We start from the raw sequence: 355195 nt of genomic DNA on the forward strand, positions 1-355195 counted from the left end.
CGGGCGCCTGGCCCGGCGCAGCGGCTTCGCCCACGAAGGCGGAGGGGTTCTGGAAGTACTCGGAGATCCCGGCGCGCTGGTCGTCGTCCAGCGCAACGAGCAGCCACATCACCAGGAAGAAGCCCATCATCGCGAGCGTGAAGTCGGCGAAAGCGATCTTCCACGCGCCGCCGTGGTGGCCGCCCTGGACCACCTTCTTCTTGACGATGATCGGCTGGGTCTTGTCCTCGACTCCCATGGTAGTGATCCGGAGGCCGTCAGGCCCCCTTCACGTACTCTTCCAGTTCGGAGAAGCTCGGGCGCATCGCGCTTTCCATGGTCTTGCGGCCGAACTCCACCGCGACCTGAGGGCTGTAGCCCTGGACATTGGCGAGGATGCAGGCCTTGATGCACTGCAGGAACTTGGCTTCCTCCTGGGCACGGGACTCGAGGGCGGTCGAGGTCGGCCCGGCAAAGCCGTAGGCCAGCAGAATCCCGAGGAACGAGCCGACCAGGGCAGCCGCCACGCTTGAGCCGATTTCCGCGATGGACCCGTCGAGTTTGCCCATTGTCATTACGATGCCCAGGACCGCCGCCACGATACCGAAGCCGGGGAGGGCCTCCGCCACACGGTGAACCGCGTGGGCCGGTTGGTGCGATTCCTCGTGGTGGGTCTCGAGGTCCAGGTCCATCAGGGCATCGAGCTCATGCGGGTTCATGCTGCCGGAGATGATCAGGCGCATGTAGTCGGTGATGAACTCCATCGCGTGGTGATCCTGCAGGATCCGGGGATGGGCCTTGAAGACCTCGCTTTCTTCCGGCTCCTCGATGTCGGCTTCCACCGCCATCAGGCCCTCTTTGCGGGCCTTGGTGAACAGCTTGTACATCATGGCCAGCAGGTCGAGATAGTCGTCCGACTTGTACTTGCTGCCCTTCATCAGGCTGGGGATGGACTTGAAGACGGTGAAGACGACGCGGGGCGGGTTGGCGATCAGAAATGCCCCGAGCGCCGCGCCCCCGATGATCCAGTACTCGTAGGGTTGCCACATGACCCGGAGGTCGCCGCCATGAAAGTAGTATCCACCGAAGACCGAAGAAAAAACGATGACGATACCCAGAAAATACTTCACGGACCGCGACCCCACATTTCTGAAGCGCCATGTCGGACAGGGTATCCGCCCGCATGCGTTGCTATAGTTGACGGGCTTTACGATAACGACTCCCCTGCGCGAGGTACAGCATGTCCCTGGACAAGGACGCGCCCTACATGGAAGAGGCCGCGCGCCTGGCGGCGCTGGAATGGCCGATTCTCGAAGCCAGCGATGCGGTGTTTGCGGACCCGGATGCCCTGGTGAATCGTTCCCTGCGCGAACTGGCGCGCTACGCCGAGCGCGATCCCGGCCTGAGCCTGCGCCTGGTGCGGCGGGCCAACGCCTCGCGTCGCGGTCTGCGCCAGGAGGTGCACTCGGTGGGCGACGCGATTTCCATGCTGGGCCTGGAGAACGTGCACCGGGAGGCGGCCGAGGCCCCGCGCGTCGCGGATGTGGTCACAAGACCCCAGGCCTATCGCGAACTGGCGGCGCAGTCGCGGCTGGCGGCAATGATCGCAGGCGAGATTGCGCACAAGCGCCACGACACCGAGCCGGGCGAGGTGGCCCTGGCGGCCCTGCTGAATCAGCTGGGCCTTCTGGCGTTGCTGGCCGAGGGCGAGCCGCGCCTGGATCGGCTGCTCGAGATGCTGGAGCTCAGCGCCCTGCCGGACGAGGCCAGCTACGCCGCCCTGGGGTATGCGACAGACGACCTGTCGCGCGCCATGGCGGAGCAGATGGCCCTGCCGGAACTGGTACAGGGCACGCTGCGCGCGGTCAACGCGGCCCATCACCGGGCCTATGAGGTCATGGTCGCGAGCGCCGTGGCCTGGCAGGTCTTCCGCGGCATGGACACCGCGCGCGGCGATCGCGACCTTGGACTGCTGGCCGGTCTGATGGGGCTGACGGACAAGGAGGCCGCGGACCGCGTGGGCGCGGTCATCGAGCGTTTCAACGAGGATGTCGCCGTGTATCAGCGGCCGCCGCTGGACCCGCAGACCCCCGGTCGCGTCTGGCTGGGCGAGCGCTATCGTCCGCGCCTGGCCCTGATGCCGCGGGCCGACCTGCTGGAGACCGGGCTCCACGCCCTCGAACAGGAAACGAATCGCGAGGCCCGGATACGCCGGATGCTGCGAGTGATGCAGTTCGGCGTGGGGTTGAACCGGGTGGTATTCGCCCGTCTGTCCCGCGATGGGGAGAGCCTGCGCGCCGAGCACCTGGTCGGGACCCTGCACGAACCGGAGTTCAGCCACTTCGTGATCAACCGGTCCGCGCTCGGACCGCTGGGTCGGGTCCTGGAGGAGGACGCCGCCCAGTGGTGGGATCGCCGACGCATCCATGACGAGATGCCGGCGGCTGTCCGCCGCCTGACCGGCGGGGTGGACTGTCTGGTCGCCCGGTTGTGCGATGGCGACCGCGTACTGGGCATGGTCTATGCCGACCGGCGTGCGCACGATCTGGACCTCACCCCGGTGGCCTTCGAGGGGTTTCGCCGCGTGCTGGCGGCGGCCGAGCGTCCTTTCGGCTCCTCAGGGGAACACTGAGCGCTTCCCCGGGCCGGGTCGGTGGCTCAAGTCTTTCGCGGGGTGGTCGATACATGTACAGGGTCGTATATAGGCGATCATAATCCGCAGCATTCGCGAGGGGTTGGCCACGGCGTATGGCTGATCCCACGGGCCCCGAGTTCGTGGAACAATCAAAAGGACGTACGACATGCGCAAGAACCTGCCCGTCACCCAGACGGAGTACTCGATTGATCAGCACGGCGACCTGATCTCGGCCACCGACGAGAAGGGGCGTATTCGCTACGCCAACAGTGATTTCGTCGAGGTCAGCGGGTTCGTCTGCGAGGAACTGGAGGGTGCCGCCCATAACATCGTCCGCCACCCGGATATGCCCGAGGCCGCCTACGCGAACATGTGGGAGACCCTGAAGGCCGACCGGGCCTGGATGGGCATCGTCAAGAACCGCCGCAAGAACGGGGACCACTACTGGGTGGACGCCTTTGTGACCCCCGCCTACGAGCACGGCCGCAAGACCGGCTACGAGTCGGTGCGGGCGATCCCCGAGCGCGAGCATGTCGCCCGTGCGGAGAAGGTGTATGCCGCGATCAACCGGGGCCGGAGCTTCGCGCGGCGCTGGTACCACGGCCTCACCTGCCGCCTCGCCGGGACCTGGATCGTCGGCTTCCTGTTGGCGCTGGCGGTCGTGTTTCTGGCGTCCTCGCCAGCGGTGCAGGCGGGCCTGCTGGTATTGATCTTTGCCGCCGGCGGCATCGCGTCGCTGGCGTTCACGTCCGGTATCCGCCAGGCGGTCAATCGGGCCCGGGAGCAGTTCGACAACCCGGTAATGGAGGCGATCTACACTGGGCGCCGCGACGACAGCGCTTCGCTGGAGCTGGTGCAGCAGTTCGGGGAGGCGAAGCTGCGCACCGTGCTGGGCCGGATCGAGGACAAGGCCGACGCGGTGAACGACGATGCCCATGCCATGGCCAGCAGCGTGGAGCAGACCGCCTCCGGCGTGGAGCGCCAGCAAAACGAGATCGACCAGGTCGCCACCGCGATGAACGAGATGACCTCGACCATCCAGGAGATGGCGAGCAATTCCGCGCGCGCGGCCGAGGCCGCCAACAACGCCGAGAAGGAGACCGGCGCCGGGCAGGATGTCGTGAACGGTACAGTGTCCGTGATCAATCGCATGGCGGCGGAGGTGGAATCCACCGCCGAGAAGCTGGGCAAGCTCGAGGCCAGCACCGAGGAGATCGACAAGATCCTGAGCGTGATCCGCGAGATCGCCGAGCAGACCAACCTGCTGGCGCTGAATGCCGCGATCGAGGCCGCGCGCGCCGGCGAGCACGGCCGCGGTTTCGCGGTGGTGGCCGACGAGGTGCGCTCGCTGTCGCAGCGCACCGACGAGTCCACCGTGACCATCCGCAACATGATCGAGACCCTGCAAAGTGGCGCGCGCGAGGCGATGTCTGCGATGCGGGCCAGTCAGGAGCAGGCCGCCGACGGGGTGGAAAAGGCGCAGGCGGCGGGCGACTCGCTGACCACGATCCGCGAGGCCGTGGCCCAGATCACCGAGATGAACACCCAGATCGCCACGGCCGTCGAGGAACAAAGCGCGGTCTCCGAGGAGATCAACCGCAACGTCACCTCCATCCGCGATGTGGCCAGCGAAACGGGATCGGTTTCGGCACATGCGCGCGACGCCAGCGCCCGCATGCAGGCCGAGGCCGCCGAGCTGAAAGCGCTGATCCAGCGGTTTGAACAAAAGGCTGGCTAGAATTTTACTTTTCCGGGTTGCGCCATTGAATATGCGCAATTACAATCGCGCCCATCTTGAGTAGCAGAGGTCTGTCAATGGACTGTTGTCGATGGATGCATGAACGTCGGGCCGGTGGCCAGTACGAGCGTGCATATCGTTGCCAGCGGGGTCCCGCCACCCGGTAATGCGGTGGTGTCTCCCCGGTGTCAGCGATATGCGTGACTCCGGGGGGGTGACAGAACGCCTTTCCCCTATCGCCCCTCGCGGGCGCCTCCCCAACCCCGAAGCCTTTCCCTGCGCCCGCCCGTGTGCGCGGCGCGTGGGCTCCCATGCCATTCGATTTGTCCTGCCTCTGCCCGGATGCCGGGCCGGTGCGTGCATTGCTGTGCGCGTAACGGATATGGATCACACCCATGAACACCCAGCAGGAGGCCGCCATGCCAGCGCCTGTAGACGACGACCCCGGGTCTAGCCCGGAAATTCACTGCGGGGCAGTGAGCAAAGTAAAAGTGTGTTCGGCTCGCTGATGGGGGTTTTGTAAAAGACCGCCACCAGCGGTCACGGGATTCTTTTGCCTTTTGTGATGCTCCGCGTGCGTTTTTGTTTTTTAAGCAAAAGGAGCATTGCAATGAACGACAAGATCCTGGAAATGATTCATGCCGGCGACGTGGGCGCTGCCCGCGACGAGATGATCCATCCGGTGCCGGCCATCACCGCCAATCGCCTGTCCGAGCTGGACCCGCGTTCGCGCTGGGTGATTCTGGAGGGCGTGGATACCAACGAGCGCCGCGCCATCTTCCTGGCGATGGACGACGAAGAGCAGGCGATCCTGTTCGAGCACACGCCCGAGCCGGAGGCGCGTGAGCTGGTTCAGGGCCTGCCGGCCTACACCCTGGCGCGCGCTCTGACCCTGGTGGGCAAGCCGCTCGCGGCCGATCTGCTGAGTGCTCTGCCGGGCGCCAAGCGCGACAAGGTGCGTGCGCTGTGGCGGCAGGACGAGGACACCGTGGCCCGCGTGATGCGGCGCCCGGTGTTCTGGGTGACCCCGGAGGAGACCGTTGCCGAGGTCACTGCCCGCCTGCGCGGGGATCGCAATATGCCGGACGATGTCGGGGCGGCGCTGCTGATTACCGATCGTGACCACCACTATCAGGGGCTGGTGCGCCTGGGCCGCATGTTCCGCGCGGAGCCTGGCCAGGCGGTCGGCGAGCTGATCGAGCTGGAGGACTTCTGCACCACGCCCGACGGTGACAAGGTGGAGGCCGCTCGCCTGCTGCAGCGCACGGATCTGCCGTACCTGCCGGTGGTGGATGCCGATGGCGTGCTGGTGGGTGTGCTGCGCATTGACGATGCAATGGATGTTCTCGAGGAGGACACCTCGGAGGACTTCTACAAGAAGGCGGGGATTGGTGATCTGCTGCATCACAAGGATGTCGTGCGCTCGGAGAAGCTGACCTCCGGCGGGATTGGCTATGCGGTCAAGGTGCGCATGGCCTTCCTGATGGTGACGCTGGCCGGCGGCTTGGCCGTGGGCGGGGTGATCGACTTCTTCGAGGACACCCTGGCGGCGGTGGTCGCGCTGGCCATCTTCATCCCGCTGGTGATGGACATGGGCGGCAACGTCGGCACGCAGTCGACCACGATCTTCGCCCGCGGGCTTGCCCTGGGGCATATCAACCTGGGTCGCTTCTTCCGCAACCATCTGGTGCGCGAGGGGGGCGTGGGCCTGGCCATGGGGGTAATCATGGCGGTGCTCGCCGGGACGCTCGCCTACTTCTGGCAGGGTGCGCCGAATGACATCCCGCAGCTGGGTTTCGTGGTTGGCACGGCGCTGTTCTTCTCGGTGTTCACCGCCTCGATCCTGGGCTTCCTGCTGCCGTGGGTGCTGCTGAAGATCGGGGTGGACCATGCGCCGGGGGCGGACCCGTTCATCACCACCATCAAGGATTTTACCGGCCTGGCTGTGTACTTCGGCATGGCCGCCTGGCTGCTGAGCGCGCACATGCCGGCCTGAATGCCGGGGAACCCGAACCGTGTTGCCGGAGACAGAATCCGGCAACACGCCTGCAAAGAACGTTTGATAGAAGAGGAATCGACATGAACCATCGCAACTTCCATCGCGGCGTGCTGGCCGCCACCGTGGCAGGGGTCTTCGCCTTCGGCATCCCGGCCATCCAGGCCGCCGAGGCCGAATTCAACATCGGCGTGTTCACCGACTACATCGATGACGGTGCGTCCAAGTCCGACAACGACCCGGTGGTGCAGGGCGGCTTCGAGCTGGGCTTCCCCACCGGCGTGTTTACCGGCGTGCAGGCCTCCACTCTTGGCAGTGGTCGCGGCAGCGAGATCGTGCCGTTCGTTGGCTACGGCTTCGACGTCGGTTCGGTGGGTATCGAGTTCGGCTACGAGCACTTTCACTACACCGAGCTCGACGAGCGCTACGAGGGCGAGACCTTTGTGGTGGTGGACTGGGGGCCGGTGTACACGGGGGTGAACTACCTGGCCCATGCCCATGATCGCGACGCCCGGGGCAGCCGGGAATTCTTCGCGGGTACGGCATTCGAGGTGGCCCCGCGTACCGAGCTTTTCGCCGAGGTGGGCCAGGATCGTCCCGCCGATGACGACAATGCCGTGTTCTGGGAACTGGGCGCGGCCCACGCGACCGACTTTGGCACCTTCTCGCTGACCTACGGCTCGCGCGACGAGAGCGGCGCTCAGGACCTGCTGGTCGGCGGCTACACCTACAACTTCTGACCCACCGCCCGCGTCGGTCCGGCGCGGGTTGGTTTTTCACCACGAAGCACACGAAGGCACGAAGGAGATCAAGGTCAAGGGCTTTTGCACCACAGAGTGCACGGAGAAAGGTCGATAGGGGGGTTGAACCGTTTCGCTGTGCTCGGCGGGTTTGAGCCCCATCCAAACCTTCTTTGGATTTCTCTGTGTTCTCCGTGCCCTCTGTGGTGCGATCGCTTTTCTTCGTGCCTTCGTGTGCTTCGTGGTGATTATGGATTTTTCTAGCCGTAGCGGCGTTCGATGTAGGCCTCGACGCGGGCCTGGAATTCTTCGGCAATATGCTCGCCCTTGAGCGTCACGGTCTTCTCGCCGTCCTCGTACACCGGGGCCACCGGCTGTTCGCCGGTGCCGGGCAGGGAGATGCCGATATTGGCGTGCTTGCTCTCGCCGGGGCCGTTGACGACACAGCCCATCACCGCGACGGTCATCTTCTCCACACCCGGGTACTGCTGCTTCCAGCTGGGCATCTGCTGGCGGATGTAGGACTGGATGTCCTGCGCCAGGTGCTGGAAGTACTCGCTGGAGGTGCGACCGCAGCCGGGGCAGGCGACCACCGACGGCAGGAAGCTGCGCAGCCCCATGCTCTGCAGGATCTCCTGGGCGACCAGGACCTCCTGGGTACGGTCGCCGCCGGGCTCCGGGGTCAGCGAGATGCGGATGGTGTCGCCGATGCCCTGCTGCAGCAACACGGCCAGCGCGGCGGTGGAGGCGACGATGCCCTTGGCGCCCATGCCGGCCTCGGTCAGGCCGAGGTGCAGCGGGTAGTCGCAGCGCGCGGCCAGGTCCTGGTAGACGCTGATCAGCGGCTGCACACCACTGACCTTGGCCGAGAGGATGATTCGGTCATGCGGCAGGCCGATGCGTTCGGCCTCGGCGGCGCTCTCCAGCGCCGAGGCGATCAGCGCCTCCTGCATCACCGCCTCGGGCGCGGCCGGCTCGGCGCGCTGGCTGTTCTCGTCCATCATGCGCGCGAGCAGGGCCTGATCCAGGCTGCCCCAGTTCACGCCAATGCGCACCGGCTTCTCAAAGCGGATCGCGGTCTCGATCATCGCGGCGTACTGGGCGTCGCGTTTCGAACCACGGCCGACATTCCCGGGATTGATGCGCAGCTTGGCCAGCGCCTCGGCGCACTCCGGATACTTGGTCAGCAGCTTGTGCCCGTTGAAGTGGAAGTCCCCGACGAGCGGCACGTCCAGGCCCATGGCATCCAGGCGTTCGCGGATCTCCGGCACGGCCCTGGCCGCGTCCTCCGAATTGACGGTGATGCGCACGACCTCGGAGCCGGCGCGCGCCAGCTCCGCCACCTGCACGGCGGTGCGCAGGGCATCGGCGGTGTCGGTGTTGGTCATCGATTGCACCATCACCGGGGAATCGCCACCGACGGTGACGTTGCCGACGCGGACGGGAACGGTCTTGTGGCGGGTGGGGATCGTGTTCATGTTGACCTACGCGGGCGCGTGGAAACGGTGCGTGGAGTGTAACGCAGGCGTGCGCGACTGCCGAGAAGCTGCAGGCCCCGTAATGTCCCCGCTGGACGGCGTCGGGGTGTCCACGGAGGTCGCCACGCGCCTGCGGCGCTCGCGATGACGGTGCTCACTTTCCTGTCATGGCGAGGCCCCGGAGGGGGCGTGGCCATTTCCGGACGCAACCCCCGACGTTGGTCCTGGTCCGCGCCAGGGCTGGAAGGTGTTCTCCACCGCGCTGCGACTGGCCGCGTGGCGGGCCTCCACGCGCTCGGCGATTGCCTGCTGCAGCGCCTGGCGGGTCTCGGTCTCCAGTGCGTCCAGGGCCTCGTGCAGGGCCTGTTCCAGATCCTCGCGATGGCGGGCCTCGTCGAGTCGCAGCAGCAGCCAGTCGACACCGATGATGGTGGCCCCGGCCGCCGTGATGCCGCAGCCCAGCGAGAACGGTCCGCTCCAGGCGCAGACCCCGGCGCCCAGGGCCCCGGCGCGTCCGGCGCGCCCCAGGCTGCGGGCCAGCCCCGCCTGGGTGGTGCGGGCGGCCAGACGGGCCTGCACGGCGCGGGCGATCAGGGGCGTGGCCAGGCCGCTGCCGGCGGCGGCCGTCGCGGCCAGGCCGGTGCGTTGATCGAAGCGCTCCAGGTCGATGTCCAGGGCCGTATGCAGGGCGTGGCCGCGTTCGATCTCGGCGGCCGAGGTGGCCGTGGCGCGGGGTGGCGGGTTGGGGATACGGGCATCCGCCAGGCGGTCGATCAGTTCCAGGCGCCAGGCATCGCGGACCTGGCGCTGCTGTTCGTCCAGTCCCCACTCGACGCGGGTCGCGAGTTCCCGCAGGGGTTCGTCCCAGAGGGCGTCCGGTAGCAGCTGTTCGCGCAGCATGCGGGCCCCGGCATCCGGGTCAGCGTCGCCCAGCCACTGTACGCCGCGCCGCCACAGCCGGGTGTATTCCGCGCCGAGGGAGTAGTACCCGTCCACGACCTCGGGGACACGGTCATGGAGGGCGGCGAAGCGGGCCTCGAGTTCCGCGTCCACGCGGGTCTGCCAGTGCTCGCGGGCGGCGGTGTCGCCGGCCTCCAGCCACTCCAGCGTGTAGCGCTCGAGCGCGGTGAGGCGCTGGTGGTCGAGCTGGTAGCGCTGCTCGCCGAGTTGCAGGGTCAGCGCGCCGTCCGCGTCCCAGTCGCGCGGCTCGTGCTGACTGGCGAGCCAGAGCAGGGCGAGACTCGCCAGCAGGGTCATGCAGAGCCACAGGCCGGCGCGGGCTGAGCTGGAGGTGGTGTGCGCTGCCGGCGTGGTCATGGGTCGGTGGCTCCGGACCCGACTACTCGATCACGGGCGCGTTGCGCGGATCGCCCAGGGTGTCGGTGGCCGGTCGCAGCGGCAGCAGGCCGTTGGCCAGCAGCAGGAACCCGGCCGCGAGGAAGGCCTGTTCCGCAAGCACCAGCAGCCAGCCGAGCAGGGCCGGCAGGGACTCCACTCCCTGCGGGAACCACTGCTGTCCCAGCCACAGGCGCAGGCCGTCCTGCGCCGCGGCGAGCTGCAGCCCGGCCTCCAGCAGGTGACTGCGCGCGGCCTCGTGATGCACCAGGAACCACACCGCCTGTTCCAGTGTGGCGCCGGTCAGGTCGGGATAGCGCGCCTGCAGGGCCAGGATCAGCAGGGCGGCGATCAGCAGGAGCCCGGTCAGGCGCAGGGCCCCGCGGCGGGCCAGCTCCGGGGCGAACCGGGGGTGGGCGTGCCCGCGCAGCAGTCGGGCGAACAGGGCCTCGCCGCTCACCAGCACGAAACCGGCGACGAGGAGCACGGCCCAGACCTCCTGTGTCGGGATGCGCGCGAGGGTGATCAGCAGCAGGCCGCCCAGCAGGGCACCGATGACCAGGTGGCGCAGGGCCATCAGCGGGCCGCCGCGCAATCGTCGGGGCCACTGGCTGGTGGGCTCCAGGTAGCCGCGCAGGAACGCCGCGCGCTGTACCCGATGACGGCGGAAGCCGCCATGGGCGATCAGCAGGGTCACGGCGATCCACAGCACCACCACGCCGGCCTCCGGCAGGACCCGCAGGTTCATGTGCATCAGCCACAGCCCGATCACCAGTACGGTTACGGTAAAGGCATGCCGCAGCGCGACATGGGTGGTCGGGCCGGGGCGGGCGGAATCGTCAGACGGTTGGCGGGACACGGCAGCTCCACGCGAAGGGGAATGCCCCGATGGTAGCAGGCGCGCGGGCCCGGGCCGTGGTGTGTCCGTGGTGCCATTGCGGACGTTCGGGCTTCGTTCAGCCGAACCCGGTATAACCGGCCCATGGATCGTACAGCGCATGCAATGGTTTCGGCCTGGGCTTTGACGGGGCGCCGGTTCTGGCTCGTCGGGCTCCTGGCCCTCTGGCTGCCTCTGGGGGTTGCCGCGGAGGAGCTTCGGCTGCACGCGGTGTTCGGCGAACGTGCCGTGGTGTCCGTGGGCGACGAGCGAGCGGTGGTGTCGACCGGGGATACGGGGCCCGGTGGCATGCGGGTCCTGCGCACCGGCCCCGGGATGGCCCTGGTGGAGTATCGCGGCGAGCAGCGCGAGCTGCGGGTGCAGCCGCGGCCCGCGCCGGCACGCCCGGATCCCTCGGCGGGGGAGGCTGGAGCGGTTCGGGTGCACCGCGATTCGCGGGGGGATCACGCCGTTACTGCTGGCCTGAACGGCACGGCGGTGACCCTGGTGGTCGACCCGCAGGCCGACTCCGTGCTGCTGCGCGCTTCGGATGCCGGGCGCGTCGGGATTGATCCCGACCAGGGGCGCTCGGTGCGCTTTCGTGACGAGCTCGGCACACGGCATGGCCAGCGGGTGCGCATCGACCAGCTCCAGGTGGGGGGGCTGCGGCGTGCGGGGGTCAGCGCGATCGTGCTGCCGGACGGCGACCTGCCGCGCTCGCGTCTGGGGCGCAGCTTCCTCGAACACTTCGCGGTCGAGCGCGATGGCGACGCGCTGGTGATCCGGGATCGCTGAGGGCAGCATGGATCAGTGTTTCCCCGAGCTGCGTTAGCATGGCGGCCGTCACGCCCACCAGGATGCCGGCATGCCGCTGATTCGGCGCCACCCCGAGGACGCCCCCGCCCCGCGCCGCGAGATCTTCGGCTGGGCGATGTTCGACTTCGCCAACCAGGCCTACACGCTGCTGATCATCACGGTGATCTTCGGCGATCTGTTTACCCGCATCATCGTCGGGGATGCCCCGGACTACCGCCTGGGCAACCTGCTGTGGAGCCTGGCGCTGGCGATCAGCTACGCCATGGTGGTGATCGCGGCCCCGTTCGCCGGGGCGGTGATGGATGCAACGGCCTCGCGCAAGCGCTTCCTGATGGCCTCGTGGATCCTGACGGTGGTGACGACGGGGCTTTTGTATTTCGTCGAGCCGGGGCTGGTGCTGTTCGGCATGGCGCTGATCATTGCCTCCAACTTCGGCTATGCGATCGGCGAATCCTTCATCGCCAGCTTCCTGCCGAGCCTCGGGCCGCCGGAGAAGCTCGGCTGGATCTCGGGGCTGGGCTGGGGCATGGGCTATATCGGCGGGCTGATCGCCACCGCCTTTGCCCTGGGCCTGCTGGGCGAGGTCAGCGCCGAGAACTTCGAGCGTATCCGCTGGGTGGGGCCGTTCGCCGCGGTGTTTTTCCTGATCTCGGCGATTCCGACCTTCCTGTTCCTGAAGGAGCGCGGCACGCGCCGACGCATGCACCGGCGCATGCAGCTGGGGCTCGGCTGGCGGCGGGTGCGCGAGGCGCTGGTCACGCTGGGGCAGCGCCGTGAGCTGCGCGCGCTGTATGTCTCCATCTTCTTCATGATGGCCGGGATCTACATCATCATCTCCTTCACCTTCATCTACGGCTCGCAGGTGATCCAGTGGGACGAGCCGGTGCGCATCGCGATGTTCGTGATCACCCAGGTCACCGCGATCATCGGGGCGATCGGTTTCGGCTTCCTGCAGGACCGTGCCGGGCCGGTGCGGATCTATCGGCTGACCCTGGCGCTATGGGCGCTGGCGGTGCTGGCGATCTTCGGCACCACGACCATCGCGCAGTGGCTGAGCGCACTGCTGGGCCGGCCGGTGGAGGCGCAGATCGTGTTCCTCGGCGTGGGGATTGTCGCCGGGCTGTGCCTGGGGTCGGCGCAGTCGGCCGGGCGCGCGCTGGTCGGGATGATGGTGCCGGTGCGCGAGGCCGGGCGCTGGTTCGGGTTCTGGGCCCTGTCGGCGCGCGCGGCCGCGATCTTCGGACTGGCCGGGATCGGGCTGTTGCAGGCCTGGCTGGGGCTGGCCAACGCCATCCTGTTCTGCCTGTTCCTGTTCCTCGCCGCGCTGCTCGCCTCCATCCCCGTCCACCTCGCCGACCGCCGCCGCGCCAGGCCCGTTTGATTCACCACGAAGCACACGAAGGCACGAAGAAGGGCGATTGGACCACGGAGGACACTGAGAGCACAGAGAAAATCAAAGAAGGCTTCGGCCCGGCAGGAAACCGTTGGCAAGAGAAACGCACGAATGCCCTGCCACTGGCCAGACTGGATCACTCACCGTCCTTCTCGCACCAGCGTTTGGCAACCTCTCTTGATCGCCCTCGCATTTCTCCGTGTCCTCCGTGTCCTCTGTGGTGCAACCCGCCTTTGACCTTGACCTGGCCCTTCTTCGTGCCTTCGTGTGCTTCGTGGTGAAAATATTGGGCCGGAAGCGTGTTAGTCGGTGGCGTGGTGGGTGAGGGTGGCGCCGCGGTCGAAGCGGCCTTCGTAGAGGCGCAGCAGGGCGGGGATCACGAAAAGTACCAGCACGGTGGCGATGGCCAGGCCGAACACGATGGAGATGGCCATCGGGATCAGGAACTGGGCCTGGACCGAGCGCTCGAACAGCAGCGGGGTCAGGCCGGCGATGGTGGTGACCGAGGTCAGGATCACCGCGCGCAGGCGCTGGCAGGCGGCCTCGACGATCGCCTCCTGCAGGGCCAGGCCGGCCTCGCGCAGGCCCTGGTAGAAGCTCACCAGGATGATCGAGTTGTTGACCACGATCCCGGTCAGGCCGAACAGGCCGAACAGCGACAGGATGGTCAGCTCCACGTTAAGGATCCAGTGGCCCAGCAGGGCGCCGAGGATGCCGAACGGGATGATCGCCATCACGATCAACGGCCAGCCCCAGGACCCGAACACCCAGGCCAGGGTGATGTACATTAGCCCCAGCGCCAGGACCAGGCCCGTGCGCATGTCGGCGAAGGTCTCGGCCTGGTCGGCCGCGCGCCCCTCGAACGAGTATTCGATGCCGTAGCGCGCCGCGAGGTCGTCCAGCGGGCCGTCTTCCAGCGCCGCACGGATGCGCGCGGCGTTGTTCACGCTGCGGTCGACCTCGGTGGAGACCTGGATCGCCAGACGGGTGTCGGCATGGCGCAGGGTCTCGAAGCCCTGACGCGAGCGCAGGTCCACCACGCTGCCCAGCGGCACGAACTCGCCGCTGGGCAGGCGCAGATTCAGGCGCTCCAGGCTCTCGCTGGAATGGCGCTCGGCATCCGGCAGGCGCACGCGCACCTCCACCTCTTCCAGCCCGTCCTGGTAGAGCTGGGCGAGGTGGCCATCATAGGCATCGCGCAGCTGGGCGCCGACCGATTCGGTGGTCAGGCCCAGGGCGCGACCCTCCGGCTTGACCTGGAACACCAGTTGTTCGCGACCGAATGGCGTGTCGTCGTTGGTGGCGAAGGTACCCGCAAAGTCATCGAAAATCTCCGCCAGATCCAGGGCGGCGTTCTTCAGGACGTGCGGGTCATCACCGGTCAGGCGCACCTCGAGGTCGCGTCCGGGCGGCCCGGTCTGGCGTTCGTCGATGCTGAAGTTCTCGATGCCCGGGGCCTGGCGCACGCGGTCCTCCCAGGCCTGGATGAACTCGCGGTTACGCACTTCGCGCTGTTCGGGAGAGACCAGCTCGACCTGGATGTTGCCGAACTGGTCGCCGCGCGGGGCGTTGCCGTCGCCGGGATCGATGCCGCGGCCGAGCCGGGTGACGGAGGCGCGCACCAGGTCGCCGCCCAGGGCCTCCTCGGTCTCGGCCAGGGCCTCCTCGACGTGGATCAGGAAGGCCTCGACCCGCTCCGGCGGTGTGCCGGCGACAAAGTTGACCCCGGCGTTGACGATGGTGCCCTCGGGCGACGGGAAGAAGGTGAAGCCGATGCGTCCGCTGGCGGCCAGACCGATGGCGAGGATCAGCGCGCCGACCGCCAGCGCCAGGGTGGTGCCCGAGTGGTTAACCGACACGGTGACCGCGCGGCGGAAGGCGCCATTGCGGAAGGTCTCGAAGCCGTTGTCGAAGCGTTCGCGCAGGCTGCCGGCGCGCGGCGGCTTGAGCCGGTGCATCACGCCTTTCAGGTGCGCGGGCAGGATCAGGAAGGCGATCAGGAGCGTGGCGACGATCACGCAGATCACCACCAGCGGGATGTCGAACAGGATGTTGCCGATGATCCCGCCGATCAGCATCAGCGGCAGGAAGGCCGCCACCGTGGTCAGCGAGGCGGCGATCACCGGCCCGACCATGCGCCGGGCGCCGTCGCGCGCGGCACGGCTGGCCGAGAGCCCGCGCTGGTGCAGGCTGTAGGCGTGCTCGGAGACCACGATCGCGTTGTCGACGATGATCCCCAGCGACATGATGAAGCCGAACAGCGAGATCATGTTGATGGAGCCGCCGACCACCCACAGCACCACGAACGCGGCGGTAAAGGCGATCGGGATGCCCAGCGCCACGCGCAGGGCGATATGCCGGTTGAGGAAGAGGAACAGGATCCCGAGCACCAGCAGCAGGCCGCCCAGGCCGTTCTTCAGCAGCAGGGTGATGCGCTCGGAGAGCAGCTCCCAGAAGGCGTCGGTCACCTGCAGATCGACGCCCGGAGGCAGGGCGGGGCGTGTTTCTTCCAGCCAGTCCTCCAGCACTCGCGCGGCCTCCAGCGAGTCGCCGGTCTCCGAGCGCAGCAGCTGCATCTCGATCGCGCGCTGGCCGTTGGCGCGGGCGCGCACCTGGCCGTCGCGGTGGCGCAGGTCGAGGGTGGCAATGTCGCCCAGGGTCAGGCGTCCCAGTTCGCCGTCGCCGCGCAGGACCAGCCGCTCGAAGCTGACGATGTCGCGGGCCTGTTCCAGGCTGCGGATCTGGCGCGCGGTGTCGTCGCGGCCCACCGAGCCGGCCGGCAGGTCCTGAGCCATCGCGCGGATCTGCTCGGCGATGTCCGCCAGCGTCATGTCCAGGCGATAGAGCGTCGCCGAGGGCACCTGGATGGCCATCTCGTCTTCGGTCAGGCCGGTGAACTCGATGCGCGCGATGCCGGCATCCAGCAGCTCGCGCTCGAACTGACGCGCGAGGATGCGCAGCTGCTGGGGGTCTTCGGGGCCGGTCAGCAGCAGCCGTGCCACCGGCTCGTAGCGGATCACACGGGTGACCACCGGGGTCTCGGCCGCTTCCGGCAGGTTGCGCTGCTGGTTCACGCGGTCGTTGACCTGCTCCAGCGCCAGGGTCATGTCGGTCCCGGCCTCGAACTCCATGGTCACCACGCCGATGCCCAATGCCGAGGTGGAGGTCATGTTGCGCAGGCCGTCCACCGTGCGCAGGTCCTGCTCCAGCGGGTCGACGATGGCGCGCTCGACATCCTCCGCGCTGGCCCCGGTCCAGGGCACCTCCACGGTGATGAAGTCGAGCTCGAAGTTGGGGAAGAACTGGGTGTTGAGCTTGGTCAGGGCAAAGGCCCCGGCCAGCAGCATCAGCGCGATCAGCAGATTGGCCGCGAGGCGGTGTTCCAGGAACAGCTGGATCGGCCCGCGCGGGGGCCGGTCAGGGTCCTGCGCGCCGCCCCCGGGCATCGGCTGCCCGGATGCCGGCGAGTTGCCGGGTTCCGCTTCGCTCATCGACCGGAATCCTGCTGTTCCACCTCGACCCGCAGGCCATCCACGGCATTCGGCAGGCGCGTGGCGATCAGGGTGTCGCCGGCGGCGATGGCGTCACTGCGGATCAGCGCGAGGGTATTGCCGTCCGCATCGATGAAATCGCCCAGGCGCTCGACCTGCAGCGACTCCAGGCGCCCGTCCACCACTCGGAACACGCGGTCACGCCCGAACAGGGACTCGAATGGCACCGCGAGGCTGTCGGGTTCCTCCGGCAGTTGCAGGCGCAGTTCGACAAAACGGTTCAGCGGGAGTTGTTCGCCCCCGGAGCGCACCTCGAACACCCCGCGCATCCCGGCATCGCCAGTGCGGGTCTCGCCCTCCAGGCGCACCAGTTCGGTCTCGACCGTGTGGCCGGCGACCTGGGCAAGGGCGGGCAGGGGTGTGTCCCCCTGCAGCAGGCGTTCGACCCGGGCGATCAGGTGTTCCGGGAGGCTGGCGCGGATCTCCAGGTCATCCACCGCGAACAGGCGCAGCAACGGGTCTCCTGGTCGGGCGCGCTCGCCCGCGGCGACGTCGACCTCCACGATACGTGCGTCGAAGGGCGCGCGAATGGTCGTGCGTTCCAGGTCGATCTCGGCCTGGGACTCGGCGGCGCGGGCACGTGCCAGGCGGGCCTCGGCCTGGGCCCTGCGCATCGGGGCGTCGGCCACGGCCTGCTCGCGGTTGTCCACGGTGATGCTGGCCTGCTGCAGCCGCTCGCGGGCGGCATCGAGATCCGATTCCGAGCCAAGGTTGCGCTCGCGCAGGTCGCGGGCGCGCTCCAGGCCGCGTTCGGCGATCGCCAGGAGTTCGCGCTCGCGCTGCAGGGCCTCGCGGTCGAAGCGGGCACGCAGTTCCTCGCTTTCGACCGCGCCCTCCAGCTCGCGGCGCTCGGCCTCGCGCTGGTCCAGCAGCAGCCGGGCCTCGCGCGGGTCGATCTGCACCAGCGTGTCGCCGGCGGCCACGCGCTGGCCGGCGCGCGCCGGCACGGCTTCGATCTCGCCCTCCACCGCGGCGCGCAGCTGGGCATCGCGGGCGGAGCGGCTGCGCCCGTTGAGGATCACCCCCGGCCGGTGCGTCCCGGGCTCGGCGGTCACGCCCTGTACCGGCCAGGTGCGCTCGCTGGCCTCCGGCGGCGGCGCCTCGGGCCCGGTCGCGCGCAGGACCATGAAGCCCACCACGGCGACGGCGAGGATCAGGACGGGAAGAAGGGCTCGGCGGAGGGCGCGCGGCATGGACGTCTCGTTTGTGGCTTGGCAGTTCGGTGGGGCGGGTGCGGCCCGTCGCTTGGAGGCACCTGCGGGCCGGAGGTTCCCTTCGCGGGCGTTATCGTACCACCGCGGTTTGTGGGGGAACCCCCGCGGTTGCGGTCGGTCCCCAGGGAAACACTGATGAATGTACACGCTCGCGCTCGAGTCGCTTTTGCGTGCGAACAAGGCGCGGTGACTGCCGTGCAGTCATTCTGCACAAGGGAGCCGCAACGCCGTTCCCACGCAAAAGAGGCCGAGCCCCTCCGGGGTTGGCGCCCCAGGTTCCCCGATCCTGCGTTGCGCCGCTAGCAGGTAGAACCACTACCCGCTGCACGACGCGCCTGGTCTCGGAAAACCTGGGGTGCCAACGCGAGCGTGCACATTCATCAGTGTTTCCCTTGTGTGTCAATATTACGTTTTGCTTAAATGAGGTGAAAGGTTATGAAAGGATCCAGGCTGTTTCCGGCAGTGTTGCTGACGACCACCCTTCTGGCGGGCGGCGCGGTCGCACCGGCGCTGGCCGACGCGCCCGAGGTCTGCGAGTGCCGGGCGGGCCTCGAGATGGAGGGGACGCCCTGGATTCGGCTGATGCCGGGTGACATGACCGGCGGCTACTTCGTCCTGCGCAACCATGGCGAACAGGACCTCCGGATCGTCGCCGCGCAGGCGCCGATCTCCGAGGTGGTGGAACTGCACGAGCATGCCCACGTGGACGGGGTGATGCGCATGCGCCAGGTCGAGGGGCTGGACCTCCCGGCGGGCGAGACCCTGGTGCTGGAGCCCGGTGGCCTGCACCTGATGTTCATCGGGCTGCACGAGCCGCTGACGGCCGGCGACTGGATCCCGGTGACCCTGGAGTTCGCGGATGGCGAGACCATGGAGATCCATGCCCGCGTACAGCGTGGCGAGGGTGCCAGTGGCGGCCATTCGGGTGGCCACATGATGGAGGGTGACGCCCCTGGCATGGGTGCCGAAGGCGGACACCACGGGCACTGAGGCCCGGGGCTTGCCCGACTACTGATTGGCGGGCCGGTTCGGGATCTGGATGTCGGCATCCGCGCGCAGCGTCTCCAGGAATTCCTGGATGGCGCGGCTTTCGAGGATCTCGACCAGTTCGGCGCGCACGGCATTCAGTTCCGGCACCTCGATTTCGCGGGTCTCCTCCAGACGGATGAGGTGCCAGCCAAAGCGGCTTTCGACCGGCTCCGCGGTGGTTTCACCCGGCTCCAGGGCCACGGTGGCGTCGCTGAACGCGGGGACCATCTGCTCCGGAGAGAACCAGCCCAGCTCGCCGCCGCGGGCGGCCGAGCCGGGGTCGATGGAATGGGCCTCGGCCAGTTCGCCGAAGTCCGCGCCGTCGTCCAGCTCCGCGAGGAGTTCGCGGGCCTGCTGTTCCTCTTCGACCAGGATATGGCGGGCGCGGTACTCGGTGCCGCGCATCTGCTCAACCTGGCGTTCGTACTCCGCCTCGAGGTCGTCGCGGGTGATCTCCAGCTCTGCGGTGATGCGTTCCATCAAAAGCGAGGCCAGCAGGTTGGTCTCCACCATGCGCAGGATACGCCGGGTCTCGGCATCGGTATCCAGGCCGCGGTTGACCGCCTCCTGGCGCAACAGCTCCAGGCTGATCAGCTCTTCCAGCGTGCCATCACCCTCGGCCAGGCCCGGGTCCTCGTCCATGCCGGAGTAGGTAAACAGGTCGGCCCGGGTGATGGGCTCGCCGTTGACGAGGGCGACGGTGTCGACGTCGTCGGTATCGGTGGTGATCGCGTCCGTTTCGGCATCCGGTGCGGGCGCCTCCTGTGCGTCGCAGGCGACCAGCACACCGGCGAAGGCCAGGGTGGCGAGCGTGGTGGCAAGGGGACGAAGTCGCATCAGAACACCTGCTTGAAGGGGCGTACGTCGACCGCGGTGTACACGCCGGCCGCGACGTAGGGATCGGCGTCGGCCCACGTGCGGGCGGCTTCCAGGGACGGGAATTCCGCGACGATCAGGCTGCCGGTGAAGCCGGCCGGGCCGGGGTCGTTGCTGTCGATGGCGGGAAACGGGCCGGCCAGGACCAGCCGGCCGTCGTCGCGCAGGGCCTGCAGCCGGGCGACGTGTTCGGGCCGCGCGGCGAGGCGGGCATCCAGCGAGTCGGGGGCGTCCTGGCCCTGGATCATGTACAGCATGGGGTGTTCTCCTTGATTTTGGGTGCATCGTAACCGATCACTGGCCGCGCCTCGCGCTCCGGGTTCGCAGTTTTCCCGCTAAGGAAACACTGATTCATGTACACACCCGCGTTGGCACCCCAGGTTTTCCGAGACAAGGCGCGTCGTGCAGCGGGTAGTGGTTCTACCCGCAAGCGGCGCAACGCAGGATCGGGGAACCTGGGGTGCCAACCCCGAAGGGGCTCGGCCGCTTTTGCGTGCGCACTGCGTTGCGGTTCCCTTGTGCAGAGTGACTGCACGGCAGTCACCGCGCCTTGTTCGCACGCAAAAGCGACTCGAGCGCGGGCGTGTACATGAATCAGTGTTTTGTCAGGGCCGGCCCGTGCGCGTTCTTATGGGCGTGGCGGCGGATGCGCTACACTGCGCAGCCGATCCCCGCGTCGAATCGATCCATGATCTCGATCCACCCCGAAAACCCCCAGCCCCGGCTGATCCGGCAGGTCCTGGACCGGCTCCAGGACGGGGCCGTGATCGCCCTGCCGACGGATGCCTGCTATGCCCTGGCCTGCCTGCCGGGGGACAAGACCGGGGCGGACCGGATCCGCCGTATCCGCCAGGTGGACGAGACCCATCATCTGACCCTGCTGTGTCGCGATCTCTCCGAGCTGGGCGTGTACGCGAAGGTGGACAACACCGCGTTTCGCCTGATGAAGGCGCTCACGCCGGGGCCCTACACCTTTATCCTGCCTGCCACCCGCGAGGTGCCGCGACGTCTGCAGCATCCCAAGCGCCGCACCATCGGACTGCGCGTGCCGGCTAGTCCGATCCTGTCGGCGTTGCTGGCGGAGCTCGGATCACCGCTGATGTCGGCGACCCTGCAGCTCCCCGGGGACGAGAACCCGCTGAGCGAACCCTGGGAGATCGAGGATCGCCTGGGCAAGGTGGTGGATCTGGTGGTCGATGGCGGGGCCGGGACCCTGGAGGCGACCAGTGTGCTGGACCTGACCGGTGATGCCCCCGAGGTGATCCGTCACGGGATGGGCGATGTGGGATTTCTGGATGAATAGCCCCGGCCGCATACCGAGGCTACGGCGCGGCACGGCCGCAGGGAGGCGCAATGCGTAAGTGGGTGGTTCTGGCTGTGGTCGTGCTGGCGGTGGCCGCTGTGTGGCCGGTCGTGGTCGGCAAGCAGGTGGAGGGTACCGTTGCCGGAACGCACGAGGCCCAGCTGGGCGAGGTGCAGCTGCGCCACGAGATGCTTGAATACGAACGCGGCTACCTGGGCGCCAGCGGCCGCAGCCGGCTGATCCTGGAAGACCCCGACGGGCGCTTCGAGATCCCGCTGGTGCACGATATCCGTCATGGTCTGCTCGGGGCGCGCGGCGATTCGTTCGTGGATCTCGACACCCTGGCAGCGCCGGACGATTCCCTGCTCGGCCATCTGCTGCGCTCGCTGGATCTGCAGGTGCATTCGCGCTCGGGGATCGGCGGTGGGGTGACGACGCGCGTTGCGTTCGACGACCTGCGCATGGACCTGATGAGCGTGCCCGAGGTGGCCGAGCATGCCGCCACGGTGGGTGGCCCGCTGTGGCTGGATCTGGCGGCCGGCCAGGGTCGGTTCGCCTGGTCGGCCGAGCAGATCCTGGTGAGTCTGGATCTGCCGGAGCTGAGGCTGTCGGACGACACCTTCACCTGGGAGGCGCAGGACGCCCGCTACGCCACGGTGTTCGAGGCCGACGCCGACGGGGTCTTCGGGCGCCTGCCGGACTACGAGGGCGGCCTGGCGGCGTCCGTGGTGGAGCTGCGCGAGGGCGAGGCGAGTCGGCTGCGGATCGAGCGCCCGCGTCTGGATGCCTTCCAGCAGACCAACAACGACCGCATGGACTCGCGCCTGCGCCTGCAGGTCGAGCAGGCGCGCATGGACGATGGCGCCGGGGATGCGCTGACGCTGAGCGCCCTGGACCTGCAGGCGGGCATCCTGCGCTGGGATCGTCCCAGCCTGCTGCAGTTGCTCGGCGAACTGGAATCGATCGAGGCGCGTGGCATCAAGGGCGAGCAGCGCACTGCCCTGATCGGCGCGGCGATGATCGACGCCGTCGGCGGGATGATCGAGCACCGCCCGGTGGTCGAGCTCAAGGCATCGCTGAACGAGGAGCCGGCGCGTCAGGTCGCGCTGGACACCGAACTGGGGCTGTACGGCACGCAACAGACCTTCGCTACCCGTCCGCTGGAGACGCTGCGGCTGGACAGCGAACTGCGTCTCGGGCTGGAATGGGTGGCCGAATTCGACGCCGCCTATCCCGATATCGACCTGGATGCACAGCTGCACGCCCTGGCGGCCGATGGCTGGCTCCGCCGCGATGCCGAGGCCGGGTACTGGCACAGCACGCTGGCCATGGCGGACGGCCGGGTGCATATCAACGACGTGGATCGCACGGCCATGCTGCTGGCGATGCTGTTCGCCTTTTCCGGCGGCATGTTCTGAGACGACTGACCGGGCGTGGATGCGCCCGTTTCCTGACAGGAAGGGATTGATTCCGTGAGCAGCAATCAGGGTAGCAACCAGCGTGTGCTCTCCGGCATGCGCCCCACCGGGCGCCTGCATCTGGGCCATTATCACGGTGTGCTGAAGAACTGGATCGAGTTGCAGCACAACTACGAGTGCTTCTTCTTCGTCGCCGACTGGCATGCGCTGACCACCCACTACGAGGACCCCGGTGACCTGCAGCAGCATGTGACCGAGATGGTCATCGACTGGCTGGCGGCAGGGGTCAGCCCCGGGTCCGCGACACTGTTCGTGCAGTCGCGCGTGCCCGAGCATGCCGAGCTGCATCTGCTGCTGTCGATGATCACGCCGCTGGGCTGGCTGGAACGGGTGCCGACCTGGAAAGACCAGCAGGAGCAGCTGCGCGAGAAGGATCTGGCGACCTACGGCTTCCTCGGCTACCCGGTGCTGCAAAGCGCGGACGTGCTGGCCTACCGCGCCGGCATGGTCCCGGTGGGCGAGGACCAGGTGTCGCACCTGGAGGTCACGCGCGAGATCGCGCGCCGCTTCAACCACCTCTACGGCCGCGAGCCGGGCTTCGCCGAGAAGGCGGAGGCCGCTGCCGACAAGATGGGCAAGAAGGCCGCCAAGCGTTACCGCGACCTGCGCAAGCGCTACCAGGAGCAGGGCGAGGACGAGGCCCTGGAGGTGGCGCGGGCGATGCTCGAGTCGCAGCAGAACATCTCGCTGGGCGACCGCGAGCGCCTGTTCGGCTACCTCGAGGGGGGCGGCAAGATCATCCTGCCGGAACCGCAGGCGCGCCTGACCCCGGCCTCGAAGATGCCGGGGCTGGACGGGCGCAAGATGTCCAAGAGCTACGGCAATACCATCAGCCTGCGCACCGAGCCGGCCGAGGTGGAGAGCCTGATTCGCACCATGCCCACCGACCCTGCGCGGGTGCGGCGCACGGACCCCGGCGATCCGGCCAAGTGCCCGGTGTGGGATCTGCACAAGGTCTACACCAGCGAGAGTCAGCGTGAGGAACTCTACACCGGCTGCACCACGGCCGGTATCGGTTGTCTGGACTGCAAGCGGCCCCTGATCGAGGCGGTGCAGGCGGAGCTGGAGCCGATCCAGCAGCGCGCGAAGGAATACGCCGAGGACCCCGCGCTGGTCCGGTCCATCATCGTCGAGGGCTCCGAGGCGGCCCGCGAGGAGGCGCGCGAGACCCTGGAAGAGGTGCGCCGGGCCATGGGGCTGGACTACCTGCGATGAGCCCGGGGCATGGATCCGCACGCTGACGCGAACGACGACCTCGAGCGCCCCGCGACGGTCGAGACCGGCGCGGACGGCGAGGTGCTTTATCGCGTGCATGGCGAGCCGGTGGCCGAGCTGCCGGCCGATCTCTACATCCCGCCCGATGCCCTGGAGGTCTTTCTTGACTCCTTCGAGGGGCCGCTGGATCTGCTGCTTTACCTGATCCGGCGGCAGAACCTCGACATCCTGGCGATCCCCATCGCCGAGATCACCCGCCAGTACATGGCCTACATCGAGGTGATGCGGGCGCTGCGCCTGGAGCTGGCCGGCGAATACCTGGTGATGGCCGCGCTGCTGGCCGAGATCAAGTCGCGCATGCTGCTGCCGCGGCCGAAGGAGGCCGAGGCGGACGAGGATGCCGACCCGCGCATGGCCCTGATCCGTCAGTTGCAGGAGTACGAACAGTTCAAGACCGCGGCCGAGCGCCTGGATGCCCTGCCGCGCATGGACCGTGACGTGTTCGCCGCGGGCGCCAGCGTCGAGGCACTGGAGGGCCCGCCGCCCCCGGCCCCGAGCATGGACGAGCTGATGGAGGCCCTGGCCGCGGTGATGCACCGCGCCAGTCTGATGGCGCACCACCATGTCTCCACCGAGCAGTTGTCGGTGCGCGAGCGTATGTCCAGCATCCTCGACAGCCTGCACCCCGAGCGCTTCACCGATTTCGTGGCCCTGCTGCTGGCTGCCGAGGGGCGCCAGGGCGTGGTGGTATCGTTTCTGGCGGTGCTGGAGCTGACCAAGGCGGGCCTGGTCGAATGGGGCCAGAGCGAGCCCTACAGCCCCATCCGGCTGCGCCGGCGCGGGGCGGCCGTAGACGATGAGGGGGGAGTGCCGGCGTGAGCGACACGATGGATTCAACGATCCACGCACCAGTGGCGGCCGCAGATGACGATCAGCTGCGGGCCGTCGAGCTGGCGGTGGAGGCGGTGCTGTTCGCGGCCGCCGAGCCCGTCGCCCCCCGCGACCTGAAGGCGGCCTGCGAGGACCTCGGCGAGATCGATCAGGCGTTACTCGAACAGGCGCTGGGCCGTCTTGAGGAGCGCTACCGGGACCGCGCCATTGAACTGGTTCGGTCCGCCGGGGGCTATCGCTTCCGCGTGCGCTCGCGTTTCTCCGCCACCGTACAGGCGGCTCAGCCCGAACGCCCGGCGCGCCTGTCGCGGGCGCTGCTGGAGACGCTGGCGATCATCGCCTACCGCCAGCCGGTCACGCGCGCGGAGATCGAGGCCGTGCGCGGCGTGGCGGTCAGCTCGGGCATCATGCGCACGCTGCAGGAGCGCGAATGGGTGCGCGTGGTGGGGCACAAGGAGGTCCCCGGACGGCCCGCGCTGTATGCGACCACGCGCGGCTTTCTGGACGACCTGGGGCTCAAGCGCCTGGAGGAGCTGCCGCCGCTGGACCAGATCCGCGATCTGGCCGACGTGGCGTCGGACGCGGGGCTGAGCCTGGCACCGCCGGAAGCGGAAGAAGACACTGGCCCGGGCACGAACCAGCGGCTGGATTTCGACGTCGCAGACGCCGAGCCGGAACCGGACTCCCGGTCCGGCTCAGCCCATAGTTAGCACTGGGCCGTTTCGGCCGCCTCGGGGCAGTCGTGCTGCACCAGACGGTTCTCGGCCAACCACTCCATGATGCCGTCGGTCACGTTGTAGAGGTTGTCGTAGCCGAGACCGTCCGCCAGCGCGCGGGCGAGGGCGCTGGTCCGGTTGCCCACGCGGCAGATCAGCACGACCTCTTCGTCCGGGTCCACCAGGTCGGTGAAGCGTTGCCCGAACTCCGGATGCAGGTCGCCGTTCTCGTCGAAAGCGGTAATGCGATGGCTGCCCTCGATCACGCCGGTCTCCGCCCACTCGTCCGGCCGGCGGATGTCGACGATTTTCGCGCCTTCCTCGATCTTCTCCGCCAGTCCCTCGTTGTCCAGGCCACTGAAGGGCGCCCGCTCGACCTCCAGCACCTCGACCTCGAAGCGCAGCGTGGCGTTGGACGGGATGATGTTGCCCGCGCCGCGTTCGCCGTAGCCCAGCTCCGGCGGGATCACGATCTCGCGCTTGCCGCCCTCGCGCATGCCCATCACCCCCTGTTCGAAGCCCGGGATGACCTGACCCCGGCCTAGGGTCAGCGCGAACGGGGTACCGGACTCGCGACTGGAGTCGAACACGCGGCCGTCGTCTTCCAGGGTCCCGGTGTAATGCAGGGTCGCCGTGTCGTGGCGAACAATCTCCGGACCCTCCCCGCGTTCCACCTCGTGGATCTCGATGGAGGGCTCGGATTCCGCACTGGCGGTTGCCGTGACCATCAGGGCCGCAACCAGCGCGGCCGAAAACATAACAATAGGTGTATATGCGAACTGATGAATTGTGTTGTTCATTATGTAGATCTCGCTAATATTAAAACTTTGTGATCGGACTTTATTGTCAGTGACTTGCAGTGGCGTTGTGGTCGGCATTCTACATCGTATTCCCGGCCCCGAATACAGGTGTTAGAAGCGGTATTCTGGAATCGGTAAAAAATCCCGATCTTTTGTTGCAGGTTTTTAGAGGATGTACTAAAACTGCACTCGGCTGTCCCAGGGAGAGAGGGTCAGCACATGCGATTTCGATCCGAGTACAAGCCGGAGGCTGGCAAATGACAGACCACAAGAATGACCACACCGAACTGCAAAACAAGTCCGACGAAGAGATCAACGAAGCCGGGGAGCTGACCGAGACGGGCGCGGCCCGCCGTAGCTTCCTGGGCAAACTGGGCAAGGGCGGCGCCGCCCTGGCCGTGTTCGGCATGGGGGCGGAAACCGCCATGCAGACCATGTTCAACCGCAGCACCCTGTCGAGCGCCGTCGCCGCCGGCATCGAGGGCTTCCACGTGGACGGCAAGGTGGACGGGTTCATCTGGCTGAATGATCGCCCGATCAACGGCGAGCTGCCGCCGCACCTCCTGCACGACGAGGTCACCCCGTTCCCCAACATGTTCATCCGCAACAACGGTGTCCCGCCGGAAAAGGCCGGCATCGATGCCGCGGCCTGGACCCTCACCGTGCACGGTGAGGCGGCAAATCAGGAGAAGTCCTACACGATCGCCGATCTCAAGGAGAAGTTCGAGCACCATACCCTGCAGATCTGGATCGAGTGTGGCGGCAACGGCCGTGCCGCATTCGAGCCGTCCCCGCGTGGCAACCAGTGGGATCTGGGTGCGGTCGGCTGCCCGACCTGGACCGGTGTGCGCCTGCGCGACGTGCTGGAAGACGTCGGCTACGACGCGGACAAGGCCGTGTACATCGGTTACAAGGCGGGCGATGCCCACCTCAGCGGTCGCGACGACCTGGACGCCCTGTCCCGTGGCTGCCCGATGCGCAAGGCCCTGGAGGACGAGACCCTGATCGTCTGGGCGATGAATGGCGAGGACATCCCGGAACAGCACGGCTACCCGCTGCGCCTGATTACGCCTGGCTTCCCGGGTTCCGCCAGCGGCAAGTGGCTGACCGAGATCCTGGTGCGCGACCGCGAGCATGATGGTCAGGGCATGACCGGCCACAGCTACCGCGTGCCGCGTCATCCGGTGGAGCCGGGTGCTGACGTGCCGAACGAGGACATGGTCGTCCTCGAGGAAATGCCGGTGAAGTCGCTGATCACGTATCCGCAGACCGGCGTCGAGACCTCCGCTGGTAGCACGCTGAAGGTCGAGGGCAAGGCGTGGGATGGCTACGGCGATGTCGAGGAGCTCCACGTGTCGACCGACTACGGGGTGACCTGGCAGAAGGCCGACCTGAAGCGGCCGGTCAACAAGTTTGCCTGGCAAACCTGGGAGGCGGACATCGAGTTCCCCGAGCAGGGCTTCTATCAGGTGTGGGCCGTGGCCACCAACAGCAAGGGTGACCGTCAGCCGATGGTGCTGCCGGGCTGGAACCCGCGCGGTTACGGCAACAACAAGGCCCACCACATCGATGTCCGAGTCAAAGCGTAAGGAGCACTAATGAAGTCGAAGATGGTCCTGTTGTTGCCGGCCATCCTCGGCCTCCTCTGGGTGGCGCCCGCGATCGCGGGCGACCACGTCGAGGCCGCCGAGGAGTACGAGACCGATCCGGAAACCGGCCTGCTCAAGGCCCCGGGGTTCGATACCGTCAAGAATAATTGCACGGTCTGCCACTCGGCCCGGTTGTTCACGAGCCGCGGGTACACCCGCAAGATCTGGCTGGAACAGATCCGCTGGATGCAGGACACCCAGGGGCTCTGGGAGTTTTCTCCCGAAGTGGAGGAAGAGATCCTGGACTACCTGGAAACCTACTACCCACCGAGTTGATCCTGACACGGTGATGACGAAACGCCCCGGCTGGTCCGGGGCGTTTTTTTGTGGCCTCACTGCATGTTGGCAGGGCGTCGCGCGGGTCGGCGGAAGCGCCTCGGGGATCCGGCTATCCGGCGTTGGCGGGTGTGATTGCCCAGCAGCGATGGGGAGGCGGCGGACGGCGGAAATCCTCGTCCAGGGTCTCGCGGGTGATGTCGCGGGCAACGAGCCCGGTCAGCGCCGCGTGGTCCAGCTCGAAGCGGCGACGGTTGGTAGAGAAGTACAGCACGCCATCCGGGGTGAGCAGGCGCGCCGCCGCAAGGATCAGCGGCACATGATCACGCTGGACCTCGAAGTCATCCTCGGTGCGCTTGGAGTTGGAGAAGGTGGGCGGGTCCAGAAAGATCCGCTCGAAGACCATGCCGGGCATGTCGGTGGCGCCCTCCAGCCAGCGCACCACGTCCTCGCGCAGTAGCGTGTGGGTGCCCGGAAGGCGACGGCTGCGGCCATCGCGGATCTCGGCCTCCAGGCCATTGGCGCGGAAGTTCGCCTCGGCCCATTCCAGGTAGGTATTGGACAGGTCCACGGACACGGTCTGGCGTGCGCCCCCCACCGCGGCATGCACGCTGACCGCGGCGGTGTAGCAGAACAGGTTCAGCAGGCGCAGGTCGCGGCATTCCTGCTGCAGTCGCAGGCGCATCGGGCGGTGGTCCAGGAACAGTCCGGAATCCAGGTAGGCATCCAGGTCCACCCGCAGGCGGCAGCCGTGTTCGACCACCGTGAAGGGCGCGGCCTCGGCGGCCTCGGCGGCCTCGGCGCGCTGGTACTGCGAGCGTCCCTTCTGGGCCCGGCGTTGCTTGTAGTGCAGGTGCGCGGGTTCGACGCCGGTGACCTCCAGGGTGGCGGCCAGTGCGCCACGCAGGCGGGCCTCGGCTCGGGCGGGCTCGACGCTGGCGGGGGCGGCGAACTCCTGCACATGCAGATGCAGCGTCCCGTCTTCCGCCTCGTAGCGGTCAATCTGCAGGGGATATTCGGCCAGGTCGGAATCGTAGATGCGGTAGCAGGTGATGCCCTGGCGCCGCGCCCAGCGGGTCAGGTGACGCAGGTTCTTCTGCAGCCGGTTGGCGAAGTCCGGCGCCGGGATAGCGGGCGGTTCCTCGCGCCGATGGATCTCGAACTGGAGCAGGTGGCAGGCGAGGGTGCCGTTGTAGAAGCGGTGCTTGTGGCTGGCGCGCAGGCCCAGGCGCTGCGAGTCGGTGGTGTCCGCGACCAGCAGGGCGATATGCCAGCCGCCAAACGCGCTGCGCAGGCGCTCGCCCAGCAGGCTGTAGAGCTTGATCAGCTCCGGTGTGTTGCCGATGCGTTCGCCGTAGGGCGGGTTGCTGACCAGCATGCCGTGATCGGCCGGGGGCTGCAGGGTCAGGGCATCGGCCTGATCGAAGCGCGTGCAGTCGCCCACCCCCGCGGCCCGGGCCGCCTTGCGGGCGGCGGCCACCGCGCCCCGGTCGCGGTCGCTGCCCAGCAGGGGCGGGCCGTCCCAGGGGCGCACGGCGTCGCGGGCCTCGGCCAGGCAGCGGTCCCAGAGCTCCGCATCATGGCCGGACCAGCCCCGGGCCCGGAATCCCGCGCGCAGCAGCCCCGGTGCGGTACGGGTTGCCATCAGCGCCGCCTCGATCACCAGCGTCCCGCTGCCGCAGAACGGGTCGAGGAACGGCGCGTCCGGATGGGCCTCCAGGTGCTCCGGCCAGCCCGCACGCATCAGCAGCGCGGCGGCCAGGTTCTCGCGCAGCGGGGCCTGGCCGCCTGCGCCGCGATAGCCGCGCCGGTGCAGGCCCCCGTTACCGATGTCCAGGCTCAGCTGCGCCTGCCGGCCCTGCAGTTGCAGCAGTACGCGTACGTCCGGGTCGGCCGCGTCCACGTCGGGGCGTTCGCCGGTGGCGGCGCGGAAGGCGTCGGCGATGCCGTCCTTCACCCGCACCCCGGCAAAATGGGTATGCCGGATGTGCGAACTCTTGCCCGTCACGTCCACCGCGAAGGTGGCGCCGAGACCGAACAGGGCGGGCCAGTCCAGGGCTCGGCTGGCGGCGTGGCAGGCATCGCCGTCGGGTTCGTCGAAGCGGGCCAGGGGCAGCAGGATGCGGCTGGCCACCCGGCTGCCGAGCAGGCAGCGGTACAGCGTGGCAAGGTCCGCCCGGAAGTGGATGCCGGCGCGGTCCTCGCGCAGATTCGTCGCGCCGAAGCCCTCCAGCTCCCGTGCGACCAGCGGGGCCAGCCCGCCGGCGGCGGTCGCCAGATACACGCGGGTGGTGGCCGCCGGGTCGTAGGGCAGGATCGTGTCGTCGGCAGGGGTGTCGGTCATTGCGGGCTCGGACAGGCAGGGCGGGAAGGCCGCTTATTCTGGCACACCCGGCGGCGAGTTCGGCCCTCAGCGCAGCAGGCGGCGACGGATCAGGAAGGTCGCGAGGATGATGGCGCCGACGCCGTAGGCGGTGATCACGGCCAGATGCGGGAGCCACGCGTCCGGCCAGGCGCCGGTCATCAGCGGGCGCACGATCTCCAGCACATGCGCCAGTGGCAGGGCCAGCGCCAGGCCCTGCACCCAGCCGGGCAGCTCGGTCAGCGGGAAGAACACCCCGGAGAGCAGGAGCATGGGGGTGACGGCCAGGGTGAAGTAGTAGAGAAAGAAGTCGTAGCTGCGCGCCAGCGCGGTGATCACCAGGGCCAGCGCGCCGAAGGTGAATGCGGCCAGGAAGATCACCGGCAGCGCGAGCAGTGCGCGGGCATCGCTGACCAGCCCCAGCAGGCTGGCGACGACCAGGATGGTGATGGCGCTGATCAGGCCCTTGGTCGCCGCCCAGACGGCCTCGGCGAAGACGATGTCGTCGAGCGTGAGCGGCGTGGCGAGCATGCCCAGCCAGGTGTTCTGCTCCGCCATGCGGGTGTAGGCGGAATACATGCCCTCGAAGCTGGCGGTGAACATCGCGGAGGAACAGATGATGCCCGAGGCGATGAACACCATGTAGCGCATGCCGTCGAGATCGCCGACCAGGCTGCCGAAGCCGTAGCCAAACGCCAGCAGGTACAGGATCGGCTCGCCGAAGTTGCCGAGCATCGACGGCACGATCAGCTTGCGCCAGACGAGCGCATTGCGTCGCCAGACCGCGACAAAGCGCAGGCTGGGGCGGGGCAGCAGGGGCATCGCGGGATGGGCCATCAGTCGCGCAGTTCGTGTCCGGTGAGTTTCAGGAAGACGTCTTCCAGGTCGGCCTCGCGCAGGGTGGGCTCGTGGCCGAGCGCGCGCAGGCGTTCGCGCAGGCGGTCCGGCTCGGTCGTGTAGACCAGCCAGGTATCGGCCACCTGGTGGGCGCGGTCCTTCGCCCCCAGTTCGCGCTGCAGCACATCGCCGGCCCCGGCCCCGCCGACGGTCAGCACCCAGGGTTCGATGTGCTCGGCGATCAGACGGCTGGGGGCGTCACAGGCGATGATGCGGCCGTGGTCGATGATCGCGATGCGATCGCACAGCTCCTGGGCTTCCTCCATGTAATGCGTGGTCAGCACCAGAGTGACCCCGGAGGCGCGCAGCGCCCGTAGCTGGCGCCACAGGTGATGGCGGGCCTGTGGGTCCAGCCCGGTGGTGGGCTCGTCCAGGACCACGACCTCGGGCTCGTTGATCAGGGCGCGCGCGAGGGTCAGGCGTCGCTTCATGCCGCCGGACAGGGCATCGATGCGGGCGCCGCGCTTGTCGTTCAGGTTGACCTGTTCCAGCAGGTGGTCGATGCGTGCCTCGACGCTCGGCCCGGACAGCCCGAAGTAGGCCGCATAGGTGCGCATGTTCTCGATCACCGTGAAGTCGGGGTCGAGAGTGTCGAACTGCGGGACGATGCCCAGCCGTTCGCGCACGGCGCGTTCGCCCTCGGGCATTGGCAGGCCCAGGACCTCGACCCGGCCACCGTCGATCGGGGTCATGCCGAGCAGCATGCGCAGGGTGGTGGTCTTGCCGGCCCCGTTGGGACCCAGCAGCCCGAAGAATTCGCCCGGAGCGATCTCGAGGTCCACGCCGTCGACCACGTGGACGCCGTCGTAGGTCTTGCGGAGCTGGTCGATACGGATCGCGGACACGGCGGGACTCGCGGCGAAGGGGTGCGCATACCATACCGGTTCGGGGGCCTGCTCCCAATGGCCCGGGGCCGCGCCATGAAAAAGGCCCGGATCGTTCGATCCGGGCCGGTCGTTCTGATACCGCTGTCGGCGTTACGGACGGCTGTAGGTATAACCCTGGTGCTGCAACCAGGAAATATGGGCCACGCCGCTGGGGATCACGTCGTCCTCGGAGGCATCGAACAGCTCGTCCAGTGCGATGTTGCGCCCGCGCAGGGTGTTCGCGCAGACCTGGAACTCCACGTCCTGCATCTTCAGGTTCTCGATGCGCCCGCGCAGGTTCTCGTTGGTCATCGCGGTCTGGAGCAGGCCGAGGCCATCGCCATGCATGACGACCTTGATGTCCATGTTCTCGGCGCCGACCGCGTTGATGTGGTTCTGGATGTTGCCCATCGCCGCCATGTAGCGCCGTTCGTCATCGTAGTTCACGTGGTAGACGACCTTGTGATAGCCATAGTCGAAGTCGCCCGCGGCGGCCAGGCCGGGGAGGCTCAGCACCATCGCGAGCAGGGCGGGAAGGATCAGTTTCATTGCGTTCATTGCACAGGTTCCTCCTGAAACAATCACGAACCCGGGCGGGTCTTGGGTACGCCACGGGGCCTTGCGCCGGGGTTGGCGCGCCGCGACCGGGGGCTTCACTGGGAAGGCGGTCGGCGGCTGTTTATAAGACGCACGGGGCATGCGCCTATTCCCGTTCGGGCGGAACAACAAAAAGAAAAAGGCCCGGGAAAACCCGGGCCCAAAAAGACCACCAAAGGAGGAAGGGGTGGTTTACGGCTTGCTGTAGGTGTAGCCCTGCTGCTGCAGGTAAGAGATGTGTGCCACGCCGCTCGGGATGATGTCGGCCTCGGTGGCATCGTAGAGGTCGTTCTCGATGTCATAGCCGCGGCCACGAACCGTGTTGGCACAGACCTGGAAGTCGACGTTCTGCATCTTCAGGTTGTCGATCGACCCCTTCAGGTTCTCGTTCTCCAGCGCGTGGGCCAGCAGCGACAGACCATTGCCGTGCATGACGACTTTGACGTCCATGTTGTCTGCACCGACCGCGTTGATATGGTTCTGGATGTTGCGCAGCATGCCGCTCTGGCGGTTCTCGTTGTCGTAGTTCACGTGATAAACGACCTTGTGGGTGCCATAGTCGAAATCACTCGCGGATGCCGCGCCCGGGAGGGCAAAGGCGGCGGCCATTGCCAGCGGAAGAATAATGCTCTTTTTCATGTTCAGGCTCCTGCTTGTGTTCCCGTGTGTTCGTTGTCGATACGCCCGGGGCGTATGTCGCGCTGCAAGCAGCTGACCGGATCCGGTGGCGAAGGTCCGTGCCTTTCGTTTCCGGTTACAGGTAGGACGGGAACTATCCGGGATTATTCCGATCCGAATTTAGATAACTGCCTGATCATATGTAGAAAATTAGAACATTAGAGAGTGGTTCGTCGCATACCCCAGGCGGCGTGCAGGGCCAGGGTCAGGAGTACCAGGCCGCCGGCCAGCAGCGTGAAGCTGCTCGGGGCCTCGGCCAGGAACAGCCAGACCCAGAGGGTGCCGAACACTGCCTCCAGGACCAGGAACAGCGCGACCTCGCCGGCCGGCAGGAAACGGGTCGACAGGGCGATCAGCGCGAGTGCCAGCGGGAGCTGCACCAGGCCCATCACGGCGAGCACCGCGAAGCTGTCGAGGCCGATCGCGAGGGGTGCCGCCAGCGGCCACGCGATGACGGCCGCCAGCAACCCGCCCGCCGCGATCACGGCTAGGGAAACACTGATCAATGTTCACGCTCGCGTTGGCACCCCAGGTTTTCCGAGACAAGGCGCGGTGCGCAGCGGGTAGTGGTTCTACCCGCAAGTGGCGCAACGCAGGATCGGGGAACCTGGGGTGCCAACCCCACAAATCATTCAATGCAGGGGCTCGGCCGCTTTTGTGCGCGCACAGCGTTGCGGCTCCCTTGTGCAGAATGACTGCACGGCAGTCACCGCGCCTTGTTCGCACGCAAAAGCGACTCGAGCGCGAGCGTGCACATTGATCAGTGTTTCCCTAGGCGATCCACCCGCGGCGAACGCCGCAGCAACGTCAGGTTGATGCCGACCACGAGCGCGGCCATCAGCGCAAGCCCGTCCCCCAGCCAGCCCCCGGCCTCCAGCGACCCGGCAAACACGCCGATGATCCCGCCGAGGCAGACCAGCATCGCGACCCACGTCCGCGGGGGCACCCACTCGCGCAGCAGTACCCCGGAAAACACGGCGGCGAACAGCGGCGAGGCGGCCAGGATCACGACCACGTTGGCGACCGTGGTGTGCAGGATGGCCAGCACGAAAAGGATGGTGGTGGCGGCAAAGCCTGCCGAGACCCAGCCGGCATCCGCGCCGCCCAGGCGCAGGTGGGTCCAGGCCCAGCGCCCGTCGAGGACACGCAGCAACAGGGTCAGGGCAAGCGCCATCAGCAGCCCGCGCCAGAAGACGATGTTCATGCCCTGAGTGTCGGCCAGGCGCACCAGCAGCCCGTCGAAGCTGAGCGCCATCACACCGGTGAAGGCGAGCAGCGAGCCGTGCAGGTGTTCGCGTTGCATGATTCGGGTCACCCTCCATGTGCCGCTTTTCCAGCGGGGTTGTTACAGTGCGTGGGTACCGTTTTCGGAGTGCCCTATGTCCGCATCCCCCATCCCGCCCGAACTGCAGCCGATCGGGGCCATTGGCCTCGGCATCATGGGCGCGCCCATGAACCGCAACCTCCTGGCCGCCGGGGCCGAAGTTCGTGTCTGGGCACGCCGGCCGGAGACGGCGGAGGCACTCGCGCAGGAGGGGGCGCAGTCGTGCGCGAGCCTCCCGGAGCTGGTTCGCGGCGTGCGGGTTCTGGTGCTGAATGTGTCCGATACGCCGGATGTCGAGGCGCTGATGCTGGGCCCGGACGGCATCCTGGAGCACGCCCGTCCCGGCCTGATCGTGATCGACCACAGCACCATCGACCCGATGCGGACGCGCGCCATCGCGCGCGCGGCCGCCGAACGCGAAGTGACCTTCGTGGATGCCCCGGTCTCGGGGGGCGAGCCGGGTGCCCGCGCCGGTTCACTGAGCCTGATGGTAGGCGGCCCCGCCGCGGTGGTCGAGTCGCTGCGCCCGATCTTCGAGGTCGTGGGATCCACCCTGACGCACGTGGGTGACAGCGGGGCGGGGCAGATCGCCAAGGCCTGCAACCAGCTGGTGGTGGGCGAGACGCTGGTCGCGGTGGGCGAGGCCTTCGCGCTGGCGGAGCAGTCGGGTGTGGATCCGGCCCGGGTCCGCGAGGCGCTGATGGGCGGCTTTGCCAGCTCGCGCATCCTGGAGGTGCATGGCCAGCGCCTGCTGGACGGGGACTTCGAGCCGGGGTTCCAGGTCGGGCTGTATCACAAGGACCTGGGCATCATCGCCGATCTGAGCCGGGACCTTGGGCTCGCGACCGATGGGCTCAAGCCGGTGCGCGAGGCCGTGGATGCAGCGCTTGAGGCCGGGCAGGCCCGGCATGATGTGTCGATCCTCGCCCGCTTCTGCGTGCGCGCCAGCGAACCGGCTTCCTGAGCGGTCAGAGCACGAAGCGCCAGACCAGCCAGGCCAGCGAAAACCCGGCCAGGAAGATGATGCCGGCCCAGGCCAGGGCACGCAGGCCGGGCCCGGGTCGGGCATCCGCCGGCATATCTGGTGACATCACCGCTCGGAAAGTGATCCAGGCGAGGATCGGGGCCGAGAGGAATGACAGGGTGGTCGCGATATCGACGAAGCGTGTGAACTGCTCGCCGGCGAGCCAGATCAGGGCCAACGCCCCGGTGGCGACGATCAGCAGGGCGATGCGATAGCCCCACCATTCCAGCCGGCCCTCGGCGCCCGTGTCCGGGTCGCTGCCCCGGGGCTGGTGGCTGTTCTCGCGCAGCGCGCGCAGGGTGGCCATGATCACTCGCGGGTAGGCGTCGGTCACGGCCAGGGTGGTGGAGAACATCGTGGTCAGCGCCGCGATCGCGATCAGGGAGCGACTCCACTCGCCCAGGCTCTGGGCGTAGAGATCCACCAGCTGCGCCGAGAAGGCGGCCGCCCCCGGGGCGAAGCCGACACCGCTGCCGTACATCAGCAGGGCCCCCAGGAGCATGAACACGAGTGCCAGCGCGGTGGCACCGAAGAAGCCCAGCCGGAAGTCGAACACGGCCTCGCGCACACTGGGGTGATGCCCGGTCATGCGTGCGCGCTCCTGGGTCCAGACCGAATGCCAGGCGGCCACGTCCAGCGGGATCGGCATCCATCCCAGCAACGCCAGCACGAAGGCGAGCCCGGCCAGGGTCCACAGGTTCGACCATTCCCGGGCGCCGGAGAGCGCATGCCAGTCGGGGGCCTCCTGGAACGCCAGGGCGACCGCGACCACGGTGGAGACACTCAGCGCGGCCATGATGATCTTCATGCCCAGGTCGAGCCCCTTGTAGGCCTCGACCATCAGGAAGGCGATGCAGGCGGCCAGGATCAGTGCGGAGAGTACGACCATCGACAGGTCCAGCCCGAAGACCAGGGCGAACAGCCCCGCGGTGGTCAGTGTCACCACGGCCTGGATGATGAACAGCGTGCCCAGCGTCACCGCGATGTACAGGCCCAGGGCCCAGTTGCCGAGCCGGTGATAGCCGGTCAGCAGGTTGTGCCCGGTGGCGGCCGCGTAGCGTGGCCCGAATTCCAGAAAGGGGTACTTGAACAGGCAGGCCAGGAGCACGATCGGGATCAGCAGCAGCCCGTATTCGGCGCCGCCGCGGGTGGCCTGGACCAGATGCGAGACGCCCACCGCCGCGCCGGCCATCAGCAGGCCGGGTCCGATGGCGGCGCGCAGCGTGGCGCGGGTGGATGCGGTCATGAATCGATGTTTCCTTGATCGGTTGCTGCCGTGTCCGACTGGGGCAGGGCGTCGGTGCTGGCGATGATAATGCGGTCGCGTCCGCTGTTCTTGGCGGCGTACAGGGCCTGGTCGGCGCGGCCCAGCAGCGAATCGGCCGTATCCCCGGGGCGGAAGCTGGCAATGCCGCCGGAGCAGGTCTGGCCGCTGGGCATCGCCGCGCGCAGGCGCTCCAGGATATGGCGCGTCTGCCGGGCATCCGTATGCGGAAACACGATCACGAACTCCTCGCCGCCGAAGCGCGCCAGCAGGTCTGTGGGGCGCAGGCTCGGGCGCCAGGCGCGGACCATGTCGCGAAGCAGGGCGTCGCCGGCGGCATGGCCGTGGGTGTCGTTGTAGCGCTTGAAGTGATCGATATCCAGGAAGGCCAGGGTCAGTGGTCCGGCATTACGCTCGGCCCGCGCGATTTCGCGGTCCAGTTGCTCCTCCAGGTGGCGACGGTTGCCGACCCCGGTCAGTGCGTCGCTGCGGGAGAGGTGTTCCAGTCGCTGCGCCAGTACGTGGGTTTCGCGGAGCAGGCCTGCCATGCGGTACATCACCAGCAGGAACAGCAGGATGGACGCGATCGCGGCCACGCGGATGGTCTCCGTCTCGCCTGCGGCGGTGGCCAGGATCACCATGGGGACCAGCACCGAGGCCGCCCCCAGGATCAGCAGGCGCCGACCGGACAGTTCGGCGGGCGAGGTGTGGGTTTGCGGTTCCACTCTCGCGGACGGGTGCCATGCGGCCGCCGCGATCAGCGCATAGGCCACGAGCCAGAGGGCGTCGGTCAGGCCGCCCGCAAGGTACCAGCCCGCGGAGTTGCCATGGGCATACAGCAGGTCGGCGGCCAGATAGGCCAGCATCCCCAGCAGCAGGAAGCTGTGGGCGGTGATGCCCGTACGCTGCAGGAACACCAGGCGCAGCACCAGCACCAGCAGGATGAGATCGGCAACGGGGTAGCCCGTGGAGACCAGCAGTTGCAGCCAGCCGAGTCCGGGGTCGTAGGTGTAGGGGGCGATCAGCAGGGCCCAGCCGAGGACCGCGGCCGAGATCCCCACGATCAGCGCATCCACGAAGGCGCCATCGTTCCGCGCGGCCTGGGCCCCCAAGCGCCACAACGCCACGGCGAACAGCGGGTACACGGCGAGGTAGAAGACATCCGCGGCCGAAGGGAAGGGCTCCAGGCCCTGCAGGTCCAGCCAGTACCAGATGCCGTGCCCCGTGGCGGCCAGTGCCAGCGCGGCGGCGATCAGGGCCCAGGACGAGGCGGCGAACGGGCGTTGAGGGCGCAGGGTGGCGAGGGCAACTGCCACCGCGGCGCCGGCGGTCGTGATGACGTAGAGGGCGCTGGCCAGCGGGCCATGGGGCAGGGCGACATAGGCCATGGCCAGCACCAGGCCGATGCCCAGCAGTACGCCCCAGCCCTCCGGGCGCGGCCGTCGCGCGGTGCGGCGGGCGTCCCTGTTAGCGGCATGCGTGCTGCCACGCTGGATGTCGGCCGATTCCCCCATCGGCCGTATGGTGACAGACCGATGCAGGATTGTCCCGCCTCCGCGGCGGCGCGCGGCTCCCTCCGCAGGGGGGGGCCTTAAGGAGACGCTGATTGAATCGCACGTCCGCGCTCGAGTCGCTTTTGCGCGCGAACAAGGCGCGGTGACTGCCGTGCAGTCATTCTGCACAAGGGAACCGCAACGCTGTGCGCGCGCAAAAGCGGCCGAGCCCCTGCTTTCACTGGCTTGTGGGGTTGGTGCCCCCTGTTCCCCGATCCTGCGTTGCGCCGCTTGCGGGTAGAACCACTACCCGCTGCACGACGCGCCTTGTCTCGGAAAACAGGGGGCGCCAACGCGGACGTGCGATTCAATCAGCGTCTCCTTAAAGGCCGATCAGTTCGGCATGCACACCGGAGGCTGTGACCGTGTCCAGCAGCTTGCGGCTGTTGATGCGTTGCGGGTCGTACTCCACCACCATCAGGTGCGGGCGTTCATCGTGGCTGGACGCGGCCATCACGCCCGGGAGTTCGCGCAGGGCGTCCTGGATGCGTTCGCGGGCCGCGTGGTCGGTGTCCTCGTCGATGTGGATGGTGACATCCGCCATATGGGTGCTCATTGCGGGCTCCTTCGGCCGCGGGGCCGTGTGCCTACAACATGAATATAGACGCTGCCGGAGGCGGCTCAAGCACCGCGCCTGGCTGCCGCCGCCGCGGAGGGCTATGGTGAAGGGATGGATACGAACCGGAGAATCACCATGCGAGCGATCTGGCTGGGGCTGGCCCTTGCCGCGGTGGGCAGCAGTGCCGCGCAGGCCGATGTGCTGACGGGCGACACGCTGCTGGAGGCGGCGAACGCGGAGATCACCAACATCGACCAGGAGGGCCTGCAGGACCTGATCGCCAGCGAGCCCGACCACGTGGTGATTGATGTGCGCACGCGTACCGAGATTGATCACACCGGCGGGCAGATCCGCTCCAGCGAGACGCTGAATATCCCGCGTGGCTGGATCGAGTTCGAGGTGCCGGGCGAGATCCCGGACAAGGACACGCCGATCGTCGTCTACTGCGGCCAGAACCTGCGCAGTGTGGCCGCCGCGCAGACCCTGCAGCAGATGGGCTACACCAATGTGTACAACTACCCCGGGGGTTTCTTCGAGTGGAAAGACGCCGGGCTGCCGCTGTATGTGCTGGACAAGGCCCGCGACTCGTTCCTCTACGACCGCCCGCAGGAGGTGACCGACGGCGTCTGGTCCGCGATCGGCGCGACCCAGCCCTCCACCTACGAGAACTCCGGCCACAACAACAACCTGTCGTTCATCATCACCGATGATGGCGTGGTGGTGATGAACGCCGGCGACAACTACCTGCTGGCCAAGTCGCTGCATCAGGAGATCAAGAAGCTTACCGATCAACCGGTGAAATACGTGGTGCTGGAGAATGCCCAGGGCCACGCGATGCTCGGCATGACCTACTGGCAGGAGCAGGGCGCCACGGTCATCGCGCACAACGATGCCTGGCGCGAGATCGAGGCCAATGGTCAGGCGAGCCTGGAAGCGGCCGCCACCCGCACCCGCGACAAGGCGTTCATGACCGAGCTGGGCACGCCGGACGTCACCTTCGCCACCCGCCTGGACCTGGAGATGGGCGGTGAAACCATTCAGATCCGCTACCTCGGGCCGGGCCACGCGCCGGGCGATATCGCCCTCTGGGCGCCGGAGCGCAAGGCGCTTATTACCGGGGACCTGGCGTTCCATCAGCGCATGCTGCCGATCTTCGAATACACCGATACCGCCGGCTGGATCGAGACCTGGCACGAACTGGAGGCCCTGGAGGCCGAGTACATCATCCCCGGCCACGGCGACCCGGTGAACGATTTCGAGGTGCTCCGCCGCTACACCCACGATTATCTCGTGTACCTGCGCGAGGAGGTCCAGCGCATCCTCGACGAGGGCGGCACGCTGAACGATGCCTACAACATCGACCAGACCGCCTACCGCCACCTGGACACCTACGGCGAGCTGCATCGCCAGAACGCCGGCCGCGTGTTCCGCGCCATGGAGTTCGAGGACTTCTGAATCCCAATGCGGAGCGTCCGGGTCCCTCGCCTGTGGGAAGCCAGCCCCTGCCGGCAGGGCGTGGGCAAGGCCTCAATCGCCGAGAGGGCTCGGCTCCTACTGGTCTGGAGCCAGCGTTTGCAGGAGGCCAGCCCCCTGGCCGATGGGGCGCTTGCAAAACCGCAATCGGCCGGAAACCCGGGCTCTTTTAAGGGCGAGGGTGCACGTGGATCAGCATTTCCCTGGGAAGTACAGCACGGGAAGTACACCGCGTACGTGAAGGTCGGTTGTGCGGAGAATGGGTCCTGGCGAGAAGGCAGTGCCGGGTCGCATGTGGCATTTCCCATATCTTCGCGCTAAATTAGAACGAACGTTCGGTTCGGTATGGGCGATGACAGAGAACCCGAGGCAATCCGTGCGCGGCGCCGCGCTGCGCAAACTGGTGCTGGATACCGCGCTCGAGCGGTTCAGTCAGGATGGCTATTTCAATACCTCCATCCATGACATCCGGCGTCAGGCCGGTGTCTCCATCGGCTCGATCTATCACCACTTCGGCAACAAGGAGGCGCTGGCCAAGGCGCTGTACGACGAGCTGCTGCAACGCATGGATGCGGGCCTGGCCGAGGTGATGGAGCGCGAGAGCGGTTGCCGCGCGCGCTGCGACGGGATCATCGCGTTTATGTTCCGGGCCGCCACCGAGGCCCCGCAGACGATGCGTTTCGTGCTCGAGGCGCGGCACCGCGAGTTTCTCCCGGACGAGCCGCCGGTGTGCTCCTCGCAGCCGTTCCAGCGCATGCGCGAGTGCATCGAACAGGGCATCGCCGCCGGCGAGGTCCGGCCCATGGAGATCCCGGTGGCGGCCACCGCCGCGTTCGGTGGCGCCATCCGCCTGCTGCACCTGTACCTCGACGGCGTGCTCGAGAAACCCCTGGCGCACTACCTGCCCGAGACCCAGGAGGCCGCCTGGCGCGCCATCGCGATGCCCTCGGCTAACTGCCCGTAACCCGTTTTTCTACCGAAGGAGAATCCCCGATGAAGATCATTGCATCCCTGTTCCTGCTGCTGACCCTGTCGCTGACCACCCTGAGCGTCCAGGCCGAAACCCCCACCGACGCCCGCGCCCTGGACGGCGTCGAGCAGGGCCGCGTCGTGTTCGACCTGAACAACAACGACCCGGAGCTGCTCGCGCTGTATCTGATGGTGATCCGCGAGACCTTTGAAGATCTGACCGATCAGGGCGTGGACCCGGACATGATCCTCGCCTTTCGCGGGCGGGCCGTGACCATGGTCTCCGAGGATCGCGAGCGCTTCGAGCTGACGGAGTTCGACCACCTGGATGCGATCGAGGAACACGTGGCGGCACTGAAGGACAAGGGCGTGCGCATGGAATCCTGCGCCGTGGCCACCCGCCTGTTCGGCGTCGAGCACGGCGAGCTGCTGCCCGGCATCGAGCCGGTGCGCAATACCTTCGTGTCCCTGACCGGTTACCAGGCCCAGGGCTACGCGGTCATCCCGATCTATTGAGTCTTTAGGGTTCGGGTTTCGAGCCCGGGGACGAAACACCCGGGCCTTCACCATAAAAGGATGAGAACCACCATGCGAAATCGAATGCTGATCCTGTTGCTGGCCCTGCTGTTGCCGTTTGGCCTTGCCTCCACGGCGAGCGCCGAGGGTCTGGACAATCGCGAGGCGACCCAGGGCATCGAGACGATGCGCGCGGTCTATGACATGCGCAAGTCCGATCCCAACGTGATGCTGGCCTACCTGCGCGGCATCGCCACCAACCACGAGAACCTGCTCAAGGAGGGCGTGGAGCCCGATCTGCGCATGGTCTTCATCGCCGAGGCGGTCAAGTTCATCAACACCGACCCCGAGCCGGAGGTGGCGATTGATCACGCCGACACCCTGGAGGAGATCGCGAAGGCGGTGGACCGCCTGGACGAGCTGGGCGTGAAGATGGAGGTCTGCGCCGCCGCGACGCGGGCCTATGGTGTGGACAACGACACCATCCTGGATCCGATCCAGCCGGTACGCAGCGGCTTCATCGCGGTCATGGGATATCAGAACCAGGGCTACGCGCTGGTGCCGGTTTACTGAGCACTTGCTGTCCCTGTTGGAGAAAGCTTGTTGTCGCGGAGATGCGCCGGCGGTCTTTTCCCGGATCACGCAATGTCTCTGGTCGAAAAGCCGGTTCGGTCCCGAGTCGGTTATTGCCGTTCTTCGTCCGTCCGTGTTCGGCCCGGAGTCGTACCTTCTTCCTGCCCCGAGGGTGTCCAGGTTGCGTTTCCCGTAACATGAGAGGCAAATTCGCGAGTTTTTCTCTGTTCTAGAACCTTGCAGGCGTGTTGCGGTCATCTCAAGGCGAGACGCGCAGGCCATCATGCGCAGAGATAAATTGGAACCGCAGCACCCGGACGAGAGTCCTGGCGCTCGGCGCCTCCCTCCCAAGCCTCGGGACTGATGCAATGACCAGCGGTCGAGATTTGCTTGACGGGCTGGCCCACCTCACGGGCATTCGCAATGCTCAGCGTCTGGAATACAGTCTTCTCAAGACACTGGACAGCATTTACCAGTCGGCGCAGATCTGGGCGATCCAGCTCACTGCCGAGGGCCACCCCGAAAGCCTCCATTCCTTCGACCGCAAGCATGACACCGTGACCACGGTGCCGTTCGATCAGGAGCAACAGCCCATACCTGTCTGGCTGCTGGATCAGGCACTTGCGACCGGGGAGCCGTCCGAGGGAACGGACGAATCGGGGCGCCGGGTGTCGGTCTTTCCAATGTCCGGCCTCAAGGAATTCAGTATCTGCCTCGCATTCTCGTTCGATAATGCCAGCGACAACGAGTCGCTGGACGCGCTCTTGGTGCGTAGCTTCCTGTCGGTGTATCGCAACTTCGTCAAGCTGATTGATGACGCGCAGACGGACGAGCTGACAGGGCTGCTCAACCGCAAGACATTCGAAGACAACTTTCGTGAACTCGCGACAATCGGGCGCAGTACCCATTCACCGGAGCCTGCGAGGGGCCGCCGCGAGGAGCCCGACCCTGAAGAAACTGACGTCTGGCTGGCCGTGATCGATGTCGATGACTTCAAGAGGATCAATGACAGCTTCGGCCATGTGTATGGCGACGAGGTGTTGATCCTACTGGCACGGCTGCTGCAGCAGAGCTTTCGCCAGAATGACTTGGTCTACCGTTTCGGTGGCGAGGAGTTCGTGGTCCTCGCCGAAATCGCCAGTCCCGAGATGGCGGCGGCAACCTTCGGGCGCTTGCAGCGGGCGGTGGCGGACTATGCGCTGCCACGGGTCGGACGTGTTACCACCAGCATCGGGGTCACCCGCTTGCGTCCGTACATGACCGCAAGCGCCGTGCTGGACGAGGCCGATCAGGCGCTGTACTACGCCAAGGCGAATGGGAAAAACCAAGTTTGTCTGTACGACCAGTTGGTTGATTCGGGTGTGATTAAGCCCAACGTGATCGAGGCGGGTGAGATTGAATTGTTCTGACTCCTGCTGGTGGTTGTCGGCTGGGCTCCCTGCGCGTCGCTACCCGCGGGCCAGCCGGCGGTTGAGCGCATAGACCGACAGCGGCGCGAACACCCCGGCAATGCCCAGGGCCCAGGCCAGCGACCACAGGGCCGGTTGCAGGGCCGGGCCGTCGGCGTTCATCAGGGCGCGGGCGGCCTCCGCCAGCAGCGAGACGGGGTTGGCCTGCACGAAGCCCTGCAGCCAGGTCGGCATCGTGTCCACGGGTACGAACGCGGAGCTGACGAAGGTGACCGGGAACAGCGCGGTAAAGCCAAACAGCTGCACATGCTCCGGGTCGCGCGCGATCACGCCCACCAGCACCATCACCCAGGAAAAGGCCACCGCGAAGCTCAGCACCAGCGCGACCATCGCCAGCAGGTGCGCCCACGAGGTCTCCAGGCGGAAGCCGAGCAGGAACCCGACGATCAGCAACAGGGCGATACACAGCAGTTGCTTGACCACGTCCGCCAGGATGCGTCCGGCCAGCGGCGCCCAGCGCGGGATGGGCAGGGCACGAAAGCGATCGAATACGCCGCGGGTCAGGTCGGTGTTCAGGCCGTGGCCGACGTACACGGTCACAAACAGCATGTTCATCACGATCACGCCGGGCAGCACGAACGCCAGATAGTTCTCGGGCGAACCGGCAATGGCCCCGCCGAACACGAACAGGAACAGCACCAGGAACAGGATCGGCTGGATCGAGTAGTCGCCCAGTTCCCAGGGATTGCGGCGTACCTGCACCAGGCTGCGCCAGGCCAGCGCCAGGGTCTGGTCAATGGCGTTCATGCCGCGTCCTCCCCGGCGTCCGGTTCCGCGTGGCCGGCGCCACTGCGCCCGGTCAGGGACAGGAACACATCATCCAGGCTGGCGCCGCGCAGCCCCAGATCGACCACCTCGATCCCGGCGTCGTCCAGGCGCCGCAACACGGCGGGAAGCAGCCCGGCATCCTGCACCGGCGCGCTGATTTGCGCCCCCTCGACCTGGGCCGGGCGTCCCGCGAGCCCGGTGACGATCCCGGCTGCGCGGTCGCTGGTCGCCGGGTCCGCCACTGTCACGTAGAGGCTGCGCGCCCCGACCCGGGCCTTCAGTTCGGCGGCCGTGCCCTCGGCGATCACGCGGCCCTGGTCCAGCACCACGATGGAGTCGGCCAGGGCGTCGGCCTCTTCCAGGTACTGGGTGGTCAGCAGGACGGTGGTACCCGCCGCCTGCAACTGGCGCACCCGTTCCCACAGGTCGCGGCGGGCGCGCGGGTCGAGGCCGGTGGACGGCTCGTCCAGGAACAGGATACGCGGGCGTCCAACCAGACTGGCGGCCAGGTCCAGGCGTCGGCGCATACCCCCGGAGTAGGTCTGCGCGGGGCGTCGCCCGGCCTCCTGCAGCGAGAAGTCCGCGAGCAGCGCGTCCGCACGGGCCCGGGCATCGGCCCGCTTGAGCCCCAGCAGGCGGGCGATCAGGATCAGGTTCTCGCGTCCGGTGAGCTTTTCGTCGACCGAGGCGTACTGGCCGGTCAGGCCGATAATCTCGCGAACCCGCGCGGCCTCGCGGGCCACATCGAACCCGCCCACGCGGGCCGTGCCGGCGGTGGGCGCGAGCAGGGTGGCCAGCATGCGGACCACGGTGGTCTTGCCGGCGCCGTTCGGCCCCAGCAGGCCCAGGACTTGCCCGGTCGGTACCCGCAGATCGACGCCGTCCACGGCCCGCGTGGCGGCGAAGTCCCGTACCAGTCCCTGTACCTCGATGGCGTTATCCAAACCTGTCTCCTGATCGGCTCTCCACGCTCGGACGCGGGCGGGGCGCCCGGGTTCCGCCGCTTCAGTCTCCCTAGGTCTCCTTCGTTGAGGGTTTGTTGAGGGTGTGCGGCTCCTGCCGGGTGTGGGTGCCAGCGTTGCACGGCCTCTGGCCGTGATCTCTGTCGGGACACCCGGCAGGAACCTGCTAATCCCCTTCTGGTCATAGGGAGTTAAAAATATCTTCAAAGCCATATATAGGGAGAGCCACATGAAGAAAACGCTGATGGCCCTTGCGGTCGCCGCCGCCTGCCCGGCTCTGGCGCTGGCCGAACCCCGTGTCGTGGACACCGATCGTAATGTCTTTATTCCCGCCGAAGAGGATGCCCGCGCGGTTCTGCGGGTCGCCGCGGTCTATAACGACGAAGACTTCCGCATCCATTACGAGTACGAGACCGATACGCCCAGCTGGTATCACCAGGTCTGGCGCTACGAGGATGGCGAGTGGGTGCGCTACGGATCCGGCGGCCCGGGGCCGGACGAGCACGGCCTGTACGAGGACCGAATCTCCATGATGCTGGACGACGGCAAGGTGGAGGGTTTCGACCGCATGGGCGGATGGATGACCGCGCACGACGGTATGCGCAGCCTGACCTCCGAGGTGGACGCGGATGCCGTTCGCGAGCATCCGAAGCTGGGCGGCGACCTCGGGCGCAGCGACGTGCGCAAGTACCTCCCGCAGACCCGCGTCACGGAGGATCCGGAAGAGGTCTCCTGGGATCAGGTCATCGATGACGAGGCCCTGGAACAGTTGCAGTCCGACGGTGTGTTCCTCGACCTGTGGCAGTGGCGCTCCCACCGCAGCCACCCGATGGGCTACGCGGACAACAACTACGTGCTGCACTACCGCCTGTCGTCCGAGGGCACCAGCATGTTCACGACCAACTGGGATGACGACGCCGATCAGCCTGCCTGGATGTTCGATCCGGAGCAGGTCGGAGCCCCCGCCCTGGAGTGGGAGGCCCTGATCGCCCGCGAGTACGGCCAGGACGATGCTTATTACATCCACGAGGGCAACGCAATCGCCTTCGATCCGGACCACGACTGGCAGGAAGGCGATGTGATCCCGCAGCGGTTCCTGCGGGAGCCGAGCGGCAGCCGCGGCGCGATCCGTGCCGATGGTGGCTACGAAGACGGCGCCTGGCGGATTGCACTCACCCGCACGCTGGAGGCCCCCAACGCCCGGGACAGCAAGACCCTGGAACATGGCGCGTCCTACAACGTCGCCTTCGCGGTTCACAGTGCCGCGGGCGCGCGCTGGCACCTGGTCTCGCTGCCGATGACCCTGGGGCTGGAAGACGGGGAGGCCGACATCGTCGCTCGCCGTGTCGATGGGGACCTGGACGAAGCCGACCTGGAATGGACCGAGGTGGAGGTGTTCTACCCGGGTCAGATCACCTATCAGTTCCTGCACAGCGACGACCACCCGGGCGGCACGCTGGTGCGCGAGGGCGAGAAGGGCGTGCGTGATCAGCACGATCTAGACACCCTGCCGGGCTTCATCGTCGACATGGAGCAGCAGCTCCTGCGCGACGCAGACTGAGCCGGCGCGGGTCGGCACCACGCGCGCTCAGACCCGGACTCGTCTGGTGTCGACACTCTCGGCCGTGGAAGGGGTGCGCCCGACGCCCTTGCGCCACCAGACGTGCAGGGCAAGGCACAAAGCCTGACGTCGGGTCTCCTGCGCTCCGTCGTCCCGGACGCCGCGCAGCGGTGATCCGGGGTCTCCGCCGGTGGGGCGGGCGCGGTCGGTGGCAAGGCCGGCGTGGGCGCTCCCGGCTCTGCGCTTCGCTGAGGCCGGGATGACGCCGTGTGGTGCTGTGCCGCGCGTCAGGCCGTTTCGGCGTTGCCGGTGGGGGCGGTTTCGCGGCGGATCAGGTAGTCCACGTAGAGGAAGCCGAAGGGCACCACGCCGAGGAACAGCACCAGCAGCCATTTCCAAACCGGCCAGTCGCTCAGATGGCTGGCCATCACCGACGCCGCGCCGTAGACCATGAACAGAATGCCGTGGACCCAGCCGACATAGGTGACGGCCAGGGGCATGTCCGCATAGGTGCGCAGCGGCATCGCGATAAACAGCAGGGTAATGAGCGACAAACCCTCGAGGACGCTGATCAGGCGGAAGAATTTCATGGGCGGGACCGGTGGATCGGGAAACGCGGCGGAGGGTAGCACGAAGCGCGACGGGCGCCACGAAATGGACCTGGCAGTGTGGTCGGGTTAATTCTTGCGCTGGTTGCGCGCGGATTGTGCGTAGTCCCTGGCCCGGGCGCGGATCTCCTCGAAGAACAGCGCCTCCCAGCGGGTGTTGCGCTCGTCCCGTGACAGAGGTCCTGTGTCCTGTTGCTCGCGAGCCAGGCGCGTGTCGGCCTCGGCCTCGGCGTCATCCAGGATCTGCTTGAAGCTATCCCGTGCCGCGGCTGCCTTCGGGTCGATTCCCTGGCGCTGCAGGACGTTGGCCAGCAGCGCCCCGCCTTTTTTCCACTTCGACCAGAGTCTCACAGCGACGCTCCTCCCAGTAGTCGTCGGCGTGCATCCGGGGTATACCCGAGGACCGAAGAGGTCCGGACAATCGACATCTTACCGGGCCAAGCGGCCTGTTGGGATTCTGGTCTACCAACAAAAAAGGCCCTCCGAAGAGGGCCTCGTCATCACTACCAGCGAGTGATCAGTTCGAGAAGAAACGCACGTTCGGATCAGCCATGTAGGCACCGACTTCTTCCGGATCGGCCGGCGTAATGCCGTCAAGCAGGTCGGCCTCGGTGTAGTCCGTGTTCGGCAGGAAGATGGCGCAGGTCTCGACGGTCGCGCCGTTGTTGAGCAGGTTCATCATCAGTTGCTGCGCATTCCGGTCTGCCGGCTGCATGGTGGCGCCGTCGAAGTCTTCGGTCGCCATCTTCGCGGCAGGACCGCACAGCAGCACACGGATTTCCTGACCCTGACGCATGCTTTGGTTGGCCAGAACCATGGACATGAACTGGGTGTGATCATCGGCCGAGGTGACACTGACGAACAGCTTGGAGGGCTCGTCCGCCTGTGCGGTCGCGCCTGCACCGGCAAGGGCGATAAGGGCGGAAGCGGCTAGTGTCTTGATGGCTCGCATGGAGTCTCCTGATCGTTTCGAAAGTGGAAGAGTAGAAAATAAGCAGATTCTAAAACATATTGCAACAAGAATGCGTCTAGAATGCGATTACAGTGAGAGCGGTCATGAAAACGTCATCGAATGACGACGTGACCCGGGCGGCTGGAGAATGCGATCCTCGAGGAACGTGGGAGTTCCCCGTGCGCCGAACACAAATTCTGTTGTCGGCGAAGGCCTGGTCTCGTCGCGGGACCAGATAGTCCGGACGATATCTGAACGCCTGCAGGGGCAGGCCCGCGGGCCCTGGAGCGGGCCTCGCGGGTGACCAGAATGCGAGGGTTACGCGATGCGGTAGGCGGAGGCCAGGTCGCGCACGCGCGAGGCGATGTCCGCGACTTCCTGGCTGGCGGTCGCGGTCTGGCGCGAGCCATTGGCGGTGTCACCGGTGATGTCGTTGATCGCGTAGATGTTGCGGTTGATCTCCTCGGCCACGGCGTTCTGTTCTTCCGCGGCGCTCGCGATCTGCGTGGTCATGTCGCTGATCCGGCCGATGGCCTGGACGATGGATTCCAGTGCCTGGCCGGCGCGCTCGGCATCGTTGCTGGTGGCCTCCGCCATCTCGCGTCCGCGACCCATGGCGGTGACCGCATTGCGGGTGCCCGCCTGCAGGGCCTCGATCATCGCCTGGATGTCGGCGGTGGAGTCCTGGGTGCGCGAGGCGAGGGTGCGGACCTCGTCGGCGACCACCGCAAAGCCGCGGCCCTGTTCGCCCGCGCGGGCGGCCTCGATCGCCGCGTTCAGGGCCAGCAGGTTGGTCTGCTCCGCGATCCCGCGGATCACGTCCAGCACCGAGCCGATCTGCTGACCTTTCTCGTCCAGGTTGCGCACGGTTTCTTCGATGGTGGCGACCTCGCCGGACAGGCGGCCGATGTCGCTGACGACGGTACGCACGACCTCGCCGCCCGCGCGCGACTCCTGGTCGGCTTCCTGGCTGGAGGAGGCGGCATCGGAGGCGTTGCGCGCGACCTCCTGAACCGTCGCCGCCATCTCGTTCATCGCGGTCGAGACCTGCTCGGTCTGCGAACGCTGCTGGTCAATGTTGCCGTCGGTCTGCGCGCTGACCGCGGACAACTGCTCGGCGGCCGAGGCCATCTGGTCGGTCAGGGTGCGCAGCTCGCGGATGGAGTCCTGGAACTGGTCGAGCATGCTGTTCAGGGCGGTCGCGGTCGCGCCGATCTCGTCGTCCGCACCGACATTCACCCGGCGCGACAGGTCATGGTCGCCAGCAATCCCCTCCAGCGTCTGGCGCATGTGCGCGATCGGGAGCGCTACCGACCGATAGGTCCACACCCCGGTAATTACGACCCCGATCAGGACCAGCAGCATCAGGGCGCCGCTGCGCACCAGCACCTGGGTGTAGAACTCCGATACCCGTTCGGCTTCCGCACCGGCCACGTCGATCTGCAGGTCGACCAGCTCGGTGATCTGGTCGCTGATCGGGTCGATGCTGTCGTACAGCGGGCCGTTGAAGGCATCGAGCTCGCCCTGCACATTGCCCGACATCCCGCCCAGCGCCGCCTCCAGGCGATCCAGGTCCGCGTTCGCCGCGCGGAACAGGGAGCGGGCGCCATCGGCGAGTTCCTGTTCCCGGGGCGTCAGCGTCGTGGCCAGGTAGGCCTCCCAGATCGTGGCGATCTCCGTGCGCGCTTCGCGCACGTCGGCCAGGGCCTCTTCCGCGGTCATGCGCCCGGCATCGGCCTTGTTCACGGCATCGATGACCAGCACCGCGTAGTTGTCCGCGATGGTCTTCAACTGCTGCAGGGGCACGACCCGGTCGTGGTAGATGTTCTGCACGCCTTCTTCGATATTGGCCGTGCCGCGGGCGGCCAGGGCCGCCAGCAGCAGGAGCGCGGCCACGGGCACCACGATGGTGATGACCAGCTTGGATCGAACGGACAGCGAGCGGAGGTTCATGGGCGGGTCCTTGTATGGCCTGGAAGGGGTAAGCCCGAGGTACCGGGCCGGGAAATGCCGATCCATGCAGGCGTCCGTGCCCCGGTATTCCGGGTGCTGGCGTCGTGCGCGGACGGCTGCGGTGTTACCGGCAGGTGCCGCGCCTTGTTCGCGCGCATGGCAGCGGACGCCACCGGCGGCGGCATTACCCTGATGACAGATTAAACGGCCCCGCGCGCCAAACCTTGAGCCACATCAACCGTGCCGAGGGTCGCCCAAGGTGGTGGGTCGCCGGTCGGGCCGGTACCCGCGGTCCTGGCCCGGCCGCCATCTCATTCCGGGTCGCGCCCGCTGGTCGATGCCAGTGTCTCGCGGATCCGCCGTAGGTCGCGTACGTACTCCAGCATGGCCATCATGGCGTCGGCGAACAGGTAGGCCCCGAACAGGATCATCCCGGCCGCAAACAGCCCGGCCAGCGGCCACAGGAGGGCTGCAAGCACGGCCAGTGCCCAGCCGATTGCTTCCACCTGTTCCGCTTCAAGCCCGAACGCGGCAACGGCTGCGCCCGCGAAGGGCTCTGCGGCCGTCAGGGAGATCACCGACAGGGCCAGCGCGAACAGGGCCACGCCGGTTGCCAGCAACTCGCCCGCCAGCCGCATGCAGACGACAACGCAGGTGATGGCGGGATAGTCCCGGGTATCCAGTGCTCCCAGTGCCCGGGCGCGTCGCCACAACAACGCGACCCAAGCGACTACGGCTATCCCGAACAGGATCTGCAGCAGGATCAGGGAGACGTGCGGCCATGGGAGCTCCGGTGTCTCCTGCGCCAGCATCCAGAAGGCCAGCGAGGCCAGCAGTCCGCCGAGGCCCGTCAGGGCGGCGATGCCGCGAAGCGCCCAGCCGGCCAGGCGTTGCAGGGGAAGCGTGCCTTCGGTTCCACCGGTAGTCTCGTCGGTCAAGGGGGCCTCCATGGGGGACGATTGCCCTTGCGATAGTGCCCGAAAATCGCCTCAAGCAGGCGAGAGGCCGGTGATTCGGCCGGCGCGTACAACCACGGGGCCCAATGCACGCGGCATGGACTGGTGTGTGGGGGGCGCTGCAGGGCCAGCGCGCGTGCGCGTCGGGCTTCGGGCCTTTTGCAATCATGCGGTGTTTGGCGAAATCTATCGGGGCCAGGGGCGCCTGCTTAAGCGAACCCCGTGCGCCCTTACAACCCCGACGCAAAAGGAGCCTGCATGGCGAACGAGACGGACGATCCAAAGCTGGAGATCAGCGTCAACGCGGCCCGCGAGCTGGTGGATATTGGTCTGGCGGTGCTGCTGGATATCCGTCAGCCCTTCGAGCTGGAACTGGAGGGCGAGGTGGAAGGGGCGGTCCCGGTGCCCCTGTTCCGCCTGAAGCAGCTACTGGGTCGGGGCCTGTCGGAGGAAGAGCAGGAGCTGCTGGACGCGGACGAGCCGGACGATCGCGATTTCCAGCACTTCATCTCCCTGATTAACCGGCATCACGTCACCCAGGACCAGATCCTGCTGTGCCTGTGCAACAGCGGCCGGCGCAGCCTGCGCGCCGCCGAGCTGCTGCGGGACCTGGGGTATACCCGCTGCCTTTCGGTTCGCGAAGGCTTTCGCGAGTGGCCCCGCGACGCCGCTACCGAATAAGGCGCGTATTCGCCTGCCTACCTCGTTGACGGCAATGCGCCGAGACCCGGCGCATTGCGCAAAGGCTTGTCGTTCTGCCCGCCCGTTGGAACGAGCCCGGGGCGTCAAGCCCGAATGGCAGGGATCGGCTGCCCTCAGTGACCGTGCGTCTCGTGCGCGTCCACCGGCTCTTCGAACGCGATGAACAGGATGCAGTCCTCGTCCGAGATGCAGTGGGTGGTGTGTGCCAGGCGCGGCGGGCCATAGGCGTAGGTCCCGGGTCGAAGCACCACCGGTTCCTGGTCGTCGTAGTCCACCTGCATCTCGCCCTGGACCAGCACCATGCGCTCGGCGCTGGTGTGCCAGTGGTGGGGCGCGGTGCTGTTGCCGGGCAGCAGGAAGAACACATCGGCGTTGGGCTCGGCCGGGTCGCCCTGGAGGACAGCCAGGCGGCAGTCGTCGGGCATGAAGGCCGGGCAGGGGTTCCATTCGAGATCGGGGGCGTCCGGCGCCCAGATAAAGGCCTGGCCGTCGTCGGCCGCCAGGCTCGCCAAGGGGGCGGCCAGGGCGAGCGCGGCGGCCCATGCAGCCAGGCGGCGAAGCGTTCCCGTGGGCCGGATCGAGTGGTCGTACATGAGGCACCTCCTGGGGTCCATGGCTTGGCCGGCCGCGGGCCGGGCGTAGCCTTTTCTCCGTCATGGGCCCCGCCACAGGGATGCGTGCGCGCGGCCTTTATCCAGGATTCTGGCTTGGCCCGGTCGGGGTGGCTTCCACAATCTTGCGGCGGGGGAGCGGATGTTGCGGTTACCACGTCGCACCTTCGCTACTGCGGCAGTGGTTCCGTACGCGCGCACCGAGGGGGCCGTACCGAAGGGGTCAGACCATGCCTTTTGCCCGTCCCGTGTTGCGGGCACAAGAGCCAAGGTCTGCCCCCCGGTTGCCCGTGGGAGCCTGCTTGCAGGCGAAGCTCCTGCCCGTGCTGGATGTAGCAGGGGCCAGAGCCTCAATGGGTTGGCATGAAGCGAAAGGCAAGGTCGGACCCGTTGATTCTGCGGATCGCGCCAGCCTCGAATAACGGTGGGGAGCGAAGATGGGTCTCACGTTCGCGCCTTCGCTATAGCGCTGGACCGTCGCTGGTCCAGCCTTGGCCTTCGCAGCAGACGGCGGCGCGTACTGCTGGCGCCGCCGTCACCCTGTAAACCGGGTCGCTTGCAAGGGGCGCGTTCACCCAGGCGCTGACGTCAGGCCGCCGACCGCCCGGCATGAGAGACCCGTTCGATCCTGACGGGGACCGGTCGGCAGACCGTGTTGCAGACCGGCGAGTGGTCCTGCGCAAACCCGAGCAGGTCGTCCAGTTCTTGCTCGCTGCAGTCCGCGTCGATCTGCATCTGGATGGCGATGTCCTGGTAGCCCGCAGGGACCTCGTCATTAAGCGCCAGAAGACCTTCCAGATTGATCGTTCCTTTCAGCTCGGTCGAAAGCGAATGGATACGAATACCCCGGGCGGTGGCGTGCAGCACGGTCGTCGTGGTCACGCATCCCGCCAGTGCATGGAGCAGGTATTCAACCGGGTTGGCGCCCTCGTTTTTGCCGAGTAGTACCGGCGGTTCCCCGTTGGTGAATTCCCACCCGGTATCCCGCGAGGCGTCTTCGGCACCCGCACCATAGAAGTCCTTGATGGTCGATCGATTCTCGCCTCCGCTGATCCAGGTGTTGCGGGCGCGGAACTCGAACTGCGCGAGTTCGCGGTTGTCCTGCAGGGCCTGCACGGTCGTGGTCATCTGATCCACGTTCAGGCCGTTCATCGTGTTCTGCGTGTTCATGGCTGTTCTCCGTTTGAGAAGGGACCATTGCGCGCCATCGGATGGTGACGCAGCTTTAGGCTATAACCGGGGAATCGACCGCATAAGCGGCAGACGAGCCAGAAGCGTGGCGTTCGTGCCACCGGAGGACGCAGATGAGCCGCTCGGACATGCCTGTCGAGGTGCTGATCGTTGCCGTCCCCGAAACCGCAGGTTCCGCGCTGTACGGCATGGTGGACGTGCTGTCGGCCGCCGGGAATCTCTGGCAACGCCTTCGCCATGAGCCCGTCAGCCAGGCCGGGTTTCGGGTGCGCATCGTCGCCCGCGAACGCAAGCCTTTTCTGTGCGGAAACGACATTCCGGTGCAGCCGCATTGCGCGATTCGCGACCAGCCGGAGGCGTCCATCGTGATCCTGCCCGAGCTGTGGCTGGGCCCGGATGAATCCTTCCATGGCCGGTACCCGGAACTGATGCGCTGGGTTCGCGACTGTTACGAGGGCGGGAAATCGATCTACTCGGCCTGTTCCGGCACCATCATGCTGGCCGAAACGGGTCTGTTGGCCGGGTGTGCCGCCACCTCGCACTGGGGGTATCAGGACCTGTTCCGGCGCGACTATCCGGAAGTACGATTCCTGCCCGAACCCAATCTGGTCCTGGCGGACCCATCGGGGCGGATGGTCAGTGCCGGGGGTACCACGTCCTGGCACGATCTGGCCTTGCATATCATCGCGCGCCATCTGGGCCCGGTGGAGGCCATCCGCATCGCCAAGGTGTATCTACTCAAGTGGCACGATGAAGGCCAGGGGCCTTATACCCCGCTGGTGCTGAAATCCGACCATACCGACGCCCGAATGCGGCAGTGCGAGGACTGGCTGGGCCAGCATTTTGCCGAACACTCCGCGATCCGCTTGCTCACCGAGGAATCCGGCCTGGCCGAACGCACCCTGAAGCGGCGTTTCAAGCAGGCCACCGGCGTATCCCTGGTGCATTACCTGCAGAACCTGCGTATCGAAAGGGCCAAACACCTGCTCGAGACTACGACGATGTCCATCGAGGAGATCAGCTTTGCTGTCGGATACGAGGACGTATCTTTTTGTCGGGAGCTGTTCCGGCGGCTGACGGGCACCACCCCGGGGCGTTATCGCAGGCTCTTCTTTGCCGGCACGGACCTGGATGCCCGGCAGGCCCATCCGGACAAGGCCGCGAGCTGAAGACTGGATAGGGTCAAGATGGGTGTCCCCTTCGCAGGCCGACACCGTCATCGCGAGGCGCGCAGCGCCGTGGCGATCGCTGACGGGATGCCCGGGCGCTGGCCGAGGCGGACGTCGGGGGCTGCGTTTGGAGATGGCCACGGCCCCTGCGGGGCCTCGCCATGACGGGGCGGGGGGGCGAGCTGGTCGGCCTCTGCTTGCTGCGCTTCGGCTGCCCGCGCTGGTGGTCTAGCGGGAGATCTCGGCCTTGCGCGCCTCGGCGTCGCGGCGTTGCTCCGGGGTGAGCTGCTGGTGAACGTAGTCGCGGGCCTCCGCGGCCGGTTTGTGGCCCTGATCGGCGGCGCGCGCGAACCAGACCCAGGCGCCGGGCAGGTCGGCCTCCACGCCACGGCCCTCGGCGAGCACGATGCCCATATTGTACTGGGCCGGGGCCAGCCCCTGCCGCGCCGAGGCCAGGTACCAGGCGGCCGCGGCCGACTCGTCCTGAGTCACCCCAAGCCCTCGTTCCAGGAGGACACCCAGGTTCGCCTGGGCCTGGGGATGGCCGGCTTCGGCCGCGGCGCGATACCAGTGGGCCGCCGCCGTCAGGTCTTCCTGCGTGCCGTTGCCGTCGCGGCAGAGGTTGCCCAGGCGGGCGGCGGCGTCCGGGTCACCGGCCTCGGCGGCTTGCCGATACCAGTGGGCGGCCCCGGCCATGTCCGTTGCCACACCGTCGCCCTGTTCCAGGGCCAGGGCGAGGTTGAAGGCCGCGTCACGGTGTCCCGCCTCGGCGGCCCGGGCGTAGTACTCGGCTGCCGCAGCCCGGTCGCGCGCGCATCCGCTGCCTTGCTGATGCGCGACGCCGAGACTGTTCAGGGCGTCGGGGTCGCCGTGCTCCGCGGCGCGTTTCCACCAATGGACGGCCTCGGTGGCGGCGGCCTCGTCGCCCGCGTTCTGCAGCAGCACGGCCAGGTTGTTCTGCGCCACGACGTGACCCGCCTCGGCCGCGTGGCCATACCAGTGTCGGGCGGCCTCGGTATCGGCCGGGTCCGCCTTCTCCGCCATCACACCCAAGTTAAAGCTGGCATCGCTCAGCCCCTGCGCCGCGGCCTGTTCCCAGTACCCGCGCGCACGCTCGGTATCGGCCTCAAGGCCCAGACCGTCGGCATACAGAATCCCCATGCCCAACTGGGCCCAGGCGGAGCCCGCCTCGGCACTGGCCGCCCAGAGCTCCCCGGCGGTTCGATAGTCGCCGCGTTCGAACGCGGCAAAGCCGTCCTGATCGGCTTGGCTCGGCCCTTCGGGCTGTTCCGGATGCGGCGGGTTGGCAGGCGTACCCATGGCGGTGGTTCTCGCTGGCAATGTTTGCGGAGCGCCCGAGCATACAGTCTGGCCACCCGTCCGCAAGCAACCCCGGGCGCTGACCGCACGTTGCGGAACGGAAACGATGGGTCTCCTCGTCTTCGTCGCCCCTCTGAGGTTTCATCACGACGGAGAAGCAAACACCGTCATCGCGAGGCGCGTAGCGCCGTGGCGATCTCTGTGGATGTCCTTGGCGCTGATCGAGGCGGACGTCTGGGGTCGCGTTCGGAGATGGCCACGGCCCCGGCGGGGCCTCGCCATAACGCGGCAGGGAACGTGGGTGTCCTAGTCTTCCGCTCTTGTTCCTAAGCCGTTAGCGCGCGTTTTCTGCAGCTACGCGGCTGGCTGCCCGTTTTCTCTGTGCCCATCGAACCGCATCTTTTGTACGGCGTCCAGCTTCACGCTCTTACGTGCACACCAGAGGTCGTGCTGATCCTGCATGGCCAGCCAGCTTTCCGGCGAACGGCCGAGCGTTTTGGACAGACGCAGTGCCATCTCGGGACTCACCCCGCTGCGACCCTGCAGGACGCGCCCCAGGGTGGAAGGCGAGACATCGAGCTTGCTGGCTAGCTGGCGGGCACTAAGTCCAAACGGTTCCAGATAGACCTCACGAATGAACTCGCCCGGGTGCGGAGGGTTGTGCATGGTCATCAGTGATAATCCTCGAAGCCTAAGGCAGTCGTCATAACCGGAAACGCACCGAAGGGGTCAAATCTTGCCTTTTGCCCCTGTCGTGGTCCGGAGGCAAAAGGCAAGGCCTGACCCCCATGGCTCATGACCCCCATGGCTCATACACTCGCTCGGTGATGAAGGACGCCTTAATCGTTCGCACCAAGCAAGTGGGCCTGAAGGTGGGAGGCCTCTTCGTCCCGCCCTGAGAACCATTGCCCGCGACCGCAAGGCCGACCTCGACTGATCACTACGCGGCTGGCTGCCCGTTTTCTCTGTGTCCGTCGAACCGCATCGGCTGAACGGCGTCCAGCTTCACGCTCTTACGTGCACACCAGAGGTCGTGCTGGCCCTGCATGGCCAGCCAGCTTTCCGGCGAACGGCCGAGCGCCTTGGAAAGCCGCAGCGCCATCTCGGCGCTGACCCCACGGCGCCCCTGCAGGACGCGCCCCAGGGTGGAAGGCGAGACATCGAGCTTGCTGGCCAGCTGGCGGGCACTCAGTCCAAACGGTTCCAGATAGACCTCGCGAATGAACTCGCCTGGGTGCGGAGGGTTTTGCATGGCCATCGGTGATCATCCTCGAAGCCTACGGCAATCGTCGTAACCGGAAAGGAAGATGGTGGCCCCCTTCTTCAGCCGTCGCACGGTAGGGGCAAAAGGCAAGGTCTGAACCCCATGCGTCTAATGTGACCGCAACACCCATGCCCTACGCTGCCCAAGAATGGATCAAAGCACCAACTAGGGCGCCGAGGATTCCAAAGAACCCGACAATCCACCATCGTGAATCCGTCTTCTGCTCGAGCGCTCTAGCATGCAGATTGATCGCCGTCTGCACCAGCGTCCCGATTTCAGATGACGTAAGCGGTATCCTGCTTACTCTGGCCTTCTCTTCATCAGACAGCTCATGGAAGTCGTCTTTCGATAGTGTTTTTTCAGCATCAACATGGAACCGTTTTTGATGCTGTCGCCTCCACACCAAGGATGCCTTTTCTCTATCAGCATCTAGCCTGAAGAATTCAGGATGTTCTGATAGGACTCCCTTCCAGTACTCTGCGAGCCTACTATCTCCGCTTATGCGATCTGCCCAACCAGCAAAATCCAGCTTGTAGAACTTGTATGTCCCCATAACCTGAATCGCGGCGATGACGTCCGCAAGTCGGTTATTTGTACCGAGATATGGAGAGTCACATAGCCTCATTATTTTTCACTCCAGATTCCAAGCCACGTATCAGCCATGCCCCTTTTTGGCACGGTCTGATCTCATTATTTCCGTAATACAGTGAGCTTCCAACCACTCCGATCGGTGCCTGCAGGTCCCGAGTGTGTTTCTGGGTGGGGATCGGTGCACCAAAGGGGTCAGGTCTCGCCTTTGCCGGAGGGGTCTGATCCACATAACCCACATTTGCCCGTTACCAACCGGTCTCGCGCCATGCGCTCGGATCAGGTGCAACGGGCGTCCCTCGTTTGTCCTGTGCGGACAAAGCGGCCAAACCGGGCGCTTTGGCCGACAAAGTGCTGATTTGTCGGGTTGCTACGGCGACGGTTCTGGCCTCTATTTAGCGAAAGCGGCTGTAGCAAAGGCCGGCGGGGCTCTTGGCGCGCTTTCTGCAGTGGGGTTGAGTGGGCCGGCTGAATGCCGGGGAACCATACACCCCAACCGTCAGGAGTTCGCTCGCATGAAGCACTCACGCTTGTTCGCAGCGGGGCTTGTCGCCTCGCTGGCGATGGCCGGCACCGCATCCCAGGCTATCGCCGACAATGACGAAATTACCCGTGGCCAGTTGATGGCCGCTTCCTGCAAAGCCTGTCATAACGCGGCCGCGGCCGAAAAAGGTGTTCCGGATCTCAGCCGTGTCTCGGCGGGAGTCATCCAGAGCCAGATGCGCGCATTCCGCGATGGCGAGCGTGAGGCGACCATCATGGATCGTCACGCCAGGGGCTACACCGACGAGGAGATCGAAGCCATGTCGGTCTACTTCGCGCGCTTCTGATCACGGGGGATAACAACAATGCATAACTTTACGCGACGTCACTTCCTCAAGGCCTTCGGGATCACCAGCGCGGCCGCCCTGACCGGTATCGGTTTAACCCCTCTTGCTGCGCACAGCGCTGGCAAGGCCCATGTAGTCGTGGTCGGGGGCGGCACCGGCGGTGCCACCGCGGCGCGTTACCTGAAGCAACTCTCGCCGGACATGGCCGTCACGCTGATCGAGCCCAACGCCACCTACGTCACCTGTTATGGCAGTAACTGGGTACTTGGCGGCTTCGAGAGCATCGAGGCGATCACGCACGGCTACGACAACCTGCGCGACCGCGACGGTGTCGATGTCATACAGGACAAGGTCATTGGCGTGGACGCCGACAGCCGCACCGTTCGCCTGGAAAGCGGCGACAGCCTGCAATACGACAAACTGGTCATGTCTCCGGGTATCGACTTCAAGTACGACGACATGCCCGGCATCGAAGAGGCCGATGCGGAGACGATCCCGCACGCCTGGAAGGCCGGCTCGCAGACCGAGCTGCTGCGTGCGCAGTTACAGGCCATGCCCAACGGCGGCGTCTACGTCATGGTCGCCCCGCCGAACCCGTACCGCTGCCCGCCGGGGCCGTACGAGCGCGTCTCGATGGTGGCGTACTACCTAAAGACCCACAAACCACGCTCCAAGGTCATCGTCCTCGATCCCAAGGAGGGCTTTGCCAAACAGGGCCTGTTCGAGGAGGGATGGGCCGAACACTACGGCGACATGATCGAATGGCGTGGCGGCTCCAACGGTGGGCGCGTCGAGGAGATCGACGTCAGCGGGAAGACCGCCCACGCGGACGGTGGCCAGGAGCGTGTCCGCGCGGACGTGATGAACTTTGTCCCTGCACAGCGCGCCGGCCAGATTGCCCACGATGCAGGCCTCACCAACGAACAAGGCTGGGCCTCGGTCGATCAGCGGACCTTCAAGTCCGTCATGGACGACAACATCTACGTGATCGGGGATGCCAGCGTGGCGGGTGCCATGCCCAAGTCCGGTCACGCGGCCAACAACCAGGGCAAGATCGTCGCAGCCGCCATCCTGCGCGAGCTATCGGGCCAGGAGCCCCTTGACCCGTCGTCGGCCAGCACCTGCTACGGCCTGATCACCCTTGACTACGGCGTCAGTATCGCCGCCGTATACCAGTACCAGAACGGCGCCCAGGCGGCAGTCGAAGGCTCCGGTGGCGTCAGTCCGCTCGGCCAGTCTTCAACCTTCCGCCGCCAGGAGGCCGAACACACCCGCGCCTGGTACGCCGGCATCACTCAGGACATCTGGGGCTAGCGCCCAGCGTTGTCCCATCCACTTCGATCGGCGCCTTCGGGCGCCGAGTTCCTTTCCCGCAACGCCCGCCAATGATGGGTGTCCTCGTCTTCGCTTTTTCTCGGGGTTGCTCTACCCACATGGGGCCATTTACTGCCCAGCAGTTCAGCGTTCACCAACATAGTAGGGCCAGATCGAGCTCGCAGTTTGGAAAAGGTGCTGCCCTCGGGTGTCGATGGCTGTCTCGTCCCATTCATTCAGAGAATCAGGCGCTCCCTCTTTGGCGGGATGAAAATACCGATTGAGATTCAGCTTGCTGTACTTGCAGAGTTCAGGTCGCTTTTGGTCCCAGGAGGCATTCGAAAGCGAGGGATTGAGGCTGCCGGTGATGAGCGTCAGATTGCCCAGCGCGTGTATCTTTTGGTTTCGTTCCTGGTTGAAAACCAGCCGCTTCTCCGCATCCGCCGCCACGTCCTGTGGCATCGGCCAGTTTGCCTGCCAGTTGACGGGCATGATGTGCTCAATGGTGAGGTTACCCGGAAGCGGCAGCGATTCGCTCTTGCGGTCTTCCTGGGCTAGATCGATCGCTTCCAGGACGGCTCGGATCTTGTACTGCGCCAGGCGCTGATAGGCCGGTGTGTTCAGAATGCACTGCTGGAGCTCTTCGTCACTGGGGAAGCGAACACTATCGCCCTCGTTAGCCTGCAGGGCATCCTCAAGCACTTCAGCATTGATCTTGCCTCGCCGGTCCAATGCCTTGATGACATCGATGAACAGCCGGTTGTAGTTCTTCGTCGTCAAGCAACAGATCATGCGCCGCATCAGAAACGACTCCAGCACCACAAGAACGCGCTCGAACTCTGTTCGATCGGCAGGCAGCAGCTGATCGCTGGCCAGCAGCAACAGCGGATAGACGGTCGCCGTATCCACTGCCTGCAGGCGCCCCAGGAAAGTCGACAGCCGTGAGCCGGCCTCTGGCTCCGCGAACGTGCGGAAGGCGCGTGCATAGCGGGACAGCGACTGCAGGTGGGATTCGATGCTACTGGGCTGTGCCGTGAGCTGAGAGTCGTTCTCGCCGTCCTCCAGAGCAACGACGTACTCCTTGAAGGCCTCGAACAGGTGGGCACTGCGCACATCCTCCCTCAGCATCAGTGCCAGATAGTGCTGCAGGAAAAGATCGATGCGCGGGCGCTTGGTACGTCCCTGCTTGACCTCCTTACGCCAGAACTTGGCATCGAAGGCCTTCCAGTGCTGTTCGTAGAGCGACTCGATATCCAGCCCTGCCGCCTGTGCCCGGCGAAACAGGTAGTTCTTGATCAGGTCCGCGGGCAGCAACTGAGTGCCTCTGGCATTCAAGGTCTCGAAGATCACCTGAGATTCATCGTCATCGCTCAGGTTGATCACCACCACCTGCAGTGCGTTGCTCACCACTTGCCACAGTGCATCGAGGCGCTCATCGAGGTCCGGCACCTGTGCCTCGGGCTCCTCATCCAGCGTACCGCTCAGCCAGCGCTCCAGCTGCCCGTAGAAATAGCGGTAACCATCGATGACTTGAGGATTCTGCTCATGAAGCCCGGGCTGCTCCTGCAGGCGCTGTTCCAGAGCGTCCAGGCCGCCCACTCCATGTACTAGCTTGAACGCCTCGCGGTCGCTGTTGGTCGGCCACACCTTGTAGCGCTCATGCTCGTAATCGACCTTGTTGGCCTTGTTGCCCACCAGGTCGGCAAACCGCTCGTAGTACTTGTTGCTAGCAAGCTGCTGGCAGATATCGCGGGCGGCGATCATGAAAATCTGCAGAGTGGTAAAACGCTGCTGGCCATCGATCACCTGATGGGTTTCGATGGAGCCGGCCACATTGCGCATCTGCTCCAGGACGACCGCTCCCAGGAAGTGGGTGCGCGACTTCTGGGTTCGCCGCCGTTGATCCATCAGGCCCTGGATATCCTCCCAAAGCGGCGCCCAGTTAGGCTCTTCCTTCCAGACATAAGGACGCTGAAACAGCGGAATCTGGAAGGAGATGGTCGAATCGAAGATCTGGTTCAGATCACGTGCTTTGGCATCCATTTCAGGCGAGCCCCCCTTGCATGATTTCGACACCTGGCCACTGTGTAAAAACGCGGCAAGCGGTGATGATGGTCGTCGATCCGGTCGATATGGTTGAACGGCCGACAGAAGATGTGCGTGACGGTCCGGGTGCCACTGCGAGCACCGAAGGTTGCCCCCTGGCTTTCACACTTCTTCGGCGGCGTTATTCGTCGTATTGGATCAGTACAAATACTGCTGAAAGTCCACGAACACTTCTCGGATGTTGCTCACCGGGCCCAGCTCGTGCACCGCATCCCCGAGGCTGTGGTACTTCAATTCGATTAGCTGGGGGAGCTTCGCCGTATCCAGTTCGCTTACGCCCTGGGCGACATAGTGATCGAGCACGAATCGCAGAAAATCCTGCTGTCTGTAGTCGTGTCCCTGGAAGATGCGCTCCTTGTGGGCGTCCACTCGTTCGGCCCGGGTGACCGGCGCCATGTTGAAGGCGATGTAGGCCAGCACATCGTATAGATCGCTGTTTTCGGCCTCGATCAGCTTGCCGACCTCGGCCAGCTGTTGCGTGCCGTAGCCCTTCTCCTCCAACCCTTCCAGAAGACTCTTCCGGGTATCCGGGCGGCTCCACAGGCGGCGAAGCTCATCTTCGTCCTGGAAGAGCTCTGGTAGATCGCCGAACAGCCGCTGGATGAATTCAGCGGCAGAGATGGGCTTGCCGTCCGGACCCCAGAAGCTGGTCGCCGTCATGTGCTGGATGGCGCGTTCCTTGCCGTCGCCCAGGCGGATCTTCACCTTGCGGCGTTTCTCGCAGATGCAGGGCCATTCGCCGCAGGCCTCGCAGGGGTCCGGCGGCTCCTTCTCGCAAACACAAGGCCGCTCGCCGCAAACAGGGCAGGGCTGCGGAGGCTCCGTAGCGCAACTACAAGGGCTGTTGCCGCATTGCTTGCAGGGTTCGGGCGGCAAGGGCTCGCCATCCCACTCCTGATCACTGAAGTGCTCGTAGGCCTTCACGAAGTCGTAGATGGTGAAGTAGTCCTTGCCCTCAAACAGGCGCGTGCCACGGCCGATGATCTGCTTGAACTCGATCATGCTGTTCACCGGCCGCATCAGCACGATGTTGCGCACGTTGCGGGCATCCACGCCGGTGGAGAGCTTCTGCGAGGTGGTCAGGATGGTCGGGATGGTCTTCTCGTTGTCCTGGAACAGCTTCAGGAAGCGCTCGCCCTCCTTGCCGTCGTTGGCGGTGACGCGCTCGCAGTAGTGCGGGTCCTTGCTGGTCTTGAGCTGGTTGATCAGGTCGCGCACCGCCAGCGCGTGTTCCTGAGTGGCGCAGAACACCAGCGTCTTCTCGCGCGGGTCGATCTGCTCCATGAACAGCTTCACGCGGTAGCGCTCGCGCTCCTGGATCTCGATGACCCGGTTGAAGTCGTCCTCGGTGTAGCGCCGCCCTTGCTCCACCTCGCCCTCGATGATCTCGTCATCCGCCGTGTAGACGTAGTCATCCAGCGTGGTGGCGATCTGCCGCACCTTGAACGGGGTCAGGAAGCCATCGTTGATGCCATCCTTCAGCGAGTAGATGTAGACCGGCTCGCCGAAGTAGGCGTAAGTGTCGGCGTTCACCGTGCGCTTCGGCGTGGCGGTCAGGCCAAGCTGCACGGCGGGCTGGAAATACTCGAGGATGCCGCGCCAGTTGCTCTCGTCGTTGGCGCCGCCCCGGTGGCACTCGTCGATGATGATGAAATCGAAGAAATCCGGCGGGTAGTCGCCGAAGTTCGGTGCCGGGTTGCCCGCGGCATCGCGCCCGGTCATGAAGGTTTGGAAGATGGTGAAGAACACGTTGCCGTTCTTCGGCACCCGACCTTTCTTGCGGATCACCTCCGGATCAATGCGCACCAGCGCATCCTCGGGAAAGGCGGAAAAGTCGTTGAAGGCCTGATTGGCCAGGATGTTGCGGTCCGCCAGAAACAGGATGCGCGGCTGCCGCCCCGGCGTGCCGGCAGCGCGCGCCGCCAGACTCCAGCGCGCATGGAACAGCTTCCAGGCAATCTGGAAGGCGATGGCCGTCTTGCCGGTGCCGGTAGCCAGGGTCAACAGGATGCGATCCCGCCCCGCGGCAACCGCCTCCAGCGCCTGATTGATGGCGTTGTGCTGGTAGTAGCGCGCCTGCCAGAAGCCGCCCTTGTCCTCGAACGGCACCGCCCCGAAGCGCTCCCGCCAGGTGTCCTGCGCGCCGCCGCCCGCGCCGAAGTTCTCCAGCCACAGATCATCCGGCGAGGGCCAGACCTCCACCGGCCCCTCCGCACCGGTTTCCATGTCCACCCGGTAGATGGCGTCACCGTTGGTGGCGTAGGCGAAGCGCGCCTGCAGCCGCTCGGCATAGCGCTTGGCCTGCGCCAGCCCCTCGGTCACCGGCAGGCTGCGTTTCTTGGCCTCGATCACCGCCAGCTTCTGACCACGATAGGTCAGTACGTAGTCGGCGATGTCCTGCCGGGCGCGCTTGCCGCCACCCTGCAGCCGACCGAGCGTGATCACCTCGCGCCGCACCCGGCTAGCCTCCACCACGCCCCAGCCCGCCTCCTTCAAGGCAGGGTCGATCAGTTCGGCGCGGGTGTCTGCCTCATTGAGGCCGGCCTCGTTCATCCCTGGTCTCCAGCCAGCATGTTCATGATCAGACGGATCATGGTCTCCTTGTTGGCAGGGTCGGACTCGGCCACCAGCAGCGTCAAGGCCGCGAGGCCGACATCGTTGATCACCGGCTCGCCGGACCCATCCAGCAGGCGACCGTTGCGGTGGAGGAAGTCCACGAACAAGAAAGCGGCGCTGCGCTTGTTGCCATCGGAAAACGGGTGGTTCTTGATCACGAAATAGAGCAGGTGCGCCGCCTTGGATTCGACGCTGGGGTAGGCGGGCTCACCAAATACACTCTGATCGAGATTGCCCAGCAGCGAGGTCAGGCCATCGCCCCGGTCCCGAGCGAACATATCAGTGGCTTCGCCGCGCGCCATCAGGTCGGATTTCAGCCCGTCAAGCGCGGCCCGTGCCTGTTCCCAGGAGGGCAGCGTGCCACCAGTCTGGGCGCGGGGTTCGGTCAGCAGACCTTCGTCATAGCGTTGCAGCAAAAGAAAGGTCTGGGCGTAGCGGCTGACGATGTCCACCAGGCCACGACCGCTGCCCGCATCCAGCGCCGGGCTCTGCGCGGCTTTGCGCACCAGTGCCAGGGCCGCCTCCAGCTCTCGCGCGTTTTCCTCAAAGCGCTGGCGGTTCAGGGTCCAGCCCTGGGTCAGGTGTTCGCGCAGGATGCGGGTGGCCCACTGGCGGAAGCGGGTAGCACGGCTGGAGTTGACCCGGTAGCCCACCGATATGATGACATCGAGATTGTAATACTCCACCTGGTAGGTTTTGCCGTCCGCAGCAGTTGTTGCATTTTTTGCAACAACTGAATCTCGCTCTAACTCCGCGTCACCAAAGACGTTCTTCAGGTGCCGCGAAATTACCGACTTGTCCCGGTCGAACAACTCCGCCAGCTGTTGCAGGCTCAGCCAAACCGTCTGCTGGTTGGCATCCAGCCGCACCTCGACGGCCTTGTCGGCCTCCTCGAAGATGATGATGGGGGCCTGGGTTTCGGCGGTCATGCGATTTCCTCCACCTGGCGCATGGCATCGGAGGCTGCCTTGCCTGCGGTGAGTTCGCCGGAGAAGGCTTTTTGCAGGAGGGATTGCTTGAGTTCGTTTAAGGAGGACAGCTTGCTCTCGAAGAGTTTCTCCAACCTTACGACCTGCCCATGCAAATCATCGAACGACTCTACCGCGCGCTCCTGTTCCCGAATTGGCGGTAATGGCACAGCAAACCGAGCGATATCCTCTTTGCTAAATCCGGCCTGCGCTGATCGGCTCGCAACCGAGGCGAGTGGCTGCTGAAAGAGGTTTGACAACAAGTAATAATAGAAATAGCGCTTGTTCAGTCGTTCTTTATTTGGCGTGGCCTTGATTAAGGCGACGTTGTACGCGCCACCCTTCCCAGTATGTATTTGGCCTACAGAGGCACCATATCTACCTATCATTATGTCGGATGGTTCACAGAGCCTGTTCTTCCGGGACACAGGGATAAACACGGCCTTCTCGTCGCTCTTGAAATCACGGATTTGAAGAAGGCGAACGTATCCATCTCTGGGCTCTCGCAGGAAAACTGACTTTGGCGGCTGAGATCCGCCTTGGAAATCTGCAACCCGATGTAGTTCGGTTAATTCATACTTGTTCGCATACCCCCCGATTACCGAATTCAGGTAGCTCTCAAACAACTCGCGGGCATTGGCGAGGTTCTTTTCGGTGTTGGCGACCGCGGTGGCGATTCCCGCGAAGGCTTCATCGAGGATGGCGACGATGCGCTTTTGTTCAGAGAGAGGTGGGAGCGGAACCTCCACTTTCTTGAGCTTTCCTGCGGAGAGTTCTTTGAATGTCGTCCCGGAGCCTAAGTCGTTGAGCAGGTTTACGCTGCCATACAGGAAATAGTAGAGGTACTTGTAGTGAGCCTCTCCTCGCGGGATCAAGCCCCGGCATCCTTGGTTGAATGCCATTCGCTCTGCGTTGATGACCAAGTGTCCAATGGGCGCCCGAGTAGATAGAATCACCGAGTTTCTCGGCAAAAGTGAAGCAGAGCTATTCTTTAGCCCCGCATCAGTTAGACACCGGCGACTGGATTCAATGTAGGGACTCTCAAGTCCTCCCATCTCAGCCGGCGTTATCCAAAAATGTTCGCCACCCCAGTATTCAGGCACCTTGGTCTTGGGTGTGCCGCCATTTACCACCTGAGCAACGTCTTCAAGTTTGGCAACCTTCCACCCCTCCCTCATAACATCCCCCGAATCCCTTCCAGGATCTCCTCGCTCTCCCGGTCCAGCGTCTCGATCTCATTGATGATGACTTCGGGGTCGCGCAGTGGCTCGGCTTCGGCCTTGTTCGGGTTCTTCACCGACAGATCGACGGTGTCCGGGTCGATCTCGTTGATGTCCACCGTCCAGGAATTGTCGGAATCCTCGAATCCGGCCTGGCGGGCGACGAAGTCCTTCAGGTCATCGTCATTGAGCGGGTTGGTCTTGCCCAGGCTGCGGCCGGGGTCGAGCTGGTAGTACCAGATCTTGCGGGTCGGGGCGCCCTTCTCGAAGAAGAGCACCACGGTCTTCACACCGGCGCCCAGAAAGGTGCCGCCGGGGCAGTCGAGGATGGTGTGCAGGTTGCAGCTCTCCAGCAGCTCCTTGCGCAGCGCGCGCGAGGCGTTGTCGCTGTTGGACAGGAAGGTGTTCTTGATGACGACGGCGGCGCGGCCACCGGCCTTCAGGTACTTGATGAAGTGCTGCAGGAACAGGAAGGCGGTCTCGCCGGTCTTGATGGGGAAGTTCTGCTGGACCTCCTTGCGCTCCTTGCCGCCGAAGGGCGGGTTGGCCAGGATCACGTCGAAGCGGTCCTTCTCCTGGATGTCGCTCAGGTTCTCGGTCAGGCTGTTGCTGTGGACGACGTTGGGCGCCTCGATGCCGTGCAGGATCATGTTCATGATCCCGATGACATAGGGCAGGCTCTTCTTCTCCTTGGCGTAGAAGGTGCGGGTCTGGAGGGTATCCAGGTCGCTGGTGGAGAGATGGCTGCCGTCGCCCTGGCCGTCCGGCCCATATCGAAGGTAGTCGTGCGCCTCGCACAGGAAGCCCGCTGATCCGGCGGCGGCGTCGTAGATGCGCTCGCCGATGCGCGGCTTCACCACCTGGATCATCGCGCGGATCAACGGGCGCGGGGTGTAGTACTCCCCGCCGTTGCGCCCCGCGTTGCCCATGTTGCGGATCTTCGCCTCGTACAGATGGGAGAGCTCGTGCTTCTCCTTCTGCGAGCGGAAGCTCAGGCCGTCGATCAGCTCCAGCGCATCGCGCAGGCTGTAGCCGCTGGAGAACTTGTTCCGGATCTCGCTGAAGATCTCCCCGATCTTGTACTCGAGGGTGTCCGGCCCCGTCGCGCGCGTGCGGAAGCCCTGGAGATACGGAAACAGATCGTCGTTGACGAAGGCGATCAGATCCGCGCCCGTCAGCGCCTCGTCATGGTCGAACGCGCCATCGGCCGTCTTCGGCGCAGCCCACGCCGACCAGCGATACGGCTCATCGATGATGTTCCGGTAGGACTTGCCCACCAGCTCCGCCTCCTGCGCGCGCTCGTACTCCAGATCATCCAGATACTTGAGGAACAGCATCCACGACGTCTGCTCCGTGTAGTCCAGCTCCGTGGCGCAGCCGGCCTCTTTCCAGAGCACATCATCGATATTGCGGAAGGTTTGCTCGAACATTCAGTCACCCGTTCTCCTTGGACGCCGCATTATCCCTTCGCGCGCAGGTCAGGAGAAAGGTGGGCGCCACTTCCCTGGCATACTTCCTGCGGTGCTAAGCAGCAGGTTGCCCCCTGTCGCCAGGCCCATCGAACCGCACCGGGCGCACGGTGTCCAGCACCACACGCTTGCGTGCACACCAGAGGTCGTGCTGGCCCTGCATGGCCAGCCAGCTTTCCGGCGCACGGCCATGGGTGTCCATTTCGCTTGGGCTTTTCGACCCGAAAATTAGCCGTTTAAGCGCTCATGGTGCGCCAAGAGAGGAAACTACCCCTTTAGATTCAGTGGAGTATCGAGGTCCGACCCCAAAATGCCGGGGCTACCTCACTGTTCACGAGCGCCTATTTTCCGTACACTCGGTACGTGTAAACGGCGCCGCCAATTGACCTGTACCTGCGACAAGACCTCCAAACAGGACGACCAAGATTTGGAACGAATAGAGACACCACTTCAACCTTTTCTCCGCTGGGCCGGGGGTAAACGGTGGTTCGTGCCAAAATGGCAGAAGTTGACTACTCGGGCCTCGTATCAGCGATACGTCGAACCGTTCTTGGGGGGTGGCTCTATTTTTTTTGCAACGAGACCGCGGATCTCTCTCATCGCTGACAGCAACGAAAGGCTTATTGAGACATACATCGTTCTCAGAGACCACCCTAGCGAACTTCTTGAGTTACTGAAACGCCACGAAGCCTCTCACGGATCAGATTACTTCTATAAGGTAAGAAACTCCAGTTATCTGCACCCATTAGAGCGAGCAGCCCAGTTCATATATTTGAACAGAACATGCTGGAATGGTCTTTATCGGGTAAACAAGAAAGGAAAATTCAATGTTCCGATCGGAACAGATTGCAAGAGAGTCATTCATCCATATGATGACTTTCATGCTCTAGCTAAGATCTTGTATGGCGCTGACATCCAATGCCAGGACTTTGAGAAAACGATAGATGCTACGGGGCCAGGTGACCTTCTTTTTGTTGATCCCCCTTATACTGTCAAACACAATTTTAATGGTTTCGTTAAGTATAACGAAGAGATCTTTTGCTGGGAGGATCAAGAGAGGCTGTGTGAAGCTCTAAAGAGAGCGAAACAACGAGAGGCTCGCATTACTCTAATGAACGCGAACCACGACTCAATACGGGAGCTTTACCGCGGGTCTTTCCTCATGACGCCAGTAACTAGAGCCAGCCGTATCGCTGGTGATCCCAAAGCGCGCGGCAAATATAATGAGCTTTTGATCCAGGGTTAGCGGGAAATGGCTACCAGAATAGTTGTCACTGTGTTACGGAAGATCCCCTTTTTATCGGGGCTGCCTGACTGCACAATCGATGATCATAGAGATGCGTCCAAACAGATTGGGTGGATCCTTTTGGGCTCTACACTCCCCATATGGTTGGGCACCTTGGTCGTCCTTTTTATGAAGGATAATCAAACATCGAATATCGCTTCTGCTTTCTTTTCCAACATCCAGGGTGGCGAACTGTTTCTCTACTGCACTTCGGCGTTAGCTCCAGTTTTCTATATGGCCCTTTACGAGCGCCCTGGCGTCGGCGGTTTTCCAAATAGGTCAGGGCACATAGCAGTCGTTGTAATCCTAATGATAGTTTGCGGTGCCGTTTTTTCTTTAATTAAAGGGGATGTTGATCTCCACCAAGAAGGAATTATTTATCTTTCGTTATGGCTCTACCCTATTAGCGTCCTACTGCTTTACTTGGCGACCGTTTACCACTCAGCCCGTCACCCAAAAAATCCGGCAGAAAAAATGCGCTCTCAAGAAGAAGATTTCTTAAAACACTTTAATGATCGTCATTCTGGAAAGGGTTGAACGATATGAAGGAGACTCCGAAATCAATCACCTTTCCATGTCTCCCTGTGGCCCAGCCGATAGGCGAGTTTTACATAGGCACCATTCCTGCGAAAGATCTTAGAGATATTACGTATTTTGATGTGCGTAGGATTCTCAAGGAAAAACGGGAAATCGAAACGTATCTCGGAATACAGCGAGAACTCAACAAAAAGAGAGTCGCGGAGATTGGGCAGTATGTTAATACGGTGGACGCCTGTTTCCCGACGGCTGTGATTCTTGCCGTTCCCGGAGTGTGCGCTCAATTTAACGCCGATAACAATACAATGACGTTATCGAATTACCTCGATCCGGAGAGCGACCAAGAGAAAGTGTTGTTCCGGCAAATAGCAAAAGTCTTGGACGGGCAACACCGAATTGAGGGGCTGAAAGATTTCTCGGGAGATCGGTTTGAGGTTAATATAAGTATATTTGTGGATCCCGATCTTTCAGAGCAAGCGTACATTTTCTCAACTGTAAACCTTGCTCAGACGAAGGTAAATAAGAGCCTTGTTTACGATCTGTACGACTTAGCAAAGTCTAGAAGCCCGCAGAAAGTGTGCCACAATATAGCAGTAGCTCTGGATCAAGCTGAACGTTCTCCGTTTTATAAGAGAATTAAGAGGTTAGGGACGGCGACTGAGGGGCGGGAAAGAGAGACGATCACTCAAGCTACCTTTGTCCAGGCGCTAATGCCCTACATATCCGCGAATCCGATCGAGGACCGCGACCTGTATATGAGAAATGAGTTACCGGCTCGCGCAAGGGGGGATGAAGAAAGTAAGTTAGTTTTTCGAAATATGATGATTGACAAAAGGGATTTGGATATCGCTGATGTGATATTCAATTATTTTTCGGCAATTCGTGAGAGATGGCCGGCCGCGTGGAATAGTGCACCACAAGGAAATATATTGGCGAAAACGAATGGATTTCGCGCTTTTATGCGGCTGCTTAGGCCTGCATATCTGTTATTGACTTCGCCAGGAGGTATTCCAGAGAAGGGAGAATTTGCGCGAGTAATAGAGAAAATCGATATGCATGATGAGGATTTTAATGTGGATAACTTTAAGCCGGGAAGTAGTGGAGAGTCTCAGCTCTTTAGGCAAATCCAAGAGCTGAGCGGGTTAAGTGAACAAATTCGCCTTCCGTTATAAGGGAGGGAAATTCGGGAGACTTCGGCAATCACAGCTACGGAGGCCCTTGGGGGCCTAGTTACTAGAAAGTCGACGTAATGGCTAATTGCGTCGGGGGAGCGCTGGGAGGGCCTCGTATGAACTGTAGGAAGTGGGCGTCCTCTGCTTCATGGGCACCGAGTCACTTCGCGGCCAGGTTTCCAGAAAGTGGGCGCCCCCCACTTCGCTTACTCCGACTTTAATGGGGAAGGGCTGACTGCTATGGGTAGTTGGGGGCGGGCCGTTACGAAAGCAGGTAATGCGATGGTCTCTTGCCTGAGTCGGGTTGAAGGGATAGCTAGACGCGACTTTCCGGTGCGATTGGGTGACGCTCAATGGCGTGCAGAAGCGCTTCCAGGTGTTTTATTGCGTGTCTTTCGAGGTAGTCCTCTAAGGCATCTGACCTGCCGATCGGCGAACCACCTAATATTCCCGCAAGAAACATGTCCTCCGGTGAGGCTGCAGAAGCCAATAGGGACTTGGCCTTAAAATGAGGATCTGTCAGTTTTCCAGTCAATCCGTGCGCGAGAGGGTTGCGGAGTGAAGAATACAGGCTTGCGAGGTCGCCCTTTTCCGATTCGAAGATTACGCCAGAGCGCTCCAGCTCTTTAAGAATGTCATTAAACAGCAGGCCTCGCTTACTAGTGCCCTCAATCTCCCGATCGATACGAGTTAGATGGTAGCGCCATTCCGCTTTCGTTCTGGGGCACAGCTGCGACGCACGAGTATGGGCGAGGATGTCCCGAAGCCAGATCTCAAGCAGGGTTGAGCCCAGTGAGAGTGCCGCAAGCAGTAGGCCTGCCTCAATTGCCCGAGTGAGCTCACTCGCAAAATATGAAGACGCGCGTTTGTCCACGCGAAGCGCACTGAATCCATCGGATACCGCGCGGAGGCGCGCGACAACGCTTGGCGGGAATTGATGCTCGATTGGCCTGGTCAAGTTTCCCTCGCGTATAACAGGCATCCGGTGGCGCGCATGGATATTAATTGAACATGCGCGCTATATGGCCCGGACGAGACGGAGCTCTAAAGGTTTGGAGTCGCAGGTGGTTACGGGGTACAGGAGAGCATGGATCCTGGGTAGGTTGGGGTGGGGACCGGCTGCCGTCAAGGGTTGTTAGGGTGGGCCGTCTCGGCTTGTCCAAAGGCAGAGTCTGGCACGTACGGTGTGGGGCTGCGAGTCGACTGATAGGAAGGGTCGAGGCAGGGCGCGGAGGCGCTCAGTCGAGAAAGGCTACAGCCTTGACGAGCGCATGGGCGCGGATGTGGGGCCGGAGGCCGAGGCGCTCCGTGGACAGCTGCGTCAACTCCGCCATTAACGTCTGCCCATCGTCCTGCCGGCAAACGGCGAGCACACGAGCGGGTCCGTGATGCCCAGGCGCCTTATCCAGCGACTCAATGGTGACGGGGATGATATTGAGGATGGAGACGTCCTGGGGCGGGGACAGGGCGATGGAGACGTCGCGGGCGTCGATGCGCAGGCGGGCCGGGCGGCCGGCGCCGTTGGCGGCGCCGGGGGTGGACGGTACGCGGTAGCGGGCCTCGGGCGGGCCGAACGGGTGCAGGCCGTGGGCGTCGGCCGGGCCCAGTTCGCCTTGCAGGACGGAGACGGCGCCTTCGTCGCGGAACAGGGGGGAGTCGGCGCGGGCGAGGGCGTCGCGCAGGGGTTCCAGGCGTTCGAGCTGGCCGTCGTGCATGAAGGCGACGCGGTGGGCCAGGCGTTCGACTTCTTCCGGGGCGTGGGTCACCAGCAGCGTGGGGATGCCGGTTTTGTCCGACAGGCGGGCGAGGAAGGGCATGATCTCGCGCTTGGTCTGGGTGTCCAGGGCGTTCAGGGGTTCGTCGAGCAGCAGCAGGTCGGGGCTGGTGAGCAGGGCGCGGCCGAGGGCGACGCGCTGGCGCTGGCCGCCGGAGAGCTGGTCGGCGCGGCGCTCAAGCAGGTCGTCGATGCCGAGCAGGCGGGCGACCTCGTCCAGGTGCAGGCGGCGCAGGGGCTCCGGCGTGCGCTTGTAGCCGTAGAGCAGGTTGCCGCGCACGGACAGGTGCGGGAGCAGGGTGGATTCCTGGAACACGAGGCCGACGCGGCGCCGGTGCAGCGGGACGAAGGTCTTGCCGGATTGCCACGCGGTATCGCGAAAGTGCACCTCGCCGCCGGGCGGGTGTTCCAGCCCGGCGATGATGCGCAGCAGCGTCGTCTTGCCGCAGCCGGAGCGGCCGAACAGGGCGGTTACGCCGTCCAACGGGAAGGCGGTGTCCACGTTCAGCGCGAAGCCGGGGCGTTCCAGCCGGGCCTTTATGCGCAGCGTGTCGGGCTCGGGCCGGGTCACAGGCGCACCGTGTCGAAGCGGCGGTTGATCGCGTAGACGATGAACAGCACGGCGAAGGCGAAGACCAGCAGCCCGAAGGACAGACGGTGGGCGGAGTCGAAGTCCATCGCCTCGGCGTGGTCGTAGATCAGGATGGACAGCACCTGGGTCTCGCCGGGGATCGCGCCGCCCAGCATCAGTATCACGCCGAACTCGCCGAGGGTGTGGGCGAAGGCGAGCGTGGCGGCGACGATGAAGCCGCCGCGGGTCATCGGCAGGATCACGGTCAGGAAGCGGTCGATGCGCCCGGCGCCCAGCGAGCCGGCGATCTCCACCGGGCGGCGGCCGAGGTTGGCGAAGGCCTGCTGCAGGGGCTGCACCGCGAACGGCAGGGAGTAGATCACCGAGCCGATCAGGATGCCCTGAAAGGTAAAGGCCAGGTGGTTCAGGCCCCAGCTCTCCAGCGTGCTGCCGACCGGCCCGGCCGGGCCAAGCAGGACCAGCAGGTAGAAGCCCAGCACGGTGGGCGGCAGCACCAGCGGCAGGGCGACGAGGGCCTGCACCGCGGTGCGCACGCCGGGGGAGCCGCGCCCGTTGGCCAGCCACCAGGCGATCGGCGTGGCGATCACCAGCAGGATCAGCGTGGTGTAGAGCGCGAGCTTGAGGGTGACCTCGATCGCCATCCAGTCCGTGGGGCTCAGGTCGAACATGGGTGCTTACGGGGTGGCCGTGGTGGCTTCGGCGGAGCGGTTTTCGGCGAGGTCGTCGCCGGGCATCACGAAGCCGTACCGACGCATGATCTCGCGGGCGGTGTCGGCGTTCATGTAGTCCGCGAAGCGGTGCGCGGTCTCGTTGTGTTCTCCGCGCCGAGTGATCACGAAGCCCTGGGTCAGGGGTTCGTGCAGCGCGTCGTCGATCAGGTAGTGCGGGTGCTCGGCGAGATCGGGAAATTCGGCCAGCGACAGCGCGATGATGCCGATGTCCGCGCCCCCGGCCTGCACCATGCGCGCGGTCTGGGCGATGTTGTCGCCGTTGACGATCTTGGGTTGCAGCTCCTCCCAGACGCCGGCGGCCTGCAGCGCCTCCATCGCGCGCACGCCGTAGGGGGCGTGGGTGGGCGAGGCGATGGCGACGCGGCGGATATCGTCGCGCGTCAGGTCTTCCAGCGTCATCGTGGAGGCATCCATGCGGTTGCTCCACAGCACGATGCGGCCGATGGCGTAGACCTCCGGTTCGGTGGCCGCGTGACCCTCGGCGCGCAGCTTCTGCGGGTAGGCGATGTCGGCGGAGAAGAACACGTCGTACGGCGCACCGTTCATGATCTGCGTGGTCATGCGCCCGGAGGAGCCGTAGGTGACGCGTACCGCGTCGTCCGGGTGCGCCTCGCGGTAGGCGTCCAGGATCTCGTCCAGGGCAAAGCGCAGGTCCGAGGCGGCGGCGATGGTCAGCGGGCCGTTGGCGGCGGCCAGGCCGGGCAGCAGGAGGAGCAGGGTCAGGAGGAGGGCGCGCAGGTGCATGGTGGGGAGAGTTCCCTGTGGGTGCGGGTTGCGGTTGGCTCGGGTGGTTTGTCCGGCGACTGCTTCGTCGCGGTGCTCCTCGCAGTGACGGTGAGGCTGAGGATATGCGGTTCGTTATATTTCAGCTTGCATATCGACTGGCGCAATGATGCGGGGCCGGGGGAGGGCCGTCAAGGCTTGGGTGGTGGTTACGGCTTGTGGTCTTCGGCGAGGAAGTCGGCGAAGGCGTGCAGTTCGTCGCGCAGGGCCTCGCAGGCCTTGCGTTCCATGTCGCGGTAGCGCGCCAGTACGGTCTCGCCGAATTCGGTGATCTGCGCCCCGCCCCCGCCGGAGCCGCCCTTGGCGGTGGTGATCACGGGTTCGCGGAAGCTCTGGTTCATGGTCTCGACCAGGTCCCAGGCGCGGCGGTAGGACATGCCGACACTGCGCGCGGCCGCGGAGATCGAGCCCTTGTCGCGAATGGCGTCCAGCAGCATGGCCTTGCCCGGGCCCATCGCGGTGACCTCGCCCAGCAGTACGCGCAGGCGCGGGGCCTGTGCTGGGTCCTTGTGGTCGTCGGAATGCTGGGTGCTCATGCGGGGTCTGGCCTGGGGTTTACCGATGCGGAAACGGGAAGGGCGTGTGATGACGAATGATACCCGGAATGGTAGGAGGCCAGCCCTCTGGCCGATGGGGGCCGATCCGGCGCCGCATCGGCCAGAGGGCTGGCCTCCTACGGGGGAGCGTTGAGGGCCGGGGTGCGATACCCCGGCCTCCGGTTCAGGCCTTGCCCTGGAGCTGCGGGATGACGGCCTCGTTCTCCAGTGTGGAGGTGTCGGAGGTGATCTCCTCGCCCTTGGCGATGGAGCGCAGCAGGCGCCGCATGATCTTGCCGGAGCGGGTCTTGGGCAGGCCGTCGGCGAAGCGGATGTCGTCCGGCTTGGCGATCGGGCCGATCTGGTCGGCGACCCAGTTGCGCAGCTCCTTGATCATCGCGTCGGCCTCGTCGCCGGTCAGGCGGTCGCCCTGCAGGATCACGAAGGCGACGATGGCCTCGCCCTTCACGTCGTGCGGGCGGCCGACCACGGCGGCCTCGGCCACCGCCTTGTGCGCGACCAGGGCGGATTCGACTTCCATGGTGCCCATGCGGTGGCCGGAGACGTTCAGCACGTCGTCGATGCGGCCCATGATCCAGAAGTTGCCTTCGGCGTCGCGCCGGGCGGAGTCGCCCGCCAGGTAATACTTGCCACCGAACTTGGGCCAGTAGGTGTCCTTGTAGCGCTGGTCATCACCCCAGACGGTGCGCAGCATGTGCGGCCACGGCTTCTTGATGACCAGATAGCCGCCCTGGTCGGCGCCCAGGCTGTTGCCGTCCTCGTCCACCACGTCGGCGGCCACGCCGGGGAGGGGGCGCGTGCAGGAGCCGGGGACCAGCGTGGTCGCGCCGGGGATCGGGGCGATCATGTTGGCGCCGGTTTCGGTCTGCCACCAGGTGTCGACGATGGGGCAGCGCTTCTGGCCGACGGTGGTGTAATACCACATCCAGGCCTCGGGGTTGATCGGCTCGCCGACCGTGCCCAGCAGGCGCAGCTTGGACAGGTCGTACTGTTTGGGGAGGTCCGGGCCGGCCTTCATCAGCGCGCGGATCGCGGTGGGGGCGGTGTAGAACACGGTCACGCCGTGGTCCTGGCACATTTTCCACCAGCGCCCGGCGTCGGGGACGGTCGGCGTGCCTTCGTAGACGACCTGGGTGGCGCCCGCGGCCAGCGGGCCGTAGGCGACATAGGTGTGGCCGGTGATCCAGCCGACATCCGCGGTGCACCAGTAGACGTCGTCGCCCTGCAGGTCGAACACCCACTGGTTGGTGACGATGGCGCCCAGCAGGTAGCCGGCGCTGGAGTGCTGGATGCCTTTGGGCTTGCCGGTGGAGCCGGAGGTGTAGAGCAGGAACAGCGGATGCTCGGATTCCACCCACTCGGGCTCGCAGTCGACGGATTCGCCGTCCACCGCGTCCTCCCACCAGATGTCGCGGCCTTCGTGCATGGTCACGTCGTTGCCGGCGCGCTTGCACACCACCACCTTCTCGACGTCGCCGCCGTTGGAATCCAGCGCCTTGTCGACATTGGCCTTGAGCCCGACGACCTTACCGCCGCGCTCGCCGCCATCGGCGGTGATGACCACCTTGGCGCCGGAATCCACGACGCGGTCACGCAGCGCGTCCGCGGAGAAGCCGCCGAACACCACCGAGTGGATCGCGCCGATGCGGGCGCAGGCCTGCATGGCGATCACGGCCTCGGCGTTCATCGGCATGTAGATGATGACGCGGTCACCCTTCTCCACGCCCATGCCCTTGAGGGCATTGGCCAGCTTGCCGACCTCGTTGTAGAGATCGCGGTAGGTCAGGTGGCGGGTGTCGCCGTTCTCCGCCTCGAAGATCAGGGCGGTCTTGTTGCCGCGCACCTCGAGATGGCGGTCGATGCAGTTGTAGGACACGTTCATGCGCCCGTCGGCGAACCACTGGTAGTGCGGCGCGTTGGAGTCATCCAGGCCCTGGGTGAACTCGGTCTGCCAGTCGATCTGCTCGCGCGCGAGGTCGCACCAGAAGCCCTCGTAGTCGGCCTCGGCCTTCTGGTGCAGGGCCTCCAGGTCGGCCGGCTTCAGGCGGGCGTTTGCGGTGAACTCCGCCGGCGGCGCGAAGTGGCGCGTCTCGGTGAGGGTGGACTCGATGTTGTCACTCATCAGGGCCTCCAGATCGATTTCTTGTTTGGGGGCGGGAGCGGCCTGGGGCCAGTCCCGTCAGGGTTTCCATAGTGGGTGCGAGGATAGCATGCGAACCGCCCGCTGGCCGCGCCTACCAGAGCCATGCGGGGCGGAACAGCACGCGTCCGAGCGGCAGCTTGCCGTCCGGCGATTGCCGGCTCAGCAGGGCGGCGAACAGCTCGCCCGCGGCGATGGCGTCGAACAGCGCGTCGTGCGCGCGATACGCCGGCAGGTTGTAGCGCGCGCGCAGGGTATGCAGGCGCAGCCCGTGGGCGGGGATTGGCTGGCCCGCGCGGCGCAGGGCCGTCTCCGCCAGGCGCAGGGTGTCCACGATCGCCAGCGGCGGGCGCACGCCGTACAGCCGCTGGCAGGCCTGTTCCAGGAAGCCGATCTCCAGCGCCGCGTGGTGCGCCACCATGACGCGTCCGGCGAGGGCCTCGAACAGGGCGTCCAGCGCCTCCTCCAGCGGGACGCCGCCGGCAGCCCGCTGATCCGTGATGCGGTGGATCACCGCGCTGGCCTCCGGCACCGGTCCCTCGGCGCGCACCAGGCGCTGGTCCGCGGTCGCCAGGTCGATGCGGGCGCCGTCCATCGCCACCCAGCCGATGCTGAGGATGCGGTCGCGCTCCGGATCCAGCCCGGTGGTCTCCAGGTCGACCGCGAGGAAGCGGCTGGCCGCGACGGCCTGGCCGGCGCGCGGCAGGGGGGTCTCCAGGGACGTACGCAGCGGGCCCGGCGGGGCCCGGCGCGCGGCGCGCCGGCGGGCCCGGCAGAAACGCCAGTGCCCGGGTGGTCGGCGCCAGTCGGGATGGTTGAGCGGGCAGACCATCAGCTGACGGGGGCCGGGCCGGGCATAGTCGAGCGGTTCATCCGTGGACGCGCTCGGCGTTCGCGAGCGCCGTCTTGCGGGCGTCGCTGACCAGGCGGAAGGCCGTCTTCAGGTGGCTGCGCTCCAGCGTGGACAGCTCGGCCGGGTCCAGCGCGTTGTCCGGGGGCTGGCCGTTGCGGATCTGGTTCGCCTGGTGGCGGGCGCGCAGCTCGGCGATGTAGCGCCAGGCATCGATCAGGTTGTCGGCCGTAGTGTCGCTGATCACACCGGCGCGGGCGGCGGCGCGCAGGCGTTCCACGGTGCTGCGCGCCTCGCTGCCGGCATGCAGGGCGAAGACCCGTGCCATGGCCACGATCGGGAGCAGGCCGCGATTCTTCAGGTCCAGGGTGTCCGCGTGCTCGCCGCTGTCCTCCAGCACGAACTGCCGGAAGAAGCCCAGCGGTGGGGGCAGGTCGCGGGCCTGGTCGGCCAGGGCGCTCAGCAGGGCCTCGTGGCGCGCCCCGGTTTCCAGGGCCCGCTGGCGCAGGGGCTCGAACAGCGTGGCGTCCCCGTGGATCACGCGCATGTCGAGATAGTGGGTGGCCAGCATCGCATCGCGCGCGGCGGGGTGATGCAGCACGCGTTCCATCTCGCGGGACCAGTCGGCGGCGGGGCGGCGCCAGTCCGGGTGGGTGGGGTCGACATCGCCGGGGCAGGCGCGGATGCCGCAGGCATCAAGGCCGGCGGTGACCTGGCGGGCCAGTGCCTCGAACCAGGCGCCGGCCCCCTCCGGTGCGTCGTCGGCCAGGATGAGCGCGGTGTCCTGGTCGGTGAATACGGTCTGTTCGTGGCGGCCCTGGCTGCCGCTGGCCAGCCAGGCATACGCGCAGGGGGCCGATCCCTGGTCACGCTCGCAGAGCTCGATCAGGCGCTGGGTCAGGGTGTCGATCACGGTGGTGATGGTCTGCGTGAGCTGCACGGCATCCGCGCCGGAGTCCACCAGCTGGGCCTGCAGCCGGGGCAGGGCCTGCATCACGGCCTTCAGGCCGTCGAGATCGTCGGCGCGGCGCAGGTCGCGTACCAGGTAGACGGCGCTGGTGCCCTGATGGCGGATCAGGTCGGTGCTGGAGAGCATGCCGGCCAGGGTCCCGTCCGCCTCGTGGACGACGGGGAGGTGGTGGATGTCGTGGCGGGCCATGCGCAGCAGGGCCTCGAAGGCGGGCGTGTCGCGCTGGACGGTGGTCAGCGGGCCGACCATCGACTCGGCCACGGGTTGCCCGGGGTCGATGCCCTTGGCGATGGCGCGACGCAGGTCGGTGTCGGTCAGGATGCCTTCGGGGGCGCCCGGCCGGTCCGGGGCGTGCAGCAGCAGGGCGGAGACGTCGGCGTGGTCCATCAGGCGCGCGGCCTCGCGCAGGCTCAGGGTGCTCGGTGCCAGCACCGGGTTCGGCGTCATCAGCGCGCGGACTGGCGTGGTCAGCAGCCCGTTGTCGTCCCCGTGGCCGTGGGGCGCCCCCCCGGCGGCCAGGGGGCGCGGCGCGTCGTCGGCGAGGAACTGGGCGATGGTGCCGTCGCGGGCGGCCAGTTGCCGGGCGCGTTCCAGGGGCAGGTGGTAGACCAGGGCATCCTCGGTCACGGGGCCGAGCGGGGTCTGCGGTGACGCGGCGATATGCACCAGATCGCCTTCGCCCAGGCGGTCCAGCAGGGTGTCGCGGGCGTCGCGGATCTCCAGGGTGCCGGTGCGCACGATCCACAGGCCGGGCTCGGCGTCCGGCGGGAAGCGGCTGCCCTCGCGCAGGTAGCGCAGGGTGAGCTGACGCACGATCGCATCCCGGCTGGCCGCCGGCAGGGGGGCCAGGTCCGGGCAGCGATCGAGAAACTCGCGGATCTCTTCGAGTTCGCCGTTCATGCGCGGGTCCGTGTGGCGATATACCCGGGGAGACACCGGGTCGTGGATACGTTGGGGTTCAGGGCGCGGGGCAACCGGCAATCGACCGGGTTCGGGTCGATTGCCGCTTGTCCCGCGGGACATGTGCCAGATAAAAGGGGCCGACCCGGTGCACCCGAGCCGACCCCGTCGTTACTTCTGAAACTCCATCCAGTCATGGTGACGGGAGCCCCGCCATGCCGATGCTGCCAGGCATGACGGGGCCGATCATCAGCTTTCGGTGCGCGGTACGCGCACGCTTTCGACCAGGTCCTGGATGTCCTTCGGCGGTTCCTTGGTCATCTTCATCACAATGTAGGCGGTGATGAAGTTGAAGGCCGCGCCGATGGCGCCGAAGCCGGTCGGGTTCACACCCAGCAGCCAGCCGTCCGGATTGTCCGGGAGCATGGCGGTGCCGGAGAAGAAGAACCAGCCCTTGTACGTGAAGATGTACAGCAGGGTGGTCCCGAGACCGACCAGCATGCCGGCGATCGCGCCTTCCTTGTTCATCTTCTTCATGAAGATGCCCATCATCAGGGTCGGGAACAGCGAGGCCGCGGCCAGACCGAAGGCCAGTGCCACCACCTCGGCCGCGAAGCCGGGTGGATTAAGCCCCAGATACCCCGCGAACAGGATGGCAACCGCCATGGCGATACGTCCTGCCATCAGCTCGTTCTTCTCGCTGATCCTGGGCATGAATACGCCCTTCAGCAAGTCGTGCGAGATGGCCGACGATATGGCGAGCAGGAGCCCCGCCGCGGTCGACAGTGCGGCAGCGATACCGCCCGCTGCGACCAGTGCGATCACCCAGCCCGGAAGCCCGGCGATCTCGGGGTTGGCCAGCACCATGATGTCGCGGTCGAGGGTCACGATCTCGGAGCCTTCCCAGCCGTATTCCTCTTCCGCCATCGCGGCGAACTCTTCGTTGGCGTCGTTGTAGTACTGGATCACGCCGTCGTCGTTCTTGTCCTCGAACGCCAGCAGACCGGTCTGCTCCCAGCGCTCCATCCAGGCAGGCCGGTCCGCGTGGGCCAGGTGGCCTTCCTCGGTGCCGATCTCGCCCGGATGCACGGTGTTGACCAGGTTCCAGATGGCCATCGCACCGACCGCCGGGGCGGTGGTGTAGAGGATGCCGATGAACACCAGCGCCCAGCCGGCGGACTTGCGGGCATCCCGCACGCGCGGAACGGTGAAGAAGCGGATGATCACGTGCGGCAGACCCGCGGTACCGATCATCAGCGCCAGGGTCAGCAGGAACATGTTCATCAGGCTCATGCCGCCCACTTCGGTGTAGGCGTGGAAGCCCAGATCCACCATCGTCTGGTCCAGCGCATCCAGCAGGTAGGTATCGGAACCCTGCAGGGTGGAACCGAGACCCAGCTGCGGCAGCGGGTTGCCGGTCAGGGTGATGGCGATGAAGATCGCCGGCACCGTGTAGGCAAAGATCATGATCACGTACTGCGCGATCTGGGTGTAGGTGATGCCCTTCATCCCGCCGAGCACGGCGTAGATGAACACCACCGCCATCCCGGCGAACAGCCCGGTGGCCAGCGGCACCTCCAGGATGTTGGAGAAGGCGATCCCGACCCCGCGCATCTGCCCGATCACGTAGGTGACGGACATCACGATCAGGGAGATCACCGCGATGATGCGCGCGGCCTTCGAGTAGAAGCGGTCACCGATGAATTCCGGCACCGTGAACTTCCCGAACTTGCGCAGGTACGGGGCCAGCAGCAGGGCCATCAGCACGTAGCCGCCGGTCCAGCCCATCAGGTAGGCGCCCCCGGTGAAGCCGAGGAAGGCGATCAGGCCGGCCATGGAGATGAACGATGCGGCGGACATCCAGTCCGCGGCCGTGGCCATGCCGTTGGCGATCGGGTTGATGCCGCGCCCGGCGACGTAGAACTCGCTGGTCGAACCGGCACGCGCCCAGATGGCGATGCCGATGTACAGGGCGAAGGTCGCCCCGACCACGAGCAGGCTTAGAGTCTGTTGATCCATGACAGGCTTACTCCTCGTGGACGTTGAACTTGCGATCCAGGACGTTCATGCGCCAGGCATAAACGAAGATCAGGATGATGAAGGTGTAGATCGACCCCTGTTGTGCGAACCAGAAGCCCAGCGGATAGCCCCCCAGCTGGAACGCGTTCAGGGGCTGGGCCACCAGGATGCCCAGCACGAACGACACCAGGAACCAGATGGCCAGGCAGATGCCCAGCAGGCGCAGGTGCGCCCGCCAGTACGCCTGCCGGCTCAGGTCTTCTTGTGACATGACGATGCTCCTCTCGTAAGGTTTTGTTGTTTGCCGTGATCCTTCACAGCTGGTACTGCACCTCAAGCTGTCCCTGCAGCTTGCGGGCCTGCCGGAAACTCTCCTTGAGCACCCGTCCCTCCAGGGCGCCCAGTTCTTCCGGCCGGATTCGGTTGTCGTCGTCGCGCCCCTCGCGCAGGGCCTTCTGCTGTGCGCGCAGGCGCAGCATCTGCAGGTAGCGCAGCGCCGCGTGGTAGTCGCGGGCATCGGTTTCGCGCATCACGTCCGCGGTGACCGCCTGGTCCAGACGGTCGTGGGTGCGCGTCGCCGGCAGCTCGGCGGCCAGCGCGATGACGCGCGCGGCGTCGACGAAGGGTGTGAGCCCCTGCTTCTTGATGTCGATGCCCTCGGCGCCGCTCTTGATCTCGCCGAACAGGCCCAGCGGCGGCCGGAACATCTGCTGGTTGGCCGCCATCTGACGGCGGAACCGGCTGTTGAACGCGGTCTTCTGCAGCAGCCGGGTGCGCAGGGCCTCGACCGGGCCGGCATCGCCGTCCACCGCGCGCAGGTCGAAGAAGATCGTGCTCTTGAGCAGGTGCTCCGGGGTGCCCTGCTCGATCCAGCGGGTAAAGCGTTGATCCCACTCCGGGCCGCTCAGGCAGCACTCCGGATTGCCGGCCATGATGTTGCCGGGGCACAGGGTGAAGCCGCATTCCGCCAGGGCCTGGTTCACGGCCTTCGCGTAGGGCAGCAGGCGCTCGCGGATGGCGTCCGCATCACCGGCCTCGGCATCGAACAGGATGCCGTTGTCCTGGTCGGTGACCAGGGCCTGTTCCTCGCGGGCCTGGGAGCCAAACGCCAGCCAGGTGAAGTCGATGCCCTCGATGCTCGGGTGTTCGCCGCGCAGCAACGCCAGCACGCGGCGGGTGGCGTGCTCGTTGAGGCGGGTGATCAGACGCAGGACCTGATCCGCCTCCGCGCCCTGGCCGACTACCGCCTCGATCAGGCGCGGAACCTGACGCAGGCGCTCGGCAATGGTCGCCACCGAGTTCGCGCGGCGGATCTCGCGGACCAGGCCATCCAGGGTCAGCGGCTGGCTGGTCAGCAGGTCGCGCTCGCCCAGCACCCCGACCAGGCGTCCGTCACGCACCACGCACAGGTGGGTCATGCCGTGCTCCGTCATTGCCTCGATGCCCTCGAACCCGGGGGCGTCTTCGGCCAGGGCAACCGGGTCCGGCGTCATCACGGCGGCGATCGGCGTATCCAGGTCCACATCCGCGAGCGCCACGCGCGCCAGCAGGTCGTGCAGGGTGAAGATCCCCACTGGTCGCTGTTCCGCGTCGACCGCGACGATGGAGCCCACGCGTTCGTCGCGCATCGAGGCGAGGACTTCGCGCAGGCGCGATTCCGGGCGGCAGGTGACGGGCTCGCGCGCAATGCGCAGCGCCAGGGGCGTGTTGAGCTGACCGGCGGACCCGCCGTCGCGGGCGGACAGGGTGTCCAGGCCCTGCTGCAGGCGGTCCAGGAGATTGGCCAGGCGGCGGGTGCAGAAGTCGTTGAAGACCTTCGAGCGTGCCCGCAGGCGGTCGAAGTCCTCCAGGTTCAGTTCCAGGCAGACGGTGTCCTCGGCCGCGCGGTGCACGGTGTGCACGGCGCGTCGCCCCAGCAGGGCACCAATCGGGAAGCATTCGCCGGGGATCAGCTCCCAGGCCTTGCCGGAGAGCTGTTCGTCTTCGCTGGGGGTCTCGCCCCGGATGCGGCCCTGGCGAATGATGTGGAAACGCTGTGCGGGGCCGGCCTCGGGGTCGGTGATGCGGGCTCCCCGGGCATAGAAGCGGCTCTCCAGCCGTGGAAGCAGGAATTCCAGCGCGTCCGCCTCGAGCTGGTCGAACGGGGCGTGGGCGCCGAGGAACTCCCGGGTGCTGTCGAGCGCGTCAGACATGGCGTGGGCGGCATCCCCAAGGTGATCGTGTTCACGTTTCGGGGATTCACTGCAAATAGCGCGCCAATCTTGCTGCCGGGGCGGAACAGTGACTTGCGCCCGGCTGGTTCTTCAGTGTGTTACGTCGCGTAACACCGGTGTTTCTTACCGTTACACCCGCCTCCGGGGTGATGGAGACGGGCGTTTCGCTAAAGCGGGGGCCGGCGCCCGGTGATGAAGAAGACCACGGCCAGGATCAGCCCCACGACAAACAGGATCCAGGCGATCTGCGTGGCGGCTCCGGCGATGCCGCTGAGGCCGAGCGCGCCCGCCACGATCGCGACAATCAGAAACAACAGGGCCCATCCCAGCATCGGTTTTCTCCTTTTCGGTCATCTGAAAATATCAGTGTAGGGCAGAAATTTTGATTCAGTGTGGGGTTTGTATCCGGCTTGGCGCACCCGTTCTCATTTCGGTTTTTCGAATCGCGACGCGGCGCGCATGTTGAGGACGCATTTTGCAAACTGGTACGCGGTGCAATAAGAGCGAGTCCTCGAATGTGAATCCGTTCCCGCGGCGCGCGCTGCGTTTCCATGAGAATGGTTCGGTGAACGACAGGACCCGGGTTGGCCGGACAACACCTTGAGTATTTAATTCACGGGCAGGTGCGAGATGAACAATGACGTGCGAGTAAAAGACGCGGGCGTGGACCCCGGTGCGTATTGGACCCGGCATCCGGTATATGCAGTGGGCCTGGTCCTGGGCCTTGCCGGCCTGCTGGCGGGGTGTTCCGACTCCGGCCCGGCACAGGAGGCCGGCGAGACCGTGGACGAAACGGTCGAGGAGGTAGAGGAGGACCTGCGTGGCTGGGTCGAGGATCTGCGCGAGGAAGAACGCCAGCAGGACGAAGCCGGTGGCGAGCAGGCGCCTTCCGCGAACGAGGACCCGCTGCGCGAACTGGACTGACACCGGGTGTCCTTAACCCGGCACGGGTCCTGCGGGATCCGGGGGCGCGTGTCGGTGGATCAGCGTCGTCCCCGCGCATTTTTGCGGTGCTGATTGTGGTCGGGTTCGCGTTGTGAGTGGGGCGCTTTTGGGGTTTTTGCGGTTATCCGGAGGACATCACAGGTTCGGCCTTTTTGGTTATATGACGGTTCGGGAGAATCGGCGCGCCTTTGGTGATCAACAATGTTTCAAGGAGACGCGCAAATGAAAAAATTCCTGCTTGCAACCGTTGCAGTGGCAGCCTCGGGTCTTCTGGTACCGCAGGGAGTGATGGCGGATCCATCCGACCGGAGCGAGGGGCTGTACATGGGCCTGGGAACGGGTTTCAGCTCGCTGAAGAATGATCGGGACGAGGTCGCTGATTTTATTGGTTCTGGTGCCTCCGACTACCGCCTGGATGATGACGACAACGTCTGGCGCGGGTTCGTTGGATACAATTTCAATCCTTACGTGGGGGTCGAGGGGGTCTACTCCGACCTCGGGAAGGTGAAGCTGCGCGGTGACGAGCAGGGTGCGCACACCGACATCAAGTCGAGTGCCTACGGGGCGAGCGTGCTCGGCAAGCTGCCGATCGGGCAGCATTTCGAGTTCTTTGCCGAGGGAAACACTGGATAATGTACACGCTCGCGTTGACACCCCAGGTTCTCCGAGGCAAGGCGCGCCGTGCAGCGGGTAGTGGTTCTACCCGCAAGCGGTGCAACGCAGGATCGGGGAACCTGGGGTGCCAACCCTTGGGGCTCGGCCGCTTTTGCGCGCGCACGGCGTTGCGGTTCCCTTGTGCAGAATGACTGCACGGCAGTCACCGCGCCTTGTTCGCACGCGAAAGCGACTCGAGCGCGAACGCGTACATTATCCAGTGTTTCCCTTGGCGGGTCTCGCCAAGTGGGATGCGGATGTGCGCGGGAACCTGGGGGATGAGAGCCTTACCCTGCGTAACAACGATGGCGTGGACCCGGTCTACGGAGTGGGTGCGCAGGTGAAGCTGGATCGCTTCCTGATTCGCGCCGAGTTTGAGCGCTACGACTTCGACAGCGACTACAAGATCGACGCCTTCACCGCGTCGTTGGGCTGGCGATTCTGACAACCGACCGCGCGGGCTTCGGCAGACCGCACGCGCAAGAAAAGACGCCGCCCCGGGATGTGTTCCGGGGCGGCGTTTTGCGTGGGGGAGGGCGGGTCGGGGGTCAGGCGGCCTGGGCCAGGCCTTCCTGGCGCCCGGGGCGGCCCTCCTTCAGGGTGACCAGTTCCTCGGCGCTGGTGGGGTGCAGCGGGATGGTCAGGTCCAGGTCGCGCTTGGTCGCGCCCATGCGCACCGCCACGGCAAAGCCCTGCAGCATCTCGTCGACATTCGCGCCGATCATGTGGATGCCGACGACCTTTTCATCCTCCCCGGCGCAGACCAGCTTCATGGCCACCGGCGGCACCTCGCCCTCGGCGAACGCGCGGTTCAGGCCGCCGAACTGGGTCTCGTAGACGCGTACCGAGTCGCCGTGCTTCTCCACCGCCTGCGGCTCGGTCAGACCCACCATGCCCGCGGTCGGGTGGGTGAAGGTGACCGTGGGGATCTGGTCGTAGTCCACCGGTACCGGCTTTGTCTCGGGGGCGTACCAGTGGGCGGCCAGGCGCCGGCCGGCGGCGATCGCCACCGGGGTCAGCGGCCCTTTGCCGATGATGTCGCCCAGGGCGTAGATTCCGTCGACATTGGTGGCCTGCCATTCGTCCACCGGGATGATGCCGCCGCGGGCGATCTCGACTCCGGCCTCTTCCAGGCCCATGTCGCTGGTGGCCGGCTTGCGGCCGACAGCCCACAGGACCTTCTCATAGGGGCCCAGCTCCTGGCCGCCCTCGAGCTGGACGGTCACGGCGCCGGGCTTGCCGCCCAGGCCGGCGACCTTCACGCCCAGGTGGCGGTCGATGCCCTGGTACTCCATGTGCTGGTCCAGCGCCTGCGAGACCATCGGGTCGAACATCTCCAGCACGCGGTCCTCCATGGCGACCACGTCGGTCTTCACGCCCATGGAACGCAGCATGCCAGCCATCTCCAGGCCGATGTAGCCGGCGCCAATCACGGCGATGGATTCCGGCAGCTCGGTCCATTCGAAGAAGTCGTCGGAGGTCGCGCCCAGCTCGGCACCCTCCAGCGGCGGCACGATCGGGGCGCCGCCCATCGCCAGCACGATGCGCTCGGCGGTGTATTCGGTGCCGTTGTCGCTGACGACCTGGTTCTTGCCGGTCAGGCGGGCGCGTTCCGGAATGTGGGTCACACCCAGCTTTTCCAGGTGTCCGGACCAGAACTGGTTCAGGTCCTTCAGCATGGCCTGGCGCTTGTTGGCCAGGTCGGCGTAGCGGATGCCCTTGATCTCGACGTCCACGCCGAACTCGCCGGCTTCGCGGGCGTGCGACATATGCTCCGCGGCGTACCAGGTGAGCTTCTTGGGCACACAGCCCTCGTTCACGCAGGTGCCGCCCAGCGGCTTGGGATCGAACACGGCGACGCGCGCGCCGTGCGGGGCGGCGCGTTCCGCCACGGCCAGACCGCCGCTGCCGCCGCCAATCACGATGATGTCGTAGTGTTCCATGTCGATTCCTCGAAGGGTTCGGTGAAAGTGTTACATAACGACCGCGCTACGCGCGGGCGCCAGGATCTGCCATCCGTGTCCGGACGTCCGCCCGTGCGGGCATCCGGACACGGATGGCCACCCATGTTCCGGGTGACCACCCGGGGCGGGACAGCACCCGCCCCGAGGGGCAGAGACGACTTACGCCGCCTTCTTCTCGCGGGAGATCCATTCCTGCAGATCTTCCGAGCCGCCGATGCGGTGGCCGCCCACGAACACCTGCGGGACGGTCATCGCGCCGGTGGCGGCGCGCAGGCTGCGCAGGCTGGCGTCGCGGCCCAGGATGATCTCTTCGTACTCGAGACCGGCGTTCTCCAGCATCTCCTTGGCGCTGGCGCAGTACGGGCAGCCCGGCTTGGTGAAGACGACCACGTCTTCGGGGCAGGCCGCATCCGGGGCGACGTGGGCGAGCATGGTGTCGGCGTCGGAGACCACGAAGGGGTCGCCCGGCTCGTCCGGCTCGATGAACTGCTTCTCGATCACGCCATCGCGCACCAGCATGGAGTAGCGCCAGGAGCGGTGGCCGAAGCCGAGGTCGCTCTTGTCGACCAGCATGCCCATCTGCTCGGTGAACTCACCGTTGCCGTCGGCGATGAAGGTCACGCGGTCGGCCTGCTGGTCGGCCTGCCAGGCCTCCATCACGAAGCCGTCGTTGACCGAGATGCAGACGATCTCGTCGATGCCGTGCTCCTTGAGCACCGGCGCCAGTTCGTTGTAGCGCGGCACGTGGGCCGAGGAGCAGGTCGGGGTGAAGGCCCCCGGCAGGGCGAACACGACCACGTTGCGGCCATTGAACAGGTCGGCCGAGCGCACGTCGTGCCAGTCGTTGTCCTTGCGGCAGCGGAAGGTGACTTCCGGTACGCGCTGACCTTCGCGATTTTCGAGTTCCATGAGTTGTACTCCTTACAGTTGAGTGTTGATTGCCAGAGAGAAGATTTTGTTTTCGGCCGGGTCGATGCCCGACTACGGGACTCAAGATAAGGCCTGGCTAATGATTGATCCAGTGTTTCTTTTCTATTTGATCGTTAGCTTCTGACTATCGTTCTGCCGGTCGCGGTGGTTGCAGCGATTCCATTGCCTGGTCCTAAGGTTGACGCGTTCGCCGGAAATGCGGAAGCTTGCCGCCCCGATTCGGAAACGCCGAATCGCGGACCGCGTTATGGTGGTCCGTATCAGTCCCCTCGCGACGACAGGCTGTGAACCCCGCCAGGCCCGGAAGGGAGCAACGGTAGCAGCTGCGTCGGGCGCCGGGGTGTGGCGGGTGCGGGCCACCACCCTATTTCCCTGCGGCCCGGATCCCTGCGGTGATGCCCGCACCCGGGCGTGCACATGACTCGATCGACGGGGGAGGCATGAGTCACCAGGTTCTGGCCCGCAAGTGGCGTCCCTCGCGCTTCGAGGACCTGGTCGGGCAGCCGCATGTGGTGCGCGCCCTGGCCAATGCCCTCAGCGGCGATCGGCTGCATCATGCCTACCTGTTTGCCGGGACCCGCGGGGTGGGCAAGACCACCATCGCCCGCATCCTCGCGCGCTGCCTGAATTGCGAGACCGGCGTGACCGCCACGCCCTGCGGCGAGTGCCGCTCCTGCGTCGAGATTGCCGAGGGTCGCCATCTGGACCTGATCGAGGTGGATGCCGCCTCGCGCACCCGGGTGGACGACACCCGCGAGCTGCTGGACAACGTCTCCTATGCGCCGACCACCGGGCGTTTCAAGGTGTACCTGATCGACGAGGTCCACATGCTCTCCGAGAAGAGCTTCAACGCCCTGTTGAAGACGCTGGAAGAGCCGCCGGACCACGTGAAGTTCCTGCTGGCGACGACTGACCCGCAAAAACTGCCGGTCACCGTGCTGTCGCGCTGCCTGCAGTTCAACCTGAAGCCGATGCCGCCGGCGATGATCGCCGAGCACCTGACGCGCATCCTCGCCGCCGAGGGCGTGGAGGCGGAGCCGGGCGCGCTGCTGCGCCTGGGCGAGGCGGCCGAGGGCTCGATGCGCGATGCGCTGAGCCTGACCGACCAGGCGATTGCCTATGGCGGTGAACGCCTGAGCGAATCCGATGCCTGCGACATGCTCGGGCTACTCCCGCGCACGCGCCTGGCCGGCTTGCTGGATGCCGTGTTTGCCGGGGACGGCCCCGGCCTGCTGGCGGGGCTGGCGGAACTGGACGCCCTGGGCCCCGACTGGTCGCGGCTGCTGGATGAACTGGCCGCGCTGGTGCATCAGGTGGCCGTCCAGCAGGTGGCCGGCACGGCTCCCGGGGCGGGCAAAGAGGCGCTCGCCTGGGCCCGGGAGGCCGCCGACCGGGTCGACCCGGAGACGATCCAGCTGGCCTATCAGATCCTGGTGCACGGGGTACGCGATCTGCCCTATGCCCCGGACGCGCGCATGGGCGTGGAGATGACCCTGTTGCGGTTGCTGGCCTTCCGGCCGGAGCCGGTTCCCGGGCCTGCGGGCGAATCCGGTGACCCCCCGCCGCGGCGGCCGGCCGCTCGCGAGGGGACCGCGTCGGCGCCGTCCACGCGCACCGCATCCCGGGCATCGGCGCCCGCCGCCAGCGCCCCGGCCACCGCCGCCCGGTCCACCGATGAGGCCGGCGCCGCCGCGCCGCCGTCACGCCCCCGGGAACAGGTGAACGAGCCGGCGCCGCCGGTGCCGGAGGCCGAAGCACCGGCCGGTGACACCGCGCCGCGTCAGGCGCGCGAGGCGTCGCCTTCCACGGCCGGCCCTTCCGCGCCGGAGGCGGCTGCGCGGCCCGTCGCGGCGGATGGCGCTTTCGACTGGTACCGCTTCGCCGAGGGGCTGCCCATGGGCACGGTGCGCGAACTCGCCCGGCACGCCGAGCTGCGCGAGCATGACGCGGAACGCGTGGTGATCGCGGTGGCCCCGGGCACACTGTGTACCGATCGTGCCAAGGGCCGGCTGAAGGATGCGCTGGAGAACGCCCTGGGCCACAGCCTGCGCCTGGAGATCGTCAACCAGTCCGAGCCTTCCGGGGAGACCCCCGCGGCCCGGCTTGCGGCGGCCTCGGCGGAGCGTCAGGCTAGCGCCGAGACGGCCATGCGCGAGGACCCGGTGGTCCAGGCGCTGGGCGAGGAATTTGGCGCCGAACTGGGGGCCGTGCGGATTCGCGAACCCGGCGAGACCCCCTCGACCGGCGGTGCCACGCCAGACAAGTAACTGAACTAGAAACCGCCGCGTTGCGGGGCAGGAGATCGAACCGATGATGAAAGGTGGCATGGGCGGCCTGATGAAGCAGGCCCAGAAGATGCAGGAAGACATGCAGAAGGTGCAGGCCGAGCTGGCCGAGATGGAGATCGAGGGCCAGGCCGGTGGCGGGCTGGTCAGCGTGGTCCTGACCGGCAAGTACGCGGCGCGCCGGGTCAAGATCGACCCCAGCCTGTTCGAGGATGACCGCGACATGATCGAGGATCTGGTGGCCGCGGCCATCAACGACGCGGTGCAGAAGGTCGAGTCGACCACGCAGGAGCGCATGGGCAGCCTGACCGAGGGCATGGGCCTGCCGGCGGGCATGAAGCTGCCGTTCTGACCGGCCCGGTCGGACGCGTCTGATGGATGCGGAACTGGACGAGCTGGTCCAGGCGCTGCGCTGCCTGCCCGGGGTCGGGGCGAAATCGGCACGGCGCATGGCCCTGCACCTGCTGGAGCGCGACCGCGAGGGCGCGCGGCGCCTGTCGCGGGCGGTCGACGAGGCGGTCCAGCGTATCGGGCACTGTTCCGTCTGCCGCACGCTCACCGCGGCCGAAACCTGCAGCCGGTGTGCCGATCCGGAACGCGATTCGCGGGTGATCTGCGTGGTGGAAAGCCCCGGGGACGTGCTGGCGATCGAGTCGGCGACCGATTTCGGCGGGCGCTTTCATGTGCTCCTCGGGCGACTGTCCCCGCTGGACGGCATCGGCCCGGAAGAGCTGGGGCTGAACCGGCTGGAGGCGCGCCTGCAGGCCGAGGGCGTGGAAGAACTGATCCTGGCGACAAACACGTCGGTGGAGGGCGAGGTGACCGCCCATTACCTCGCGGAGATGGCGGCGCGCCACGGGGTGCGCACCACCCGGATTGCCCAGGGTATTCCCAGTGGTGGCGAACTGGAGTACATCGATGCCGGGACCCTGGCGCATGCGCTGTCGGGTCGGCGTGAATATTGATACGTGGTAATATTTTGACCGATACGGGAGTGGCGGCATGACCGATTGTGTGTTCTGCAGGATCGTGGCGGGGGAGATCCCGGCGAAGGTGGTCTTCGAGGACGACGCGGTGCTGGCCTTCGAAGACCTGAATCCGCAGGCCCCCGAACATGTGCTGGTGATCCCGAAAAAGCACATCGCCACGCTCAATGATCTGGACGCGGCCGACGCCCCGATCATCGGGCAGATGACCCGGGTGGCCGCGCAGATTGCACGCGATCGCGGATTTGCGGAAAACGGTTATCGAACCGTGATGAATTGCAACGAACACGGGGGCCAGACGGTCTACCATATACACATGCATGTCCTGGCCGGGCGTGCGCTGAGCTGGCCCCCGGGCTAGGCAAGAAGAACAACAATACGGATCACTGGTGTGACGCGACACGGACTGAACGGTGCAGCCCCGACGAACCCGCCTCAGGTGCAAGGCCTGGGGCGGGTTCGTCTGCGTGGGCCCCGTTCTTCGCTGGTCGCTGGAGTGCTGCTGGTCGGCGGGTTCGCGGTCGCAGCGGCGCCGGCCAGCGCGGACGACCGCTATTCGCTGCTCGCGTCGCCTCAGACGCAGGGGTTCGCGGGTCCGGATGCGGCGATCACCACGCTGCGCGGCGAACCGGAGACCGGTCGCGACAGCGATTCGCGCTACCGGCTGTCGGTCCGCAGTACCGGGGATGCCTCGATCCTCGACGATACCGACAATGCCTTCGCCAGCACGCGCCAGTTCGAGGCGGTGGGCGGTTACCACCAGGAGCTGGGCGGTGGTTTTGGCTACGGCCTGAATCTGGGGCTGGGCATGGAGACCCGGCCGGACTGGAACGACCTCGGCCCCGCCAGCGAGTCCACCGCGTATTTCACCGACTTCAGCTTCGGTCCGACCTTTGCCTCCGGTCGCTTCGACAGCCAGTTCCGGGTGGGGGTGCGCCAGCCCCTGTCCAGCGAGGCCCGTGACCTGGGCTTTGGCTATGGCACGCGCTATCGCGAGACGGGCCGTACTGCCGGCTACCTGAGCCTGGACGGCCGCCTGCGCCTGCAGAACCAGTCCGAGCTCTCCCTGAGCCTGTACTACGACGACTATTCGCTGAACTCGGCGGACAACTGGCTGGCCGATCGCCTCGAGTTCGAGGGTGCAAGCCGCGAGCCGACCTCCTCCGTCATCGGCGTCGAGATGGGCCTGACCTTCTGATCCCGGCCCCCGCCGCGACACCTCCTGCCTCACGTTTCACCGCGCCTCTCACTGCACGCTATCCACGGTGCGGCCTCCCTGCGTTCCTCTGATTTTCACCACGAAGCTCACGAAGGCACGAAGAAGGGCAAAACCGTGTAACCACAGAGATCACAGAGGACACGGAGTATGGCAAGACGATTGCCGGAATCCTCGAAGGCCGGGTGAAATGCCCCAGAAACCTGGACATTAGGTTTTCGCTGTTACCGTCCCCAAGGTCCACTCCGTGCCCTCTGTGTTCTCCGTGGTAAAACGCCCTTGCCCTTGATCTTCTTCGTGCCTTCGTGCGCTTCGTGGTGAAAACAAACGGCCTTTAGCCGCGGGCGCGGGTCTGGGCGGGGATTTCGGCGGCGAGTTCGTGCCAGGCCTGCAGGCGCTCCGCGGGGAGTTCGCCGGCGTCGATGGCGGCGCGAACCGCACAGCCCGGTTCGGTCTGGTGGCGACAGTCGCGAAAGCGGCAGGCCACCGCCCGTTCCGCGATGTCCGGGAAGCCGCGCTCCAGGGTATCCAGTGACGGGATCTCGGGCGTGAAGTCGCGCACGCCGGGCGAGTCGATCCAGGCACCCCCGTTGGCGAGCGGGTACCACTGCGCGGTGACCGTGGTATGGCGGCCCTCGCCGGAGGCGGCGAGATCGCCGGTGGCCGGCGCCATGGCGTCGGCGATCCCGTATTGATCGAGCAGGGCGGCCACCAGCGAGGACTTTCCGACGCCGGACTGACCAATCAGGATATTGGTGTGCCCGGCCGCGGCCGCCGCCAGTTCGTCCAGCCCATACCCGGTCCTGGCGGAGACGTACAGCGGATCGAGATCCAGTTCGCGATAGGCGGCCAGCCACTCGGGGGGCTCGGCGGGGCCGGTGTCCTGCTTGTTCACCAGCAGGCGCGGGCGCGCGGGGAGGTTCAGGATCGCGACCAGAAAGCGGTCAATCAGGTTACGCGACGGGGCGGGTTCCGGCGCGATCACGATCCATACGCAGTCGATGTTGGCGGCAATCACCTTGCGTCGCCCGAACCCGTCCCGCCGGACCAGGACGTTGTCGCGATCGAGCTGGCGCGCAACCTGTTCTCCCACGGCGTCCAGCTCCACGCGGTCGCCACAGGCGAGGTCGCGGAAGCGCCGGTGCAGCCGCAGGCGTCGCGGTGGCTCGTGGTCCACCGCGATGTCGGCCATCTGGTTGTGGCGGGCGAAGACCCGGGCGACCCGGCTCAAGCCGGGACTCCCGGGCGGGGGTTACTCGAACAGGGCATCGATACGCGCGGCACAGATGAAGTCGTTCTCGCTCAGGCCGCCGATGGCATGGGTCGAGAATTCCACCGCGCAGCGGTTGAAGCCGACGGCCATGTCGGGATGGTGATCCTCGACATGGGCAATCCAGGCCACGGCGTTCACGAAGGCCATGGTCTCGTGGAAGTTCTTGAACTTGAAACTGCGCTGGATGCTCTTGCCCGGCTCGTCGATGCCCCAGCCGTCATGCAGTTGCTTAAGGGCGCGCTCCGCGTCCTCCCGCGGCATCGGGTCGGTGAAGCCCTCGCAGGACTGGCAGTGCTTGCTCTTGAGATCACTCATCGAACTGGTAGTACTCCGCGTTGAGATAGGCGACCACGGCGTTGACTTCGTCGTCGAACCAGTTGGTGCCAAGGTTGACGTTGCAGTTGTTGACCTGGGCGACCAGTTCGTCGTGCGAGCCGACCATGCGGTTGTCGCGGGTGTACAGCCCGGAGCCGTCGCCTCCGACCATGTCGGCATGGCAACTGATGCAGTTGTCGCTGTGCAGGTCCTGTCCTACGCGGATGTCGTCGGCCAGGGCCGTGCTCGCGCCGCCCAGGCTCAGCGCGAGCACGGTCGCGGCGGTGGCAATGCTGGTATGGGTATGTCGCATGCTTCCCTCCTTGTGGCGGGGGTTTGGGCCCGTGGTCACGAGCCTTGCAACCATGATGATAGACTCCTGCGACAGATGAAAGGGCAGCCAGCATGCAGGCGTGGGCTGTCCGCCAAGGAGGCACAAGATGGCCGTGAATGCCGAGAACCTGGTCTGGATCGACCTCGAAATGACGGGGCTGGAGCCGCAGACCGACCGCATCCTGGAGGTGGCCACCATTGTCACCGACAAGGAACTGAACATCCTCGCCGAGGGGCCGGTCATCGCGATCTACCAGCCGGCGGAGGTCCTGGAGGCGATGGACGAGTGGAACCAGCGCACCCACGGGACCTCGGGGCTGATCGAGCGTGTGCGCAACAGTTCGTCGGAGACCCGGGATGCGGAACAGGAGACCCTGGAGTTTCTGGCGCAGTACGTGCCGAAGGGGGCCTCGCCGATGTGTGGCAATTCGATTTGCCAGGATCGGCGCTTCATGGCGCGGTTGATGCCGGAGCTGGAGCAGTACTTCCACTACCGCAACCTGGATGTCTCGACGCTGAAGGAGCTCGCGCGGCGCTGGGCGCCGGATGTGATCGCGCAGTTGCGCAAGAATGCTTCGCATCAGGCGCTGCAGGATATCCGCGACTCGATCGACGAACTCCGCCTGTATCGCGAGCGCTTTATCCAGCTGCCGCCGGCCTCGCAGCACTGATCTGCGAAGTTTGCGGGGGCTTCGTTCGGCCGCCTGCCTTGTAGTGGCTGGGCCTGGTTCGGCATCGGGTGTTTACGGTGGCTTCGGTCCGCCGCCTGCCGTGCGCTGACTCGCCAGCGCGCCGCGAGGTACTTCTTTGCTCGTGCAAAGAAGTACCCAAGAAACACGCCCGACTGCCGCGACCCCGGCCCGCTGTGCGGGCCGGGGCTGCCCTCGCTCCGAGGGTTTTCGCGGGCGGCGCTGAACTCGCTACGCTGCGCTTCGCTCAGACATCCAGCGCCCCCGTTTCTATTTAGAATCGTCCCGCGAAAACCCTCTCCACTCGGCGCGACGACAACGGGGGGGATCAAGGTCAAGACAACGGCCGTCCCGACGGTCGCGCTATTGGTCGAAGGCTGGGTCTTCCGACACCTGGGCACGCTCGGCCGTTGGCCGTTGCGTGCCGCGCCCGCGAGCGGGCGCCTGGGGCTTTCGGACGGCGATGCGCAAGGTTAGGCAGGGATGTTGGGATGTCTCCTGTTTTGACCTTACTCCCCCGTATGGAGCCCCTCGCGGAGGGCGTGATGGGCCGGGAGAAGGCGCTGGATGTCTGAGCGGAGCCGAAGGCGCAGCGAGTTCAGCGCCGCCGGCCCAGCACGCCCGGAGCGAGGTTCCCGGGCGAAATCCGGGTGCCCTTCTTTGGGTCCTTTCTTGGGCAAGCAAGAAAGGACCTCGCGGCGCGCTGGCGAGTCAGCGCCGGGCAGTATGCGGACCGGAGCCACCGTAAACACCGAGCGACGAACCAGGGCCAGCCACAACAAGGCAGGCGGCCGAACGAAGCCACCGTTACCAGCGAACGACGAACCAGGCCCGGATCGTCGTAGGCCCCCGCGCTTGGCGGATTAGCCGCGCGGCTTGAAGCCGGGCGGATGGCGCGCGATCCAGGCGACAAAGTCGCGGATCACCGGCTCGGTCAGCAGTGCGTCGCGTGTGTTCAGGCGCTCGGCCAGGACCTGCTCGTCGAAGTGCTTGTGAATGTGATCGTGGCAGGGACGACAGACCCAGAGAATGCGACCCTCGCGCTCCGCGCGGCTGAAGCGCCGCCGGATGCGCTTGCGCCGGTGCTGCTTGCGCGGAATCAGATGGTGGCGTGTCAGCGTATCCATCCGGCGCCCGCACAGCTCGCATCCGTGCGGTGGGCTGCCGTCGGGAGGGCCGGATCCGTTCACGGCGTCTGCTGGCGGAGGCGACAGCGCGGCGGCGGCCGGGCGATAGCATAGTCGGGCTCGGCCAGGTCCATCAGACAGGGCGCCCCCTGCGGGTCGACAATGCGCGTGGCGATGGCGCGGATCGCATCGCCACGCAAGCCGGCCTCGCGGACCTGGCGGCTGGCGACGGGCTGCCATTCGCCGTCGCGTTCCTCCGCGATCTCGAAGCCGAAGGGGAAGTAGCCGGGGGCGCCCAGACGCAGGTCGGTGACGACCAGCCGGTCGGGTTCGTCGTCTCGCTCCGCACGATGGAAACGCAGGAAGTCGCCGGCGAACCACTGCAGACGTTGCCCGTCCTCCAGGGCCAGCGCGGCATCCTCCAAATGGGCGCCGCGCTCGAAGACCTCGAAGTCCGGCCGGATGGGCTGATCGAGGATGCCGACCCAGGCCTCCAGGAAGTGGCCGTCGTCGATGACGGTGACGCGCCAAAGGAGCAGGTTGAACGGGGTGGGCTGGATCATGCGCGGCTGGTCCTGCAGGTCCATTGCGATCAGCGTGGGCTGGATGCGATGGTCGAGCCAGGCCTTCAGCGCGAGACCGGAACCGGCGTAGGCGGTGGACAGCACGAGTCCGGCGACCAGCAGGCGTGGCGCGAAACGGTAGAACAGGGCACCGATGGCCGCGACCAGCAGCGGCAGGGTGTATAGCGGGTCGATCACGAAGATCGAGCCCGTGGACAGGGGGCCGACCGGCAGCGGCCAGAACACCTGGGTGCCGTAGGTGGTCAGCAGGTCATTCATCGAGTGTGTGGCCCAGATCAGGAAGAAGAACAGCCACCAGCGGCCAAAGCCGATCTCCCGCGTCGCCGGGACCTTCGCCAGCAGCCCCGCGACACCGGTGGCCACCAGCAGCTGTACCAGCCAGGAGTGGGTAAAGCCCCGGTGGTGGATGAACTCGGATACCGCGTCCCCGTAAGCTATGAACGCATCCAGGTCGGGCAGCAGCGCAACGCCGGCCCCCAGCACTACGGCCTTGCGCCCCAGGCGGGAGCCGAGGACGAGGCCGCCGATCACGGCACCGAGACTGGCGTGGGTAACGGGATCCATGCGTGATCATTCCTTCATTCAGAGGCTCGACGATTACCGAGCCTGCGACCGGGCCGCGGGGCGCGAGTTCGGGCGATCAAACCAGAGCGGTGGACATGACTCAAGCCACAGGGGCGAAAGACTGGCGTTTCTGGGTGGACCGGGGCGGGACGTTCACCGACCTGGTCGCGCGTGATCCGACGGGGCGGCTGCATACCCGCAAGTTGCTGTCCGATAACCCGCAGGCGTATGCCGATGCGGCGGTACAGGGGATGCGCGACCTGCTCGGCGTCGATCCTGGCGCGCCGATCCCCGAGGGGGTGATCCACGAGGTGCGCATGGGGACCACAGTGGCCACCAACGCTTTGCTCGAGCGCAAGGGGGAGCGCACTCTGCTGGTGATCACCGAGGGGCTGGAGGACGCCCTGGCGATCGGGCACCAGGCGCGGCCGGAGCTCTTCGCGCGGGCCATTCGGCTGCCGTCGCCGGTGTATGCCCGCGTGGAACCGGTGCGCGAGCGGGTGAACGCGGCCGGCGAGGTCCTCCAGGCGGTGGATCTCGAGGCCCTGCGGCCGCGCCTGCAGGCGGCCCTGAATGACGGGATTCGCGCCGTGGCCGTGGTCTGTGTGCATGGCTATCGCTATCCGGCGCACGAGCAGGCCGTCGCGGCGCTCGCCCGCGAGATGGGCTTTGCCGAGGTGGCGACCAGCCACGCGACCAGCCCGCTGATCAAGCTGGTGCCGCGCGGCGAGACCACGGTGGTGGATGCCTATCTGTCACCGGTGCTGGGCCGTTACGTGGAGCAGGTCAGCTCGGAACTGGGCGATGTGCCGCTGCGCTTCATGCAGTCGCATGGCGGGCTGGTGGATGCGGCGCGGTTTCGCGGGCGTGACGCGATCCTTTCGGGGCCGGCCGGCGGGATCGTCGGAGCGCTGAAGACCGCCGCGCCGCTCGGCTTCGAGCGCCTGATTACTTTCGATATGGGCGGGACTTCCACGGACGTCGCGCATCTGGCCGGCGAGCTCGAACGCCGCCAGGAGAGCGAGGTGGCCGGTGCCCGCCTGCGCGTGCCGATGCTGGACATCCACACCGTCGCGGCGGGCGGCGGCTCGGTTTGTCGCTTCGACGGCATCCGCCTGCGGGTCGGGCCGGAGTCGGCCGGGGCGCAGCCGGGGCCGGCCTGCTATGGCCAGGACGGGCCGCTGACGGTGACCGACTGCAACGTTCTGCTGGGGCGCCTGCGTCCCGAGTATTTTCCGGCGGTGTTCGGCCCCGGGCGCGACCGGCCGCTGGATCCGGAACCGGTCCGCCGACAGTTCGATGCGCTGGTGGAGGCCGTCCGTTCCGCGACCGGGGAGGCGGCGACGCCGGAAGGGCTGGCCGAGGGGCTGTTGCAGATTGCGGTGGAGCACATGGCCCAGGCCATCAAGACCATCTCGGTGCAGCGCGGCCACGATGTGTCGCGCTACGCCCTGGTGTGTTTCGGCGGCGCGGGCGGGCAGCATGCCTGCCGGGTGGCGGAGCAGCTGGGCATGGAACACATCCTGTTCCATCCGCTGGGCGGGGTGCTGTCGGCCTACGGCATGGGGCTGGGCGAGCTGCGCGCCCTGCGCGAGCGCAGCCTGGAATGGCCGCTGGACGAGGCGCATGCCGAGGCGATCGGTGCGGCGCTGGAGGATCAGGCCGGCGCGGCGATCGCGGCTCTGACGGAGCAGGGCGTGGCCGCGGACGCCATGCGCATCGAGCGGCGTCTGCATCTGCGGCTGGCGGGGTCGGATACCGCGCTGGAGGTGCCGGCCGGTTCGCCCGCGGCACTGATGGAGGCCTTCGCCACGGCCTGGCGCGGGCGGTACGGGTTCGCGCCGCCGGATCGTCCGCTGGTCGTGGCGGTTGCGGCGGCCGAGGCGATCGCGACCGGGGGTGAGGCGGCGGATACGTCGATCCCGCTACAGGGGGCGCGCGAGGCGCCCGCTCCGGAGACGGATACGATCACGATGGTGGTGGCGGGCGAGCGGCGCGACGTACCGCTGTACCGGCGCGAGGACTTGAGCCCGGGGATGACCCTGGCGGGTCCCGCGCTGGTGATCGAGACCACCGCGACTCTGGTGCTGGAGCCGGGCTGGCACGGCCGGGTCGAGCACGAAGGGACGCTGCGGCTCGTGCGCGAGGGCGGTGCCGAGCGGCGCGGGCAACCGGCCGTCGAGGACCCGGATACGATCCCGCGCGATCCCGTCCTGCTGGAGGTCTTCAACCACCGCTTCATGGCGATCGCCGATCAGATGGGCTTTACGCTGCGCAACACCGCGCACTCGGTGAACATCAAGGAGCGCCTGGATTTCTCCTGCGCGCTGTTCGACGCCCACGGCCAGCTGGTGGCCAATGCCCCGCACATGCCGGTGCATCTGGGGTCGATGGGGGCCAGCGTGCGCGCGGTGGTCGCGGCCGCGGGCGACGACCTCCGCCCCGGGGATGCCTGGGTGCTGAACGACCCCTACAACGGCGGGACCCATCTTCCGGACATCACGGTGGTCACGCCGGTGTTTGTCGGGCCGGGCGGCGCGGTGACCGAGGATTCGAAGGCCGAGGTGGCGGCCCCGGCATTTTTCGTGGCCTCGCGCGGGCACCATGCGGATGTCGGCGGCATCACCCCGGGGTCGATGCCGGCGTTCTCGCACCGGCTGGAGGAGGAGGGCGTGCTGATTGCCCCGACCCGCCTGGTCCGTGACGGGCGTTTTGCCACATCGCGTATCCGGACACTGCTGGGGTCGGGTGACTGGCCGGCCCGCAACCCGGATCAGAACCTGGCGGATCTGGAGGCCCAGGTGGCGGCCAATCGCAAGGGGCTGGAGGAGCTGGGCCGGCTGCTGGACGAGTATGGCGTGCCGACCGTCACGGCCTACATGCAGCACGTACAGGACAATGCCACCGAGGCGGTCGAGCGGCTGATCCCGAGTCTGGAGGGCGGTACGTTCCAATATGTGCTGGACAACGGCGCCGAGATTCAGGTGGCCGTCACGCGTGATCCGGGGGCGCGCCGCCTGCGGATCGACTTCGCGGGGACCTCGCCGGCCCGCGAGGACAATTTCAATGCCCCGGGCTCCATCGTGCGGGCGGCGGTGCTGTACGTGCTGCGCACGTTGCTGGAAGACGAGATCCCGCTGAATGATGGCTGCCTGGCGCCGGTGGACCTGGCGATCCCGGAGGGCTGCCTGCTGAATCCGTTGCCGCCCGCCGCCGTGGTCGCCGGGAACGTCGAGACCTCGCAGGTGGTGACCGATGCGCTGTTCGGGGCCCTGGGCGTGCAGGCCGCGGCTCAGGGCACGATGAACAACCTGACCTTTGGCGATGCCGGGCGGCAGTACTACGAGACGATCGCCGGCGGTGCCGGGGCCGGTCCCGGGTACGAAGGGGCCAGCGCCGTACAGACGCACATGACCAACTCCCGCCTGACCGACCCCGAGGTGCTGGAGAGTCGTTTCCCGGTGCGGGTGGAGCGATTCGGCTATCGCCGGGGCTCCGGTGGCGCCGGGCAGTACCGCGGTGGCGATGGCGTGATCCGCCGACTGGGCTTCGATGCGCCGATGGAGGTGGTGCTGCTGGCCAACCGGCGCCGCGTGCCACCGTTCGGGCTGGCCGGGGGCGAGCCCGGGGCGCCGGGCGAGGACGTGATCCTGCGCGCCGATGGCGGCCGCGAGCCGCTGGCGGGCTGTGACCGCCGCGCCGTGGGCCCGGGCGATGCAGTGGAGATCCATACGCCTGGCGGGGGCGGCTACGGTCCCAGCTAGCCCTGATGTTTCATAAATACGTGCGATCATCGCTTCGGCGCGGCGCGCCGCGATGACGGGAAACCGCCCGCTGGGTCATTGCGAGGCGCCGCAGGCGCCGTGGCAATCTCCCGTTTCTCGCCCGGCGTCAGCGCACGTTCAATCCCAGCGCTGAGGTACGCGCTGGATCTCGTCGGTGTCGTAGCCCAGTTCGTCGAGGCGGGCGAGGATGGCCTGGTAGTCCTCCTCGGCCATCTCCGGTTCGCGTGCCATGATCCAGACGTAGTCGCGCTTGCTGCGGCCGATCACGGTCTGGCTGTAATCCTCGTCGAGGTAGACGATCAGGAACTCGGCCTTGAATGGCCACAGAAAGCGCATGCCCCATTCGGCGTTGTCCTCGCTCTTCACGAAGCCGGTGGGGTTGTATTCGCGGCGCGGGCCGTCGAAGCCGCCCTTGTTGAACGAGAAGGTGGTGGCAATGGTGCCGTCCTCGTTGAGGGCGTACTGCTCCAGGGCGTTATAGGCGTCGCGCTCGAGGAAGGTCGGGATGTTGGCGATCACGTACCAGTCGCCCATGTAGCGGTCGAGATCCACTTGATCCACGGTGGGCATCTTCTGCGGGGTGCTGCATCCGGTCATCAGGATCCCCAGTACCAGGCCCGCGCAAAGGGCCGCCAGTGAGCGTGTCATCGTCGTCTTCCCGGGTGGCGTCGGGAAATGGACCACGGGGGCGTGAAAAAGGTCCGGCCCGGCGACGGATTCCCCGGAGGGGCGGGCCTCAGGCGGTCTGACCGAGGCGCTGGTCCATCAGGTGGTCGAACAGGGATTCCTCGGGGATGATCTGGGCGCGTCCGCTGCGGAATTCATGGGCCAGTCCCTGAATGCTGTGCTGGCGCTTGGCGCGGCCGGCGGCATCGGTGAACAGCAGCCGTCCGGCGTGACTGCCGCGCCAGACCAGCTTCATCCGGGTGACCTTGGTGCCCGCAGGCGAGGTGAACTGGATCCAGGTGCCGGAAACCAGGTTGTCGGCGTATTCGACGTGCTCGTCGTCGTGATCGCGCATCAGGGACGGGTCGTCGTCGGCATGACGCGGCGAGGTGCCGAACACCGAGCTCGACCGGCTGCCGGCCCGTTTCCGGGCCTGTTCCATGCGCTCGTCTGCGGCCGCCGTTTCGTCGGACGACCCGGTCGCTGGACTGGTGTCGGGCTTGGTCGGCTCGGCGGGCGTGGAGCGGCGTTTTCCGGCGGCCACCAGGTGGGCACTGACCAGGTCCTGCTTGATGCGGGCCCGTTCCTCCTTGGACAGGGGGGCCTTGTCGAGAAAGGCGCGGATGCGGGCCAGGAGGGGGGCCGAGGCCTGAAAATCCGGCTCGGCCTGCATCAGGGCCAGGAGTTCGTGCAGCAGGGCCATGCCGTCGTTGTCGGCCTCCGTGTCGCCTGCGGCTTCGGCTCCGGTGCTTTCGCTCCCATCCCCGGCATCTGTCTCCGCCGTCTTTTGCGCGGTCATCAGCGGGACCCAGGCATCCATCAGCTGCTCGCGGGCCTCGTCCGGGATGTCCTGCCCCATGGAGATCACGGTGCGCTCGACCGTGGATTCCACGTTGTAGGTGATCTCCAGCGTGCGTTCTTCCTGTTGCGCCTCGGCCTGTTCACTGGCTGCCTGATGGGCGATCTGTTCCTCGACTTCGGCGAGGTCGTCCCGCAGTCGCGCGAGCGCCTGGTCGTAGGCGTCGCTGTCGCCAAGGCCCTCGTTGCGCACGCGTTCCACGTTCTCGAAGACCAGACGGCTAAGCGGCAGCTGGCGAGCCTCGTCCAGCGGCAGGTCGGGGTCGATGCGCAGGGCGATGTTCAGCAGCAGCCCGGTCATTTGCCGCGCGGGGTGGCCGCGGTCACGGAAAAAGTGCGTCTCGCGCATGGCGATCCGTACCAGCGGGAGCTGGAGATCCGACAGCGGTTCGCGCAACGCGGGATTGAGGTCGTCGCGCTTCAGGATCATGTCGAACAGGCCCTGAAGCAGGTCCATCACGAAGGGTTCCAGGGTGCTGGGCGAGGCACTGTTCAGCACGGTGGTGACCGCATCCGCCGGCGAGCCGTAACCAGCCCCGGCCGCTGGCGCCCCTCCGGCGGCCGCGACGACCTGGCCGGCGACCGGGACCTGGTAGCCGAACTGCGCCCAGTTGCCCGCGGCGCCGGCGGCGGGCGCAGTCGCACCCGCACCCGCACCCGCACCCGCAGGTGGCGGTCCGCCACCGCCGGGAGCACCCTGCGGCACGGGACCCGTCGCCGTGGCCGCGCCCGGATGGGGGCGGGTGCCGGCCCGTGCCTCGGGCACCGTGAAACCCGCATCGCGGAAGGCCTGCAGCAGCGCCTGCATTTCCGGCTGCAGTTCCCGGACCACGTCGCGGTCGAACCAGTGCAGCAGGAGCAGGCAGTCTTCCGGCGGCAGGGGCACGGCCTCGAGCGCTTCCAGGAAGGCCTCGCCCAGGGCATGCGGGTGCCACGGGGCGTCCTCGGGCGCGGGCGCCAGGTGGTAATCCCGAGTGACGGTCTCCAGGGCATCGATCTCCGCCGCCATCACCGAGCGCGCGCCGGTGACCAGCTTGCGCAGGGCCACCTCGCGCTCGGTATCGGCGGCGTCCATCAGGCTCAGTTCGTGCTCGCCCGCCGCCTCGGTGTTGTCGGCATCCTCGGGTGTGACTGCATTGTGAAGTCGGTCACGAAAATGCTGGAGGATGGCGGCGCTGGCCATGCGGATCTGGCGCGACAGGGCGAGGTTCTGGGCCGCGCGCTGGGAGTCGATCGCGCGCTCGGAGGCCTCCATCAGGCGGTCGTCGAGTTCGCCCAGAAAGGTCTCGAGGCGCGTCTGGACGCCCTTGGAGAAGGGGCCCCAGACGCGATGCAGGGTTCGGGCCGGAATCCGGTGACGTTGCGCCATGATCGCTGTGTATCTGGTCCAGGCCCCAATCTAGCACCCCTGCGGCTTCGGGTGTGACCGTCCTTGGTGTCTCGATGTGTGTCGGTCGTGGAACCGCCCGCGGATACCCGGGTCAACCTTGCATCGACGCGGGGGACCTTCATTCATGCAGCAGATGATCGAGTGGGCGGAGCAGGGACGACTGCCGGATACGTTTGTGCGCGCGGGCATTCGTCGCCTGCTGGCCGAACGCTTGCGCGAAAGCGGTGCGCCGGCCGAGGAGGCGATGGAACGGCGCTATGCGCTGATCGAGGCGATGCGCAAGGCGCCCGTGGCGTTGTCGACCGAGGTGGCGAACGAGCAGCACTACGAGGTGCCCACCGAGTATTTCGAGCGCTGTCTGGGGCCGTGGCTGAAATACTCCTGTGCCTGGTGGCCCGACGGTGTGAATGACCTGCGTGCGGCCGAGGCGGGCATGCTGCAACTGACCTGCGAGCGGGCCGGTCTGGAGAACGGTCAGCAGGTGCTGGAGCTTGGTTGTGGCTGGGGGTCGCTGTCCCTGTGGATGGCGGAGCAGTATCCGCAGTCCCGCATTGTGTCGGTGTCCAATTCCGCGACCCAGCGGGCCTCCATCGAGGCGCGCCGGGATGCACGCGGACTGGACAACCTGACGATCGTGACCGCCGACATGAATGACTTTGCCCCGGAGCAGACGGGGTTCGACCGGGTGGTCTCGGTGGAGATGTTCGAGCACATGCGCAACTGGCCGGAGCTGCTGCGGCGCATTTCGACCTGGCTGCGACCGGGCGGACAGTTCTTCATGCATGTATTCGCCCATCGCGAGTTTGCCTACCTCTTCGAGAGCGAGGGCGCCCACGACTGGATGGGTCAGTACTTCTTCCGCGACGGGCTGATGCCGGCGGACGACCTGGCGCGGCACTTCCAGGACGACCTGCGGGTGGTCCGCCAGTGGCGGGTGAACGGCCAGCACTACGCGCGCACCCTGAACGCCTGGCTGAGCCGCCAGGACGCCGCGCGGGACGAGCTGATGCCGCTGTTCGAGCAGACCTACGGGAAGCAGGACGCGGCGCTGTGGTTCCAGCGCTGGCGCATGTTCTACATGGCCTGCGCCGAATTGTTCGATTATCGCGGTGGCAACGAGTGGTTCGTGTCGCACGTCCTCTTCCGGCGGCCCGAGGCCTGACGCGTGGGGGGCTGGATGCTGTTCCTCGCCGGGCTGGCCGCGGCGCTGCTCCTGATGACGGGGGTCTGGGCGGCAAGTGTCGCCCGCCGCGATGCCAGCCTGGTGGATCGCTACTGGGGGCTGGGCTTCGTGCTGGTCACGCTGGTGTGGTGGGGGCTGTCCGGCTGGCCGCCGCAGGGGCTGTGGATCGTGATCCCGGTGCTGCTGTGGGGTGTGCGTCTGTCCGCCTTCATCACCTGGCGCAACTGGGGTCATGGCGAGGACGGGCGCTACACCGACATGCGCGCCGGTCGCAGCGACACGGCCTTCGCCGCCCGCAGCCTGGTGACGATCTTCTGGCTGCAGGGGGCCCTGGTGGCCGTGATCGGCCTGCCGATGCTGGCGGTGATACAGGCCGATGGCCTGTGGTGGCCGCTGGCTGTCGCCGGGCTTCTGGCCTGGGCCGTCGGGTTGTGGTTCGAGGCGGTGGCCGATGCCCAGATGGCGCGCTTTCGCCGCGATCCGGGTAACCGTGGGCAGGTGATGGATCGCGGGCTTTGGCGCTACAGCCGCCATCCCAACTACTTCGGCGAGATCGTCGTCTGGGTCGGGTTCGGCCTCTTGGCCCTGGCCGCCGGGGGCTGGTGGGCCGTCCCGTCGGCGGTGGTGATGATCCTGCTGATCCTGCGTGTGTCCGGCGTCACGTTGCTGGAACGACGCCTGCACAAATCGCGTCCCGGGTACGCGGACTACGTGCGGCGCACCAACACGCTGATCCCGGGTCCGCCACGCCCCTGAACTGCGGGTGGCAACGGGCCCGGATCCCTTGCCGTGCTTTCCCCCTCCGCGCTATAAAGCGCACGTCCCGCCGGGCGGTTTCGCCGCCGGGCGCAGCCTTCATTGATGCAGCCAACCGCGAGCGAGTCGATCGATCCAATGAGTGCGACCCCGAGTTCCGTCCAGGCCATTGAGCTGAAAGGGCGCATGATGCTGGTCTCCGTGCTGCGCGTGTACCAGACCGATCCGCAGGTCCTGGGCGAGGTGCTGGCGGCGCGGCGCGAGCAGGCCCCGGAGTTGATGCGCGACATGCCGATCGTGCTCGATCTGGAGGCGGTGGCCGAGAGCCCGGAGTCGGATCTGCAGGCGACCATCGAGCGCGTGCGCGCCGAGGGCTTCAAGCTGATCGGGCTGCAGGCCGGCGAGGTCGCCGAGCGGCTGCAGAGCTATGCGGAACTGTTCGATGTCCTGCCGGTGCTGCAACTGGGCGGGCGCGGCGGTGCGCCCACCGGCGAGGTGTCGCTGGAGGACGAGACCCCGGCGCCCGAGCGGGCCGCCGAGGCGCAGGAGAAGAGCGCACCGGCCGAGGTCGCGGCCGTCCACAGTGCGACCCGTATCGTCGATCAGCCGGTGCGCTCCGGGCAGCAGATCTATGCCCGTGGCGGCGACCTGATCGTGACCGGCGCGGTCTCGCCGGGGGCCGAGTTGCTGGCCGACGGGCACATCCATGTACTGGGGCCGTTAAGAGGGCGTGCGCTGGCCGGGGTGCGTGGCCTGGTGACGGCGCGTATCTTCTGCCGGCGTCTGGATGCCGAGCTGCTGTCCATCGCCGGGCACTACCGGATCGCCGAGGACATCACGGAAGCCGAGCGTGGCGAGAATCGGCTGGTGACACTGGACGGCGAAAGCCTCAAGATCGCGGAGATCTGAACGGCGGCCCGAAGGGTGGCCGGCCACGACATGACAGGAACCCGTCCGCCTGTCCCCGGCACCGCCGGGTACCGGCAAGACGACAAGGAGCTGCAGCCAACATGGCACGTATCGTAGTGATTACCTCGGGCAAGGGCGGGGTGGGCAAGACCACCACCTCGGCCGCGATTGCCACCGGCCTGGCCCTGCGCGGCCACAAGACCGCCGTGATCGACTTTGACGTGGGTCTGCGCAACCTCGACCTGATCATGGGGTGCGAGCGGCGCGTGGTGTACGACTTCGTCAACGTGATCAACGGCGACGCCAACCTGAAGCAGGCCCTCATTCGCGACAAGCGGGTGGACAACCTGTACATCCTCCCGGCCTCCCAGACCCGCGACAAGGACGCCCTGACCCAGGACGGCGTGGAGCGGGTGCTGAACGAATTGTCCGAGGATTTCGAGTACATCGTCTGTGACAGCCCGGCCGGCATCGAGCGTGGCGCCCTGATGGCTGCGTACTTCGCCGACGAGGCGATCGTGGTGACCAACCCCGAGGTCTCCTCGGTGCGCGACTCCGACCGCATCCTGGGGATCCTGGCGAGCAAGACACGCCGGGTGGAGCAGGGCGGCGAACCGATCGAGGGCAAGCTGCTGCTGACGCGCTATTCGGCCGAGCGCGCCGAACGTGGCGAGATGCTGAGCATCGAGGACGTCGGCGAGATCCTCGCGATCGAACTGCTCGGCGTGATCCCGGAATCCCAGGCGGTGCTGAATGCCTCCAACGCCGGGCAGCCGGTGGTGCTGGACGAGGAATCCGATGCCGGGCAGGCCTACCAGGACGCCGTGGATCGGTTCCTGGGCGAGGAACGTCCGCTGCGCTTTGTCGACGTACCGAAGAAGGGCTTCTTCGGGCGCCTGTTCAAGGGGTGATCATGGGGATCTTCGATTACTTCCGCCAGCCGCGGCAGAAGAGCGCGAGTGTCGCCAAGGAACGCCTGCAGATCATCGTGGCGCGCGAGCGCGCGGCGCGTTCCGGGCCCGATTACCTCCCGGCGATGCAGCAGGAACTGCTCCAGGTGATCCGCAAGTATGTGCAGGTCGACGACGACGCGGTGCAGATGAACGTGGATCGCGAGGGGGACTGCGAGGTCCTCGAGCTGAACATCACCCTGCCGGACGACAAGGAATAGCACGATGAAAGTGCTCATCACCGGCTCGGCCGGATTCATCGGCAGCGCGCTGAGCCTGCGCCTGCTGGAGCGCGGCGACGAGGTGATCGGCGTCGACAACCTGAACGACTACTACGACGTCTCGCTCAAGGAGGCGCGCCTGGCGCGCACCCAGGACCACCCGAACTATACCGAGGTGCGCGAGGACATCGCCGACCGTGCCGCGATGGAGCGGGTATTCCGCGAGCACCGCCCGCAGCGGGTGGTGAACCTGGCGGCCCAGGCCGGGGTGCGCTACTCGCTGGAGAACCCGGCGGCCTATGTCGACACCAACCTGGTCGGTTTCGGCAACATCCTGGAGGGCTGCCGCCACAACGGCGTGGAGCACCTGGTCTACGCCAGCTCCAGCTCGGTCTACGGCGCCAACACCACCATGCCGTTCTCGGTGCACGACAACGTCGACCATCCGCTGTCGCTCTACGCCGCGAGCAAGAAGGCCAACGAGCTGATGGCGCACACCTACAGCCATCTCTACGACCTGCCGGTCACGGGCCTGCGCTTCTTCACCGTCTACGGCCCCTGGGGCCGCCCGGATATGGCGCTGTTCCTGTTCACGAAGAAGATCCTGGCGGGCGAGCCGATCGACGTCTTCAACTACGGGCACCACCGGCGCGACTTCACCTATATCGACGACATCGTCGAGGGCGTGATCCGCACCCTGGATCACGTGGCGCCGCGCAACCCCGAATGGAGCGGGGCCGAGCCGGATTCCGCCACCAGTGCCGCGCCCTATCGGCTCTACAACATCGGCAACCACGAGCCGGTGGAGCTGATGCGCTACATCGAGGTGCTGGAGGACTGCCTGGGCCGGAAGGCCGAGAAGAACCTCCTGCCGCTGCAGCCGGGGGATGTGCCGGACACCTATGCCGATGTCGAGGCCCTGCGCGAGGATGTGGGCTATGCCCCGGCCACCCGCGTGGAAGACGGCATCGCCCGGTTCGTGGACTGGTATCGCGAGTACTACCGGGTCTGATTCCCGGGCGGGGCCTGCCGGATGGCGAGCCCCGCCAGGGCCTTCCTGCGCCGGACCTTTCCTAAGCCTTCGCGCACCCATGCAGCGGGTGGGTGCCAGGAACCTGTGACCTTCCGGTGAGTCCACCACAGACATGGACGCAAAGGAGGTATCGGGATGAGCCAGACAATACTGATGGTCGTCACCAGCCACGGCGAGATCGGCCCGGGCCAGGCGACCGGCGTGTGGTTCGACGAGTTCGCCGAGCCCTATGATCGCTTTCGCAAGGCCGGTTTCGAGGTCAAGGTGGCGAGCCCGAAGGGCGGGCCGGTGCCGCTGGATCCGAAGAGCCTGGAGGCCAGCCATCCGGGGGCGGCCGCCGTGGCCGCCCAAGAGGCCCTGGACGATACGATCGCGCTTGATGAGGATATGCATCACGGGGCCTATGCCGCGATCTTCTTCCCCGGCGGGCACGGGACCATGTTCGATCTGCCGGACAACCCGCATGTGCAGCGCCTGGTCGCGGAGTTCCTGGAGAAAGACAAGGTCGTGGGTGCGGTCTGCCACGGCCCGGCCTGCCTGGTCGGCGCGATGCTGGCCGACGGGAGCTCGGCGGTGAAGGGGCGCAAGGTGGCTGCCTTTACCAATAGCGAGGAGAAGGCGGTGCAGCTGGACAGCGCGATGCCGTTCCTGCTGCAGGACAAGCTCCAGGAGCTGGGTGGCGAGGTCGAGACCGCCGATGACTGGGCGGATCACGTGGTGGTCGACGGTAAGCTGGTGACGGGCCAGAACCCGCAGTCCAGCAAGAGTGTGGCCGACGCGATCGTACGCCTGCTGCGCGAGGCGGGCTGAGCGCCCGCCAATGGGGCCGGGGCCAGGTCCCCGGCCTTTATTGGGCCGATTTGTGAATCCGGTTCAAAAATCGGCTTGGGTTCGATATGCTGCCCGCCATGAGCACCGAGGATCGCAGAAGGCGCGAGCGCGAGGCGCGCGAGGCGCTGTTTATCGAACGGGCCCACGAACGGATCCGCGAGGACGGGCTGCTGGGCCTGCAGATGTCGAAGCTGGCGGCGGATTGCGAGTACGCCACCGGGACCCTGTACCAGCACTTCGAGTCCCGCGAGGACCTGCTGGCGGCGGTGGCGGCGCGCACGACCCGCGAGCGGGCGGGGCGATTCCGGGCCATCCCGGAGCTGGCTCTGGGCACGCGGTCGCGGATGCTGGCGATCGTGCTGACCGACATCGACTTCGCCGCGCAGAATCCGGACTACTACCGGCTCACCCAGTACCTGGTGACCGAGGTGGTGTGGGCGAATGTCTCGGTGCCCCGGCGCGAGGCGTTGCTGGAGGCGGGGCGTCCGATCAGCGAGGCGGTCCACGCGGTGGTGGCCGAGGCCCGCGAGCGCGGCGACCTGCCGCCGGCGCGGGAGATCTCCGAGGAGGAGATGGGGCTGGGGCCCTGGGCGCTGAACGTGGGGATGCAGAGCCTGGCGAATGCGCAAGGGCTGCTGGATGCCTATGACATCCATCGGCCCTATGACCACCTGATCCGCCATTTCCACGCCCTGATGACCGGCTGGCGCTGGGAGCCGCGACTGGATCCGGACGAGCCCGCGGTGGTGCGTGCCGAGACCGACCGTGTGCGGGCGGCGCTTCGCGCGGCCGGGATCGGCGAGCAGTAGGTCGATGACGGTTTGAACGCGGCGGACTGACCCGACCGCGCATATTCATGATGCCGGCGGGGATTGACCCGCCGGCCCGGGAGACTTCGATGAAGCGTTTCATCCTGATGCTGGCGGCGGTCGCCGTCGTGCTGGGCGGTATCTTCGGCTTCAAGGCCTTCGTGGATCAGCAGATCGCGGACTACTTCGAGGATATGCCGGAGCCGGTGGTCACGATCAACGCCGCCGAGGTCGTGACCGATACCTGGACCCCTCGGGTGCGCGCGATCGGCAGCCTGGAGGCGGTCCAGGGCGCGACCCTGAGCTTCGAGGCGCAGGGTATCGTGCAGGCCATCCATTTCGAGAATGGTGCCCGCGTCGAGGCTGGCGATTCCCTGGTGGACCTGGACACCACCCTGGACGAGGCCGAGCTGGAGAACCTGCGCGCGGCCGAGCGCCTGGCGCAGCGTGAGCTGCAACGGGCGCGCGGGCTGATCGAGCGCAACGATATCTCCGACTCGGAGTTCCAGCGGCGGGTGGCGGAGGCCGAGCAGGCCGCGGCCTCGGTGAAGGCCCAGGAGGCCCGCATTCGCCAGAAGAGCCTGCGCGCGCCCTTTGCCGGGGAGCTGGGCATACGCGAGGTGAACGTCGGCCAGTTCGTGGGTCCCGGCGAACCGATCGTGGTCCTGGAGGCCCTGCAGCCGCTGTACGTGAATTTCACCCTGCCCGAGCGGCGTCTGGGCGAGGTCGCCCTGGGGCAGCAGGTCGAGGTGGAGGTGGATGCCTTCGGTGATGCCTTCACCGGCGAGGTGACGGCCATCGAGCCGCGGGTTCGCGCGGCCTCGCGCATGTTCCGCGTGCAGGCCGTACTCGCGAACGAGGAGGGGCGTCTGCGTTCCGGCCAGTTCGCCCGCGTCACGCTGGATCGCGGCGAGGCGGAGGAGGCCGTGGTGGCGCCGCAGACCGCGATCCGCTTCGCCCCCTGGGGACAGTCGGTGTTCGTGATCGAGGAGGATGACGAGGGCCAGCTGCGGGTGGAGCAGCGTCTGATCGAGACCGGCGAGCGCCGGGGTGACCTGGTGCGCGTGCTGGACGGACTGGAGCCGGGCGAGCGCATTGCCGCCAGCGGGCTGCTGAAGCTGCAGAACGACACGCCGGTGGAGATCACCGAGGACGCCCAGCCCGACGCCGAGCGCGATCCGCGCCCGGCGAATCGCTGAGCGGGGCCCGGCCATGCGCTTTACCGACATCTTTATCCAGAAGCCGGTGCTGGCCACGGTGGTCAGCCTGTTCATCCTGCTGTTCGGGGTGCGCGCGGTATTCGATCTGAACGTGCGCCAGTTCCCCGAGGTGCAGAACGCGGTGGTGACCATCAGCACCGCGTACATCGGCGCCGATGCCGATCTGGTGCAGGGGTTTATCACCACGCCGATGGAGCGCGAGGTGGCCGAGGCCGAGGGGATCGACTATCTGGTCTCCACCAGCCGCGCCGGCATCAGTATCGTCGAGGCCCACCTGGAGCTGGACTACGACCCCAACGAGGCGCTCACCCAGATCTCGGCGCAGGTCGACAAGATCCGCAGCGATTTGCCGGCCGAGGCCGAGGACCCTGTCGTGGATCTCTCGGTCGGGCAGGACGTGGCGGCGATGTACATGTCGTTCTACTCCGAACGGCTATCGAACAACCAGACCACGGACTACCTGATCCGCGAGGTGCAGCCGGAGCTGGCCACGGTCAACGGGGTGCAGCGCGCCGAGATCCTGGGCGCCCAGAGCTTCGCCATGCGTGCCTGGCTGGATGCCGACCGTATGGCCTCGTTCGGCGTAACCGGGCGCGACGTGCGCGAGGCCCTGGAGCGCAACAACGTACTCTCCGCCGTGGGGCAGACCCGCGGCTCGATGGTCGGGCTGGACCTGACCGCGGACACCGACCTGCAGCGCCCGGAGGAGTTCGAGCAGCTGATCCTGTTCGAGACCGACGGCGACCTGGTCCGTCTGGGCGATGTCGCCGAGGTCGAGCTGGGCTCGGAGAGCTACGACACCTCGGTGCGTTTCAATGGCCAGGCGGCGACCTTCGTGGGCATCGAGCTGGCGCCGGACGCGAACGCGCTGGACGTGATCGCCGAGGTGCGTGACGTCTTCGACGAGCGCATCCTGCCGCGGCTGCCGTCGGGGCTGGAAGGCGAGATCGTCTACGACTCGACCGACTACATCCAGAGCGCGATCGACGAGGTGCTGCTCACTATCGGGCTCGCCCTGGCCATCGTCCTGGTGGTGATCTACCTGTTCCTCGGCTCGCTGCGCAGTGTGCTGATTCCCGCGGTGGCGGTGCCGCTGTCCCTGGTGGGCACCTTCATGCTGATGCTGCTGATGGGGTTCTCGCTGAACCTGCTGACGCTGCTGGCGATGGTGCTGGCGATCGGCATCGTGGTGGATGACGCGATCATCATGCTGGAGAACATCTCGCGGCATATCGAGGAGGGGATGTCGCGCATGGATGCGGCGATCCAGGGCGCCCGCGAGCTGGCCTGGCCGATTGTCGCGATGTCGACCACGCTGGTGGCCGTGTTCCTGCCCCTGGGCTTCATTGGCGGGCTGACCGGGACCCTGTTCATCGAGTTCGCCTTCACCCTGGCGGCGACCGTGGTCATCTCCGGGATCGTCGCGATCACGCTGTCGCCCATGATGTGCTCCAAGATCCTGCGCGATGGGGCCGTGGAGAGGCGCGGGCGCATCGAGAGCTGGCTGGATGCGCGCTTCGAGTCCCTGCAGGGCCGCTATCGCCGGCGCCTGCACGGGGCGCTGAACGACCGCTTCACCATTGCGGTGTTCGGGGCCATCGTGCTGGTGTCCTGCTACTTCCTGTTCGTGACCTCGCAGAGCGAGCTGGAGCCGCCGGAGGACCAGGGCTTCGCGTTCTCCATCATGGAGGGCGATGCCTACATGGGCCTGGACTGGCTGGAGCGCAACACCGCGCTGACCGATCGCTTCTTTGACGAGATCCCCGAACTCGAGAACATCTTCATCGTGAACGGGTTCGGTGGGGGTCCGGGCATCGCCGGTGCCAGCAACCAGGCCCTGGGCGGCTTCGTGCTCGCGCCCTGGGATCAGCGCGAGCGGGATACCGAGACCATCCTCGAGGAAGAGCTGCAGCCGCGTCTGGACCGGATCCCGGCGCTGGAGGTGTTCGCCATCCAGCCGCCGCAGTTGCCCACCCCGGGCGATGGCGCGCCGGTGAGCGTCGTGCTCGGGTCGACTGGTTCGTTCGAGGAGCTGGAGCAGTTTGCCGACGAGATCGTGGGTCGGGCGATGGAGACCGGGCGCTTCATCTTCATGGATACCGATCTCGACTTCGACCAGCCCCAGGTGGACCTGAAGATCGACCGCGAGCGCGCCGCGCAGCTGGGCATCGACATGGCCACGCTGAATGCCGATCTCGCGACCATGCTGTCCGGAGGCTTTGCCGGGCGCTTCGCGATGGAGAACCGCAGTTACCGCGTGATCCCGCAGGTGCAGCGCAGCGAGCGCCTGAACCCGGAGCAGCTGGAGGAGTTGTTCACCCGCACCCGCGATGGCGAGCCGATCCCGCTGTCCAGCATCGTGACGCTGGAGGAGACGGTGACCCCGCGCTCGCTGAAGCGCTTCCAGCAGCTCAACGCCGTGACGCTGTCCGGCGTCCCGCGCCCGGGGGTGACCCTGGGTGAGGCGCTGGACATCATCGACGAGATCGCCGCGGAGGTCCTGCCGCCGGACGTCAGTGTCGACTACGCCGGCCAGTCGCGGCAGCTGAAGGCCGAGGGCGGGGACCTCGTGGTCACCTTCTTCTTTGCCCTGCTGGTCATCTTCCTGGTCCTGGCGGCGCAGTTCGAGTCGTTCCGCGACCCGCTGATCATCCTGACCACGGTGCCGATGTCGATCGCGGGGGCGTTGATCTTCATCAGCCTCGGGGTGACCTCGCTGAACATCTATACCCAGGTCGGCCTGCTGACGCTGATCGGACTGATCGCCAAGCACGGCATCCTGATCGTGGAGTTCGCCAACCAGCTGCAGCGTCAGGGGCGCAGCCTGCGCCAGGCCATCGAGGAGGCCGCGTCCCTGCGTCTGCGCCCAATCCTGATGACCACCACGGCGACGGTGGTAGCTATGGTGCCGCTGCTGATGGCCGCCGGGGCTGGCGCCGGCTCGCGTTTCGCCATGGGGCTGGTGATCGCCAGCGGCATGGCGATTGGCACGCTGTTCACCCTGTTTGTGGTGCCGGCCATCTACCTCTACCTGGCCCGTGATCACCAGGCGGCCAGCGGCGCCGAGCCCGCTGCGGACGCCGCTTCCTGAAGCCGTCCGCCCCGACCCGGGCGTCGGGGTCCGGGCGGTCGGTGAAGCCGTCTGTGCAATCCGTCGCGACAAAGGCATGCACGGACTACGGTCTTGGACTACAATCGCAAACCGCATTGCGGCGCGAGCGACGGATTGAGGTCTGGCCGCGCCGCTGCGAACCGAACCCCCGCCGGTCAGCGGCCCTCCCGCTGCCCGGCTTTTATATAAACGATAGTCTATTGGTCGTATCTAGATTATTTATTTGTTATTAGTGATTGCCCTCCCTAATCTAGTCGACCGTCACGATTAACCAACGCGTAGGAGAAAGCCACATGGCCGCCAAGAAGTACTCCGCGGGTGTCAAGGATTACCGCGAAACATACTGGATGCCGGAATACATGCCGCTGGATACCGATCTGCTGGCATGTTTCAAGATCACCCCGCAGCCGGGCATCGACCGCGAAGAAGCGGCAGCCGCTGTGGCGGCCGAGTCGTCCACCGGTACCTGGACCACGGTGTGGACCGACCTCCTGACCGACATGGATTACTACAAGGGTCGGGCGTACATGATCGAGGACGTCCCGGGTGACGACGAGTCCTTCTACGCGTTCATCGCCTACCCGATCGACCTCTTCGAAGAAGGCTCGATGGTGAACGTGTTCACCTCGCTGGTCGGCAACGTGTTCGGCTTCAAGGCCATTCGTGCCCTGCGCCTGGAAGACGTGCGCTTCCCGATGGCCTACGTGAAGACCTGTGGTGGTCCGCCTTCCGGTATCCAGGTCGAGCGCGACAAGATGAACAAGTACGGTCGTCCGCTGCTGGGCTGCACCATCAAGCCGAAGCTGGGTCTGTCCGCGAAGAACTACGGCCGTGCCGTGTACGAGTGCCTGCGTGGCGGCCTCGACTTCACCAAGGACGACGAGAACATCAACTCGCAGCCGTTCATGCGCTGGCGTGATCGTTTCGAGTTCGTGCAGGAAGCGACCGAAAAGGCCGAAGCCGAAACCGGCGAGCGCAAGGGTCACTACCTGAACGTCACCGCGCCGACCCCGGAAGAGATGTACAAGCGTGCCGAGTTCGCCAAGGAGATTGGCGCGCCGATCATCATGCACGACTACATCACCGGCGGCTTCTGCGCCAACACCGGCCTGGCCAACTGGTGCCGCGACAACGGCATGCTGCTGCACATCCACCGTGCCATGCACGCGGTGCTCGACCGCCATCCCAAGCACGGTATCCACTTCCGTGTGCTGGCCAAGATCCTGCGTCTGTCCGGTGGTGACCACCTGCACACCGGTACCGTGGTCGGCAAGCTGGAAGGTGACCGCGCCGCGACTCTGGGCTGGATCGACCTGCTGCGCGAATCCTTCGTGCCGGAAGACCGCTCGCGCGGCATCTTCTTCGATCAGGACTGGGGCTCCATGCCGGGCGTGTTCGCCGTGGCCTCCGGTGGTATCCACGTCTGGCACATGCCGGCCCTGGTCTCCATCTTCGGCGACGACTCCGTGCTGCAGTTCGGTGGCGGTACGCTGGGTCACCCGTGGGGCAACGCCCCGGGTGCGACGGCCAACCGCGTTGCGCTGGAAGCCTGTGTGCAGGCGCGTAACGAAGGTCGCGAGATCGAAAAGGAAGGCAAGGAGATCCTCACCCAGGCCGCCCAGCACAGCCCCGAGCTGAAGGTGGCGATGGAAACCTGGAAGGAGATCAAGTTCGAGTTCGATACCGTCGACAAGCTGGATACCCAGCACAAGTGATCGCCCGAGTGCGGGCGGCCTGACGGGTCGCCCGCACCCTGACAGAACAAGAGCATAGGATTACCGACATGTCCGATATTCAGAACTTCAAGCCGGTACAGAAGTACGAGACCTTCTCCTACCTGCCCGAGATGAACGCCGATCAGGTGCGCAAGCAGATTGAATACTGCCTCGCCCAGGGCTGGAACCCGGCGGTGGAATATTCCGAGAAGGAAAACGCCATGTCCCATTACTGGTACATGTGGAAACTGCCGTTTTTCGGCGAACAGTCCGTGGAAGCGGTCCTTCAGGAAATCGAAGAATGCCGCCGCTCCAACCCGGGCATGATGGTTCGCTTCATCGCCTACGATAACTACGCCCAGAGTCAGGGCATGGCCTTCGTGGTCGACCGCGGTCGTTAAGAGAGGCCCCGGTGCCTGCCGGGCCCGGTTGCGGGCCCGGCAGTTCAGTTCAGCGTTATTTACCGTTGCTGCCGCCAACTGTAAGGAAGTGCCATGAGTAATCCGACATCTGCGTCTGAAGGTCTCTCGGGGCGCGAACGTGCCCTGGAACGGCGCAAGGCCATGTCTCGTAATGGCAAGGCTGCCGTGAAGTCGACCGGCCAAAACAAGGGGAACAGCCGTTCCGCCGCGGCTGCGCAACAGGCGCGCCAGGCGAAAGCGGAACCCGCCCCGGCACCCCAGGCGCGGGAGCCGGAGACGCACTCCAGCGAATCGTCGTCGCCGGTCTCCTTCGAGACCCGCGACACCACCCCCGAGCGCCGCCCCGAGCCGGGCGCGCACGCGGGTGCCTCCAACGGCCGCCAGGCCGCCCTCGAGCGCCGCCAGAAGATGGCGCGCCAGGGCAAGAAGGCCGTAGGCCGCACCAACACGCGAGCGCAGGTATCCGGCGGCATGGCCCGCGCCGGCGCCGAGCGTTCGCGCCAGCTCGACGCACTGGCCCAGTCGCAGAACGTCGAGGTCGACTGCTCGAACATGAGCGGTCGCGAGATTTGCCGCCTGCGCCGCCAGGCCCTGTCGACCGACGGCAAGAAGGCCGTGGCGCCGGAGCCCCGGCGGGAAGACCGCATCAAGGGCACCGAGCCGACCGCGTCCGAGCGCAGCGATGCGAAGAAAGACTGCGGCTGCGGTTGCAAGGGCGAGAAGTCCGGGCGTGAAGAGGCCCGCGACACGGCCCCGTCCCAGGAGAACGCCGTGGTCGAGAGCGGTCTCGATCAGCTGTGCGACAAGGTCGAGTCCGGAGGCGAGGCCGCCGGTCCGCACCCGATGATCTCCGAGGTCCGTGCGATCTGCATGGCCCGCCGCGATGCCATGGCGCAGAACGGCAAACAGGCCCTGCGCCGCCGCTTCAAGAGTGGCCAGGCCCGTGGCGCGCTGCCGCAGGAAGGTGCCTGGAAGGCCGCCAAGCGCAAGGGTATGTCCACGCGCGAAGTGGCGCGCCAGCGGCGCGAGGAACTCTGCAAGCTGGGGCGTGGCTCCTCCGAGCCGGGCCGCCCCTGCGGACGTCCGCGTCCGGCGGAGGGCGACGCGCCCCCGAAGGTCGAGGAAGGCACCACGCTGGCCGGCAGCCACGTGAGCGGCACCCAGGTGGAGCGTACCTCCCATGTGACCGGCACCGAGGCGGGCAGCTGCTCGTCGATCACCGGCACCGAGTACCTGGGCCTGGAGCACTACGAGCGCTACTGCGGCGTGCGCCCGGCGGGCAATCCGCCCAAGGTCGGCACCTCGCATACCTCCCATGGCCAATCCGTGAGTGGGACCGAGGTCGGGCGTTCGACCCGCGTAACGGGTGACGAGCGGGGTTCCTGCGAGACGATCACCGGTACCGAATACCTCAGTACCGAGCAGTACGAAGGCTTCTGCGGCACCCGGCCGCAGGCGGGTCCGGCGCGCACCAGCGTGATGCTGACGCGGCATGGTGAAGGCGTGTCGGGGACGTCGGTCGGACGCAGCCCCAAGGTGACCGGCGACGAATCCGGGTCCTGCCGTGACGTGACCGGTACCGAGTACCTGAACACCGCCGCCAGCGAGGTGCCCTGCAATACGGGAAAGCCGAACGGAGCGCCGATGAAGGTCGGCGTCATGCATACCCTTCGCGGTCGTGAACTGACCGGTACCGAAGTCGGGCGCTCCGTCCACGTCACGGGTGACGAGTACGGCAGCTGCAAGCCGGTCACCGGAACCGAATATCTTGGCACCGAGCAGTTCCAGGGCTTTTGTGGCACCCGCCCGGAGCCGACACCGGCGAAGGTGCAGGAGTCGCATACCATGGAAGATCAGAGCGTGACTGGCGTGGCCGTGGGCCGCAGCCCCAAGGTCACCGGCGACGAGAGCGGCTCCTGCGCTGCGCTGACCGGTACGCCGTACTACAACAAGTCCGATTTCGGGGATCTTTGTGATCGTCCCGGGGCCGGTGGTGTGCCCAAGGTCGGCGTGATGCATACCCTGCGCGGTCGCGAGGTGTCCGGTACCCAGGTGGATCATTCCATCCACGTCACCGGTGACGAGTACGGCGGCTGCAAGCCGATCACCGGCACCGAGTACGCCGGCTCCGAACATTATGACGCCTTCTGCGGCGGCCAGCGTCCGGATGCGGCGCCGGAAAAGGTGACGGTCGGCCGTACCTGGAACCAGCAGTCGGTGTCCGGGACGGCGGTGGGTCGTTCCGCCCGGGTGACGGGTGACGAATACGGTGCTTGCAAGCCGGTGAGCGGCACGGCCTACATCGGTCCCGACCAGTACGACCAGTTCTGCGCGCCGCAGGACGGGCAGGTCGCCGAGACCCGCGTGGCGGAGCGTCATTCGACGCCGGCCCATCCGGTCTCCGGCAGCCAGCCGGGTTACGACGAACGCGTGACCGGTACCGAGCGCGGTGCCTGTCAGGATGTCTCGGGGGCCCCGTATGTGGGTGCCAACGAGTTTGCCCAGACCTGCGCCAGCGCGGCCGGCAGTCTGCATCCACGTCTGCGCCCGGAAGGGATGCAGGCTGCGGCTCCGGCTCAGCCGGCACCGCAGGCGGCGGAGCGTCCGATGCCGAACGCCGGGTTCAGCGTGGCGACGCCCGCCCGGTCGGCAGCGGAACGCCGCGAGCGCGTTACCGGCACTGCCTATGGCACGAGCGGGCGCCTGACCGGTTCGATCAACAAGGCCATGGGGCTGGTGTCCGGTACCGAGGAGTTCCGCTACAACGGCGGCCAGCAGGCCGTCGCGGCGGCCCCGGTCGAGGAAGGCCAGAAGGTCGGTGCCGACCGAGTGACCGTGAACGGCAGCAGCAATGGAGTCTCCATTACCGGCGATGACTGGCAGCGCGGCGACCGGGTGACCGGCACCGAGGGCTTTTCCACGCGCCGTAACGCGACCCAGAAGGGCAATCCGCGCGGCGAAGGCCGCAGTGCCTACGTGAATCGCGAACTCGAACGCAAGGACGTGCCGCCGAGCAAGATCACGGGTTCCTCCGGGAACAGCGACGCCGGTTCCCTGGTGACGCTGTCCGGCGGGGCGCGCGGCTAAGGCCGGGCGAGGGCACAGGACGCCATGGTGCGAGGTCGTCGCAAGAACAGCAGCCCGGGCTCGCGGTTCGCGAAGTCCCGGGCGGTGGCTGCGCGCGCGGCGGCCCCGGCCCCGGCGGCACCGGTTTCCGCGGTGCCACCGGCGGCCCCTACCGGCTCGTCCGGTATGGAGGCGACCCGGGAGCTGCGGCCGGGCCATCCGCTGGCGGATGTGGCGATGAACGAGCGCCTGCATGCCTTCGAGCGGGGGTTCCGCGAGCGCTTTGCGCAGCTGGTGCCGGTCCTGAAGGAAGTGCACGCGCTGCAACACGAGCGCGACTTCGAGGAACGGGCCCAGGCGATTGTGCAGGAGCAGCTGGGTTACCGCCTGCCGGAGAAGGCGCTGGAAGATGCCTGGATCAACGACCTGGACACGCGGGAGCTGTACCTGCACGGGACGTTCGAACTGTTTGACCAGGTGGTGAACGAGTACTGGGCGGGTCGGGATGACCTGGTCGCGGAGGCGGAAAGCGCGATCGCGTATTTCCTCGACTGCGACTTTCACGAGGTGGACATCTCGCCCTGTTCCGATGGCCGTCTGCTGGGCCTGCGGCGCTTCATCCTGCGCCTTCCGGATCTGGCGGTACGGGTGAAGAGCTATGCCGGCGCGCAGTTCGACATCGAAGAGGATGTGCGCCACTGGACCAAGCGCGAGTTGCTGCGCTTCCGCGAGGGGCGGCCGACGACGGCCGATGTCCCCAGCCGCTATCTGAAGATCGCGGCCTACCACTACAGTGGCGCGGATCCGCTGCATCAGGGTTGCGCGGCGCACGGAAACAGCGAACGCGACGCGGCCGATGGCGCGCTGCACCAGCTGCGCGCGTTTCGCCAGGCGATCGAGAACACCTACTGCTGTGGGGCCTCGGTGGACACGCTGCTGATTGGCGTGGATACGGATACGGATGCAGTGAAGATCCATATCCCAGATGCCGATACGCGCATGAGCCTCTACCGCTTCGTGGACAGCGCCGAGCTGTACCGCGCGACGCAGGGGCTGGACGAACAGACGGCGTCGCTGCGGGTGTACCAGGCGATCCAGGATGCGATCCACCAGCAGGGCTGGGGACGCGGGAACGGGGCCCCGCACGAGGGCATGCTGCGACTGATCTCGCGACTGCTGCTGAACAATATTTCGCAGCTCGACTATGTGGCGCGTTACCACGGGGGGCACTACGCCGACGTGGGCCACCGGGAACGGGTGATCATCGTCGGCCAGGAGATCGAGGAGATGCAGGTGCGGAACTTCGCATACTTCGCGCACCTGGAGACGATGGAAGAGGGCTCCGAAGGTACGGACGTCGGGGTGAACAAGATTTTTCGGAAGTTGAATGTCGAGCGCGGCCTGCCGGTGCCGGTGGTGATTCATTACCGCTATGACCGCAAGGTGCCGGGATCGCGGGAGCGGGTGGAGGCACGCTGCCGTCGCATCCGCGACCAGATCATGGATCGCTATCGCGACCTCGCCGAGAAGGGCCTGATTGGCTGCCACATGGTGATCCGCGACAAGCGTAGCGGAAGCCGTCTGGAACCGCTGGCCGCCTGACGCACACGGGAACGGGAATGAAGATCTGCAAGGTTGAGAAGACGCTGGTTTCGACCAACCGCATCCGCGATCTGGGGCACCGGCCGTTGCTGGTGGTCCAGGAGAAGGCCGGTGGTCCGCGCACCGTCGCGGTGGACGCGGTCGGCTGCGTACCGGGTGACTGGGTGATCGTAGTCGGTAGCTCGGCGGCACGTGAGGCGGCCGGTGACAAGTCCTATCCCAGTGACGCGACGATCGTCGGGATCATCGATTACTGGGAGGAGCAGTAGCTCCATGGAAATCATGCAGGTGCAGGACGAACTGGTGGTGACCCGTCGCGTGGACGGGCTCAAGACCATGTCGCTGCGCGTGCTGGTGGACCAGAAAGGGGCCCTGAACGTGGCGGTGGACACCGTCGGGGCGCATCCGGGCAACTGGGTGTTCACCATCAGTGGCTCGGCCGCGCGCTACGCGCTGGACGACAACAGTATTCAGACCGATCTGACGATCGGCGGCATCATCGACCACTGGGACGATGGTGGAAAGAAGACGGAAGGGTCGAAGGACGAGGCAGGACGAGACCAGACCGATGCACAGCGCTCTGCTGGTTCCCGCAAGGCGGCGTGAGCGTCATTTTTTGAAAAACTGTAACTCCAGGAGAGAAGACAATGGCAACTGAACGTTTTGGTGTGGCGCTGGGCATGATCGAGACCCGTGGTCTGGTGCCGGCGATTGAAGCCGCGGATGCGATGACCAAGGCCTCCGAAGTGCGCCTGATCGGTCGTCAGTTCGTGGGCGGTGGCTACGTGACCGTGCTGGTCCGTGGCGAAACCGGTGCCGTGAACGCCGCCGTGCGCGCCGGTGCGGATTCCTGCGAGCGTGTGGGTGACGGCCTGGTGGCCGCGCACATCATCGCCCGCGTGCATTCCGAAGTGGAAAGCATCCTGCCCGAGCAGGTTGAAAAGTAATTCATCTGTAACGCTTGATAGGAGTTGAGTAATGGCTAGCGAAAACTTTGGTGTGGCCCTCGGCATGATCGAGACCCGTGGTCTGGTGCCGGCGATCGAAGCCGCCGACGCGATGACCAAGGCCTCCGAGGTGCGCCTGATTGGTCGTCAGTTCGTGGGCGGTGGTTACGTGACCGTGCTGGTCCGTGGCGAAACCGGCGCCGTGAACGCCGCGGTGCGTGCCGGCGCGGATTCCTGCGAGCGCGTGGGTGACGGCCTGGTGGCCGCGCACATCATTGCTCGCGTCCATTCCGAGGTGGAAAACATCCTCCCGGAAAAGCCGTAACTCGCGGTAGTCGAACGCCGTCGGGTCCCGGTTGGGGGTCCCGGCGGCTTTTTTCAAGAAGAGGTAGATGATGGCTAGCGAAATTTCTGGTGTGGCCCTTGGCATGATCGAGACCCGCGGTCTGGTTCCGGCGATCGAGGCCGCGGATGCGATGACCAAGGCCTCCGAAGTGCGCCTGATCGGTCGTCAGTTTGTCGGCGGTGGCTACGTGACCGTGCTGGTCCGTGGCGAAACCGGTGCCGTGAACGCCGCCGTGCGTGCCGGTGCGGATTCCTGCGAACGCGTGGGTGACGGCCTGGTGGCCGCGCACATCATTGCGCGTGTGCATTCCGAAGTGGAAGGCATCCTGCCGACGGCCCCGACCGCCAGCGGTTCGGCCAGCTGAGGCGACATCCATGTCCGATCCACGGATCGTGGGATACCTGAACCGCGCGGTCGCGCATGAGCTGTCGGCGGTTCAGCAGTACCTGGCCCAGGCGCGGCTGACCGCGATGTGGGGCATGAATGACGTGAGCGACTGCCTGCGTCGAGATGCCCAGGAAGAGCTGGATCATGCGGATCGCTTCATGACCCGCATGTTTCACTACGGGGTTGCCCCGAACGGCAGCCAGCTGGCGCCGGTCCGGCTTGGCCGCTCCATGGCCGAGCTGATGGCCCGCAACCGCGAGCTGGAGATGGAGGCGGTACGGCTGTACGACGAGGCCGCTGTCTACTGCCGGCGCGTAGGCGCGGTGGACGATGCCGCGTTGTTCGAGAGCATCCTTGAGGATGAGCTGGAACACGTGCGCGAGATCGACGCCCAGGGCAGTCCCGCGTGATGCACGCGGACGCGGCAAGACGAGCGGAGTAGGCAATGGCGGATACCGATCTGGTGGTTCCGGCCGGGTGGGAGCCCGGCAAGGGGACCTCGGCGTCCATGAGCAAGCAGTTCACGTTCGAGCGCTACGGCATCACCCGGGAGTTTCTCGACCGCGTGGCCGAGCTGTCCGAACAGGACGGGTATCATCCGAACATAAGCTTCGGAACCACGTACGTGAACATCACGATTGACGCCCGAGACGGCGAGCAACTGGGAGAGGGCGACAAGGCCTTTGCCCTGGAGGTGGATCGCCTGGCCGCTGCCACCACCGGCTGAGCCGGGGGCATACTTGACGGGCCGGGCCGTCCCGGCCCCTTCCGCAGGAGGCTGTTGCGTGGGTTCGAGGGTAATCGCGGTAGTCAATCAGAAGGGCGGTACCGGCAAGACCACCCTGACCATGAATCTGGCGGCCGGGCTGGCGCGCCGGGGTCGCACCCTGGTAGTCGATGCCGACCCGCAGGGCTCGGCCGCACAGTGGGCTCGCATGGCCTCGGATGAACGGCCGTTCCCCGCATCGGTCTTCGCGGTAGCCGGGCCCCTGGATCGGGAGCTGAAAGCGCTGCGCAAGGACTACGAGCACATCGTGGTGGACTGCCCGCCGACCCTGGAGGGCGGTGCGGTCAATGGCGCGCTTGCAGCCTCCGACGAGGTGCTGATCCCCGTGCTGCCGTCTCCGGTCGATTTGTGGGGCAGTGTGCGGATGGGCCGGGGGCTGGAAGAGGCGCGCCTCAAGAACCCCAGCCTGCGCCCGTTTATCGTGGTCAATCAGCTCGAGGTCCGCAGTGCGCTGTCGCGCGCGATGAAGCATGCACTGATGGAGATCGATATCCCCGCCCTGGAGCAGACGCTGCGCCGGCGGGCCATCTATCGGCGCTCGGCGCTCGAGGGCTGTTCCGTCTTTGATCTGGGCAAGCCCGGCGAGGCCGCGGCGGCGGAGATCGAAGCCATCATCGAGGAGGTGTCGCAATGAGCAATCTGCAAGACAAGCTGGCAGCCGGCGTGCGCAGTGCACGCGAGGATCAGGACAAGGACACGAGCCAGGACGCGGCCGGCAAGCCCGACGCTTCGGCCCAGAAGGACACCAGCCAGGAGCCGGCGAGCAGCCAGCCGCGGGCCGCGGCCAGCACCAAGACCGCTGCCACCAAGAAGGCGGCCACCACAACCCGCAAGGCACCGGCGCGCAAGCGCACGACCACGCGGAAGAAGCCGGCCGCCACGCCCAAGTCCGGCGCATCGGCGCAGTCCACGTCCACCAGCCGGAAGTCGGCCGCAGCGAAAAAGCCGGCGGCAAAGAAGACGCCCAAGGCGGACAACACCGGAACCGACCTGCATCCCGAGCGGATCTGGCCCGACTGAGGGGCAGGGTTCCGGCGGCCGGGGCTTGCCCCGGCCTTTCTGATTGAGGAGTCGAAAAGATGCAGGACGAACTACGCGATCACCTGATCACCGAAGAGCCGTACTACCAGCCGACCGCGGACGAGGTGGAGCTGTACGAGGCGGCCTATTCGGTGCGCATGCCCATGATGCTCAAGGGACCGACTGGCTGCGGCAAGACGCGCTTTGTCGAGCACATGGCATGGAAGCTGGGCAAGCCCCTGATCACCGTGGCCTGCAACGAGGACATGACCGCGTCGGATCTGGTGGGGCGCTACCTGCTGGACGCCGACGGAACGCGCTGGCAGGACGGGCCGCTGACCCAGGCGGCACGGCATGGTGCGATCTGCTATCTCGACGAGATTGTCGAGGCGCGTCAGGACACGACCGTGGTCATCCACCCCCTGACGGACAACCGCCGCGTCCTGCCCCTGGAGAAGAAGGGCGAGATGGTGGAGGCGCACCCGGACTTCCAGGTGGTGATCTCCTACAACCCCGGGTACCAGAGCCTGATGAAGGATCTGAAGGAGTCCACCAAGCAGCGCTTCGGCGCGCTGGACTTCAACTACCCCGATCACGAGACCGAGGCGCGCATCGTGGCGCACGAGGGCGGGATCAACGAGGACATGGCCGGGAAACTGGTCAGCGTGGCCGAGCGTGCCCGCAACCTGAAGGGGCACGGTCTGGACGAGGGCATCTCGACCCGCATGCTGGTGTACGCGGCATCGCTGATTGCCAACGGGGTGGCCCCGCTGGCCGCCTGCCGTATGGCGCTGGTGCGCCCGATCACGGATGACCCGGACATGCGCGACGCCCTCGACTCCGCCGTCACGACGTTCTTCTAGACGCCCGCGCGGGATACGATGAGCATCCATCTGGAGGACTACCAGGACCTCCTCGAAGACCTCGGGGGTCAGGCGGCCGAGGTGCTCGAGGCCTCGTGGCAGGAGGCCTCGCGTGCGTTCAGTGCCGCGGGCCTCAAGCGCTACTACCTGGAAGGGGCTCGCAGCCTGCATTCTCTCGGGCGTGGCTCGGAGATGGTGATCGCCTTCGTCCAGGAGACGCCGGATGTGGCGCAGGAACTGGGCGAGGACGCGGTCGGCGAGCTGGTCAGCTCGGCGATCAAGATGTACTCCAAGACCAGTGCCGCGGTTATCACCCTGCTGATCTCCACCAGCCCCATCGCCGCGCGCCGGCTGGGGGACCAGGGTCTGTTCTCGGGCTATCTGCGCCTGGTGGACAACCTGCTGGGGCAGGCGCCGCGCGGCGTTCGCCCGATGCTGGAGCACCTGGACGAGCTCCTCTCCCATCTGACGCTGGGGGGGCTGCGACGCTGGGCGAGCTGGGGGGCACAGGCCCACCGAACGGACCTGGAGGCTCAGATCGCCTATTTCGGCCTGGAGTCGCCGGAGTCCCGTTCGGTGTTCCAGAAGGAGCGTCGCGGGACACTGTTCGTGGATGTCCAGCGCCGCATCAACCTCTATCTGCGCTCTCTGTGGGCGCGCGACTTCTTCATGCGCCCCACCAGTGGCGACTTCGAGTCGCGCGAGGGCTACAAGCCTTACATCGAGGGCTTCACGATGTTCCTGCCGGACGCCTTCGACGACTGGGAAGGCCTGACCGGTCTGGATCTCTACCGTGCTGCGGCGGCCCATGCGGCGGCGCACGTGGTCTTTACCCGCGAGATGCAGCCGGAGGAGGCCCCGCGCGGCGTCATCGGGGTGCTGACCGAGCTGTTCGAGGATGCGCGCGTCGAGGCCCTGGCGACGCGCGGCTTCCCCGGCCTGCGCAACTTGTGGATCCCCCTGCACACCGCGACGCCCGACGATGGTGACGCCCCGCAGGCGCTGCTGGCCCGCACCGCGCGGGCCCTGCTGGACCCCGACTACCGCGACGACCACCCGTTTGTGGGCAAGGCGCGCGCGGCGCTGGCCGAACGGGCGGAGGACCTCGAGGCCGCGGGTCTGGCGCACGAACTGGCCGAGGCCCTGGCGCCGGAGTTCCCGGAAAAGGGTTACATGAACCCGCGGCAGGTGGCCCCGGATGTCCTCTACCGCGATGACAACCGCTATATCTGGGCCTTCGGCCGCGAGGAAGACGACTTCGAGACGCTGATGGCCAGCGGCTCGAATCAGGAGCGCGTCTACGTCACACCCATGGAGATGATCAATACGCTGGATGTCCCCGGGGCCGGGGATGACGCCCAGATGATCATGGTGCTGGCGACCGAGTGGTTCCGGGACGGCGAAGACGAAAGCATCAACCAGCAGGAGGGCAAGGAGCCGATCTCGCTGCCCTACCACTACCACGAGTGGGACTACCAGATGCAGCTGGAACGGCCGCACTGGGTCACCCTGCTGGAGCGGCGTCCGAAGAAGGGCGACGTGGAAGAGATCGACGCAATTAACGAGAAGCACAAGCCGCTGATCTCGCGTCTCAAGTTCCTGATCGAGGCGATGCAGCCGCAGGGCGTGCAGCGCATGCGCAAGCAGGCCGAGGGCGACGAACTGGACGTGAACGCCCTCGTCGAGGCGCAGATCGATCTGCGCATGCGCCGCCAGCCGGACGAGCGGATCTACGTCCGCAATATCCGTCAGGTGCGCGACCTGTCCGTGCTGGTGCTACTGGATCTGTCCGAGTCCACCAACGAGCCCCTCGCCGATGGCGAGACGACCGTCGTCCAGCTGGCGCGGGAGGCGACTGCGCTACTGGGCGGAGCCATCTCGAAGATCGGTGACCCCTTCGCGATCCACGGCTTCGCCTCCGATGGCCGCCACGATGTCGAGTATTACCGCTTCAAGGATTTCGATGCCCCCTACGACGATCATGCCCGGGCGCGGCTGGCCGGGATGAAGGGGCAGTTGTCCACGCGCATGGGGGCGGCGATCCGGCATGCCGGCCACCTGCTGCACCAGCAGGGCACGCAGAAAAAGCTGCTGCTGATCGTGACCGACGGCGAGCCGGCGGATACCGATGTGCGCGATCCGCAGTACCTGCGCCAGGATGCCAAGCGCGCGGTGGAAGAGGTGGGCAAGAACGGCGTCTACAGCTTCTGCATCAGCCTGGATCCGCAGGCCGACGAGTACGTGGAACGCATCTTCGGTGCGCAGCACTTCATGGTGCTGGACCACATCGAGCGGCTCCCGGAAAAGCTGCCGATGCTGTACGCCGGCCTGACCCGTTAGGGCGCACGGTACTCGCATGGCAAAGACGGGGGCGAGCTCGACACCACCGAAGGAGTCCAGCCTTCCGCAGGTGATGTTGAAGTCCGAGCTGCCCGCGCATCTGATCCGGCATGCGACCCTGCGCCAGTTGCAGGTGTTCGAGGCGATCGTGCGCCTGGGCAGTTTCACCCGGGCGGCGGAAGAGCTCTATCTGACCCAGCCGACCGTCTCCATCCAGATCAAGAAGCTCTCCGGTGCGCTCGGCCTGCCGCTGTTCGAATACGTCGGACGCAAGGCCTTCCCGACCGAGGTCGGGCTGTTGCTGTACGACACCTGCCGCGAGATGCTCGGGGCGCTGACCAATCTCGAGATGAAGCTCGCGGAGATGCACGGGCTGAAGCGCGGGCGCCTGCGCCTGGCGGTCATCACCACGGCGCAGTACTTCGCGCCCACGATCCTCGGGCAGTTCGCCAAGCGCTATCCGGATATCGAGCTGTCGCTGGAGGTCAGCAACTTCGACCGGGTGCTGGATCGCCTGGCCAGCAACGACGATGACCTGTACATCATCGGGCACGTGCCCGAGCGGCTGACCGATATCGCGGTGTATCCGTTCGCGCCGAACCCCCTGGTGGTGATGGCCAGCCGCGACCACCCGCTGGCGGGGCAGCGCAACATCCCGATCGAACGCCTGGAGCAGGAGACCTTCCTGATGCGCGAGCCGGGTTCCGGCATCCGCGAGGCAACCCTCAAGCTGTTCCAGGAACACGGCATCAACCCGACCGTGCGCATGGAGCTCGGCTCCAACGAGGCGATCAAGCAGGCGGTCATCGGGGGCCTGGGGATCGCGGTGCTGTCACTGCATACCCTCAGCGCGGAAGGGGCCGGGGGGCCGGTCGCGCTGCTGGATGTGGAGCACTTCCCGATCCACCGCCAGTGGCACATCGTCCACCCCAGACAGAAGGTCCTGTCGGTCGTGGCCCAGACCTTCCTGGATTTTGCCATCCAGGACGAGGCGCGGGTGCGCGGTCAGGTCGAGGACCTGCTGGCCGCGTTCAAGGCGCAGGCGAGCTGATCAGGCGGCCCGCGACCGGCGCCCTGACAGCCCCTCCAGGGTCCCTTATAATTCACGTTTTATCCGGCCGGCAATGGCCGTATGCGGAGATCAGTCAGTGACCACGAGCAGCCGGCCGCGCATCAGCGGCACCCAGTTCATCAATGCCGACGAGTCGCCGCGCGCGCGCCTGAGCCTCAGTGCCTCGCATCGCGACCAGCACCACCCGGTGACCGGGACGGGTGGCGATCCGGCGTTCGGCGCCATCGACACCCCGCCGAACGAGAGCTGCGTGGTCTGCGCCCCCGCGACCCGCCGCCTGGCCGAGGAACTGTTCGAGGGCTGGAACGACGCCCTGCAGACCGGGGATGCGCGCAAGGTCACCGAGCGCTATGCCGAGGACGCGGTCCTGCTGCCGACGGTCTCCAACGTCCCGCGTACCACGCACGCCGAGATCCAGGACTACTTCGAACACTTCCTCGAGAAGAAGCCCTTCGGCACCATCAACACCCGCAACGTGAAGCTCGGCTGCAACAAGCTGACCGACGCCGGCACCTATACCTTCCGCGTCACTGACGGCGGCGAGACCAAGGATGTCCCCGCGCGCTACACCTTTGTCTACGAGAACCGCGACGGCGAGTGGAAGATCGTCCACCACCACTCCTCGATGATGCCGACTGACTAGTCTTCACGGGGCGACCGTGCCCGGCCTTTTGGGGCTCGCAAGAGTAGGCGGTCTCCCTCTCGATTAGTGGCTTTCTGTGAGGGTTGGCTGTATTCCGGCATGACCAGTGTGTGATACTCGTCACGTTTCTGCGCAAACACCGCGCGGTCGGGTGCCCCCGTTTCCGGCGTGGCGCTTGAACGTACGGCAGAGGACGGCGCCCAATCGGGCCATGACTGGCAGGACGGATGACAAACGGGTCGGCACAACGGGAAAGCACTTCACCCCATTTGGTGGTTTTTACTCGGCAGTCGGGGCTGGCGGAGCGACTGGCAACGGGGCTTGCATGTACCGCCTTCGAAACCGTAGCCGATTACGAGGCCAGCCGGATCGATGGAGCCGGCATGATGGCCTTCGTGATCGATGCGGATGCGCTGCCCGACACCGCAGCTGTGGCGCGGGCCTTACGGTGTCATCCACAGGACCGAATGCGGTTGCTCTGGCTGCATGGCGACGCCGATGCCGAGACGCGGGCCCTGTCCGACGGTCCCTTTCACTCCGTCGATGAGCCCTCCCAGCGTATCGTGGATTGTGCAGCACGCCTGGAAACCGCCAATGGCGGGCGGCCCCCCCGTAGTCAGGATGAAGTGCTTCTGGCTTTGCTGTGGAGTCACCCGGGCCTGCATCTGGTGCCGGTGCGGGACTGGCATGCCCAGCAGTTGTATCGCTATCCGCTCCTAGATGCTTTGCTCGAAGAAGATACGCCCGAGTTCTGGTTGCGGGGGGTGCGCCAACGCCGTCTTCTCGAAGGTGTGGAGCTGGTCGACCGCGTACGCCTTTGCCCGGGATGCCGGCAAGGGCATCTGAGTTTTGTTGATGTGTGCCCGGAATGCGACTCGCTCGACATACGCACCGAGCCCGGACTGCATTGCTTCGCCTGTGGGCATGTGGGGCCGCAGCGTCTATTCCAGGATGGCGGCATGCTGCGGTGCCCGAACTGTTCGGCGGTCCTGCGTCATATTGGCGAGGACTATGACCGACCACTGGAGAATCACGTCTGCGGCAGTTGCCAGCATATGTTCATGGAGGGCCGCGTACTGGCGCGCTGCATGGGGTGTGGCCAGGCCCATGACCCCGATGAACTTGAGCCCATGGGGATTTACCGCTACCGGTTATCGGAGGCTGGGCGGTTACTGGCCCGGACAGGGGAGCTGCGGGATCTCTACGGAGCCTTCGACGAGATCAACCATGTGGCGCCGGAACACTTCGAGTTCTTCGTGGACTGGTCGCTGAAGCTGCGGCAGCGTCATGACGAGATCGGATTTGGCCTGATCCTGCTGCATTTGAACGGCATGGCCCGGGTCATCGATGCGCTGGGTCATGGGCGCGGTGTGGCACTGGTGGACACCTTCGCCGAACGCGTCAAGGCCCTGGTTCGGTCCACGGATTTGATGACCCGTACCGGTGACGACCGCATCTGGCTGTTTCTGCCACAAACGACCGCGAGCGGCGTCGACGTGCTGGCCAAAAGGCTCGGAGAGCTGCTGGAAGATGTCGTGTCCCAGGTGGATGTGGGGCGTCTCGGAAACGTGTATCACGAATCTTCTATGGGCATGGCGGAAGCCGAGGATGCGGCTGCGGTCATGGCGCGACTGGTCTCGCGGTCGCAATGAACGAAATGCTTTCGCTTCCGACCGAGGCCGGGGCCTTGCTGGCTACGTTGTTCCTGGAGTCGGACGCCCTCACGCTGGCGTACATGTTCATCCCGTTCGTGGTGTTTCTGGAATTGCCGCTGAACCTGATGATCTGGCTGGGTGTGCTGCGCCACTACACTCGACGTATCTATGCGATTCCTACCCAGTACCCGTACACACCGCGGATCACCTGCATTGTGACGTGCTATGCCGAAGGCCGGTCGGTACAGGGGACGATTCGCACGCTGCTGGAGCAGGTGTACCCGGGGCAGATCGAGATCATCGCGGTGGTGGATGGCGCTGATCAGAATCTGGCCACCATGCAGGCGCTTCGCGATATCCAGCCCGAGGCAGAGCATTACGCCAGCCGCCGGCTGATCATCCTGCCAAAGGTACCCCGGGGTGGTCGGGTCTCGTCGCTGAACGCCGGGCTTCAGTTGGCGCGCGGGGAAATCGTGATGGCAGTGGATGGCGATACCTCGTTCGACAACAGCATGGCCCTGCATGCAGCGGGCCATTTCCGCGATCCTAATGTGATCGCCATGGCCGGCTCGTTGCGCGTTCGCAACTGGAATCAAAACCTGATGACCCGCCTTCAGGCGCTGGAGTATATGATCACCATTCACCTGGCCAAGGTTGGCCTGGGTGAGTTCCGCGGCATCAACAATATTTCGGGTGCCTTCGGGGTCTTCCGGACCGAGTTTGTCCGTAAAGTGGGCGGGTGGACAACGGGGTCGGCGGAGGATCTCGACCTGACCTTGCGGCTGAAGCAGTATTTTGGCCGTCACCCGGGGTTCTACATCCCCTTCGAACCCCAGGCGATGGGGCACACAGATGTCCCGGATACCCTGGTGGGATTCCTGAAACAGCGTCTGCGCTGGGACGGGGACCTGTTCTTCATGTATGTGCGAAAGCATCGCAACGCCTTTTCGCCGCGCCAGATGGGCTGGTGGAATGTAATCATAGGCGTCTGGTACGGGATGCTGTTCCAGATGGTGATGCCGGTGCTGATCGTGCTGTACACCCTGTGGCTGGTGGTGATGGCCGATCCGGGTGTCGTGCTGGCCACGTTCATACTGATCATGGGGCTCTACGCGATCCTGACGGCCCTGATGTACATCACCGCGCTGGTGTTCATTTCGGAACGCCGCGGGCGTGATCTCCGCCTGGCCTGGCTGATTCCCGTGTTTCCCTTTTTCGCATTGGGCATGCGGGTGTGGTCGTTGGTCGCCATCATTAACGAGTGGTGGCGTCATTCGAGCCAGGAGTCGTCCATGGCCCCCTGGTGGGTACTACGCAAGAGCAAGCGGTAATGGCGATGCGAGGCGGGATACTGCTCGGGTGCATGCTGATGGCGGGGCTGCCGGTCATGGCCAGCGCGGAGAGCCTGCCCCGGCTGCTGGATGCGGTCGAAGAGGCACCCTCGTTGCTGGCCGAGCAAGCCGCGTTCGAGCAGGCGGACGCCTTGCGGGAGCGCCGGCATCAGGAGGGTGGCTGGGAGCTCTTCGGAAGCGCTGGCGCTGGGGTTTACCGCGAACCGGTGGTCGAAGGGCTCAATCGGCGATATCGCGGCACCAGCGGTTCGATCGGGATACAGCGTCCGCTGCTGGGCACCGACGAACAGCAGCGAAGGGCGGAATGGCAGGCCCGTGGGGAGGCCGGTGCCGCCTGGTACCGGTATCAGGAAGCATTGCAGACCCTGAGCCGTGACGTGGCCGAGTCCTACGCGCGGGTCTGGCATGCTCGCCAGCTCCAGTCCCTGGGCCAGGCGCTGCTGAGCGTCGAGCCGGATCTCGAACGGACCCTTGCGGAACGCGGGGACGAACGGCTGACTCGCGCGGATGAGGCGGCGAGTTTGCGGCGCAGCCTGGATGCCGCGCGCCTGGACGTGGACGAGGCTCGGGTGGACGAGCACGAGGCCCGGGTGGAGCTGGAAAATCTCCTGGGCCGGCCGGTTACTCTGGAATCAACCTCAGCATGGTTTGATCCACACCAGGCGACTTGCGGTACTCCCGGGATGGACCCCGCACCGGAAGTCCTGGCGGTGGAGGAAGAGTTGCGCGCAGTCGAGGAGCGTGAGTCCCTGACCCGGTTCCACGCGGTGCGGTCGAACCTCCAACTGCGTTACAGCTCGAGTTACGAAGACGATGTTAGTCGCCTGGGGAGTGGGTTGGAGGTTGTCTGGTCCGTCTCCGTGCCCTTGCGCGCGCTGGGTGGAGACAACGCCCTGCAGAGAGAACTGAGGGCTGAACAGCGGCAGCTCCGGCACCAGCGTACATCGGCCACCCAGGCCGTAGAACAGCGCAGGGATCTGGCGCGGCAGCGCCTGGAGGTCCATTCGCGCCGACTGGATTCCCGTTTGCAGGAGATGGAAGCGGCGGCTCATGCGCTGGCGGTGGTGGAGGAACGGGCGGAGAGCCGTGTGAGCGTCCCCTGGGAAGAGGTGATGCCCGCTCGGCAGGCATATTATCAGGCCGCGCGAGGCTGGCTCGACAGCGCGCTGGAGGTCTGGCGCGCGCAGATCGGTTGCGACCTCCTGGCCAGCGATCGTCCCCGGCCAATGGAACCCATCCGGCAGGCGCGAGCCACGCTGGGCGGCGATCCGGTAACGGACGCCCGCTTGCCCTACGCGGGGCGAATCTATCTGTGGGATAGCGAACCCGTCATTCGGGGCGAGGATCCCGAGTTCTGGGGCTTGCTGCGCCGCGCCGGCGTGGAGCATGTATGGCTGTCGCTGGATGGCGAACAGATCGATCGATACAGCGAGCATCCCGGTGTGCTGGCGGATTTCCTGCATCAGGCGCGGCAGCGGCAGGTGGATGTGGGGTTGTTGCTCGGCGAGCCCACTTGGGTGTTGCCCGAAGCGCGGGATGACCTGGTCCGTATCATCCAGCGTCTGAAGGGGGTCGACTTCGCCGATCTGCACCTGGACATCGAGATCGACCAGCTGGACAGCCATGGCTACGAGCGTGACGAACTCATTGAGGAGTGGCTGGAGACGGTCGCTGCCGCAGTCGAAGCCTCCCCGTGGCCGGTGGGGCTGAGTGCCCATCCGCGCGACTTTGGTGGCCCGGATCGTTGCCTTGCTTGCGACTTCGCCGAGGTGGGGGCAACGGAGCTTGCCCTGATGACCTACGTGACGCATGCCGATGGGATGGTCCACCGCCTGGAACCCGTGCTCGCGCGGAAGCCCGGGCTCACGATCACCCTGGCTCAGAGTGTGGAGTCGATCCTCTCGCCGCAAAACAGCTGGTTCCATCACGGCTGGGACGCGATGCTGAGCACTCTCGACACTGCGACCGAACGGCTGGACCACCTCCGTCTTCCGGTGGCGATCCAGAGCTACTCGTACCTGAGGGAAATGTGGGCCCATGAAGATTCGCTTTGATGCCACCGGCCGCCGGCGGTCAGATCAGGATGGCGGCATGAAGGTGCGCTACGGGCCCGCCCGTCGGGTCGCGTTCCGGCTGCGCTGGTATCTGATCCTTTTGCTGGTGGCCAGCCCGGTGCTGTACTTCCTTTACACGCTGGTCAACGACGCCATATCGACCGAGGTCCCGGCTCTGGTCTGGTACCCCCAGCATCAATTGCTGGCCGAGGTTCCGGGTTTTGTGGAATCGATCGCCGTCGAGCCCTGGGACCGTGTGACCCGGGGGGAAGAGGTCGTGCGACAGCACAGTCCGCAGTTGGAACGGCGCGGTCGGCAGATCGAACAGGACCTCGAGCGCCTGCGCGAGCGGGTGGCGCTTTCCGGGCAGGAACAGGGCGCGGACCTCGAGCGCCGGATCGAACTGCTCCAGCAAAGCCTGGACGAATTCCGTGCGCAGGAACGCCGTCTGGAGCGCCTGATCGACAGGGGGGCGGCGGGTCGTGGTGAACTCCTTCCGGTCCGCGCGGAGCGGGCACGCGTGGAGGAGCGTCTCGCCGAGCTGGAAGGCAATTTGGCGCGTGTCCCGCGGGGTGATGCGGTGGAATCCTGGCCGGACAGTCTCCAGTTACGACATGACGACCTCCTCGGAGAGCGAGCGGAGGTGCGGCAGGAAAGCCGCCAACTGGTCAAGACGGCCGATCTGGATGGCGTGGTGACGGAGATCCTGGTAGAGCCAGGGCAATTCGTGGCCGTCGGCACGCCCCTGCTGCGGTATAGCGGGACGCGGCTTCGTGTGGTGGCGTATGTGGAGCCCCGCCACCTGGAGCGGCGGCTGGAACCGGGGCGCGAGGTCAGCCTGATCCTTCCGGATGGTGAGCGGCGAAGGGCTGCTGTGACAGCTACCGTTGGGGCGGCCGATCGGCTTCCGGCGGCCTTCCGGTCGGGGCTGGGTGGAGGCGAGAGCGCGGTCCCGGTGATTGTTGAGCCGGTCTCCGAATTGCCGGAGATATGGCGCGTGGATCGCCTGCCTCTGCGGGTCAAATTCTAGGGAAACATCGATTTTTTCGGGCATTCGCGCCGTCAAGGTTGTCGAATGCAACGCCGCCCTGATGGGACTTGGACCCATGCGGGTGCACCCGGGGTCAGTTCTTTCTCTGGACCCTGTCCAGCCGGATGCCGGTCGCGATCAGGCCGACGTGGCTGAAGGCCTGCGGGAAGTTGCCGAGGAAGGCCCCGCTGGCCGGGTCGATCTGTTCCGGCAGAAGGCCCAGGTGGTTGCTGCGTTCGCACAGCGAGTCGTAGAGTGCCTGGGCCTCGTCCAGGCGACCCTGACCCAGCAGGTTGTCGGCCAGCCAGAAGCTGCACAGCACGAACGCGCCCTCGTGTCCGGGCAGCCCGTCCGGGGATTCCTCCGGCAGATAGCGGTAGAGCAGGCCGTTTCCGGCACCCAGGCGTCGCACGACGGCCTCGGTGGTGGCGATCATCTTCGGGTGATCCGCGGGGATGACGCCGCGTCCCGGCAGGGCCAGCAGGCTCGCGTCGATGCCGCCGCCACCCAGATGCTCGGTGAGGCTCTGGAGTTCGGGGTCCCAGGCCTGTTCCAGGATCGCTTCGCGGATCTGCCGCGCCTCGTCCCGCCAGAGGGCGCTGTTGCCTTCCATGCCATTGGTCTCGGCCAGCGCGGCACCGCGCTCCAGCGCGACCGCGCAGAGGGCGGCGGAGTAGGTGAAGGGGCGTCCGGCGGTGCGCACTTCCCAGATCCCGTGGTCGGGATTTTTCCACTCCGTGTTGGCGGATTCGACCAGGCGCCGCAGGCGCCCCCACAGGTGATCGTCCAGCGTGCCGCCCCAGCGGACCCAGCGCCAGGCGCAGTCGAGGATCTCGCCGAATACGTCGTGCTGGCGCTGCTCGACCGCGCCATTCCCCCAGCGTACGGGGCCCGAGCCGCGGTAGCCCTCCAGTTCGGGGTCGCTGCGCTCGGGTTGCGGGAGGTGGCCATCCACGTCGTACAGCACCCGTGGCCAGCCTGCGCGATCGACCGCGTCCAGGGCCCAGCCGATGAAACCGGCGGCCTCGTGGGTCATGCCGATATCGCTCATCGCATAGACCGAAAACGCCGCATCGCGGATCCACGCGTACCGATAGTCCCAGTTGCGGGGGCCGCCGATCGCCTCCGGCAGGGAGGAGGTGGGGGCCGCGATCATCGCCCCGGTGGCGGTGTAGTCCATCAGCTTGAGGGTGACCGCCGAGCGGCGGACGAGCTCTTCCCGGGGACCTGCATAATCGAAGTGCCGCATCCATCGTCTCCAGACCAGCAGCGTGGCCTCGAGCAGTTCCTGCGGGGTGCGGGCCTGGAACCGGTGCGTGTGCGGCCCCCAACCGAGCAGCAGGTGATGCTGCTCGCCGGACTCGAGTTCATGCAGGCTGTCCAGCGCCTCCAGTGGCAGGGAGGTGTTCAGCGCCAGGTCCAGCTCCGGCTGGTGGTGCAGGGCCAGGCGCAGGCCGGCGCCATGCGGCGCAACGGTCGCGCCACCGCGGGGCGCGATCTGCACCCGCAGACGTACCCGACCCTCCAGCACCTCGATCCGGCGCAGCAGCTCGTTGCGCCCGGCGGGGGCGTCCTCGGAAAGGTCCGCCCCCGCGCGCAGGGGCAGGCAGTCGGTGATGCGAACCCGGCCCTCCGGGCCGGTCATCTCGGTAATCAGTACGGCGGTGTCCGGGATGTAGCGCTGGTGCGAGGCGATCAGCGGTTCCGGGGCCACGCGGAAGGCACCACCGCGCTTTTGGTCCAGCAGGGCGCAGAACAGGGGCTCGGAGTCGAAGCGGGGCACGCACATCCAGGGGATGGCGCCGTCGCGGCCCACCAGCGCGGCGGTGGTGCAATTCCCGATCAGGCCGTGGTCTTCGATGGGCAGGTAGCCGTCGATGCGTTGTACGGGGCGGTCGGACAGCGTCACTGCATCACTCCCTCGCCACGCAAGGTGGCCCAAGTGGATCGGTCAGTCCCCAGGATGACCACGGATTCGCCGGGCAGGGTCAGGCGATCCGAGTCCACCACGATACCCGCATCGGAACACAACAGGCTGTGCAGCCCCCGGGCCCCCGGGCAGCGCAGGCGCTGCGGGGCCGGGGTCAGATTGCAGGCCAGCAGCAGCCCCGGCCGCTGTATCTCCAGCCAGCGTGCCGCTTCGTCGAAGCGCACCTCGATCGACTCCAGGCGGTCATCGGCGAAGGTCCAATGGGTGTGGCGCAGGGCGATCAGCGCGCGATACCAGCGCAGGATCCGGGCATGGGGTGCGCGTTCCCGCTCGTCCCAGTTCAGCCGGGAGCGTACGAAGGTGTCGCGGGATTGTGGATCGGGGATGTCGCGGGCACCGCGCAGGAAGGCCGCGAACTCGCGCCGGCGGCCTTCGCTGACCGCGTGCCCGAGGTCGACGTCGACATGATCGGTGAAATACAGAAACGGCGCTGTGGCCGCCCATTCCTCGCCCTGGAACAGCAGGGGCACGAAGGGGCTGGTCAGCACCAGTGCGGCCCCGATCTCCAGCAGGCCGGGGGCGAGTTGCGCACCGATGCGGTCGCCGCGCGCCCGGTTGCCGATCTGGTCATGGTTTTGCAGGCAGCCGATGAAGCGCCGCCCGGGCAGGTCGGATGCCGGGCGGCCGTGGGTACGCCGACGGTAGTGCGAGTAGCGGCCGTCGTAGGCGAGGCCCCGGTTCAGCACCCGGGCGAGATCCGCGAGCTGTCCGAAGTCCGCGTAGTAGCCGTCGGACTCGCCGGTCAGCAGGGCATGCAGGGCGTGGTGGAAGTCCTCGTTCCACTGCGCGTCCAGGCCGTAGCCGCCGACCTCGACCGGCCGGGTCACGCGCGGGTCGTTGCGGTCGTTCTCCGCGATGACCACCAGATGCCGCCCGAGCGCGCGCCCCAGGCGCTGCACCTCGGCGGCGAGCTGCTCGAGGAAATGGGTGGCCGAGGTATCGATGATCGCGTGCACCGCGTCGAGGCGCAGGCCGTCGAGGTGATAGTCACGCAGCCACATCCGGGCGTTGTCGATGAAGAAGCGGCGCACGGCATCGCTGTCGGGCCCGTCGAGGTTGACCGCCTCGCCCCAGGGGGTCTGGTAGCGGTCGGTGAAATACGGGCCGAACTGCGCCAGGAAGTTGCCGTCCGGGCCGAGGTGGTTGTAGACCACGTCCAGCAGCACCGCGATGCCGCGCCGGTGGCAAGCATCGACCAGGCGTTTCAGACCCTCGGGGCCCCCGTAGGCGTGATGCGGGGCATACAGGTTCACCCCGTCGTAGCCCCAGCCGCGCGCGCCGGGGAACTCCGCCACCGGCATCAGTTCCAGATGGGTCACGCCGAGCTCGGCCAGATGGTCCAGGCGCTCGGTCACGCCGTCGAAACTGCCCGCCGGGGTGAAGGTGCCGACGTGGATTTCCTGTATCACCGCCGCGGCCAGCGGCGGCGCCTGCCAGCCGGCGTCGTGCCAGTCGAAGCGGGCATGGTCCAGCCAGCGCGACGGGCCGTGCACGCCCTGGGGCTGCCAGGCGGAGCGCGGATCGGGGAACGGGCCGTTGCCGTCGACGCGGAAGGCGTAGTCGCTGCCGTGCACCACTTGCTCTGTCTCCAGCGACCACCAGCCGTCTGCCTGGTGGTCCATCGGCATGCGATTGTCAACGCACTCCAGCTCGACCCGATTCGCCTCCGGGGCCCACACGCGCACGGTCGTCATGGCGCGGCCTGCTCGCGTTCGAGGAGGGCCACCGGAAACGCCGCCAGGATCTCCGCGACTGGGTGCTCGCCGCCTTGCAGCGTCGCGCCGCACAGGCGGTTGTGCCAGGTGCCGGGCGGCAGCATCAGCCGGGTATCGCGCCAGTCGCCCGCGAGCGCGAGTACCAGACGGGGGACCAGCACCAGCGCCCCTTCGCCGCGCAGGTAGGCGACCACGTGACTGGCGCGTTCGCCGCTGGCGCGCAGCGGGGTGTACGCGGCATCCGGGTCGAACCATTCCGGGTGACGGCGGCGCAGGGCCAGGGCCTGCTGCACCACCCACTGCTTGGGCAGGCCCTCGTCGGCACGCGCCTGGATCTGTGTCGCGCTCAGGTGCTGAAGCTCCTCCAGTAGCCGGGCACGCGTGGCAAAGTCCACCGGGCGGCGGTTGTCCGGATCGACCAGGCTCAGGTCCCACAGTTCGCTGCCCTGGTAGAGGTCCGGGATCCCGGGCGCGGTCAGCTTGATCAGCGTCTGCGCCAGGCTGTTGGTGCGCCCGGGGGCGACCAGTGGTCGCAGGAATGCCTCCAGCGCCTCGCGAAACCCGGGGTCGCCGAGGGTCCTTGCCACGAACGCGTGCAGGGCCTGTTCGTAGTCCTCCTGGGGCTGGGTCCAGCTGGTTTGCCGCTTGGCCTCGCGTGCGGCCTTCTCCATGTAGGCGGTCATGCGTTCGACGTCGATCGGCCAGGCGCCCACCAGGGTCTGGTAATAGAGATACTCGATCGCCGGGTCCGGCCATTCACCGGTGCGGTGGCGAGCGTTCTGGCGCATCCATCCGCGCACGCCTGTGGCCCATGCCTCCGGGATCTCCGAGAGCAGTAGCAGCCGGGCGCGCACGTCCTCGCTGCGCTTGGTGTCATGGGTCGAGGTGGTCAGCATGGCCTCGGGGTGTCGGGCCCGGGCGCGGGCGCTGGCCGCGTGGAATTCGTCCACCGCTATCCCGAAGCGACCGGGGTCACCGCCGACCTCGTTGAGGGCCGTCAGGCGGTGGTAGCGGTACAGCGCGGTATCCTCCACGCCCTTGGCCATCGCCGGGCCGGTCAGCTGCTGGAAGCGCAGGGCCAGCTCGGTCGCGTGCTCGCCGGGGATGCGGAGCAGGAGCAGGTCACGCAGGAACTGCAGCAATTCGCTGTCCAGTTCCGGGCGGCGCGCGGCGGCCTGCTCGATCGCGGTCTCGACGCGGGCGATGTCCGCCGCCGTCACGCCACCTTCGCGCGGGGCGAGGTAGGTGCGGTAGACCGGGAAGCAGGCGGCCGCCTCCAGCAGGGCGAGGTACAGCTCGTGGCGGGTGTAGTCGCGGTGGCGCCGGTGTTGCTCGCAGATCGCCACGAACAGCGAGCTCAGGCGGTTCAGCTCGCTGCCGAGCAGGTCCTTCAGCACTAGGCGCTTGCATTCGTAGACCCGCCCCGGGTAGTCGGCGTCTTCGCCCGTGATCTCCTCGAACAGCCGCGTCAGCGGGGCCTCGCCGGCCGGGTCCACGAACAGCCCCTGCACGCGGTTGAGGAAGTCGTAGCCGGTGGTGCCGGCGATTGGCCAGTCGCGCGGCAACGACTCGTTGGGCTCGAGGATCTTCTCGGCGACGATCCAGGTGCCCGGACAGGCGCGGCGCAACTGGTTGAAGTACTGCCCGGGATCGCGCAGGCCATCCGGATGGTCGACTCGCAGGCCGTGCACCGCGCCTTCCGCCACCCAGCGCACCGGCAGTGCATGCACGGCCCGGAACACGTCCTCCCGCTCCTGGCGCAGTCCGGCCAGGTCGTTGATGTCGAAGAACCGCCGGTAGCCGAGGTCGCGTCCGGCCGTGCGCCACCAGGCGAGGCGGTAGTTCTGCTTCTCGATCAGGGCATCCAGCGCATCGGGATCGGCGTTGATCCGGGCCACCTCGGCCGCGATGGCCTCGGCGGCCGCCGGGTCGTCGCGGGTGATTTCGTCCAGCAACTGGCGAATGACGCCCTGGTCGCGGTGCCGGCGTGCTACCGAGTCGCGCCCGGTGAGCTGGGGCTGCGGGAGGCGTGCGCAGGATTCCGCGAGAAAGCCCAGAAACTCGATGCCCGTGGTGCGACCGGCGCGGTCGAGCAGGTCATTGAGCGAGGATGGATCCAGCGGGAAGCGGTGCTCGTAATAGGCAAGATCGAACAGTCCGCCATCGTATTGCAGCCGGATCTCGCCGGCCTCGAGGACGCGGCCGTAATGATCACCCAGCACCGGGAGCAGGACCTTGTTGGGCCAGCGCTCCTCCGAGGACTCCCAGTCCACGTCGAAATGCATCGCGAACCGGCTGGACGGGCCGTTCTCCAGCACATCCCACCACCACGGGTTCTGGTCTCCGGCCACCGCCATGTGGTTGGGTACGATGTCCAGCACCAGCCCCATCCCGGCAGCCGCCAGCGCCGCGCACAGGCGCTGGCGCGCCGCCTCGCCCCCGAGCTCGTCGTTGACCCGGGAGGGGTCGACCACATCGTAGCCATGGGTGCTGCCGCGCACCGCCTGCAGGATCGGTGAGAGATAGACATGCGAGATGCCCAGCCGCGCCAGATAGGGGACGACCTCGACGGCGTCGTCCAGCGTGAAGCCCGGGTGCAGCTGCAGGCGGCAGGTCGCGATGCGTTCGGGCTGCACGCGCTGCCCTTCGCGGCACTCGGCGGCGTCCGCGCTTGCTGTGCTGCCGAAGGATTCCTGCATCGCCCTCCGCCCCGACGCTTGACCGCCCCGCAAACGGGGCCCTGCTCAGCGACTGCGTCATGCAAATATGGACCAGATTCCGGGGGAAGGGAATGCATGCCCGACCGCAAGCAGCCATCGGCGCAGCGCCAGCGGTTGAGAGCGACCCCCTGCCGGGCCTCGGGGGGTGCGCAGTGGAATGGGGTAAGCTTCCATTCCGTACCCATCCCTGCAAAGGAGTTCCCGCATGCGTCGTGCGCTGGTATTGCCTGGCGGTTTGCTGTCGGTGTTGGCCGTTTCTCTGGTTTCCGTGAATGCGCAAGCGGCCGAGGCCGCGACCCTGATCCTGGATGGCGAGGAATACGTGCTGGAGATGGAGGTCTGCGATTTTTCCGGTGATGCGGATGATCGCTACCAGACGCTGGTGGCGCGCGCCGATACTGACCGCGGCCCGCTGCGGGTGTTCGCCTCGCGCAACGAGGTCGCCGGGATGCTGACGCATTCGATTTCGGCCCAGTTTGGCGATTTTCGTGCGGGGGGCGAGGTGCTGGAGGCCAATCGGACGCGCATGGGCGGGCAGTGAATCAGCGTCGCCGGCGGTGCGTCGGAGCCGCTGATCCGGATTGATGGCGGTGAACTGCATGCCGAAGGCCGGTTCGTCGATACCGGGATGACCACCGAGCCAGTGGACGGGCGCCTGACCGCGAGCTGCGATCGCCGATAAGGTTGGCGGAGCGGCTGCGGCCGCTGCATCATTTCCCAGCTGTTGGGCGTGCATCCGCCTGACCCCCTGACGTGTCGAATTTCAGGAGGCCTCCGGGATGATCAAGGAATCGGACTGGAAACGGTTCAGCCAGTTGAAGAAGACCGCGCTGGATCGCTACTGCGAGCGCGCCCTGGCCGATTGCCGGGCGGCAATGGAACAGGAAGACCGCTCGAATCACGAACGCTTTCTGGATCTCTATCAGCAGCTGAACGAAGCGAACGAGCGGCTTGCATTCATCTTCGATGGCCATGCCCGCTCGAAGGCGCTGGATCAGTTCCTGTGTATGCGGCGCGAAGGGCTGATCGAAGATGCAGAGCTGGAAGGCTTTACGGAGGCATTTCTGGAGCAGACCCGGCCGATTCGCCCGTAGCCTCGGCGCAGGCCGGCCCGATGCAGCAGGCATTGGCGATGACCATATGGCCAATGTTCCGGGGGCGGAAAGACGAAGGCCCGGCGGGTGCCGGGCCTTCGGGGGGTAGGTCAGGAGGCGAGTCGCTTGTATTTGACCCGGTGCGGCTGGTCGGCCTCGGCGCCCAGGCGCTTGTGGCGGTCTTCCTCGTATTCCTGGTAGTTGCCGTCGAAGAACACCACGTTGCCGTCCTCCTCGAACGCGAGGATGTGGGTGGCGATGCGGTCCAGGAACCAGCGGTCATGCGAGATCACGATCGCGGAGCCGGGGAAGTCCAGCAGGGCCTCTTCCAGCGCGCGCAGGGTCTCCACGTCCAGGTCGTTGGTCGGTTCGTCGAGCAGCAGGAAGTTGCCGCCGCTTTGCAGCAGCTTGGCGAGATGCACGCGGTTGCGTTCCCCCCCGGACAGTTCCTTCATGCGCTTCTGCTGGTCGGTGCCCTTGAAGTTGAAGCGGCCGACGTAGGCGCGTGACGGCATCTGGAAGTTGCCGACCTGGATGATGTCCTGGCCGTTGGAGATTTCCTCCCAGACGGTCTTCTCGTCCTGTAGCGCGTCGCGGCTTTGGTCCACGTAGGCCAGCTGCACGGTCTCGCCCAGCTCGATCGAGCCGTCGTCCGGCTGGTCCTGCCCGGCAATCATGCGGAACAGGGTGGTCTTGCCGACGCCGTTCGGGCCGATTACACCGATCAGCGCGCCGCGCGGCACGGAGAACGACAGGCCCTGGTAGAGCACACGGTCGCCAAAGTGCTTGGACAGGTTCTCCACCTCCAGCACCTTGTCGCCCAGGCGCGGGCCCGGCGGGATGTAGATCTCCTTGGTTTCGGAGCGCTTCTGGTAGTCGGTCGAGGCGATCTCCTCGAAGCGCTTCAGGCGCGCCTTGCTCTTGGCGCCGCGGCCCTTCGGGTTGGAGCGCACCCACTCGAGCTCGGATTCCATGGCCTTCACGCGGGCGGCCTCGGCCTTTTCTTCCTGCTTCAGGCGCTTTTCCTTCTGCTCCAGCCACTGCGAGTAGTTGCCCTGGAACGGGATGCCCTGGCCGCGGTCCAGCTCGAGGATCCAGCCGGCCACGTTGTCGAGGAAGTAGCGGTCATGGGTGACGGCGACCACGGTGCCCTGGAACTCCTGCAGGAAGCGCTCCAGCCAGGCCACGGACTCGGCGTCCAGGTGGTTGGTCGGCTCGTCGAGGATCAGCATGTCCGGGCTGGACAGCAGCAGGCGGCACAGGGCCACGCGGCGGCGTTCACCCCCGGACAGGGTCTTCACGTCGGCATCCCACGGCGGCAGGCGCAGGGCGTCCGCGGCGACCTCCAGCTTGCGCTCGAGGTTGTGGCCATCGGCGGCCTCGATCTTCGCCTCCAGCTCGCCCTGCTTGGCGGCCAGGGCATCGAAGTCCGCATCCGCCTCGGCATAGGCGGCATACACCTGGTCCAGCTCGGCCAGTGCCTCCTTGATCGGGGCCACGGCCTCCTCGACGTTGCCGCGCACGTCCTTGCTCTCGTCGAGCTGCGGTTCCTGCGGCAGGTAGCCGATGTTGATCCCCGGCTGCGGCCGCGCCTCGCCGACGATCTCGGTGTCCACGCCCGCCATGATGCGCAGCAGGGTGGATTTCCCCGCACCGTTGTAGCCCAGCACGCCGATCTTGGCGCCCGGGAAGAAGTTCAGGTTGATGTCCTTGAGGATGTACTTCTTCGGCGGGACGATCTTGCCCACGCCGTTCATCGTAAAGATGTACTGCGCCATGATGCTCCTGCGACCTAAGCGGTTTGAATGAGGGGCGGGCCACTGACGACCCGCGCTGCGACCGCACTTTACCATTCCGACGAGGGTGAAGCCCGAATGACGCCGGATTTCGACGGCTGTCCGCGCGCTGGCCGGCCAGGGCGCTCGACAGGTTGGGCGGTGCCGCTGACAATGGCGCCATGATGGCGTGGTGGGAGGGCCTGTTGCTGGTGGGAGCCGGGGGTGCGCTGGGGGGACTGGCGCGCTTCTGGCTGTCGCAGTGGATCGACAACCGCACCGGGGCCGGCCGTTTCCCGTGGGGGACGCTGGCGGTGAATGCCTCCGGTGCGCTGCTGATCGGGCTGGCGCTGGGCTGGGCCTCGGGGCCGGCGCTGGCCTCCGGGCTCTGGCTGCTGCTGGTGGTGGGTGTGCTCGGCAGCTTCACCACGGTCTCCTCGTTCAGCCTGCAGGTGGTCGGGGTCGCGGAGCAGGACGGCCTGCGCCCGGCGCTGGTCTACGTCCTGCTGACCCTGGGCGGGGGGCTGGCGCTGGTGGCCATCGGGCACGCGCTGGGCCGCCTGGCAGGGGGTGCGGCGTGACCGGGTTTTCGCTGCGGCTCTCGCTGTTCGTCGCGCTGGGGGCCGCGCTCGGCAGCATGGCGCGCTACGGCGTCTCCTGGACCGGGCTGCACCTGGCCGGAACCGGCTTTCCCTGGGACACGCTGGCCGTGAACGTGGCCGGGTCGTGGCTGATCGGGCTGTATGCGGTGATCAGCGCGCCGGGCGGTTGCCGCCCGGCCGACCCGGTGTTTCGTCACTTCATGCTGGCGGGGGTTTGCGGCGGTTTCACGACCTTCTCGGTGTTCAGTCTCGAAAGCCTGTGGCTGATGCAGTCGGGTGCGGCGGGCCGCGCCGGGCTTTATGTGGGCGTGTCTCTGGTGCTGTGGATCGCCGGGGTGTGGCTGGGCAGCCGCATGGGGCGGCGCTGGAACGCCACTGCGGCGCAGGGTTGAACCCCGCGGGGCGTGAGACTGAGTGCCGTTTCACGACCCGCACGTCGGGTGATTCCGCGGTCGCTGGCGTGGCTCGGTCAACGGGCCGGTGGTTCGATGCGGGTCCGGCTCGGGCCCGCGTGTTCGATCCAGCCGTGGAGCATGCGCGGGGTGGTGGTGCCGGCCGCGCAGCGCCCGTTGCGGTCGATCACGATGGCCCCGCCGTAGCCCGCGAGCCGCTCCCGCAGGTGCTGCAGGCTGGCGGTCAGGGCCTCGGCGGCGCTCAGGCCAAGATACTCGACACGGTCGGCCAGTTCCCGGGCAAACACACTGCGCAGGAAATGCTCGCCATGCCCGGTCGCGGAGATGGCGGCGGTGGCATCGTCCGCGTACACGCCCGCGCCGGGGATGGGCGAGTCGCCGACCCGGCCCGAGCGCTGGCCGGTCATCCCGCCGGTGGAGGTGGCCGCGGCCAGATGGCCGTGGCGATCGCGCGCGACCGCGCCGATAGTCCCGGGCGCGGGTTCGTCATGATCCAGTGTGACCCGGCCCTGGCACAGGGCGCGCTCCAGCTGTTCCCGCCGCTGCGGGGTGATCAGCGTGTCCTCGTCCACCTGCGGCATCCCGATCTCGCGGGCGAAGCTGGCGGCGCCGTCCGCGACCAGCAGCACATGTTCCCCGTCGTCGAGGACCGCTCGCGCCAGCCGGATCGGGTTGGCAATACCGCGAACCGCCGCGACCGCACCGGCGGCCAGAGCCGCGCCATCCATGATCGCGGCATCCAGTTCCACGCTCCCGTCCCGGGTCAGGGCGGCCCCGGTGCCGGCGTTGAACAGCGGGTTGTCCTCGAGCCGCGCCGCGCAGTACTCCACGGTATCCAGGGCGGTATCGCCCCGCGCCAGCCGCTCGCGACCGGCCTCCAGGACCGCGTGCAGCGCGGCGTGGTAGCGGCCGGCGGTCTGTGGATCCCCGGCCTCGCGGATCTGCCCGGCGCCGCCGTGGATCATCAGCGAGAAGGGTTCGGATGGCATCTGTCCTCCTCGATCTGGCCGCGGATCAGCAGGATGTCGCTGTGGCTTGCCGGGATGAAGCGGCTCTGAGCAATCGCGATAGCCCCGTGGCGGTTGACCGCCATGCGCCGTTTCAACTGCCCCTGCAGGCCCCCGCTGTAGAGGGTGTCGAGTGTGCCCGGGACCGCCTCGACAGGCCCGAACCGCGCGGACTTCAGCGGCGCGTGGGTGAATGCCAGGCCCCAGGGCCGATCGGTCGGGTGGGGATAGCGCTGCCAGACCAGATACAGACACCGGTCGTCCCGGGCCAGAGTCGGGAAGCCGCCCGGCCACTGATCCGCGTCGAGCCGGGTGGGCGGTGCAAAGTCCAGGCTGCCGGCATCTGCGCGACTGACATGCAGGCGGCGGAAATGGGGCTGCCGGTAGTCCTCCAGGTCGTTGGCCGGGATCGCCCCGAAGGCCAGGTGAACAACGCCCTCCGCGTCCACCACCAGCGTCGGGGCGTCGGCATGGCCCGGGTGCTCCAGCGCGGTGGCCGGTTCGGAAAAGCCGGCGTCCAGGTTGTTCGAGTGGGCGATCCGGATGTCTGCGTACGGACTGTCACCCTCCGACCAGGCCAGCAGCACGCGACCGGATGGCGCCTGTGCCAGGGTCGGGGCGCGGGCCGGCACAGAGTTGTCCGGGTTGACGGTCACGGGTTCGGCGAAGGACGCGCCATGATCCGCCGAATAGGTGACGCGCAGCGGACCCTGGTACTCGGTCCAGGCCGCGACCACCTCGCCGGTGGTCGTCAGCAGCAGGTCCAGGCTGCCGTTGTCCCAGCGCTGGGCGGTGATGCGGCCCTTGCCGGCACCGTCGCGCGAACGGGACAGGTTCTGGTGTCCCTCGAACGAGCGGCCTCCGTCGCGGGATCGGGCGTACAGGATCTCGCCGCCGTGGTCGCCGCCGGTAAACAGGATCTCCTGCCACAGCAGGTGCACGTCGAAGGCGTCGGCGTCGTCCGGCGCCGGTTCGACCGCGACCCGCGGCAGCCAGGAAAAGGTTCCCGGCACGCCGCCGATCCGGGTCGGTCGCTCGAAGACCGCCCGGCCGTCGCGGTCGTAGCGCTGCAGGAACAGGGCCTGCTGCGCCTGGTCGGCCCAGACGACCAGCGCGTCGCCATGGTCATTGATCGCCACCGAGGCATCGTCGACATAGCGAAAATCCGAGGCGTTCATGCGCCAGGGGCCGCGGAAGGCCTCGCCGCGCGCGACCTCGACCGGCTCCTCCCAGGCGACCCGGGATTCGGGTGCGTCTCCCGCCAGGGCCGCTGGCCCCCACAGGGCAAGGGCGAGCGCGCACAGGGGGGCCAGCGAGGCCCCGGTCGGGTGCAGCGCAGGGGGCGTATGAACGCTGGCGTTGGGGGCGGGGTATCGAGTTACGGGCGTGTCTGTCGCGGCCATGGGCAGCCTCCCGGGAACACCCTACTGGTGTGGGTTGAAGTCGCGCCGGCGCAGCAGCGTCTTTTCGAGTTCGACCAGGGTGAACAGGATCAGGCCGAAGGCGAGGATGCGCAGCCATTCCTGCGGCCCGATGGCGGTGGTGCCGAACAGCAACTGCAGCGGCGGGGCGTAGGTGAACAGGCCCTGCAGCACGATCAGCACGCCGACCGCGATCAGCACCGGGCGGCTGCCGAATAGGCCTGCCCGGTTCAGCGCGGGCTCCAGGATGTAGCGGCTGTTGAACAGGAAGAACAGCTGGCCCATGACCAGGGTGTTGATGGCCACGGTGCGCGCGAATTCCTCCGCCACGCCCTGCTGCTCCAGCCACAGGAAGTGGCCGAAGGTGCCGGCCACCAGCAGCGCGGAGACGAAGCCGATGCGCCAGAGCAGGAAGCCGGACAGCAGCGGCGTGTTGGGTGGCCGCGGCGGGCGCTGCATGGTGCCGGGTTCGGTGGGCTCGAAGGCCAGGGCCAGGGCCAGGGTGACCGCGGTGACCATGTTGACCCACAGCACCTGCACCGGCGTCAGCGGCAGGGTGAGGCCGAGCAGGATCGCGGCGACGATGGTGAAGGCCTGGCCGCCGTTGGTGGGCAGCAGGAACAGGATGGCCTTCTTCAGGTTGTCGTAGACGGTGCGGCCTTCCTCCACCGCGTTGGCGATGGAGGCGAAGTTGTCGTCGGCCAGCACCATCTCCGCGGCCTCGCGCGCGGCCTCGGTGCCCTTCACGCCCATGGCCACGCCGACATCGGCGCGCTTGAGGGCGGGGGCATCGTTGACGCCGTCGCCGGTCATCGCGACCACGTCGCCGTGGCTCTGGATTGCGCGCACCAGGCGCAGCTTGTGCTCCGGCGTGGCGCGGGCGAACACGTCCACATGCCGGACTTGCTCTGCGAGCTCCGCGTCGCTGGCGCCTTCCAGCTCGTGGCCGACCACCACGCCGCCCTCGGTGCTGATGCCCAGCTCGTCGGCGATCGCGCGCGCGGTCACGCCGTGATCGCCGGTGATCATCTTCACGCGGATGCCGGCCTCCTGGCAGTGGGCCACCGCCTCGATCGCCTCCTCGCGTGGCGGGTCGATGATCCCGCAGACCGCCACCAGGGTGAGCCCGCCATCCTCGATGTCGGAGAACTCCAGTTCCTGGCGGTGATCCTCCATGCGCCGGGTGGCCAGGGCGAGCAGGCGCTGGCCGCGCGCGGCGACGCCGTCCATCCATTGCTGCCAGTGCTCCGCGTCCAGGGGCGCCTCGCCATCGGCGGTGCGCTGCTGGCTGCATACGGCCAGCACGCGTTCCGGGGCCCCCTTGAGAAAGACGAAGGCCCCGCCTTCATGGTCATGGTGCAGGGTAGCCATGAACTTGTAGGACGACTCGAATGGGATCACGTCGTCCCGCACGAAGCGCTCGTTGATCGCCTTCGGATCCAGCCCGCCCTTCATCGCGGCGACGATCAGGGCCCCCTCGGTCGGGTCGCCCTCCATGGTCCACTGGTCGTCCTTCAGATAGACCTCGGCATCGTTGCACAGCAGGAGGCCGCGCAGGACCTCGGCCAGCAGGGGATCGTCCTCCGGGTCCGCCTCCTGGCCATCGCGGGTAATGCCGCCGTGCGGCTCGTAGCCGACCCCGCCCAGCTCGTACTCCGCCTGTGTGGTGATGATGCTCTTCAGCGTCATCTCGTTGCGGGTGAGGGTGCCGGTCTTGTCCGAGCAGATGGTGGTGACGGAGCCCAGGGTCTCGACCGCCGGCAGGCGGCGGATGATCGCGTGGCGCGCGGCCATGCGCTGCACCCCGATCGCCAGGGTGATGGTCATGATCGCCGGCAGGCCCTCGGGGATCGCCGCCACCGCCAGGCTGACCGCGGCGAGGAAGGTCTCCACCAGGTCGTAGTCGCGCACCCAGTAGCCGAAGGCGAAGGTCGCCGTCGCCAGGACGCCGATGGCCACCGACAGCCAGCGGCCGAACTGGGCGATCTGGCGCAGCAGCGGGGTGGTCAGGGTCTCCACCTCGCCGATCAGGGTGGAGATGCGGCCGATCTCGGTATCGGCCCCGGTGCCGACCACGACCCCGCGCCCCTGGCCAAAGGCCACCAGCGTGCCGGAATAGGCCATCGAACGGCGATCGCCAAGGTCGGATGCGGCCGCCACCGGCTCGCTCTGCTTGTCGCTGGCGACCGACTCGCCGGTCAGCGCGGCCTCGTCGATGCGCATGTTGTGCGCCCCGGTCAGGCGCAGGTCCGCCGGGACGCGGTCCCCGGCTTGCAGATACACGATGTCGCCGGGGACCAGCGTCTCTGCGGGAATACTGTGGCGCTGGCCGTCACGCAGGACCTGGGCGCGGGGCGAGAGCATCCCGCGGATCGCGTCCAGCGCCTTCTCCGCCTTGCCCTCCTGGATGAAGCCGATGATGGCGTTGATCAGCACCACCCCCAGGATGACGCCGGTATCCAGCCAGTGACCAAGGAACGCGGTACCCACCGCCGCGGCGATCAGCACGTAGATCAGCACATTGTGGAACTGCAGCAGGAAGCGCCGGACGGGGCCGGTGCGCGCGGCCTCCGGCAGGCGGTTGGGGCCGACATCCTGCAGCCGCTGTTCCGCGGCGGACGAGGCGAGTCCGTGCGCGTCCGTCTCCAGACGCCGGAGCACTTCGTCGGTCTTCAGGGCATGCCAGTCGCGTGACGGGTCGCGATCGCTCATGGGTCTCCCGGAGATGTATCACCCAGTGGATCCGGACCTGCTTATCATGCGCCGGTGCGGCCCGCGCTGTCAGGCCATGGCGCGCAGCCGGGGTGGAATTTTCCCAGCGCGAACGAGTCTATTTCCGGACGACTCAATAACAGGAGGTTCCCATGTCTCGCTGGATTGCCACGGCTGCCCTGACAGTGGCCGGATTGGTCGCGGCCTCGAACGTGATGGCGGCGGAGAAGGTTACGCTGGAACACGATGACCGAACCCTGATCGGTCATATGAAGGAGGGCATGGGGGCGAGCCCCTCCGACGGGGTAGTCCTGATGCTGCACGGGACCCTGGCGCACGGGCGCATGGAGGTGATGGCCGCGGTGCAGGATCTGCTGGCGGACCATGGCCTGAATACGCTGTCCGTCAATCTGAGCTACGGCATCGACGCGCGCGAGGGGATGTTCGAATGCGATGCCCCGGTGCGTCACGGCGTCGATGACCATCTGCAGGAGTTGAGCCTGTGGCATCAATGGCTGCAGGACGAGGGCTATGGTCCGGTCACCCTGTTTGGCCACTCGCGCGGTGGCAACCAGGTGGCCCGCTACCTGACCGAGCATGACCCGGACGGCATCCGCGCCCTGGTGCTGGTGGCCGCGTCCACCTATGACGAGGACGAGGCTGCGAGCGAGTACGAGGAACAAAGCGGTATGCCGTTGCAGGTACTCCTGGATCAGGCCCGCGAACTCCAGCGCATGGACCAGGAAGAGACCCTGATGGAGGACGTGCGTTTCCTCTACTGCGAGGAACTGGACGTGACCCCGCGCGCCTTCCTCGGCTACTACGAGCCGACCCGCCAGAACGATACCCCGACGGTGATTCGCGGGATGCAGATCCCGACGCTGGTGATCACCGGTTCCGAGGACGACGTGGTGCCGGACCTGCCGCAGAAGGTCGAGGCGGTGAAGGACAGCGGTGACATCACCCTGATGACCGTGGACGGCGCGGGGCACTTCTTCCGTGACTTCTTCGCGGACGACGTGGCCGACTTCACCGCGGACTTCATCGATCAGAACTGAGCTCCAGCCCGCAATAGGAACGGCGCCTGAAGGCCGGCCCGGGGCAGTCCCGGGCCGGCCTTTTTCGTGCCTGGCTCGAGGGCGGTCTTATCCGGCGAGCAGCGTCAGGTAGAGCCCGAGCATCGCTGCGGAAAACAGCAGCCCGATGGTCTCCCAGCGGGTCAACATGCGCTCGGCGGCCTCCAGGCGACGGCGCGCGCCCAGGCGCAGCGCACGCATGCGGGCCGGTATCCGGGGTGGCCAGGGCCCCGGCAATGCCAGGCGGCGTCGAGTGCGGCGGGCGCCGTCCCAGGCGGCCTCGGCCAGCACGGCCAGATCCCCCTCCGGCACGCGCGGGGTCTCGCGGTCGCGAACCCCGCGCCAGGCCAGAAGGGCTAGGCCCAGCCCCAGCATGACCGGCCACAGCAGGGACGAGCCGTACAGGTCATGGACGCTCAGGGGCAGGGCCGTGGGGCCGGCCAGCAAGGTTGCGAGCGGGAGCAGGAGTGCCATCAGCGAAAGGCCGCCCCAGGCCCACCAGCGCGGTCGGTCGAGGCCGTCGGCCGCGGTCTCGAGATCCGCCCGCCAGCGCCACAGGAAGCGCAGTAGCAGCACCGTGGTGCCGGCCGCCGCGAGGGTCAGCAGCCACTCGGTATGGGCCAGCCAGCCCGACAGGGCCTCCGCCGCCAGCGGCTCCTTCAACGCGTTCTTGGCCAGCGCGCCACTGGTGAAGGGCAGGCCCGCCAGGGCCAGCGCCGGCAACAGCGTGAACAGTGCAAAGGCGGTCCGCGCCGGGCGGGTGACCGGCCACTGCCGCTGCATGCCGGCGGTCAGGAACAACGCCCCCTTGGCCAGGCCATGATGTACGGCGTACAGCGTGACTGCTGCCAGCAGCCAGCCGCGCGCCTCGGGCAGGAGCAGGGCCAGGCCGATACCCGTGGTCATCAGCCCCATCTGCGAGATGCTGGAGTAGGCGAGCAGGGTCTTCGGCCGTACCTGCAGCACCCCGACCAGTACGCCGAGGAAGGCCGCCGCCAGGCCCAGCAGGACCAGCGCCTCGCCCAGCACGGCGTGGCCGGCGGCGTCGATTGGCAGCAGGCGCATCCAGCCCAGCAGGCCGGCCTTGATCATCGCCCCGGACAGCACGGCGCTCGCGGGTACCGGCGCGGCCGGGTGGGCCAGCGGCAGCCAGAAATGCAGCGGCAGCATGCCGGCCTTGATGCCGAGCCCCAGGACCAGTAGGACCAATGCCCAGCCCTCGGGGCGCGCCGCGGCCACGGCCGCCAGGCTGGACTGCCCCGCCGCATGGACAGCCAGTACCAGACCCGCGAACAGCAACACCTCGCCCAGTACCGCGAGGATCAGATACACCCGTCCGGCCCGCCAGGCCTCCGGCTTGCCGGAATGGATCACCAGTCCGTAGGCCGACAGGCTCATCAGGGAAAAGAACAGATAGAAGGCGATCGCGTCCTGCGCCAGGATCAGGCCCAGGTTGCCGGCCAGGGCCAGCAACCAGAACACATAGAAGCGATGCCGCCGGGGATCGTCGCGCCGATCGGAGAGCGCGAACAGCCCGGCGGCCAGCCACAGGCCCGCGGTCAGGCCCAGGAAGGCCCGGCCGGTCGGGTCGACCGCCAGGTGGGTGCCCATCAGCAGGCCGGAGAGGGTCGCCTCCAGCCCGGGCGGGGCCAGGGCGGCCAGCGCCAGGCCGGGGAGCGCCGCCCAGGGCACCAGGCGGTTCAGCCGCGCCCGCCCCGGACGCAGGCCAATGAACACCGCCAGCAGCAGCGGCACGAGCGGGACGGCCAGCAGCGCGGCCCCGCTCACAGCCCGAACTCCGGCAGCGCATAGTCACGCTGGACGATCAGGCTGACCCAGCCCAGCGGGCTCAGCCCCAGCCCGGCATACAGCCCGACCAAGAGCCCCAGCGCGGCGGTAAAGACCACCGGGAACAGCAGCATCCAGTGGGTCTCGAAGCGGGTCGGGCCGGCATGGGCCTGCAGGGGTTCATGCCACGGCTCGCGGCGCTCGCCCAGCCAGCCCCGGATCACCGGGGGCAGGAAATAGGCCGCGTTCAGCAGGCTCGACAGGACCAGCACTCCGAGGATCCAGGGCATGCCGGCCTCCAGCGCCCCCAGCCCCAAGTGCCACTTGGTCACGAAACCGGCCAGGGGCGGCAGGCCGATCATGCCCAGCGCGCCCGCGGTAAACGCCAGCATGGTCAGCGGCATACGCCGGCCCACGCCGTCGAGCTCGCTGATGCGATGGATGCCCAGGGTCTCGGCGAAATTGCCGGCGCAGAAGAACAGTGTGATCTTGGTAATGCCCTGGTGTACCAGGTGTACCAGCCCGCCGATGACCCCCAGGGGCCCGGCCAGCGCGACGCCCAGGATGATGTAGGAGACCTGACTCACGGTGGAGAATGCCAGGCGCTGCTTCAGGTCGTCGGTGCGCAGGGCCTGAATGGAGCCATAGATGATCGTGACCGCCGCGATCACCAGCAGCCCGGCCGTCAGGCCCAGCTCGATCGCCAGTTCCGCCCCGTAGACATCGTTGACCACGCGGATGATGCCGAAGGCCCCGGCCTTGACTACCGCCACCGCGTGCAGCAGCGCGCTGACCGGCGCCGGCGCGACCATGGCGATGGGCAGCCAGGAGTGCAGCGGCACCAGCGCGGCCTTGACCCCGAAGCCGACCATCAGCAGCACGAACAGGACCTGCAGCGTGACCGCGTGAGTCTCCGCGAGGCCTTCAAGGTAGCCGCCCGGGGTGAAGCCCTCGGCCCCGGCCAGCAGCGTGAGCCAGACGATGGCCGTGAACAGTACCAGTCCGCTGGTCAGGGTGTAGCCGAGATAGAGGCGTCCGGCCCGCAGGGCCGCCGGCGTGCCGCGATGGACCACCAGGGGCCAGGTCGCGAGGGTCAGGATCTCGTAGAAGATCAGGAAGGTGATCAGGTTCCCGGACAGGGCAATCCCCACCGTCGCGCTGACGCACAGCGAGAAGAAGCCGAAGAAGCGGCTGCGTCGCGGTGAGCCCTCGAGGTAGCCGATGGCGTAGACCGTGGTTACGAACCACAGCACGGCCGAAAGGCTGGCGAACAGGAGCGACAGCGCATCGGCCGCGAGCACCAGGTCGATGCCGGGCATCAGCGGCAGACTGAAGTGGTATTCGTCACCGCGCAGTACACCCGCCAGCAGCACCCCGACCAGCGCCAGCTTGGTGCCGGCGCCGCCCAGGTTCAGCGCCGTGCGCAGGCCCTGTCGGTGCTCCGGCAGGAAGAAGATCGCGATGCCGGGTCCCAGCGAGCTGAACAGGATCGCGAGCAGCAGCCAGCCACCGTCCATCAAGGGGCCCCCGGGGTCAGGGCAAGGGTGTTCAGCGTCAGCACGCCGGCCAGCCCGGCCAGCGCCGCGACCGTGGCCAGAGCCAGCGGGACCCAGTCCATCCACGGCGACACTGCCTCGCCGGCGTCGCGGCGGCCGCGATGAAACGCCGGGGCCACCATGCGCAGCACGTAGGCCGCCGCCAGCAGCCCGCCGCCGGCGATCGCCAGCACCCACAGCACGCCGATCAGGCTGCCGGCGAGGACCGTGCCCAGGCCGGCCTCCAGCAGCAGGTACTTGGCGATGAAGCCACCGGTGAACGGCAGCCCCATCAGGCTGACCCCGGCCAGTCCCAGGGCGAACACCGTGCGCGGCCGGGCCCGGAGTACCGCGCCCAGCTCGGCCAGGCGGTCATGCCCGGCGGCGTGTTGCAGGGTGCCCGCGGCCAGGAACACCGAGGCCTTGGCCAGGGCATGGACCACCGCGAAGAACACCACCACCCGCCAGGCGCCCGGGTCCACCAGCATCAAGGGGAAGGCGACCAGCAGATAGCCGAACTGGGCGACCGTGGAATAGGCCACGATGGATTTGAGCCGCCCCGCGCGCAGCGCCTGCAGCGAGCCCCAGATCAGCGCCCCCACCCCGAGCAGGCCGACCAGGATGCCGAAGGCCGGGGTCGCCAGCGGGGCAAACACCCCCATCCACAGCCGCAGGATCAGGTAGAACGATCCCGTGACCACCAGCCCGGAGAGGACCGCACTGACCGGTGCCGGGGCTGACCCATGGGCCGGCGCCAGCCAGACATGCAGCGGGAACAGGGCGGCCTTGAGCATCAGGCCCGCGGTCATCAGCACCGCCGCCATGCGTTCCGTCGGGCCCGCTTCGGTACGGGCCTCCAGCAGCACCAGATCGAGTACCCCGTGTTCCCCGAACAGCAGAACCACGCCCATCAGGAAGCTGAGCGAGCCGAGGATGTTGACCAGCAGGTAGCGCACCGCGCCGGAGACCGCGGCGGCCGTGCCGGTGAAGGCCACCAGGGCGACGGCCGAGAGCGACACCACCTCCAGGGTGATGTACAGGTTGAAGGCATCGCCGGAGAGAAACAGCATGTTGAGCCCGGCCCATAGCCACAGCCACAGGGGCCAGAACTGGCGACGCTCGATGCGGTCGTGCACGTAGCCGAGGCTGTAGAGGCTGGTGGCCAGGGCCACTACGGCGGTAAGCACCAGCAGGGTCATGGACAATCCGTCCAGCTGCAGCATGAGCCCCAGCGGGGCCTCCCAGCCGCCCAGGGCCACCCGCGTCGCGGCGGTCTCCGGGTCCGGCCCGGCGTGCAGGAAGGTCGCGCTCAGACCCAGCACCCAGGCCGTCACCGCGAGCGCGCCCAGCAGGCCGATCCGGTGGGCCTGGCGCGGCCATGCCGTTGCCAGCACGGCCACTCCCAGAGACAGCGCGACCAGTCCGGCGCTCCCCGCCGGGAGCCATTCGGGGTTTGCCGGGATCACGCCGACCGGTCCTCGCCGGCGGACGATTCGGCCGGACCCCCATCCGCGTGGTGCTCCTCGCGCGAGATGTCCTCCACCGGGGCGTCGTCATCGGGCGGCCCGGGCAGCATCACTGCGTGGCCGGTCAGCCGCGTCAGGTGCACCACCAGGGCCAGGGCGAAGGCGGTTGCACTGACCGCGACCACAATCCCGGTCAGGGTCAGCGCCTGCGCCACCGGATCCGGCGGGCCCTCGCCGCGGGCGGCGACACCCAGCAGCACCATGAATACGCCCGAGCCCATGATGTTCAGGGCCAGGATGCGCAGTACCAGGTGGTGGCGGCGGATCAGCCCGTACAGGCCCAGGGCGAACAGGATCGCACCCCCGGTGGGATACAGCAGGCCCGGGGCCAGGGTGTGCGCGACGGTCTCCGCCAGCCCGTTCATGTGTCGTCTCCGGCCGGGCGGCCGGCCACGAACAGGGCCACCAGGGTCAGGGCGATGGAGAGCGTCGCCGCGACCTCGATCAGGATGATCAGGGGATAGGCCCAGGCCTCCGCGTAGCCGAGGAAGCCATGCCCGGCGGCAAGACCGTACAGCCCCACCAGCAGGAACAGGGCGACCCCGGCGGAGATGCCCAGGCGCAGCGGCCCGGCCGGCGCCATCGGCAGCTGGCGCGGCCGTGCCAGGACCAGCAGGATGCCGGCCGCGCCGAGGATTGCCCCGGCCTGAAAGGCCCCGCCGGGGGCGTGACTCCCGGCCCACAGCACATACACCCCGGTGACGACCGCGACCGGGACCAGCAGCCGCAACGTGCCGGGCAGGATCGGCCCCGGGGCCGGGCGGGCCGGGATCAGGTCATGTCGCCCCAGCGACCATGCACCCAGCAATGCGATCAGTACGATCGCCAGTTCCAGGAAGGTGTCGTAGGCACGGAAGTTCAGCAGCACCGCCGTGATCGGATGATCGACACCGGAGACGTCCATGTGGGCATCCACCACCGGCTCGAGGCCCACGGACTGCGGCTGGTGCCACAGCGCGGTGACCAGCAGGCCGCCGACCACCAGGGCAAAGGACAAAGCGGGCAGGAAGGTCCGGTGTTCGGGCAGCGGATCGTGCAGGGCCCGCAGCAGGGCATGCGGCCCGGTGGGGTCGGGCGGGGGTGAATGCGGGCGGCCACTGCGCCGCTCGGCCATGATGCTGCGCAGGCGTTCCAGCGTGACCAGAAGCAGGGCACCGGTGATGCCCGCGCCGATCGCGGCCTCGGCCAGCGCGATGTCCGGGGCCTCCAGCCGCACCCAGGCCAGCGCCAGCAGCAATCCGAATGTAATGAACAGCACCACGGCCCGGAACAGGTCGGTACTCGCCAGGCAGCGCCAGGCCACCCCGACGATGCCGGCCAGCAGGACCAGATCGAAGAGGACCAGCAGGGCGTTCATCGGTCCGACTCGAACTCCCCGTGGGTCCAGGTGCGTTGCGCGACCATGTGCGCGGCCGTGGTCCCCGCCGCCAGTACCAGCACCCAGATCAGCAGCAGCTTCAGGATGTCCGCCGGTCCGCCGGCCTGGAACATCAGTCCGAGTATCACCAGCCCGAGCCCGACGTTGTCGGCCTTGGTCAGGGCGTGCAGGCGCGAATAGACATCGGGAAAACGCAGCAGCCCGGCGGTGCCGGCCGCGAAGAACACCAGTCCGGCGAGGATCAGGATCACGGTCAGGGCGTTAGCGATCATCGTGGTGCCTCTCGGGGCCGGGGGTGTCCGGCGGCTGGCGGTGGATCGGGGTATCCGGTGGTTCCGGCAGACCGTGCTGGCGGACGAAGGCCACCGCGGCCACCACGGCCAGCAGGGCGAAGACCAGTGCCACGTCCACCAGGGCGGATGCCTCCAGTGCCAGCGACAGGAGCAGCAGGATCGTGACTCCGGTGGTGCCGAACAGTTGTGCGGCCAGCATGCGGTCGCCGGAACCCGGGCCGCGCAGCACGCGGACCAGTCCGAGCAGTATGGTGCCGAGCAGGAACAGGGCGGCGGCCAAATAGAAGAGGCTCATGGAGCGGCTCCGTCGTCACTGGCGCGGCGGTCACGCGGGTCGTGGAATGCCTTGCGGATTCGTTGTTCCAGGGCGATCAGTGCCGCCCGTGTATCGGCGTCACGGTCCAGCACATGCAGGGTCAGCAGGCGCCCCTCCAGGCGTACGCTGAGCGTGCCGGGCAGCAGACTGACGACCGCCATGAACAGGGTCAGGGGCGGGCCGTGGGCCAGTTCCGTGCGGTAGGTCAGGAAGTCCGGCTGGATCGGCAGGCGCGGGTCCAGGGCGCGGCGGGCGACGTCCAGCCCGCCGAGGAACGAGCTGCGTAGGAAGAACCCCAGCAGGCCCGGAAGCGCGCCGGGTCGCAACGGCAGCGGCCGTCCGGCCGGCAGCAGCAGGCTCGCGACCGCGGCCAGGATGATTGCGAGCAGGGCCAGGGGTTCCAGCAGGGCGGCGCTGCCGGCCAGGACCCACCAGAGCAGTGCGGCGGCCGCGGCGGTGGCCAGTGCCCGCCGTGCCCGCGACCGGCCGCGACCGGCAAATCTGCGGCCGGCATGGGACGGGACCGAGGCGCGCGCCATCGTGTGATCGCTGGGTGGGGTCGCTGGTGCGCCGCCGGTTATTACAGCTGGTTGCTGGCGTCAGTGAAGCCCATCAGGGATACGTCAAACACGAACGGCTGTTCCTGGTGCAGGGCACGGAAGGCGACGGTCAGGGCCTGTCCGCCGCGCAGCGCGCTCATCTGTTCGCTGTTCAGTTCGCGCCCGGCGACGCAACCCTGCTGCACGCAGGTCACGTAGCCCGCATCCATCTCTTCGCCCGCATCGTCCACCTGCATGCGGATGCCGGGGCGCAGGTCGACGCCCAGCGGTACCAGGATCTCGATGATGTGCTGTTCGCCTTCGCGGCGCACGGTCGCCTGCAGGAACAGCCCCTGCGCCTGCTCGTCCTGGATCTCCAGCGTCTGCTGCATCCGGCAACGCTCGCCCTGTGGCGTCTCGATACAGGCGACCTCCCAGTCCTGGTGGATCGTGGTCTCCGGCTCCTGCTGCTGCATCTGTTGTTGCATCTGCGGATCGGCCTGCTGGGACAGCGCCAGGCCGGGCAGGAGAAGAAACAGGGCCGGGATCAGGCCCGCGCGCAGGGGGCGGATAGTCATTCGGTGTGCTCCGGAACTTGTATTCAGCCGTACAGAATGGCCAATGGCGGCCCTCGGTCGCAACCGTGGCCGGGAGAACTACAGACCGTCCTGACTGATGCATGTTCCCCGCACAGGGGCCCGATGAGCGTCTCGCAGGCCTCGCTGTCAGCGCGGTGGGTTGTGCATTGCAAACAGTTCCTCCAGGGGCTGCGGGCGGTGTAGCCCGTAGCCCTGGGCGAAGTCCACGTTCAGCTCGCGCAGGCGGGCGATGGTCGATTCGTCTTCGGCAAACTCGGCGATCGTTTTCTTGTCGAGCAGGTGACCGATGTTGTTGATGTTGCCGACCAGGGCGTCATTGACCGGGTCGGTGGCGATGTTGCGCACGAAGCTGCCGTCGATCTTCAGGTAGTCCACCGGCAGGGTCTTCAGATAGGCGAACGACGACAGCCCGGAGCCGAAGTCGTCCAGCGCGAAGCGACAGCCCATGCCGCGCAACTCGCGGATGAAGCGCATTGCCGCCTGCAGGTTGGAGATCGCCGCGGTTTCGGTGACCTCGAAGCAGAAAATCTCGCCAGGCAGCTGGTGCAGGCTCAGCTGGTTGCGGATGAATGGCAGCAGGGTCTCGTCACTCAGGGTCGCGCCGGAGAGGTTGACCGCGCAATGCTCGATGCTCGCCGGGCCGTGCAGGCGGATGTGGTCAGCCACCATGGAGAAGGTCCGGGTGATGATCCAGCGGTCGACGATGGAGATCAGGTCAAAGCGTTCGGCGGCCGGCAGGAAGACCCCGGGGGGGATCAACTCGTCGTCCTGGCTCCGCAGGCGTACGAGCACCTCGAAGGAGAGTCCCGCGGGCGGTGCGCCGGAGTCGGGCTCGGCCAGTGGGTGAATCATCTGGGCAAACAGCACCAGGCGCCCCTGTTCGACGGCGTCGGAGATCTGTGTGGCCCAGTCCATCTCGCGCCGGTGCTGCTGCAGGTCCTGGTCCTCCGGGCGGAAGATATGCGAGCGCCGTCGGCCGGCGTTCTTGGCCGCGTAGACCGCGATGTCGGCATCGGCGAGCAGCTGGTTCATGCTGCGCTCGCCGGGTTGGAACTCGATGATGCCGATGGAGGCGCTGATGCGGAACACGCGGTCTTCCCAGGCAAAGCGCAGTTCGTCCAGGACCGTATGGATGGCGTTGGCGATGCGGTCGGCGTGGGCGATGTCGCAGTGCGTGAGGATGATGCCGAACTCGTCGCCCCCAAGGCGGGCGAGCAGGTCGGTTTCGCGCACCTGATCCAGCATCAGTTCGCCGACCTGGCGGATCATCTGATCCCCGGCGACGTGGCCGGCGACATCGTTCACGACCTTGAACTGGTCGAGGTCGATGTACAGCAGGGTATGGTTTTCGTGCCCCTTCTGGCTTTCCGGGTAGCGCGCCAGCTGTTCCAGGCGCTGCTCGAAGGCGTGGCGGTTGGGCAGCCCGGTCAGGGCATCGTGGGTGGCCTGCCAGCTGAGCTGGTTGGCCAGCTCGCGCGCCTGGGTCACGTCATGGAACACCAGCACCACACCCACGATCTCGCCGTCCCGGTCGCGGATCGGCGCGGCCGAGTCCTCGATCGCGAATTCCTGCCCATCCTTGCGCAGCAGCATGGTGTGGTTGGCCAGTCCGACGATCCGACCTTCCTTGAGGCAACGCTCGACCGGGTTGACCGCCGGTTTGCGGGTGATCTCGTTGAGGATGTTGAATACTCGCGTCAGCGGTTCACCGGTGGCGGCATCGGTGGTCCAGCCGGTCAGGTACTCCGCGATCGGGTTCAGGAACGTGACTCGGCCCCGGGTATCGGTGGTGATGACGCCGTCGCCGATGGAGGCGAGCGTGACCTGGGCATATTCCTTTTCGCGGAACAGGGCCGCCTCGGCGCGCTTGGTCGCGGTGATGTCCTGCACGATGCCGTACATGCGCCGGGGCTGGCCGTCCGCGTCGCGCAGCACGTCGCCGCTCCCGAGCAGCCAGCGTTCGTCGCCATCTCGCGTGAGTACGCGGTGCTCGATGCTGTAGGCGGTACCCTGCTCGAGGGACTGCTCCACCGCGGCCTGGACCCGCGCACGGTCGTCGGGATGGACCCGCTCCAGGTAATGCTCGAAAGTGACCTCGGTGGTGTCCTCCGGCAGGTCGAACAGCTGGTAGGTCGGACGGGTCCAGACCAGGTCGCCGCTGGCGATTTCCCATTCCCAGGTGCCAACGCCGGAGAAGGCCTGGGCCAGATACAGCCGCTGCTCGCTTTCGCGCAGGCGCGCCTGTTCCTGCACCAGGCCATCGGCCATACGGTCGAAGGCGCGTGCAAGTCGGCCGATCTCGTCGCGCCCGGTGACCCCGGCACGCTGGTGGTGCTCGCCACCGGCGATCTGCTCCGCGGTCCGGCTCAGGCGGCTCAGGCGCCGCCCCAGTGCCTGGTAGATCAGCCACCACAGCGCGGCGAGTGCTGCGATAAGGATCGGCGCGAGCAGCAGCGCCGAGTTCAGGGCCGCGGTGCGCGCCTGCCGGAAAGGCAGCGACAGATCCCATGCGAGGATGACCGCGCCCGAGGGGCTGCGCCCCAGGTCCACCAGAGGCCCGGTGAACTGCAGCGGCGCCACCGCGATCAGGGTGTTCTCGCCCGCGACATGGCGCACCTTGGCGGCGCGGCGGTCGCGGGCGTCGGTCAGCAGCGTGCGCAGCGGGTCGGCCAGCGCGGCCATGGGTTCGGCGTCCAGGGTCTCCGCGAGCGGGCGTTCGCGCATGCCGCGGTTCAGGGCGGCAACGTAGTGCTGGCGTTCATCGACCACCCCGGCCAGGCGGACCCGGATATCGACATTGAGCGCCGCGATCTCGTCCTGAATGGCCTGCGTGCCGTTGTTTGCCAGGTGGTTCTGGACGATGCGCTGCATGCGGCTGATCTCGGTCGCCAGTTCGCGTTCGGCGTTCGCGAGGATGCTGCGCTGCTGGTTGTGGATCAGGGTCAGGGTGTAGAGGGTGCCGAGAATGAGTGCTACCACCAGCAGGAAAAGCGGCAGCGTGGTGTTGATCGGATAGCGGAACAGGCCCTGCCACATCAGCCGTCTTCCGATGGCGGGCAGCCCGCCGCCTGCAGGACGCGGTCATCGAACAGACGATCGAGGTTCACCTCGCGCTCCAGCAGGCCCTGCTGCTGCATCAGGGTGGCCAGGTGCTCGCTGCTGGCGCGCAGGGCCTCGCCGCCGTCGGCCAGGGCTGTGCAGTTTTCCGCCCGCGAGGGAAAGTGGACCCCGGCCAGTGCACCCGCCAGTTCCTCCGCGCTGAGGTCGCTATACCGGGCCATGGCGGCCTTTGCGGGTTCCGGGTCGGTATCCAGATATTCGAGCGTTCCAAACCAGGCATCCACCAGCTGCCGGAGATGTCTCGGGTGGTCGTCGAGCGCTTGGCGCTGGACCACCAGGACATCGATAATCTCGCCCGGGATCCGGGTGCTGTCGAACAACTCCTCGGCACCGGCATTCAGCAGCCGGGTGCGGGTCGGTTCGAAGGTCGCCAGGGCGTCGACCTCTCCGCCGTGGAAGGCCTCCTCGTGGCGCCCCGCATCTACGCGCACGATATCGACTCTCTCGCGGTCGAGGCCGCCGTGTTCCAGGCCGCGAGCGAGCAGGTAGGCGGTGGCGGCATCATTCTCGACCCCGATGCGGCGGCCCTCCAGATCGGCCATGCGGGTGATGCCCGGCTGCGCCAGGATGGTGTCGCCGCCATGGGAATAGTCCAGCAGCAGGATGACGCGGATATCGTGGCCGTCGGCGCGCAGCAGAAAAGCCTCGTCCAGGGTCAGGGCGGCGGCGTCGACATTGCCGTTGCGAAAGGCGCGCAGGGACTCCACGTTCGAGCTGAAGCGGGCGAGGCGAATTTCGTCGATGGGAAGCCTGCCCTCGGAGGCGGCCAGGTGGAGGGGGTGGTAGCCGATCCACTCGATGGTGGCCACCCGCAGCGGGGTCTCCTGGGAGCCACCACAGCCGAGCAGCAACAGCGGCAGCAGCAGAACGAGCACGGCGAGACCACAGCGCCAGCGGGTGCGTGCGCTCGCTCTACGCTGGCGGGCAGGGATCGCCGCTCCGGGTGCGATCATCGCTCGCCCCTCCCTGGATGAAGTCGATGGCTCACGGACAACAGTATCCGGGGGGACCATTCCCTGGTCAACGCAGGGTCTTATTCCCGGTTCGTGTAGCGGTCGGTGAAGGCGCAGCGGCCCTCCGGCAGCCAAGGCGGGAAGTCGTAGTAGCGGGCGAGCACCGGTTCCAGGATCTGGTCGTGGTAGGCGGCGTAGTCGAAGCCGCGGCCTTCGGCGAGGGTCCATTCGACGCCGCGGATGGTGACCTCGCGCAGGCGCAGCTCGTCGAAGAAGGGCTCGACGTGCGCCGGGTCCAGTTCGCCCCGGGTGGGCACGTAGAGCAGGTTGGCGCCATCGAGGGCGCGGAAGTCGGTCAGCAGGTCGTCCTGGCGGCCATAGTGGGAACCGGGGCCGAACACGCCGACCGCGCGCCCGGCATAGTAGGCGAGCACCGCCGAGCGCGAGTAGCTGCGGGTGAAGACGTGCCAGTCGGCGTCGTATTCGTTGACCACCGCGGCCACCGATTCCGGCGCCAGGTAGAACACCGCATCGGCGTAGCGATCCTGGCCCTTCAGCCATTCCACCGGCATCAGCGCGATCGTCAGGATCGCGATCGCGTGCAGTGCTGCCAGGGCCCCGGAGAGCCATACGCCGAGCGTCAGCGAACGTCGCGCCAGGAACAGCGCGGGCAGCAGCAGGAAGGGCGCGAAGGCGGCCAGCCAGTGCAGGCCGATGCTCTTGAACGGGGCGAGCAGGGCAAACAGGAGCAGCGGGATCAGTCCGGCGGACAGGAACACGCCCAGTTGGTGCGCGCGGATGCCGGAGGCCAGGGCGCGCCAATGGCGGGCGTAGAACCACAGCAGCCAGGGCGTGAACAGATAGACCAGCAGGATCGCGTAGGTGAGCCAGTTGCCGGGGTCGAAGCCGCCGTCGCCGTGCCGGTTCACGATGTTGAACATCACGTTGTACCAGCAGTTGCCCCAGTTCCAGTACAGATTGAGCGCCACCGCCGGCACCACGCCGAGGATAATCAGCAGGAGGCCGCGCCAGTGCTGCCGCGCGAACAGCAGGATATGCAGCCCCAGCGCAATCCCCAGCAAGACCGCGAAGTACTTGGACAGGAACGCCAGCCCCAGCGCCAGGCCGGCGAGCAGGAACCAGTGCGCGGCGCCGGTGCGCAGGGCCTGCCAGGCAAGGCCGGTAGCCAGCAGGCTGAACAGGATCAGCGGGGTGTCCGTCGCGGTGATCACCGCGATGAAGAACAGCGGCATGAACAGCGCCAGCAGCGAGACCAGGCGCGCGCGGATCGGGTCGGTATGCCTCCACCAGAGGAAGATCGCGAGCGCCGGTGCCATGGAGACGAAAATACCCAGGGCACGGATCGCCAGCGGGTGCTCCGACAGGGGCAGGATGGCGCCCAGCCACCAGCCGATCATCGGCGGGTGGTCGTAGTAGCCGAGATCCGGGTTCTGTCCCCAGATCAGGAAATAGGCCTCGTCGCCGGTGATCGGCAGGGCCCAGGCCATGCCGATCTTGACCAGCAGCACGGCCAGCAGGATCGCGCCGTAGTGACGGGCGAGCCAGGGCCAGGAGGCGGTTGTCGGGTTCACTCGGGGGCCCCCTCTACGGACGGCCCGTGGACACGCCGGAAGCGGCCCCGGCGCAGGCGGTAGCCGCTGCCGGCCATCTCCAGCAGCGGCTGGTCAGCTGCGCTGTCGCCGTAGGCCGCGACCAGATCGACCGGTTCGTCCGGGGGCAGGGTGGCCAGCCAGGCGGCGACCGCCGCCGGCTTGGCGGCGCCGCGGCAGTTGGTGCCGTCCAGGCGTCCGGTGACGCGACCGGCGTCATCCACCGCGAGGCGCGAGCTGACCACGCCGGTGAGCCCGTAGCGCTCGGCCCACGGTTGCAGCCAGACATCCAGCGAGGCGGAGACCAGTACGCAGTCATGGCCTGCAGCTTGATGGGCCCGGAGTGCGCGCATCCCGGCCGGACGCAGCAGGCGGTCCAGGCCGCGATCGGCGAATTCACGGCCCCTGGCCTGCAGGTGGGCGAGGGTCTCGCCGGCCAGCATACGGGTCAGCACCGCCTCCTTCGCGTCCTGATGGGACAGCCGCTTCAGTGCCAGGCCAATCAGCGCCGGGAGGCAGTCCGGCAGGCGGCGGAGGAAGGCCGGTGTCCCCAGCGCGTGGCGCAGGAAGGGGAACAGGCTGTCGCGCCGGGTCAGGGTGCCGTCGAAGTCGAACAGCACGATCTGCCGCGTGTCATTCCGGTTCATCGTTATGGCTTCAGGGTTATAGCTTCAGGCGCTTGAACAGGTATTCGGGGATCAGGCGGATGATGGTCATGATCACCCACCACTTGCCGGGCAGGTAGGCAACGTCGCGGCCACGGCGCATGGCGCGGACGATGCCGCGGGCCACCGTTTCCGGTTCGGCCCACAGGGCGCCGGCGCGGTTGAGGCCCTCGGTCATCGGGGTGCGCACGAAGCCGGGCTTGAGCGTGACCACGTCCACGCCGCTGAAGAACAGCCGGTTGCGCAGCCCCTGCAGGTAGATCGCGAGCATGCCCTTGGCGGTGCCGTAGGCGTAGTTGCTCTGGCGTCCGCGATCCCCGGCGACCGAGCCGATGGCGGCGATCACGCCGCGGCCCCGGGCCTCGAAGTCCGGGGCGATGCGGCCCAGCAGGGCGATGGCACTGGTGCCGTTGACGTGGATCGCCTGCAGGGTCGCGTCCACCGAGGCGTTGCACGCGGCCTGGTCCGGCAGGGTGCCCCAGGCGAGCAGTACGCTGTCCACCTCGCCCAGGGCCTCCTGCGCCTGCTGCCACAGCGCCGCGTGCCCGTCGATATCGGCCAGATCGGCGCGGGCACCGAGGATGCGGTTGCCCTCCGGGTCGTCGGCGCGCACCCGCAGGTCGGCCAGCAGGGCCTCCAGGGCGTCGCCGTCGCGGGCAACGCAGAACAGCCGCGCGCCGGTATCCACCAGCTCCCGGGCCACTGCGGTGGCAATGGCCGAGGTGGCACCAAAGAGGACAACGTTGTTCATCGGGTTCATGCGGTCACCCTGCGCCAGAAGCCGGAGGAGAATTCGGGGTCCACATACTCGGCGAAGGCCTCCCAGCCGGGGAACCCCTGGCGGAAGACTTCGGCCGGCATGCGAGCGTCCTTCGCAGGGTACAGGGCACCGCCGGCCTCCTGCACGATGGCGTCCAGGCGCGCGAACAGCCGTTCGGTGTCGCGACCCTTTTCCGGGAAGTCCAGCGCGAGGGTGGCACCCGGGCGGGGAAAGGACAGCATGCCCGGCGCGGGCCGGTCGCCGAAGGTCTTGAGCACCGCGAGAAACGAGCCCTGGCCGCTGGCGGCGATGGCATCCAGCAGGGCCTGCACGCCGTCCCGTGCGGCATGGGGGGGCAGGACGCACTGATACTGGTAGAAGCCTTGATGCCCGTAGATGCGGTTCCAGTGGCGGATCGCATCCAGCGGGAACAGCCAGGGCTGGTGGTGCACGGCACGGGGTGTCGCGTGCACCGGCTGGCGGTAGTAGATGTGGTTGAAGGCGCGCAGCGTCAGGCGGTTGACCAGCGAGACGGGCGGGTCCAGCGGGATGCTGCGCCGGCGTTCGCGGTAGTCCCCGCGCACAGGCGCGGTGGCCGCGTGGCGTGCCGCGCCGTAGATGCCACGCCCGACGCGGCCGTTCGGGCCCGGGTTCAGGCAGTCGATCCAGGCGACGGTGTAGGGCCACTCGCGCTCGGCCTGCGCATTCAGCTCCCAGAACGCATCCAGCGAGTCGAAGCGCTGCGACCAGGCGCGCATCCAGCCGGAGCGCACCGGCATCAACTGCAGGGTCACGGTCTCGATCAGTCCGGTCAGGCCCAGCCCCCCCACGGTTGCGGCGAACCAGTCGGGGCTGGCCTCGCGGGTGACCTCCAGGGCCTGGCCGTTGGAACGGCGCAGGGTCAGCCCGAGTACGTGGTCGCCGAAGCTGCCAGCCTGGTGATGGTTCTTGCCGTGCACGTCGTTGGCCACCGCGCCGCCGAGGGTGACAAAACGGGTACCCGGCACCACCGGCGGGAACCAGCCGCGCGGCACCGCAAAGCGCAGCAGGGCATCCAGCGACAGTCCGGCCTCCGCGGTGATCCGCCCCGTGGCGGCGTCGAAGGCCACGAAGCGATCCAGCCCCGGCGTATGCAGCAGGGTGGCCCCGGGGTTCAGGCAGACGTCGCCATAGCTGCGCCCGAGGCCGTGGGCGAGCAGGGGGCGAGGCGTGCCCGGGGGAAGCGGCCGGCCGCGGTGAGCAAGCTCGACTTCGGCGGCATGTTCGACCTGCGGGATGCGGTTCCAGCTGGCAGTCATCACCCGCCCACCTCGTCGTTGCGATCCCCTGCAGGAGGCCAGCCCCCTGGCCGATTGGGCGCAGCTAATATCCTCTGCGCCTGAATGCGCGGGCGTCCACGCATCCGCAGGCCCCCGGTTGCCGGGGGTGCGACATTCCCTCGGGTACAGCTCGACCGCACGCCCAATCGGCCAGGGGGCTGGCCTCCTACAAAGGAACCGTTACGCATGGGGTTGCACCGGGTGTTCGTGGCCGCGCGCCTCGAGGTTGGTGGCCAGCGCGATCAGGCCCAGGATCACCGCGAACCACAGGGTGGTGAAGCGGATCAGCATGGTCGCCGCGATGGCGTCGGCCGGCGGCATGTCGGCCCACAGCAGCAGGGCGACCATCACCGCCTCGGTACCGCCCAGTCCCCCGGGCAGGAAGCTCAGCGCGCCGGCCAGCATGGCCAGGGCGAAGACGAAGGCGGCAAACGCGAAGCCGGCCTCGAAGCCCATCGCATTGAGGATCCACCAGAAGGCGAGGGCCTCCGCGCTCCACGCGATGACGCTGAGGGCGGTGGCCCCGGCCAGCAGGGCCGGGCGGTGGCAGCGCCGTGCCTGCAGCAGGATCGTGGCGACATGGTGCAGGCTGCGCCAGACGCGCTGCCCCGGGCGGTCGCTGATCGTCTGTAACCAGGCGAGCGGGCGTCGCCACGACAGGATCACCAGCGCCGCCAGGATGAAGGCCGCGCCGGCTGCGATCAGCCAGGTGCCCTGGGCCACCAGGGTCAGCCCCAGCATGGACAGCAGCACCACCGCGATCAGGTCGGACAGGCGCTCGGAGACGAAGGCGGCGAAGCTGTCCGGGTAGGGCACCCGGCGGCGCTTCAGCAGCACCCCGCGTAGGGCCTCGCCGGCCTTGCCGGGGGTGGTGGTCAGGGCGAAGCCGGCCACATAGATATGCAGGCTGGCGCGCGTCGGGACGGCATGGCCCAGGGTGCGCAGGTAGAGCTGCCAGCGGGTGAAGCGCAGGCTGTAGTTCACCAGCGACAGCGCCAGGGCCAGCAGGACGCCGCCGACGCCCACCAGCTTCAGGGCGCGCCAGACCTCGTCCGCCCCCGCCCACAGCACGACCCCGAGATACAGCGCGACGGCAACGATGATCGAGAGCATCACCGCGCGCAGGCGCCAGCCGGAGAGCAGGACCGCACTCATGCGAGTACGGCGAGGGTCACGCCCATCCATACCGCGACCGTGGCCAGCAGGTGCGGGTCGGTGACCAGGTCGCGCGAGGTGTCGTTGCCGGCGCCGCGCGCGTGCAGCAGGAACAGGTAGCGAAAGATGCCGTAGATCACGAACGGCAGGGTGTAGATCAGCCCATCCGTGCCGTGCAGCGCGATGGTCTCGGCGCTGACGGTGTAGAGCCCGTAGGCGAGCACGGTGCAGGCGGCGCTGATGGCGATGAACTGATCCAGGAGACTGACGCTGTAGTCGTGCAGCACGCGCCGCGTCCCGTCCTGATCCGGTGTGTGTTCGATGGCGCCATCGGCGAGCTCCGCGCGGCGCTTGGAGAAGCCCAGGAACAGCGTCAGCATCAGCCCGCACAGCAGCAGCCATTGCGAGGGTTCGATGCCCAGGCCAAGGGTGCCGGCGAGGATGCGCAGCATGAAGCCGGCGGCGATGCTGAACACGTCGAGGATCACGATGTGCTTGAGCGACCAGGAATAGGCCACGTTCAGCACCAGGTAGGTCAGGATCAGCGCGATCACCCAGGTGCTGACCAGTGCCGCGAGGACCAGCGCGACAATGACCGCGGTGGCGAAGATCGCCCAGGCGGTGGAGATCGCGATCGCGCCGCTGGCGATCGGGCGTTCGCGCTTGGTCGGGTGACGGCGGTCGGCCTCGACGTCGACGATGTCGTTCAGCACGTAGACCGCGCTGGCGATCGCGCAGAATGCGAGGAACGTGACGCTGGCGGCGAGCACCGTCCCGGGTTCGCCCCACTCGTGCGCGAACACCACGCCGAGGAACACGAAACCGTTCTTGATGTACTGGTGCGGGCGCAGCAGCTTGATCAGCGAATGCAGCATGCGGGCGGTCGTCCGTGAAGGTGGTTGCAGTCTACTGACGCGCTCGATGCGTTACCATCGGCGCCGCTGTCGCGCGCACCCGCGTGTGTTTCGATCCCATGTCTCGATCCGCAGGAGAACTGCCATGTCGCTTGTTGCCCGATCCCTTCTGCCCGCCGCCCTGCTGCTCGCCGCCGGGCTGGTGGCCGGCTGCATGTCCGGGGGCGGTCCGGAGCCCGAGTTCGCCGAGGGCCAGCCGTTTCCCGAGCGCACCCTGAATGACCAGCACGGGAACCCGGTCGAGCTGCCGGGCAATGCCCGCGTAATCCTGAAGACCGTCGAGGCGGCCCCGGCCGGCGTCGCCAACGCGGTCCTGAGCGAGATGAGCCCCGCCGAGCGCGAGGGGATCGTCTACATCGCCGACATCCACGAGATGCCGCCGCAGCCGATGCAGAACGTGGTCCTGCCGCGCATGCAGGCGCGGGACTACTCCATCGTGGTGACCTCCAGCGAGGCCGATGCCGGCTTCCTGCCGCACGAGCGCGAACAGGTGACCGTGGTCCTGCTGGATGGCGAGGGCGTGGTGACCGGTGTTGGCCATGCCGGCAGCGAAGAGGCCCTGAAGGACCTGCTCGCCGAGGCCGTCGAGTAAGCCACGCGCATGAGGCTTCCGAGCCCGGGCCGGGGCTGACATGGCCTTTTTCCTCGGCCTGCTGACGGCCCTGGGCTTCGGCGCTGGCGACTTCTTTGGCGGCCTGGCCTCCCGGCGCATCCCGGCCCTGGTGGTGGCCTGCTATTCGCAGATCCTGGCCACCGTCGTCCTGCTGGTGATCGCTCTCCCGCTGGCGGGCCTGCCCGGGACCCAGGCCCTGATCTGGGGCGGGGCCTCGGGGCTCGCCCTGGCCCTCGGGCTGCTGGCCTACTACCACGGCCTGGCCGAGGGCTCGATGGGCCTGGTCGCCGCCGTGACCGGCGTGATCTCGGCGCTGGTGCCGCTGCTGGTCGGGCTGGTGATGGGCGAGCAGCCGGGCCCGCTGGCGCTGGCCGGGATCGCGGCCATCGTGATCGCGATCGGGATGATCTCCGGCGGTTCGCGCAAGGCGAGTCCACGCCGCCTGGACGAGCCCGTGCGTGGCCTGATGGCGCTGGCCCGGGGGGCGCACCCGGTGCGCGGGCTGGTGGACGCGACCATCGCCGGCGTCTGCTTCGGGCTGGTCTTCGTGTTCCTGAACGAGGCCGAGGCGGGCTCGCCGCTGTGGCCGGTGGTGGCGACCTCGGCGGTGGGCGCGCTGGCGCTGCTGGCGGTGATGCTGGTGCGCCGGCCGCAGACCGGGATGAGCCGCTCCACGCTGGTGCTGCTGTCGCTGGCCGGTCTGTTCCAGGCCGCGGCGACGCTCGCCTTTGTCGTGGCCGTGCGCATGGGCCTGCTGTCGATCATCGCGGTGGCCGGGGCGCTGTCGCCGGCCCCGACCGCGCTGATGGCGCGTTTTTTTCAGGCCGAGCGCATGTCGCGGGTGCAACTGACCGGTTTCGTCTTCGCCCTGGCGGGCATCGTCCTCATCGTGCTCGGCGGGCCCGGGTAGGGAACCGGCAAGTCTGTTAAGTTGGCGGCGTGACCCAACCCACAGGAGGTGCCAGGTGTCCGAAGATCCCAAGCCGGAAGTCGTGCGCAGCGACGTCAGCGAGCCCGCAGCCGGGCCGCGCAAGGACGTTACGATGGTCACCGTGGTGTACGTGCTGTACCTGGTGAGCTTCCTGACCGCGCTCACCGCGATCGCTGGCCTGATCATCGCTTATATGAAGCGTGGCGAGGCCGATAGCGTCAGCGTCTCCCACTTCACCTATCAGATCCGCACCTTCTGGATCGGGTTGCTGTTTGCCGTGATCGGAGCCATCACCACGCCCATCGGCATCGGCTTCCTGATCTTCCTGGCCCTGATCATCTGGTTGCTGGTGCGCTGCATCAAGGGCCTGCTGGCCAACAACGACAACCGCGCCATCGAGCAGCCCGAGACCTGGCTCTGGTAGTTCCTGTACGCCGCCCTTGAGCGGCGTTGGTGAATGCGCGAGCGGCTGGAGCAATACCAGGTACTGATCTACCTGGTGGCGATTGCCCTGGGGCTCGGTCTGGGCCTGTCCGAGCCGGAGTTCGGGGCGATGCTGGATGCCGTGCTCTGGCCGGTGCTGGGGCTGCTGCTGTACGCCACGTTCACGCAGACACCGCTAAACCATATGGGCGCGGCGTTTCGCGAGCCGCGCTTGCTGGCGGCGGCGGTGATCGGCAACTTCGTGGTGATCCCGCTGCTGGTCTGGGCGATCCTTCAGGTCGCGCCGGGCGGTCCGGCGGTCCTGCTGGGGATCGCGCTGGTGCTGCTGGTCCCGTGCACCGACTGGTTCATCACTTTCACCCATCTGGGTGGGGGTGACACGCGCCGGGCGATCGCCTTTTCTCCCCTTTCGCTGTTGCTGCAGCTCGCCCTGTTGCCGCTCTACCTGTGGTGGCTCTTCGGTGGCGAGTTCACCCTGGTTCTGGCCGGCGGAGACGTGCTGAAGGCCTTTGCCGGCCTGATCCTGGTCCCGCTGGTTCTGGCGTATCTGACCGAACGCTGGGCCGGGGAAGATCCCGGTCGCGGGCGCGTGATCGCCGGCCTGGGGTGGTTGCCGGTGCCGCTGCTGGCCCTGGTGGTGCTGATCGTCGCCGCATCCCAGGTCCAGACGGTGCTCGACGGGGTCGGTGTCCTGCTGCCGTTGTTGCTGATCTTTTCCGGTTTCCTGGTGGTTGCGGCGCTGCTGGCGCGGGCGCTGGCGCGAGCGTTCGGCCTGCCGGTCGCACAGGGGCGGGTGCTCGCCTTCAGCCTGGGATCGCGCAACTCCTTCGTTGTGCTCCCGATCGCACTGGCATTGCCGCAGGGACTGGAGTTGGCGGTGGTCGTGGTGGTGTTCCAGTCGCTGGTGGAGTTGGTCGGCATGGCCCTGTACCTGTGGTGGGTCCCTCGGCACCTGTTTCCCGCCCGGGCGCCGGCGCCTTGATCGGGCGGGTGTGCCCGCCCGCAAGCCATCGTCATGCGGTCCATGCCGGTTGTGTCTGGATGATCGTCGCGGCCCGAGGGAAGGCGTTGAGCCGGCCGTGGCGAGGGCGCGGGTGTCGTGAATTCGACAGGTTTCTGCGGCGGCGGCCTGCTGTTTTCTGTTTGTCACGGTTTTTTGACGATGCCGGCCTATACTCCGAAACGTGACGGGCGTCTCTCCGGGACCGGGGAGCCAGGGATTTTTTCGGACACGCGGGGAAGACCATGTCCGGATCAGGAAAGATCAACGGGGCCTTGTGGCCCGTAAGGCGCAGCGGGATCCTCGTCGCTGAAGGAGACGCGCGGGACTTTGGTGCGGAGATCTACCGGATGTGTTCCTCGGACACACCCCGTGAAGTCGCCTGGCTGGACATGGGCGGGCATCCCGGGACTCCCGTGCCGCAGCTTTCGAGTGCCTGGCATCTGCGCCGCCTGACGTTCCCGATGCCCCGGCCCTGGCCCGATCTGGGCGGGGTTCGGGTCGGCCTTCTGGATCTGGGACGCTCCCTGCCATCGCAGCTCGTCGACTTCGTCCACGCACACCAGCACGTGAAGTGGATCGCCCTGGTCGATCCGGTGCTGTTGCCGAGCCCGGAATTGCGCGACCTGATCCGGGACAGCTGCTACGACTTCCATACCCGGCCGCTGGATCAGGCCCGCCTGGAAGTGACCCTGGGCCGCGCCTGCGGGATGGCCGTTCTGGAGACACCCGCGGAGCCCGCCGCCGGCCTGCCATCGGGGGACGAAGGCCGACCCATTATCGGCCACAGCGCTCCGATGCAGGCCCTTGCGCGGCAATTGAGCCGGGTCGCGGGATCGGACGCCCCGGTGCTCTTCCAGGGTGAAAGTGGAACCGGAAAAGAGCTTGCGGCTCGCACGGTGCACCGTCAGTCGCGGCGCAGCGAGGGTCCGTTTGTCGCGGTCAACTGCGGGGCTTTACCGGCGCAGTTGATCCAGTCCGAACTGTTCGGTCACGAGGCCGGCGCATTCACCGGAGCGACCCGCCGCAAGATCGGTCAGCTCGAGCTGGCCCATGGCGGGACCCTGCTGCTGGACGAGATCGGGGATCTGGGGCTCGACCTGCAGGTGAATCTGCTGCGTTTCCTGCAAGAGGGGACGCTGCTGCGTCTGGGTGGCCTGCAGCCGATCCAGGTGGATGTGCGTGTCCTGGCCGCGACCCATGTCGATCTGTTCAAGGCCGTAGAGGCCGGGCGATTCCGGGAAGACCTCTACTACCGCCTGAATGTGATTCAGCTGGACGTGCCCCCGTTGCGGGAGCGTGGGGCCGACCTGGTGGAGCTGGCCCATTTCTACTTCGACCGGTTTCGTGGCCAGAACCCGCGTCTGCGCGGATTTACCCGCGCGGCCATCCAGGCGCTCTACAGCCATCGCTGGCCGGGCAATGTCCGGGAGCTGGTCAACCGTATTCAGCGGGCCGTGACCATGGCGGACGGGCGCCTGATCCGGCCGGAGGATCTGGGGCTTGCGGCGCCGCTCGAGGGCAGCGGCCGGGAGACGCTGGCGCAGGCCCGTGCCCGCGCGGAACGCGAGACGGTGATGCGGGCGCTGGGGCAGTGCGACAACAACCTGTCGCGCGCCGCACGCGAGCTGGGAGTAGGGCGGGTGACGCTTTATCGCTTGCTCGACAAGTACGGGATGCGTCCGTCCAAGCACTGAACCCCGGGTTCAGGCGCGATGGAGCGGTCCCGGTTCTGGGGGCACGCCGCGGTGCGCCGTCTGGCGCGCGGCCGGTGTGTTCCCGTTTGCACGGCCCCGAGGGGGCATGGAGAACGCACGTGAACAAGATCCGGGTCGGGAGGTGGGGGGCGGGGCTGGTCCCGCTGTTTCTGGGGTTGTCGGCCACGGTCGCCGCGCAGGAGCCCCGCGAGGCGGTCGGGGACGCGCCACGGGACCAGGGCCCGCAGGTTACGGTCTTCGAGGAGCGCGGCATGCTTACGCCGCAGGGGCAATGGGTGATCGAGCCTTCGCTCGCCTATGTGCACAGCAGCGCGCTAGATGTCTCGATCGAGGGCTTCACCATCATCCCGGCCCTGGCGATCGGGCTGATCGATGTCAGCGAGACGGAACGGGACACGCTGACGGCCGCGGTGGCATTGCGGTACGGGCTCACCGACCGGCTCGAGGTCGGGCTCAAGATTCCCTGGGTCTACCGCGAACAGCAGGTGCGCCGGCGCGACATCCTGGAAGGAACGGAACTGGAGCGGGTGACCGGGTCCACCGGCAGCGGCCTGGGGGATGTCGAGTTCGGGCTGTCCTACCAGTTCAACACCGCCGATCGCGGGCGCCCTTTCTTTATCGGCAATCTGAAGGCAAAGAGCCGCACCGGGACGGACCCGTTCTCGGTGGATCGACGCCGGATCGTGGACGAGGACGGGAACCGGCTCGGCGAGATCTTCCTGGAACAGCCCACCGGATCCGGCTTCTGGGCCGTGCAGCCCAGCGTGACCATGATCTACCCGACCGATCCCGCCGTACTGTTCGCGAACGTCAGCTATCTGTGGAATATCGAGCGGGATGTGGGTCCGGACTACGGCACGGTGGATCCGGGGGACGCCTTCGGCGCCAGCCTCGGCATGGCCATCAGCCTGAATGACCGTACCTCGATGAGCCTGGGTTATGACCACAGCGTGGTGTTTCGGACCCGCGTGGAGAACGATCCCGGGCTGGAGCCCGTGTTTGGTCGGCGCCAGGTGGGGACGCTGCTTTGGGGGGTGTCGCATCGCCTGACTGAACGCACTAGCCTGAACTTCTCGCTGGGGGTGGGGGTGACCGAGTCCGCGCCCGATGTGCAGATGACCGTGCGGGTGCCGATGCGTTTCTGAGATCGCTGCCGCGAACGACGGCGGCGGGGCTACCAGCCGCGACCGCCGTCGGTTAGCTGCTGCTCCAGGGCCCGGCCAAGGTCGCTGCGCGGCATCTGCAGGTTGCGCAGCTCCAGTTGCAGGATTGTCTGGTGCTGGATGGCCTGACCGTCCAGCTGGTTCTGGATGGTCGTGACCCAGCCCTGGCCGCTGGCCGTTTCCGAGACGAACGTCTGTGCCGGGAGGCCCGCCGTCGCGTTGAGAATCGTGATGCGACCGGCGGAGGGGTGGCTCGTCGCGGCGCCAAGGGTTCCCAGTGGATGCAGCGTGCTCTGGTGCAGGATCTCGCCATTCAGGGCCGTGATCTGTTCCAGGCCGATCGCGATCTGCAGCCCGTCGCGGCCGAAGAAGCCACCGCGCTGCTCGGCCAGCACCGCATCGGCGACCACCCGCGGGTCACCCGCGCCGGGAAGCGTTTCCAGTGCCTGGGCCGCGACGGGCAGGCCGACGGCGAGGATGCAAAGCGCCAGGCGGGCAAGCGTCGAACCGGTCCGCGGCCCTCGGGGGGGCGAGGCATCGCATCGCTGCGGGGATATGGGGGCCATGGACGTTACCATTCCCGGGCCCGTGGCAGATTCAGGGTGAAACTGGCCAGGTCGCGGCGCACCACGCCGTCCTCGACGGGTGCGCGGGTGATGGCGGCCCACGTCTGGGGGGCGTTGAAGTTCGCGCGGGCGCGCTCGACCTCTTCGCGGATGATGAACAGGATGTCGTTTACCCAGACCGCCTCGAACTCGGGTCGGCGGTAGCTCTTCAATCCCAGGGCCGGGTCCCCGACCAGGACCTCGCCCTCGCGCAGGCCCTTGATGACCACAAAGTGCCGATAGCCGCGCGTCTCGATCATCGCGATGGCGGGCACGCCCAGCCCCTCCAGGTCGTCCAGGCCGATCCGGAAGCCGTCCGCCGCCAGGCCGGCCTCCGCCCCGAGGTAGTTCTTCATGTCCAGCAGCGAAAAGCCCTGGGCCCGGATCAGGTCCTGGTCACCGCGGCGGAACATGCCGTCAAAGGTGGTGGTTTCCACCGTGGGCCGGTCGTAGTGGTAACTGAGCAGGGTGGCCAGTGCGGCGGAGCCGCAGCTGAAGTCGTATTGCTGCGGGACCACCGAGCGAAAGCGCAGGGCCTTCATGCTCTCGACCGGGACGTTCATGCTGCCAATCATCCCGGGAACCTGCGCCCCGCCCGCCTGGGCCTGCAGCGCCTGGGGTGCCAGCAGGGCAAGCACCAGGATCCCCGGCGCAAGCAGAAGGTGGTGGTGCCGCATGTTCACGGGTGGATCGTGACGTTCACGATCATGGATTCCTGGATGGCCACGTTATGGCCGGTGTTCTGGATGACGGTGGAAAACCCGCGGGCATTGTCGAACGCGCCCGGCGCGATCAGGTTGGTGCCGCTATGGCCGCCCATAACGACGTTGTCATGCAGGGCGATCTGGGAGTGGACCTGGCCCAGCTGGATGTTGCTGACCCCCTGGCGCGCCCGTTGCTGGTTGAGGGTGTCGGCATCCACCGACGTCAGGCCCTGAAGGTCCAGCGTGCCGGATGCGGCGAGGTTTGTTTGACTGTCGCGAGGGTCGGCCGCGCTGGCGGAACCGGCCGCCAGGAGCAGCGTGCCCAGCATCGCGGCGAACAAGGATCGGGTGAACAAGGATCGGGTGAACAAGGATCGGGCGAACAAGGATTGCGAATATCTCGGATGGAGGCGCATGACCGGATTCTCCAGTGCAGGGCCGTGACGCGGCGGGTCTTGGACCCGCCGCGTGGCACGAACTAGTTGCCCAGATTGAGGTGTGCCTGCACCGATACCTGCTGCTGCGTCAGGCTGTTGGCCCCGCTGTTCTGCGAGACCTGGGTGATGCCGGCGGGGGCCACGAAGGAATCGGAACCGATCGAGTTGCGGGCGATGTTGCGCGCACCCTCGGCGATATCCACATAGTTCCCGGTGACCGTGCCGGACAGCTCGTTCTGGCTGACCACCGCGTTGACCTGCAGCATGGTGTTGAAGCTGTCGGTGGCGGTGTTGTTGCCGGAATCCATGACCGCCAGGCTGTTGTCCGAATTGTCGCTCTGATCGCGGGTCACGCTGGCAGTGGAGCCGTTGTTGGCCGCGGCACTGTTGTCGTCGGCATTGGCCGAGCTGTTGTCGGAGCTGTCGTTGCCCGAATCGGAGATGTTCAGGCTGTTATCGGAGCTGTCATTGCCCGAGTCGGCGATGTTCAGGCTGTTATCCGAGTTGTCATTGCCCGAGTCGGCGATGTTCAGGCTGTTGTCCGAGTTGTCGTTGCCCGAGTCGGAGATGTTCAGGCTGTTATCCGAGCTGTCGTTGCCCGAGTCGGCGATGTTCAGGCTGTTGTCGGAACTGTCATTGCCGGAGTCGGAGACCGTCGTGTTGCCGGAGTCCGCCACATTCGTGCTGTTGTCCGAACTGTCGTTGCCGGAGTCGGCGATGTTCAGACTGTTGTCGGAGCTGTCATTGCCCGAATCCGAGACCGTGGTGTTCCCGGAGTCGGCCACACTGGTGCTGTTGTCGGAGCTGTCGGACAGATCGGAGTCATTGATCGCCACCGCCAGCGAGTTCTCGTTCGCGGATGCGCCGCCATTGTCGGCGGTCGAGGAGGCGGTAGCGGTCTGATCGCCGACCTCGCCTTCCGCCGTGTTGGTCGGATTGGCCAGTGCCAGACCGGAACTCAGGCCGAAGGCAAGTGCGATCGCGGAAGCAATAAGCGTTTTCTTGAAGTTCATCATGAATCTCCTTTTGGCTGGTTGGACTGCGCCCGAGGGCAGCGTGGCGACCGGGCCCTTTGCGCCATGGGCGCCACGACCAAACCCGGTAGCAGGAGTCGCGCCAAAACCGGAATAGATCGAGAAAACAATGGGATGGTTGTGATGAACCGTCAGGATCGGGGTTGCGGATGTACCGCCGTTGAAACAGTTCGCGCGCGGCTTTTCGGAAAACCAGTTGCAACTTGCGGAAATCGTGGGGAAAAACCGGATGGAACGAGGTGGCTACCAGGCGAGACAGGTCCGCGGGGGCGATCGGCCCGCGGTCATGCGGAGGTCCTGCATCGGGCAGGGGGGCGAGATGATGGCCCGGTGTCGGGTGCCCCCGATACGCCAGCCAGCTGGCACCCCGACGGCCGCGCGGCGCGCAGGGTCAGCTCAGCGAGGAGCAGCGCGCGCGAGGCGGATCATGCAGGGGGCGTGTTCGGCCGTGTTAGTGCCACCGTAGAAGGGAAATGAACGGTAGCTGCAGCGGCAGTGGCTTCCCAATACGAGCCCCGGGGCCGCGTCCGGGGCTCGCGAGCGGGGCGGGCGCTCGAGGCTAGCGTTCGAGGTACTGCAACTTGTTCTCGACGCCGTCCCATTCCTCGGCGTCTTCCGGCGGGTCCTTGCGCGCGGTGATCACCGGCCAGGTGCGTGAGAGCTCGGCATTCAGCTCGATGAAATGCATCTGGTCCTCTGGTACGTCGTCCTCTGGCAGTATGGCTTCGGCCGGACATTCCGGTTCGCACAGGGTGCAGTCGATGCACTCGTCCGGATCGATGGCCAGGAAGTTCGGGCCTTCGTGGAAGCAGTCGACGGGGCAGACCTCGACGCAGTCGGTGTACTTGCACTTGATGCAGTTATCGATAACGACGAACGTCATGGTGTTTCTCCCTTTTTGTTCAGTCTTGTGACCGGTCGTTTCCGCTGACCGCCCTGGCCGAGCGTGAACCGGCCGTGGCACCGACAGCCGGCAGGATTTCGCCGCATTGTAACGCCTCCCCCGCGGCTGTCGGGAATCCCGGGCGAACCCTGGCCACATTCGGGGGCCTCGCGCCAGCGGCGGATCGATTGCCACGGCCCCTCCGGGACATCGCAATGACAGGGGAACCATCTCGTCACCGCAAGGTGTGGCCACTCCTCAACCCCTCATCGCAGGGCGCAACCCTACCCTTAATCCATCATTGCCAGGAGCGGCCATCGCTTTAACCGTCATCGCGAGGAGCGAAGCGACGTGGCGATCTCTCGGGGCACCCCGGCGCGGGGTCCCCCGCTGAATTCCGATGGTCCCGAAACGGATTGCCACGGCCCCTTCAGGACCGCACAACGAGCGCGTCAATCCGGGTTGCGCAGCGCGTCCTTCATGCGGTAGAGCGCGTCCAGGGCCTCGCGCGGGGACATCTCGTCCGGGTCCAGGGTGTCGAACAGGGCCTTCAGGGCGCGTTCTTCCGGGGCCGGCGCGGGGCGCGCCTCGGGCTCCGGTTCGGCGGCCGCTGGCCCGGGGGGCGCGGTGAACAGGCCGAGCTGGGGCGAGTCGGCGGCCGCGGCGCGGTCCTCCAGCTCGCGCAGGTGGGTGCGGGCGAGTTTCAGCACGTCGGCCGGCACCCCGGCCAGTTGCGCGACCTGCAGCCCGTAGCTCTGGTTGGCCGGCCCCTCGCGGACCTGGTGCAGGAACACGATGCTGTGTTCGTGCTCCATGGCGTCGGTGTGCACGTTGGCCACGGCCGCTTCGCGTTCGGCCAGTGCGGTCAGCTCGAAGTAATGCGTGGCGAACAGGGTCAGCGCGCGGTTGTGGCGCGCCAGGCGTTCGGCGCAGGCCAGCGCGAGCGCCAGCCCGTCGAAGGTGCTGGTGCCGCGCCCGATCTCGTCCATCAGCACCAGGCTTTCGGGACCGGCGTTGTGCAGGATATTCGCGGCCTCGGTCATCTCCACCATGAAGGTGGAGCGCCCGGAGGTCAGGTCGTCGGAGGCCCCGATGCGGGTGAAGATGCGGTCCACCGGCCCGATCTGCGCCCGCGCGGCCGGCACGAAGCTGCCCATGCAGGCCAGCAGCACGATCAGGGCCGTCTGACGCATGTAGGTGGACTTGCCGCCCATGTTGGGCCCGGTGATCACCAGCAGGCGGCGTTCTTCGGGGTCCAGTTCGGTGTCGTTGGCGACAAACGGCGCGTCCAGACCGGCCTCCACCACCGGGTGGCGCCCCTGCTCGATGCGGATGCCGGGATTCTCCACCAGTTCCGGGCAGTGCCAGTCCAGGCGCTGGGCGCGCTCGGCCAGGCAGGCGAGGGCGTCCAGTTCGGCGAGCGCGTCGGCGATGGCGCGCAGGCGCGGGGCGCGGCCCTGAAGCTCGGTGATCAGGCCGTCGAACAGGGCGCGCTCGCGGGCCATCGCCTGCTCGCGGGCGGAGAGGATCTCGTCCTCGAAGCGCTTGAGTTCCTCGGTGGTGTAGCGCTCGGCGTTCTTCAGGGTCTGGCGGCGCATGAAGCGTCCGGGCAGCTCCGCCGAGCGCGTGCGCGAGACCTCGATGTAGTAACCGTGCACGCGGTTGTAGGCGACCTTCAGGGTGGGGATGCCGGTGGCCTCGCGCTCGCGTGCCTCGATCTCGCGCAGGAACGAGTCGGCGTCGTGCTCCAGTGCGCGCAGGCGGTCCAGCTCGGCATCGAAGCCCGGTCGGATCATGCCGCCGTCGGTGACGCGCAGCGGGGGCTCCTCGACCAGCGCGGCGGCCAGAGTGGTGCTCAGGTCGGCCTCCGGGGCCAGGGCCTGATGCAGGGCCTGCAGGGCGTCGCTGTTCCCGGCCACGGGCGTCAGGGCCTGGTGCAGCGGCGGCAGGCGTTCGAGGCTCGCGAGCAGGGCGGTCAGGTCACGTGGGCGCGCGCTGCCAAGGACGATGCGCGACAGGATGCGTTCGACATCCGCACTGCCGGCCAGGGCCTCGCGCAGGGGCGTGGTGGCGTCGGCCTCCAGCAGCGCGGTGATCGCGGTCTGGCGCTCGCGGATGACGGCACGGTCGCGCAGCGGCTGGTGCAGCCACTGCAGCAGCCGGCGCGAACCCATCGCCGAGCGGGTGGTGTCCAGCAGGGCCAGCAGCGATCCCTGGCGTTCGCCGCCGAGCGTCCGGGTCAGTTCCAGGTTGCGGCGGGTGGCCGGGTCGAGCACCAGCATCTGGCTGCGCAGTTCGTGCGCCAGACCGGTGATGTGGGCGAGATCGCCGCGATAGCGGTTCTGCACGTAGGCGAGCAGGGCGCCGGCAGCGGCGATGCCGAGGTCGAGGCCGTCGCAGCCGAAGCCGGAGAGGTCGCGGGTGCCGAAGTGCGTGGTGAGCACGCGCCGCGCGGAGACGCCGTCGAAGTGCCAGTCCGCGTGGCGTTGTGGCGCGAATCCGTCGATCCCGGGGATCGGCGCGGCCTGATCGGGGATCAGGCATTCCACCGGGTCCAGACGCGCCAGCTCGGCGGCCAGTTCGGTCGCGTCGCGCACCTCCAGCAGGCGGAACTGGCCGCTGGCGAACTCCAGACTGGCGATCCCGTAGCCCTCCTTGCGGCCCTTGATCGCGGCCGAGCCGGCGGGGCAGACGGCAACCAGCCGGTTGATGCTGCGGGCCTCCAGCAGGGCCTCTTCGGTAACCGTGCCGGGGGTGACGATGCGCACCACCTCGCGCTTGACCGGGCCCTTCTGCGCGCCTACCGCGCCGGTCTGCTCGCAGATGGCCACGCTCTCGCCCAGCTTCAGCAGGCGCGAGAGATAGCTCTCCAGGGTGTGCACCGGGATCCCGGCCATGGGGATCGGCTGCCCGGCGGACTCGCCGCGCCGGGTCAGGGTGATGTCGAGCAGCGAGGCCGCGCGTTCGGCGTCGTCGTAGAACAGCTCGTAGAAATCGCCCATGCGATAGAGCAGCAGCGTGTCCGGGTACTCGGCCTTGATGCCGAGGTACTGCTGCATCATCGGGGTATGGGAAGAAAATTGTTTAGTGTAAGTCACTTGCGCGCGTTTCTAAGAAAAAAGGGGGTTTCAATTAGACAGTTGTCTAGTACTCGGGGGTTGGCGCGCACGGTATCACGGGCTCGGATGTACCGGTTGGTCATGGCTTCGGTGGTGTGACCGGATAGCGCTTGCGGGTCCAGGCCCTGGATCTTGGCGTCGGTGATGGCCTTGCCTCGGAGGTCGTGCAGGGGGGCGTCGTCGACGCTGGCGCGCTGGCCGCCTCGAAGGCGAAGCCCTCAATCTCCCCACCGACTGCATCACGGTGTAAGCTCTTCCTGAAACCCGGTTGTAGAAGTGAGGATCATGAAGTGCACATGGATGATGTGGGGGCTGTTATTGGCCGCGCCGGGTCTGGCGCAGGCGCAGCACGTGTACAAATGCGAAGGGGCCGGGCCGGATGGCGAGACCATCTACTCGCAGGTGCCCTGCCGCCACGACGCAGAAGAGGTGATTCCTAACAGCGGGCTCGGGCGGAGTACAGGGCGGGCCGCATCTCCCCGATCTTCGACCTCTCCTCAGTCCAGCCAGCGGAATGAGGCTCAGGAAAAGATCATGGATTGGTGCCGTTCTGAATGGAGTGACAACTACCGCATGCAAGAGCACTGCTACACCCGGCAGGTGGAAGCGGCTGGTGAACTCGTCGACATCATGGGTCGGATTGCAGGGGATAAAGAGGCCGAACGTGTGGTGGTGAACTGCAACAACCAGTGGACCATCCCGACCGGCACCCAGAACTTCCGCATGGTCCTGCACTGCGTGAACCGTCAGCTCGAGGCCCGCGAACGGATACGATGACAGCGCGCCGGGTCCGCCTATTCGCGATCAATCGAGACGCGTGATCTCTAGGGTGTATTCCCCATCGCCCTGATGATCACGCAATGTCTTCCCCCAACAAAACGAAGCTTCCAGCTTATCCCGCATCCGTGCGAGACGCACCGTCGGCAACCCGTTGCCCGCCCTCGTGCGGACGCCCTTTGCACCTGTCTAAAACTATCCCGGGACCCCACACAGGAATGCGCCCTGTAGCGATGCCATGGGCAAGCAAGTTTTAGACAGAAATGCGCCCCGATTGGCTTTGTGGTGCGGCTTTCAGCCGATTTGAGCGGCTATCGCTGCATCATCGGGGTATGGGCAGAAAGGGGTTCGGCGGTGCTCATCGGTTCGGCTGCGCTCGATCCGGGCAAACGCGCAGTATACGGATGCAGCGCGCCACATGGCAGGTGGGTCTGGCCTGGCATGTTGTGCCACACTCGAGGCCGTGCGGCGGACGCCACGTCAGGGAGGGGCGAACATGATCGGGGAAGAGGATCGGCGCAATCACCGGCGGATGCAGGTGCAGGGCGAGGCGCGCATGACTTGGCGCTCCAGCGGCGAGTCGGTCGCGGTGCAGCTGGAGGACCTGTCGGCGACGGGCTGTGCGTTCGTGGTCCAGCGCGAGACCGACCCGGGGGTCGATGTCAGCGTGGTGGTGCCGAGTCCCGATGGCCGCCTGGCGGGGCTGGAGCGCCACGGCCGCGTGGTGCGCTGTGACGCCGTCGATCCGGCCGATGGCGGCGGCTGGCGGGTTGCGGTCGCCTTTGATACGGAGGGATGATCGCGCCATGACCGCCGCATCCAGCAGCACGATCCTGACTTCGGGGGAAGCCGACGCCCCCGGCCTCTCCGCGCTGGTGTACGACCTGGGCGAGCGCCTGATGGCACGGGGCGAGCGTCTGTGTACCGTGGAATCCTGCACCGGTGGCGGCATCGCCCAGGCGATGACCGATATCCCGGGCAGCTCGCAGTGGTTCGAATGCGGCTGGGTGGCGTACTCCAACGCGGCCAAGACGGCGATGGTCGGGGTCCCGGCCGAATTGATCGCGGAACACGGCGCGGTCAGCGAGGCCGTGGCGCGCGCGATGGTCGAGGGCGCACTGGCCCGCTGCGACGCGGATCATGCCCTCTCGGTCACCGGGATCGCCGGGCCCGGTGGCGGGACCGCGGAAAAGCCGGTCGGTACGGTCTGCTTCGGCTGGCAGACGCGCGGCCAGGATGCCCGCGTCGCGACCCGTCATTTCCCCGGCGAACGCCACGCCGTTCGTCTGCAGTCAATGCTCCACGCCCTGAGCGAACTGCTCGCCCACGAGGCGGCCTGACGCCGCTCGGGGCGGGTTTCGTGCCCGGCATTGATCCGCGCAGGATCCCGGGTTGGGTCGTTCCCCGCCCTGTGGGATACTGCGGCCCCGTATCCGGCCCGCAACGGGTCGGAAACCATCGCTGCAAGTATCGGGAGGCAAACCGTGGACGAGAATCGCAAGAAGGCCCTGACCGCCGCACTGGGGCAGATCGAACGCCAATTCGGCAAGGGCGCGGTGATGCGCATGGGCGATCAGCAGGCGGTCGACGTCCCCGCGATCTCCACGGGCTCCCTGGCGCTGGACATCGCGCTGGGCATCGGCGGCGTGCCGCGCGGGCGCGTGGTCGAGATCTACGGGCCGGAGTCCTCGGGCAAGACGACCCTGACCCTGCAGGTGGTGGCCGAGGCGCAGAAGGTGGGCGGTACCGCCGCGTTCGTGGATGCCGAGCATGCGCTGGACCCGACCTACGCCGAGAAGCTGGGCGTGAACGTGGACGACCTGCTGGTCTCGCAGCCGGATACCGGCGAGCAGGCGCTGGAGATCGCCGACATGCTGGTGCGCTCCGGCGCGGTGGACGTGGTGATCGTCGACTCGGTGGCCGCGCTCACGCCCAAGGCGGAGATCGAGGGCGAGATGGGCGACTCCCACGTCGGCCTGCAGGCACGCCTGATGTCGCAGGCGCTGCGCAAGCTGACCGCCAACATCAAGCGCTCCAACACGCTGGTCATCTTCATCAACCAGATCCGCATGAAGATCGGCGTGATGTTCGGCAGCCCCGAGACCACCACCGGTGGCAACGCGCTCAAGTTCTACTCCTCCGTGCGCATGGATATCCGCCGTATCGGCGCGATCAAGAAGGGCGACGAGGTGATCGGCAACGAGACCCGCGTAAAGGTCGTGAAGAACAAGATGGCGCCCCCGTTCAAGGAGGCCTACTTCGAGATCCTCTATGGCGAGGGTATCTCGCGGGTCGGCGAGATCATCGAGATGGGCGTGAAGGAAGGCCTGATCGACAAGGCCGGCGCCTGGTACAGCTACAACGGCGAGCGCATCGGTCAGGGCAAAGAGAACGCCCGCCAGTACCTGAAGGACAACCCGCACATCGCCGAAGAAGTCGAAAAGACCCTGCGCGACCGCCTGCTGCCGAAGCGCAACAAGGCCGCGGCGGAGGACGCGCCGGTCGATGCCCCGGTCGAGGAGCAAGGCTGACCCGGCCGACCCGGAGGCCGCGCTGGAGGCGGGCCTCCGGTTGCTGGTCCGGCGCGAACACTCCGCGCTGGAGCTGAGCCGCAAGCTCGCCGAACGCGGCTTCGAGCGGGAAGCGGTCGATACCGCGCTCGAGCGCGCGCGCGAGCTCGACTACCTGAGCGACACCCGCTACGCGGACTTCATGGCCCGCCACCGCACGGAGCAGGGCTACGGCGAACAGCGCATCCGCGCCGAACTCGCCCACAACGGTATCGGCAGCGATACCGTCAATGCCGCCCTCGAGGCCCTGGAGGTCGACTGGACCGATCAGGCCCGCGGCCAGCTCGAACGCCACTTCCGCCACCCCCCCGAGACCCGTGAGGACGAGGCCCGCATGCTCCGCCACCTGGCGGGGCGCGGCTTCCCCGGCGGCGTCGCCCACCAGGCCCTCGCCGCCTGGAAAGACGCATCATCCAGGGACTGATGTGGGAGCGGGCTTGCCCGCGAATGCTCCCGCCGATGGTTATGTTGGCGTTTTCGCGGCCAAGGCCGCTCCCACAATGCACTTCCCGAGCACCGGAAGCATGGCCCGAAGGCGGGCCCGGCAATACGCGGCTGGGGCGCTTGCGTGATAGCATTCCGGGTTTGACCCCAACGCTCACCGGAACCGCATGAAAAGCGCCGACATTCGCCGGAGTTTCCTCGAATTCTTTGAAGGGCATGGCCATACGATCGTGCCGTCCAGCCCGCTGGTACCGGGCAATGACCCCACGTTGCTGTTTACCAACGCGGGCATGGTGCAGTTCAAGGATGTGTTCCTCGGGCGCGAGAAGCGTCCGTATACCCGGGCGGTGTCCACGCAGCGCTGCGTGCGCGCGGGCGGCAAGCACAACGACCTCGAGAACGTCGGCTATACCGCGCGCCACCACACGTTCTTCGAGATGCTGGGCAACTTCAGCTTCGGCGACTACTTCAAGCGCGACGCGATCCACTACGCCTGGCAGTTCCTGACCGAGTCCATTGGCCTGCCGCCGGAGAAGCTGTGGGTCACGGTCTACGAGACCGACGACGACGCCTACAGCGTCTGGGCGAACGAGATCCAGGTGCCGGCCGAGCGCATCATCCGCATCGGCGACGACCCCGATGGCGGTTCCGACAACTTCTGGCAGATGGGCGACACCGGCCCCTGCGGCCCCTGTACCGAGGTCTTCTATGACCACGGTCCGGAGGTGGAGGGCGGCCCGCCCGGTTCCCCGGACGAGGACGGCGATCGCTACATCGAGATCTGGAATCTGGTGTTCATGCAGTACGACCGTGACGCGGACGGCACGCTGAACCCGCTGCCGCGCCCGTCGGTGGATACCGGCATGGGCCTGGAGCGCCTGGCCGCCGTACTGCAGGGCGTGCACTCCAATTACGAGATCGACCTGTTCCAGGACCTGATCGCGGCCGCCGCGCGCGTGACCGGGGCGAAGGAGAGCGATTCCGCCTCTCTGCGCGTGATCGCCGACCACATCCGCTCCATCGCCTTCCTGATTACCGACGGCGTGCTGCCGTCCAACGAGGGCCGTGGCTACGTGCTGCGCCGCATCATCCGTCGCGCCGCGCGCCATGGCTTCAAGGTGGGCGCGCAGGACGCCTTCCTCTATCAGATGGTCGGCGACCTGGTGCGCGCGATGGGCGAGGCCTTCCCTGAGCTGGCCGAGGCGCAGGCGCAGGTCGAGAAGGTGCTGGAGAAGGAAGAGCGCAAGTTCCTGGAGACGCTCGACAAGGGCATGAAGATCCTCGAGGACGACCTGCGTGATCTCGAAGGCCAGGTGATCCCGGGCGAGACCATCTTCCTGCTGTATGACACCTACGGCTTCCCGGTGGACCTGACCGGCGATATCGCCCGCGAGCGTGGCCTGGAACTGGACATGGCGGGCTTCGAGTCCGCGATGGCCGACCAGCGCGCCCGGGCCCGCGCCGCCAGCCACTTCTCCATGGACGACGGCGGCCTGCCGCAGGTCGATCTCGAGACCACATTCTCCGGTTACGAGACCGTCGACGACGAGGGTCGCGTGGTCGCGCTGTACCAGAACGGCGAGCCGGTCGAACGACTCGAGGTCGGGGCCGAGGGCCTGGTGGTACTGGACCGCACGCCGTTCTACGGCGAGTCCGGCGGCCAGGTGGGCGATGTCGGCACGCTCAGTGGCTCCGGGGTGCGCTTCCAGGTCGCTGATACCCGCAAGCAGGGCGCGGCGCACATCCATGTCGGCCAGGTCCGCGCCGGCACGCTGGAGGTCGGCCAGACGCTACAGGCCGCGGTCGAAGGCCCGCGCCGCGAGAACATCCGTCGCCATCACTCGGCGACCCACCTGCTGCACAAGGCCCTGCGCGACCAGTTGGGCGACCACGTCCAGCAGAAAGGTTCGCTGGTGGACCCGGAGCGCCTGCGCTTCGACTTCACCCACATGGAGCCGCTGACCGACGAGCAGCTGCGTGCCATCGAGGCCCAGGTGAACGCCGAGATCCTGGCCAACGAGGCCACCGATACCCGCGTGATGGACATCGAGTCGGCGATGGAGTCCGGCGCGGTCGCGCTGTTCGGCGAGAAGTACGGCGATCAGGTCCGGGTGCTGAAGATTGGCACCTCCGTGGAGCTGTGCGGCGGCACGCATGTGGATCGTACCGGCGATATCGGCTTGTTCCGCATCACCTCCGAGGGCGGGGTGGCGGCCGGTATTCGCCGTATCGAGGCGGTGGCCGGCGAGGTGGCGCTGCGCTGGGTCGACCAGCAGCTCGGGTACCTGGATGCGATCGCCGATCGCCTGCGCGCCGGTCGTGGCGAGGCGGCCGACAAGGTCGCCCAGTTGCAGGAGCGCTCGCGCGAACTGGAAAAGCAGATCGAACAGCTCAAGGGCAAGTTGGCCAGCCAGGCCGGCAGCGATCTGGCCTCGCAGGCGCAGGAGGTCGGCGGCGTGCAGGTGCTGGCCGCGAAGGTCGAAGGCGTGGAGCCCAAGGCCCTGCGCGACATGGTCGACCAGCTCAAGCAGAAACTCGGCAAGGCGGTCGTGGTCCTGGGTACCGCCACCGGCGAGGGCAAGGTCAGCCTGGTGGCGGGCGTCACCAAGGCCGAGACCGGCCAGTTCAAGGCCGGCGACCTGGTCGGTCATGTCGCCGCGCAGGTGGACGGCAAGGGCGGTGGCCGCCCGGACATGGCGATGGCCGGAGGCCAGAGCCCGGACAAGCTGGAGGCCGCGCTGGCCTCGGTCGCCGACTGGGTACGCGAACGCGCCTGATCGGCCACGAGTCTGCGCAGCCGTCATCGCGAGGCGCGCAGCGCCGCGGCGATCTCCAGGGGTTGCCCCGGCGCTGGAAGGCGGGTGGTTCCGGTGGTTTCGGACGGCGGTTGCCGCGGCCCCTGACGGGGCCTCGCAACGACGGTGGTCTTTTCATCGCGAGGCGCGCAGCGCCGCGGCGATCTCCGGGGGATCGCGCCGCCGCTGACGGGCCTCGCAACGACGGATATTTTGTTGTCTAATGGTGGCCTTTTAAGTAAACGCTAATGGATGGGGTGCGCCCCGTCCGGACGGCCGCAAGGGCCGGGCACGGAACGGAATCTTGAAATGGCGTTGCTGGTACTCAAATTTGGCGGCACCTCGGTGGGCTCGCCCGAACGCATCCAGGCGGTCGCGGAACGCGCCCTGAAACTGCGCGAGGAAGGGCACCAGCTGGTGATCGTGGTCTCCGCGATGAGCGGCGAGACCGATCGTCTGCTGGGGCTCGCCCACGCGCTGAACCCGCGGGCGGATGGCCGCGAGCTGGACGTGCTGCTGTCCACCGGCGAGCAGGTCACCATCGCGCTGCTGGCGATTGCGCTGGAGGCGCGCGGCTGCGACGCGCGCTCCTACACCGGCGCGCAGGTGACCATCCGCACCGACAGCGCGCATAACAAGGCGCGCATCCGCAGCATCGACGATGCCCGCGTGCGGGGCGACCTGGACGCCGGGCGCGTGGTGGTTGTGGCCGGTTTCCAGGGCGTGGACGAACACGGTGCGATCACCACCCTGGGCCGGGGGGGCTCGGATACCACGGCGGTCGCGCTGGCCGCGGCGCTCAAGGCCGACGAGTGCCGCATCTACACGGATGTCGACGGCGTCTACACCACCGATCCGCGCCTGGTCCCGAATGCCCGCCGGTTGCACAGCATCACCTTCGAGGAGATGCTGGAGATGGCAAGCCTCGGTTCCAAGGTGCTGCAGATCCGGGCGGTGGAATTCGCCGGCAAGTACAACGTCCCGTTACGAGTGCTGTCCTCGTTCGAGGAAGGACCGGGGACCCTGATTACCACGGAGGAGGATGCGCAGGTGGAACAGGCGCTGGTTGCGGGTATCGCGTTCAATCAGAACGAGGCCCAGCTGACGATTCAGGGCGTCCCCGATCAGCCGGGGGTCGCGCATCGCATCCTCGGCCCGATCGCGGAGGCCAATATCGAGGTGGACATGATCGTGCAGAACGTGGGCGCGGATCAGACCACCGACTTCACCTTTACGGTTCATCGCAACGACTACGACAAGGCCCTCGAGATCCTGCAGGCGGCGGCCAGGGACCTCAACGCCCGCGAGGTCGCCGGCGACACCCACATCGTCAAGATCTCCGTGGTGGGCGTCGGCATGCGCTCGCACGCCGGCATCGCCAGCAAGATGTTCGAGGCCCTGTCGCGCGAAACCATCAACATCCGGATGATCTCCACCTCGGAAATCAAGATCTCCGTGGTGGTGGATGAGAAGTACCTCGAACTTGCGGTACGTGCATTGCACGATGCATTTGAACTCGAACACGACCCAGCCGGTCAACAGGAGGACGGTTAAGGATGACAGACCGTAAAACGGTTACCGGACGACCGACTCCGTCCGACACAGGCACTGCGGAGAAGAGCATGCTCATTTTGACTCGACGTGTGGGCGAGACCCTCATGATCGGCGAGGATGTGTCCGTCACCGTCCTGGGGGTCAAGGGCAATCAGGTCCGCATCGGCATCAACGCGCCCCAGGACGTCGCGGTCCATCGCGAGGAGATCTTTCAGCGCATCCAGCGCGAATCGAACGTCGCCGGCGGTGACGGCGGCGGGGAGAACTCCGGTGGCGGTGGTAGTACCGGGGCCGGGGGTGTGGCCGCAGGCGCACGCGACGACTGAACCCTCGGCAGGCAATGTCAGGGCCCGGAGGCGGATCACCGCCTGCGGGCCTTTCATTTGGCCGCCCAAGAACGTATCCTGTGCCGCGTTTCCGGAGAGTTGGCCGAGCGGTCGAAGGCGCTCCCCTGCTAAGGGAGTATGGGTCAAAAGCCCATCGAGGGTTCGAATCCCTCACTCTCCGCCACCTATTCAATAAAATCAGTGAGTTAGGGTCGAATATAAGACCCGTCCCCTCACTGACCCCCTTATTTGCGATGCTCTTGCGTTTCCCTTTCTCGCCAGCGACGAAAGGAGAAAACGCTATGCTTCAGCACAACCAATCAGTACACCGCTGCCAGGCGGCCACCACGCACGGCACCCGCTGCCGGAACACCGGCACCCAGTGGGTCGCACTGGATCACGATACCGAATCCCTGCTGTGCCCGGAGCACCAGCGCCATGCCCGCGAAGGCCGGGTGCGAGTTCTCCAGTCGCAGCCCCGGGAGGTGTTCGCATGAATGCCTCGGAGCCCATGAACGAAGCGGCAGCCGCCACGGACTGGAACCGGGAGGTCTCGAAGCGCATCCAGCGCTTGCAGACCATCGAACGGTTCTGCGGGCACATCGCGGAAGGCGGCGTCGACGATGACCAGTTCCTGTATTGGTGGGCCGAAAACGAGATTCGGGCTGGGCGGGAGTTCCTGGACCGCCTCTATCGCGAGTTCGGTGCGCGGGAAAAGGGAAACCCTGGCTCGGAGCAGGTGCTGAAGGAACTGGACAAGCGCACCCTTCGCCTTCAGACGGTCAGCGAGGCGGCCAGCCTACTGGTGGACTCCAACGAAGCGCCGCCGGCGGTCTGGTTCTGGATTAGCAAGGAAACCGCCGCAGCGGAAGCACTGGTGGGCCGCTTGTGGGAAGCGTGCCGGCAAGCGTCAGGATTGAAGCCAGTTACCGTGTGAGGCCCGGCGGGAGAAAGGCCCCGGTGGTTTGGAAACTGCCGGGGTCTTTTCGCTGCAACGTGTGTTCGTTACCGACGATCCAGGGCTTTGGCGATTTTATCGACGAGTACCGTTGCCCCTTCCTTTACCATCAAGGTTTCGCCCGCGCCCACCAGAAATACTTCGGTCTGTTTTTCCCCCGGTTGGTCGTAGCCGCGAAGCGCTGCAACACGATCCGCCCGAATGAAAATGGGATCCTGCCCGGTTATCGACTTGCTTTCGATGAACATCGGTTTTTCCTTGTTGAAAAGTTAGGGCCGGTTTCTCCCCGGGGACCGGCGGCCCCTTGGAGTGCGTCAGTGGTCGCACTCGGGAGGATCAGCGCAACGTGGGGAGGAAGCCAGAAAAGCCCAAGCCGCGCTGAATTCCTTGGTTACTTCAGCGCCACCGCCTGCTCGCCCGAGCAATGGCCGGTCCGTTCAATCTCTCTCGCGACCCGTTGCACCCACCGCCAATGGCCCGCAAGCAATTCGCTTGCGTGTTGCCAGGCGCTGGTCAGGGCTTCGGCCCTGTCCGGGTATCCGAAGCTCACGAACGCCGCTGCGTTCTTCATGTCGGGTTCACCTGCTAGCGCTTGCCACCAATCCGAGTCGCGATCAGCGACCCCATGCAGGCGCGTTTCGGCCGCATAGCCGGCGCAGAACATCGCGGCCCATTGCAGGCATTGACGCTCGAAACACATAGACACGTTGCCGCTCTCTCTGTGCAGCGGGTCCAGGGTGCCCGGGGCGCTGGCCGGTTGTCCGGTTGCGTCCAGGCGCGTCACCGCCCCGCCGGTGCCGCACGGGGCAAGCCGCGCGTCCAAGCGAGCGGGCGTCAGACCAAATGCCAGCCATGCGACCAGGTGCCCGGCCTCATGGGTAGCAATGGTCCGGCGGTCCCGGGGATACCGGGGCCACGTCGCACTGCGGGTTGCCTCGTTACAGTTCATCGCCCGCGCGCTCCAGCGTCTCGGAGTGCGGCCGCTGAATGGGAAGGTCTCCCAGGTCCTGCGGCGGCTCCTGGTGGGCCGTGGCGAGTAGCTGCGGTGTCAGTCCCGCTTCAAGCGTGGCGAGGCCACCGCTGGCCTGGACGCAATGCCGATACCGCACGAAGGGCTTGATCGCCTCGGGCAGGGTTTGCTCGACTTCGGCGGCCATGCCCTTCCAGTAGGCGGCGTGCGCATCGGTTGCCGCTTCGAGCGCGGCCTCGACTTCGGTTTCCAGTCGTTCGGCCTCGACACGCCAGCGCGTCACGTCCTCGGGGCGGTGGTCACTACGGGCCGCCTTCAGCTTGTCGAGGGCGCTCTCGAGTTGCCGCTCAACCTTGGCGAGGCGCTTCATGGCGGCGTTGTAATCCCTGACGCTCATCATGCACCCCCGCGAATGGCACCCAGCCGGCCCATGGGGACCACGCCGATATCCGCGCGAACGGTGAACGGGGTCCCGTCCATGGTGGTGTCATTGCGCGCCGGGGATACGTCGGTGGGGCGCTGCCCTTCGCTCGACTCCAGGAACAGGCGACCGACGACCGGGGCCACGGCCGGGCTTGCCAGAAGATACCAGCGGCCAGATGCGAGCCACGGCGCACCGATCACCTGAATATCCGCGCCAATGTCGTGGATCAGCTTCAGGGACGTGTATTCCAGATCGGCGGCCACGATCAGGAAGGCCGGGCGCAGGTTGGCAACGTTCTTCGAGGGCGTCGGCTGGTTGCGCATGGCGGCCATCGCAGCGCCCAGGCTGGAGGCATCCAGGGGATCGCCCACCACGTTGCCATGCGCGGTGTGAAACATCGGCTCGCCATCACCCAGGGCCGGATTATCCTCGAGCATCGAATAGACCAGCTTCCCTTCGGTGCGGCCGGTGGCGGCGCCCAGGTTGCCGAACACGCTGGCCACCAGGTCCACGTCATCATTGATGATCGCCTCGCGCGATACCAGGATCTTGCGGCCGTAGGTGTGGAGTTGCGCATGCAACCCACCGGAGACCGTCACCACGTCGCCTTGCTTGAACTCCGCGCCTTCGGGTGTCCGTGGCAGATCGTCCAGAACATCCGCGTGCGGGAACTCCGCAGGCAGGAAGTTCTTCATCGGCACGGGCGCGGTGAAGGCCCGGTGTTCAGCAGCCTGCTGGTCGTACCGCAGGCCGGTCACGGTGGCAATGGCCTTGCCCAGGGCGAACCCGAAGGCGTTGGATTTCAGGCCGGCGGCCAGCGCCTTGCGGCGGTCATCGCCCAAGGGGCGGTTCTGCTCGAGGCCCTGCACCAGGGCATAGTCCTCGGCAAGATCCCGCAGCTTGACGTCCTCGCGCGCCATACGCTCCGCGACCGGGTGCGGCCGTTTCGGGGCCAGACCGGCGCGAATGGCGATCCAGTCGGGCAAGGCGTCCAGCGCGTCGTTAATCCAAGGGGTTTTGTTCGACATGGTAGGCTCCGGCTATGGGTATACGAAATACGATATACCCGGAGCATTGAAACGGCGCCGCCAATTTTTCAGTAGCCGCGCGTGGCCAGATCGTAGATGCGCCGCTGCGATCGCACTGTGGGGGCGCCCGACCGCAGTACATCGAACAGGGCGCGGCGGTACGGCCCCAGGTCGGTGCCGTCCGTATTTCGCACGCGTGGCCAGGTGCTTGCCTCAAACCGCTTCAGGTCCCGCGCGAGACGCCCGGCACGATCCCAGGCAGACAGTTCCGAATCCGGATCCAGGATCATGGCCGCTTGCTTTAGGGCGCGATTGCGCACGCGTAGAAGGTCCGTGCCGGTCAGGTGCAGGGCATTCTCGAGGGCATCCCCATCCAGGTAGCGCCGTAAGCCGGTGCGCAGCCAACGGGCCGCCTCGGGCGGCATCTCGCCCGATTCAGTCTCAAGGGCGCGCACCGCCTGCTGTAGCAGCTCAAGACTCACTCGCGCACCCTTGGCCCGCTGGAGGCGATTGGGCAGCGGAATCCCCTTCCCCCTTTTCCGGTTCCACGGGAACATCCCCGATAACCAGGGCGGCGGCGTCGGACTCGAACGGTTCCGGGGTCAGGTCCAGGTCGCTGATATCCAGGGAAGTGCCGTCCTCAAGATCGGTGCCATCGTCCGGAGCGCCCGCAGCGGCCCCGGCCGCTTCGGCCGCCGCCTCTTGTGCCTCCAGCGCTGCGGCCAGGGCATCCATGTAGAGCTCGTCCAGTTCGGCACGGATCGCGCCCGGGGCCTCCAGTTCCACCAGGTGCTCCAGGCGAGTGACTACCGCATCCATAAAGCGATCCCCGGCCGCCTCTAGCATCGCCACATTCGCCTCGGCTTCGTCCGCCCGAGCGGCGGCGCGTTCGGCTCGGTCTTCGGCCGCTTCGGCACGTTCCAGGGCCTCCCGGAGTTCACTTCGCAGCCCCGCCATGTCATCCATGACGGGTTTCAGCAGCGTGGCGCGCAGGCGGGCCGGGTCGCCATGCTGTAGCACCCGCTCGGTGGCCTTCACCGGATCCAGGCGGCCGGACGGGTCCAGCAGCACGCGGCCCTCCTTGACCCACCGGGATACCGTCTGCCGGGAGACGTTCAGCATCCGGGCGAACTGCGCAGGCCGAACGCGGACGCCAAGGTCCGGCTCTGGCAAAAGTGACAGGTCCGCCCCGTGGCCATCTTCGGCGGTGGTTTCGTCTTCGGTTGTCATGGTGTAACCCGATTGGTTGCCTTTATTCCAAGCCCGCTAACTAGCGAAAGATCGCGCCTCTCTGCACCCGTACCTCTGCACTTGCCAGAAGGACCCGCGCCGCCCTGGTTTGTCCGATCTAGAGCGTCCGAACCGACCGAAACCGTCCGATTCCGTCCGCTCGGGTTTACCTGTCCGGGTGTCCGTCCGTCCGGTGTGTCTTTAGACACCGGACGGACGGACACCGGGCACCCACCATTGGGGCTTCGGGCAAGGCTGGTTCGGGTCCCCTGGTGAAAGGAGCAAGACCCCGAAACCCCGGTGCGGAGTGAAGTCACCCCGAACAGCGGGTGTCCGTCCGCAGTCACATGCGCCCCGCGCCGGACGGTCATGTGAGCCACACATGCAGCTCATTCGTCTCAATGTGGCCGTCCCGCTTCAGCGCTGTGCGCACCTCGTACCAGCGGTTCCTCGGCATCAGCTCGGGCACGCAGGCCGCGCGCCAATCGTCCAGCAGCACCCGCACGGCATCAGGCTCACGGCCTGCCGCTTCGATATTGGCGCGCTGCTTTGCATCAAGCTCTCGGAGCACCTGAAGGGCCTTGCGCTGATTGGCCCCAAGCGCGGGCGTGGAGTGGGCAGGGTCGACGTCGCTGGGATCCAGAACCACCGAGGTCACCGCTGAACCGTCGGCCATCTGTAGACCGGGAAGATCAACCTCCCGCAGTCGCAGTCCAACAGGATCAGGAAGGGGTGCATCCTTCATCTTCTGCGCCCGCAATTCGATCTGGCCGCCTTCATGCAGGCACAGGCGGTACTCGGCATCCAGCGCACCTTTGAGCGCCATGGCGCCCCGGTGCCGGGTCTTGTCCCCGTGGCCTGTGTGATGCACCAGCAAGAGCGTGCATTGGTAGCGCTGGATCAGTTCGTCGCACGCGGCAATGAAGCGGCCCATGTCCATGGTGCTGTTCTCATCGCCGGGTCCGAAGTTACGGGCCACGGTGTCGACCACGATCATGGCCGGGGCCCCGGTGCTAGCGACCAGTTCGTCAATGCTCGCCATCAGCTCCTGTACCTTCTCAGCATCACCAAGGGGCACGGGGCCGGTGGTGACTGCCAACGGCACATCGTCCAGCACAATCTCCTGGTCATGGGCGATTGCATGGATACGGCGCGCGAAGCCTCCGTGCCCTTCGCCCGCGACGTAGATCACGGGCCCGGATTTCTCGACCGCGTGACCACACCACGACCCGCCGATTGCAACAGCAAAAGCCCACGCGAGGGCGCAGAAGGTTTTGCCGGCACCAGGATCACCGAAGATCAGGGCCAGCGTGCCGGCTTCCAGAACATCGCCTATCAGGTATTCGGGTGAGCGGGCTTCGAGGTCTTTGGCCAGGACCAGGCGCACGGCACGGGAAGCCGGGGCTTCAGGGACCGGCACAGGAATGGTTGGCGCACTCATGCACGCACCGCCTCGAACAGGGTGCCATCCTGTCCCAGGACCCGACGCACGCCGTCGCGCATCAGGGCTTCCACCAGCGCCCGCAGGAACGCCCCGTCAACGTCACCGACACGGACCAGAAGCACCGGGTCGTGGCCCGCAATGCCCCGCCAGTCCATTGCGGTGGGGTCATCGTCTACAGGAGCGACCACCACCAGTTGCGTCGACTCGGGCCCGTTCCAGGTATAACCGTTGCCATTGATCCTTTCGTGAGCCCACCGCCAGGCAGCCGGACCCGTCACCACCCAAACGGTGGCGTTCGGGTCACGCAGTCGAGCGGCTTGCCGCTTCGCGTAGGGCGGTAGCCGGCGGCCTCGGGTGCTATAATCGTTAGCGAGCGCACCCCTGTGCTCATCCCCCGCGCCCCGCGCCGTCCCACCGGCCGGGGCGTTTCTGTTGGCGGCAACCATCAGACGCTCTCCCGGGCGCGATCAGCTTCCCAGGCTTGCAGGTCTTCAAGTCGCCAGCGGGTACAGCGCGGACCCAGCCGTATCGGCTGTGGGAACCCCCGGGAGTGAATCCAGTACCACGGGGTCTTGGGGTGGATGTTGTACCGGCGAGCGAGGTCGCGTTCCGAAAGGAATTGAGTCTGGTCGGCCATCTGTGTACCTCGTCACGTTGTGTTGTGACGGGTACATTCGCGGTTGCGGGCGGGGCTTGTCGGGGACGGTTGTACTGGAATTCGGAGGGTGAAATATCCCCCCTCGGTCTTGAGTTGCAACGTTACCGGGCCGCCAGGAACCGGGACCATTTGGGATCGTTGCCTTCGGCCTGGTCACGCAGATAGTGCCGGGCCTTCTTGATCGTGTCAGGCGTGTAATCGATCGGTTCTGCGACCAAGCGCAGTAGAGTTGCCATGTCTGTGTCATCAAGGCGGAAGGCCTTGAGGGGTGCGGTCCGCGGGTCAGCATCGGATTCAAGGGGGAGATGGCGACCCGCTTGCCGAAACTGCGCATGCCAGAGGATGCGCAGGAGTCGTCGAGGGCCGCGGTATCCTTCTGCGCTCGCGCGCATATCCGGATGGTCGGGTTCCGGAAAGGTCTCTGTGAAGCGGTCGGCCAAGCCCTGAAGCACTTCAGAGAGGGCGGGCCAGTATTTCCAATCGTACCTGTGGTCCAGGTGTTCAATGGGGGGCAGCGTGTGAGCTTCCGCGAGAAAGCGGGTTTGTGGGTCCGAATGAGTCAAACCGGCCATCAACCAATCCCAAGGGTTGCCGGCGGAGTTCACTGAAATCCCGTGCTCCGCGGCGACGGCATCGCGCTGTTCGATGAGGTTTGCCACTTCCCTCAGCTTCAACTCTATAGCTTGTTCGATATGTTCTACCTCCGCGGCCGCATTCTCAGTTGCCTCGATCTCCCTCCGGTTTGCCAACCCCATCGGCACCAGAATTCCGTCCAGCAGGAATATCTGCCGATGAAAGGGCGGGGGAATCCCCTTCGCGAGGTTCGCGAACACGCGGACCATATCCGGGCGGTTACGGTCGGCCCGCATCTTCCGTGCGATGGCCCGCTCGCTCTTGAAGCTCGCGTGTTTCGTGACTTCCTCCAGCATCGGCCAGCCCCACTGTGCGGCGCGCTCCATGTCGGTCCGAGCGTTCATGCGCCACCCCCGGCCGCGAATTCGGCCCATTCCTGCATCAGCGCGCGGCGCTTCTCGAGCAGGTCTCCGCGGCGGTATGCGCGCTCCACCGCGTTGGGGATGACGTGGGCGAGAGCCATCTCGCAAACTTCGTTTGGGTAGCTGGTAGCTTCGGCGGCCCAGTCCCTGAAGGTTGAGCGGAAGCCGTGGGGTGTCGCGTCGACCTGCATGCGGCGCATCAGCGCGGAAAGGGCCATGTCCGAAAGGGGGCCGCCCTTCAGTGCTGGGAACACATACGGCGTCCCCTCCATGTGGGACAGGTGTTCGAGCAGGGCCAGAGCGTGTTCGGACAGGGGAACAACGTGTTCCTTGCCCGCCTTCATCCGTTCCCCCGGCACAGTCCAGGTGCCGGCGGCGATGTCGATTTCATCCCACACAGCCCCGCGAACTTCACCGGAGCGGGCGGCCGTCAGAATCGTGAACTCCAGGGCTCGGGCGGCAGTGCCGCCGCGATCCCGCAGGGCGGCCATGAAGGCCGGGAGTTCCGGCCACGGAAGCGCCCGATGGTGTTTCACCTTCTTCAGCTTCGAGGGGGCGGGTAAGATAGCGTCCAGGTTGCCACGCCAACGGGCCGGGTTCTCACCCCGTCGATACCCGGATACGGTTGCATAGTCGAGCACCTTCTCGATGCGGCCGCGTAGCCGGCTCGCGGTCTCGGGTTTCTCCCGCCAGATCGGTTCGAGCACCTGGAGGACGTGGGGGAGCTCCACGGTGTCGACTGGCAGCGGCCCCAGGGTCGGGGATGCGTAAGTGGCGAGAGTGGATTTCCACTGCGCAGCATGCTTCGCGTTCCGGAATTCGGCGGCCTTCGAGGCTAGATAGCGCCCCGCGCATTCGTCGAATGTCAGCGCTTTGGCGTTGGCGACCAGAAGGGCGTTCTGACGTTCCTGTCGCTCAGCCAGCGGGTCGCGACCTTCTCGAATCGCCTGGCGCATTTCGCTGGCGACCTCGCGGGCGCGAGCCAGGCCTACTTCGGGGTATGCCCCTATACCGATTTCCCGCGGCCGGCCGGCGATGCGGGCCCGGAGCAGCCAGTACTTGCGGCCGGTCTCGGTGATGCGAAGTCGCAGCCCGGCGACCCCGCCCACGGAGTGTTCCCCGCGTCGGGTCAGCCGGCGAACGGCCAGCGCTGTTTTCTCCTCCGCCAAACGTGGCATCCCCCTATCCATCCCCTCATATTGCTTGCAATTCTACACTACGGGAGACTACACTAAACGACAAGGGAAATGCAGGAGAACAGCAGGAACAGGGGTTTAAGTGGTATTCGAGGGTAGTCAGGAGTTGCGCAGGCGCGGACTCACTCTCCGCCAAATCCTGTGAAGGGGCCCAAGTGGCTCCTTTCGCACGTCTGGCCCCAGCATTTCCGGGATTCGAACCCGAGATATGAGAACGATGGTTCGACCATTGGCGCCCTGCGGGGCCAGCACGCCGGAGGGCGGGCGGCGGAGCCGGCCGTCACCCCCTTACTCTCTATATTCCCCGGCGACGAGGTCCGCGCGGCGCTGTTCGCATTTCGACTGCGGGGGTATCCCTTCGGTCCGGGTTCAGGAGGGGGCGGGGCGGCCGAGATCGAGGCGGGGCCAGTCGCGCGGCAGGGATTCCGGGGCGTGGGTCACGAGCAGGCACTGGCGCTGGTTCAGCCACGGGCCGATGCGGGACAGTACGCGCTCGAGGGTCCTCGGGTCGAGGCCGGCGAAGGGTTCATCGAGCAGGACGACGGGACGGTCCTGAAGGAGGATCGCCGCCAGGGCGAGCCGGCGCCGCTGGCCGCCGGAGAGGTACGAGCCAGCTTCGCCGATGCGGTAGTCCAGGCCTTCTTCCGTGCCACGCACGGCATCCGCCAGATCCACCTGCTCCAGAGCCTCCCACAGGGCCGCATCGCTGAGATGTGTGTGACGCGGCTCCAGGATGTCGCGGAGGGAGGTGTCCGGCAGTTGCAGCCCCTGAGGCAGGTAGCTGAGATGGCGGTACCGGGTGTCGGCCGAGATTCGATCGAGATCGTCGCCGCCAAGCGCGATGCGCCCGGTCAGGGGCGGCAGTTCGCCGGCGAGGGTGTCCAGAAGCGTGCTCTTGCCGCGCCCGCTGGTCCCGCTGATCACCAGTGGACGGCCACGCGCGGGGGCGAGGTCCAGGGGGCCGAGCAGCGGGCGTTCGCGGTGAAAGCCGATGGTCAGGCCGTGGGCCTGCAGCACGGGGGCGTGGTCGGCAGGGGCCGGGCGTGCGGCCCCTGCCGGGGCCTGCCCGGCTGCTTCGAGATGCTGCACGCGCCCGGCGGCCTTCAGGCTCTCGCCGGCACGCCACCACGCCCCGGGCAGGCTGCCGAGGACCTCGCCCAATCCCAGGGTCATCAGCGGCAGCAGTACCGCCACAGGCGCGCTCAGGGTCCCGTCGCGGTACCAGCCCAGGGCGAGAACCAGCATCAGCAGCGCGGATGCGCCGACCACGGCCTGCACGGCCTGTTCGGACCCGACGCCGAACGCCTCCTGGGCGCGTTGCTGGCGCGCGTAGGTCGCGTTCTCGCGGCGCAGCGAGGCCTCGTGTCCGCGCGCGCGGTCGTAGGCCAGAAGCTCGGCCAGGCCGCCAATGTAGTCGAACAGCCCGATGCGTTCGCGCGCCCGGGCCTGCACCAGCGCGTGGCTGCGGCGCTGCCCGGCCAGTGCAAGCAGCGCGGAGACGGCAAGTGTTGCAAGACCGGAGACGGCGAGCACGGCCGCGGCGGGCCAGGGCGCCAGCCAAATGGCGATGACCAGCGTGACCACGAGGCTGATGGCCGCGGCGACCATCGGTCCGACCACCCGCAGGGGCATCCCATCGAGGGTGTCGATGTCGCTGGTCAGGCGGGTCTGCAGGTCGCCACTGCGGTAGGCGCGAACGCGTGCCATGGGCAGTGCGGCGAGCCCGCGGAAGCTGTGGCCGCGCAGATCGGCCAGGCTGCGCAGCACCGCCTCGTGACTGACCAGACGCTCGAAATAGCGTGCCAGGGTGCGGCTGATCGCGGCGGTACGGATGCCACCGGACGGTACGTAGAGGTCCAGGGTGGCCAGAAGTCCCGCGCCGGCCAGCGCGGTCGCGGTGATAAACCAGCCGGACAGCGCCAGCAGGGCGATCCCGGCGATCCAGGTCAATGCCAGCAGGCCCCAGGCGCCCCAGTACCAGACGCGGCGCCGGCGGAAGACGCGGTGCAGAAAAGCGAGGTTGGCGCGGGTTTCGTCACGCATGGGGTGTCTCCGGCGTGACCGGCGCCAGCTCCAGCTGTTGCGGGCAGCGCCGGTGGATGGCGGCATGATGGCTCGCGATCACCAGCGTCAGGCCACGGGTGTCGGCCAGCCGGAACAGCGTGTCCAGGAGTGCCTCTTCGGTCTTCACGTCGAGCGCGCTGGTCGGTTCGTCGAGCAGCCAGAGGCGGTGCCCGGAGAGCAGTGCGCGCGCGACGGCGACCCGCTGGGCCTGGCCGCCGGAGAGGCCGTGCCGGGCCTCGCCGATGGCGGTGTCCAGGCCGTCGGGGAGCTCGGGCGCGTCGAGGGGTAACCCGGCCTGTTCCAGTGCCGTGGCCATCTCGGCATCGGGGATCATTGCATGGCGGGCCAGCTGCAGGTTTTCGCGCAGGCTACCGTGGAACAGATGGGCATCCTGGTCGATCCAGGCGAAATGGCGGGCCCGGGCATGGCGTTGAATGCGGCCCTCGGTGGGGGGCAGAAAGCCGGCACATACCGCCAGAAGGGTGGATTTTCCGCTGCCACTGGGGCCGGTCAGTGCGAGATGCGCCCCCGCTTGAATCTCGAGGTCGAGATGCTTGAGGACCGGTGTGCGCTGACCCGGGTAGTGCACCATCACATCCTCGAGTTTCAGCAAGGGGTCGGTCTCGTCCCCGCCGGTGACCTCGGTGACCGCGGCTGAAGCCTCGGCCCCGTTGGGCGAAGCAAGCGCGGGAGCGAGGCTCTCGGCGGCGGCCAGCGCACCGGCGCGGTCATGGTAGCTCTGGGCGAACTGGCGCAGGGGCAGGAAATACTCCGGCGCCAGCAGCAGGATGAACAACCCGGTGAACAGGGTGATGTCCCCGGCCGGGCCATAGTCGATGGCGCCGAACAGGGCGAAGCCGATGTAGATCGCGACCATGCCGATCGCGACCGCGCTGAAGAACTCCATGATCGCCGAGGACAGGAATGCGACCCGGAGGGTGCGCATGGTCAGGCGGCGTTGCTGGTGGCTGCGCTCGACGACCTCGATCTCGGTGGCCGTGATGGCGCGGGCCCGGCGCAGCCAGTCCAGGCTGCGGATGCGGTCGAGGAAGTGCCCCGCCAGACGGTTGGCCTCCTCTTGCTGACGCCGGTGGATCTGTTCCGCACCCATGCCGACGATCGCCATGAAGGCCGGGATCAGCGGGGCGGCGAGCAGCAACAGCAGGGCGGCGAGCCAGTCCAGCCAGAAGGCCGCGGCCAGGATGGCCAGTGGCGTCAGGATGACCGCCTGGCGGGCCGGCAGGTAACGCGCATAGTAGCCGGTCAGGTCATCCACCCGCGTCTGGAACTGCTCCGCCCAGGCGCCCGCGGTCGTCTGTCCGGCCAGGCGCGCGGGTCCGGCATGCCGGACCTGTTGCAGGAGATCGGTGCGCAGCTGCTGCTTGACCGCAAAGGCGAGGCGGTGTCCCGCCAGGTCGCGCAGGGCCTGGGCGGCATAGCGCAGACCGAGCAAGGCGAGGCCGCCCAGCAGGATGCCCGGCAGGTACGGGGGGTCGGCGGCGAACAGCGTGCCGTGCACCGCCCAGGCCACGAGCCCCGCCAGCGCAATGGTCGCCAGCGTGGCCACCAGCGTGCTGGCGGCACTGAGCACCAGCCAGTGGCGGTGTGGCCGTTGCCGTGCGCGCAGCCATGGCCCCGGCGCGGCACGGTGGTCCGGCGGCGGGGCGCCTGTTTCGCCCGGTTGCGGCATTGACTAGCGCAGGTAGCGCCCGCGCAGCATGTTGAAGTACAGCGGCTTAATCATATGCACCTTCAGGCGCCACCACATCCAGCTGGGTTCCCCCTGGTCGAGGAAGCTGAAGGTCGGCACCTCCTGCAGGGTGTAATCGAATTCCACCAGCGCGGCCTTGCCCACTTCGGTGATCAGCGGGCAGGAGGTGTAGCCGTCGAACTGCCGCGACGGTTCGCGATCCTGGATCACGTCCACCAGGTTGTCCGGCATCACCGCGCCATGCGAGCGCACGGTGGAGGCGGTCTTGCCGATCGCGGTCGCGACGACGTCGCCGGCGCCGAAGATGTTCGGGTAATCCGTATGCTGCAGCGTGCGGTCATCCACCGCCAGCCAGCCTCCGGCCGCCAGGGGACCGTCCTCCACCGCCAGCCCGGCGTCACGCACAAAGTCGTGCGCGCGCATCGGCGGGGTCACGTGGAGATAGTCGTAGTCCACCGTCTCGCGCCCGCCGTCGCGGGTCTCGAACTGGGCCTGGCGGGCGTCGACATCCACCGCCACCAGGGCACCTCCGTCATTCACGCTCACGCCGCGTTCCGCATACAGGTCGCGCACCATGCGGTCAAAGCGCTGCACGCTGAACAGGGTGTCCGACCCCGTGTGATAGTGGAAATCGGCCCCGGCGCGCTGACCGGCCGAGCGCAGCAGGTCATCGGCGATGAAGGTCGCCTTGATCGGCGCCCCGGCACACTTGATCGGCGTATTGGGGATGGTAAACCGCGCCACCCCGCCGTTCTCGCCGAACGCATGGATCTGTTCGTAGGCATCACGCGCGGCCTCGGCGCTGGCATACAGGCTGGTCAGGCCGGGACGCCCGATATCCTCGCGGCGCAACCCTTCGATGGCTTCAAAGTCCAGGTGCAGCCCGGTGGCGACCACCAGGAAGTCGTAGTCCAGCCGGTCGCCGTCGGTCGTCTCGACCCGTTGCGATTCGGGATCGATGGCCGCCACCGCGGAGCGCACCCAGTCGACGCCGCGCGGGATATAGCGTTCATTGCGGCGCTGGACCTCGCCCACGGAATAAACGCCCGCGGCCACCAGGGTCCAGCCGGGCTGGTAATGATGGATCTCGCTGGGCTCGACGATGGTGATGCGTGCGCCGTCAAGCAGGTCGCGCAGGCGGGCGGCCATGGTCATGCCGGCGGCCCCGCCACCGAGCACCACGATGCGCGCCTGGCTGGAGACCGCCGCGCGGGCCGGGGCGGCCTGCACGCCAGTCGCCGACACCAGGCCGGCGGCACCGGCGATCTTCAGGAAATCGCGCCGGGACAGTCCTCGCAAGGTCTCCCGGGCCTGCCGGGCCAGGGCCTGGTCAATCTCGGGGTGCTTCGGGTCTTCGGGCTGATGCATGGCTCTCTCCGCGTATCCGTCTGCCGCTCCGGGGACCGGGCGGGCCAGTTCTGAGGGTCGCGCCGTCTGCCGGGCGCTTCGTGTGACGGAATGCTTACAAGTTGCATGCCAACACCGGCAGACCGCCCCGTCGGGGCCTGGGCGCCCGTGCTGGCGGTGACGGCCTGCCATAAATGGCAGTCCCCTGTAGCCCGGCTGCCAAAAATGGCAGAACCGGGGCGGCGTTGGCGGGCGTTGGCCAGGCGCCAAGACACGGACCAGTCGCCTGCAGCGCGCCGCCGGGGTCCGGACCGGAACTCTGGCACGGTACTTGTTAGGGGTTCATCGATACGTCATCCCGGCGTGCCCCTGATAACGGAGGAAAGGCCATGGAGCTCGACCCCATACTACTCTCGCGAATCCAGTTCGCGTTCGTGGTTTCGTTTCACGCGATCTTCCCGGTGTTCACGATCGGGCTGGCTTCGTTTATCGCGTTTCTGGAATTTCGCGCCTGGAAGACCGGTGACACGATCTATACCCAGATCTCGAAGTTCTGGATCAAGATCTTCGCGGTGGTCTTCGGTATGGGCGTGGTCTCCGGCCTGGTGATGTCGTTCCAGTTCGGAACCAACTGGAGTGCGTTCTCCTATGCCACGGCCAATTTCCTCGGGCCGGTGCTGTCCTACGAGGTGCTCACCGCATTCTTCCTGGAGGCGGCGTTCCTGGGCGTGCTGCTGTTCGGGCGTGACCGGGTGCCGCAGGGCGTGCACCTGTTCTCGGCCCTGATGGTCGCGCTGGGCACCTTCATCTCGTCGTTCTGGATCCTGGTGGCCAACAGCTGGATGCAGACACCGGTCGGCTTCGAGCTGCAGGACGGGGTGTTCCATGTCACGTCCTGGATCACGGCGATCTTCAACCCGAGTTTCTGGCCGCGCTTCTTCCACATGGGGCTGGCCTCTCTGCTTACCGCCGGCTTCGTGGTCGCCGGGGTCTCCGCCTGGTACCTGCTGCGCCAGCGCGACGTGGTGATGAACCGCAAGGCCCTGGGCACCACCATGTGGGTGCTGCTGTTCGCGGCACCGGCGCAGCTGGTGGTCGGTGATATCCACGGCCTCAACACCTTCGAGCATCAGCCGACCAAGGTGGCGGCGATGGAAGGCGTGTGGGAGACCGAGCGCGGGGCGCCGCTGCTCTTGTTCGCGATCCCGGACTCGGCCAACGAGACCAATCACTTCGAGATCGGTATCCCGAAGATGGCGAGCTTCATCCTCACCCACGAGATGGACGGGGAAGTGCCTGGCCTGCTGGAGGTTCCGGCCGAGGAACGTCCGCCGGTGGGCATCACCTTCTGGTCGTTCCGCGTGATGGTGGCGATTGGCATGGTGATGATCCTGTTCGCGCTGGCGGGTGCCTGGCTGCGCTTCCGCCGCCGGATGTATGCCTCGCCGCTGTTCCTCAAGGGGCTGGCCTGGATGATCCCGGCGCCGTTCCTGGCGGTGGTCGCGGGCTGGTTCGTGACCGAGACCGGGCGCGCGCCCTGGCTGGTCTACGGCGTGATGAATCATGCCGAGGGCATTACCCCGGCCCTGACCGGTGGCATGGCCCTGTTCACCCTGATCGGCTATGTGGCGGTCTACGCGGCGGTGTTCACCGGGGGCGTCTACTACCTGGTGCGCATCGTGCGTCAGGGCCCGGAACCGGCCGATGCCGTGCATGCGCCGGCGCACGCCAAGCGTCCGCTGTCGGCCGCTGACACCTTCGTCGATGACGCCGCGGTCAGCGGTGCAAGGAGCTAAGTGATGGAAACCACGATCGATATCACGCTGATCTGGGTCGTCATCATTGCCGTGGGCGTGATCGCCTACGTGCTGATGGACGGGTTCGACCTCGGGGTGGGGATCCTCTTCCCCTTCGCCCCGGGGGAGACCTCGCGCGACGTGATGATGAACTCCGTCGCCCCGGTGTGGGACGGCAACGAGACCTGGCTGATCCTCGGCGGCGCGGGCCTGCTGGCCGCCTTCCCGCTGGTGTACTCGGTGTTCCTGCCGGCGCTTTATATCGGGGTCTTCCTGATGCTGGCGGGGCTGATCTTCCGCGGCGTGGCCTTCGAGTTCCGCTTCAAGGCGCACCGCTCCAAGGGCCTGTGGAACGCCGCCTTCGCGGTCGGCTCGGCGGTGGCGGCCTTCGCCCAGGGCGCGGTAGTGGGTGCCTATATCCAGGGCTTCGAGATGGACGGCTTCAGCTTCGCCGGCGGTCCGCTCGACTGGCTGACGCCGTTCACCGTCCTCACCGGCATCGGGCTGCTGGCGGGCTATGCCCTGCTGGGCGCGACCTGGCTGATTGTGAAGACCGAGGGTGATACCCAGGCCTTTGCCTATCGGGTGGCGCCCTGGATGCTGGCGGTCGTGCTGCTGGTGTTCGGCGCGGTGAGCCTGATTACCCCGTTCATCGACCCGAAGGTGATGGAGCGCTGGATGGGGACCTGGCAGTACCTCTGGGTGCTCCCGGCGCTGGCGCTGTTCTCCGCCTGGGTCCTGATCCGCGCGGTGCGCCGGCGAGATGAAGGGATCCCGTTCGTCGCCACGATTGCCCTGTTCATCACCACCTACCTGGGACTGCTGGTGAGCAAGTGGCCGTACGTGGTGCCGCCGGACTACACCTTCTGGGATGCCGCCTCCTCGCCGGATGCGCAGCTGTTCATTCTGGTGGGGGCGTTGTTCGTGATCCCGATCATCCTGGGCTACACCGCCTGGACCTACTGGGTCTTCCGCGGAAAGGTGACCCCGGAGACCGGGTATCACTAGGCGGGAGCGTCCGGCGCGTGCCACAGGGCCGTTCGGGAATGCGCGAGTCCGCCATTCAGGACACCCATCCTCGCGGCTGCAGGGAGCCGGCAGCGGGGCAGGGTCCGGATGGCGGGCCGTCAGGTCACCAGTAAGGGGTGATGCCATGGTGTTGAACATCGCTCGGTTGAACGTGTCTATGGGACAGCGTGACGGCGTCGGTCCCGGCGTCGGATACGCCTTCCAGGACCCCTTGTTGCGAGGCGACGTGACCAGCATCCCGAAGAAGGAGTCGGCACCCCTGGACCCCCACGTGGGGACCCTGCGCCAGGTGCTGGAGGTATTTCGTGAACCGGCCATCCTGCTGTCCCCGGATTATCGGATCCTGGCGGCCAATGGCGCCTACCAGCGCATCTACGGGACTGATCGCGATGGCTCCGGTCGCACCTGCTTCGAGGCCTCCCATGGCTTCCGCCGCCCCTGCGACGAGGCGGGGGAGTCCTGCCCCCTGCGGGCCGCGCTGGGCAGTGGCCACCGCGAACGCGTGCTGCACGTGCATCACACCGAGGCCGGGCGCGAGCACGTGGACGTCGAGTTGCTGCCGATCCGGGATGCTGACGGGGAGATCCGTTACCTGATCGAACGCCTGCATCACCTGCCGGTGTCTGCGCCACAGGCGGGCAGCGGCGGGCTGGTCGGTCGCTCCAGGGCCTTCAATGCCATGCTGGGGATGATCAGCCGGGTGGCGCCGAGTAATGCGTCGGCCCTCCTGCTTGGCGAGTCCGGCACGGGCAAGGAACTCATCGCCCGCGCGATTCACGAGGCGAGTCCGCGGCACAAGTCGCCGTTCGTGCCCGTGGAATGTTCGGGGCTGACCGAAACCCTGTTCGAAAGCGAGCTGTTCGGCCACGAGCGCGGTGCCTTTACCGGCGCCGCGTCGGCCAAGGCCGGGCTGGTCGAGGCGTCAGCCGGGGGCACCCTGTTCCTGGACGAGGTGGGGGATATCCCGCTGAGCCAGCAGGTCAAGCTGCTGCGGCTGCTGGAGACCCATGCCTATCGCCGGGTCGGAGGCGTCGAGTCGCGGCGGGCGGATTTCCGCCTGGTCTGCGCGACCCACCGCGACCTCGAGTCCATGGTGCGTGCCGGCGAGTTTCGCGAGGACCTCTACTACCGCATCAACACCTTTCCGATCGAGGTGCCCCCGCTGCGCGAGCGGGTGGAGGACATCCCGTTGCTGCTGGAGGCCCTTGGCGAGCGCCTGGATCTGGTCGTGCCACCGCGCCTGGAAGACGAGACGCTGAGAGTTCTCGAGCAGTATTCCTTCCCCGGCAATGTGCGCGAGCTGCGCAACATCCTCGAGCGCGCGGCCTTGCTGGCAGACGGCGAGGCGATCCGTCCGGAACACCTGCCGGACCGCGTGCGGCAAGGCGGTCCGTCCCCGGTCGGGGCCAGGACTGGCGGACTGGAAGGGTTGCTGCACCCGCAGTCACTGCGCCCGCTGGACGAGATCGAGCGCGAGTACCTGCGGCACGCGGCTGCGGTGTACCCCGGGGACCGCCGTGCGCTGGCAAGGACCCTCGGGATCAGCGAGCGCAGCCTGTACCGCCGTCTGAGCCAGCTGGAGGGCGACGCCGACGAGCAAGACTGAAAGTGCCCGGGCGGGTCGGGTAACGCGTCTCGCCCGGGTTTAAACGACGTCCGCGTGGGCGGTCGGACGTCCGGCCACTGCCTGTCACAAGGGACGGGAGTGGTGAGATACCGCCATAAGCATCAGTAAAACACGATATTCCAATACAGCTTAAAGACCGGAGTCTCTGATGAAAAAGACCGCAATGACCCTCTCCCTGTCCGCCGCCCTACTGGCGACCCCGATGCTGGCCGCTGCCGAGCCCCTTTCGTTTGGCGAGCAACAGACCATCCGCTCCATGGCCAGTGCCGGGGTCGGGCAGGCCATCGTCAACCAGATGGGCGCCGGTTCGATGGCCGTGATCAATAATCCGTCACCCATCTGTGGTGCCCTGGCGGGTGGCCTGGGCGCATCCATGCTCTCGGCCGATCCGCGGGCGGGCTTCCAGATCGCGACGCTGCGCTCCGGCGAGGATGCCGCCGCCGCGGTGCATGTGACCGCGGACAAGGACGTGGCCTACCTGGCGCTGGGGGGCGAGCTGGATCGCGATGAGAACGTGGCGCTGGCCCACGCCTACCTGCAGGAGCTCGCCGCCTCGGAGTGGGACGGCACCCTGGTGCTGCACATCTCCTCGTGGATGCAGAAGCAGGTCCAGGCTGTCGCGGAGGCCGACGAAGCGGTGGCTGACTATCTGGAAGGGCTCCGCATGGTGGCGCTCCAGCCCGACCTGGAGGCGGGTCAGGCGGTGATGCTGGGCGTGAACTTCGATGGCGACGGCTTCACGACCGAGGAGATGGGTCGTCAGGACATGCGTGAAGACCTGGTGGACTTGTTCCGTCGCATGTAGGCCCGTGGTCAGCGGGCTGGGGCAGGGGCCGTCTTGCCTGGCCCGCTTTAGTGAAAAACTATCGTTGCGTTAAGAAATAAGTAATTCACTATATTCGGGTCGACAGATAAAGTAAGACGTACATGGAGGCACGACCCCATGAACGACCCGATCAAACTTTCAAAGCAAGGAGTACATCATGGCACTGCGTTTGGGCGATACCGCACCGAATTTCCAGATTGACACCACCAAGGGCAAGATCGACTTCCACGAATGGATTGGCGACTCCTGGTGCTTCTTCTTCAGCCACCCGGCCGACTTCACCCCGGTGTGCACCACCGAGATGGGCCGTACCGCGCAGCTGGCCAAGCAGTTCGCGGACCGCAACACCAAGCCGCTCGGGCTGTCGACCGACACGGTCGAGGAGCACAACAAGTGGATCGAGGACGTCAACGACACCCAGAACACCACGCTGGAGTTCCCGATCGTCGCCGACGCCGACAAGAAGATCTCGGAGCTCTACGAGATGATTCACCCGGGCGAGAGCGAGACCGCCGCCGTACGCTCGGTCTACATCATCGACCCGAACAAGAAGATCCGGCTGATGATGACCTACCCGATGTCGGTGGGCCGCAACTTCGACGAGATCCTGCGCGTGATCGATGCGCTGCAGACCGGTGACCAGCACGGCATCGCGACGCCGGCCGACTGGACCCCGGGTGCTCGCGTGATCATCCCGCCGACGGTCAGCAACGAAGATGCGCAGAAGAAGTTCCCGCAGGGCTTCGAGGAGATCCGCTCCTACCTGCGCTACACCCAGGTCTAAGCGATCGGGCGACGATCGCACCGGCCGCTAACGCCGGAACGCTCTGGAGAGTGGAGGGCCCCGCAAAGGGGCCCTTTTTATGTTTGGGTACAGCGCCCGCTGAGGTGAATCGCTGGCCTTTTCCGGTGAGCCGGGGCTAGCCCCAACCCTGCAGGAGCGCGCTCGCGCGCGAAGCCCCCGCCAGCGCCGGTGGCGGGCAACACCTGGCGGCGCCACCCGCTCGGTTGGCGGTGGGGCCTACCGCCCCAGCCCCGTCAGACGGCTGGGTTCGAGGATCTCGATCCAGTAGCCGTCGAGGTCCTTCACGAAGGCGATGTCCTTCAGGCCGCCCTCGTCCGGGCGCTTCACGAATTCAACATTGTTCTGGTCGAACCAGCGCACGGCCGCGTCCAGATCCGGGACCGAAAAGCAGATGTGGCCGAAGCCCTGCGGCTCTTCGTTGCCGTCGTGGTAGTGGAAGCCGGCGTCCTTCTCGGTGCCGTAGTTGTAGGTCAGCTCCAGGATGCCGCGCTGGCTGAACATCCAGCGGGTGGCCTCGCCGGCGTCCTTCGGCGGCTGCGGTTCGTCCTCGCCGATCTGCGCCAGGAAGTAGAGCGTGAACTCGAACTCCGGGAAATCCAGCGTCTTCACCAGCTGCATGCCGAACACGCGCTGGTAGAAGTCCAGCGCCTTCTGCGGATCCTTCACGCGCAGCATGGTGTGGTTGAAGCGAAAGCCGGCCGTGGGATTGTCGCTCATGGTGCGTCCTTGTAGTCCGTAAGAGGGTACTCCGGAGACTGGAACACGGCGGTGCGGGTTCCCTCAAGTGCCGCCGTCACGTGTTGAGATCGAGCGGTCGGGAACGCGACTCCCCCGTCACTGCGAGGAGGCGCCGCCGACGCGGCAGTCTGTCGGGTTGCCCCGACGTTGGAGGCTGCGGTGGGAAATCCCGGCGCTTCGCTGCGGCCGGGATGATGGACCACCAGACCCCGGTCGCATGCCTGGCCGCGCAGGAGCCTGCTTGCAGGCGAAGGGCTTGCGATGGACTCCGGCGCGGGCAGGGGCTTCGCGGGCGAGCCCGCTCCTACAAGGATCGTCGCCCCGGAAACCGCGCACCGGTAATTCCGGATCTACCGGTCGGGAGCCCGCGTCATCGACCGGGCTACCCGCGGCAGAAGGGCCAGACCTGGTAGAAGCGGCGGCAGCGGAACTCGGATTCGCAGCTCGCCAGCTGGGACTCGTAGCGGTCGGCCCGCTGGGCGACCTGGCGCGCCGCGGCCCGCACCTGCGGCTTGTTCTGATAACTGCCACGGCTGTAGCCGCCCTGACCCTCGTGGTAGGCAAGGTAGAGGTGCTCCGCGTTGTGCAGCGGTACGCCGGTCATGCGCTGGGTGCGATCGTTGTACCAGCCGATGAAGTCGGTGGCGTGTTTCATGTGCGTGCGCCGCGCGAAGCGACTGCCGGCATCCTCCCGGTATTCGCCCCAGACCGGATCCTGCGCCTGGGCGTAGCCCCGCGCGGAGGATGGCCGGCTCCACGGGATGAAGCCCAGCAGCCGCTCGCGGTCGGGGCGCACGTGGCTGCGGAACGAGGACTCCTGCTGGATGAACGACATCTGCGTGGCGATGGGCGTGCCCCATTCGCGTTCGGAATCACGCGCGTAGTCGTACCAGCGTGGCTGCTCGCGGAAGATCTCGCAGATATTGCTCTGGTCCTGAGGTGGCGATGGCGCCAGCGTCGCACAGCCCGCCGTGATCACGGCCAGCGCCAGCAGCAGGCCCGCGCGCAGCCCGTTGAGCGCCATGGCCCGCCATTCCTCCTGATCTGCCTTGCCCACCCGAATCTCCCGCTCGGTTCCCCTAATGGCCGGGAGTATAAAGCACCCGCAACGGGGGCCAAGGGTGCGCCGGCTGACGTGCCCGGTTTCGGAGGCTGCCCCGGCCCCTGCGGGCGCCTCGCAGTGTCGGGCATACGGGTTCCCGGTTGCTCCACCATCCCGTCATTGCGAGCGCCGCGAAGCAATCGCCCGACGCAGCCCCCGGCGCCGGAATACCCCCAGCAGACTGCCACGTCGGCTGCGCCTCCTCGCAGTGACGGGGGCGGGGGCGAGCGGGGAGGGAGCTCTGTGGAGGGAGCGGGGGGGTGTGGCAGTGGCGTGTGGGAGCGGGCTTGCCCGCGAAGCCCCTGCCCCCGTCGGAACTTGGTAAAAGCCATTCGCGGGCAAGCCCGCTCCCACAAAGAGCATGGGCGACACTGTTGTTATGCGGCGGTGTTCCAGCCGGGGTCGAGGGGGCTCAGGGCAGTGTCGGTCTGCCACGGGCCGGGTTCGACGGGTTCGTTCGCGATGTCACGGATGCGGGCGATGAACTCGCGGCGGGGCAGGGTCACGGCCCCCAGGTTGAGAAGATGGGCGGTCTCCATCTGCACATCCACCAGGGGCCAGCCCCAGGCGACCAGGTGGCGGCTGAGCCAGGCGAGCGCGATCTTGGAGGCGTCGCGCTCGCGCGAGAACATGGACTCGCCGCAGAACAGCCGCCCCACGGCCACGCCGTAGAGCCCGCCGATCAGGCGCGGGCCGTCCCAGACCTCCACCGAGTGTGCGTGCCCCGTGCGGTGCAGGGCGATGTAGGCCTGCTGCATGCTGGCGGTGATCCACGTCCCGTCGGCGTAGTCGCGCGGCGCGGCGCAGGCCTCGATCACGGCCTCGAAGGCGCGATCGAAGCTGACCGTGTAGCCACGGTTGCGGATCGCCTTCTTCAGGCTGCGGTGCAGGCGGAAGTGACCCGGCTCCAGCACCGCGCGCGGGTCCGGGCTCCACCACAGGATCGGCTGCCCGGCCTCGAACCAGGGGAACACGCCGGAGCGGTAGGCATTGAGCAGACGTGGCACGGACAGATCGCCCCCGGCCGCGAGCAGGCCGTTCGGCTCGGTCAGGGCATGCGCCGGGTCCGGGAACGGGGCCTCCGGGTGCTCCGGGTCCAGCCAGGGCAGGGTGATCTGCGGGCTGGAGTTCATGGGGCGCTTCCGTGCATGCCCCGAGATTGGAGGCCCGGGTTTTGTAGGAGCCTGCTTGCAGGCGAAGGGCCAGTGGCGGCGCCCCGCGCGGGCAGGGGCTTCGCGGGCGAGCCCGCTCCCACGAAGATCGTCTCTGCGGGGCGAACCGGGCCCCGGTTGTATGCCAAGCCTTGTAGGAGCCGAGCCCTCTCGGCGATTGCGGCATTGGCTACGCGCCATCGGCCAGAGGGCTGGCCTCCTACGGGGGATGGTTCAGGCGCGAGGTGCATCGTCGGGTTGGACCTGCCGGTATGGCGAGTGTTCGTGCAGGCGTTCGCAGTGGGCCTGCATCATCTGGGCCTCGCGTTCGCAGAAGTCGCGCACGGGCTGGTCGAAGCCCTCGGTCAGGATCATGTGGGCGGAGTAGGTGGGCGTGGGCAGGAAGCCGCGCGGGATCTTGTGTTCGCCCTGGGCGCCGGGCTCGAAGCGGGCCAGTCCTTCGTGGATGCAGAATTCGATGCCCTGGTAGTAGCAGGTCTCGAAGTGCAGGTCGGCCAGCTCCTCGGTGCAGCCCCAGAAGCGCCCGTACAGGGTGTCGTGGCTGCGGTAGCAAAGGGCCGCGGCGATGGTCTCGTCGTCCCCCGTCTCGCTGGGTCGCCGGGCCTCGAACAGCACCACCTGATCGCCCAGCGCCGCAGCCGTCTCCACAAAAAAGGCCTCCGACAGCGTCGGGATGCCCATGTGCTTCTCGAAGGTGTCGACGTAGAAACGGTGGAAGCGCGCCCAGTCCTCGGGCGATCCGGTGGCCCCGGTCAGCGTGCGGAACTCGATGCCGGCCTCATTGACGCGGCGGCGTTCGCGCTTGATGTTCTTGCGCTTTTTCGAGCTGAGCGCGGCCAGGAAGTCGTCGAAGCTTGTGTAGTCCGCGTTCGTCCAGTGGTACTGGCAGCCCATGCGCTCGGCCAGCCCCAGCTCGCGGGTCACGTCCAGATCATCCTGGTTGGGGAACAGGATGTTCACGCCCGAGGCGTTCAGCTCGCGCCCGCGGGTGACCAGGGCGCGCACGAGCAGGGTGCGCAGGTGATCGAAGTCCGGCGCCTCCGGGTGCACCAGCAGGCGTGGGCCGGTGGCGGGGGTGTAGGGCACGGAGACGACCAGCTTGGGGTAGTAGTTAAGCCCCTGGCGGTTCCACGCGCTCTCCCAGGCGAAGTCGAACACGAACTCGCCGTAGTTGTTGGTCTTGGCGTAGGCCGGCGCGGCCGCGACGAGCTGGTCGTCGCGGAAGATCAGCACATGCTGCGGGAACCAGCCGAACTGGCGCCCCAGGCACTCGTGGCGTTCCAGGCCTTCCAGGAAGGCGTGGCGCAGGAACGGCTCGGTGCCGCCGGTCAGGGCGTCCCAGGCGGCCGGGTCCACGTCGGCCAGGCCGTCGCGCAGTTCGACACGTTCCGGCGTGTCGCCCGAGTCGTCCTCCGGCGGGTGCGGTGCCTGGGTATCGCCCTCGGCGCTCACGTGATCAACCGAGCTTGTCCAGGTACTTCTCCGCGTCCAGTGCGGCCATGCAGCCGGTGCCGGCGGAGGTGACCGCCTGGCGGTAGACATGGTCCATCACGTCGCCGGCGGCGAACACGCCCGGTACGGAGGTGGCGGTGGCGTTGCCCTCCAGGCCGCTTTGCACCTTGATGTAACCGCCTTCCATGTCCAGCTGGCCCTGGAAGATGTCGGTGTTCGGCTTGTGGCCGATCGCGATGAACACGCCCATCACGTCGATGTCCTTCGTCTCGCCGCTCTGGGCGTGCTTCAGGCGGGCACCGGTCACGCCGGTCGCGTCGCCGAGGATCTCGTCCAGGGTGTGGTTCCACTCGATGGTGACGTTGCCGTTCTTTTCCTTCTCGAACAGCTTGTCCTGCAGGATCTTCTCCGCGCGCAGGGCATCGCGGCGGTGCACCAGCACCACCTCGGAGGCGATGTTGGACAGGTACAGGGCCTCTTCCACGGCGGTGTTGCCGCCGCCGATCACCGCGACCTTCTGGTTGCGGTAGAAGAAGCCGTCGCAGGTCGCGCAGGCGGAGACACCCTTGCCGGCGAAGGTGGTCTCGGACTCCAGCCCCAGGTACTGCGCGGAGGCCCCGGTGCAGATGATCAGGGCATCACAGGTGTATTCCCCGGAGTCGCCGATCAGGCGGTAGGGCTTGTCCTTCAGCTGCACCGTGTGGATGTGATCGAAGATCACCTCGGTGTCGAAACGCTCGGCATGCTTCTGCATGCGCTGCATCAGTTCGGGGCCCTGCACGCCCTCGTTGTCGCCCGGCCAGTTGTCCACGTCGGTGGTGGTCATCAGCTGGCCGCCCTGTTCCAGGCCGGTGATCACGACCGGGTTCAGGTTGGCGCGCGCGGCGTAGACCGCGGCGGTCCAGCCGGCCGGGCCGGAGCCCAGGATCAAGAGCGGGCAGTGGCGCGCTTCCTTGCCGCTGCCGCCCTTTTTCGGTTCGGACTCGGTGGCGCCGCCCAGCTGGACGGCGCCGGTGGCGGCCTGCACGGCCCCGGTGGCGCTGGCCATCTTCGGGGTCTCGGCCTGGGCCTTGCCGGATGCGTTCTTCTTGTCCTTCTTGGACTTCTTGGCGTCGCTCATGGCGCTCTCCATCTCGCAACAATGAATTCCGTGGCGGGGGCGGCGGGGCCGTCCCTGCGAGTGCTGCACACGATACCGGATCGTCGGGCGTGGGCCCGGGTTCCATGAATCGGGTAGCGGGATCCGGGGTGCGCCCACAGCTGGCGGGCCATCCCGGATCGGGGATCGATATGGCGGGGATTATTGGGAGGCCGGACGGCTTTGTCCAACGCGGTCACGGGCACCGGGGGAACGCCGCGCCGGCGGGAAGGGCGGGACGCATTTGGTTAATCGCGGTCGATAAAACATTTTCATGATCGCGCGGGCCGGATCGCGGCCCGGGCAGTCACTACATCGGCGTTTGGTGGATAACCCGGGCGCCCCTCCGGGAACGGCGGCAGGACGGGGAATCGCCGTTTTTATCCACAGCTTGCTCACGGGTTGTGCGCGGCTTGTTCTTTCGCGAACCACTATATCTAGTGGCTATGCAGTTCCGGATCCCCGATCTATAGTACTTCACGTTCGATCCAACACCAGCGCGAGGCCGTCATGAACAGCGAACCCTACACCGCCGAAGCCCCCGAGGGCACCCAGTACCCGCCGCAGGCCGAACCGTCGGCCGAGGTCCTGGCGACCAGCCCGGGCCAGCACCAGGTGATTCGCCGTAACGGCAAGGTCACGGGCTTCGATGCCTCCAAGATCGAGGTGGCGGTGACCAAGGCCTTTCTCGCGGTGGAGGGCGGCAATGCCGCGGCCAGCCGCCGCATCCACGAGGTGTCCAAGGAAGTGGCCGGGCAGGTGGTGGACAGCCTGTTCCGCCGCGCCGGCACCCAGGGCATGACGGTGCATATCGAGGATATCCAGGACCAGGTGGAACTGGCCCTGATGCGCGGTGGCCACCACAAGGTCGCGCGGGCCTACGTGATCTATCGCGAGCAGCAGGCGCAGAAGCGCGCCGCCGAGGCCGCCGAGCAGTCCCCGGAAGAGCAGGAGGCTGCCGCCAGCCTGAACGTGACCCGCGCCGACGGCACCCAGGCCCCGCTGGACGAGGCGCGCCTGCAGGCGGTCGTCGCCGAGGCCTGTGACGGCATCGAGCACGTGGACGGCCAGAAGATCCTGACCGAGGCGCGCCGCAACCTGTTCGACGGCGTCGCCGAGAAGGATGTGGCCACCGCGCTGGTGATGGCCGCCCGCGTGATGATCGAGAAGGAGCCGAACTACTCCGAGGTCACCGCGCGGCTGCTGATGGACGCCCTGCGCCGCGAGGCCCTGAGCTTCGTGCACGGTCGCCCGGAAGAGGCCACCCAGGCGCAGCTGGCCGAGCGCTACGCCGAGTACTTCGGCGCCTACATCCGCCGCGCCGCCGACCTGGAGCTGGTCGACAGCGAGCTGACCCGCTACGACCTCGACAAGCTGGGCGCGGCGATCAAGCCCGAGCGCGACCTGCAGTTCACCTACCTGGGCCTGCAGACCCTGTACGACCGCTACTTCATCCATTCTGACGGCACCCGCTTCGAGCTGCCGCAGGCATTCTTCATGCGCGTGGCGATGGGCCTGGCGATCAACGAGATCGACCGCGAGGCGCGCGCGATCGAGTTCTACAACCTGCTGAGCTCGTTCGACTTCATGAGCTCCACGCCGACGCTGTTCAACTCCGGCACCCTGCGCCCGCAGCTCTCCAGCTGCTACCTGACCAGCGTCCCGGACGACCTGGACGGCATCTACAGCGCCATCCGCGACAACGCGCTGCTGTCCAAGTTTGCCGGCGGCCTGGGCAACGACTGGACCCGCGTGCGCGGCATGGGCGCCCACATCAAGGGCACCAACGGCAAGTCGCAGGGCGTGGTCCCGTTCCTGAAGGTGGCCAACGACACCGCCGTGGCCGTGAACCAGGGCGGCAAGCGCAAGGGTGCGGTGTGCGCCTACCTCGAGACCTGGCACATCGATGTCGAGGAGTTCATCGAGCTGCGCAAGAACACCGGCGACGACCGCCGCCGCACCCACGACATGAACAGCGCCAACTGGATCCCGGACCTGTTCATGAAGCGCGTGGCCGAGGACGGCGACTGGACCCTGTTCTCCCCGAACGAGACCCCGGACCTGCACGACCTGGTCGGGGCGGAGTTCGAGAAGCGCTACTGCGAATACGAAGAGAAGGCCGCGCGCGGCGAGCTGCGCGTGCACAAGACCATGAAGGCCGTGGACCTGTGGCGGAAGATGCTCGGCATGCTGTTCGAGACCGGCCATCCGTGGATGACCTTCAAGGACCCGTGCAACCTGCGCAGCCCGCAGCAACACACCGGCGTGGTCCACAGCTCGAACCTGTGCACCGAGATCACCCTGAACACCTCGGATGACGAGATCGCGGTGTGCAACCTGGGCTCCATCAACCTGGCCGCGCATATCAACGAGGCCGGCGAGCTGGATCAGGACAAGCTCGAGCAGACCGTGAACACGGCCATGCGCATGCTCGACAACGTGATCGACTACAACTACTACTCCGTGCCGCAGGCGCGGCGCTCCAACCTGCGCCACCGCCCGGTCGGGCTGGGGATCATGGGTTTCCAGGATGCGCTGTACAAGCTGCGCATGCCGTATGCCTCCGAGGCGGCGGTGGAGTTCGCCGATACCTCCATGGAGGCGGTGTCCTACTACGCGATCAAGGCCTCGACCGACCTGGCCGAGGAGCGCGGGCGTTACGAGAGCTTCCCCGGCAGCCTGTGGAGCCAGGGCATCCTGCCGATCGACTCGGTGAAGAAGCTGGCCGACTCGCGCGGCGAGTACCTGCAGATGGACACCACCCAGCGCCTGGACTGGGACACCCTGCGCAAGCGGGTGAAGAAGATCGGCATGCGCAACTCCAACACCATGGCGATCGCGCCGACCGCGACCATCTCCAACATCTGTGGCGTGTCGCAGTCGATCGAGCCGACCTACCAGAACCTGTTCGTCAAATCGAACCTGTCCGGCGAGTTCACCGTGATCAACCCGTACCTGGTGCGCGATCTGAAAGACCGCGAGCTGTGGGACGAGGTGATGGTCAACGACCTCAAGTACTACGACGGCTCCGTGCAGCCGCTGGACCGCGTGCCGGAGGACATCAAGGCCCTGTACGCCACCGCGTTCGAGCTGGACACCCGCTGGCTGGTCGAGGCCGCCTCGCGCCGGCAGAAGTGGATCGACCAGGCCCAGAGCCTGAACCTCTACATGGCCGAGCCCTCCGGGCCCAAGCTGGACGCCCTGTACAAGCTGGCCTGGGTGCGCGGGCTGAAGACGACCTACTACCTGCGCTCCATGGGCGCCACCCACGTGGAAAAGAGCACCGTGGCCGACTCCTCGCGCGCCAACAAGCTGAACGCCGTCTCCGGCGGCCAGCAGGCGTCCGAGCCGGAAGCGCCCAAGGCGTGCTCCATCCTCGACCCGGACTGCGAGGCCTGCCAGTAAGGCGGCCCCACTCACGGGCAGCGAATACGCACCACGCACCGATCACAACGCACTGAACAAAAGGCCCGGCCACCGCGCCGGGCCGCCACCGAAAGAAGAGGGGACACTATGCTTTCCTGGGACGATCCGATCGCAGCCATCAAAGGCGAAGGCCAGAAAGAACCCGCCGTCCGCCCCGGCATGGGCTTTCAGGAGAACGAAGCCCTGATGAGCACCGCCGGCGCCGCACCCAGCGTCTCGCCGGAGCCGGAAAACGCCGGCCAGCCGCTGGCCGAGCCGAACGAAGACGCCCTGACTGGCACCGGTCTGGAAGACCTGGAGATGGGGGCCGAGCGCATTCGCGTCGATGACAAGAAGATCATCAACTGCCACGCGGACCTCAACCAGCTCGTGCCCTTCAAGTACAAGTGGGCCTGGCAGAAGTACCTGGACGGCTGCGCCAACCACTGGATGCCGCAGGAAATCAACATGAACGCGGACATCGCCCTGTGGAAGGACCCGAATGGTCTGACCGAGGACGAGCGCACCATCGTCAAGCGCAACCTGGGCTTCTTCTCCACCGCCGACTCGCTGGTGGCGAACAACCTGGTGCTGGCCGTGTACCGCCACATCACCAACCCCGAGTGCCGCCAGTACCTGCTGCGCCAGGCCTTCGAGGAGGCGCTGCACACCCACGCCTACCAGTACTGCGTGGAATCCCTGGGCCTGGACGAAGGCGAGATCTTCAACATGTACCGCGAGGTGCCTTCCGTGGCCACCAAGGCCGAGTGGGCGCTGCCGTTCACCAAGCACCTGGCGGACCCGAACTTCCGCACCGGCACGCCGGAGGCGGACCAGAAGCTGCTGCGTGAACTGATCGCCTTCTACGTCGTGTTCGAGGGCATCTTCTTCTACGTCGGCTTCGTGCAGATCCTCTCCATGGGCCGGCGCAACAAGATGACCGGCGTCGCCGAGCAGTTCCAGTACATCCTGCGCGACGAGTCCATGCACATGAACTTCGGCATCGACGTGATCAACCAGATCAAGCTCGAGAACCCGCACCTGTGGACCGAAGACTTCAAGAACGAGATGCGCACCCTGATCTCGGATGCCGTCGAGCTGGAGGCGCAGTACGCTCGCGACACCATGCCGCGTGGCGTGCTCGGCATGAACGCCCAGATGTTCGAGGAGTACCTGCACTTCATCGCCAACCGCCGCTGTGCGCAGATCGGCCTGGCCGAGCTGTACCCGGGGGCTGACAACCCGTTCCCGTGGATGAGCGAGGTGCTCGATCTGAAGAAGGAGAAGAACTTCTTTGAGACGCGGGTTACGGAATATCAGACGGGTGGGGCGTTGAGCTGGGATTGAGGCCGAAGGACCGGTTGGACTAGAACGTGCCAGGGATGGTGCTAACCCCCCCCCCCTCTAACAGGCATCACAACCACGGTAGATTGCCTAAAAAAGCGCTAAGAGTCATGAACGCGCCTGCTTGCTTGACATTACCACACTCAGCGTCTACTTTCTAAATCGCAGGGGCGCATCGCCTCTTCACCGCAGCCGAGCAGTAACAACGTCGATATCTGGCCCGCTAATCTGAACAACCTAGTGGGCGTCCTCGGAGCTATAGAGGGCTAGAGGGGCGAAGTTCGTACCCTCCTCTCCTCCGACCCGGAGGAGAGATTGACAATAGGTCCGACCATGTGGTGTGTGGTAGTAGTCGGCGTTGAAGTTCGGCGAAGGTGACACATAGCACTGTACCCTATTGTATGGGTTGGTCGGGCCTATATTTAATCGATACACAGCGTTTTGATATTGTACTCCCCTTCAAAACTTTCTTCAGAATCGGTATCAAGCGCACATAATCTGTGCCAAGCACTCGATATCTCTTGGCATGAACTAGAATCGGCCCGTTCTATGCGGGGCGATGAGCGCTATACGACAATGCGGCAGCCCAAGTTAAATGGCTCTGATCGCATCGTAAACAATCCTCATTACTTAATTCGAAAAATCCAACGGCGAGTGAACAAGAGGTTCTTCGCTAACCCCGATTTTATCCGTTGGCCGCGGCATATTTTTGGCTGCATACCAAACTATGTCGATGACGACGGCGAGCTAGTCACTACTGACTACGTGAGCTGTGCAAGCAAGCATTGCCAGTCGAAGAGTATCCTAAAGATGGATATCTCCGATTTCTTTGGCAATGTTCATCAAGACCACGTCTATAAGGTCTTTCTGAACTTGTTGAGCTTTCCTGAAGACGTGTCCAAGATTCTCACGGATCTTTGTACTCTCAGGGGCTCTCTTCCCCAGGGCGGCCTCACCTCGAGTTATCTGGCTTCTCTCTGTTTGCATGATAAAGAGGGGAGCGTCGTTAGGCGTCTAGAGAATAAAGGACTTGTCTATACGAGGTTGGTCGACGACATTACCGTCTCTTCTCACGTAGCTAATTATAATTTCAGCTATGCCAAGAAGATAATCACGGATATGCTTATCGAAAAAGACCTGCCTATTAACGAAGACAAGACTATTGTCCAGCGGTTATCTACCGAGCCCCTAACGGTTCATGGGCTCCGTGTTGGTTTCAAGGAGCCCCGTCTGCCTGCCGGAGAGGTAAAACGCATTCGAGCGTCGGTTCAGAGTATGGAGCAGCTTGCTCGGGAACCGAACTACCGTGTAAGTCACGCGTACCGACGCGATTACAATCGGTGTATGGGGCGCGTAAATAAATTAAGTCGTGTAGGGCATAAGCAGCATTCGATCTTGGTGAGACGGTTAAAAAGTATCCGGCCCTTGCCATCAAGGGCAGACTTGGATCGGCTGGAGGTTATGGTTAGTCGCTTAGAAAAGGATCATGCGGAGAAGCGAGCCACTTTCTGGTATTGGAAGCGATATCACAGGGCGCATGAGCGTTTGAATGTCCTGCAACTTATCTATATAGCGAAGGCTAAAAAGTTTAGGGAACGACTTAAGAAGGTCAAGCCGCTCTATGACTCGTAACAATTGGTTTTTTTTTAAAGTTCTGTCTTTTGCTGTTGTGACAGTGTTGATCGTTGGATTGGGTCTCTCGGCCACGGTGTTTTTTGTGGAAGGGTTTTCGGGTGCGTTTAGTAAGGATCTATGTTTCTCCAATCATTGTGTTCAAAACGCGTTTGATATCTATAGTGCCTCGGTAGACCTAATTAGAGGGATGCTCTCCATTGTGGTGGCGACTGCGATGGTCGGTGGTATAGGGGTGGCGCTTCAAAGTTACATTAACAACGCACAGTCAAATGCTTTGAGTAATCATCTATCGCATATTTCAGTGTTTCAGAGTTTTCTGGCCCAAGAGATCGAGAAAAGGCCGCTTGTCGAACTCAGCTCAGTAGACATATTCAAGTGGTATAATCGCATATTTGAAGAGTCTCGCGAGGGCTCTACTAAGCTGTCGAGGGGGTATGTGGAACGGATCAAGGAAATTAATCGTGCGATTCTGGAATCTAATAAACTGACCTCGAACACATCGAGTGAGAAATTTAGGTATGTAGAGCATCAGAGTAGACTGATTGGGGTTCTGGAAGAGCTTGGGGTAAGGATGTCTCGTGCGCCGCGTAACGAGTTCTATGAGGTAGAAAGCCAAGTCTTGTCGTTGGTTGTCTGCGTGAATCGAGAGTTCTGCTATTCGAGAGAGGTCCCCGAGATCATGGAAAGGCGATATCTTTAGAGCCAGAAATATAAATATACGAAATAGTGAGCAACAAGAACAGGACGCCCATGATTTCTTGGGTAAGTTGGAATGGCCAAGGCGCTCGGAGGGGAAGGCGATCTGGGTTCTCGGACAACTGTTGGGGGTTCGCAGTCTCAGTCTTAGGGTTTGGGTCCAATAAGGGTGGATGCGGTTTCTTTATGGAGAGAATGATGAGTGCATGGAGCCATTTAGCAATAGAAATCGAAAGTGCCATCAACTCTGGGATCGCTGAGTGTTATCCCTATGCGTGGGAAGAGAACCACATTACGCACGCCATGTTGGGAGGGATCCGGTCCGCTGTTCGCGGTCGAAAATTGGTTCATGGACGGGAGGCTGTGTCCGTAGAGTTTGAGACTTACAAGCTGGATGGGCGGTACGAGAAGAATTTTGGCGATATTGTGTTTTTGGTAAATATTGTTCGAAAAGGGCAGAAACCAATTCTCGGAGCAGCCTTTGTGGAAGCTAAGCGCCGTTCGCTGAACGGGCTTAGATATCCAGAAATTAGAGTTCAGCAGGCGCGTCGTATACTTAAGGTTGCGCCTCGAGCATTCTACGTGCTTTATGACTACGACTTCACGACTCGCTTTGTTAGTCAAGAAGGGTTTGATCCGTGGGGCATCAATGATCGCCGAGTTTTGAAAGGGCGCACGGGGTTCGCGCCCGTCGCGAAGGTATTGTGTACCCCGATAAATGCCGCTTTGGCGAATTCCTATAAGGACGTTCGGTTGTACAATCAGGCACTTCCGTTTACTACGCAGCTCATGACGCGATATCTATGTGGTTTGGATCTTGAGTATGGAAATGATGCATTGGCGGTAGCGGCAGGGTGGCGAGAGAATAAGGGTCTTCCCAAGCAGATAGTCCGAATAGATGTATGTGAGGATGGCGAAGAAGTTGAGGCATCCTCGATTCCGGTGAACGTCGAGCTGTATCGTAGAGGCGAATAACGGGGTCGGACCTATGTAACCGTATGATTCGCTTGCTAAAGAGTTTAGATTTAGAGAAGAAGAGGACACCCATGATTCTTGTCTTCGTCAAGCCTGTGGCGGGCGACCGGCCGCTGTCTCTCAGTTGGGTTTCTGAGGAGGGAAGAAGGGGACACCCATAATCTCATCTCCCGGCTGTCCCGGTGCGGAAGCTCTCAGTCCAGAAAGATGCGGTGGTCCGGCGGCGGGCCGTCCTGAAAGGCCTGCTGGTTGGCGTATTCGCGCATCTTCTGTCCAAGGTAGGTCTCCTGATCCAGTTCGCGCAGCTGGCGCGGGTAGTTTTCGGTGAGTTCGAACCAGCGCTGCACGAAGAAGAGGACACCCATGTTTTCTTGACGGTCTGAGGCGGGCTGTCTAGGTTTGTGGGGAGTGCATGGACCAGGGAGGGTCCGGAGATGACGCGAGCCAGGAAGGAGCTCGTCTCGGTCGAGACGACGCCGTATTACCGCATGCCGAAGAAGAGGACACCCATGATTTCTTGACGGTCTGAGGCGGGCTGTCTAGGGTTCAGGGGGAGTGCATGGACCAGGGAGGGTCCGGTGATGACGCGCATGCCGAAGAAGAGGACACCCATGATTTCTTGACGGTCTGAGGCGGGCTGTCTAGGTTTGTGGGGGAGTGCATGGACCAAGGAGGGTCCGGAGATGACGCGAGCCAGGAAGGAGCTCGTCTCGGTCGAGACGACGCCGTATTACCACTGCATTTGTCGTTGTGTTCGCCGCGCGTTCCTGTGTGGCGAGGATTCCTATTCGGGTAAGAACTACGAGCACCGGCGCGGCTGGGTGCTGGAGCGTCTGCGTGAGCTGCAGGGCGTGTTCGCGGTGGACGTGTGTGCGTATGCAGTGATGTCGAACCACTATCACCTGGTGGTGCGGCTGGATGCGGATCGCGCGGCGGCATGGAGCGAAGGCGAGGTGATGGAACGCTGGGCGCGGCTGTTCTCGTTGCCGGTGTTGGTAGCCCGCTATCGGGAGGGGCAGACGAAGACGGTGGCGGAGCGCGAGCGGGCGCAGTTGCAGATTGCCGAGTGGCGGGGTCGGCTGCAGGACCTGTCCTGGTTCATGCGCAGCCTGAATGAACACCTGGCGCGGCGGGCGAATGCGGAGGATGGCTGCAAGGGCCGCTTCTGGGAAGGCCGCTACAAGAGCCAGGCGCTGCTGGACGATGCGGCCGTGCTGACTTGTATGAGCTATGTGGATCTGAACCCGGTGCGCGCCGGAATGGCGGATACGCCCGAGGCCTCCGATTTCACCTCGATCCAGCAGCGTATCCGGGCGTTGGCCCGGGAGGGCCAGGGTCATGAAGGGCCGGCGTGTGAAGGCGACGAGCCTCGCCTGACCGTATTGGGCCCGGAAGGCGACGATCCGCATGGCAACGCGGTGGCCTTTACCACGGAGGACTACCTGGAACTGGTGGACTGGACCGGTCGCGCGATCCGCGAGGACAAGCGGGGGGCCATCCCGGAATCCATTCCGCCGATCCTGGAACGTCTAGGGATCGATCCAGTGCATTTCCTGCGGCATGTCGGAAGGGGACAGAGGTCGCACCATGTAGCGGCCCTGGGGCACGTGGAGCGTTTTCGCGAGGCGGTGAGGCAGCTCGGCCGTCGCAGCATCAAGGGTGTGGGGATATCGGTTCGGATGTTTCTGGCGCCGGCCGGTTGTCGTTGAACCAGCCCGGTTTCAGGGGACCGAAGAAAGGGACAGCCATGATTTCTTGCGACAGACGATGGAGACAGCCTGGATTGATGCGATGTGGCTTCGTGGGTCGGTGCGCCCATAGCGCCGGCGCCCGGGGGCGCCGGCGCATTGAGTTAGAACAGGCCGCAGGCGGGTCCGGTGCGTGCCGAGCGGACGTTGCGGAGGTCCGGATGGGCCCGCAGGTCATCCATCATCTGGCTGTACAGGCCGTCCGGGACGTCGCGCGCGAAGGTGATATCGACGGTGCCATTGCGGCGCATGTTGTAGGCGGTGAAGGCATCCGCCTCGTAGTCGAACAGGATCTGGGCGAGCGCATCTTCGGAAGCGAGTGCTTCCGGTGTGTTCGGCTGGGAGGTGGATGCGCAGCCGCTAACGGCGAGCGGAAGCGAGATCAGGAACAGCAGGGCAAGGGTGAAGCGGATGTTCATGGCGGTGTCTCCTTGATGGGAGCGACAGGAATGCTCCCCGGACCATGGCGTTCGGTGTCCACTGACTCGTAGCGGCAGGCCCACGGGCTTTTTACAAGCATATGTTAAAACCAGAAGAAAACAAGGGTAGGGGGTTGGGGCATGGGACTTGGGGTCGCGTGAATGGAACCCGCTGTGGTCCGCCTTTGGCGTCATCTGGCACTTGGTTCGGGTGTCCACTCGTTCGCATAGCGGGGCAGGGTCTTGCGGAAGACCTTACAGGAGCCGGATTCCAGTTCGCCGCGGTTGCACAGGTTGTTGATTCGAGTGAATCCGATGGCATCCATTAGGAGTGCGGATTCGAGTGTAGAACGATCTGAGTTGGCCCAGGCCTGAAGCAATTGAACACCGTTTTCATCGAACTCCCAGTGGCGAGCGATGGCAACAGAGACGCTGCGTGTCAGTCCCTCGAACTCGCCGATGAAGCCACGGGAGAGGGTGGATGCGCTGAGTGTTTGTAGTTCCCGCAGAAGAACCATGAGTCCGCTGCTATGTGCCAGGGCGGATAGATAGAGTGCGAATCCTTCGCACCCTCCGCCTAAATGCTGGGCACCAATTTTGACATTCATGGCCGTTTGCAGCGTTTCTGGCCAGATTTTCTGGATCCCCGCTGGGCTCAGACGATTGTCCCTTTCGAACTGGGCTATGGGGCTTACGATGGCCGCTGCGACTGCTTCCCTCATGCGCTGATTGCCGAGGATCGTAACGGCCTGTTCGATGCTCAAAATCTCAGACCGGGTTGGGCGTACGGACGGGCTATTGACGACCTTGAGCATGTTTCCGGACAGAACCGGATCGCTTTCCAGCATTTTCGCGATCTCTTTTGACCGGTATTGCTCGGGGTCGCGCAGCGTGGCCATGAGCCGGGGTGCGATTCGGGGAAGCCGCGGCACTTTGGCACTGAATGAGGTGGCATTCTCCATAAGCCGGTCGCGGAGGCCACGCAGCCAGGCTCGTTCTTCCGGGGAGGGCTCGTCCCGGGAATCGAGCCCTATTTCGAATAGGCCCGCACAGTAGCGCGAGGAGAGCTCTCGTTCCGAGAGAAGCTGCTCCATGCCGTCGTGTTCTTGTTCCCGAGGGCTGTTGGCGAATTCTTTGTTGGATGGAGGCGGTTCGCTGGGTGGCAGATGTTTGTTGTCGCCCACGCGACTGAACCATCGGCGAAGGCGAGAGAGCATCATGGCGGATAGCCGTCCTCGAGTACGGTATATGGCTAGTGGCAGCCGGCGCTGGCTGGCAGCCGCGAGCCCCAGACTGGCGTGTACGGGATAGATCTCAGGTTACTTGCTGGCACAGACCCGATTGAGCGTTTGGCGGCACGAGCGTGAGGCCGACGTTAGGGAGTCACATGGTTTGTGCGTTCGGTGAGTCAATCCCCGCCATGTGTCATATTCCGGAACGCAAACACAGAGCTGGCGATGATCACCGCGATGGCGAGGCCGTAGTAGAGCGTTTCCAGTGATGCGCCAACCTCCACTGCCTGCTCCAGAAAAAGCACAACCAGGATCACGATCGCGACCTGAATGATGGTCACTTTGAGGTCGTGGAAATGTCGGATCTCCAACACGGAGAGCAAGCTGCTTTTGCTGCCGGAATCCGGCTTGATGAACAGCCGAAACAGGCCAACCGCGATGATCTGGAAAGTCACAGCGATGAGCAGCATGTCGAGGACCTTCAGGAACCTCACCGCCAGGCTCTTGCCCTCATCGACCGAGCTGGGTACCTGCTGGACAAAATCGACCACGATATTGAACACGATGTATACGTTGGCGGCATACAGCAGGAGAGCCGCGATGGTGCTGACCACGACCGTCACCAGTACCAGCAGCCGGCTGGTGGTGAACATTCTTTCGATCATTCGTGCATGACTCCATGGCGGGTAGTGGCGATCCGGAGAATGGAATATGAGGCGGACCGGCGGATATTGATCTATCGAGTGTGGGCCAGCTGGTTCCGGACGATACTGCCGCCCTTCATGATCAGTTGCAGGTGGTCGGCGGGAGCATCCAGCCAGTCCAGGCCGGCTGCCGGGTCGGCATCGATCACGAGCAGGTCGGCCAGGGCCCCTTCGGCGATGACGCCGAGGCGGCCGGGGTAGGGGGCACGGTCGCCGGACAGGGCGAGCAGTTGGCCGGCCGCGCCGGTGGCCATGTGCAGGGCCTCCAGCGGGGACATGAAGCGGGTCAGCTTGGCGAGCTGGCGGCCCTGGCTGGCGGCGCCCTCGGGGCTGAACAGGATGTCGGTGCCGAAGGCCATGGGCACGCCGTACTGGCGGCCCAGTTCGAAGGCGCGCTCGGTGCCCGCGCTCACCTGGAGCTGCTTGGCCCGGGAGACGGGGTCCGTCTTCGGGTTGGCGTCCTCGTCGTCCAGGAAGGGCTGGATGCTCCACCACACGTTGGCATCCGCCATCATGCGCACCGTCTCCTCGTCGGCGAGCTGGCCGTGCTCGATGGAGCGCACCCCGGCGCGGATCGCGCGCTGGATGCCCTGCGGCGTGTAGACATGGGCGCATACGTAGGTGCCCCAGTCGGCGGCGGCGCGCACGGCGGCGCGCATCTCCTCTTCCAGGTACTGGGCGGTGTCCAGCGGGTCGTAGAGGCTGGAGACGCCGCCCCCGGCCATGATCTTGATCTGGCTGGCGCCTTGCATCAGCTGTTCCCGGGTGCGGCGCAGCACCTCGTCCACGCCATCGGCGATCGCAGCGACACCGCTGCTCTCGATGTAATTCGGCGGGGTGCTCGGCATGCGTGGCAACTCGTGGCGCTGGCGAAAATCGCCGTGCCCGGAGGTCTGGGAGATCATCGCGCCGCAGGGGAAGATGCGCGGGCCGGCCACCGCGCCGCGGTCGATGGCCATCTTCAGGCCGAAGGCCGGGCCGCCGAGATCGCGCACAGTGGTGAAGCCGCGCATCAGGGTCGCGCCGGCCTCGCGCCCGGCCATCAGGTGCAGGAATCCGATGTCCGCGGTCATGGCGGTCATCTGGCTAACCCCGACCAGCGTGCTGTGCCAGTGGGCGTCGATCAGGCCGGGGATGACCGCGCGCCCGCCGCAGTCGATTATGCGTGCGGCGGTCGGGCCCTCGCCGCGCCGGGGCAGCGCGGCGATGCGGCCGTCCTCGATCAGGATGTCCACGTCCTCGCGCATCTCGAGGGTCTCGCCGTCGAACAGTCGCAGGTGGGTGAGTAGCAGCGGTTGCCCGGGTTCACCGGCCTTGACCTCGCGCGGGGCGAGGCCGAAGCCCGCGAACATGCCCAGCACGGCGGCGGCACCGCCGAGGAACTGGCGCCGGTTCAGGTCGGCCTCGATGCGCCGGAGGGCCGCCTGGGTATGGGCCGCGCCACAGTGGCAGGGGTTGATGCCGGCGTTCGCGCCGTGCGGTGCACAACAGGCCATGCCCATGACGGTGAGGCTCCTGGTTAACGCACGCGACATCGGGATGCGGCGCCGCGTGGTTCGGGACGCGCCCCGACGCCCGTGCGGGTGCCGGAATCCCGGCCGCTGCCGATCGCGAGCGATAGCCGGGGCTAGGCTTGCAGCATACCCAAGATCTGGCGCGCGTCTACTGGCCTGACCGGGGCGCTGGCGAAAAGATAAGGACACCCATGATCTTCCCAGGCCAAGCCTGCTCGAAGTGCGGCAGCGCCATGGTGAAGCGCAAGGCCCGTCGGGGCTCCAACATGGGGCAGGAGTTCTGGGGGTGCACGCAGTATCCCAGCTGCCGCGGGACGAGGGCAGTCCAGTAGGCGGTGACCGGGCGAGAAGGTGCCCCTGTCGCAGGTCAGTTGTCCCGCCGAGCCAACAGGTTGGTTACGGCACGGATGAGCTGCCACTGGCCCACCAGGCCCACGCCTCGCGCATCGATGTGGGAGAAGCCGTCGATCAGATGCAGGTCGGTCTCGCCGACTGCATGGGCGAGGCGCTCGCTTTCGGTGTGGGGAATCATGTTGTCGTCGCGGCCGTGGATCAGGAGCGCCCCGCTGGAAAGGTGCGCGAGGTCCCGGTGGGCCAGGGATAGCATGTCGATGGCCTCCTGTGCGCTTTCAGGTAGGTCTTCGAGGAGCGCTGGCACGCGTTCCTGGTCATCGTTCCGGATTAACGCCAATAGGCTTCGCCCCTCTTCGCCGAGACCGGCGGCCAGTTCGTCGATCGGGGCCTCGGGATCGTGCATGCGCCGCCAGGCAATTTCGTCGAGGATCTCGCGGTCTGCGGGGGCATTAAGCATGTGCAGATTGCCGCGCAGGAATAGCCACTTCGCCAGTGGATCGGGAGTCCTGGTCATCCAGCGGTCTGACCCGGGCTCCTGGAAGGCCCCGGTCGTGGCGAAGGTGATGACGTTCTTCGTGTCGTAGTAGCCGCCGACCCCGACCAGGAAGTCGATGCTGGCTTCTCCCTGTGGCGTTAGCGTCGCGAGCGCGGCCAGGCCCACGGCGTGAGAGATTGCCGCGACCCCGACGTCCTGGTGATCCGGGGCGCGCTCTGCCTCCAGGCGGGACAACAGGGCAGCGGCATCCGCGATGGCGGCGGCATCCTGGGTGCGGATCCTCAGGGCTTTCGTGCCCTCCAGATCGGGGACCAGCACCAGGAAGCGTGCCCGGGCCAGTGTATTGGCGAGTTGTACCAGGCGGGGGTCGTCCTTGCCCTCTGGCGTAAAGCCCGGCACAAGGACAATACGGGCGCCGACATCCTGCCGGGGATGGTAGAGGTCGGCTTCGATGGCCCCTTCGCTCGTCGTGACTGCAAGCGTTTCGCGCGCGGGTTCCGGGGTGCGGTCCTTTAGCGCGCTCGGTCCGTCACCGGCCTCGATGTCCTGGAGCACCCGCATGGCCTCCCAGTTTTGCACTCCGATGTAGCTGGCAAGCATCACAACGCCCAGCAACACGGCAGCGATGCGAAGCACTAGTCCTGACCTTCTGGGGGTTCTGGTTCACTCATTTGGAAGACGACTCGGTTCCACCCGGCGTTTTTGGCTTGATACAAAGCGGCATCGGCTTGACGGATGAGGGCGTCCGGATCAAACCGGCGACCGGCTGAAGGGGCCATGCCAAGCCATTGGAAGGGGCTTGCACGTTGAGGCTCGAAACTGGTGGACAGCAGGGGTGGAGTGCACTTCATTTTCAACGTGTTATGTCGCACAGCATGGCAACGGACCCGAATCAGGTTTGGCTTCCATGCAGTCTGCCATTAACGGAACATCGAATGTCCCGTCTGCCACGCGCAGACACTGAAGGCAAGATGAAGTAGGAAGGTGGATCCCGACGCGCAGGCGAGTAGATTTCGGTGTGCAGCCCAGTACAATCCGGAGCTTGAGTGTTGTAGTCCTGACTAGCCCGCGAAGGAGACCAATGTTTCGTATCCGGGAAAGTCAGGATCGGCGAGATGCGGCTGATTCACGCCATGGGTCCGGTCCCTCCGGATGCCTGACAGGAAAGGGAGCGCCCATCATCTGTCCTGCTAACCGTAATCTTCCCTCTGCGGGATCTGCTGGTGAGTGCGTCCCTGCGCGACGCGGCGCGCTTCGGCTGTTCATCGCGCTTTGGGTGGGTGCCGCTTTCGGCATCACAGGTCTGTCGAAGGCGGATGATGAAGCGGTATTCGTGGTCGCCCATCCAGGCGTGTCGACCCAGACCCTGACCCGCGACACGACCCGGGCCTTGTTTGGCATGCGCCAGCGCAGCTGGCCGGACGGCGAGATCGCGCGCGTGTTCGTGCTGGGGGACAACGACCCCGTACATGTGCGCTTTGCGAAGGAAGAGCTCGGGGTCTTCCCCCATCAATTACGCCTTGCGTGGGACCGAGCGGTATTTTCCGGCACCGGCCAGGCACCCCGTCGAGTGGGATCTCTGTCGGAGATGCATGAGCGTGTGGGCACCACGCCCGGCGCGATTGGCTACCTCACAAAGGAGTACCTGGATGAGCGTATCCAAGTCATCGAGATGGAATAAGGTGCGGCCTGCCCTGGGCGGGACCCTGTTACTGATTGCGTCATCGGCAGCCGGCCCGGCGATGGCCGACGAGGGTGCGCTGGGGACCTTGCAGTTGCACGGGTTTCTCAGTCAGGGCTGGGTGACGACGGACTACAACAACTTTTTCGGATCCAGCAGCGACGGCAGCGGCAGCTTCGACTTCACGGAGCTTGGGGTTAACGCCTCCCTGCGGCCCCGTGAAGACTTGCTGCTCTCGGCGCAAGTGCTCAGCCGGCGTGCCGGGGAGATCGGGGATGATGGCCGGCCGAAACTGGATCATGGTTTGATCGATTACCAGGCGCTATCCGGGCCCGAGCGAACGGTGGGTGTGCAGCTAGGGCGAGTGAAGAATCCTTTCGGCCTCTACAATCAAACCCGCGATATGCCCTTTACCCGGCCGGGCATCCTTCTGCCTCAATCCATCTATTTCGATCGTGCCCGTTCGCTGGCGCTGGCCTCCGACGGTGGCAAGGCCTATTTCGAGGAGCGGATAGGCGATGCCGGGCTCCTGCGCGGCGAGGTCGGTTTCGGACGGCCTCAGGCCGATGACGATCTACAGGGGGCGCTGCGACTGGATAACGTCCCGGGTTCTATCGAGCCGCGTAACTCGACGATCGCGCAGCTGCTCTACGAGCACGATGGTGGCCGTGTGGTCGCTGGGTTGAGTGCTGCTCAGGTCAAGGCACGCTTTGAGCGCGATGGTGGGCCCGACGGGCAGTTTGCATTCGAGCCCTGGATTCTTTCCCTCCAGTACAACCAGCCCTTGTGGAGCCTGACCGGTGAATATGCGCTGCGTCATTCCAGCATGGAGGGACTAAGCGACCTCGGGGCCGATTTCGATATCACCGGGGAGAGTTGGTATCTGCAGTACTCGCGTCGCTTCAGTGATGACTGGGAATGGTTGATTCGTTACGACAGCCTGGTGGTCGATCGCAGTGACCGTTCCGGACGTGGCTTTGCAGCCGCTACTGGCCTGCCGGCACATGCGCGCTACGCCGAAGACTGGACCGTTGGCTTGCGCTGGCATCCGCACCCGCAGGTCATGCTGGGGGCGGAGTATCACCACATCGAAGGTACGGGCTGGTTGCCATCCGGTGACAATCCCGACCCATCCGAGACCCGGAAGCGCTGGAACATGCTGATGTTGCAGCTCTCCCTGCGTTTTTGAAACCGGCCGGAACGCAATAGAACGGGCACCTGGGGATGACGAAGCCACACACATCGCATTCGCGCATCCGGGTGGGACTCACGGGGCGGCTTATTGTGCTGACCAGTCTGGTGCTGGTCGGTCTGGTAGCGCTGATTACCACGCTGGGCCATGACATCCTGGAAAGCCAGTTCCAGCAGGAGCGCGAGGACAGTCACGCCCGTGAGCAACGCGAGATGCGGCTGGCGCTGGAACGTGCCGAGGACAGCCTGCAGCAATTGGCAGCCGTGGTGGCGGCGGCGCCGGGCTTGTCCCGTGCGCTCGAGCAGCGAGACAAGATACTGGCCGATCAGGTGTTGGCGACCCAATGGCCCACGTTGGAACTGGACGCCGGAGTGGCGCAGGTCCGGGTCTATCTCGAATCGGGGCGTCTGCTCTCCAGCCGAGGTGACGACGACAGCCTGACGCCCGGGCTCGTCGAAGATTGGCTGGATCGGGTCCGCGACACAGAGCGGCCTCACAGCGATCTGCGCTGTGCAGCCGACTGTCTTATCCACAGTCTGGTACCGGTGCTGGTGGATGGGGAAATGGCGGGGACTGTGCTGGTTTCCCGGTCTCTGGCCGATCTCACCCAACAGGTCCGTAACGTGTCCGGCAGTGAGGTTGCCCTGTTATTGCGCAGCGCAGGGCAGCCCGAAACGGGGGATATGCTCCGTCAGGTGCCGGAATGGGGCGGGCATCTCCTGGCGATCACCCGGATCGAACAGACGTTGCCGACCCTGCGCGCCATGGCCGAGGAGGTGGCGTGGTCCTCGCTGTCTCGGGATCCAGTGACGTTCAAGGATGGATCGCGGGTTCTGGAGGTCCAGGCGCTCCCGCTTGCGGGCCATGGCGGCACGGATACCGATGTTGAGGGGTACTTGCTGTCCCTCTCGGATATCACCTCTCAGGTCGATGCCATCCGGGAGCACACCCGTAACCTGTTCCTCGCCGGGATGACCGGTTGGGTGATCGCGGAGGCCATCGTGTTGCTGATCGTCTGGCCACCGATGCGGCGCCTGTATCGACTGGCTGAGGTGTTGCCGGGGCTGGCCAGCGGTGGCTTCGCGCGAACCCGGGAGGTGATTCCGGAACCGCGCCGGCGGTTTCAGGACGAGATTGATGAACTGGAGACCACGACCCTGGATCTGGCCGATCAGCTGGAGACCCTGGAGGGCACGGTGCAGAACCGGGATCAGCAGCTGGCGGCGCAGATCCAGGCACTGGCGCGCGAGCGCGATTTCATCGGTAGCCTTCTGGACACGGCACGGGTGTTTATCATCAGCCAGGATTCGGACGGGCGGATCACCCTGGTCAATGAATACACGACGACCGTGCTTGAGCATTCCGAGGAGGACTTGATCGGCCGGACGTTTGACGAGGTCTTGCCCATCGGATCTGCCGTCCTGGATGGAGATGTCCAGCAGGGGGAGGAAGAACGTTCGTTGCGCACGCCCGGTGGTGAGGAACGGGTGGTCGTTTGGTACCACGCGCCGCTTCCCGGGGATGAGCCGGGCCGGATCTCCGTGGGGCTGGACATCAGCGAACGCAAGGCCGCCGAGGCTCGACTGACCTGGCTGGCCCAGCGCGATCCGCTCACCGAACTCTACAATCGCCGCTACTTCCATGAGGCGCTGGATCAGGCCCTGGCCAAGGGTGCCCATGGCGCCGTCCTGTTGATGGACCTGGATCAGTTCCGGGATGTGAACGAGCTACGGGGCTACCACGCCGGGGACGAGTTGCTGCGCCGAGTGGGCCATACCCTGTACGAGTATCTGGGATACCGCGGCGTAATCGCGCGCCTGGGCGGTGACGAGTTCGCCCTGTTGCTGGAGGGCGCGAGCGACGATCAGGCCATGTACGTGGCGCAGTACGTGGTGAAGCTGCTGGAGGATGTGGATCTCGCCATCGGTGAGCAGCGCCATCGAGTGTCGGCCAGCATCGGTATTGCCCGTTTCCCGGAGCACGGCGCTACGCCCGCTGACCTGATGGCAAGCGCCGATGTGGCGATGTATCAGGCGAAAGAGGGAGGGCCTCAACGCTGGCACATGCTGCACGCGGTGGAAGACGTCAGGGATGAACTGGAGCAGCGGGTCTACTGGGTGGACCAGTTGCACAAGGCGCTGAAGACCAACACTTTTGAGCTGATGGTTCAGCCCATAGTGCGCCTGAGTGACCGCAGCGTGCGTCACTATGAGGTGCTGCTGCGTATGCACGGTGGTGAAGGCGAGTTACTGATGCCGGGACGTTTTATCCCCTTTGCCGAGCGCAGTGGTCAGATCGTGCAGCTGGATCGTTGGGTGCTGCGCGCGGCGCTGCAGTTGTTGGGCAGGATTCAGGACGAAGACATCAGTCTGGCCGTGAACCTCTCCGGGCAGTCATTGCATGACGACTACCTTACGGATTACCTGGCCGAGGAGTTGCGCGCCAGTGGTGCCAACCCACGGCAACTCATCCTGGAAGTGACCGAGACCGCAGCCGTCAGCGACTTTTCCACGGCACGGGGTGTGCTGACCGGCATACGCGCGCTTGGATGCCGCGCGGCACTGGATGACTTTGGGGTGGGGTTCAGCAGTTTCCACTACCTGGGCCAGCTGCCAGTGGACTACATCAAGATCGACGGAAGCTTTACTCGTAGACTCGTGGATGACCATGAAAGTCGGGTCATTGTCCGGGCGATCGCAGATCTTGCGGTTGGCCTTGGCAAGGAGGCGATCGCTGAATTCGTTGATCAGGAGGCGATTATTCCCATTTTGCAGGACTACCGGGTTGCCCTTGGACAGGGCTACCACCTGGGCCAGCCGGTGCCTGCGTCGGAAGTGTTCGGAGACCTCTGAAGACGAGCACCGAGTCACCACCATAAAGAGGACACGCACTATGAGTTCTGCGGATGCAGGTGTGTGTCGTTGGAGGGGGATGCGGGGTCTCGCGAACAGTCGAAAATGCAAGGATGTGCTGGCGGAGCGGTCGGGCGCGGGCGCGTTTTGGCCTGGACACGGCCGCTCGGTTCGGCGCGTCGCGCCCCGGTTGGCTGCGGGTGTGGTGGTCACGTTGGCCGTGATCAGTGGTTGCACGCCGTGGGGGGAGGAAGAGCATCCGTCCGGGTACGGCGAGGCGTCCGTGCTGGCGCCGCTCGACATCCGTGAGGCGTCTGTTCGGACGGCGGAGGGTGCCACGCTCCTTGGCATTGAAAACCTGCCCGGCGATCTCCAGGTGGACGCGCAGAACGCCTTCGGTGCGACAACGCGATTCCGGGAGGCCAGGGCATCCCCGGACGATGCCTGGGTAGCGGTGGTCACCAGCGGTGCGGCCCACATCGCCGGCTGGCTGGTGCGGGCGGACAGCGGCGCGGCGAGCCCGGCGGCGTTTCAGTACGGGGGCCGCGTCACGATCGGGCCCTGGAGCGACGATGGGCGCCATGTGGTGTTCGCGCAGGAAGGACCTGCAGGGAACCGTACCCTGACGGTCGTGGATCGCGAATCGCTGGGCGACTCGGTGGAAGCGAATGCGATCCCGGTGCGTGTTGAGCACCACGGGGAGCTGGATCCGGAGGCGCAACGCTACGAGGCGCTGGGCTGGGTGGAGGGAACTCTTCGGTTCCGCCTCGGCGACGAACCATGGGTGTTTGATCCGGCCTCGGGGGCGGTGGAAGCGGGGTAGTGCCAGGCCGAATGGACAGGTTGCCTCGAGCTCTGGTTACTCGCCGCGGGCCGGCAGGGAGGCGTAGTAGGCCGCGAGTGCCGCCATTTCTTCCTCTTCCAGTTCGCTCACGATGCCCTGCATCAAGCCGGCAAGGGACGTCTCGCGCGCGCCGTGGACATAGGCCTGGAGCTGTGCCATCAGATAGCGGGGCGGGTGGCCGGCCAGCGGCGGCAGGCTGGGGTTCCGTTCGCGTCCTTCGTCCCCATGGCAGGAGGCGCAGGACTGGACGTTGCGTTCCGGCAATCCTGCAAGGGCAATCTCGCGCCCTCGTTCCGCCAGATCGCCCGGCACGTCATGCGGGCCGCCCGCCGGTTCCATCTCCGCGTAGTGCCGGCTGATCGCTTCGATCTCTTCGTCGTTCAGGTGCTGGGCGATCCGCGCCATGGTGGCGTTCGGGCGCAGGCCGTCCCGGTAGGCCTCCATCTGCTCCACCAGGTATTGCTCCGGCAGCCCCGCCAGGCGCGGGAACGGCGGCTGCGACTGGCCCTGACCCTGTTCGCCATGGCACTGGATGCAGGCGGTCGCCCCGCGGTCGTTGCCTTCCTGGGCAATGCGTGCACCGAGGTCCTCGTCCCCGCTGGCACTGGCCGTCGGCAGACCCAACGATGCCGCGGTCAGTGCGAGCCAGGCGACTGCGCCGAGGGGTTGGTGGAGGCGTGCCACGCGCATGGCATTGGCGTTGTTCAGGCCGTGTCGGTGCGTACGCCCGGGTGGGCATGGCGGTGGTAGTTCGCGCGATCCGGGATGACGTTGCGGATGCCGCCGCGAGGGTCTTCGACGTCGCCCGCGTAGCGCGGCAGCAGGATCACGTGCAGGTGGTCGATGCTGCGCCCGGCCATGCGGCCGTCGTTGTTGCCGACGGTATAGGCATCGGGCGGATTGCCCAGGAAGGGCAGGTCCAGGACGTTGTCGATGTGGTCCTTGGGGCGCTCGCGCAGGTCTTCGCGGACGCGCATGTTGCGGTACAGCTTTTCCAGGTCCGTGGCTTCGATGACCCGGCGCACGCCGTGAAGCGCGTCGAAGTAGTCCGCCTGTTCGGTGTCGTCGAGGTCGAACAGGGAGACCACGTGGCGCCGGGGAATGACGAGTGCGTGCCCGGGGTTGACCGGATTGGTGTCGAACAGGGCGACGAACGAGCGGTTCTCGTAGATCAGCGGGTCGGCCAGGCCGGCGGATACCCGGCAGAAGTAGCAGTTCGGGGTGACTGGTTGGGCACTGGTCATGGGAAGGCCTGCGAGTAGGGGCTTGCGTCAGTTGGAAAGTGGCGGATTTTACGCGACTTCCACGCTTGCGTGCCCGCGTCCCTGTATGCGGCGAATCGGATACGCGGTGTGGCCGCGGGACGAATCGGGCCCGGTCGTGCGCGAGCAACGCTCTTTGTGAACGGTAATGTCGACGCAGGTTCCGAAAACCCTGATGGCTGCATGGCTTGACGGCCGGGATCGCACCACGTAAGTTCCCTAGCATTGTAAGGGGTTTTTGCGGTCCGGTCACTGAGTGATCTCCCGGCCGACCCACCATCCCCCGATACGTTTGTCGAGGCTGTACGCCCGCGCCAGCGGCCGCCGCGCGCCTCGACGACCGGTCGCGCGCAGGCACGACCGGGCTGCACAAACCGGATGTCCGGGCCTGACCCGGGCGGTGGCGTCGCGCCTGGCGCGTTCTTCTTGAACGTCGCGGGTGCCCGCTGCGCCGGAGGAGTTTGTGTCACGACGTATCGAAGGGGGAGCTCATGTCCATGCCACTTTCCGGCCTCGTGTTTGCGCTGCTGTGCGGCGTTGTCGCGCTGGTCTACGGTCTGTTGTCCATCCGCTGGGTACTTTCGCGATCGGAGGGTACCGACGAGATGCGGCGGATCGCCCGCGCGATCCAGGAAGGCGCCTCGGCCTACATGAAGCGGCAGTACACGACCATTGCAGTGGTCGGGGTGGTGCTGTTCGTAGGGCTGTGGCTGGTGATCGGCATCGGCTCCGCGGTCGGGTTTCTGATCGGTGCCGTGCTTTCCGGGGCCGCCGGGTTCATTGGCATGCATGTGGCGGTGCGCGCCAATGTGCGCACGGCGGCGGCTGCGAAGTCGAGCCTGGAGGCGGCGATGGATGTGGCCTTCCGCGGGGGCGCGGTGACCGGCCTGCTGGTGGTCGGGCTCGGGCTGCTGGGGGTGGCGGGCTATTTCGCCGTGCTCTGGTGGCTGACACCGGAGGGGGGCGATGTGGGACTTTCGCCCCTGGTCGGGCTGGCCCTGGGCGGTTCGCTGATCTCCATCTTTGCCCGTGTGGGCGGTGGCATCTTCACCAAGGGCGCGGATGTCGGGGCGGACCTGGTGGGCAAGGTCGAGGCCGGTATTCCGGAGGATGACCCGCGGAACCCGGCGGTGATCGCCGACAACGTGGGCGACAACGTGGGCGACTGCGCCGGGATGGCCGCGGACCTGTTCGAGACCTATGCAGTGACCATCATCGCGACGATGATCCTGGGCACGCTGCTGATTCCCGAGCTGGGGCTGATGGCCGCGGTGTATCCGCTGGTGCTGGGCGGCGGCGCGATCCTGGCCTCGATCGTCGGTACCTTCGTGGTCAAGGCGCGCGAGGGTTCCGAGATTATCCGGGGGCTCTACAAGGGGCTAATCGTCTCGGGGGGGCTGGCTGCCGTGGCATTCCTGCCCATTACCCTGGTGCTGGTTCCGGATACCGCGCTGGCCAACAACATGGGCATCGAGAGCGGGGCCGCGCTGCGCCTGTACGGGGCGGCACTGGTGGGGCTGGTCCTGACCGGCGTCATTATGGTGGCGACGGACTACTACACCTCCACGGTCTTCCGGCCGGTTCGCCATCTGGCCGAGGCCTCCACGACCGGTCACGCGACCAACATCATCGCCGGGCTGGCGCTGTCGATGAAGGCGACCGCCGCGCCGGTGCTGGCGGTGTGCGCCGCCATCCTGGTGGCCTATGCCTTTGGCGGGCTCTACGGCATCGCGATCGCCGCGACCACGATGCTGTCGATGACCGGGATCATCGTGGCGATGGATGCCTACGGTCCGATCACGGACAACGCCGGTGGCATCGCGGAGATGGCCGACTTGCCCTCCGAGGTTCGGGATACCACCGATGCGCTGGATTCGGTGGGCAACACCACGAAGGCCGTGACCAAGGGCTATGCCATCGGCTCGGCGGGCCTGGCGGCACTGGTGCTGTTTGCCGACTACACCCACGAGCTGGTGCATTACACCGGGGGTGGGCACAACTTCGAGCTGAGCAATCCGAACGTGATCGTGGGCCTGTTTATCGGCGGCCTGATCCCGTACCTGTTTGCGTCGATGACCATGGAGTCGGTCGGCCGCGCGGCCTCCGGCATCGTGAACGAGGTGCGGCGCCAGTTCCGCGAGATCAGCGGGATCATGGAGGGCACCACGAAGCCGGACTACACTCGAGCCGTGGATATGCTCACCAGCGCGGCCATCCGCGAAATGATCGTGCCCTCGCTGCTGCCGGTGCTGGTCCCCGTTCTGGTCGGCGTGTTCCTGGGTACCGAGGCCCTCGGGGGGCTGCTGATCGGGACGATCGTGACCGGGCTGTTCGTGGCGATCTCGCAGACCGCGGGCGGCGGCGCCTGGGACAACGCGAAGAAGTACATCGAGGACGGGCATCACGGGGGCAAGGGGTCGGAAGCGCACCATGCCGCAGTGACCGGCGACACGGTCGGTGACCCCTACAAGGACACCTCGGGGCCCGCGATCAACCCGCTCATCAAGGTGCTGAACATCATGGCGCTGCTGCTCGTGCCCGTTCTGTAGGGCCCCGAACCGGAAGGAGAATCGACATGCCGAGAATCCGCGTACAAATGGCCCCGGATCTGGAGTTCAACATGGAACTCGACGTCGAGGGCGTCGACTGTGACAGCCGCGACTGGGACGTCCAGCAGCACAAGGCCGAGATCTACGCCGAGTTCGAGCGGCGGCTGAAGGCGGCCTTCCCCGAGGGGGTGAAGATCCACACCTTCGAGTACGGCCTGGCCTGCAAGCCAGGCTGACCGGGTGGGAGGGCACGCGCGCCTGCGTGTCCTCCCGCTGCGCTGCGCAAGCGTGAACCTCGGGGCGGGCGGCCGATGGCGGGCAGGCGGTGGAATGCGGCTGGCTGAAGGACAAGTTCGGCCTGTCCTGGCAGATCGTGCCCGCGGTGCAGGACGAGCTGATGCAGCCGGGTGACCCCGAGGCGCTGGCCCGGGTCACGCAGGCATTCCTGCAGATGAAGAAGTTCGACATCGCGGCGCTCGTTCGCGCGTACGAAGGTCGGTGACGTGGACGTCCGCGGGCCGCACCTGGCCGAGGTGGTCCATCTGACGACCTCGATCGCGCGAGCGCCCGAGGACGTGTACGCCTTCGCGTGCGACCCGAGAAACCTGCCGCTATGGGCGGCGGGGCTGGCGCGTTCAAGCGTGCGGCAGGCGGGGGATGCGTGGGTCGTCAACGGCCCCGTGGGCACGGTCACGCTGCGGTTTGCCCCGGCCAACCCGTTCGGGGTGCTGGATCATGAGGTCGAGCTGCCCACCGGCGCGGTGATCCACAACCCCATGCGCGTGCTGCCGAACGGAGCGGGCAGCGAGTTCGTGTTCAGCCTGTTCCGCCAGCCGGGGACGACGGACGAGCAGTTCCGGGCCGATCGCCGCGCGGTGGAAGACGATCTGAAATGTCTGAAGCGGTTGCTGGAAGAGCGCCGAGATCCCCCTGGCCGGGATGTACCCGGTGAGCACGCCAGCCGTTGAGGCGTTCGCGACCGGGGCCCGGTCTACCGGTGCACCGCGGTGTTCTGGCCGAACCGGATCTGCCAGCCGTGGTGTTCGTCGTGTTCGAGCAGGAAGCTCATGTGGGTGTGCAGTTCCCCGTCGCCGTGGTCCGGCAGGCCCTCGGGCATGGATTCGATCCCGGAGACCCGGAACCGGGCCTCGGCGAAGGCGGTGTCTTCACTCAGCAGGGTGATGTCCTGGACGTCCACATCCAGGGAGGTGCCGACAAAGGGGCCCTGCAGAAGCTCCGTATGCCGCCGGGCATTGCCGGCGCGGTTCTCGAAGCGCGTGCCGACCAGATTGACCACTCCAGAATCCTCTGCATAGTCGCGCGCCCAGGCCTCGCCGTCCCCGGCCTCCCAGGCGGCCGCCTTGGCCTCCAGGATCTGCTGGATCGTGTCCTCGGCTGCCCAGGCAGGGGATGCCATTACGGCGGCGAGTGGCAGGGCGGCGAGAAGAAGCGGCTTGGCGAACATGCGGTCTCCGGGGTGTGGGGTTCCGCCCCCCGGTGTACAGGAGTGTGGCCGGCGACGCCAGCCCCGAGCCACGGGGCCACGGCGCAGGCGCCGGACGGGCGCTACCAGGCGAGGGCGAGCAGGCCCGCGCCGACGCACACCACGATGACCGGGACGATGGTCTCGCGGATCACCTGACCCTCGCGGGCCTGCAGCCCGGCGGCCCCGGCCGCCATGGCGATGTTGTGCAGCGAGATCATGTTGCCCACCCCGGCACCGATCAGTTGCAGAGCCAGCACGGTCGGAATCGCCATGCCCAGGGCGTCGGCGGTATCGGCCTGGAGTTGCGCGAACAACAGGTTGGAGACGGTGGCGCTGCCGGTCATGAACGAGCCCAGGGCGCCGATAAAGGCGCTGAACATCACGAATGTGTCGCCCAGGATCTCCGCCAGCCCCTGGCCCAGGACCTGTGGCATCGACGGCAGGCCGGCCGCGTTGTGGCCGGAGGTCAGCAGGAGCTGGGTGAGGGCGATGATAAAGGCCAGCACGATCGCGGCGACGCGCAGCTTGGTCCAGGTGGCGGCGACGGCCTGGGCCAGCGTGGGGCGGCTCACGCGGAACAGCACCAGGGCGGTGAGCAGGGCAAGACCAAAGTAGAAATACGGGGTGTACAGCGGGGTCAGGCTCTGGCCGAGTTCGATCTCCCGAAACGCCCCGGGCGACCAGCGCACGGACTGCAGGGCCTCGCGCAGGGGCATGATGGTCCGCGACGCGATCAGCGCAGTGGCCATTACCGCGAAGGGGACGAAGGCCAGCAGGACGCGTCCGACCGGGGCCTGCTCGACTTCCTCCCGTCGCTCGTGGCCGGGCAGCAGGAAGCCGCGATGGGCCGCCAGGGCGATGATCGCCATGGCCGCCACGCCCCCGATGATGGACGGCAGCTCCGGCCCCACCAGCCAGGCGACCAGCAGGTACGGAATGCCGAAGGCCAGGGCCGATAGCACGGCGAACGGCACGAATGCGCGGAAGCGCCCGCGTTCCTCGCCCAGGGTGGCAACCCAGACCATGAAGAGCGTGACAAACGGTGCCAGGGCGGTGTGGATCACGGCCGTCTGCAGCACCGCGGAGCGGGTGGTTTCCGCATCCAGGCCGAGGCCGGCGAAGCCGATGATCACGGGGGTGCCGGCCGCACCGAACGGGACGGCGGTGCTGTTGCCGATCAGGGCGATGGCGACCGCCTTCAGCGGCCGCATCCCGAAGTAGACCAGTAGCGGGGCGGCCAGCACCGCGGGGGTGCCAAAACCGGCGATGCCCTCGACGAAGCTGACCAGCCCCCAGCCGAGGAGCATGGCCAGTACCCGGTGATCGCGCGAGACGCTGGCGATCACCGACTGGATCGCGCTCATGTGCCCCGTACCGATCATCACGTTCAGCACCAGCAGCGCCAGTACGATGATCAGCAGGACCTCCACGAACACGACCGCGGCGTCCAGCAGACTGGCCACCAGCACGGGGCCCGATACCTCCCAGACCAGGACGGCCAGCACGAGTGTGGCGAGATAGGCGAGCGGCGCGGCCTCGAAGGCCGGGCGGCGCAACGGCACCAGCCATGCGAACAGCAGCAGGAAGGGCACCAGCGTAAGCCAGAACAGCACGATCGCTTCTCCCGCGCGACGCGAATGGGATCATGCTACCCCGTCGCCGAGCGCGCATACACATCGGTGCGGTCGGATCGCTATAGAACAGGCACGCGAACCTGCACAGACAAAGGGATATCCGTCATCGGTCACACCGCTTGGAGAACCGGTGGAAATCGTTCGGAGGGGATGCGAGGGGGCGGAGGAAGGTGTTCGGCTCCGGGCCACCAGGACTTGCGTCGGCTCGGGAAAGCCCATGGCGCGTGCCATGGGCAGGAAGGTTCAGGGGGTAAAGGGGATACCCCCGCTGGTTCGATGACCCCGGGCATCGCTCCCCGGGGAGCAGGCAGTACAGGCCGGCCGAAGGGGCCGGCCTGTCGACGGACCTGGTTTCAGTCTTCTTCCTCCTCGGTGTCATTCCCCAGGTCGATGCCACCTTCGGCTTCGGCATCGGTTTCGGCTTCGGCGCCGTCATCACCCATCCGGGTGTCCGCGCCGGCACCTGCGCCCATATCGCCTTCGGCACCCGGGGCCCGACCGTCACCGGTCGCACCGCCGGCCGCGCCACCGGAGGCCTCGGACCCCCGTTCGGAGCCGCCGGCCATTCCGCCACTGGCCTCGGCTCCGGTTTCGGCCGCTCCTTCTGCCGACCCGCAAGGGGGTAACACTGATCCATGTACACGCTCGCGCTCGAGTCGCTTTTGCGTGCGAACAAGGCGCGGTGACTGCCGTGCAGTCATTCTGCACAAGGGAACCGCAACGCCGTGCGCGCGCGCATTTTTGATCAACAACGGGCGGCCGGGCACCTTCGTTGATTAAGTTGTGGGGCTGGTGCCCCGGGTTCCCCGATTCTGCGTTGCGCCTCGAATCAATTAGAAACGGGCGGGTAGAACCACTACCCGCGGCATGCCGCGCCTTGCATCGGAAAACCTGGGGGCCAACGCGAGCGTGCAGATTGATCAGTGTTTGCCAAGGCCGCGCAGCTTTCTTCGGGCCTTATCGCGCCAGTTGGCGGCCAGGGCCTCGCAGTCCGCGAGCTGCTCCAGGGGCGTGCGCTGGTTGTGCTGGTAGACCGCCGCCATGGCGGCGGCGATGCTGAGGGTGTCGGGCAGGCGTTCAAGCCGTTCGATGGTGTCGCCCACGCCGAGGGTGCCCGGTTGCAGCACGCGGTAGAACCAGCCACAGCGGCCGGTGTCCTGGACCTCGCGGGCCAGGCCCGGGATGTCGAAGCGTACGTCGAGTTTCCAGCACGGCGTACGGGGCTGGCTGACCTGCACCCGGGCGGTACCGATGCGGTAGATATCGCCGATGTGGACGTTGCGCTCGTCCATGCCGTGGCTGGCGAGGTTCTCGCCAAAGCCGGAGGCGACGAAGCGGGCGGCGTGAGCCGGGTACTGCGCCTGCCGACCGTCGTACCGGTCCAGGCTGTAATGGAGCAGGGCGCGTTCCGGTCCGCCGTGGTTGTCCGGGTCCGCCTGCTCGTCACCGTCCAGGCCCAGGGGCCCCACCGCGAGCGGGCCGGCCACCGGCTGCTTGTCGATGGCGCTGGCGCGGCCTCGGGCGTAGTCGGGGGCCGCGCGGCCGGTGTAGAGGCCGATGAGTCGGTTGGCGGTCATACGGGTGCGGTCCCGGGCTTGCGCATGGTCTCGACGATACAACAGGTCCGCGTCCGCGTGACGCCGGCTCGCTCAGCGCCCGGCCAGATAGAGCAGCCGCGCGATGAAGGCGATACCCAGGATGATCCAGCCAATGGGGTAGGGCAGGATGCCGGAGAAGAACGCGGTCAGGCTGGCGACGAGCAGGGCGCCGATGATAAGCAGGGGGATATCCATGGCATTGAGAGCGATCCCGGCGGCGGATGTTCCGCAAGCCCCGTGCCTCCCGACAGCCAAGTGCTCCGCGCCATAATACGGACCACGCCGGTACCGCTCATGGTATCGGGGAGCCTGGCGCCGCAAGGAGTTGCTGCATGTTCAAGACCGTCCTGATCCTTGGCCATATCCGCGGGATTCGTATCCAGCTCCACATCAGCTGGGTATTCATCCTGATCCTGCTGGTGGCCAGCATGAGCACGGGCTTTCACCACCAGTATCCGGAGTGGAGCCTGGCCATGGCGGCCGGCACGGCGCTGGTGACGGCCCTGCTGTTCTTTGCGTCCATCCTGGCGCATGAACTGGGGCACAGCATCGTCGCGCTGCGGCGCGGGGTACCGGTGGAGTCCATCACGCTGTTCATCTTCGGCGGCGTGGCGCAGATGGAGCGGGATCCGGAGCGGGCCGAGGACGAGTTCTGGATCGCCATTGCCGGGCCCGCGGTGAGCGTGGCACTGGCGCTCGGTTTCGCCGCGCTCGCGCAGGCCACCGCGGGCGGGTACGAGCCGATCCCGGTGGCCCTGGGCTGGCTCGCGCTGATCAACCTGATCGTGGCGATCTTCAACCTGATCCCCGGGTTCCCGCTGGATGGCGGGCGGGTGTTCCGCGCGGTGATCTGGAAGCTCACGGGTGATGCGCGCCGCGCCACCGAGGCAGCCGTTTGGGGCGGGCGTGTGGTGGCGTTCCTGCTGTTCGGCTTCGCCTTCTGGAACCTGGTGGTGATCGGCAACCTGATCGGTGGGCTGTGGATGATGCTGATTGCCTGGTTCCTGCTGACCATGGCCGAGGGCCAGGGCCGAATGTTCGATATGCGGGAACGCCTGGCCGATGTGCGCGCGCGGGACCTGGCCAGCCCGGATCCGCCCTGCGTGCGCCCGGAGACCACCATCGACGACTGGATTCACCACGATGTGCTGCCGGGCGGGCGCCGGGCCTTTCTGGTGGGTACGCCGGAGCGGGTGCAGGGCCTGGTGAGCCTCAGCGACAGCCGCAAGCTGCCGCGCGAGCAGTGGGCCGCGCGCCGGGTCGACGAGATCATGACCCCGGTGGAGTCGCTGAGCCGGGTGGCGCCAGACACGAAGGCCGAGGCGATCCTGCGCATGATGAGCGAGCGCAACCTCAACCAGATCCCGGTGATGGAGGCCTCCGGGCGCGCGATCGGCTGGATCGAACGCCAGCAACTGCTGCGCACCATCGAGATCCACATGGATCTGCAGCGGCCATAGGCGGGTCGTTCAGGGTGGCGGCGAGCGGGGCTTTTCGGGCGTACGTCGGTCGCGATGCTGGCAAAGCCCCGGTTGGTTCCGTCGGTCCGTCGTTCCGTCGTTACGCCAGGCCTGAACGGGCCGGCCGAGACCGCTCGCGGTTGGCGTGGCTTCCGTCAGTCGGTGGCGGGGCGGGCGCGCCACTGGTCGAGGATGTCGAGGATCGGGTCGATGGCGGGGGGCTCGTCCGTCAGCGGGCCGGGGACCAGCAGCCCCCGGTGCGAGGCCTCAAGAATCAGGGGCTCCGGGTGTCCCTCCAGGCTCAGTGACTCCAGCGGTACGACGCCGTCGCCCAGTTCCTCGTCGGTCTGCTCCCACCATTCGCTGATGCGTCCAGCCACCGCCTCCAGATCGATCTGCTCGTCCAGCGCGGCGAGGCTCTCGCGCATGGCGGGGGTGGGTTCGGGGAGCTTGCCACCGATGATGCGGACCGGGATCGCCTCGGGCCAGGGACGCGCATTCAGTTCGGCCAGGAAGGGGCTGTCGGGACGCAGGTCGATCTTGGCGGCGCCGGTGCCGTCGCGCAGTCCGGCGAACAGCGAGAAGCGCTGCTCCTGGAGGTCGGCCAGCCACTCGCGCACCTCCAGCCAGACCCGCAGCCGTGCCCATTCGGAGCCGTGGTTGGGGGTGGCGACGAGGATGACACCGGCCACTGGTCGCCCCCCGACCCGGGGCGGCTTGCCCTCGGGGTGCCGGTAGCGCGTCACGAAATCGCGGATCACCAGGCCCCCCATGCTGTGACCGATCAGGATCAGCGGGGCCTCGCCCTCGAGTTGCCCCCAGTGTTCCGCCAGGAGGTCCGTGCTGTGGTCGATGGCCTGGTCGTTGGGGTAGCGGAACTCCCAGCCGTTGAGGCCGGCTTCGTCCAGCGCCGGCGCGAGCGTATCCCAGATATCGCCAGGCTCGTCCAGCCCGTGCAGGAGCAAGACGTCCGGCGGGTGGTCCTCGGCGAAGCGCTCGGATCGGGGAATGAATCCGAGCAGCTCGTCGGGAAGCTCCATGGCCTCCGGAAACCACTCGCTCAGGCGGTCCTGCACCTCCACGCGCAGTTCGCGCTCCTGCTCGGGATTGTGTTCGGCCCAGCCGACCCAGATTGTCAGCGCGAGCAGGGGCAGGCCCACCAGGATCAGGAAGGCCGTGAGGCGCTGGCGGCGCCGGGACGAATCGGGACGGGGGGCGTTCATGTGTTCACCATCGGACAAGCGGGCCTGCGCGGCAAGGGGTGTCGCGGGGTATGGACCGGAGGGTTTTCCACCCTGTGTATCATGACGGGACACCCGTTATGGATCACTGGTTATGCGCCGCGTGTACCTGCTCCCCTGGCTCCTTCTGCCCTTCCTGCTGACGGCCTGCGCGGGACTGGACGTACGCGATTTCGGGCTGGATGGGGGCGGGGGTGATCGAGCCGAAGAGGCGATCCGCGAGGCCCTGCGCGTCGGGACCGAGCGCACGGTGGAACGCACCGGCCGCGAGGACGGCTACTGGGGGAACGCGCTGATCCGCATCGGCTTGCCACAGGAGCTGGAGCAGGCCGGGGATGTGCTGCGCCGCGTCGGGTTCGCGCGCGAAGTGGAGGACCTGGAGCGGCGCATGAACCGGGCGGCGGAGTCCGCGGCACGGGAGGCGGTGCCGGTGTTTGTCGACGCGATCCGCGGGATGCGTCCCGAAGACGTTCAGGGCGTGCTGCGGGGCGCCGATGATGCCGCCACGCAGTACCTGCGCGGGGCGTCGGAGTCCACCCTGCGCGAGCGCTACATGCCCATTGTCCGGGAGCAGATGGAGCGGGCGGATGTGTATCGCGTGTACCAGCCGCTGCGGGATGCGGCGGGACGCATTCCCGGCCTGGAGGCGCTGGACGTGGATCTGGACCGCTACGTGACCGATCACGCCCTGGACGGGTTGTTCACCATCCTGGCCGATGAGGAGCGCCGTATCCGCGAGGACCCGGCGGCACGCACCACCCAGTTGCTGCGGGAGTACTTCGGTCAGTAGTGAACCGCGTGGAGCGCCCCGGTGCGGGGTTCGTCGGAGAGCAGCAGCGCCGGGATCTCCTTGGCCAGTAGCGGGCGGGCGAAGTAGTAGCCCTGGACGCAGTCGAATCGCAGTTGGCGGCCGATCTCCAGTTGCTCCCGGGTCTCCACCCCTTCGGCGATCGTGCGCAGACCCAGGGAGTCGGCCAGCAGGACGATGCCCCGCGACAGGTCCCGAGCGGAAGTATCCAGACCCAGTCCGGAGATGAGCTGGCGGTCGATCTTGAGGATGTCGATGGGGAAGCGATTGAGGTAGGCGAGGGATGAATAGCCGGTTCCGAAGTCGTCGATGGCCAGCGGGACACCCAGCGACTTGAACTGGTGCAGGGTGTCGGTGGCATTGTCCATGGCCAGCACGGTTTCCGTCAGTTCGATGTGGAGCAGCTCCGGCGGGAGTTGATGCCGCTCTAGCGCGGCCGCGACGTGGGCCGCCATTTCGGGTCGCACGATGTCGTGCGCCGAGAGATTGATCGCGACGTACCAGGGTGGGTGGCCATGCTCGGTGGCCTGGGCCCTCCATTCAGCGGCCTGGCGGCAGCCCTCGTTCAGCACCCGGTCGCTGATGTCGTGGATCAGCGAGGAGTCCTCCGCTACATCCAGAAAGTCGGCGGGGGCGAGTTCACCGCGAATGGGGTGCTGCCAGCGGATCAGAGCCTCGACGCCGACGTGGCGTTCCAGTTCCAGGGAGTAGATCGGCTGGTAGCGCAGGAAGAACTCGTTGTGCCGAAGCCCGCGTCGGATATCGAATTCCTGGCGCATCCGCCGCAATTCCTCGGTGACCGGATGCAACGCCGGGATGACCAGCCAGGCCATCAGTTGTCCGATGCCGATGAAGAAGCCGGTGCGCGTCAGCCAGCGCTCGGTCTCCTGGGCGGTGCCGGCCGCGACATCCACCGGCGTCAGGGGGCCGGCCAGCACGCCGGCGACCAGGGCCACGACCAGCGCGGTGCTGGCGCCGAAGCGCGCTGCGGCGAACAGGATGGGAACGTAATAGAAATGCGGGACGATACTGTCGGCCCCGCCCGCGGTGTAGACGATCAGCCAGGAAAGGATCAGCCCACCGAGGATCAGCGCACTCGCGGTGACAAACGACATGCCGACCCAGGCGCGCAGGGTCGTGCGGGCGAGGTGGTCGGAATACCGAAGGCCGCCGGCTGAGGGGGGAGCCGATTCGAACCTGGACATCGCGCACTTCCTTTGGCCGATCCCGGGCCGGTTGCTGCAGTGCGGGCCGCCTCATTGCGGGGCGCGGCTCTCGGCCGCGATCCGGAATGTACGAGATCGCGACCTATTTCCCGAGTGTAGTCCATGCGCGGGAAAACGCCGGCCGGCGTCCGCCATGGCCCGGGCCTGTTGCCGGCTGGGTCGCGCGGGGATCCGGGTGTCCGGTGCGGGTCGGGCGCCCGCACCGGATTTGACGGGCTAGTCGCAGGCGGTGGCGGCGGCCGGGAGGTTGCCGCGCACGCAGGTGCTGATCTCGGGCGGGTTCTCGTTGATGCGCAGGCGGACGAAGCGGCCGTCGATCTCGCCCGCGGCGTTGGTCGGGTAATGGTCGCCCATGTGCATGCCGGCCCCGTGCAGGACCCAGTAGTTGAGCATGTGCGCCTCGCCGTGGGGCTGTTCCAGGTAGACCAGGGTGGCGCCGTGGGCCATCTCGGTCACGATCAGCCGCCGGATCCGCTCGCCGGCCTCGAATTCGACATAACCCAGCGCATGGCTGCTGACATGGCCGCCGCGCATACCCTGCATCTCGGGGGTGTGATTGGTCTGGATCACGCGGAAGCGCCCGTGGGGCTGGCCGTCCCGCATCTCGCCGTCGAAGCGCATGACCATCTTCATGCTGCTGTCCATGGCGGAGGCGGCGTACAGCCGCCGCGCCTCCTCGATGCTGGAGACGGCCGCCGGTTCCATGGCCTGGTGGTTCTGGTACCAGGTCATCCAGAAGCTGACGGGCCCGTTGTCGACCGCATCCGGGCAGGCGCCGTCGGCATGCAGTTCGAAGCGGTCGAAGCCCAGGTCCACCGAACCGCGTCCCTTGTTGGTGACCAGGGCGCGGGCAAAGATCACCTCGGCCGGCGTTTCGAGGTTGGCCATGGCGCGGTAGCGGTCGTCCCAGGCGCATTGCGTGGCGCCGCGTCCCGGCAGGGCCTGGCGGCTGATCTGCCGCGCCTCGCGCGAGCCGCGTTCGCTGCGATAGGTGTCCAGCAGCGCGCGGGTGCCGGGCTCCAGCAAGGCCGTGTCCACCGCCTGGATGTTGCGGTCGAACTGGCGGTCGGCGCCCGGGGTGGCGTGGGCGGCCGTGGCGGCCAGGCCGAGGGTCAGGGCGAGGCCCAGAGCAAGGAAACGGGTGGGTGTCGGGTGGGTGCGCATCAGTCGGTTCTCCGTGGGTTTACTGCCATTGCAGGTCCATGCGTTGCTGCATGCGGTGCCATTCGGCGGTGATGATGTCGCCCGCCACGCGATGGGCGGCGTCCATGCGCGGGCGCGCCTCGGGGTAGAGGAGCATCACGGCCTCGCTGGCGCGGGCGAAGTCGCGCCGGGTGCGGTAGTGCACCATGGTGTGCACCAGCAGGCTGTCGAGATCGTCGAAGGAGCGGTCGGCGGCCTCGCGGTAGCGCGCCATGCGCTCCGGGGTCAGTTCGAGCTGGCGGTGGGTCTGCGACAAGCCGTCGAACAGGGCGAAGAAGCCCATCCCCAGATCGGCCCCCTGGCGCAGGGCGTGATCGCCCAGCTGGCGCTGCAGGACCTCGCCGGCGCCGAAAAGGCCGGCATTGCCATCGCGCGCCAGCAGGCCAAAGAGGCTGCCGGTGGCACTGGCCGGGGCGCCACGGGGCCGGGAGAGTTCGCGGATCTCGCGGTCCAGGCGCTGATGCCCCGCGTCCAGCAGGAGTTCGAGCGCCGGGGCGGTGTCGTCACCCAGCGCACGCAGGACGTCCTGGCGCTGTCCGTGTGGCAGGCGCTCGAGATCCCGTAAGACCCCGGCGACATCCCGCGATCCGATCTGCAGGCGTTCGAGCTCGCCGCGCACGGCGGCTTCCGGGTCCTCCAGCACGCGCGCGAGCTGGCGCACCTGGTGCCCGGCATGCTCGCCGACCAGTCCGTGCCGGCCCAGCTCTCCGAGGATCGCGGTGACCTGTTCCAGTCCGCCGGCGGGGGTGCGGCCGGGCTCGGTGGCGGCGACCAGGGCGCTGCCGAAATCCATTGCGGGGACACCGGCGGTGCGGCTGGCATGGTCGAGCAGGCCGCTCATGCGATGCGTCTGCTGCGCGCCATAGGCCATTGCGGCGGTCTGCAGCAGCCGTCCGGCGAGACCCGCGATGTCGCGGGAGGATTCGCCCACGGCCTCGTCGACCCAGCCGGCGAGATCCCCCTGCGCTGTATAGGGCGAGAGATAGGCCCCCCGATTGTCGGGCAGGGGCTCCGGGGCCACGGAGGCCACGGCGGGCAGGCAAAGCAGGCCCCCCAGTCCGAGCAGACCGGGGCGAAGCCAGGGGCCGAGTCTGGCGATCAAGCCGGGCATGCGCAGGGGCATGGGGCGGGTTCCTCCCTGTCGGGTGGTCGCGGCCCATTCGGATCCATTCCGGTATGTTCGCCACCGATCCTGAAGGATCGCCACCCAGTCGTGAGATTAGGCGAAGCGGTGGACGGGGTCAAAGCCGCGCGTGGCGCGGGGCGCCGGGGGCGAGACTACAGCGTGACGTCCGCCTCGAGGATCAGAAAGACCAGCAGGGCGAGGGTGATGGCCCATAGCAGGAGGTAGCCCGCCATGCTTTGCGCGGCGGCTGCCTGCTGCGCCTGGCCGCGCGGGCGTACGCCCTGGTAGAGGAAGACGAGCTTGGCCGAGAGGTTTACGCAGACTACGTTCACCGCGAGCAGCAGGGCCGCCATGTACGCGGCGGAGAATTCGCCGGAGCCGAGCATGATCCCGACGGTCGCGGCCGGCGGGAGCAGGGCCACGGCGACCATCACGCCGACCAGCACCGTGGGCAGGCCGGTGGTCAGCGACAACACGGCCGCGGCACCGGAGGCCAGGGCCAGCGCGACCGAATCCAGTCCGACCTCGGTGCGCATCTGCAGCTCGCGGGCACCCACATCCACCGACATGACCGTGGCGAGCAGCATCCCGATCAGGATGGCACCCCCCAGGCCCACCGCGTTCGTGCGCAGGGAGCGGCCGATCAACCGGGTGTCCGCCATGGAGGTGCCCAGCGCCAGCGCCAGGTTGGGCCCCAGCAGGGGCGCAATGACCATGGCGCCGATGACCACGGCCACGTTGTTCTCCAGCAGGCCGATCGCGGCCACGATGGTGGACAGCACGGTCAGCAGCAGGAACTGGCCGGTGAGATCCGCCCCGCCGGCGACGTTGGTGTAGAGCTCCTCGCGTGACACGGCGCGGGCCTTCTTGCCGGCCGCCTCCTTGTCGGCCTCTTTCGGCTCCTGAAAGGGGTCCGGCAGTACGGCCTCGACCGGCAGCACCAGGATACGCGCGGTCTCGGACGCGCCGAGTACACGGTAGAGGTCGTCCATCAGGCGTTGGCGGTACTCGGTGCTGACCAGCATGTGCACCGCCATGCGGTCGCGGTTCTCGTCCACGCCGTGCCACAGCACGTCGATCGCGAGCCCCTCGGCGATGCCCAGCACGGTGTCCAGGTGCCCGGCGGGTCCCACGACCTCGATGATCTTGCTGCTCATGAACGTCCTCCCCGTGGAATTCCGGGATGGTAGCAGGGCCTCCCGTTAGGTGCCGTTAGCCGCGATTTGTGGCCATCCCGTGGCCGCAGCATACTCCGCGGCCACGGGGCACCCCGCCCTTTCTTGACGATCCCGGGACCCGAATGCTGAAGAAGATCAAGGTGGAGCACGTCGTTTGCGGGATGTTCATCCGCGAGTTGTGCGGGTCGTGGATGGAGCATCCCTTCTGGCGTACGCGCTTCCTGCTGGATGACCCGAAGGATCTGGCGAGCCTGCGGGACAGCAGTATCCGCGAGGTGTGGATCGACACCTCCAGGGGGCGCGACACGGAGGCCGTGGAGGCCGTTGTGACGCCGGAGGAGCGCGACGCCGCGGTGCCGGCGCCGTTGCAGTTCATCCCGGATACGGGGCGCGACCGGGAGCCCGCCTCGACCCGGGAGGAGCTGGAGCGGGCGGCCACCATCTGCCGGAAGTCGCGCCAGGCCATGACGTCGATCTTCGGCGAGGCGCGGATGGGCCGCGCGGTGGATACCGAACTGGCGCGCAAGGTGGTCGAGGAGATCACCGATTCGGTCACCCGCAACTCCCGCGCGCTGGTCAGCCTGGCGCGATTGAAGAACGCGGACGACTACACCTACATGCACTCGGTGGCGGTTTGTGCATTGATGGTTGCGCTGGGGCGTGAACTGGGGCTGGAGGACGAGGCCCTGCTGGCGGCCGGCGAGGCGGGATTGATGCACGACATCGGCAAGGCCGCGATGCCGCTGGAGGTGCTGAACAAGCCGGGCAAGCTGACCGCGGAGGAGTTCGCCGTGATGAAACGCCATCCGGCGGAGGGGCACCGAATCCTGCAGGCGTCCGCGGACGCGCTTGATCCGGTGACCCTGGACGTCTGCCTGCATCACCACGAGAAGATGGACGGCTCGGGATATCCCGAGGGGCTGACCGGCGAGCAGATCACCCTGCACGCGAAGATGGGCGCGGTCTGCGATGTCTACGACGCGATCACCTCGAACCGGCCGTACAAGGCGGGCTGGGATCCGGGCGAATCCATTCGCAAGATGGCCGAGTGGGCGGACGGCCACTTCGATCCCCGGGTGTTCCAGGCCTTCGTGAAGAGCCTGGGGATCTACCCCGTGGGCTCGCTCGTACGCCTGGAATCCGGCCGCATCGGGGTGGTCGTCGACCAGTCGTCTGGCTCCCTGCTCAAGCCGGTCGTGAAGATCTTCTACTCCACCAGTTCGGGCTGCCGGATCCCCCCGAAGATCGTGGATCTGTCCGCGCCGCACCAGCAGGAGGCCATTGCTGCGCGCGAGGATCCGGCCGCATGGCCGTTCCCCGATCTCGATGAACTCTGGTCGGGCCTGCCACAGGAGCGGCAGACCCGCGACCGCCGCGAGGCGTAGCCAGGCGTAGACCGCTCGCGGACCCGTAAGACGGTTAGTGCCCGTCGCGGGGGATGGAGGCGACGGATTCGACCACGAGATTCGCGCCGTCGTGGATCTCGTCGACGATGCCCTGCACGGTCTGCACCTGGGCGTCGGCCTGTTCGGCGATCTCGCGCACGGTCTCGATGCGTTCACCGATCTCGCGGGTGCGTTCCAGGTTGCCGTTGATCACCTCGGCGATGCGGGTGGTGGCCTCACTGGTGTTGGCGGCGAGCTTGCGCACCTCCTGGGCGACCACGGCAAAGCCGCGCCCCTGTTCGCCGGCACGGGCGGCCTCGATGGCGGCGTTCAGCGACAGCATCCGGGTGGTTTCGGCCACCGTGCGGATGGTCTCGATGATGGATTCGATGTTGCGGGCCTCGGCGTTCAGGCGTTCCACGGCCTCCTGGGTGCCGCTGACCTCGCTGCGGATCTGCTCGGTATGGCGGGCGTTCTGTTGCAGCGAATCCGCGCCGCGGCGGGCATGTTCCGCGGTCTTCTGCGCCATCTCGTGGGCGACGGCCGTCGCTTCGCGGGTGCGTTCGGCGGTATGCACGCTGGCGGTGATGTCCGTGGCGAACTTGATCACCTTCTCGACCCGTCCGTGTTCATCAAGGATCGGGTTGTAGGTAGCCTCCAGCCACAGCTCCTCACCGGATGCCGTGAGCCGGCGGAACTTGCCGCTCATCAACTGCCCGTACGCCAGGCGCTCCCAGAAGTCCGGATGATCGCGGTAGAAGGCTTCGTCACAGAACATGCGGTGGTGCTGGCCGCGGATCGCGTCGAGATCGTAGCCCACGGCCCTGAGGAAGTTGTCGTTCGCCTTGAGGATCACGCCGTCCGGGGTGAATTCGATGACGGCCATGGACCGGTCCAGCGCGGTAAACACCGCAGCCTGGTCGCGCAGTTGAGCCTGCCGCTCGGTCACGTCGTAGGCCAGTTTCGCCACCTTCTCCACCCGCCCATGGGCGTCGCGCACGGGAAAGTAGGTGGCCTCGAGCCAGAGGGTTTCGCCCGAGCGTGTCACTCGGGGGAAGGTGCCGGCGCGCGATTCCCCGGCCGCCAGGCGGCGCCAGAAGTCGCGGTACTCCAGCGAACGGGCGTATTCCGGGCTGCAGAACATCCGGTGATGCTGCCCGATCACGTCCTCGCGGTTGTGGCCCACGGCCTGGAGGAAACGCTCGTTGGCGTCGAGGACCTGGCCGCGCGGGGTGAATTCGATGTAGGCGACCGCCTCGCGAATCGCATCGAGCACGGGGTTGGCGGGCGCGTCGGAAGCGGCTGCGGCGTCGGCTCGGGAAGGGAAGATGGATGTCATGCTGGACTCCGGACAGTGAGGGAACGACCTGTGTCGTTGAAATGACTGTACAGGTAGTGTACAAGAAAAGTACAGATATTGATTGCAAGGAGCGATGGCATGGGGCATTCAGCACGTTCGGGAGGCTCGTGGGCGGTTCTGTGGCTTGGTCTGGCCGTGCTGCTGGCCGGCTGTGGCGGGACCTTTCCCCAGCCCGGTCCTGGGGCGACGTTCGAGGATGGACTGACGGCGGACGCCCTGTTCCAGCGCACGCTCGCGGCGCACGGTGGAGATCTGCGCGCGTTCGACGGCGACCTCAACCAGGCGACCGATGGCGAATGGGGGCGCATGATCCAGCGCATCCAGCCGCTGGTGGCCGACGCGGGCTACCGCGGGGTGGGGGAGGAGCGCTTCCGCCCCGCCGATGATCTGTACGCCCTCCACTACACCGGACCGGAGGGCACCAAGAGCGTGTACCGCCATGGCGACGTGTTTCGGGTGTTCTACGACGGCGAACGCAGCACGGATCCCGAGCGGATACGTGCCAGCGCGATGACCACGGATGCCGGCGAGCTGTTTCATTACGGACCCAGCTTCGTGAAGCATCGGGCAACGGGTTTCGAGCGCCTGGAGGATCGGCGCGAGGGCGGGGTGCGTTATCGGCGCGTCCTGGCCACCCTCGAGCCGGGTTTTGGCAAGGCCGACCGGGACCAGGTGGTGATGTGGATCCATCCGGAGACGGACCTGCTCTATCGCGTGCACATCACGCTGAACGGCTTTGGACCGACCCAGGGTGCCCACGTGGACACGACCTTCCTGGAGTATGCCGAGGTCGAGGGATTCACCTTGCCGACCCGCTTCGAGGAGCGGGTGCGGGGCCCGCTGCGTCTGTTCGTGCACGAGTGGTGGGTTACGGGGCGTGACAGCAACCGGGGCTGGTCAGCCGAGGATGTGCGTGGTCCCGGGTTTTCCGGCGCGGCGGGCGCGGCCGCGGCCGACTCTCCCGCTCCGTGATGGGCGCCCGGACATGCCATCATTCACCGATGACGACCGAAACGAGCCGGAACAACACCGAATCGGCGAGTGAAGCGCCCACCCCGGACGCGAAACCGGCAGGCACGACCGCGGCCTGGGGCAGCTGCTCGGCGGAGCCCTACTGGCTGGAAGTCGCGGAGGAGCTGGGGCTGGATCCCGAGATGGGCCCCGCGATGGACCCCGGGCCCGTGTCGGACCCGCCTTCTTCCTGAATGCGGTGGATCACCGCGAGGGCCGTGCGCCGGCTGTAGTCGTGGACCTTCCAGTGGTCCGGCATCCAGCCGACCAGGAAGCGGTAGAAGTCGGCCTGGGCCACCGGGAACAGTGCGCGCCACTCGCGCTCGACGGCCCCGGCCACGTCTCCCTTGCCCTGCGCGTACAGGGCCTCGCCCAGCGCGGCGAAATAGACCTCCAGCAGTTCGGCTTCCCAGGCCTCCTGTTCCCGTTCGTCCAGGCAGCTCCCGAGGAAATAGGCCACGTCGCGCATCCCGCAGCCACCGCCTGCGTACTGGAAATCGACCGCGGCGACGGCGTCGGTCCCGGGTGTGAAGCAGAAGTTCGCGACCTTGGCGTCGCCATGGACGAGCGTGCGGTGGCGGGCACTGGTCAGGGCGGCGTCCAGCGCGGGCGCCGCGGCGCGAATCGCCGGATCCTCGATGGCGGCCCATTCGTCCGGGCGTGTGGCCAGGTGCCAGTAACTGCCCTCGGGCCACAGCCCCTTCGGGGCGTGTCCCAGGAAGCGCGCATGGAAGCGGGCCAGCCAGTGCAGGCAGTGCTGCGCCTCGGCGCGGGTCAGGTGGTCCTTGCGCCGCGCAAAGCCGGCGGCGTCGAGGTCTTCCAGCAGGAGCAGGTGCTCGTCGCCGATGGTCCCGGTGGCCAGGCAGTGGGGCACACGGCTAACGGGGTTGCAGAGGCCGGCCCAGTCGCGATACCAGGCCATTTCCACCTGGTAGGAGCGAACCTTGCGCTGATGCGAGCGGTCGTTGCTCCAGCCCCGCGGATGGTCCATTGCGTCGGGGAAGACCACGTGCTTGAGGATGACCGTCGGCTGGTCGGCCCCTTGCAGCCGGTAGCGGACGATCTCCCCGTAACCGCTCCACAGGGTCTGGATCACCTGCTCGCGTTCCGCCTGGCGGGCGCCGGTGGCCTGCCGGACAAAGTCGGTGGTGCGGGCGCTCATCGGCGCGGGGGCAGGGCGCGGCAGCTCCAGAACACGCCGACCATCTCCAGCATCGCCGCGTCGTCCCGCGTCCAGAACACGATGTCGTCGGTGGGGTTGGCGTAGCGTCCGCCGTAGGCGGTCTCGGTGGCCTGCAGGCGGGCCCGGGCACCATTGAAGGCGAGCAGGGCCTGGTTGTCTTCGAAGGTGGCGGTGAACTCGGGCCCGTAGGCGCAGATGTAGGACACCTCGCGCGGCGCGTCGTCGCCGCGGGGCAGTGCGCTGCAGCCGGCGAGCAGGACGATTCCGGCGAGGACGAGGAGTGGGCGCACGCGGTGGCCTCCGGTGGATGGTGTGCCATCGTAGCCGCTGGGCGGACGCCCTTGCATGTCTCCCTGCGGTGCCGGGGTTGTTGGCACGCAGTGATCAGGCGCTGTGGCCCGACTGCGCGCCGGTTGCCGCGGGTCGCGCGAGCAGGCGTTCGCAGTCCGCCGCTGCCTGCGGGCGGGCAAACAGGAAGCCCTGCAGGGTCTGGCAGCCCTCCGCCTCCAGGAAGTCCTTCTGTGCCGCGGTCTCCACGCCCTCGGCGACGGATTCGAGACCGAGGTTGTCGGCCAGGCCCAGTATGGTGCGGACGATGGCGGCATCACTGGTCCCGGGCGCCAGATCCGCGATGAAGCAGCGGTCGATCTTCAGCACGTCCAGCGGGAAGCGGCGCAGGTAGGCCAGCGAGGAATACCCGGTACCGAAATCATCCAGGGCCACCCGCACGCCCCGCTCGCGGAACTGGCCCAGGGTACGGATTACCTGCTCGATGTCGGCCATCAGCATGCTTTCGGTGACCTCCAGTTCCAGGGCATTGGCGTCCAGCCCCGTCTCTTCCAGCACACGGTCAATGCAGTGGGCCATTTGCCGATCCCGGAACTGGGGGGCGGCCAGGTTCACGGACATCCGCACGGAGGGGAGTCCGGCCTGATGCCAGGCCCGGCACTGGCGGCAGGCCTCGGTCAGGATCCACTGGCCCAGCTCGACGATCAGCCCGGTCTCCTCGAGGATCGGGATGAAGCCGCCGGGCGAATGCACCGTACCGCCGGGGTCCATCCAGCGCAGCAGGGCCTCGACGCCGACGACGCGCCCGTCCTGCGCGGCCACCCGTGGCTGGTAATGCAGGAAGAACCCCTCGTGGTGGTCGACCGCGCGCCGCAGCTGACCCTCCAGCGAGACGCGCTTGCGCACGTCGCTGTTGAGGTCGCCGGAGCAGAATTCGATGGCATTGCCCTCGGTACGCTTGGCCTGATGCATCGCCGATTCGGCGCGCCGCATCAGGTCGGCGATGTCGCGGGTATCGTGCGGATACACGGCGACCCCGATCGAGCCCGGGACGTAGAGTTCGTGTTCCCCGGCCTTGATGACCCGGCGCAGGGGTTCCAGCAGGCGGGTGACCGATCCGGCGACCGCGCCGGGTGCTTCCACCGGCAGCAGGGCGCCGAACTCGTCCCCGCCCAGTCGGGCCAGGACGCCGCCCACGGGCAGGCGGTTCTCCAGCCGCCGCGCCACATGTTGCAGGACCTCGTCACCGGTGGCCTGGCCCATGCCTTCGTTGACGCTCTTGAAGCGGTCGAGCCCGATATGGGCGAGTACCAGCGGGCGTCCCAGGCGTTCGGCATCCACCACGGCCTGCTCGGCGCGCTCGGCAAACCGGGTCCGGTTGGGCAGGCCGGTGAGGGCGTCGTGATAGGTGATGAAATGCAGCCGCCGCTCCGCCTCGCGGCGCTCGGTAATGTCGTGCACCACACCGGCCATGCGCTGGGGCTGGCCTCGGGAGTCGAAGTCCACGCTACCGCGCTGGTGCACGATGCGGACGCTGCCATCGGGGCGGACGATCCGGTGTTCGATGTCGTAGTCCGGGCCCTCCGGGGTCAGGGCCGCGTCGACGGCATGCTGCACGCGCTCGCGATCGTCCGGATGCACGGCCCGCATGAAGGCCTCGTGGGTCGCGCCCCACTGGTCCGCTTCGAGGCCGAAGATCCGGAAGACTTCGCTGGACCAGCGGATCCTGCCGGCCTCGAAATCCGAGATCCAGTTGCCCAGATGAGCAATCTGCTGGGCCTCCTGGAGTTCCCATTCACGCTGCTCCAGGGCCTCGCGCGCGGCCTGGCGCTCGGTGATGTCCTGGAAGGAGACCACCGCGCCGGTGACCCGGTTGCGGGAATTGAACAGGGGGGCCACGTTGATCAGTACAGGAAACCCGTGCCCGGCGCGGCTCCAGAAGTATTCCTCGCAGGCCTGCAGCGGTTCCCCGGTACGCAGGACCCGGTACACGGGGCATTCCGTGGCCGGGAAGGGCTGGCCATCGGGGCGGCTGTGATGGGACAGCTCGTGCGAGTTGCGGCCCAGAGCTTCTTCCTCCGTCGCAAACCCCAGCAGTTCGCGGGCGGCGGGGTTGAGGAAGGTGTAGTGACCGTCGGCATCGATGCCGAACACGCCTTCGGCCAGGCTCCCCAGGAGGTTGTCGCGCAGGGACTCGGTCTGCCGGCGCTCGGTGACGTCGATGCCCAGGGTCTGGAAGTGGGTGATCCGGCCGGCCCCGTCGAAGAACGCGCGGCTGGTCCAGCGAACCCAGCGGTCCGCGCCATCGCCGCGCTGGACGGGGTTTTCGATGGTGCGCACCGGGGCATCGGGGGTATAGCGCAGCAGGTCGGCCCGGTTTTCCGCCTGGCGCTCGTCGGGCAGGTCGTGGATCCAGCGGTGGCCCACCAGCCCGCCGGGCGGGGCCGCGAAGAATTCGTGGGCGGCCTGGTTGGCATAGAGGATGGTCGTGTCGGGGTGATAGCAGATGATGATGAAGGGGTGATGTTCCACCAGTTCCTGGTACTGGATCTCCACCCCGGACGAATCGCTCATGCACTTCCCCCTGTCGGTCGCGGTTTCGGTGGCCCCTTCCCACCGATCGCGTCTTCCGGAGTCTGGCAGGAGGTCCGCGACGGCGCAAACGATACTTCAGAGGGAGATTTGGCTCGCGCTACGCGACCGCCGGTCGCCGGGCGCGGGAGCGCCCGTGGAGGTCAGTGCGGGTCCTCGCGGGACTCCAGCTGATCCAGCGGGTCGTGGTCATCCTCCTGTTGACGGACGCGCCGCGCGTGCAGGCCGGGATCGGCGAGCGAGGGGTCGGCCTGTACATTGCGTACCACCAGAAAGGTCCACACGGTGGCAAACCCCCACAGAAAGACCCCGATGGCCAGCGGGAAGGCGGCGTGCCCCGAAGCACCCCCGAGGCCGGTCCACAGGGCATAGGCAATGGAGACCAGGGCCGCGGCCCAGACGATGGCGATGGGGGCGGCGCAGCTGTGGGCGGCGGCACCGTAGCGGTAGGCCGCGATCGGGGGCAGGGTGACGCCGAGGGTTCGGTACAGCGCGGGTTCGCGCGCGGGGTCATGCAGGCTGGTCATGTCCGTTTCGCCCTCCCGAGTGCCGGATTCCCCGGAGTCTGGTCCGAAACCGAGGCGTTTTCCAGATGACGGCGCGTAGCGCCCGGCGGAATCGGGTATGGATCACGGATTCGGGCGTTAGCGGCCGATCGTGTCCCCGTCACGCACGCGTATCGGTTTTCCCTGAGATCGCTGGCGATGGCAATGGTTCAGCCGGCCCTCGGAGAGTCCGTGATCGCGACCCGGTTGCGGCCATTACGCTTGGCCTGGTACAGCGCGCGGTCCGCGGCCTCGACCAGCCGCGCGGCGCCGCCCGTCGCGTCCGGGATGATGCTGCTCACCCCGGCGCTGGCGGTGAGCGTCGGGGCGACACGCGAACTGGCGTGAGGGATCGCCTCGTCGCGTATGCGCTGGAGGCAGCGTTCGGCGAGGGTGTGAGCACTCTCCCGATCGGTGTCCGGCAGGATCAGCACGAATTTCGCCCCGTCCCCGTGTGCCACCGGGTGTTTCGGGCGGGTTCGCGCTCATGGCGAAAGGCGTCCTTGTGCCGTCTTTCAGCTTGTTGTGAGTGGCTGGATCAGCAGCTCGAGGCGCGGGGTCCGGACGGGGCTGCCCGGGTTCGTGTTCACTGTACCGGTACCCATACTCCGCAGTACCAGCCGCTCGGGTGCCACGCCGGCATCCTGCAGGCGCTTGCCCGCGTTCAGGGCATCGCCTGCGGCGGGGGTCTCCGCGCCGTCGTCGGAGTCGGGGTCCGGGCCGTCGCGATAGGCCACGAGGGTGATCAGACTGGCGCGAAATTCGTGGAGCAGGTGACCAATGGTGTCCAGCGCACGGGCCTGGCCGTTGCCTTCGTTCAGGGTTACGTGGATGCCCGCGTCCCGGTGCTCGATGGTGGCGGGCTGCCCGGCCAGCTCCTGGCGCAGCCGGGCGCCGAGGACATCCACGTAGTAGCCCACGCGGGCCGGCTCCAGCGTCTCGTGGCCCTGCTCGCGCAGGGCCACGCGGCGTTCGCTTTCCGCGTGCTTGGAGGTGGCCAGGCTCAGCGCCGCGGCCGAGGGTTCCTCGGGCGTGGCCTCGTCGGCCGCAGGGGTGTCCGCGGCCCCGTCCGGGTCGGTGGCCGGCTCGGCGGTCGTGGCGGGGCGGTCCTCGGTCGCGGCCGGGCGTTCCTGTTCTACCGGCAACAGGCCGCAGCCGGTGGCGGTTGCCGCCAGCAGCAGGGCCAGTGTCAGGGCGCGTCCCGGCAGGCGCGGGGTGGGGATATTGGGCATGCTCTCCTCAGTGGTTGCGGCACCAGTCCAGGAAGGCCTGAGCGGGCAGGGGGCGGCTGTACAGGTAGCCCTGTCCGCCGTCCACGCCCTGCTGGCGCAGCCATTCGGCCTGGTGGGGCGATTCGATGCCTTCGGCGACGATGTGCAGCTTCAGGGAACGGGCCATCTCGATGATGTGGCCGATCACGCTGCTGGTTACCGCCTCGTGGGCGATGGCATCGGCGAAGGTCTTGTCGATCTTCAGTGTATCCAGTTCGAAATGTTCCAGATAGGAAAGGCTTGAATATCCTGTGCCAAAGTCGTCGATGGCGATGCGGTGCCCGCGCCCGCGCAGTTCCCGCAGGCGGCCGCGTACGGCGTCTTCGTTCAGCAGCGAGCGTTCGGTCAGTTCCAGCTTGATCGAGGCGGGGGCAACGCCGGCCTCGCGCAGGGCCTTGCGCAGGGCGTCCCCGAAGCGATCGGAGGCCAGGTCATGGCCGGTAATGTTGAGGTTGATGGTCTGTTCGGTATGCGCCCGCAGATGATCCCCCAGGTCGTGGAGGATGGCGCGCAGGATCGCGAGGGTCAGGTCGGTGGCCTGTCCGGTGTCCTCGGCCAGGGGCACGAACACATCCGGACGAATGGTCTCGTCGCCCTCGCGGTGCCAGCGTGCGAGGGCCTCCGCCCCCCGGCAGCGGCCATCGGCGAGGTCGACGATGGGCTGGTATTCCACGCTCAGGCGGTCGCGGGCGATGGCCTCGCGCAACTCGCTGGCGAGGCTCAGGCGCCGCCGCAGGTAGTGCACCACCAGGAGCAGCCACAATGCCACCAGCAGCAGCCCGAAGATCCCGGCCACGACGAGGGTTGGCAGGTAGCGCTCCCAGAAGGCCGCCAGTGGCTGCGCCGCGATGATGTCGATGGGAAAGATCGTATCCAGGGAGAAGTGGCTGACCAGACGCCCCGCGGCATGGTCGACGCTGAGACCGGCGGGCGTGGCGTCGGGCGACGGCAGGTCCGCGTCGGCTGGATGGCGTGTCATGGGCAGGCCTTCGACCCACAGGCCAACCTGCTGGCTGTCCAGCAGGCCGGGGGGCATCAGCAGCCGCGGGTCGATGGCCACGTCGTGCTGTCCGAAGCGCATCAGGAACAGCTCGACACCGCCCACGGCGGTTGCCGTGCTCGGCCACCAGGCGATCACGCCACTGTCGTAGATGCGGCTGGCCCGGGGCGGGGTCAGGGCCTCGCCCTGGACGAATCCGGCCCCGCACTGGCGTTCCGCCGCGCGCCAGTAGCCGATGGCCCGTACATGCGGCCGGGCCATCGCCACATCCTGCAGGTGTTCCAGGTGTTCCGGCGAGCAGGGCTCCATCTCCAGCTGGTTCAGGGTGTCCAGCAGGTCGCGGGCATCGACCAGGGTCGCCTCGGTCCCTTCGCCCAGGCGCTGGGCGAGTTCGGCCAGGCGTTTTTCCTCCGCCACCACGGACTCCTGCCAGAGGAACCAGGCCAGGGCGGCGAGCGGCAGCAGGATGCCGAGCAGGGCCGCGGCCGAGACCGAGAGCAGGACCTTGTCGCGTCGTGTGATCATGGTGGCCGTGGAAGAGGCGGGACAGTTGAAGCTTAGCATGCGCCCGGACGAATTCCGGGGCGGGCGCGGCGCTTTGGCGCGGCATCCGGAGCCGTCTATGCTCGAAGGGATACCGGTCGGTTCGGGGGTGCCCGATGAACACGAAGACGGAACCCATCCAGCCCGGAACACGGGCCGAAGCCGCTGTTGCCGCGCCGCGCAGCCGCCTCAGCATGCACGAAGGCGTGACAGCGTCCTGTGACTGCTGTTCCTGCGAGGCGGAACCTTACTGGGCGGAAGTCGCCCGGGAACTGGGGATCGACCTGGAGTCCGAAGTAGGTGCGCAGGGAGATCGGGGCTAGTCGCAGGTCCCGACGGAGTCGCGGGCGCAGATGCGGCCATCGGTCCAGATGCTGCGCCCGAGCCGGGCCCCGTCCAGGCGTGCGCCCGCGAGGTCGGCCCCGGTCAGGTTGGCATGCGCGAGATTGGCGTCCTCGAGGTTGGCGTCGACCAGGTGCGCCCGGATCAGGTCCGCCCCGGTCAGGTTGGCGCCGGCGAGATCCGCACCCTCCAGGCTGGTCAGGGTGAGATCGGCGAAGCGCAGATCGGCGTCCGTGAGGCGGGCACCGTGCAAGCGCGCGCCGGTGAGGCGGGTGTTGTGCAGGGATGCGCCCGTCAGGTCGACGCCGCGCAGGTCCGCGCCGGCTCGGTCACAGTAGTTCCAGTTCACGCCGGGCGCCGGTGCCGCTGCGCAGTCCGGCCCCGGGTCACGCTCGAGTGTGATGCCGAAACCGATGAGCAGCGCGAGGGCCAGCGCAACCGCGGAGCCGCCCACGATCCAGGGACGCGGCCCGCGGATCCAGCCGCTCCAGGGCGGTGGCGGTTGTTCCAGGATCTCGGCCCATTGCTGGCGGTGAGAGAGGGTCTCCGGTGATTCCGGGCAGCGGCGGTCGCCCTTGCGGCGGTCGCGGATCTCGGGCGGCGGGTCGTCGTGACGCCGCTCGCGGCGGCGTTCGTCTTCGCGCAGGCGCGCCTGCTCCAGGCGTTCGCGACCCTCCGGGGTGTGGGCGTTCTGCAGCTCTTCGGGGATCAGGTGCGGGCGCTGGTCGATCCGCCACCAGGTCTCGCCGTCGCGACTGACCTCGTCATCCGGGCGCAGGCGGCCCAGGATCAGGAAACGGCCGATGGAGCGCTGGGGGTAGGGGCCGCAGACCTGCCCGCCGCGCCGGGTGAACCACAGTTCATGGCGCCCGTCGCCGGGTTCCGGTAACGGGTCGTTGGGATCGGGCGAGGGATTGGGGGGGGCGTGGGCCACGCTGCTCCTGGATTCCCGCGGGGTCGCCTCCGTTGCGACCGATGCCGCGATTATAGGGCATGCCCCCGGGACTCGAGCTGCTCGCGCAGTTCGTCGGCGGCGGGCTGTGCCTTTTCGAGGATCTCGTCAATGCGGTTGAAGTGCAGCAGGCGGATGCCGCCGGTGTCCGGGACGAGGTAAAGATCGGGCGGATCCAGCCGGGTCATGTGGCGGATGATGGAACCCTGCATGATGCTGAAGCTCTTGAACAGCAGGTCCGTGATGCCGATGTCCTCGGTGTCGTTCTGCGCGCCGTTGCCGGAGACATCCACGGCGATGACATAGTCGTACTGGCCCTGGAGCAGGTCGTAGGGCAGCGGGTTGGAGGCGCCTCCGTCGATCAGGTAGCGGTCATCGCCATGTTGCACCGGTTCGAACAGTCCCGGAACGGCCATGCTCGCGCCGATGGCGGCGAAGAGGTCGCCCTCGTCGATCACCACGCTGTCCCCACTGCGGAAGTCGGTGGCCACCACGGAGAACGGGATGCGCAGGTCGTCGAAGTCACGGGCCTCGGTGTGATCGGCGAGAAAGCGCAGGAATTCGCTGGAGTCGAACAGGGCGTTGCGGCCCAGCCGCAGCGGGACCAGGTCCAGCAGCTTGATGTCGGAGCGTGCCAGCCCGGTGAGGGCGTCGAGTTCGGACCCGGCGAAGTCATCGAACAGGTCCAGGATCTCTTCAGCATCCAGCCCAGCGGCATACAGCCCGCCGATCACGGCCCCGATGCTGGTGCCGGTGATGCGGTCGGGGTGCATCTCGAGGTCGTCGAACACCTGGAGGATGGCGATATGCGCCAGGCCGCCGGCGCCGCCCGAGCCCAGCGCCAGCCCGATGGTTGGCGATGACGAATCGGCGCGCTCCGCCATCAGAGGCGCCGGCGCGGCGGACAGCAACAGGGCGAGGAGCAGGACCAGCAGCGGCTTCATGGGGTGGCGTACTTCCGAATCGTGAGGTGCATCCTGCTACCCTGAGCCGGAATGCATCCGGGGGCAAGCCTTTTGGAATCAGGGTATTCGAGTGCGCGGGCCGACAGGATTCCCCGCGGGTTCAAGTGGGCCTATCTCGCCTTTGTGCTGGTGCTGGTGCCGATCTACGCGGCCGTGCACGGGTGGTTCAATTTCCTGTGGTTTTCCAACGTCGCGCTGCTGGGCGGGCTGCTCGCGGCCTGGCTGGAGAGCCGTCGCCTGGCCAGCATGATGCTGGTGGCCGTGGTCCTGCTGGAGCTGGGCTGGGTGCTGGACTTCCTGCTCAGCATGCTGGTCTGGGGCTGGGCGCCGCTGGGTATCGTGCACTACATGTTCAACCCCGAGATTCCGTTGTTCGTGCGCCTGCTGTCGCTGTACCACCTGCCGCTGCCGTTCGTGCTGATCTGGCTGGTCTGGCGCCTGGGTTACGACCCGCGCGCCTGGCGCTACATGGCGGTTCTGGGCTGGGCCATCCTGCTGCTGACCTTTGCGCTGGCGGACCCCGAGAACAACGTGAACTGGGTCCTGGGGCCGGGCGGCCAGGTCCAGGAGTGGATGCATCCGGTCACGTGGCTGGGCGTGGTGATGGCTTTTTGTACCGGGGTCTGGTGGTTGACCCATCTTCTGTTCGGGTGGTTGCTGCCGCGGCGCGGAGTAGAATGAAGTGGTCCGTCGGGTGGTAATGGCGAGGTGCTGCTGTGAGTGAGTCCCTGCATGTGGTGTGTCCGCATTGCGATGCGGTCAATCGAATCCCCGCCGCGCGCCTTGGCGCCGGGGCGAAGTGTGGCCAGTGTCACCAGCCGTTGTTCGTCGGCGAACCGGCGGAACTGACGAGCACGAATTTCCGGCGGCACGTCGAGCGCAACGATATCCCGCTGCTGGTCGATTTCTGGGCGCCCTGGTGTGGTCCCTGCAAGATGATGGCGCCGCAGTTTCGGCAGGCGGCGGGGGAGCTGGAGCCCACCGTGCGGCTGGCCAAGGTGAACACCGAGGCAGCACCCGATCTGGGGCAGCAGTTCGGGATCCGCAGCATCCCGACGCTGGCGCTGTTCCGCGGCGGCCGCGAGCTGGCCCGCCAGGCGGGGGCCATGGGCGCGGCGGATATCGTGCGCTGGACGCGGGGGCAGGTGTAGACGTGGGTCCGGGCCCGGCGTCCAGCGGCCCGTGTTTGCTAGCCCAGTCGGCGCCAGGCCTCGTGGCCGCAGCTCATGCACTGGTACTGGGCCTCGAAGTGTCCCGGTTCGTCCGGGCGTTCGCGGATGGTGCCGTCCTGGAAGGTGAAACTGCGCAGGGTGCAGCGCGGGCATTTCTCGACCGGGTCGCGCGGCGGACGGGGTTCGCCGGATGTCGGCGCGGGCTCGCCGTCCGTGGAGCCGGAGGCCTCCTCCAGCGCCTGATTGAGTTCCCGCGTCAGTTCGGCGGTGAGGCGGTGGGCGGCCTCCGCTCGGTCCTCCCGGGCCATGGCTTCCAGTTCGGCGAGGCGGTCGCGGATGGACTTCAGGCGGGACGCGAGTACGGTCATGGGGATCTCCGGGGTGGTCTGTCCGCGAGCATAGCCGGTTCGAGGTGGCCCGGGGATATCAGGAGTCGCCAGCGACTTGCGGATCCAGGCGCACTACCGTGCGTCCCCGAATCTGTCCGGCGAGGATCTGCTCGCCGTAATGCGGCAGGTCGTCCAGCCCGATCTCGGTGGCCATCGCCTCCAGATCGTGGCCGGGGAGCAATGCGGCCAGGCGTTCCCAGGTCTCTCGCCGTCGTTCGGTGGGGCACAGCACCGAGTCGATCCCCAGCAGGTTGATGCCGCGCAACAGGAACGGCAGGACCGTGGTCTTGAGCTGTGGCCCCCCGGCCAGGCCGCAGGCCGCCACCGAGGTTCCATAGCCCATGCCGGCGAGTACATGGGCCAGCATGTCGCCCCCCACCGTGTCCACGCAGCCGGCCCAGCGTTCGCACAGCAAGGGCTTGGTCGGGGCATCGGCCAGGTCGGCGCGGGGCAGGATCGTCGACGCACCCAGCCGGTGCAGGTAGTCGGCGTTCTCCGCGCGGCCGGTGACGGCGGTGACCGTGTAGCCCAGGCGGGCCAGCAGACGTACGGCGATACTGCCCACGCCGCCGGAGGCACCCGTGACCAGGACCTCGCCGGCTTCCGGCTGCAGGCCGTGGTCCTCCAGGGCCTGGATCGCGAGCATGGCGGTAAAGCCGGCGGTGCCCGCGGCCATGGCCTGGCGAGCGTTGTAGCCCGCTGGCAGCGGGACGAGCCAGTCCGCCTGCACGCGGGCGCGTTCGGCGTAGCCGCCCCAGTGGGTCTCGCCCACTCGGTAGCCCGTCAGCACAACAGGGTCGCCCGGGCGGTAGCGTGGGTCCGCGGACTCGAGGACCGTGCCGGCCAGGTCGATGCCCGGCACGTGCGGGTAGTCCCGGACCAGGTTCCCCTGGCCCTGCAGGATCATGCCGTCCTTGTAGTTCAGCCCGGAATAGTGCACCCGCAGCAGGACCTCGCCGGCGGGCAGGTCATCGAGCTGGAGTGGGCGGATTGTCGCCCGCGGTCCATCGGGCGTGTCTTCGAGGATCAGGGCCTTGAAGGTATCGGTCATGCGGTCTGGCGTGGTGTACGGATGGGACGGAGAGCCTAACAAAGGTGCGAGCGCGGGACCCGCGCGGCGGGAATGTTGCTACCCTCCAGAGTATGGGCGAGCATCGTGGACGGGCTCCGTCGAACGATTGCGCGGTGCGTGCCGACAGGTATCCCTGTGCGAGGATGGCCATGGCGGACGATCTCCACACGCGTTTCCACACCCTGATCATCGAGCACGCCCCGGTGTGGGTAAACACCCTGGACACCGAGGGGCGGGTGACGCTCTGGAATCGCGCGGCGGAGCGGATCAGCGGCTATCGGCGCGAGGACGTCGTGGGGCATGCCGCGATCTGGGAATGGCTTTACCCCGACGCCGCTTATCGCGCGGCGATCCAGGAGGAGGTGGAGGCCATCATTCGCGACGGGCGCGAGATTGCGGGTCTGGAGACCACGATCCGGACGCGCAGCGGCGAGGCGCGCACGCTGTCGTGGGCGGCCCAGCGGTTTTTCGATGATGACGGCACGCTCATCGGGGCCAGTGCGATCGCCGAGGACATCACCCGCCGCAAGCACCTGGAGGCAAGGGCCCAGCGCCAGCAGCGGCTGCAGGCGCTGGTGTCAGCGATCTCCGCCCGGTTCGCCGACCTCGCGGCGGACGCAGTGGACGCGGCCGTAACGGAGGTACTTCGGGATCTCGGCGAGTTCTTCCAGACGGGCCGTGCCTATGTGATCCGGTTCCGTCCGGACGGGGCGACCATGGACCTGGTGCACGAGTGGTGTGCCCCCGGCGTCCAGCCGTTCCTCGACCAGATGCAGGGCATTCCCATGGAGTCCCATGGGTGGGTGACCGGTCACATCCGGCGCCGCGATACCGTGCACGTACCCGATGTGGACGACCTCCCCCCGGAGGCCGCGGTGGAGCAGGCCGAGTTCCGCCGCCAGATGATCGAGTCCCTGTTGCTGATCCCGCTGATCAGTGATCAGAACGCCTTCGGCATGCTGGGTTTCGACTCGGTGAACCGGCGCTGCGAATGGAGCCCCGAAGAGATCGCCACCCTGCAGGTGGTGGCCGACATCATCGCCGGTACCTTCGCCCGCAAGCAGGCGGAGGCCGAACTGGCGCGCCAGGCGCGGGTGGATGGCCTGACCGGGCTGGCGAACCGACGCGAATTCGACGCCGTGCTGGAGCGCGAATGCCGCTCTCGCCGCGAGGTGAATCTGGCACTGCTGATGATCGATATCGACCACTTCAAGCCGTATAACGACCGCTTCGGGCATCAGCGCGGGGATGACTGTCTGCGCCAGGTGGCCCGGGTGCTGCGGGAGGCGGCACACCGGCCGACGGATCTGGTTGCGCGCTACGGGGGGGAGGAGTTTGCCTGCATCCTGCCGGACACCACGCTGGAGGGTGCCCGCGCGGTCGGCGAGCGGGTGCGCCGCGAGGTTGAGGCCCTGCAACTGGAACATCCGGATAACGTGACCGCTACGGTGACGGTCAGTCTCGGCGTCAGTACGGTGAGCGGGGCGCGTTCGACGACCCCGGAGGCTCTGCTGGGCGAGGCGGACCGGCTGCTCTACTGCGCCAAGCGCGAGGGGCGCAACCGGGTCTGCGCAGCGGGGCTGTAAGTGGCCGCGCCCGAGTCGCTATTCGCCGGTTGAGCGCGTCGGGCGCTCGCGCGGGTCGGGCGAGCGCGCGTCGGTGCGCTCCAGCAGGGGTACGACGGGCGTGGCCTCGCTGTCCTCGCTGACGAACTGGTCGCCTTCCATCCACGGCGGCGGCAATTGCGGCCGCATGTCCTGGACCTGGGCCAGATTCGGGAACTCGACCTTGGAGAACAGCTCGGCGGCGGATTCCTGTGCCTCGGGGTTCTGCACGGTCAGCACGAAGCCCGTGGCCAGCACCAGCAGGGACAGCTGGAAGCGCTGATCGCGGTAGGTGGAACGTGAACGCAGCAGATCGAGCATCGGATGGTCTCTCGGGAGTCTTGCTTCAGGAGACATTACGCCGGGGCGGGTGGTTCCTTCAAGCGGGCATGAGGAAAGGCCGGGTTTTTGGCTGGCCCGGGGCGCGGCCGGCGGATCTCAGGGTTCGCGGCGGCAGACCAGGAAGACCTCTTCCACTCCCGCGGTGGGCACCATGCCGGGGCTCAGTGCGAGCGGCTTCTGCAGGCGCAGGCCCAGCGGCATCAGGAAACGGTTGTAGACCTTCATGGCGACGGGCCGGTGTCGCTGCAGGAACCACATCCCGAGATCGGTGAGGCGCGAGGATTTCGGCTTCATCCCGAAGATCGCGCTTTGTTCGATCGTCAGCCCGTGGCATTCGAGTAGCTGGATCAGATGCGCCGGCTCGTAGCGCCGGTAGTGGCCGACGATGTCGTCGAACGGGGTCCAGTATTCCGGGTGCAGCGGGGTCGAAAGCAGCACCCGGGCCCCGGGCGCGGCCACCCGCGAGAGTTCGCCAAGGGCCGCCTCGTCGTCCTCCACGTGTTCGATGATGTCCAGAGCGCACACCAGGTCGAAGCGGTCGTCGGCATAGGGCAGGGCGGAGATCGGGGCGGTCTGGGTGACACCGCCCCGATGGTCCAGTGCGGCCAGGGCCGGTGGGCTGATGTCGACGAAGTGGGTGTCCGCGATGGGCAGTCGCGGGCGCATGCCGGGCCCCACTTCGAGGCGGCGCTCACGGGATGCCGCGAGACTGGAGACCAGGGTCCAGGTATTGAAGCGCTCGGGGGCTACCAGGCGGGTATCCGCCCACAGGCCATCATAGAAACGCTGATTGACGTCGCCGATGTCCGAACAGGGTTGTGGGGAGGGCTCTCGAGTCACGTAGAGGGCGTGCTGGAATGCGGGACGACAGTCTAACGAACCTGGCGGACGGTGACAGGTTTGCGGGCGTGTAGCGGGAAACCGTTCTCGGTTTGAGGGGGGCGACCGCATGGGCACGCCGTCATGGTCGGCCCGCCCGCCGGCGCGAGTGCTGGCGCTGAATCCAGTAGCGCAGCACCGAGCCGAGCAACAGGAAGATCGCCAGGACGACCAGCGGCAGGAGGGTCCGGGCCTGCAGGACCTCGCCGGTGGTGATGGCATCCGTGGCCTCGTGGATGGCGGTGGCGTAGACGCCCCACTTGACGGCCAGGCCGAGCACGGCCGCCAGCAGGAAGCCGCCCAGTGGCAGGCCGAGGGCCCCGCCGGCGTAGTTGATCATTGAATGCGGGAAACCGGGGAACACCCGCAGCGCCATCTGCGTGGCGACGTGGCCGTGGCGCCGCAGGAAATCCGTCAGCCAGTTGTCCTCGCGGCCATCGCGTTCGGTGCGCGCCAGGCGGGCGGCGACCCGGTAGGCCCCCCAGGCACCGCTCGTGCTGCCGATCAGCAACAGGCCGACGGCGACCAGCGGCGGGTGGAACGGGGCGATCAGCCATATGACCAGCGTGCCCGGCAGGGCGAAGACGAGCATTAGTGCCATGAGGAGCACCAGCCCGGCGGTGGCCCAGGGGCCGCCCGCGAAGGTCTCGCCCCAAGCCAGCAGGCGCGCCGGGTCCCCCATCCACAGCGCGCTGATGATGCCCAGTGCGATCAGCAGGACCAGCACGCCACGCCCCAGGGTGGCGCGCGTGATCCGGCGGTGGGCTGGCGGCATGGGTTCTCCGTGGCTGCGGCGGGCCGATGGTTTCAGGGTAGACGATGCGCACGGGCGGCGTGGATGATCAGTGTTCTCCCGCAGTGCCGTGATGGATGGGTACACTCGACGGAGTCCCTCGAAGGAGCGACGGATTGAGCAAGAAGCTGGAGAATCGGACGGCACACAAAATCCTGCGCGGGCTCAAGTCGCGTTATCCGGTGTTCTACCTGCTGGGTTGGGACGAGGATCGGATGGAGCGGCTGCTGCGCTCGGTCGCGCGCTCGTTCTACGGCGAGGACGGTCACCTGGAGGTCTGGTCGGCGAGCCACGGGTTCGGGGAACACGATGACCCGGACGCGCCGACCACCGATCCGGTCGCGGCGGTGGCGCGGGTGGCGGCAGGGGAGACGGAAGCGCCGCGTATGGTGCTGCTGAAAGACCTGCCGACCTGGTTCGACGACAACCCGGCACTGGTGCGCGGGGTGCGCGATCTCTACTACCAGCTGAAGAAGGGTCGCAACGTGGTGTTCCTCAGCTGTCCTCTGCTGAAGCTGCCGGAGATCCTGAAAAAGGAGATCTTCCTGGTCGAGGTGGACCTGCCCTCGGAGGCCGAGGTGCTGGAGCAGCTCGAGCACACCCATGGCGCCGAGGCGATCCCGCGCGAGCAGTTGTTCCGCCTCGCGGCGGGGATGCGCGGGTTGTCCCTGAACGAGGTCGGGCATCTGAGCGCGCGGCTGTTCCGCGGCCAGCCCCTGCCCGAGGCCGAGATGCTGGCCGAGATCCAGGAGGAGAAGGGCCAGATCCTGCGCAAGGAGAGCTGTCTCGAGTTCTATCCGCCACAGCGCTCGCTGGAGGACATCGGGGGCCTGGAGAATCTCAAGGAATGGGTGCGCACGCGCGCCGACCTGTTCACCGAGAAGGCCTGGAACGACAACGTTCCGCTGCCCGCCGGGGTGCTGTTCATGGGGGTCAGCGGCTGTGGCAAGAGCATGGCCGCCAAGGCCATCGCCACCGCCTGGGGGCTGCCGCTGGTGCGGCTGGACATGAGCCTGGTGCTGTCCGGCAGTTTCGGCACCCCGGAATACGCCTTTGCCCGGGCCACCCGTATCGCGGAGGAGATCGCGCCCATGGTGCTGTGGGTGGACGAGCTGGAGAATGCCTTTGGCTTCGACAGCCACGCCGCCGGCAGCGCCGGCAATGTGAATATCTTCTCGAGCTTCCTCACCTGGCTGCAGGAGAAGTCGCCACGCGTGTTCGTGGCGGCGACCGCGAACCGTATCCAGCAGCTCCCGGCCGAGCTGATGCGCAAGGGGCGCTTTGACCAGTTGTTCTTCCTCGACCTGCCGAACGTGGAGGAGCGCAAGGAGATCCTGCGCATCCATATCGAGCGCCATGGCGGCCACCTCGAGGACTTCAACCTGAACTACATGGCGGCCAGTACCGAGGACTGGAGCGGGGCCGAGATCGAGCAGGCGGTGAAATCGGCGCGCATCGACGCCTACCAGGAGGGCCGGGTATTCAACCAGCGCGACGTAATTCGCAACGTGATCAACACGGTACCGCTGTCGCGGACCATGGTGGAGCAGATCCGCGAGATCAAGAGCTGGGTATTCCAGCGCGCGATCAACGCCTCCAAGCCGGAGACGACAGCCCCGCCGAAGCCGTCCGGCTGACCGCCCGGTTCGCCGGGCCGCCTATACTCGGGGCAGGGGGACGCCGAAGCCGGCGCCGGTCCCCCGCGGGTTCAGGTACGGGTCGCCGGTGGAGGAATGCTCATGTGGCGCAATGTTTCTTTCGTGATCGTCCTGGCGGCGACCCTGGGGCTCGGCGGCTGCGCGACCTATCAGGGCTCGCAGGAGCAGGCCGGGATGGTGATCGGTGGCGTGCTGGGCGGCGTGCTCGGTTCTCAGGTCGGATCCGGACGTGGCCGCACGGCCGCCATCATCGCCGGGACCCTGGCCGGTGCGGCGATCGGTGGCTCGGTGGGCCAGTCCATGGACGAGGTGGACCGCCTGAAGACGGCCCAGACCCTGGAGAGCGTGCGCACGGGCGTGCCCTCGCGATGGGTCAATCCCGACAGTGGCAATCAGTACACCGTGGTGCCGACCCGAACCTACGAGACCACGGCCGGCCCGTGCCGCGAATACACCATTGACGCGGTGATTGGCGGCCAGACCGAGCAGGTGTACGGGACGGCCTGTCGGCAGGCGGATGGCAGCTGGCGCGTCCAGGGCTGATACGCCAGTGTCTACCTTGGGAGACGCTGATTGAATCGCACGTCCGCGCTCGAGTCGCTTTTGCGTGCGAACAAGGCGCGGTGACCGCGGTGCAGTCATTCTGCACAAGGGAACCGCAACGCTGCGCGCGCGCCCGTTTTTGATCACCAACGGGCGGCCGAGCCCCTGCTTTCTATGGCTTGTGGGGTTGGTGCCCCCCGATTCTGAATGAATATGGCCCGATCCTGCGTTGCGCCCCGAATCCATCCAAAACGGGCGGGTAGAACCACTACCCGCTGTACGACGCGCCTTGTCTCGGAACTATTGTCTCGAACAACTGGGAGGGCACCAACGCGGACGTGCGATTCAGTCAGCGTCTCCCTAGCTGACGGGTTGCGGGCTGGCCTGTCCATCCCCCGGGGCAGAATCGGGTGGGGTGTCCGGCAGGTCGGTTTTGCCCGGGCCGTCCAGGGTGCGCGAGACCACGCGGTCGCGGCCTTCGCCCTTGGCCTGGTAGACGGCCTGGTCGGCGACCCGGAAGAGGTCGTTCATGCTGACCTCGCGCCCGGCCGGGCGGCTGGTGACGCCGAAGCTTGCGGTAATGGTCAGCCCGGCGGGTTCGAGTTCACGCAGCTGCTGGCGCAGCTCCTCCGCGCGGGTGTGGGCATCGAACAGGTCGCATTCCGGGAGTAACAGGAGGAATTCCTCGCCCCCGAAACGCAGGGCCACGTCGCTCTCGCGTCCGGTGGTGCGCAGGAGTTCGCCGACGCCGACCAGGACCTCGTCCCCGACCAGGTGGCCATGGGTGTCGTTGATCTGCTTGAAGTGGTCGATGTCCAGCAGGATCAGGCTGAGCGGGATGTCGTTCTGGTTGGCTTCGGCGAAGAAACGCGCGGCGCACTCGGCCAGGACGTTGCGGTTACGGAGCCCGGTCAGCAGATCGATCATTGCCATGTCGTAGAGCTTCTGGCGCTGGTCCTGGACCTCCTCGAACAACCGCTTGTTGGCCAGCAGGTTCCCGATGCGGGCGCGGACCTCGTCCTCCAGCACGGGTTTCGTCACGAAGTCGTTGACGCCGAGGCGGAAGAGTTCGGCGCGCCGGTTCTGGTCGTCCAGGCCGGACATGGCCACGATAGGCAGGCTGGTCTTGTCGGGGAACTGCTGGCGCAGTCGACTGACGAGCCCCATCCCGCTGATCTCGCCCTCCACCAGGATGTCGGAGAGCACCAGGTCCCAGGTGCCCCGGTCAAAGGCCTGCAGGGCCTCGTCGGCGCTGCGGAAGTGCGCGACCTCCAGGCCCATTCCCTCGAGGATGCGGATCATCACGCGGGCGACGGTGGGACTGTCCTCCACGTACAGGACGTTCCCCTCGTGGGCGTGTTCCACCGGCCGCCCGTAGCGCGCGGCCTGATGGAACAGGTCACGGATGTTGGTCTTGTCGTGGAGGTCGGTGGCGCCGGCCTCGAATGCCTGACGGCGGATGTCGTGGTCGTGCTGGGTCGTGAGCAGGATCAGGGGCAGGTCATGGCCGGCGGCCCTGGCACGGGCCTGGCGGCAGAATTCCACGCCGGTCATGTCGGGCAGGGTGATCGAGGCGCAGACCAGTTCCAGGTCGTTTTCCTCGATGCGGGCAAGCCCTTCGGCCCCGCTGCTGGCCATGATCGGCTTGTGCCCGGCGGCCAGGACCATGCGGCTCCACAGCGCCCGGAAGACCCGCGAGCGGTCGACGACGAGGATCTTCATGCCGGGCCTCCCGCGGCCGGGCGCCGCAGGGGCGCGCGCGTGGGCTGTGGCCGGGCTGTATTGGTCTTCATGGCGGGTTCCGACTCCGTTCAGGCATCCGCACGAAAACCCGGATGATGCGCGCCTTTGCGCTGCTGTTCAAACCGAAGCAACGGGCGCGGTGGACAGGGCCTGCGGGGGGAGGAACAATGCAGCCAGGCGGGCGAGCGCGCCTAGCCTATGGATCAGGAAGGGAGTCCGGCATGAGCTATCTGCAGCGAATGGGGAGTCTGCTGCGTTTTGGCAAGGCTGGCGAACGGCGCAGGAAGGCACGCCGGGAGGCCGCGCGCGGGCTGCGTGTGCTGGTGGTGGATGATTCGCGCACCGTGGTCGCACTGCTCTCCAGCATGCTACGGCAAAACGAGATGGAGCCGGTGGGGGCCGGCGATGCCGAGCAGGCCCTGGCGCTGGCCCGCGAGAACCCGCCGGACCTGATCTTTCTCGACATCATCCTGCCCGGGATGACCGGGTTTGCCATGCTGCGCCAACTGCGCCGGGACCCGGCTACCGCGAAGGTGCCGGTGATCATGATCAGCGGCAACGAGGACGCGGTGGAGCAGTTCTTCCTCGATCGCATCGGTTCCGATGACTTCATGAAGAAACCCTTCGGCCGCGGCGAGGTGTTCTCGCGGATCGAGCGCCTGGTGGAGCAGGGTCGCCTGCCGGCGCGGCCAGCCCGGTTTTCCGGGTAACGCGCTCCACTGCGGTCAGTCCGCGAGACGGGCGCGCCAGGCGTCGATCTCGCCGTGCAGGCGCTGCTGCGCTTCGGGCTCCAGGAATGCGGCGTCGACGGCGTTGCGCGCGAGGCGTTCCAGGTCGTCGGGACCCAGTTGCAGGGCTTGGGCGGTCGCGCGGAAGTTTTCCCCCACATAGCCGCCGAAATAGGCCGGGTCGTCCGAATTGATGGTGACGCACAGCCCGGCATCCATCAGGCGTTTCAGGTTGTGGTCTTCCAGGCGGTCGAAGACGCACAGCTTGATGTTGGAGAGCGGACAGACCGTGAGCGGGATCCGGTCGCGCGCCAGTCGCTCCATCAGCGCCGGGTCCTGTTCGGCCTGCACCCCGTGGTCGATGCGCGCGACCCGCAGCCCGTCCAGTGCCTGCCAGATGTATTCCGGCGGACCTTCCTCGCCGGCATGGGCCACCGCGGGGAAGCCCTCGACACGAGCCCGGTCGAACACCGCCTGGAAGCGCTCGGGCGGGTTGCCCAGCTCGGCCGAATCGAGGCCGACCGCGTGGATGTGTTCGCGCCACGGCAGTGCCGTCTCCAGGGTCTCCATGGCCGCGTCCGTACTCAGATGACGCAGGAAGCAGAGAATCAGCCGGCTGGTAATGCCGAGTTCACGTTCGCCATCGGCGAGTGCCCGGCGGATGCCGTCGATGACGGTCGCGAACGCCACGCCGCGTTCGGTGTGCGTCTGCGGGTCGAAGAAGATCTCGGTGTGGCGGACGTGATCCGCCTGGCAGCGTTCGAGGTAGGCCCGGGTCAGGTCGTAGAAGTCCTGCTCGGTCAGCAGCACGCGGGCGCCGGCGTAGTAGATGTCCAGGAAGGACTGCAGGTCGTGGAACTGGTAGGCCGCGCGCACGTGCTCGACCGAGGCGTACGGCAGCTCGACCCCGTTGCGTTCGGCCAGGGCGAACATCAGCTCGGGCTCCAGCGTGCCCTCGATGTGCAGGTGCAGCTCGACCTTGGGCAGGGTGGCGATGGCGTCTTGCATGGCGGGATCTCGTAGCGGCCGAAAGAAGGCGCGCAGGCTAGGCGGACGCGGCGCTCCGGACAAGTATCGGGGTCAGCCGAGGGGCGCGAGCAGCTCGTGGAAGAACCGGGCCAGCAGGCCGGGCTCCAGCCAGAGCATGAAGGCCACGCCCCAGGCGCCGCCCCACAGATGGGCGCTGTGGTTGATGTTGTCGCGGTTCTGCCGCTGGGCGTAGAGCGAGTAGCCGACATAGACCGCGGCAAACACGATGGCCGGGACCGGGATGAAGAACACGAACAGCAGGGACCACGGCTGGAGCAGGATGTAGGCGAACAGCACCGCGGACACCGCACCAGAGGCCCCCAGGGAGCGGTAGCCGGGATCGCGCAGATGGCGCAGGTGGCTGGGCAGGCTGGCGAGCACGATGGCGGCCAGATAGAACAGGACGAAGCCACCCATGCCGATCTCGGGCACCAGCACGCGCTCCATGGCCATGCCGAAGAAGAACAGCGTGATCATGTTGAACGCGAGATGGGTGCCGTCGGCATGGATGAAGCCGTGGGTCACCAGGCGCCAGTACTGGCCGCGTTGCACCGACGGTGGGTGATGGATCATCGCCTGCAGCCAGCGCGGGTTCTGCCATGCCAGCAGCGAGATCACGACCGTGGCAATGACGATGTAAAGGGTGATGCTGGGTTCAAAGTTCACCGGCAAACTCCTGCGAGCTGTAGCGCCAGGCCTGGAGCCCCATTGTCCAGCCGTCATGCCCCAGCCCGGCCTTCTGCAGCAAGGCATCGAGGAAGGCCTCGGGATCGGGTAGCTGCTCCCACACCGCGGGCAGGAAGGTCGCCCGCCGCGTCCCGGCCTGGATGACCAGGCCATCGCGCCCGGGCTGCAACTGCTGCAGCAGGGCCTCTCGATGCGGGGCATCCACGGGGTGCGCGGCGCTTAGCAGGGTCACCGAATACTCGAGCCCGACGAGTTCCTCCGGGCGCAGGCGGGGAAAGCGCGGATCATGGAGGGCGGCGGCCCGGGCGTTGTGCTGGACATCCGTGGCCAGGGGGCGATGGGCCTCCAGGCTGCCGATACAGCCGCGCAGGGCATCCCCCCGCTTTAGGGTCACGAAGCTGGCGCCCGGGTCGGCAAGCGGGGCGGGCTCCTCCGCGAGCGCGATACCGTCGGCGGCATGGTCGTGCGCGGCCCGGTGGATGGCGTCCGCTGCGAGTTGCAGCAGGCGCTCACGCGCCGGCGCGGACAGGTCGATGACGGGCGTCATTGCAGCATCCACGCGCCGTAGCCGACCACCTGGTCGCGCGGGCCGGCGGTGTCGCCGGAGTTGCGCTGGTCCAGAGTGGTAATGGCGAGACCCCGCTGCCGCGCCAGACGCAACAGACCCGCCAGGGGGCGGCAGCCGCAGGCCTGTTCCGGGCCCAGCGCGTGTTCGTCCAGGCGTTCGATCGCCCCGGTGGTGGCGGCATCCAGGCGGCTCGCGGTGGCGTAGTCATGGAAATGGGAGAGATCCGAGCTGACCACGACGAGGGTCTCCGGGCCGCCCCACAGGCGTTCCAGTACGTTCGCAACCTGTTCCGCGGGGGCATCCCCGACCACCAGCGGTACCAGCTCGAAGGACCCCAGGGCCACCTGCAGGAACGGCAGGTGCGCCTCCAGGCTGTGTTCCGGGCCGTGGGCGACGTCGAGTGCCTGGACGCCGGGCAGCCCCGCAATGGTATCCAGCGCCTTGTGATCCACGGGGACGTCGCCCAGGGGGCTGCGGTAGGCCGTGACCGTGGTGGTCGCGATCCCGTGGAAGGGCACGCGATGCGACGGGCCCAGCAGCACCACGCGCCGGATGCGGCCCGCCAGCGGGCGGATGCGGGCATAAGCCGAGGCCGCCACCGGGCCGGAGTAGGGGTAGCCGGCGTGCGGGGCGATCAGGGCCTTGGGCGGCGCCGCGTCGGGTGCCGGCCGGACGGCATCCAGCAGCCGGGTGACCGTGGCCCGCAGCTCGGCGGGGTCGGCCGGGTAGAACTGTCCCGCGATAGCGGGCTCGCGGACGCGGAGCGGGGCGCTCATTGGAGGTCTCCGTCGGACATTATGTCGTTGAATATCGGGGTTTCGGCCTCATATTCAAGGGCATGAACCACGAGCCGGACCGGATATGAACGACACCCCTGAACATGACGCCTTCACGGTGGCCACGCGCTACTGGCACAGCCTGGAGGATGGCCGCGTGCAATGCGACCTGTGCCCGCGCTACTGCAAGCTGAAGCCCGGGCAGCGCGGGGCCTGCTTTGTCCGCGCCAACCTCGACGATGCCGTGGTGCTGACCAGCTACGGGCGCTCCTCCGGCTACTGTGTCGACCCGATCGAGAAGAAGCCGCTGAACCACTTCCTGCCGGGCAGCCCGGTGCTCTCGTTCGGTACGGCGGGCTGCAACCTGGCCTGCAAGTTCTGCCAGAACTGGGATATCAGCAAGTCGCGCGAGATCGACACCCTGGCGGACCGTGCCGATCCCGAGACCATCGCCCGCGCGGCCGAGGCGCTGGGTTGCCGCGCGGTGGCCTTCACCTACAACGACCCGGTGATCTTCCATGAATACGCCATCGACGTCGCGGCTGCCTGCCGTGCGCGGGGCATCCGCTCGGTGGCGGTCACCGCCGGTTACATCACCGAACAGGCTCGCGGCGAGTTCTTTGCCGCCATGGACGCGGCGAACGTGGATCTGAAGGCGTTCACCGAGCGCTTCTACCACAAGCTGACCGGGGCGCATCTGCAGCCGGTGCTCGACACCCTGGAGTGGCTGGTACACGAGACCGATACCTGGGTCGAGATCACCACGTTGCTGATCCCCGGCGAGAACGACAGCGACGCGGAGATTACGTCGATGGCGCAATGGATCCTGGAACATCTGGGGCCGGATGTGCCGCTGCACTTCACGGCCTTCCATCCGGATTTCAAGATGACGGAACACCGGCGCACGCCGATCGAGACCCTGCAGCGGGCACGCCGGATCGCGCGTGAGCAGGGCCTGCATCACGTGTACACCGGCAATGTGCACGATGCGGACGGCCAGAGCACCTGGTGTGCGGGGTGCGGGCAACGCCTGATCGGGCGCGACTGGTATGAACTGTCGGACTGGAATCTGACCGCCGATAGCTGTTGCAACGCCTGCGGGGCATCGGTCCCGGGTGTCTTCGAGTCCCGCCCCGGCACCTGGGGTGCCCGGCGGCAGTCGGTGCGGCTGGCCGACTTTCGAAGGGCTTGATTCACCGGGCTTGAAAAGTCCCTTTGGGCGACCTAGTTAATTCGCTAGACAGGGTTGGATTTCTACCGGAGGTGATGATCATGGACCTGCAAAAGCTGAAGCCGTGGAACTGGTTCAAGCGCGAGGAGGCGGCGAACCCGGAGGTGGTTCCGGCGCGTGGCGAGATGTCGGAGGTGCACATGCGTGATCCGCTGATGCGCATGCACCGGGAGATGGACCGGATGTTCGAGGACTTCTTCGGTGCCGCTCTCGGCGGGCGCGGGCGTGATACGGCCTCGCTGCTGCTCAAGCCCAGTGTGGATATTGCCGAGAGTCGCAAAGCCTACCGGATCACCGTCGAGGTGCCGGGCATCGAGGAGGACGCGATCGACCTGACGGTGGACGGCGATGACCTGATCATCTCCGGCGAGAAGCGCCAGGAGACCAAAGAAGAAGACCAGGGCTATCATCGGGTCGAGCGGGCCTACGGGCAGTTCCGCCGGATCCTCAGCCTGCCGGGGGATGCGGATGTCGATGCGATCCAGGCGCGGTTCAAAAACGGCGTGCTGACGATCGACATCCCCCGCCGTGCGGAGGACGCGCGGCCGGGAGTGCGCCGGATCGACATTGGCTCCTGATCAGTCGCAGGCTCCACGGCGGCTGCGGTCGTCATTACGAACAGGATGGGAGGCGGGCGGATGACACGACGGATCGTGATTTGCGCGGACGGGACCTGGAATCGCCCCGAGGAGGACGTCGAGTCGGACGTGCCGACCAACGTGCTGCGTCTGGCGCGGGCCATCGCGCCCGCCGATGCCAGTGGTGACCCCCAGCAGGTCTTCTACGACTGGGGTGTCGGGGCGTACTACGCGAAGGTAACGGGCGGCGTGACCGGGCGGGGCATCCACAAGAACATCCAGGATGCCTATCGCTACATCGTCCAGAACTACAACCCCGGCAGCGAGATCTTTCTGTTCGGCTTCAGTCGCGGTGCCTACACCGTGCGCAGCCTGTGCGGGCTGATCAACAACTGCGGGATCCTGAGGCGCCCGGACGCGCGCCTGATCGAACAGGCCTTCCGTCACTACAAGAAGACCGCGGCGAGCCATGCGCCGGAGGGGTCGGCCTCGCGCGAGTTCCGGGCGGCGTATGCCCACCCCTCGCGGGAGATCCGCTTTGTCGGGGTCTGGGATACGGTGGGCGCCCTGGGCATCCCGTTCTCCCTGCTGGGGCTGTTCGACCGCACTGACGAGTTCTACGACACCAAGCTGGGCCCCAACGTGCGGGTCGCGCGGCATGCGATGGCGATCGACGAGACCCGCGCCGACTTCGAGCCGACCCTGTGGGAGCCGCGCCCGGGGCTGGACCTCAAGCAGGTCTGGTTCAGCGGGGTGCATGCCGATGTGGGGGGCGGCTATGCCCCGGATGCCGACGGGCGTCTGGCGTCGGAGGCGCCGCTCGCATGGATGATCGACCAGGCGCGTGCGGCGGGCCTGCAGGTGGAGCCGCACCTGGTCGATGCCCTGCGGCCCGATCCGCTGGCCCCGCTGCATCGTTCACGGCGGCACATCTATCGCCTGCGCCGCCGCCATCGGCGTCCATTGCACCAGCCGGGGTATCCGACGGAACTGCATCCCAGCGTCCTCGATCGGTACCAGCGGGATCCCGACTATCGGCCCGAGAATCTGCGGAACCACCTGGTGGAATGGGGCTGGCCCGATGCCGACTGAATTCCCGCGGGCCGAGTAGTCGCTCGCATGGGGCGGGGGGGTGTCCGTTATGCTGTAGGGACCATGAACGGGGAGTTTTCCATGCAGCCTTTTCCCTCCAAGAATGTGTTTGGCGGGGCGCTCGAGCCCTGCGGCCGGGACCCGGTGACCGGCTTTTATCGCGACGGCCGTTGCGCCACGGGCTATGACGACCAGGGCATGCACACCGTGTGTGCCGAGGTCACGCGCGAGTTCCTGGATTTTTCCCTGGCGCAGGGGAATGATCTGATGACACCGGTACCGGAGTTCGGCTTCCCCGGCCTGGAGGCAGGGGATCGCTGGTGCCTGTGTGCCGCGCGCTGGCTGGAGGCCTACCGGGCGGGGGCGGCGCCCGGGGTGTTTCTGCGCGCCACGCACGAGGAGACCCTGGCGGTGATCCCGCTGGATATCCTGAAGGAACATGCGCGCGACCCGGCCGATTGAGCGGGGCAACCCTCCGCGGAATATCGGCGCAGGGCCGGGATGGGGCCGGCCCGCTGTAAATTAGGGAGAGATACGGATGGATCCGAGCATGCCGGGCGCGAGCAGGCGCCCTGGACAGGGGTGGGGTGCGGTCGGGGTTCGGGCGGATGGCTGAGCACATGGCGGTTCCCGAGATTGAACGCTTCCGCATTCTGCGGACGCTGGGTGCCAGTACCCGCGACGGGCTCTACGTGGCGCACGATCCGGTACTGGATCGGCAGGTCGCGATTCGCACGCTGACCCAGGCGGGCGCCGACGACCTCACCCGTCAGGCCCTGCTCGCGGACGCGCGTCGCCTGAGCCGCTTCCGGCATCCGAATATTGCGCCGATCTTCGAGGCGGGGAGCTACCCCCAGGGCGTCTACCTGGTGTTCGAGTACGTCGAGGGCGAGACCCTGGACCGGATCCTGGCCGGGGGCGCGCTGCCGATTGATCGTGGTCTGGCCCTGATGCGCGAGCTGCTGGACGCCGCGGCCGCGGCCCATGAGCAGGGCATCCTGCACGGGACCCTGCAGCCGGCCAACGTGACCGTGAACCCCGAGGGGCATGCACGCATCACCGGGCTGGGCATGGCGCTGCCCGACGCCGCGGCCCGTGGCGAGAGCCACCTGCCGGACACCCCCTACTACCTGGCCCCGGAACAGCTGGCAGGCGAAGCGGCCAGCGAACGCTCTGACGTCTTCTCGCTGGGGGCCCTGTTCTTCGAGATGCTGACGGGTGAACGCGCCTTTGGAGGCGAGGATCCGGAGGCGATCCGGCAGTCGATGCTGGCGGCGGGGCTGGAGCCACCATCCGGTCGTACCGGTAATGGCGACGAGCGCTTCGATGCCCTGATCCTGCGGGCGACCCGCCCCGATCCGGCGGAACGCTTTGCCTCGGCCCGAGAGTTTCGCGAGGCACTGGTGGCGGCCCTGGAGGGGGAAGGCTCGCAGGACGCCGGGTCGCAGGATTTCATCCTGCGCAAGATCCGGCGCAAGCCGGATTTTCCCGGGATCTCCAGCCACATCCGCGAGATTACCCAGTGTTCCGATGACACCATGAAGCGTTCGGTGGCGGAGCTGTCGAACGCGGTGCTGAAGGATTACGCCACCACCCAGAAGCTGCTGCGACTGGCCAACTCGCCCTTTTACAGCAACTTCGGCGGCAATATCCGGACGGTGTCGCGCGCGATCGTGCTGCTTGGTTTCGAGCAGGTGCGCACGGCCGCGCTCGGGCTGGTGCTGTTCGAAAACCTCAAGGGCGGCCGGCATTCCGGTCGCCTGATGGAGGCCCTGGTCGGCACGCTGTTCAGCGCTATGCTGGCGCGCGATCTGGCGGAGCAGGTTGGCGGGGTGGAGAGCGAGCAGGCCTTCGTCTGCGCGCTGTTCCACGATATCGGGCGCATGCTGGTGCTGTACTACCTGCCCGAGGAAGCGGACGAGATCCGCATCCGTGTGGGTCAGGGCACGGGGGAGGACAGTGCCGCCCGCCAGGTGCTGGGGATCTCCTACGAGGCGCTGGCGCGCAGCGTACTGGAGGACTGGAATTTCCCGCGCGAGCTGGTGGCATCGGTAGAGCGCGCTCCGTCCGGCATCCTGCCGGCGGCCCGGGATGCCGATCAGCGCCTGCATCGCATCGTGACCCTGGCCTCCGAGATGGGCCAGTGCATCACCCGCGCCGAGCGCGACCAGCAGGGGGCTTTGCTGACCGATCTGCGCCGGCGCTATGAACATGCCCTGGGCGTGGATGCGCGCGGCATGCAGCGGGCGATCCGCTCGGGACGCGAGCATATGGATCACTTCCTGGCGGTGGTCAAGCTGCCGCCGGAAGGTCGGGAACCGCTGAACCGCCTGAAGGCGAACCTGGGGGTACGCATTGATGACGGCGAAGCGGAGGCGCTGGAACCCGAGCCGGGAGCCGGGGATGCGCTCCCGCGGGCCGGGCAGGAGCCCGCCGTTCAGGCCGCGGCGCTGATGGAGGCCCTGACCGACATGCTGGACAGCATGGTCGGCGAGTTCGACCTGAACGCGCTGGTCCAGACGACGCTCGAGACGCTGTATCAGGCGCTGGGCCTGCGCCGGGTCATGCTGATGCTGGCGGACCGCGAGCACCGGGTCCTGGTGGCCCATACCGCGTTTGGTCAGGACGCGGAGACCCTGTCCGGTCGCTTGCGCCTGAGCGTAGCGGGCAAGGGCGACATCCTGTCCCTCGCCCTGGAGCAGCAGAAGGATCTGGTCATCAGCGACAGCCACGAGGCATCGATCAGCCGCTATATCCCCGACGAGTTCCGGCAGGCCCTGGATGCGCGCAGCTTCCTGTTGCTGCCCCTGGCGGTGCGGGATCGGTGTGTGGGATTGCTCTACCTGGAATTGCCGGAAGGCGTTTCGCTGGACCCGAGCGTGTTGCGGGCGCTGAAGGCGGTGCGCAACCAGCTGGCCCTGGCGATCCGCCAGGCGCGCGACTGACCGATCCGGCTGCGCGGGGGCTCAGCCCCCCGGGGCCTCGATAATGGCGTCCAGCGGGTTGTCCTCCGGCAGCGCGCGCATGCGGCCCTGGCGCAGCTCCTGGGCCACGCCCTGCAGGCTGTGGCGGCGGGCGTGCACGCCGTCGAGGGACAGGAAGAAGAAGCGCCGCGTCGTGTCGCCGCGCCAGATCAGGGCCAGGCGCCGCGGGTTTTCGCCGGCGTCGTCGCAGAATTCGAACCAGTCCCCGATGTCGAGCCCGATCGCGGCGAAGACGTGGTCGTCGTCGCGGTCCTGTTCCAGGGTCGGGTCGTCGTCCTCGTAGCGCACGGATTCGCGTGTCTGCAGCCGTGCCCGCGGGTCGAAGCGCTCGGCGTCCTCCGGGGCCCGCAGGCGGTAGAGGTGGGCCTTGCCCAGGTGCTGCACCAGGTCGCGGATGCGGTCGTCCCCCAGGCCTGCGGCGCGGGCGTGTTCCTTCGCCTCGGCCACCAGCGGATTCACCTCGGCGGCGGTGGCCATGTTGCAGATGTGGCGCACGACCTGGCGCAGCACGCGATGCAGGGCCTCCCCGGCCTCGCCGGCGTCGTGCTCCACGGCCAGCACGGTCTCCCAGGACTGGAAGATCTCCTCGGCGGTGGTCTCCGGGAGATCGGCCCCGGTCTCCAGCGCGGCCAGCGCCAGATTGCGCCGGGCCTGCTCGGCCCATTCCTCGGCGTTGGGCAGGTCGATCTGGGTGGTCTGGCGGGCATGCCAGAGGGCGTCCTCGTTCTCCACGCTCTCGAGGAACTGGTTCATCAGCACCTCGGCGCTGTCGCGGTCGAGGCGGTCGGCCTCGTTGCGCAAGTATTCGATCGAATGCCGGATGCAGCCCAGGTAGCGCTCGACGTCCTCGCCGTCGGGCTCCGACTCCGGATTGATGCGTATGGCGACGTTGATCAGGCTCCCGATCCACAGGCGCAAGGGGTGCGAGCGGTCGCGGAAAAAGCCGAGATCCCGGATGACGGCGGTGGCCAGCGGGTACTGCATCTCGCCGATCTCGGCGCGCACGGCCGGGTTGAACCCCACCTCGCGGAAGATGTGGTCGAACAGCCCCTGCAGCAGGTCGTGGATGAACGGCATCAGCGAGGCGCGCGGGTCCGGCTGATCGGAGGGCATGACGAAGGCCGTCATCGGGGCCGCGTTGCCGGAGCCCGCCGCTTGCCCGCCGCCATGGCCTTCGACCGGGCGAAACACCGGGGACTGCACCATGTTCGAGGCCCAGGCGGCCCACTGGGCCGGGTCGGCCTCGGTGTCCGGCATGCGCGCGGGTTCGTCGGCCTCGGCCTTGCGCGTGGAGGGCCGCCACCCGGAGGTCGTCGTGGCGGGGTCGGCGTCCGGTTCCGCGGAGGCGTCGGTATCGCGTGCGCCGGCGAGGCGTTTCCATGAGGCGTTGCGGCGAAGGGTTTCGCTGGACTCGGGGGCGGCCGGTGTCTCGGTGATCAGCCCGCAGTGTTCGATCGCCTCGACCACGAAGGCCAGGGTGGGGGCCGCGGTCTTCTGCATGCAGTCCAGGTAGGAGCGCATCAGGTCCAGGGTCATCTCGGTCTTGCCGAAGTACAGCTCGCCAATCTCGATCAGGCGCTCGTACCAGTGCAGCGGTGACCAGGGGGCCCAGTTGGGATGCTCGAAGCGGTTCTTTTCGCGCGCGGCCTGGGTGAACACGTAGTGCGAGTAGCGGTTGTTCTCGCGCATCGAGCCTTCCAGCTTGTGCCGCAGCGACCGCCGCGTGGACTGGTAGTCGTCGAGGATGCTGAGACCGTCGTCCTGATCCGCGAACGCGACCCCCGAGAACTCGTACTGCGGGGGGTAGTCGTGGCTGCGGAAGTCCTCCATCAGGGCGTCCTGGAAGTCCCGGGTCACGCGCTTCTCGAACATGCGGAAGTCATTCGCCCACAGGAGGGGATTGCCCGTCACATTGCCCCAGGTGCGTCCGGCCTCCCATTCGTCGCGGGCCGTCGCCAGGCAGCGCTCCAGGTGTTCGATCACCCGGGGCACGACCATCTCGGCGAGCTGCTCTCGCTGCACGATCGACAGCCCGGCCATCCCGGTCCATTTGCCGGAGGCCTTGAGCGGCTGGCGGGAAGAACCAAGGAGGGTGTCCTGGTCGGCTGGCATGAGGCACTCCGGCGTGGGATCGTCGTCGCTGCGGGTCCATCGTCCCGCAAAATCGTGATGTGTGCACGGGTTCGGGGCGCCGAGCGTTAGCGATTCACGGCCGGCGCACTAACGGGCTGGCCTGGGGCGGGGCGTCTGGGTAGTGTAGAAAACAATACTGAAGGTGTGAGTTACGAGAGCGCCGGATGGCAAGCGGAGTGTTCCTGGCATGTCCTGGGGATTGATACAACAGGAGATTCCCGTCGCGGAGTTGCGGGTTGGCATGTACGTAAGCCAGCTCGACCGCCCGTGGCGGGATACGCCGTACTGGGTCGAGGGCATTCTGATCCGCTCGCAACAGGACATCGACGAGCTGGCCCGCCATTGTCGCCACGTGTTCGTGGACCGGGAGAAGAGTGCCCCGGAGTCGCTGACCCGGCTTGCGCCCGCCACCCGCGAAGCGGCGCTGACCGAATCCGTTCCCGGTCGCGCCGAGGCGGCCCAGTTTCGGGGAATGACCGTCTACCGCGATCAGTGCAGCGTGGACGAGGAACTCCCGGCCGCAAGCGAGGCCTGGGCCACGGCCGGTACCATTCTCGATCGCATCCGGACCGAGATGGAGCGCAATCCCGGGGTGCGCGTCGCGGCGGCGCGGGAGGCCTCGGAGGCGCTGCGCGAGAGCGTGGAGCGCAATCCCGATGCTCTGTTGTTGCTGGCCCGACTGCGCGATTCCGGCGATGTCCTGTACGACCACTCCCTGCGGGTGTCCGTGCATCTGCTGGCGCTGGGACGGCACCTGGGGCTGGACCGCGGCGAGCTGTCGATCCTGGGGCTGGGCGGGCTGTTGATGGACGTGGGCAAGATGCAGTTGTCCCCGGCCTTGCTGGAGCGGGGAAAGCGGCTGTCCCCCGACGAGCGCCGCGAGATGCAGCGGCACGTGGAGTACGGCGAGCAGATCCTGCAGCGCTCCCACGGCATCCCCGATAAGGTCCGCGATATCGTCCTTCAGCATCACGAGCGCGAGGACGGTCGCGGCTATCCGCGGGGGCTGGTGGCCAACGAGATCAGCGCCTGCGCGCGGATGGCGGCAATCGTGGATTCCTACGAGGAACTGCTGGCGGATCAGCGCCTGGCGGGAACGCCCTTCGAGGCGCTCAAGGAACTGCGCGAGCATGGCCGCTGGGGATTGAACTCGGCGCTGGTCGACCAGTTCACGCACTGCGTGGGGCTGTTCCCGGTGGGCAGTCTTGTGGAGCTGGACAGCGGCGAGGTCGCCATCGTCCTGAGCCACCGGCGGACCCAGCGCTTCATGCCTCGGGTCATGCGCATCCTGGATCCGCAGCGTCAGCCTTACCCCGATCCGCTGGAACTCGACCTCGGGTCGACGGACCCGGAATCCGAGGGTGCGCAACGGCAGATCGTGCGCGATTTGCCGGCCGGGGCCTACGGAGTCGATCCTGCACGCTATTATCTCTAGAAAAGACTGAAAAAATGTCCGGTTTGGTTACAAGCGGCGGCCGGCGTCCCAGTGCCAGGTGAGTGGTTCCTGGTCCGCTACAGCGTTCGTGGCACACGGCCGGACCGAACGGATTCAGTCTTTTCCTGGAGGCGCCGCGCGGGCGCAATGCCGGAGCCCAGCGATGTTGTCGAATCTGTCGGACTATCCAGCCTTTCTCGAACGCCTGCAGGCGGGTTGCGGTGCGCGTTCTCCGGCCCTGGCCGTGGTCGATCTGGAGGGCCTGGGCGATATTGATGCCGCCCTGGGTTATGACGTGACGGACCGGTTGCTGCGTCAGGCCGGCGAGGCCCTGGCGACCGCCTTGCCGGGCGGGTTCGTCGGGATGACGGGACGCCACCAGCTCGCCTGCATGCTGCCCCATGTGGACGGCAGCGGATTTGCCGAGCTGGCGGGCCACAAGATGCTGCGGGTGCTGGGCGAGCCTTTTCCCTGCGGCGAGCGCGAGGTGCTCCTGTGGCCGCGGGTCGGACTGGCCCTGTCCCGGGGCGGGCGCGCCGTAGCCCCGCCGACCCTGCTGGCCCAGGCCTGTGCGGCGATGCGCAAGGCTCGGCGTGAACGGGTCCGCCTGCGCCTGCATGCCCCCGACGCAGCCGAGACGATGCTGGAGGGTGTCGACCTGTGGTCGCAGCTGGGCGATGCGATCGAGGAGGGAGCCCTGCACCTCGAGTATCAGCCGCAGATCGCCCTGGCTTCGGGGCGGGTGGAATCGGCCGAGGCCCTGCTGCGCTGGGATCACCCGGAATATGGCGCGATCCGGCCGGACACCATGGTGCGCGCGGCGGAGGGGACCGATCTGATGCCGCGCCTGACCCACTGGGTCTTCAACACCGCGTTGCGCCAGTGCGCCGAATACCGCCAGGCCGGGCTGGGCGTCGGGGTGTCGGTGAACTTTTCCGCGGATGATCTGCAGGAGCCGGAGGTCGTGGACCTGGTGGCCCAGTCGCTGGACCTCTGGGGCGTGCCACCCGAGCAGGTCACGATCGAACTGACCGAGACGGCGGTGATGGAGAGCCACGATGCCACCGCGCGCGACGCCCTGCACAGCATGAAGGGGCTCGGGCTGCGCCTCTCCATGGACGACTTCGGCATCGGCTATTCATCCATGGAGCGGCTGCTGCGCATGCCCCTGGACGAACTCAAGATCGACATGACCTTTGTCCACGAACTCAGCGCCAGTCCCCCGCATCAGCGCATCGTGGAGTCCATGGTCGGCCTTGGACACAAACTGGGCCTGACGGTCGTGGCCGAAGGGGTCGAGGACGAGGACACGCTGACCCGTCTGCGGGCCCTGGACTGTGATCTGGTGCAGGGGTTCTACCTCGGCCGGCCGGCCCGCCTGGGATACTTCATGGAGCAGATGTTGCGGACGCGCGATTGACAGCGCTGGCCTGATGCGTTCGCTGCCTATCCTGTCGATCGTGAACGCAGGTACAGGTGGATCACGATCCAGTCGTACAGGGCGTGGGTGACGATGACCACCAGCAGGTTGCCGGTGAGGTGGTACAGGACCCCGAGGTACAGCCCGATGATCGTGGCGAACACGAAATACAGGCGGCTGATCGAATGGGCCAGTCCAAAGACCACCGCGGCGGCGACGATGGCCCACTCGGCGGACCAGCGTTCGGTCAGCCACCCCTGCAGCACACCCCGCACCAGCAGTTCCTCGCCCACGCCCGCGAGGATGGAGATCAGCAGCACGGCACCGGGCAGGGCGTGCCGAAAGAGCTGGTGCACAAAATCCCGCACCTGATCGGCCAGGGCACGATAGGGCTCCCAGCCACTGATGGCGAGCGCGCCCAGCAGGATCAGCATGGGCAGGACGGCGAGGGCGCCCAGGGCGGCGGCGTCCAGGCTCCACTCGATCCGCTCGGCCAGCGGGATCCCGGCAACGCGGGCCAGGATCAGGGCGAGCGGGATCAGCGCGGCCTGAAAGACCAGGCCGGCCAGCAATGGGTGCCGCGCGATGGCCTTACGCAGGCTCATGGCAGGGTGGACGGATTCATTCGCGAGAGGATGCCCGATCCCGGGGGCGGTTGTCCCGCACGAAAAAAACCCGCGCCGCCGGACGGGCGGGCGCGGGGTGGAGTGAAGGCCCTGGATGGCCCGTGGCGGTCGTCAGGTCTTGGCTTCCTCGATGCGGATCAGGGCCAGTTCGTGGAACAGCCCCTTCATCAGGCTGATGCACATCAGCAGCAGCACGATGACGAATGGCAGGCCGGTACTGACCGCCCCGGCCTGCAGGGCGTTGAGGGCCGCGGCCCCGCCAACCGCCAGCAGGACACCGGCGACCACGCCCTCGGTGGTGGCCCAGAACAGGCGCTGGGACTGCGGGGCATCGGTCTTGCCGCCCGAGGTGATGGAATCGATCACCAGCGAACCGGAATCCGACGAGGTGATGAAGAACACCAGCACCAGGGCGATGGCCAGGAACGAGGTGATCGCCGTGAACGGCAGGTGTTCCAGCATCTGGAACAGCGCCAGTGACGAGTCGGAGATGCCGTCGGCCAGGGCGCCGATCCCCTCGCGTGCCTGGTCCAGGCCGGAGCCGCCGAAGGCGCTCATCCAGATCACCGTGACCAGGGTCGGCACCAGCAAGACGGCGGTGACGAACTGGCGCACGGTGCGCCCGCGGGAGACGCGCGCGATGAACATGCCGACGAACGGCGACCAGGAGATCCACCAGGCCCAGAAGAAGATCGTCCAGGCGTGGTAGAAGGTCTCGTCCTCGCGCCCGACCGGGTTGCTGAGCGGCAGGATGTACTGCACGTAGCCGCCGACCGTAGTGCCGACGCTGGACAGGAACGCCAGAACCCCTCCGGCCACCATCACGAACAGCAGCAGCAGCGCGGCGAACAGCAGGTTGATGTTGCTCAGGACCTTCACGCCGCCATGGATGCCGCGCATGATCGACAGCAGGGCGATGATGGTCACGCCGATGATGATGGCGACCTGCGTATTCAGGCCCGAGTCGATGCCGAACAGGAATTCCATTCCCGAGGCGGCCTGCTGTGCCCCCAAGCCCAGCGAGGTGGCCAGGCCGAACATGGTGGCCAGTACGGCCAGGGTATCGATCACGTGACCGATCGGCCCCCAGACGCGCTCGCCGAGGAGGGGATAGAAGGCCGAACGGATGGTCAGCGGAAGGCCCTTGTTGTAGGCGAAGAACGCGAGCGCCAGGCCGACCACCGCGTAGATCGCCCAGGGATGCAGGCCCCAGTGATACATGGTTGCGCCCAGCGCCGCCTGGCGGGATTCCTCGGTCCCGCCTTCGATGCCCAGGGGTGTGCCGAACCATTCGGTGAAGTAACCAACAGGTTCGGCCACGCTCCAGAACATCAGGCCGATACCCATGCCGGCGGCAAACAGCATGGAGAACCAGGAGATCACGGAGAACTCCGGCTTGGCGTCCTGGCCGCCAATGCGGATGCGCCCGATCGGCAGCAGGATCAGGGCCAGACAGAACAGAACGAAGATGTTGCCGGCCGACAGGAACAGCCAGTCGAAGGTGCGGCCGATCCACTGGCGCGTGGCGTCGAGGTGTTCGTTGGCCTGTTCCGGAAAGATCAGGGACAGGATGACGAATACGACGATCAGGAATGCGCTGACCACGAAGACCGGGTTGTGCAGGTCCAGCCCCAGCGGGTTGATGTTCTGCTCGCCAATCTCGTGGTCGGTGTCGTATTCGGCTTCCAGGGCCTCTTTCTGTTTTTCCAGGTCCTGCGGATTCTCGCTCACCGTCTCCTCCTTGGCTTTTTTCTGGCATGTTGCCTTGGCCGAATGTCGGCCCGTCGCAACCCTGTCGAGTAAAGACACTGCACCACAAAAATGCAAAGGGCCGGTCCAGAATGCGTTTTACCGGCGTGAGGGAGGGGCCCGGCGCCTCAGCGGCGCGACAGCTCGCAGAGGGCGCGGACATGGGCCGCCGCGCTGCGCCCGAGCGACGAGAAGTCGTATCCACCCTCCAGCATGGAGACCAGGCGCCCGCCAGCGTGGCGCGCGGCGACATCGACCAGGGCACGCGAAATCCAGGCGAAGTCGTCTTCCGCCAGGTGCAGGCTGGCCAGGTGGTCGTCCCGGTGGCCGTCGAACCCAGCGGAGACCAGCACCAGCTCCGGCTGAAAGCGATCCAGAGCGGGCAGCCAGTCGCGTTCGATCGCGGCGCGAAAGTTTGCGCCGTCGGTGCCGGCGGCCAGGGGCGTGTGGATCAGGTGATCGCGTTCGGCCAGCGGTGTGCCCGGGTAGAACGGGTGCTGGAAGGAAGAGCAGTAGAGCACCCGGGGGTCCTCCCGGAAGATGTCCTCGGTCCCGTTCCCGTGGTGGACGTCGAAGTCCGCGATCGCCACGCGCGCGAGGCCGTAGCGCGCCAGCGCGTGGGCGGCCGCCACCGCGATGTTGTTGAACAGACAAAAGCCCATGGCCCGCTCGCGTTCGGCGTGATGGCCGGGCGGGCGGACGGCGCAGAAGACATGGTCGGCCTCCCCCTCCATCACGGCCCGCACGCCCGCGACTCCGGCCCCGGCCGCGTGCAGGGCGGCCGTCAGCGAGCCTTTGCTCATGACGGTGTCCGCGTCCAGCATCGTCTGCTGCCCGGGAGCCGGGGCGCTGGCCCGTATGCGTGCGACATGCGCCGGGCTGTGGACCCGCTCGAGTTGCGCGTCGGTGGCCGGGGGCGCGTCCAGCAGGATCAGGCCTTCCAGCAGGCCCTCGTCGAGCAGGGCATTGCGGATCGCGTGCAGGCGGCCGGGGCGCTCCGGGTGGGTCGGGCCTGGATCGTGCAGCAGGCAGTCGGGGTGCGAGATATAGGCCGTATGGGTCATGGTCAGCCTCCGTCGGGGCACCTCCTGCGAGTATAGGGGCAGACAGCGGCCCGATGCGGTGGCCCCGTGCGGCCCCAGCCGGTACGGTAGAACTCAATCCATGGTGCAGAGGAGATGTGCATGAAGGCCTTGCTGATCGACCCGGAGAAGCAGACGATCGAGGTGGTGGAGGTGGAAGGGCGCGAGGATATCGCGCGGCTGATCGGTTTCGATACGCTCGAGTCCGACGAGATCGGTCCCGATGGTGACCGCCTGTTCTTCGACGAGGAGTGCTTCCTGCGGGGGACGACCGGGCGTTTCCAGATCGACAACGTGATCCCGGTGTCGGGCAAGGGCCTGGTGGTGGGGAGCCGCGACGACGGCGCCAGCCTGCAGGACGTCGTATCCGACCCGGATGCCCTGCGGGCGCGGATGAAGTACCTGTAGTTAGCGCAGCTGGCTGTCCTTGGAGGCGCGGCGGTTGTAGGGGCTGGTCGCGTGGTGCTCGGCGTCCTGCGCCTCCTGGCAGGTGATGCACAGGCGCACGCCCGGCAGGGCCTGGCGCCGTCCCTCGGGAATCCGCGCGCCGCATTCCTCGCATTCGAGCAGGCTTTCACCAGCCGGGAGTTCGCTGCGCACGCGCTGCAGGGCATCCTCCACCGTGTGGTCGATCTGCTCCTGCTCCGCTCCGTCCTTCGCCCATCCGCCCGCCATTCGCGTGCTCTCCCTTTTGCGCATGCCTGCAAGGCTGAGACCGCCCGGACCGGGTGTGAAGTTCCGGCGGGCCGGGCCCGCCCGGGTGGTCCGCTCCCCGCGTGGCAGGGGCTATCCGTGGCCGAATTCGCGGGCGACGTAGTCGATGTCCTTGTCGCCGCGTCCGGAGAGGTTGGCCAGGATGGTCGTGCCCGGGTTCTCGCGTCCGTGTTTCATGGCCCAGGCGACGGCATGCGCGCTTTCCAGTGCCGGGATGATCCCTTCGGTGCGCGATAGCTGGTAGAAGGCGTCCAGGGTCTCGTCGTCGTTGATCGCGTGGTAGGCGACGCGTTCGGTGGTCTTCAGGTAGGAGTGTTCCGGGCCGACGCCGGGATAGTCCAGCCCGGAGGCGATCGAGTGCACCGGCGCCGGGTTGCCTTCCTCGTCGGCCAGCAGCATGCACTTGAAGCCGTGGATCATGCCCGGCTTGCCATAGGTCATGGTGGCGGAGTGCTCGCCGAGCTTGGTGCCGCGCCCCAGCGGTTCCACGCCGTTCAGCTGCACCTGTTCGTCCTCGATGAAGCCGGCGAACATGCCCATGGCGTTGGAACCGCCGCCGACGCAGGCGACCACGTGGTCCGGAAGCTCGCCACCGCTCATCTCCAGGTACTGTTCGCGCGCCTCGATGCCCACCACCGACTGGAAATTGCGCACCATCAGCGGGAACGGGTGCGGCCCGACCACGGAACCGATCGCGAACAGGGCCTCGTCCGCCTGCGACAGGTAGGACTGGAAGGCCGAATCCACGGCCTCCTTCAGCGAGCGACCGCCGAAGGAGACGGGCACCACCTGCGCCCCCATCAGCTTCATGCGGGTGACGTTGGGGGCCTCCTTGGCGATGTCGATCTCGCCCATGTGGATCTCGCACTCCATCCCGAAGTAGGCCGCCGCGGTGGCCAGGGCCACGCCGTGCTGCCCGGCGCCGGTCTCGGCGATCAGCTTCTTCTTGCCCATGTGCTTGGCGAGCAGCGCCTCGCCCATGCAGTGGTTCAGCTTGTGCGCGCCGGAGTGATTCAGATCCTCACGCTTGAGGAAGATATGCGCACCTACCGAGCGGCTCAGGTTGTGGGCGTAGTACACCGGCGTCGGGCGACCCTGATAGTGCTTGCGGATGTAGCGCAGCTCGTTCAGGAAGTCGCCCGAGCGCGCCAGGGTGCGGTAGGCGTGATTGATCTCGGCGAAATGCGGTTCCAGTTCCGGTGGCAGGAACGCGCCGCCGAATTCGCCGAAGTAGCCTTCCGGGCTGGGGAAATCCTTGAGATACGACATGGGTGGTCTCGATGCTGGATGGGTTGCGATCAGGCGTCCGCGCGGACGCCAGGGCGTATGATCCTTCGCGCGGCGCGACATGCCAAGCCCGAGGTGCTGAAAGGGCACTCGGTGGCGGCGGCTGGTGCTGCGGGGCGCGCCATGACGCGGGAACCCCACTGTCATCGCGAGGCGCGCAGCGCCGTGGCGATCTCCGTGCTGGCCCCGGTGGCCGGATGGGTCCGGGGGACTCTCCAAACGATTGCCGTGGCCCCTGCGGGGCCTCGCAATGACGAGGGGATGGGCGGAGCTGCGGCCCCGTTCGCGCGCGCACTCAGTAGTCGAGCCGGTTGTAGCGGATTACGCGATCCAGCTCGGCGGTGCTCAGCGCGAGGCCGTAGTCCTGCTGCAGGCGGGCGTGCAGGTCGGCGGGGCTGTTCGGGGCCGGGTCCATCTCGCGGGCAAACTGGCCGACATCCTCGATGACCGCCCAGGGATAGAGGATCCAGCGCCACTCCTGTACCGCCTGGCTGTGGAAATCGGCGCGACAGGACGTTCCGGCCTTTTCGTGCAGCACCGCGGTACGTACCGCGGCGGGCTGGAAGCCCTCCAGGTGCGGGCGGGCGGCCGCCAGGGTGTCCCCGGAGTCGTTAACGTCGTCCACCAGCAGGACCCGTTCCCCACGGACGCCTCCGGCGAGCGGGACGGTGACCGCGGCCGGCTGTTTCGCGCGGGCACCCGAGGTGTAGTGTTCGACCTTCAGGCTCAGCAGCTTGTGCACGCGGAGAAAGTCGCAGAGAAAACGCGCCGGCATGAAGCCGCCGCGGGCAATCGCCACGATGCAGTCCGGCTGGAAGCCGCTGTCCAGGACCTGGCGTGCGAGGCCGTCGGCCGCCCGGACCACCTCGTCCACGGTGATCAGCTGGACTGGCATCTTGTTCGGTTCAGGCATACGCCGCGATCTCCACGCCGGCGGCTTTCATCTTTCTTCGGGCCTCCGCGCCGCCCTCCGGCGTAACGGGCAGCGCGGCATGCGGGATCAGGTGGACGTCAAAGCCGTTGTTGCGCGCGTCCACGGCTGTTGCCGCCACGCAGACGTCGAGGGCCAGCCCGCCCAGCCAGATCCGCGTCACGCCCCGTTTCCGCAGTTCTTCGGCCAGGCCGGTCTGGTCGAACGCGGAGTACTGGTCATGGTCGAAGCGCGTTCCCTTCGTGACCTTGATAACGCCGGCAGGCAGCGCGAGGTCGGCATGGAACCGGGCCCCGGGCGAGTCCTGCAGACAGTGTGGAGGCCAGGGGCCGCCCTGTTCCCGGAAGCTCGGGTGGCCGGCCGGGTGCCAGTCGCGGGAGGCATAGACCGGCAGTCCCAGCGCGTCCGCGGCCTCAAGCCAGCGGTTGAGCACCGGGATGACGGTGTCGCCGTGATCAATGGCCAGGGCCCCGCCGGGGCAGAAGTCGTTCTGTACGTCGACGACCAGCAGGGCGTCCCCCGTCTGAAGCTGGTGGCGTGGATCGTCCGTCATGAGACTCCCCCTTGGTGTTGCCGCTGGCCGGATGTGGCGTGCCGGGCGCGTATGGCGCGGGTGACCGCATCCTGGTGTGCCTGTAGCGCCGGGCTGACGGACACGGGGTAGGGTGTCTCCGCGGGCTCGATGGCGCGGATCGCGGGGGGCAGTTGCGCCCGCTGTTCCCGCGCGTGGTCACGCAGCGTGTCCAGGTCGCGAGGATGCGCGGGCAGACGCTGGCCCTCGTGCATCACCGGCTGCAGTAACGGTTCCCCGGGGTGGTTTTCGTCCTGACGGGCAATGATGTCGCCCGCGAACCGGTCGCCTTCCCGGCGCCGGAAGATCTGCTTGGCGCCCGGCAGGATGGGCTTGCCACTGGAGAGCTTGAGGCGGCCTTCTCCGGCGTACTCGGCCAGCTTGTAGGCGATATCCAGGTCCGGCACGTCGGTGGAGATGCCCATGCTGGTGCCGACGCCGAAGGCGTCGATGGGTGCGTCCCGTGCCAGCAACTCCGCGATCGCGTGTTCGTCGAGGCCGCCGCTGGCGAAGATCCCGACCTGCTGCAGTCCGGCGTCGTCCAGCATCGCCCGGGCTTGGCGGGCCAGTGTTCCGAGATCACCGGAGTCCAGGCGGATGGCGCGAACGCGGAAGGCCTCGCCCCGTTCGTGGCCGAGCTGGATGATCCGGCGCACGCCTTCGAGGGTGTCGTAGGTGTCCACCAGCAGCACCGTGTCCGGGTAGAGGCGGGCAAAGGCGGCGAAGGCCTCGGCTTCATCCTCGTGCGCCTGGATGTAGCTGTGGGCCATGGTGCCGCTCACCGGGACGCCGTAGCGCTTGCCCGCCAGCACATTGGAGGTACTGGCGACGCCGGCGATATGGAAGGCGCGCGCGCCCTTCAGGGCGGCGTCCAGCCCGTGCATGCGGCGGGCGCCGAAGTCCACGACCTGCCGCTCCCCGGCCGCGGTCACCAGGCGGGCGGCCTTGCTCGCCTGTACCGTCTGCAGGTGGATCTGGTTCATCACCAGGGTCTCGATCAGCTGGGCCTCGGGGAGCGGCGCGGTGACCTCCAGGATCGGTTCGTTGGCGAACACCGGGGTGCCCTCGGGCACGGCGCGGACCGTCCCGGTGAAACGGAAGGCCTCCAGCCAGCGCAGGAACCGGTCGGAGAAGCGGTCGAGGCCGGCCAGGTAGTCGAGATCCGACAATTCGAAGCGCAGGTCTTCGAGCTGTTGCAGGACGGTGTCCAGCCCGCAGGCCAGCAGATAGTTGCGGCGCTGCGGCAGGCGGCGCACGAACAGGCTGAAGACTGCGGGTTCGTGCAGGTCCTCCTCGTAGTAGGCCTGAAGCATGGTGAGTTCGTAGAGGTCCGTGAACAGCGCCAGGCCAGGGGTGTACGGGGCGGTTGCGTGCCCGGCGCCGGTCATGCCGTCAGCTCTTCCAGGATCTGCGCGTGGACCTCGAGATCGGCCTCGGTGTGCAGGACGAAGCGGATGTGGCCGACGGCGTCCAGACGCGGGGTGGCGCCAATGACAGTCTGCAGAGCGATCCGGGCGGCCTCCTCGACGGGATAGCCGAACGCCCCGGTGGACAAGGCCGGAAAGGCGATGCCGTAGACCCCGGCCTCTTCCGCCCGGAGCAGGGCATTGCGGTAGCAGTCGGCCAGCAGTCGGCTGGCCGGCTCGTCATGCCCGTAGACCGGCCCGAGGCAGTGGATCACGAAGCGGTTGGGCAGGTTGTGGCCGTCGGTCAGAACGGCCTGACCCGGTTCGATCGGTGCCAGCGGCTGGCATTCACGCTCCAGCCCCGGGCCGGCGGCACGGTGGATGGCTCCGGCCACACCACCGCCCGGACGCAGCCAGGCATTGGCGGCGTTGACCACCGCATCCATGTCGCGTTGCGCGGCGATGTCGCCGGTGGTGCATTCGATGGTGACGCCGTGAACCTTGACCCGCATGTGTTCCCCTTGTCCGGAATTCCCGCGGCCTGGCCGGCCCCCTGTTCCAAGCATAGGGCACTCGTCCCAATCGGGTGAACCGCGTCTTAGCGAGCGTCCCCGGCGAGCCGGTCGCGTACCGCCGCGGTCAGTTCCAGCGAGCGCCGTCGCGCCGCGTGATCGAAGGTGGAGGTGGTGACGATCAGTTCGTCAGCGCCGGTCTGCTCGAGAAACCGGCGGATCTCGGTCTCCACCGTGTCCGGTGCGCCGATCGCGGAGCAGGCCATGGTCTGCTCGACGATCGCGCGTTCGGCGCGGTCGAGCCGCTCGCGGTAGCCCTCGACGGGGGGCTGGATCGGTTCAGGGCGCCCGCGACGCAGGCTGATGAACGCCTGTTCCATGGAGCTGGCCAGGGTGCGGGCCGCGTCGTCGGTGTCGGCGGCGTACACGTTGTAGCCGAGCATCGCGTAGGGGCGGTCCAGCCATGCGGACGGTTGGAACTGATTCCGGTACAGCGCCAGTGCGTCCATCAGTTGCCCGGGAGCGAAGTGCGAGGCGAATGCGTAGGGCAGTCCCATGCGGGCCGCCAGCTGGGCGCCGAACAGGCTGGAACCCAGGATCCAGACGGGCACCTGCTGGCCGGCGCCGGGGATGGCGCGGATCACCTGGTCCGGCTGCGGATCGTCCAGGTAGCCGAGCACCTCGGCGACGTCCCGGGGGAATTCCTCGAGGTCGATGTCCGGCGCACGGCGCAGGGCGCGGGCCGTGGTCGGATCGGTCCCGGGTGCCCGGCCAAGTCCCAGGTCGATGCGGCCGGGGTACAGGGCGTTCAGGGTCCCGAACTGTTCGGCGACCACCAGGGGTGCATGGTTCGGCAGCATGATGCCGCCGGCACCCACCCGGATCTGTTCGGTGGCGGACGCGACCTGGCCGATCACGACGGCGGTGGCGGCGCTCGCGATGCCGGGCATGTTGTGGTGCTCTGCCAGCCAGTAGCGCCGGAAGCCCAGCGCCTCGGCGTGGCGCGCCAGATCCAGGGTGTTGTGCAGCGCCCGGCCGGCGTCGCCATCGGCGGTGATCGGGGCCAGGTCGAGGACGGAGAACGCGGTCATGGGTGCGATTGTACCGGCGCAGGTGTCGGGCGCAGCCGCCGGTGTTGCCGGTGGGGTCTATAGTCGGGTTAAGGCCTTGCCGGAGGGCGCGCCATGAGTATTTCCAGGACCCTGAACAACTTTCTCGACGAGCATGCGGTGACCTACCAGGTCGTGCACCATCCGCATTCCGACTCGGCCAGCCGCACGGCCGAAGCGGCCCATGTGCCGGGGGACGCCGTGGCCAAGGCGGTGCTGCTGGTCGAGGAGGACGGGCAGTACCGCCTGGCCATCGTGCCGGCCACGCGCCGCGTGAAACTGGGACGCCTGCACCGGCTGCTGGGCGAGCATGTGGGCCTGGCCACCGAGGACGAGGTGGCCCGCGTGTTTGCCGACTGCGAACGCGGCGCCATCCCCGCCCTTGGGCCGGCCTTCGGGCTGGAGACCCTGGTGGACGAAAGTCTGCTGGAGCAGCGCGACGTGTATCTCGAGGCCGGCGACCATGAATCTCTCGTGCACCTGCGTGAGGCGGATTTCCTGTACCTTCTCGGCCAGCCCCGCCGCGGCGACTTCAGCGCCCACGTCTGAGTTTCCGGCCCTGACGACACCCCGTCCCCCGAGCGAATTCGGTCTCGCGCGGCCACTTCGTCTATCGTCGGTGGCTGTCCTGCAGGAGGAGGTGGCTGGATGACGACGATGGATCCGTTTCTGGAGATGGCGCTGGACGAGGCGCGCGAAGGCCTCGGTGAGGCGGGGATCCCGATTGGTTCGGTGCTGGTGCACCGGGGCGAGGTGATCGGGCGCGGACACAACCGGCGCGTGCAGCAGGGCAGTGCCATCCTGCATGCCGAGATGGATGCGCTGGAGAACGCCGGGCGACAGCCCGCCCGGGTATACCGCGAGTGCACGCTCTACACGACGCTGTCGCCCTGCGCGATGTGCAGCGGGGCCATCGTTCTCTACGGTATTCCGCACGTGATCATTGGCGAGAATGAGTCCTTTCTCGGTGAGGAGGACTGGCTGCGCGGGCACGGCATTCAGGTGGATGTGGTGCAGGACCCGGGCTGCCGCGAACTGATGCGGTCGTTTATCGAGAACCACCCCGAACTGTGGCACGAGGACATCGGCCACTGACACCACCTTCCGGCGACTGCGCGGGCTCAGGGGCCTTCGCGGGGCGGCGGGTCGGCGTAGGGGTAGTCGCTCGCCTCCAGGTTTTCCTGGAAGCTTTCGAGGCGTTCCACGGCCAGGTCGGTGCGGTTGAACTGGGCGATGTGGAACAGGGCGTCGCCCTCGTTGATCAGCGGCAGGTTGAGTTCGCCGATGATGATGCCGGAGGCGGGGGCGAGGATCTCGGTCTCGGTCTCGCCGAAGGGGTCGGAGACGATGGCCAGCCGGGTCTGGTCGCGCACGACCCGGTCGCCCTGGCGCACGAAGGTCCGCAGGATGCCGCTTTGCGGCGCCCGGACCCAGCCGCTGGTGCGGGCCATGATGGGCTCCTTGCGCGGGCGCCGGCGCACGGCCGGGAGCATCTCCAGGTGGCGCATGACCTCGATGATGCCGTGTACCCCGCCGCGGATGGAGAGCTCGTCGAAGCGCAAGGCCTCGCCGGCCTCGTAGAGCAGGATCGGGATCTGGCGTTCCGCGGCCGCCTCGCGCAGGGAGCCGTCGCGCAGCGCGGAGTTGAGGATTACCGGTGCGCCGAAGGCGCGGGCGAGCTCGCGGGTTTCCGTATGGTCCAGGTTGGCGCGGATCTGTGGCAGGTTGGACCGGTGGATGGCGCCGGTATGGAGGTCGATTCCGTGCGTGCAGCGCTGGACGATCTCGCGCATGAACAGCCGCGCGACCCGGGCGCCCAGCGAGCCCTTCTGTGATCCCGGAAAACAGCGATTCAGGTCGCGCCGGTCGGGCAGGTAGCGGCTCTGGTTGATGAAGCCGTGCATGTTCACCACGGGCACGGCGATCAGGGTGCCCTTCATGCGCCGCAGGGCGGGCACCTTGAGCAGGCGGCGGATGATCTCGACGCCGTTGATCTCGTCGCCGTGGATGGCGGCACTGACGAACAGCACCGGCCCCTTGCGCCGGCCGCACAGGACCTGCACCGGCATGTGTGTCGGGGTGTGCGTGTAAAGCGCGCTCAGCTGCAATTCCACCGTGCGGCGTTCGCCCGGGCGGACGGTGATGCCGCCGATCGTGATCGGGTCGTTGCGAACGGCCCGCGGAGTCGCCATTAGCCGCGGCCCTTGGTCTTGGTCCGGTTGGGTTTGGCGTTCTTCTCGATGAAGTCGATGATCATGCCCGCCACGTCCTTGCCGGAGGCGTTCTCGATGCCTTCCAGGCCGGGCGACGAGTTGACCTCCATGACCACGGCGCCGTGGTTGGAGCGCAGCAGGTCCACACCGCAGACGTTCAGCCCCATCACCTTGGCCGCGCGCACGGCGGTGGCGCGTTCTTCCGGGGTAATGCGGCACAGCGTGGCGCTGCCGCCACGGTGCAGGTTGGAGCGGAACTCGCCTTCCTTCGCCTGGCGCTTCATGGCGGCGACGACCTTGTCGCCGATCACGAAGCAGCGGATGTCCGAGCCCTTGGCCTCCTTGATGTATTCCTGCACCAGGATGTGCTGCTTCAGGCCCATGAAGGCCTGGATGACACTCTCGGCCGCCTGCTTGGTCTCGGCCAGTACCACCCCAAGGCCCTGGGTGCCTTCCAGCAGCTTGATCACGCAGGGCGCGCCGCCCACGGTGGCCAGCAGGTCGTCGATGTCGTCCGGCGAGTGTGCAAACCCGGTGACCGGCAGGCCGATACCGCGGCGCGACAGGAGCTGCAGGCTGCGCAGCTTGTCGCGCGAGCGCGAGATGCCGACGGACTCGTTCAGCGGATAGACGTTCATCATCTCGAACTGGCGCAGCACGGCGGTGCCGTAGAACGTGATGGACGCCCCGATGCGCGGGATGACCGCGTTGAACTGGTCGAGGATGTCACCCTTGTAGTGGATCTGCGGGTTGTGCGCGGTGATGTTCATGTAGCAGCGCAGCGGGTCCACCACACGGACCTCGTGGCCCCGCTGGTCGGCGGCCTCGACCAGGCGTCGGGTGGAGTAGAGCTTGCTGTTACGCGAGAGGATGCCGAGTTTCATTCAGGCGCCTGCTGGGCTGTCGGGGTGGACGGACGATGGCTGGCAATGAACGAGGCCTGGGGATCGACCAGGAAGCGACCCCGCATGGCCTCGCGGCCAAGCAACATGCGAAAGAGCATGGTATCGCGGCTGGTCAGGGAAAGCTCAACGGGCAACAGCAGCGGGCCCAGTTGCACGCGGGTGGCGATGAAATAGCGATCGCCGCTGTGTCCGCCGGAGTCGGTGACGCGGCGGATGTCCAGTACCGGGGCCTCGCACCAGACCTCGGTTGTGGCGTCGTGCTGGTGAGGGTGAATGCCGAAGCGTACCCATTCGTGACCGTCACGGGTGAACGGCTCGATGTGGAAGGTGTGGAGCGCAGAGCTGCGCGCGCCGGTATCGACCTTGCACTTGATGGCGGGGATCCCGAGATCGGGGAGCCCGACCCATTCGCGCCAGCCGAGGATGGGCGCCTCGCGGGTTTGCGGTGTAGTTTGGCTGGAAGGGGACGGGTGATCCACGTCGGCTCCCGGTGCGGGTGGAAGCCTCACTATAGCGAATCACCCGCCCGCTGCGAGCGGCCGGGGTCACTTGGTTGCATGTGACCCCGAGGAGGGTTCAGTCCTCGGCGATCGCCGCGTTGGTCAGGTTGTCCAGCGCGTTGCTCATGGTATCCAGGATGTCGTCCCGGTCGTCGATCCCGTGGCGTTCGGCCATCCATTCCGGATCGTTGTACGCCAGCCAGGTCTGGCCGTCGTCATCGGTCCAGGCCAGCGCCTTCATCGGCAGGTCGATGCCCGCGGTCTGCTGGCTGGTGAACATGTGGCTGCCCAGTGCCGGGTTGCCGAACAGCAGGAGGTCGGTAGGACCGAGGTCGATGTCCACACCGTCGGCCTTTGCCGCATGGTCCCAGCGCAGGGCGACGCCGACGTCGTTGGCTGCGAGCGCGTTCTCCAGCCGATCCAGGGTCTCGGAGGCCGAATGCGGGCTGGTCTTGGCGATCATGCCGGGGACGTCGACTGCCAGCGCCGGTGTCGCGGTCACGGCCAGGGGCAGCAGGGCAGTGAGCAGAGTCTTTTTCATGACGAGGTCCTTGTCTCGGGGAGAATTGAACAGGTCGGGCCGGAGAGCGGTGGGCCGTTGCCCCGGGTTGCACCTGCGTGGAAAACCCACGGCGGGGAAGGTAGACGATCGATACAGATTTTGCAGGGCCCCTCGCGACGATGGTCGGTTCGGGGCCTGAATTCGGGGGCAGTCTGCCGGGGCGGGCGGACGCCGGCCATGCTCGACCGGCCGGGAGACATGTTCCGGCGTCCGCCAGGTTGGGGAGGTGGCGAGGTCTGCGTCACTGCATCAGCAGGTAGCCTTCATGCTGCAGTTCGATGATCTCGGCGTCGGCCATCGGCACGACGTTCACGAAGCCGTGGATGTCCTCGAGCTCGATCCCGCGCAGGCGGGCGGAGGCTTCGCACATGCGGAACTCGATATTGCCGGCCTGTGTCAGCGAGCGGGCGCGGCGCATCAGTTCTTCGTGCTCGTCGAATTCGTCGCGGGTGAAGTAAGGCACTTCCTGCCCGTGCAGCACCATCACGATGTGCGATTCGAACGGGTCGGCCTCGTAGACATTGTTCAGCATGCTCACCCGATCCAGCACCATTTCCAGCTCGCGCGGGCTGCTGGTGTAGACGTCATAGACCACCTTGCGGGGCTCGTAGGGGCGATCTATCTTCTCGGCGGAACCCCACGGCAGGTTATCGTCCGCGCCGGCAACCAACGGGGTGGCCAGCAGGCTGACGGCGGCCAGCAGGATCAGCAGCAGTCGGGTTACGGGACAGTTTTTCCGGTTCATGAGTGGCTCCTTGGTTGCTTTGCCTCGTTGAGGGTGGACGCTTTGCCGTAGCGAAACGTTCCTTGCGACGCGGGACGCTACATGCGGGTCTCGGGCCCCTGGTTCCGCAGTACGCGCTCGAGGACCGATTCCATCGCGAAGGTGATGCGCCGGCCCAGCGTCTGGGGACGGTGATAGGTCAGTTCGAATACGTCCGCCTCGCGGGTCAGTTCCAGCAGCAGATCATCGCTGGTGCGCAGTTCGTCGGCCAGGCCCATCTCGCGGGCCTGTTCGCCATACCAGTGTTCGCCGGTGGCGACCTGCTCGAGGTCCAGTTGCGGGCGGTAGCGGGCCAGGAAGGTCTTGAACAGCTCATGCGCCTCTTCGAGTTGCTCGCGGAACTTCTTGCGGCCCTCGTCGGTGTTCTCGCCCAGCATGGTCAGGGTGCGCTTGTACTCGCCGGCGGTCAGCAGTTCGACGTCGATGTCGTTGCGTGACAGCCAGCGGTGAAAATTGGGAATCTGCGCGACCACGCCGATCGAGCCCAGCACCGCGAAGGGGGCGGCCACGATGCGGTGGCCGACCGCCGCCATCATGTAGCCGCCGCTGGCGGCCACGCGGTCCACGGCCACGGTCAGGTCCAGACCCCCTTCGCGCAGGCGGGCCAGCTGGGCGGCGGCCAGCCCGTAGGAGGGGACCAGGCCCCCTGGACTTTCCAGGCAGACAATCGCCCGGTCCTGGTCCGGCCGCGCCATCGTGAGGATCGCGGTGACTTCCTCGCGCAGGCTTTCGACACTGGAGGCGCGGATGTCGCCGTCGAAACGCAGCACGTACACGCGGGGGCGTTCGGTCGTCGAACCGTCGTCCGGAGGCGCATCGCCGGATTGCGTCATGTCCGCGCTCCCCGATCCTTCCGCCTGCGACGGGGCATCGTGGGCTCGCCCCAGCTTGCGACGGCTCCAGGCGCGCAGGCGCTCGAGCCGACCACGGCGGCGTTCAACGGCTCGGCGCACGGTTTTCTCCATGCGCTCGAAGCGGTCGTTCAGGCGCTTGACCTGCAGGCGGTCCGGCCGTCGCTCGCGCGAGCGGGCGAGCAGGCCGGCGAACGCACTCAGCACGATGAGCGCGGCGATTACGGCCGTGGCGGCCTTGGCGAGGAAGAGTCCGTATTCCTGCAGAAATTCCATTTCGTGTCCCGGTTGAATGGGGTTGCGTGGTGAGCCGCGAAGGCGGTGTGTGCATAATGCCAGCATGGATACCGATACAGTTGAAGACCCCCGGAGCGCGGGACGGTTTCACGGCCAGGAAGGTTCCGCGGCCGGTCCGGTTCCCGAGCCGATCATTCACGCCGGGTATGCCACGCTGAGCCTGCGCCAGATCGACGACTGGAACGGGGTGCCCAAGGGCACGGCCTTTCGCCTGTTCAAGGCACGCAAGGACCAGCTGCGCGAGGGCGTGGATTTCTTCTACATCCCCGAAGGCAGCCACCCCGAACTGACCGAGACCCTGCGCCTGGATGGCCGAATCTATCCCTCCACCGTACACCTGGTACTGCTGACCGGCGCCGCCTATGCCCGCCTGCGCGAGGAGTGGCATGCGCGCACTCACAAGCCGGGTTGCGGATGCCCCGACGAACACTGACAGGGCGCGGCCCCATGGGCCTGTCCGAGCGGGCCGATTGATGCGTGTCACCCTTGAACAGTGGCGGATGCTGCAGGCGGTGGTGGAGGCCGGCGGCTTTGCGCGTGCCGCCGAACGGGTGCACAAGAGTCCGTCGAGCATCAACCATGCGGTGCAGAAGCTGGAAGAGCAGCTGGGGGTGGATGTCTTCGAGGTGCAGGGCCGCAAGGCCGTACTCACCCCGGCGGGCGAGGCGCTTTTGCGCCGGGCCGGGCATCTGCTCGAAGAGGCGGCGGAGATCGAGAACCTGGCCGGCGCGCTGGCGGCAGGGGTGGAATCCGAGATCCGGCTGGCGGTGGACCAGCTGCTGCCGCGCGAGCCGGTGATCCGGGCGCTGGAGACCTTCTCGAAGGCCTACCCGGCCACCCGGATCCAGCTGCACGAGGTGGTGCTGAGCGGGGGGCCGGACATGCTCCGGGAAGCGGCCGTGGACATTCTGCTGGGGCCGGAACTGCCTTCCGGTTATCTCGGGAGCTGTCTGGGCGAGTTGTCGATGGTCTGCGTCGCGCATCCCTCGCATCCCCTCGCCCAGACGGAGGCGGCCCTGACCCGGCGCGATCTGCAGGCACACCGCCAGGTGGTGGTGCGCGATTCCGGCGACCAGGGAGGTGGCCAGGGCGGCTGGGTCGAGGCGGACCAGCGCTGGACGGTCTCGCACATGGGCACGGCCTGCGAGATCCTGCGTTCGGGCATCGGGTTCGCCTGGGTGCCGGAGGATCGCATCGCGGGGGATCTTGCCGCCGGCCGCCTGGTCGAATTGCATCTGGAGGCCGGGGCGCGCCACCGGGTGCCGTTCTACATTACGCATGCTGATCGTGATCGCGCCGGCGTGGCCAGCCGGTCCCTGATGGCAGCACTGGAACAAGGCTTCCGAGGCGAGCCTTCATAGTCAGGCAAAGCTTGTGGGAGCGGGCTTGCCCGCGAAGCGCCGGCCCGCGCCGGATCGTGCCCGCAAGCCTGAGCGCAATACCCAATCACAAGGAAAGAACCAATGTGCGGGATCGCAGGAGAATTCGTCTGGGGTGAGCGGCGCGCCAGCGGCGAGGCCGTCGCACGCATGCTGCCCCGCCTGGAACGGCGCGGGCCGGATGCCGACGGGCTGTGGGCCTCGGGGCGGGTCGCGCTGGGCCACCGGCGCCTGTCGATCCTCGACCTGTCGCAGCGCGCGCACCAGCCGATGTTCGACCCGGAGACCGGGCTCGCGCTGGTGTTCAACGGCGCGATCTACAACTTCCGCGCCCTGCGCAGCGAGCTGGAGGGCCGCGGCCATCGCTTTTTCTCCACCGGCGATACCGAGGTCATCCTGCGCGGCTACGCCGAGTGGGGCGAGGGCATCGTCGCCCGGCTGCACGGCATGTTCGCCTTTGCGCTGTATGACGGCCACGCCCAGCGCCTGCTGCTGGCGCGCGACCGCATGGGCATCAAGCCGCTGTACCTGGCGCGCACCGGCGACGGCATCCGCTTCGCCTCCAACACCCAGGCCCTGCTGGCGGCCGGCGACGTGGACACCGAACTGGATGCCGAGGCACTGCACATGCTGTTCTCCCTGCACGCGGTGGTGCCCGCGCCGCGCACCGTGCTGCGCGGCATCCGCAAGCTGGAGCCGGGGCATTACCTGAGCATCGATGCGCGCGGCCAGGAACGTCTGCAGCGCTACTGGACGCTGCATGCCCACCGCCCGGACGCGGCCGTGTCCGACGCCGAATGGCAGGAGCGTATCGAGCACAGTCTGCGCAGCGCCGTGCGCAGGCGCCTGGAGGTGGCCGACGTGCCGGTCGGCGTGCTGCTCTCCGGCGGGCTGGACTCCTCCCTGCTGGTCGCGCTGGCGATGGAGGAGGGGGCGCAGGACCTGCGCACCTTTACCGTCGGCTTCGAGGACCAGCCGGAGGAGAAGGGCTCGGAGTTTGAATACTCCGATCCGGTCGCCGAGCGCTACGCCACCGACCACCAGGCGACCCTGATCCCCAACGACCAGGTGCTGGCCCGGCTGCCGGAGGCGGTGGGGGCGATGGCCGAGCCGATGTTCGGCCAGGACGCGGTGGCCTTTTACCTGCTGTCCGAGCAGGTCTCGCAGCATGTGAAGGTGGTGCAGTCCGGCCAGGGCGCGGACGAGGTTTTCGGTGGCTATTTCTGGTATCCGCAGATGGCCGAGGATCGCCACGGCGACTGGGTGGAGCGTTTTCGCCGCCACTACTTCGACCGCGACCACCCCGAGATGGCCGAGATGCTGCGCCACCCGCCGGCGAACGATGTGACTGGCGACTGGCTGCGCGAACAGTTCGCCGAACTCGAGACCGACCGCGCGGATTCCTTCATCGACGCGGTGCTGGCGCTGGATGTGACCACGCTGATCGTCGACGATCCGGTCAAGCGCGTGGACAACATGACCATGGCCTTCGGCCTGGAGGCACGGGTGCCGTTTCTGGATCACGAACTGGTGGAGACGGCCGCCGCGATGCCGCCGCACCTGAAGCTGGGCGACGGCGGCAAGGACGTGCTGCGCCGTATCGCCCGCGGGCGCCTGCCGGACGCGGTGCTGGACCGGCCCAAGGGCTACTTCCCGGTGCCGGCGCTGAAATACGTGCGCGGCGACTTCCTTGAATTCATGCGCGACATCCTGACCTCGCGCGCATCCCGCGAGCGCGGGCTGTACCAGCCGGCCTACATCGACAAGCTGCTGGACGCCCCGGACCAGTACTTCACCCGCATCCAGGGCTCCAAGCTCTGGCACGCAGCCCTGCTCGAATACTGGCTGCAGACTCACGTGGATGCGTGATCAAAGGGTGTATGTCACCACGAAGCACACGAAGGCACGAAGAAGGTCAAGGTCAAGAGCGGATTAACCACAGAGGACACGGAGTACACGGAGACGGCCCATGGCATTTCGGGTGAAGGGCGCGAGCATCATGGGCCGGGAATAGTCCGTCTAAAGGGGGTCACCCCAATGCAGTTCGATATGCTTGGCACGTACTTCAGCTGCAAGCCAATCAACGACTTTCTCCGTGATCTCCGTGTGCTCCGTGGTGCAACCCGCCCTGGACCTTCTTCGTGCCTTCGTGTGCTTCGTGGTGAAATCCGTGTTTCCCTCAGGACTCCGTCAGGCGCGGCATCAGCATGGTGAGGTTGCAGGGCATGGTGCGGTCGTCGAGCTGGGCCTGGATGATGCGGTCCCAGGCGGTGCGGCAGGCGCCGGTGGAGCCGGGCAGTACGAAGATGTAGGTGCCGTTCGCGACCCCTGAAAGGGCGCGGGACTGCAGACTGGAGGTGCCGATCTCTTCATAGGAGAGCATGCGGAACAGCTCGCCGAAGCCCTCGATGGTCTTGTCCAGCAGCACCGAGGCGGCCTCGGGTGTGCCGTCACGGCCGGTGATGCCAGTGCCGCCGGTGGTGAGCACCGCATCGATCTCGGGGTCTGCGATCCAGCGCGAGAGTTCCGCGCGGATGGCGTAGATGTCGTCCTTCACGATCCCGCGATCGGCCAGGCGGTGGCCGGCGCCTTCGAGGCGTTCTACGAGGGCATCGCCGGAGCGGTCCTCCGCCAGTTCGCGGCTGTCGGAGACGGTGAGCACAGCGATGTTCAGCGGCGTCCGGACGGGGGTGGTCTCCGGCGTGGAATCGGTCATGGCAACGTCCTGTTGGTGTATCGTGGCGCCCATCTTAATGAGTTGCTGGAGTTCCGGGAATGTCGGAGCGGGTACAGAAGGTCCTGGCGGCGCGCGGGCTGGGTTCGCGGCGCGAGATCGAGGGCTGGATCGAGCGCGGCGAGGTGCAGGTGAACAACCGGACCGCGCGGCTGGGGGATCAGGTCGACGAGCACGACGTGATTCGCGTGCGCGGGCGTATCGTGCGGCGCCCGGAGCACCCGCACCGCTGGATCGTGTATCACAAGCCGGTGGGCGAGATCTGCAGCCGCTCCGATCCCGAGGGCCGGCGACCGGTGTTTGCCAGCCTGCCGCGTCTGAAGGGGCAGCGCTGGGTGGCGGTAGGCCGGCTGGACCTGAATACTTCGGGCCTGCTGCTGTTTACCACCGACGGTGAGCTGGCCAACCGGCTGATGCACCCGAGCATGGCGCTGGAACGCGAGTATGCCGTGCGGGTACTCGGCGAGGTGCCGGCGGCCACGCTGGACATGCTGCGCGAGGGCGTGGAGCTGGAGGATGGCCCGGCGCGTTTCGACAGTCTGGAGGAGCAGGGCGGGGACGGCGCCAATCACTGGTATCACGTGATCGTCAGCGAGGGGCGCAACCGCCTGGTGCGGCGGTTGTGGGATGCCGTCGGGGTCACGGTCAGCCGCCTGATCCGGGTGCGCTACGGGCCGGTGGTCCTTGGGCGGGGTCTGAAGACCGGCGCGGTGCGCGACCTGGAGAGCCGCGAGGTGGCCGGGCTGTACGCGGCGGTGGACCTGCCGATCCCGGAATCGGCGCGCCCTCGCGGGCGGGGCGGACCGCGCCGCGACCCCCGGAGCAAGCAGCGGCCCGGCAAGCCGGCGGCGGCCGGCAAGTCGCGCAACAGTCGGGCGGCGCGCGAGGACGGCTGGAGTTCCTCGCCGCCGAAGAAGTCGGGCAAGCCGGCATCCCCTGGTGGTCGCGGTGGTGGCCGGGGCGCGAAGCCCTCGGGCGGTCGTTCCGGCGGTCGCCCGGCGGGCGGTGGCAAATCGGGCGGGCGTCGCCAGCGGTAACGCCACGTGCGGATTCCCGACCTTCTGGAGGCCCTGCGCGCGGAGTACGGCGACCTGCAATGGTGGCCGGCCGATACCGCCTTCGAGGTGATGGTCGGTGCGGTACTGACCCAGAACACCAGCTGGACCAACGTCGAGAAGGCCCTGGACAACCTGCGCGCCATCGATGCCCTCTCGCCCGAAGGACTGATGGCGCTTGACCCGGAAGAACTGGCCGAGCGGATTCGTCCCAGTGGCTACTTCAACGTGAAGGCCGACCGGCTGCGGCATCTGCTGCGCTTCCTCGAGGCATCCGGCGGTGTCGAGGGACTGACCGCGCTGGAAACGGCCGAGTTGCGCTCGGCGTTGCTGGGCGTCAAGGGCGTGGGCCCGGAGACGGCCGACGATATCGTGCTGTATGCCTTCGACCGCCCGGTCTTCGTGGTGGATGCCTACACGCGGCGTCTGTTCGAGCGCCTGGAGGTCCCGCAGGCGCAGGCCCCCTATGATCAGCTGCGTGGCCACGTCGAGACGGAGTTGGGGCCGGATGTGGCCGCCCTGAACGACCTGCATGCGCTGATCGTGGAGCACGGCAAGGAGCGCTGCCGCCCGCGACCGCGGTGCGAAGGCTGCCCGCTGCGCGACCACTGCAGCCATCCCGACACTCGGGGAAACCCTTGAGGTCGCCGCCTCGTGCCGGTTGACGCTGACCCCGGGGCGCCCGAACCTGAGCGTTTGGCCCGACTGACCCGGGAGGTCGCATGCGGTACGTCTACTCCCTGCTGATCATCGTGTTCGTCGCGGTGGTCGCGATCTTTGCAATCCAGAACCTGCGACTGGTGACCCTGAATTTCCTGACCCTGCATGTGACGCTGCCACTGGCGTTGCTGATCGTCGGGATCTACCTGCTGGGGCTCGTCTCCGGGGGCGCGCTGGTGGCCCTGCTCAAGCGCTGGATCCGTGGCGCGAGTCGCTGATCGGAGCGCTTCGATGCCTATGACCGGTCGCGTACGGTGACGGCGCTCTGGATTCGTCGTCACCCCCTGCTGGTGATCGTGGCGGCACAGCTGTTCGGCACGTCGCTGTGGTTCTCGGTCAACGGGGTCGGGTTGTCGCTGCAGCAGGCACTGGGCTGGTCGCCGGCCGAGATTGGCTGGCTGACCATGGCGACCCAGACGGGCTTCATCACCGGGACGCTGGCGGTGGCCGCGACCGGCCTGGCGGACCGTTTTCGTGCCAGCCGGCTGTTCGCGATCTCTGCCGTGGCTGGGGCCGGACTGAACGCCATGTTTATCCTGCTGGCCGGTGTCTGGGAGATGGCCCTGCTCACGCGGTTCCTGGTCGGACTGGCGCTGGCCGGGGTTTACCCCCTGGGCATGAAGCTAGTGATTGCCTGGACGCCCGAGTACAAGGGCTGGGCCCTGTCCTGGCTGTTGGGCATGCTGACCCTGGGCACCGCGCTGCCGCATCTGCTGCGCGGCGCCACGCTCGACTTCCCCTGGGCGATCCCGGTGCTGCTGGCGTCTTTCCTGGCGGTGCTGGCGGCACTCCTGATCCTGCGCCTGGGGGATGGGCCCCACCTGCCACCCCCGGGGCGCACACCGGGTCTGGGCAAGGGGTTTCGTGCATTGCGGCGGCGGGACTTCCGGGCCGTGGCCGGAGGCTACTTCGGGCATTGCTGGGAACTGTACGCCTTCTGGACGCTGGTCCCGCTGCTGGTGGCGCGCGAGCTGTCGCGTCTGGAGGCCGATGCCGCGCTGATCCCGTGGCTTGCCTTCAGCGTGATCGCGCTGGGGCTGGCCGGCTGTGTCTGGGGCGGCCGCCTGAGCCGGAGCCTGGGGAGTCTGCGCGTGGCGCGGGTGGCCCTGGCGACGTCGGGCCTGGCCTGTCTGCTGTATCCGCTGCTGGCCGGGCACTCGCCCTGGCTGCTGTTCGGCCTGCTGGCGTTGTGGGGCCTGACGGTGATCGCGGACTCGCCGCAGTTCTCCGCGCTGGCCGCGGACAGTGCGCCGGCGGACGCGGTGGGGTCCGCGCTGAGCGTCATGAATGCGATTGGCTTTGCCCTGACCCTGCCGGCGATCTGGCTGACGAGCTGGCTGTGGGCGGATGGCGGGTTGTGGGTCCTGTGGCTCTTGCTGCCCGGCCCGTTGCTGGGTCTCTGGGCGCTGGCCCGCCTGTCGCCGCCGCTTCGCCCCGTTACGGCTCGCTGAAGCGGTCGCGTCGCACCGCCTGCGACGCAGAAGCGATCAGGAGGCTGTGAGTCGGGCCTGCGCACGCTCCAGGAGTTCGGCGGCGGCGTCCGGTTGTTCGCGCAGGGCGCGGCTCCAGTGCGGGAACAGGTTCTGCTCCTCGCGGCCCTCGTGCTTGGCCAGCGCGCCGGAGATCAGGGCGAAGAACGGGGCCACGGCCCAGGCCTCGTCGACCCCTTCGCTGAATTCATGCTCGAGCATCGCGGTCTGTTCCAGGATCTCGTCGTGCTCGCGCAGCATGATCGAGGTCGGGTCCTGGCCATTCGGGCTGCGCGGCAGGTCCAGCAGCGGCACGATCAGTTCGTTTTCCACCTCCACGTGGCGGCGCAGGCCATCCACGTAGGCGTGGAAATCCGGTGCGGCCCCCTCGAGATCGCCGGCGTTCACCTTGTGCAGGGCACTGGCGAACAGGCGGTCGATGCGCAGGTGGTCGCGCTCCAGCAGGTCGACCAGGTCCACCGGGGCGACATCCTCGCGGCGCTGCACCGCGAGCTTCCACAGCGGTGGCCCGTTTTCGAGACCCCGCCAGTGGATGGCATGCCGCAGCTGCAGGCCGACGGCGTCCATCAGGAGCTTCGGTTCCTGGTCCAGCCAGACCTCGAAGATCTGGCCCGGCCGCAGTTCGCGAAGGGTGTAATAGGCCCGCGTATGGGCATGGTCGCCCAAGCCGCGCAGATCGAGCAGGAAGTCAGCCATCGTCGCTCCCGATCCCGCGCCGTGCGGCCATGCGGGCACCGATGGTGTGGCGCTCCTCCGGGCTCAGCAGGTGCTCGGCGAACGGCAGCACGGCCCGCTCTTCCAGGTCGAGATGCACGCGGTATTGCCGGATCCAGGCCTCCGCGCCGGTCAGTTCCGCGGTCGAGCCGTCGGCAATTCGCTGCAGGGCCGGTTCCAGCCGGTCCCAGCCGGCCTCGATCTCGGCATGTTCCGCGCTCAGGCGCTCCAGCCATTCGCACAGTTGGGGGTGGCTGTCGGGGTGGTCGCAGTGCCGCTGGAGGAGGGGGAACAGATCCTCGTCCTCGTCCGCGTGGTGATTGGGGGCAGCCTCGTGAAAGTATTTCAGGACCCGAGCCGCCGCGGTGCGCGCCTCCTCGTCGGCGCCTTTTTCGGCGAGGTGCGCGGGCAGACGCTCGAGGATGTCCAGGGAGTTGAGGATGCGCCGGTGACAGGCGCGCAGCAGCTCGACAGGCTGCTGGAATCCGGGGACGGTCTCGTGGAGTTGCAGATGCATGGCAGTTGCGGCCTTGGCGGGTTTTCCTGAAGGGTGACTGTTACCGATCGGACGCGAGCGGGTGTTGATCTCGATCAATGCATATGGAATATAGCTTAAAGTATGCTGAGTCAAACCTGACAAGGAGCATTGCATGCACCCTCGAAACCGGATGTTCATCCTCGCGGCCCTGGTCTATGCCCTGCTGGGCGGGCTGCTCGGCATCCTCTGGCTGGTGCATCCCGTCCTGATCCCCGGCAACGTGCCGCGCATCCATGGCCACCTGATGCTGCTGGGTTTCGTGACCATGATGATCTATGGCGTGGGGCTGCATGTGCTGCCGCGCTTTTCCGGGCGGTCCCTGTTCTCCGAACGCCTGGGGCATGCGCAGTTCCTGCTGGCCAACATCGGGCTGTGGGTGATGGTCGCTGGCTGGCTGGTCTTCCATAACGCGACGGTCGCGGTGGGTGGCGCGCTGGCCTGGGGGGCGATGATCCTGTTCGCCGTGAACATCGCGCTGACCGTGCGCCACTATGGACCGAAGGGGGCATAACCATGGCACGCGAGGAATACAACGGCTGCGAGCTGCCGGACGACCTGTTCTACGACCTGGACTACGTCTGGGTGCGGCCGGAGGACGACGGCACCTTCACCCTCGGGATCACCGATCCGGCGCAGACCATGGCGGGCCGTGTGCAGTACTTCCGTTTTCGCAAGCCGGGTTCGCACCGTGCCGCGGGCAAGCCGGTGGCGCGGCTGGAGTCGGGCAAGTGGGCGGGCGGCATTCCGACCCCGTTCGACGGCACCATCGAGCGTATCAATCCGGCGGTGGAGGCCGATCCGGGTCTGGTGAACGTCGCGCCCTACACCGATGCCTGGGTGGTGGTGATGCGCCCGGACGACCCGCAAAAGGCGCTGGAGCGGCTGCACACCGGCCCCGAGGCGATCACCGGTCTGAAGCAATGGATCGATCGTTACGACATCCACTGCATGCGCTGCGCGGACTGAGCCGGGGGAGACGGATTCATGAAGGTGGAACTGCTGGTATCCGAATGGTGCGCCTCCTGTCACGATGCCGAGCGCATCTGGCGCCAGGTGGCCGAGGACAAACAGATCGACTTCGCCGTGGTGGACATGGGCCAGCCGGAAGGCCGCGAGCTGGCGACCCGGCTGCGTATCCGCTCCATCCCGGCGGTGGTGGTCGATGGCGAGCTCAAGCACATCGGTCTGCTGGATCGCACCGCCGCCACCGAACTGGTGGGCGCCGCCCCGGAGCGTACGCAGAAGGCGGCCCGGCATGTGGGGCTGGGCCTGTCGCCCTCCAGCCGGGCCTCGGTGCTGGGGGCAATGGTCTGGCTGCTGATCGCGGGGGCGGCGCTGCCGCTGGGGGGCTTTTTCCTGGAGGGCGCGGCCCGGCCGGCGGCGCTGCACGGCTTTACCCTGGGCTTTCTGCTGCTGCTGATCATGGGGCTGGGCGAGCACATGCTGCCGCGCTTTACCGGGCACCCGATCGCGGGCGGCTGGCTGTGGGCCTGGGCACCACAGATCCTGGTGCATCTGGCCGTGGTGGGGATGGGCCTGGGCTGGATCCTGGGGGTTGCGATGCTGACGGCGGTGGGTGCGCTGGCGGCGCTGATCGGCCTGGCGCTGTTTACGGTTCGGGTGGTGCCGCTGCTGGTGCGTCCGTCCCTTTGAGCTCGCGCGATAGGATGGTGGCCTACCCACGATTCGGAGTGTGGCCGTGAGTCTTTTCGAGAAACGTATTGGTGATCTGGAACAGAGTTTGCCGCATCTGGAACCGGCCGAGGTGGCCCGCTGGCGCCAGGACGGGAAGCCGTTTCTGCTGGTGGACGTGCGCCAGCCGGAGGAGGCGGCCGAGGGTACGATCGAGGGCGCGGTGAATATCCCCCGGCCCAAGCTGGAGGCCACCATCGAATCTCACATGCAGGACCCCCAGCAGCCCGTCGTGGTGTTCTGTGGGGGGCGTGGCCGGTCCCAGCTGGTGGCCGACAGCCTGCGGGCGATGGGGATCGATGCGCATGTGCTGCGCGGCGGCTATGCGGCCTGGCGGGACGGCGAGGGCCGGTAGTGAGTGTGCGGGCGGATCGATATTCCAGTGCCGTGACTGGCTGGATCGCTTTTTCGTCGAGACTTGGCTAATCTCGAAGTTCGTTTCCCGGTTTCCGGAAAATCCCTGAATTTTCTTCTCTGGCGCGTCTCTCCGGGGGCGCGTCGTGTATTTGGAGTGTGAACGTGAACAAGCCGAAGATCATCGTCTCCACCACGGACATGGAGCGTCTGGACAAGCTGCTGGAATCGCTGCCGGAGGATGCCTTTCCGGGCAAGGCCGATCTGGAGGCCGAGCTGGACCGCGCGGATGTGGTGGATTCGCACGAGATCCCAGGTGCGGTGGTGACGATGAACTCGAAGGTCCGGTTCCGGGTGACCGAGTCCGGCGAGGAATTCTCGATGACGCTGGTATACCCGCGGGACGTGGATGAAAGCGGCGGCACGCTGTCGATCCTGGCGCCGGTGGGCAGCGCCCTGCTGGGGCTTTCCGAGGGGGACGAGATCGAGTGGCCGCGCCCGGGTGGCGGGCAGATGCATGTGCGCATCGTGGAGGTCGAGTACCAGCCGGAGCGGGCGGGCGAGTACCACCGCTGACGGACGGGGGCGGTGGGCGTATCCGGCGCGGATTCAGCCCCAGTAACCCTGGCGATACCACTGGCCACTGCGCAGGCAGCGATACAGCCAGAGCCGGCGGCCCTGGCGATCGAGTGCCCGGGCGTAGTCGCGCCGTGCATCTTGGCCATGGTCCCACCAGCCGTCTTCCAGCCGCCCCAGCCATTGCGGCTGGTCGGGCGGGGTGGCGGGGTCGGGGCCCTGCAGCCACAGGGCCGCCCCGACGGTGCGCTGGCCCGGTGTCGGGGCGACCGGGGCCGGAGTAACGGCGAGATCGTGGCGTGATCCCTGGGCCTCCTCCGGCCTTGGGGTGCGGCGGTTGACCAGGCGGGTGACCGCCGGCTCGCCCAGGCGGGCGCGCAGTCGGGCCAGCACCGCGGGCAGCTGATCCGCCGGTGGCGTGCTCGCCGGGTCCCCGGCCAGCAGGCTGTCGCCCCGGTCCGGGGGATCCAGCAGGCGGGATGCCCGCAGGCGCAGGCCGATGACGGCCTCCGGCAGGGTTTCGCGCTCCAGACGAGTCTGCCACAGGGGTAGCCATTCGTCGGCGCGCATGCCCGGCTGTCCGCGTTCCAGCGTCAGCCGGGTGCGCGCCTCGCGATGTGTCAGTTCCAGGGTCATCCCCTGCAGGCTGCGGTTCAGGCCGCGCAACTGGGCCTCGGCCTGGCGCAGCAGCCGCTTGAGCGGGAAGGCCAGGGCCGTGGTGGCATGGATCTCGTGCTCCAGGCGCAGGGACAGATCCAGCACCGGGGGTGGTGTAAAGCGGGGCAGGGTCTCCGCGCGCCGGGCCAGCAGGCGGTCGAGCAGGTCCAGCAACTCCGGCCCGTGGCGCCGGGCCAGTTCGGGGCGTGACAGCCGCAGCAGGTCGCCGAGCTGGCGCAGGCCCACGGCGCGCAGGCCCTCGCGGGTGGTGGCGGCCAGCGGCAGGGCCTCCAGCGGGACGGGTGTCAGCAGCCGGCGCAGGGTCTCGGGGTCCTCCGCGATCGCGGGGTTGCGCAGGTGCGCCAGCAGGCGCGCGGCGGCGGGGCTGCGCCCCAGCCCGATGCGGGGATGGAAACCCAGGCCGGCCAGGGTGTCCTGCGCCTGCTGGCGCAACGCCTCCAGGCCGCCGAACAGGCGGCGGCTGCGTCCGACCTCCACCAGGATACGGTGGACCTCCGGTTCCGGGTGCACATGGTCGGAGAACCGCAGCAGTACGCCGGCCAGCATCTCCAGCTGGGTCCGCAGGGCGTCCGGGTCATGTTCGACCAGTTCCGGGGTATCCAGCACGGCCAGCGCATCCCCCAGCGCCATGCCGGGTCGCGCACCGGCGCGCCGCGCCGCACGGTTGGCGGCGTGCACCCGGGGGATGGCGCCGGATTCCACCACCAGCAGGGGGCGTTGCAATCGCTCCGGGTCCGGTTCCGCCCGGGCCAGGGCCTCCAGCGCGAGGTGCGGCAGCTCGATGGCCATCCAGTGTTCCCGCGGCACTCGGGCGGAACTGGCGGGGCGTGCCTCCGGTGGCCGGGGAGTGGGTGCGAGGGCGGGTGCCGCTGGCAGCAGGCTCAGTTGCTGCCGGGCGGGTTCCGGGGGTGTGGCTGCGCGCGCGGGACGGGCGGGCTGGCCCATCTCAGGCCTCCGGTGCTTCGGGAATCCACAGGGGCTGGCCGGAACGGGCCCAGTGGCCGGCCCCCTTCAGGCAGTGCAGTTCCAGGCCGGCGGCCGCGGCCTGCCAGCGCAGGCGCTGATGGGCCGGTGAGGGCTGGGCCGCGGCGTCCGGCGGCCGGTACAGGACGGCGCAGGCCCGGCTCTCGCTGGCGGCCAGGCGTAGCCGGCGCAGCAGGGCTGTCTCCACGGGACGGCGCAGCCAGGCGAGCAGCACGCCGAAGGCCGGGTCGCGCAGGCACTGCTCGCCGGCCCACAGGGTGTCGCGATCGTGCTCGGTGCGGATCAGCAGTACCCGCTCCGGCGGGATGCCCAGGGTCTGCCAGCCCGGCAGCCAGGGGGTGGCCGGTGGCGCGATCACCGCGATCCAGTAGTCGTCCTGGCCGCAGGCGGTCAGCATGGGGACCAGCAGCCGGGTCTCGCCGCTGCCGAACGGGGCGCCCAGCAGTTCGACCAGCTGACCGCGTGGCCAGCCCCCGCCCAGGGCCCGATCGAGTTCCGCGTGGCCGCTGGGCCAGACCGGGGCATCCGGGGCCGGAGTGGCGCTGCGTCCGCGCCAGAGCGCCGGATGGTCGAGCAGGGTATCCAGCGCGCCCATGACTCAGGCCTGGGGGTCGAGATCGCGCAGAACGCCCACGCCGACCCCCTCGATGGCCAGCGCCTGGCGCTCCAGGTCGATCTCGATGGGGGCGAAGTCGGGGTTCTCCGGGAGCAGGCGCACCCGCGGGCCGTCCTGCGCGAAGCGCTTGACGGTGACCTCGTCCTCGATGCGGGCGACCACGATCTGACCGGGCCGGGCCTCCGGGGTCTGGCGCACGGCCAGCAGGTCGCCGTCGAGGATGCCGGCGTCGCGCATGCTCTCGCCGTGCACGCGCAGGAGATAGTCCGGGCGGGCGCGGAACAGGGCGTCGTCGACCCGGTAGTGGCGCTCGATGTGTTCGGTGGCAAGGATGGGCAGTCCGGCGGCGACGCGCCCGACCAGGGGCAGCTCGCGCGGTGTGCTGCGCACCGCGCCCGGCAGGCGGATGCCGCGGGAGGTGCCGCCCAGCAGTTCGATGGCGCCCTTTTTTGCCAGCGCCTTCAGGTGGCACTCGGCCGCGTAGGGTGAGCGAAAGCCGAAGGCCCGGGCGATCTCGCTGCGGGTCGGTGCCGTGCCCTGGTTGGCGACGGTCTCGATGATGTAGTCGAGGATGGCCTGCTGGCGTTCAGTAAGCGACACAAGGCGCCCTCCAGTATCTGTCTATATATACAGTATCCGGAGGGCTCGCCGCAGGGCAAGGGCGGATTCACCACGAAGCCCACGAAGGCACGAAGAAGGTCAAGATCCAGGTCAAAAACGGTCTACAGGAAGAAGAGAAGGCTGGAAGATAGAGGGGCCATGACGGGCGCTACCAGGGCAATGCTGGGAAGCGGCCACTTTAGGGGCGTACGATTCAGTCAGCGCTCCCCATATGTCTGCCTGCCATCACGCTTCACCATCAAAGCCTTCTAACCTTCCAGCCTTCCTGTGAATCGCCCTTGAACTTCTTCGTGCCTTCGTGGGCTTCGTGGTGAATTTGCCCTGGGTTTTAAGACGTTTCAGGTGGGGGTGTAGTCGAGTGGCAGGGCGGTGCGGTCGACGACGCGGCGCAGGACGAAGCTGGAGTGCACGCTGTCCACGCCCTCGAGGCGGGTGATGCGCCGCAGCAGGAAGTCCTGGTAGGCGTCCATGTCGGGGACTACCACCTGCAGCATGTAGTCGGCGGATTGGCCGGTGATCAGGTAGCAGTGCTGGACCTCGGGGTAGCCGGCCACGGTCTCCTCGAAATGCGCGAAGCGTTCCGGGGTGTGGCGGTCCATGCCGATGTGGATCAGGGCGGTCAGTTCCAGGCCCAGGCGGCGCCGGTCTAGCAGCGCCACGCGGCGCAGCAGGATACCGGCCTGTTCGAGCGCGCGGACGCGGCGCAGGCACGGGGAGGGGCTGAGTCCGACGCGTTCGGCCAGCGCCTGGTTCGACAGGCTCGCGTCCTCCTGCAGGATCTCGAGGATGCGGCGGTCATAGCGGTCCAGTGAGTGCGGTTGCGGTTTCATAGGTGGATTATTGCGCATATTGAGCATTAATGCGCAATGATAGATCCCTCCTAAGGTCTTGATAGGGAAAAACGCAAGGTTATGCCCGGATGAATGCGTTAGGATAATGCACAAACAGAAATCCCCAGCGCGGCGGCCGATTGTACGGCCCGGGCCGCGCCCTTACAGGAGACGCGCACCATGGCCTTCGATCACACCAAATACGCCCCGTTCCCGCCGATCGACAAGGCGGATCGCCGCTGGCCGGCGAAGCGCACCACGGTTGCGCCGCGTTTCTGCGCGGTGGACCTGCGCGACGGCAACCAGGCGCTGGTGCACCCGATGAGCGTCGAGCAGAAGATGCGCTTCTTCGAGGTGCTGGTGGATATCGGCCTGACGGAGATCGAGATCGGGTTCCCCTCTGCCTCGCAGATCGACTACGACTTCACCCGCCGCCTGATCGACGAAGACCGCATCCCCGAGGGCGTGTATATCCAGGTGCTGACGCAGGCGCGCGAGGATCTGATCCAGAAGACCTTCGCGGCGCTGGAGGGCGCACCGCGCGCGGTGGTGCACGTGTACAACTCCACCAACCCGGCGCAGCGCGAGCAGGTCTTCCGCATGGACCGCGACGGTATCCGCGGCATCGCCGAGAACGGCGCGCGCTGGGTGCGCGACTATGCGGCGAAGTACCCGCAGACGGACTGGATCTTCCAGTACTCGCCGGAGAGCTTCTCCACCACCGAGCTGGACTACGCGGTCGAGGTCGTGGATGCGGTGAACGCGATCTGGCGCCCGGACCAGGGCCAGAAGGTCGTGATCAACCTGCCGGCCACGGTCGAGTCGGCCACGCCGAATGTCTTCGCCGACCAGGTCGAGTGGTTCTGCGATCATGTGCAGTACCGCGAGCACTTCTGCGTGTCGCTGCATACGCACAACGACCGCGGCACCGGCGTGGCCGCGGCCGAGCTGGGCCTGCTGGCCGGGGCCGATCGCCTGGAAGGCACGCTGTTCGGCAACGGCGAGCGCACCGGCAACATGGACCTGGTCACCGTCGGCATGAACCTGTACTCGCAGGGGATCGACCCGACCATCGACCTGTCCGATATGGAACGGCTGATGGAGGTGTACAAGGAGTGCACCGACATGCCCATCCACCCGCGCCATCCGTGGGCGGGCGAGCTGGTCTACACCGCGTTCTCCGGCAGCCACCAGGATGCGATCCGCAAGGGCCTGGCGCACTACAAGGAGCAGGGCGGCCACTGGAACGTGCCCTACCTGCCGATCGACCCGGGCGATCTGGGCCGGCGCTACGAGGAGGTCGTGCGCATCAACAGCCAGTCCGGCAAGGGCGGCGTGGCGCATGTGCTGGAACGCGATTACGGTATCGAGGTGCCGCGCTGGCTGGCGATCGAGTTTGCCCGCATCGTGCAAAAGGATGCCGAGACCTCGCAGATCGAGGTCTCCTCGAAGCGTATCCACGAGCTGTTCGAGCAGCATTACCTGACGCCGGTCGCCGGCTGGGATCTGGTGCGCTACGAGATCGAGAAGGAAGGTCCGGTGGTGCGGCTGGACGCGACCATGGGCCCGCCCGGTCGCGAGTCGCGCCTGCAGGGCGAGGGCCACGGCGCGGTCGAGGCCCTGACCGCCGCGATGCAGGCCGAGCGCGGAGTGGAGGTGAAGGTCAGCCACTTCGATGAGCACGCGATGGAGTCCGGCACCGAGGCGCGGGCCATGGCCGCGGTGGACGTGCAGGTGGACGGCGAACGCTCGGTCGGCGTCGCCCTGGGCGAGGACACGACCGCCGCCACGCTGCAGGCCGTGCTCAATGCCACTGGTCGCCGCCTGGGCGAACGCGCCGCCGAACCGGCCGCCGTTAACGCCTGATCCCGCGGCCCCAGTGCGCCCTCGGGCGCACTGGGGGCGTTGAGGTGGGTCTGGCTTTGGCAGGGGCTTCGCCTGCAAGCAGGCTCCTACCGGGGTGGGATGTGGTCTTGTAGGAGCCGCCTTGGCGGCGAAGCCCCTGCCCGCGCCGGAGCGCCGCAGCCGGGTTCCGTCCCGGGCTCTTTACTTCTCCGGCGCGTCGGGTGCCGGAGACGTCAGAATCGACGAACGATCAGGCCCATCGATGAAGCCGCGTCCGCCAGGACGTTGTCTGCGGTGGCGATGACTGGAATCTCGTGATGCCGCGCGGTTGCGATGTGCAGTGCGTCCAGTGTCCGCAGTGGGTGTTCGGGGTAGCGGGTGATCAGGTTGGTCGCTTCCTCGAAGAGTGAATCATCGAAGGGATAGAGCTGTAACGAGGCACTGGAGATGTCGTCCTGGAAGGTGGCGAAGATGATCGTTTCCAGCTCCTGCGGCAGTTCGCCCATACGCCGGCGCCGTGCGAGCAGGGACCGCAGTTCCGTGGCCACCAGCCGACTGATGATGGCGACGTCGACTTTTTGCAGGTAGTCGACAAAGGCCTCGGAGCCCGGTTCGTTCAGGTACCACTTGCCCAGGGCACTGGTGTCGAGGTAGCACCGTTCATCCGCGCTCATCGCGCTCTTCCCTGAGGAGGGTCTCCGAGGGAATCAGTTGCGCGGTGCGTTGGCGAAGCTCGTGGTGGTCGGGACGCTGACGCCCGCGACGCACGGGGAGGACGCGTGCAATGGGTTTTCCGTGACGGGTGATGGTAATTTCGCCGGACGCCTGTACGATTTCGTCCAGGTGCCCAATGGAGGCCCGCATCTCGCGGACGTTGAGCTCTTTCATGGCGCCCCTCAGGTGTGCTTCATTTTCTGATATTGAAGCACGAGGCTGTACGTCCGGCAATGACGGGGCCCATTGGGGCACGCAAAGGCGTTTACTTCACCCGCTTCTCCAGCATGTTCTGCATGCGGATCAGGCGTTCCTGCAGCTTGGCGGTTTCCTGCTGGATCTCGTGGATCTCCGCGTGCAGCGCCTGGTTCTCCTCGTGCACGCTGTCGTGGATCATCTGCTGTTCGATCTCCATCGCGCGATCATGCATGCGCTGCATGGCGTCCACGATGATCGCGATGAACAGGTTCAGCACGGTGAACGTGGCGATCAGGATGAACGGCACGAAGAATATCCAGGCCCAGGGGTAGACCTCCATCACCGGGCGGGCGATATCCTCGGACCAGCCCTCCAGCGTCATTACCTGGAACAGGCTGTACATGGTGGCGCCGAGGGTGCCGAATTTCTGCGGAAAGGATTCGCTGAACAATCCGGTGGCGATGATCGCGAACACGTAGAAGATCAGTAGCAGCAGTCCGATGATGGAGACGATGCCGGGGATGGCCCGTAGCAGCGCCTCCACGATGAAGCGCAGCTTCGGCACCATGGACACCAGGCGCAGCAGACGCAGCACGCGCAGCACCGAGAATGGCCCGGAGGCGGGGATCAGCGCGATCCCCACCACGAAGAAGTCGAACACGTTCCACGGGTTGCGCCAGAAAGCCAGGCGGTAGACGAACAGCTTGGCCAGCACCTCGGCGGTGAAGAGCGACAGGATGATCGCGTCCGCGGCCAGGATGACCGGCCCCATCCAACCCATCACGGTATCCGAGGTCTCGAGCCCCAGGGTCAGGGCGTTCAGCAGGATCAGGCCGATGATGAAGCGCTGGGTCAGCCGGGCCTCGATGAAGCCTTCCAGGCGCGTGCGCAGCGTGGGGGTCTCGCTCATGGTGTCGGGAGTCGTCGCAGTGCTCGGGGAGGCGCAAGAGTAGGGTAAAGGCCGCATTCCGGCAATCGCGCCCGCTAGGGAAACACTGATTAATGCACCCGCTCGCGTTGGCACCCCAGGTTTTCCGAGACAAGGCGCGTCGCGCAGCGGGTAGCGGTTCTACCGCGCAAGCGGCGCAACGCAGGATCGGGGAACCTGGGGTGCCAACCCCCACAAGCTAGTGAAAGTCGGGGCTCGGCCGCCCGTTGTTGATCAAAAACGGGCGCGCGCACGGCGTTTCGGTTCCCTTGTGCAGAATGACTGCACGGCAGTCACCGCGCCTTGTTCGCACGCAAAAGCGACTCGAGCGCGAGCGCGTGCATTAATCAGTGTTTCCCCAGGAGCCTGTGTCTCTGCCCCGCGCGTGGTAAAACGCGTGGACCGATGGACCCTGGCTGCAACCGTGAGGAGACGATGAATGTGGGACGCGCGCTACGCGGCGGATGAGTACGTCTACGGCACCGAGCCGAATGATTTCCTGCGTACCGCGGTGGCCAACGTGCCACCTGGGAAGGCCCTGTGCCTGGGCGAGGGAGAAGGCCGCAACGCCGTCTTCCTGGCGCAGCAGGGCTTCGAGGTGCTGGCGGTGGACAGCTCCGCCGTTGGCCTGCAGAAGGCCCAGCGCCTGGCAGAGGACCGCGGCGTACAGATTGACACCCTGGTGGCGGATCTCGCGGATTACGCGATCGAGCCGGATTCCTGGGATCTGATTACCTCCATCTTCTGCCATGTGCCGCCGCCGATCCGGCGTCGTCTGCATGCCGGGGTGGTTGCCGGGCTGCGACCCGGCGGGGTGTTCATCCTCGAGGCCTACACCCCGGCGCAGCTGGAATGGGGGACGGGCGGGCCGCCCACAGCCGAGCTGATGATGACGCGGGACGCGCTGGTCGAGGAGCTGGACGGGCTCGAATTCGAGGAAGCCGTGGAGCGCGAACGCGACGTGCTCGAGGGGCAGTTCCACACTGGGCGCGGTGCCGTCGTGCAGATTCTAGGGAGACGCTGATTGAATCGCGCGTGCGCGTTGGTACCCCAGATTTTCCGAGACAAGGCTCGGTGCGCAGCGGGTAGTGGTTCTACCCGCAAGTGGCTCAACGCAGGATCGGGGAACCTGGGGTGCCAACCCCCATAAGCTATTGAAAGACGGGGCTCGGCCGCCCGTTGTTGATCAAAAACGGGCGCGCGCACGGCGTTGCGGTTCCCTTGTGCAGAATGACTGCACGGCAGTCACCGCGCCTTGTTCGCACGCAAAAGCGACTCGAGCGCGAACGCGCGATTCAATCAGCGTCTCCCTGGCCATAAGCCAAGGCAGGACTGGGGATAGGCCCCGGGGCGCGCGGCCGGTTCAGGCGGGCCGGGGCGGGACGGCGATGCCCGCCTCGCGCAGCCACCCGCCCAGGGTGATCAGCGGCAGGCCGACCAGCGCGGTCGGGTCGTCGCCTTGCATGCGCGCGAACAGGCTGATACCCAGCCCTTCCGACTTGAAGCTGCCGGCGCAGTCCAGCGGCTGCTCGAGTGCCACGTAGTGGTGGATCTCCTCCGGGGTCAGTTCGCGGAAGGTCACGGTAAACGGGACTTCGCCGGTCCGCGCCTGGCCGGTGGCGGTGTCCAGCAGGCAAAGGCCCGTGTGGAAGGTCACCGTCTTGCCCGACAGGGCCGCGAGCTGGGCCTCCGCGCGGCCCGTGTCGCCCGGCTTGCCGAGGATGCTGTCGGCGTGGCTGGCGTTCTGGTCGGAGCCGATCACGAGGTGGTCGGGATAGGCATCGGCCACGGCGCGGGCCTTGGCCTCGGCGAGGCGGGTCACCATGGCGTCGGGGCGCTCGTGAGGCCGGGGGGTCTCGTCCACCTCCGGGCGGGCGGTCTCGAACGGCAGGCGCAGGCGCCCGAGCAGTTCGGCGCGGTAGGGCGAGGTGGAGGCGAGGACCAGTTTGCGCGCGGTCTCAGTCATCGGCGTGGTCGATCTCGATCAGCGCATCGTCGGGATTGGCGGCCGCCCCCTTGGCGACGTTCACCGCAGTGACGGTGCCGGACACGGGGGCGGCGATCTCGGATTCCATCTTCATGGCCTCCAGCACCAGCACCGGCTGCCCGGCCTCCACGTGGTCGCCCTCGGCCACCAGGACGTCGATGATGGTACCGGGCATCGACGTGGTGACGTCGCCGGGGCGGGTCGCGCGCCGCGACTTCTTGCGGCTCCCACCCCCGCTCGGCGCGGCATGGCCACCACTGGCGGTCTCGATGGTATCCAGGGTCTCGATCTGGACCTCTTCCGGCATGCCGTCGACCGTCACGTACATCGGACGAGTGTCCTCCCGATGGTGGCCGGAGCCGGTTACCTGGATGTGGTAGGTCTCGCCGTGGAAGGTCACGTTGAACTCCACCGGGGCCGGGCAGCCCGCCTGGGTGTTCTCCGGGAGGTTCAGCGGTTCCGGCTCGAGCGTGCCGTCGTGGCGTTGTTGCAGGAACTGGCGCCCCACCTCGGGGAACAGGGCGAAGGTCAGCACGTCCTCCGGCCCGCGGGCCAGTTCGCCGATCTCGGCGGCCAGCGAGTCCATCTCCGGGGGCAGGAGGTCGGCCGGGCGGCTGTCGATGACCTCGGCATTGCCGATGGCCTGTTGCCGCACCACGGCGTTGATGGGGCCCGGTGCACGGCCGTAGTGCCCGGTCAGGTACTGCTTCACCTCGTTGGTGATGGTCTTGTAGCGCTCGCCGGCCAGTACGTTCATCACCGCCTGCGTGCCGACGATCTGCGAGGTGGGCGTCACCAGGGGCGGATAGCCGAGGTCTTCGCGCACCCGGGGGATCTCTTCCAGTACCGCGTCGAAGCGATCCAGCGCGTTCTGGTCGCGCAGCTGGTTGGCCAGGTTGGAGATCATCCCGCCGGGCACCTGGTTGACCTGGACGCGGGTGTCGATGCCGGTGTATTCGCTCTCGAAGCGCTGGTACTTCTTGCGCACCTCGTGGAAGTACATCCCGATCCGCTGTAGCGCGACGAGGTCCAGCCCGGTGTCGTGCCCGGTACCGGCCAGCGCGGCGACCATGCTCTCGGTCGGCGGGTGGCTGGTACCGCCGGCGAAGGCGGAGATCGCGGTCTCGATATGCCGGCAACCGGCCTCGATGGCCTGCCAGTGGCACAGCTCGGACAGACCGGAGGTGGCGTGGGCATGCAGGTGGACCGGCACGTCCAGGGCATCCACCAGCTCGGTGACCAGCTCGCGGGTGGCGGTTGGCGTGAGCAGCCCGGCCATGTCCTTGATTGCGATGCTCTGCGCGCCCATGGCGACCAGCTCGCGTCCCAGGGCGACGAATTGTGTGGCCGAATGCACCGGGCCAGTGGTGTAGCAAAGTGTGCCCTGGGCATGGCCGCCGGCCTCGCGGGTAGCCTCGATCGCGGTGCGCAGGTTCCGGGCGTCGTTCATCGCGTCGAAGATGCGGATGATGTCGATGCCGCCGGCGACCGAGCGCTCGACGAAGGCGCGGACCACGTCGTCGGCGTAATGGCGGTAGCCCAGCAGGTTCTGGCCGCGCAGCAGCATCTGTAGCGGGGTGTTCGGCAGCGCGGCCTTCAGCTGATGCAGGCGCTCCCAGGGGTCTTCCTTCAAGAAGCGCACGCAGGCATCGAAGGTCGCGCCGCCCCAGACCTCCAGCGAGTGGAAGCCAATGGCGTCCATCTGCTCGCAGATCGGCAGCATGTCCTCGGTGCGCATGCGCGTGGCGATCAGGCTCTGGTGGCCATCGCGCAGGGTGACATCGGTGATGTGAACTCGATCCATGGTCATTCCGGTGTCCGTGCGGCGGGCTGGGGTCTACAACCCGTGGTGAGCGGCGAGGGCGGCCGCGACGGCCACCGCGAGCTGGCGATCCGAGCGCTTGCCGGGGAAGTGCGTGAGCTCGGGGTGCGCCGCGACAAATCCGGTGTCGAAGTGGCCACTGCGGAACACCGGATGGTCGACGATCGCCAGGTGGAAGGGGATGGTCGTCTTGACGCCGAATACGCCCATATCGCGTAGCGCACGGTTGGCGCGGGCCAGCAGGTCATCCCACTCCAGGGCCCAGCAGATCAGCTTGGCGCACATCGAGTCGTAATGCGGCGGGATGGTGTAGCCCGTGTAGATCGCCCCGTCGGTGCGCACGCCGGGTCCTCCCGGGGCGAAGTAGCGGGTGATGCGGCCGAAGCTCGGCAGGAAGTCGTTCTTCGGATCCTCCGCGTTGATGCGGAACTCCATCGCGTAGCCGCGCCGGGTGATGTCGGACTGGGCATAGCGCAGGGGTTCGCCGGCGGCGATGCGCAGCTGCTCCTGCACGATGTCCACCCCGGTGATCATCTCGGTTACCGGATGTTCTACCTGAAGACGGGTGTTCATCTCCATGAAATAAAAGGAATCGTTCGAGTCCATCAGGAACTCGACGGTCCCCGCGTTCTGATAGCCGACGGCCTTCGCGGCCCGCACGGCGAGCTCGCCCAGATGGTCGCGCTGGGCGTCGGTCAACTGCGGCGAGGGCGCGATCTCCACCAGCTTCTGGTGGCGCCGCTGGACCGAGCAGTCGCGCTCGAACAGGTGGATCGCCTGGCCGTGGGTATCGCCCAGGATCTGCACCTCGATATGCCGCGGATTGACCACGGCCCTCTCCAGGAAGATCTCGGTGCTGCCAAAGGCGCGGGTGGCCTCCGAGCGCACGCGTTCGAAGTTGTGCTCCAGGGCGCGCGCATCCTCGCACAGGCGGATCCCGCGTCCGCCGCCGCCGGAGGTGGCCTTCAGCATGACTGGGTAGCCGATGCGCTCGGCGACCTCGAGCGCGGCCGCGACGTCCTCCAGGTTGCCCTCGGAGCCGGGCGTGACCGGCACACCGGCCTCGATCATCGCCCGGCGTGCGGCGACCTTGTCGCCCATGCGGCGGATGACCGTGGCGTCCGGGCCGACCCAGATCAGGTTACGCGCGGCGCAGGCGGCGGCGAAGTCGGGGTTCTCCGAGAGGAAGCCATAGCCCGGGTGGATGGCGTCGCAGCTGGCGGCGCGCGCGACGCTGATCAGACGGTGAATACTGAGGTACCCGCCCATGGAGTCGGGGCCGATGGCGTAGGCCTCGTCCGCCTTCTTTACATGCAGGGCGTGGCGGTCGGCGTCCGTGTACACGGCGACCGAGATGATGCCCAGTTCGCTGCAGGCCCGGATCAGGCGCACGGCGATCTCGCCCCGGTTGGCAATGAGCAGCTTGCGAATCAAACGGAAGGTCCCGGACAGGTCGATGACTTCTCGAGTATCGACGTCGTTCGGGGTGGCTGCAAGTTTCTGTTTCCCTTTGACAGATCGCCCGCGCGCGCGTATATTCCGCGCCCTCGTTCCGGGGAGGCCCGAACGGTTTTCCCAAGAGTTTGTTATGAGTCGTATCCCCGTCTCTCTGGACCCGTGGCAACCGCGTGCCCGGCACCTCGAATTCGAGGGCGACCTGCGTCCCGAAGACCTGCCGCGACTGCGCGCCGACGCGTTGCCGGGACACCCGCTGCGGGTGCACGCGAAGTTCCTGCTGGAACGCGGGACACTGGACGAGATGCGTCTGAGCGGGGTGATCAGCGGCGAGCTGTGGCAGACCTGCCAGCGCTGCCTGCAGCCGCTGGCGTGGGAATTCCGTCTGGAGGCGGATGCGGTGCTGCTGCCGGCGGAGGGCACGCCGGCCGGCATGAGCGAGGATGACGATTTTGTCGAACTCGAGGCCGACGGCCTGTTGCGCCCCGCGGCCTGGATCGAGGAAGAGATCCTGCTGGCGTGGCCGCTGGTGCCGCGCCACGCGGATTGCGAGCCGGCGGCGGCGCCCGAGTTCACCGAGGGCGAACGCGGCGAGAACCCGTTTGCCGTGCTGGAACAACTGAAAAAGGGGGGCGGCCCGGACCGGGACGACCCGTGAAGCGAACGCGGTCGGGGCATTGCCCCCGCCGAACCGTTATACTTGCGCCCGTTTTGATACCGGGCTCACTCCCGTCGCCACGGGAATCTGATCAATCTGGAGATGCATCATGGCTGTTCAGCAACGCCGCAAGACCCGTTCCAAGCGTGACATGCGCCGCTCCCATGACGGGCTGACGGGCGCCACCCTGTCCACCGATCCGACGACCGGCGAGATCCATCGTCGTCACCACGTGACCCCCGATGGCTTCTATCGCGGTCGCCAGGTGATCCAGCAGGACGTCGAAGTCGACGAAGACGAAGATTAAGGTCCGGGTAATGACCGTCCCGGGGCCACGGCTGCGCTTGCACCGTGGCCTTTCCGCGTTTGAATCCGGCTCTGTCCCGGCCGGTCGTCGGACTCGAGCATGACTGCCAGCTTCACCATCGCACTGGACGTGATGGGCGGTGACCACGGCGCCCCCGTCGTACTGCCAGCGGCGCGTCGCGCACTCAAGGTGGCGGATGACTTCCGCCTGCTGCTGGTGGGCGACCAGGACACCATCGAATCGGGCCTCTCAGGCTGGTCGGCCAGTGAACGCGAGCGCGTCGACATCGTGCACGCCAGTCAGGTCGTGGGCATGGAGGAACTGCCGGCCGTGGCGTTGCGCACCAAGCGCGACTCCTCCATGCGCGTGGCCATCGACCAGGTCAAGAACGGCGCGGCCCAGGCCTGTGTCTCCGCCGGCAACACCGGTGGGCTGATGGCCACTGCCCGCTATGTGCTGAAGACCCTTCCCGGTATCGACCGCCCGGCCATTGCCACGGCATTGCCGTCGATGGAAGGGCACACCCACATGCTCGATCTGGGCGCGAATGTGGATGTCGAGGCCGCGCATCTGTACCAGTTCGCGGTGATGGGCTCGGTGCTGGCGAACGCCGTGGATGGCCTGGAGGCCCCGCGCGTGGGCCTGCTCAACATCGGCTCCGAGGCGATCAAGGGCAACGACCGGGTGCGCGAGGCCGGGCGTATGCTGGAAGAATCCAGCCTGAACTACATTGGCTTTGTCGAGGGCAACGATGTCTACTGCGGCGATGTGGACGTGGTCGTCTGCGACGGGTTCGTGGGCAATGTCGCGCTGAAAACCAGCGAGGGCGTGGCCCGGATGATCTCCTCGAACATGAAGGCGGAATTCCGCGCCTCGCTGTATTCGCGCCTGGCCGGACTGTTCGCCCTGCCGGTACTGCGGCGGCTGCGTCATCGCTTCGACCACCGCCGCTACAACGGGGCCTCGCTGCTGGGCCTGCAGGGCGTGGTCATCAAGAGTCACGGAAGTGCCGACGAACTCGCCTTCGAGCATGCGATCCGCATCGCTCGCATCGAGGCGGAGGCGAACATCTCGCGGCGGATCGACAAGCAGCTGGGCCAGCTCCTTGGGCAGGAGAACAGCGAGTGAAGCATGCACGTATCAGCGGCACCGGCAGCTACCTGCCCGAGCGCATCCTGACCAATGCCGAACTGGAGGCGATGGTCGACACCTCGGATGCCTGGATCCGCGAACGCACCGGCATCCGCGAGCGCCACATCGTGGCGGAGAACGAGGTCACCTCGGACCTGGCGCTGAAGGCCGCGGAAAGGGCGCTGGATGCCGCCGGCATTCGGGCCGCCGATCTCGACCTGATCCTGGTGGCGACCACGACCCCGGACCAGATTTTCCCCAGCACGGCGTGCATCCTGCAGGCCAAGCTGGGCGTGGGCGGCTGTCCGGCGTTCGACATCCAGGCGGTGTGCAGCGGTTTTGTGTACGCGCTGGCGACCGCCGACCGCTTCATGCAGAGCGACGAGATCCGCCATGTGCTGGTGGTCGGGGCCGAGACGCTTTCGCGCATCACCGACTACACCGACCGCGGCAACTGCATCCTGTGGGGCGATGGCGCGGGGGCTGTGGTGCTGTCGCGCTCCCCCGACCCGGGAATTATCTCCACCCACCTGCATGCCGACGGCCATCACAAGGGCCTGCTGGAGGTCCCGGGTGGCGTCTCCCAGCCGAATGACAATCCCGATCTGGAATTCATCCGCATGGAGGGCCGCGCGGTCTTCCGGGTCGCGGTGAACACACTGGACCAGATCGTTGACGAGACTCTGGAATACAACGGCATCGACAAGTCCGAACTGGACTGGCTGGTGCCGCATCAGGCGAATATCCGCATCATCCAGGCGACCGCGAAGAAGCTGAACATGTCCATGGACAACGTGGTGGTCACGGTGGACCGCCACGGCAATACCTCGGCCGCCTCGATCCCGCTGGCGCTGGACACCGCCGTGCGCGATGGCCGCATCAAGCGGGGCGACCTGATCCTGACCGAGGCCTTCGGCGGCGGCTTCACCTGGGGTTCCGCGCTGATCCGGATGTAGCGCACGCATCAGACTTGGGCGGGGGCTTCGCCTGCAGGCAGGCTCCCACAGGATTCACCCGGCGGTTCGCCGCAAGACGGGAGTCGACGACATGGGGCGCGAGATCGAACGCAAGTTCCTGCTGGCCAGTGATGCCTGGCGCGAAGGCGTGGTGCGCTCGCAGTACATGCGCCAGGGCTACCTGTGTGGCAACGATCGCGCCTCCATCCGCGTGCGGGTGGACGAGGAGGGCGCCAACCTCAACATCAAGAGCGCGACCCTCGGCGTGGAGCGCGACGAATACCAGTACGACATCCCGGTGGACGAGGCGCATCGCCTGCTGGATACCCTTGCCGGACCCCAGGTGGAAAAGACCCGGTACTGGGTGGACGTCCAGGGCTGGGAGTACGAGATCGACGTGTTCGAAGGCGCCAACGCCGGGCTGATCGTCGCGGAACTGGAGCTCCCGAGCAGCGATGCCGAGTTCCCGCGTCCCGAGTGGCTGGGCGACGAGGTCTCGCACGACCCGCGCTACTACAACACCGAGCTGGCGCGGAACCCCTACCGCGAGTGGCCGGATGCCTCCTGAACCGGGCGCGATCTTTCGCGCGGACTGCCGCGCCTGTCCGCGCCTGGCGGCCTTCCTCGAGGAGGTTCGCGACAAGCACGCCGACTACCATGCCGCCCCGGTGCCCTCGTTCGGGCCGCTGGATGCGCGGCTGCTGATTGTCGGCCTGGCGCCCGGGATGCATGGCGCCAATGCCACCGGGCGCCCGTTCACCGGCGACTATGCCGGCGTCCTGCTGTACGAGACGCTACACGAGCACGGCTTCGCCAGTGCGCCGGAGAGTACCAGGGCGGACGATGGCCTGGAGCTGATCGACTGCCGCATCACCAACGCGGTCAAATGCCTGCCGCCGCAGAACAAGCCCACCACGGAGGAGATCCGTACCTGCAACGGCTTCCTCGCGGCCGAGATGACGGCCGTGCGGCCGCGGGTGATCCTGGCGCTGGGCAAGATCGCCCACGACGCCATCCTCCGGGCCAAGGGTCTGCCGCTGTCCAGCCTGCGCTTCGCCCACGGTGCCGAGCACGAACTGGACGCGAACACCCGCCTGATCGACTCCTACCACTGCTCGCGCTACAACACGCAGACCCGCCGCCTGACCCCGGCGATGTTCCACGAGCTGTTTGCCCGGGTCCGCAGCCACCTCGGTTAGCCTTCCGGCCCGGAAGGTCTGCCCGGCGCCCCCAGGGCCGGCGTCCGGGCTGGCCGCCCGGATCGCCACGCGCCTGCGGCGCTCGCGATGACGCTGTCCTTTCCCTGTCATTGCGAGGCCCCGCAGGGGCCGTGGCAATCGGTCAGTTTACGGGCAGGGCCGAGCTCCCCGCCTACGGGCAATGGAAATGGCGGCAGAAATGCGCCCGGATCCCATCAATGGTTTGTGCGTCGAGCTTCGCGTATTGATGAGTGATCAGACGGCTACTGAGCGTGAAGATCTTGTCGTAGCGAACCCAGCTGGTCTTGGGAAGTGAACCCTCCAGCAACATGTTCGGGTTCACTTCTATTGCATGAGTCTGGTTTGGCGACGAAGTGACGGCGAGCGCAGCGAAATCGCCGAATCGATCGATCTCGGAGAGGACGAGAACAGGCCGGCGTTTTCGAGTGGTCAGGTCCGAAAAGGGAAAGGGGATGGCAACGATAGCTCCCGGCTCAGCGGTCATCCCAGACCTCGTCCTCGGGGTTTTCCCAGATCGATCCGAGAGCAGTTTCCTGGGCCTTCTTGATGTCTTCGCCAGGCGTGTCACTCAGACCGTGCTTGGATTCCAGATAACCAATGAAGTCCAGAACTTCGCGCGAAAGGGGCTCGGGCAGGCGTTTGACCTCTTCATAGATCTGTTCGGCGATATCCATGGCTCGGTCCTCCCGGTACGTCGCCTCGAGTGGCGAAGACTTATAAGTAATGGCATCAAGGATATCCCGAATGGTATCGGCTGCGCACGGGGCTATGCCGGAGGGTGGGGCAGTTCCGGTATCCTGATGCGATCATGAGTACCCCCGAGACCGGATTCGATCACAAGGCCTTTCTGCAGTCGCTGACGCAGTCCCCCGGCGTGTACCAGATGCTGGATGCGTCGGGGGCGGTGCTGTATGTCGGCAAGGCGCGAAACCTGAAGAGCCGGGTGGCCAGCTATTTCCGTGGCAGCGATGACCGCGGCCCGCGCATCCGCTCGATGGTGCGGCAGATCGCGGATATCCGTGTGGCGGTGACGCACACCGAGGCCGAGGCCCTGCTGCTGGAGGCCAACCTGATCAAGCGCCACCGGCCGCGCTATAACGTGCTGCTGCGGGACGACAAGAGCTACCCCTACATCTACGTGTCCAACCAGGAGTATCCCCGGCTCGGGTTCCACCGCGGTGCGCGCAAGAAGGGCGTGCGTTACTTCGGGCCGTACCCCTCGGCCGGGGCGGTGCGCGAGAGCCTGGCGCTGCTGCAGAAGCTGTTCCAGGTGCGCCAGTGCGAGGACAGCGTGTTCGCGCATCGTTCCCGCCCCTGCCTGCAGTACCAGATCGGGCGCTGCACCGCCCCCTGTGTCGGCTACATCGAGCCGGAGGACTACGCCCGCGACGTGGAGGCTTCGGTCAAGTTCCTCGAGGGCAAGAGCGAGGCGGTGGTCGCGGAATTGATGGAGCGCATGGAGGCGGCCTCCGCGCGCCTGGATTTCGAGCACGCGGCGCGCCTGCGCGACCAGATCGCGCGGTTGCGCCAGATCTCCGAGCAGCAATTCGTCTCGGGCGGCGAGGGCGATGCCGACGTATTCGCGCTGGCGCAGGAGGCGGGGGCCTGCGCGGTGGAGATCTTCTTCGTGCGCAATGGCCAGAATCTCGGCAACAGCGAGCTGTTCCCCAACGTGCCCGAGGCCACGGATACGGACGAGATCATGGCCGCGGTGCTGGCGCAGTACTACGCGGAACGCGAGCCTCCGGCGCGCATCCTGCTTTCGCACGAGCCGCAGGGTGCGGAGGCACTGGAGGCCTTTCTGGCGGAACGTCGTGGCGGGAAGGTCGCGCTGGCGTGGTCGCTGCGCGGCGAGCGGGCCCGCTGGCTGGACATGGCGCGGCGCAACGCCGAGCTGGCGCTGAAGACCCGCATCGCCAGCCAGGCCGGGCAGACCGCGCGGCTGGATGCCCTGACCGCCGAGCTGGGGCTGGAGGAGGCACCCCGGCGCATGGAGTGCTTCGATATCTCGCACACCGGGGGCGAGGGCACCGTGGCCTCCTGCGTGGTGTTCGGGCCGGAGGGGCCGATCAAGTCGGACTACCGCCGCTTCAATATCGAGGGGATCGAGCCGGGGGATGACTATGCGGCCATGCACCAGGCGCTCAGCCGGCGGTTCGCACGGCTGAAGAAGGGCGAGGGCCAGGAACCGGATATCCTGTTCATCGATGGCGGCAAGGGCCAGGTGACGCAGGCGCTGAATGTGCTGGCGGATCTCGGGCTGGACCACATCAAGGTGGTGGGCGTGGCCAAGGGCGAGGAGCGCAAGCCGGGGATGGAAACGCTGATATTGAGCGGGGTAGAGGCGCCCTCTATACTCCCCGCGCATTCCGGCGCGCTGCATCTGATCCAGCAGATCCGCGACGAGGCCCATCGGTTCGCGATCACCGGGCACCGCGCCCGCCGCGCGAAGGCGCGCAAGGAATCGACTCTGGAGGCCATTCCGGGGCTGGGGCCGAAGCGGCGCAGCGCGCTGCTGAAGCACTTCGGCGGTCTGCGGGGCGTCAGCCGGGCCGGGGTCGAGGAGCTGACCAAGGTGCCGGGGATCCATCGACGCCTCGCGCAGTCGATCTACGACCAGTTTCACGAGAGTTAAGGAAACACTGATCAATGTGCACGCTCGCGTTGGCACCTCAGGTTTTCCGAGACAAGGCGCGGTGCGCAGCCGGTAGTGGTTCTACCGGCAAGTGCCGCAACGCAGGATCGGGGAACCTGGGGTGCCAACCCCGAAGGGGCTCCGGCGTTGCGGTTTGCTTGTGCAGAATGACTGCACGGTGGTCACTGCGCATTAGACGCACGCAAAAGCGACTCGAGCGCGAGCGTGCACATTAATCAGTGTTTCCTTAAGCTACTGCCATGTTCCCCCAACTGCCCACCTGGCTGACCTGGTCGCGGATCGTAATGATCCCCTTGCTGGTAGCCGTGTTCTATGGCCTGGCGATGCCCCTGGGCGGCGTCCTCGCCGCCATCATCTTCGCCCTGGCGGGGCTGACCGACTGGCTGGATGGCTATCTGGCCCGGCGCTGGAAGGTGACCAGCCGGTTCGGCGCCTTCCTGGACCCGGTCGCGGACAAGCTGATCGTGGCCGCGGCGCTGGTGCTGGTGGTCGATCACAACCCGGGGCTGGGCCTGGCACTGGCCGCGATCGTGATCATCGGGCGCGAGATCGCGATCTCCGCGCTGCGCGAGTGGATGGCGGAGATTGGCGGCAGCGCCAAGGTGGCGGTGTCCTGGGTGGGCAAGGTGAAGACCACGGCCCAGATGGTCGCGATCTTCCTGTTGCTCTGGGCGGAGCCGATCGCCGGGCTCCCCACCTTCGTGATCGGCGAATTGCTGTTGTATCTGGCCGCGGCGCTCACGCTGGTCTCGATGATCCAGTACATGCTGGCTGCCGCGCGAAGCAACTGACGCGCGGCGCAATCCCTTCTAGTCGGCGTCCCTGACGCCACGCGACAAGCGGCGCCCACCGGGCGACCCGGTGCGTTCCGCCGCGCCGGGGTTTGGCGATACACTGCGATGATCGACCACGTGTCGCCCGCGGGAGCGCCCATGCCTGGCCCCCAGCTAGACCTCGACAACATCCAGACGCTGGAGGCGCTTCAGGGGCTGCTTCCCGGCTTCGTTTACCAGCTACGTAGGGAGGCGGACGGGCGTTTCTCCTATCCCTATGTTGGCGAGCTGGCGGAGCACTGGTTCGGCGTGGACCGGGAGTCACTGAAGGTTGACGGCGCGCCGCTACTGGAATGCATCCATCCGGACGACCGCGAGCGAGTGGTGCGATCCACGATAGCCACTGAGGAACATGGGGCGCACGCGAGCATGGAGTTCCGCATGCGGTGTCGCGGGGGCGGCGAGATGTGGCTGTCCGCCTACGACACCGCTCGGCGCCTCGACGATGGCTCCGTGGTCTGGACCGGCTTTGCCACCGAGGTGACCGAGCGCAAGCAACTGGAGGCTTCGCTGCGTCAGAGCGAGGCGAAGTTTCGCGCCTTCGTGGAGACGGCCAGCGACGTCATCTACTCGCTACGCCCCGATGGCGTGCTGAGCTACGTATCGCCCAACTGGACCGAAAACCTGGGGTACCCGATCAGCGATGCCATCGACCACGCCATTGATGAGTACGTCGCGCCGGAGGATCTTCCGGCCTGCTACGCCTTTCTCGAGGGAATCGCCCGTACGGGGCAGAAAGCCTCGGGCATCGAGTATCGAATCCGTCATCAGGATGGGCATTACCGCTGGCACACTAGCAACGTGTCGCCGGTGCTGGACGAGGAGGGTCGCGTGACGGAGTTCCTCGGTATTGCGCGTGACATCACTGATCGCAAGGTAACCGAGGAGCAGATGCAGAGACTGGCTCATTACGACCCGCTCACGGACTTGCCAAATCGCACTCTTTTTTACCAGATCCTTGATCACGAACTGACAGGGGCTCGCCGCGGCGGGCAGCCGGTAGCCCTGATGTTCGTCGACCTCGACGAATTCAAGCCGGTGAATGATCAGTATGGCCACGCGGTTGGGGATCTCCTGTTGCGTGCGGTGGCTCAGCGTCTGGCGGGTGCGATACGCGAAAGCGACGTGGCTGCGCGCATTGCGGGGGACGAGTTCGTGGTGATGCTGCCGCGCTTCCAGTCGGCGCAGGAGAGCCGGGCACAGGCCGCCGTGATTGGCGAGAAGATTCGGGCGGCCCTGGCCGAACCGTTCGACTGCGACGGCGTCGAGGTGCGGATCTCCTGCAGCATCGGGATTGCGCTGTTTCCGCTGGATGCGGCCGACGGACCGGGCTTGTCGCGGGCAGCGGATGCCGCGATGTATGTCGCGAAGAATGCCGGACGCAACCAGGTGGTGGTGTTTGACCGCGCGGTGCATGGCGCCGGGGCGATCGGCTACCGCGGGTATTGACCTGCCGGGAATCTGCGGTAGAATACGCGCCGATAACGAAGAGCGGGAATAGCTCAGCTGGTAGAGCACAACCTTGCCAAGGTTGGGGTCGCGAGTTCGAATCTCGTTTCCCGCTCCAACAGATTCCTGAAACCCCGGTTCCGCCGGGGTTTTCTGTTTCGGCCCGCGCAGATGCCCGTGCGTTCGCGGACCGGAACCCACCCGATACAGGCTGGGTGGCAGAGTGGTTATGCAGCGGACTGCAAATCCGTGTACGCCGGTTCGATTCCGACCCCAGCCTCCATCATTGCAGTAGCTGCAAAAGGCCGCCCCCGGGCGGCCTTTTGCGTGGTCGGGATTGTCCCGCGTGATGACGCCCGGCATGCTCGGGGCACCCCGGGGCGTGCGCGAGGGTCGGCCCGGGAGCCATTCATCAGCGGCGGTCCGTCCGCCCGATCGGGGATCAGGCGATGGACGATCCATCCAGCGGCGGTGCTCATGCCGAAGCGGCACAACTGCAGGCCCGCAAGCGCCTCGTATACCTGGTGGCGCTGGCGGGCGGGGTGGCGATCTTCCTGCTGAGCTGGTCGATCCGCGGTCCCGGTGATCCGTTCCTGGCGTACCTCTATCCGCTCTTTGCCGCACTGCTGGCGGGCCTGTGGTTGACCCTTTGGCGCCGGCCCGACTGGCTCGCGCGGCTGGAGCCCTGGATGCTGGCTCTTGTTGCCGCGATCGTCCTCTCGCGGCTGGCCTGGCATTTTCATGCGGGGGGTTCGCTGGACGACCGTCTTCTGGTCCTGGCCGGCGGGCATTACTGGGCGGTGGGTATCGTGATCCTCGCGGCGTTCGTGATGCTGGATCACCGCGCGGGTCTGCGCGCTGGGCTGGCTATCCTGATCGTTGCGTCGCTCATCGCGCTCGCCGGGGTAATCGGGGAGGCCCTGGACGGTACGCTTGCCACCGAGACGGCGGTCTATCTGTTGCGGGTGCACCTGTTCCTCGGTGTGCTGCTGGTGCTGGCCAGTATTGCCACCTCGATGCGTGACACGGTGAAGGATGCCCTGGTCCGGTCCGAGGCCATGGCGCGGGCCGCGCGCACCGACCCCCTGACCGGACTTGCGAATCGCCGGGCCGCGGAGGCCTTTCTGGACCGCCAGGCCGCGGCCGTGGCGCGTTACGGGCATCCCGTCGCGGTGATCGGCATGGATATCGACCACTTCAAGGCCGTGAACGACGCGCATGGTCACGCCTGTGGCGATGCCGTGATCGAGGGTGTGGCGCGTCGACTGGAGGCCAACCTGCGCGAGCCGGACTTCGTCGCCCGCTGGGGCGGGGAGGAGTTCCTGATCGTGGCGCCGGAGACCTCAGCACACGAGGCGCAGCAGCTGGCCGAGCGCTGCCGGGCGGCCCTGGCTTCCGAGCCGATTGCGGGAGTACCGGTCACCGGTTCGTTCGGGATCACGGTATTCCGCGCGGGGGATACGCTGGACGATGTGCTGGGGCGCGCGGACAACCTGATGTACGCGGCCAAGGCAGCCGGCCGGGATCGCGTGCTGGTGGAATAGGCGCGACTCCGGTGCCGGCGCGCAGCAGGATCAAAGCCGTGGCACTATGCTGGAGGCTATACCGCCCAGGGAGTTCGATTAACGTGTCGGACGAGTATGCAATGCCTCCGGGCGCCGGTCTGACTCGATCCCGTAAACCGGCGCAATGTCGTAGGCCATGGACGGCCCTCGTGGGGGCGGCGGCCGCGTGCTTGCTCGCAATGCTGCCGGCCGGGCAGGCGTTCGCCGAGGCGGAACTGCGGGTAGGCGTGTACGACAACGCGCCCAAGGTCAGCGTGGACGCGCAGGGCGAGGCCGGTGGTCTGTTCGTGCACCTGCTGGACTCCATTGCCCGACGCGAACACTGGCAGATCGAGTATATCCCCTGCGAGTGGGCTCAGTGCCTGCTGGATCTGCGCCAGGGCCGGCTGGACCTGATGCCGGACGTGGCCCTGACCGAGATGCGCGACGAGTTTCTCGACTTTCACCAGATCCCGGTCGTGCAGGGCTGGAGCCAGGTGTACGCCTTCCCGCAATCCGGCTTCAGCAGCCTGGAAGCGCTTGGCTCGCGGCGGCTCGCCGTACTGGAAGGCTCCGTGCAGGAAAGCCATCTGCGACAGGAGCAGATGCGCGATCCGGACCTCGAGTACGAACTGGTCACCTTCACCAGCCTGCCGGCGGTCCTCGCGGCGGTTGGGGAAGGCGAGGCTGTCGCGGCGGTCAGCAACAACTTCTACGGTCGCCAGCATGCCAGGGCCTTCGGCCTGGTGGAGACCCCCATCACCTTCGGCCAGGTGGGCCTTTATTACGCGGCCACGCCGGAGCGGCATGGCGAGTACCTGGCCGTGATCGACGCCTATCTGGATCAATGGAAGCCCCTGGCGGATTCGCCCTATCAGCGGGCCCTTGCCGAGACCCTGCTGGCGGATGATTCGCCCGGGTTGCCGGGCTGGGTCCGCTGGGCGTTGTTTTCCGCGCTGGGCCTGGTGCTGCTCCTGGCGGTCGCGGGACTGCTGTTGCGCTGGCAGGTGCGTCTACGTACCCGGGAGCTGGCGGCCGCCAACCAGCGGCTGGAGCATGTGATCGACAGCGGCCCGACGGTGATCTATCAGCTCGCCTCCTCGGATCTCACACCACAGTGGGTGAGTCCCAACATTCAGCGTCTGTTCGGGGTTGATCCGGCTGCCGCGCTGCGCCCCGGCTGGTGGGAACAGCAACTGCACCCCGAGGATCGGGTCGGTGCCCTGCAGGAGAATCAGCGGCTGCTGACCGACGGCGAGGTGGTGCGCGAATTCCGGCTGTTTGATGGCTGGGGCAAGCTGCGCCACGTGCGCGACGAGATGCGGCTGGTCCCCGGCGCGAGCGGTCGGGGCGAGCAGGAAATCGTCGGCGCCTGGACCGATCTGACCGACAGCATCGAGCAGAAGGAGCAGCTGCGCCAGATCTCGCACTTCGATACCCGTACCGGGCTGCCGAACCGAACGCTGCTGCAGGATCGCCTCGGGCACACGGTGGAGCGCGCGATGGCCGATGGCGAGGCGCGCTGGGTGGTGCTGCTGGACCTCGACCGCTTCCGCAACGTCAACGAGACCCTGGGGACCTCGGCGGGCGATACCGTCTTGCAGGGGATCGCGCAACGCCTGGGCCAGACGCTGACACCCCAGGACACCATCGCGCGCGTCGGCGCGGACGAATTCTGCCTGATTGTGGAGACCCCGGAACACGACGGTCTGGAAGCCTTTATGCAGACCCTGCTGGATACCCTGCGCGCCCCCTTCGAGACCTCGGGGCGCAGCCTGGTACTCACCGTGAGCGCCGGTGTGGCCCGCTTCCCGGACGACGGCCAGACCCGGGAGGAGCTGCTGACCGCGGCCGAACTGGCCATGCAGGCGGCGCGGGCCCGTGGCGGTGACGGCTGGTGCGCTTACACCCCGGAGATGGGCGCCCTGACGGAGCACCGACTGTTTCTGGAAAACGACCTGCGCCAGGCCATCGCCAACGAGGAATTCGTGCTCCACTTCCAGCCCCAGTTCGATCTCGCCAGTGGCGAGTGTGTGGGGGTGGAGAGCCTGGTCCGCTGGAACCATCCGCGCCGCGGCATGGTATCCCCCGCGGAGTTCATCCCGCTGGCGGAGGAGACGGGGCTGATCGTATCGATCGACCGCTGGGTGCTGGAAGCGGCCTGTCGCCAGCTCGCCATCTGGGACACGGCGGGCCGACACATCCCCATGATGGCCGTGAACCTCTCGGCCCGCGAGCTCCATGACGAGGCGCTGGTTGCGACCGTGCGCGAGACCCTCGAGCGCCACGGCATCGCCCCGGAGCGTCTCGAGGTTGAACTGACCGAGACCATGATCATGGAGGACCCGGAACGGGCCCTGGCGATCCTGCGCCGCCTGGACAGCCTGGGGGTCCGACTGGCCATGGACGACTTCGGCTCGGGATACTCCAACCTGGCGCACCTGCGCCGCCTGCCGCTGCATCGCCTGAAGGTCGACCAGTCCCTGGTGCGCGACATCGGCCACTCCCGCCACAACGAATCCATCATCCGCGCCATCATCGCACTGGCCGCCGCCCTGGAACTGGACCTGATCGCCGAAGGCGTGGAGGAAGAACCCCAGCGAAGCTTCCTGCTGCGCGAAGGCTGTGCCACCGGCCAGGGCTACCTCCTCGGCCGACCCGCCCCCGCCAACCAATTGTTTCAGACCTGACGCGCGGACTGCGCATCGAGCCACACGCTTCACCTGGCCCGACCGAAGCGGCAACGCCACGCCATGTAGGAGCGGTCTCGGCCGCGAAGCCCCTGCCCGCGTGAGCATCACCCCGACCCTCTGGGGCGACCCACGGCCCACGATCGAGAGTAGCTGGACCCTCGTGGGTGGCTGCCGCGATTTCGGCGAAATAGAAAAATATTCCAGCAAAAACTACCGATCAGAGATCGAAATCGACCGCTCATGGAAATGTTCGCCACGCGGCTGGAACTCCACATCGGTTCTGTTAGCTTGTGCCTCGGGGCAGGGAAGCCCCAAAAGGGTCGTCCAGGAAGGGAATCCGGGGCGGCCCTTTCTCGTTCTACGCCCCGGTAACTCTTGATCCCAATCCTGACATTTCCGTAGTGCTGCAGAACAGGTGAGGTGTCCGCGAGGTTCTTCCGGGTCCAGTGGACGTCCCGGTAATCCTAGCGCTTGTCCCGTACGGTCGCGTTCGAGTCCTGCGTTCGCGAGCGATGGGCGGTCGGAGCCTGCTTGCAGGCGAAGCCCCCGCCCTCGCCGGACCTGCCCAAACTGCCGGGTGCATCAGCGAATCCAGCCTCTGGCAATAAGATGCCCGACCGCGCGCCGGTGCTTGGGGAACCAAAAGTAAACTTCCGCCCAGTGTCCTGCGGTCGAATTGGGCCCAGCAACAAAGGACGCAGCGTCAAAGTGCGTGTCCTGAGAGAGCGCACCCACCCACCGGTCATCCCGCAAACCGCGAAGCGGTTATCCGGGATCTCGATGATTGGGGCAGCCTCTACGCGGGAGATCCCGGCGCCTGGCTTCGCTCCGGCCGGGATGACATCGCGCAAAAGTGGATGTGCCACCGCGCCAACGAATGGTCGCCAAAGTGGATGTCCCGCAGAACTGAATTCTTGGCAAACTACAGCAGCGTCGCATTCACGCCCATGGGTTCTGCAGCGGCCACGAGCGTCTTGTCGAGGGAGCAAAGTTCCACGCCGTGGTTGTACGCAATGGCCAGGTGAAGTGCGTCGCCCGCGCGCAACCCGGAGGCATGATCGTCGGCGAAGAGGGCAGCGGTGTGGTAATCGATAGACGAGATCGGCAGGGTCGAGAGTGACGATTCCCGCAACGCCGCAAATGCGCCAAGCACGGTCGCCCGTTCCCGGGGTGTCAGGATCTCCATTCGAACCTTCATGGACAAGGCCGCGGAGAACTCCGTAAGCACCCACTCACTGATGCACAGCGAACCGGCGCCCTGTGCCGCCAGCCAATTCTGCATGTCCTCGGTTCGGGGCTCGCGAGTGAGGGCTGCCACCAGGACGCTGGTATCCAGATAGCGCATCAGTAGCGAGCATCATCACGCATACGACGGATGAAGGTCTCATCGGTACTGTTGTGCTGGGTATCCGTGACTGCACGGAGCACATTCGCATCGATCGGCTTCCTGGGTGTGGTGGCGCTGGAAAGGCGTACGACGGCCTTGCCTCGCTTGGTGATGAGAATGGATTCACCTGCAGCAGCACGTTCCGCCAGCTCACTCAGGTGGGCTTTGGCATTCGCCAGGCTAACCGTTGGCTCGGACATCCCGCACTCTCCTGACCATGTAGATGGTCATATCATACCTTCCCGGGAAGCGTAGCGGTAATGGGCGGAGACGAAGTCCGTGTCCCGAAGCAAGGCTACGATCTCCATTCGGGCCGAATTGAGCCAACAATGTGGGTGTCCCGGCGGATATTAATGGCGCAGAGCGTCTGCGAATCCCGGTTGTTGGCATCTGTATGGCGGTCGACGGTGTCAGGCAGCGCGAGTGGGGAAGAGCTTGCGGGCGGCCCCGATGCCTCGCAGATAGCGGGTCTGGCGCGCGTCGCACCGGGCCGTGATGCGACCCGGTGTCCCCACCACGCTGCCAAATTGCCGCAGCAAGCGGCTGGAGGTGAGGATGAACTGGTCTGGGTCGATTCCCAGACGTACCAGCAAGGGTGGGGTTGCACCATCAATGAAGCCGCGCTTGTCTTCGCGGATCACGCGGCCGGTTGCCTCCACGAGCTGCAGGTAGTCCTCGAACCCAAAGGGCACCGCCGGTTCCGTCCGGCCAGTGGCATCGAATGGCATTAGCGGGGCACCCGGCAGACGATTCAGGGCCCACTCGAGGTTCAGGGATTCTGCATCCTGTGGATCCGCACGCCACTGATGTCCGACCGCCCTGGCGATTCGGTACGAGCGTCTCATGCACCCTTTCGTTGAATCGGCCGCATCGATCCTCGGTGACCCGCAGGTTTGCGGGTCGTCGTCCATGGCCAACCTGAGGAGCAGGTCGGCCCTCTCGGCAACCGATGTGTAATCCGAACGCTCGGGTGTATCCGCGATCCCGGCCCGGATGGGGTTGAGGTCAACGTAGGCCATGGCGGTCAGTACAGCTTGTTCGTCGAGGAGCGCCTGGCTCTTGAAGCGTCCTTCCCAGAAGCGTCCTGTCACCCCGTCTTCGGCGTTGGCTTGCCGTGCGATCGACTCGTTCAGCACGCGCATGAACCACGAAAGATCAGCCAGACGCGAGCGATATGTCTCCGCCCAAGCGTCCACGAGCTCGATTTCCGCTTGACCGAGCCGTTCCGCATCCGCCAGATACCGCTGCACCAGGGTCGGTCCGGCAAAGAGTTGAGTCCATCGACTCAGGGCTTCGTCCCGCCCCAGGCCCTGGACCCGCGTGTCGTCCACCCGGACGACGATGTGAAAGTGGTTGCTCATCACCGCGTAGGCCGCGATGTCGATGGCGAATACCGAAGCGAGTTGCTTGATGCGGTCGGCGATCCAGCCTCGCCGGTGTTCGAAGGAGCGGCCGGTGTGCGCATCGTGGCCGCACAGAAAGGCGCGCCGCACGCAGCGCGAGACCACGTGGTACCAGGGCGTATCGTCCAGAGAGACGAGGGTCGAGCGGGGTTCGGTCATGATGAACTCCTTCCGTGGAGTAGGCCTGCCGGAACGCATGTCCGTTGCGCTCCTGCCGATAGCATAGCCATTGTCCTGAAGGTTTTCAGGAGCACGGCAAGCAAACTGGGTGTGCCTGCGCTTCCGGTATGCCCTCGCAGGGACCGGCCGAGGAAGTTGGGCGACCGAGGAAAGTGGGTGTCCCAGAAGGCCCGTTCCCGAAAACAACGTGGGCGAAAACAACGTGGGTGTCCCGAAGGATGCCCCATGACAAAGTGGGTGTCCCGGAGAGTGGGTGCGTCAGCGAATCCGGCTTATGACAAAGTGGGTGTCCCAGGGATTCCGGGATTCCGACAAAGTGGATGTCCCGGCCGACAAAGTGGGTGTCCCAGAGGATTCCCTTAAGTGGGTGTCCCAGAGGATTCCCTTAGATTTCGCTGCACCCGGATGGAGTAAAGCTTTCTTTCCATCCGGCTGGAGTGTCCGCGATTTCACATAACCATTGGCCATTGGGCTGCCGGCGCAGTGACAGCATGACACCATTGACGCCTGGACCCACGCGGGCGCTCGCGCCTTCGCCAAGGGTCATGGTGAGGACGAACTCGGTTCCATTGCCAGCCGCGTTGTTATCCTTTGATATTTGACCGAAAGAGGTGTCGACGGTCTGGTCGGACGGTGCCGCACCCGGTACGCCCAGATCCGCCATGTCGGGTGAGTCGGCGCTGGTGACCTGGCCACGCGCGAGTGTGTCTTCGACGGCGGTCTTGAGACCGGAGATTTCGTAGAGTGCTGAGTGGATCTGGCTGCGTGCGACATAATCCTGATACAGCGGGATTGCGATGGTGGCCAGGATGCCGATGATCGCAACGACAATCATAAGTTCGATGAGGGTAAATCCATGGGTGCTGTGTTTTGGGGGCATGGCCGGATCTCGCATTGCTTTTGAATCGTCCAGAAATCCTGCAAAATTCGAACCAAGTCAATGTAACATATGGATTTCCTCGGCGGTGCACCCGACCAAGTGATTGTCCGATAGTCGTGGCCCGAAGGGTCAGATGAGCGCCTCGCGCCAGTATCGCTCTAACAAAAAAGCCCCGGCTTAGGCCGGGGCTCAGAAGGCACCCTAAGGGGGTGCCTTTGTACCTTAATGTTAGGCTTCAGTGCAGGAGCCCGGAAGATAGGATTCCTTCCAGCCACCAGGACGGTTGTCAATCTCGCACGTCCAGTTGCCGTTGACATCGCGTTCCAGTTCAATAGTGGCCCCGTTAATAGCCGCAGCGGCCGCGCCGTCAAGAGTCATGATGATGGTGCCGGTGCCGTCGGTTGCAATTGAACCAGTTGGGGCGCCGGCGGCCAGGTTAGATTGGCTGTAGCCAATTTCGTCGAGATGAGCGGTGTCGGTCATGTCGGTGTCGGTTCCCCGAGCTAGACGCTCTTCAATCGCGGTCCGATACGTATTGATTTCGGAGTAAGCGGTGCTCATCTGAGAGCGAGCCACGTAGTCCTGATACTGCGGAATCGCAATAGCGGCCAGGATGCCAATGATCGCAACCACGATCATGAGTTCGATCAGCGTAAAACCCTGCTGGGCCTTCGGCTTGTTGATTCCGGTACGCATGGCTTGATGCATGGTGATACTCCCTTGATGTGATGAAAGCTGGGCCGGAGGCCCGGCCACCCCGTGGGCAGCTGTCTCAGTAGATGCAATGGGTGTGCCAGGAACATCAGAACCCGGATAAACAGCGCTGTGTGGCCATTCGGTTTGGGGTTTGGGTCACGACATACGGCGGTTCAGATGTGTCACGTGACAAAAATGGTCACCCCAAGTGACGCGGGCGGTCAGTTTGTTTGGGGGTTTTGTCACTGGAGGCGACCCCGGCTCTTGGTTGTGTGCGTCAAGTTGTGCAGAAATGAGTCGGCCATGTTCGGTTGGTCCGTATGGCTCAGGCGGCCTCGGCCTGCCGGAGCAAGATCTTCTTGTGCTCTTTGAGCAGATCCATGTTCAGGTAGCGGTTGTCCTCCAGCCAGCCTTCGTGGATTTCGACGGCCAGGGCCCGCACCAGACGTAGACAGCTGTGGGTGTTGGGGAAGATCCGGACCACCCGGGTCCGGCGCCGGATCTCCTCGTTCAGCCGCTCGAGCATGTTGGTGCTCTTCATGTGCTT

At 66.8% G+C, this 355195-nt stretch carries 329 protein-coding genes, 3 tRNA genes, 1 other RNA gene and 11 pseudogenes (1 of these 344 cut by a window edge); 160 read left to right on the plus strand and 184 right to left on the minus strand.

The window, feature by feature from the left end; translation table 11 throughout:
• Nucleotides 1–238, minus strand: partial view of a flagellar motor protein MotB gene (motB, locus tag D103_RS0106125; protein ID WP_018876170.1) — the start only. It extends 695 nt beyond the left edge of the window; 238 of the gene's 933 nt are visible here — the first part of the coding sequence; its start codon is at nucleotides 236–238; its stop codon lies beyond the left edge, outside the window.
• A 19-nt stretch (nucleotides 239–257) separates the two neighbouring features.
• Nucleotides 258–1109 (minus strand): flagellar motor stator protein MotA, encoded by an 852-nt coding sequence (gene motA, locus D103_RS0106130; RefSeq protein ID WP_018876171.1) that lies wholly within the window; start codon nucleotides 1107–1109, stop codon nucleotides 258–260.
• A 110-nt stretch (nucleotides 1110–1219) separates the two neighbouring features.
• On the opposite strand from motA, the gene D103_RS0106135 reads away from it, so the two are divergent.
• The 4 genes from D103_RS0106135 to D103_RS0106150 all read left to right on the plus strand — a co-directional run bounded on the left by D103_RS0106135 (nucleotide 1220) and on the right by D103_RS0106150 (nucleotide 7088).
• Nucleotides 1220–2611, plus strand: coding sequence for an HDOD domain-containing protein (locus D103_RS0106135; protein WP_018876172.1), 1392 nt, complete (start codon nucleotides 1220–1222; stop codon nucleotides 2609–2611).
• 169 nt (nucleotides 2612–2780) lie between these two features.
• The gene (locus D103_RS0106140; RefSeq protein ID WP_018876173.1) at nucleotides 2781–4352 is read left to right on the plus strand and encodes a PAS domain-containing methyl-accepting chemotaxis protein; all 1572 of its coding nucleotides are present in this window, start codon (nucleotides 2781–2783) and stop codon (nucleotides 4350–4352) included.
• Between the two features lie 610 nt (nucleotides 4353–4962).
• A complete protein-coding gene (mgtE, locus tag D103_RS0106145; protein ID WP_018876174.1) occupies nucleotides 4963–6348 on the plus strand; it encodes a magnesium transporter in 1386 nt (461 codons plus the stop codon).
• Nucleotides 6349–6431: 83 nt separating this feature from the next.
• Nucleotides 6432–7088, plus strand: a complete 657-nt coding sequence (locus D103_RS0106150; RefSeq protein WP_018876175.1) for a TorF family putative porin — start codon at nucleotides 6432–6434, stop codon at nucleotides 7086–7088.
• Nucleotides 7089–7348: 260 nt separating this feature from the next.
• On the opposite strand, the gene ispG is transcribed toward D103_RS0106150, so the two are convergent.
• The 3 genes from ispG to D103_RS0106165 all read right to left on the minus strand — a co-directional run bounded on the left by ispG (nucleotide 7349) and on the right by D103_RS0106165 (nucleotide 10703).
• Complete coding sequence (gene ispG / locus D103_RS0106155; protein WP_018876176.1) at nucleotides 7349–8566, minus strand: flavodoxin-dependent (E)-4-hydroxy-3-methylbut-2-enyl-diphosphate synthase; 1218 nt, start codon at nucleotides 8564–8566, stop codon at nucleotides 7349–7351.
• Nucleotides 8567–8731: 165 nt separating this feature from the next.
• Nucleotides 8732–9883, minus strand: coding sequence for a hypothetical protein (locus D103_RS0106160; protein ID WP_018876177.1), 1152 nt, complete (start codon nucleotides 9881–9883; stop codon nucleotides 8732–8734).
• Nucleotides 9884–9905: 22 nt separating this feature from the next.
• Complete coding sequence (locus D103_RS0106165) at nucleotides 9906–10703, minus strand: hypothetical protein (RefSeq protein ID WP_369771866.1); 798 nt, start codon at nucleotides 10701–10703, stop codon at nucleotides 9906–9908.
• A gap of 201 nt (nucleotides 10704–10904) precedes the next feature.
• Between D103_RS0106165 and D103_RS0106170 the strand changes: the two genes are divergently transcribed.
• Both D103_RS0106170 and D103_RS0106175 read left to right on the plus strand, forming a co-directional pair.
• Nucleotides 10905–11573: a TIGR02281 family clan AA aspartic protease gene (locus D103_RS0106170; protein WP_018876179.1), complete on the plus strand. Its 669-nt coding sequence runs from the start codon at nucleotides 10905–10907 to the stop codon at nucleotides 11571–11573.
• A 70-nt stretch (nucleotides 11574–11643) separates the two neighbouring features.
• Complete coding sequence (locus D103_RS0106175) at nucleotides 11644–12975, plus strand: MFS transporter (RefSeq protein WP_018876180.1); 1332 nt, start codon at nucleotides 11644–11646, stop codon at nucleotides 12973–12975.
• A 314-nt stretch (nucleotides 12976–13289) separates the two neighbouring features.
• Here the strand turns inward: D103_RS0106175 and D103_RS0106180 are convergent, their stop codons facing one another.
• Nucleotides 13290–16478: an efflux RND transporter permease subunit gene (locus tag D103_RS0106180; protein WP_018876181.1), complete on the minus strand. Its 3189-nt coding sequence runs from the start codon at nucleotides 16476–16478 to the stop codon at nucleotides 13290–13292.
• Nucleotides 16475–17731: an efflux RND transporter periplasmic adaptor subunit gene (locus D103_RS0106185; RefSeq protein WP_018876182.1), complete on the minus strand. Its 1257-nt coding sequence runs from the start codon at nucleotides 17729–17731 to the stop codon at nucleotides 16475–16477. Before D103_RS0106185 ends, D103_RS0106180 begins: the two co-directional genes overlap by 4 nt.
• A gap of 456 nt (nucleotides 17732–18187) precedes the next feature.
• On the opposite strand from D103_RS0106185, the gene D103_RS0106190 reads away from it, so the two are divergent.
• On the plus strand, nucleotides 18188–18742 hold the full coding sequence (locus tag D103_RS0106190) for a copper chaperone PCu(A)C (RefSeq protein ID WP_038028427.1): 555 nt from the start codon (nucleotides 18188–18190) through the stop codon (nucleotides 18740–18742).
• A gap of 18 nt (nucleotides 18743–18760) precedes the next feature.
• Here the strand turns inward: D103_RS0106190 and D103_RS0106195 are convergent, their stop codons facing one another.
• Nucleotides 18761–19618 (minus strand): peptidylprolyl isomerase, encoded by an 858-nt coding sequence (locus D103_RS0106195; protein ID WP_018866494.1) that lies wholly within the window; start codon nucleotides 19616–19618, stop codon nucleotides 18761–18763.
• The gene (locus D103_RS0106200) at nucleotides 19618–19914 is read right to left on the minus strand and encodes a YciI family protein (protein WP_018866495.1); all 297 of its coding nucleotides are present in this window, start codon (nucleotides 19912–19914) and stop codon (nucleotides 19618–19620) included. The genes D103_RS0106195 and D103_RS0106200 overlap by 1 nt, the downstream gene beginning before the upstream one ends.
• Before the next feature lie 431 nt (nucleotides 19915–20345).
• On the opposite strand from D103_RS0106200, the gene D103_RS0106205 reads away from it, so the two are divergent.
• The 5 genes from D103_RS0106205 to scpB are packed head-to-tail and all read left to right on the plus strand — an operon-like array spanning nucleotide 20346 to nucleotide 25254.
• Nucleotides 20346–20960, plus strand: a complete 615-nt coding sequence (locus tag D103_RS0106205; RefSeq protein WP_018876183.1) for an L-threonylcarbamoyladenylate synthase — start codon at nucleotides 20346–20348, stop codon at nucleotides 20958–20960.
• A gap of 50 nt (nucleotides 20961–21010) precedes the next feature.
• Entirely contained in the window at nucleotides 21011–22378 is a 1368-nt protein-coding gene (locus D103_RS0106210) for a DUF945 family protein (protein ID WP_018876184.1), read from the plus strand.
• 54 nt (nucleotides 22379–22432) lie between these two features.
• A complete protein-coding gene (locus D103_RS0106215) occupies nucleotides 22433–23653 on the plus strand; it encodes a tryptophan--tRNA ligase (protein WP_018876185.1) in 1221 nt (406 codons plus the stop codon).
• 9 nt (nucleotides 23654–23662) lie between these two features.
• On the plus strand, nucleotides 23663–24532 hold the full coding sequence (locus D103_RS0106220; RefSeq protein WP_018876186.1) for a ScpA family protein: 870 nt from the start codon (nucleotides 23663–23665) through the stop codon (nucleotides 24530–24532).
• A gap of 8 nt (nucleotides 24533–24540) precedes the next feature.
• Nucleotides 24541–25254 carry an SMC-Scp complex subunit ScpB gene (gene scpB, locus D103_RS0106225; RefSeq protein WP_019592967.1) on the plus strand — a complete coding sequence of 238 codons (714 nt, stop codon included), beginning with the start codon at nucleotides 24541–24543 and terminating at the stop codon, nucleotides 25252–25254.
• Here scpB and D103_RS0106230 read toward each other — a convergent pair.
• Nucleotides 25251–26018: an FKBP-type peptidyl-prolyl cis-trans isomerase gene (locus tag D103_RS0106230; RefSeq protein ID WP_018876187.1), complete on the minus strand. Its 768-nt coding sequence runs from the start codon at nucleotides 26016–26018 to the stop codon at nucleotides 25251–25253. The two genes, scpB and D103_RS0106230, sit on opposite strands and share 4 nt — an antisense overlap.
• A 299-nt stretch (nucleotides 26019–26317) precedes the next feature.
• On the opposite strand from D103_RS0106230, the gene D103_RS0106235 reads away from it, so the two are divergent.
• Both D103_RS0106235 and D103_RS0106240 read left to right on the plus strand, forming a co-directional pair.
• Nucleotides 26318–27649 (plus strand): sulfite oxidase, encoded by a 1332-nt coding sequence (locus D103_RS0106235; protein ID WP_018876188.1) that lies wholly within the window; start codon nucleotides 26318–26320, stop codon nucleotides 27647–27649.
• Nucleotides 27650–27658: 9 nt separating this feature from the next.
• Nucleotides 27659–27985 carry a hypothetical protein gene (locus tag D103_RS0106240; RefSeq protein ID WP_018866503.1) on the plus strand — a complete coding sequence of 109 codons (327 nt, stop codon included), beginning with the start codon at nucleotides 27659–27661 and terminating at the stop codon, nucleotides 27983–27985.
• Nucleotides 27986–28097: 112 nt separating this feature from the next.
• On the opposite strand, the gene rlmKL is transcribed toward D103_RS0106240, so the two are convergent.
• The 7 genes and pseudogenes from rlmKL to D103_RS13395 form a co-directional block, all read right to left on the minus strand.
• Entirely contained in the window at nucleotides 28098–30329 is a 2232-nt protein-coding gene (gene rlmKL / locus D103_RS0106245) for a bifunctional 23S rRNA (guanine(2069)-N(7))-methyltransferase RlmK/23S rRNA (guanine(2445)-N(2))-methyltransferase RlmL (RefSeq protein WP_018876189.1), read from the minus strand.
• A 66-nt stretch (nucleotides 30330–30395) separates the two neighbouring features.
• Nucleotides 30396–31184 carry an ABC transporter permease gene (locus D103_RS0106250; RefSeq protein ID WP_018876190.1) on the minus strand — a complete coding sequence of 263 codons (789 nt, stop codon included), beginning with the start codon at nucleotides 31182–31184 and terminating at the stop codon, nucleotides 30396–30398.
• Nucleotides 31184–32089, minus strand: a complete 906-nt coding sequence (locus D103_RS0106255; RefSeq protein WP_018876191.1) for an ABC transporter ATP-binding protein — start codon at nucleotides 32087–32089, stop codon at nucleotides 31184–31186. Before D103_RS0106255 ends, D103_RS0106250 begins: the two co-directional genes overlap by 1 nt.
• A 132-nt stretch (nucleotides 32090–32221) precedes the next feature.
• A complete protein-coding gene (locus D103_RS0106260) occupies nucleotides 32222–32668 on the minus strand; it encodes a DsrE family protein (protein ID WP_019583198.1) in 447 nt (148 codons plus the stop codon).
• A gap of 231 nt (nucleotides 32669–32899) precedes the next feature.
• Entirely contained in the window at nucleotides 32900–33346 is a 447-nt protein-coding gene (locus D103_RS0106265; protein WP_018876192.1) for a DsrE family protein, read from the minus strand.
• A gap of 197 nt (nucleotides 33347–33543) precedes the next feature.
• Nucleotides 33544–33873: pseudogene (locus D103_RS13390) on the minus strand (EamA/RhaT family transporter); the annotation flags it as partial.
• A gap of 284 nt (nucleotides 33874–34157) precedes the next feature.
• Nucleotides 34158–34688, minus strand: a pseudogene (locus tag D103_RS13395) (EamA family transporter); the annotation flags it as partial.
• 76 nt (nucleotides 34689–34764) lie between these two features.
• On the opposite strand from D103_RS13395, the gene D103_RS0106275 reads away from it, so the two are divergent.
• Nucleotides 34765–35673, plus strand: coding sequence for an NAD(P)-dependent oxidoreductase (locus D103_RS0106275; RefSeq protein ID WP_018866509.1), 909 nt, complete (start codon nucleotides 34765–34767; stop codon nucleotides 35671–35673).
• A gap of 4 nt (nucleotides 35674–35677) precedes the next feature.
• Here the strand turns inward: D103_RS0106275 and D103_RS0106280 are convergent, their stop codons facing one another.
• From D103_RS0106280 to D103_RS0106290, 3 genes are all read right to left on the minus strand, one after another.
• Nucleotides 35678–36979 (minus strand): NRAMP family divalent metal transporter, encoded by a 1302-nt coding sequence (locus D103_RS0106280; RefSeq protein ID WP_018876193.1) that lies wholly within the window; start codon nucleotides 36977–36979, stop codon nucleotides 35678–35680.
• Nucleotides 36976–38511 carry a GGDEF domain-containing protein gene (locus tag D103_RS0106285; protein WP_018876194.1) on the minus strand — a complete coding sequence of 512 codons (1536 nt, stop codon included), beginning with the start codon at nucleotides 38509–38511 and terminating at the stop codon, nucleotides 36976–36978. Before D103_RS0106285 ends, D103_RS0106280 begins: the two co-directional genes overlap by 4 nt.
• Nucleotides 38512–38872: 361 nt before the next feature.
• Nucleotides 38873–39106 (minus strand): hypothetical protein, encoded by a 234-nt coding sequence (locus D103_RS0106290; RefSeq protein ID WP_018866512.1) that lies wholly within the window; start codon nucleotides 39104–39106, stop codon nucleotides 38873–38875.
• Nucleotides 39107–39244: 138 nt separating this feature from the next.
• Here D103_RS0106290 and D103_RS0106295 point away from each other — a divergent pair, with 138 nt between their 5' ends.
• The 5 genes from D103_RS0106295 to D103_RS0106315 all read left to right on the plus strand — a co-directional run bounded on the left by D103_RS0106295 (nucleotide 39245) and on the right by D103_RS0106315 (nucleotide 44049).
• Complete coding sequence (locus tag D103_RS0106295; protein ID WP_018876195.1) at nucleotides 39245–40564, plus strand: rhodanese-like domain-containing protein; 1320 nt, start codon at nucleotides 39245–39247, stop codon at nucleotides 40562–40564.
• A 370-nt stretch (nucleotides 40565–40934) separates the two neighbouring features.
• Nucleotides 40935–41546, plus strand: a complete 612-nt coding sequence (locus D103_RS0106300) for a TetR/AcrR family transcriptional regulator (RefSeq protein ID WP_026280283.1) — start codon at nucleotides 40935–40937, stop codon at nucleotides 41544–41546.
• 29 nt (nucleotides 41547–41575) lie between these two features.
• A complete protein-coding gene (locus tag D103_RS0106305; protein WP_018876197.1) occupies nucleotides 41576–42067 on the plus strand; it encodes a DsrE family protein in 492 nt (163 codons plus the stop codon).
• A 72-nt stretch (nucleotides 42068–42139) separates the two neighbouring features.
• Nucleotides 42140–42640 carry a DsrE family protein gene (locus tag D103_RS0106310; RefSeq protein ID WP_026280284.1) on the plus strand — a complete coding sequence of 167 codons (501 nt, stop codon included), beginning with the start codon at nucleotides 42140–42142 and terminating at the stop codon, nucleotides 42638–42640.
• A 368-nt stretch (nucleotides 42641–43008) separates the two neighbouring features.
• Nucleotides 43009–44049, plus strand: a complete 1041-nt coding sequence (locus tag D103_RS0106315) for a GGDEF domain-containing protein (protein ID WP_018876199.1) — start codon at nucleotides 43009–43011, stop codon at nucleotides 44047–44049.
• Nucleotides 44050–44088: 39 nt separating this feature from the next.
• Here the strand turns inward: D103_RS0106315 and D103_RS0106320 are convergent, their stop codons facing one another.
• Nucleotides 44089–44856 carry an ABC transporter permease gene (locus tag D103_RS0106320; protein WP_018866517.1) on the minus strand — a complete coding sequence of 256 codons (768 nt, stop codon included), beginning with the start codon at nucleotides 44854–44856 and terminating at the stop codon, nucleotides 44089–44091.
• A complete protein-coding gene (locus D103_RS0106325; protein ID WP_018876200.1) occupies nucleotides 44853–45821 on the minus strand; it encodes a daunorubicin resistance protein DrrA family ABC transporter ATP-binding protein in 969 nt (322 codons plus the stop codon). Before D103_RS0106325 ends, D103_RS0106320 begins: the two co-directional genes overlap by 4 nt.
• Nucleotides 45822–46068: 247 nt before the next feature.
• Between D103_RS0106325 and D103_RS0106330 the strand changes: the two genes are divergently transcribed.
• Nucleotides 46069–47400: an ethylbenzene dehydrogenase-related protein gene (locus D103_RS0106330; protein ID WP_018866522.1), complete on the plus strand. Its 1332-nt coding sequence runs from the start codon at nucleotides 46069–46071 to the stop codon at nucleotides 47398–47400.
• Nucleotides 47401–47687: 287 nt separating this feature from the next.
• Here the strand turns inward: D103_RS0106330 and D103_RS0106335 are convergent, their stop codons facing one another.
• From D103_RS0106335 to D103_RS0106360, 5 genes are all read right to left on the minus strand, one after another.
• Nucleotides 47688–47990, minus strand: coding sequence for a DUF3817 domain-containing protein (locus D103_RS0106335; protein ID WP_018876201.1), 303 nt, complete (start codon nucleotides 47988–47990; stop codon nucleotides 47688–47690).
• An 87-nt stretch (nucleotides 47991–48077) separates the two neighbouring features.
• Nucleotides 48078–48359, minus strand: coding sequence for a hypothetical protein (locus D103_RS0106340; protein ID WP_018876202.1), 282 nt, complete (start codon nucleotides 48357–48359; stop codon nucleotides 48078–48080).
• 166 nt (nucleotides 48360–48525) lie between these two features.
• Nucleotides 48526–48960 (minus strand): DsrE family protein, encoded by a 435-nt coding sequence (locus D103_RS0106345; protein ID WP_018876203.1) that lies wholly within the window; start codon nucleotides 48958–48960, stop codon nucleotides 48526–48528.
• Nucleotides 48961–49278: 318 nt separating this feature from the next.
• Nucleotides 49279–50913, minus strand: a complete 1635-nt coding sequence (locus D103_RS0106350) for a methyl-accepting chemotaxis protein (protein WP_018876204.1) — start codon at nucleotides 50911–50913, stop codon at nucleotides 49279–49281.
• A gap of 311 nt (nucleotides 50914–51224) precedes the next feature.
• A complete protein-coding gene (locus D103_RS0106360; protein ID WP_018876206.1) occupies nucleotides 51225–51851 on the minus strand; it encodes a hypothetical protein in 627 nt (208 codons plus the stop codon).
• A gap of 276 nt (nucleotides 51852–52127) precedes the next feature.
• Between D103_RS0106360 and D103_RS0106365 the strand changes: the two genes are divergently transcribed.
• On the plus strand, nucleotides 52128–52550 hold the full coding sequence (locus tag D103_RS0106365; RefSeq protein WP_018876207.1) for a rhodanese-like domain-containing protein: 423 nt from the start codon (nucleotides 52128–52130) through the stop codon (nucleotides 52548–52550).
• Between the two features lie 134 nt (nucleotides 52551–52684).
• On the opposite strand, the gene D103_RS0106370 is transcribed toward D103_RS0106365, so the two are convergent.
• On the minus strand, nucleotides 52685–53164 hold the full coding sequence (locus D103_RS0106370; RefSeq protein WP_018876208.1) for a cupin domain-containing protein: 480 nt from the start codon (nucleotides 53162–53164) through the stop codon (nucleotides 52685–52687).
• Between the two features lie 606 nt (nucleotides 53165–53770).
• Nucleotides 53771–54352 carry an OsmC family protein gene (locus tag D103_RS0106375; RefSeq protein WP_018866529.1) on the minus strand — a complete coding sequence of 194 codons (582 nt, stop codon included), beginning with the start codon at nucleotides 54350–54352 and terminating at the stop codon, nucleotides 53771–53773.
• Nucleotides 54353–54486: 134 nt separating this feature from the next.
• Here D103_RS0106375 and D103_RS0106380 point away from each other — a divergent pair, with 134 nt between their 5' ends.
• On the plus strand, nucleotides 54487–55542 hold the full coding sequence (locus tag D103_RS0106380) for a GlxA family transcriptional regulator (RefSeq protein WP_018876209.1): 1056 nt from the start codon (nucleotides 54487–54489) through the stop codon (nucleotides 55540–55542).
• 228 nt (nucleotides 55543–55770) lie between these two features.
• Here D103_RS0106380 and D103_RS0106385 read toward each other — a convergent pair whose 3' ends face one another.
• From D103_RS0106385 to D103_RS13875, 4 genes are all read right to left on the minus strand, one after another.
• Nucleotides 55771–56862 (minus strand): tetratricopeptide repeat protein, encoded by a 1092-nt coding sequence (locus tag D103_RS0106385; RefSeq protein WP_018876210.1) that lies wholly within the window; start codon nucleotides 56860–56862, stop codon nucleotides 55771–55773.
• 354 nt (nucleotides 56863–57216) lie between these two features.
• Nucleotides 57217–57534 carry a HigA family addiction module antitoxin gene (locus D103_RS0106390; RefSeq protein WP_018866533.1) on the minus strand — a complete coding sequence of 106 codons (318 nt, stop codon included), beginning with the start codon at nucleotides 57532–57534 and terminating at the stop codon, nucleotides 57217–57219.
• Between the two features lie 268 nt (nucleotides 57535–57802).
• Nucleotides 57803–58120, minus strand: a complete 318-nt coding sequence (locus D103_RS0106395) for a HigA family addiction module antitoxin (protein WP_018876211.1) — start codon at nucleotides 58118–58120, stop codon at nucleotides 57803–57805.
• 139 nt (nucleotides 58121–58259) lie between these two features.
• On the minus strand, nucleotides 58260–58679 hold the full coding sequence (locus D103_RS13875; protein ID WP_196800202.1) for a hypothetical protein: 420 nt from the start codon (nucleotides 58677–58679) through the stop codon (nucleotides 58260–58262).
• A 550-nt stretch (nucleotides 58680–59229) separates the two neighbouring features.
• Here D103_RS13875 and D103_RS0106400 point away from each other — a divergent pair.
• Nucleotides 59230–59544 (plus strand): c-type cytochrome, encoded by a 315-nt coding sequence (locus D103_RS0106400; RefSeq protein WP_018876212.1) that lies wholly within the window; start codon nucleotides 59230–59232, stop codon nucleotides 59542–59544.
• 18 nt (nucleotides 59545–59562) lie between these two features.
• Entirely contained in the window at nucleotides 59563–60858 is a 1296-nt protein-coding gene (locus D103_RS0106405; RefSeq protein WP_018876213.1) for an NAD(P)/FAD-dependent oxidoreductase, read from the plus strand.
• Nucleotides 60859–61002: 144 nt separating this feature from the next.
• Here the strand turns inward: D103_RS0106405 and D103_RS0106410 are convergent, their stop codons facing one another.
• The 6 genes and pseudogenes from D103_RS0106410 to D103_RS14290 all read right to left on the minus strand — a co-directional run.
• A complete protein-coding gene (locus D103_RS0106410) occupies nucleotides 61003–62901 on the minus strand; it encodes a DUF262 domain-containing protein (RefSeq protein ID WP_018876214.1) in 1899 nt (632 codons plus the stop codon).
• Nucleotides 62902–63102: 201 nt separating this feature from the next.
• On the minus strand, nucleotides 63103–65517 hold the full coding sequence (gene hsdR / locus D103_RS0106415) for an EcoAI/FtnUII family type I restriction enzme subunit R (protein WP_018876215.1): 2415 nt from the start codon (nucleotides 65515–65517) through the stop codon (nucleotides 63103–63105).
• Nucleotides 65514–66509: a virulence protein RhuM/Fic/DOC family protein gene (gene rhuM / locus D103_RS0106420; protein ID WP_018876216.1), complete on the minus strand. Its 996-nt coding sequence runs from the start codon at nucleotides 66507–66509 to the stop codon at nucleotides 65514–65516. Before rhuM ends, hsdR begins: the two co-directional genes overlap by 4 nt.
• Nucleotides 66506–67726: a restriction endonuclease subunit S gene (locus tag D103_RS13550; RefSeq protein ID WP_081618378.1), complete on the minus strand. Its 1221-nt coding sequence runs from the start codon at nucleotides 67724–67726 to the stop codon at nucleotides 66506–66508. The genes rhuM and D103_RS13550 overlap by 4 nt, the downstream gene beginning before the upstream one ends.
• The gene (locus D103_RS0106430) at nucleotides 67723–69198 is read right to left on the minus strand and encodes an N-6 DNA methylase (RefSeq protein ID WP_018876218.1); all 1476 of its coding nucleotides are present in this window, start codon (nucleotides 69196–69198) and stop codon (nucleotides 67723–67725) included. Before D103_RS0106430 ends, D103_RS13550 begins: the two co-directional genes overlap by 4 nt.
• A 94-nt stretch (nucleotides 69199–69292) precedes the next feature.
• A pseudogene (locus D103_RS14290) lies at nucleotides 69293–69433 on the minus strand (addiction module antidote protein, HigA family); the annotation flags it as partial.
• 114 nt (nucleotides 69434–69547) lie between these two features.
• Here D103_RS14290 and D103_RS14375 point away from each other — a divergent pair.
• The 3 genes from D103_RS14375 (at nucleotide 69548) to D103_RS13890 (ending at nucleotide 72231) form a co-directional block, all read left to right on the plus strand.
• The gene (locus D103_RS14375; RefSeq protein WP_081618379.1) at nucleotides 69548–70483 is read left to right on the plus strand and encodes a Dam family site-specific DNA-(adenine-N6)-methyltransferase; all 936 of its coding nucleotides are present in this window, start codon (nucleotides 69548–69550) and stop codon (nucleotides 70481–70483) included.
• A 168-nt stretch (nucleotides 70484–70651) separates the two neighbouring features.
• The gene (locus D103_RS14170; RefSeq protein WP_155984761.1) at nucleotides 70652–71059 is read left to right on the plus strand and encodes a hypothetical protein; all 408 of its coding nucleotides are present in this window, start codon (nucleotides 70652–70654) and stop codon (nucleotides 71057–71059) included.
• Nucleotides 71060–71064: 5 nt separating this feature from the next.
• On the plus strand, nucleotides 71065–72231 hold the full coding sequence (locus D103_RS13890; protein ID WP_081618380.1) for a DGQHR domain-containing protein: 1167 nt from the start codon (nucleotides 71065–71067) through the stop codon (nucleotides 72229–72231).
• 1238 nt (nucleotides 72232–73469) lie between these two features.
• Here the strand turns inward: D103_RS13890 and modC are convergent.
• From modC to D103_RS13895, 11 genes are all read right to left on the minus strand, one after another.
• On the minus strand, nucleotides 73470–74576 hold the full coding sequence (gene modC / locus D103_RS0106435; RefSeq protein WP_018876219.1) for a molybdenum ABC transporter ATP-binding protein: 1107 nt from the start codon (nucleotides 74574–74576) through the stop codon (nucleotides 73470–73472).
• Complete coding sequence (gene modB, locus D103_RS0106440; RefSeq protein WP_018876220.1) at nucleotides 74573–75265, minus strand: molybdate ABC transporter permease subunit; 693 nt, start codon at nucleotides 75263–75265, stop codon at nucleotides 74573–74575. The genes modC and modB overlap by 4 nt, the downstream gene beginning before the upstream one ends.
• A gap of 6 nt (nucleotides 75266–75271) precedes the next feature.
• A complete protein-coding gene (modA, locus tag D103_RS0106445; protein ID WP_018876221.1) occupies nucleotides 75272–76072 on the minus strand; it encodes a molybdate ABC transporter substrate-binding protein in 801 nt (266 codons plus the stop codon).
• A gap of 188 nt (nucleotides 76073–76260) precedes the next feature.
• The gene (locus D103_RS0106450) at nucleotides 76261–76647 is read right to left on the minus strand and encodes a winged helix-turn-helix domain-containing protein (RefSeq protein WP_018876222.1); all 387 of its coding nucleotides are present in this window, start codon (nucleotides 76645–76647) and stop codon (nucleotides 76261–76263) included.
• Between the two features lie 184 nt (nucleotides 76648–76831).
• Nucleotides 76832–78790: an acetate--CoA ligase gene (gene acs / locus D103_RS0106455; RefSeq protein ID WP_018876223.1), complete on the minus strand. Its 1959-nt coding sequence runs from the start codon at nucleotides 78788–78790 to the stop codon at nucleotides 76832–76834.
• A gap of 112 nt (nucleotides 78791–78902) precedes the next feature.
• Nucleotides 78903–79514 (minus strand): 3'-5' exonuclease, encoded by a 612-nt coding sequence (locus D103_RS0106460; RefSeq protein ID WP_026280285.1) that lies wholly within the window; start codon nucleotides 79512–79514, stop codon nucleotides 78903–78905.
• Nucleotides 79515–79677: 163 nt separating this feature from the next.
• Complete coding sequence (locus D103_RS0106465; RefSeq protein WP_018876225.1) at nucleotides 79678–81528, minus strand: putative nucleotidyltransferase substrate binding domain-containing protein; 1851 nt, start codon at nucleotides 81526–81528, stop codon at nucleotides 79678–79680.
• Between the two features lie 249 nt (nucleotides 81529–81777).
• Complete coding sequence (locus tag D103_RS0106470) at nucleotides 81778–83547, minus strand: sodium:solute symporter family protein (RefSeq protein WP_018876226.1); 1770 nt, start codon at nucleotides 83545–83547, stop codon at nucleotides 81778–81780.
• Between the two features lie 7 nt (nucleotides 83548–83554).
• On the minus strand, nucleotides 83555–83818 hold the full coding sequence (locus tag D103_RS0106475; protein WP_018866543.1) for a DUF4212 domain-containing protein: 264 nt from the start codon (nucleotides 83816–83818) through the stop codon (nucleotides 83555–83557).
• A gap of 43 nt (nucleotides 83819–83861) precedes the next feature.
• Nucleotides 83862–85739 (minus strand): DUF294 nucleotidyltransferase-like domain-containing protein, encoded by a 1878-nt coding sequence (locus D103_RS0106480; protein ID WP_018876227.1) that lies wholly within the window; start codon nucleotides 85737–85739, stop codon nucleotides 83862–83864.
• A 188-nt stretch (nucleotides 85740–85927) separates the two neighbouring features.
• The gene (locus D103_RS13895; protein ID WP_018866545.1) at nucleotides 85928–86092 is read right to left on the minus strand and encodes a DUF1328 domain-containing protein; all 165 of its coding nucleotides are present in this window, start codon (nucleotides 86090–86092) and stop codon (nucleotides 85928–85930) included.
• Between the two features lie 298 nt (nucleotides 86093–86390).
• Between D103_RS13895 and D103_RS0106490 the strand changes: the two genes are divergently transcribed.
• From D103_RS0106490 to D103_RS13410, 3 genes and pseudogenes are all read left to right on the plus strand, one after another.
• On the plus strand, nucleotides 86391–86684 hold the full coding sequence (locus tag D103_RS0106490; RefSeq protein WP_231366583.1) for a hypothetical protein: 294 nt from the start codon (nucleotides 86391–86393) through the stop codon (nucleotides 86682–86684).
• 243 nt (nucleotides 86685–86927) lie between these two features.
• Nucleotides 86928–87324, plus strand: a pseudogene (locus tag D103_RS13405) (outer membrane beta-barrel protein); the annotation flags it as partial.
• A gap of 267 nt (nucleotides 87325–87591) precedes the next feature.
• A pseudogene (locus tag D103_RS13410) lies at nucleotides 87592–87804 on the plus strand (hypothetical protein); the annotation flags it as partial.
• Between the two features lie 103 nt (nucleotides 87805–87907).
• On the opposite strand, the gene gorA reads toward D103_RS13410, so the two are convergent.
• On the minus strand, nucleotides 87908–89302 hold the full coding sequence (gene gorA / locus D103_RS0106500) for a glutathione-disulfide reductase (protein ID WP_018876228.1): 1395 nt from the start codon (nucleotides 89300–89302) through the stop codon (nucleotides 87908–87910).
• Between the two features lie 180 nt (nucleotides 89303–89482).
• Nucleotides 89483–90232 carry a glutathione peroxidase gene (locus D103_RS0106505; protein ID WP_018876229.1) on the minus strand — a complete coding sequence of 250 codons (750 nt, stop codon included), beginning with the start codon at nucleotides 90230–90232 and terminating at the stop codon, nucleotides 89483–89485.
• 279 nt (nucleotides 90233–90511) lie between these two features.
• On the opposite strand from D103_RS0106505, the gene ffs reads away from it, so the two are divergent.
• From ffs to D103_RS0106535, 6 genes are all read left to right on the plus strand, one after another.
• Nucleotides 90512–90608: signal recognition particle sRNA small type (ffs, locus tag D103_RS13905), an RNA gene on the plus strand.
• A gap of 85 nt (nucleotides 90609–90693) precedes the next feature.
• Nucleotides 90694–92520 (plus strand): DNA polymerase III subunit gamma/tau, encoded by a 1827-nt coding sequence (dnaX, locus tag D103_RS0106515; protein WP_018876231.1) that lies wholly within the window; start codon nucleotides 90694–90696, stop codon nucleotides 92518–92520.
• Nucleotides 92521–92563: 43 nt separating this feature from the next.
• Entirely contained in the window at nucleotides 92564–92890 is a 327-nt protein-coding gene (locus tag D103_RS0106520) for a YbaB/EbfC family nucleoid-associated protein (RefSeq protein ID WP_018866552.1), read from the plus strand.
• A 22-nt stretch (nucleotides 92891–92912) separates the two neighbouring features.
• On the plus strand, nucleotides 92913–93503 hold the full coding sequence (gene recR, locus D103_RS0106525; protein WP_018876232.1) for a recombination mediator RecR: 591 nt from the start codon (nucleotides 92913–92915) through the stop codon (nucleotides 93501–93503).
• 37 nt (nucleotides 93504–93540) lie between these two features.
• Entirely contained in the window at nucleotides 93541–93885 is a 345-nt protein-coding gene (locus tag D103_RS0106530) for a histidine triad nucleotide-binding protein (protein ID WP_018866554.1), read from the plus strand.
• 30 nt (nucleotides 93886–93915) lie between these two features.
• Nucleotides 93916–94722 carry a hypothetical protein gene (locus tag D103_RS0106535; RefSeq protein WP_369772231.1) on the plus strand — a complete coding sequence of 269 codons (807 nt, stop codon included), beginning with the start codon at nucleotides 93916–93918 and terminating at the stop codon, nucleotides 94720–94722.
• A 352-nt stretch (nucleotides 94723–95074) separates the two neighbouring features.
• On the opposite strand, the gene rsgA is transcribed toward D103_RS0106535, so the two are convergent.
• The 3 genes from rsgA to D103_RS0106550 are packed head-to-tail and all read right to left on the minus strand — an operon-like array spanning nucleotide 95075 to nucleotide 96641.
• Nucleotides 95075–95971, minus strand: coding sequence for a ribosome small subunit-dependent GTPase A (rsgA, locus tag D103_RS0106540; protein WP_018876234.1), 897 nt, complete (start codon nucleotides 95969–95971; stop codon nucleotides 95075–95077).
• Between the two features lie 21 nt (nucleotides 95972–95992).
• Nucleotides 95993–96328: a 4a-hydroxytetrahydrobiopterin dehydratase gene (locus D103_RS0106545; RefSeq protein ID WP_018876235.1), complete on the minus strand. Its 336-nt coding sequence runs from the start codon at nucleotides 96326–96328 to the stop codon at nucleotides 95993–95995.
• On the minus strand, nucleotides 96321–96641 hold the full coding sequence (locus D103_RS0106550) for a cytochrome c (RefSeq protein ID WP_018866558.1): 321 nt from the start codon (nucleotides 96639–96641) through the stop codon (nucleotides 96321–96323). Before D103_RS0106550 ends, D103_RS0106545 begins: the two co-directional genes overlap by 8 nt.
• 127 nt (nucleotides 96642–96768) lie before the next feature.
• Between D103_RS0106550 and orn the strand changes: the two genes are divergently transcribed.
• Both orn and D103_RS14295 read left to right on the plus strand, forming a co-directional pair.
• A complete protein-coding gene (gene orn / locus D103_RS0106555; RefSeq protein ID WP_018866559.1) occupies nucleotides 96769–97332 on the plus strand; it encodes an oligoribonuclease in 564 nt (187 codons plus the stop codon).
• A 384-nt stretch (nucleotides 97333–97716) separates the two neighbouring features.
• A pseudogene (locus D103_RS14295) lies at nucleotides 97717–97925 on the plus strand (hypothetical protein).
• 288 nt (nucleotides 97926–98213) lie between these two features.
• On the opposite strand, the gene D103_RS0106565 reads toward D103_RS14295, so the two are convergent.
• Both D103_RS0106565 and D103_RS0106570 read right to left on the minus strand, forming a co-directional pair.
• Nucleotides 98214–98477, minus strand: coding sequence for a hypothetical protein (locus D103_RS0106565; RefSeq protein WP_018866561.1), 264 nt, complete (start codon nucleotides 98475–98477; stop codon nucleotides 98214–98216).
• Nucleotides 98478–98536: 59 nt separating this feature from the next.
• Nucleotides 98537–99625, minus strand: coding sequence for a metal-dependent hydrolase (locus D103_RS0106570; RefSeq protein ID WP_018876236.1), 1089 nt, complete (start codon nucleotides 99623–99625; stop codon nucleotides 98537–98539).
• Between the two features lie 95 nt (nucleotides 99626–99720).
• Here D103_RS0106570 and D103_RS0106575 point away from each other — a divergent pair, with 95 nt between their 5' ends.
• Complete coding sequence (locus D103_RS0106575; protein ID WP_026280286.1) at nucleotides 99721–103389, plus strand: hydantoinase B/oxoprolinase family protein; 3669 nt, start codon at nucleotides 99721–99723, stop codon at nucleotides 103387–103389.
• Between the two features lie 138 nt (nucleotides 103390–103527).
• Here the strand turns inward: D103_RS0106575 and D103_RS0106580 are convergent, their stop codons facing one another.
• Together D103_RS0106580 and D103_RS0106585 are read right to left on the minus strand one after the other, a co-directional pair.
• A complete protein-coding gene (locus D103_RS0106580) occupies nucleotides 103528–104058 on the minus strand; it encodes a lipocalin family protein (protein ID WP_018876238.1) in 531 nt (176 codons plus the stop codon).
• An 88-nt stretch (nucleotides 104059–104146) separates the two neighbouring features.
• A complete protein-coding gene (locus D103_RS0106585) occupies nucleotides 104147–106303 on the minus strand; it encodes a DUF1631 family protein (RefSeq protein ID WP_018876239.1) in 2157 nt (718 codons plus the stop codon).
• 145 nt (nucleotides 106304–106448) lie between these two features.
• On the opposite strand from D103_RS0106585, the gene D103_RS0106590 reads away from it, so the two are divergent.
• The 31 genes from D103_RS0106590 to D103_RS0106750 all read left to right on the plus strand — a co-directional run bounded on the left by D103_RS0106590 (nucleotide 106449) and on the right by D103_RS0106750 (nucleotide 138649).
• Nucleotides 106449–107486 carry a cyclopropane-fatty-acyl-phospholipid synthase family protein gene (locus D103_RS0106590; RefSeq protein WP_018876240.1) on the plus strand — a complete coding sequence of 346 codons (1038 nt, stop codon included), beginning with the start codon at nucleotides 106449–106451 and terminating at the stop codon, nucleotides 107484–107486.
• A gap of 15 nt (nucleotides 107487–107501) precedes the next feature.
• A complete protein-coding gene (locus D103_RS0106595; protein ID WP_018876241.1) occupies nucleotides 107502–108263 on the plus strand; it encodes a DUF1295 domain-containing protein in 762 nt (253 codons plus the stop codon).
• A gap of 138 nt (nucleotides 108264–108401) precedes the next feature.
• Nucleotides 108402–109172: a septum site-determining protein MinC gene (minC, locus tag D103_RS0106600; RefSeq protein ID WP_018876242.1), complete on the plus strand. Its 771-nt coding sequence runs from the start codon at nucleotides 108402–108404 to the stop codon at nucleotides 109170–109172.
• A gap of 101 nt (nucleotides 109173–109273) precedes the next feature.
• Nucleotides 109274–110083, plus strand: a complete 810-nt coding sequence (minD, locus tag D103_RS0106605; protein WP_018876243.1) for a septum site-determining protein MinD — start codon at nucleotides 109274–109276, stop codon at nucleotides 110081–110083.
• 2 nt (nucleotides 110084–110085) lie between these two features.
• Complete coding sequence (gene minE, locus D103_RS0106610) at nucleotides 110086–110343, plus strand: cell division topological specificity factor MinE (protein WP_026142882.1); 258 nt, start codon at nucleotides 110086–110088, stop codon at nucleotides 110341–110343.
• A 4-nt stretch (nucleotides 110344–110347) separates the two neighbouring features.
• The gene (locus D103_RS0106615) at nucleotides 110348–111355 is read left to right on the plus strand and encodes an NAD-dependent epimerase (RefSeq protein WP_018876244.1); all 1008 of its coding nucleotides are present in this window, start codon (nucleotides 110348–110350) and stop codon (nucleotides 111353–111355) included.
• A gap of 156 nt (nucleotides 111356–111511) precedes the next feature.
• Complete coding sequence (locus D103_RS0106620) at nucleotides 111512–112186, plus strand: type 1 glutamine amidotransferase domain-containing protein (RefSeq protein WP_026280289.1); 675 nt, start codon at nucleotides 111512–111514, stop codon at nucleotides 112184–112186.
• Between the two features lie 86 nt (nucleotides 112187–112272).
• Nucleotides 112273–113016, plus strand: coding sequence for a TetR/AcrR family transcriptional regulator (locus D103_RS0106625; protein ID WP_018876246.1), 744 nt, complete (start codon nucleotides 112273–112275; stop codon nucleotides 113014–113016).
• An 89-nt stretch (nucleotides 113017–113105) separates the two neighbouring features.
• Nucleotides 113106–114215: an efflux RND transporter periplasmic adaptor subunit gene (locus D103_RS0106630; protein WP_018876247.1), complete on the plus strand. Its 1110-nt coding sequence runs from the start codon at nucleotides 113106–113108 to the stop codon at nucleotides 114213–114215.
• A gap of 13 nt (nucleotides 114216–114228) precedes the next feature.
• Entirely contained in the window at nucleotides 114229–117327 is a 3099-nt protein-coding gene (locus D103_RS0106635; protein ID WP_018876248.1) for an efflux RND transporter permease subunit, read from the plus strand.
• Nucleotides 117328–117641: 314 nt separating this feature from the next.
• Nucleotides 117642–119063, plus strand: a complete 1422-nt coding sequence (locus tag D103_RS0106640; RefSeq protein ID WP_018865975.1) for a form I ribulose bisphosphate carboxylase large subunit — start codon at nucleotides 117642–117644, stop codon at nucleotides 119061–119063.
• A 68-nt stretch (nucleotides 119064–119131) separates the two neighbouring features.
• On the plus strand, nucleotides 119132–119464 hold the full coding sequence (locus D103_RS0106645; RefSeq protein WP_018865976.1) for a ribulose bisphosphate carboxylase small subunit: 333 nt from the start codon (nucleotides 119132–119134) through the stop codon (nucleotides 119462–119464).
• 162 nt (nucleotides 119465–119626) lie between these two features.
• Nucleotides 119627–122572 (plus strand): CsoS2 family carboxysome shell protein, encoded by a 2946-nt coding sequence (locus tag D103_RS0106650; RefSeq protein ID WP_018876249.1) that lies wholly within the window; start codon nucleotides 119627–119629, stop codon nucleotides 122570–122572.
• A gap of 24 nt (nucleotides 122573–122596) precedes the next feature.
• Nucleotides 122597–124153 (plus strand): carboxysome shell carbonic anhydrase, encoded by a 1557-nt coding sequence (locus D103_RS0106655; protein WP_051074660.1) that lies wholly within the window; start codon nucleotides 122597–122599, stop codon nucleotides 124151–124153.
• Between the two features lie 17 nt (nucleotides 124154–124170).
• Nucleotides 124171–124422, plus strand: a complete 252-nt coding sequence (locus tag D103_RS0106660) for a carboxysome peptide A (protein WP_017940626.1) — start codon at nucleotides 124171–124173, stop codon at nucleotides 124420–124422.
• Nucleotides 124423–124426: 4 nt separating this feature from the next.
• The gene (locus D103_RS0106665) at nucleotides 124427–124759 is read left to right on the plus strand and encodes a carboxysome peptide B (protein WP_017940627.1); all 333 of its coding nucleotides are present in this window, start codon (nucleotides 124427–124429) and stop codon (nucleotides 124757–124759) included.
• A gap of 41 nt (nucleotides 124760–124800) precedes the next feature.
• A complete protein-coding gene (locus tag D103_RS0106670) occupies nucleotides 124801–125100 on the plus strand; it encodes a BMC domain-containing protein (protein WP_012982275.1) in 300 nt (99 codons plus the stop codon).
• Between the two features lie 31 nt (nucleotides 125101–125131).
• Nucleotides 125132–125425: a BMC domain-containing protein gene (locus D103_RS0106675; protein ID WP_012982276.1), complete on the plus strand. Its 294-nt coding sequence runs from the start codon at nucleotides 125132–125134 to the stop codon at nucleotides 125423–125425.
• A gap of 70 nt (nucleotides 125426–125495) precedes the next feature.
• On the plus strand, nucleotides 125496–125810 hold the full coding sequence (locus D103_RS0106680; protein WP_026181393.1) for a BMC domain-containing protein: 315 nt from the start codon (nucleotides 125496–125498) through the stop codon (nucleotides 125808–125810).
• Between the two features lie 10 nt (nucleotides 125811–125820).
• The gene (locus D103_RS0106685; RefSeq protein ID WP_018865979.1) at nucleotides 125821–126243 is read left to right on the plus strand and encodes a bacterioferritin; all 423 of its coding nucleotides are present in this window, start codon (nucleotides 125821–125823) and stop codon (nucleotides 126241–126243) included.
• Nucleotides 126244–126278: 35 nt separating this feature from the next.
• Nucleotides 126279–126560 (plus strand): 4a-hydroxytetrahydrobiopterin dehydratase, encoded by a 282-nt coding sequence (locus D103_RS0106690; protein ID WP_018865980.1) that lies wholly within the window; start codon nucleotides 126279–126281, stop codon nucleotides 126558–126560.
• A 58-nt stretch (nucleotides 126561–126618) separates the two neighbouring features.
• A complete protein-coding gene (gene parA / locus D103_RS0106695) occupies nucleotides 126619–127254 on the plus strand; it encodes a ParA family partition ATPase (protein WP_018865981.1) in 636 nt (211 codons plus the stop codon).
• Nucleotides 127251–127640 (plus strand): hypothetical protein, encoded by a 390-nt coding sequence (locus D103_RS0106700; protein ID WP_018876251.1) that lies wholly within the window; start codon nucleotides 127251–127253, stop codon nucleotides 127638–127640. The genes parA and D103_RS0106700 overlap by 4 nt, the downstream gene beginning before the upstream one ends.
• A gap of 59 nt (nucleotides 127641–127699) precedes the next feature.
• Nucleotides 127700–128503 (plus strand): CbbQ/NirQ/NorQ/GpvN family protein, encoded by an 804-nt coding sequence (locus tag D103_RS0106705; RefSeq protein WP_018865983.1) that lies wholly within the window; start codon nucleotides 127700–127702, stop codon nucleotides 128501–128503.
• 18 nt (nucleotides 128504–128521) lie between these two features.
• Nucleotides 128522–130843, plus strand: coding sequence for a nitric oxide reductase activation protein NorD (locus tag D103_RS0106710; protein ID WP_018876252.1), 2322 nt, complete (start codon nucleotides 128522–128524; stop codon nucleotides 130841–130843).
• 73 nt (nucleotides 130844–130916) lie between these two features.
• Nucleotides 130917–131894, plus strand: a complete 978-nt coding sequence (locus D103_RS0106715; protein ID WP_018865985.1) for a LysR family transcriptional regulator — start codon at nucleotides 130917–130919, stop codon at nucleotides 131892–131894.
• Between the two features lie 97 nt (nucleotides 131895–131991).
• Nucleotides 131992–132558, plus strand: coding sequence for an SgcJ/EcaC family oxidoreductase (locus D103_RS0106720; protein ID WP_018876253.1), 567 nt, complete (start codon nucleotides 131992–131994; stop codon nucleotides 132556–132558).
• Between the two features lie 383 nt (nucleotides 132559–132941).
• Nucleotides 132942–134210, plus strand: coding sequence for a diguanylate cyclase domain-containing protein (locus D103_RS14230; protein ID WP_231366584.1), 1269 nt, complete (start codon nucleotides 132942–132944; stop codon nucleotides 134208–134210).
• Nucleotides 134211–134215: 5 nt separating this feature from the next.
• Nucleotides 134216–135544, plus strand: a complete 1329-nt coding sequence (locus D103_RS0106740; RefSeq protein WP_018876257.1) for a glycosyltransferase — start codon at nucleotides 134216–134218, stop codon at nucleotides 135542–135544.
• The gene (locus D103_RS0106745; RefSeq protein WP_018876258.1) at nucleotides 135544–137619 is read left to right on the plus strand and encodes a TolC family protein; all 2076 of its coding nucleotides are present in this window, start codon (nucleotides 135544–135546) and stop codon (nucleotides 137617–137619) included. Before D103_RS0106740 ends, D103_RS0106745 begins: the two co-directional genes overlap by 1 nt.
• On the plus strand, nucleotides 137603–138649 hold the full coding sequence (locus tag D103_RS0106750) for an HlyD family secretion protein (protein WP_026280290.1): 1047 nt from the start codon (nucleotides 137603–137605) through the stop codon (nucleotides 138647–138649). Before D103_RS0106745 ends, D103_RS0106750 begins: the two co-directional genes overlap by 17 nt.
• Nucleotides 138650–138743: 94 nt before the next feature.
• Here D103_RS0106750 and D103_RS0106755 read toward each other — a convergent pair whose 3' ends face one another.
• Genes D103_RS0106755 through treY form a run of 3 tightly spaced genes read right to left on the minus strand, consistent with a single transcriptional unit; the run spans nucleotide 138744 to nucleotide 145053 of the window.
• Complete coding sequence (locus tag D103_RS0106755) at nucleotides 138744–140558, minus strand: glycoside hydrolase family 15 protein (RefSeq protein ID WP_018876260.1); 1815 nt, start codon at nucleotides 140556–140558, stop codon at nucleotides 138744–138746.
• Complete coding sequence (gene treZ / locus D103_RS0106760; protein WP_018876261.1) at nucleotides 140555–142333, minus strand: malto-oligosyltrehalose trehalohydrolase; 1779 nt, start codon at nucleotides 142331–142333, stop codon at nucleotides 140555–140557. The genes D103_RS0106755 and treZ overlap by 4 nt, the downstream gene beginning before the upstream one ends.
• A complete protein-coding gene (gene treY / locus D103_RS0106765) occupies nucleotides 142330–145053 on the minus strand; it encodes a malto-oligosyltrehalose synthase (RefSeq protein WP_018876262.1) in 2724 nt (907 codons plus the stop codon). The genes treZ and treY overlap by 4 nt, the downstream gene beginning before the upstream one ends.
• 226 nt (nucleotides 145054–145279) lie before the next feature.
• Here treY and D103_RS13420 point away from each other — a divergent pair.
• Both D103_RS13420 and D103_RS0106775 read left to right on the plus strand, forming a co-directional pair.
• Nucleotides 145280–145756, plus strand: a pseudogene (locus tag D103_RS13420) (hypothetical protein).
• A 97-nt stretch (nucleotides 145757–145853) separates the two neighbouring features.
• Entirely contained in the window at nucleotides 145854–146168 is a 315-nt protein-coding gene (locus D103_RS0106775; protein ID WP_018865991.1) for a hypothetical protein, read from the plus strand.
• 110 nt (nucleotides 146169–146278) lie between these two features.
• Here D103_RS0106775 and ettA read toward each other — a convergent pair whose 3' ends face one another.
• The gene (gene ettA, locus D103_RS0106780; protein WP_018865992.1) at nucleotides 146279–147946 is read right to left on the minus strand and encodes an energy-dependent translational throttle protein EttA; all 1668 of its coding nucleotides are present in this window, start codon (nucleotides 147944–147946) and stop codon (nucleotides 146279–146281) included.
• Nucleotides 147947–148125: 179 nt separating this feature from the next.
• Here ettA and crcB point away from each other — a divergent pair, with 179 nt between their 5' ends.
• Nucleotides 148126–148524 carry a fluoride efflux transporter CrcB gene (crcB, locus tag D103_RS0106785; protein WP_038028448.1) on the plus strand — a complete coding sequence of 133 codons (399 nt, stop codon included), beginning with the start codon at nucleotides 148126–148128 and terminating at the stop codon, nucleotides 148522–148524.
• On the plus strand, nucleotides 148521–148937 hold the full coding sequence (locus tag D103_RS0106790) for a CrcB family protein (protein ID WP_018876265.1): 417 nt from the start codon (nucleotides 148521–148523) through the stop codon (nucleotides 148935–148937). Before crcB ends, D103_RS0106790 begins: the two co-directional genes overlap by 4 nt.
• 77 nt (nucleotides 148938–149014) lie before the next feature.
• On the opposite strand, the gene D103_RS0106795 is transcribed toward D103_RS0106790, so the two are convergent.
• The 3 genes from D103_RS0106795 to D103_RS0106805 are packed head-to-tail and all read right to left on the minus strand — an operon-like array spanning nucleotide 149015 to nucleotide 154098.
• A complete protein-coding gene (locus D103_RS0106795) occupies nucleotides 149015–149947 on the minus strand; it encodes an isoaspartyl peptidase/L-asparaginase family protein (protein ID WP_018876266.1) in 933 nt (310 codons plus the stop codon).
• Nucleotides 149923–151368 carry a sialidase family protein gene (locus D103_RS0106800; protein ID WP_018876267.1) on the minus strand — a complete coding sequence of 482 codons (1446 nt, stop codon included), beginning with the start codon at nucleotides 151366–151368 and terminating at the stop codon, nucleotides 149923–149925. Before D103_RS0106800 ends, D103_RS0106795 begins: the two co-directional genes overlap by 25 nt.
• Before the next feature lie 21 nt (nucleotides 151369–151389).
• A complete protein-coding gene (locus tag D103_RS0106805) occupies nucleotides 151390–154098 on the minus strand; it encodes a cation-transporting P-type ATPase (RefSeq protein WP_018876268.1) in 2709 nt (902 codons plus the stop codon).
• A gap of 152 nt (nucleotides 154099–154250) precedes the next feature.
• Between D103_RS0106805 and D103_RS0106810 the strand changes: the two genes are divergently transcribed.
• The gene (locus tag D103_RS0106810) at nucleotides 154251–155156 is read left to right on the plus strand and encodes an alpha/beta hydrolase (protein WP_018876269.1); all 906 of its coding nucleotides are present in this window, start codon (nucleotides 154251–154253) and stop codon (nucleotides 155154–155156) included.
• 87 nt (nucleotides 155157–155243) lie between these two features.
• Here the strand turns inward: D103_RS0106810 and D103_RS0106815 are convergent, their stop codons facing one another.
• The 17 genes from D103_RS0106815 to D103_RS0106895 all read right to left on the minus strand — a co-directional run bounded on the left by D103_RS0106815 (nucleotide 155244) and on the right by D103_RS0106895 (nucleotide 173605).
• Nucleotides 155244–156962, minus strand: coding sequence for a complex I subunit 5 family protein (locus D103_RS0106815; RefSeq protein WP_018876270.1), 1719 nt, complete (start codon nucleotides 156960–156962; stop codon nucleotides 155244–155246).
• Nucleotides 156959–158482, minus strand: coding sequence for a complex I subunit 5 family protein (locus D103_RS0106820; RefSeq protein WP_369772232.1), 1524 nt, complete (start codon nucleotides 158480–158482; stop codon nucleotides 156959–156961). The genes D103_RS0106815 and D103_RS0106820 overlap by 4 nt, the downstream gene beginning before the upstream one ends.
• Entirely contained in the window at nucleotides 158479–159963 is a 1485-nt protein-coding gene (locus D103_RS0106825) for a complex I subunit 5 family protein (protein ID WP_018866001.1), read from the minus strand. Before D103_RS0106825 ends, D103_RS0106820 begins: the two co-directional genes overlap by 4 nt.
• Nucleotides 159960–160388 (minus strand): NADH-quinone oxidoreductase subunit K, encoded by a 429-nt coding sequence (locus D103_RS0106830; RefSeq protein WP_018866002.1) that lies wholly within the window; start codon nucleotides 160386–160388, stop codon nucleotides 159960–159962. The genes D103_RS0106825 and D103_RS0106830 overlap by 4 nt, the downstream gene beginning before the upstream one ends.
• Nucleotides 160385–161380, minus strand: coding sequence for a hydrogenase subunit MbhD domain-containing protein (locus tag D103_RS0106835; RefSeq protein ID WP_018876272.1), 996 nt, complete (start codon nucleotides 161378–161380; stop codon nucleotides 160385–160387). Before D103_RS0106835 ends, D103_RS0106830 begins: the two co-directional genes overlap by 4 nt.
• Nucleotides 161377–161673, minus strand: coding sequence for a monovalent cation/H(+) antiporter subunit G (locus D103_RS0106840; RefSeq protein ID WP_018866004.1), 297 nt, complete (start codon nucleotides 161671–161673; stop codon nucleotides 161377–161379). Before D103_RS0106840 ends, D103_RS0106835 begins: the two co-directional genes overlap by 4 nt.
• Nucleotides 161663–161989, minus strand: coding sequence for a monovalent cation/H+ antiporter complex subunit F (locus D103_RS0106845; RefSeq protein ID WP_018876273.1), 327 nt, complete (start codon nucleotides 161987–161989; stop codon nucleotides 161663–161665). The genes D103_RS0106840 and D103_RS0106845 overlap by 11 nt, the downstream gene beginning before the upstream one ends.
• Nucleotides 161986–162549: a Na+/H+ antiporter subunit E gene (locus tag D103_RS0106850; RefSeq protein WP_018876274.1), complete on the minus strand. Its 564-nt coding sequence runs from the start codon at nucleotides 162547–162549 to the stop codon at nucleotides 161986–161988. The genes D103_RS0106845 and D103_RS0106850 overlap by 4 nt, the downstream gene beginning before the upstream one ends.
• Before the next feature lie 41 nt (nucleotides 162550–162590).
• Nucleotides 162591–163127 carry an invasion associated locus B family protein gene (locus D103_RS0106855; protein WP_018876275.1) on the minus strand — a complete coding sequence of 179 codons (537 nt, stop codon included), beginning with the start codon at nucleotides 163125–163127 and terminating at the stop codon, nucleotides 162591–162593.
• A 147-nt stretch (nucleotides 163128–163274) separates the two neighbouring features.
• Nucleotides 163275–166184 (minus strand): EAL domain-containing protein, encoded by a 2910-nt coding sequence (locus tag D103_RS0106860; protein ID WP_018876276.1) that lies wholly within the window; start codon nucleotides 166182–166184, stop codon nucleotides 163275–163277.
• A complete protein-coding gene (locus tag D103_RS0106865; RefSeq protein ID WP_018876277.1) occupies nucleotides 166184–167143 on the minus strand; it encodes an ABC transporter substrate-binding protein in 960 nt (319 codons plus the stop codon). Before D103_RS0106865 ends, D103_RS0106860 begins: the two co-directional genes overlap by 1 nt.
• Before the next feature lie 158 nt (nucleotides 167144–167301).
• The gene (locus tag D103_RS0106870; RefSeq protein ID WP_018876278.1) at nucleotides 167302–168813 is read right to left on the minus strand and encodes a glycosyltransferase family 39 protein; all 1512 of its coding nucleotides are present in this window, start codon (nucleotides 168811–168813) and stop codon (nucleotides 167302–167304) included.
• The gene (locus D103_RS0106875; protein ID WP_018876279.1) at nucleotides 168810–169478 is read right to left on the minus strand and encodes an HAD-IB family hydrolase; all 669 of its coding nucleotides are present in this window, start codon (nucleotides 169476–169478) and stop codon (nucleotides 168810–168812) included. Before D103_RS0106875 ends, D103_RS0106870 begins: the two co-directional genes overlap by 4 nt.
• Nucleotides 169479–169494: 16 nt before the next feature.
• Nucleotides 169495–170247, minus strand: coding sequence for an SDR family oxidoreductase (locus D103_RS0106880; protein ID WP_369772233.1), 753 nt, complete (start codon nucleotides 170245–170247; stop codon nucleotides 169495–169497).
• Between the two features lie 5 nt (nucleotides 170248–170252).
• Nucleotides 170253–171554: an FAD-binding oxidoreductase gene (locus D103_RS0106885; protein WP_018876281.1), complete on the minus strand. Its 1302-nt coding sequence runs from the start codon at nucleotides 171552–171554 to the stop codon at nucleotides 170253–170255.
• A 201-nt stretch (nucleotides 171555–171755) separates the two neighbouring features.
• Nucleotides 171756–172730: a lysylphosphatidylglycerol synthase transmembrane domain-containing protein gene (locus D103_RS0106890; protein WP_018876282.1), complete on the minus strand. Its 975-nt coding sequence runs from the start codon at nucleotides 172728–172730 to the stop codon at nucleotides 171756–171758.
• Nucleotides 172727–173605, minus strand: a complete 879-nt coding sequence (locus tag D103_RS0106895) for a decaprenyl-phosphate phosphoribosyltransferase (RefSeq protein ID WP_018876283.1) — start codon at nucleotides 173603–173605, stop codon at nucleotides 172727–172729. The genes D103_RS0106890 and D103_RS0106895 overlap by 4 nt, the downstream gene beginning before the upstream one ends.
• 124 nt (nucleotides 173606–173729) lie before the next feature.
• Between D103_RS0106895 and D103_RS0106900 the strand changes: the two genes are divergently transcribed.
• From D103_RS0106900 to D103_RS0106925, 6 genes are all read left to right on the plus strand, one after another.
• Complete coding sequence (locus tag D103_RS0106900; protein WP_018876284.1) at nucleotides 173730–174236, plus strand: hypothetical protein; 507 nt, start codon at nucleotides 173730–173732, stop codon at nucleotides 174234–174236.
• Between the two features lie 40 nt (nucleotides 174237–174276).
• Complete coding sequence (locus D103_RS0106905; protein ID WP_018866017.1) at nucleotides 174277–175167, plus strand: EamA family transporter; 891 nt, start codon at nucleotides 174277–174279, stop codon at nucleotides 175165–175167.
• A 55-nt stretch (nucleotides 175168–175222) separates the two neighbouring features.
• Nucleotides 175223–175612, plus strand: coding sequence for a hypothetical protein (locus tag D103_RS0106910; protein WP_018866018.1), 390 nt, complete (start codon nucleotides 175223–175225; stop codon nucleotides 175610–175612).
• Nucleotides 175613–175645: 33 nt separating this feature from the next.
• On the plus strand, nucleotides 175646–176614 hold the full coding sequence (locus D103_RS0106915) for an arsenic resistance protein (protein WP_018876285.1): 969 nt from the start codon (nucleotides 175646–175648) through the stop codon (nucleotides 176612–176614).
• Between the two features lie 368 nt (nucleotides 176615–176982).
• Nucleotides 176983–178329, plus strand: a complete 1347-nt coding sequence (locus D103_RS0106920) for a sigma 54-interacting transcriptional regulator (protein WP_018876286.1) — start codon at nucleotides 176983–176985, stop codon at nucleotides 178327–178329.
• A gap of 119 nt (nucleotides 178330–178448) precedes the next feature.
• Nucleotides 178449–179495, plus strand: a complete 1047-nt coding sequence (locus tag D103_RS0106925; protein ID WP_018876287.1) for a transporter — start codon at nucleotides 178449–178451, stop codon at nucleotides 179493–179495.
• A 29-nt stretch (nucleotides 179496–179524) separates the two neighbouring features.
• On the opposite strand, the gene D103_RS0106930 is transcribed toward D103_RS0106925, so the two are convergent.
• The 6 genes from D103_RS0106930 to mutS all read right to left on the minus strand — a co-directional run bounded on the left by D103_RS0106930 (nucleotide 179525) and on the right by mutS (nucleotide 186235).
• The gene (locus D103_RS0106930) at nucleotides 179525–180004 is read right to left on the minus strand and encodes a hypothetical protein (RefSeq protein WP_028484600.1); all 480 of its coding nucleotides are present in this window, start codon (nucleotides 180002–180004) and stop codon (nucleotides 179525–179527) included.
• An 80-nt stretch (nucleotides 180005–180084) separates the two neighbouring features.
• Entirely contained in the window at nucleotides 180085–180801 is a 717-nt protein-coding gene (locus tag D103_RS0106935; protein ID WP_018876288.1) for a C39 family peptidase, read from the minus strand.
• Nucleotides 180798–181151 (minus strand): hypothetical protein, encoded by a 354-nt coding sequence (locus D103_RS0106940; RefSeq protein WP_018876289.1) that lies wholly within the window; start codon nucleotides 181149–181151, stop codon nucleotides 180798–180800. The genes D103_RS0106935 and D103_RS0106940 overlap by 4 nt, the downstream gene beginning before the upstream one ends.
• A 149-nt stretch (nucleotides 181152–181300) precedes the next feature.
• A complete protein-coding gene (locus D103_RS0106945) occupies nucleotides 181301–182272 on the minus strand; it encodes a hypothetical protein (protein ID WP_018876290.1) in 972 nt (323 codons plus the stop codon).
• 580 nt (nucleotides 182273–182852) lie between these two features.
• Nucleotides 182853–183176 (minus strand): ferredoxin FdxA, encoded by a 324-nt coding sequence (fdxA, locus tag D103_RS0106950; RefSeq protein ID WP_018876291.1) that lies wholly within the window; start codon nucleotides 183174–183176, stop codon nucleotides 182853–182855.
• A gap of 452 nt (nucleotides 183177–183628) precedes the next feature.
• Nucleotides 183629–186235 carry a DNA mismatch repair protein MutS gene (gene mutS / locus D103_RS0106955; RefSeq protein WP_018876292.1) on the minus strand — a complete coding sequence of 869 codons (2607 nt, stop codon included), beginning with the start codon at nucleotides 186233–186235 and terminating at the stop codon, nucleotides 183629–183631.
• 594 nt (nucleotides 186236–186829) lie between these two features.
• Here mutS and D103_RS14235 point away from each other — a divergent pair.
• From D103_RS14235 to D103_RS0107010, 11 genes are all read left to right on the plus strand, one after another.
• Entirely contained in the window at nucleotides 186830–187072 is a 243-nt protein-coding gene (locus D103_RS14235; protein ID WP_196800205.1) for a hypothetical protein, read from the plus strand.
• A 496-nt stretch (nucleotides 187073–187568) separates the two neighbouring features.
• Nucleotides 187569–187871, plus strand: coding sequence for a PilZ domain-containing protein (locus tag D103_RS0106965; RefSeq protein ID WP_018866028.1), 303 nt, complete (start codon nucleotides 187569–187571; stop codon nucleotides 187869–187871).
• A gap of 7 nt (nucleotides 187872–187878) precedes the next feature.
• A complete protein-coding gene (locus D103_RS0106970) occupies nucleotides 187879–188412 on the plus strand; it encodes a CinA family protein (RefSeq protein ID WP_018866029.1) in 534 nt (177 codons plus the stop codon).
• A gap of 144 nt (nucleotides 188413–188556) precedes the next feature.
• Nucleotides 188557–189603, plus strand: coding sequence for a recombinase RecA (recA, locus tag D103_RS0106975; protein WP_018876294.1), 1047 nt, complete (start codon nucleotides 188557–188559; stop codon nucleotides 189601–189603).
• Entirely contained in the window at nucleotides 189578–190066 is a 489-nt protein-coding gene (locus D103_RS0106980; protein ID WP_026280294.1) for a regulatory protein RecX, read from the plus strand. The genes recA and D103_RS0106980 overlap by 26 nt, the downstream gene beginning before the upstream one ends.
• Nucleotides 190067–190253: 187 nt before the next feature.
• On the plus strand, nucleotides 190254–192863 hold the full coding sequence (gene alaS / locus D103_RS0106985) for an alanine--tRNA ligase (protein ID WP_018876296.1): 2610 nt from the start codon (nucleotides 190254–190256) through the stop codon (nucleotides 192861–192863).
• Nucleotides 192864–193190: 327 nt separating this feature from the next.
• Nucleotides 193191–194435, plus strand: coding sequence for an aspartate kinase (locus D103_RS0106990; RefSeq protein ID WP_018876297.1), 1245 nt, complete (start codon nucleotides 193191–193193; stop codon nucleotides 194433–194435).
• Between the two features lie 68 nt (nucleotides 194436–194503).
• Nucleotides 194504–194761 carry a carbon storage regulator CsrA gene (csrA, locus tag D103_RS0106995; RefSeq protein WP_026279180.1) on the plus strand — a complete coding sequence of 86 codons (258 nt, stop codon included), beginning with the start codon at nucleotides 194504–194506 and terminating at the stop codon, nucleotides 194759–194761.
• A gap of 93 nt (nucleotides 194762–194854) precedes the next feature.
• Nucleotides 194855–194945: transfer RNA gene (locus tag D103_RS0107000), tRNA-Ser, on the plus strand.
• Nucleotides 194946–195063: 118 nt separating this feature from the next.
• Nucleotides 195064–195258, plus strand: coding sequence for a hypothetical protein (locus tag D103_RS0107005; RefSeq protein WP_018876298.1), 195 nt, complete (start codon nucleotides 195064–195066; stop codon nucleotides 195256–195258).
• Nucleotides 195255–195698 carry a hypothetical protein gene (locus D103_RS0107010; protein WP_018876299.1) on the plus strand — a complete coding sequence of 148 codons (444 nt, stop codon included), beginning with the start codon at nucleotides 195255–195257 and terminating at the stop codon, nucleotides 195696–195698. Before D103_RS0107005 ends, D103_RS0107010 begins: the two co-directional genes overlap by 4 nt.
• A gap of 68 nt (nucleotides 195699–195766) precedes the next feature.
• Here D103_RS0107010 and D103_RS0107015 read toward each other — a convergent pair whose 3' ends face one another.
• From D103_RS0107015 to D103_RS0107080, 14 genes are all read right to left on the minus strand, one after another.
• Nucleotides 195767–195967, minus strand: coding sequence for a hypothetical protein (locus D103_RS0107015; RefSeq protein WP_018876300.1), 201 nt, complete (start codon nucleotides 195965–195967; stop codon nucleotides 195767–195769).
• Nucleotides 195968–196110: 143 nt separating this feature from the next.
• Nucleotides 196111–196668 carry a hypothetical protein gene (locus D103_RS0107020; RefSeq protein WP_018876301.1) on the minus strand — a complete coding sequence of 186 codons (558 nt, stop codon included), beginning with the start codon at nucleotides 196666–196668 and terminating at the stop codon, nucleotides 196111–196113.
• On the minus strand, nucleotides 196658–197059 hold the full coding sequence (locus D103_RS0107025) for a hypothetical protein (protein WP_231366587.1): 402 nt from the start codon (nucleotides 197057–197059) through the stop codon (nucleotides 196658–196660). Before D103_RS0107025 ends, D103_RS0107020 begins: the two co-directional genes overlap by 11 nt.
• A 26-nt stretch (nucleotides 197060–197085) precedes the next feature.
• A complete protein-coding gene (locus D103_RS0107030) occupies nucleotides 197086–198141 on the minus strand; it encodes a hypothetical protein (protein ID WP_018876303.1) in 1056 nt (351 codons plus the stop codon).
• A gap of 68 nt (nucleotides 198142–198209) precedes the next feature.
• A complete protein-coding gene (locus D103_RS0107035; RefSeq protein ID WP_231366588.1) occupies nucleotides 198210–198623 on the minus strand; it encodes a hypothetical protein in 414 nt (137 codons plus the stop codon).
• Complete coding sequence (locus tag D103_RS0107040) at nucleotides 198613–199371, minus strand: hypothetical protein (protein ID WP_231366589.1); 759 nt, start codon at nucleotides 199369–199371, stop codon at nucleotides 198613–198615. Before D103_RS0107040 ends, D103_RS0107035 begins: the two co-directional genes overlap by 11 nt.
• Before the next feature lie 367 nt (nucleotides 199372–199738).
• Nucleotides 199739–200812, minus strand: coding sequence for an AAA family ATPase (locus D103_RS0107050; RefSeq protein WP_026280295.1), 1074 nt, complete (start codon nucleotides 200810–200812; stop codon nucleotides 199739–199741).
• A complete protein-coding gene (locus tag D103_RS14300; protein ID WP_231366590.1) occupies nucleotides 200809–201003 on the minus strand; it encodes a hypothetical protein in 195 nt (64 codons plus the stop codon). The genes D103_RS0107050 and D103_RS14300 overlap by 4 nt, the downstream gene beginning before the upstream one ends.
• A 257-nt stretch (nucleotides 201004–201260) precedes the next feature.
• The gene (locus D103_RS13930) at nucleotides 201261–201452 is read right to left on the minus strand and encodes an AlpA family transcriptional regulator (RefSeq protein ID WP_081618381.1); all 192 of its coding nucleotides are present in this window, start codon (nucleotides 201450–201452) and stop codon (nucleotides 201261–201263) included.
• 122 nt (nucleotides 201453–201574) lie between these two features.
• Nucleotides 201575–202450 (minus strand): hypothetical protein, encoded by an 876-nt coding sequence (locus tag D103_RS0107060; RefSeq protein WP_018876308.1) that lies wholly within the window; start codon nucleotides 202448–202450, stop codon nucleotides 201575–201577.
• Nucleotides 202447–203646 (minus strand): site-specific integrase, encoded by a 1200-nt coding sequence (locus D103_RS0107065; protein WP_018876309.1) that lies wholly within the window; start codon nucleotides 203644–203646, stop codon nucleotides 202447–202449. The genes D103_RS0107060 and D103_RS0107065 overlap by 4 nt, the downstream gene beginning before the upstream one ends.
• 387 nt (nucleotides 203647–204033) lie before the next feature.
• On the minus strand, nucleotides 204034–205707 hold the full coding sequence (gene cydC / locus D103_RS0107070; RefSeq protein ID WP_018876310.1) for a thiol reductant ABC exporter subunit CydC: 1674 nt from the start codon (nucleotides 205705–205707) through the stop codon (nucleotides 204034–204036).
• The gene (gene cydD / locus D103_RS0107075) at nucleotides 205700–207319 is read right to left on the minus strand and encodes a thiol reductant ABC exporter subunit CydD (protein ID WP_018876311.1); all 1620 of its coding nucleotides are present in this window, start codon (nucleotides 207317–207319) and stop codon (nucleotides 205700–205702) included. The genes cydC and cydD overlap by 8 nt, the downstream gene beginning before the upstream one ends.
• Before the next feature lie 102 nt (nucleotides 207320–207421).
• Nucleotides 207422–208807, minus strand: coding sequence for an NAD(P)/FAD-dependent oxidoreductase (locus tag D103_RS0107080; RefSeq protein ID WP_018876312.1), 1386 nt, complete (start codon nucleotides 208805–208807; stop codon nucleotides 207422–207424).
• Nucleotides 208808–209175: 368 nt separating this feature from the next.
• On the opposite strand from D103_RS0107080, the gene D103_RS0107085 reads away from it, so the two are divergent.
• The 5 genes from D103_RS0107085 to D103_RS0107105 all read left to right on the plus strand — a co-directional run bounded on the left by D103_RS0107085 (nucleotide 209176) and on the right by D103_RS0107105 (nucleotide 214848).
• Nucleotides 209176–210582, plus strand: coding sequence for a cytochrome ubiquinol oxidase subunit I (locus D103_RS0107085; RefSeq protein ID WP_018866038.1), 1407 nt, complete (start codon nucleotides 209176–209178; stop codon nucleotides 210580–210582).
• Nucleotides 210583–210585: 3 nt separating this feature from the next.
• A complete protein-coding gene (gene cydB / locus D103_RS0107090) occupies nucleotides 210586–211590 on the plus strand; it encodes a cytochrome d ubiquinol oxidase subunit II (RefSeq protein ID WP_018876313.1) in 1005 nt (334 codons plus the stop codon).
• Nucleotides 211591–211735: 145 nt separating this feature from the next.
• The gene (locus D103_RS0107095; protein WP_026280297.1) at nucleotides 211736–213217 is read left to right on the plus strand and encodes a sigma-54-dependent Fis family transcriptional regulator; all 1482 of its coding nucleotides are present in this window, start codon (nucleotides 211736–211738) and stop codon (nucleotides 213215–213217) included.
• A 169-nt stretch (nucleotides 213218–213386) separates the two neighbouring features.
• On the plus strand, nucleotides 213387–214043 hold the full coding sequence (locus D103_RS0107100; protein ID WP_018876315.1) for a hypothetical protein: 657 nt from the start codon (nucleotides 213387–213389) through the stop codon (nucleotides 214041–214043).
• Between the two features lie 178 nt (nucleotides 214044–214221).
• Nucleotides 214222–214848: a peroxiredoxin gene (locus tag D103_RS0107105; RefSeq protein WP_018866042.1), complete on the plus strand. Its 627-nt coding sequence runs from the start codon at nucleotides 214222–214224 to the stop codon at nucleotides 214846–214848.
• Between the two features lie 237 nt (nucleotides 214849–215085).
• Here D103_RS0107105 and gloA read toward each other — a convergent pair whose 3' ends face one another.
• The 5 genes from gloA to trxB form a co-directional block, all read right to left on the minus strand.
• A complete protein-coding gene (gene gloA, locus D103_RS0107110; protein WP_018866043.1) occupies nucleotides 215086–215586 on the minus strand; it encodes a lactoylglutathione lyase in 501 nt (166 codons plus the stop codon).
• Between the two features lie 403 nt (nucleotides 215587–215989).
• The gene (locus D103_RS0107115; protein WP_018876316.1) at nucleotides 215990–216664 is read right to left on the minus strand and encodes a hypothetical protein; all 675 of its coding nucleotides are present in this window, start codon (nucleotides 216662–216664) and stop codon (nucleotides 215990–215992) included.
• Between the two features lie 422 nt (nucleotides 216665–217086).
• Nucleotides 217087–217842: a leucyl/phenylalanyl-tRNA--protein transferase gene (gene aat / locus D103_RS0107120; protein ID WP_018876317.1), complete on the minus strand. Its 756-nt coding sequence runs from the start codon at nucleotides 217840–217842 to the stop codon at nucleotides 217087–217089.
• A 252-nt stretch (nucleotides 217843–218094) separates the two neighbouring features.
• Entirely contained in the window at nucleotides 218095–219333 is a 1239-nt protein-coding gene (locus D103_RS0107125) for a GNAT family N-acetyltransferase (RefSeq protein ID WP_018876318.1), read from the minus strand.
• 4 nt (nucleotides 219334–219337) lie between these two features.
• Nucleotides 219338–220453 carry a thioredoxin-disulfide reductase gene (gene trxB / locus D103_RS0107130; RefSeq protein WP_026280298.1) on the minus strand — a complete coding sequence of 372 codons (1116 nt, stop codon included), beginning with the start codon at nucleotides 220451–220453 and terminating at the stop codon, nucleotides 219338–219340.
• A gap of 528 nt (nucleotides 220454–220981) precedes the next feature.
• On the opposite strand from trxB, the gene D103_RS0107135 reads away from it, so the two are divergent.
• From D103_RS0107135 to D103_RS14185, 5 genes are all read left to right on the plus strand, one after another.
• On the plus strand, nucleotides 220982–223876 hold the full coding sequence (locus D103_RS0107135) for a ribonucleoside-diphosphate reductase subunit alpha (protein WP_018876320.1): 2895 nt from the start codon (nucleotides 220982–220984) through the stop codon (nucleotides 223874–223876).
• Between the two features lie 108 nt (nucleotides 223877–223984).
• The gene (locus D103_RS0107140; RefSeq protein ID WP_018137604.1) at nucleotides 223985–225223 is read left to right on the plus strand and encodes a ribonucleotide-diphosphate reductase subunit beta; all 1239 of its coding nucleotides are present in this window, start codon (nucleotides 223985–223987) and stop codon (nucleotides 225221–225223) included.
• Nucleotides 225224–225796: 573 nt separating this feature from the next.
• On the plus strand, nucleotides 225797–226852 hold the full coding sequence (locus D103_RS13935; protein WP_231366591.1) for a reverse transcriptase family protein: 1056 nt from the start codon (nucleotides 225797–225799) through the stop codon (nucleotides 226850–226852).
• The gene (locus D103_RS14180) at nucleotides 226842–227555 is read left to right on the plus strand and encodes a retron Ec48 family effector membrane protein (protein WP_012982828.1); all 714 of its coding nucleotides are present in this window, start codon (nucleotides 226842–226844) and stop codon (nucleotides 227553–227555) included. The genes D103_RS13935 and D103_RS14180 overlap by 11 nt, the downstream gene beginning before the upstream one ends.
• Nucleotides 227556–227749: 194 nt before the next feature.
• Nucleotides 227750–228526, plus strand: coding sequence for a hypothetical protein (locus tag D103_RS14185; protein ID WP_155984769.1), 777 nt, complete (start codon nucleotides 227750–227752; stop codon nucleotides 228524–228526).
• 194 nt (nucleotides 228527–228720) lie between these two features.
• On the opposite strand, the gene D103_RS14190 is transcribed toward D103_RS14185, so the two are convergent.
• Nucleotides 228721–228891: a hypothetical protein gene (locus tag D103_RS14190; RefSeq protein WP_018876321.1), complete on the minus strand. Its 171-nt coding sequence runs from the start codon at nucleotides 228889–228891 to the stop codon at nucleotides 228721–228723.
• 318 nt (nucleotides 228892–229209) lie between these two features.
• Between D103_RS14190 and D103_RS0107155 the strand changes: the two genes are divergently transcribed.
• Nucleotides 229210–230235 (plus strand): transposase, encoded by a 1026-nt coding sequence (locus D103_RS0107155; RefSeq protein WP_018876322.1) that lies wholly within the window; start codon nucleotides 229210–229212, stop codon nucleotides 230233–230235.
• A gap of 143 nt (nucleotides 230236–230378) precedes the next feature.
• Here D103_RS0107155 and D103_RS0107160 read toward each other — a convergent pair whose 3' ends face one another.
• The 4 genes from D103_RS0107160 to D103_RS0107175 all read right to left on the minus strand — a co-directional run bounded on the left by D103_RS0107160 (nucleotide 230379) and on the right by D103_RS0107175 (nucleotide 234131).
• Nucleotides 230379–230693 (minus strand): hypothetical protein, encoded by a 315-nt coding sequence (locus D103_RS0107160; RefSeq protein ID WP_018876323.1) that lies wholly within the window; start codon nucleotides 230691–230693, stop codon nucleotides 230379–230381.
• 191 nt (nucleotides 230694–230884) lie between these two features.
• Nucleotides 230885–231877: an HDOD domain-containing protein gene (locus D103_RS13425; RefSeq protein WP_231366592.1), complete on the minus strand. Its 993-nt coding sequence runs from the start codon at nucleotides 231875–231877 to the stop codon at nucleotides 230885–230887.
• A gap of 224 nt (nucleotides 231878–232101) precedes the next feature.
• A complete protein-coding gene (locus tag D103_RS0107170) occupies nucleotides 232102–232578 on the minus strand; it encodes a YqhA family protein (RefSeq protein WP_018876325.1) in 477 nt (158 codons plus the stop codon).
• Between the two features lie 83 nt (nucleotides 232579–232661).
• Nucleotides 232662–234131, minus strand: coding sequence for an amidohydrolase family protein (locus tag D103_RS0107175; RefSeq protein WP_018876326.1), 1470 nt, complete (start codon nucleotides 234129–234131; stop codon nucleotides 232662–232664).
• Between the two features lie 215 nt (nucleotides 234132–234346).
• Between D103_RS0107175 and D103_RS13940 the strand changes: the two are divergent.
• A pseudogene (locus D103_RS13940) lies at nucleotides 234347–234475 on the plus strand (topoisomerase DNA-binding C4 zinc finger domain-containing protein); the annotation flags it as partial.
• 35 nt (nucleotides 234476–234510) lie between these two features.
• Here D103_RS13940 and D103_RS0107185 read toward each other — a convergent pair.
• Nucleotides 234511–235629, minus strand: a complete 1119-nt coding sequence (locus tag D103_RS0107185; RefSeq protein WP_018876328.1) for an alpha/beta hydrolase — start codon at nucleotides 235627–235629, stop codon at nucleotides 234511–234513.
• Between the two features lie 445 nt (nucleotides 235630–236074).
• Here D103_RS0107185 and D103_RS0107190 point away from each other — a divergent pair, with 445 nt between their 5' ends.
• The 4 genes from D103_RS0107190 (at nucleotide 236075) to D103_RS0107205 (ending at nucleotide 241541) form a co-directional block, all read left to right on the plus strand.
• The gene (locus tag D103_RS0107190) at nucleotides 236075–236674 is read left to right on the plus strand and encodes a hypothetical protein (RefSeq protein ID WP_231366594.1); all 600 of its coding nucleotides are present in this window, start codon (nucleotides 236075–236077) and stop codon (nucleotides 236672–236674) included.
• Nucleotides 236675–236735: 61 nt separating this feature from the next.
• A complete protein-coding gene (locus D103_RS0107195) occupies nucleotides 236736–237863 on the plus strand; it encodes a hypothetical protein (RefSeq protein WP_018876330.1) in 1128 nt (375 codons plus the stop codon).
• Nucleotides 237864–237898: 35 nt separating this feature from the next.
• Entirely contained in the window at nucleotides 237899–240718 is a 2820-nt protein-coding gene (locus D103_RS0107200) for an EAL domain-containing protein (protein ID WP_018876331.1), read from the plus strand.
• Between the two features lie 79 nt (nucleotides 240719–240797).
• On the plus strand, nucleotides 240798–241541 hold the full coding sequence (locus D103_RS0107205) for a hypothetical protein (protein ID WP_026280299.1): 744 nt from the start codon (nucleotides 240798–240800) through the stop codon (nucleotides 241539–241541).
• Between the two features lie 36 nt (nucleotides 241542–241577).
• Here D103_RS0107205 and D103_RS0107210 read toward each other — a convergent pair whose 3' ends face one another.
• Together D103_RS0107210 and D103_RS0107215 are read right to left on the minus strand one after the other, a co-directional pair.
• Nucleotides 241578–242252 carry a c-type cytochrome gene (locus D103_RS0107210; protein WP_018876333.1) on the minus strand — a complete coding sequence of 225 codons (675 nt, stop codon included), beginning with the start codon at nucleotides 242250–242252 and terminating at the stop codon, nucleotides 241578–241580.
• A 14-nt stretch (nucleotides 242253–242266) separates the two neighbouring features.
• Nucleotides 242267–242806, minus strand: a complete 540-nt coding sequence (locus tag D103_RS0107215) for an HIT family protein (RefSeq protein WP_018876334.1) — start codon at nucleotides 242804–242806, stop codon at nucleotides 242267–242269.
• Between the two features lie 509 nt (nucleotides 242807–243315).
• On the opposite strand from D103_RS0107215, the gene D103_RS0107220 reads away from it, so the two are divergent.
• From D103_RS0107220 to D103_RS0107235, 4 genes and pseudogenes are all read left to right on the plus strand, one after another.
• Nucleotides 243316–245373 (plus strand): sodium-translocating pyrophosphatase, encoded by a 2058-nt coding sequence (locus tag D103_RS0107220; RefSeq protein WP_018876335.1) that lies wholly within the window; start codon nucleotides 243316–243318, stop codon nucleotides 245371–245373.
• 47 nt (nucleotides 245374–245420) lie between these two features.
• On the plus strand, nucleotides 245421–245609 hold the full coding sequence (locus tag D103_RS0107225) for a hypothetical protein (RefSeq protein ID WP_018866071.1): 189 nt from the start codon (nucleotides 245421–245423) through the stop codon (nucleotides 245607–245609).
• Between the two features lie 71 nt (nucleotides 245610–245680).
• Nucleotides 245681–245875: pseudogene (locus D103_RS13430) on the plus strand (VOC family protein); the annotation flags it as partial.
• A gap of 1 nt (nucleotide 245876) precedes the next feature.
• Nucleotides 245877–246341: an SRPBCC family protein gene (locus D103_RS0107235; protein WP_018876337.1), complete on the plus strand. Its 465-nt coding sequence runs from the start codon at nucleotides 245877–245879 to the stop codon at nucleotides 246339–246341.
• A gap of 23 nt (nucleotides 246342–246364) precedes the next feature.
• Here D103_RS0107235 and D103_RS0107240 read toward each other — a convergent pair whose 3' ends face one another.
• From D103_RS0107240 to D103_RS14240, 5 genes and pseudogenes are all read right to left on the minus strand, one after another.
• A complete protein-coding gene (locus D103_RS0107240; RefSeq protein ID WP_018866074.1) occupies nucleotides 246365–246838 on the minus strand; it encodes an SgcJ/EcaC family oxidoreductase in 474 nt (157 codons plus the stop codon).
• 101 nt (nucleotides 246839–246939) lie between these two features.
• Nucleotides 246940–248472, minus strand: coding sequence for an L-lactate permease (locus D103_RS0107245; protein ID WP_018876338.1), 1533 nt, complete (start codon nucleotides 248470–248472; stop codon nucleotides 246940–246942).
• A gap of 374 nt (nucleotides 248473–248846) precedes the next feature.
• Nucleotides 248847–249104, minus strand: a pseudogene (locus D103_RS13435) (cellulase); the annotation flags it as partial.
• A gap of 309 nt (nucleotides 249105–249413) precedes the next feature.
• On the minus strand, nucleotides 249414–250070 hold the full coding sequence (locus D103_RS0107255; protein ID WP_018876340.1) for an MOSC domain-containing protein: 657 nt from the start codon (nucleotides 250068–250070) through the stop codon (nucleotides 249414–249416).
• Between the two features lie 72 nt (nucleotides 250071–250142).
• On the minus strand, nucleotides 250143–250286 hold the full coding sequence (locus D103_RS14240; protein WP_018876341.1) for a hypothetical protein: 144 nt from the start codon (nucleotides 250284–250286) through the stop codon (nucleotides 250143–250145).
• Nucleotides 250287–250423: 137 nt separating this feature from the next.
• Between D103_RS14240 and D103_RS0107265 the strand changes: the two genes are divergently transcribed.
• On the plus strand, nucleotides 250424–251551 hold the full coding sequence (locus tag D103_RS0107265) for a site-2 protease family protein (RefSeq protein WP_018876342.1): 1128 nt from the start codon (nucleotides 250424–250426) through the stop codon (nucleotides 251549–251551).
• Nucleotides 251552–251706: 155 nt separating this feature from the next.
• Here D103_RS0107265 and D103_RS0107270 read toward each other — a convergent pair whose 3' ends face one another.
• On the minus strand, nucleotides 251707–252774 hold the full coding sequence (locus D103_RS0107270) for a triacylglycerol lipase (RefSeq protein WP_018876343.1): 1068 nt from the start codon (nucleotides 252772–252774) through the stop codon (nucleotides 251707–251709).
• A gap of 112 nt (nucleotides 252775–252886) precedes the next feature.
• On the opposite strand from D103_RS0107270, the gene D103_RS0107275 reads away from it, so the two are divergent.
• Nucleotides 252887–253582 carry a DUF4197 domain-containing protein gene (locus D103_RS0107275; protein WP_018876344.1) on the plus strand — a complete coding sequence of 232 codons (696 nt, stop codon included), beginning with the start codon at nucleotides 252887–252889 and terminating at the stop codon, nucleotides 253580–253582.
• Here D103_RS0107275 and D103_RS0107280 read toward each other — a convergent pair.
• From D103_RS0107280 to D103_RS0107295, 4 genes are all read right to left on the minus strand, one after another.
• Complete coding sequence (locus D103_RS0107280; protein WP_018876345.1) at nucleotides 253576–254805, minus strand: bifunctional diguanylate cyclase/phosphodiesterase; 1230 nt, start codon at nucleotides 254803–254805, stop codon at nucleotides 253576–253578. The genes D103_RS0107275 and D103_RS0107280 overlap by 7 nt on opposite strands.
• 237 nt (nucleotides 254806–255042) lie before the next feature.
• Nucleotides 255043–255990: a hypothetical protein gene (locus D103_RS0107285; RefSeq protein ID WP_018876346.1), complete on the minus strand. Its 948-nt coding sequence runs from the start codon at nucleotides 255988–255990 to the stop codon at nucleotides 255043–255045.
• Nucleotides 255991–256009: 19 nt separating this feature from the next.
• Entirely contained in the window at nucleotides 256010–257152 is a 1143-nt protein-coding gene (locus D103_RS0107290) for a hypothetical protein (RefSeq protein WP_018876347.1), read from the minus strand.
• Nucleotides 257153–257307: 155 nt separating this feature from the next.
• The gene (locus D103_RS0107295; RefSeq protein ID WP_018866085.1) at nucleotides 257308–258312 is read right to left on the minus strand and encodes a TIGR00341 family protein; all 1005 of its coding nucleotides are present in this window, start codon (nucleotides 258310–258312) and stop codon (nucleotides 257308–257310) included.
• A 143-nt stretch (nucleotides 258313–258455) separates the two neighbouring features.
• Between D103_RS0107295 and D103_RS0107300 the strand changes: the two genes are divergently transcribed.
• On the plus strand, nucleotides 258456–259718 hold the full coding sequence (locus D103_RS0107300; RefSeq protein ID WP_018876348.1) for an HD-GYP domain-containing protein: 1263 nt from the start codon (nucleotides 258456–258458) through the stop codon (nucleotides 259716–259718).
• Between the two features lie 34 nt (nucleotides 259719–259752).
• Here D103_RS0107300 and D103_RS0107305 read toward each other — a convergent pair whose 3' ends face one another.
• Complete coding sequence (locus D103_RS0107305) at nucleotides 259753–261057, minus strand: PAS domain S-box protein (protein WP_018876349.1); 1305 nt, start codon at nucleotides 261055–261057, stop codon at nucleotides 259753–259755.
• A 99-nt stretch (nucleotides 261058–261156) separates the two neighbouring features.
• Here D103_RS0107305 and D103_RS0107310 point away from each other — a divergent pair, with 99 nt between their 5' ends.
• Complete coding sequence (locus D103_RS0107310) at nucleotides 261157–262050, plus strand: hypothetical protein (protein WP_038028467.1); 894 nt, start codon at nucleotides 261157–261159, stop codon at nucleotides 262048–262050.
• 139 nt (nucleotides 262051–262189) lie between these two features.
• Here D103_RS0107310 and D103_RS0107315 read toward each other — a convergent pair whose 3' ends face one another.
• The 9 genes and pseudogenes from D103_RS0107315 to D103_RS0107355 all read right to left on the minus strand — a co-directional run bounded on the left by D103_RS0107315 (nucleotide 262190) and on the right by D103_RS0107355 (nucleotide 271749).
• Nucleotides 262190–263251: a phosphotransferase gene (locus D103_RS0107315; protein WP_018876351.1), complete on the minus strand. Its 1062-nt coding sequence runs from the start codon at nucleotides 263249–263251 to the stop codon at nucleotides 262190–262192.
• Nucleotides 263248–263562, minus strand: a complete 315-nt coding sequence (locus tag D103_RS0107320; RefSeq protein WP_018866090.1) for an MliC family protein — start codon at nucleotides 263560–263562, stop codon at nucleotides 263248–263250. Before D103_RS0107320 ends, D103_RS0107315 begins: the two co-directional genes overlap by 4 nt.
• 94 nt (nucleotides 263563–263656) lie before the next feature.
• Nucleotides 263657–266134, minus strand: coding sequence for an EAL domain-containing protein (locus tag D103_RS0107325; protein ID WP_018876352.1), 2478 nt, complete (start codon nucleotides 266132–266134; stop codon nucleotides 263657–263659).
• 161 nt (nucleotides 266135–266295) lie between these two features.
• Nucleotides 266296–266679 (minus strand): hypothetical protein, encoded by a 384-nt coding sequence (locus D103_RS0107330; protein ID WP_018866092.1) that lies wholly within the window; start codon nucleotides 266677–266679, stop codon nucleotides 266296–266298.
• Nucleotides 266680–266867: 188 nt separating this feature from the next.
• Nucleotides 266868–267173, minus strand: a pseudogene (locus D103_RS0107335) (diguanylate cyclase domain-containing protein); the annotation flags it as partial.
• Nucleotides 267174–267212: 39 nt separating this feature from the next.
• The gene (locus D103_RS0107340; protein ID WP_018866094.1) at nucleotides 267213–267929 is read right to left on the minus strand and encodes a hypothetical protein; all 717 of its coding nucleotides are present in this window, start codon (nucleotides 267927–267929) and stop codon (nucleotides 267213–267215) included.
• 7 nt (nucleotides 267930–267936) lie between these two features.
• Complete coding sequence (locus D103_RS0107345) at nucleotides 267937–269493, minus strand: EAL domain-containing protein (protein ID WP_026280300.1); 1557 nt, start codon at nucleotides 269491–269493, stop codon at nucleotides 267937–267939.
• A 337-nt stretch (nucleotides 269494–269830) separates the two neighbouring features.
• Complete coding sequence (locus D103_RS0107350) at nucleotides 269831–270787, minus strand: pentapeptide repeat-containing protein (RefSeq protein ID WP_018876355.1); 957 nt, start codon at nucleotides 270785–270787, stop codon at nucleotides 269831–269833.
• A gap of 50 nt (nucleotides 270788–270837) precedes the next feature.
• Nucleotides 270838–271749, minus strand: a complete 912-nt coding sequence (locus D103_RS0107355; RefSeq protein ID WP_018866098.1) for a patatin-like phospholipase family protein — start codon at nucleotides 271747–271749, stop codon at nucleotides 270838–270840.
• A gap of 144 nt (nucleotides 271750–271893) precedes the next feature.
• Between D103_RS0107355 and D103_RS0107360 the strand changes: the two genes are divergently transcribed.
• A complete protein-coding gene (locus D103_RS0107360; RefSeq protein WP_018866099.1) occupies nucleotides 271894–272451 on the plus strand; it encodes a hypothetical protein in 558 nt (185 codons plus the stop codon).
• Nucleotides 272452–272486: 35 nt separating this feature from the next.
• Nucleotides 272487–272921: a thioredoxin TrxC gene (gene trxC, locus D103_RS0107365; RefSeq protein ID WP_026279188.1), complete on the plus strand. Its 435-nt coding sequence runs from the start codon at nucleotides 272487–272489 to the stop codon at nucleotides 272919–272921.
• Between the two features lie 38 nt (nucleotides 272922–272959).
• On the opposite strand, the gene D103_RS0107370 is transcribed toward trxC, so the two are convergent.
• Both D103_RS0107370 and D103_RS0107375 read right to left on the minus strand, forming a co-directional pair.
• Nucleotides 272960–273310 (minus strand): hypothetical protein, encoded by a 351-nt coding sequence (locus D103_RS0107370; protein WP_018866101.1) that lies wholly within the window; start codon nucleotides 273308–273310, stop codon nucleotides 272960–272962.
• Between the two features lie 58 nt (nucleotides 273311–273368).
• A complete protein-coding gene (locus D103_RS0107375) occupies nucleotides 273369–274382 on the minus strand; it encodes an MDR family oxidoreductase (RefSeq protein ID WP_018876356.1) in 1014 nt (337 codons plus the stop codon).
• Between the two features lie 170 nt (nucleotides 274383–274552).
• Here D103_RS0107375 and D103_RS0107380 point away from each other — a divergent pair, with 170 nt between their 5' ends.
• Complete coding sequence (locus D103_RS0107380) at nucleotides 274553–275989, plus strand: diguanylate cyclase (RefSeq protein ID WP_018876357.1); 1437 nt, start codon at nucleotides 274553–274555, stop codon at nucleotides 275987–275989.
• Nucleotides 275990–276007: 18 nt separating this feature from the next.
• Here D103_RS0107380 and D103_RS0107385 read toward each other — a convergent pair whose 3' ends face one another.
• From D103_RS0107385 to D103_RS0107395, 3 genes are all read right to left on the minus strand, one after another.
• A complete protein-coding gene (locus D103_RS0107385) occupies nucleotides 276008–276328 on the minus strand; it encodes a hypothetical protein (protein ID WP_018876358.1) in 321 nt (106 codons plus the stop codon).
• 117 nt (nucleotides 276329–276445) lie between these two features.
• The gene (locus D103_RS0107390; protein ID WP_018876359.1) at nucleotides 276446–277189 is read right to left on the minus strand and encodes a class I SAM-dependent methyltransferase; all 744 of its coding nucleotides are present in this window, start codon (nucleotides 277187–277189) and stop codon (nucleotides 276446–276448) included.
• A gap of 121 nt (nucleotides 277190–277310) precedes the next feature.
• On the minus strand, nucleotides 277311–278003 hold the full coding sequence (locus tag D103_RS0107395; protein WP_018876360.1) for a VTT domain-containing protein: 693 nt from the start codon (nucleotides 278001–278003) through the stop codon (nucleotides 277311–277313).
• Nucleotides 278004–278137: 134 nt separating this feature from the next.
• Here D103_RS0107395 and D103_RS0107400 point away from each other — a divergent pair, with 134 nt between their 5' ends.
• Both D103_RS0107400 and D103_RS0107405 read left to right on the plus strand, forming a co-directional pair.
• Nucleotides 278138–279658 (plus strand): AAA family ATPase, encoded by a 1521-nt coding sequence (locus D103_RS0107400; protein WP_018876361.1) that lies wholly within the window; start codon nucleotides 278138–278140, stop codon nucleotides 279656–279658.
• A gap of 102 nt (nucleotides 279659–279760) precedes the next feature.
• A complete protein-coding gene (locus D103_RS0107405; RefSeq protein ID WP_018866108.1) occupies nucleotides 279761–280222 on the plus strand; it encodes an RT0821/Lpp0805 family surface protein in 462 nt (153 codons plus the stop codon).
• Nucleotides 280223–280582: 360 nt separating this feature from the next.
• Here D103_RS0107405 and D103_RS0107410 read toward each other — a convergent pair whose 3' ends face one another.
• Entirely contained in the window at nucleotides 280583–281944 is a 1362-nt protein-coding gene (locus tag D103_RS0107410) for a diguanylate cyclase (protein WP_018876362.1), read from the minus strand.
• A 242-nt stretch (nucleotides 281945–282186) separates the two neighbouring features.
• Here D103_RS0107410 and D103_RS0107415 point away from each other — a divergent pair, with 242 nt between their 5' ends.
• Nucleotides 282187–282675, plus strand: a complete 489-nt coding sequence (locus tag D103_RS0107415) for a PleD family two-component system response regulator (RefSeq protein WP_018876363.1) — start codon at nucleotides 282187–282189, stop codon at nucleotides 282673–282675.
• Between the two features lie 15 nt (nucleotides 282676–282690).
• On the opposite strand, the gene D103_RS0107420 is transcribed toward D103_RS0107415, so the two are convergent.
• The 4 genes from D103_RS0107420 to amrB all read right to left on the minus strand — a co-directional run bounded on the left by D103_RS0107420 (nucleotide 282691) and on the right by amrB (nucleotide 285753).
• Nucleotides 282691–283701: an adenosine deaminase gene (locus D103_RS0107420; protein WP_018876364.1), complete on the minus strand. Its 1011-nt coding sequence runs from the start codon at nucleotides 283699–283701 to the stop codon at nucleotides 282691–282693.
• A gap of 72 nt (nucleotides 283702–283773) precedes the next feature.
• The gene (locus D103_RS0107425) at nucleotides 283774–284388 is read right to left on the minus strand and encodes a rhomboid family intramembrane serine protease (RefSeq protein WP_018876365.1); all 615 of its coding nucleotides are present in this window, start codon (nucleotides 284386–284388) and stop codon (nucleotides 283774–283776) included.
• Nucleotides 284378–284956 carry an AmmeMemoRadiSam system protein A gene (gene amrA, locus D103_RS0107430; RefSeq protein ID WP_018876366.1) on the minus strand — a complete coding sequence of 193 codons (579 nt, stop codon included), beginning with the start codon at nucleotides 284954–284956 and terminating at the stop codon, nucleotides 284378–284380. Before amrA ends, D103_RS0107425 begins: the two co-directional genes overlap by 11 nt.
• On the minus strand, nucleotides 284953–285753 hold the full coding sequence (gene amrB / locus D103_RS0107435; protein WP_018876367.1) for an AmmeMemoRadiSam system protein B: 801 nt from the start codon (nucleotides 285751–285753) through the stop codon (nucleotides 284953–284955). The genes amrA and amrB overlap by 4 nt, the downstream gene beginning before the upstream one ends.
• 85 nt (nucleotides 285754–285838) lie before the next feature.
• On the opposite strand from amrB, the gene amrS reads away from it, so the two are divergent.
• The 5 genes from amrS to D103_RS0107460 all read left to right on the plus strand — a co-directional run bounded on the left by amrS (nucleotide 285839) and on the right by D103_RS0107460 (nucleotide 291599).
• Nucleotides 285839–286945 carry an AmmeMemoRadiSam system radical SAM enzyme gene (gene amrS / locus D103_RS0107440; protein ID WP_018876368.1) on the plus strand — a complete coding sequence of 369 codons (1107 nt, stop codon included), beginning with the start codon at nucleotides 285839–285841 and terminating at the stop codon, nucleotides 286943–286945.
• Between the two features lie 80 nt (nucleotides 286946–287025).
• Nucleotides 287026–287562 carry an Hsp20/alpha crystallin family protein gene (locus tag D103_RS0107445; RefSeq protein ID WP_026280301.1) on the plus strand — a complete coding sequence of 179 codons (537 nt, stop codon included), beginning with the start codon at nucleotides 287026–287028 and terminating at the stop codon, nucleotides 287560–287562.
• Between the two features lie 60 nt (nucleotides 287563–287622).
• On the plus strand, nucleotides 287623–288654 hold the full coding sequence (locus D103_RS0107450) for a DUF2235 domain-containing protein (protein WP_018876370.1): 1032 nt from the start codon (nucleotides 287623–287625) through the stop codon (nucleotides 288652–288654).
• Nucleotides 288655–288735: 81 nt separating this feature from the next.
• The gene (locus D103_RS0107455) at nucleotides 288736–289116 is read left to right on the plus strand and encodes a DUF2237 family protein (protein WP_018866118.1); all 381 of its coding nucleotides are present in this window, start codon (nucleotides 288736–288738) and stop codon (nucleotides 289114–289116) included.
• Between the two features lie 158 nt (nucleotides 289117–289274).
• Nucleotides 289275–291599: an HDOD domain-containing protein gene (locus tag D103_RS0107460; RefSeq protein WP_018876371.1), complete on the plus strand. Its 2325-nt coding sequence runs from the start codon at nucleotides 289275–289277 to the stop codon at nucleotides 291597–291599.
• A gap of 21 nt (nucleotides 291600–291620) precedes the next feature.
• Here the strand turns inward: D103_RS0107460 and D103_RS0107465 are convergent, their stop codons facing one another.
• On the minus strand, nucleotides 291621–293750 hold the full coding sequence (locus tag D103_RS0107465) for a DUF1631 family protein (protein ID WP_018876372.1): 2130 nt from the start codon (nucleotides 293748–293750) through the stop codon (nucleotides 291621–291623).
• Between the two features lie 208 nt (nucleotides 293751–293958).
• On the opposite strand from D103_RS0107465, the gene D103_RS0107470 reads away from it, so the two are divergent.
• A complete protein-coding gene (locus D103_RS0107470; protein ID WP_051074663.1) occupies nucleotides 293959–295206 on the plus strand; it encodes an HD-GYP domain-containing protein in 1248 nt (415 codons plus the stop codon).
• Between the two features lie 163 nt (nucleotides 295207–295369).
• Nucleotides 295370–296626, plus strand: a complete 1257-nt coding sequence (locus tag D103_RS0107475; protein WP_018866122.1) for a bifunctional diguanylate cyclase/phosphodiesterase — start codon at nucleotides 295370–295372, stop codon at nucleotides 296624–296626.
• Nucleotides 296627–296652: 26 nt separating this feature from the next.
• On the opposite strand, the gene D103_RS0107480 is transcribed toward D103_RS0107475, so the two are convergent.
• The 3 genes from D103_RS0107480 to D103_RS0107490 form a co-directional block, all read right to left on the minus strand.
• Nucleotides 296653–297231 (minus strand): CPBP family intramembrane glutamic endopeptidase, encoded by a 579-nt coding sequence (locus D103_RS0107480; RefSeq protein WP_018876374.1) that lies wholly within the window; start codon nucleotides 297229–297231, stop codon nucleotides 296653–296655.
• A 132-nt stretch (nucleotides 297232–297363) separates the two neighbouring features.
• The gene (locus tag D103_RS0107485) at nucleotides 297364–298983 is read right to left on the minus strand and encodes a BCCT family transporter (RefSeq protein ID WP_018866124.1); all 1620 of its coding nucleotides are present in this window, start codon (nucleotides 298981–298983) and stop codon (nucleotides 297364–297366) included.
• Nucleotides 298984–299129: 146 nt separating this feature from the next.
• Nucleotides 299130–300065, minus strand: coding sequence for a histone deacetylase family protein (locus D103_RS0107490; RefSeq protein WP_018866125.1), 936 nt, complete (start codon nucleotides 300063–300065; stop codon nucleotides 299130–299132).
• A gap of 120 nt (nucleotides 300066–300185) precedes the next feature.
• Here D103_RS0107490 and D103_RS0107495 point away from each other — a divergent pair, with 120 nt between their 5' ends.
• Entirely contained in the window at nucleotides 300186–300491 is a 306-nt protein-coding gene (locus D103_RS0107495; RefSeq protein WP_018866126.1) for a hypothetical protein, read from the plus strand.
• Here the strand turns inward: D103_RS0107495 and D103_RS0107500 are convergent, their stop codons facing one another.
• From D103_RS0107500 to D103_RS0107530, 7 genes are all read right to left on the minus strand, one after another.
• Nucleotides 300492–300758 (minus strand): DksA/TraR family C4-type zinc finger protein, encoded by a 267-nt coding sequence (locus D103_RS0107500; protein WP_018876375.1) that lies wholly within the window; start codon nucleotides 300756–300758, stop codon nucleotides 300492–300494.
• A 111-nt stretch (nucleotides 300759–300869) separates the two neighbouring features.
• Nucleotides 300870–302066, minus strand: coding sequence for a tryptophan synthase subunit beta (gene trpB / locus D103_RS0107505; protein WP_018876376.1), 1197 nt, complete (start codon nucleotides 302064–302066; stop codon nucleotides 300870–300872).
• A gap of 313 nt (nucleotides 302067–302379) precedes the next feature.
• Nucleotides 302380–302997 carry a phosphoribosyltransferase gene (locus D103_RS0107510; protein ID WP_026280302.1) on the minus strand — a complete coding sequence of 206 codons (618 nt, stop codon included), beginning with the start codon at nucleotides 302995–302997 and terminating at the stop codon, nucleotides 302380–302382.
• The gene (locus tag D103_RS0107515; RefSeq protein WP_018876378.1) at nucleotides 302990–303568 is read right to left on the minus strand and encodes an isochorismatase family protein; all 579 of its coding nucleotides are present in this window, start codon (nucleotides 303566–303568) and stop codon (nucleotides 302990–302992) included. The genes D103_RS0107510 and D103_RS0107515 overlap by 8 nt, the downstream gene beginning before the upstream one ends.
• Nucleotides 303565–304974 carry a nicotinate phosphoribosyltransferase gene (locus D103_RS0107520; RefSeq protein ID WP_018876379.1) on the minus strand — a complete coding sequence of 470 codons (1410 nt, stop codon included), beginning with the start codon at nucleotides 304972–304974 and terminating at the stop codon, nucleotides 303565–303567. Before D103_RS0107520 ends, D103_RS0107515 begins: the two co-directional genes overlap by 4 nt.
• Nucleotides 304971–305504, minus strand: a complete 534-nt coding sequence (locus tag D103_RS0107525; protein WP_018866132.1) for a macro domain-containing protein — start codon at nucleotides 305502–305504, stop codon at nucleotides 304971–304973. Before D103_RS0107525 ends, D103_RS0107520 begins: the two co-directional genes overlap by 4 nt.
• 86 nt (nucleotides 305505–305590) lie before the next feature.
• Nucleotides 305591–306595, minus strand: coding sequence for an LLM class flavin-dependent oxidoreductase (locus tag D103_RS0107530; RefSeq protein WP_018876380.1), 1005 nt, complete (start codon nucleotides 306593–306595; stop codon nucleotides 305591–305593).
• A gap of 93 nt (nucleotides 306596–306688) precedes the next feature.
• Here D103_RS0107530 and D103_RS0107535 point away from each other — a divergent pair, with 93 nt between their 5' ends.
• Nucleotides 306689–307162, plus strand: a complete 474-nt coding sequence (locus tag D103_RS0107535; protein WP_018876381.1) for an aminoacyl-tRNA deacylase — start codon at nucleotides 306689–306691, stop codon at nucleotides 307160–307162.
• A gap of 108 nt (nucleotides 307163–307270) precedes the next feature.
• On the plus strand, nucleotides 307271–307708 hold the full coding sequence (locus tag D103_RS0107540; protein ID WP_026280303.1) for a nucleoside deaminase: 438 nt from the start codon (nucleotides 307271–307273) through the stop codon (nucleotides 307706–307708).
• Between the two features lie 26 nt (nucleotides 307709–307734).
• On the opposite strand, the gene D103_RS0107545 is transcribed toward D103_RS0107540, so the two are convergent.
• From D103_RS0107545 to sohB, 6 genes are all read right to left on the minus strand, one after another.
• A complete protein-coding gene (locus D103_RS0107545) occupies nucleotides 307735–308805 on the minus strand; it encodes a succinylglutamate desuccinylase/aspartoacylase family protein (RefSeq protein WP_018876383.1) in 1071 nt (356 codons plus the stop codon).
• Nucleotides 308805–309710 carry a 30S ribosomal protein S6--L-glutamate ligase gene (gene rimK, locus D103_RS0107550; RefSeq protein WP_018876384.1) on the minus strand — a complete coding sequence of 302 codons (906 nt, stop codon included), beginning with the start codon at nucleotides 309708–309710 and terminating at the stop codon, nucleotides 308805–308807. The genes D103_RS0107545 and rimK overlap by 1 nt, the downstream gene beginning before the upstream one ends.
• Nucleotides 309707–310210: an ATP-dependent zinc protease gene (locus tag D103_RS0107555; RefSeq protein WP_018866140.1), complete on the minus strand. Its 504-nt coding sequence runs from the start codon at nucleotides 310208–310210 to the stop codon at nucleotides 309707–309709. The genes rimK and D103_RS0107555 overlap by 4 nt, the downstream gene beginning before the upstream one ends.
• Before the next feature lie 97 nt (nucleotides 310211–310307).
• Nucleotides 310308–310772 (minus strand): DUF302 domain-containing protein, encoded by a 465-nt coding sequence (locus tag D103_RS0107560; protein ID WP_018876385.1) that lies wholly within the window; start codon nucleotides 310770–310772, stop codon nucleotides 310308–310310.
• A gap of 262 nt (nucleotides 310773–311034) precedes the next feature.
• Nucleotides 311035–311538: a DsrE family protein gene (locus D103_RS0107565; RefSeq protein ID WP_018876386.1), complete on the minus strand. Its 504-nt coding sequence runs from the start codon at nucleotides 311536–311538 to the stop codon at nucleotides 311035–311037.
• Between the two features lie 77 nt (nucleotides 311539–311615).
• Nucleotides 311616–312704, minus strand: a complete 1089-nt coding sequence (gene sohB, locus D103_RS0107570) for a protease SohB (RefSeq protein ID WP_018876387.1) — start codon at nucleotides 312702–312704, stop codon at nucleotides 311616–311618.
• Nucleotides 312705–312768: 64 nt separating this feature from the next.
• On the opposite strand from sohB, the gene D103_RS0107575 reads away from it, so the two are divergent.
• The 3 genes from D103_RS0107575 to D103_RS0107585 all read left to right on the plus strand — a co-directional run bounded on the left by D103_RS0107575 (nucleotide 312769) and on the right by D103_RS0107585 (nucleotide 315973).
• On the plus strand, nucleotides 312769–313158 hold the full coding sequence (locus D103_RS0107575; protein WP_018876388.1) for a hypothetical protein: 390 nt from the start codon (nucleotides 312769–312771) through the stop codon (nucleotides 313156–313158).
• A gap of 40 nt (nucleotides 313159–313198) precedes the next feature.
• Nucleotides 313199–314086, plus strand: coding sequence for a LysR family transcriptional regulator (locus D103_RS0107580; protein WP_255349394.1), 888 nt, complete (start codon nucleotides 313199–313201; stop codon nucleotides 314084–314086).
• A 102-nt stretch (nucleotides 314087–314188) separates the two neighbouring features.
• Entirely contained in the window at nucleotides 314189–315973 is a 1785-nt protein-coding gene (locus D103_RS0107585; RefSeq protein ID WP_018876390.1) for an N-acetylglutaminylglutamine amidotransferase, read from the plus strand.
• A gap of 310 nt (nucleotides 315974–316283) precedes the next feature.
• Here the strand turns inward: D103_RS0107585 and moaB are convergent, their stop codons facing one another.
• The gene (gene moaB, locus D103_RS0107590) at nucleotides 316284–316820 is read right to left on the minus strand and encodes a molybdenum cofactor biosynthesis protein B (protein ID WP_018876391.1); all 537 of its coding nucleotides are present in this window, start codon (nucleotides 316818–316820) and stop codon (nucleotides 316284–316286) included.
• 59 nt (nucleotides 316821–316879) lie between these two features.
• On the opposite strand from moaB, the gene rluB reads away from it, so the two are divergent.
• From rluB to D103_RS0107610, 4 genes are all read left to right on the plus strand, one after another.
• Nucleotides 316880–317875 (plus strand): 23S rRNA pseudouridine(2605) synthase RluB, encoded by a 996-nt coding sequence (gene rluB / locus D103_RS0107595; protein WP_018876392.1) that lies wholly within the window; start codon nucleotides 316880–316882, stop codon nucleotides 317873–317875.
• 6 nt (nucleotides 317876–317881) lie between these two features.
• Nucleotides 317882–318535 carry an endonuclease III domain-containing protein gene (locus tag D103_RS0107600; protein ID WP_018866152.1) on the plus strand — a complete coding sequence of 218 codons (654 nt, stop codon included), beginning with the start codon at nucleotides 317882–317884 and terminating at the stop codon, nucleotides 318533–318535.
• A gap of 80 nt (nucleotides 318536–318615) precedes the next feature.
• A complete protein-coding gene (locus D103_RS0107605; RefSeq protein WP_017941597.1) occupies nucleotides 318616–318831 on the plus strand; it encodes a lipopolysaccharide assembly protein LapA domain-containing protein in 216 nt (71 codons plus the stop codon).
• A gap of 72 nt (nucleotides 318832–318903) precedes the next feature.
• Nucleotides 318904–320064, plus strand: coding sequence for a nitrate/nitrite transporter (locus D103_RS0107610; protein WP_018876393.1), 1161 nt, complete (start codon nucleotides 318904–318906; stop codon nucleotides 320062–320064).
• A gap of 36 nt (nucleotides 320065–320100) precedes the next feature.
• Here the strand turns inward: D103_RS0107610 and D103_RS0107615 are convergent, their stop codons facing one another.
• Nucleotides 320101–320799, minus strand: a complete 699-nt coding sequence (locus tag D103_RS0107615) for a hemerythrin domain-containing protein (protein ID WP_018866154.1) — start codon at nucleotides 320797–320799, stop codon at nucleotides 320101–320103.
• Nucleotides 320792–321334 carry a hemerythrin domain-containing protein gene (locus tag D103_RS0107620; RefSeq protein WP_018866155.1) on the minus strand — a complete coding sequence of 181 codons (543 nt, stop codon included), beginning with the start codon at nucleotides 321332–321334 and terminating at the stop codon, nucleotides 320792–320794. The genes D103_RS0107615 and D103_RS0107620 overlap by 8 nt, the downstream gene beginning before the upstream one ends.
• A 133-nt stretch (nucleotides 321335–321467) precedes the next feature.
• On the opposite strand from D103_RS0107620, the gene D103_RS0107625 reads away from it, so the two are divergent.
• From D103_RS0107625 to rnk, 5 genes are all read left to right on the plus strand, one after another.
• The gene (locus D103_RS0107625) at nucleotides 321468–321866 is read left to right on the plus strand and encodes a hypothetical protein (RefSeq protein WP_038028475.1); all 399 of its coding nucleotides are present in this window, start codon (nucleotides 321468–321470) and stop codon (nucleotides 321864–321866) included.
• A 2-nt stretch (nucleotides 321867–321868) separates the two neighbouring features.
• Nucleotides 321869–322321, plus strand: coding sequence for a glycine cleavage system protein H (locus D103_RS0107630; RefSeq protein WP_018866157.1), 453 nt, complete (start codon nucleotides 321869–321871; stop codon nucleotides 322319–322321).
• Between the two features lie 18 nt (nucleotides 322322–322339).
• The gene (locus D103_RS0107635; protein ID WP_018876395.1) at nucleotides 322340–323008 is read left to right on the plus strand and encodes a thioredoxin family protein; all 669 of its coding nucleotides are present in this window, start codon (nucleotides 322340–322342) and stop codon (nucleotides 323006–323008) included.
• 46 nt (nucleotides 323009–323054) lie between these two features.
• Nucleotides 323055–323402 carry a rhodanese-like domain-containing protein gene (locus D103_RS0107640; protein ID WP_018874975.1) on the plus strand — a complete coding sequence of 116 codons (348 nt, stop codon included), beginning with the start codon at nucleotides 323055–323057 and terminating at the stop codon, nucleotides 323400–323402.
• A gap of 164 nt (nucleotides 323403–323566) precedes the next feature.
• Nucleotides 323567–323977, plus strand: a complete 411-nt coding sequence (gene rnk / locus D103_RS0107645) for a nucleoside diphosphate kinase regulator (RefSeq protein WP_018866160.1) — start codon at nucleotides 323567–323569, stop codon at nucleotides 323975–323977.
• A gap of 33 nt (nucleotides 323978–324010) precedes the next feature.
• Here rnk and D103_RS0107650 read toward each other — a convergent pair whose 3' ends face one another.
• From D103_RS0107650 to D103_RS0107665, 4 genes are all read right to left on the minus strand, one after another.
• Nucleotides 324011–325444, minus strand: a complete 1434-nt coding sequence (locus D103_RS0107650) for a DNA polymerase Y family protein (RefSeq protein WP_018876398.1) — start codon at nucleotides 325442–325444, stop codon at nucleotides 324011–324013.
• A 157-nt stretch (nucleotides 325445–325601) separates the two neighbouring features.
• The gene (imuA, locus tag D103_RS0107655; RefSeq protein ID WP_018876399.1) at nucleotides 325602–326234 is read right to left on the minus strand and encodes a translesion DNA synthesis-associated protein ImuA; all 633 of its coding nucleotides are present in this window, start codon (nucleotides 326232–326234) and stop codon (nucleotides 325602–325604) included.
• A gap of 3 nt (nucleotides 326235–326237) precedes the next feature.
• Complete coding sequence (lexA, locus tag D103_RS0107660; RefSeq protein WP_018876400.1) at nucleotides 326238–326855, minus strand: transcriptional repressor LexA; 618 nt, start codon at nucleotides 326853–326855, stop codon at nucleotides 326238–326240.
• 359 nt (nucleotides 326856–327214) lie between these two features.
• Entirely contained in the window at nucleotides 327215–327706 is a 492-nt protein-coding gene (locus tag D103_RS0107665; protein WP_018866164.1) for an Lrp/AsnC family transcriptional regulator, read from the minus strand.
• Nucleotides 327707–327886: 180 nt separating this feature from the next.
• On the opposite strand from D103_RS0107665, the gene D103_RS0107670 reads away from it, so the two are divergent.
• Nucleotides 327887–329572, plus strand: a complete 1686-nt coding sequence (locus D103_RS0107670) for a 2-isopropylmalate synthase (protein ID WP_018876401.1) — start codon at nucleotides 327887–327889, stop codon at nucleotides 329570–329572.
• A gap of 212 nt (nucleotides 329573–329784) precedes the next feature.
• Here the strand turns inward: D103_RS0107670 and D103_RS0107675 are convergent, their stop codons facing one another.
• The 3 genes from D103_RS0107675 to D103_RS0107685 form a co-directional block, all read right to left on the minus strand.
• Nucleotides 329785–330225, minus strand: a complete 441-nt coding sequence (locus D103_RS0107675; protein WP_018876402.1) for a type II toxin-antitoxin system VapC family toxin — start codon at nucleotides 330223–330225, stop codon at nucleotides 329785–329787.
• On the minus strand, nucleotides 330212–330439 hold the full coding sequence (locus tag D103_RS0107680) for a type II toxin-antitoxin system Phd/YefM family antitoxin (protein ID WP_017942101.1): 228 nt from the start codon (nucleotides 330437–330439) through the stop codon (nucleotides 330212–330214). The genes D103_RS0107675 and D103_RS0107680 overlap by 14 nt, the downstream gene beginning before the upstream one ends.
• 91 nt (nucleotides 330440–330530) lie before the next feature.
• A complete protein-coding gene (locus D103_RS0107685) occupies nucleotides 330531–331373 on the minus strand; it encodes an ion transporter (RefSeq protein WP_018866167.1) in 843 nt (280 codons plus the stop codon).
• A 457-nt stretch (nucleotides 331374–331830) separates the two neighbouring features.
• Between D103_RS0107685 and D103_RS0107690 the strand changes: the two genes are divergently transcribed.
• The gene (locus tag D103_RS0107690) at nucleotides 331831–332415 is read left to right on the plus strand and encodes a bifunctional 2-polyprenyl-6-hydroxyphenol methylase/3-demethylubiquinol 3-O-methyltransferase UbiG (protein WP_018876403.1); all 585 of its coding nucleotides are present in this window, start codon (nucleotides 331831–331833) and stop codon (nucleotides 332413–332415) included.
• Between the two features lie 339 nt (nucleotides 332416–332754).
• Here D103_RS0107690 and D103_RS0107695 read toward each other — a convergent pair whose 3' ends face one another.
• Genes D103_RS0107695 through D103_RS0107705 form a run of 3 tightly spaced genes read right to left on the minus strand, consistent with a single transcriptional unit; the run spans nucleotide 332755 to nucleotide 336634 of the window.
• The gene (locus D103_RS0107695; RefSeq protein WP_018876404.1) at nucleotides 332755–333357 is read right to left on the minus strand and encodes a nucleoside triphosphate pyrophosphatase; all 603 of its coding nucleotides are present in this window, start codon (nucleotides 333355–333357) and stop codon (nucleotides 332755–332757) included.
• Nucleotides 333350–335182 carry a sodium-extruding oxaloacetate decarboxylase subunit alpha gene (gene oadA / locus D103_RS0107700; protein WP_018876405.1) on the minus strand — a complete coding sequence of 611 codons (1833 nt, stop codon included), beginning with the start codon at nucleotides 335180–335182 and terminating at the stop codon, nucleotides 333350–333352. Before oadA ends, D103_RS0107695 begins: the two co-directional genes overlap by 8 nt.
• 33 nt (nucleotides 335183–335215) lie before the next feature.
• Nucleotides 335216–336634, minus strand: a complete 1419-nt coding sequence (locus D103_RS0107705) for an acetyl-CoA carboxylase biotin carboxylase subunit (protein ID WP_018876406.1) — start codon at nucleotides 336632–336634, stop codon at nucleotides 335216–335218.
• A 154-nt stretch (nucleotides 336635–336788) separates the two neighbouring features.
• Here D103_RS0107705 and D103_RS0107710 point away from each other — a divergent pair, with 154 nt between their 5' ends.
• The 6 genes from D103_RS0107710 (at nucleotide 336789) to D103_RS0107735 (ending at nucleotide 340906) form a co-directional block, all read left to right on the plus strand.
• Nucleotides 336789–337313 (plus strand): DUF177 domain-containing protein, encoded by a 525-nt coding sequence (locus D103_RS0107710; protein WP_018876407.1) that lies wholly within the window; start codon nucleotides 336789–336791, stop codon nucleotides 337311–337313.
• Nucleotides 337314–337422: 109 nt separating this feature from the next.
• Entirely contained in the window at nucleotides 337423–337620 is a 198-nt protein-coding gene (rpmF, locus tag D103_RS0107715; RefSeq protein WP_017942094.1) for a 50S ribosomal protein L32, read from the plus strand.
• Between the two features lie 99 nt (nucleotides 337621–337719).
• Nucleotides 337720–338748 (plus strand): phosphate acyltransferase PlsX, encoded by a 1029-nt coding sequence (plsX, locus tag D103_RS0107720; protein WP_018876408.1) that lies wholly within the window; start codon nucleotides 337720–337722, stop codon nucleotides 338746–338748.
• Nucleotides 338745–339707, plus strand: a complete 963-nt coding sequence (locus tag D103_RS0107725) for a beta-ketoacyl-ACP synthase III (protein WP_018866174.1) — start codon at nucleotides 338745–338747, stop codon at nucleotides 339705–339707. Before plsX ends, D103_RS0107725 begins: the two co-directional genes overlap by 4 nt.
• Nucleotides 339708–339798: 91 nt before the next feature.
• Nucleotides 339799–340275 carry a CYTH domain-containing protein gene (locus tag D103_RS0107730; RefSeq protein ID WP_018866175.1) on the plus strand — a complete coding sequence of 159 codons (477 nt, stop codon included), beginning with the start codon at nucleotides 339799–339801 and terminating at the stop codon, nucleotides 340273–340275.
• The gene (locus tag D103_RS0107735; protein WP_018876409.1) at nucleotides 340265–340906 is read left to right on the plus strand and encodes a uracil-DNA glycosylase; all 642 of its coding nucleotides are present in this window, start codon (nucleotides 340265–340267) and stop codon (nucleotides 340904–340906) included. Before D103_RS0107730 ends, D103_RS0107735 begins: the two co-directional genes overlap by 11 nt.
• Before the next feature lie 172 nt (nucleotides 340907–341078).
• Here the strand turns inward: D103_RS0107735 and D103_RS0107740 are convergent, their stop codons facing one another.
• Nucleotides 341079–341411: a type II toxin-antitoxin system PemK/MazF family toxin gene (locus tag D103_RS0107740; protein ID WP_018876410.1), complete on the minus strand. Its 333-nt coding sequence runs from the start codon at nucleotides 341409–341411 to the stop codon at nucleotides 341079–341081.
• Nucleotides 341401–341601, minus strand: coding sequence for a DUF2281 domain-containing protein (locus D103_RS0107745; RefSeq protein ID WP_018876411.1), 201 nt, complete (start codon nucleotides 341599–341601; stop codon nucleotides 341401–341403). The genes D103_RS0107740 and D103_RS0107745 overlap by 11 nt, the downstream gene beginning before the upstream one ends.
• Nucleotides 341602–341735: 134 nt before the next feature.
• Between D103_RS0107745 and uvrC the strand changes: the two genes are divergently transcribed.
• From uvrC to D103_RS0107780, 7 genes are all read left to right on the plus strand, one after another.
• On the plus strand, nucleotides 341736–343562 hold the full coding sequence (gene uvrC / locus D103_RS0107750) for an excinuclease ABC subunit UvrC (protein WP_018866179.1): 1827 nt from the start codon (nucleotides 341736–341738) through the stop codon (nucleotides 343560–343562).
• A gap of 260 nt (nucleotides 343563–343822) precedes the next feature.
• Nucleotides 343823–344374: a CDP-diacylglycerol--glycerol-3-phosphate 3-phosphatidyltransferase gene (pgsA, locus tag D103_RS0107755; RefSeq protein WP_018876412.1), complete on the plus strand. Its 552-nt coding sequence runs from the start codon at nucleotides 343823–343825 to the stop codon at nucleotides 344372–344374.
• Between the two features lie 141 nt (nucleotides 344375–344515).
• A complete protein-coding gene (locus tag D103_RS0107760; protein ID WP_018876413.1) occupies nucleotides 344516–345865 on the plus strand; it encodes a sensor domain-containing diguanylate cyclase in 1350 nt (449 codons plus the stop codon).
• Between the two features lie 42 nt (nucleotides 345866–345907).
• Nucleotides 345908–345983, plus strand: a tRNA-Gly gene (locus tag D103_RS0107765).
• A 91-nt stretch (nucleotides 345984–346074) separates the two neighbouring features.
• Nucleotides 346075–346148: transfer RNA gene (locus D103_RS0107770), tRNA-Cys, on the plus strand.
• Nucleotides 346149–346314: 166 nt separating this feature from the next.
• A complete protein-coding gene (locus tag D103_RS0107775; RefSeq protein WP_018876414.1) occupies nucleotides 346315–347409 on the plus strand; it encodes a diguanylate cyclase in 1095 nt (364 codons plus the stop codon).
• A 200-nt stretch (nucleotides 347410–347609) separates the two neighbouring features.
• On the plus strand, nucleotides 347610–350099 hold the full coding sequence (locus tag D103_RS0107780; RefSeq protein WP_018876415.1) for an EAL domain-containing protein: 2490 nt from the start codon (nucleotides 347610–347612) through the stop codon (nucleotides 350097–350099).
• 925 nt (nucleotides 350100–351024) lie between these two features.
• On the opposite strand, the gene D103_RS0107785 is transcribed toward D103_RS0107780, so the two are convergent.
• The 6 genes from D103_RS0107785 to D103_RS0107810 form a co-directional block, all read right to left on the minus strand.
• Complete coding sequence (locus D103_RS0107785; protein WP_018876416.1) at nucleotides 351025–351447, minus strand: type II toxin-antitoxin system VapC family toxin; 423 nt, start codon at nucleotides 351445–351447, stop codon at nucleotides 351025–351027.
• Nucleotides 351447–351689: a type II toxin-antitoxin system Phd/YefM family antitoxin gene (locus D103_RS0107790; RefSeq protein ID WP_018867974.1), complete on the minus strand. Its 243-nt coding sequence runs from the start codon at nucleotides 351687–351689 to the stop codon at nucleotides 351447–351449. The genes D103_RS0107785 and D103_RS0107790 overlap by 1 nt, the downstream gene beginning before the upstream one ends.
• Before the next feature lie 210 nt (nucleotides 351690–351899).
• Nucleotides 351900–353051, minus strand: a complete 1152-nt coding sequence (locus D103_RS0107795) for a transposase (protein ID WP_018867975.1) — start codon at nucleotides 353049–353051, stop codon at nucleotides 351900–351902.
• A gap of 406 nt (nucleotides 353052–353457) precedes the next feature.
• A complete protein-coding gene (locus tag D103_RS0107800; protein ID WP_017942077.1) occupies nucleotides 353458–353967 on the minus strand; it encodes a pilin in 510 nt (169 codons plus the stop codon).
• A 213-nt stretch (nucleotides 353968–354180) separates the two neighbouring features.
• Nucleotides 354181–354660: a pilin gene (locus D103_RS0107805; RefSeq protein WP_018876417.1), complete on the minus strand. Its 480-nt coding sequence runs from the start codon at nucleotides 354658–354660 to the stop codon at nucleotides 354181–354183.
• A 313-nt stretch (nucleotides 354661–354973) separates the two neighbouring features.
• On the minus strand, nucleotides 354974–355195 hold a 222-nt coding region (locus D103_RS0107810), incomplete at its 5' end, for a transposase (RefSeq protein ID WP_026280305.1).

Origin of the sequence: Thioalkalivibrio sp. ALE31, from assembly GCF_000377405.1 — a bacterium.
GTDB lineage: Bacteria > Pseudomonadota > Gammaproteobacteria > Ectothiorhodospirales > Ectothiorhodospiraceae > Thioalkalivibrio.

Bases quoted from the DNA above. Each gene is read 5' to 3' on its own strand.
- D103_RS0106135 (WP_018876172.1), top strand. From the start codon at position 1,220: ATGTCCCTGGACAAGGACGCGCCCTACATGGAAGAGGCCGCGCGCCTG.
- D103_RS0106140 (WP_018876173.1), top strand. From the start codon at position 2,781: ATGCGCAAGAACCTGCCCGTCACCCAGACGGAGTACTCGATTGATCAG.
- mgtE (WP_018876174.1), top strand. From the start codon at position 4,963: ATGAACGACAAGATCCTGGAAATGATTCATGCCGGCGACGTGGGCGCT.
- D103_RS0106150 (WP_018876175.1), top strand. From the start codon at position 6,432: ATGAACCATCGCAACTTCCATCGCGGCGTGCTGGCCGCCACCGTGGCA.
- ispG (WP_018876176.1), bottom strand. From the start codon at position 8,566: ATGAACACGATCCCCACCCGCCACAAGACCGTTCCCGTCCGCGTCGGC.
- D103_RS0106160 (WP_018876177.1), bottom strand. From the start codon at position 9,883: ATGACCACGCCGGCAGCGCACACCACCTCCAGCTCAGCCCGCGCCGGC.
- D103_RS0106170 (WP_018876179.1), top strand. From the start codon at position 10,905: ATGGTTTCGGCCTGGGCTTTGACGGGGCGCCGGTTCTGGCTCGTCGGG.
- D103_RS0106175 (WP_018876180.1), top strand. From the start codon at position 11,644: ATGCCGCTGATTCGGCGCCACCCCGAGGACGCCCCCGCCCCGCGCCGC.
- D103_RS0106180 (WP_018876181.1), bottom strand. From the start codon at position 16,478: ATGAGCGAAGCGGAACCCGGCAACTCGCCGGCATCCGGGCAGCCGATG.
- D103_RS0106185 (WP_018876182.1), bottom strand. From the start codon at position 17,731: ATGCCGCGCGCCCTCCGCCGAGCCCTTCTTCCCGTCCTGATCCTCGCC.
- D103_RS0106190 (WP_038028427.1), top strand. From the start codon at position 18,188: ATGAAAGGATCCAGGCTGTTTCCGGCAGTGTTGCTGACGACCACCCTT.
- D103_RS0106195 (WP_018866494.1), bottom strand. From the start codon at position 19,618: ATGCGACTTCGTCCCCTTGCCACCACGCTCGCCACCCTGGCCTTCGCC.
- D103_RS0106200 (WP_018866495.1), bottom strand. From the start codon at position 19,914: ATGCTGTACATGATCCAGGGCCAGGACGCCCCCGACTCGCTGGATGCC.
- D103_RS0106205 (WP_018876183.1), top strand. From the start codon at position 20,346: ATGATCTCGATCCACCCCGAAAACCCCCAGCCCCGGCTGATCCGGCAG.
- D103_RS0106210 (WP_018876184.1), top strand. From the start codon at position 21,011: ATGCGTAAGTGGGTGGTTCTGGCTGTGGTCGTGCTGGCGGTGGCCGCT.
- D103_RS0106220 (WP_018876186.1), top strand. From the start codon at position 23,663: ATGGATCCGCACGCTGACGCGAACGACGACCTCGAGCGCCCCGCGACG.
- scpB (WP_019592967.1), top strand. From the start codon at position 24,541: ATGGATTCAACGATCCACGCACCAGTGGCGGCCGCAGATGACGATCAG.
- D103_RS0106230 (WP_018876187.1), bottom strand. From the start codon at position 26,018: ATGTTTTCGGCCGCGCTGGTTGCGGCCCTGATGGTCACGGCAACCGCC.
- D103_RS0106235 (WP_018876188.1), top strand. From the start codon at position 26,318: ATGACAGACCACAAGAATGACCACACCGAACTGCAAAACAAGTCCGAC.
- D103_RS0106240 (WP_018866503.1), top strand. From the start codon at position 27,659: ATGAAGTCGAAGATGGTCCTGTTGTTGCCGGCCATCCTCGGCCTCCTC.
- rlmKL (WP_018876189.1), bottom strand. From the start codon at position 30,329: ATGACCGACACCCCTGCCGACGACACGATCCTGCCCTACGACCCGGCG.
- D103_RS0106250 (WP_018876190.1), bottom strand. From the start codon at position 31,184: ATGGCCCATCCCGCGATGCCCCTGCTGCCCCGCCCCAGCCTGCGCTTT.
- D103_RS0106260 (WP_019583198.1), bottom strand. From the start codon at position 32,668: ATGAACGCAATGAAACTGATCCTTCCCGCCCTGCTCGCGATGGTGCTG.
- D103_RS0106265 (WP_018876192.1), bottom strand. From the start codon at position 33,346: ATGAAAAAGAGCATTATTCTTCCGCTGGCAATGGCCGCCGCCTTTGCC.
- D103_RS0106275 (WP_018866509.1), top strand. From the start codon at position 34,765: ATGTCCGCATCCCCCATCCCGCCCGAACTGCAGCCGATCGGGGCCATT.
- D103_RS0106280 (WP_018876193.1), bottom strand. From the start codon at position 36,979: ATGACCGCATCCACCCGCGCCACGCTGCGCGCCGCCATCGGACCCGGC.
- D103_RS0106285 (WP_018876194.1), bottom strand. From the start codon at position 38,511: ATGGGGGAATCGGCCGACATCCAGCGTGGCAGCACGCATGCCGCTAAC.
- D103_RS0106290 (WP_018866512.1), bottom strand. From the start codon at position 39,106: ATGAGCACCCATATGGCGGATGTCACCATCCACATCGACGAGGACACC.
- D103_RS0106295 (WP_018876195.1), top strand. From the start codon at position 39,245: ATGCGAGCGATCTGGCTGGGGCTGGCCCTTGCCGCGGTGGGCAGCAGT.
- D103_RS0106300 (WP_026280283.1), top strand. From the start codon at position 40,935: ATGACAGAGAACCCGAGGCAATCCGTGCGCGGCGCCGCGCTGCGCAAA.
- D103_RS0106305 (WP_018876197.1), top strand. From the start codon at position 41,576: ATGAAGATCATTGCATCCCTGTTCCTGCTGCTGACCCTGTCGCTGACC.
- D103_RS0106310 (WP_026280284.1), top strand. From the start codon at position 42,140: ATGCGAAATCGAATGCTGATCCTGTTGCTGGCCCTGCTGTTGCCGTTT.
- D103_RS0106315 (WP_018876199.1), top strand. From the start codon at position 43,009: ATGACCAGCGGTCGAGATTTGCTTGACGGGCTGGCCCACCTCACGGGC.
- D103_RS0106320 (WP_018866517.1), bottom strand. From the start codon at position 44,856: ATGAACGCCATTGACCAGACCCTGGCGCTGGCCTGGCGCAGCCTGGTG.
- D103_RS0106330 (WP_018866522.1), top strand. From the start codon at position 46,069: ATGAAGAAAACGCTGATGGCCCTTGCGGTCGCCGCCGCCTGCCCGGCT.
- D103_RS0106335 (WP_018876201.1), bottom strand. From the start codon at position 47,990: ATGAAATTCTTCCGCCTGATCAGCGTCCTCGAGGGTTTGTCGCTCATT.
- D103_RS0106345 (WP_018876203.1), bottom strand. From the start codon at position 48,960: ATGCGAGCCATCAAGACACTAGCCGCTTCCGCCCTTATCGCCCTTGCC.
- D103_RS0106350 (WP_018876204.1), bottom strand. From the start codon at position 50,913: ATGAACCTCCGCTCGCTGTCCGTTCGATCCAAGCTGGTCATCACCATC.
- D103_RS0106365 (WP_018876207.1), top strand. From the start codon at position 52,128: ATGGCGAACGAGACGGACGATCCAAAGCTGGAGATCAGCGTCAACGCG.
- D103_RS0106370 (WP_018876208.1), bottom strand. From the start codon at position 53,164: ATGTACGACCACTCGATCCGGCCCACGGGAACGCTTCGCCGCCTGGCT.
- D103_RS0106375 (WP_018866529.1), bottom strand. From the start codon at position 54,352: ATGAACACGCAGAACACGATGAACGGCCTGAACGTGGATCAGATGACC.
- D103_RS0106380 (WP_018876209.1), top strand. From the start codon at position 54,487: ATGAGCCGCTCGGACATGCCTGTCGAGGTGCTGATCGTTGCCGTCCCC.
- D103_RS0106385 (WP_018876210.1), bottom strand. From the start codon at position 56,862: ATGGGTACGCCTGCCAACCCGCCGCATCCGGAACAGCCCGAAGGGCCG.
- D103_RS0106390 (WP_018866533.1), bottom strand. From the start codon at position 57,534: ATGACCATGCACAACCCTCCGCACCCGGGCGAGTTCATTCGTGAGGTC.
- D103_RS0106395 (WP_018876211.1), bottom strand. From the start codon at position 58,120: ATGGCCATGCAAAACCCTCCGCACCCAGGCGAGTTCATTCGCGAGGTC.
- D103_RS13875 (WP_196800202.1), bottom strand. From the start codon at position 58,679: ATGGGGACATACAAGTTCTACAAGCTGGATTTTGCTGGTTGGGCAGAT.
- D103_RS0106400 (WP_018876212.1), top strand. From the start codon at position 59,230: ATGAAGCACTCACGCTTGTTCGCAGCGGGGCTTGTCGCCTCGCTGGCG.
- D103_RS0106405 (WP_018876213.1), top strand. From the start codon at position 59,563: ATGCATAACTTTACGCGACGTCACTTCCTCAAGGCCTTCGGGATCACC.
- D103_RS0106410 (WP_018876214.1), bottom strand. From the start codon at position 62,901: ATGGATGCCAAAGCACGTGATCTGAACCAGATCTTCGATTCGACCATC.
- hsdR (WP_018876215.1), bottom strand. From the start codon at position 65,517: ATGAACGAGGCCGGCCTCAATGAGGCAGACACCCGCGCCGAACTGATC.
- rhuM (WP_018876216.1), bottom strand. From the start codon at position 66,509: ATGACCGCCGAAACCCAGGCCCCCATCATCATCTTCGAGGAGGCCGAC.
- D103_RS13550 (WP_081618378.1), bottom strand. From the start codon at position 67,726: ATGAGGGAGGGGTGGAAGGTTGCCAAACTTGAAGACGTTGCTCAGGTG.
- D103_RS0106430 (WP_018876218.1), bottom strand. From the start codon at position 69,198: ATGTTCGAGCAAACCTTCCGCAATATCGATGATGTGCTCTGGAAAGAG.
- D103_RS14375 (WP_081618379.1), top strand. From the start codon at position 69,548: ATGCCGGGGCTACCTCACTGTTCACGAGCGCCTATTTTCCGTACACTC.
- D103_RS14170 (WP_155984761.1), top strand. From the start codon at position 70,652: ATGAAGGATAATCAAACATCGAATATCGCTTCTGCTTTCTTTTCCAAC.
- D103_RS13890 (WP_081618380.1), top strand. From the start codon at position 71,065: ATGAAGGAGACTCCGAAATCAATCACCTTTCCATGTCTCCCTGTGGCC.
- modB (WP_018876220.1), bottom strand. From the start codon at position 75,265: ATGTTCGACCTGAGCCCCACGGACTGGATGGCGATCGAGGTCACCCTC.
- modA (WP_018876221.1), bottom strand. From the start codon at position 76,072: ATGCACCTGCGCGCCCTCCTCCTGACCCTGCTCCTCCTGCTGCCCGGC.
- D103_RS0106450 (WP_018876222.1), bottom strand. From the start codon at position 76,647: ATGAGCACCCAGCATTCCGACGACCACAAGGACCCAGCACAGGCCCCG.
- acs (WP_018876223.1), bottom strand. From the start codon at position 78,790: ATGAGTGACAACATCGAGTCCACCCTCACCGAGACGCGCCACTTCGCG.
- D103_RS0106465 (WP_018876225.1), bottom strand. From the start codon at position 81,528: ATGAACGGCGAACTCGAAGAGATCCGCGAGTTTCTCGATCGCTGCCCG.
- D103_RS0106470 (WP_018876226.1), bottom strand. From the start codon at position 83,547: ATGGATCAACAGACTCTAAGCCTGCTCGTGGTCGGGGCGACCTTCGCC.
- D103_RS0106475 (WP_018866543.1), bottom strand. From the start codon at position 83,818: ATGTCACAAGAAGACCTGAGCCGGCAGGCGTACTGGCGGGCGCACCTG.
- D103_RS0106480 (WP_018876227.1), bottom strand. From the start codon at position 85,739: ATGTCTGACGCGCTCGACAGCACCCGGGAGTTCCTCGGCGCCCACGCC.
- D103_RS13895 (WP_018866545.1), bottom strand. From the start codon at position 86,092: ATGCTGGGATGGGCCCTGTTGTTTCTGATTGTCGCGATCGTGGCGGGC.
- D103_RS0106490 (WP_231366583.1), top strand. From the start codon at position 86,391: ATGAACAATGACGTGCGAGTAAAAGACGCGGGCGTGGACCCCGGTGCG.
- gorA (WP_018876228.1), bottom strand. From the start codon at position 89,302: ATGGAACACTACGACATCATCGTGATTGGCGGCGGCAGCGGCGGTCTG.
- D103_RS0106505 (WP_018876229.1), bottom strand. From the start codon at position 90,232: ATGGAACTCGAAAATCGCGAAGGTCAGCGCGTACCGGAAGTCACCTTC.
- dnaX (WP_018876231.1), top strand. From the start codon at position 90,694: ATGAGTCACCAGGTTCTGGCCCGCAAGTGGCGTCCCTCGCGCTTCGAG.
- D103_RS0106520 (WP_018866552.1), top strand. From the start codon at position 92,564: ATGATGAAAGGTGGCATGGGCGGCCTGATGAAGCAGGCCCAGAAGATG.
- recR (WP_018876232.1), top strand. From the start codon at position 92,913: ATGGATGCGGAACTGGACGAGCTGGTCCAGGCGCTGCGCTGCCTGCCC.
- D103_RS0106530 (WP_018866554.1), top strand. From the start codon at position 93,541: ATGACCGATTGTGTGTTCTGCAGGATCGTGGCGGGGGAGATCCCGGCG.
- D103_RS0106545 (WP_018876235.1), bottom strand. From the start codon at position 96,328: ATGAGTGATCTCAAGAGCAAGCACTGCCAGTCCTGCGAGGGCTTCACC.
- D103_RS0106550 (WP_018866558.1), bottom strand. From the start codon at position 96,641: ATGCGACATACCCATACCAGCATTGCCACCGCCGCGACCGTGCTCGCG.
- orn (WP_018866559.1), top strand. From the start codon at position 96,769: ATGGCCGTGAATGCCGAGAACCTGGTCTGGATCGACCTCGAAATGACG.
- D103_RS0106565 (WP_018866561.1), bottom strand. From the start codon at position 98,477: ATGGATACGCTGACACGCCACCATCTGATTCCGCGCAAGCAGCACCGG.
- D103_RS0106570 (WP_018876236.1), bottom strand. From the start codon at position 99,625: ATGGATCCCGTTACCCACGCCAGTCTCGGTGCCGTGATCGGCGGCCTC.
- D103_RS0106575 (WP_026280286.1), top strand. From the start codon at position 99,721: ATGACTCAAGCCACAGGGGCGAAAGACTGGCGTTTCTGGGTGGACCGG.
- D103_RS0106580 (WP_018876238.1), bottom strand. From the start codon at position 104,058: ATGACACGCTCACTGGCGGCCCTTTGCGCGGGCCTGGTACTGGGGATC.
- D103_RS0106585 (WP_018876239.1), bottom strand. From the start codon at position 106,303: ATGGCGCAACGTCACCGGATTCCGGCCCGAACCCTGCATCGCGTCTGG.
- D103_RS0106590 (WP_018876240.1), top strand. From the start codon at position 106,449: ATGCAGCAGATGATCGAGTGGGCGGAGCAGGGACGACTGCCGGATACG.
- D103_RS0106595 (WP_018876241.1), top strand. From the start codon at position 107,502: ATGCTGTTCCTCGCCGGGCTGGCCGCGGCGCTGCTCCTGATGACGGGG.
- minC (WP_018876242.1), top strand. From the start codon at position 108,402: ATGAGTGCGACCCCGAGTTCCGTCCAGGCCATTGAGCTGAAAGGGCGC.
- minD (WP_018876243.1), top strand. From the start codon at position 109,274: ATGGCACGTATCGTAGTGATTACCTCGGGCAAGGGCGGGGTGGGCAAG.
- minE (WP_026142882.1), top strand. From the start codon at position 110,086: ATGGGGATCTTCGATTACTTCCGCCAGCCGCGGCAGAAGAGCGCGAGT.
- D103_RS0106615 (WP_018876244.1), top strand. From the start codon at position 110,348: ATGAAAGTGCTCATCACCGGCTCGGCCGGATTCATCGGCAGCGCGCTG.
- D103_RS0106620 (WP_026280289.1), top strand. From the start codon at position 111,512: ATGAGCCAGACAATACTGATGGTCGTCACCAGCCACGGCGAGATCGGC.
- D103_RS0106625 (WP_018876246.1), top strand. From the start codon at position 112,273: ATGCTGCCCGCCATGAGCACCGAGGATCGCAGAAGGCGCGAGCGCGAG.
- D103_RS0106630 (WP_018876247.1), top strand. From the start codon at position 113,106: ATGAAGCGTTTCATCCTGATGCTGGCGGCGGTCGCCGTCGTGCTGGGC.
- D103_RS0106635 (WP_018876248.1), top strand. From the start codon at position 114,229: ATGCGCTTTACCGACATCTTTATCCAGAAGCCGGTGCTGGCCACGGTG.
- D103_RS0106640 (WP_018865975.1), top strand. From the start codon at position 117,642: ATGGCCGCCAAGAAGTACTCCGCGGGTGTCAAGGATTACCGCGAAACA.
- D103_RS0106645 (WP_018865976.1), top strand. From the start codon at position 119,132: ATGTCCGATATTCAGAACTTCAAGCCGGTACAGAAGTACGAGACCTTC.
- D103_RS0106650 (WP_018876249.1), top strand. From the start codon at position 119,627: ATGTCTCGTAATGGCAAGGCTGCCGTGAAGTCGACCGGCCAAAACAAG.
- D103_RS0106655 (WP_051074660.1), top strand. From the start codon at position 122,597: ATGGTGCGAGGTCGTCGCAAGAACAGCAGCCCGGGCTCGCGGTTCGCG.
- D103_RS0106660 (WP_017940626.1), top strand. From the start codon at position 124,171: ATGAAGATCTGCAAGGTTGAGAAGACGCTGGTTTCGACCAACCGCATC.
- D103_RS0106665 (WP_017940627.1), top strand. From the start codon at position 124,427: ATGGAAATCATGCAGGTGCAGGACGAACTGGTGGTGACCCGTCGCGTG.
- D103_RS0106670 (WP_012982275.1), top strand. From the start codon at position 124,801: ATGGCAACTGAACGTTTTGGTGTGGCGCTGGGCATGATCGAGACCCGT.
- D103_RS0106675 (WP_012982276.1), top strand. From the start codon at position 125,132: ATGGCTAGCGAAAACTTTGGTGTGGCCCTCGGCATGATCGAGACCCGT.
- D103_RS0106680 (WP_026181393.1), top strand. From the start codon at position 125,496: ATGGCTAGCGAAATTTCTGGTGTGGCCCTTGGCATGATCGAGACCCGC.
- D103_RS0106685 (WP_018865979.1), top strand. From the start codon at position 125,821: ATGTCCGATCCACGGATCGTGGGATACCTGAACCGCGCGGTCGCGCAT.
- D103_RS0106690 (WP_018865980.1), top strand. From the start codon at position 126,279: ATGGCGGATACCGATCTGGTGGTTCCGGCCGGGTGGGAGCCCGGCAAG.
- D103_RS0106700 (WP_018876251.1), top strand. From the start codon at position 127,251: ATGAGCAATCTGCAAGACAAGCTGGCAGCCGGCGTGCGCAGTGCACGC.
- D103_RS0106705 (WP_018865983.1), top strand. From the start codon at position 127,700: ATGCAGGACGAACTACGCGATCACCTGATCACCGAAGAGCCGTACTAC.
- D103_RS0106710 (WP_018876252.1), top strand. From the start codon at position 128,522: ATGAGCATCCATCTGGAGGACTACCAGGACCTCCTCGAAGACCTCGGG.
- D103_RS0106715 (WP_018865985.1), top strand. From the start codon at position 130,917: ATGTTGAAGTCCGAGCTGCCCGCGCATCTGATCCGGCATGCGACCCTG.
- D103_RS14230 (WP_231366584.1), top strand. From the start codon at position 132,942: ATGATGGCCTTCGTGATCGATGCGGATGCGCTGCCCGACACCGCAGCT.
- D103_RS0106740 (WP_018876257.1), top strand. From the start codon at position 134,216: ATGCTTTCGCTTCCGACCGAGGCCGGGGCCTTGCTGGCTACGTTGTTC.
- D103_RS0106745 (WP_018876258.1), top strand. From the start codon at position 135,544: ATGGCGATGCGAGGCGGGATACTGCTCGGGTGCATGCTGATGGCGGGG.
- D103_RS0106750 (WP_026280290.1), top strand. From the start codon at position 137,603: ATGAAGATTCGCTTTGATGCCACCGGCCGCCGGCGGTCAGATCAGGAT.
- treZ (WP_018876261.1), bottom strand. From the start codon at position 142,333: ATGACGACCGTGCGCGTGTGGGCCCCGGAGGCGAATCGGGTCGAGCTG.
- treY (WP_018876262.1), bottom strand. From the start codon at position 145,053: ATGCAGGAATCCTTCGGCAGCACAGCAAGCGCGGACGCCGCCGAGTGC.
- D103_RS0106775 (WP_018865991.1), top strand. From the start codon at position 145,854: ATGATCAAGGAATCGGACTGGAAACGGTTCAGCCAGTTGAAGAAGACC.
- ettA (WP_018865992.1), bottom strand. From the start codon at position 147,946: ATGGCGCAGTACATCTTTACGATGAACGGCGTGGGCAAGATCGTCCCG.
- crcB (WP_038028448.1), top strand. From the start codon at position 148,126: ATGATGGCGTGGTGGGAGGGCCTGTTGCTGGTGGGAGCCGGGGGTGCG.
- D103_RS0106795 (WP_018876266.1), bottom strand. From the start codon at position 149,947: ATGCCATCCGAACCCTTCTCGCTGATGATCCACGGCGGCGCCGGGCAG.
- D103_RS0106800 (WP_018876267.1), bottom strand. From the start codon at position 151,368: ATGGCCGCGACAGACACGCCCGTAACTCGATACCCCGCCCCCAACGCC.
- D103_RS0106805 (WP_018876268.1), bottom strand. From the start codon at position 154,098: ATGAGCGATCGCGACCCGTCACGCGACTGGCATGCCCTGAAGACCGAC.
- D103_RS0106810 (WP_018876269.1), top strand. From the start codon at position 154,251: ATGTCTCGCTGGATTGCCACGGCTGCCCTGACAGTGGCCGGATTGGTC.
- D103_RS0106830 (WP_018866002.1), bottom strand. From the start codon at position 160,388: ATGAACGGGCTGGCGGAGACCGTCGCGCACACCCTGGCCCCGGGCCTG.
- D103_RS0106835 (WP_018876272.1), bottom strand. From the start codon at position 161,380: ATGAACGCCCTGCTGGTCCTCTTCGATCTGGTCCTGCTGGCCGGCATC.
- D103_RS0106840 (WP_018866004.1), bottom strand. From the start codon at position 161,673: ATGATCGCTAACGCCCTGACCGTGATCCTGATCCTCGCCGGACTGGTG.
- D103_RS0106845 (WP_018876273.1), bottom strand. From the start codon at position 161,989: ATGAGCCTCTTCTATTTGGCCGCCGCCCTGTTCCTGCTCGGCACCATA.
- D103_RS0106850 (WP_018876274.1), bottom strand. From the start codon at position 162,549: ATGGCGCGCGCCTCGGTCCCGTCCCATGCCGGCCGCAGATTTGCCGGT.
- D103_RS0106855 (WP_018876275.1), bottom strand. From the start codon at position 163,127: ATGACTATCCGCCCCCTGCGCGCGGGCCTGATCCCGGCCCTGTTTCTT.
- D103_RS0106860 (WP_018876276.1), bottom strand. From the start codon at position 166,184: ATGTGGCAGGGCCTGTTCCGCTATCCGATCAACACCACGCTGCCGCTT.
- D103_RS0106875 (WP_018876279.1), bottom strand. From the start codon at position 169,478: ATGAACCGGAATGACACGCGGCAGATCGTGCTGTTCGACTTCGACGGC.
- D103_RS0106880 (WP_369772233.1), bottom strand. From the start codon at position 170,247: ATGAACAACGTTGTCCTCTTTGGTGCCACCTCGGCCATTGCCACCGCA.
- D103_RS0106885 (WP_018876281.1), bottom strand. From the start codon at position 171,554: ATGACTGCCAGCTGGAACCGCATCCCGCAGGTCGAACATGCCGCCGAA.
- D103_RS0106890 (WP_018876282.1), bottom strand. From the start codon at position 172,730: ATGAGTGCGGTCCTGCTCTCCGGCTGGCGCCTGCGCGCGGTGATGCTC.
- D103_RS0106895 (WP_018876283.1), bottom strand. From the start codon at position 173,605: ATGCTGCATTCGCTGATCAAGCTGCTGCGCCCGCACCAGTACATCAAG.
- D103_RS0106900 (WP_018876284.1), top strand. From the start codon at position 173,730: ATGTCGCTTGTTGCCCGATCCCTTCTGCCCGCCGCCCTGCTGCTCGCC.
- D103_RS0106905 (WP_018866017.1), top strand. From the start codon at position 174,277: ATGGCCTTTTTCCTCGGCCTGCTGACGGCCCTGGGCTTCGGCGCTGGC.
- D103_RS0106915 (WP_018876285.1), top strand. From the start codon at position 175,646: ATGCGCGAGCGGCTGGAGCAATACCAGGTACTGATCTACCTGGTGGCG.
- D103_RS0106920 (WP_018876286.1), top strand. From the start codon at position 176,983: ATGTGTTCCTCGGACACACCCCGTGAAGTCGCCTGGCTGGACATGGGC.
- D103_RS0106940 (WP_018876289.1), bottom strand. From the start codon at position 181,151: ATGCTGGGCACGCTGCTCCTGGCGGCCGGTTCCGCCAGCGCGGCCGAC.
- D103_RS0106945 (WP_018876290.1), bottom strand. From the start codon at position 182,272: ATGAACTTCAAGAAAACGCTTATTGCTTCCGCGATCGCACTTGCCTTC.
- fdxA (WP_018876291.1), bottom strand. From the start codon at position 183,176: ATGACGTTCGTCGTTATCGATAACTGCATCAAGTGCAAGTACACCGAC.
- mutS (WP_018876292.1), bottom strand. From the start codon at position 186,235: ATGCAGCAGTACCTCGGCATCAAGGCCGAGTACCCGGACACGCTGCTG.
- D103_RS14235 (WP_196800205.1), top strand. From the start codon at position 186,830: ATGGATTGGTGCCGTTCTGAATGGAGTGACAACTACCGCATGCAAGAG.
- D103_RS0106965 (WP_018866028.1), top strand. From the start codon at position 187,569: ATGATCGGGGAAGAGGATCGGCGCAATCACCGGCGGATGCAGGTGCAG.
- D103_RS0106970 (WP_018866029.1), top strand. From the start codon at position 187,879: ATGACCGCCGCATCCAGCAGCACGATCCTGACTTCGGGGGAAGCCGAC.
- D103_RS0106980 (WP_026280294.1), top strand. From the start codon at position 189,578: ATGCCCCGGTCGAGGAGCAAGGCTGACCCGGCCGACCCGGAGGCCGCG.
- alaS (WP_018876296.1), top strand. From the start codon at position 190,254: ATGAAAAGCGCCGACATTCGCCGGAGTTTCCTCGAATTCTTTGAAGGG.
- D103_RS0106990 (WP_018876297.1), top strand. From the start codon at position 193,191: ATGGCGTTGCTGGTACTCAAATTTGGCGGCACCTCGGTGGGCTCGCCC.
- csrA (WP_026279180.1), top strand. From the start codon at position 194,504: ATGCTCATTTTGACTCGACGTGTGGGCGAGACCCTCATGATCGGCGAG.
- D103_RS0107005 (WP_018876298.1), top strand. From the start codon at position 195,064: ATGCTTCAGCACAACCAATCAGTACACCGCTGCCAGGCGGCCACCACG.
- D103_RS0107010 (WP_018876299.1), top strand. From the start codon at position 195,255: ATGAATGCCTCGGAGCCCATGAACGAAGCGGCAGCCGCCACGGACTGG.
- D103_RS0107015 (WP_018876300.1), bottom strand. From the start codon at position 195,967: ATGTTCATCGAAAGCAAGTCGATAACCGGGCAGGATCCCATTTTCATT.
- D103_RS0107020 (WP_018876301.1), bottom strand. From the start codon at position 196,668: ATGAACTGTAACGAGGCAACCCGCAGTGCGACGTGGCCCCGGTATCCC.
- D103_RS0107025 (WP_231366587.1), bottom strand. From the start codon at position 197,059: ATGAAGCGCCTCGCCAAGGTTGAGCGGCAACTCGAGAGCGCCCTCGAC.
- D103_RS0107030 (WP_018876303.1), bottom strand. From the start codon at position 198,141: ATGTCGAACAAAACCCCTTGGATTAACGACGCGCTGGACGCCTTGCCC.
- D103_RS0107040 (WP_231366589.1), bottom strand. From the start codon at position 199,371: ATGACAACCGAAGACGAAACCACCGCCGAAGATGGCCACGGGGCGGAC.
- D103_RS0107050 (WP_026280295.1), bottom strand. From the start codon at position 200,812: ATGAGTGCGCCAACCATTCCTGTGCCGGTCCCTGAAGCCCCGGCTTCC.
- D103_RS13930 (WP_081618381.1), bottom strand. From the start codon at position 201,452: ATGGCCGACCAGACTCAATTCCTTTCGGAACGCGACCTCGCTCGCCGG.
- D103_RS0107060 (WP_018876308.1), bottom strand. From the start codon at position 202,450: ATGAACGCTCGGACCGACATGGAGCGCGCCGCACAGTGGGGCTGGCCG.
- D103_RS0107065 (WP_018876309.1), bottom strand. From the start codon at position 203,646: ATGCCACGTTTGGCGGAGGAGAAAACAGCGCTGGCCGTTCGCCGGCTG.
- cydC (WP_018876310.1), bottom strand. From the start codon at position 205,707: ATGCGTGACGAAACCCGCGCCAACCTCGCTTTTCTGCACCGCGTCTTC.
- D103_RS0107080 (WP_018876312.1), bottom strand. From the start codon at position 208,807: ATGCATCAGCCCGAAGACCCGAAGCACCCCGAGATTGACCAGGCCCTG.
- D103_RS0107085 (WP_018866038.1), top strand. From the start codon at position 209,176: ATGGAGCTCGACCCCATACTACTCTCGCGAATCCAGTTCGCGTTCGTG.
- cydB (WP_018876313.1), top strand. From the start codon at position 210,586: ATGGAAACCACGATCGATATCACGCTGATCTGGGTCGTCATCATTGCC.
- D103_RS0107095 (WP_026280297.1), top strand. From the start codon at position 211,736: ATGGTGTTGAACATCGCTCGGTTGAACGTGTCTATGGGACAGCGTGAC.
- D103_RS0107100 (WP_018876315.1), top strand. From the start codon at position 213,387: ATGAAAAAGACCGCAATGACCCTCTCCCTGTCCGCCGCCCTACTGGCG.
- D103_RS0107105 (WP_018866042.1), top strand. From the start codon at position 214,222: ATGGCACTGCGTTTGGGCGATACCGCACCGAATTTCCAGATTGACACC.
- gloA (WP_018866043.1), bottom strand. From the start codon at position 215,586: ATGAGCGACAATCCCACGGCCGGCTTTCGCTTCAACCACACCATGCTG.
- aat (WP_018876317.1), bottom strand. From the start codon at position 217,842: ATGAACTCCAGCCCGCAGATCACCCTGCCCTGGCTGGACCCGGAGCAC.
- trxB (WP_026280298.1), bottom strand. From the start codon at position 220,453: ATGAGCGACGCCAAGAAGTCCAAGAAGGACAAGAAGAACGCATCCGGC.
- D103_RS0107135 (WP_018876320.1), top strand. From the start codon at position 220,982: ATGAACAGCGAACCCTACACCGCCGAAGCCCCCGAGGGCACCCAGTAC.
- D103_RS0107140 (WP_018137604.1), top strand. From the start codon at position 223,985: ATGCTTTCCTGGGACGATCCGATCGCAGCCATCAAAGGCGAAGGCCAG.
- D103_RS13935 (WP_231366591.1), top strand. From the start codon at position 225,797: ATGCGGCAGCCCAAGTTAAATGGCTCTGATCGCATCGTAAACAATCCT.
- D103_RS14180 (WP_012982828.1), top strand. From the start codon at position 226,842: ATGACTCGTAACAATTGGTTTTTTTTTAAAGTTCTGTCTTTTGCTGTT.
- D103_RS14185 (WP_155984769.1), top strand. From the start codon at position 227,750: ATGAGTGCATGGAGCCATTTAGCAATAGAAATCGAAAGTGCCATCAAC.
- D103_RS14190 (WP_018876321.1), bottom strand. From the start codon at position 228,891: ATGGGTGTCCTCTTCTTCGTGCAGCGCTGGTTCGAACTCACCGAAAAC.
- D103_RS0107155 (WP_018876322.1), top strand. From the start codon at position 229,210: ATGACGCGAGCCAGGAAGGAGCTCGTCTCGGTCGAGACGACGCCGTAT.
- D103_RS0107160 (WP_018876323.1), bottom strand. From the start codon at position 230,693: ATGAACATCCGCTTCACCCTTGCCCTGCTGTTCCTGATCTCGCTTCCG.
- D103_RS0107170 (WP_018876325.1), bottom strand. From the start codon at position 232,578: ATGTTCACCACCAGCCGGCTGCTGGTACTGGTGACGGTCGTGGTCAGC.
- D103_RS0107175 (WP_018876326.1), bottom strand. From the start codon at position 234,131: ATGGGCATGGCCTGTTGTGCACCGCACGGCGCGAACGCCGGCATCAAC.
- D103_RS0107190 (WP_231366594.1), top strand. From the start codon at position 236,075: ATGTTTCGTATCCGGGAAAGTCAGGATCGGCGAGATGCGGCTGATTCA.
- D103_RS0107195 (WP_018876330.1), top strand. From the start codon at position 236,736: ATGGCCGACGAGGGTGCGCTGGGGACCTTGCAGTTGCACGGGTTTCTC.
- D103_RS0107200 (WP_018876331.1), top strand. From the start codon at position 237,899: ATGACGAAGCCACACACATCGCATTCGCGCATCCGGGTGGGACTCACG.
- D103_RS0107205 (WP_026280299.1), top strand. From the start codon at position 240,798: ATGCGGGGTCTCGCGAACAGTCGAAAATGCAAGGATGTGCTGGCGGAG.
- D103_RS0107210 (WP_018876333.1), bottom strand. From the start codon at position 242,252: ATGCGCGTGGCACGCCTCCACCAACCCCTCGGCGCAGTCGCCTGGCTC.
- D103_RS0107215 (WP_018876334.1), bottom strand. From the start codon at position 242,806: ATGACCAGTGCCCAACCAGTCACCCCGAACTGCTACTTCTGCCGGGTA.
- D103_RS0107220 (WP_018876335.1), top strand. From the start codon at position 243,316: ATGTCCATGCCACTTTCCGGCCTCGTGTTTGCGCTGCTGTGCGGCGTT.
- D103_RS0107225 (WP_018866071.1), top strand. From the start codon at position 245,421: ATGGCCCCGGATCTGGAGTTCAACATGGAACTCGACGTCGAGGGCGTC.
- D103_RS0107240 (WP_018866074.1), bottom strand. From the start codon at position 246,838: ATGTTCGCCAAGCCGCTTCTTCTCGCCGCCCTGCCACTCGCCGCCGTA.
- D103_RS0107255 (WP_018876340.1), bottom strand. From the start codon at position 250,070: ATGACCGCCAACCGACTCATCGGCCTCTACACCGGCCGCGCGGCCCCC.
- D103_RS14240 (WP_018876341.1), bottom strand. From the start codon at position 250,286: ATGGATATCCCCCTGCTTATCATCGGCGCCCTGCTCGTCGCCAGCCTG.
- D103_RS0107265 (WP_018876342.1), top strand. From the start codon at position 250,424: ATGTTCAAGACCGTCCTGATCCTTGGCCATATCCGCGGGATTCGTATC.
- D103_RS0107270 (WP_018876343.1), bottom strand. From the start codon at position 252,774: ATGAACGCCCCCCGTCCCGATTCGTCCCGGCGCCGCCAGCGCCTCACG.
- D103_RS0107275 (WP_018876344.1), top strand. From the start codon at position 252,887: ATGCGCCGCGTGTACCTGCTCCCCTGGCTCCTTCTGCCCTTCCTGCTG.
- D103_RS0107280 (WP_018876345.1), bottom strand. From the start codon at position 254,805: ATGTCCAGGTTCGAATCGGCTCCCCCCTCAGCCGGCGGCCTTCGGTAT.
- D103_RS0107285 (WP_018876346.1), bottom strand. From the start codon at position 255,990: ATGCGCACCCACCCGACACCCACCCGTTTCCTTGCTCTGGGCCTCGCC.
- D103_RS0107290 (WP_018876347.1), bottom strand. From the start codon at position 257,152: ATGCCCCTGCGCATGCCCGGCTTGATCGCCAGACTCGGCCCCTGGCTT.
- D103_RS0107295 (WP_018866085.1), bottom strand. From the start codon at position 258,312: ATGAGCAGCAAGATCATCGAGGTCGTGGGACCCGCCGGGCACCTGGAC.
- D103_RS0107300 (WP_018876348.1), top strand. From the start codon at position 258,456: ATGCTGAAGAAGATCAAGGTGGAGCACGTCGTTTGCGGGATGTTCATC.
- D103_RS0107305 (WP_018876349.1), bottom strand. From the start codon at position 261,057: ATGACATCCATCTTCCCTTCCCGAGCCGACGCCGCAGCCGCTTCCGAC.
- D103_RS0107310 (WP_038028467.1), top strand. From the start codon at position 261,157: ATGGGGCATTCAGCACGTTCGGGAGGCTCGTGGGCGGTTCTGTGGCTT.
- D103_RS0107315 (WP_018876351.1), bottom strand. From the start codon at position 263,251: ATGAGCGCCCGCACCACCGACTTTGTCCGGCAGGCCACCGGCGCCCGC.
- D103_RS0107325 (WP_018876352.1), bottom strand. From the start codon at position 266,134: ATGAGCGATTCGTCCGGGGTGGAGATCCAGTACCAGGAACTGGTGGAA.
- D103_RS0107330 (WP_018866092.1), bottom strand. From the start codon at position 266,679: ATGACCAGCCTGCATGACCCCGCGCGCGAACCCGCGCTGTACCGAACC.
- D103_RS0107340 (WP_018866094.1), bottom strand. From the start codon at position 267,929: ATGCCCAATATCCCCACCCCGCGCCTGCCGGGACGCGCCCTGACACTG.
- D103_RS0107345 (WP_026280300.1), bottom strand. From the start codon at position 269,493: ATGATCACACGACGCGACAAGGTCCTGCTCTCGGTCTCGGCCGCGGCC.
- D103_RS0107355 (WP_018866098.1), bottom strand. From the start codon at position 271,749: ATGAAGCCGCTGCTGGTCCTGCTCCTCGCCCTGTTGCTGTCCGCCGCG.
- D103_RS0107370 (WP_018866101.1), bottom strand. From the start codon at position 273,310: ATGACCGTACTCGCGTCCCGCCTGAAGTCCATCCGCGACCGCCTCGCC.
- D103_RS0107375 (WP_018876356.1), bottom strand. From the start codon at position 274,382: ATGACCGATACCTTCAAGGCCCTGATCCTCGAAGACACGCCCGATGGA.
- D103_RS0107380 (WP_018876357.1), top strand. From the start codon at position 274,553: ATGGCGGACGATCTCCACACGCGTTTCCACACCCTGATCATCGAGCAC.
- D103_RS0107385 (WP_018876358.1), bottom strand. From the start codon at position 276,328: ATGCTCGATCTGCTGCGTTCACGTTCCACCTACCGCGATCAGCGCTTC.
- D103_RS0107395 (WP_018876360.1), bottom strand. From the start codon at position 278,003: ATGCCGCCAGCCCACCGCCGGATCACGCGCGCCACCCTGGGGCGTGGC.
- D103_RS0107405 (WP_018866108.1), top strand. From the start codon at position 279,761: ATGTGGCGCAATGTTTCTTTCGTGATCGTCCTGGCGGCGACCCTGGGG.
- D103_RS0107410 (WP_018876362.1), bottom strand. From the start codon at position 281,944: ATGAAGATCCTCGTCGTCGACCGCTCGCGGGTCTTCCGGGCGCTGTGG.
- D103_RS0107415 (WP_018876363.1), top strand. From the start codon at position 282,187: ATGAGCTATCTGCAGCGAATGGGGAGTCTGCTGCGTTTTGGCAAGGCT.
- D103_RS0107420 (WP_018876364.1), bottom strand. From the start codon at position 283,701: ATGCAAGACGCCATCGCCACCCTGCCCAAGGTCGAGCTGCACCTGCAC.
- amrA (WP_018876366.1), bottom strand. From the start codon at position 284,956: ATGACGCCCGTCATCGACCTGTCCGCGCCGGCGCGTGAGCGCCTGCTG.
- amrB (WP_018876367.1), bottom strand. From the start codon at position 285,753: ATGAGCGCCCCGCTCCGCGTCCGCGAGCCCGCTATCGCGGGACAGTTC.
- amrS (WP_018876368.1), top strand. From the start codon at position 285,839: ATGAACGACACCCCTGAACATGACGCCTTCACGGTGGCCACGCGCTAC.
- D103_RS0107445 (WP_026280301.1), top strand. From the start codon at position 287,026: ATGGACCTGCAAAAGCTGAAGCCGTGGAACTGGTTCAAGCGCGAGGAG.
- D103_RS0107450 (WP_018876370.1), top strand. From the start codon at position 287,623: ATGACACGACGGATCGTGATTTGCGCGGACGGGACCTGGAATCGCCCC.
- D103_RS0107455 (WP_018866118.1), top strand. From the start codon at position 288,736: ATGCAGCCTTTTCCCTCCAAGAATGTGTTTGGCGGGGCGCTCGAGCCC.
- D103_RS0107460 (WP_018876371.1), top strand. From the start codon at position 289,275: ATGGCGGTTCCCGAGATTGAACGCTTCCGCATTCTGCGGACGCTGGGT.
- D103_RS0107465 (WP_018876372.1), bottom strand. From the start codon at position 293,750: ATGCCAGCCGACCAGGACACCCTCCTTGGTTCTTCCCGCCAGCCGCTC.
- D103_RS0107470 (WP_051074663.1), top strand. From the start codon at position 293,959: ATGTCCTGGGGATTGATACAACAGGAGATTCCCGTCGCGGAGTTGCGG.
- D103_RS0107475 (WP_018866122.1), top strand. From the start codon at position 295,370: ATGTTGTCGAATCTGTCGGACTATCCAGCCTTTCTCGAACGCCTGCAG.
- D103_RS0107480 (WP_018876374.1), bottom strand. From the start codon at position 297,231: ATGAGCCTGCGTAAGGCCATCGCGCGGCACCCATTGCTGGCCGGCCTG.
- D103_RS0107490 (WP_018866125.1), bottom strand. From the start codon at position 300,065: ATGACCCATACGGCCTATATCTCGCACCCCGACTGCCTGCTGCACGAT.
- D103_RS0107495 (WP_018866126.1), top strand. From the start codon at position 300,186: ATGAAGGCCTTGCTGATCGACCCGGAGAAGCAGACGATCGAGGTGGTG.
- D103_RS0107500 (WP_018876375.1), bottom strand. From the start codon at position 300,758: ATGGCGGGCGGATGGGCGAAGGACGGAGCGGAGCAGGAGCAGATCGAC.
- trpB (WP_018876376.1), bottom strand. From the start codon at position 302,066: ATGTCGTATCTCAAGGATTTCCCCAGCCCGGAAGGCTACTTCGGCGAA.
- D103_RS0107510 (WP_026280302.1), bottom strand. From the start codon at position 302,997: ATGCCTGAACCGAACAAGATGCCAGTCCAGCTGATCACCGTGGACGAG.
- D103_RS0107515 (WP_018876378.1), bottom strand. From the start codon at position 303,568: ATGACGGACGATCCACGCCACCAGCTTCAGACGGGGGACGCCCTGCTG.
- D103_RS0107520 (WP_018876379.1), bottom strand. From the start codon at position 304,974: ATGACCGGCGCCGGGCACGCAACCGCCCCGTACACCCCTGGCCTGGCG.
- D103_RS0107525 (WP_018866132.1), bottom strand. From the start codon at position 305,504: ATGCGGGTCAAGGTTCACGGCGTCACCATCGAATGCACCACCGGCGAC.
- D103_RS0107530 (WP_018876380.1), bottom strand. From the start codon at position 306,595: ATGACCGCGTTCTCCGTCCTCGACCTGGCCCCGATCACCGCCGATGGC.
- D103_RS0107535 (WP_018876381.1), top strand. From the start codon at position 306,689: ATGAGTATTTCCAGGACCCTGAACAACTTTCTCGACGAGCATGCGGTG.
- D103_RS0107540 (WP_026280303.1), top strand. From the start codon at position 307,271: ATGGATCCGTTTCTGGAGATGGCGCTGGACGAGGCGCGCGAAGGCCTC.
- D103_RS0107545 (WP_018876383.1), bottom strand. From the start codon at position 308,805: ATGGCGACTCCGCGGGCCGTTCGCAACGACCCGATCACGATCGGCGGC.
- rimK (WP_018876384.1), bottom strand. From the start codon at position 309,710: ATGAAACTCGGCATCCTCTCGCGTAACAGCAAGCTCTACTCCACCCGA.
- D103_RS0107560 (WP_018876385.1), bottom strand. From the start codon at position 310,772: ATGAAAAAGACTCTGCTCACTGCCCTGCTGCCCCTGGCCGTGACCGCG.
- D103_RS0107565 (WP_018876386.1), bottom strand. From the start codon at position 311,538: ATGAACCGGAAAAACTGTCCCGTAACCCGACTGCTGCTGATCCTGCTG.
- sohB (WP_018876387.1), bottom strand. From the start codon at position 312,704: ATGGAATTTCTGCAGGAATACGGACTCTTCCTCGCCAAGGCCGCCACG.
- D103_RS0107575 (WP_018876388.1), top strand. From the start codon at position 312,769: ATGGATACCGATACAGTTGAAGACCCCCGGAGCGCGGGACGGTTTCAC.
- D103_RS0107580 (WP_255349394.1), top strand. From the start codon at position 313,199: ATGCGTGTCACCCTTGAACAGTGGCGGATGCTGCAGGCGGTGGTGGAG.
- D103_RS0107585 (WP_018876390.1), top strand. From the start codon at position 314,189: ATGTGCGGGATCGCAGGAGAATTCGTCTGGGGTGAGCGGCGCGCCAGC.
- moaB (WP_018876391.1), bottom strand. From the start codon at position 316,820: ATGACCGATTCCACGCCGGAGACCACCCCCGTCCGGACGCCGCTGAAC.
- rluB (WP_018876392.1), top strand. From the start codon at position 316,880: ATGTCGGAGCGGGTACAGAAGGTCCTGGCGGCGCGCGGGCTGGGTTCG.
- D103_RS0107605 (WP_017941597.1), top strand. From the start codon at position 318,616: ATGCGGTACGTCTACTCCCTGCTGATCATCGTGTTCGTCGCGGTGGTC.
- D103_RS0107615 (WP_018866154.1), bottom strand. From the start codon at position 320,799: ATGGCTGACTTCCTGCTCGATCTGCGCGGCTTGGGCGACCATGCCCAT.
- D103_RS0107620 (WP_018866155.1), bottom strand. From the start codon at position 321,334: ATGCATCTGCAACTCCACGAGACCGTCCCCGGATTCCAGCAGCCTGTC.
- D103_RS0107625 (WP_038028475.1), top strand. From the start codon at position 321,468: ATGCACCCTCGAAACCGGATGTTCATCCTCGCGGCCCTGGTCTATGCC.
- D103_RS0107630 (WP_018866157.1), top strand. From the start codon at position 321,869: ATGGCACGCGAGGAATACAACGGCTGCGAGCTGCCGGACGACCTGTTC.
- D103_RS0107635 (WP_018876395.1), top strand. From the start codon at position 322,340: ATGAAGGTGGAACTGCTGGTATCCGAATGGTGCGCCTCCTGTCACGAT.
- D103_RS0107650 (WP_018876398.1), bottom strand. From the start codon at position 325,444: ATGGCCATCGAGCTGCCGCACCTCGCGCTGGAGGCCCTGGCCCGGGCG.
- imuA (WP_018876399.1), bottom strand. From the start codon at position 326,234: ATGGGCGCGCTGGATACCCTGCTCGACCATCCGGCGCTCTGGCGCGGA.
- D103_RS0107665 (WP_018866164.1), bottom strand. From the start codon at position 327,706: ATGAAACCGCAACCGCACTCACTGGACCGCTATGACCGCCGCATCCTC.
- D103_RS0107670 (WP_018876401.1), top strand. From the start codon at position 327,887: ATGGCCTTCGATCACACCAAATACGCCCCGTTCCCGCCGATCGACAAG.
- D103_RS0107675 (WP_018876402.1), bottom strand. From the start codon at position 330,225: ATGAGCGCGGATGAACGGTGCTACCTCGACACCAGTGCCCTGGGCAAG.
- D103_RS0107680 (WP_017942101.1), bottom strand. From the start codon at position 330,439: ATGAAAGAGCTCAACGTCCGCGAGATGCGGGCCTCCATTGGGCACCTG.
- D103_RS0107685 (WP_018866167.1), bottom strand. From the start codon at position 331,373: ATGAGCGAGACCCCCACGCTGCGCACGCGCCTGGAAGGCTTCATCGAG.
- D103_RS0107690 (WP_018876403.1), top strand. From the start codon at position 331,831: ATGTGGGACGCGCGCTACGCGGCGGATGAGTACGTCTACGGCACCGAG.
- D103_RS0107695 (WP_018876404.1), bottom strand. From the start codon at position 333,357: ATGACTGAGACCGCGCGCAAACTGGTCCTCGCCTCCACCTCGCCCTAC.
- oadA (WP_018876405.1), bottom strand. From the start codon at position 335,182: ATGGATCGAGTTCACATCACCGATGTCACCCTGCGCGATGGCCACCAG.
- D103_RS0107710 (WP_018876407.1), top strand. From the start codon at position 336,789: ATGAGTCGTATCCCCGTCTCTCTGGACCCGTGGCAACCGCGTGCCCGG.
- rpmF (WP_017942094.1), top strand. From the start codon at position 337,423: ATGGCTGTTCAGCAACGCCGCAAGACCCGTTCCAAGCGTGACATGCGC.
- plsX (WP_018876408.1), top strand. From the start codon at position 337,720: ATGACTGCCAGCTTCACCATCGCACTGGACGTGATGGGCGGTGACCAC.
- D103_RS0107730 (WP_018866175.1), top strand. From the start codon at position 339,799: ATGGGGCGCGAGATCGAACGCAAGTTCCTGCTGGCCAGTGATGCCTGG.
- D103_RS0107735 (WP_018876409.1), top strand. From the start codon at position 340,265: ATGCCTCCTGAACCGGGCGCGATCTTTCGCGCGGACTGCCGCGCCTGT.
- D103_RS0107740 (WP_018876410.1), bottom strand. From the start codon at position 341,411: ATGACCGCTGAGCCGGGAGCTATCGTTGCCATCCCCTTTCCCTTTTCG.
- D103_RS0107745 (WP_018876411.1), bottom strand. From the start codon at position 341,601: ATGGATATCGCCGAACAGATCTATGAAGAGGTCAAACGCCTGCCCGAG.
- uvrC (WP_018866179.1), top strand. From the start codon at position 341,736: ATGAGTACCCCCGAGACCGGATTCGATCACAAGGCCTTTCTGCAGTCG.
- pgsA (WP_018876412.1), top strand. From the start codon at position 343,823: ATGTTCCCCCAACTGCCCACCTGGCTGACCTGGTCGCGGATCGTAATG.
- D103_RS0107760 (WP_018876413.1), top strand. From the start codon at position 344,516: ATGCCTGGCCCCCAGCTAGACCTCGACAACATCCAGACGCTGGAGGCG.
- D103_RS0107775 (WP_018876414.1), top strand. From the start codon at position 346,315: ATGGACGATCCATCCAGCGGCGGTGCTCATGCCGAAGCGGCACAACTG.
- D103_RS0107780 (WP_018876415.1), top strand. From the start codon at position 347,610: ATGCTGCCGGCCGGGCAGGCGTTCGCCGAGGCGGAACTGCGGGTAGGC.
- D103_RS0107785 (WP_018876416.1), bottom strand. From the start codon at position 351,447: ATGCGCTATCTGGATACCAGCGTCCTGGTGGCAGCCCTCACTCGCGAG.
- D103_RS0107790 (WP_018867974.1), bottom strand. From the start codon at position 351,689: ATGTCCGAGCCAACGGTTAGCCTGGCGAATGCCAAAGCCCACCTGAGT.
- D103_RS0107795 (WP_018867975.1), bottom strand. From the start codon at position 353,051: ATGACCGAACCCCGCTCGACCCTCGTCTCTCTGGACGATACGCCCTGG.
- D103_RS0107800 (WP_017942077.1), bottom strand. From the start codon at position 353,967: ATGCGAGATCCGGCCATGCCCCCAAAACACAGCACCCATGGATTTACC.
- D103_RS0107805 (WP_018876417.1), bottom strand. From the start codon at position 354,660: ATGCATCAAGCCATGCGTACCGGAATCAACAAGCCGAAGGCCCAGCAG.